The organism is Sphingomonas gilva, assembly GCF_003515075.1.
In the GTDB taxonomy this organism is placed as follows: Bacteria; Pseudomonadota; Alphaproteobacteria; order Sphingomonadales; family Sphingomonadaceae; genus Sphingomonas; species Sphingomonas gilva.
The window spans coordinates 167608-557174 of record NZ_QWLV01000001.1 but is presented as its reverse complement, the minus strand read 5'-3'; the positions used below and the strand labels follow the sequence as shown (position 1 = coordinate 557174).

Here is a 389567-nt window from a genome sequence, read left to right as displayed (position 1 = left end):
CCCGAATTTGGCGCTGGGGGTGCGTACAAACCCCCTCCCCCCTTCTGGGGTGTGGGTTGGGTGTGGGCCCGTCACCACAGAGCACCGCGTCCGCGGAGAGGCCCCTCTCCCCGACCCTCTCCCCTGAAGGGGAGAGGGAGATGACCCATTTCCCTCACGCCGCCAGCTTCAGCGCCGCATCGCGGCAAATCAGGATGCGGCCGCTGCGCACCTCCACCGGAATGGTCGGCGTGCAGCCCTTGTCCTGCCCCAGCGCCTCGCCGCTCGCCAGGCTGATCACCCAGTTGTGCAGCGGGCACGCCACGCTGTCGCCGTGGACGATTCCCTGGCTGAGCGGCCCCGCCTTGTGCGGGCAGCGATTGACCAGCGCATAGACGCGTCCCGCGCCGGTGCGGAACACCGCGATCTCCTCGCCGCCGGCGATCGGCACCGCGCGCGCGCCGCGCAGGGGAACGTCGGCCACCGCGCCGACATCGAGCCATTCGGACATCATGCCTCTGCTCCTTCCAGCTGCTTGAGAGGCCGCACCTCGGCGAGCGGCCGGTGGAGATAGTCGCGCTGCCGCCCGGCGGCGCGCTCGGCCCAGGGATCGTCCTGCATGAATTGCTGGCTGAACCAGAAGCGCGCGGCGAGTTCGTCGCGGTCGGCTTCATCCGCGACAATGCGGTCCTTCACATGCTGCAGCCCGACGCGCTCGATCCACGGCGCGGTCCGCTCCAGATAGCGCGCCTCCTCGCGATAGAGCTGCACGAAGGCGGCGGCATAATGGATCGCCTCCGCCTCGGTCGCGACCTTCACCAGCAGGTCGGTCACGCGGACATGGATGCCGCCATTGCCGCCGACGTGCAGTTCGTAGCCCGAATCGACGCAGACCACGCCAAAATCCTTGATCGTCGCCTCGGCGCAGTTCCTGGGGCAGCCGCTGACCGCCATCTTGAACTTGTGCGGCATCCAGCTTCCCCAGAAGCCGCGCTCCAGCTTGACGCCCAGCCCAGTCGAATCCTGCGTCCCGAACCGGCACCATTCGGAGCCGACACAAGTCTTCACCGTGCGCAGCGCCTTGCCGTACGCATGTCCCGAGACCATCCCGGCGGCGTTCAGATCGGCCCATACCGCGGGCAGGTCCTCCTTCCGGATGCCGAAGATGTCGAGCCGCTGGCCGCCCGTCACCTTGACCATCGGCGCATCGTATTTCTCGACGACATCGGCGATCGCGCGCAGCTCCTGCGGGGTGGTGATCCCGCCCCACATCCGCGGCACCACCGAATAGGTGCCGTCCTTCTGGATGTTGGCGTGCATCCGTTCGTTGACGAAGCGGCTCTGCTGGTCGTCCGCATATTCGCCGGGCAGCGCGCAGAGCAGATAGTAATTGAGCGCAGGCCGGCACGAGGAGCAGCCGTCGGGCGTCCCCCAATGCAGCTTCTGCATCACCTCGGGGATGGATCGCATGTCCTGTGCGACGATCTCCCGCCGGACATCGTCATGGCCGAAGCTGGTGCAGCTGCACATCGTCTTCGGCCCGGACTGCACGTCGTCGCCCAGCGTCAGCGCGAGCAGGTTCTCGACCAGCCCGGTGCACGACCCGCAGCTGGCCGAAGCCTTGCAGCTCGCGCGCACGGCGTCGAGGCTGCGTGCGCCCTTGGCGATGCACGAGACCACCTGCCCCTTGGATACGCCGTTGCAGCCGCAGATCTCGGCATCGTCCGAGAGCGCCGCAACGGCCGCCTTAGGGTCCGCCTGCCCACCTCCGGAGGCGAAGGCCTGGCCGAAGATCAGCGCGTCGCGGATCGGCGCGACATCCTCGCCGCGCTTGAGCAGGTCGAAATACCACCCGCCATCGGCGGTGTCGCCATAGAGCACCGCGCCGACGACGCGGTTCTCCTTGACCACCACCCGCTTGTAGACGCCGCGCGAGGCGTCGCGCAGGACGATGTCCTCGCACGCCTCGCCGCCCGAGAAATCCCCCGCCGAGAAGACGTCGAGCCCGGCGACCTTGAGCTTGGTCGAGGTGACCGACCCGGCATAGCCGCTGGGGAGGGTGGTCAACGCATCGGCCAGCGCGCGGCACATCTCCCAGATCGGCGCGACCAGCCCATAGACCATGCCGCGATGCTCGGCGCATTCGCCCACCGCGAGGATGGCGGGATCGGAGGTGACCATGTTGTCATCGACGACGATGCCGCGATTGACCGCCACCCCCGCCTCGCGCGCCAGCGCCACATTGGGCCGGATGCCGACCGCCATCACCACCAGCGAGGCGGGGATTTCGCGGCCGTCCTTCAGCCGCACGCCCTCCACCTTGCCGTCGCCCATGATCTCGGCGGTGTCGGCGCCGATCAGCACGGCCTGGCCGCGCTCCTCCAGCGCGGTCTTGAGCAGCCAGCCCGCCGCCTCGTCCAGCTGGCGCTCCATCAGCGTCGGCATGATGTGCAGCACGGTCACCTTCATGCCGCGCAGGCTCAGCCCGTGCGCCGCCTCCAGCCCCAGCAGCCCGCCGCCGATCACCACCGCGTCGCCGCCGCCCTCGGCCGCCCGCAGCATCGCGTCGACATCGTCGAGGTCGCGGAAGCTGACCACGCCCGGCAGGCTCGCGCCGGGCACCGGGATGATGAACGGGTCGGAGCCGGTGGCGATCAGCAGCCGGTCGTAGCCGACGACCTTGCCCGACCGCGCCGTCACGGTCCGCGCCGCCCGGTCGATCGCCGTCACCGCGTCGCCCGACACCAGCTCGATGCCGTTGTCGGCATACCAGGCGGCATCGTTGATGACGATCTCGTCGAAGCTCTTCTCGCCCGCCAGCAGCGGAGAGAGCATGATGCGGTTATAGTTCACCCGCGGCTCGGCGCCGAAGATGGTGACGCGGTAGCGGTTCGGATCGCGCGCCAATATCTCCTCGACCGCGCGGCAGCCGGCCATGCCGTTGCCGATGACGACGAGATGCTCGCGCTGGATGTGATGGGTCATCAGATGCGCACTCCTTCCAGCGCCGCGCCCCAGGTCATCCGCCACTTGCCCTTGACGAAGGTCAGCCCGGAGAGCGCGACGAACGCGAGCACGGCGAAGATCGCGAAGCCCAGCTGCGGGCTGCCGGTGAACTGCCGGGCCAGCCCCAGCGACGATGCGAGGAAGAAGCCGCCGACCCCGCCCGCGAAGCCGACCAGCCCGGTCATCACCCCGATCTCCTCACGGAAGCGCTGCGGCACCAGCTGGAACACCGCGCCGTTGCCGATCCCGAAGGCGAGCATCGCGACGACGATCAGCGCGAGCGCCATGGCCGCCGTGGCGGGGCCGGTGCTGATCGCGAGCAGCGTCGCGCAGCCGAGGACATAGACCAAGGTCAGCGTGCGGATGCCGCCGATCCGGTCGGCCAGCGCGCCGCCCATCGGCCGCACCAGCGATCCGGCGAACACGCAGGCCGCGGTGCAATAGCCCGCCGTCACCGCGCTCAAGCCGAACTGGTCGGTGAAATAGATGCCCAGGCTGGCCGACAGCCCGACGAAGCCGCCGAAAGTGACGCCGTAGAACAGCATGAACCACCAGGCGTCCGGCTTGGCGAGCGGCGCCAGATAGGCCGCGATCGGCTTCGCCGCCGGCGCGCCGGGCGCGTCCTTGGCCAGCGCCATGTAGATGACGAAGGTGATCGCGAGCGGGATCGCCGCCAGGCCCAGCACCGCGTTCCAGCCGAACAGCTTGGCCAATGTCGGCGCGAACAGCGCGGCGAACACCGTCCCCGAATTGCCCATCCCGGCGATGCCCAGCGCGGTCCCCTGATGCTGCGGCGGATACCAGCGGCTGGCGAGCGGCAGCGCGACGGCGAAGCTCGCCCCGGCAAAGCCCAGCACCACACCCACCGCTATCGTCCCGCCAAAACTGTCGACCTCCAACGCCCAGGCGGAAAGCAGGCCGAAGATGACGATCAACTGACCGATCGCGCCGGTCCGCTTGGGCCCGATCCGATCGACCAGCAGCCCATTGACCAGCCGCAGCACGGCGCCCGCCAGCGTCGGAATCGCGACCATGAAGCCCTTTTCGGCGGCGTTCAGCCCCAGATCGCGCGCGATATCGGGCGCGAGCGGGCCGAGCATCACCCACACCATGAAGGCGAGGTCGAAATAGAGAAACGCCGCGAACAGTGTCGGTCGGTGACCGGCGGACCAGAACCCCTTGTTCATTCGAGCCTTCCTGCCCATCCGGGGCCGGCGCTGGCGAAGCGCCGATCCGTTCGGGCACAAAAAAAGCCGCCCGAACGGCGGCCTGTTGAAGGACCGGTTCGGGCGGCGTCGTTGCCTGTTCGATGCCTCTCGGCACCGCCCCGGCGCTTCCCGCCATTGGGCCGCGCCGGTTATCTCGTGCTCAAACTTCGTCGCCCGAGCATCACGAGGCTGTCACGATTCGAATGCCCGCGCAAGTGCGTTCTTCGCACGTGCAGCATTTTCTAAGTCTGTACCATTCGTCCCTTACCGTCACCCCGGGCTTGTTCCGGGGTCCATCGTGCCCCAACCGCCGGTCGGTCTGGTGGAGAGATGGTCCCGGAATAAGCCTGTCCTGAGCCTGTCGAAGGGTCCAGAGTAACGGATAGAAAACGTGGCGCACTCGCTTAGCGCCCCCGCGTCACCGCGCTCAAATAGGCCTCGACGTCGTCGGGATCGAACCGCTGGCCGTCGAAGAACCGATCCGATCCCAGGATCAACCGCCCGCTGACGCTGCCCGCGCCCAGCGGCGCACCGATCGCGCCCTCCACCTTCGCGCTGGCGCTGGGAATCACCGCATCGGTCTGGCCAAGCGCGGCGCGATAGACATCGGGCCGGAACACCGAAGCGGCGCGCGCTAGGTCGCGCAGGTCGGCGCCGGCATGGCCCCAGCGGACCATCTGGGTGTAGAGCCACATCGCCTGGCTGCGCCACGGGAAGTTGGCCGCCTCGCGGTGCAGGACGAGGAAGTCGTCCAGATCCCGCGCCGCGCCGCCCTGAGCCAGCACCAGCCGGTTGCCGAGCGCACGACCGATCAGCTCCGCCGGCTGGTCGAGATATTCCGGCCGGGCGAGGAGAGCCGCGATCTCTCCTCGCCTGGTCGGATCGATCACCAGCTTGCCGGCGGCGTGGAGCGCGCGCAGCAGCGCGGCGACATCGTCCGCCCGCTCGCCCAGCGTCGCGGTGCGCATCGCCAGCACCTTCTCCACACCGCGCCGCCAGATTTGGGTTGTGGCGGTGATGATCACGCCCGCCCCGCGTGCGACCGCGACGCTGTTCCACGGCTCGCCGACACACGATCCGTCGATCTCGCCCGATTGCAGCGCCTCGGCGACGAAGGGGGGCGGCACCACGACGATCTCGACATCGCGGTCGGGATCGCAGCCAGACGCGGCAAGCCAGTAGCGCAGCATGTAATTGTGGCTCGAATAGCGATGGACCACCGCCAGCCGCAGCCTTTTGCCGGCGTCGCGCGCCTGTTGCGCAACGCCTGCGAAGCTGCGGCCGATCGCCGCTGCATCGTCTGTCGCGTCACCGATCGCGGCGGCGACCGCGGGCGACACGGTGATCGCATTGCCGTTCAGCCCCAGCATGAATGGCGCGGCGAGCGGCACAGCGGGCCGATCGAGCCCCAGCGCAGTGGCGATGGCGAGCGGCGCCAGCAGGTGCGCCGCGTCGGTCTGGCCGTAGATCAGCCGGTCGCGCACCGTCGCCCAGCTCGGATCGCGGACCAGCGCCAGCTCGATCCCCTCGGCGCGCGCCAGCCCATATTCGTGCGCGACGATGGGCAGCACGGCGTCGACCAGCGGCAGGAAGCCTATGCGGAACACGCTCACAGGTCTCCTCCCAGCAGATCGGCGGCGGTGACGAGCGCGTCGGCCACATCGGCGATGCGGCGGCCGCTATCCATCGCCTGCCTGCGCAGCAGCGCATAGGCGGCCGGCTCGTCGATCCCGCGCCGCTTCATCAGCAGCGCCTTGGCCCGATCGATCGTCTTGTGGTCGGCGAGCGCGGTGCGCGCCTCGGCGAGTTCGGCCTGCAAGCGGGCGAAGGCGCTGAATCGCCGCACCGCCAGTTCCAGCACCGGCTTGATCCGCTCCTTGCGCAAGCCGTCGACGACATAGGCGGAGATGCCCGCCTCCACCGCCGCCGCGATCGACTCCTCGTCGCTCTGGTCGACGAACATCGCGATCGGCCGGGCGAGCGCGCGGGAGAGCGCGAAGCTCTCCTCCAGCACGTCACGCCCCGGATTTTCGAGGTTGAGCAGCACCACGTCGGGCGCCAGCGCGGCGATCCGCGCGACCAGGCCGCGCCGTTCGATCAGCACGACGATATCGTCCAGCCCCGCCTCGCGCAGGCCTTCCTCGATCACCGCGGCGCGCGCGGGACTGTCATCGACGATGGCGATCTTCAGCGGCCGAGTCCTTGCTGCAGTGCGGCAAAGCTAAATGCCGCTACGGCGGCGCTGTCAATCGATGTCATGCCCCGGAAACGTTCTCAATTGCATTGGCGCGCGCATTGCGGCTATCGCCCCCGCGAACGCGGCGGCAGGCCGCGAACGAGGAGAACCCTGTGACCGACAGCCGTCGCGGCACGATCGCCGCCTTCGCCGCCGTGACGACCTTGTTCTTCGCCTGGGGTTTCATCACCTCGCTGATCGATCCGCTGGTGGCGGCGGTGAAGGGCATCTTCAGCCTCACCGACGTGCAGGCGCAGCTGTCCGCCTCGGCCTTCTTCATCGCCTATGGCCTGATCTCGATGCCCGCCGCGGTGCTGGTCGCCCGCCGCCGCTCGGTGCCGTCGATCCTGATCGCGCTTGGAACGATGATCGCGGGCTGCCTCGTCATGCTGGTCGCCGCCAATCTCGCCATCTACACGCTGGTGCTGCTCGGCCTGTTCATCCTGGCGAGCGGCATCACCATCCTCCAGGTCGCCGCCAACCCGCTCGCCGCCGCGCTCGGCGACCCGCGCTACAGCCATTTCCGCCTGACCTTGAGCCAGACGTTCAACTCGGTCGGCACCTTCATCGGCCCGTATCTCGGCGCGGTGCTGTTCCTCGAAGGGCTGGAGGTCAAGGAGGGCGAGGTGGTCACGCAGGCGGTGCGCGACAACGCGCTGATCGGCATCGACTTCGCCTATTTCTGGATATGCGGCCTGATCGCGATGCTGCTGGTCTTCTTCCTGCTCGCGCGCAAGACCGTGGAGGCGGCCGCGCCTGCGCCCATGCATGGCGATGCCGGCATCGTCGGCACCTTGAAGGAGGCGCTGAGCTCCCGCTGGGCGCTGTTCGGTGGGCTCGCCATCTTCCTCTATGTCGGCGCGGAGGTGGCGATCGGCACGCAGATGGCGCTGTTCCTCAATGCGGACACCGTATGGGGCGCGAGCGACGCGCCGGCTGAGATCGGCTGGCTGGCGCGCTTCATGCAGCTCGATTCGACCCCCGGCGTGTCGCTGCAGGAGGCGGGCAAGGCGGTCTCGCTCTACTGGGGCGGCGCGATGGTCGGCCGTTTCGTCGGCTCGGCGCTGCTCGCGCGCTTCAACGCGGCGTGGCTGCTCGCGATCTTCACCGGCGTCGCCGCCGCGATGTGCCTCTACGTCTTCGCGATCGGGGGCGTCGAGGCGGGCTTCGTCGCGCTGTCGATCGGGCTGTTCAACTCGATCATGTTCCCGACGATCTTCACCCTCACCCTTGAGCGCTCGACCGCGAGCCAGGAGGCGACCTCCGGCTTCCTCTGCACCGCGATCGTCGGCGGCGCCGCGATCCCGCCGCTGGTCGGCGCGGTGTCGCAGTCGGCGGGCTATGCGGCGGCGTTCATCGTGCCGATGCTGTGCTATGTCGCGCTGTGCGCCTTCGCCGTCGCCGCCACGCGCGCGGCGGTGCAGGTCCGCGACGAGCCGGCGGCGGCGAGCATCCACTAGGCCGCGCGCACGCGCAGCATCGCGATCGCGGCGAGCGCCATCACGCTCGCCGCGATCAGCATCGTCCAGACGGGCTCGCCGGGGAAGAGGTGGCGGATCACCGCCCCCATCAGCACCGCGACGATCAGCTGCGGCAGCACGATGAAGAAGTTGAAGATGCCCATGTACACGCCCAGCTTCCGCTGCGGCAGCGCGTCCGCCAGGATCGCATAGGGCATCGTCAGGATCGACGCCCAGGCGATGCCGATGCCCACCATCGCGACGATCAGCAGCCCGGCGTCGCGGATCAGGAACAGCCCGAGATAGCCCGCCGCGCCGCACAGCAGGCCGAGGATGTGGGTGCGCGAGGCGCCGAGCAGCGCCGCCAGCCTCGGCAGCACGAACGCCGCGGCGAGCGCGACCGCCGAATAGATCGCGAACAGCACGCCGACCCAGTTGCCCGCCTCGTTGTACGCCGCCGACGCCGGATCGGTCGCGCCGAAGGCCTGCTGGGCGACGACCGGCGTGGTGTAGACCCACATGATGATCAGCGCGCCCCAGGTGAAGAACTGGACCAGCGCCAGCCGCCGCATCGTCTCGGGCATGGTGGCGAGATCGCTGATGACATGGCTCAGCACATTGTCGCCCCTGCCGGCGCGGACGAGCGCGCCCGACACGATCTGCGCAATCCCGAACGCGGCGATCCCGCCCGCGACCAGATAGGCCTCGTTGGCGAACCCCGCCCACCATGACGCCGCCGCCGCGGCGATCCCGGCCAGCAGCCAGACCGGCCCGCCGCGCGGCGTCGCCAGGGGCGCGTGCTCGGGCGGCGGCGGCGCCTCGCCGTCGGCCTCGGCATAGGCCGCCATCTCCTCGGGCGAATATTCGCGCGTGCCGATCACCGTCCACAGCACCGCGCCGAGCAGCATCGCCGCGCCGAAATAGAAGCTGTATCTGACCGTGTCCGGCACCTCGCCCGGCGGCGCGGTGTTCGCCACGCCCACCCAATCCAGCACATAGGGCGCAAGGCTCGCCACCACCGCGCCGGCGCCGATGAAGCCGGTCTGGAAGGCGTAGCCCACCGTCCGCTGCGCCCGCGCCAGCATGTCGCCGACGAACGCGCGGAACGGCTCCATCGTCACGTTCAGGGACGCGTCGAGGATCCACAAGGTCACCGCCGCCGCCCAGATCGCCGGCGAATTGGGCATGAAGACCAGCGCCAGCGTGCACAGGATCGCGCCGGCCAGGAAATAGGGCCGCCGCCGCCCGAACCGCCCCCAGGTGCGGTCGCTGTAATGGCCGATGATCGGCTGGACGATGAGCCCGGTCAGCGGCGCCGCCATCCACATCAGGGCGAGGCTGTCGATCGGCGTCCCCAGCGACTGGAAGATGCGGCTGGCGTTGGCGTTCTGCAGCGCGAAGCCGATCTGCACGCCGAAAAAGCCGAAGGAGATCGTCCACAGCCCACCAAAGCCCTGACGCGGCTTGTGCATCTCCATCCCCCCGCCCGTTTTCTTGTGCGCAGCAAGGCTACGCGGGCCGGGCGGCGAAAGGGAAGCGTGTATTCGTATGCGTTCAGGCGCCCGCCGAGGACTCGCGCACCACCAGCTGCACCGGCAGGATCGCGTCCGCGGCCGGCTTGCCGGTGATCTGGCGGATCAGCGTGTCGACCAGAAGCTCGCCCGCGGCGCGCGTATCCTGCACCACAGAGGAGAGCGGCGGCCGCGTCAGCCGCGCGGCGGGGATGTCGTCGAAGCCGACGATGGCGACGTCGCGCGGCACCTCCAGCCCGGCCGCCTGCAGGGCGCGCATCGCGCCGACCGCGATCAGGTCGCTCGCCGCGAGCACCGCGTCGAACCGCGCCCCCTTCGCCAGCAAGGTCCTTACCGCCGCCTCGCCGTCATCCTCGTTGCTGAGCGCCGAAGCGAGCAACCCGTCGTCGCGCGCCAGCCCATGCGCCTCCAGCGCCCGGCAGTAGCCGCGCCAGCGGGCGAGGAACTCGGGATAATGGCTCGACGCGTCGCCCAGGAAGGCGATCCGCCGCCGCCCCGCGTCCGCCAGATGGCTGGTCGCGTCGAAGCCGCCCTGGGCGTTGTCGCAGCCCACCGTCACCCCCGGCTGGCCGTCCTTGCTCGATCCCCACAGCACGAAATGCGTGCCCTGCGCGACCAGCTGCTCCAGCCGCCCCCGATAGGCCTCGTAGTCGCCATAGCCGAGCAGGATGATCCCGTCGGCCTTGCGGCTGTCCTCATATTCGGTGTGCCAGTCCTCGGAGAATTGCTGGAACGAGATGAGCAGGTCGTACCCGCGCGTCGCGCAGGACCGGGTGATCGACCCGATCATCGAAAGGAAGAAGGGGTTGATCTGCGAATCGTCGGGCGAAGGGTCCTCGAAGAACAGGAGCGCCAGCGTGTTCGAATGCTGGCTCCTGAGGTTGGAGGCGTTCTTGTCGACCTTGTAGTTCAGCTGATGCGCGATCGCCTCGATCCGCTTGCGCGTCTCCTCGCTCACCGAGGGGCTGCCGCGCAGCGCACGGCTGACGGTCGGCTGCGACACGCCGGCCATCTGCGCGATATCGAAGGATGTGGCCTTGCGGGTCACGACGTTCGCGGGCGTTGGCGCCCCCTCCCCTGTTATGCCCCCGTCATGCCCCATCGCCGGTAGTGGTGCAAATCGGCCACTGCGGGGCGTCCACGAAAATGTATTCGTATGCGCATTCGTTGCGGTTGCGGCGTGAACGGCTGCATCTGACGCAATCGGAAGCCGAGGCTGCCGACATGATTTTCGCCGGCGCCCGTCCGCCCCCGCCACGAGAAGCGGGAACGAGGCATCCGGCTTTCAGGGGAGAGGGGACACATGATCAAGCACAGCATTTTCACGGGCAGCCGCGCCGCCGGCCTGTCCGGCTCCGCCAGCGCCCGCACGCTCGCCCTCGCGCTGCTGATCGCGGCGCCCGGCGCGGCGTTCGCGCAGGAAACGCCGGCCGATGCCGCGACAGCGTCAGCCGCGGCCGAAGAGGCTGCGCGCGATGCCGCCATCGCAGCCGAAAATGCCGCAGCCGCCGCGCAGGATGCCGCACAGGCCGATCAGGACGCCGAAATCGTCGTCACCGGCTTCCGCGCGTCGCTGCAGAACGCGCTCATCGCCAAGAAATCGCGCGATCAGGTGGTCGAGGCTATCTCGGCGGAGGACATCGGCAAGCTGCCCGACGCCTCGATCGCCGAATCGATCGCGCGCCTTCCCGGCCTGACCTCGCAGCGCATCTCCGGCCGCTCGAGCGCGATCTCGATCCGCGGCTTCGCGCCCGACTTCTCGACCACGCTCTTGAACGGCCGAGAACAGACCTCGACCGGCGACAACCGCGCGGTGGAATATGATCAGTACCCTTCGGAAATCGTCAATCAGGTGCTGGTCTACAAGACGCCGATGGCCAGCCTGGTCGGCCAGGGCCTGTCGGGCACGGTCGATCTGCGCACGATCCGTCCGCTCGAATTCGGGCGCCAGCAGCTGTCGGTCGGCGCGCGCGGCACCTGGGCCGATCTCGGCAAGCTGAACAGCGGCTCGAAGGAATATGGCTACCGCGTAAGCGCGACCTATGTCGATCAGTTCGCCGACGACACGCTCGGCGTCGTGCTCGCCGCGAGCTATCTCGACGAACCCTATCAGATCCAGGAATTCAATGCCTGGGGCTATCCCGGGACCGGGCCGAACGGCACGGCGCCACAGGTCATCGGCGGCTCCAAATCCTACGCCACCTCGACCCAGCTCAGCCGGCTCGGCCTTCAGGGCACGCTCGAATGGCAGCCCGCGCCCGAATTCACCACCAGCTTCGACGCGTTCTTCTCGGACTTTACTGACGACCAGATCAAGCGCGGCGTCGAACTGCCGCTCTACTGGGGCACCAACACGCCGCTGAGCAACGCGACCGCGGACGACGGCTTCGTGAGATCGGGCACGTTCAGCAATGTCGAGGGCGTCGTGCGCAACGACGTGTTCGAACGCAAGGCCAAGCTCTACTCGTTCGGCTGGAACGGCAAATATGAGGGCGACGACGGCTGGAACGCGATGGTCGACGTCAGCTATTCGAAGACCGATCGCAACGAACTGGTGTTCGAAAGCAACGCCGGCACGGGGCGCGGCCAGGGCACCGGCGCGCTCGATACGATCAACTTCACCAGCGGGCCAGAGGGCACCGTGTTCGATCCGACGCTCGATTACGGCGATTACGACCTGATCCTGCTCACCAGCCCGCTCGGCTGGGGCGGCAACCAGATCGGCGTCAACGGCGACGCAATCCTCAACGGTCAGGACGGCTATTACAACAACCGCATCATCGAGGACGAGCTCAAGCAATATCGTATCGAGATCGAGCGCGAGCTCGACGGCGGCTTCCTGAGCAGCGTCCAGTTCGGGCTCAACTATACCGATCGCAGCAAGTCGCTGGTCCCCGACGAAGCGTTCGTCGGCCTCGCCGCCAATACCGATGGGACGGTGAGCATTCCGGTCCCCGAGGAGTTCAGGCTCGAACCGACCAACCTCGCCTATCTCGGCCTCGGCCCGGTGATCAGCTACGACCCGCGCGATCTGCTCGCCGCGGGCGTGTATAAGCTGGTGCCCAATCCCTATGGCGACGTCGTCGTGAAGTCCTACAGCGTCAGCGAGAAGCTGATGACCGGGTATCTCCAGGGCAATATCCAGGCGATGCTCGGGGCGAGCGAACTTACCGGCAATTTCGGCGTCCAGGCGATTTTCACCGATCAGAACTCGCGCGGCGCGACCGCCGTGTTTCTGGGCACCAACCCCAACGGCTCGCCCGATATCGGCGCGACCGTGCGGCGCGAAAGCACCGATTATGTTGACGTGCTGCCGAGCGTGAACCTGTCGCTGCGCCTGCCGAATGACTTCGTGATCCGCGCGTCGGCGGCGCGCGAGATCATCCGTCCTCGTCTCGACGACATGAAGGCGTCGTTGAGCTACGGCTATACGATCGTCGATCCCGATGGCCCCACCGGCCCTTCGGGTGTGGTCGCGATCCCCAACGGCAGCTCGGGCAATCCCGATCTGCGTCCGTGGCGCGCCAACGCGGTCGACGTGACTTTCGAGAAATATTTCGGCACGCAGGGCTATCTGGCGGCGCAGTTCTTCTACAAGGACCTGAAGAGCTACATCTACACCGCGGCGCAGGAGTTCGACAGCGCTTCGGTTCCGCTCGCCTCACCCGGCACCGACGTAAACGGCAATCCCGTTCCGATCGCGCCGGTCGGCGACCTCACCATTCCGATCAACGGAACCGGCGGTGAGCTTTACGGCGTGGAGCTGGCCGGCACCCTGCCCTTCTCGACCTTCAGCAGCGCGCTTGACGGCTTCGGCGTGACGGGCGGCGGTTCCTATACCGAAACCAAGATCCAGCCGACGCCCGGTGCTCCCGCAGAGGATATTCCAGGCTATTCGAAATGGGTGGTGAACGGCACCGCCTATTTCGAGAAATGGGGTTTCAACGCCCGCGGTTCGGTGCGCTATCGCTCGACCTTCGTTGGAGAGCTTTCGGGCTTCGGCGCTTCGCGCACCCGGCGCCGCGCGCGGGGAGAAATGATCGTCGACGCGCAGGTCGGCTATGATTTCCAGCCGGGCAGCGCGCTCGAAGGCCTGTCGGTCTTCGTCCAGGGCCAGAATCTCACCGACGAGCCCTTCGTCACGGTCGATCCCTCGCACGAGCTCGCGATCATCGACTATCAGCGTTACGGCCGCCGCTTCCTCGCGGGTATCAGCTTCAAGTTCGGCGAGCGCTGAGCCGGATTTCTCCCCTGCCCCCGCCGGCGTCGCTGGCGGGGGACCTCTTTTCGATGCGAAAGGACAGGCGCGTGAGCGAACGCGAAAGCCCGACCATCGTCATCGCCGGCGGCGGGACCGCCGGATGGATGGCGGCGGCGGCCTTCGCGCGCTTTCTTGCGCCCCGCTGGCGCATCCGGCTGGTCGAAAGCGAGGCGATCGGCACCGTCGGCGTCGGCGAGGCGACCATCCCGCCGATCCGCGCCTTCAACGCCGGCCTCGGCATCGATGAGGCCGAATTCGTCCGCGAGACGCAAGGCAGCTTCAAGCTCGGCATCGAATTCGCCGGCTGGAACGGTCCGGACAGCCGCTACATCCACGCCTTCGGCGGCATCGGCCGTCCGCTCGGGCTGATCGGCTTCCTGCCCTATTGGCTGCGCCACCGCGCCGAAGGCGGCACGCGCGGGCTGTGGGATTTCGCCCCCGGCGCGGTCGCCGCCTATCAGAACCGGTTCGGCCATCCGCAGCAGCGTGCTGGCGGCCCGCCGAGCGGCATCGCCTGGGCCTATCATTTCGACGCATCGCTCTACGCCGCCTATCTGCGCCGCTACGCCGAGGCGCGCGGCGTCGAGCGTCATGAGGGCCGCATCCTCGACGTGGCGCGCGATGGCGAAAGCGGCGACATTTCCGCGCTCATCCTCGATGGCGAGCGGATGATCGAAGGCGATCTGTTCGTCGACTGCACCGGCTTCGCCGCATTGCTCGCCGGCAAGGCGCTGGGCACGCCCTATCGCGACTGGACGCACTGGCTGCCCTGCGATCGCGCGCTTGCGGCGCCGTGCGCGCGAACCGATCCGTTGACCCCCTACACCCGCGCCACCGCGCGCGCGGCGGGCTGGCAATGGCGCATCCCGCTGCAGCACCGCACCGGCAACGGCCTCGTCTATTCGAGCGCGCATATCGCCGATGATGCGGCGGCGGATATGCTGCTTGCCAATCTCGACGGCGAGGCGCTCGGCGATCCGCGGCCGCTGCGCTTCACCACCGGCCGGCGCGAGCAGGCGTGGACGCGCAACTGCGTGTCGCTCGGCCTCGCCGGCGGCTTCCTCGAACCGCTCGAATCGACCAGCATCCACCTGGTCCAGATCGGCATCGCGGAGCTGCTCAAGTTCCTGCCCGGCCGCGCGATCGCCGAGGCCGACCGCGCCGCCTATAATCGCCGCATCGCCTTCGAGACCGACCGCATCCGCGATTTCATCGTGTTGCACTATCACGCCAACGGCCGCGAAGGCGATTTCTGGCGCGATTGCCGCGCCATGGCCATCCCCGATACGCTTGCCGAGAAGATCGCGCTGTTCCGCGCCAATGGCCGTATCGTCCGCGTCGATGAGGAGCTGTTCACCGAGGTCGGCTGGATGCAGGTCATGCTCGGCCAGGGCATGGAGCCCTTGGGCTATCACCCGCTCGCCGACGCGCTCACCGCCGACCAGCTCGCCGAGTTCATCGCGCTCGCCGCCGCCGATGCCGGCCGTCAGGCGGCGGCGCTGCCGCTCCACCAGGATTTCATCGCCGCGCGCTGCGCCGCTCCGTCGCCAGAGAGGATTCCCGCCTGATGTCTTTTGCCCGCGCCCTTGCGACGCTGCTGCTCGCCGCCGCCACGCCGGCGCTGGCGCAGGACTTCCGCCAGCGCCTGCCGGAGGATGAGACGATCTATTTCGTCCTGCCCGACCGGTTCGAGAATGGCGATCCCGCCAATGATCGCGGCGGCCTGTCCGGCGGGCCGCTCGAAACGGGCTTCGATCCGACGCACAAGGGCTTCTTCCACGGCGGCGACCTGAAGGGGCTGACCGATCGGCTCGACTACATTCAGGGTCTCGGCGCGACCGCCATCTGGCTGGGGCCGATCTTCAAGAACAAGCCGGTCCAGGGCGGGCCGGGTCAGGAATCGGCGGGCTATCACGGCTATTGGATCACCGATTTCACCACCGTCGATCCGCATTTCGGCACCGAGGCGGAGTTCAGGGCGCTGGTCGATGCGGCGCATGCGCGCGGGATGAAGGTCTATATGGACATCATCACCAACCACACCGCCGACGTCATCCAGTACGGGGACGATTGCGGCTATCAGTCCTGCCCCTATCGCGGCCGCGCCGCCTATCCCTATTCCCGCCGCGGCGGCCTAAACGGCCCCACGATCAACCCCGGCTTCCTCGGCGATCAAATACGCACACGCGCGAACTTCGATAAGTTAACCGATCCCCGCTGGGCCTACACCCCGATCGTCCCGCCCGCCGAACGCGGCGTGAAGGTGCCGGCCTGGCTCAACGACCCGATCCACTATCACAATCGCGGCAACACGACCTTCACCGGCGAAAGCTCGACGATGGGCGATTTCGTCGGGCTGGACGATCTGATGACCGAAAGCCCGCGCGTGATCGAAGGGATGATCGAGATCTACGGCGCGTGGATCGACAAATACGGCGTCGACGGCTTCCGCGTCGACACCGCAAGGCACGTCAATCCCGAATTCTGGCAGGTTTTCGTGCCCGCGATGATCGAACGCGCCAAGGCGCGGGGCATCCCCAATTTCCACATCTTCGGTGAGGTCGCCCGCGGCGGCGTCGAGGCGGGGCCGTTCGCGGTGCATACGCGCGTCGACGGCTTTCCCGCGGTGCTCGACTTCGCCTTTCGCAACGCCGTGAACCAGGTCGCGGGCGGCCCCGACGGGCCGGATGTGCTCGAGCACATGTTCCTGGGCGACGCCCTCTACGAAGGCGGGGCAAAGGCCGCGCGCCAGCTGCCGACCTTCATCAGCAATCACGACGCCGGCCGCTTCGCGCATTATGCGCGCAAGGCCTTGCCGCAGGCGAGCGACGACGAGATCCTCCGGCGCACCGAGCTGGCCCACGCGATGATGCTTCTGCTGCGCGGCGTGCCGACCATCTATTCGGGCGACGAGCAGGGCTTCGCCGGCGACGGTGGGGATCAGGATGCGCGGGAGGACATGTTCGAGAGCGAGGTTGCGCTATACAACGACAACCGCCTGCTCGGCACGACGAGGACCACCGCCGATGCGAATTTCGATCGCGACCATCCGCTCTACCGGGCGATCGCGAAGCTGGCGAAGCTGCGCGCCGATCATGGCGCGCTGCGCCGCGGCCGGCAGCTGATCCGCACCTATGCCGAGGAGCCCGGCATCTTCGCGGTCTCACGGATCGAGGATGCCGGCGGCGAGGTGCTGATCGTCTTCAACACCGCGGGCACGCCGTTCGCCGGACCGGTCGAGATCGATCCCGCCGCGCGGCGGCTCGCCACGCTCCACGGCGCCTGCCCGGCGGCGCCCGCCGCGCCGGGCAGCGCCGTCTTCGAAATCTCCGCCTTCGGCTACGCGGTGTGCGAGGTCCGCAAATGAGCCTGCTGATGCCCGAAGCGCCGGCCGTCGCCGCCACGCGCGAATGGTGGCGCGGCGCCGCGATCTACCAGATCTACCCGCGCAGCTTCGCCGATTCCAACGGCGACGGCATCGGCGATCTGCCCGGCATCACCGCGCATCTCGATCATGTCGCGTCATTGGGCGTCGACGCGATCTGGCTGTCGCCCTTCTTCACCTCGCCGATGAAGGATTTCGGCTACGACGTCGCCGATTATTGCGGCGTCGATCCGATCTTCGGCACGATCGACGATTTCGACGCGCTGGTCGCCCGCGCGCACCAGCTGGGGCTGAAGGTGATCATCGATCAGGTCTATTCGCACAGCTCGGACCAGCACGACTGGTTCAAGGAAAGCCGGTCGAGCCGCGACAATCCGAAGGCCGATTGGTACGTCTGGGCGGACCCCAAGCCCGACGGATCGCCGCCCAACAACTGGCAATCGGTGTTCGGCGGCCCCGCCTGGACCTGGGATGCGCGCCGCTGCCAATATTACATGCACAATTTCCTGTCGGCGCAGCCCCAGCTCCACGTCCACAATGCGGAGGTGCAGCAGGCGCTGCTCGACGCCGCGCGCTTCTGGCTCGATCGCGGGGTCGACGGCTTTCGCGTCGATGCGATCAACTTCGCGATGCACGATCCCGAACTGCGCGACAATCCACCCGCGCCGCCGAGCAACCGGCCACGCACGCGTTCGTTCGACTTCCAGTTGCGCGTGCACAATCAGAGCCATGCCGACATCCCGCTGTTCCTCGAACGGCTGCGCGCGCTGCTCGACCGATATGGCGCCACCTTCACCGTCGCCGAGGTCGGCGGTGACGACGCCGAGCGCGAGATGAAGACCTTCACCGAGGGCAATGCCCGCCTCAACAGCGCCTATGGCTTCAACTTCCTCTACGCCGACCGGCTGACCGCCGCGCTGGTGCGCGAGACGGTCGAGCGCTGGCCCGAGGAGCACGGCACCGGCTGGCCGAGCTGGGCGTTCGAGAACCACGACGCGCCGCGGGCCATCTCGCGCTGGACCACGCCCGAGCATGCCGACGCCTTTGCGCGGATGAAGATGCTGCTGCTGGTCGCGCTCAGGGGAAACATCTTCCTCTATTATGGCGAGGAGCTCGGGCTGACCCAGGTCGACATCCCCTTCGACCGGCTGGTCGATCCCGAGGCGATCACCAACTGGCCGCTGACGATGAGCCGCGACGGCGCGCGCACGCCGATGCCGTGGCGATCCGATGCGCCCGCGCTGGGGTTTTCGAACGCCGAGCCCTGGCTGCCCGTCGGCCCTGACCATGCCGGCATCGCGGTCGACGTACAGGATGCCGACCCTGATTCGCTGCTCGCGCTGACCCGCCGCCTGCTCGCCCTGCGCAACGCTCATCCGGCGTTGCGCGTCGGCGCGATGCGCGTGCTGGCGGCCGAGGGCGATCTGCTGGCGTTCGAGCGGCGCGTGGATGAGGAGCGCCTGCTCTGCCTGTTCAACCTGGGCGCGGGCCGGTGCGAATGGACGCCGCCCGAGCCCGATCGCTGGCAGGTCATCGCGGAAACCGGTGCGATCGACGGCTGGCGGCTCGGGCCGCACGCCGGGATGATCGTCAAAGGCTAAGGAGACGTCATGAAATTGCTGGCCCCACTCGCGCTGTCGCTGGCCGCGCCGCTCCTCCTCGCGCCGGCGCTCGGGCAATCGGCGGATCAACCGGTCGTCGCCAGCGCCTCCTCGCCCGACGGCCGCATCACGGTCAGCGTCACGGTCGATAACGAAGGCCGCCCGAGCTATGCCGTCGCGCGCGGCGGCAAGCCCGTCATCACCGACAGCCGCCTGGGCTTCCTGTTCACCGACGCGCCCAAGATGGAGCGCAACCTGGCGATCGTCGATACCGATACGGCCGAAAGCGATACGACGTGGAACCAGCCCTATGGCGAATGGCGCACCATTCGCGACAATCATAAGGAGATGACCGTCCGCTTCCGCGAGAAGACGGACCTCAAGCGCGAGATGCTGGTCACCTTCCGCATCTTCGATGACGGCGTCGGCTTCCGCTACACATTCCCCAAGCAGCCCAACCTCACCACCGCCAACATCGCCGAGGAGCTGACCCAGTTCGCCTTCGCCGAACCGGCGACCGCCTGGTGGAACACCGCGTTCGAGTGGAACCGCGAGGAATATCTGTTCCAGGAGACCCCGCTTTCCGAGGTCGGCACCGCCCAGACGCCGATCACGATGAAGCTGGCGAGCGGCACGCACGTCGCGCTGCACGAGGCGGCGCTGGTCGACTATTCGGCGATGAACGTCGCCAAGGTCCAGGGCAACACGCTGAAAGCGGTGCTCACGCCCGGCGCGGGCCGGCCGAAGGTGACGCGCGACCTGCCGTTCAGCACGCCGTGGCGCACGCTGATCATAAGCGACGACGCGCCGGGGCTCTATATGAGCCACATCATGCTCAACCTGAACGAGCCCAACAAGCTGGGCGACGTCAGCTGGGTCAAGCCCGGCAAGTTCGTCGGCGTGTGGTGGAACATGATCAAGGGCGAATGGAGCTGGGCGCGCGGGCCGAAGCACGGCGCGACGACCGGGAATGTCCGCCGCTACATCGACTTCGCCGCGGCCAACGGCATCCCGCATGTGCTGGTCGAAGGCTGGAATATCGGCTGGGACGGCAACTGGTTCGGCAACGGCAACGCGATGGACTTCGCCCGGCCGACCGAGGATTTCGATGCCTCCGGCCTCGCCGCCTATGCCAGGTCCAAGGGCGTCAGCCTGGTCGGCCATCACGAGACCGGCGGCTCCGCCAGCCATTACGAGAGCCAGTTCGACCGCGCCTTCGCCTTCAGCCGCGACCATGGCCAGAAGATCATCAAGACCGGCTATGTCACCGACGCCGGGCAGATCGAGCGCGTCGACCCCGACGGCACGCGCCTGCGCGAATGGCATGAGGGCCAGTGGATGTCCAACCACCACCTCCGCGTCATCAAGGCGGCGGCGAAGTACAAGCTGTCGATCGACACGCACGAGCCGATCAAGGACACCGGCCTCAGGCGCACCTATCCCAACTGGATGAGCCGAGAGGGCGCGCGGGGCATGGAATACAACGCCTGGCCCGGCGGCAACCCGCCCGAGCATGTCGCCAACCTCGTGTTCACCCGGATGCTCTCCGGCCCGATGGACTACACCCCCGGCGTGCTGAGCCTGACCGGTTCCGAAGGACGCCCGATCAATTCGACCATCGCCAAGCAGCTCGCGCTCTACGTCGTGCTCTATTCGCCGGTGCAGATGGCGGCCGACACGCCGGAGAACTACGCCAGATATCCCGGCCCGTTCAAATTCATCCGCGACGTGCCCGCCGACTGGGCCGACACCCGCGTGCTGAACGGCGAGGTCGGCGATTACGCCACCATAGTCCGCAAGGATCGCCACAGCGAGGACTGGTATCTGGGCAGCGTCGGCGACGAGATAGCGCGGACGACCACGGTGAAGCTCGACTTCCTGTCGCCCGGCAAGACCTACACAGCCGAGATCTACCGCGACGGGCCCGACGCCGACTATCGCACCGACAAGCGCCATTCGATCGTCATCGAGAAGCGCCAGGTCAGGAAAGGCGACAGCATGACGCTCGCGCTCGCCCCCGGCGGCGGCCAGGCGGTGCGCTTCGTCGCGAGCGGCAAGTGAAGCCGGCGACGATCGACCGGCGGACGCTGATCGCGGGCCTCGCCGGCGGCGCGCTCGTCGGCTGCGCGCCGCGCATTTCCGGCCTCGCGGCTCCCGTCAGCGGCGATGGCCGCCTGATCGAGACCGCCGCATTTCCCTCGCGCCACATCGGCGCGCAGCGGATCACCATCTGGCTGCCGCCGGGCTATGACGCGGGCAGGGGCCGGTACGGCGTCCTCTACATGCATGACGGCCAGAACCTGTTCGATCCCACCCGGTCCGGCTTCGGCAAGGTCTGGGCGGTGGACAAGGCCGTCACGCGGCTGACCGCGAAGCGCGCGATCGACCCAGTCATCATCGTCGGCGTGTGGAACACCGGCAAGGACCGATATCGCACCTATTTCCCGCAGGCGCTCTATGAGGACGCCCCGCCGCCGCTGCGCGCCGAATTCGACCGGCTGGCCGGCGGCCCGGTCATTTCCGACGCCTATCTGCGCTTCCTCGTCGAGGAACTGAAGCCGGCGATCGACCGCGATTATCGCACCCGGCCGGATCCGCGCCGCACCAGCATCATGGGATCGAGCATGGGCGGGCTGATCTCGCTCTACGCCATCGCGCGCCACCCGAACGTGTTCGGCAATGCCGGCTGCGTATCGACCCATTGGCCGCTCGGCGACCCGGCGAAGGTCGGGCCGCTCGACGCGGAGGTCGCCGCGCTGTGGCGGCGCTTCGTCGCGCGCGAGCTGGCGGAGCCGCGGGGCCGCCGCATCTGGTTCGATCATGGCGACCAGACCCTCGACGCCGCCTACGGGCCGTACCAGAAGCGCATAGACGCCCAACTCGCTGAACTCGGCTGGCGCGAAGGCCGCGATATGAAGACGAAAGTCTATCCCGGCACCGCGCATGAAGAGAATAGCTGGGCGGCGCGGATGGACGAGGTGCTGACCTGGCTGCTGGCCAAAGGCGACTAGGCCGGATCGACATTGCCGCCTCACAGGATTTGGGTTCACGCGAAGGCGCGAAGAAAGAAGAAGGGGTTCGCGCAGAGACGCGGAGGCGCAGAGAGGTGGTTCTGCCGCGTCAGCGGCTCTCATCTTTCCGCAAGGTTCCGCTTGCCGCACGTAGCGAAGTGAGATGCGCTTCGCGCTGGGTTCGGCATCTCTGCGTCTCCGCGTCTCTGCGCGAACCAACCTTCTTACTTCTTCTTCGCGCCTCCGCGCCATCGCGTGAACTAATCTTCTTCTTCGCGCCTTCGCTTGAACCAATCTTCCGAATGTCGATCCGTTCTAGCCCGCCATCTTCTCCAACAGCGTCCATTCGGCGTCGCTGACCGGCGATACCGACAGCCGCGACTGGCGCACCAGCGCCATTTCGGCCAGCTTGGGCTCGGCCTTGATCGCGGCGAGCGTCACCGGCTGCTTGAGTGCGCCGGCCGGCTTCACCGCCACCGACACCCAGTTGCCCTCATCGCCGTCCTTTTGCGCGGCCCGCGTGATCCTCACCCGCCCCACCGCCGCGCGCTCGGCGCCGCTGTGATAGAAATAGCCGGTATCGCCCACCTTCATCGCGCGCAGATGCGCCGCGGCGGCATGGTTGCGCACGCCGGTCCACTCGGTCTCGCCTTCCTTGACGAGATCGTCCCACGAATAGCTTTCGGGTTCGGATTTGAGGATCCAGTGCGCCATGCCGTCAGCCATAGCGAAATCGCCGCGCCAACGAAATGGGGGCCGGTCCTGAGACCGGCCCCCACTCGCGCCGAGCATCGACGCTTTCCCGCCTTGAAGACCGAAGTCCTCGCTGGTCAGGTCCATCGCCGCGCTCCAGCGGCGTGCATGCCCATCTGCGTCCCGAAGGGCGGAGACCGGCGATGCGTGCCTCGTCCGGCAGGATCGACGAGCGATCCTGCCGAAGTCGGCGCAGACGTCCGGTTCATGCCGAAGCATGATCCATTCGTGCTGCTGGCGCCTTTCGCGCCGCAAGCGGCATCGTCCGGCGCCTGGATCGCTCTCGATCCGCCCACCGATCGGGTCCGGCTCGCGCCATCTCCTCATCGGTTGCAGGATCGTCGTCGATCCGACCTTTTCAACCTGCCGGTTTCATCGCAAGCGATGCACCAGGCGGGCCGATCCGGCCATCAACCTTTTGATTTGGAACCCGTTTTACGGGGCTCCTATCGTCCGGCCGATGTCGTCATGCTGTCATCAATGCCGAGTCGCACCAAGCGCGAAATGCACCTTCGCGCCTGTGGATAATGTGGATATCGTGGACAGCTCCGCGATGGGGTCGTGTCGTTCATGCAACGAATCGTCGGCCCGCGGGTTCAGCCTTCATCACCGGTGAGGAAGGATGTTTTCCATGCGTATTCCCGTATCCGTGCTGGCGCTTGCCGCCGCAATTCCCCTGAGCGCGTGCGCCAGCATGTATGGCGATGACGGCTACGGCTATGGCGGCGACGGCTATTTCGGCCAGGAAGGCTATGCCGAGCGCACCTATCGCCAAGGCGACTATCGCGCACGTCCGCTGCGCGACGACGACATGATCTATCGCGGCCGCGACGGTCGTTATTATTGCCGCCGCGACGACGGATCGACCGGCCTGGTGGTCGGCGGAATCGCCGGCGGCGTCCTGGGCAACATCATCGCCCCGGGCGGATCCAAGCTGCTCGGCACGATCCTCGGCGCGGGCGCGGGCGCGCTTGCCGGCCGCGAGATCGACCGCAACGACGCGCGCTGCCAGTAAAAAAGGGCCGCCGATCCGCCGGTTCGCTTTCATGAACGGCCTGTAGTTCTGGGTTCATGCAACCGCAGCTACTGCCCGTCGTTGAGTGGGACGGTTGATATAGATCAAAGCAAGGGAGTTTGTGTCATGCGTAGTTTGATGCTGGCGATCGGCGCCGCTTCGCTGGTGGTTCCGGCTTCGATGGTCCTTCCGGCCAGCGAGGCCCAGGCCGTCCAGAAGAAGCGCTACAAGTACAAGGAGTGGCGCGGCCGTGACGGGCGGATGTATTGCCGCAAGTCGGACGGCACCACCGGCCTGATCGTCGGCGGTGTGGCCGGCGCGCTGATCGGCCGCACGATCGACACGCGTGGCGACCGCACGCTCGGCACGCTGGGCGGCGCCGCCGCCGGCGCGCTGCTGGGCCGCGAGGTCGACCGCGAGGTCAGCAAGCCCAAGCGCTGCCGCTAAGAACTGTCTTCAGTATCGCGTAAGGAAGCGGGCGGGTGATCCACGGATCGCCCGCCCGCTTTCGTTTCATCCCGCCAAAGGAGACCCGCAATGACCACCCGCACCGCAACCGCGCGCTACGAAGGCCTGGGCAAGGACGGCAAGGGCCGGATCTCGACCCAGTCGGGCGTGCTCACCGATCAGCCCTACGGCTTCAACACCCGTTTCGAGGACGAACCCGGCACCAATCCCGAGGAACTGGTCGCCGCCGCGCATGCCGGCTGCTTCACCATGGCGCTGAGCTTCGCGCTCGCCCGCGCGGGCTATGGCGAGGGCACGCTCACGACCCGCGCCGCGGTGACGCTGGAGAAGGACGGCGACGGCTTCACCATCACCCGGTCCGATCTGTCGCTGACCGCGACGGTGCCCGGCATCGGGGCCGAGGATTTCGCCAGGATCGCGCAGGACGCCAAGGCCAATTGCCCCGTCTCCAAGCTGCTCAAGGCAGAGATCACGCTCGAGCACCGGCTCGATTGATGGCGGCGGCGTGAACGGAAGGTAGTTTTCGGTTCACGCAACCCCGCTTTGCGCCCGTTCGTTTTGAAGGGAGAGTAAGCAAGGAGTGTGTGTGATGCGTAAGATGCTGCTTGGGTCGATGCTCGCCGCGGTGACGGTTACCGCCGTCCCGGCCGTGGCGCAGGATCGGGAATATCGCCGCGATGTGCGCGAGGCGCAGCGCGAACGTCGCGAGGACTTGCGCGACGCGGACAACCGCCGCGACGTCCGCCAGGCCGACCGCGAATATCGCCGGAACGTCCGCGACGCCCGCCGCGACCAGCGCGAGCGGATCCGCGATTGGCGCCAGGCGCGCCGGTACGACTGGAACCGGCTGGAGCCCGGCTACAACCGCTATTATCCGGAGCGCTACTATCGCGACGGCCGCTATTATCGCCCGGTCCGCGTCACGCGCGGCACGCGCATCTATCGCGGCTATGACAACCGCTATTATTGCCGCCGTTCGGACGGGACCACCGGTCTCATCATCGGCGCGATCGGCGGCGGCGTGCTGGGCAATCTGATCGCACAGGGCGATTCGAACCTGATCGGCACGATCATCGGCGGCGGCGCGGGCGCGCTGCTGGGCCGCGAGATCGATCGCGGCAACGTCAGCTGCCGCTGATACCCAGGTGGGCAACAGGGAATGGGAAGGCCCGGCGGGACACCGCCGGGCCTTTTCGCGTCAGGCCGGGCGCGCCGCCTGCACCCGGCGATGCTCGCTGAGGCTGCTCAGGGCATAGACCACGCACGCGGTCCAGATCAGCGCGAAACAGGCGAGCTGGGCCGGCTCCAGCGCTTCGCCGAACACCGTGATCGCCAGCACGAACTGGATCGAGGGCGCGAGATATTGCAGCAGGCCGAGCGTCGAATAGCGGATCCGCCGCGCCGCCGCGGCGAACAGCAGCAGCGGCGTGGCGGTCACCGCGCCGGCGAGGACGAGCAGCAGGCTGATCCCCACGCCGCCGCCGAATGCGATCCCACCCGTCGCCGACAGCCACGCCAGATAGGCGAGGCCGAAGGGCGCGAGCAAGGCGGTCTCGATCGTCAGCCCCTCGAGCGATTCGACCGCCGCCATCTTGCGCACCAGCCCGTAGAGGCCGAACGACAGCGCCAGCGCCAGGCTGATCCACAGTCCATCGCTCGCCTCGACCGCGAGTACCGCGACGCCCAGCGCGGCGAGCCCCACCGCCACCGCCTGGCCGCGCGTCAGCCGCTCCTTGAGCACGATCGTGCCCAGCGCGACGTTGATCAGCGGGTTGAGGAAATAGCCGAGGCTCGCCGCGAGGACGTGGCCGTTGAACACCGCCCAGACATAGACCAGCCAGTTGGCCGCGATCAGCGCCGAGCTCGCGCCGAGCTGCGCCAGCAACCGGCGGTCGGCAAGCGCGCGCCTGAGCGCGCCACAGCGCCCGATCAGCGCGGCGATGGGCAGCAGCAGCGCCAGCGACCACAGCACGCGCTGCGCGACGATCTCGACCGGATCGACGCCTTTCAGCAGCAGGAAATAAAGCGGGAGGAAGCCCCACAGCAGATAGGCGGCCAGGCCGTATCCCAGCCCGACCCGCGTCCGTCCCGTCGCCGGATCGTCCCTGCTCAGATGAACCCGCCGCCCAGCATCAGGCGGACGACGCCGACGACGATCACGATGAGGTTGAGGTTACGCCCGGAGTTCTTCGAAGAAAGGATGCCGAGCAGCAGCCCCACCAGCGCGATCGGGATGATCAGCCAGTACGCCCATCCCAGAAAGGGAAAGAAGGCGAAGATCGCGAGAAAGAACGCGACCACACCGACGGCGAGCGAGGCAAGGTTCAGCATGAGCCGCAGATGGGCGCGCACTTGGCTTCGCACAAGGGCTGGCGAGCAGAAGAAGAAGAAGAGTGGTTCACGCGAAGGTGCGAAGGCGCGGAGAATCCTCTCGTGGCGACCGTCCCGCGTCAGCGAGACCTTCATACCCATCGCAGCCGCATAGGATGGAAGCCGCTGCGCGGCGGAGCCTCTCCGCCCGCACAACTCCTCCGCGCCTTCGCGCCTCCGCGTGACCCCTTCTCTTTCTTCCTCGCGGCTGCGCGCCCTCACCGCACCGGAATCAGCACCTCGTTGCGGCGGAGGAAGGGTGGGATGTAGGGCGAGTTGTAGAAGGCGTATTCGGGCGCGCCCGCCGCCTCGAACCCGCTCGCCGCCATCCAGTCGCGCAGGCGGCGTTCCTGGCGCTCCAGATTGGCGTCCTCCGACCCGCCCGAAAAGCGCACCGCGGCCATTTCGCGCGCCGGGATTTCGGTGATGACGATGCTGGCGGGCGCCACCGGCAGCGAAGCGCGGTCGTATTTGGCCGGCATCACGAAGCGCGTGCGCCAGCCGCCCTCGGCCTCCTCGGACAGCACCGGCGCGGTCATCGCGACACGCTCGCCGGCGCCTTCGCGGTCGGACAGCACCGGCGCCGTCATCGAAATCTTCTCGCCGCCGCGCGATTTGGCGAAGATATAGTCGGCCAGCCGTTCGAAGCCCGCCTCCAGCGCCGCCCTGCGCTCGCCCTCGACCACCGTCTCGGCGACCAGCAGCGCGGGGTAGGCGCGCAATTCGAACACGCCTTCGCGCTCCAGCGTGCGGTGGCGCGGCTTCTCGCTCAGCTTCTCGAACAGATACCAGCCGCCCGCCGCCAGCGCGGCCACGCCCGCGACTCCGGCCGCCGCCGTGCCGATGGTCTTCGCGTCGGCCTTCATATAAGTCTCCAATCCGCCTATGGCCTCTCAATCGCGCGGAGGCCCTTCGGTTCCGCCCCATGCCACCGGGAGTGCGTCATGATCAACGGTCCCGTCCTCGTCACCGAACGCCTGATCCTGCGCCCGCCCGGCCCGGAGGATCTCGACGGCTGGGCGATCATGTCGGCGGAGGAGGAGACGATGCGCTATATCGGCGGCACGCAGGGCCGCGCCGGCGCGTGGCGCTCGCTGTGCGCCATGGCGGGCGCCTGGCACATCCGCGGCTATGCGATGTTCTCGATGATCGAGCGCGCGACCGGCGAATGGGTCGGCCGGCTCGGCCCCTGGCAGCCGGAGGGTTGGCCGGGGACCGAGGTCGGCTGGGGCGTCCGGGCGAAGTTCGCGGGCAAGGGCTATGCCTATGAAGGCGCGGCCGCGACGATGGACTTCGCCGTCGACCGTCTCGGCTTCGAGACGATCATCCACACCATAGAGGCGGCGAATGTCCGCTCGGTCGCACTCGCCAGACGGCTGGGCTCGACCAATCTCGGCCCGACCAGGCTGCCCGAGCCCTATGCCGATCTGGTGATCGACGCCTGGGGCCAGACCGCCGACCAGTGGCGTGCGCGGCGTCGCGCCTGACGCCGATCCGTCCCGCATCGGGACGGAAACGCGGCGAATCCCCGCCCATTAACCCCGATTCGGCATGGGTTTCTTAACCGGGCTGCGGCACAAAAGCGCCGTAATCCCGGGAGATTCGAAGATGCGCCGCACCAAATTGCTGATCGCCGCGACGATCGCGCTCTCCATCGCCGCCTGCAAGAACGAGCGGTCCGATCAGGCGAGCCTCGACGTGCTCGACAATGAGCTGGTCGGCAATGCGAGCGATCCGGCGCTGACCGCGGCGCTCGAAGACCAGATCATGGTCGATCCCAACCTGGCGGCGAAGAACGGCCGCGGCACGCGCCGCACCCCCGGCGCGCTGTCGCAGCCGATCCCGCCCGAACGTCGCGCGGACGCCGCCAAGGCCGAATACGCCATGGCCAACGGCAAGCTGCTGCGCGCGCCTGCCGCGGGCAAGTTCACGCCCGCGGGCGGCGAAGCGGTCACGCTCGGCCAGCTCGCATCTTCGCAAAAGGCGGGCGCGGCGGGCGGCAACCCGTGCGCCGACAAGCTCGACTATTCCGCCCGCTGGGCCGCGCGGCTCGCGCCCGAGATGACCGTCTATCCCGGCGCCCGCGTGGTCGAGGCGGCGGGCGGCAACGAAGCGCCATGCAAGATGCGCGTGGTCACCTTCCGCGCCGATGCGAACATGCAGGCGGTGCTCGACTATTACTACACCAAAGCCGTCCGCGCCGGCTATTCGGCCGAGCACTTGGAAGACGGCAAGGAGCATATGCTGGGCGGCGCCCGCCGCGACGACGCCTATATGCTGTTCCTGCGCAACCTGCCCGGCGGCGGGACAGAGGTGGATTTGATTTCGAACGTGGCGGCGTAAACGATCGTCGCTCCTGCGAAGGCAGGGGCCTCAGTCGGCACACGCGACGGCCGGTGTGCCACAAACCCAGCGGCCAGCGTCGGGTCGGATTGCCTCCCAGGCAATCCTTGTGCACGCGGGGCGTGCACAACCCGACGCTCCTTCGCAGGGGCGACGGCTACTAGTTGGCGCTGCACCCGCCTTAGGCTAAGCGCGCACCAATGTCCCAACTCCTCCTCGTCATGACCGGCGGCGCGATCGGTGCCGGCTTGCGCTTCCTCGCGGGCGAAGCCGCGCTGCGCGCGCTCGGCCCCGGCTATCCCTGGGGCACCTTGTTCGTGAACCTCCTGGGCGGCCTCCTCATGGGCTTGCTCGCCGGCAGCCTGACGCGGATGAGCACGCCAGAGGGTTGGCGGCTGTTCCTCGGCGTCGGCATCCTCGGCGGCTTCACCACCTTCTCCGCCTTCAGCCTGGAGGCGGCGTTGATGATCGAGCGCGGGCAGATCGGCGTCGCGCTCGGCTATGCGCTCGTCTCGGTGGTCGGATCGGTGCTCGCGCTGTTCGCCGGGCTCGCCATTGCGCGGGTGGCGGCATGAGCGAGGTGCGCAGCTTCACCGTCGCGCCGGACGACGACGGCATCCGGCTCGATCGCTGGTTCAAGCGGCACCTGCCGGACATCTCGTTCAACACCGTCTCGCGCTGGGCGCGCACCGGGCAGCTGCGCGTCGACGGCGCGCGCGCCACGCCGGGCGACCGCATCGCCGCCGGCCAGACGCTGCGCGTGCCGCCCGACGAGCCCGCCAAGGCCGCCACCGCGCGGCCCAAGCGCGAACGCCCGCCGCTCAGCGAAGACCAGATCGCCTTCATGCGCGAGATGGTGATCCATCAGGACGCGCAGGCGATCGTGCTCAACAAGCCCCCCGGCCTCGCCACGCAGGGCGGCACCAAGACCACCGAGCATGTCGACGGGCTGCTCGACGCGCTCGCCTATGACAGCGAAAGCCGGCCCAAGCTGGTCCACCGGCTCGACAAGGACACGTCGGGCGCATTGCTGATCGCGCGCACCAGCCGCGCCGCGGCCTATTTCGGCAAGAGCTTCTCCAGCCGCACCGCGCGCAAGGTCTATTGGGCGCTGATCGCGGGCGTCCCCTCGATCGACGACGGCATGATCGAGCTGCCGCTCGCCAAGCAGCCGGGCACCGGCGGCGAGAAGATGCAGGTCGATGAAAAGGAGGGCGCTCCGGCGCGTACCCGCTACCGCGTGATCGAGCGCGCCGGCAACAAGGCCGCCTGGGTCGAGCTGCAGCCCTTCACCGGCCGCACCCACCAATTGCGCGTGCATATGGCGGCGATCGGCCATCCGATCGTCGGCGACGGCAAATATGGCGGGCAGGACGCGTTCCTGACCGGCACGATCAGCCGCAAGATGCACCTCCATGCGCGCCGCCTGCGCATCGATCACCCCGATGGCGGCCGCATCGACGTGACCGCCGAACTGCCGCCGCACTTCAACGAAAGCCTCGACCAGCTCGGCTTCGACATCGTCGCCGGCGACCTCGCCCTGCCCGAGGACGCCCCGCCGCCCTCGCGCGCGGAACAGAAGCAGAAGGCAAAAGCGCACGCCAAGACCGTCCGCAAGGAACGCAAGGGCGAACGCCGGCGGCGGGGGGGCGGGTGAACCGCCTCGCCATCTTCGATTGCGACGGAACGCTGGTCGATTCGCAGCACAATATCTGCGCGGCGATGGGTGCCTGCTTCGATGAAGCGGGGCTTGCGGCGCCTGGGCGACGTCAGGTCCTCGACCTGATCGGGCTGTCGCTGGTTGATATCATGCGAACCCTGTTGCCCGACGCCGACGACGCGATGCATGAGCGGATGGCCGCCAGCTACCGCCTGACGTTTCAAGGAATGCGCGGCCGTGGCGGGCTTGCCGATGAGCCGCTGTACGAAGGAATATTGGAGGCGATCGCCGCGCTGGAGGATGCCGGCTGGCTGCTCGGCGTCGCCACCGGCAAATCGGATCGCGGGCTGGGGCTGATCCTGGCGCATCACGGCCTTGCCGGCCGCTTCGTCACGTTGCAGACCGCCGACCGCCATCCGTCCAAGCCGCATCCCGCGATGATCGCGGCTGCCATGGCGGAGGCGGGCGCCTCGCCCGAGACGACGGTGATGATCGGCGACACCAGCTACGATATGGCGATGGCGGTGGCGGCGGGCGCGCACCCGCTCGGTGTCGCCTGGGGCTATCATCCGCCCGAGCTGCTGCATGATGGCGGCGCGGCGCAGGTGCTGGCCCATCCCAGGGAGATCGCCGCCGCGATGGAGCAACGCCTGTGACCGACCCCGCCCGCAACCGCTTCTTCCTGATGGGCGTCAGCCGCGTGCTCGGCGTGGCGCTGGCGATGGCCGGGCTGGTGTGGAGCCAGCGCGCGGACAGCACGGTCGAGATCGTCGCGGCGGTCGCGCTGATCATCCTCGCGCTCGCGATCATCGCCTTCCTGCCCCGCTCGCTCGCCCGCCGCTGGCGCACCCCGCCCGAATGAAGCGCTTCTGGAAGGAGGTGAGCGTCGTGGCCGAGGATGGCGGCCACGGCATCCGGCTCGACGGGCGCGCCGTACGCACGCCCGGCCGGCTGCCGCTCGTCATACCCTCGCAAATGCTCGCCGAAGCGATCGCCGAGGAGTGGCGCGCGGTCGAAGGAGAAATCGCGCCCGCGACGATGCGCCTGACCGGCCTCGCCAACGCCGCGATCGAGCGCATCGCGCCCGATCCCGGCCCTCATGTCGCCGGCATCGCGGCGTACGGCGAGAGCGACCTGACCTGCTACCGCGCCGAAAGCCCCGAGCCGCTGATCGCCCGCGAGGCGGCGGCGTGGGACCCGCTGCTCGCCTGGGCGAGCGCGCGCTACGATGTGCATTTCGAGATCGCGAGCGGGGTGATCCACCGGCCCCAGCCCGCCGCCACCTTGGCGCGGCTGGCCGAGGCGGTCGCCGCCCGCGACGCCTTCGCGCTCGCCGCGCTCGCCGCGATCGTGCCGATCACCGGCACGCTGGTCGGCGCGCTGGCGCTGGCCGAGGGCGCGATCGACGCCGACACGCTATGGGCGGCGGCGACGGTCGACGAAGCCTGGCAGGCCGAGCAATGGGGCGAGGACGCCGAAGCCGCCCGCGCGCTGGCGGCAAGGCGCGCGGACTACGATGCGGCCGCGCGATTTCTGGGGTTGGCATAGCCGTCGCCCCTGCGCAGGCAGGGGCCTCTGGGTTTGTGGCACATCCGGCATCGCGTTTGTCGCCTGAGGCCCCTGCCTGCGCAGGGGCGACGCGCTTTCACCCCCCCTTCACCATCCCCCGGACGAAGCCGATCAGCCCGGTCCACCGGCTCCGCCGCAGCCGTTCGGAGGCCAGGATGGTGTGGACCTTGCCGAAGCAGCGTTCGACGTCGTCGTTGACCAGCACATAGTCATAGCCGTCCCAATGGCCGATCTCGGTCGCGGCGCGGTCCATGCGGGCGACGATGACGTCCTCGGGATCGGTCGCGCGCGCGCGCAGGCGGCGTTCGAGCTCGGTCAGCGAGGGCGGCAGGATGAACACGCGGACGACGTCGCCGCCCGCCTGCTGGAACAGCTGCTGCGCGCCCTGCCAGTCGATGTCGAACAGCACGTCGCGCCCTTCGGCCAGCGCCTGATCGACCGGCGCGCGCGGGGTGCCGTAGCGATGACCGAAGACATGCGCCCATTCGAGGAATTCCTCGTTCGCCACCATCTCGCGGAACTGGTCGAGGCTGACGAAATGATAGTCCACGCCGTCGACCTCGCCGGGCCTGATCGGCCGCGTCGTCGCGGAGATCGACATGGTGATGCCCTGGTCCGCCGCGAGTATCCGCCGCGCGATAGTCGATTTACCCGCGCCCGATGGCGAGGAGAGCACGAAGAGCACGCCGCGGCGGCTCTGCTTCAGGGGATTCGTCGTCGGTTCGGCCATGCGCGCTAGTGGCGCAGCGATGGCCGGGGCGTCAAGGTTGCGGGCCAGGCGGACGCGGCGGGATCGGCGGCAGCTGTTCGTGCCGGGCGCGCCGCGCCTTGATCCGCTTGCCGATCAGGCTGGCGGCGACCGCGGCGCCGCCGATCGCCAGCGCGCCGGGGATGCTGCGCGTCGCCACCCGCGCGGCGGCCGCGCCCAGCGCCGCCCCCGCGATCCCGCCGCGCCCGTCGCGCTGCTTGTCGATCCTGCTGCCGATGAACGCGCCGATCAGGCTCCTGAGCATGTCCGTAAATCCCTGTTGTCCTGATATAAGCGGGTGGCCGGCGGTTCAGTTCCCAACCATCGTCTCGGGCCGCACCAGCCGGTCGAAGGTCGCCGCGTCGACCAGCCCCAGCGCCAGCCCCGCCTCCCTGAGCGTCAGCCCCTCGGCATGCGCGTGCTTGGCGATCTTCGCGGCATTGTCATAGCCGATCTCGGGCGCAAGCGCGGTGACCAGCATCAGCGACCGGTCGACCAGCTCGGCGATCCGCGAGCGATTGGGCTCCAGCCCCTCGACGCAGCGTTCGGCGAAGCTCTCCATGCCGGTCGCGAGCAGGTCGATCGAGCGCAGGATATTGGCCCCGATCATCGGCTTGAACACGTTGAGCTCCAGATGGCCCTGCAACCCGCCGACGGTGATCGCGGCATGATTGCCGATCACCTGCGCCGCGACCATCGTCAGCATCTCGCACTGGGTGGGGTTGACCTTGCCGGGCATGATCGAGCTGCCCGGCTCGTTCGCCGGCAGATCGAGCTCGCCCAGCCCGGAGCGCGGGCCGGAGCCCAGCAGCCGGATATCGTTGGCGATCTTGGTGAGCGAAACCGCCAGCGTGTTGAGCGCGCCGGACAGCTCGACCAGCGTGTCGTTCGACGCCAGCGCCTCGAACTTCGAACCCGCCGTCAGGAAGGGCAATCCGGTGAGCGCCGCGATCTCGGCCGCCACCGCGACATCGAACCCGGCAGGAGCGTTCAGGCCCGTGCCCACCGCCGTCCCGCCCTGCGCCAGCCGCGCCAGCCTGGGCAAGACCCCTTCGATCCGCGCCAGTCCCTGGTCGCACTGCTCGGCATAGCCCGAGAATTCCTGGCCGAGCGTCAGCGGCGTCGCGTCCTGCAGATGGGTGCGGCCGATCTTGACGATGTCCTCCCACATCGAGGCCCGCGCATCGAGCAGCATCCGCAACCGCTTCAGCGCCGGAACCAGCCGATCGGCGACCCGCAGATAGGCCGCGACATGCAACGCGGTCGGGAAGCTGTCGTTGGACGACTGGCTCATGTTCACATCGTCATTGGGGTGCACCGGCGCCTTGCCGCCGCGCGCGCCGGTCAGCATCTCGTTCGCCCGGCCGGCGATCACCTCGTTGACGTTCATGTTGGATTGGGTGCCGCTGCCCGTCTGCCAGATCACCAGCGGGAACTGGTCGTCGAGCTTGCCCGCCGCGACTTCCGCCGCCGCCGCCTCGATCGCATCGGCCTTGTCCGCCGCCAGGCCGTGGCCGCGGTTCACGCGCGCGGCCGCCTGCTTCACCAGCGCGAGGGCATGGACGATGCCGATCGGCATCCGTTCGCGCTCTCCGAACGGAAAATTCGCGATCGACCGCTGCGTCTGCGCGCCCCAATAGGCGTCCGCCGGAACCTCGATCGGTCCGATCGAATCAGTTTCGGTGCGGGTTTCACTCATCCCAAACTCCGTTCGCTTCGAGCGAAGTCGAGAAGCCTGCGCCCGGGCTGACGTGTCTCGACTTCGCTCGACACGAACGGGAATGGAGGAATCGCGTTCCTACTTCTTCCGCTTAAAGTCTACGGCAACCACGTTCGATCCGTCTTCCGCAGGCACCGCGACCGGCCCGTCATTCTCACCGGGGTCGAGCGGCTCGTCGTCGCCGTCGGCGTCCTGCGCCTGGAACTGCAGCGCGAAATCGACCGCGGGGTCCTGGAATCGCGTCACCGCGGCATAGGGGATCACCAAAGTCGCGGGCACCTGGTTGAAGGTCAGCCCGACGGAGAACAGGTCCGGCTCCACCTTCAGGTCCCAGAACTTGTTCTGCAGGACGATGGTCATCTCGTCGGGAAAGCGCTCGACCAGATGGCGCGGGATCATCACGCCCGGCGCCTGCGTCTTGAAGGTGATGTAGAAATGGTGCCCGCCCGGCAGCGCCGAATCGGTGACGGTGCCGAGCACGCGGCCCACCACCGCGCGCAGCGCCTCCTGCACGATCTCGTCGTAGGGAATCAGGCTGTCGGGCAGCTGCTCGGTCATGCCTCTTTGGGTAGCGGCATCGCGGGCGCGGTCAAGGTGCGTCCACGCGATTGCATGGGGCGAAAGCGACGCTATGAGGGCGCTCATGCGCCAGGCGACCATCTCCCGCGCGACGAAGGAGACTTCGATCGACGTCACCGTCAACTTGGACGGCGTCGGCGCTTACGACATCTCGACCGGCATCGGCTTCCTCGATCACATGCTGGAGCAGCTGTCGCGCCATTCGCTGATCGATTTGAGCGTGAAGGCCGTCGGCGATCTCCACATCGACCAGCACCACACCACCGAGGATACCGGCATCGCCATCGGCGAGGCGGTGGCGCAGGCGCTTGGCGATAAGAAGGGCATCCGCCGCTACGGCGACGCATTGAGCCCGATGGACGAGACGCTGACCCGCGTCGCGCTCGACATTTCGGGCCGTCCCTTCCTCGTCTGGGCCTGCGAGTTCAGCCAGCCGCGCCTCGGCGAGATGGACACCGAGCTGTTCGAGCACTGGTTCCACAGCTTCGCGGGCTCTGCCGGGCTGACGCTCCATGTCGAGACGCTCTACGGCAAGAACAACCACCACATCATCGAAAGCGCCTTCAAGGGGCTGGCGCGCTCCTTGCGCACAGCCGTCGAGATCGATCCGCGCAAGGCGGACGCCGTCCCCAGCACCAAGGGGATGTTGTGAGCGACATCGTCCGCCCAGGCACGCCGCTCTGCCTGATCATGCTCACCTATTGCGCGCCGATCGAGCGAATCGATGCGCTGATGCCGGCGCATGGCGCATGGCTCAGGCAGCTGTTCGCCGAGGATCTGATCGTCGTGTGCGGGCGCCGCGAGCCGCGGACCGGCGGGATCATCGTCTGCCGGGGGCGCAAGGCGGACGTCGAGGCGCTCGCCGCCACCGATCCCTTCGTCGCCGAGGGCGTCGCGACGATCGAGGTGAGCGAGTTCGCCGCCAGCATGGCGCATCCGGCCCTCGCCGATCTGCTGGCATGACGCTCGCGCTGGTCGACTACGGCGCGGGCAACCTGCATTCGGTGGCGAACGCGTTGAAGGCCGCGGGCGCCGTCAACGTCGCCGTCACCGCCCAGCCGGCGGTCGTGCGCGATGCTGATCGCATCGTCCTCCCCGGCGTCGGCGCGTTCGGCGCGTGCGCGCGGGGGCTGCGCGCCGTGCCCGGCATGGTCGAGGCGCTCGAGGAGGCCGCGATCGAGCGCGCACGCCCCTTCCTCGGCATCTGCGTGGGCATGCAGCTGATGGCGACGCGCGGCGAGGAACTGGGCGGCGACGAGGGGCTGGGCTGGCTTCCCGGCACCGTCGCCGCGATCCCCCCCGCGCCCGGCAAGCGCGTGCCGCATATGGGCTGGAACGACGTGACGCCCACGCTGCCACACCCGTTGATCGAGCCGGGAGAAGCCTATTTCCTCCACGGCTTCGCGTTTGTGGGCGAAGGCGTGATCGCCACCACCGATCACGGCGGGCCGATCACCGCCGCGATCGGCCGCGACAATCTCGCCGGCGTCCAGTTCCACCCCGAAAAGAGCCAGCGCTACGGCATCGCGCTCCTGGAAAGGTTCCTGGCATGGGCGCCTTAGGAAGATCCTCCCCCGCAAAGCGGGGGAGGGGGACCGTCCGCAGGACGGTGGAGGGGGCTCCGCCGCGCACGCTGCGCCTGTGGCGATCCCCCCTCCACCGCCTTCGGCGGTCCCCCTCCCCCAGCAGGCTGGGGGAGGATTTATGACCCTCATCGTCTTCCCCGCGATCGACCTGAAGGCAGGCCAGGTCGTCCGTCTCGCCGAGGGCGATATGGACCGCGCCACCGTCTATGGCGACGATCCCGCCCAACAGGCGATGCTGTTCGCCGGGGCCGGCGCCGGGCACCTCCATGTCGTCGATCTCGACGGCGCCTTCGCGGGCGGTTCGGTCAATGGCGAAGCGGTGCGCCGCATCGTCCAGGCCTTCCCCGGCTACGTCCAGCTGGGCGGCGGCATCCGCACGCGCGACAGCATCGAACGCTGGTTCGAACTCGGCGTCGCGCGCGTGGTCATCGGCACCGCGGCCCTTACCGATCCCGATCTGGTCAGGGGCGCGGCGGCCGATTTTCCCGGCGGCATCGTCGTCGCGGTGGACGCCAGGGACGGCATGGTCGCTACCCAGGGCTGGGCCGATGTGTCGGACACCAGCGTCCTCGATCTCGCCCGCCGTTTCGAGGATGCGGGCGTCGCCGCGCTCCTCTTCACCGATGTCGGCCGCGACGGGCTCCTCAAGGGCGTCAACCTGGAGGCGACCGTCGACCTCGCCCGCGCGGTGGACATCCCCGTCATCGCCAGTGGCGGGGTGAAAGGCATATCCGACATCTACATGCTCGCCCTCCACGCCCGCGACGGGATCGAAGGCGTCATCACCGGCCGCGCCCTCTACGACGGCCGGCTAGACCTGGCCGCGGCGCTGGCGGCGGCGGAGCGGGGGGCGTGATCCGCGCTCCTGAGAAAGCCCCTCCCTTTCAAGGGAGGGGTTGGGGGTGGGTGAAGCGGCGGGCGAGGCTCGATGCCTCGTTCGGCGCTCCGGTCTGGGCGCAGAGGAGTCTTTTGGGCGCGCAGACGCGCGCACCCTCCCCTTGCCCCTCCCTTGAAAGGGAGGGGGACAGTCGATGACCCTCCGCGCCCGCGTCATCCCCTGTCTCGACGTCGCCGACGGCCGCGTCGTCAAGGGCGTCAACTTCGTCGCGCTGCGCGACGCGGGCGATCCGGTCGAGCAGGCGCGCGCCTATGACGCCGCCGGCGCGGACGAACTCTGCTTCCTCGACATCTCCGCTTCCCATGAAGGCCGCGGCACGCTGATCGACGTCGTCCGCCGCACTGCCGAGGTATGCTTCATGCCGCTGACCGTCGGCGGCGGCGTCCGCTCCGCCGAGGACGCGCGCGCACTGCTGCTCGCCGGCGCGGACAAGGTCGCGGTCAACTCCGCCGCCGTCGCGCGCCCCGAAGTCGTCGCCGAGATCGCCGACCGCTTCGGCAGCCAGTGCGTCGTCGCCTCGGTCGATGCCCGCAAAACGGGGGATCGCTGGGAGGTGTTCACCCATGGCGGCCGCCGCGAGACCGGGCGCGACGCGGTGGAGCACGCGCTCGACCTCGCGCGCCTCGGCGCGGGCGAGCTGCTCGTCACCTCGATGGACCGCGACGGCACGAAGGACGGCTACGACCTCGCCCTCATCCGCACCATCGCCGATCAAGTGGACGTGCCCGTGGTTGCGAGCGGCGGCGTCGGCAACCTCGACCATCTCGTCGAGGGCGTCCGCGACGGACACGCCTCGGCGGTCCTCGCCGCCTCGATCTTCCATTTCGGCGAGGCGAGCATCGCCGACGCCCACGCCGCCCTCGCCGCGGCGGGCATTCCCGTTCGGCGGCCTCTCGCCTAAGGTACGGTCATGGCCGATATATTCGCCACCCTCGAAGACATCGTCGGGCTGCGCCGCAAGGGCAATCCCGACGCCTCCTATGTCGCCCGCCTGACCGCGCAGGGCCGCGCCAAGATCGCGCAGAAGCTCGGCGAGGAGGCGGTCGAGACGGTGATCGCCGCGATCGGCGGCAACAAGCCGGCGATCGCCTCCGAGGCGGCCGATCTGATGTTCCACCTGATCGTGCTGCTCGCCGATGCCGGGCTGACGCTCGACGATGTCCGCGCAGAGCTTGCGCGCCGCGAAGGCGTGTCGGGGCTGGACGAGAAGGCGAGCCGCGGGACGTGATTTAGGGCTTTCCTAATAGGATTTCGGCTGGCAGCACTGGGTCATGTCTCAGTCCTCGCCCCGCTCGAACCGCTTCCGGCACCGTTCGCGGGGGAGGGGGAATGAGGGGGCACCTAGTCTCACCTTCCTCACCTTCCGGACCGCTCGAATCGGAGGCCGCCATGCCCATCGACGCCACCCAGCCCTATGACGATCAGAACATCTTCGCGAAGCTGCTGCGCGACGAGATTCCGTCGAAGCGCGTCTATGAGGACGATTTCGTCGTCGCCTTCCACGACATCAACCCGCAGGCGCCGACGCACATCCTGGTGATCCCCCGCAACCCCTACGTCTCGTGGGACGATTTCACCGCCAAGGCGTCCGATGCGGAGATCGCCGGCGTGATGCGCGCCGTCGGCCATGTCGCGCGCGAGGCCGGGCTGGTCGCGCCCGGCTACCGCCTGCTCGTCAATGTCGGGCAGCACGGCCATCAGGAGATCGCCCATCTCCACATCCACATCTTCGCCGGCCGCCCGCTGGGGCCGATGCTGGCGAGATGAATGGCCGCCATGCTTTCACCGAACCGCGATCCGGCCCTTGATAATCCACCGTCACCCCCGGAACAGGTCCGGGGTGACGATGAAGGAAGCGTTCTCCCGATTGGGACATGCGGCAGCGGCATTAGGCGCTTGCGCGCGCAGCTTTTGCGACTAGGCTCCGCCGCAGCCAAAAATCCGGCCGCCAAGGCCGCTTCTCCCCGGGGGGATATGTAATGATATTCGGGCGCGTAAAGCCACTCGACGCGATTCTCGCGACAGCAGAAAAGAAGTCACTCCACCGCTCGCTCGGCTGGTTCCAGCTGACCCTGTTCGGCATCGGCTGCGTCATCGGCACGGGCATCTTCGTGCTGACCGCGGCCGGCGCGCAGAAGGCCGGCCCCGGCCTGATGCTCGCCTTCGCCATCGCCGGCCTGATCTGCATCGTCGCCGCGCTCTGCTATGCGGAGATCGCGGCGATGATCCCGGTCGCGGGCTCGGCCTACACCTATACCTATTCGACCATGGGCGAGATTCTCGCCTGGACGGTCGGCTGGGCCCTTGTCCTCGAATATGCGGTCGCGGCGAGCGCGGTGTCGGTCGGGTGGTCCGGCTATTTCTCCGGCACGATATTGAACCAGTTCCTGGGATTCGAGCTGCCCGCCTTCCTCGCCGGCGCGCCGCTTGCGCTTGGCGGCATCGAAGGCGGCTTCATCAACCTGCCCGCCGTGGCCATCGCGCTGCTCATCACCTGGCTGCTGATGATCGGCACCACCGAAAGCGCGCGCGTCAACGCCGTGCTGGTGGCGATCAAGGTGACCGCGCTCACCGCGTTCATCGCCCTGACCCTGCCGTCGGACGCCTTCTCCAGCGACAAGTTCAACCCCTTCCTCCCCGCCGGCGTGTTCGGCGGCTTCGGCTCCGGCCTGGGCGCGGTCGGCGCGGCGGCGACGATCTTCTTCGCCTATGTCGGCTTCGATGCGGTCTCGACCGCGGCGGAGGAGACCAAGGATCCGCAGCGCAACGTGCCGATCGGCCTGGTCGGCTCGCTCCTGTTCTGCACCGTCTTCTACATCCTCGTCGCTGCGGGCGCGATCGGCACCGTCGGCGGCCAGCCGATCATGGGGCCGAACGGCATCCCTTTCCCGGCCGGTTCGGAAGAGCTCGCCCGCCAGTGCGCCACCTATGCGGAGGACGCGCTGCCGCTGGTCTGCTCGAACGAGGCGCTGGCGCACGTGCTGCGTCAGATCGGCTGGTCCGGCGTCGGCAATGCGCTCGGCATCGCCGCCTTCCTGGCGCTGCCCTCGGTCATCCTGATCCTGCTGTTCGGCCAGACCCGCGTGGCCTTCGTCATGAGCCGCGACGGGCTGCTGCCCGAATCGTGGAGCAAGGTGCATCCGAAGTGGAAGACGCCGCACGTCATCACGGCGATCACCGGCACCGCGGTTGCGTTCGCCGCCGCCTTCCTGCCCGTCGGCCGGCTCGCTGACATCGCCAATGCCGGCACGCTCTACGCATTCATGATGGTCGCGATCGCGGTGATGATCCTGCGCCGGACGGCGGCGAACCAGCCGCGCCGGTTCAAGACGCCGGCGCTCTGGCTGCTCGGCCCGCTCACCATCGCCGGCACGGTGTTCCTGTTCCTCAACCTGCCGCTCGATGCGATGCTGGTGCTGCCCATCTGGGGCGCGATCGGCCTGGTGATCTACTTCGCCTATAGCCGCCGCAAGAGCCATCTCGGCCGCGGCATCGTCGAAAGCCACGAGGTGGAGGCGGTCACCGAGGTGGAGCCGCACACACCCGGCACGCACTGACAGAAAAGGGGGGCTGAAAAGCCCCCCTTTTCATCTGGTCCGGTTGGATTCTCAGCCCAGCTTCTGCTTGGCCAGCGCCTTCAAGTCGACCATCGGCCGCGCACCGTAATGGGAGATGATCTCCGCCGCGCAGATCGCGCCCAGCCGCAGCGACTCCGCCACCGATCGGCCCTCCGCCTGGCCGTGCAGGAACCCGGCGGCGAACAGGTCGCCCGCCCCGGTGGTGTCGACCACCTTCTCGATCGGCTCGGCGGGGCATTCGGCGCGCTCGCCGTCGCAGATCGCGATCGCGCCCTTCTCGCTCCGGGTGACGACCAGCACCGGCACCTGCGCGGCGACCGTCTTGCACGCCATATCGAAATCGTCGCTCTCGGTCAGCGAGAGCAGCTCGTTCTCGTTGGCGAACAGGATGTCGAGATCGCCGTCGGCCAGCAGCCGCAGGAAATCGGCGCGGTGGCGGCTGATGCAGAATATGTCGGACAGGGTGAAGGCGACCTTACGTCCCGCCTCGCGCGCCACCGCGATCGCCCGCCGCATCGCGCCACGCGGCTCCTCCGGGTCCCACAGATAGCCTTCGAGATAGAGGATCTGGCCATCGCGGATCAGATCGAGGTCGAGCGCGGATTCGGGCAGGAACTGCGACGCCCCCAGATAGGTGTTCATCGTCCGCTGCCCGTCGGGCGTGACGAAGATCAGGCAGCGCGCCGTCGGCGGATCGCCGGCGCGCGGCGCGGTGGTGTAGTCGATCCCGACCGCGCGGATGTCATGCGCGAACACCTCGCCCAGCTGATCGTCGGCGACCTGGCCGATGAAGCCGCACTTGCCGCCCAGCGCGGCGATCCCGGCGATGGTGTTGGCCGCCGATCCGCCGGACACCTCGCGCCCCGGCCCCATCTTGGCGTAGAGCGCATCGGCCTCCTCGGGGGAGAAGACCAGCTGCATCGAACCCTTGGCCATGCCTTCGGCGGCGATGAAGGCGTCGTCCGCCTGGGCGAGCACGTCGACGATGGCGTTGCCGATGGCGACGACATGGTATCTGGGTTCGGTCACTCGGAAACTCCGCAATGTCAGGATGGTCGCGCCCTAGTCCGCCAACCCCGCCCGCGCAACATTGCGTCATGCGGCCCGCCGCGTCATCAGGGGCCGATGATCCGCGCCTTCACCCTTTCGGTCGCCCAGCTCGGCGATCCGCGCATCCTCAAGGTGCTGGCGAAGACGCTGGGGCTGACGTTCCTCATCTTCATCGCGCTGGGCGTCGGGCTGTGGTTCGCCTTTCCCGCGACGCTCGCCTGGTTCGGCTGGGGAGAGACGGCGCAGGGTTTCGCCGCCGCCGCCTCGATCGTCCTCCTCCTGCTCAGCCTGTGGCTGCTGTTCCGCGCCGTCGCCATCGCGGTGCTGGGGCTGTTCGCCGAAGACGTCGTGATCGCGGTGGAGGAACGGCATTATGCCGACACACTCGCCTCCGCGCGCGCGCCGCGCTGGTCGACCGCCGTGCGGATGAGCATCGCGTCGGCCCTGCGCGCCGTCCTGTTCAACCTGCTCGCCTCGCCGATCTATCTCGCGCTGCTCATCACCGGCATCGGAACCGCGATCGCCTTCGCCATCGTCAACGGATGGCTGCTCGGCCGCGATTTCGGCGAGATGGTCGCTGTCCGTCACATGCCGCGCGAGGCGGTCGGTGCCTGGCTCGCGACGACGCGTCTGCGGCGTTTCCTGCTCGGGCTTGTCGTGACCGGGCTGTTCGTGGTTCCGGGGGTCAATCTGTTCGCGCCGATCCTGGGGGCGGCGATGGCGGCGCATCTGTTCCATGCGGGGTGGCGTAAATGAGAAGAACGGCTTTGGCATTGGTGAGCGGCCTCGCGCTCTCGGCATGCGTGGCGCCTTCGACAGCGCCCGCGCCCGGCCGCGTCACCGTACCGCCGCCGCCGCGCTATTCGGCCGCGGGGCTGGAAAGCGTCCTGGGGCAATCGGCATCCGCGCTCACCCGTCTGTTCGGCAAGCCGGACAAGGACACTCGCGAGGTTGGCGCGCGCAAACTGCAATTCGCCAGCCCGTTCTGCGTGCTCGACGCCTATCTCTATCCCAAGGGCAGCGGCGAACCCGTCGTCACCCATATCGATGCGCGCCAACCCGATGGCCGCGATATCGATCGCGCCTCCTGTGTTGCCGCGATGCAACGTCGGCGGGGCGGCAGATAAAATTGATCCAGATCAGGGGAACGTATTGGCAGGCGCATTGTTAGCGTCCCCAACATGTCCAACCGCATTCGAACCTTGATCGTCGAAGACGAGATTTTCGTGGCGCTCGACCTGGAGCGGATCCTCGAGGATCGCGGCTACGATGTCGTCGCGATCGCCGCCGATCGGCAGGAGGCGCTGGCGCACGGCGCGTGCTGCGACGTGGCGTTCGTCGACATCAATCTGCGCGACGGGCCCACCGGCCCCGAGATCGCCCGCACCCTGGCCGAGGAACACAGCGTCAAGATCGTCTTCGTCACGGCCAACCCGGCGCAGATCGGCGCGTCGGCGTCGAGCGCCATCTGCTATGTGCGCAAACCGTTCGGCGAAGAGGCGATCCTGGCCGCGGCGGCGATGGCCCATGGCGAGGATCGGCGCAACGCCTCCGTGATCCAGCTCAACCGTCCATGGGCTGGCGACTGAGCGCGGATCGCGGCACCACGATCGTCACGCACAGTCCGTCCTCCTCCCATGCGCGGTCGACCTTGCCGCCGAGCTGACGCACCGCGCTCAGCTCGAGCAGCTGCGATCCGAAGCCGGCATTGGCGGGCTTGCGCTTGACCGGCGGCCCGCCCGTTTCCTTCCAGACGATCCACAGCGCGTTGGAATAGCCGGCGATCGACAGCGACACCCGCCCGTCGTCGTTGCTCAGCGCGCCGTACTTGGCGGCATTGGTTGCGAGCTCGTGGAACAGCAGGGCGAAGGGCGTCGCCGAACGATCGTCGATCGCGGCGTCCTCGCCGCTCACCGCCACCCGCTCGCCGGGCGTATTCTCATAGGGCGCGAACAGCTGTTCGAGCAGGCCCATCAGCGAATTGGGTGCGCTGCTGGGACGCGACTTGCTGCTGTGCGGCCGCACGAAATCATGCGCGCGGCCCAGCGCCAGCACGCGTTCGCGCAAGCCCTTGGCCGTCTCGGCAAACTGCGGATCGGCGCGCGCCGCAAAGCCGATCAGACCCGCTATCACCGAGAAGATGTTCTTGATCCGGTGGCTCAGCTCCTGGCTGATCACCTCGCGCTCCTCCATCGCCAGCTTGTGCTCGTGGATGTCGGTGCACGTGCCGAACCAGCGAATGATCTCCTGCGCTTCGTTGCGGATGGGAAGCGCGCGGCCCAGCGTCCAGCGGTACTCGCCCGAGCGGTGCCGCAGGCGGTATTCGACCTGATAGGGGTCGCCCGTCGCCAAGCTGTGGCGCCAGACTTCCCATGCGCGCTCCTGATCCTCGGGATGGAACATGCCGTTCCAGCCCTCCCCGTCGGTCGAACCGGGCGGCATTCCGGTGAACTCGTACCAGCGCGCGTTATAGTAATCATGATACCCGTCGGGCCGGGTCGACCAGACCATCTGCGGCATCGTGTCCGCCAGCACGCGGAACTTGACCTCGCTCTCGTCGAACGCCGCCCTCGCCACGCGTGCATGACGGCGGGTCTCGAGCCGCGCCATCACATCGTCCGCCAGCACGCGCAAGCCCTGCTTCTGCAGCGGCGTGAGGCCGCCGCGCGGCACCCGGTCGATCACGCAGAGCGCGCCCAACGGCACGCCTTCTTCACTGATCAGCGGCATGCCGGCGTAGAAGCGGATGCCCGTCGGTCCCGTGACCAGCGGATTGTTCGCAAAGCGCGGATCGCGCGTCGCGTCGGAGACGATCATCGGTTCGGAGCCGAGCATCGCATGCGCGCAGAACGAAGTCTCGCGCGGAGTTTCGGTCACGTCCAGCCCCGTCCGTCCCAGGAAGCGCTGCCGGTCCTTTTCGACCAGGCTGACCAGCGCGATCGGCGCGCCGCACAAGGCGGCGGCGAAGCGCGTGATCGCATCGAGCTTCTCGTCTCCCGTCTCGCTCGAAAGGTCGTGCGCCAGGATCACCGCGGTACGGTTCTCCTCGCTGGTTTCCACGGGAATGCGCAGCGTGGTTTCGTGCATCACGCCTCCCCACAAACGATCATGACGCGACGACGGCGCAGCATCGCGCGACAATACACAAACGTGTCAGCCGTTCCATTCCGCAATGACGCCGGGATCGTCTTCGCGTGCAAGCCGGTCCGCCCGCTCGGCGGCGAAGCGTGCCGGATCGAGCGCTTCCAGGGCCCACGCCGCGGCGCCGCGCACGACGGGGCTGTCGTCATCGAGTCTCGCCGCGACGGTGGGGACCAGGCCGAGCGATCCGCTGTTTCCCGCGGCGATCAGCGCGTTGCGCACCATCCGGTCGCGTCCGATCCGCTTGATCGGCGATCCGGCGAAGACCTGTCGAAAGTCCGCATCGTCGAGCGCGATCAGATCGGCGAGCGCGGGCGCGGCAAGCTCGGCGCGACCGGCAAATGCGATGTTCGCCGCGGCGGCATCGGCGAACTTGTTCCACGGGCACACCGCCAGGCAATCGTCGCAGCCATAGATGCGATTGCCGATAGCGCGGCGAAACTCGCGCGGGATCGGCCCCTTCCGCTCGATGGTGAGATAGCTGATGCAGCGCCGCGCATCGAGCCGGAAGGGTGCCGGAAAGGCATCGGTCGGGCAGGCGCGCTGGCAGGCGTCGCACGATCCGCAGCTCTCGCGCCCCGGCCGGTCAGGCTCGATTTCCAGCGTGGTGTAGATCGCGCCGAGGAAGAGCCAGCTGCCATGGTTGCGGCTGACGAGATTGGTATGCTTGCCTTGCCAGCCGAGCCCGGCGGCCTCCGCCAGCGGCTTTTCCATCACCGGCGCGGTATCGACGAACACCTTCACATCGGCGTCCGGGGATGCCGCGACGATCGCGCGTGCAAGCTGCTTCAACGCCCTCTTGACCGTATCGTGATAGTCGCCGCCCTGCGCATAAGCCGATATCCGGCCGATCCGCCCCTCGCCCGCCAGCGCCAGCGGATCGCGCGGCGGCGCGTAGCTCATCCCGAGCGCGATCACCGAGCGCGCTTCCGGCCACAAGCCTTGCGGCGAGACGCGGTGATCGGCGCGCGATTCCATCCAGATCATGTCGCCGTGCATGCCCTGGGCCAGCCATTCGCGCAGGCGCGCGCCGGCCAGCGGCGCGGCGTCGGCGCGCGCGACGCCCCAGGCCGCGAACCCCGCCGCCTGCGCTTCGCAAGCGATCAGATCGCGCAAATCCTTGTCAGCCGTCACTCGGCCCCGCTACCACGCAAAGCATGCGGACCGAGGGGATAATTTCGCGTGGGTGAAGCACTGGCGGTCAGCGCCTCGGGTCTGGTCAAGGATTTCGGCGGGAAACGGGTGGTCAAGGGCGTCGATCTCGCGGTCCCGACCGGCGCGATCTACGGCGTGCTCGGCCCCAATGGCGCGGGCAAGACGACGACGCTGCGCATGGTGCTGGGTATCATCGAGCCCGATGGCGGCCACCGCACCCTGCTCGGCGAATCGCGCCCGCGCGACGCCGGTGACCGGGTCGGCTATCTGCCCGAGGAACGCGGGCTCTATCCGACGATGAAGGCGCGCGAGGCGATCGCCTTCATGGGCGCGCTGCGCGGCCTGGAATGGAAGGAAGGCCGCAAACGCGCCGAGATACTGCTTGAGGAGGCGGGCCTGGGCCACGCGATCGACGAGAAGATCAAGAAGCTGTCGAAGGGCATGGCGCAGCTCGTCCAGCTGCTCGGATCGGTGGTTCACGAACCCGAACTGCTGGTGCTCGACGAGCCCTTCTCCGGCCTCGATCCGGTCAACCAGGAACGGCTGGAGGCGCTGATCCTCAAGCAGCGCGACCGCGGCGCCACGATCCTCTTCTCCACCCATGTCATGGCCCATGCCGAGCGGCTGTGCGATCGCCTCGCGATCATCGCCAAGGGCACGCGCCGTTTCGAGGGCACCGTGGCCGAGGCGCGCGGCGTGCTGCCGATGCAGGCGCATTATGTGCCGCACACACCGCACGAGGGCATCCGCGCGCTGCTGCCCGCCGATGCCGAGGCGGAGGGAGACGGCTGGCGCTTCACCGTGCCCGATGACGGCGTCGAACCGCTATTGGTCAAGCTGATCGACGCGAAGCACGGCATTTCCGGCCTGTCGATCGAGCGCCCCGGCCTGCACGAGGCGTTCGTCCGCATCGTCGGCGAAGCGGATGCGGGAGACGTCGCATGAACCGCACGCGCCGCACCTTGCGCCAGACGCTGACCATCGCCCGGCGCGATTTCGTCGCGACGGTGTTCACGCCCACCTTCCTGATCTTCCTGCTCGCGCCGCTGATCATGCTGAGCTTCGGCGCGATCGGCGGGCTGGGCGCCGCGACCATGGCCGACAGCTCGACCGATCGGATCAAGCTGGTCGCGCTCGCCGGCGACGGCGACGGCGCCCGCCTGCTCCGCGCCGACCGCGATCTGCGCCGCATCTTCCGCGAAAGCGAAGCGCCGCCCCGGCTCGAGATCCGCCCGACGAGCGTCGATCCCGCCCAGCAGGCGCGCGCGCTGTTCAACGACGAGGACATCGAGGTGTCGGCGGTGCTCTACGGCCCGCTCGAACGTCCGACCGTGCTGCACGGCGTCGCCGGCGAGCGCACCGGGACCTATATGGCGACCCTCGCCGAGCAGGCGCTGCGCAACGAGCGCGCCGGAACGGCCGAACGCCTCTCCAACGCGACGATCCGGCCGTTCGAGCGTGAGCGCGCGACGCGTTCGGGCCAGCAGGCGGCAGGTTTCGGCGCGGTGTTCGTGATCTTCTTCCTGACCCTGCTGCTCGCCGGCCAGACCGTCGGGATGCTCGCCGAAGAGCGCAACAACAAGGTGATCGAGGTGCTCGCCGCCGCGGTGCCGCTGGAGGCGGTGTTCTTCGGCAAGCTGCTCGGCATGTTCGGTGTCGCGATCCTGTTCGTCGGCTTCTGGGGCACGCTGATCACCCAGGGCGCGGCGCTGCTGCCGGGCGATGTCGCCAATGCGCTGGGCGCGGTCACGCCGGCAATCGGAATCCTGCCCTTCGCGCTCGTCTACCTGACCTATTTCGCCCTCGCCTTCCTGTTGCTCGGCGCGGTGTTCCTCGGCGTCGGCGCGCAGGCGGCGACGATGCGCGAGATCCAGATGCTCTCGCTCCCCATCACCATCTTCCAGGTGGCGATGTTCGGCCTGAGCGCCGCGGCGGCGTCCAGCCCCGGCACGGGCCTCGCCACCTTCGCCGAGATATTCCCGTTCAGCTCGCCCTTCGCAATGGCGGCGCGAGCGGCCAGTTCGCCCGAAATCTGGCCGCATCTGCTCGCCATCGCCTGGCAGGCGCTGTGGCTCGCCATCACCATCTCGATCGGCGCGCGCGCCTTCAGACGGGGCGTGCTGCAATCGGGAAGCGGCGGCAAGATGAAGCTTTCATCGCTGATCGGGCGCGGCTGACCTGTTTCGCCATTGACAGGAGTGTCAGTAAGGCGTTTCCTCTCCCAAAGAGGAGCGGGACGATGGCGACAGCAGCAGTGGAAACCACCACACGATTTTCCAAGCCGGCGGTGCTCGATCCGCTCGACGTCAGTCGGCCCGAAATCTACCGTGACGACACCTGGCACGAGCCGTTCCGCCGCCTGCGCGCCGAGGCACCGGTCTATCGCTGCGAGCATAGCGAGTTCGGGCCCTATTGGTCGGTGTCGACCTACAAGGGCATCGTCGAGGTCGAATCGCTGCCCGATCTCTATTCGTCGGAGGCCGGCGGCATCACCATCGCCGATTTCCTGCCCGAGACCGACGTCAAGATGCCGATGTTCATCGCGATGGACCGGCCCAAGCATACCGGCCAGCGCCGCACCGTCGCCCCCGCCTTCACGCCGTCAGAGATGGCGCGGATGACCGACGATATCCGCAGGCGGACCAGCGAGGTGCTCGACGCGCTGCCGTGGAACGAGGAATTCGACTGGGTCGATACCGTGTCGATCGAGCTGACCACGCAGATGCTCGCCATCCTGTTCGATTTTCCGTGGGAGGATCGCCGCAAGCTGACCTTCTGGTCCGACTGGGCGGGGGATATCGAGCTGGTCAAGAACGAGGAGCTCAGGCTCCAGCGGCTGCAGCACATGTACGAATGCGGCGCCTATTTCAAAAACCTGTGGGACCAGAAGATCGGCAAGGAGCCGACGCCGGACCTGATATCGATGATGATCCATTCGGACGCGATGGCCGAGATGGACCATATGGAATTCATCGGGAACCTGATCCTGCTGATCGTCGGCGGCAACGACACCACGCGCAATTCGATGTCCGCGCTCGCCTACGGGCTCGACCTGTTCCCCGATGAGCGCGCCAAGCTGGAGGCCGATCCGGGGCTGATCCACAATGCCGTGCAGGAGATCGTCCGCTGGCAGACGCCGCTCGCCCATATGCGCCGCACCGCGACCGCCGATACCGAGCTCATGGGTCAGCAGATCAGGGAGGGCGACAAGCTCGCCATGTGGTACATCTCCGCCAATCGCGACGAGAGCGTGTTCGGCGAGGATGCCGACAGGATTGTCGTCGATCGCCCCAATGCGCGCCGCAACCTCGCCTTCGGCCACGGCATCCATCGCTGCGTCGGCGCGCGGCTCGCCGAGCTGCAAATCGCGGTGCTGCTGGAGGAGATGGCCAGACGCCGTATGCGGGTAAATGTAGTCGGCGAGCCGACCCGCGTGTCCGCCTGCTTCGTCCACGGCTATCGCAAGCTGCCGGTGACGATCGGCAAATATTGAGCGTGCGGGACGTGCGATCTGCCACGTCTATCCCAACACCAGCCGTCACCCCGGACTTGTTCCGGGGTGGCGAGCAGGGTGGGGCTGAAGGAAAGCGATGAAACCTTTTGCCCCGTTCGCGCGAATCTAGTGGCATGGAGAACCGCACGACATTCGACCGCCGCCAGATGCTGTTCGGCGCCGCCGCGCTGACCGCGCTCGCCGCCTGCGGGCGCGCCGAGGCGAAATATCCCGTGACCATGACCGATGCGGAGTGGAAGAAGAAGCTCGGCGCGGAGGCCTATGCGGTGCTGCGCAAGGCGGCGACCGAACGCCCCTGGTCGAGCCCGCTCAACAAGGAAAAGCGCGCCGGCACCTTCGTCTGCAAGGGCTGCGGCCAGGCGCTCTATTCATCGAAGACCAAGTTCGAGAGCGGCACCGGCTGGCCCAGCTTCTGGGCGCCGATCGATGGCAAGGCGGTGGGGACCAAGACGGATTTCAAGATCGGCTTCCCGCGTACCGAGGTTCATTGCAGCCGCTGCGGCGGGCATCTCGGCCATATCTTCGACGATGGCCCCGAGCCGACCGGCAAGCGCCACTGCATCAACGGGTTGTCGCTGGTGTTCCGGCCGGGGCGGGCATAGTCCTTCAATACGATGAGCAGGTCGGGTCGAAGCCCACTCATCCTGAGTAGAGCCTATCGACGGGCCGTATCAGGCTGTTCATCCTGAGCAGGACCGAGCTTGTCGAGGGCCCGGATCGAAGGACGCTACCGCGCCCGATACCCCTCGATCAGGCTCGCCAACTGAAGCAGACCCTCACCCTTCGGCTCGGCGTCGGCCATCTCGACCTTGGGCAGTTCCTCGCCCGCGTCGCGATCATAGATGAAGCCGTAGATCGGATAGGTGCTGATCCCCATGCGGCCGCGATACCAGACCTGCACCTTCGACCAGTCGCCCGCCTCCGACACGTCGATCGCGCGCACGTCGCGCTCGACGCCGCCGCGGTAAGACCAGTTGGCATGGGTCAGCAGCACCTCGCGGTCGTTGACGATCTTTGAGACCTTGGCGACATGGCCCAGGCGCATCTTGCCCGAGCTCTTGAACGCCATCACCGCGCCGACCTCGGGCTCCTGCCCGCGCGCGTAGCGGCCGTCGGCTTGCGCCCACCAAGTATGCGCGTTGCCGCGGATCTCGATATCGGTGACCGAGCGCGCGAAGGTCACGCATTGCCAGAACTGCGCCTGCGCCGGTGCGGCCGCGATCAGGCCGAACGAAAGGAACAGCGCGAAACGCGCAGCAAAGCGACCGATCATGTGGTGCGACCCCCAGGCCCCGAACTCTTGTGATGCTGGTTATGCAGCCAGGGTTAACGAAAAACAGGGGGGCGGCGCGGCGAAGCGGTGAGCCGTTGGATGGTTGCGGTTACCGGTGGAACAGCATGATGGGGGATGACGAACCTATGCACCCCCAGCGCTTGATTCCGCATCCCAGCCGACAATGCCGTCGACCGTGCCGGTGGTCACGCTGTGATAGCCCGGCCGTGCTTCCGCATAGATTCGCTTGGCAGCCGCCTGCCCCCATTCACCCTCGGCCATCAGCGCCTCGAACAGCGGGGCGACGAACTTGCGCCGGCCCATGCTGTTGAGGAAGGCATCGGCCGATTCGAGCGCGGGCGGGTAGCGGCTGGAGATCGCCAGCATCAGCCAGGCGAAGCGCACCTCGCTGTTGCCGCTCTTGTTGAAGCCGAACGCCTCGTCCAGCGCCGCCAGACGCTCCGCCGGCAGCTCGCGCGGCAGCTGGTTCAAGAAGCGCACCGTCTCCTGCGTCACGCGATCGGTGGGGACGGCGCCGATATCGCCCGTCTCCGCGAACGCCTTCGCCGCCTTGTCCATCGCTGGGAAGGCATCGGAGCGGACATGCACCGCATTCTCCGGAATGCCCGGCTGATAGACCCAGCGATCGAGCTGCAGCCTTTGCTCCAGCGCCTGGTCGCCCTTGATCAGATGTTCGCGGATGTCGCGCAGGAAGCCCGCGCTGGTCTGCGGCTGGAAGGCGTGGCGATCGAAATAGCCGCGCAGATAGGCATCGAAGCGGTTGCGCCCCACCGCCTGCTCGATCGTGCGCAGGAAGGTCGCGCCTTTGTCATAGGCGATCTGCGTCATCCCCGCATCGGGATCGCGATCGGCCGTGAGGTTGAGGTGGAGCTGGGTGTCGGGCGAGGCCGGTCCGCCGACCTCCTCCACCGCCTCCTGCATCGCGGTCCAGGCGAGATCGGCCTCCATCGCCGCGCGGCGCTTACCGTACATCGCCTCCATGATGCGGTTCTCGAAATAGCTGGTGAAGCCTTCGTTCAGCCAGAAATCGTTCCACGTCGCATTGGTGACGAGATTGCCCGACCAGCTGTGCGCCAGTTCGTGCGCGATCAGGCTGACCAGGCTCTTGTCGCCCGCGATCACGGTCGGCGTGGCGAAGGTCAGCCGCGGATTCTCCATTCCGCCGAAGGGGAAGCTCGGCGGCAGAACGAGCACGTCGTAGCGGCCCCAGCGATAGGGGCCGTAGAGCGCCTCGGCCGCCTCGACGAACTTTTCGAGCTCGGCGAACTCGGTCGCCGCCGCCTCGAGCGTCGATGGCTCGCTCCACACCCCGGTGCGCGGGCCGAGCGCCTGGAAGCGCAGATCGCCGACCGCCAGCGCGATCAGATAGGGCGCGACCGGCTTGTTCATCTCATAGGTGAAGGTGCGCCCGCCCTTGCCGCCGAACGCCTCGGGCGCGTCCTCGCCCAGCGCCGATTGCGCCTCGCCGCTCATCACCGCTGTCAGCCCCTTGGGCACGGTGATCCGCGCCTCCCAGGTCTGGCGGATGCCGGGGCTGTCCTGGGTCGGGATCCAGCTACGGTTGAGGATCGCCTGTCCCTGGCTGAACAGATAGGGATGCTTCTTCCCCGCGGTCTGGCTGGGCTCCAGCCATTGCAACGCCGCGGCGCCGGGCGCGCTTTCATAGGCGATGCGGATCTTGTTAGCGCCGTTCAGCTGCACCGTCAGCGGCGCGCCGTGGATCGGATCGCTCTTGCCGAGCTGATAGGGCAGCGGCTGGCCTTCACCATTGGTGACCTGCGCGATCTTCAGGTCGCGCGTGTCGAGCACGATTTTCTCCGCGCCTTCTGCCGCCTGCACATCCAGCTCGGCGGCGCCGCGCATCACCTTGCGGTCGAAATCGGCGGTGAGGTCGAGCGCGACGTGCGTGACCCGCGCCTCCGCGGGAATGGCATAGCTGTGCACGTCCCTCGCATCGGGGGTCAGCAGCACATTAGCGACCACCGGCGCGTCCTCCGCCACCTTTTCCGCCGTGTTCTCGGCGGCGGTGCAGCCGGCGAGCGCGGCAACGGCAAGCAGAAGGACGATCGAACGCATGGGCATATTTCCATCAGCAGAACGGGGATGCTGACAGGCTAGACCGTGCCGGACCCCTTCGACAAGTATCAGGGGACCAGCTACGCTGCCGCGCATGAACCGCGCCTTGCCTCTGCTGCTGCTGCTCGCCGCCTGCCAACAAGGCACCGATGTCGCCGACGCGATCGGCAATTCGGGCCAGGCGGGCGATCCGCGTCCGCCCGTCTCCCCGCAATCGCAGCCGCTCGATCCGGGCGCGCAGCCGGTGCGCATCGGTGAGGGCGGGCCGCGTTTCAACGCCTGTCTCGGCACCGGGCGGGTGGTCAACACCAAGGCGCTCGACGTGCGCGCCGCCCCGTTCGGCGAGGCCGAGAAGGTCGATGCGCTCGCCGCCGATATGCGCGTCGCCATCTGCTCGCGCTCGCTCGATCAGCGCTGGCTGGGCGTGGTCTATCCGCCTCCCGGCCAGCCCGATCTCGATTGCGGCGTATCGGGCCCGGTCGAGCGTGCGCAGGGCTATGAAGGCCCGTGCCGATCGGGCTGGATATCGAGCGCGTTCGTCAGGCTGGTGGCCCGCTAAGCGGCGAGGGCGCGACCGCCTCCACCTCGGCGCGGAGCACACGGGCGAGCCGTTCCTCGTGTTCGGCGCGGCCGAAGGGAAAGAAACGGTAGCAGATCGCCGCCGCGATCGTGGTGCTGAAATGCAGCGCCATGAAGACGATGGTCAGGCGATCGATGGTCGCTTCGCCGACTTCGCCCGGTTTGGCCGCGTCGGGAAAGCCTGCGAACCACAGGATCAGCCCCGCCATGCCGATGCCGAGCCCGCCGACCAGCTTCTGCACGAAGAAGGAGCCGGCGAAGAACACGCCTTCGGAACGGCGGCCGGTGCGCGTTTCCGAATCCTCGACGACGTCCGCCATCATCGATGCGCCGACGATGAAGGCGCCGATGCCGCAGGCGGTGTTGACGATGAAGAAGACGAAGAGGATCGCCACCTGGCCGGTCGTGCCCGGTTCGGGCAGAATGCCGGCGAGGCGGAGCAGATAGGGGGCGGCGGCGAACACGCCGTTGGCGACCATCAGCCGCATCGCGACGCGCGGCTTGTCGCCGCGCCTGGCCAGCATGGGCGCGCCGAAGAACGCGATGATCGCGGCGATGAACAGCACCACCGGCACCAGCTGCAGCGTGCCGCCGCTGAACCGCCAGACGAAGGGATACATATAGTTGGAGAGCGCGAACGAGATGCCCTGCGCGGTATAGGCGAACAGCCCGGCCGCCATCAGCACCAGAAACGCCTTGTTGCGGATGCTCTCCGCAAATTCGCCGAAATGCTGGCGAAGCCCGGCGACGTTCGCGTCGGCCTTTGGCAGGCGCGGAATCTCATGATGCAGGCCGATCGAGGAGACGATGATCGCGACGAACATGATCGCCGCGCCGGTCAGCGCGAAGGCGGTATAGCCATCGGCATTGGTCAGCCCGTTGGGATATTCGGGGCTCGGGACCAGGAACACGCCGTAAGCGAGGAACAGCATCAGCAGCCCCGCCCCCCAGCCGAACAGATAACGGTAGGAAAAGAGCCTTGTCCGTTCGTCATAGTCGCTCGACAGCTCCGGCCCGAGCGCGACCGAGGGTATCTCGAACATGGAAAGCGCGATCCGCACCAGCAGCGCCGCGGAGAACAGATAGACGAGCGTCGCCCCCTCGCCCATCTCCGGCGGGTTGAACAGCAGCACCCAGCCGAGCGCCACGGGCAGGGCGGAGGCATACATCCACGGATGCCGCCGGCCCCAGCGGCTGCGCGTCCGATCGCTCAGCGTGCCGACCAGCGGATCGGCGAAGGCCTCGATCACCAGCGCGCACATGATCGCGATGCCCACGCTCGCAGCCGGCAGGCCCACCACCTGATTGTAATAGATCAGCAGGAAGGTCGCGAATCCGCTGTCCTTCACGCCGTACGCCAAACTGCCCAGGCCGAACGACCAGCGGCTGCGCGCCGACAAAGCGCGGGGCGCGGGCGTGGCGGAGTGCTGAGAACTCACGCCGCGAACGCCGCCAGGCTGTCGAACAGGCCGGGCGTATCGGGATCCCAACTGTGCCGCATCCCCACCGCCATGCCGCCATCGACCAGGATGTGCGTGCCGGTGACGAAGCTCGCATCGTCGCTGAGCAGATAGGCGACCGCCGCCGCGATGTCTTCCGGCAGGCCGGCGCGCGCGATCGGCTGCGCGTTCGACGCCATCTGCGCGATGACCCTGTTGGCCTGGTCGCGCTTCTCGCCCTCGATCCCGACGGTCGAGGTGAAGATGTTGGTGGTGATGAAACCAGGGCACACCGCGTTCACGCGGATGCGGTGGCGCGCGAGGTCGGCGGCGGCCATGCGGCTCAGGTGCAGCACGCCCGCCTTCGCCACCGAATAGGCGGTCGGCGCCGCGCCCGACATCAACGCAGCGATTGAGGCGGTGTTGACGATCGCGCCGCCCCCGCGCTTCGCCATCAGCGGCGCGGCCTCGCGAATGCCCAGCGCGACCGAGCGGAGCAGCAGGTTCTGCGTCGCGTCCCAGCCGGCGACGTCGATCTCGTCGATCACCGCGCGCGTCCCGCCCGCGCCCGCGTTGTTGAACAGCGCATCGATGCCGCCGGCCGTGTCGGCGGTCACCATCAGCGATGCGATGTCGCCAGGGTCGGTCACGTCGCAGCGCTGGAAGGCGATCCGCCCCTCGCCCTCGGCGACCACCGCCCTCGCGCCCTCCTCGTCGATATCGCCGATCAGCACCTCGGCGCCTTCGCCGGCCAGACGCAGCGCGGTAGCGCGGCCGATTCCCGATGCGCCGCCGGTCACCACCGCACGCCTGCCCTCGAACCGTCGCATCGACCTCTCCATTTTCGTTTTGCGTGACGATAGTATGGGGTTTGCGCGCGTCAATGCGCGGTTTTTGAAATTGCGGTGTGGCGCGGCCACGTTATAGCTCGTCGGCAACGGCAAACAGGAGAGGACGGCCATGGCGCTCGACGCCGAAACCTTCGATGCGCTGATCGACATGGTGCGCCGCTTCGTCAGTGAGCGGTTGCGCCCGCTGGAAGCGCAGGTCGAGGCGGACGACGCGATCCCCGACGACGTCATTCGCGAGATGCGCGAAATGGGCCTCTACGGCCTGTCGATCGACGAGAAATATGGCGGGCTGGGCCTGACGATGGCCGAGGAAGTGAGGGTCGCGATCGAGCTGGGCCGCACGACTCCCGCCTTCCGTTCGACCTTCGGCACCAATGTCGGGATCGGATCGCAGGGTCTCGTCATCGCCGGGACCGAGGAGCAGAAGGCCGAATGGCTGCCGCGCATTGCGTCGGGCGAGGTCGTCACCAGCTTCGCGCTGACCGAGCCCGACGTCGGATCGGATTCGGCCGCCGTGAAGACCCGCGCGGTACGCGACGGCGACGTCTACAAGCTCAGCGGCACCAAGCGTTTCATCACCAATGCCGACAAGGCCGACCTGTTCACCGTCATGGCCCGCACCGGCGGCGAGGGTGCGGGCGGCGTTTCCGCCTTCCTCGTTCCGCGCGACTTGCCGGGGCTGAGCGTGGGTGAGCCCGAGAAGAAGATGGGACAAAGGGGCGCCAAGGTCGCCGACGTCAATTTCGACGAGGTGCCCGTCCCCGCCAGATACCGGCTGGGCGAGGAAGGCGAGGGCTTCAAGATCGCGATGCGCGTGCTCGATCGCGGCCGGCTGCACATCTCGGGCGTGTGCGTCGGCGTCGCCGAGCGGCTGATCGCCGATTGCGTCGCCTATGCGAGCGAGCGAAAGCAGTTCGGCAAGCCGCTCGCCGAACACCAGCTGATCCAGGCGATGATCGCCGATGCGAAGACGGAGGCGCTCGCGGCGAGGGCGCTGGTCCTCCAGACTGCTGAGATGAAGGACGGCGGGGAGAACACGACGATGGAGGCCGCGGCGGCCAAATACTACGCCAGCGAGATGGTCGGCCGGGTGGCGGACCGCGCGGTGCAGATCTTCGGCGGCGCGGGCTATATCGCCGATTACGGGATCGAGCGGCTGTACCGCGACGTCCGCCTGTTCCGCATCTACGAGGGCACCAGCCAGATCCAGCAGATCATCATCGCCCGCGAGACGGTGAAGAGGGGTGGCTGATAAAGCCCTCTCCCCTTCAGGGGAGAGGGTTGGGAGAGGGGCAGTGTGCAACAATCAACAGGGCCGGATGTGGAGAGACTGCCCCTCTCCCCGGCCCTCTCCCCTGAAGGGGAGAGGGAGAACCACATGGACACCAGCAAGCTGTTTTCGCTTCAAGGCCGCACCGCGCTCGTCACCGGGGGATCGCGCGGGATCGGCAGGATGATTGCCGCGGGCTTCGTCGCACAGGGGGCGAAGGTCTATATCTCCAGCCGCAAGGCCGACGCGTGCGATGAGACCGCCGCCGAGCTCGGACCCAACTGCATCGCGCTGCCGCAGGACATCTCGACCGTCGAGGGCGCGAGGAACCTCGCCGCGCGCTACGGCGAGGTGGAGGACAGGCTCGACATCCTGGTCAACAATGCCGGCGCGGCATGGGGCGTGCCGTTCGAGGAATTCCCCGAACATGGCTGGGACAAGGTGATGGACCTGAACGTCAAGTCGCCCTTCTTCCTCACCCAGGCGCTGCACCCCGCGCTCAAGGCGGCGGGATCGGCGGCGCGGCCGGCCAAGGTGATCAACATCACCTCGATCGACGGCCTCCGGCTCAACCCGTGGGACACCTACAGCTATCACGCCTCCAAATCGGCGCTGATCTATCTGACCAAGCGCCTCGCCGCGCGGCTGATCCGCGATCACATCAACGTCACCTCGATCGCGCCGGGCGCATTCGCCAGCGAGATGAACCGCGCGGCGCGTGATCATGGCGACGAGGTGGCCAAGGGCATCCCGGCCAAGCGCATCGGCGAGGCTGAGGACATGGCCGGCACCGCGATCTTCCTCGCCAGCCGCGCGGGCGATTACATCGTTGGCGACACCATCGTCTGCGACGGCGGCCTGGTGAACGCCGCGCTGGGGACGAGCATCGACGCTTAAATCCTCCCCCGCTTCAGCGGGGGAGGGGGACCGCACGAAGTGCGGTGGAGGGGGCTTGCGGGTGGCTTAGCGCTTGTGGCTTTCCCCCTCCACCGTCCTTCGGACGGTCCCCCTCCCCCAGACAAGCTGGGGGAGGATTTAGGTCACCGCGCGATCCCCGCTGCCGCCAGCACGGCGAGCGTCACCAGCTCGCCCGCGGTGGAGGACATCGGCGCGACCTGCACCGGCTTTTCCATGCCGATCAGCATCGGCCCGATCATGCTGTCGCCACCCAGCTCGCGCAGCAGCTTGGCGGAGATGTTGGCCGATTGCAGGCCGGGCATGATGAGGACGTTGGCCGGCCCTGAAAGTCGGGCGAACGGGTAGTTCTTGAGCAGCTTGGGATTGAGCGCCGTATCGGGCGCCATCTCGCCTTCATATTCGAACCCGACCTGCCGCGAATCGAGCACCTTCACCGCGCCGCGCAGGTTTTCCAGCCAGCGCCCCTCCGGGTTGCCGAAGTTCGAATAGCTGAGGAAGGCGACGCGCGGCTCGTGGCCCATACGCCGGGCGACCGATGCTGCCTGCTCGGCGATGTCGGCGAGCTCGTCGGAGGTCGGGCGTTCGTTGATCGTCGTGTCGGCGATGAACACCGTGTGGCTCTGCCCGACCAGCACATGCATGCCGAACGGCGTCTGTTCGGGCACCGGATCGATCACCCGACGGATCTCGCGCATGTTCTGCGCATAGGTGCGGGTGACGCCGGTGATCATCGCGTCCGCCTCCCCCAGCTGCAGCATGGTCGCGGCGAAGATGTTGCGATCCTGGTTGATCATCCGTTCGCAATCGCGCCGCAGATAACCGCGCCGCTGCAACCGTCCGTAGAGGAAATCGACCATCTTCGGCACCATCGTCGAGGTGCGGCTGTTGTGCACCTCGAACGCCTCGGGATTGTCGATGCCGAGCGCGCGCAAGCGGTCGTACACGTCGTCGCGGCCGACCAGCACCGGCGTGCCGTAGCCGCCGTCGCGGAATGAGATCGCGGCGCGCAGCACCACCTCCTCTTCCCCTTCCGCGAAGATCACGCGCTTGGGATGCGCGCGCGCCGCCTCATAGGCACTGGTGAGCGCCGCCGTAGTGGGGTTGAGCCGCGCGCGCAGCGACTGGCGGTATGCGGCCATGTCGAGGATCGGCTTGGTCGCGACGCCCGAATCCATTGCGGCTTGCGCGACCGCGGCGGAGACCATCTCCATCAGCCGCGGATCGAACGGCGCGGGGATGATGTAATCGGGCCCGAAGCTGCGGCTGAAACCGTAGGCGGCAGCGACCTCCTCCGCCACCTGCTGGCGCGCCAGCTCGGCGATGGCGTTGGCCGCGGCGATCTTCATCTCCTCGTTTATCCCGGTCGCTCGCACGTCGAGCGCGCCGCGGAAGATGAAGGGGAAGCCGAGGACGTTGTTGACCTGGTTGGGATAGTCCGAACGCCCGGTGGCGATGATCGCGTCGGGGCGCGCGGCGATGGCCTCTTCAGGCAGGATTTCCGGCACCGGATTGGCCATGGCGAAGATGATCGGCGCCTTGGCCATCTCCTTGACCATCTCGGGCTTCAACGCGCCGGCGGCGGACAGCCCCAGGAACACATCGGCGCCGACCAGCGCTTGCGGAAGGTCGCGCGCATCGGTGACGACGGCGTGGGCCGACTGCCACTGGTTCACCTCGCCGCGCCCCTGGTAGATCACGCCCTTGCGATCGCACATGATGACGTTGTCGTGGCGGACGCCCATCGCCTTGATCAGCTCGGTGCAGGCGATCGCCGCCGCGCCCGCGCCGTTGACCACCACCTTGACATCCTTCAGCTCGCGCCCGGTCAGCAGGCAGGCGTTGATCAGCCCGGCGGCCGAGATGATCGCGGTGCCGTGCTGATCGTCGTGCATGATCGGGATGTTCATGCGCTCGCGCAGCGTCTGCTCGATGATGAAGCATTCGGGCGCCTTGATGTCCTCAAGGTTGATGCCGCCGAAGCTCGGCTCCATCAGCGCGACCGCCTCGATGAACGCGTCGGGGTCCTCGGTGGCGAGCTCGATGTCGATCGAATCGACATCGGCGAAGCGCTTGAACAGCACCGCCTTGCCTTCCATCACCGGCTTCGAGGCGAGCGCGCCGAGATTGCCGAGGCCGAGGATCGCAGTGCCGTTGGAGATCACCGCGACGAGATTGCCCTTCGCGGTATAATCGTACGCGGTCGCCGGATCGGCGGCGATGGCATGGACCGGCACCGCGACGCCGGGCGAATAGGCGAGCGAGAGGTCGCGCTGGGTCGCCATCGGCTTGGAAGCGACGATCTCGATCTTGCCGGGACGGCCCGCCGAATGGAACAGGAGCGCTTCCTGCTCCGAAAACTTCGCCGCGCTGTCGTCGCTCATCCGTCTCTCCCTGGCTGGCGGGCAGTCTTTAGGGATGGAGCGGTTCGAGGCAAGCGGCGCGAGCGCGAAAAGGATGACAGGCCGAGTCGCGAGCGATTCGCGCCGCTGTACGCTTTCCCGAAGGTAAGGAAGGTTATGGCACGTACAGTCGGGAGTGCGATGAACCGTTGACCACAGCAGTGACGGGACTGGCGCAAACTGATCGAACGAACGGCCATATGCCCCGACCATGGCATATCGCGCCGATGTAGGACAGGCCGGACTTTCCCCTTCCGGCTTCCTCCGCTACCTCCGCCCAACCGATGGCAGACGCCCCTTCCGCCCCCACTCCGATGATGGCGCAATATCTCGCGCTCAAGGCCGAAGCGCCCGATTGCCTGCTGTTCTACCGCATGGGCGATTTCTTCGAGATGTTCTTCGAAGACGCGAAGATCGCCGCCGCCGCGCTCGATATCGCGCTCACCGCGCGCGGCGAGCATGAGGGGCAGAAGGTGCCGATGTGCGGCGTCCCCGCTCATTCGGCGGAAAGCTATCTCGCGCGGCTGATCAAGGCGGGCCACCGCGTCGCCATCGCCGAGCAGACCGAAACGCCGGCGGAAGCACGCGCGCGGATGGGATCGAAGGCGCTGGTCGCGCGCGGCATCATCCGCGTGGTGACGGCGGGCACGCTGACCGAGGAGGCTTTGCTCGACTCGCGTTCGGCCAACTGGTGCGCGGCGATCGGCGAAGCGGGCGGCGCAATGGCGGTCGCGGCGGCCGACGTCTCGACCGGACGGTTCGAGGTGATCCCGACCGATGCCGCCGGCCTGGATGCGGTCCTCGCACGGCTGGGCGCGGCGGAGGTGGTCGGCGTGGAAGACAATGCGCGCGCCACCGTCACCCGTCCGCGCGGCGAGTTCGACAGCGCGCGCGGCGAGGCGCGGCTGAAGGCGCTGTTCGGCGTCGCGACGCTCGACGGCTTCGGCCGGTTCGACCGCGCCGCGCTGTCGGCTGCGGGCGGGCTGGTCCATTATCTCGATCACACCGCCAAGGGCCGCCTGCCCTTCCTCCAGCCGCCGCGCATCGCCGCCGTCGCCCAGCACATGGCGATCGACGCCGCGACGCGGGAAAGCCTTGAGCTGACCCAGGTCGCCGGCGGCGGCCGCAGGGGGAGCCTGCTCGACTGCATCGACCGAAGCGTCACCGGCGCGGGCGCGCGGTTGCTCGCCGAGGATATCGCAGCGCCATTGATGGACCGCGCCGCGATCGACGCGCGGCTCGACCTGGTCCAGCTGTTCCATGACGATTCCGCACTGCGCGCCGCCACGCGCGAGGCATTGAAGGCGCTGCCCGATATCGGCCGCGCGCTGGGACGGCTGGCGGCGGGACGCGGGTCTCCGCGCGACCTGGGCCAGTTGCGCGACGGGCTGGAGGCAGCGCGCGCACTGGGCGTGAGGCTCGGGCGGATCGAGCGGCCGCCGGACCTGCTTGCCGGCCTGCTGCCCACGCTCGGTGGGCACGGGGCCCTCACCGATCTGCTCACGCGTGCACTCGTCCCCTCCCCGCCGATCGACGCCGGTGCGGGCGGCTATATCGCCGAGGGTTATGACGCCGCGCTCGACGATCTGCGCGCCACGGGGGGCGACGGAAGGCGGGCGATCGCACGGCTGGAGGCGGATTACCGCACACGCACGCGAATCAGCCAGCTCAAGATCCGCCACAACAATGTGCTCGGCTATCATGTCGAGGTGCCGGCGAAGCACGCCGACGCGCTGATGGCGCAGGATTCGGGCTTCACCCATCGCCAGACGCTGGCGGGGGTGGTGCGCTTCAACGAACCGGCGCTGCACGAGGCGGCGAGCCGGGTGACCCAGGCGGGCGCGCACGCGCTGGCGGCCGAGGCGGCGCATCTGGAGGATCTCACCGCCGCCGCGCTCGACAAGCGCCTCGCCATCGCCGCCACGGCCGACGCGCTGGCGCGGATCGACGTCGCCGCCGGCCTCGCCGAGCGCGCGGCGGAAGGCGGATGGGCGCGGCCGTCGCTGGTCGATCATGCCTGTTTCGAGGTCGAAGGCGGGCGGCATCCGGTGGTCGAGGCGGCGGTGGCGAAATCGGGCGAGCGCTTCGTCGCCAACGATTGCGCGCTCTCCGAAAGCTCGCGGCTGTGGCTGGTCACCGGCCCGAACATGGGCGGCAAGTCGACCTTCCTGCGCCAGAACGCCCTGATCGCGGTGCTGGCGCAGGCGGGCGCCTATGTGCCCGCGGCGCGCGCGCGGCTCGGCCTGATCGACCGGCTGTTCAGCCGGGTCGGCGCGTCGGACAATCTCGCGCGGGGCCGATCGACCTTCATGGTCGAGATGGTCGAAACCGCCGCGATCCTCGCCCAGGCCACGCCGCATAGCTTCGTCATCCTCGACGAGGTCGGGCGCGGCACTTCGACCTATGACGGCCTCGCCATCGCCTGGGCGGTGGTCGAGGCGATTCACGAGACCAACCGCTGCCGCTGCCTGTTCGCAACGCATTACCACGAGCTGACGCGGCTGGCGGAGCGCTGCGACGCGCTCACCCTCCACCATGTCCGCGCGCGCGAGTGGAAGGGCGATCTGGTGCTGCTGCACGAGGTGGCGGAGGGACCGGCGGATCGCAGCTACGGCCTGGCCGTGGCGCGGCTGGCGGGGATGCCCCCGGCGGCGGTGGCGCGGGCCAAGGCAGTGCTCGCGAAACTGGAGGCGGGCCGCGCTGCGACCGGCGGGCTGGCGGCGGGGCTGGACGATCTTCCGCTGTTCGCCGCCGCGATACAGGCCGAAGAGGAAGCGAGTGATCCGCTACGCGATGCGCTTGCCGCGATGGATGTGGATGCGCTCAGCCCACGGGAAGCGCTTGAGGCATTGTACCGGTTGAAAGGGTTGGCTGACTAATCCTCCCCGGCACGGGGAGGGGGACCATGCGCAGCATGGTGGAGGGGGTTCGCCGCGAGAACCGCTCTGATGGAGGGCCCCCTCCACCACCTGCCTTCGGCAGGCGGTCCCCCTCCCCGTGCCGGGGAGGATTTCAGGCCACCGCCGCCCTGAGCGTCGCCTTCACGCCCTGCCCGGCGCCGTCGACCTCGATCGCGCTCTTCAGGCTCTTGGCCATCGCCGCGATCAGCTTGGTACCGACGCCGGTGCCCTTGATCGCGCCATCATGGGGCATGCCGCAGCCGTCGTCCTCGACGCGGAGCACGAAATGATGCGGGTCTTCGCGGCGCAGAGCGACGCGGATCTCGCCGTCCTTGTCCTCCGGATAGGCATATTTGCAGGCGTTGGAGACCAGTTCGCTGACGATCACGCCCAGCGACACCGCCTTGTCGGTCGGCAGGCGGATCGGTTCGCTGTCGAGCTTCAGGATTCGGCGCGCGGCCGGGGTCGACCAGGTGCGTGTCAGTTCCTCGGTCAGCGCGGTCAGATAGTCCGCCATGTCCACGCCCTCCACCTCGTTCGAGGTGTAGAGCCGGCGATGGACCTGGCCGATCGCGGTGATGCGCTGCTGCGTGTCCTGCAGCGCGGCGCGGCCGGGGCCGTCCTCAAGCGCGCGCGCCTGCAGCTGGACGAAGGCGGAGACAAGCTGCAGCGAGTTGGCGACGCGGTGGTTGACCTCCTTGAGCAGCGCCTCCAGCCGCGCGTTGCTCGCCTCCAGCGCTTCGCGCTGCGTGGCGCTTTCGCGCCGCATCGCGACTTGATCGAGCGCTTGGTGGCAGGCGGTGGCGAACAGGTCGAAGAACTCGTCGCCGACGGTCTTCACCACATAATCAGCGGCGCCGGCCTTCAGCGCGGCCACCGCGATCCGGCTTTCCTCCGATCCCGTGACGTACAGAATCGGCGGGCAATCCGCCCGCTGGCGAAGCTTCGCCAGCGTCTCCAGCCCATCCATGCCGGGCATGTAGTGATCGACCGCGATCAGATCGAACTGCTGCTCGGCCGCCAGCGCCGCGCCCTCCGCGCCGCCGGCCGCCAGCGTCACGTCGAAGCCGCGCCGGGAGAGCGCCTTGGCCGTCAGTTGCCTGAGGCCTTCGTCGTCGTCGATATAGAGAAGCCTGGGGAGGGCTCGGCTCAAGCGTCCGCCTCCGTTTCGGGCACCTGGATCACCGACAGGAACAGGCCCAGCTGGCGGATCGCGTCGGCGAAGCTTTCATAGTTCACCGGCTTGGTGATGTAGACGTTGCAGCCGAGATCGTAGCAGCGCTGGATCTCGCGCGTGTCGTCGGTGGTCGTCAGCACCACCACGGGTGTGCGCTTGATCGGACTGTCCTCGGCCTTGATCTTGCCGAGGATGTCGGTGCCGCTCATGTCGGGCAGATTGAGGTCGAGCAGGATCAGAGCAGGACCGTTGAGCGCAGGGCCGTGCGGCGCGGTGAAAAGATAATCGAGCGCGCGCGTGCCATCGAGGAAATGCGTGATCCCGTTCGAAATGCCCGCGCGGCGGATATTCTTCTCGATCAGGCGGGCATGGCCCTCGTCATCCTCGATCATGATGATGTTGACGGACTGGACTTCACTCATCGGGCTTCCCCCTTCTCACCCTGGGACGTGGCGGGCAGCGACAGGCTGAATGTCGATCCCCGCCCGAATTCTGATGCGCATTCTATCGTACCGCCCATGCGGTACGCCAGTGCGCGGACATGCGCGAGGCCGATCCCCTCGCCCGGCTCGGTCTGCGCGCCCGAACGGCGGAACAGGTCGAAGATGCGCTGATGGTCCTTGGCCTCGATCCCGCGGCCATTGTCGGCGACGTCGACGATCACGCGGCCGCGCTCCTTGCGCGCGGATATGGTGACGAGCGGCGGACGCTCCGGCGACCGGTACTTGATCGCGTTCTCGATCAGATTGGCGAGGATCTGCTCCAGCGCCAGCCGGTCGTGGACAAGCTGCGGCATCGGTTCGACGATACGGATTTCGCCGTCGAGCTCGTCGGTGCGGTGGGCCAGCGTATCGCGAATGCCGTCGAGCAGCGAGACCAGATCGACGGGCTCGGGAGAGAGAACGCGGCGTCCTTCGCGCGACAGCTGCAGGATCGCGTTGATCAGCCGGTCCATCTTCTGGGTCGAGGAGCGGATGAAGCCGGCCGCCTCTGGCAAGTCCTCGCGCGCGGCGTTCGCGGCGTCCTCGGTCAGCATCGCCGGCGCCTCGGCCTCGACCCGGTCGACCAGCTCGGCGAGCGGCTTGGTCGCCGCCTCCAGCTCGGCGGTGAAGCCCATGACGTTGACCAGCGGCGAGCGCAGATCGTGGCTGACGATATAGGCGAAGCGCTGGATCTCGTCGTTGGCGCGCTGCAGGTCGGCGGTGCGCTCGGCCACCGCGCTCTCCAGCCCCCGGTTCAACAGCGCGAGTTCGTCGCGCGACCTGTTCAGATCGCGGCCATAGCGGCGCATCAGCAACAGCGAGGCCATCGCCATGATGACCAGCAGCGCGCCGGCGACGCTCACGATGATGAAGAAATTGGCGACGCTGGAGCGCTGGCCGGCCTCGCGTTCGGCAAGCAACTGGTCCTCGACGGCGGCCATGTCGGCCGAGATCCGCCGGATCGCGGCGATCAGCGGAAGCCCTTCATCCCGGTCGCGGAACGCCAGAACCGCCTCGTCGCGATCGCCGCGCGCCACCAGCGCGACGGTGCGGCGCAGCAGCGTGCCGTGCTGGCCGGACAGGTCGGCCAGCTGACGCGCCCGCCGCTGCTGGGCGGGATTGTCGCTGGTCAGCTCGATCAGCGCCTGCGTTCTCGTCGGGAGGGCGTTGAGCGCGGTCGACATCGTCCGCAGATAGTCCGACTGACTGTCCAGCAGGAACCCGCGCCGGGCGGTCTCGGCGCGTTCGCTATAGGCCTGGAACTCGGCCAGCAGATTGCCGACCGCATAGGTGTGCGTGACCGCGTCGACATGCGCCTGGTTGCGCGACACCATGTTCACCGCAGCCGCGCCCGCGACGATCAGCGCAGCGAAGCCGATCGCCATGAACACGAGCACGGCGCGGCCGACGCGTTCGTTGGTTATCCGCAATGTTCGCCCGATCCGCGCCCGCATGGCGTTCGCCCTTAGTTCAGCGCGCGGCGTTCGCCAAGCATGCAAAAACTAATGGAAATCAAGCCGAAGGGATGGTTTTGCCGCGATGGGTGACGGCGCGGACGGTTGCGCCTATCTATCGCGGCATGTCGCAGCGTTTCGAAACCCTCGCCCATCGCCGCGCGATCGTCGACCGGCGCGCGCTCGCCGATCGGCTGGCCGCGCTGGAGGGAAGCGATACCGCGGCCCTGCGCCGGCAGGCGACGGCGGTGCTGAAGGCGGCGCTCGACGCCGGCCGCGCGGAGATCGACCAGCGGCTGCGCGAGCACCCTTCCAAAGGACTGGACGCCGCCGCCGCCCAGGCTTTCCTGGTCGATCAGCTGCTGCGGCTGCTCTATGATTTCACGACCCAGCGGCTCTATCGCAACAGCAATCCATCCGCCGCCGAACGCCTGCTGCTGATCGCGGTGGGCGGTTATGGCCGCGGCGAGATGGCGCCCTTTTCGGACGTCGATATCGGTTTCATCACGCCCTACAAGCAGACGCCCTGGGCCGAGCAGGTCATCGAATCGATGCTCTACAGCCTGTGGGATCTGGGGCTGAAGGTCGGCCATTCGTCCCGCTCGCTCGACGATATGGTGCGTCAGGCGAAGGGCGACCTCACCATCCGCACCGCGCTGCTGGAGGCGCGCTATGTCTGGGGCGACACCGAGCTCTATGACCAGGCGGCGGCGCGCTTCAAACGCGAGATCCAGTCCGGCACCGCCCGCGCCTTCATCGCCGACAAGCTCGCCGAACGCGACCAGCGTCACAAGAAGATGGGCGACAGCCGCTATGTCGTCGAACCCAATGTGAAAGAGGGCAAGGGCGGCCTTCGCGACCTCCACACGCTCTTCTGGATCGGCAAATACGCCTATAATGTCCGCTATGTGTCGGAGCTGGTCGAGGCCGGGCTGCTGACGCGCAAGGAATATCGCCAGTTCAACCGCGCCGAGAATTTCCTCTGGGCCGTGCGCTGCCACCTCCATTCGATCACCGGGCGGGCCGAGGAGCGGCTGACCTTCGACGTCCAGCGCGAGATCGCTCAGCGGATGCGCTATGCCGACCGGCCCGGCAAATCGCCGGTCGAGCGCTTCATGCAGCATTATTTTCTGCAGTCGAAGACCGTCGGCGACCTCACCGGCCTGTTCCTCGCCCATCTCGACGAGAAGTTCGCCGCGCGCGGACGGCGGATCGGGTTGCCGCGCATCCGCCGCAGCCCAGCCAAGCTCAACGGCTTCGTGCTCGATCGCGGGCGCCTGGCGTTGCCGCGCGAGCATTTCTTCGAGGAAGACCCCGTGCGGCTGATCGAGGCCTTCGCGCTGGCGGACAAGCACGGCCTTGAAATCCATCCGCTGACGATGCGCGCGGCGGCGCGCGACGCCAAGCTGATCGACGGCAAGATCCGCCGCGATCCCCGCGCCAATGCGTTGTTCCTCGACGTGCTGACCTCGCCGCGCGATCCAGAGACGGTGCTCAGATGGATGAACGAGGCTGGCGTGTTCGGCCGCTTCGTGCCCGATTTCGGCCGGGTGGTCGCGCAGATGCAGTTCGACATGTACCACCACTATACGGTCGATGAGCACACCATCCGCGCGGTCGGGCTGCTGTCGGAGATCGAGCGCGGCACCTTGAAGGGCGATCATCCGCTGTCGACCGCGATCGTCGGCCAGATCGTGTCGCGCCGCGTGCTCTATGTCGCGGTGCTGCTGCACGACATCGCCAAGGGCCGCGGCGGCGATCATTCGGTGCTGGGCGCCGAGGTGGCGGAGCGGCTTTGTCCCCGCCTGGGCCTCACGCCCGCCGAGACCGAAACGGTGGCGTGGCTGGTCCGGTGGCACCTGCTGATGTCGGCGACGGCGTTCAAGCGCGACCTTGCCGATTTCAAGACGGTGCTCGACTTCTGCGAGAAGGTTCAGAGCCCCGAACGGCTGCGTTTGCTGCTGGTGCTGACCGTCGTGGACATCCGCGCGGTCGGCCCCGGCGTGTGGAACGGATGGAAGAAGCAGCTGCTCTCCAACCTGTTCGAGGCTGCGGAAGAGGTGCTGCGCCTCGGCCACAAGCAGAAGGGCCGCGACGAGCGGATCGCCGCCAAGCAAACGGCCCTGCGCCGTCATCTCGGCTGGGACGAGGCGCGTTTCGCCACGCTGGTCCGCCGGCTCCCCCAGGCCTATTGGATCGCCGAGCCGTCCGATGTGCTCCAGCGCAATGCGCGGCTGGTGGCCGATGCGGGCGACACCCAGCTGTCGATCGCCGCGCAGGTCTATCCCGAGCGCGGGGCGACCCTGGTGACGGTCTACGCCGCCGACCATCCGGGCCTGTTCTACCGCGTCGCCGGCGCGATCCACGCCGCGGGCGGCAACATCATCGACGCGCGCATCCACACCACGCGCGACGGCATGGCACTCGACAATTTCCTGGTGCAGGACCCCGTCGGCGGGCCTTTCGACCAGCCCGAGCAGCTCACCCGGATCAAGCGCGCGATCGAGGATGCGCTGGCCAACCGCACGCGCCTTGCCGACCGTCTGCAGCAGCGCCCGCTGTCGCGTCCGCGCGCGGAGGCCTTCCCGATCGCGCCCGCCGTGCTGATCGACAACAAGGCGTCGAACCGATTCACCGTGATCGAGGTCAATGCGCGCGACCGGCCGGCGCTGCTCAACCAGCTCGCCCACGGCCTGTTCCAGTCGAAGGTGACGATCCATTCGGCGCATGTCGCGACCTATGGCGAGCGCGCGGTCGACACCTTCTATGTCACCGATCTGACCGGCGACAAGATTACCAACGGCCAGCGGCTGAAGGCGCTCGAGCGGCGCCTGCTCGAGGCCGCGGGCGGCGAGGCGCTGCAACAGGCGGCCTGAGAGAAGGAGGACGAGATGAGCGTGCAGGGGATTGGCGGATTGTTCTTCCGGGCGCGCGATCCCGACGCGCTCAACGCCTGGTATCGCGAGCATCTGGGCATCGGCGCTGGCTGTTGCGCCGAGGGAACGGACGATCCCGACGAATGGTTCTGGAAGACCGAAGGCGGCCCGACCGTGTTCGCCCCCTTCAAGGCGACCACCGATTATTTCGCCGCCGACAAGCAGTGGATGATCAACCTGCGCGTCACCGATCTCGAAGGCATGCTCGAACAATTGAACGCAAGCGGCATCGCGATCGAAACCCGCGACGAATGGGACACCCCCGAAACCGGCCGCTTCGCGCGTATCCACGATCCCGAAGGCAACGCCATCGAGCTGTGGGAGCCGCCGGCGACATGATGACCGCGGTCCTGGTCGTCATGGGGATGATCGCGGCGATGACATTGGTCTTCGTAGTGATCGCCCGGTCCGGCGGAAAGCCGCTGGATCGGAACGGCTTCGACGGCGACGGGGACGGGGACTGATCCGCCGCTCTTCAGGCCCATCCCTGCTTCCGCAGGGGCGACAGATATGGTGCCTCGGTTTAGAAAAGGCACAGCCTAGCGTGGGTCAGCCTTTCGGCTTCTGCCACACCCGCACATAGTCGATCGTCATCCGCGCCGGAAAGGTGGCGGCGTCGATGCCTTCGTCCGCACCCCACCCGCCGACCGCGACGTTCAGGATCAGATATTGCGGCGACGCGAAAGGCCAGGTGTCGTGATCGTCCTTCTTGTCGTTGTCGAACCGCATGAAGGCCTTGCCATCGACGCCGATCAGGATGCGATCCGCGTTCCAGTCGAGCTGGTAATTGTGGAACGCGGTGCAGGCGTCGGGCACCACCCTTTGCGCGGTCTTCTGCGTCTTGATGACGTGGTTGTAGGCCTTGGTGTGGACCGATCCGTGGACGGTGCCCGGCGTCTGGCCGACATGCTCCATGATGTCGATCTCACCCAATCCGGGCCAGTCGGCGCTCTCGTCGATGCCGAGCATCCAGATCGCCGGCCAGCTGCCCTTGCCGCAGGCGAGCTTCGCGCGCACCTCGATGAAGCCATAGGTCCAGTCGGCGACGCCGCGGGTGAACAGCTTGGCGGAGGTGTAGTCCTGCCCGCCATGATCGGCCGCACCCTCCGGCCGCTCGCGCCGCGCCTCGATCGTCAGCATGCCGCCTTCGACGCGGGAATTCTCGGTCCGCCCCGCGGCGTAATATTGCAGCTCGTTGTTCCACCAGCCGTCCTTGTTGCGGCTGGTGTCGTAGCGCCACTTGGCGGGATCGGGCAGGCCGGGCTTGTCGAACTCGTCGCCCCACACCTGCACATAGCCCTCGGGCACCGCGATCGGCTCGTCGGTGGAGGCGGGCGTCGGCGGCGGCGCGACGGTCTGCGCGGCCGCGCCCGCCGGCAGCACCGCCGAAGCGGCCAGGGCGAGCGCGGCGCGGCGCGTCACTTGGGCGCGAGCACCATCAGCATCTGGCGGCCTTCCATGCGCGGATAGGCCTCGACCTTCGCCGTCTCGGCGGTGTCGGCCTGGACGCGCTGGAGCAGCGCCATGCCGAGCTGGCCATGCGACAGCTCGCGGCCGCGGAAGCGCAGGGTGATCTTCACCTTGTCGCCCTCGTCGATGAACTGGGCGACCTTCTTCATCTTGGTGTCGTAATCATGGTCGTCGATGTTCGGACGCATCTTGATCTCCTTGATCTCCTGCGTCTTCTGCGACTTCCGGGCGATGTTCGCCTTTTTCTGCGCCTCGTACTTGAACTTGCCGACATCGAGGAACTTGGCGACGGGCGGATCGGCATTGGGCGACACCTCGACCAGGTCGAGGCCGACTTCCTGGGCCTGTTCGAACGCTTCGCGCGTGAACATCACGCCCAGATTCTCGCCATTCTCGTCAATCACCCGCACCTTGGGCGATTGAATGAACTGGTTGAATCGGGGGCCGTTCATCGGCGGCGGCGCCAGCGGGCGCCGGGTCATCGGAGGACGTATGGTTGTAACTCCCGTGGTGATTCCGGATTGCGATTGCGGCGAGCATAGCCGAGCGTGGCCCGCGCGGCTAGGCCGCGCCCACGCGGTCCGGGCGATTTAGCGCCCGGTGCGGCTCAACCGCCACGCTCCATATCGGGTGGCGCGGCCTCATCCACAAGCCGCGCGGATCAATCGAGCGTGTCGAGCCGGATGGCGATTGACGGCAGCATCGCCGATACCGTGTCGTGCGCCTCATATTCCCGGACATCGCAATAGGCGCCCTCCACCGGATCCCGGTGCACACGGATGGTCTTGCGCACGGCGTCCACAACCCAATATTCACGCACACACGCTTCCGCATATAGCCGCGCCTTGACGCGAAGGTCGTAGCCGATCGAAGAAACCGCGACCTCGATCACCAGAAGCAGATCGGGGCCGCGCACCTCCTGCGATTCGATCGTACGGGGCCAAATGGCGATATCGGGTTCGACAAAGGTGATTTCCGACAGAGCGACCGATGGTTCGACGAACAAGGCCGTGTCCGCAGGCTTTGCGAGCACGAGCGCCTCGTTCAGCCTCGATTTCATCCATTCATGGTGGCTGAATTTCGCCGCCGCCATCGGCACGATCTCCCCCTCGATCAGTTCGAAATTCTCGCCCTCGGAGATCACGCCCGCTTCCTGGAGCGCATAGACGTCCGCCACCGTCAGGCGGGCCGGGATCAGCCCCTTTTGCACATTCTGGAACACGGTCATGGCCGTAAGCCTAACACAGATCGGGCGGGGTCGCATCCTTCACCAGCCGCGCGATCAGTTCGTCCAGCCCGACCACCTCCTGCCGGGCGCCTTCGCCGAGCGGGCGAAGTGCGATGGTGCGCTCTTCCGCCTCGCGCTTGCCGACGACGAGCAGCGCGGGAACCTTGGCCAGCGAGTGTTCGCGCACCTTGTAGTTGATCTTCTCGTTCCTGAGGTCGGTCTCGACGCGGAGACCGGCGGCGGCGAGTTTTTCGGCCACGACCTTCGCATAGTCGTCGGCATCGCTGACGATCGTCGCGACCACCGCCTGCACCGACGCGAGCCACATCGGCAGGCGGCCGGCGAAATGCTCGATCAGGATGCCGATGAAGCGTTCATAGCTGCCGAAGATCGCACGGTGGAGCATGATCGGGCGGTGGCGCTCGCCATCTTCGCCGACATAGCTGGCGTCGAGCCGGTCGGGCAGCACGCGGTCCGACTGGATGGTGCCGACCTGCCAGGTGCGGCCGATCGCGTCGGTCAGGTGCCATTCGAGCTTGGGCGCGTAGAAGGCGCCCTCGCCCGGCAGTTCCTCCCAGCCATATTCCTCGGTCGCGAGCCCGGCCTCGATCACCGCGTTGCGCAGCTCGGCCTCGGACAGGTCCCACATCTCCTCACTGCCGAAGCGCTTCTCCGGGCGCAGCGCGAGTTTGATCGCGTAGGTGAAGCCGAAATCCTTGTAGATGCGGTCGGCCAGCTCGCAGAACGCGCGGACTTCACCCACGATCTGGTCCTCGCGGCAGAAGATATGGGCATCGTCCTGGGTGAACTGGCGCACGCGCATCAGCCCGTGGAGCGCGCCGTGCGGCTCGTTCCTGTGGCAGCAGCCATTCTCGTAGAGGCGCAAGGGCAGATCGCGGTAGGACTTGATGCCCTGGCGGAAGATCAGCACATGCGCGGGGCAGTTCATCGGCTTCAGCGCCATCCACTCGGCGTCGTCGGATACGATCGGGCCCTCCTCCTCGGTGTTGGGCACCTCGTCGGGGATGACGAACATATTCTCGCGATACTTGCCCCAATGGCCCGACTGCTCCCACTGACGCGCGTCCATCACCTGCGGGGTCTTCACCTCCTTGTAGCCCGCGCCGTCGATGGCGCGGCGCATATAGGCCTCCAGCTCGCGCCAGATGACATAGCCCTTGGGGTGCCAGAAGACGCTGCCGTGCGCCTCCGCCTGGAGGTGGAACAGGTCCATCTCCTGCCCCAGCTTGCGATGGTCGCGCTTCGCCGCCTCCTCCAGCCGGACGAGATGCTGGTCGAGCTGCTTCTTGTTCAGCCAGCCGGTGCCGTAGATGCGGCTGAGCATCGCGTTCTTCTGGTCGCCGCGCCAGTATGCGCCCGATACGCGCGTCAGCTTGAACGCCTGCGGATCGAGCTTGCCCGTCGAGGCGAGGTGCGGCCCGCGGCACATGTCAAGCCACGCGCCGGCGCGGTAGACCGTCAGCTCCTCGCCCTCGGGCAGTTCGGCGGCCCATTCGGCCTTGAACGTCTCGCCCGTCTCGGTCCAGCGCTTGATCAGGTCGGCGCGGCTCCACACTTCGCGGACGAGCTTCTCGTCGCGGGCGATGACCGCGCGCATCTCGGCCTCGATCGCGGGCAGGTCCTCTTCGGTGAAGGGGCGATCCTTGGGCGCGAAGTCATAATAGAAGCCGTCGTCCGTCGCGGGGCCGAAAGTAATCTGCGTGCCGGGGAACAGGTTCTGCACCGCCTCGGCCAGCACATGCGCATAGTCGTGGCGCACCAGCTCCAGCGCATCGGCCTCGTCGCGCGCGGTGATCAGCGCGAGCTCAGCGTCGCCTTCGAACGGCCGATTGAGATCGCGCACCTCGCCGTCCACTCGCGCCGCCAGCGCCGCCTTGGCCAGGCCCGGCCCGATCGCCGCGGCGACGTCCGCCGGGGTGGTCCCCGGAGCCACCTCGCGGACGGAACCGTCGGGCAGCGTGAGGCGGAACATCTCGGACATGGGTGTGGTGGGCCTTTGTGTATGTTGCTTAAGACGCGGGCTTATGCCGCGCCTGCCGATATAGGCAAGCGGATCGCGGATTTAACGCCAAGCCGCTATACCGTCACCCCGGACCTGTTCCGGGGTCCATCCCTCCACAGGCACGGCATACGCTTGTGGCGTGATGGATGCCGGAACAAGTCCGGCATGACGGTGATAGTTCTTAGGTTTCAGCTAGTCCCGTGAAACACCGCTTCGATATTGTGGCCGTCGGGATCGCGCACGAACGCGCCGTAATAGCCCGGGTGATAATGCGGCCGAAGCCCCGGCGCACCGTTATCTTCGCCACCCGCCAATAACGCCTCCCTGTGAAACGCGTCCACCATCTCGCGGTTGGCAGCTCCCACCGCGACGTGAAGTTTGCCCTGTGTCGGATCGTTATGTGCGATCCAGAACCATGGCCGCGTATCGCCATATCCCGCGACCGGTACCTCTCCGTCGACCATGTCGAACAGGCGACGGACGCCAAGCGGCGCGAACGCCCGATCATAGAAGCGGATTGAACGTACGAAATCCGCTACGCCAAAGGTAATGTGGTCAAGCACGCATCACCCCCGCATCCCGAAGGGCACCACCCAGTTATCGCGCATATGCCCCACCTGCGCGCGGCCGAGATAGGGCACGCCCATCACGCGCGCCCATTTTTCGAACATCGGCTCGACCTCCTCGCCGAACGCGACGTCGTTCTCGACGATGTCGGTCACCCCGCCCAGCCGCAGCCCGGCGATGCCCTTCAGCTGGGTCGATTGCGACAGCTGCCACAGCATCCGGTCCATCCGGTAATGCGGCTCGCCCACCTCCTCGATCAGCAGCACATGGTCGGTCAGGTCGGGCAGCCAGGGCGTGCCGATCATCGCGGTGAGGATCGACAGGTTGAACGCGGCCGCCGGACGATCGCCCAGCCCCGGCTCCAGGCCGCGCGTGCCCCCGGTCAGCCAGTCGAGCGAGCGGGTGACCGTCTTGTCGCCGCCGCCCGTCCCCATGTCGATCAGCATCGGCCCGTGCGCGACGCGGCCCACGCGGCGCGCGTACATCGCGCCGAGCATGAACCCCATGTCCGAATAGCCGATATAGCGCTTGCGATAGGCGGCGGGCTTCAGCGCCGGCATGATCTCGTCGAGGATGCGGTTGGAGCCGTATCCGCCGCGCGCGAACCAGATCGCGTCGAACGCGGGATCGTTGGCGTAGCGCAGGAAGGTCTCCGCCCGCAGCTCGTCCGGCCCGGCGAAATGCCCGGCCTCGGCGAAGCATTGCGGATCGATCACCAGATCGACCGATGGAAAGACGATCGCGGCGAACGCCAGCACGCGCGCCGCCACCTCTTCCTTTATCGCCCGCGCGGGGGCGACGACCCCAATCCGCATGTCCGCTCCTTGCCCTCGCTCGTCACCGCCGATAGCGCGTGCGGATGATCGACGGCAAATCCTTCTTCCTCGTGGGCATCGGCGGCAGCGGCATGATGCCCCTGGCGGCGATCCTCAAAGGACGCGGCGCGGACGTCTCCGGCTCCGACCGCGGCCTCGATGCGGGACGCGTCCCGGCCAAGTTCGACTATCTGCGCTCGCTCGGCATCGGCCTTTTTCCGCAGGACGGCAGCGGAGTGCAGGCCGAGCAGATCGTCGTCGCCTCGGCCGCGGTGGAGGACAGCGTGGCGGACATCGTGCGGGCGACCGAACTGGGTTGCCGGCGGATGCGCCGCGCGGACCTGCTGGCCGAGCTGTTCAACGCGGCGAAGCTGCCGGTAGCGGTGGGCGGCACCAGCGGCAAATCGACCGTCACGGGCATGATCGCCTGGATCCTCCACGCGACCGGCCGCGATCCCACGGTGATGAACGGCGCGGTGATGACCAACTTCGCTCGCGCCGACGCGGCGTTCGCCTCGGCCTTGGTCGGCAGGGGCGACGCCTTCGTCAGCGAGGTCGATGAAAGCGACGGATCGATCGCGCTCTACCGCCCGCGAATCGCGGTGCTCAACAATGTGAGCCTCGACCATAAATCGATGGACGAGCTGCGCACGCTGTTCGGCGATTTCCTCCGTCGGGCGGAAACCGCGATCGTCAACATCGACAATGCGGAGGCCGCGGCCTTGGCGCCCGCGGGCGCGGTGACGGTGGCGATCGACCGCGATGCGGACCTGCGCGCGACGGACATCGTCGAGCGGCCCTTCGCGGCGGCGTTCGACCTGATCGCGGATGGCGGCACGCATCAGGTCACGCTCGCCGTCCCCGGCCGCCACAACGTCGCCAACGCCCTCGCCGCGCTTGCCGCCGCCCGCGCCGCAGGCGTGCCGCTGCCCGAAGCCGCGCGCGTCATCGCCGGCTTCACCGGATTGAAGCGCCGCTTCGAACGGGTCGGAACGGCCAACGGCGTCACCGTGATCGACGATTTCGGGCACAACCCGGACAAGATCGCCGCGACGCTCGACACGCTCCACGCCTTTCCCGGCCGGCTGCTGATCCTGTTCCAGCCGCACGGCTACGGCCCGCTGAAGGTGATGCGCGCCGAACTCGCCGCGATGTTTCGCGAGAGGCTGGGGGCGGAGGACGTGCTGGTCCTGCCCGATCCGGTCTATCAGGGCGGCACCGTCGCGCGCGAGGTGACCAGCGCCGATCTGGTCGCCGACATCGCCGGCAATGCGCGCCACATTCCCGACCGTGCCGAGGCGGCCGCTTACCTCACCGGCCTCGCCCGGCCTGACGACCGCATCATCGTAATGGGCGCGCGCGATGACACGCTCAGCCTGCTCGCGCAAAGCATGCTTGCCGATTTGGAAAGCTAGCTTGACATGGAAAGTGGACTTGTCGTAAAGCGTCCTTGACATATTCGTCGAGGAGCCCTGACCATGCCAACCACACCCGCGGGCCGCCGCTATCTCAAGCGGTTCGTGCCTACCATGACTGCTTATGTCGCCGCGCTGTTCGTTTCCAACCGGGTTGCCGCGGTCTGGCAGCCGGAGGGCGCCGCGCTGATCGCGCTCTCGTTCCTGCCAGCGCTGCCGATCATCGGCGTGATCATCGTCATCGGTCTCTATCTGGCCGAAGAGAGCGACGAATATCTGCGCCACCGCATTGTCGTCTCGATGCTGGTCGGACTTGGGTTGATGCTGTCGGTCACGACGGCCTGGGGGTTTTTGGAAGAGAGCGGCGTCGTGCCGCACGTGCCGGCCTATTTCGCCTTCATCCTGTGGTGCGCCGGCTGGGGCGCGGCGCAGTGCGTGCTCGCGTTGCGCGAACGTGTCCAGGGCGACGCCGCATGAAGAACAGCCTCCGCGTGCTGCGCGCCGAGCGCGGCTGGAGCCAGCAGGATCTGGCCGAGCGGCTGGAGGTCTCACGCCAGAGCGTCAATGCGATCGAGACCGGCCGCTACGATCCCTCGCTTCCCCTCGCCTTCAGGATCGCCGACCTGTTCGGGCTGACGATCGAGGCGATCTTCACCAACCCCGCCAAGGACACAGAGCAATGATTCGCACCGCATTCGCCGCCATCGCCCTGGCCCTCGCGCTTCCGCTGTCCCCCGCTTCCGCGCAGGACGCCATACCCGCCGGCGCAACCGGCATCGTCCGCATGGAGCATATCTCGGTGATCTCGATCGGCGAAGGGGAGCCCGTCGTCCTGATCCCCGGCCTCTCCAGCCCCCGCGCGGTATGGGACGGGATCGCGCCCGAGCTCGCCAGGACCCACCGCGTGCTGCTGGTGCAGGTCAACGGGTTCGCCGGGGACGATCCCGGCGCGAACGTCAAGCCCGGCGTGCTCGACGGGGTCATCGCCGATCTCGACAAGCTGATCGCGCGCGAGAAGCTGGAAAAACCCGCGATCATCGGCCATTCGATGGGCGGCCTCGTCGGCATGATGCTGGCGAGCCGCCATCCCGATCGGGTCGGGCGGTTGATGGTGGTAGACGCCCTGCCCTTCATCGGCACGCTGTTCGGCGCCAAGGATGTCGCCGGCATCATCGCGCGATCCGAGCAGATGCGCGACATGATGCTCGCCGCCAAGCGCATGCCGACGCCGGTCACCACCGATCCCGGCGGGATCTGGTCTAACACGCCCGAGGGCCGCATCCGGATCGCCAACTGGTCGGCGAAGACCGATGCGCGCGTCAGCGCGCAGGCGATGCACGAGGTGATGACCACCGACATCCGCCCCGAGCTGGCGAAGATCGCCGCCAGGCCCTTCACCGTACTCTACGCGACCGGCGGCGGCCCGCAGGCGACCGCCATCTGGCAGCGCGAATATGCCGGATCACCCGCGACGCTGGTGGCGGTGCCCGACAGCTACCACTTCGTCATGCTCGACCAGCCGACACGCTTCGCCGCGGAGGTGGAGGCGTTCCTCGCGCAGTAACCCGTTGACCTCGCGGCCCGTCTCCGCTCCAAAGGCAAGAGGCGGGCCAGAGCATCCGGGGGGACGAGTTGGACGACGACAGCCAGGCGGATTCCGCCTTCGCATTCACCGGCGACTGGCGCGAATTTGCGCCGATCGCCTTCACCAACCTGCTGCTGACCATCGTCACGCTGGGCATCTACCGCTTCTGGGCGACCGCGCGCGAGCGGCGCTATCTGTGGAGCCGCACGCGCTTCATCGACGACCGGCTGGAATGGACCGGCACGGGGCTGGAGCTGTTCATCGGCTTCCTGCTGGTGTTCGCGCTGCTGTTCCTGCCGCTGCTGCTGCTCAATTTCGTGCTGCAGGGGCTGGTGTTCCGCGATCGGCCGGGCATCGCCGCCGCCATCGTCGTCATCGTCTATGTGCTGATCTTCTATCTGGTCGGCGTCGCGCGCTTCCGGGCGCTGCGCTATCGCCTCAGCCGCACCTATTGGCACGGCATCCGCGGCGGCGCCGATGATCCGGGCTTCGCCTATGGCTGGTCCTATCTGTGGAAGACGTTCGTCGGCTATCTCGCGATCGGCCTGATGGTGCCCTGGTCGATGACCAGCCTGTGGAACGAGCGCTGGCGCCACATGAGCTACGGTCCGCACAGGTTCGTCTCGGAGGCGCAGTGGGGCAATATTTTCCTGCGCTACCTGATCTTCTATCTCTCGCCGATCGTGCTGTTCGTCCTCTTCCTCGTCTTCGTGTTCATCGGCGGGCTGGCGTTCGGCATGTCGGGGGGCTTCGATCCCTCCACACCGCCCAATGAGGGCGTGGTGTTCGCCTTCATCGTCGCGGCGGCGATCTTCTATCTGGTGTTCTTCGTCGTGATGGGCGTGATCGCGATGATCTACTACTCGGCCTTCTACCGCGAGGCGGTGGGCGCGCTCAGCCTGTCCGATCTCGACTTCGCCTTCACCGCGCGGACGATGGATTGGATCAAGCTGTTCGTCGGCAACGTCGCGCTGGTGATCTTCACCCTCGGGATCGGCATCATCTTCCTGCGCTATCGCAACTGGAAGTTCTTCATCGATCATCTGGAGGCGACCGGCGAGATCAACCTCGATCAGCTGACCCAGTCCGCCACGCGCGAGCCGGGCCAGGGCGAAGGGCTGCTCGACGCGTTCGATATCGGCGCGATCTGATGGCCGTGACGGCGTGGCATTATGACGGGCGGAGCGCGATCCGCCGCCGCGTCGAGCTCAGGCCCGAAGGCGACGGCTTCGTCCTGGTCGAAGGCGATGCGGCGCACGGCCCCTTCGCCTGGAGCGATCTGACCGGCCGAGGCATGCAGGACGGCGCGGCGGTCTACGCGCACCGCACGCTCGACGGTTGGCGGCTGGGGCTCGACGGCGAGATCCCGCCCGACATCGCCGCGCGCCTGCCGCGCGAGGAACGCTATGGCCGGCTGATCGACCGCATCGGCCTGTGGAAGGCGAGCGCGGCGTTCGCCGTCATCGCCGTGCTGGCGCTCACCGGCGTCTATTTCGCTCCCGCGGCGATCGCGCCGCTGATCCCGCCGTCGTTCGAGCGCAGGATGGGCGACGCGATGGTCGGCGATTTCGGCGGCCGCTTCTGCGCCGCGCCCGAAGGACAGGCGGCGCTCGCCAAGCTCGTGCGCCGGATCGATCCCGAGGGTGGCGACTTGGATGTCCGCGTCGCCAATATCGGCATGGTCAACGCGGTCGCGCTTCCCGGCGGCAAGATCATCATCTTCGACCAGCTGCTGCGCGAGGCGGAGAGCCCCGACGAGGTCGCGGGCGTGCTGGGGCATGAGATCGGCCATGTCCGCAACCGCGACGTGATGCAGGCGCTGCTGCGCCAGCTCGGCCTGTCGGTGGTGCTCGGCGGCGTGCAGGGCGATGCCGGCGGCTATCTGAACGCGGTGATCGGCTTGACCTATACCCGCGCGGCGGAGGCGCGGGCGGACGGCTATGCGATCGAATCGCTGCGCATGGCGGACGTCAGCCCGGTCGCCACCGCCGCCTTCTTCCGCCGCCTGGCCCGCTTCGAGCCCGGCGACGGCCGCGCCGCGACGATGCTCGGCTATGTCAGCAGCCACCCCCTCTCCCGCGCCCGCGAACGCACCTTCCGCGCCGCGGCCGAAAAGGGCGCCAACTACACGCCCGCCCTAACCACCGAGGAATGGATCGCGCTGCGCCGCATCTGCCGCGACGATCCCAAGGCGGCGCGCGACGACAGCTTCGGGCCGTTTTGAAACGCACTTGACGTTTGATTACAATACTGATATCAACGGACGAGACATGGATCGAAAGTCGGTGGAATGGCTTGGCAGTTCGCGATCGGATTTGCTTGGCATGCCACAGCCCGTCGTGAAGCAGTTCGGGTTTGAGCTTGGTTTGGTCCAGAACGGGCTGATTCCCGAAGGCGCCATCCATTTATCTCATGTCGAGAACGGCGTTTGGGAGTTGAGGGAGAACCACAAGGGAGACACATACCGCGTCGTGCATCTCCTGAGGCATGAGGACACGATCTTCGTGCTGCATTGCTTCAAGAAGAAATCGACCAGCGGAAAAGCCGTTCCCAAGGCAGACACGGAAACCATTGCCGCGCGCCTGACCGAGGCGAAGGCGAGGATCGCGGCACGTCGCAAGCAGAAGGGCGAGTGAAATGACCACGGACCATATCACCCCGGCAGGAACCAGCGTTCTCGATGATCTGGGGCTGGATGCCGAATTCACCGCCAAGGCGAAACTGGCGATACGCATTCGCAAGACCATCGAGGAGCTCGGCCTGACGCAGCGGCAGGTGCAAAGCCGCACCGGCCTGCCGCAGCCGCGCATCTCTCAGATCGTGCGAGGCCAACTCGACGATGTTAGCAAGACCAAGCTCGAGGAATGCCTGCGCAGCCTGGGACACGACATTACGATCATGATCGGGCCCCGGCACGAAGGATCCGGGGAATTGAAGGTCTTAACGCGGGAAGCCGCCTAGTCCTAAAGCCGGAACACGCCTTCCATCACTGTCACGCAGCCGCCGCCGAGCACGACGCGCTCGCCGTCCAGGCGGCAGCTGAGCCGACCGCCTCGCGCCGAGGCCTGGTAGGCGGTGAACGCGTTCCGGCCCAGGCGCTTCGCCCAATAGGGCACCATCACCGCGTGCGCCGATCCGGTCACGGGATCCTCGTCGATGCCCGCGCCGGGGGCGAAGACGCGGCTGATGATGTCCGTGTCCCCTGCCCCGGACCCCGATCCGGGGTCGCCCGGCGCGGTAACGATGGTGAGGACGTCTCCCTCGGCGGCGAGCTTGCGGAAATCGGGGTCGAGCGCGCGGACGATGTCGGCGTGCTCGACCACGACCAGGCCGTAGCGATGCTCGTGCCATAGCGTCTCGACCGCGCCGTCCAGCCCCAGCGCGGCGACGATCGCGGGCAGCGGCTTGGGCGACGGCCCCCAGGCGGGCAGCGCCAACGCATAGCCCTCGCCGGCGCGTTCCACCGCCAGCATCCCGGCCTTGCGCGTGCGGAAGGTCACGCGGTCGCGGCCGGCATCCTGCCCCAGCACGAAATGACCGCTGGCGAGCGTCGCGTGGCCGCACAGCACCACTTCCGCGGCGGGGGTGAACCAGCGCAGCTCGTAATCCGCCTCGCCCGACGCATCGGGCAGGATGAAGGCGGTCTCGGAGAGGTTGTTCTCGGCGGCGATCGCCTGCAGCACATCGTCCGCCGGCCACGCGTCGAGCGGCATCACCGCGGCCGGGTTGCCGGCGAAGGGGCGATCGGCGAAGGCGTCGATCTGGTGGATGGTCAGCGTCGTCACGCACGGTCCCTTTTTCTGAGCGCGGTCAATTCGTCGGCCTCGGCGAGCGGGTTGTCGGGCTGGTCGATCTGGCCTTCGGGATCGACATGGATCAGCACCTCCACGCCGGGAAACTCGGCCTCCAGCCGCTTCTCCAGCGCCTCGACGATGTCGTGGCTCTGGGCGACGGTCAGGTTGGCGTCCATCGCGATGTGGAACTGGACGAACTCGCGCGCGCCGCTCGACCTGGTGCGCAGGTCGTGCAGCGATTTGAGCTCGGGGATGCGCGCGGCGCATTCGACGAAGCGGCGGCGCTTCTCCTCGGGCCATTCCTTGTCCATCAGCTGGTCGATCGCATCGGCCGAGGCGCGCCACGCCCCCCAGAACAGCCACAGCGCGATGCCGATGCCGAACACCGGATCGGCGCCCGCCAGCCCGAGATACTGGTCGATCACCAGCGCCGCGATCACCGCGCCGTTGAGCAGCAGGTCCGACTGGTAGTGGACATGGTCCGCCCGGATCGCGACCGATCCGGTCCGCGCGATCACGTGCCGCTGATAGGCGAGCAGGCCGAGCGTGACGACGATCGCGACCAGCGACACGCCGATGCCGTATTCCGCCTGCGCCGCCGTCTCGCCGGAGAACAGACGCTCAACCGCGCGCACCAGGATCGCGCTGGCCGAGACCGCGATCAGCGCGACCTGCGCCAGCGCGGCGAGCGCCTCCGCCTTGCCGTGGCCGAAGCGGTGATCATGGTCGGCGGGCGCGGCCGCGATGCGCACCCCCGCGAGCGTCACCAGGCTCGCCAGCAGGTCGAGCGCGGTGTCGGCGAGCGAGCCGAGCATCGCGACCGATCCGGTGGCGACCGCGCCATAGCCCTTGAGCGCGAGCAGGAAGATCGCCACCGCCACGCTGGCGATCGCCGCGCGCGCCGCGAGATTCGCGCTCACGGGTAGAGCAGCCCTTCGGACCAGCCGCCGTCGGTCCGCACGAACAGCCGCCGCTCGTGCAGCCGGTGCGCGCGATCCTGCCAGAACTCGATTGCATCGGGCGTGAGGCGATAGCCGCCCCAATGCGGCGGGCGCGGCACGTCGCCGCCGTCGAAGCGCGCCGCCATCTCGGCGAAGCGCGCCTCGAAGGTCGCGCGCGCATCGAGCGGGCGCGACTGGTCGGACGCCCAGGCGCCGAGCTGCGAATCGCGCCCGCGCGTGGCGAAATAGGCGTCCGCCTCGGCATCGCTCACCGGCGACACCTTCCCCTCGATCCGAACCTGCCGCCTCAGCGACTTCCAGTGGAACAGCAGCGCCGCCCCGCCGGTCGCGGCAAGCTCGCCCGCCTTGCGGCTCTCGCGGTTGGTGTAGAACACGAAGCCGTCGGGCCCATGCCCCTTCAAGAGCACCATCCTGACCGAGGGCCGCCCGTCCGCGCCCACCGTCGCCAGCGCCATCGCGTTGGCGTCGTTGGGCTCCCCGGCCTGCGCCTCTGTGAACCAAGCGTCGAACAACGAAAACGGATCATCGGCCATGGCGCGCGGATTAGGCCGAGCCCGGACGCATGTCGAGTGACGCGGCTGGGACGCGCCCGTCAGCGCCCCCGCTCGGCCAGCTCGCGGTAATGCTCCGCGAGCACGCCGAACGCCTGTTTGCGCGCGCCGGTCGGGGAGATCAGCCCCTTGCGGTTCCAGCCTTGCTGATAGACCGGGTGCTGCCGCCGCGGCGAGCGGAAGTCCTTGAGCAGCCAGGGAGAGAGGCCGCGCAGCGACGGCACCTTCGCCGCCATCTCCAGCGTGCGCCGGTAATATTCGGCCTGATATTCCTCGCTGAACTTGTGCGGATTGGCCGCGGCGTCGTGATAGCCGGCAAGCGCGCCCGCGCCGAATTCGGAGAAGATCAGCGGCTTGCGTAACTCCGTCCGCCATTCGAGCCCGGGCAGGCTGGCGAGCGGGTCGCCCGAATACCAGCCATTATAGGTGTTGACCGCCATCACATCGAGATCGCCGGCGAGCGGATCGTCGATGGTGTTGATCCTGCCGTCGCGCCGGCTGAGCAGCGCCGCGGTGACCAGCCGGCTGCCGTCCAACGCGCGGACATCGCCGATCAGCGTGCGCAGGAAGCGGTTGCGCGCCTCGCCCACCGGCGTCTCGTTGGCGACGCTCCACAGCATGATCGACGCGCGGTTGCGGTCGCGCAATATATTCTCGCGCAGCATCGCGCGCGCGCCGGCGAGCGTCTCCGCGCTCTCCCAGTCGACCTGCCAATAGACCGGCACCTCGCTCCACACGATGAGGCCCAGCTCGTCGGCCATGCGCGTCATCACCTCGTTGTGGGGATAATGGGCGAGGCGGACGAAATTGCCGTTCAGCCCCTGCTTGATCTCGGTGAGCAGCGCCCGCGCCGCCGCGGGCGTCATCGCGCGGACGGGATCGGCGCCCAGCTCCTCCTCGTGCAGCGAGATGCCGCGCAGGAAGACCGGTTCGCCATTGAGCACTATGTCCTGCCCGCGCACCTCGACGGTGCGGAATCCGATGTGGTCGGGCAGCACATCCTTGCCCGCCTCGACGCGGACATCGTAGAGCTTGGGCCGCTCGGGCGACCAGCGTTCGAGCGCGGGCGGCGCGGCGGCGCCGCCCTCCCACGCGCCGCTCGCATCCGTCCGCCCCGTGATCGTCAGCCCCAGCTCGGCGATGCGGACGCGGACGGGCATGTCCGCCGCCCCGGGGCCATCGAGCCGCACCGACGCGGCGATCCGCCCGTCGCGGGTCAGCCGTATCCAGGCGTCGTCGACATAGGTCTCGGGCACCGTCACCAACGTCACCGGCCGGGTGATGCCGCCATAGGTCTCCCAGTCGGTGACGGGCGGCGGCACGCTCTCCGCGGTGCGTGCGGAATCGACGCCGACGGTGATCTGGTTGCCGCCGGGCCTGAGCGTCGCGGTTACATCGAAGGCGAACGGCGTGAACCCGCCCGCGTGCCGGCCGACCTCCTTGCCGTTGAGATAGACCGCCGCCGCGTAATCCGCCGCGCCGAAGCGCAGGAACACGCGCCTGCCCCTGGGCACGGCCGGCAGGTCGAAGGTCCGCTGATACCAGACGAGGCCTTGATAATGCCGCATCTCGGGCGCGTGCCCGATCCAGGAGCCGGGCAGATGGGTGATCGGCGATCGCTGCATGTCGAATTCGAACAGCGCCCGCGGATCGCGCGCCTCGACATCGGCGGCGATGGTGTCGGCCCAGCGATTGGTGCTCGCCCCCGGCGGCCCGCCATGAAAGCCGGCGACGCCGTCGCGGAACGGGTCCACCGACCAGTGCCACGCGCCGTCGAGGCTCAGATGCTCGCGCAGATCGGCCGAGACGAGGACAGGCGCCGGCGCCGCGCCCTCCGCCTGGGCGGATGCCGGCGCCGCCATCGCAAGGCCCGCCAGCACCAACCCGATCCGCCCCAACAGCTTTCGCAGCATGTCGCCACCCCCTCTTGGTAAAATCCGACAGGCCTAGCTAACGGGAGGAGATTGGCCCGTCCAATTCCGCCGCGGCGTAGTTGGCGGGTGGATTCACATTGGGCACTCGTCACCCCGGACTCGTTCCGGGGTCCGTTTGAAAAGATTGGTTCACGCGAAGGCGCGGAGGCGCGAAGAAGGAAGAAGGGGGGTTCGCGCAGAGACGCGGAGACGCAGAGATGCCGAACCCTGCGCGAAGCGCATGTCACTTCGCTACGTTGCGGCAAGCGGAACCCTGCGAAAAGATGAGAGCCGCTGACGCGGCAGAACCACCTCTCTGCGCCTCCGCGTCTCTGCGCGAACCAATCCCCCTTCTTCTTCGCGCCTCCGCGCCTTCGCGTGAACCAATCTTCCTACTTCTTCTTCGCCTCCGCGCCTCCCGCGTGAACCAGCTTTCCGAACGTCGATCCGACCTAGCCGCCATGCCCCTCGGCCAGATAGGCGTCGGAGCGCATCTCCATCAGCCGGCTGACGGTGCGGTCGAATTCGAAGCGGCCGTCCCCCGCCGCGTAGAGCGCGCCCGGCTCGGCGTCGGCGGCGGCGAGCAGCTTGACCTTGTGCTCATAGAGCGCGTCGATCAGCGTGACGAAGCGCGCCGCCTCGTTGCGGTTCTCCGGCCCCAGCCGGGGGATGCCGACCAGGATGACAGTGTGATAACGCCGCGCGATCGCGAGATAGTCCGCCGCGCCCCGCGCCTCTCCGCACAGCCGCTTGAAGCTGAACACCGCGACGCCCTTTAGGCTCTTGGGCACATGCAGCGTCCGCCCGCCCTGCACGGGGATGTCCTCGCTCGGCACGTGCGCGCGGTCCTCGGGCGGATAGTCCGTCAGGCGAAAGAAGGCGGCGGAAAGCGCCGCGGTCGCCTCCGGCCCGTTGGGCACCAGCCAGGTCTCCATGCTGCCCAGGCGATCCAGCCGGTAGTCGACCGGCCCGTTCAACGGCAGCACCGCGCACCGCTCCTTCAGCGCCGCGATGAAGGGCAGGAAATGCTCGCGGTTGAGCCCGTCCTTGTAGAGATCGTCGGGCGCGCGGTTGGAGGTGGCGACGATCGTCAGCCCCTGGTCCCACAGCGCCTTGAACAGGCGCGAGAGGATCATCGCGTCGGCCGAGTTGTTGACCACCATCTCGTCGAAGGCGAGGCAGCGGACATCCTCGGCGATCGCCCTGGCCACCGGCGCGATCGGATCGCCCTCCTCCTTCCGGCGCTCCTCGGCCAGCGCCGCGTGCACGTCGAGCATGAACTCGTGGAAATGGACGCGGCGCTTCCGCCCGATGCGCAGGCAGCCGTAGAACAGGTCCATCAGCATCGATTTGCCGCGCCCGACCCCGCCCCACAGATAGATGCCGCGCGGGCTTTCCGGCCGCTTGCCGAGCGCACGCCACAGGATGCTGCCCCGTGGCGGGCTCGCTTCGAGCGCCGCCTGCAATCCGGCAAGCGCCTTGGCAGCCGCCGCCTGCTCGGCGTCGGGGCGAAGCTCGCCATGCGCGACGAGCGAGTTGTAGCGATCGAGCGTGGAAGTCACTTGCGGGGCGTAGGCTTGCGGATCGTCGCGGAAAAGCTGGCGATCCTGTCATCGCCCTGGACGATCAGCCCGCGCAGGAACAGCAGCCGTCCGGTCTCGCGCAGCAGCTCGACCACCGCGTCCAGCGGCTCGTCGATCCGGCCCGCGCCGATGAACTGGGTCGAGAGGTCGAGCGTCACCGCCGTGCCCGCCGTGATCAGCCCGAAGCTGCGCGCAGCGGCGAACAGGGCGATGTCAATGAAGGCGAGCGTCGTGCCGCCATGGACGGCGTTCCGAAGGTTGGAATGGATGTGCCTCGGAACCATCCGCACCCGCGCGCTGCCGTCCGCCTCCAGCCGGACCTTGAACGGGCCGAGCAGGCTGTTGAACCGCGTCGGATCACTGAGCTCCCAGCTCTTCCAGCCGGGCTTGTCCGGATCGTCCGCGTAAAGGAAGCTGGGAGGGTCGGTCATGGCGTCCTTCGATACGCCGCTTCGACAAGCTCAGCGGCTACTCAGGATGAGCGGTTAAAAAACTCCGCTCATCCTGAGTAGGGACTGAGCGAAGGCGAAGGCCCATGTCGACGGATCAAATCGCCCGCTCGATTTCCAGCTTCTTGATCTCGGCGATCGCCTTGGCCGGGTTCAGCCCCTTGGGGCAGACGTTCGCGCAGTTCATGATGGTGTGGCAGCGATAGAGGCGGAACGGGTCCTCCAGCTCGTCCAATCGCTCGCCGGTCATCTCGTCGCGGCTGTCGGCCAGCCAGCGAAAGGCCTGGAGCAGGATCGCCGGCCCCAGGAAGCGATCGCTGTTCCACCAGTAGCTCGGGCAGCTGGTCGAGCAGCAGGCGCACAGGATGCATTCGTAAAGGCCGTCAAGGCGCGAGCGGTCCTCGGGCGTCTGCAGCCGCTCCTTGCCCGAGGGCGCCGGGGTGACGGTCTGCAGCCACGGCTTGATCGAGGAATATTGGGCGTAGAAATGGGTGAAATCGGGGACGAGGTCCTTGATCACGTCCATATGCGGCAGCGGCGTGATCCGGATCTCGCCCTTCACGTCCTCGATCGCGGTGGTGCAGGCGAGGCCGTTCCTGCCGTCCATGTTCATCGAGCAGGAGCCGCAGATGCCCTCGCGGCAGGAACGGCGGAAGGTCAGCGTCGGGTCGATCTCGTTCTTGATCTTGATCAGCGCGTCGAGGACCATCGGGCCGCACGCGTCGAGATCGACCTCGAAGGTGTCGTACCGCGGGTTCTCGCCCGAATCGGGATCGTAGCGGTAGATCTTGAACGACTTGACGTTCTTCGCGTCCGCCGCGGCCTTGTTCGCCTTCCCCTTCTTGATCGTGCTGTTCTTGGGCAGGAGGAAGTCGGCCATGTTCGATCCCGTTTCTCTAAGGCGTCAGGCGGGGCGGCGAATGCCGCCCCAGTCCAGGTTGCGGGTCAGATACATGACCGACGCCAGCGCCGCAAACAGCAACAGCGAGCCGATGAGCAAGGAAAACGCCTCCAGGCTCAAGAGTACATATAGCGTCGCATAGAGCGCGGTCAGCAGCCCGGCGATATAGGCCGAACGCCGCCAGCTCTTGAGCACCGCCGCCGAATAGGCGGTCAAGAGCCCGATGATCGCCGCGCCCGCGACGCAGTAGGCGGCGGTGAAGCCGATCACCTCGGCGAAGGCCAGCAGCATGACGAAGAACAGCACCAGCCCGGCGCCGACCAGCAGGTATTCGACCGCGGAGACGCGCACGCCGCCGATCACATCGAACATCAGGAAGGCCATGAAGGTGAAGCCGATGAACAGGAAGCCGTATTTCACGCTGCGATCGACCTGCGAATAGAGATCGACCGGGGTGACGAGGTCGACGCGCGCCTCGTACGCGCCCGCCGGCTGGCCGAGCGTCGAGATGTCGCGCGGCGCGTAGGATTTGGTCTCCGGCGACGATGCCGCTCCCGCCTCGACCAGCGCGCGGCCGAGCGCGAGGTTGCCCACCCGCCAGGTCGCGGTGAAGCCCTCGTCAGTGATCGAGCGCGTCGCCGGCAGGAATCCCCCTGTAAAACTGGGGCTGGGCCAGGGCGACCTGACCGTCCAGCGCGTGTCGCCCGCCTGCGGCGCAAGCGCGAGCCAGCCATTGCCGCGGAAATCGAAGGCGAAGCTCGCGGTCATCGGCTGCGTCCGGACCGACGACGCGTCGATCCAGGTGAAGAAGCCCGATCCGCTGGTCTCCTCCGGCCCCTTGCCCGGCTGCAATTGCAGGCGCCGGCCGTCGACGGTGACCGAAGGCGGTGCGCCGAACAGCCCGCGCGCGTCCTTCAACCCGAAACGCAGCTCGGCGCGGTCATAGGCGAGCGCTTCGGCCGTCACGCCGAAGCGGGCGAGGTCGGCGGGCAGGCGGAAGCGCGCTTGGCCCGTCGTCTTCGCCTCATAGACCACCGCCTCGTAGATCGACCGCGTGCGCCGCTCGGGCTTGAGGTCGGACCGAATGTCGGCGAGCTCGGGCGCCAGCGTCAGCTCGCGCCAGACGGTGTTGGTCTTGACCACCTGCCGGCCGCCCTCGGTGACGGTCTCGGTCACCTGCTGCGGATAGGGAATAACCAGGATGGGTCCCGCGATCAGCTGCGGCCCGCCCCAGCCTTCGGCGATCGACGAGCGCGCGGTCTCCGACTGCGACTGCCGGTCGTAGACCAGCAGATAGACGGTGAAGAGCGGGATCGCGAGCAGCATCGCGATCAGGATCGCGAAGCCCAGCTTGGCGCCGGGCGAGCGCTCGGGGCGGTCGGAGAAGTCCGTCTGGTCGGGCATCACATCTCACCTTGCTGTCGATGAAGCGTGGCCTATTAGCGATGAATCGTTGTGAGCGTCAAATGAGGAATCCGTGAGGAACGGTGACAACGGCGCTTGTCGCGCCGCCAAAACCTTCTCCGATCCGGAGGCGAACATGCCCAATCGCTTGACTTCACGCCGAATTCGGTGAAGCACTCCTCGCGATCCGGGGAACGGCCGCAAGGCCGGGGATCATGGCCGATGGCCGAGGGGGGATTGTCGATAATGAGCCGTCAGGTTCGCAGGCAGCAACGTGATGTCCGGCCCGCCTTGCTGGGGGACCGCGATCACACGCAGCGCGTGGCGCGGCGCATGGGCCTCGCCGCGTTCGCGCTGACGCTGCTGATCCTCTCCCCGCTCGCTTATGGCCTGGTCCGCGCGGGCAGCTACCGGTTGGGCCAGTTCAACCTGTCCGACATGATCCTGGCCGGATTCATCGTGGTCTTCACCGCGGTCGCCGCGGCCTTCGCGGCGAGTATCGCCGTCCACCTGCTCGGCCGCGAGGCGCGCGCGCGCCGCCGCCGCTGATCGGAGGCGGAGCGCTCACCACTTGTTTACTCGTGACGGCTATCACCCTGGACATGGGGGCACATTTCCGCATCGACGCACGCATCGCCAGCGTTCCGCCGCGCGCCATGGTTGACGCGCGGCGCCATCCGCGCACCGCCGTGGCGGTCGAGACGGTGTTGCGCGCGCTCGGTACGCACGGCCATCCGGCCGTCGTCCGCGATCTGTCCTCGGGCGGGTTCATGGCCGAGACCGATCAGCAGTTCATTCCCGGCGAGACCGCGCGGCTACAGCTTCCCGAAATCGGCTACGTCTCGGCGCGCGTGATCTGGAGCACCGGCGGCAAGGTCGGCGGCGCGTTCGATCAGCCGCTCAAATCGGGCCCGCTCGCGCGCCTGATCAGCATCGGCACCTGCGAACCCGCAGCCTGCTGACACCAGCGGCGGATCGACATTCGGAAGATCTGGCTCACGCGAAGGCGCGAAGGCGCGAAGACGGGTTTTCACGCGGAGACGCTAAGAGCGCAGAGATGCCGGCGCCCTGCGCGAAGCGCATTCACCTCTCTACGCTGCGCCAAGCGAAAACCTCAGGAAGATGCAAACCGCCAGCGCGGCAGGACCAAATCTCTGCGTCTCCGCGCCTCCGCGTGAACCAATCTTCCTTCTTCTTCTTCTTCTCCTTCGCGCCTCCGCGGCTTCGCGTGAACCAGATCTTCCGAATCTGGGGCACCCGCTCACACACCCTTATCGCGTGCCGCACTCGACCGGCGGCTCTCCGGGGCGGGTCAGCGTCGCGTCGCGCCCCTTGCCGCGCAGTTCCCAACCCTCGCCCGCATACCAGATGCCCGATGCGGGGCGCTGTCCGGCCAGAACCACCGGCGCCTCGCCCGCGAGCGCGATCGTCGCGGTGTCGGCGTCATTGTCGAAGCTGGCGGTGAAATCCGGACCGTCCTCGCAGGCATAGTCCGCCGAAGGGTCAGCGGCCGCACCGTCCGGCAGCGGCCTCAAGGCCGTATCGCGGATGCGCCAGCGGCGCTGCGCGGCGGTTGCCCCGTCGATCGCCCCGCTGCGATGGAGCGTGACCGGGCCGACCATCGTCACCGTCTCGCCATCATCGACCGTGACGGCGGTCACGCGGACCGGCACAGTGACATAGCGTTGGCCGGCGCCGGCGTCGACGCGGCCGGGAACCCCGATCTCGGCCTTGTAGCTGCGATATTCAGCGAAGCCGGCGGCGAACGCCTCGGCGTCCATGCCCGCCGCCTCGGGTTCCCATAGCGCGAAGGCGTCATCGTAGCGGCCGGCGGAAAGCGCATCGAAATAAGCCGCGACGACGCTGCGCGCATCGTCGGGGCCGGGCTCGGGTGAGGCATCGATGCCCAGATTGGCCGGCCCTTCCATATTCTCAGCGCCGATCGTGTCGATGTCGAGCGGCGCGCCGGCGCCGGCCAGCGCGTCATTGGCCGGCGCGCCGTCGGTGGGATCGGCGCATCCCGCGAGCAGCAGCGCGAGCATCGCGGCGGAAAGGAGGGGAACGCCAGGTCTCAACGATCTTCCTCGTCGGCATTCTCGTCCTCTTCATCGTCCGACTCGCCGAGATCGGTGTCCTCGATCGCTTCGATCTTGTCCTCATCGTCCATCAGATCCTCGTCCTCGCCCAGATCGGGATCGAGGTCGGTCACGATCGTGCCGTCGGTCCGCCCTTCGCGTTCGAACTCCAGGATTTCGGCGCGCTGGCTTTCGTCATAGCCTTCCTCGTCGAAACCGTCGTCGCCCGTGCCGTGACCGATTACATGCCGTCCACCCATCTCGACCTCCATCAAGGATGATGAAGGGCGAACGTGGGTCGAGCCGCCCCGGTTCCGGCGAATTGCGATCAGCCGTTGGCGGCGTGATGCGCGCGGAACAGCCTGCCCTGCTCGGTCACCAGCACCGCCGCGAGCGCGCCCAGCCCGCCGAGCAGGAAGCCGGTGTAGAGCGGGATCGTCGTGCCATCGAACGCCTGGCCGATCAGGATGCCGCCAAGCGCGCCGCCGGCGGTGCCGATGAAGCCCTGCACGCTCGATGCGGTGCCGGCGATATGGCCCATATTATCCATCGCCATCGCGCCGAAATTGGCGCTGGCGAGGCCGAAACAGCCCATCATCAGCGCCTGGACGATGACGAAGCTCCACAAGGTCTCCGCGCCCGAAAATGCGAAGCCGAGATGGACCAGCGCGAAGAAGATGAAGCCCAGCAGCGCCGAATGCGACAGCAGCCGCGTGCCGAGGCGCATGACGATGCGCGAGTTGAAATAGTTCGCGGCCGCCATCAGCCCGGCGACGCTGGCGAAGACCAGCGCGAGCCTGTCCAGCGCGTCGAACGCCACGTCGAGCACCTGCGGGATCGAGTTGATGAAGCCGAACAGCCCGGTCGAAACGCAGGCCATCGCCAGCGTGTAGCCGATCGAGTTGCGCTCGGTCAGCGCGAAGCGCGCGCCGCGGGCGAGCCGCGTCAGGCTCAAGGGCAGGCGATCCTCGGCATGCAGCGTCTCGGGCAGGCGCGCGGAGACCCACAGCAATGTCAGCGCCGCGGCGGCGGCGAGCGTCCAGAAGATCGCCCGCCAAGGCGCGACCAGCATCACCAGCGTGCCGATCGTCGGCGCAAGCACCGGCGCGGCCATGAAGACGATGAAGGCCAGGCTCATCACCCGCGCCATCGCGCGGCCCGAATAGCAGTCGCGCACCAGCGCCACGGTCACCACGCGCGACGAGGCGACGGCGATGCCGCTGGCGAAGCGCGCCGCCAGCAAAAGCTCGTAGCTTGCCGAAAAGGCGGCGACGGCGTTGAAGACCGCGCCCAGCGCCAGCGTGAGCATGAAGATCGGCCGGCGGCCGAAGCGGTCGCTGAGCGGTCCCCACAGCAGCTGCCCGCTGGCGAAGCCGAACATGAAGACCGCGATCACCCATTGCTGGTCGTTGGCGTCGGCCAGCGCGAAGTCGCCGCCGATGGCGGGGAGCGCGGGCAGCATCGAATCGATGCCGAGCGCGGTCATCGCCATCATGCACGCCACCAGCGCGACGAACTCGCGCGGGCCAAGCGGTGCGATGCTGCTGGGCGTGACGGGCGGATGGGCTTGCATGAGAGTTCCTTAGACCAGTTTTGTTGCAGCGCACAATCATATGCGGGAATTGACCTGCTCGATCGTCACTGTATTAAATGGATAATACAGTTGGAGACGATCGATGCGTATGATGCTGGTTCCGCTTGCCGCCTTGTCGATCGCCGCCTGTTCGGGTGGTGACGAAGACGGCACGTCCATCACCTTCAACGGCGAGACCGAAAGCGGCGCCGCGGCGACGATCTCGACCGACGGCAACAGTGGCGCGATGAAGATCGACCTGCCGGGCTTCAAGGCGGATATCGCCATGCCCAAGCTGAAGCTGGACGCGGGCGATTTCGAGATGAACGGGGTCAATCTCTATCCCGGATCGACCATCACCAGCCTGAACATCGCCGACGGCGGCAACGAGGGCGAAGGATCGGGCGGGGTCACGGTGCGCTTCGCCGCGCCTGCCGCAGCCGATGTGGTGCGGAACTGGTTCGGCGAACAGCTGCAACAGGCGGGCTTCAAGCTCACCGCTGCCGGAAACGCGCTGAGCGGCACCACCGACGAGGGCAAGCCGTTCCGCATGGAGCTCAGCCCCAATGGCGCGGCGGCGAGCGACGGGACGATCACGATCGGCGGCTAAGTCGATTTCTGTGGGGCGGGATTTGCGCTAAAGCCGTTGCACGATTCCCCTCCACAAAAGAAATGACCATGCTCGACACCCCCACGCTCGCCGTCCCGCCGCTCAGCCTTGATGACGAGGCGCGCGATCCAGCCGCTTTCGCCGCCGATCTCGGCGGTTCGTTCGAGCGCTTCGGCTTCGCCATCGTTTCCGATCACGGCATCGATCCCGCGCTGGTCGACCGCGCCTGGGCGCTGACCAAGGCCTATTTCGACCAGCCGGAGGAGGTGAAGCGCAGCTATCACATTCCCGGCGGCGGCGGCGCGCGGGGCCACACCCCGTTCGGCACCGAGATCGCCAAGGACGCCAAGCTGCACGACCTGAAGGAGTTCTGGCATGTCGGCCGCGAGCTCGCGCCAGGCCACCCCTTCCGCGACCATATGGCCGACAATGTCTGGCCCGAAAAACCCGAAGGCTTCAGGGAGACGATGCTCGCGCTCTACGATGCGCTGGACGGCGTCGGCCGGCGGCTGCTCTCGGCGATCGCGCGGCATCTCGGACTCGCTCCCGACTGGTTCGACGATGCCGTGCGCGACGGAAACTCGGTGCTGCGCCTGCTCCATTATCCGCCGATCGGCCCCGACGCACCGGGCGTCCGCGCCGGCGCACATGAGGACATCAACCTCATCACCCTGCTGCTCGGCGCCGAGGAGGCGGGGCTGGAGCTGCTCGACAAGGACGGCCGCTGGCTGCCGGTCAAGCCGCCCGAGGGCGCGCTGGTGGTCAATGTCGGCGACATGCTGCAGCGGCTGACCAACCACGTCCTGCCCTCGACCACCCACCGCGTGGTCAACCCGCCGGTCGAGCGGCGCGGGGTGGCGCGTTATTCGATGCCCTTCTTCCTCCACCTGCGCAGCGATTTCCTGATCGAGACGCTGCCCGAGACGGTGAGCGCGGACAATCCCGACCGCTATCCCGACCCGATCACCGCCAACGACTATCTGATGCAGCGCCTGCGCGAGATCGGGCTGGTGAAGTAATATCCGTCGCCCCTGCGAAGGCAGGGGCCGCAGTCGGCATAGGCGAGGTTGGATGTGCCACAAACCCAGCGGCCCCTGCCTGCGCAGGGGCGACGGATTGCTCTAGATCTTTCCATCCACCCCCACTTCGCATAGGGCGCACCCCGCGAAAGGGGCCGACCACATGACCGAACCGCTCAAGATCGCCCTTGCGGGCCTCGGGACCGTGGGTGCGGGCGTGATCCGCCTGCTCGACGCCAATCGCGATCTCATCACCCGCCGCGCCGGCCGGCCGATCGAGGTCGTCGCCGTGTCGGCACGCGACCGGGCCAAGGATCGCGGCGTCGACATCGCGCGCTTCGAATGGGTCGACGACACCACCGCTCTAGCCCGCCATCCCGGCGCCGACGTGGTGGTCGAGCTGGTCGGCGGATCGGACGGCCCCGCCCTCACCCTCGCGCGCGCGACGCTGGACGGCGGCCGCGCCTTCGTCACCGCCAACAAGGCGATGATCGCGCATCACGGGCTCGACCTCGCGGCGCTCGCCGAGGAGAGGAGCGCCCCGCTCAAATATGAGGCGGCGGTCGCGGGCGGCATCCCGGTGATCAAGGGCCTGCGCGAGGGCGCCGCCGCCAACGCGCTGAGCCAGGTTTACGGCATCCTCAACGGCACCTGCAATTTCATCCTGACCAAGATGGAGGAGGAGGGCCGCGACTTCGCCGAGGTGCTCGCCGAGGCGCAGGCGCTGGGCTTCGCCGAGGCCGATCCCAGCTTCGACATCGACGGGGTCGACGCGGCGCACAAGCTGTCGATCCTGTCCACCCTCGCCTTCGGCACCGCGCTCGCCTTTGACGATGTCGCGATCACCGGCATCCGCCACGTCATCGCCGCCGACATCGCCGAGGCCAAGGCGCTTGGCTACCGCGTCCGCCTTGTCGGCGTGGCGGAGGCCGGGCCGAACGGGCTGTTCCAGCGCGTCCATCCGCTGCTGGTGCCGACGGCGCACCCGCTGTCGCATGTCGTCGGATCATTGAACGCGGTGGTGGCGGAGGGCAATTTCGTCGGCCGCCTGTTCTTCCAGGGGCGCGGCGCGGGCGACGGGCCGACCGCGAGCGCGGTCGTCGCCGATCTGATCGACATCGCCCGCGGCGAATATGGTCCGCCCTTCGCCATGCCCGCCGACCAGCTGACGACGCTCCCCCCCGCCGACGCAGGCGATCGCCGCGGGCGCGCCTATCTGCGCTTCTCGGTGGTCGACAAGCCCGGCGTGCTCGCCGAGATCGCGGCGGCGATGCGCGATGCCGGCGTCTCGATCGAAAGCCTGATCCAGCGCGGCGCCAATCCCGACGGCAGCGTGCTGGTCGCGATCGTCACGCATGAAGGGCCGGAGCGGTGCGTGACGCAGGCGCTCGAGCGGCTCGACGGATCGGCGAGCCTGGTCGGCAAGCCGATGCTGATGCACATATTGGACGCCTGACCTCGACACGCTGCGCCTGCGCACTTATCCGCGCGAACAACAACCATCAGCGAAAAGAGATACGATGACCAACGCCAGCCAGATGCTCGACCGCGTCCTCGTGCTCGAAATGGTGCGCGTGACAGAAGCCGCCGCCATCGCCGCGTCGAAGATGATCGGCCGCGGTGACGAGAAGGCGGCGGACGCGGCCGCGGTCGAGGCGATGCGCGCGGCATTGAACGAGCTCTACATGGACGGCACCGTCGTCATCGGCGAGGGCGAGCGCGACGAGGCGCCGATGCTCTATATCGGCGAAAAGGTCGGCTCCGCGCCCGGCAAGGGGCCCAGGATCGACATCGCGCTCGATCCGCTCGAAGGCACGACGATCACCGCCAAGGCCGGCCCCAACGCGCTCGCGGTGCTGGCCATCGCCGAGGAGGGCTGCCTCTTGAACGCGCCCGACGTCTATATGGAGAAGATCGCGGTCGGCCCCGGCTACCCCGAAGGCGTCATCGATCTCGACAAGACCGCGACCGAGAATATCGCGGCGGTGGCCGCGGCCAAGGGCGTGAAGCCCGCGGAGATCATCGCCTGCGTGCTCGATCGCCCGCGCCACGAAAGGCTGATCGCGGAGCTGCGCGCGATCGGCTGCGGCATCATGCTGATCCCCGACGGCGACGTCGCCGGCGTGATCGCGACGACCGACCCGGACACCACCATCGACATCTATATGGGTTCGGGCGGCGCGCCGGAGGGCGTGCTGGCGGCGGCGGCGCTGCGCTGCGTCGGCGGACAGTTCAAGGGCCGGCTGCTGTTTCGCAACGATGACGAGCGCGCCCGCGCGCGCAAATGGGGCATCGAGGATCTCGACAAGGTCTATGACCTGAAGGAGCTCGCAAGGGGCGACTGCATCTTCGCCGCGACGGGCGTGACCGACGGATCGCTGCTCGACGGGGTCAAGCACCTGCGCGGCGGGCGGATGACCACCGAAAGCGTGGTGATGCGCGCAAGCTCGGGCACGGTGCGCTGGGTCAAGGGCGATCACCGCAATCCGGGATGAGCGTCAGGCGTCCCCGCTCTGTCGCCGCGCCTCCTCGGCGGCGGAGATCAGGTTCCGCCCCGTCTGCTCAGCCGCATCGGGCGACAGGGTAACGGCAACCCCATCCGGACCATCGAGCACCACGACGCCGTCGACCGCGACGGCCTGCCCAGCACTGTTTTCGGCTTGGCCTGCATGGTTCATCGATTTGCTCTCCCGACTTTTCATGCACAATCGCGCTGGTCGGCCTTCTGTTCCCTATGAAGACACTGGTCTGTCGGGATAAAGATAATCGTCGCTGAACTCGGCAAGTCGGTGAAGTCCCTTGCGGTTCTCGATCCGCAGCACGCCCGACCGGAACGTCGCCAGCCCGTCCTCGCGCAGTCGCCGCATCACGCGGTTGACGTGCACCGCGGTCAGTCCGCACGTTTCCGCGACGTCGGTCTGGTTGATCGGCAGCGGCACGCCCCCTTCATCGCCCAGTTCGGCCAGCCGCAGCCGGGCGTCCATCTCGCTGAAGAAATGCGCCACGCGGCCGGTCGCGCCCAGCCGGCCCATCCGGAAAATCCATTCGCGGTGCATCGCGGCATCCACCGTCGTGCTGAACCAGAGCGTGCGCGCGAGATTGGGATGGCGCGCCACCAGATCCTTCAACCGCTCGCGCGGAACGCTCGCTATCCGCACGTCGGTGATCGTCGCGATGTCATGGTCCAGCCGTTCGAGCGGGAAGCCGTGCAGATCGATGAAATCGCCGGCGATATACAGGCCGAGCAGCTGGCGATGCCCCTGTTGGTCGTCAAGGTAGCGGCACATCACGCCCTCGACCAGCAGGGTGCTGCGATCGACCGGCGCGCCCCTTTCGATCACCGTCCTGCGTGCCGGCACGCTCCGCACGCCGTCGAACGCGGCCTCGAGCGCGGCCCTCTCCTCCGGCGTCATGCGCTTGCGCCCGCGATTGAGCAGAAAACGGCCGCTGATCGGAGCGTCGGGTTCGATCGTCATGATCTTCCGCTGTTCTCGCAGCCATCGCGGCCGCCGCCGGAACAATCCACCTGAGCGAGATTAGTTTCACCCACGATACCGAAACGAATGCGCCGGCAAGTGGTTATAGAGGGGATGCAATGGCCCGACTCCCTGTTTTCATCGTCGCAAACGGAACACCCGCTCGCGGCGCGATTCACCGATTTCGTCCGCGATCCGGCATTTCCCTGCGTCGGCGCGAAGTCCGCGCTGTCCAAGGGCCAGCTGCACATCATCGTCGCCCGAGACCTGATGTCGGGCTGGGACGATCTGCGCATCTGGCCCGCGCTGCACGCGCTGGCCCAGGGATACAAGGCCGATCCCAGGCTGTTCCAGTCGCTCGTCGTCATCTTCGAAGGCCCGCGCGATCTGAGTGAAGGCGAATTTGAAAAGGCGTTGTGGCAGCGCGTGCAATCGCTTTCGGACAAGGATGCCTGGCTGGGCCAGAAGCCCGATCCGCGCGTCAGCAGCGATCCCGACGACCCGCATTTCTCGCTGAGCTTCGGCGGCGAGGGCTTCTTCGTCGTCGGCCTCCATCCAAACGCCAGCCGCCCCGCGCGCGCGTTCGAGCGCCCCGCGCTGGTGTTCAACCTGCACGACCAGTTCGAGCAGCTGCGCGAACAGGGCCGGTACGAGAAGTTGCGCACGTCGATCATCGATCGCGATATCGAGCTGGCCGGTGACGCCAATCCGATGCTCCAGCGGCATGGCAGCGGCTCCGAAGCCCGGCAATATAGTGGCCGCGCCGTCGGCGACGAATGGGCCTGCCCCTTCCACCGCCGCGCGACGGAGACACAGGTTGACCTGTGAGATCGCGCCGCGCACCGGCGTGGGTTTCGAACTGAAGGCGGGGCAGCGGCTCACCGTGATCGATCCGCGCGGCGGCCAGGTCGCCGATCTGCTCGCCTATTCGCTCGCGGACGTGCGCGAGGTGATCTCCGCCGGCCGCACGCTCGATTATGCCAGCCGCATCTATCTGACGAGGGGCGACACGCTCTACTCGAACCGCTCGAATGTCATGCTGGAGATCGTCCAGGATGATGTCGGCCGCCACGATTTCCTGCTGACGCCCTGCTCCGCCGACACCTTCCGCATCATCTACGGCGACGCCGATCCGCACCGCGGCTGCTTCGGCAATCTCGCCGCGGCGCTCGCGCCCTGGGGCGTCGAGCCCGACATGATCCCCACCGCGTTCAACTGCTTCATGAACGTGCCGGTCAACGGCGAGACCGGCGAATTCACCGTCGAGCCGCCGCTCAGCAAGGCGGGCGACACGATCGTCTTCGAGGCGAAGACGGACCTCGTCATCGGCCTCACCGCCTGCTCCGCCCTGCAAAGTAACGGCGGCAGCTTCAAACCGATCGAATATCGCATCGACTAAAATCCTCCCCCGCGCAGCGGGGGAGGGGGACCATGCGAAGCATGGTGGAGGGGGCTTGCCGCAAACGTACCGCCCGTGGCGCCCCCCTCCACCACCGCCTGCGGCGGCGGTCCCCCTCCCCCAGACAAGCTGGGGGAGGATTTAAGTTACGCCTTCAACCGGTACCCCGTCCGAAACATCCACGTCACGATCACCAGGCACAGCCCCAGGAAGGCCGCGGTCAGCCCCAGGCTCAGCCCGATCGACACGTCGCCCTGGCCGAAGAAGCTCCAGCGGAATCCGCTGACCAGATAGACCACCGGGTTGAACAGGCTGACCGTCCGCCACAAGGGCGGCAGCATGTCGATCGAATAGAATGCGCCGCCCAGGAAGGTCAGCGGCGTCACCACCAGGATCGGGATGAAGCTCAGCTGCTCGAAGCCTTCCGCCCAGATGCCGATGATGAAGCCGAACAGCGAGAAGGTGATCGCGGTCAGGAACAGGAAGGCGATCATCGCCGCCGGATGCGCCACCTCGACATCGACGAAGAAGGTGGAGGTGATCAGGATGATCGCGCCGATCACCACCGATTTGGTCGCCGCCGCGCCGACATAGCCCGTCACGACCTCGAGCGGCGACACCGGCGCCGACAATATCTCGAAGATCGTCTTGGAGAATTTGGGGAAGTAGATGCCGAACGATGCATTGCTGATGCTCTGCGTCAGCACCGTCAGCATGATCAGCCCGGGCACGATGAACGCGCCGTAGTCGACCCCGCCGATATCCTGCATCCGGCTGCCGATCGCGCCGCCGAACACGATGAAATAGAGCGCGGTGGTCAAAACCGGCGCGACCAGCGTCTGCCACAGCGTGCGAAGCCCGCGCGCCATCTCGAAGCGATAGATCGCCCATACGCCGTGCAGGTTCATGCGGCCCCCTCGATCAACAACAACCCAGATCCTTTGCAAAACACCTCCGTCACCCCGGACTTGTTGCGGGGTCCATCGGGCCGGAAGCGCGAACGTGGAGATTGTGGCGCGATGGATGCCGGAACAGGTCCGGCATGACGATTGAGAGGGCGGCCGGCGAGAACACGCATCACCGCCCATCCTTCCTGACCAGATCGACGAAGATGTCCTCGAGCGAGGATTTGGAGGCGTCGAGATCGGAGAACGCGATCCCCTCCTCCTGCATCTTCCTCAACAGCGAGGGGATGCCCGTCCGCTCGGCCTTGGCGTCGAAGGTATAGACCAGGCTGTGCCCCTCATCGGCCAGCGACAGGTCCCATTCGCCCAGCGCCGCCGGCACCGCCGCCAGCGGCTCGGCGAGCGTCAGGGTCAGCTTGCGCTTGCCCAGCTTGCGCATCAGCGCATGCTTCTCCTCGACCAGGATCAGCCGTCCCTTGTCGATCACCCCCACCCGGTCGGCCATCTCCTCGGCCTCCTCGATATAATGGGTGGTGAGGATGATGGTGACGCCGGTCTCGCGCAGGCGGCCGATCAGCTTCCACATGTCGCGGCGCAGTTCGACGTCGACGCCCGCGGTCGGCTCGTCGAGGAACAATATCTCGGGCTCGTGCGCCAGCGCCTTGGCGATCAGCACGCGGCGCTTCATGCCGCCTGAAAGCTCGATGATCTTCGATTTGCGCTTGTCCCACAAGGACAGGCTCTTCAGCACCTGCTCGATATGACCGGGGTTGGGCGCCTTGCCGAACAGCCCGCGCGAGAAGGTGACGGTGTCGACCACGCTTTCGAACGCGTCGGTGGCCAGCTCCTGCGGCACCAGCCCGATCTTCTTCCTCGCCGCCTTGTATTCGCGCACCACGTCGTGCCCGTCGACCAGCACCCGCCCGCGCGTCGGGTTGACGATGCCGCACACGACAGAGATCAGCGTGGTCTTGCCCGCGCCGTTCGGCCCCAGCAGCGCGAATATCTCGCCGCGCTTGACCTCCAGGTCGACATGGTCGAGCGCGACCAGCCCCGATTTGTAGGTCTTGCCGAGCCCCTCGACCCGGATCACCGCTTCCATGCGCCACCCCTTCTTGCGACCGGCCCGCCATGTAGGAAGACGGAGACGCGAGCAAAAGACATGGGCGCTTGCAATGTAGGATTCTGCCTGCTTTCGTGTCGCGATGATCGCCGTCGCTCCCAGCCCGGTCCCTTTCGCCGTGACCCCCCACGCGCACCGATCGATGGGGAGGGCGACGCATATGCCATGTGTCCTCACTTTCCTCACTTTCGGGTATTCCGATACCCGTCGGCGCGCGTCGAATCGGCAGCCATGACGCTCGCGCTCGACATCGCCCAATCGATCTCCGGCCAGCCCTGGCGGTGGCGTGGGCTGGCGGGCGATCCGGACCTGCGCCCAGACGATCTGGTGACCCGGCTGCTCCTCGCGCGCGGCTGCGTGCGCGAGGAGGTGGAGGCCCACCGCCAGCCCACCATCCGCCATTTCATGCCCGATCCGTCGATCTTCCGCGACATGGACCGCGCCGCAGAACGGCTGGCGGCGGCGGTGCTCGCCGGCGAGCGGGTGACCATATTCGGCGATTACGATGTCGACGGCGCGACCTCCGCCGCGCTGCTCATCCGCCTCCTGCGCGATCTCGGGCTGGAGGCGGGCGCCTATATCCCCGATCGGCTGATGGAGGGTTACGGCCCGTCGGGCAAGGCGCTGGTCAGGCTGGCGGCGGAGGGCTCGACCCTCGTCGTCACGGTCGATTGCGGCGCGCAGGCGTTCGAGGCGCTGGCGATGGCGCGCGACGCCGGGCTCGATGTGGTGGTGGTCGATCACCACAAATGCGCGACCGCGCTCCCCGCCGCCTATGCGCTGGTCAATCCCAACCGGCTGGACGAGGCGGAGGACGCCGCGGGGCACGGCCATCTCGCCGCGGTCGGCGTCGCCTTCCTGCTCGGCGCGGCTCTCGTCCGGCTGCTTCGCGCGCGCGGCTTCTTCGCCGACCGGGCGGAGCCCAAGCTGATCGAGCTGCTCGACATCGTCGCGCTCGGCACCGTCGCCGATGTCGCGCAATTGAAGGGCCTCAACCGCGCCTTCGTCGCGCAGGGACTGAAGGTGATGGCCGCCCGCCGCAATGTCGGCCTCGACGCGCTGATCACCGCCTCCCGCCTCACCAGGCCGCCCAGCTGCACCGATCTCGGCTTCGCGCTCGGCCCGCGCATCAACGCCGGCGGCCGCGTCGGCAAGTCCGATCTCGGCGTGCGGCTGCTCACCACTGAAGATCCCGAAGATGCGCGTGCAATCGCCGCCGAGCTCGACCGGCTCAACGAGGAGCGCCGCGCGATCGAGGCGGCGGTCCAGGAGGCCGCGGAAGCCCTTTCGGCCGCGCAGGGCAACCGCGCCGTCGCGGTGATCGCTGGCGCGGGCTGGCATCCCGGCGTGATCGGCATCGTCGCCGGCCGTTTGAAGGAGAAGCTGGGCCGTCCCGCCATCGTCATCGCGCTGGACGAGGACGGCGTCGGCAAGGGCTCCGGCCGCTCGGTCGCCGGCGTCGATCTCGGCGCGGCGGTGCTGGCGGCGAAGGACATGGGCCTGCTCGCCGCCGGGGGCGGCCATGCGATGGCCGCGGGCTTGACCGTGGCGGCGGACGGCGTCGATGCCTTGGCCGATTTCCTCCACGAAAGGCTGGAGGCGGACGTCACCCGCGCCTCGGAAGGCCGCAACCTGCTGATCGACGCGATGGTCTCGGCGCGCGGCCTCAATATCGCGCTGATCGACGCGCTGGAGGAAGGCGGCCCCTACGGCATGGGCTGGCCCGCGCCGCGGGTGGCGGTCGGCCCGGTCGATATCCTCAAGGCCGATCTTGTCGGCTCGGGCGGCCATCTGCGCGTGATCGCGCGCGGTGCGGACGGCGCTAGCTTCAAGGGCATCGCCTTCCGCGCCGCCGAAAGCCAGCTCGGCCAGACCCTCCTCGCCTGCCAGCCCGGCCGCCACCTGTGGCTCGCCGGCCGCGCCCGCCGCAACGACTGGAACGGCCGCAGCGATGCAGAGCTCCACATCGACGACGCGGCATGGGCGTGAGCCTTGACCGAAAGCGCTCCCATCGCCTAAGGCGCGCCTCGCCCAGACGGCCCCTTCGTCTAGCGGTTAGGACGCGGCCCTTTCACGGCTGAAACACGGGTTCGATTCCCGTAGGGGTCACCAGCTTGAAATCGCTAGATTTTCCGGCATCCCACCGCGGTTTCCCATTGAAATTCAGCCGCGGACGGCGCGTGGGGCGTCCAAGAAGGCGAGCGTCACCTTTGACAAGATGGGTCCGCCTTACCCGCAACATGTCCGTGGGTGCCGCCAACGACCACGCAAATTACGCCAAATCGAGTTGAGCTTCTTGTCCTTCCCCATCGGAAGCGATCGAGAAACATCCATTTCCGTACGGCAGTTCCGAAAATTGCCGAACCAAGTGCGACAATCTGCCACATCCGAACCAGCTCGACTCGCTGGGCTAGTCGCCTTCCGTCAATTGCAAGCATCGATTACTCCATTTTGATCCAAATCAACCGCTTGACCGCTCTTGGATGATCTGTTCCATTCCGGGACAGGGGCTGCAGGGGGTTAAAAATGTCGGGACTCGTCGAGTCTGCGACAGCGATCATGAGCGCGTCCGAGAGACGGCTGGAGATCGTTTCGCAAAATATCTCAAATGCTTCCACGCCAGGCTACAAGCGCGTTCAGGGTTTTGCCGACGTGCTCGCCATACGAACGGCCGAACCCGCGTCGCTTGTTTCGCGAACCGATATGGCACAGGGCACGATGCGGTCGACGGGCAATCCGCTCGACCTCGCGATCAGTGGCGCGGGGTTCTTCCTGCTGCGCGACGGTGATGCGCTGGTCTATTCGCGACAGGGGCAGTTCCGCCGGGCCGAAGATGGCAACGTCGTGAACGCCCAGGGCCACGTCCTGCAGCAGGCGGGCGGCGGTGATCTGCAACTCGCCACCGCCGCCGTCGAGATCGTCGAGGACGGTACCGTGCTCGATGGCGGACGGCCGATCGCCCGCCTCGCATTGTTCGCGGTGCGTGACGGCATGGAGATCGAGTCCGCCGGCGGATCGCGTTTCACCGCCGCTGAAGGCGTGATGGAGGACGCGCCGGCCGCGATCGTCCGGCAGGGCATGCTGGAGAGCTCCAATGTCGAGATGAGCCAGGAAATGGTGACGATGATGGCGGCGATGCGCAGCGCCGAAACGGGATCGCGCCTCGTGCAGATCTACGACGATCTGATCGGCCGCGCGATCACCAACTTCGGCGGCGGACGATGAGCGGCGCGTTCGAAATCGGTGCGATCGGGTTGCAAAGCCAGCAGCGCGCGCTGGATGTCATCGCCAACAACATCACCAACGTGAACACCCCGGCCTTCAAGCGGTCGGACGTCCGCTTTGCGGAGATCATCGCAACGCGCACGGCTTCGACCGCACTACCCGCCGACCTTGCCCGCGAGGCTCCGCAGGTTGCCGGCGTCATGGCCGATCCGCAACTGATGTTGAATGAGCAGGGCCGCATTGAGCAAACCGGTCGAGCGATGGACATCGCGATCGAGGGTGCCGGCTTCATCGAGCTTATGGGTCCGACCGGCCAGACCCTGCTGTGGCGCGGCGGCGGGTTGAAGATCAACGGTGATGGCCTGCTCGCCGCCGGCAACGGCATGGCGCTCCGCGCGGCGATCACCATGCCCCAGGACGCAACCGCGATCGAAATCGGCTCGGACGGCATCGTGCGCGTGCTCGCCGCCGGCGAGGTCGAGCCGGTCGAGGTCGGTCAGATCAGCCTGGTGCGGCTGGACGATGCCGGCGCGATCGAGCGGCTGGACGGTGGGCTGTACCGCGTCGGCGAAACGGCGCGGCTGACTGAGGCGCCGCCGGGTGAAGACGGCGTCGGGCTGCTCGTCCAGGGGGCGATGGAACGGTCCAATGTCGAGCTGACCGACGAGATGGTCCGCCTGATGCTGGTTCAGCGATCCTATGCGGCCAATGCACAGGTCGTACAGGCGGCGGACCAGCTGATGGCCATCGCCAACGGTCTTCGGAGATAGGCCATGGCACCATTGATCGCATCCGCCATGCTGGCAGCAACCGGCGTCCCCGATCGAACACTGCCGCCTGAGATTTCCGTAAGCGCGCCCATCCTGACCGTCGGCGATCTTCTGTCCGATGCCGAACTGCCTGCCGAAACGCGCGCTATGGCCGTCGCCCGACTTCAGCCGGGAGAGTATCGGACCTTTAGTGGGCCTGCGCTCGCCGACCTGATCCGCCGCCGAGTGCCGGGGGTTGCGGCGGCCGCGCTCGACGGCGTGCGCACCGTGTCGGTTCGAGCGGCAGGCGGCAGCGCGAAGACTGCTGCGGCGTGTTACCGCGCGGCGCGACCGCTTGCGAAGGGAGAGCTGCTGGCGTCGAGCGACCTGTCAGCTGCCGCCTGCGGCGATGATGATCGGGCGCGGCTCGGCTTCGATCGCGCAAATGGGCTGATATTCGCTGCCGAAGCGATCCCGGCGGGGCGCTATCTGGGCCCGGTGGCGCCGGTGCCTGGCGTCGATGTCGCTCCGGGCGCCACGCTGACGCTCCGGTCCGTTGCCGGACCGGCGGTGATCGAACGAAAGGTGACGGCCGTGCAGCCAGGCCGAAACGGCCAGCGCATGTTTGTGCAGGACGCCGAAGGAACGATCTTCGCGGTCTCGTTGGCGATCGCACAAGAGCAGGACACATCTGATGACTAGAATGGGTCTGACATCGCTGACGGCCATGGCGCTCGTTCACGGCGCTCCCGGCGCGGCGGAGGATCTCTACAAGAAGGGCAACTGGGCGGCGATGAGCGCCGATCGCCGCGCCTCGCAAGTCGGCGATCTGCTGACGGTCGTCGTCTACCAATCCGCCGAGGCGTCTAACGTCGCTGAAAACGGATCGCGCAAGACCAGTTCGATCGGCGGGTCGCTGCGTGCGGGGCCAATCGACGAAGGCGGCGATCTGAGCTTCGGCGGCAGCTACAACGGCCGCGGCGAAGTCCGGCGGAGCGAGCGATTGGTGACCCAGATCAGCGTTACCGTGGAAGCCGTGCTGCCCAATGGCGACTATATCATTCGTGGCCAGCAGAAGATGCGCGTCAACGGCGAGCTGAGCGACATCGGCGTCCGCGGGCGCATCCGGTCGGCCGACATCACCGCCGACAACCGCATCCTTTCCAGCCGGATCGCCGACGCTGAGATCAACTATGACGGCAAGGGCTTCGTCTCCCGCAGCGCCAAGCCCGGCCTGATCAATCGCATCTTCAGCTTTCTCGGCCTGGCGTGATGGCGCGCAGTCTCGCTTTGGGGATCGCCGCGCTCATGCTGGTCACGCCACGCGTATCGGCGATGGCGCAGCAGGTGCCGATCAAGGGACTGGGCCGATTCGAAGGGTGGCGCGACAATGCATTGATCGGTTACGGGCTGGTTACGGGGCTGGCCGGATCGGGCGATACGCGCCGAAGCGCGGTCACCCGTCAGGCGCTGCGCAACGTCCTCAGCCGTCTCGGCACGACGGTGACCGATGAACAGATCAGCAGCCGGAACGTCGCGGTGGTGTTGGTGACCGCGGTGCTGCCGGCCTCGGCGAATATCGGCGACCGGATCGACGTGACCGTGTCGTCGGTGGGCGACGCGCGCAGCCTGGCCGGCGGCACGCTGATCATGACCCCGCTGCTCGGGCCCGACCAGCAGACCTATGCGCTCGCGCAAGGTCCGTTGGTCGTCGGAGGCTATAATTTCGAAAGCGAGCTGAACCAGCAGCAGCGCAACTATCCGACCACCGCGATCCTGCAGGCCGGCGCGACGATCGAGGCCTCGGTCGATGCCGCCATTCTGAATAACGACGGGCAGCTCTCCTTCCTGCTCGACGATCCCAGCTTCACCACGGCGCAGCGCATCGCGGACCGGATCAGCGCGCGCTTCGGCCTCGGTGTCGCGTCGGTGAAGAACGCTGATGAGGTGCAAATCCGCTTCGCGGGCAATGCGGCCGGGCTCGCTCCGTTCATGTCCGCGCTCGAGAATATGACGATCCAGCCCGACGCCACCCCGCGAGTCGTGATCAACGAACGCACCGGCACGGTGGTCGCCGGCGGAGATGTCACGATCTCCAGCGTCGTCATCGCGCAAGGCGACATCAAGGTGACGATCACCGCGGACAAGATCGCGTCCCAACCGAGCTTCATATCAGGCTTTGCCAGCGACGTACGCAGCCTGGTGGTTACGAACACCACATTGGAGGTGGATCAGGGATCGGAGGATGTCGCGTTCCGCTTCCCCAGCAGCACCATCGCCGATCTCGTGCAGGGGCTGTCCCAGGCGCGCGTCGATACGCGCAGGACGATCAGCATCCTTCAGGCGATGAAGACCGCAGGCGCGCTCCATGCCGACATCATCGTGAAATAGGGACCGGTCGATGGATACCGTTTCAATAGCACTGATTTCGAAGGCGCTCGATTGCCTGGCGATGCGCTCCGCGGTCACCGCGCAGAATATCGCGAACGCGAATTCGGCCCATTACCGCCCCGTTGGCGTCAGCTTCGAAGACAGATTGAAGGCGGCCGCCGAGAGGGGCGCGGCGGCAATCGCGCTGGTGGAGCCGCGAATGGACTATGCGCCCACGTCGCCGATCGCATCCGAGCTGCGGCTCGATCTGGAGCTCGCCACCGCATCGCAGACGGCCGGACGGTTCGCCGCGCTGCTCGATGTGCTGGGCCGGCAGATGCACATCTCCAGAACCGCCGTCTCGGGAGGCCAGTGACGATGCAAGCGGCACAGATCAGCCGGACCGGCCTCGACGTCGAATGGCAGCGCCTTCAGGTCATCGCGCAAAACCTCGCCAACATGAACACGACGCGCACCGCCTCGGGCGATCCGTACCGTCCTTCGCAGCTGATTACCGGGCCGAAGGTGAGCTTCGCCGATGCGGTGCGTGATAAGGGGATGCCGTCGCGCCCGACCGGGGTTGAAGTGCTGGGACTCGAAGCCATTCCCGGCGGCGTGCGGCGAGTTCACGAGCCCGGCCATCCACATGCCGATGCCGATGGCTTCGTGACCTATCCAGACATCGACCACGCCGCCCAGATGACGCTGCTGATCAAGACGTCGCGCGTCTACGAGGCCAACCTCACAGCGCTGACGATCGCCCAGCAGATGTACGCCCGCGCGCTGGAGCTGGGGAAGTGAGCGTAGCCGGCATCGAGGCGGTCGCCGCAGCGCAAATGACGGGCTCCGAATATGTAGCGCTTCAGCCGCATATCAATCCGGCCCCTCAAGCGCCGTCGGCGAGCTTCGGCGACATGATCATGCAAGGGCTCCAGCGCGTCGACGCGCGGATCGACAAGGCGGACGCGCTGGTTCGGCAGTTCGCGGTCGATGACACGGTGCCCGTCCATCAGGTCACGATGGCGCTCGAGGAGGCGCGGCTCGCCGTGGAACTCGCGATGCAGGTCCGCACGCGCCTGGTCGAGGGATATCGCGAACTCATGAACATGCAGATCTGATCTTGCGATGTCGGAGACCAACACCTCGGCCGGTCCGCCCTTCCAAAGACGTCAGTTGATCATCGTCGCAGGCGTGTTCGCGATCCTGCTGGCGATCCTCGCGCTCGCCTACATGCTGTTCCTGCGGCCCGAGTACCGCGTCCTCTACGCCGATCTGCGCGCCGCCGACGCAGCCGCGATCGTGGCCGAGCTCGATGCCCGCGGCATCGCCTACCGCTTGCGCGATAATGGCACGACGATCCTGGTGCCGGAGGACGAAAGCGACACCAGCCGGCTCGCCATTGCCGGGTCAGAGGCTGGCGCGAAGGGGTTGGTAGGGTTTGAACTGTTCAACGAATCGGACATGGGCCTCACCAACTTCGCGCAGAAGATCAACTATCAACGCGCGCTTCAGGGCGAGCTCGTGCGCACGATCATGATGATGGACGGCGTGGAGTCCGCGCGTGTCCACCTCGCCATTCCCGAGCGCGCCCTGTTCCGGGGCGAACGCAGCCAGCCTAAGGCGGCGGTGACCATCGCGATGAAGGACGGCCGCCAGCTCGTCGATGCGCGTGTTACGGGAATCCAGCGGCTCGTCGCCGCCGCGGTTCCGGATCTTCCGGAGCGGCAGGTGGTTGTGCTCGACGAATTGGGAGCTGTGATCAGTTCCGCGCCGGACGACTCCGGCGTTTCGGCGGTATCGGAAGAGGATCGCGCGGCCGCACTCTATTACCGCGCGCGAATCCGCGGCGCCGTCAGCCGAGCGATACCGGGGTTGCAATTCTCGATCACCGTGCGGATCGTGCCCGGCACCCTTGCAGGCGTGCCCGGGACGGAGGACGATGTCGACGGCGTGCGAGAGGCGGGCGCCGGCCGCGATTTCGGGCTCGATATCCGGTTCGGCAGTTCGGCGCCGCTGAACGAGGAAGACCAGCAGGTGGCGCGGGCAGCCATCAACGAAGCGGTGGTCTTCGATCCCACCAAGGGAGACGGCTTGTCCTTTGAAATCGGCTTGGCTGATGACGGCGCAGCGCCGCCGCGTCGCATGGCGCGCCTCGATGAGAGCGTTGCCTCGCCTGCCCCGCCGGCTCCCGCCGCCGATTGGCAGCTTCCGACATCTTGGTTCTGGATAATCGCAGCTCTTGTCGCGGCAGCGGCCATCTTGGTGTTTCGGCCGTTCGCCCGTCGCGAGATGCTCAGCCGGGATGAGCATGACAGCTTCGCCGATCAGCTGCGCAACCGGCTGAACCTCGCCGGGGAAGACGCAGATGCCGCCCGCTGAGTCGCTGGAGGCGCTGATTGGCGATCTGCGCTCGATTGGCGAACCGGACCGCCGCGCCATCCTCCGACGGTTGACCATGGGGGAACGCGCCCGCATCGAGCACCTGTTGCGATTGAGCCCACCGACCGGGGGCATGAATCTCTATAGTGACGCTCTCGTCGAACGGATCGCAGCCGCATCATCGGATAGCGAGCCCTCGAACATGACCGCTGCGACGCGGGAGACGTTGCTGGGAGTTATGGCTGGACGTTCGGAGGGAGCCTGGGAACCTGCAGTGCGGCGGGGCGGATCGCTGCTCGATGTGATCGGCGGCGCTGTCCGAAAACGGCTTTCCGCATGAGCGCGATCATCAAACGAGGCGCTCTCACCGATCGCGCCATGCGTATCTCTTGGATCGAGCCCGAGCCTCCGGCCGATCCCATCGATCACGAACGCGCGGCCTTGGTTGCCGAGATCGACACGCTGCGCGATGCGCTGCGCCGCGCGGGCGAGGATGCCGAAGAGGCGGCGCGGGCAGCCTATGAGGAGGGGCTGAAGCACGCCGCCGACCGCGAGTCCGATCGAACCGAAGCGCTGGGCTCGGGAATCGAAGAAGCGATAGTCGCCTTTTCGCGCAAGCTGGAGGCGATCGACGGCCTGGCGGCCCTGCTCGCGCGCAAAGCGCTCGACAAGATGTTCGACGGCATCGGCGATCGGGCAGCGATCGTTGAGGCGATGCTGGCGCGCCAACTCCGCGAACTGCGTGCCGGCTGCGCTATTGCGGTCCACGTCGCCGCGAAGGACTTCGGGAACGCGGCCGATCTCGATCGGCTGGCCCGCACGTTCACCAGCGTCTCGACCATCGCCGTCGACGAAAGGCTTCCGGCCGGAAGCTGCCGCATCGATCTGAAGCTTGGCCATCTCGACCTGTCGGTGCGCGAGCGGTGGGAACAGGTCGCCGCGGTGCTCGACGAGCTTGCCGGACAGGCGACAGCATGAGCGCCGCCCACCCCTTTGTCGAACGGCTCGACGCGCTTTCGCTCGATCGGCCGCACGGCTTCGTGCGCAAGGTCGCGCAGGGCCATTTCGAAGCGACAGGACCGGCTTGCCTGGTGGGCGACATCTGCGAGGTCGATGCGAACGCCTCCCACGAGTCCATCCTGACGCAGGTCGCCGGTGTGGACGATGGGCGGCTCATTCTCGTCCCGCTGCGGCAGAACCGCGCGGTGCCGCTGGGCGCGCGCGTGGTCCCCATATCGCGAAACGCGTCGGCGCCGGTCGGACATCGGTTTGCCGGCCGCGCGGTCGACGGCATGGGCCAGCCGTTCGACGGCAGGAGAGAGATCATCGCCTCGGCGATGAGCCCCATCGACGGCACCGTTCCCGGCCCACTCGACCGCGGCGCCTCGTCGCGCGTCATGGCCACCGGCCTGAAAGCGATCGACGGGTTGCTCACGCTCGCTGAGGGGCAGCGCATCGGCATCTTCGCCGCAAGCGGCGTCGGCAAGACCAGCCTGGTCGAACAGCTGGCGCTGCAGGCGTCGTGCGACCGCTGCATCGTCTGTCTGGTGGGCGAGCGCGGCCGCGAGGTCGAGGCGATATGGCGGGCCTTGTCGGCCGGCCCGAAGCCGGATCGCTACACCATGATCGCGGCGACTTCCGACGAAAGCGCCGCCTTGCGTGCGCGCAGCGTCAACCAGGCGCTGTGCCTTGCCGAATATTGGCGGGACCAGGGCGAGCATGTCGTGCTGATCGTCGATTCGATTACCCGCATGGCGATGGCGTTGCGTGAGATCGGCCTCGCTGCAGGCGAGCCGCCGACCGTCAGGGCCTACACGCCCAATGTGTTCAGCGCCCTGCCCCGCATCGTTGAACGCTGCGGCGCGACCCGTTCCGGCGGCGCGATCACCGCGATCATGACCGTGCTGAGCGAGACCGACGATGTCGACGATCCGATCGTCGAGATCATGAAGTCGCTGCTCGACGGGCACATCGTCCTGTCCCGCACGCTCGCCGAGCGCGGCCATTTCCCGGCGATCGACGTTTCGCGCAGCATCAGCCGGCAGGCCGCGCGATTGATGGCGGCCGAACATGCCGGCGCGGCGCGCGATGCGGTGGCGCTGCTCGGCATCTACGAAGAATCGCGGGTGATGATCGAAAGCGGCGTCTACAAAAGCGGATCGAATGCCGAGATCGATCGCGCGATCGCGATGCGCGCGAAACTGATGGCGTTCCTCCAGCAACCGCAGGACCAGCCAAGCGATTTCTCTGCAACCGTCGCCGCGATGACCGCCCTCATGCGGCGGCCGACTGCATGAGAAACGCGCGCCATAAAGCACTCGCCGAGCTGCGTTCGATCCATGAGGCGCGGCGATACGCGGCCGAATGCGCTCTGGCGGATGCCAACCGGGACGAGGCCGTTGCGCAGGAAAAGGTGCAGCTGGTGCAGGCGGCGACTGGAGAAGCGGTGGCCGATTGGGCGGCGCATGTGCAACGCGCCTTCGATCCGGCCTTGGCGCGCGCATTGTCCAGGGTGGTGGACGCTCGGATGAGCGACACGGTAAGGGCGGAAGAAGAGGCTCGCCGGGCCGCGGAACGATCGCGCGCGCGGGCGGAAGACTGGCATCGGAGCGATGCCCATGCACGCCAGAGCGACGCCCTGCTTGCAAGGTCCAAACGTGTGCTCGCCCGCAAGCGCGAGGCGCTGGCGCTGGACGCGCTCTCCGATCTCACGGTGCAACGGTGGAGCCGGTCATGACCAACCCGGTGGCGCATCCATCCGCGTCTCCCGTCAGCCGCGACCGTCGCGATCCCGCGCAGCCGGAGCAGCGCGGCGAACCCGGCGACGATTTCTCGCGCCGCCTCGCTCGCTCGGCCGAAGGGGTGGAGCACGCCGGAAGAGAAGGCTTGCGCCCGCCATCCGCAATGCTCGATCGGGAGGCGCTGGATCAGCTGCAGGCCGAACGCTTCAATGAGCATGGCTTCTTTGGCGATGCGGTCGCCCTTCGCGCCGATCAAGCGGCGCAGCCGACATCGCCGCTGTCAGTGAAGTTCGACTCCGCGCCGGCGGAAATCGAAGCACCGATCGGAAATGGTCGGCTCGCGGGCATTGCCGAAAGATCCGTCCGGTCAGTTCTGCCCCTGCCCCTCATCAGTGTCCGGTCTGCGCCATCCGATCCTGCGCCACTGGTCGACGGAGCAAAAACGGTCATCGCCGCCGCCGCGATCACCGGGATCGACCCCGGCAAGAGCCGGCCCCTTCTGCCACCTGCGCGGACAATGCCCTCACTTCCGGCACATGCCGACCGGCAACGGGCAGATGGCGCGAAATCGAACATGTCGATCGCTATCCATGCCTTGGCGGAAGGCTTGCGGGTCGTCGCTCGGCTGGGGCGGATGGAGCCGCACGAACGCGAGCGGATGCGCACCGAAATCGCAGCGCTGCTCGCGATCCACGGTTACTCGCCTCGCGAAATATCGGTGCAGGGGCCGCAGGCGAGCACCGGCGGATAAGGAGGGAGATGATGCAGGTTGCCCCCATCACCGGCTTGCCCGGCAGTACGGCCGCCCCGGCACAGGCTGGCGCTGGCGATACCGCCAGCAGCGCGTTCGGGATGAGCTTCGAAGCGCTGCTGAAGATCGTGCTGACCCAGCTGACCTATCAGGATCCGCTGAAACCGATGGAGAATTTCGAGTTCGTCTCGCAGCTCGCCCAATTCTCCCAGATCCAGCAGGGGCAGACGATGAACGACAGCCTGGAGCTGCTGGTCTCCGCACAGGCGACCAACCAGGCGACGGGTCTGCTCGGCAAGCGCGTCGACATACCGCAGGGCTCGGGCGTGCTGACCGGCACCGTCATCGCGATCGCTTTCGAAAGCGGAACGCCCGTCGCCACGATCAAGACGCCCGAGGGGCTGACCATCAGCGATATCGCGATCAGCAGCGTGCAACAGATTCGACAGGGGGAATAGGGATGTTCGGTTCGATCTATCTCGGTCTCAGCGGCCTCAACGCCTATCAGCGCGGGCTGCAGCAGGTCAGCAACAACGTTTCCAACCTCAATACCACGGGATTCAAATCCTCCACGGTCACATTCCAGGACCTGTTCGGGACGCCCCAGCATGGAGGCATGGGCCTGGCCGGCGGCGACGCATCAGGAAATGGCGTGACGCTCGGCGAGATCCAGCTCGATTTCAAGCAGGGCGAGTTGCGGCAGACCGGCAGGGAGCTCGATCTCGCCGTCAACGGCACGGGCTTCCTCGTCGTCACCAAGGGTGACGAGATGCTTTATCTCCGCACCGGCAGCTTCGAGATCGACAAGGAGGGCTATGTCGTCCTGGCCGGAACCGAATATCGGCTGGCGACGCTGGACGAAGCCAACAAGCCGGTGAACGTCTCGATCGACGCGTGGCGCACCAGCCTGCCGACACCGACGACGAAGATCGTGTTCGCCGACAATCTTTCGTCGACTGCGACCACCCACGGCATAAGCGACGTGAAGGTCTACGCGAAGGACGGCACGCAGCATGTATGGTCGCTGAAGTTCGACAAGAACACGACACTCGGCGGCGACAATTGGGACATAACCATCACCGACGCCAAGGCGAAGGAAGTCGGCAAGGTCGCACTCAAGTTCATATCGGGCGTCGTCGACCCGGCGACGGCGAAGATCGCCGTCAAGGACGCCACGGCGGGCATCGATCTGACGCTCGATTTCAGCGGCGCCGTGCAATCCTATTCCTCGGGCACGGTCTCGACGCTGCGCAGTGCTTCGGTGGACGGCTACGGCGTCGGCGCGATCACTTCGATCAAGGTGAACGCCGATGGCAAGCTGGAAATCGGCTACTCCAACCAGCAGAAGCGCGATCTGGGCGCGGTCGCGATTGCCGATTTCCGCGATCCGCAAGCGCTCGAGCGGCGCGGCGGCGGGTTGTACGCGCAAGGGGCTGCCGGTCCGCGCGCACTGGTCGCGAGCGGCGACCAGCGCGCGGGCAAGGTCGAATCGGGCAAGCTCGAAGCATCGAACGTCGATCTTTCCAAGCAGTTCGGTGAGCTGATCCTGATCCAGCGCGGCTTCCAGGCATCGTCGCAGATCATCAGCGTGTCGAACGACATGATCCAGCAGCTGTTCGGGATACGCGGCCAGTGACGCGGACGGCGTTCCGATACTGGTTGCCCGAAGGAACCGGGGCGCCGCAGGCTCTCACAATAAAGATCGAAGACATGGTGAGAGACTGGTCGCGGACCTGGTTCGCCGGGGAGTCGTTTGCCGTCACCCGCCCCCTTGCTCCGCGTCCGAAGGTCCGTCTGCGGCAGGCGCTGTGCTGGCAATCGGTGGACGAGGGGATAGCTCTCAACTGGGCCGATCATCTGCCGCACTCGGTCGCGGCGCGCATGCTCGGCTGGGAATCGCTGCCCGCCACGCTCGGCGAGAACGACCTGGCCGTGCTTGATCGATTGGCGGACGCATGTCTGGACGATTTGAAGCGACGTTGCCGCCGACTGGCGAATCTGCCCGAGGACGGCGCCTGGTCGAACGCACCGGTCGATGGTCCGGACCGCTATGAAATGGAGATCGGCATAGCCGGCGGCGGCATGCCGATCGCCATTGTCATGACCGCGGAATGCTTCGCGCGCGTCGCCCGGCACCATCTCGACGCGCCCCCGCGGAAGGCATTGCGCGACGGGCGTTCCGCCCTTTCCACGCTTTCCGTCGGGGTCTCGGCGCATGTCGGCAGCTGCCGCGTATCGCTCGCCGATCTCGAGCAATTGGCGGCGGGCGACGTGCTGATCCTGGATCGCGGCGCGAAGGATCCGCTGCCGCTCGCCGTCGATCGCGCGCGCCTGCCATCGGGGCGATGCGTCGTCGTGCCCCGCGATGGCGGCTTGGACCTGAAGATCACCGAAGCCTTGATGGGATGACATCGTGAACGACCTAATCGACGCGGCTGCTCAACCGCCTGCCGATCCGAAAAAGCCGAACGGAATAGCGGTGAGCAGGCGGCTGATCGCCCATGTCGACGTGCAATTGGAGGCGTTCCTGGGCGATGCGCGCATGACGGTGGCGGAGCTCGCCGCGCTGAAGGCGGAATCGATCGTGCGCCTCGACGCGCCGATCAACGGCCTGGTCGAGTTGCGGCTGAACGGATCGATCGTCGCGCATGGCGAGCTCGTCGCGGTCGACGAGAATTTCGGCATCCGCATCACGGGCGTTGCGCAGTGGCCGGACTGAACGGGCGGTCCCGCCAGTGGCGGGTCGCGGCGACGGTCTGGCTGCTCTGCCATGCGACGCATGTCCACGCCGCGCCGGGACGGCTCGGCGGAGGCGGCGGCGTCGACATCCCGATCGGCCGCATATTCGCCGTGACAATGCTGTGCATCATGCTCGCGGCGCTTGCGGCGTTCGCGATCAAGCGCGGGGGCGGCCGCGTTCGAGTCGGCGCGCTGAGCAATCTGCTGCGCCGCCTGCCGGCCGATCGGCGCATGCAGGTGATCGAAACGCGGCGCGCCAGCCAGTTCGCCGATGTCTGCCTGATCCGATGCGACGATCGCGAATATCTGGCGCTGTGCTCGCAGCACCAGTTCCTGCTCCTGCGCGAGAGCGCGGCGGCCGAGGACGCGCCGGAATGCGAATGATGCGCGGGCTCGCGATCGGCGCATGCGCCGCGCTGGCGGTGTCGGCCGGTCCTGCGGTCGCCGCACCCGTCGCGCCCGAAATCGGGTCCGACGTGGTGCGCACCGCGCTCATCCTGACGCTTCTCGCGGTGGCGCCCTCGATCCTGATCAGCATGTCGAGCTTCATCCGGATCGTCATCGTGTTGGCGATGGTCCGGCACGCGTTCGGCATGCCCGAGACGCCGCCCAACGCCGTGCTTGTCAGCCTGGCGCTGTTCCTCACCGCCTTTTCGATGGCGCCGACGCTAGAGGCGGTGAACGCGAGGTCGGTGCAGCCGCTGATGGCGGGGACGATCGGGGTCGAGCAGGCGATCGAGCGCGGCAGCGCGCCGATGCGCGACTTCATGCTCGCCCAGACGCGCGACGCCGATATCGAGGCGATCTATGCGATTGCCAAGGCGCCCCTGCCCGACCGGCCCGACCAGGTAGAGCTGCTCAAGCTGACCCCGGCCTTCATCCTCAACGAGCTGCGCGTCGCCTTCACCATCGGCTTCGTCATCCTCCTCCCCTTCCTGCTGATCGATCTCGTGGTCTCCGCCATCCTGCTGGCGCTCGGCATGATGATGGTGCCGCCGGCGACGATATCGCTGCCGATCAAGATATTGATGTTCGTCCTGATCGACGGATGGAGCCTCGTGCTGCAGGGCGTGCTGGGCAGTTTCAGATGAACCGCGCGGCCGCCACGACCGGCCTGGACATCGTCGTCGAGCCCGCGCGGGTGGAGGCCTCCTTGTGGCGGCGTCTGCGCTTCGAGAGCGAGCTGCTGTGCCGGGAGCAGCTGTTCAACCGTTATCGCGACCTCGCACGGGCGATCGCGAGGCGACAGGCGCGGTCTCGGCCCGATCGCGGCGTGGAGATCGGCGACTTCGAACAGTTCGCCTATGAAGGCCTGCTGCAGGCGATCGACCGCTACGATCCGCTACGGGGCGCGCCATTCGCGGCGTTCGCCCGGCGGCGCATAGCCGGCAGCATCGCCGACGGCGCCGCGCGGATGAACGAGATCGACGCCCAATATGGCTATCGCCGCCGTGTCGAGCAGGAACGCGTGCGCTCGCTGGGAGCGGGGGAATCCGACGGGAACGCTCTCGACCAGCTCTCCGCCATGGCCGCGGGGCTCGCGATCGGGCTGATGCTGGAAGGGACCGGGCTGATCGGCGGGGCGGACAGGACCGATCATCGGCCCAACGCCTATGACAGCCTCGCCTGGCGCGAGCTGCAGTCGATCCTTGTTCGGGCGGTGGGCGATCTGCCCGAGCGCGAAGCCGTGATCATCCGCCAGCATTATGAAAATGGCCTGAGCTTCACCCGGATCGCGCAGCTGATCGGCGTGACCAAGGGACGGGTGTCGCAATTGCATCGGGCGGCGGTAGAAAGGTTGCGCGCGCGGATCGCGGCGGATGGATGAGGACGGCAAGATGACGATGTGCGGCGACGAGGAGATGGAGCAGCTCGTGAACGCGATGCAGACCGGCGCGGGCGACGAGCTTGCGTTGATGGAGCGATTGCTCGCGGCCTATCCCGACGACGCCCGGCTGCATTTCCTCAAAGGCTCGGTCTTGGCGGCTGCCGGCCGCCCGATCGAGGCGCATGCCGCGCTGGCGCGCGCGGTCGAACTCGCTCCCGATTTCGCGATCGCCCGGTTCCAGCTCGGCTTCTTCGAGCTGACATCGGGCGAGCCGGCTCGTGCGCTCGCGACATGGGAACCGCTCGATGGTCTGCCGGATGGGCATTATCTCCATCATTTCGTCACCGGCCTGCGCCATCTGATCCACGACCGCTTCCCTGCAGCCATTGCCGCGCTGCGCGCCGGGATCGCGGCCAACACCGAAAATCCGCCGCTCAATCGCGACATGCAGCTGCTGATCGATCGATCCGCCGAGGTGAGCGGAGAGGACGGCGGGCAGGTCGCCGAAACCTCCGCCACCTCCTTTTTCCTGGATCAGTTCGGCGCGCGCGGCACGACGCATTGATCCACTCTCGGGATTAAACGATGACGCGGATTGGCAATAGCGACCAGATATTGCGGTTGCTGCGCGCTCAACTCGAACGCGCCGACAAAGCGAACAGATCGAAGAAGAAGGACGCTGCGGGCCGAACGGACGAGGTTCGCGAGCGCCCGCTGGATCGAGTGCGCAGCCTGGCGTCGATCGACACGATGGAAGAGGAGGATCTCCGGCGGGCGGTGGTGCGCGGCCTTCTCGCTGAGCGGTTTGGCGAAGCGATCACCAACGATGCCGCCTTTCAGGGCATCGCCAAGGATGTCACGCGGATGATCGAAGAGACGCCCGAAGGCCGCGCGCTGATCGATCGCGCCGTGGCCAGCCTGCGCGTCGAACCCCGCTCACCCTGATCGCAAGCCCATGCGCGCCAGCGATTGGGCGATGGTGCGCCCTCCCCCATCGACCGGCGTATTGATCGCCATATCGAATATCCGCTGCGCCTTCGCGTGATCGCCACCGCCCGCGGCGATCAGCGTCGCAGCGAGCGCTGCGGAGAAGCACTGGCGATCGAGCCGCAATGCGGTTTCGGTTCGGCGGCGAGCGATCTCCAGATCACCCGCAAGCACATCGAGCACTGCAAGCGAGCCATGGGCTTCGGCGAAATTGTCGTCGATTGCGCGGGCTTTTTCGAACCTGTCGCGCGCGGCTGCCGCGTCGCCCGCGATGAAATGCGCCCAGCCGGCCGCGATCCATGATCCGAGATGGTCGCCGAACAGCGCCGCACCGCGGTCGATGTCGGTCGCTGCGGCGGCTGGATCGCCGTGGAGTCGCGCAAGCCCGCGTCCCACCCATCCCCGCGGCGAGGCCCGATCGCGTGCCACCGCGCCATCGAACAAGCGATAGGCGGTTTCGCCGTCGTCCTCGCCAAGCGCCAGCGTCCCCAGCGTATTGAGCGCGTCGGGATGGTCGCCGGCGCGTGAAGCGCAGAGCCGCGCCAGCTCGACGTCCTCGATATCGATCGCCAGCGTCGCCACGGCGGCGTTCAGCGCGCGGTGATCGGGATGGAGCGCGATCAGCCTATGCGCCTGCTCCGCCGCCTCGTCCATGTTCCCCGCATCGTGAAGCAGCTGCACCAGCAAAGCGGCCGCCTGCGGCAGCGCCGCGGCGGTAGCTTCGTCGATCAGCGGCAGCGCCTCGGCGAAGCGCCTCTGCATCGCCAGCGCCCAGGCAAGACCGAAGCGGATAGGCGGCGCGTCCACGCCTTCCGCCATCATCGAGCCGTACGCATCGGCGGCGGCCGCCCAGTCCTCACGCTGCATCGCGATCAGCGCCGCCAGATTCCGCATCTGCGGTGAAGGCTCCGCCGCTCCCGCATATCGATCGAGCGCCGCCTGCGCATCATCCAGCCGGCCCTCGTCCAGCGCTGCTTCCGCGCATTCGGCGAGCAACCTTTCATTGCCGGGATCCTGGCGGAGCAGCGCCTGAAGCCGCTCGAAGCGGCTCGCGGACAGGGCGTCGTTGGACATGGTCATTGCTCCGTTCCGATCATTGCAGGGGACGCCTCATTCCAGGCTAGCTTTCCAGCCGCACGACGTCGAACGACTTCAGGGTGATGCGCATGGGAATTTCGTTGACCGACAGGATCGACAGCTTGGGAATGCTGCGCCGCGTGAGCGAGCGCAGGTGCCGCCGCAGCTCGGCGCCGCACAGCAACACGGGTGCGCGGCCCTGGCTGAACATCGCGTCGGTCAACGGCGCTAGCTTGCGCACCAGCTGCTCCGCGAGGCGCGGTTCGACGGCAAGCGACCCGCCGCCGCCCATTGAGCCGATGCTCGCGGCGATCTGATTTTCCACACGCGGGTCGAGGCTGAGAACCGCGAGATCGCCGTGCTTGCCGCGCAACTGGTGGCAGATCGCGTAGCTCATCCGCTGACGGACGAGCTCGGTCAGCTCGGCGGCATCCTTCTGCGTGCGGGCAAGGTCCGCCAGATGTTCGATGATGATGTCCAGATTGGCGATCGACACGCCTTCCGACAGGAGGTTCTGCAGCACCCGCTGGATGTCCGACACGGTCAGGATGTTCGGGATCAGCTCCTCGAGCAGTCCGGGCTGGCGCGCTCGCACTCCGTCGAGCAACGAAACCACGGCGGACCGCGTCAGCAGCGCGGCCACCTCTCCGCGCACGATCTCGGAGAAATGCGTGATCATCACGGTGACAGGATCGACGATGGTGAAGCCGTCGCGCCGCGCCGCATCGGTCTCAGCCGGTTCGATCCAGAATGCGGCCAGGCCGAATGCGGGATCGCGTGTCTCGATGCCCGCGACCTTCTTTCTGTCGGCGCCTGGACCGCTGATCGCCATCATCTTGTCCGGGCTGACCTCGCCCGCGCCGTACCGGGCGCCGAACAGGCGGACTTCGTACTCGTTCTCACCCAGGCCGCCGCCATCGAGCAGGCGCACCGCCGGGAAACTCACACCGAAGTCCGCCTCATGGGAGTGGCGCAGGCTGGCGATCCGATCGAGGATCACCGCCTCTTCATTCGCCCACGCCGCCGCCAGCGCGGCCCCCAAACGCACCTCGAGCGCCGCGGCGGGCGCCGTTCCAATGGTGCTCTCCGCTTCCGCGACCCCCTCATACAAGCTCGATCGAACCGCGCGGCGAATGCGCCACCATCCGAAGAACGCGATCGCCGCGATCACCACGATCGGCCATTTCGGCATGCCCGGCAGCAGCAGCAGGGCCATCAACACGCCGGCGACGATCAGCGGGATGCGCGGCACCGATCCCAACTGGCGAAACACCTCGGTGCTGAGCTCGCGATCGGCGGCAGAGCGGGTGACGATGATGCCGGTCGCGACGGAGATGATCAGCGCCGGCAGCTGCGTGGCGATACCGTCGCCGATGGTCAGCAGGGTAAAGCGCTGCAGCGCCTCGCTCCAGCTCATTCCCATCTGCATCACGCCGATGATCCAGCCCGCGATTATGTTGATGAGGAGGATGATGATCCCGGCGATCGCATCCCCCTTCACGAACTTGCTCGCGCCGTCCATCGCGCCGTAGAAAGAGGCTTCCTTCTCCAGTTCCTCGCGCCGCCGCACCGCCTCCTTCTGGTCGATCAGCCCCATGTTGAGATCGGCGTCGATGCTCATCTGCTGGCCGGGCATGGCGTCCAGGTTGAAGCGCGCGGCGACCTCCGACACGCGCTGCGCCCCGCTGGTCACGACGACGTACTGAACGACGACCAGGATCAGGAAGACGACCAGCCCGATCACGAAATTGCCCTGCACGGCGAAGGTGCCGATCGAATCGATCACCTCGCCGGCATGCGCCTCCGTGAGGATCAGGCGCGTCGCCGCGACGTTGAGCGACAGCCGGTACAACGTCGCCACCAGGAGCAGCGACGGGAAGGTTGAGAATTCGACCGGCTTTTTCACATAGAAGGTCAGCAGCAGGATCGTCAGCGCCAGCCCGAAGTTTGAGATGATCGCAAGATCGAGCACCGCGGGTGGGATCGGCGCGAACAGGATGACCAGGATCAGCAGCGTGCCGAACACCAGCGCAAGGTCTTTGTTGCTGTCGAAGAACCGGCTGAACATGGCTTGGTCAGTCCTGTGAAGGGTGTTGCCGTGCACGGTGAAGCTGCAGGTAGAGATCCGCGACCTTCTCGTAATGCGTCCCGCCGATCTCGGCGCCGACATCGCATTGGCGGTACAAGGCGCGCGCGAGCGCCGGGCTCTGCATGATCGGGATGGCCAGCCGGAAGGCTTGGTCCTTCAGGGCGAGCGCGCGCGCGTTCCTGCCCTTGATGGCGACCGTCGGCGCCGTCATCCGCTGATTGTCGTAACGCAGCGCCACGGCATAGTGGTCGGGGTTGACGACCAGCATGTCGGCGCCCCGCAACTCGCCCGACCCCTGCTTGGAGAACTCGGCGTGAAGCTGCTTGCGCTTGCGCTTGATCCGCGGCTCGCCTTCGCGTTCCTTGGCTTCGCGCGTCACCTCGCGGCGGCTCATGCGCATCTGCTTCCCGAACTCCCTACGAACCATGATCTGGTCGAGCAGCACGAAGCCGAAGGCGATTCCGGCGAACACGAACAACAGGCGCAGTCCGGTCGCGCGGAAGATTTCGGCCAGTCGCTCGCCATCGCTCGCAATCAGCGCCTGGCTGGCGACCGCGTGCCGAATGGTGAGGTAGGTCGCCGTGCCGTAGATCGCCGCCTTCAGCAGGTTCTTGAGCGTTTCCTTGAACATCCGCGCCGAAAAGAGCCGCTTCAGCCCCTGCGCCGGATTCAGCCGCGTGAAATCGGGTTTGAGCGGATGCGTCGAGAACAGGAACCCGCGCAGCTGGACGATTTCGAGCAGCAGCACCACCAGCATGATCGTCACGCCGAGGAGGATGACCGGCTGCAGCGCGGACCAGTAGAGCGCGCCAAGCATGCCGGCGGCGCGTTCGGGGTCGTTCGCCTGATCGATTCCCGCCGAAAGCGACACGCGCATCAACTGCGCCATCTTGCCAGCGAAACCTTCCCCGGCGATGAGAATGAAGACGATGAGCGACACCAGTGCGCCGAACACGCCCAGTTCGATGCTGCGCGCGACCTGCCCTTTCTCTCGCGCGCGCTGCAGCTTGAAGGGCGTCGCCTCCTCGCTGCGGTCCTGTTCCTGCCCGGCCGCCACGCGTCAGACCAGACCCGGCGCGCTTTCCAGCGCGAACCGTAGGAGCCGGACGAACAGGGCGGCGGAGAGTGACATAGCCACCGGCAGCATCACCAGCGTGGCGATCGCCTTCACCTGAAATCCCAGCAGCAGCACGTTCATCTGCGGCAGGGTGCGCGAGAGGAAGGCAACCGCCAGATCGAGCAGGAACAAGACCAGCAGGACAAGCCCCGCCAGCCCAATCGCCATCAGGAATACGCTCGCCATATACTGCATCAGCATCGCCGGATCGCGCGCCAGCGTCGCCGAGCCCAGCGGCACCTGCTCGACCGACGCCGCCCAGATCGCCAGCAGATCGGCCGGGCCGCCGATGGCGAAGAAGATCGCCGCCGCCATATAGGCGAACAGCGTGCCGACCAGCGGCATCTGGCCCCGCGTCGTCGGGTCGATCAGCAGGGCGAGGCCGAAGCCCGCCTGGATATCGATCGTCCGGCCCGCCAGCAGCAGGGCGCCGAAAGCGAGCTGCAGCGCCAGCGCCAGCGCGACGCCCATCAGCAGTTCGCCAAGCACGACGATCGGCAATCCGCCGTCCAGATAGGGCGCCCGCCAGGTCTCATCGGGGTTTCCCGCCACCAGCCACGCGGAAAGGCTTATGCTCAGCAGCAGCCGGACGCTGGCGGGAACGCGGAGCAGGGTGAAAGGCGGCGAGAAGGCAAGCGTCGGCGCGATGCGCAGGCTGAGCAGCAGCACTGCGATCGCTTGGTCGACATAATCCCCCATCGCCGCGTCAGGCCGCGAGCGTCGGGATGAGCAGATAGATAGATCGCGCGAATTCAGTGATGCGCTCCATCATCCACGGCCCGAGCGCGATCAGCAGCAGCGCCACCACCAGTATCTTGGGAACGTAGCTCAGCGTGATCTCCTGCAGCTGCGTCGCGACCTGAAACACGCTGATGACGAGCCCGACCGCCAGCGTCGCCAGCAGGACGGGGCCTGCGACGATCAGGCTGCTCCACAGCATGTCGTTCATGAAATTGAGCGCGCGATCCGCTTCCATGCCCCGCATTCCCCCAGCGCACCGGCATCGAATCCGCCTGCGCGGAAATTATCCTAAAATGGGACAGGTGGGATGCAAGTCGAATAACGGAATCAAGGTGATGGGATCGTCACTTCAACCCCGCAGCTGATAGCAGGCCGACTTCAGCCGCCGCAGGATTCCCGGACGATCAGGTCGGTGGGCAGCAGCTCCGATACATGATCTGGTGCCGGATCGAGTATTCTGGAGACCAGTTGGCGCCCGGCCTCATAGGTGTCCTGACGGATCGTGCTGAGCGCAGGCGTGCTGAGACGGGCAAGAAGCATGTCGTCATAGCCGACCACCGATACATCCTGAGGCACCGACAGCCCGGCACGCCTCAATGCGCGGATCGCGCCCAGCGCGATGAGATCGCTCGAGGCGACGATGCCGTCGAAGGGAATGTGCCGCCGGATCAGCCGGCTGACTGCGGCCTCCGCCGATTCGAGCTCGAAATCGACCGATACGAGCAGCTTGGGGTCGGCTTCGAGTCCGCTTTCCTTCAATCCTTCGAGATAGCCGCGGCGGCGCTGCACCGCTTCCGGGTCGCTGCCGCCAAGGAACACGATGCTCTTTCGGCCCAGCCGGGCGAGATGGAGCGTCGCTCGCCGCCCGCCAAGCAAGTTGTCCGAGCCTATCGAGCAGTATCGCTGGCCCGGCATCTGCGCGCCCCACACGACGAAGCGCGCATTGGTCGCGACCAGCCTGTTCAGTTCCTCGTGGAGCATGCTCTGGCCAAGGAAGATTACGCCGCTGGCGCGGCCGGTGGTGGTCGTGGAGACGAGATCGTCATAGCTCGCAGGCGCGGTATGGCTGACCGTGAAGTCGCAGTCGCGCACACGCGCCGCCTCACCGATGCTGGCGAGCAGTTCGAGGAAGAAGGGGTGCGACAGCGGCAGCGGACGGCCGCGCATGAACGGCGTGACGATCGCGATCGACCCTTCGGCGCCGATCGGCACCGCGGGCATCGAGCGGCGGAACGGGTAATCATGATCGCGCGCGAGCGCCCAGATGCGTTGCTTGGTCCGCACGCTGATCAGCGGATGATCGTTGAGCGCGCGCGAGACGGTCGATATCGACACGCCGGCGAGCTTCGCCAGATCCTCCAGCGTGGTATTGGTGTTGCCAGTGGTGGTCATAGCGCCCAAGCTGAGGAATGGCCGTAGCCGGCCGCCTTTAACGCATCGGAGGGGGGCCTTTGCAAGCGACGGACGCGACAGCGGCGCAGGTTGCACGTTCGCGTTCGCCCGGGACGCGGCGCCTGACCTATCTGCAAATCTGGAACATGTGCGTCGGCCTGTTCGGCGTGCAGATCGTCTGGGGCCTGCAGAACGTCAACACGAGCCGCATCTTCCAGACGCTGGGCGCGAATATCGACGAGCTGGCGATATTGTGGATCGCAGGACCCGCGACCGGCCTGATCGTACAGCCGGTCATCGGCTATCTGAGCGACAGGACGACAGGCCGGTTCGGGCGGCGCCGTCCCTATATCCTCGGCGGCGGGATGCTCGCCGCGCTGGCGCTGTTCGCCATGCCCAACGCGCCGAGCTTGTGGGCGGCAAGCTTGGTCCTGTGGGTGCTGACCGCTTCGATCAACATCGCGATGGAGCCGTTCCGCGCGCTCGTCGCCGACCGGCTTCCCGAGGAGCAGCGCACCGCCGGATTCGCCACGCAGGTGTTCTTCATCGGCGCGGGCGCGGTATTCGCATCGGCGCTGCCGTGGATGCTGACCTATTGGTTCGCGATCAGCGGAGATGCGGGGCAGGGCGGACTGCCGCAATCGGTCAAGCTGGCCTTCTATATCGGCGGCGCCAGCCTGATTGGAGCGGTGATGTGGACGGTGTTCACGACATCGGAAACCCCCGCCGACGCTCACGCCATCGCCGCGCGGTCCGTCGCGCACGATGTCCCGACCGCGGAAGGCGCCGCTGCGCTCGCGCGGGCCGGCGTGCTCTGGGTCGTCGGCGGCGGCGCGATTGCGGTAATCGCCGCCACGATGCGTTGGGAGCGCGAAATCTATCTGATCGCGGCGATCGGTTTCGGTTTCGGTGTCGCCCAGCTGGCGGCGGTCCGGCTGCGGCGGGCGGGACGGCAATCGCTGGGCCTGCTCGAGATCGTCGAGGACATTCTGCACATGCCCGTGATGCTGAAGCGGCTGGCGGTGGTCCAGTTCTTCACTTGGTTCGGGCTGTTCGCGATGTGGATCTACACCGTGCCGGCGGTGGCCGCGCGGCATTACGGCGCCGGCGATCCGGCCTCCGCCGCCTATAATGCCGGCGCCGACTGGGTGGGCGTGCTGTTCGCCGGATATAACGGCGTCGCGGCGGTCATGGCGCTGCTGCTTCCCGCGCTCGCGGCGCGCATCGGTCGGCGCGCCAGCCATGCGCTGTGCTTGCTCCTGGGCGGCGCCGGGCTGATCGGCTTCCAGGTGATCGACGATCCGGCGATGCTGTGGCTGCCGGCGATCGGCATCGGCTGCGCCTGGGCGGCGATCCTGTCGATTCCCTATGCCATGCTCGCCTCCGCGGTGCCGCCGCACAAGACCGGCGTCTATATGGGGATTCACAACACCTTCCTGGTGCTGCCCCAACTGTTCGCGGCGACGATCCTGGGCCCGCTCGTCGGCCAGGTGTTCGGCGGCCAGGCGATCCATGCGCTCGCGCTGGCCGCGGGCTCGCTCGCGCTCGCCGCGATCTGCACCTTCACGGTTCCGGGTTCGGCCGACCTTCGTCTCGCGCATCGCGCCTGATCCTCCCCTGACCGAAGTCCTTGCGCCAACCTTGCCGCAACGCTTATGCAAACATTTGCATTGATTTGCCAAGCACAATTTTGTTGGCATGAGCGATACGGCGACAAGCGTTGCATGCTGGATGCTATTTCCGGAAGATTAATCCAATAATCTCATATAAATGAAGCAACAATATTCAGCGTGGGAGCCGCCACAAGATTCTTCTTGCTTCTTGCGCAAGATTACGCAAAGTTACGCAAATAGACGATCGGCTCCGCCAACGGAGCGGCGCATATGGGGAGGTGAATATGGAAGGCACGCGTTCGGGTCGGGGCCGTAACGTCTTTCTACGAGGGGGTGTTTCGCTGGCGGCGCTCGCTTTGGTGAGCATTGGCGGGGCGGCGCAAGCACAGGTGCAAACCGCCGTCGACGCCAGCACGCAATCCGGCGCTGATGCCGCATCGCAAACCCAGCAATCGTCTTCGAGCAGCGAACCGCAGGGCGAGGCCGCGACCGGGGACACCAGCCAGGACATCGTCGTCGTCGGCGTGCGCGCCGCGCTGGCGACCTCGCAGGAAATCAAGAAGAACGCCGACACCTTCGTCGATTCGATCACCGCGACCGATATCGGCGCGTTCCCCGACAAATCGGCGGCGGAAGCGCTGCAGCGCGTGCCCGGCATCACCGTCGGCCGCCTCCAGTCGGCGGACGACAGCACGCACCCGTCGGGCGAGCCGACCAGCGTCCTGATCCGCGGCCTCACCCAGGTCCGCACCGAATTCAACGGGCGCGACAGTTTCTCCGCCGATTCGGCGCGCGGCCTCCAGTTCAACGACGTGTCGCCGGAGCTGCTGGCGGGCGTCGATTCCTACAAGAACCAGACCGCCGAGATGATCGAGGGCGGCATCGCCGGAACCGTCAACCTCAGGACCCGCCTGCCCTTCGACCAGAAGGGCCTCCTGGTGACCGGCAGCGTCAAGGGGAACTATGGCGACCGGTCCGAACGCTGGACGCACGAATTCTCGGGCCTCGTCAGCTACTCGGTGGACACCGCGATCGGGCGCTTCGGGCTGTTGGGCAACTATGCCGAGAGCCATGTCGTGACGCGCACAGAGAGCGTCATCATGGACAAGATCGACACCTATTGCACCGCCGGCTTCGGCACCGCGGACGAGGCCAATGTCGCCGCCGACGGCACGATCGGGTGCACCGCCAACCCCTTCGGCGGCGACGGCTGGGCCTATATCCCCGACGGCATCCGCTATTCGCAGGTCGATTATGACCGCAAGCGCCGCGGCATCGCCGGCGCGGCCCAGTATGAGAACAACTCGGGCACGCTGCGCGCAACAGTCCAGTATATCGATTCGCATTACACCAATGCCTGGCTGGAGCGCGCCAGCCACGCCATTCTCGACGGCAATTATTTCGGCACGCGCGCCTTCAACCCCCGCACCGGCTCCATCCTGGTCGGCAGCACCGGCATGACCTTCGGCCCCGACGGCATGCTGACATCGGGCCTGCTGACCCAGCCGCACGGCAGCTTCAGCGGCACCTATGAAAGCGTGCAGGCGGCGATCAACGCCGGCTCGGCGATTCCCGGCGTGCCGTTCGTCAACTATTGCGGCAACGGCGTATGCGGCGACAATCCGCGCAACGGCCTCTATTTCCAGAACGAGGCGCGCAATTTCGCACATGAGGAGGGGACGAGCGACCTTTCCGCGAACATCCGCTGGGACCCGACCGACCGGCTGCACCTCAATGCCGACGTGCAGTTCATCGACGCGTCGACCTACAACAACGACATCCTGGTCGCGACCGGCTCGATGGCCAACTACCAGTACGGCGTGAACGAGGATGGGACGCCCAGCGTCGAGCTGCTGCCCGGCTCCAACGTCAACTATGCGGAAGGCGGCCTCGCCAATCCGCACAATTACTGGATCCCTTTCATCCAGGGCCATGTCGAGGACAATGACGCCCAGGAATTCGCCTTCCGCACCGATGCGGAATACGACTTCGCAGACGATGGCTGGCTCGACTCGCTGAAGGTCGGCGTGCGCTACGCCAACCGCCGCCAGAAGGTGCGCTACTCGACGTTCAACTGGACTCCGATTGCGCAGCCATGGAACTGCAACGGTCCGGGCTTCAATGCCGACAACACGAGCGGCGGCGCCTATCCAACCGGCCCGACCAATCCGGACGGAACGCCCAATCCAACCGGTTCCAACAATTGCGCCGGAAATGCCGGCCACCCGCCCTTCCAGGGCTATGGCGAGGGCATCTGGGAATCGGAGAGCCTGGGCGATTTCTATGACGGCGGTTCCTATCCCAACGGGCCGCTCGTCTATCTGAACCGGGCCACGCTGCAGGACTTCCCGCGCCTGATCCAGTCACTGAGCGGGGCGACCACCAGTTCGCCCTTGGCGCCGGGCTACACCGCGATCTGCGATCGCCCCGAAGCCACGGTCGACGATTGCTTCACTCCCGGCGAGGTCATGCAGATCCGCGAGCGGACCAAGGCGGCATACGCGATGCTGCGCTTCGGCGGGGACGACAAGACCCTGTTCGGCGGCGTCACCCTGACCGGCAATGTCGGCCTGCGCGTCGTTAGCACCGAGGAGGACAGCATCGGCAGCGTCGCCTTCCCGGCGGCGAACATCTTCGACAACCTGCCGGCCTGCGGCACGCCGCTCTCCGGCAACAATATCCTCAATGTCAGCTGCTATCTGACGCCGGAAATCCGGGCGTTCGCCAATGGCGGCGCGACGGCCGACACGTTCCGCTCGTCGAGGACCGACTGGCTGCCGAGCCTCAACCTCCGATTCGGCCTCGACGACAAGAACTTCGTCCGCTTCGCATATTCAAGGGCGATCTCGCGGCCCGACATCGGCCTGTTGCGCAACACGCTGGCGATCAACGCCCCGATCATCAACACCACGGCGGATTCGCCCTATATCGTGTTCAATTCGCCCAACGCGCCGCGCACGCCTGAAAACGTCACCGGCTACAACTTCGTGTTCCTGGCGAATTCGGGCAACGCGGCGTTGAAGCCGCTCAGCGCCGATCAGTTCGATCTCTCGTTCGAACGCTATATGGGCCGCAGCACCTCGCTGACCGTGGGCCTGTTCTACAAGAAGCTGCACAACGCGATCTCCTACGGCCAGTTCACCCGCAGCATCGCCAACGGCGCGTCGACCCAGACCGTCCAGATCAACGGGCCCAGCAATGTGGAGGATGGCGGCGAGCTGATGGGCGCGGAGGTGGCGTACCAGACCTTCTTCGACTTCCTGCCCGGGCTGCTCAGCGGCCTCGGCACGCAGCTCAACTACACCTATGTCCACCAGGCGGGCATCAACAACTCGAACCTGATCACCGCTTCGTCCAGCGGCGACATCGGCGCGTTCGGAGCCGGCCAGCAGGCGCTCGGCGGCAGCGGGTTCGTCATCGACTCGCATCGTCTCGCCGGCATCTCGACGCACACGTTCAACATCGTCGGCCTGTACGAAAAGGGGCCGGTGGGCCTGCGCGTCGCGTATAACTGGCGGTCGCGCTACCTGACGCAGAATCTAGACTGCTGCATCGGCCTTCCCGTGTTCCAGAAAGCGGCCGGCTTCCTCGACGCGTCGTTCCGCTACTCGCCGACCGACTTCCTCGAACTTTCGCTGGAGGGAACCAACCTGCTGAACACCACCACGGTGTACCAGCAGCAGATCTTCGGAGATTCGCCGCAGATGCGCGGCGCCGCGCCCAAATATTTCGATTCGGCCTGGAGCCGCGTCGATCGCCGCTTCCAGATCGGGGCGCGGTTCAAATTCTAGTTCCCCTCGGCGTCGCCGCGCCCGGCGTGGCGGCGCCATTTTTCAGGCGGATGGGATGGCACCGATGAAGGTCGTCATTGTCGGAGGGGGCACCGCGGGGTGGATGTGCGCGGCGGCGCTGGCGCGGCTGCTGGCATTGCCCGACTACGACATCACGCTGATCGAATCGGACGAGATCGGCACCGTCGGCGTCGGCGAGGCGACGCTGCCGCACATCAAGACGTTCAACGACATGCTGGGGATCGACGAGGCGCAGTTCATGCGCGAGACCCGCGCGACCTTCAAGCTGGGCATCGAGTTCGTCGGCTGGGACAAGCCCGGCGGACGCTACATCCACCCCTTCGGCACCTTCGGCGAGCCCTGGGCGGGGGTGGACTTCCAGCATCATTGGGTGCGCGCGTCACTCGCCGGGCAGGATGTCGGTTCGCTGCAGGACTATTCCTATGCGGTCGCCGCATGCCGCGAAGGCGCGTTCGAATTCCCCAACCAGGATATGAAGTCGATCCGCTCGACCTACGCCTATGCCTATCATTTCGACGCCGGGCTCTATGCCGATTTCCTTCGCCGCTGGACCATCTTTCGCGGCGTCAAGCGGGTCGAGGGACAGGTGGTCGGCATCGTCCGGAACGCCGAGACCGGCCATGTCGAGAGCCTGACGCTCAAATCGGGCGCGCGCATCGCCGGCGATCTGTTCATCGATTGCAGCGGCTTCCGCGCGCTGCTGCTCGGCCAGACGATGAACGTCGCGTGGCGCGACTGGAGCGAATGGCTGCCCTGCGACCGCGCGCTCGCCGTGCCGTGCGAGCGGGCAGGCGCGCTCACGCCCTATACCCGTTCCATCGCGCAACCCGGCGGATGGATCTGGCGCATCCCGCTGCAGCACCGCACCGGCAACGGCCATGTCTTCTCCAGCCGCTTCTGCAGCAAGGAGCAGGCATACGAGGCGCTGATGCAGTCGCTCGACGGGCCCGCGCTCGCCGAGCCGCGCCTGCTGCGGTTCCAGGCGGGGCGGCGGGCGAAAGCGTGGGAAGGCAATGTCGTCGCGATCGGCCTCTCGAGCGGGTTCCTCGAACCGCTCGAATCGACCAGCATCTTCCTGATCCAGGCCGCCGCCACCGATCTCGCCAACCTGATGCCCGTCGGCGGCGTCATCGATCCGCGGCTGGCGGCCGAGTTCAACCGCCTGTTCGAAATCCATTACGACCGAACGCGCGATTTCCTGGTGCTGCATTATGCCGCCAACGCGCGCGTGGGCGAGCCGCTATGGGACCATGTCCGCACCATGACGCTCCCCGACAGCCTGGCGCACAAGATCGCACTGTTCGAGGAGAGCGCCGCCGCGCCCGATTACACCTTGGGCCTGTTCTCGCGCGACAGCTGGCTGGCGGTGCTGGTCGGGCAGGGCATCGTACCGCGCGCCTATAACCGGCTGGCCGATCGCATCGCACCGCCCGATCTCGAAGCGAAGCTGAGCGACCTGAAGCTGCGGATCTCCACCAACGCCGCGGCGATGACGCCGCACGACGAATTCGTCGCAAGCTATTGCTCCGCGGCGGCGGATGCGGCGGGCGACACGGTGTCGGCGGCATGAGCCCGCCCGCCGTCCGGGCCATCGTCGTGATCGGCCGCGACGCGCCGCTGTGGCTGGCGGCCGCGACGATCGCCAAGGCGCTCGAACCAGCCGGCGTGATGGTGACGGCGATCGAGCTGCCGAGCGCGCTCCATCCGGCCGATGTGTATCCGACGCTTCCGGCGCTGGAGGCGCTGCACAACCAGCTGCGCATCGACGAGGCGGCGCTCATCCGCGCGAGCCGCGGCGCCTTCTCGCTGGGGCAGAATTTCGTCGAGCCGGCGAGCGGCGCGTCCGGCTTCCTCCATGCCTATGGCGCGTTCGGTACAGCGATCGATGGCAAGGATTTCTTCGCTTACTGGCTGAAGGCGCGCCGCCACGGGCTGAGCGTCGGGCTCGAAGACTTCTCGCTGACCGCCGCTGCGGCCCGGCACGGGCGCCTGCTGATCCCCGACGCCGAGACCGAACGCTACGGGCGCAGCGATTATGGCTATCACCTGCCCGCCGCCGCCTATGCAGGCATTCTGAAGGCGGTAGCGATCCGGGATGGCGTGACCGCGCTCACCGCATCGGGCGCGAACGCGGTGCTCGCGTCCGAGACGGGCGACATCGCGGCGCTGATCGTCGATGGCGGTGAACATATCGGCGGCGACCTGTTCATCGACGCGACCGGCGGTGAGGGCGACCTGATCGGCGGCGCATTGGGCGTCGCGCGCGAAAGCTGGCGATCCTGCTTCCCGGCCGACCGTGTCCTCGCCGCCAACGGTCCGGCGCTTTCACCCCTGCCGATCTATGCCGAGGTCCGCGCCTGGCGAGGCGGCTGGACGGCGCTCCATCCGACGCCGGCGCGGACGCATGTGGCCCAGGCCTATGCGAGCGCGCTCGCCAGCGACGAGGAGGCGTTGCGCGGGGCCGAGGCGGCGTGCGGCTTCGCGCTTGCCGACCCGGCCGTCCGCTCATCCGATCCCGGCCGGCGCGAAGCTGCCTGGGCGCGAAACTGCGTCGCGATCGGGTCCGCGGCGTGCGCGTTCGATCCGGTTCACGGCGTCGACCTGCACGCAGTTCAGCTGGGGCTGATCCATCTGCTCGCCTGCTTCCCGGTTGGCGGCGCGTTCGGCGCGCAGCGCGCCGAATATAACCGGATCATGCGGTCGTCGTTCGAACAGGTCCGCGACTTCCAGTCGGCGCATTATGCGCTGGCGCGCTATGAGGGCGCGTTCTGGGCGTCGGCGCGCGAGGCGGAGACCTCGCCCGAACTGGCGCACACCATCGCCACCTTTCGCGCGCGCGGCGAGGTGCCGCCGATGGAGGAGCAGAGCTTCGCGCCCGACAGCTGGCGTGCGCTGTTCATCGGCCACGGCGTCACGCCGGAGAGCCATCTGCCGGTGATCGACCGCACCACGCCCGACGAGATGAAGGCGCAGTTCCGCCGGATGCTCGGCTTCGTCAAGGAACAGGTGCTCAGGCAGCCGACCCATGACGAATATCTGGGCCGCATCGCGGACCACGCTGGTGGCTGAGGCATTGCGCGCCAGCAACGACGCGCAGGCGTCAGCGCTGGACCGGCTGCCGCGCGTCTCGGCGCGGACGGCGCCGGCGCCGGCGGATTTCGCCGCGCTGGTGGCGACGGAAACGCCGGTCGTGCTGAAGGGCGTGTTCGATCACTGGCCGGCGCTGGCGGCGGGCCGCTCGCCTGCAACCCTCAATGCCTATCTGAAGGGCATGGACCGCGGCGCGTCGGCGCCGGTGATGGAGGCGCCGGCGAAAAGCGGCGGGCGCTTCACCTATGGTCCGGACATGCGCGAGTTCAACTTCACCAAGCGCAGCGGTCGGATCGGCGAAACGCTCGACCGGATCGAACGGCTGATCGGCCAGCCGAACGCGCCGTTCGTCGCGATCCAGATGCTGCCGCTCGCCAGCCACCTGCCCGATTTCGTGCGGCAGAACCCGATGCCGCTGCTGCCCGCCGAGATCGCGCCGCGGCTATGGATCGGCAGCGCGATCAAGACCCAGACGCACAACGACCGTGACCACAATCTCGCCTGTGTCATCGCCGGGCGGCGCCGCTTCGTGCTGTTCCCGCCCGATCAGGTCGCCAATCTCTATGTCGGCCCGCTCGACAACCCGCCGCCCTTGTCGCTGGTCGATCCCGAGGCGCCCGATCTCGATCGCTTCCCGCGCTATGCCGAAGCGGTCGCGGCGGCGCGCGTGGCGTATCTCGAGCCCGGTGACGCGCTGTTCATGCCCAAATACTGGTGGCACCACGTCACCTCGCTCGATCCGTACAACGCGATGGTCAATTACTGGTGGGGCGACAGCGCCACCGGGCTGGAGCGCGCCAACGACATATTCCTGTCCGCGCTGCTCGCGCTCAAGCACCTGCCGCCCGGCGAACGGGCCTATTGGCGCGCGATGTTCGATGCGCATGTCTTCGGCGACGGCGCGGATCATATTCCGGAGCCGCTGCGCGGCGCGCTGGGGCTGATGAGCCCCGGCTTTCGCGCCGCGCTGAAGCAGCAGCTCAAGAATGCCTTCCTCAAATCGCGGTGACCGCAAGCCGGCATCCCCCGAATGAAAGAGACTGTTCGATGATCCTTCGCATCCTAGCCCTGCTCGCCGCCCTGGCGCCCTGCGCGGCGCTGGCCGCGGAGCGCGAATGTGCGCAATCGCCGGGCAAGGTCATCGAGCTTTGCGTATCCGTCGATGAGGGGCAGGCGCGCTACGATGTCCGGCGGCGCGGCGTGGAGGTGCTGGCGCCATCGGCGCTGGGCCTGAGCTTCGCCGGCGAGCCGCAGGCGCGCTACACCGCGATCGCCGCCGCCCGGCGCAGCGCGTCGGATACCAGTTGGGAACAGCCTTGGGGCGAGCAGCGGATCATCCGCGACAATCATAGCGAGCTGACCGTGACGCTCAGCGGCGACACCCCGCTCAACAAGGTCGTGGATGTCACCTTCCGCCTGTTCGATGACGGTATCGGCTTTCGCTACGGATACGGCGCGATCCCCGTCGGGCAGGCCGTCTCGGTCACCGCCGACCGCACCCAGTTCCGCCCCGCCGGCGCCTATCAGGCGTGGTGGTATGAGGGATTGGGGCAGGAGCGCGACGAATATCTCTACAAGCAGACCGACGCCCGCCGCATCACCCTCGCCGAAACCCCGCTGACGCTGAAGAGCGAAAACGGCCTGTACCTGTCGTTCCACGAGGCGGCGCTGGTCGACTTTCCCAGCATGCTGCTCGAAGGCGATGGCGCCGGCACGCTGACGGCCTGGCTGATGCCCTGGCCCGACGGCGTGCTGGCGAAGAAGGCCGGGCCGTTCGCCACGCCGTGGCGGACGGTGCTGATCGGCGACAGCGCCGGGGCGCTCGCCGATAGCCGGATCACGCTCAACCTCAACGAGCCGAGCAGGATCGCCGATATCTCCTGGTTCAAGCCGGGCAAATATGTCGGCGTGTGGTGGGAGATGCACCTGGGCAAATCGACCTGGGGCAGCGGCCGCTTTCACGGCGCGCGCACCGAAAACGTCAAGCGCTATATCGATTTCGCCGCCAAATACGGTTTCGACGGCGTGCTGGTCGAAGGATGGAACCAAGGCTGGGACGGCGACTGGATCGCCAATGGCGGCACGTTCAGCTTCACCAGGCCCTATCCCGATTTCGACCTTCGCGCGATCACCGCTTACGGCAAGACCAAGAGCGTCAAGCTGATCGGTCATCACGAGACCGCGGGCGCGGTGGTCAATTACGAACGGCAGCTGGACGATGCGCTGAAACTCTACGCCGATGCGGGGGTGCCGATTATCAAGACCGGCTATGTCCGGCACAGCGGCGCCATCGCCGATGCGCAGGGCGGCCTCCAATGGTTCGCCGGGCAATATATGGTCCGCCACCATCTCGATGTGGTCAAGGCGGCGGCCAAGCACCATATCGCGATCAACGCGCACGAGCCGGTCAAGGACACCGGCCTCAGGCGCACCTGGCCCAACATGGTCAGCCGCGAAGGCGCGCGTGGGCAGGAGTTCAACGCCTGGGGCAACCCGACCAATCCGCCCGAGCATGTCACGATCCTGCCCTTCACGCGGATGCTCGCCGGACCGATGGACTATACGCCGGGCATCTTCGACATCGCACACGGCAAGGACGAGGTGACGAAGCGGGTGCAGTCGACGTTGGCGGCGCAGTTGGCACTGTACGTCGTGCTGTATTCGCCGATCCAGATGGCCGCGGACCTGCCGGAAAACTACGCAAGGCACCCGGACGCCTTCCAGTTCATCCGCGATGTGCCGACCGATTGGGAGCGCTCGGTCACGCTCGCCGGCGAGATCGGCGACTGTGCGGTCGTCGCTCGCCAGCGGCGTGGGAGCAATGAATGGTTCCTGGGCGCCGTGACCGACGAGAATGCGCGCAAGATCGCCCAGCCGCTCGGCTTCCTCACGCCCGGCAAACGCTACGAGGCGCAAATCTATCGCGACGGGGAAGGCGCCGATTATCGTACCGATCCCCTCGGCTTTCGCACGGAGCGAAGGATCGTGACGAGCACGGACAGCTTGCCTCTGGAGATGGCCCCCGGAGGTGGGGTCGCCATCCGCTTCCGGATGGTCGATTGAGCACGCCATTTTAAGGGTCTTGCGCGTCTTTGCGGTTGCCTAGCCCACGAGCATGGTGAAGGCTCCGGCGAATGGCATCCGGCAGCTTCCGCTTCGAACAATTCCGCCTCGACCCAGGCAATCGTCAGCTCAGGCGCGGCGATCTGCCGGTGGAGCTGAACGGCCGTTATCTCGACGCGCTGATGCTGCTGGTGCGCGAACAGGGCAGGCTCGTTTCGAAGGACCGCTTTCTCGACGAGGTCTGGCGCGGCGTGCCGGTCACCGACGAGGCGCTCACCCAATGCATCAAGACGCTGCGCAGGCAACTCGGCGACGAGGCGGCGAAGCCGCGCTTCATCGAGACCGTTCCCAAACATGGATATCGATTCATCGCGCCGGTCGAAAGTGTCGACGACGACTGCGCCTTTCCGGCGCGACCGGCATCGCAAGACCTAGCGCTCCATGAATGGCGGCGGTTCCTGCTGCTCGGGCTGGCCGGGACGATCGGTGGCGGCGGCGCCGGCCTGATCGGCGGGATCTTCTATGGCTTCGCCGGGGCCTCCCAATCGCTCGAACCGGGCGTCGGCGCGCTTTCGGTGCTGCTGGTGCTGCTCTGCGTCACCACCCTCGTCGCGCTGATGGGCGCTGCCGGCGTCGCCTTCGGAATCGCCGGAGCGGGCTTCATCTCCGGCCATCCCCGGCGATGGAGCATCGTCGGGGGCGCCGTTGGGGGGCTGATCGTTGGCGCCGTGGTCAAGCTCCTCGGCCTGGACGCGTTCAATCTCCTGCTCGGCCAGTCGCCGGGCGACATCACGGGCGCCGCCGAGGGCGCGTTGCTCGGCGGCGCGGTCGGCCTCGGTGCCTGGCTGGGAGGCGCGGGAGCCGGCACGCTCTCGCTTCGCCGCCATGTCGCCGCCGCGGCATTGACGGGCGGTATTGCCGGCATCCTCATCCCTTTGGTGGGAGGGCGATTGATGGGCGGTAGCCTCGATCTGCTCGCCTACCATCTGCCGCGCTCCCGCCTCCGGCTCGATCAGATCGGCGACCTGTTCGGAGAGAACGGATTCGGTCTCGTCAGCCAGTGCGTGACCGGCGGCATCGAGGGTGCGCTGTTCGGCGGCTGCATCGTCGCGGCGATGCTCGTCGCCCGGCGACGCCTTAGCGCCTAGGCGCGCTTGCGCCGAACAAAGCGACACAAGCGAAGCTCACCGCCGGCAGCAGCATCGCGAGCGCGATCGAGGCGTGATCGGAGACGAGACCCATCAACGCGGTGATCACCGCGCCGCCGATGATCGCCATCACCAGCAGCGACGCGCCGGGCTTGGTGAGCGGTCCCAGGTCTTCGAGCGACAGCGCGAAGATGGTCGGGAACATGATCGACATGAACAGGCTGGTGCCGATCAGCGCGACGAGCCCGGCGCTGCCGCCGACGAACGCGGCGACTAGGCACAGCGCGATATTGGCCGCGCCGAACCAGGCGAGCAGGCGCGCCGGGGGCACCCGCCCCATCAGCGCCGCTCCGGCGAAGCGGCCGATGAGGAACAGCACCAGCGAGACGGTGAGCATCGTCGCGGCGGTTCTCTCGTCGGTGCCCGGCCGCTCGACCTGCGCGTAGCGGATCAGGAAGCTCCACACCCCGACCTGCGCGCCGACATAGAAGAACTGCGCCGTGACGCCGAACAAATAGCGCGGGCGCGAGAGCAGCGAGCGGAACTCGGCGACACTCCCCACCCGCTCAGTCGGTTCGGGTCGGCTGGCGGCCGCTGGGAAGCGAGTCAGGCCAACGAGCAGCGCCCAGCCGAGCACGAACACGCCGATCGCGGTATAGGGTCCCACCACCGCCAGCGCCTCGAACCGGAGATAGCTGTCGAGCCGATCGGGCGGCAGCGCGGCGAGTTGCTCGGGCGTCAAATCGATGCCCGAAAGGATGAAGCTGCTGCCGATCAGCACGCCGCTGATCGCGCCGAGCGGGTTGAACGCCTGGGCGAGGTTCAGCCGCCGCGCCGCGCCTTTCGGATCGCCCAGCGCCGTCACCAGCGGATTGGCCGAGGTCTCGAGGAAGGCGAGACCACTGGCGATGACATATAGCGCGAGGAGAAAGAAGGCGTAGCTGTGCGCATGGGCGGCGGGGACGAACAGCAGCGCGCCGACGCCGAACAGCACCAGCCCCAGCACGACCGCCGCCTTGTAGCCGAAGCGCTTCATGAACAAGGCGGCCGGTATCGCGAAGCAGAAATAGCCGAAATAAAAGGCCGACTGGACCAGCCCGGACTGGAAGTCGCTGAGCGTGAACGCCTTTTTGAAGTGCTTGATCAGAACGTCGTTGAGATTGTTGGCGACGCCCCAAAGGAAGAACAGACTGACGATCAGGATGATGGGGAGGAGGAGCCTTGTGCGCTGCGTTTCCGCCTGGATCGTGGCCGTTCCCTCGCCCATCAGATCAATCCCCGTCCCATGATCCTGACCCCCGGCACGAACGCGCCATCGGCGGGCGGCGACAGCTTCAGGCACAGCGCTTCGCCGTCCTGCCGGAACAAGATCGGCCGACCGTCCTGCATCTCGACCCGCTCGATCACCGCGCCATCCAACGCCCTCCCGCCCAGCGACGCGACCGCGCTTTCGCCCTCGGGCCAGTCGAGGAAGAAGGCGTTGAGCACGCCCTTCCCCACCGTGAAGCGCACGTCCTGCGCCACGAACGGTTTGGCCTCGCCCTCATTCTGCATCCCCTCGGGCGGCTTGGTCGGTCCCTCGCCGAACCGGCGCCAGGGCCGCGTCGCGTAGATCGCGCGGCCGTTCACCGCGAACCAGCGCGCGAGATCGGCGAGGATCGCCTCCTCGTCGGCGTCGATCGAACCGTCACCGCGCTGGGGAATGCTGAGCAACAGGTTGCCGTTCTTGGAAACGATATCGCACAGCCGCTGAACCACGCTCTTGGCGCTCTTGTAGCCGTGGCGTTCGTAGAGGCCGCGGTCATAGTGCCAGTTGCCGATGCAGGTGCAGGTCTGCCACGGCCGCTCCTGGATATCGCTCATGAACCCGCGTTCGACATCCTCGACGATGCCGCGCCGCTGCAGCGGCGTGAGGCGCTTGGCGGTGAGCACCACGTCGATCGCGCCATGCCACTCGACGCTCTTGTTGTAATAATGGGCGACGGTTTCCAGCCCATCCGCGCCGAAGGGAATCGCGTAATTGTCGAAATAGACCAGATCGGGCCGGTATTTTTCGACCAGGTCCATCTGTCGCAGCTGCCATTTGCGGACATAGGCAGGCCCGCGCGGGCCCGGCGGCGGCGTTTCCAACCACTGGCCGTCGCGCGTCTCGTGCCAAGCGTCCATTGCCGCGATGCCGTCGATGCCGTCGGGCGGCACGAAGAAGGGACCGGTATAGAGCTGCTGCGGGTCTAGCCCTTCCCAGAACGTGCCGCGGCCATGCTCCTCGCGTAATCCGTACGCATCGTAGCGCACGCCCTTCATCGGCCCCTCTGCGTCATAGCCGTAAGCGGTTTGCCACCAGTGCCAGGCATGGCCGCTATGGTTGCTGACGCCGAAGCGCAGGCCCGCCTCGCGCGCGATCTTCTCCCAGGTGCCGACGATGTCGCGCTTCGGCCCCAGGCGGACGGTGTTCCAGGCGTGATGGGCGCTGTCGTAATTGTCCAGATTGTCGTGATGGTTGGCCATCGACATGAAATAGCGCGCGCCCGCCTTGCGATAGAGCGCCATCAGGCCTTCGGGGTCCCATGCCTCCGCCTTCCACCTGCCGATGAAGTCGATGAAGCCCGCCTTGCTCGGATGGCCGTAGGTACGGAGGTGGTGCTCGTAGACGCGGTTGCCCTGGATATACATCTGGCGGCCGTACCAGTCGCCGAACTCGGGCACGCACTGCACCCCCCAGTGCGACCAGATGCCGAACTTGGCGTCGCGGAACCAGTCGGGGGTCTGGTAGGCGTCGGCGAAGGCCTGCCAGTCGGGCTTCACCGTCCGCGCGCTGCCCAGCGCGGGCGTCAGCGCGCCGCCGAGCGCCGCCGCGCCCTTCAGCAGCGAACGCCTGGAGAGAATGCCGATCATCGGTCCCCCTGTTCGTCGAGCGAGAATATGCGCGCGGCGGGAACCCATTTCCGGCCCGGCGGCGCCCAGGGCAGCCGCTGCTGGAATTCGTCCATCATCGCCTCCCACGCCGCGGTCGAGGGGTTGGACTGCCCCGCCGAATCGAAGCCCGCCTCCGCCTCAACCACCATCACCAGCCGGTTGCCGCTGCGAAATATCTCCATCGCAGTGACGCCGGCGGCGCGGATGCTTGCGGTCACCGCTTCGGGCACCGCGCCCGGCGCGTGGTGGCGCTCGTAGCGCGCGATCAGATCGGCTTCGTCCTTGAGGTCGAGGAGCAGGATGTGCCGCATGCCGATCGTCCTCAATTGACCCAGCCACCGTCGATGACGTGGACCGCGCCGGTGGTGAAGGCCGATTCGTCGCTGGCGAGATAGAGCGCGAGGCCGGCGATCTCCTCGGGCCGGCCCAGCCGCCCCATCGGCTGGCGCGCGCGGAATGCGGCGAGCGCCGTGTCGTAGTCGCCGGTTTCCTTTAGTCGCTGGAGCAGCGACGGCGTCTCGACCGTGCCCGGGCAGATCGCGTTGCACCGCACGCCCGCCTCCACGAAATCCGCGGCGACCGATTTGGTGAGGCCGATCACCGCCGCCTTGGTCGCGCCATAGGCGAAGCGGCCGGGAATGCCCTTCACCGAGCTCGCGATCGACGCCATGTTGACGATCGATCCGCCGCCGCGCGCGATCATCGCCGGCAGGAAGGCGCGGATCATGCGGTACATCGCGGTGACGTTGAGGTCGTTGGAGAAGGCCCAGTCGTCCTCGCCGCATTCCAGGATGGTGCCGGCATGGACGAAGCCCGCGCAGTTGAACAGGATGTCAACCGGGCCGATGGCTTGGCCGAGCGCCGCGACCGTCCCGGCGTCGGTCAGGTCGATGGCATGGCCGCGGCAACCGTCCAGCGTTTCCAGCGCGGCGGCATTGACGTCGACCGCATGAACCTCGGCGCCCTCACGCGCGAACAATCCGGCCGAGGCGCGCCCGATGCCCTGGCCGGCGGCGGTGACGATCGCGATCTTGCCGGCGAGCCGCCCACTCATGCCGCGCGCCTCGCGAGCGGCAGGCAGGCAGGCCCGAGCGGATCGAACGCCTTGTAGGTCAGGATGAATTCCTGATGGCCCAGTTCCTCGGATTTGGTGCGCTTGCCCCCTGCGACCGCCATCATCGCCGCGTGAATCTCCTCCCCCACATCGTCGAGCGTCGCCTCGCCCTCCAGGATGCGGCCGGCGTTGACGTCCATGTCCTCGGCCAGCCGGCGCGCGGTTTCCGGATTGGCGCAGATCTTGATCACCGGCGCGACCGCCGATCCCACCACCGATCCGCGCCCGGTGGTGAACAGGGTCAGATGCGCGCCGCAGGCGATGAGCTCGACGATCTCGGCATTGTCGGAGATGTTGGGAAAGCCGAAGCGCGGCTCCCCGTCGGGCACCACGTCGAGCAGGTAGAGCCCGCCCGCCGGCGGCACGTCGCCCGGCTTGATGATGCCCGAAATCGGCGAGGAGCCCGACTTGGAATAGGCGCCCATCGATTTCTCCTCGATGGTGGTCAGCCCCCCTTCCGCATTGCCGGGGGCGAAGCTCGCATAGCCCATCGTCGTGTAATAGCGCTCGGCCTTTGCCACGCATTCCTCGATCGCGCGGCCAAGCTCGGGCGTCACCGCGCGTTCGGCCATGATCGCCTCGCAGCCGATCAGCTCTCCGGTCTCCTCGAAGATGCAGGTCGCGCCCTCGCCCACCAGCCGGTCGAAGGCGCGGCCGACGGCCGGGTTGGCGGTAAGGCCGCTGGTCCCGTCGGACCCGCCGCACACCGTGCCGATGATCAGCTCGCCCACCTCCATCGCCGCGCGCGGAGCGGCCGCCGCGGCGGCGCGCACCCGTTCCACCGCAGCGATACCCGCGGCGATCGTCGCGCTGGTCCCGCCCGCTTCCTGGATGACGAGCAGCTCGACCGGCCGGCCGCTCGCCGCGATCGCCTGCCTCAGGCCGTTGCGGTCGAAGCTCTCGCAGCCGAGCGAGACGAGCACCACCCCGCCGACATTGGGATGCGTGGCGATCGCGCGCATCACCTTCGCGGCATAGGCGTTGGGAAAGCAGCCGGGAAAGCCGATCAGATGGACGTCGGGATCATCGACCTTGCCGACGATGCGGCGCGCGACATGGTGCGCGCATTCGACCAGATAAGCGACCGCGACGATGTTGCGGATGCCCTTGCGGCCGTCTTCCCTGAGGAAGCCCTGGAACATCAACCCTTCCCTTCCGAAACCGCGTCGCGCGAATGGCTCGCGATGTAATCGCTCTTCATGTTGTGGAGATGCACCAGCGCGCCGGGCGCGGTGGCGCGGGTGATCGAGCCGATCGGCGCGCCATATTTGACGACCTTGTCGCCGGGCGCGAGCGCGCGGCGCGCGACCTTGTGGCCGACGCCGATCGGATCGGGCGCGCTGAGCGCCACGCCCTCGATCGTCACGCTGTCCCCGGCCGCGACCGGGGCGATGCACACCAGGATGGTGTCGCGCGGGTCGAGCAGCATCAGCCTGGCCTCATGGATCATGCCGCCATCGCCTCCTCCGCCAGCGCCTGCCAGAGCGCATCGGGAACATCCGCCGCAGCGCGCCCGAGATGCGCGGCGACCTCGTCCCGGCCGACCATCCCTGCGACCACCGACGCTACCGCCGCGTCGCGATGCGCGAAGTGCAGCGCGGCGGTGGGCAGCTCCACGCCGAACCTGGCGCAGACCGCGCCGATCGCCGCCGCGCGCCTGAGCATCCCGGCAGGCGCCGCGATATAATCGTAACGCCGGGGCGCATCGGCCTCGATCGGCTGGGCGAGGATTCCGCTATTATAGGGCGCGGCGGCGATGACGCGCACGCCGCGTTCGAGACAGAGCGGCAGCAGGCGTTCGCCGGCTTCGCAGTCGAGCAGGGTATAGCGCCCGGCGATCATCACCACATCCAGATCGACCCGGTCGACCAGATACTCGCACACCGCCACCTCATTGGCCCCGATCCCGATCGCATCGACCGCGCCCGCATCCTTGAGCTCGACCATCGTGCGATAGCCGTCGTCGAGGAAGGCGCGCATCTGCGCATCCGCCTGGGCCCCGTGGGTCAGCGCGCCGAGATCGTGGGCGAGCAGGATATTCACGCGGTCGCGCCGCAGCCGCTCGAGGCTCGCCTCGTGCGATCGCAGCACAGCATCGCGGCTGTAATCGAACCGAGGCGCGAACCGATCGCCGTTGACGAAACCGTGGCGTTCGCGCGCAGGCGCTGGATCGGGATCGAGCACACGCCCGACCTTGGTCGAGATGATCGCGGTCTGGTCGGGATCGACTACCGACAGCGCCGCGCCCAGCCGTCGTTCGGCGAGACCGAAGCCGTAATAGGGCGCGGTGTCGAACAGGCGCACCCCGCCTTCCCATGCGGCGGCGACGGTCGCTTCGGCCACCGCGTTGCTGACCGGCGCATAGAGGTTGCCGATCCCGGCGGTGCCCATGCCGAAGCGCGGCAAGCGGAGCCCCGTCATGCCCGGACCTCCACCGCTTCGGTCGCATAGAAGGCCCGCGCCGTGCCGCCGAACACCGCCCGATGGTCCCGCTCGGGCACGGTCGCGCGGGCGAGCGCCAGCCAGTCGGCATAGCGGCCGGACGCTTCGAGCACCGGCCAGTCGCTGCCCCACATCACACGGTCCGCGCCGAACAGCTCCAGCATCGCGAGGATGAAGGGCACGACCGCTTCGGGCGGCGCATCGCCGCATTCGCTCAGCAGCCCGGACAGCTTGCAACGCATGTTGGGCCGGTCGGCCAGCGGCGCGATCGCGCGGCGCCATTCCGCGAACCCGTCGGACCTGCCGATCGCAGGCTTGGCGGCATGGTCGATCGCGATCGCCAGATCGGGACGGCGTCGGGCAAGCCGTTCGAGCGAGGCGAGATGCCCGACCCGAACCAGCGCATCGAGCGCGAGCCCTGCTTCCTCCATCGCATCGAAGGCGGCATCGAGCGCGGGATCGTCATACCAGTCCGCGGCGCGGTGCTGCACCATCGGCCGCAGCCCCGCGAGCTTGGGGTGGCGCGCCAGCGCGGCGATGCGGCGCGGCGCATGGGGCGCGTGCAGGTCCGCCCAGCCGACCACCGCGGTCACGAACGGATCGTCGGCAAGCGTCAGGAGCCAATCGGTATCGGCATCGCTTTCCTGCGTCTGGATGAGCACCGCGCCGCTTACGCCGGCATCGCCCGCCACGCGTCTGAATTCGACCAGCGTGAAATCACGGTGGAGCACGCCGTCTGCCGCGGTCGGCCAGCGGCATTCGGGCCGCGCCAGCGACCAGATATGGTGATGCGCATCGATCAGCACCGGGCGGCCTCGCTCAGCCCGTCGCCGCCAGCGCGGCGCCGGTGCGCTCCGGCGCGTGCGCGCAGTGCCGGCTGATGAAGTCGTCATGCATCGGCATCGCCTGCACGCCGCGCGCGATCACCGCGCGCATCCGCTCCAGCTTGGCGCGGATCTCGGCCTCGTCCATCGCGCCCGCAACCGGATCGACCGCGTCGGGCCACAGGCCCTGGCCGAGCATCACCGCGACCCAGCTCGGCTCGCGGAACAGCTCGCTCGATTCGAGGAACAACCGCCCCCGGCTCCGGAACAGCGCCATGCGCGCCTTGAGCGTGTCGGGCACCTCCATCGTGCGCACCTCGTTCCACAGCGGGGAATCGTCGCGCCGCGTCAGGTGATAGTGCATGATGACGAAGTCGCGGACCGCCTCGGCCTCGGCCTGCATCAGCCGGTTATACTGGTCGATGTCCGCCTGGGCGAAGCCGGTATCGGGGAACAGCGACATCAGCGTCACCACCCCTTGCTGGATCAGGTGGATGCTGGTCGATTCGAGCGGCTCGACAAAACCTGACGCGAGGCCGAGCGCGACGACATTGGCGTTCCACGCCTTCTTCCTCCGGCCGGTGACGAAGCGCAGCAGCCGCGGCTCGCCGGCGGCCGGCGCGTCGAGCGCGCCCATCAGGTCGGCCGCCGCCTCGTCGTCGCTGATGTGGCGGCTGCAATAGACATGACCGTTGCCGGTGCGGTGCTGCAGCGGAATCCGCCAATGCCAGCCGGCCTCGCGCGCGGTGGAGCGGGTATAGGGCACGGGCGGCGCGATACGTTCGGTCGGCACCGCGACGGCCCGGTCCATCGGCAGCCAGTGCGACCAGTCCTCATAGCCGGTGGCCAGCGTCTGTTCGATCAGGAGGCCGCGAAAGCCGGAGCAATCGATGAAGAGATCGCCCGCGACCTCCGCGCCGTCATCGAGCCGCACCGCCGCGACATGCCCACGCGCATCCTGCCGGACCTCGACCACCTTGCGGGGCAGGTGGATGACGCCGCGCGCCGCCGCCTGGTCGCGCAGGAAAGCGGCGTAACGCACCGCATCGAAATGCAGCGCGTAGGACATGCGCGAATGGACGTGGCCGGGATCGTCCACCGGGCGAATGAAGCGGCCCGCCTTCGCGGCCTGCGCGTTGAGCGAATAGTCGTCGAGCGCGCCGTCGCGCAGATTAAGCCAGTGCTGGTGGAAGGCGACCCCGTTCAGGTCCGCGCCGAAGCTGCCGAACGGATGGAAGTAGCGGTCGCCGATCGCCCCCCAGTCGCGGAACTCGATGCCCAGCTTGAACGTGCCGCTCGTCGCCGCGATCATCGCGTCCTCGTCGATGCCGAGCAGGCGGTTGAGCGTCAGGATCGGCGGGATGGTCGCCTCGCCCACGCCCACCGTGCCGATCTCGGGCGATTCGATGAGGGTGATGGCCAGCCGCTCGGCGGCAAAGCCCCTGGACAGCACGGCTGCGGCCATCCAGCCCGCGGTTCCCCCGCCGACGATCACGACCCGCCTGATTGGCGCTGGCTTCATCCTCTCCCCCGAGAATCAACGATCTGGCTTGTGCTTGACGCCCTCTTCTAACGGAAAGCGTCAAAACAATATTGCATATGAAAGTCTCTCTTGCATATAAAAGTGTATAGTCATACAAAAAACGACAATAAGCCTGCGCCGACCGAAACGGCAAAGGGGGAGAGCGGCCCACGAGCCGCAAGGGGAGAAGGGCATGAAAGATTCGACCAAGCGTGCTGCGTGGCTGCGTGGAGGTGCGTCGACGCTGGCGATCGCCCTGCTGGGGCTTGGCTTCTCTTTCCCGGCGCTGGCGCAGGATGCGCCCGATCAGGCGCAGACCCCGGTCGAAGATGAGCAGGGCGACGCTTCGACCGAGCCTGACATCGTTGTCACGGGCCTGCGCGAGAGCCTGCGATCCTCGCAGGAGATCAAGCGCAACGCCGACCAGTTCGTCGATTCGATCACCGCGCAGGACATCGGCCGGCTGCCCGACGTCAACGTCGCCGAGGCGCTGCAGCGCGTGTCCGGCGTGCAGATCACGCGCAACCGCGGCGAAGGCAACGCCATCGCCGTCCGCGGCCTGACCCAGGTGCGCACCGAGCTGAACGGCCGCGACATCTTTCAGGCGAGCGGCGGCCGCGGCCTTTCCTGGGAGGAAGTGGGGTCGGAGCTGCTCGCCGGCGTCGACGTCTACAAGAACCCGGCCGCGAACATGATCGAGGGCGGCCTTTCTGGGACCGTCAACATGCGCACGCGCCAGCCGTTCGACGCGGCGGGCGAGCTGATCGCGGCGACCGGCGGCGTCACCTATTACGACCTGATCGGCAAGAGCGGGCAACAGCTCTCGGGACTTTACAGCAATCGTTGGGAGACCGGCATCGGCGAGATCGGCCTGCTCGCCAATATCGGCTGGCAGACCACCTCCTTCCGTGAGGACAAGGTCGTGGTCGAGCCCTTCTATCAGCACGGCCCGGCCGCGCCGGGCGTGCAAACGCCCGTGCCGGGCCATGAGAGCGAGACGGTGCTGCTGCCGCACGGCGGCGGCTTCTCGGTCGCTTATGGCGACCGAGAGCGGTTGAGCGGCGCCGTCGCGCTGCAATGGCGGCCGACGCCCGACGTCGAGATCTACGCGCAATATTTCCGCGCCGATTACACGTTCAACGAAGCCGGCGTTTCCTTCTTCGCCTATGGCTCTGACGTGGGTCCGTCGCCGGACCGGACGTTCACCGTGGACGACGACGGCATCGTCCGCACCGGCTATCTCGACAATCCGGGGGCGGACTCCGTCAATTTCGGGACCCTGCGCGACACCAGCACGGCCGAATACTCAGGCGGCGTGCGGTGGGACCTCACCGACAACGTCAAGCTGGTCGTCGACTATCAGCACATCGACTCCGATGTCGAGCAGACGACGATGAACCTGACCGCCAGCCCGCTCAACCCCCGCACCAGCGTCGCCGGCTTCGGCCAGGATTACGACTTCTTCTTCGACATCAACGGCGACGTGCCGGTCTTCCAGGCGACCACGCCGGGCTATTACGCGAACAGCGCCAATTACGGCATGACGGCCATCCTGCCCTACGCCGAGCGCAACGACGCCAAATCGGACGCGCTGCGCGCCGATCTGAGCTGGGATTTCGACGAGGGCTTCCTGCGCGATATCCGCGTCGGCGCGCGCTACACCGATCAGAGCGCGATCAACCGCAACACGACCTACGGCACCTGGACGGCGATAGGCTCGACCTGCGCGAACTGGTCGTCCGATGCGAGCTGCTATCTGCTGTCCGAATATCCGCAATATGCCGAGCCCAACCGTTTCCAGCCCGATCTGCTGCGCGGCGCCGCTCGCGACACGGTGTTCGGGCCGGTCTGGCAGTTCTCCGACGCGCTGGTCCGCGATCCGAATGCGGCGTTCGCGGCGGTTCGCCAGATCAGCGGGCAGGACATCTCGTTCCGGGCGTTCGATGCGCCGGACGCGTTCTTGGGCACGATCGACGAGCAGACCTATGCGGCCTATATCCGCGTCGGTTTCCAGGGCGATCTGGGTGCGATGCGCTTCGATGGCGACGTCGGCGTCCGCGCCGTCCGCACGGAAAGCAGCGCCGTCGGGCGCCGGGTCCTCACCTATCGGGACCCGAGCGCCGCGCCGGGCACCAACGTCACCGAGGACGAGGCTTTCAGCGGCGGGCGCGAGTACACCAAATATCTTCCGAGCGCCAACCTCCGCGTCTTCCTCACCGATGAGCTCGTCTTCCGCGCCGCGGCGTCGAAGAATTTCGCGCGGCCCAGCTTCACCCAGCTCAATCCCCAGTTCAACCTTAGCGTCAGCTATGCCGATGGCAGCAGCCTGTTGCCCAACAGGGTCGATCCCAACCTGCCCTACGACGCCGCGACCAATCCCTATGTCGGCACCGGCACGGCGCTCGGCGATCCCAATCTCCTGCCGGAGGAAGCCACCAGCTTCGACGCGGCGTTGGAATGGTATTTCGACGATGTGGGCTATGTCTATGTCACCGGCTTCTACAAGGATCTCAAGAACCTGATCGTCCAGCGCCCGACGGCGCCGTTCCGCCAGGACATCGCCGGGGTCGGGACGGTTCAGTTCAACGTCCAGCGCTGGCTCAACGAATCGGAAGGGTATGTCCGCGGCTTCGAGGTCGGGGGCCAGGCCTTCGCGACCTTCTTGCCCGCGCCGTTCGACGGGCTCGGCCTCCAGGCGAACTACACGCTGGCCGACAGCGACGCCGGCCAGACGGCGGCCGGCGACATCAACAGCGTCACCCAGATCTCGGTGCCGCTGAACAACCTGTCGAAGCACAGCTTCAATCTCATCGGCCTCTACGCCAAGGGCGGGCTCAATCTCCGCGTCGCCTACAACTGGCGCGGCGACTATCTGCAGGGCACCGCCAACACCGGCACGCAGAACCTGCCGATCTTCGGGAAATCCTTCGGGGTGCTGGATGCCTCGGTGAGCTACGACGTCAACGAGCATCTGGCGCTCACGCTCGACGCGCAGAACATCCTCGATACCGCGTTCAAGACTTATCAGATCTTCGACAACCGGCCGCGCGACTACCAGATCAACGACCGGCGTTTCTCCATCCGGGCGCGGGTGCGCTTCTGAGCGGTCCCGCCTGCCGCGCCTCATTCCCCTCGGGACGCGCCCCGCGCGCGTCCCATTTTTTTGAACCGAGATGCCGGATGAAGCTGGTCCAGGGACTCCTCGTCGCATCGCTCGCCACGATGCTCCCGGCGAACGGCGCGGCCGCCGCCGATCCGGTTCCGCAGATCGTCAGCCGGGGCGGCAAGCATGCGCTGATGGTCGACGGCGCGCCCTGGCTGGCGCTGTGCGCGCAGGTGAACAACAGCAGCAACTATCCTTCGGCATTGCCCAAGGTCTGGCCGGTGGTGAACAAGCTCCAGGCCAACACCGTGCAGGTGCCGATCGCCTGGGAACAGATCGAGCCGCAAGAGGGGCGGTTCGACTTCTCCTTCGTCGACACGCTGATCGAACAGGCGCGGGCGAACGACAAGCGCCTCGTGCTCCTCTGGTTCGCCACCTGGAAGAACACCGCGCCCAACTACGCGCCCGCCTGGGTCAAGACCGACAATGAACGCTTCCCGCGCCTGACCACCAGGGACGGCAAGACCAGCTACGCGCTCAGCCCGCATCACCGCGCGACGCTGGAGGCCGACAAGAAGGCGTTCGTCGCGCTGATGACGCATCTCAAGAAGGTCGATCCGCAGAACACGGTCATCATGATCCAGCCGGAAAACGAGGTCGGCACCTATGGCAGCGTCCGCGACTATTCGCCCGTCGCGCAGGAACTGTTCGATGGACCGGTGCCCGAGGCGCTGCGCCGCCGCATGAACAAGCAGCCGGGAAGCTGGGTCAAGGTGTTCGGCAAGGATGCCGACGAATATTTCCACGCCTGGTCGATCGCGTCGTACATCGAGGAGATCGCCAAGGCCGGCAAGGCGGTGAAGCCGCTGCCGATGTACGTCAACGCCGCGCTGCGTGATCCCATCAAGCACCAGGACCCCTCGACCTATGCCAGCGGCGGGCCGACCTGGAACGTGATGGAGGTGTGGCAGGCCGCGGCGCCCTCGATCGACTTCCTCTCGCCCGATATCTACACGCGCGAGAGCAAGCTCTACGAGGCGCATCTCGATCGCTATGCGCGCCCCGACAATCCGCTGTTCGTCGCGGAGACGGGCAACGACATCGCCTATGCCCGCTACATTTGGTCGGTGCTCGGGCGCGGCGGCATCGGCTTCTGCCCCTTCGGCATGGATGCCACCGGCTATGGCAATTATCCGCTCGGCGCCAAGCGGGTCACCGACGAGGTGCTGGAGCCCTTCATCCAGAACTACCGGATCATGGCCCCGATGGCGCGCGAATGGGCGAAGCTCGCATTCGAGAAGCCGGTCTGGGGGGCGTCCAAGCCCGACGACGGCGCGGCGCAGGCCGGCAGGCTCGGCCGCTGGCGCATCCGCGTCAGCTATGGCGAATGGCAGTTCGGGCAGACCGAATGGTATCCGCCGGGCACGCCCAAGCCCGATTTTGCCGACGAGCCCATAGGCGGCACGCTGGTGGCCCAGCTCGGCCCCGACGAGTTCCTGGTGACCGGCAACCACGCGCGCGTGTCGTTCGCGCTGGCCGATCCGGCGCCGGGCGAGAGCTCGCTTCTCGTTCGCGTCGAGGAAGGCCATTACAAGGGCGGCGAATGGGTGTTCGAACGCGTCTGGAACGGCGATCAGACCGATTACGGGCTCAACTTCACCGATCTGCCGCAGGTGCTGCGCGTCAAGCTCGGCAGCTATCGGGGCAATGCCGTGACGACGGTCGGCGAAGCCGCCAAATGAGGAGAGACTAGGGTGAGGGGCATCAATCAGCGAACCGCGTGCGCTCTCCTCGCGCTGCTGATGGCAAGCGCAACCGCGAACGCCGCCGAGGTCGACCGCGTCAAGGGCGGCGTCGTCGTCACCCCCGATACCGGCCAGGCCAAGCGCGTGCGTGTGCTCGTCTATGGCGACGGCCTGTTCCGCGTGACTGCGACGCCGGAAACGAGGATCGACCTGCCCGACAGCCTGATGGTGATCGCCGAGCCCGGGGGCGATTTCCAGATCGCCCAGGACGAGGACAGCGTCACCCTCACCACCGCGCGCGGCTCGGCCGAGATCCGGCTGGCGGACGGCTTCGTCACCGTGCGCGATGCTGCCGGCCAGGTGCTGCTCCAGCAGGCGCGGCCGGCGCAGTTCTGGGACGTGACCGCCGACGGCAAGCCGTTCCACGGCATCAGCCAGCAGTTCAACCGCGGCACGACCGAGGGCTTTTACGGCCTCGGCCAGCACCAGCAGGGGGTGATGAACTATCGGGGCGACGATGTGGAACTCGCCCAGCACAATATGGACATCGCCGTCCCCTTCGTCGTTTCGACGAGGAACTACGGCCTCCTCTGGGACAATTACGCGATCACCCGCTTCGGCGATCCCGATCCCTACACATTTGTCGGCGAGGACAAGCTGAAGGTGGTCGGCTCGAACGGCGAGCCGGGCTTCACCGCCGAATATTATCTGGGCGACAGGCTCATCGTCCGGCGCAACGAACCGAAGATCAACTATCAATATATCCGCGATCAGAAGAACTACCCGGCAGAGGCGAAGGCTGGCACCGTCGCGGCCACCGGCGGCCAGAACACCGCTGGCAACTCGACCGGCAAGGAGCGGGTGGTCTGGCGCGGCAGCGTCACGCCCGACGTCACCGGCACGCACAAGTTCCAGCTCTACGCATCGAGCTATTTCAAGCTCTATGCCGACGGCAAGCTGGTGCTCGACCGCTGGCGGCAGAACTGGAACCCCTGGTATCACGATTTCGAGCTCAAGATGGCCGCCGGCAAGCCGGTCGACCTCCGCATCGAATGGGAGCCGAACGCCGGCTATATCGGCCTGTTCCACAACGATCCGCTGGCGCCGGCCGACCGCAATTCGCTATGGATGACCTCCGAAGCCGCGCGCGCGGTCGACTATTATGTCGTCGCGGGCGAGGACATGGACGGGGTGATCTCCGGCTATCGCACGCTCACCGGCAAGGCGTCGATGATGCCCAAATGGGCATATGGCTTCTGGCAGAGCCGTCAGCGCTACGAGAAGCAGGAGCAGCTCCTCGGCGTCGTCCGCGAATATCGCCGCCTCAGCATCCCGCTCGACAATATCGTGCAGGACTGGTTCTACTGGCGCGAGGACGATTGGGGCAGCCATCGCTTCGACCCCGCGCGTTTCCCCGATCCAAAGGGAATGATCGACGAGGTCCACCGCCTCAATACGCGCTTCATGATCTCGGTCTGGCCCAAATTCTATCCGACCACCGACACCTACAAAGAGCTTGAGGCGCAAGGCCACGTCTACAAGGGCAATATCGCGGCGGGAAACAAGGACTGGGTCGGTCCCGGCTATCTCAACACCTTCTACGATCCCTATGCGGAGGAAGCGCGCGAGATCTATTGGCGCCAGATGCGCGACCGGCTGGCGGTGCTGGGCGTCGACGCATGGTGGATGGACGCGACCGAGCCAGACATGCATTCCAACCTCTCGATCGAGGAGCGCAAGGCGGTGATGGGGCCGACCGCGCAAGGGCCGGCGGCGCTGCTGTTCAACAGCTATCCGCTGGTCCATGCCTGCGGCGTGCATGAAGGCATCCTCGACCACAAGCCCGAGGTGCGGCCGTTCATCCTCACCCGTTCGGGCTATGGCGGCATCCAGCGCTGCGGGTCGGCCTTGTGGTCGGGCGACGTCGCCTCGCGCTGGGACGATTTCAGGGAGCAGATCTCGGCGGGCATCAACATCTCGATGTCGGGCATCCCCAACTGGACCCACGATATCGGCGGCTTCGCGCTGGAGGACCGCTACACCCGCCAGGATCCGGCGCATCTCGACGAATGGCGCGAGCTCAACCTGCGCTGGTTCCAGTTCGGCGCCTTCTCGCCCTTGTTCCGCAGCCATGGCGAGGCGCCCAGGCGCGAGATTTTCGAGATCGCGCCCGAAGGCTCGGCGATGCGCAGGTCGATGATCTGGTATGACGAGCTGCGCTACCGGCTGATGCCCTACATCTACACCGTCGCCGCCGACACCCACCACAAGGACGGCACGATGATGCGCGGGCTGGTGATGGATTTCGAGGCCGACCCCAAAACCTGGGACATCGCCGATCAATATATGTTCGGCCCCGCCTTGCTCGTGGCCCCGGTCACCGCGTTCAAGGCGCGCTCGCGCAAGGTCTATCTGCCCGCCGGCGCGTCCTGGTACGATTTCAATGCGGGGGGGCTGCACAAGGGCGGACGGGAGATCACCGCCAGCGCGCCCTACGAACGGATGCCGCTGTTCGTCCGCGCGGGCTCGATCGTGCCGGTCGGGCCGGTGATGCAATATGTCGATCAGAAGCCGGACGCGCCGATCACCATCCACGTCTATACCGGCGCGGACGGCGGCTTCTCGCTCTACGAGGACGACGGCGTCACCCGCGCGTTCCGCAAGGGCGCGTCCAGCCGCATCCCGATGCGCTGGGACGACAAGGCCGGCACGCTCACCATCGGGGCGCGCGAGGGCCGCTATGAGGGCATGGCCGAGACGCGCGAGTTTCGCGTGCGGTTTGTGGGGCCGAGCAGCGGCGGGTTCGATCCCGCTGCGCAGGCGGACCGGACGGTCGGCTATACCGGCGCGCCGGTCACCGTTTCGCGCCGCTGATGAGGGCCGCCCGCGCCGCTTCGCTTGCCAAGGAAGGGGCGGCGCACTAGCGCGCGGCCATGGCGGAGGCAGGCCGAAAGCGTAAGCAGCAAGCGGGTGGAGCGACCTACTCGGCGCCCGCGCTCGAAAAGGGCTTCGACGTGATCGAGCTGCTCGCGACGGTGCCCGCGGGGCTGACCGTCCGCGACATCGCCGAACGGCTCGGCCGCTCGATCAGCGAGATATTCCGCATGATCATCGTCATGGAGCAGCGGCGATGGCTCTCCAAGGACCCCGAGAGCGACCGCTACCGCGTCACCTACAAGATGCTCGACCTCGCCTATCGCGCGACGCCCGCGCAGGAGCTGGCCAGCGTCGCCGCGCCGATCCTCGGCACGCTCGCGCATCGGGCGGAGCAATCCTGCCATCTCGTCGTGCGGCATGAGGCGAAGGCGCTGGTGCTGCTCAGGCAGGAAAGCCCGGGGCAGATCGGGCTGTCGGCGCGGCTGGGGACCGTGGTCGATCTGGTCGCCAGCTGCTCGGGCCACATCCTGCTGGCCTTCAGCGAACCCGAGCAGCTCGACGCGGTGCTGGCGTGCGCGCCGATGCCCGCGCAGACGGACGAGGCCGCGCTGCGCAGCCTCCTCGCCCAGGTGCGCGCACGCGGCTATGAGACGATGCAGAGCGCGCGCGTCGCGGGCGTGCGCGACATGAGCTATCCGGTGTTCGGCTTCGACGGCAGCGTGGTCGCCGCGCTGACCATCCCCTTCGTCACCTTCATCGACGGTTCGCAAACCATCGATTTCGATCGCGCACGCGAAATGCTGGCGATAGCGGCCCGGGACATCTCGATAGGGCTTGGATACGCGGCGACTTAGACCGTCAAGGATAGCTCACCGTCTTGGGCACCTCGGGAATCGGAATCCATTCCTTCTCGTCGCCCGGCACCCTGGGGAACTCGCCCGCGGTCCAGGCGCGCTTGGCCTCGTTGATGCGGTCGCGGCTGGAACTGACGAAATTCCACCACACATGCCGCGGCGTGGCGAACGCCTCGCCGCCGCACAGCATCACCCGCCCGCCCCTTTCGGAGCGCAGCGTGCCCACCGCGCCGGGCTTTAGGACGTACAGCACCTGCGGCTCGAGCGGCATCCCGTCCAGGCTGGCCTCGCCCAGCGCGACGTAGAGCGCGCGCTCGTCCGCGTCGTCGTCGATCGGCGCCTCGCCGCCCGGCTCCAGCAGGATATCGGCATAGATGGTGTGGGCGTGGGTCGTGGTCGGCGACGATGCGCCCCACAGGCTGCCCATGATGATGCGCGCGCTCGCCCGGCTGCATTGCACGACGGGCAGCTCGTCGCGGGAGACATGCTCGAACGCCGGGTCCATCTCCTCCTTCGCCTCGGGCATGGCGAGCCAGGTCTGGATGCCCGACAGCGCGGGGCCCTTGGTGCGCTCGGTCGGCGGCGAGCGCTCCGAATGGACGATGCCGTGGCCCGCCGTCATCAGGTTGACCGCGCCCGGCTCGATCGTCGCGAAGGTGCCGAGCGAATCGCGGTGGTCGATCGCGCCGGCGAACAGATAGGTGACGGTCGACAGATTGATATGCGGGTGCGGCCGCACGTCGATCCCCTCGCCCACCGGCAGGTCGGCCGGCCCCATCTGGTCGAAGAAGATGAACGGCCCGACCATCGTGCGCGGCCGGCTGGGCAGCGTCCGGTGGACCTTGAACCCGCCCAGATCGTGCGTGACGGGCTGGATCGTCTGGATGATCGCATCGTCGGTCATGCCCCCTCCCCCGGCGCGTGCGCCTTGATCGCCAGCGCGTGGATGCGCGTCGCGAGCAGGTCGGCGAGCGCGGCGTTGACCATGCGCTGCCGCTCGACGCGTGATTTGCCCGCGAACGCCGCCGCCTCGACCGTCACCGAGAAATGCGTCTCGCCAGTCCCGTCATCGCCCATATGGCCGCGATGCTGGGCGCTGTCGTTGGATACGGCGAGGCGTGCAGGCGAGAGCGCCGAGGCGAGGCGCTGCTCGATAATGTCGGCGAGCGGGGTGGTGGCGAGGCTGTCCATGCCGCCTATATAGGGCGATTGCCCGATCGAGACGAGTGGACCCTTGCCCGCTTCCCGCCCCTATCGCCATCGCCCCGGCAGCCGCTTCCATGGCCGCGTCGAGAACAGCGAGAGCCGGTGCACCCATCCCGGCTGCGAGGCCGCGGGCGAGTTCCGCGCGCCCGCCGGCCGCGGCCCCAGCTTCGACGGTCCCGGCGACTGGCGCTGGCTGTGCCTCGATCACATCCGCGAGTTCAACGCGCGCTACAATTACTTCGCCGGCATGACCCCCGACGAGATCGCCGAGGCGCAGCGCCCGACTGCGGGCTGGGAGCGCGAGACGCGCGCCTTCGCCCATGGCGGCGCCGACCGGCCGCCCAGCTGGAGCGACTTCAGCGATCCGCTCGACGCGATCGGCGCGCGCTTCAAGCGGCGGATGGAGGAGGAGCGCGGGCGCAAGGACGGCAAGCCGCTGTCCGGCAAGGACCGCGAATCGCTCCGCGTGCTCGGCCTCGACACCAATGCCGACCGGATGGGCCTCAGGAAACGCTATTCGGAGCTCGTCCGCCGCTACCATCCCGATCGCAACGGCGGCGATCGCAGCCATGAGGCCGCGCTGCAAAAGGTCATCGCCGCCTACCAGCAGCTCAAATCCTCGCCGGCCTTCGCCTGATGCACCGGCTGTTCGTCGCGCTGCGCCCGCCGCCCGCGATCCGGCAATGGCTGCTGGGGCTGATGGGCGGGATCCAGGGCGCGCGCTGGCAGACCGACGACCAGCTCCACGTCACGCTGCGCTATATCGGCGAGGTGACGACCCCGGTGGCGGAGGACGTCGCGGTGGCGCTGGGGACGATCCGCGCCGCGCCGCTCACGCTGCGGCTGAACGGCGTCGGCTGTTTCGACAAGCACGATCGGCCCAACGCGGTATGGGCCGGCGTCGCGCCGCATGAGGCGATCACCGCGCTCCACAGGAAGGTCGATCAGGCGCTGATCCGCATCGGCCTGCCGAGCGAGGGCCGCGCCTACCTGCCGCACGTCACGCTCGCGCGCCTGCCGCGCAGCGCCGGCCCCGTCTCGGGCTTCCTCGCCGATCACGCGGCGCTCGCCGGCGCGCCCTTCGAGATCGGCCACATGCTGCTGTTCGAAAGCCATCTCGGCAGCGAAGGGGCGAGCTACGACGCCATCGGCCGCTGGCCGCTGAGAAGTTAGATCGAGTCTGTTCTAATCGACCACAGCGTCATCCCCGCGAAGGCGGGAATCCAGCTTCTTCTCTCCGTCAGAAAAAATCGCTGGCCCCCGCCTTGGGTCCCATCAAAGTAATACTTTGATGGGTGCCCTTCGCGGGGGTGACGAAAACAGGCGGGTTCAATTGAAATCGTCTCTATTCTAGGACGGATCGACATTTACCCGCCTCGCGGGATTTGGGTTCACGCGAAGGCGCGAAGCCGCGAAGACGGTTTCACGCAGAGACGCAAAGAGCGCGGAGATGTCGGAACTCTGCGCGAAGCGCATTCACCTCGCCACGTTGCGGCAAGCGGAACCCTGCGGAAGATGAGAGCTGCCCGCGCGCCAGAACCACATCTCCGCGCCTCCGCGCCTCCGCGCCTCCGCGCCTCCGCGTGAACCAATCTTCTTCTTCGCGCCCTAGCGCCTCCGCGTGAACCAGTCTTCCGAATGTCGATTCGTCCTAGTTCTCCGTCGAGATGTTGGGCGCCGGCTGCGTCCTGGTGTGATCGGTGCGCTCGTCCTGCGCCTTGTCCAGCGTGTCGCTGGGCTTGCGCGCGTCGCCCTTGCCCTGATGCTCGGTCGAGATGTTGGGCGCGGGCTGGGTGGTGGTGCGGTCTTCGGTCATGGCTGTCTCCGCCGGGGTGGGGCCGCCCAGGGGCGGCCCCGAACCCTTCATTGCCGATCGTTGTCCATGTCGCTTTCGAACTCGACATCGGACAGGTCGGCTTCTTCGCCCTGGGCGCCCTGACCGCCGGACTGTCCGCCCATCTGGCCACCCTGGCCGCCCTGCTGGTTCTGCTGCCGATCGGCCGATTGCTGGCCTTCCTGCGATTGCTGCCCGGGCTGGCGATCCTGTCCGCCTTGCTGGCCGCCCTGTCCGCCCTGCCCGCCTTGCCGGTTCTGCTGCTGGTCGGCCCATTGCTGGCCTTCCTGCTGCTGCTGGCCGGGCTGGCGGCCCTGATCCCGATTATTGTCCATGACATCCTCCATCCTGCCCGCTCGGGATTTCAACGGGTGGGTGCCTTCGCCGTTCCGTTCGCTTCGTCGCATCGGACGAACGGATTAAGGCGCTTGACATGGATCATGCCGGGCGGCTCTCCCGGCGCGCGCCGGGAGAGCGCCCTTCGCCGATCAGGCCGCGTTGATCACCCCGCAGGCGATCCGCCCGCCGGCATTGCCCGCCGGATCGGTGACGTTGTCGTCGGCATCGGCGTGGACGACCAGCGCCGCGCCGTCCGCATCCATCAGCGCCGCCAGGGTGGTGTCGGGAATGGTGAACAGGATGCTGCCGGTGCCGTTGCCCGCCACGGTCATGTTGGGCAGGTCGCCCTTGTGCGGCCCTGCCGGATTCTCCGTGCCGTGCTGCTTGTTCTCGGGGTTCCAATGCCCGCCCGCGCTCTGGAAGTCCGGACCGTCGCACTTGCCGGTGGTGTGGATGTGCACCGCGTGCGGGCCGATCGGCAGGCGCTGCCCCATGAAGCTGACCTTCAGCCCGCCATCCTCCTCCTTGATCGTCGCGGCGCCGGCGGGGGTCGCGTCGGCCATCGCGACATCGGCGCGCGCGCCGGGCGCGGCGGCGGTCGTGTTGTTCGCCGCCGTGTCGTTGGCGGCGGCGGCATTCTCCGCCGGCTGGGCGTTGCAGGCGGCGAGCGTGAGCGCCGATGCGGCGGCGAAGACGAGGGTGCGCATATGATCTCTCCCTGGTTGCGACGGCTGCACTATCGGCAAGCGAACGGGTATGATCAAGGTTCCAAAGATTTGAGCGGCCCTCGCCGATCAAACCACCCATTGACAAGCGAAGGATGGGACCGCATTACTCAGACAAATAACGTTTCGGAGGATAGCTTGGCGGGCGTGACGCTGACCGGGGTCAGCAAGAGATTTGGCGGCGTTGCGGTCATCCGGAACCTGTCGCTCGACATCGCCGCGCGCGAGTTCGTCGTGTTCCTCGGCCCGTCGGGTTGCGGCAAGTCGACCTTGCTCAGGATGATCGCGGGGCTGGAGACGGTCGACGAGGGCGAGATCCGCATCGGCGATCGCCGCGTCGACACGCTTCCGCCCGGCGAGCGCGGCGTGGCGATGGTGTTCCAGCACTATGCGCTCTATCCGCACATGACGATCCGCGACAACATGGCCTTCGGCCTGCGCAACATCGGCACCGCCGCGGACGAGATCGCCGCGCGCGTCGAGGCGGCGGCGCAAAGCCTGGAGATCGGCCACCTGCTCGACCGCAAGCCCGGCCAGCTCTCGGGCGGCCAGCGCCAGCGCGTCGCCATCGCCCGCGCGATCGTCAAGCAGCCCGAATTGTTCCTGTTCGATGAACCGCTGTCCAATCTCGACGCCGCGCTGCGCGTGCGCACCCGGCTCGAGCTGGCGCAGCTCCACCAGCGGCTGGGCACGACGATGATCTTCGTGACCCACGACCAGGTCGAGGCGATGACGCTCGCCGACCGCATCGTCGTACTGAACGACGGACGCGTGGAGCAGGTCGGCACGCCGATGGACATCTATCTGCGCCCCGCATCGCTGTTCGTCGCGACCTTCGTCGGATCGCCGACGATCAACCTGTTGCCGGGCAAGGTTTCGGATGCGGGCGGCGCGACGCTGGTCACCCTGGCGGATGGCACGAAGCTGCAGACCGCCGTTTCGATGGCGGGCCTCGCCCCGGGTGACACCACCATCGGCCTCCGCGCCGAGCATGTCCGCGTCGCCGAGGGCGGCGCGGTCGAGGCCAGGGCACGCGTGGTCGAGCGGTTGGGCGAGCGCACGCTGGTCCATGTCGAGCTTGCCGACGGCTCGCCGCTGGTCGCCGAGGATGCGGGCATCTCGCAGGCCCGCGCGGGCGACACGGTCAGGCTCGCGATCAATGCCGCCGCGGCGCACCTGTTCGATGCCGATGGCCGCGGCCATCACGCCGCCGGCTGATGGCGACCGCGCTCCCCCAGCAGGTGGCGCCGGTCGCGACGCATCCGCCCCGCGGGCGGCGCGCGGCCGGCTGGGCCAATGCGCTGTTCGTGCTCCCCTATCTCGCCATGTTCGTCGCGATGATCGTCGTGCCGCTTGCGATGGGGATGTGGCTGTCGACCACCAAGGGCGATCTGTTCGGGGTAGAGGCGCATGTCGGCCTCGCCAATTTCACCCGCCTGTTCGGCGATCCGATCTTCCTGGAGACGGTCGGCAACACCTTCTATTTCGTGGTGCTCACGGTTCCCGCGCTGACCCTGATCGGGCTCGGCCTGGCATTGGTGCTCAACACCCCGGCTCGCTGGGCGACGGTGCTGCGCACCATCTTCTTCGCCTCCACCGTCCTCTCCGTCACCGTGGTGACATTGGTCTGGCGGCTGGTGTTCCTGCCCGATGGCGGGCTGCTCGCGGTGATCAGCGAGGCGCTGGGGAAGACGCCGATCGCCTTCCTCAACGATCCGGAACTCGCCATGCCGGCGATTGCGATCACCACCATCTGGTGGTGCATCGGCCTTCCCATGGTCCTGTTCCTCGCCGCGCTCCAGCAGGTCCCGCGCGAGCTGTACGAGGCCGCCGCGCTCGACAATGCCGGCCGCTGGACGACGCTCAGGCGCATCACCCTGCCGGCGATCAGCCGCACCTTCGTGCTGGTGGTGATCATCGAGATCATCCTCCAGTTCCAGCTGTTCGGCCAGCCGCAGCTGATGACCTTGGGCGGCCCCAACAACGCCACCCGGCCGATCGTCCTCTTCATCTACGAAACCGGCTGGCGGCAATGGGAACTGGGCTATGCCGCCGCCGCCGCGCAGGTGTTGTTCGCGATGATCCTGGTCGCGGCGATGGCGCAATATGTCGTCGCCTCGCGCAAGGGGGCGCAGTGATGCGTTCGCAGAACCGGGTCGCCATCGCGCTCGTCGTCATTGCGGGCGTCCTGATGCTCGTGCCGATGCTGTGGGTGCTGGCGCTCTCGCTCAAGTCCAACGCGGCGCTGATGGTCGACACCAATTCGGTGTTCGACGGCGTTTTCACGCTGGAAAACTACGCCGCGATCCTGGGCGACGGGCAGGTGTTCCGCTGGATCGGCAACAGCCTGATCGTCTCGCTCGGCATGACCGCCGGGGTGCTCGCGCTGTCCAGCCTTGCCGGCTACGGCTTCGCACGGCTGGAATTCCCGGGGCGCAACATCCTGTTCGTCATCGTCCTGCTCGGCCTTGCGGTGCCCGAACAGGCGGTGATCATCGCGCGGCACCAGCTGTTCAGCTGGGCCGGCTGGCACAACACCTATCCCGCCCTCATCATCCCCGGCCTCGCCGCGCCCTTCGGCGTGTTCCTGATGACGCAATATTTCCGCGCGATCCCGAAGGAGCTGGACGAGGCGGCGATGCTCGACAGCGCCTCGCGCTTCACCGTCTTCTGGAAAGTCCTCCTCCCGCTCACCATCCCCGCGCAGGCGACGCTCGGCATCTTCACCTTCCTTTCCGCCTGGAACGATTATTGGTGGCCGCTGATCTCGGCGACCAACAAGCAGATGTTCACGCTGACCGTCGGCATCGCCTCCACCCAGATGAACTTCGCCCAGACCGAGGGGCTGGGCTTTCTGATGGCGCAGGCCGTCTTCGCTGGCGCGCCGATCCTGATCGTCTATCTGTTCTTCCAGAAATACATCGTCCAGGCGGTCGCGGGAGCGGCAGGGCGATGAGAGCGCTCGTCCTCCTGCTGGCGTTGCTCCTCGCCGCCTGCGGCCCGGCCGAGGATGATCGCACCACGCTCACCATCCAGCGCTTCTTCGGCGCGTGCGAGGCCGAATACGGCGCGGTCACCGATATCGCCGCGGCGCAGGGCGAATGCGGCATCATGACCGCGATCATCAACCGCTTCGAAGCCGAGAATCCCGATATCCGCGTGGTCGAGAACATCGTGTTCTGGCCGGGCTACGACCAGCTCACCGCGCAGCTCGCCTCCAACGACGCGCCCGATCTGGTGACGATGCACGGATCGGTGATCTCCGACTATCAGGCGCGCGGGCTGATCGAGCCGATGGACGCCGATCTGGCGAAGATCGGCATCGCCCCCGCGGGGATGACCGAGGCGGCGCGCGCCGCGATCACCATCGACGGCCGCGTCTGGGGCCTGCCGATCGATACCTGGGCGCCGCTCTGGCACATCAACATGAACCTGTTCCGCAAGGCGGGTCTGGTGCGCGGCGGGCGGCCGGTGCTGCCGTCGAGCCCCGCCGAGCTGATCGCCCAGGCCGAGCAGTTCGAGGCGCGTACCGGCAAGCCCTATTTCGTCCAGGGCGCGGCCAATGAATATGCCGGCTTCACCCGCAACTTCTACACCTTCCTGATGCAGCAGAACGGCGAACCCTTCGCCGATCCGCGCCGCGCCGATTTCACCACGCCCGAAGCGGCCGAGGCGCTTCGCCTGTTCAAGGACATTTACGACCGCGACCTGACCACCAAGAACCAGGATTACAGCGCCGCCGTGGCCGGCTTCCTCAAGGGCGACGGCGGCGTGTTCCTCGTCGGCACCTGGATGGTCGGTGATTTCCAGGCGGCGTCCGAGGCCGAGGAGGGCGCGCTTTCCGGCGGCTATGCGGTGGTGCCCTATCCGCAGCTCTACGCGCGCGACGTCACCTTCGCCGACGGGCACAATTGGGTGATGCCCGCCGATCCCGACCGCACCGCCGCCGAGCACGAAGCCGCGCTGCGCTTCCTCGCCTTCTTCTCGCGCCACGCGTTCGACTGGTCGCGCACCGGCCATCTCCCCGTCTACAAGGCGATGATCGACAGCCCCCGCTGGCGCGCGCTGCCGCACCGCGACGCGCTCGCCGGCCTCGCCACCAGCGCCGCGCCGCTGCCCAAGGGCGTGCGCCGCCAGTTCCCGATCGAGACCATCGTCGGCCAGGAATCCGCCGCCGCGATCTCGGGCGCCAAGCCGATCCCGACCGCGCTCGCCGACATGGAGCGGCGGGTGAACGACATCCTCAAGAACCTCTGATCCACCGGAAACACACGACCATGCTGAAATCGCGCATAATCGCCGACAAGGATTTCATCGTCGCCCCGCTCGACCGGCGCGTGTTCGGCACCTTCGTCGAGCATATGGGCCGCTGCGTCTATGGCGGCATCTACGAGCCCGGCCATCCGACCGCCGACGCGGACGGCTTTCGCGGCGACGTGCTGGCGCTGACGAGGGAGCTCGGCCCGACGACGGTGCGCTATCCCGGCGGCAATTTCCTGTCGGGCTATAATTGGGAGGATGGCGTCGGACCGAAGGAGGACCGCCCGGTGCGGCTCGATCTCGCCTGGGGTTCGACCGAGACCAACCAGTTCGGCACCAACGAGTTCATGGCCTGGGTGAGGAAGGCCGGGATCGAGCCGATGTTCGCGGTCAACCTCGGCACGCGCGGCCCGGCCGAGGCGCAGAACCTGCTCGAATATTGCACCCATCCCGGCGGCACCAAATATTCGGAGCTGCGCAAGTCGCATGGCTATCCCGAACCGTACGACATCAAATTCTGGTGCCTGGGCAACGAGATGGACGGCCCGTGGCAAACCGGCGCCAAGACCGCCTACGAATATGGCCGCATCGCCACCGAGACCGCGAAGGTGATGCGCTGGACCAAGGGCGATCTGCAGCTCGCCGCCTGCGGCTCCTCGGCGCGGACCATGCCCACCTATGGCGCATGGGAATATGAGGTGCTCGACCAGTGTTTCGATCAGGTCGATTTCATCTCGCTCCACCAATATTTCGAGAATCACGAGAACGAGGTCGATCGCTTCCTGACGGTGATCGACGATCTCGAAAGCTTCATCGTCGAGGTCGCCGCCATTGCCGATGCGGTCGCCGCCAAGCGCCGCAGCGCCAAACGCATCATGCTCTCGGTCGATGAATGGAACGTCTGGTATCGCGCGCGATCGGGCGAGCAACTCAGATCCGCCACATGGGAGCAGGCGCCCAAGCTGCTCGAGGAGATCTATAATTTCGAGGACGCGCTGGTCGTCGGCGGCGCGCTGCTCGTCATGATGAACAATGCCGATCGGGTGAAATCGGCGTGCATCGCGCAGCTGGTCAACGTCATCGGCCCGATCATGACCGAAACCGGCGGCCCCGCCTGGCGCCAGACCATCTTCCATCCCTTCGCCCAAGCCTCGCGCTACGGCCATGGCGAGGTGCTGCGGCTCAACATCGACACCGGCAGCTTCAAGGCGGGCAATCAGGACGCCGCCCCGCTGCTCGTCGCGACCGCCGTCCACGATGCCGAGACAGGCCAGGCGACGATCTTCGCGCTCAACCGCTCGACCGATCAGGAGATGGCGCTGTCGGCCGAGCTGCGCGGGCTTGGCGAGCGCGCGCTCGCCGAAGGGCTGGAGCTGCATCACCCGGACATCAAGGCGATCAACAGCAAGGACGACCCCGATCAGGTCGCGCCTACCGCACACGAACGCGTCGCGGTGGAGGGCGAAACGCTGTCCGCGACGCTCAAGCCGCTGTCTTGGAACGTCTTCGTCACACGTCCCGCTTGACGCGTTGTTTCAGGCATGTGCTAGTCTAAGAAGGGGCATGGCCACGAAAGCGAAACAGACCAGGGAACCGGATGCCGGCGCGCGCCGCAAGGCGCTCAGGATTCACGGCACGATCGCGCGCGATCTCGGGATCCATATCGTCTCCGGCCACTACAAGCCCGGCGAGGTGCTGAACGGGGAGATCGCCGCCAGCGGCCGGCTGCACGTCTCGCGCACCGCCTATCGCGAGGCGCTCAGGATGCTCGCGGCGAAGGGCCTGGTCGAATCGCGGCCCAAGACCGGCACCCGCGTCAGCCAGCGCGAGAAATGGCACATGCTCGATCCCGACGTGCTGTCGTGGATCTTCGAGTTCGAGCCCGGCGAGGATCTGCTCAACAGCCTGTTCGAGCTCAGGAAGATCGTCGAGCCCGAGGCCGCAGCGCTCGCCGCCGAACGCCGCACCGACGAACATATCGCCATCATGGCCGAGGCGCTCGACGGCATGGAAGAGCATAGCCTCGCCGTGGAGGAAGGCCGGATCGCCGATCAGAAGTTCCACGCGGCGCTGCTCGACGCGTCGAACAACCCCTTCCTCGTCACGCTCACCAGCGGCGTCCAGGCGGCGGTCGCGTGGACGACGATCTTCAAGCAGCGCCACAGCCCGCTGCGCCGCGATCCGATCCCCGACCATCGCCGCGTGTTCGAAGCGGTCGCCGCGGGGGACGCCAAGGCGGCGCACAAGGCGATGTCCGACCTGGTCGACATGGCGCTGCTCGACACCACCGGCGCGCGCATAGGCAAGGCGGGGCGCTAGATCGCTTCAATCTGCGATCCACCTTTCCGTCACCCCGGACTCGTTCGCCGCCGCTCGATAAGCTCCTACTCCGCAGCCGTCGCCTTCACCGGCTCCGTCCCGGTCACCTTGCAGCCCCATAGCGCGTAGAACAGCACATAGAGCTCGCAGGCCGCGGTCAGCAGGAACGACCATTGCAGGCCATACAGGTCGGCGAGCCAGCCCTGCACCACCACCAGCGCACCGCCGGCGATCGCCATGATGAGCAGGCCCGATCCCTCCTCGGTCAACGGGCCGAGGCCGCGAATGCCGAGGGTGAAGATCGTCGGGAACATGATCGAATGGAAGAAGCCGACCAGGATCAGCGACCACATCGCCACCGGCCCGTCGAGAAAGACGGTCATCAGCATGACGACGAACGCGCCGATGCTGAACGCGGCCAGCACGGTCTCTGCGGCGATCCGCTGCATGACGAAGGCGCCGGCGAAGCGGCCGACCATCATGCCGAGCCACATCAAGGTGAGATAGCGCCCCGCCTGCTCGGTGGTGAGGTTGGCGATCTGAGGCTGCGCGACGAAGTTCACGAACAGGTTGGCAACGCCGATCTCCGCGATCAGATAAATGAAGATCGCCGGCACGCCGAACACCAGATTGCGGTGCCGCCACAGCGAATGCCCGCGGCGTTCCTCCTTGGTGTGACGCTTGGTCGCCTCGCCCATTTCGGGAAAGTGGAAGCGGCCGATGGCGACCGCCAATAATACGAGCACCACCGCGACCAGGCCATAGGGCAGGATCACCGACTGGGCGTCGGCAAGCCGCTCCGCCTGGGTCAATACCGTGCCATGCTCGGCAGTGCCGCCGACCGAGCGGCCCAGAATCAGATAGGCGCCGAACAGCGGCGCGAGCACGGTGCCGAGCGAGTTGAACGCCTGGACGAGATTAAGGCGCGAGGACGAGGTCTCGGGCGGGCCGATCACCGCGACATAGGGGTTGGCCGCGACCTGCAGCAGGGTGATGCCGCTGGCGATGACGAACAGCATGGCCAGCGTCACGCCGTAGGACGGGATACTCGCCGCCAGCATCATGCCTACCGCACCCGCCGCCATGATTAGGAGGCCGGTTACCAGCGACTTCTGGTAGCCAATGTGTTCAATCAGCTTGGCGGAGGGGATCGAGGCGACGAAATAGGCGATGAACCACACGCTTTCGATCAGCGTCGTCTGGGTGTAGCTCAGGTCGAACACGCTCCTGAGATGCGGCAGCAGCGTGCCGTTGATGACCGTGATGAAGCCCCAGATGAAGAACAGCGAGGCCAGCATCGCCAGCGCCGCGCCATAGGGGCTGGCCGCGGCCGGATGCGTCCTGGTCGGTGTCACGGGCATGCGGTCACTCCACTAGCGTTCTTCACAAGGCCACCGGCCATCCGTCCGGTGTCCACCCGATCCGCTGGATGCGCAAGGTCGGCCTGCCTTCCGCGCGCTTGTCATAAGCATGGTAGACGATGTGGTCTCTCCCGCCATCGCGCAGGATCGAAATGTGGCCGGGGCCGGCGAAGCGCTTGCTGTCGTCGAGCTGGGCATGGAGCACCAGCAGCCCGCCGCCGTCCATCATCGCCTTCCCGTCGCGATCGACATAGGGCCCGGCGACCGCCTTCGACCGGCCGACCACGGTGTAATAGCTGCTATCGGCCCCGCGGCAGCAGAAATCATAGGAGGCGAACAGATAGTACCAGCCGTCGCGCTTGATGATGAAAGGCGCCTCGACCGCGCCGGGCGAGCGGCGGCGGGCGATCGCGGTGAGCTTCGCATCGGGCAGCGGCTTGCCCGTCGCCGGATCGAGCTCGACCAGCTTGAGCCCCGTCCAGAAGCTGCCGAACGACATCCAGTGACGGCCGTCGTCGTCGATGAAGATATTGGGGTCGATCGCATTGTAATCGTCGTTCGCGCCCGATCGCCACACCAGCCCCTGATCCACCCAGCCGAAGCCGGGCGCGGCGCGATCGAGCGTCGGCGTGGTCGCGAGCCCGATCGCCGAGCGGTTCTTGCCGAAGGTCGAGACCGAATAATAGAGCCGGTACTCGTCGCCTGCGCGAACGATGTCGGGCGCCCACAGCCCGCGCGTGTCGGGCACGGCTTCCTTCGCCCAATCCGGAATCGCGGCGAAGACCGGCTGCTGCAACGTCCAGTTCCTCAAATCGGTGGACGTGCGCCAGCCGATCAGCCCTTCCTTGTCCTTGAGGTTGCCGGTGGTGAACAGATGATAGACGCCGTCTTCCCTGACGATCGCCGGATCGTGGACGGGCGCGATGTTGCCGCTCAACTCGAGCGGGGCGGGCGCGGGGGCCTCCTGCGCCGCCAGCGCTCCGGGCGCCGTCATCAGCAGCGCGGCGCCCAGGATGAGACGGATCATCATCCGCGGCCTCAATCGAAGGTGTAGCGCAGGCCGAGCGCGAAGGTGCGCGGCAGCAGCGTCGTGCCCAGATTGTGCGTGTCGGGTCCGCCCGTTTCGGCGAAGCGGTAATAGTTCTGCTGCATCTCGTTGGTGATGTTCACCGCGTCGAAGGTTGCGCCCAGCCGTTCGGTGATATTGTAGGTCAGCTGGAAATCCAGGCTTTTTTCCGGCCGGCGCCACACGCCGATCGGATTGGCGAACAGCCGCGCCTCGTTGTTGTTGAGGAAGTTCTTGCGCCACACATAGGAGAGCCTGAGCCCCAGCCCGGCGCGGTCATAGGCCAGCGTGACGTTGTACGACAGGTCGGACACGCCGAAGAAGGCGGATTCGGTCTGGCCGGTCACGTTGCCGGCGCTGTCGGTCAGGGGGATATTCTGGCTCGAATCGAGAATGGTGAGGCTGCCCTGCGCGCCCAGGCCATCGAGGAAGCCGGGCAGATAGCCGGGGAAATAGACGAAGCCCAGCTCGACGCCCTCGAGCACGCCGTTGGAGGCGTTCTCCGGCCGGACGACGCCGAACGTCGTCGTGCCTTCTCCCAGCGGATCGTCGGGGAAGGTGATGACCGACGTGATCGGCACCACCAGCCCTTCGATCTCGCGGCGGAACAGCGTGCCGTAGATCGCGCTGTCGCGCTCGAAATACCATTCCGCCGTCAGGTCGTAATTCTTGGCGATGGTCGGCTGCAGGTTCGGATTGCCGGCGGTGCCGCTGCCGCGGCCGATGCCGGTCAGATCGCCGGTCAGGTTGAAGAAGGGATTGAGATCGGCGAAGTTCGGCCGCCGCAGCGTCTCGCCATAGTTGAACCGCAGGCGCAGATTGGGCGTCACCTCGTAGCGCAGCGTGACGCTGGGCAGCAGCCGGTCGGTGACCTGTGAGGTGGAGATCGATTCCAGGGTGATCCGATCGGTGAAGGTCAGATCGGTATCGACATCGACATAGCGCAAGCCGCCCTGGATCAGGAGCGGCCGGCCGAACAGCGACATCTCCGCATCGGCCTGGATATAGGCCGCCATCGACACCTCGTTGATGTCGAACACGTCGGTCAGCGTCAGTTCGTCGCTCAGCAGAATGTCCGGGTCGACCGTCGATCTGTAGAGCTCGCGGATCTCGTCGGCATGGTCGTAGATGTAATGGCCGTTGGCGTTGACCCATGACACGGGCACATTGGCGCGGCCGTTGAAGAAGCCTTCGTTCAGGTACTGAAGCCCTGGATCGAGCGTGTTCAGCCGCTGCCCCAGCACGGGCGCGTCCTGGGTGCGCACCGAATCCATCGCGCCGCGATCGTCGATGCGGATGCCCGCCTTGACCTGGCGGAAGAAGCCGCCGCCGTCGAATTCCTTGACCCCGTCCAGATGCAGCGTTAGCGCATCGCCCTTCCTTCGCGCGGCGTTGTCGTAGAACTGGGCGACGGTCCATTGCGACGGATCGGTCAGCAGCGCATTGTCGTTGAAGTTATAGGCCGGGATGCCGCCGCCGGCGTTGAAATCGACGCTGATCTCCTCCGCGACGCGCTCGATGCGCATCGCCATGAACTCTTCGTTATATTCGCTGTTCTGGTACGACAGGTCGGCGCTGATCTTCGCATTGTCGCCCACCTCCCACTGCCCGTTCAGCGCATAGACGAAGGTATCGGTGCTGCTTTTGAGCAGATCGCCGCTGTTGAAGCCGTAGACGCTCCCCACCGTCCGCGACTTTATGATGTTGGTTCCGTCGATCAACTCGAAGGTCGAAGCCGGGTCAGGCCCCAGATCGCCCCACCAATCGACGAAGCTGAAGAACAGGCTGTTGAACGTGGTCTGACGGAACCCGTTCCAGAAGAACTCGGCGGTGTAGGTCGAACTGGAATTGGGCGACCACTGGATGGCGGCGTTGACGGCCGGGCGCTCGCGTTCTCCGGTCACATCAGGGCTGAACACTGCGTCGCGCGACAGATAATATTCTGTTTCCACGCCGTTTAGCATGAAGGTCGATCCGGGCGCGGTCGGAAGCCCGCGCTCGAGCCCCGGCACCCAAGCGCCGGTTTCGGGAAAGACGCGCTGAAGCGGGGTGAAGCCGGGCGGTGGATTTTCGGTGACGAACGGCACCATCGCGCCGGAGGTCACGCTCATCTCGCGCCAGTCGGTCCTGGAATAGCTCGCGTTGACCAGTACGCCGACGTCGCCGATGCCGGTCTCCCAGCGGTCGCTGACGAGCGCGCTGACGTTCGGATTGAAGGTGTCGGCGGTCTCGTTGTAGATGCCGCGCGCGACGCCGGAGATCGCGAAGCCGTCGAAATCGAACGGCCGCCTGGTGAACACATCGATCTGCCCGGCGATTCCGGTCTCGATCTGCTCCGCGGCGCGCGTCTTGTACACGTCGATGCGCCTGACCAGGTTCGCCGGAATGTCCTGCAGCGCGAAGGCCCTGCCAGACGCGGTGAAGATGTTGCGCCCGTTCATCGTCGTGAGCGGATCGGTCAGACCGCGGATCGAGATGCCGGCCGCCTCGCCGCCGCCGCGGTTGGTGACCTGCACGCCGGTCACGCGCTGCAGCGCCTCGATCACGTTATTGTCGGGGAGCTTGCCGATATCCTCGGCGACCACCGATTCGAGAACCTGGGTGGACTCGCGCTTGTTCTCCAGGCCCTGGATGATGCTCGCGCGCACGCCGGTGACGATGATCTCGTCCTCGGCGGACTGGCTTTGGGGCGGGGCCTCCTGCGCGGCCGCCTGATCCGCCGTCTGCGCCGCCGCCTGCGCGCTTCCAAGCACCAATGCGGCCATCGACGCCGCAGACAGAATTGCCACCTTCCTGGTCATCGTCCGTCCCCTTCTCCCCGAGCGGTCCCGAAGGCCGCCATCTTATTTACTCAGACAAAAAGCTAACGGCGGCGGCGGTGGCATGCAAGCGCTTTGTGCGCATTACGCAGACATTTGAAAATTCGAGGTCGGGAACCGGCAGCTATTCGGCTGATTCTGTTGAACAGGGCCATCGGCGTTCGCCGCAGGCGGCCGCAGCGGGTATCCGCATGGGATTGATCCGCACCGATAAGGTATATATGTCTGAGTTATTCATGGAGAGACGAGTGACGATTACCGGCGATTTGTTCATCGGCCAGAGCCGTGCGCGCACATCCAGGCTGTTCCGCGCGGTCGATCCGGCGACAGGCGACCTGCTGGAGCCCGATTTCAGCGCCGCCGGGGCGGACGAGGTGAAGCGCGCCTGCGCGCTCGCCGCGGCGGCCTTTCCCGCTTACGCCGCGACCGACCTCGAAACGCGCGCGCGCTTTCTGGAGGCGATCGCCGACAATATCATGGGCCTGGGCGATGCGTTGCTCGATCGCGCCCATATCGAATCGGGGCTGCCGATCGCCCGGCTGACCGGCGAGCGCGCGCGCACCGTCGGCCAGCTCCGTCTGTTCGCCGCCGAGGTGCGCGACGGCGGCTGGCTGAGCATCCGCATCGATCCGGCGATGCCCGATCGCCAGCCGCTGCCGCGCCCCGACCTTCGCCTGCGCAAGGTGCCGCTGGGCCCCGTCGCGGTGTTCGGCGCGTCCAACTTCCCGCTCGCCTTCTCGGTGGCGGGCGGCGACACCGCCTCGGCGCTCGCCGCGGGCTGCCCGGTGGTGGTCAAGGGCCATCCGGCGCATCCCGGCACCTCCGAGCTGGTCGCTCGCGCGATTGCCGGCGCGGTCGCCGCGGCGGGCCTGCCCGAAGGCGTCTTCTCGCTGCTCAACGGCGCGTCGAACGAGCTGGGCGGCGCGCTCGTCGCCGATCCGCGCATCGCCGCAGTGGGCTTCACCGGATCGCGCGGCGGCGGCACCGCGCTGATGCGCATCGCGGCCGAGCGGCCGGCGCCGATCCCGGTCTATGCCGAGATGAGCGCGATCAATCCCGTCCTGCTGATGCCGCATGCGCTCGAGGCGCGCGCCGAGGCGCTGGGCGCGGGCTATGTCGCGTCGCTGACCATGGGCGTGGGGCAATTCTGCACCAATCCCGGGCTGGTCCTGGCGATCGACAGCCCCGCGCTCGATCGCTTCACCGCCGCGGCGGCGGAGGCGCTCGGCCAGGCGCCCGCCGGGGTGATGCTCACCCCCGGCATCCATCAGGCGTTCGGCCAGGGCGTCGAGGCGCTCGCCGCGCATCCGCGCGTCACCACCGTCGCGCGCGGGCTGGCCGGCGAAGGACCGCACCACGGCCGGGCGGCGCTGTTCAGCATCTCGGCGGAGGATTTCGAGGGCGATCACGATATCGCGCAGGAGGTGTTCGGCGCCTCATCGGTGCTCGTCCGCTGCCGCGACGCGGCGACGCTGGCGCGCGTCGTCGAGGGATTGGAAGGCCAGCTGACCGCGACCCTGCACTTCACCGCCGAGGACGAGCCGATGGTCGCCGGGCTGCTGCCGGCGCTCGAAACCAAGGCCGGGCGCATCCTCGCCAATGGCTGGCCGACCGGGGTCGAGGTGAGCCACGCCATGGTCCATGGCGGCCCCTATCCGGCGACGTCGGACGGGCGTAGCACCTCGGTCGGCACGCTCGCCATCGACCGTTTCCTGCGGCCGGTCTGCTACCAGGATTTTCCGGACAGCCTGTTGCCGCCGGTGCTTCGCGACGGCGGACAGGCCGGCCTGCCGCACCGGCTCGATGGGAAACACACGCGCTGAGCACCGGTCAAAGGCCGGGTTCGAAGGGGAGGATAATGACGATACGTCTGGTTCAACTGCGCAATGCCCAGGGCGGGCGCACGGTCGCCGCGCTGGACGGTGGCGGCGTCGCGACCGCTGTCGCGGGGGTCGAGAGCGTACACGCGCTCGCGCTCGCTGCGCTGGCCGAAGGCCGCTCGCTGGCCGACGCGGCCCGGGCGCGCGCGGGCGATGCCGTCGACCTTGCCGCGGCCGAGCGCGACGGCCGCCTGCTCGCGCCGATCGATCATCCCGATCCGGCGCATCTCTACATGACCGGCACCGGCCTCACCCATCTCGGCTCGGCCGAGGGGCGCAACAAGATGCACCAGGCGGCGGCCGGCGCCGCGGTCACCGATTCGATGCGCATGTTCCAGATGGGCGTCGAAGGCGGAAAGCCCGCGAACGGCGGCGAAGGCGTCCAGCCCGAATGGTTCTACAAGGGCGACGGATCGTGTCTGGCGGGGCCCGGCGATCCGCTCGTCTCGCCCGATTTCGCGCTGGACGGCAGCGAGGAGCCGGAGATCGCCGGCATCTACATCATCGATGACGGCGGCACGCCGCGGCGGCTGGGCTTCGCGCTCGCCAACGAATTCTCCGACCATATCGTCGAGAAGGGCAATTACCTCTGGCTGGCGCATTCGAAGCTGCGCCCCGCCGCGCTGGGTGCGGAGCTGCTCGTCGGGGACTTGCCCAATGACGTGCGCGGCACCAGCCGGATCGTGCGCGACGGCGAGACGCTGTGGGAAATGCCCTTCCTGTCGGGCGAGGCGAACATGTCGCACAGCATCGCCAATCTCGAGCACCACCACTTCAAATACGCGCTGTTCCGCCGGCCGGGCGATATCCACGTCCATTTCTTCGGCACCGCGACCTTGTCCTTTGCCGACGGGATCGAGACGCGCGAGGGCGACCTGTTCGAGGTGTCGGCCGCGCCCTTCACGCTGCCGCTCCGCAATCGGCTGACGCGCGCGGCGCCCGCCTCCGCCAGGGTGCTGCCGCTGTGACTCGCATCGCGCTCGCCGGGATCGGCAAGATCGCGCGCGACCAGCACGTCCCGCATATCGCCGCTAACCCCGATTTCGAGCTGGTCGCCGCGGTCACCGGGCATCGGCCGCCCGAAGGCGTGCCGGGCTTCCGCACCGTCGCCGAGATGATGCGGGCGGTGCCCGACGTGCAGGCGATCTCGATCTGCACGCCGCCGCGCGGGCGGCTGGCGCTGGTCGAGCAGGCGGTCGCCCACGGGCTTGACGTGATGATCGAGAAGCCGCCCGCGGCGACGCTCAGCGAAGCGCAGGCGATCGTCCGCGCGGTCGCGGGGGCCGGCCGTGTGCTCCACGTCACCTGGCATTCGCGCGAGGCCGCGGCGGTCGAGCCGGCGCGGGCGTGGCTCGCCGGGCGCAACATCCGCCGCGTCGAGGTCAATTGGAAGGAGGACGTCCGCGTCTGGCATCCGGGCCAGGCATGGATCTGGGAGCCGGGCATCGGCGTGTTCGATCCCGGCATCAACGCGCTGTCGGTGATCACCCGAATCCTGCCGCGCCCGCTCTTGATGGAGACGGCGGAGCTGCGCTTCCCCTCCAACCGCGACGCGCCGATCGCCGCCAGATTGTCCTTTGACAGCGGCGGCGTGCCGGTCGCGGTCGAGTTCGACTTCGACCAGCGCGGCCCGCAAAGCTGGGACATCGATGTCGAGACCGATGACGGTCATCTGCAACTGTCGATGGGCGCATCGAAAATGGCGGTGGACGGCGTCGCGCAGGATGTCGGCGACGAGGCGGAATATGCCCGGCTCTACCGCCGCTTCGCCGAATGCCTGAGCACCCGCGCAAGCGATGCCGACCTGACGCCCTTCGCGCATGTCGCCGACGCCTATCTGCTCGGCCGCCGCGTCGAAGTCGGCCCGTTCGAGGAATAGACACCAAAATGGGGAGAGAAACGTGAAACTGTTGACCCGCATGATCGGCGCCGCCGCCGCGCTGTCACTGGCGTTGCCCGCCGCCGCACAGCAATCGCCCGTCGCGGTGACCGTCAATGTCGACACATCCAGGCCCGGCCCGGTGATCGAACGCGACATCTACGGCCAGTTCGCCGAGCATCTCGGCCGCGGCATCTACGAAGGCGTGTGGGTCGGCGAGAAGTCGAAGATCCCCAACACCAACGGCTATCGCAACGATGTCGTGGCGGCGCTCAAGAAAATCCGCGTGCCGTCGGTCCGCTGGCCGGGCGGCTGCTTCGCCGACGAATATGACTGGCGCGACGGCATCGGCCCCCGCGACAAGCGGCCGGTCAGGGTCAACACCCATTGGGGCGGCGTCACCGAGGACAACGCGTTCGGCACCCACGAATTCCTGAACTTCGTCGAGCTGATCGGCGCGGAGGCCTATGTCGCGGGCAATATGGGGTCGATGGACCCGCTCGAGATGGGCCGCTGGGTCGAGTACATGACCTCCGACAGCCAGTCGTCCTTGGCCAACGAACGCCGCAAGAACGGCCGCGACAAGCCCTGGAAGATCAAATATTTCGGCGTCGGCAACGAAAGCTGGGGCTGCGGCGGCAACATGCGCCCCGAATATTCGGCCGATCTCCACAAGCGCTATCAGACCTTCGTCAAGGCCCCGCGCGAGATGGGGATGAAGAAGATCGCCACCGGCGCGAACGTGGACGACTACAGGTTCACCGAAGTGCTGATGGACCGCGCCCGCCGCCAGATGGACGGCCTCAGCCTGCACCACTACACCTTTACCACCAGCTGGGAGGAGAAGGGCAAGGCGACGGGCTTCGCCGAGCCGCAATGGGCCTCGGTCTTCAAGAACGCGCTCCGCATGGAGGAGCTGGTCAGCAAGCACAGCGCGATCATGGACAAATACGATCCCGAAAAGCGCGTCGGGCTGTTCGTCGACGAATGGGGCACCTGGTACGAACAGGAACCCGGATCGACCCCCGGCTTCCTCTATCAGCAGAACTCCCTGCGCGACGCGCATGTCGCCGCGCTGACGCTCAACATCTTCCACCGCCATACCGATCGGGTGAAGCAGGCCGCCATCGCGCAGATGGTCAACGTCCTTCAGGCGATGATCCTGACGGACAAGGAGAAGATGGTGCTGACGCCCACCTATCACCTGTTCGACATGTACGTGCCGTTCCAGGGCGCCACGCCCTATCCGGCGACGGTGTCGAAGGCGCGCTACACCTCGGGCGGGATCGACCTGCCGATGGTCGACGTGTCGGCGGCGCGCGCGACCGACGGCGGGCTGTGGCTGTCGCTCACCAACCTCGACCCCAACCGGGCGGCGCGGGTGACGACCAACCTCAGCGGCAGCGCCAGCGGCCGCCTGCTCACCGCGCAAGCGATGGATGCGCACAACACGTTCGACAATCCGAACGCGGTGCGCCCCGTCCCCTATTCGGCGACCAGCACGGGCGGCAAGCTGGCGTTCGACCTGCCGGCCAAGGCGATCGCGGTGGTCAAGGTCACGCCGTGATCTCGCGGCGCGCCTTCCTCGTTTCGGCCAGCGTCTGCGCGCTGGCCGCACCGGGCTGGGCGCGGATCGGGGTGGATGCCGGGCGGATCAAGGTCCGTCCGGTTCCGCTGGGTGCGGTGCGGCTGAAGCCGTCCATCTACGCCGACGCGGTCGAGACCAACCGCAGGACGCTGCTGGCGCTCTCGCCCGATCGCCTGCTGCACAATTTCCATGCGAGCGCCGGCCTCGCGCCCAAGGGCGAACGCTATGGCGGGTGGGAGGCGCGCGGCATCGCCGGCCACACGCTGGGCCATTATCTGACCGCCTGCTCGCTGATGTTCGCGCAGACCGGCGACACGGCGGCGCGCGACCGGGTCCGCGCGATCGTCGCCGAGCTCGCCCGCATCCAGGCCGCGCACGGGGACGGCTATATCGGCGGCACCACCGTCGAGCGCGACGGTGAGGTGATCGACGGCAAGATCGTGTTCGAGGAAATCCGCAAGGGCGATATCCGCACCGGCGGCTTCGACATCAACGGCGGCTGGGTGCCGCTCTATACCTGGCACAAGGTCCATGCCGGGCTGATCGACGCCGAGCGCCATGGCGGGATCGCCGAGGCGCGGCCGGTGATGCTGGGCATGGCCGGCTATCTCGCGACGATCCTCGAAGGCCTGGACGATGCGGCGATGCAGAAGCTGCTCGCCGCCGAATATGGCGGGCTGAACGAGAGCTATGCCGAAACCCACGCGCTGACCCGCGATCCGCGCTGGCTTCGCCTCGCCGAGCGTATCCGCGACCGCAAGATCCTCGATCCGCTCGCCGCCGGCCGCAACATCCTGCCCGGCCTCCACGCCAACACGCAAATCCCCAAGCTGATCGGCCTTGCCCGCCTGCACGAGCTGACCGGCGATCCCAACCACGCCGCCGCCGCGCGCTTCTTCCGCGACACGGTGGTGGAGCGCCACAGCTATGTCATCGGCGGCAATTCGGAGCGCGAGCATTTCCGCGAGCCCGGCGTGATCGCCGCCGCGATCACCGAGCGCACCTGCGAGGCGTGCAACAGCTACAACATGCTGAAGCTGACCCGGCACCTCTATGGCTGGCGGCCCGACGCCGCGCATTTCGATTTCTACGAGCGCACCCACCTCAACCACATCATGGCGCACCAGCATCCCGAAACGGGGATGTTCGTCTATTTCATGCCACTCAGCGCCGGCGCGCGACGGACCTATTCGACGCCCGAGGACAGCTTCTGGTGCTGCGTCGGATCGGGGCTGGAAAGCCATGCCAAGCACGGCGATTCGATCTGGTGGCACGACGACGCCGCGCTCTATGTGAACCTGTTCATCCCCTCCGCGCTCGACTGGCAAGGCAACCGCGTCGCGCTCGACACGAACTATCCCTTCTCCGAGACGGTGACGCTCACGGTCGATGCGCTCGACCGCGCGCTCGCGATCCGACTGCCCGGCTGGTGCGAGCGCCCGGCGCTGGCGGTGAACGGCGAAGCGGCAGAGTACGAACGGCGCGGCGGATATGCCGTGATCGACCGCGCGTGGCGCAAGGGTGACCGCGTGACGTTGACCCTGCCGATGACGCTCCGCGTCGAGCCGACGCCCGACGATCCCGACATGATCGCTTTCGCTCACGGCCCCGTCGTGCTCGCCGCCGATCTCGGCCCGGCGAGCGACCCATTCGAGAGCCTGCCGCCCGCGCTCGTCACCGGGGACACGCTCGGCCGCGCGCGGGCGGTGGACGCCGCGGCGCATCGCTTCGCGGTGCCCGACGCGAAGCCGGCACCCCTCTCGCTCGTTCCCTTCTTCGCGCAGTACGACCGCCGCACCGCGGTCTATTTTCCGCGCTTCACCCAGGAGCAATGGGCGCGCGAGGAGGCCGCCTTCACCGCCGCGCAGCGCGCGCAGGCGGCGCTAGAGGCGCGCACGATCGACCGGATCAACCTGGGCGAGATGCAGCCCGAGCGCGACCATGACTATGCGTCCAACCACAGCGACCTGTTCTCCTTCGCCGGACGCAGCGCGCGCCAGCTGCCCTGGGGCGAGGGCAATTGGCTGGAGTTCGACATGGCCGTGCGCGACGGCCCCGTCGTGCTGCGCGTGCTCTATTGGGGCGAGGAGACGAACAAGCGTTTCGACATCTCGGTCGGCGGTGTCCTGCTCGCCTCCGAACGCCGCGCGACGCCGCCGGAGAAGCGCTTCGTCGGCGTCGACTATCCGATTCCGCCCGAACTGACGCGCGGCAGGAAGACCGTCCGCATCCGCTTCGAAACGCGGGGAACCGACGCCTTCATCTACGAAGTGCGGACGCTGGAGGCCGCCGCCAAATGACCATTTCCCGCCGTTCGGCTCTCGCCGCCATCGCCGCCGCCCCGATCGCGGCGCAGGCGCGGACCAAGGCGCCCGATACGGCGTTCCGCACGCTCGCCCCCAGGCCGCCGATGGGCTGGAACAGCTGGGACAGCTTCGCCACGACGATCACCGAGGAACAGGCGCGCGCCAACGCCGCGGTGATGGCCGAGAAGCTGCTGCCGCACGGCTATGACGTCTTCACCGTCGACATCCAGTGGTACGAGCCGGGCGCGACGGGCTACCAATATCGCGTCGGCGTGGAGCTGGCGATGGACGCCAACGGCCGGCTGCTGCCCGCGCCCAACCGCTTTCCCTCGGCCGCGGGCGGCAAGGGGTTCAAGCCGCTCGCCGATCATATCCACGGCCTCGGCATGAAATTCGGCATCCACCTGATGCGCGGGGTGCCGCGCCTCGCCGCCGATCGCAACCTGCCGATCCTGGGCACGCCGCATCGCTGCGGCGACATCGCCGACCGCGTCAATATCTGCCCGTGGAACGGCGACATGTACGGCGTCGACATGACCAGGCCCGGCGCGCAGGCCTATTATGACAGCGTGTTCCGCCTGATCGCCTCGTGGGACGTCGACTTCGTCAAGGTCGACGATCTGAGCCGCCCCTATCATCGCAACGAGCCCGAGATCGAGGCGGTGCGCCGCGCGATCGACGCGTCGGGCCGGCCGATGATCCTCAGCCTCTCGCCCGGCGAGACCCCGCTCAGCGCCGCGGCGCACGTCGCCGATCATGCGAATATGTGGCGGGTGAGCGACGATTTCTGGGACGAATGGCCGTTGCTGCTGTCTCAGTTCAAGCGGCTCGCCGACTGGGCGCCGCATATCCGCGAAGGCGCGTGGCCCGATGCCGACATGCTGCCGCTGGGGCTGCTCGTGCTGGGCGAGCGGCGCACGCGCTTCACCCCCGACGAGCAGCGCACGCTGATGACCCTGTGGGCGATCGCGCGGTCGCCGCTGATCATGGGCGGCGATCTGCGCGCGCTCGACGATGCGACGCTCGCGCTCCTCGCCAATGACGCGCTGATCGCGGTGGACCAGCATTCGACCGCCTCGCGCCAGGTCGTGCGCGACGGCGCGCGCGTCGTCTGGACCTCGCGCGACAAGCGCACCGGCGACACCAACCTCGCGCTGTTCAATATCGGCGACACGCCGGCCGAGATCGGCGTGTCGCGCGGGGAGCTCGGCCTCACCCGGCCAATGCGCATCCGCGATCTGTGGGCGCACGCCGACGCCGGCACCCTCGCCGATCGTTTCGCGCCGACGCTGCCGCACGGCGCAGGGCTGTACCGGCTGTCGCGCACCTAGAGCGCGATGACATTAGCTTGATCCGTTCGTCCTGAGTAGCCGTCGAGTAGCCGCGCAAGCGGCGTATCGAGATGGCGTATCGAAGGACACGCCCGGCGCGGTGCTTCGATATGAGCCCTCGATACGCGCTGACGCGCTACTCGGTCTTTACTCAGCACGAACGGGTCTCTGTAAAGTTCAGTGGTTGTGCCGCGGCACGCCGACCGTTTGCGCCAGCTTCCGGTACTTGACCGCGCCTTCCAGCACCGCGCCGGTCTCCGCCTGGCCGATCGTGTCGCGCTGGATCTCCTGCCAGGGGGTCTGCGACGCCGGATAGGCGTAGCCGCCGGCCGCCTCCAGCGCGGCGCGGCGCTCGGCCAGCTCGGCGTCGTCGACCAGCATGTTGGCCTCGCCCTTCCCGAGGTCGATCCGCACGCGGTCGCCGGTCCGGAGCAGCGCCAGCCCGCCGCCCGCCGCCGCCTCGGGCGAGGCGTTCAAGATCGAGGGGCTGCCGCTCGTCCCCGATTGCCGCCCGTCGCCGATGCAGGGCAGCGCGTGGACGCCCGCCTTGATCAGGTTCACCGGCGGCCGCATGTTGACGACTTCGGCCGCGCCGGGATAGCCGATCGGCCCCGCCCCGCGCATGATCAGGAGCGTGCGCTCGTCGATGCCGAGCGCGGGATCGTCGATCCGCGCGTGATAATCCTCGGGCCCGTCGAACACCACCACCGGCCCTTCGAACGCATCGGGATCGGCGGGATCGCTCAGATAGCGCTCGCGGAACTCGGGCGTGATCACCGACAATTTCATGATCGCCGATGTGAACAGATTGCCGCGCAGCACCGAAAGGCCGGCGGCGGGCAGGATCGGATCGGCGAAGCGGCGGATGACGCGCTCGTCCTCGATTGCCGCATCGCGGCAGTTGTCGCCGATCGTCCGGCCGTTCGCCGTCAGCGCGCTCTCGTCGATCAGCCCCTGGCCGATGAGTTCGGAGAGCACTGCGGGCACGCCGCCGGCGCGGTAATAATCCTCGCCGAGATATTCGCCGGCGGGCTGGAGGTTGACCAGCAGCGGCACGTCGCGGCCGTGCGCCTCCCAGTCGTCGATGGTGAGCTCGACACCCATGTGCCGCGCGATGGCGTTCAGATGGATCGGCGCGTTGGTCGATCCGCCGATCGCCGAGTTGACCCGGATCGCATTGAGAAACGCCGCGCGCGTCATCACGTCGGACGGCTTGCGATCGACCGCGACCATCTCGACGATCTGCTTGCCGGTCAGATAGGCACACTCTTGCCGGTCGCGGTACGGCGCGGGGATCGCCGCCGAACCGGGGAGCGACATGCCCAGCGCCTCGGTCAGCGAGTTCATCGTCGTCGCCGTGCCCATCGTGTTGCAGAAGCCGGTCGAAGGGGCCGATGATGCCACCAGCTTGATGAAGCCCTTGTAATCGATCTCTCCAGCGGCGAGCAGCTCGCGCGCCTTCCACACGATGGTGCCGGAGCCGGTCCGCTCGCCCTTGTGCCAGCCATTGAGCATCGGCCCCACCGACAAGGCGATCGCCGGGATGTTCACCGTCGCCGCCGCCATCAGGCAGGCGGGCGTGGTCTTGTCGCAGCCGATCGTCAGCACCGTGCCGTCGATCGGATAGCCGAACAGCAGCTCGACCAGCCCCAGATAGGCGAGGTTGCGGTCGAGCCCCGCGGTCGGCCGCTTGCCGGTCTCCTGGATGGGATGCACCGGAAACTCGATGGCGATCCCGCCCGCCTCGCGGATGCCCTCGCGCACGCGCTCCGCCAGCACGATGTGATGCCGGTTGCAGGGCGAAAGGTCGCTGCCCGTCTGCGCGATGCCGATGATCGGCTTGCCCGATTGCAGCTCCTCCAGCCCAAGGCCGAAATTCATGTAGCGCTCCAGGTAGAGCGCGGTCATGTCGGCATTGGCCGGATCGTCGAACCAGGCGCGCGATCTGAGCTTGCGCGCTTCGGCGGAGGAAGGGGCGGTCGTCATTGCGGAAAGGACCTGCTGATCAATTGGGCGCGGCGGAAAAGCGCAGAACCATCCGGTTGGAATAGACCTGCCCCGGATCGAGCCGTGCGGTAGGGAAATCGGCGCGGTTGGGCGCGTCGGGGAATGTCTGCGGCTCCAAGCACAGCCCGTCGCCCTGGCGGTAGATGCGGCCGCCCTTGCCGGCGACGGCGCCGTCGAGGAAATTGCCCGAATAGAATTGCACGCCCGGCGCAGTCACCAGCAGGTCCATCACCCGCCCCGAACCGGGATGCTCGAGCCTCGCGGCCGGCCGCAGCGCGCCGTATTCGCCGTCGATCACGAAATTATGGTCGTAGCCGCGGCCGATCCTCAGCTGCGCGTCGCCGCCGTCGCGGATCCGCGCGCCGATGGGCGTCGATTCGCGGAAATCGAAGGGCGTGCCGGCAACCGATGCGCGCGCGACCGTCGGGATCAGCGTATCGTCGACGGGCGTATAGGCGGCGGCGTTGAGCGTCAGCCGATGGTCCATCACATCGCCCGAGCCCGCGCCCGCCAGGTTGAAGAAGCTGTGGTTGGTGATGTTGACGATCGTCGGCGCGTCCGTTGTCGCGCGATGTTCGATCGTCAGCTCATCGGCCTCGTTGAGCGTATAGGTCGCAGTCGCGGTCAGCGCGCCGGGATAGCCGCCCTCGCCGTCGGCGCTGGCATAGTCCATCACCACCCTGGCCTCGGACCCGCTCTCGACCGAGCGGATCGTCCAGATCCGCGTGTCGAAGCCCGCCGTACCGCCGTGCAGATGGTTGGGGCCATGATTGGTCTCAAGCTGATAGGCCCTGCCGTCGAGCGTGAAGCGGCCGCCCGCGATGCGATTGGCGTAGCGGCCGACGGTCACCCCGAAATATTGCGGCTGCGCCAGATATTCGGCGGCCGTGTCATAGCCCAGCACGATGTCGGCGAGCTCGCCCGCCCGGTCCCCAACATGCAGCGCCTGCAGCGTCGCCCCGAGCGTGATGATGGTGGCGCGCGTGCCCCGGCCGTTGCCGAGCGTCACCCGCTCGACCAGGCGGCCGTCCGCGAGCACGCCAAAAGGCGCGCGTTCGGCGATGACCACAGATGCCGGTGTGCCCAAATTGGAGATCATCCCCGATCGCGGTTCCCGTTCGGCGTGCAGGTTGGTCACTTCCATTATACTCAGACAAATGGCAATGATTGCGCTTCGCTGCAAGATAAATCTGATCGTTGAACAATCCAGATGCTGCTCCGGAATGGTCGAAAAACACGGTCCCGATGGACGCGCAGCCTCGATTCGAGGTCGTAACGAATTGTATGTAGCGATTTTTTTCGTCGCAGCTTTGGAACAACGCACCGCAGGGCGCATTTAACCGAACTCAACCCCCCTCGGGAGGGGAGGGGCCCAAAGGGGAGTTCTTGATGCTTGCTATCCATTCCGCACGCCCGGTTTCCGGGCGCCCTTCCGCTCGCCGTCATCTCCGTCTCGGCACCGCGCTCGCCGGGCCGCTCGCGCTCGCGCTGTTTGCGCTCCCGACAGCGGCATCGGCGCAGGACGAATGCGGCGCTCCTCCGGCCGGCGGCGGCACGGTGACGTGCGATGCCGACGGCAACCCCTATCCCAACGGCCTGTTCTACATCGCGCCCGACGACCTGACGATCGTGCTGGAAGACGGCGTCGAGATCGACACCTCGGGCAGCCTCAACGCGGGCATCCTGGCGATCAGCGGCACCGATGATGCGGCGCTGACCGTCGATGGCGGCGCCAACACGTCGATCATCACCGACGCGGACGGCGGCTATGGCGCGCTCGTCGCGACCACCAATGGCGATCTGTCGGTCACCCTCGATCAGATCGCCACCACCGGCGCCAACGCCAGCGGCATCCTGGCGAGCTCGTCCGAAGGCATGGTGACGGTCAACGCCAACGACATCTCGACCACCGGCGACGGCGCCGACGGAATCGACGCCGGCACCGATCTGGGCGACATTACCGTCGATGTCGGCACAATCACCACCGCCGGCGCCGGCGCGAACGGCATCCGGGCGAACAGCGACTTCGCCAATATCGACATCACGGCGGACAGCATCACCACCAGCGGCGCGGCGTCGGGCTTCATCAATCCGGGCGCGAACGGCATCCTCGCCACCACCGGCGGCACGGGGACGGTCACCGTCGATGCGGGCGACATCACCACGACCGGCGCGGGCGGCATCGGCATCCGCACCGAAAGCTTCAACGGCCTGAACAGCGTCACCGTGGACAGCGTCACGACCAGCGGCGCCGATGCGGACGGCGTCAGCGTGACCGCGACGGGCACCACCGGCGGCATGGTGATGGTCGATGCCGGAACGATCTCCACCGCGGGCGCGGGCGCGGACGGCATCGTCGCCACCGGCGCGACGGCGGTCGATCTCAGCTTCGATTCGATCACCACCACCGGCGACAACGCCGTCGGCGTGCTGATCCCGGCTGGCGGCTTCTTCGGCCCCCGCCCCACCCCGACCGCGACGATCAGCGGCGGTGACATCACCACGTCCGGCCTCAACGCCGACGGGATGCGCATCTTCACATCGACCGGCGCGGTGACGATCGACCAGACCGGCGACATCGCCACCTCTGGCGACAATGCCCGCGGCATCTTCGTTCGCGCGCCCGGCGGTGTGACGATCACCGGCGGCGGCAATGTCTCAACCGAGGGCGACAACGCCAACGCGGTAGACGTGTTCGCCTCGGCGGGCGATGTCGACATCACACTGGGCGACATCTCGACCGCCGGCTCGCTCTCGGGCGGCGTTCGCGTCGATCAGGCGACGGACACCAACATCGCGATCGATGTCGGCAACGTCACCACCACCGGCACCGATGGCCCGAGCTTCTCCTTCCTGCCGAGTTCCACGGGCATCTTCGCCCGCACCGGCGGCACCGGAACGATCGACGTCACCGCAGGCGACATCTCGACCGCGGGCGGCGCGGCGAGCGGCGTCGCCGCATCGACCTTCGGCAGCGGCGATGTCACCGTCTCCACCGGCGCGGTCACCACCCTGGGCAACAACGCGCCCGGCGTGAACGCCTCGAGCGGCACCGGCAACGTTTCGGTCACCACCGGCGGCGCGGTCTCGACCTCGGGCGACACCTCCGCCGGCATCAACGCGGCGAGTTCGGGCGGCAACGTCACCGTCGCGGCGGGCGATGCGGTCTCGACCGCCGGCTTCAATTCGGATGGCGTCGTGGCGACGTCGGCGAGCGGCGATGTCGACGTGACGTTCACCGATGTCAGCACCGCCGGCACCTTCGCCGAGGGCGTGACCGCCAGCTCCACCGATGGGACCGTCACGGTCAGCGGCGGCAACATCGACACCACCGGGGCTTCGTCGGCCGCTCTTCTCGCCACCTCCACCTCCGGCAATGTCGATGTCGCCACCACCGGCGCGGTCACCTCCAGCGGGCGCGGCGGCAGCGGCATCGTCGCCACCTCCGGCACGGGCGACGTGACGCTGAGCGCGGTCGATGTCTCGACCGTCGCGGCCAATGCCGATGACACCACCACCAGCCGCGCGGCGGTGCTCGTCTCGGGCGCCAACGCGACCGTCGATATCACCGGCGCGGTCGATATGGCTGGCGAGGCGGAGTTCGGCGGGGTCGCCGATGCGGTTTCGGTCACCGCGACCGACGGAACCGCGGACGTCTCGGTCAACGACATCAACACGTCGGGCGACAATTCGCGCGCGCTTGCCGTCACCGCCACCGAGGCGGCGATGGTCGAAGTGACCGGCGACGTCACCACCACCGGCGACAACGCGACCGGCATCGACGTAACCGCCACCGATGGGGTGACGATCACCGGCGGCGGCAACGTCTCGACCGAAGGCGACAACGCCAATGCGGTCGACGTGTTCGCCAGCGCGGGCGATGTCGACATCACGCTCGGCGACATCTCGGCCGCCGGCTCGCTCTCGGGCGGCGTGCGCGTCGATCAGGCGACGGACACCAACATCGCGATCGATGTCGGCAATGTGACGACAACCGGCGTCGATGGTCCGTCCTTCCCCTTCCTTCCCAGCTCGACCGGCATCTTCGCCCGCACCGGCGGCACCGGCACGATCGACGTCACCGCAGGCGACATCTCGACCGCAGGCGGCGCGGCGAGCGGCGTGTTCGCCCAGACCTTCGGCGAGGGCGACGTGACCGTCGCCACCGGCGCGGTCACCACCACCGGCGACAACGCCACCGCGATCGACGCTTCGAGCGGCTCGGGCAATGTCTCGGTAAGCGCCAGCGGCCCGATTTCGGTCTCGGGCGCTGGCTCGGACGGCATCTACGCGCAGGCGGCGCTCGGCTCGGTCTCGATCGATGCGGCGGATATCGCCGTGACCAACGGGTCGGGCGGCTTCGGCATCCTCGCGATCGCCGGAGAGGGCGGCGCGGACGTGAGCTTCGGCACCGTGACGAGCGCGGCGACGCTGGCGAGCGGGGTCGACGCGTCGTCCACCGGCGGCGATGTCACCGTATCGGGCGCCGGCGTCACCACCACCGGCGACGCGAGCGCGGCGCTGGTTGCGACTTCCGATGTCGGCGACGTCTCGGTCACCACCACGGGCAGCGTCAACGCGACCGGTCGCGGCGGCGGCGGCATCATCGCCACCTCGGACACCGGTGATGTGACGGTGACCGCGAACAACGTCTCGACCGTCGCGGCCGATGCGGGCGACACGACGACCAGCCGCGCCGCCATCCTGGCGTCCGGCGCGAACGCCACGGTCACATCGACCGGCACCATCGACATGGCGGGCATCGCCGAGTTCGGCGGTGTCGCCGACGCGGTTTCGGTCACCGCGACCGACGGCGACGCCAGCGCCACGGTGCGCAACGTCAACGCCTCGGGCGATGCCTCGCGCGCTGTCGCGGTCACCGCCACCGGCGACGCCTCGGCCACGATCAACGGCGCGGCGCGCGCCACCGGCGGCGATGCCGACGCGGTGTTCGTCGACGGCGGCGACAATGCGGCCGTCACCATCGGCAGCGGCGGATCGGTGATGGCCTCGGACGGCAACTCGATCACGCTCATGTCGGTCAACGGGAGCACGCTGACCAACGCCGGGACGATCGCCGACAATGCGGGCGGCTTCGCCGTCCTCGCGCTTGGCGGACCGATCACGGTCAACAACAGCGGCAGCCTGACCTCGGACATCCTGCTGACCGGCGGGGCCGACACGGTGAACAACAGCGGCAGCTTCGTCGTCGGGGTCAACCCGGACTTCGGCGCAGGGACGGACGTGTTCAACAACAGCGGCACGGTGCTGGTCGGCAGCGGCGCGAGCGCCGCGGTCTCCCCCACCTTCACCGGGCTGGAGACGTTCAACAACACCGGCGGCCTGATCGACATGCGCAACGGCCGGACCGGCGACACGCTGACGCTTCCAGGCGCCTTCGCCGGATCGGGCGACAGCCGCCTGGGTCTCGACGCCCAGTTCGGATCGACCAGCACCAACGATCGCCTCATCCTGGGCGGCGCGGCGTCGGGGAACACCGACATCCTGCTGACCCAGCTGTCGGGCAGCCAAGCGCAGTTCGATCCGGGCAATGTCATCCTGGTCCAGGCGGGCGCGGCGTCCAACGCGGATGCGTTCGATCTGCAGAACGGCTTCCTCGATCAGGGCTTCGTCCGGTACGAGGTGATCTACAATCCGGACGATTTCAGCTTCCGCCTGGCCGGCGGGCCCAGCGACGCGGCGTTCCGCACGCTCAACTATGTCGAGGGCGCGCGCAACCTGTGGCTCAAATCGGCGGACGTCGTCTCCGGCCAGCTTCGCGCGCGGCGCGATGCGCTCTGGGCCTATGGCGGCGGGGAGACCTCGCCCAGGCTGTGGATGCAGATCCACGGATCGGTCGAGACGCGCCAGGGCGGCCGGGACTTCGACACCTTCGGCCAGAGCCGCATCACCGATACCGGGTTCGAGCAGGATTATTTCGGTGGCCAGCTCGGCTTCGATATCGGCGGCGGATCGGGTGAGCAGGGCGGCTTCGCCTTCGGCGTCACCGGCGGCTATATCAACTCGTCGCTGAACTTCGCGGGCACGGCCGATCGGGTGACCTTCGATGCCGCCAACGCCGGCGTCTACGCCAGCTACAGCTCGGGGAACTTCTTCTTCAACGCCCTGGGCAAGTACGACTATTACTGGGCGGACGTCGACAGCCCGAGCGCGGGCTTCAGCCAGTCGTTCGAAGGAGACGCCTATGGCGGGCGTGCGGAGGCGGGAATCCGCTTTGGCAGCGACAGCTTCTTCGTAGAGCCCGCCGCGAGCATCTCCTATGTGAAGACCGATTTCGACGATTTCGGCGTGTTCGGCACCGACGTGTCCTTCGAGGAGGACGACGGGCTGCGCGGCCGCGCCGGCGCCCGCATCGGCGGTCAGCTCGACATGTTCGGCTCGAAGGCGGCCTTCTATCTCGGCGGCAACTATGTCCACGAGTTCCAGGGCGAGGACGGCGTGACCTTCAGGAGCGGCGGCCAGACGCTGACCTATGTCAACGGGCGTCCCGACGATTACGGCGAGGCGCTGCTGGGCCTGTCGGTCGGCCAGGCCAATGGTGTCTCCGGCTTCATCGAGGGCAGCTATATCCGGTCGTTCAACGACGACGACGCCGGACGCCTGCCGATCGAGGGCGCCGGCGGGCGCGCGGGGCTGCGCATCCGCTTCTGATCCGCGTATCGCGCGTCGCCAGCCTCCCCTGGCGGCATGCGATCCGGGTGCCCCCGCCAGCCGCCGGCTGGCGGGGGTTCTCGCATTTTGGACAATAAAAAACCCGCCGCGGCGAACGCCTTGGCGGGTTTTTGAATGGTGGGCGTGGCAAGGATTGAACTTGCGACCCCTGCGATGTCAACACAGTGCTCTACCACTGAGCTACACGCCCACACGAGGAAGCGGGTCGTTACCCGCAGAGCAGGACGGGCGCAAGCCCCTAGAGCGAAGCGCTCATCCGCCCGAACATGCGATCGACCTCCAGCACCAGATCGCGCAGGTGGAACGGCTTGGACAGCACCTTGGCGGCGGGCATCGCCTTCCCCGCCTTCAGCGTCACCGCCGCGAAGCCGGTGATGAACATCACCTGCATCTCCGGCGCCATCTGGGCGGCGCGCTGGGCGAGCTCGATCCCGTCCATCTCGGGCATGACGATGTCGGTCAGCAGCAGGTCGAATCGCTCGGCCTCGAGCAGCGGAATCGCCTCGGTGCCGCAGCCGACCGAGCTGACCTGATAGCCCGAGCGCTCGAGCGCGCGCGCGAGATATTCGCGCATCGCCGAATCGTCCTCGGCCAGCAGAATCCGGATCATCGCCACCCCTTGCTCAACACCCGCCCACTATGCGCCAACCCCTTAACATTTTCTAGGGCGCGCGCGTTTGCGGCGAACGCCCCGGCCCACTACCATCGCTCCCGATGCCGGCCGATCCGCCCCCTTCCTTCGACATATTCGGCGGACCCGATCCGGCGTCGCCGGTGATTCTCGCCGTGCCCCATGCCGGCCGCGACTATCCGCTGGCGATGCGGGCCAATCTGCGCGTTCCGGTCGATCGGCTGCTGCTGCTGGAGGATCGCCATGCCGATTCGCTGGCGCTCGCCGCGCGGGCATCCGAATGGACCGTCGTCGCGAGGCATGCGCGCGCCTGGATCGATCTCAACCGCGGCGAGAACGAACGCGACCCGCTGCTCGACCGGGGGGCGAAGCCCGGCCTCGCGCCGTCGTCCTCGGCCAAGGTCAGGAGCGGCCTCGGCCTGATCCCGCGCCGCACCGGCCCGACCGGTGACATCTGGGCGCGGCGGCTGGAGGCTGAGGATGTCGAGCAGCGCATCCGCCGCGATCACCGCCCCTTCCACGCCGCCATCGCCGGCGCGCTCGCCGCCGCGCATCGGCGCTTCGGCATCGCCATCCTGCTCGACATCCATTCGATGCCGCCGCTCGGGCGCGGAGCCGCGCAGGTCGTCGTCGGCGATAGATTCGGCCGCTCCGCCGCGGCGCGGCTGTCGGCGCGGGTCGAGGCGAGCGCGCGGGCGGCGGGCCTCACCGTCGCGGCCAACGCCCCTTATCCGGGCGGGCACACGCTCGATCGGCACGGCTGCCAGCAGTGCAATGTCCATGCCCTGCAACTCGAGATCGACCGATCGCTCTACCTCGACGCCGCGCTCGACCGGCCGGGGCCCGGCTTCGACGCCACCGTGCGGCTGCTCCGCGCGATCGTCGCCGACCTGACCGACGAGGCGCTGCCTCAGGCGATCGCCGCCGAATAAAAAACCACCCCGTATGCACGCACACGGGGTGGCCAAGGTTCAGGGAGGAGATACGCCCGAAGGCGCATCATACGACCCCGCGAAAGGGGGGACACGGAGCCGTACGACACCAATATAGGGGGCGTTGGCAGGCGCTACAAGAGGCAGCCAAACGCCTGTTTTCGCGAAGGGAATTCGCCCTGGCGCACTCCAGCAACGAATCGCCGCCGAAGGTCAGGGACTACGACCCCCAATCCCGTCGCCCCGGCCCCTTCGACAGGCTCAATTGATCGCGGGCATCACCGGCTGCGGCATCTTGCCCAGCTGCATCTGCCGCGCGAAGATCTCGCGCATCAGGCCCAGCGAGAACATGTGCGCATAGATCAGCGCGAGCATGCCCGACTGCGACCATTTGCGCAGCTGGTCGCCGCGCGTCTCGCGCAGCTTCTCCTCGGACACCATCTTGAAGCCGCGATAGACGAACGGCTTGTCCGAATCGTTGGGCTGGATCGCGACCTCGCCGTCGATCAGCAGGCCCGATTCGCTCAGCTCCTTCATGAACTGCCCGGTGCGCTGGCCGGCCTGCTCGAACTGCTCGGCGAACTTCAGGATCTCCTGCGTCGCGGCGCTGGGCTGGCCGTCCTCGAACAGCGCCTGCCCCTCCTCGAACTCGCCGATCGCGTCGGCGGTCGGGTCGAAGCACAGCGACAGCTCGTCGCTGTCGGGGCGGAGCTTGGCGAGCAGGAAGGGATAGCGGCGGATATAGGCGGGGACATAGACCGGATCGATCAGCTTGCCCTCGTCGTCGACGAACACGTTGACGCCCTCGTTCAGCCCCATCAGCGCCAGCGGCACCGAATCGGCGCCCGAGGAGAAGACGATCGGGAAATGGCGCTGCGCCATGGCGAACTCGTCCACCGTCAGCGGCACCGCGTGGTTGCTCGTCAGGAACGGCGCCTTGTCGACCATGCGCGCCTTGAACTTGGCGTGGGCCTGGCTCGAAAGCGGCTCGAGATTATTGTAGAAGATCGGAAGCGAATTGGACTGCGGCGCGCTCGCCATCGGGAAACTCTCCTGCCTGGAAATGGTCACGGGCGGCGCGTGACGCCCCGTGATCAAGTGCTGCGGCTTTTATGGGCCGATATCGCCGGGCGCAAGCGGCACGAGCTTGCCCGGATTCATCAGGCCGAGCGGATCGATCGCGCGCTTGATCGCGATCAGCGCCTTGAGCCGCGCCGGCGCCTCGACGCGGGCGAGCTCGGCGAGCTTCATCTGGCCGATGCCGTGCTCGGCGGAGATCGTGCCGCCTGCGGCGATCACCGCGTCATGGACGAAGCGCGTGATCTCCGCCGCCTGGCCCGCATGGAACGCCGCCGCATCGGCGCCGGGCGCGGCGCGGACGTGGAAATGGACGTTGCCGTCGCCGAGATGGCCGAAGGCGGTCGCATGCGTGCCCGGGAAACGCGCCTCCGCCGCGCGCGCCGCGTCGACCATGAAGGCCGGCATCGCCTCGACCGGCACCGCGATATCGTGCTGCACCGCCGGCCCCGCCGCCCGCTCGGCGGCCGAAAGCGAATCGCGCAGGTGCCAGAACGCCTCGGCCTCGGCCTCGCTCTTGGCGATCGCCGCATCGGCGATCAGCCCGGCCGCCAGCGCCTCCGACAACAGCCGTTCGACCATCGCCTGCGGCGGATCGCCGGCATCGGCCGAAACTGCCTCGATCAGCACATGCCAGGGATGCGTCCCGGCAAGCGGCGATCGGGCGCCCGGCACATGCGCCAGCACCAGCGCCAGCGAATCGCCGGGGATGATCTCGAAGCTCTCGATCGCCTCGCCGCCGCCGGCCTCCATCCGGCGCAGCAGGGCGAGCGCGTCGGCCGGGCCGGCGACGCCCGCCCAGGCGACCGTGCGCGCGCCGATCGCCGGAATCAGCCGCAGGCTCAGCGCGGTGATCAGCCCCAGCGTCCCCTCGGCGCCGACCAGCAGGTGGCGCAGGTCATAGCCGCGCGTGTCCTTCCTGAGCGGCGCGATCGTGTCGATCATCGATCCGTCGGGCAGCACCGCCTCCACCCCCAGCACCAGCGAGCGCATCGTGCCGAAGCGCAGCACCTGCGTGCCGCCGGCATTTGTCGAGGCGAGCCCGCCCAGCGTCGCGCTGCCCTTCGCGCCCAGCGTCAGCGGAAAGCGCAGGCCGCGTGCGGCCGCCGCCTCGTGGAAGGTCTGCAGCACCACCCCCGCCTCGGCCACCGCGTGATCGGCGGCGATGTGGCGGACGCTCGTCATCCGCCGCGTGCTGATGATCAGCGCGCTGCCGTCCTCGGGCGGAGTCGCGCCGCCGACCATCGAGGTGTTGCCCCCCTGCGGCACCAGCGCAACGCCCGCGGCATGCGCCGCCGCGACCATCGCCGCGGCTTCTCGCGCGGTCGCGGGCGCCAGGATCGCGTCTGCCGCGCCGTGATAGCGGCCGCGCCAGTCGCTCAGCCACGGCGCGATCAGCGCGCGATCGGTGATGACGGCGCGCGGGCCGAAGCGCGCGGAAAGGTCGGCGATCAGGGCGGCGCGGTCCATGCCCTGGGCGATAGCAGCCCGGCCGCGCCCGCGCCAATTCATCGGCCATTCAATCGGTCTTGCCCAGTATCGCCATCATGACCAAGATGCGGCCCGCATGACCCTGATCGCTTTGACCGTGGCGCTCGCCGGCGCCCCCGTGGCCAGCGCACCCCTGATCGTCGAGTTGTCGGAGCTCGAGGCGACGCAGGAGGGCGGCCGCGTCGTCGGCCAGGTGACCGTGCGCCAGCGCGTCATCGTCCGCGTGCCGGCGATGCCCGTCGCGCGCACCTCGCTCGCGCCGACACCGGCGCTGCCGCCGATCGTGTGGGTGGAGCGCGACGCGCCGCGCTGCGTGCCGGTCAAGATGCTCTCGGCCGCCTCGATCACCCGCGCCGATTCGGTCGATCTGGTGCTGAACGGCGGCAAGCGGCTGCGCGCGCAGCTCGGCGATCAATGCCCCGCGCTCGATTTCTACACCGGCTTCTACTTGAAGTCGCCCAGCGACGGGATGATCTGCGCCGAACGCGACGTGATCCGCAGCCGCGCGGGCGGCGAGTGCCGCATCGAGGGCTTCCGCCGCCTCGTCCCCAGGCGCTAGAACCCGTCTCGCCTTGACTTTTGCGGCATAATCCGCGAGCGCACACGCGCTTGCAGGCGGGGCGCGTGCGCCATCGCCTAACTCTTATTTCCCGGACTTTTTCATGAGCTTTGCCGATCTCGGCCTGTCAGACGAATTGCTGCGCGCGGTGAACGAGTCCGGCTATACCGAGCCGACCCCGATCCAGGCGAGCGCGATCCCCAGCGTGCTGATGATGCGCGATCTGATCGGCATCGCCCAGACCGGCACCGGCAAGACCGCGTCGTTCGTGCTGCCGATGATCGACATCCTCGCGCATGGCCGCAGCCGCGCGCGCATGCCGCGCAGCCTGATCCTGGAGCCGACGCGCGAGCTCGCCGCCCAGGTCGCCGAGAATTTCGAGAAATACGGCAAGTACCACAAGCTTTCGATGGCGCTGCTCATCGGCGGCGTGTCGATGACCGATCAGCAGAAGGCCTTGGAAAAGGGCGTCGACGTGCTGATCGCGACGCCGGGCCGGCTGATGGACCTGTTCGGCCGCGGCAAGATATTGCTCAACGGCTGCTCGCTGCTCGTCATCGACGAGGCGGATCGGATGCTCGACATGGGGTTCATCCCCGATATCGAGGAGATCTGCACCAAGCTGCCCAAGCAGCGCCAGACTCTCCTGTTCAGCGCGACGATGCCGCCGCCGATCAAGAAGCTGGCCGACAAGTTCTTGACCAACCCGAAGAATATCGAGGTCGCACGTCCCGCTTCGGCCAACACCAACATCAAGCAGATGCTGGTCAAGGTCGGCCCGCGCGACAAGCGCGAGGCGCTGCGCATGCTGCTGTCGCGCGACGAGGTGACCAACGCGATCATCTTCTGCAACCGCAAGACGACGGTGCGCGAGCTCGCCAAGCAGCTGAAGCGCGAGGGCTATCGCGCGGGCGAGATCCACGGCGACATGGACCAGCCCGCCCGCCTCGCCGAGCTCGACCTGTTCAAGACGGGCACGGTCAACATCCTCGTCGCCTCGGACGTCGCCGCGCGCGGGCTGGACATCAAGGGCGTCAGCCATGTGTTCAATTTCGACGCGCCCTGGCACCCGGACGATTACGTCCACCGCATCGGCCGCACCGGCCGCGCGGGCGCGACGGGCACCGCCTACACCCTCGCGACCGACGAGGACGCCGAGAACATCGCCAATATCGAGAAGCTGACCGGCCACAGGATCGAGCGCTTCACCTTCGATCCCAAGGCGAAGCCCGCGCCCCGCGCCGCCGACGAGGCGGACGACGACGCCCCCGCCGGACGCAAGCCCCGCGCCCGCCGCGAACGCGCGCCGCGCGAAGACGCCCCCCGCGCAGAGGCGCCCACGCGGACCGATCGCAAGCCCGCCGAACCCCGTCGCCGCGAACCGCCGCGCGACGACGACGGACCGGACGAGGGCTGGAACGGCCCAGTCCCCGGCTTCCTGGGCGTCTCGCTCGGCTGAGGCTGAGTCCCGCACCGGCATCTGCGCGCACGATCCTGGCGACGTCCGCCAGCGGCGACGCTGGAGCTTGTCCTGCTTTCCTGTTCCGTCACCCCTGCGCAGGAGTGTCGGGTTGTGCACGCCCCGCGTGCACAAGGATTGCCTGGGAGGCAATCCGACCCGACACTGGCCTCAGGCGGCATACGCCACGCCGGAAGTGCCACAAACCCGGAGGCCCCTGCCTTCAGCCGAAGGCTGAAATCCATCCCGAGCGCCTGCCTTGCAGGCAGTCGAAGGGCGGGGCGACGGAAAGCCGGAACTCAGCTCAAACAGCAATCATATAGTTGACAAAAGCAACCATTGGAGCATTACTCGCGCGCATGGAAAACGCCGTCGCCGCGCTGCGCCGTTTCAACCGCGCCTATACCAGCTTCGCCGGGCTGCTCGACGCGCGCTACAATGGCAGCGACATGTCCCTCGCGGAGGCGCGCGCGCTGTACGAGATCGCGCACGGCGCGCGGCTCGCCAGCGACATCCAGGCGGTGCTGCGGCTCGATCCGGGCTATCTCAGCCGCATCGTCCGCGGCTTCCAGACGCGCGGATGGATCACGCGCGGGCGCGGCGCCGACGCCCGGCAGCGGCCGATCGAGCTGACGCCCGCGGGTCGCGACGCGTTCTCAGCGCTCGACCGCACGACGCATGATCGCGCCGCCGGCCAGCTCGCCGGGCTGGCCGATGCGGACCGGCAGGCGCTCACCGCCGCGCTCGATTCGATGCGCGCGCTGCTCGGCGGCGGCGGCGTCGCGCCTTACGAGATCCGCACCTTCCGCGCGGGCGACATGGGCATGATCGCCGCCCGGCAGGCGATCCTCTACGAACCCTATGGCTGGGGCCGGCCGATGGAGGCGCTGCTGGGCGAGGTCACCGCCGCCTTCGTCCGCCACTTCAAACCGGGTCGCGATCAATGCTGGATCGCCGAGCGCGCCGGGGTGATGGCCGGATCGGTGATGCTGGTCGATGCCGGCGACGGCGTCGCCAAGCTGCGGCTGCTCTATGTCGAGCCTTGGGCGCGCGGCCTCGGCATCGGCGGGGCGCTGGTCGATCGCTGCGTCGCCTTCGCCCGCGACGCAGGGTACGCGCGGATCGCGCTATGGACCCACACCGTCCTCGCCAGCGCGCGGCGCATCTACGCCGCCGCCGGCTTCCACCTCACCGAAACCGCGATCCACCATGATTTCGGCCGCCCCGAACAGGGCGAGACATGGGAGCTCGATCTGGCGGACATTGCTCGCGAGGCCTGATCGCGCCGGCCGGGCTCGCCCACGCTCGCGCGGCGATCCTCACCCCGCTTAGAGCGCGATGACTTTGCCCCAGACCCGCTCGTGCTGAGTAGAGACCGAGTAGCGCGCAAGCGCGTATCGAGGGCTCGTATCGAAGCACCGTCCATTGCGCGGCCTCCGATACGATGAGCAGGTCGGATCGTCCCCCGGACCATCCTGAACATGCCGGGGACATGTTCACCTGCTCATCTCGATACGCTGCTGCGCAGCTATTCGACGACTACTCAGGAAAAACGGATCACCTGAAGTCATCGCGCTCTAGGATGGACAGGGGTGATCCCTCCACACCCCCCGCAAATAATGCTGGAAATGTAGGATTTCGCCTGCTTTACGCTGGTCCATGCCGTTTCACGCGCCCTCTTCCTTCTCCGCCAAAACGCGTTTTCGCAAATGCGGGGGAGGGGAAGTCAGCGAGGACGTGTCCTCACTTTCCTCACCTTTGGAAGATCGGGTACGGCCAACCGGCGGCGAATCAGGCGTCCGCTTCGGCCGGTGCGCCCGCGCCCTGCATCTCCGCCATCGCCGCGTCGTCCAGTTCGCTCGCGCGCTTCGCCGCGGGGCGGTCGGTGACTCGCTCGACGAACGCCATGAAGGCGTCGCGCCTGGGGATGGTGCCGAACTGCGTGCCCCAGCTCAGATGCGCGCCGACATAGAGGTCGCAAGCGGTGAAGCGATCGCCCGCCAGCCAGCCTTCGCCCGCGTCCTTCACCGCCTGTTCGAGCGTGTCGATCGTGCGGTCGAAATTGCCGAAGCCGAGCATCCCCTGCTTCTGCGGATCGCTCGCCTCCCAGCCCATCGCCTTGCTGGTCACCGCCTGCTCCAGCGGCCCGGCGGCGAAGAACAGCCAGCGGTAATAGGCGTGGCGGTCGGCCGGATCGGGCGCGAGCCCGGCTTCGGGAAAGACATCGGCCAGATAGGCGCAGATCGCCGGACATTCGGTGATCACCCGGCCGCCATGCACCAGCGTCGGCACCTTGCCCATCGGGTTGACCGCCAGGAACGCGTCAGACTTGTTCGCCCAGTCGACCAGCTCGGTCTCATAGGGCTGCTCGACCTCCTCGAGCATCCAGCGGGCGATGCGCCCGCGCGACATCGGGTTGGTATAGAGCGTCAATGCCTCGGCCATCGTCATCCTCCTGTCGATTCGGTGCGGAACATACCGCGAACGATACCGGCCGTCACGCCAGATGTCGCTCGAAGAAGGCGAGCGTCCGGCCCCACGCAAGTTCGGCCGCGGCCATGTCGTACCGCTCGGCCGAGGTGTCGTTGTTGAAGGCGTGCTCGACGCCCGCATATTCGTGCAGCGTCACGTCCTTGCCCGCCGCCTTCGCCGCCGCCGCATAGGGCTGGGCGGTGGTGTTCACCCGCGCGTCGTTGCCGGCGAGGTGGATCATCAGCGGCGCCTGCAGCCGCGCCGCCGCCTCGGGCGCGGGGGCCGGGCCGTAATAGCTCACCGCCGCGTCCACCCCGGCGCCCGCCGCCAGCGCGACCTGGTGGACCATCGCCCCGCCCCAGCAGAAGCCGACCATTCCCGCCTTGCCGTTGCCGTTGGCGAGCCCCTTGAGCCGCCCCAGCGTGGCGAACCCGGCGCCGATCACCTTGTCGTAATCGACCTTGCCGATCATCTCGCGCGCCTGGTCCTCGTCGGCCGGGGTGCCGCCGTAGTCGGACAGGAAATCGGGCGCGACGGCGAAATAGCCGGCCAGCGCGACGCGGCGCGCGACGTCCTCGGTATGCGCGTTGAGCCCGCGATTCTCGTGGATCACCATCACCGCGCCGACCTTGCGGCCGGGCTTGCGGGGCGCGGCGAAATAGCCGGTCATCATCCGCCCGCCGCCCACGGCATAGCCGCCCTTGCGCGTCACCAGCCGCGGATCGGCGGGATCGACCGCCGCTGCGGCCGCGGGCGATGCGGCGATCGCTTCGACCAGCGCCGCCGCCGCCGCTGCGGACCCCGCGAGCAAAGTCATCTCGCGCATGAAGGCGCGGCGGTCGTGATGCTCATGGGTGAACCGGTCGTAGAGCGCGATGGCGCGCGCGCGGATGCTGTCGTCGGTCATCGGGCGACTCCGGAAATGCGGATGCGGGAACCTAACGCTCCCCAAGCGTCCGCGCCACCGTCAGCGCAGCGCCACGCCCTTGGCGGTCCAGGTCACCAGAAGGTTCAATGCGAACAATCCCATATCGACCGCCGCCTCGACCTTGCGCGGCGCGGGATCGCCGATGTCATGGGTGATGACGCGCACGTCGGCCGACGGATGGCGCACGAGCATGACGGCCAGCATCAGCACGCCCAACGCAAAGATGATCCGCCGCCGCATTGCCCGCTCCCTGCCAGATGCAACGTCACCAACCGGTCGGGATGCTGGCCCGCCGCCGATGAGCGCGCGATGAACGGCTCAGTCGACGATCCAGCTGTGGTTCTCGACGATCGTCGCCGGCACGGGCCGGCCGCGGTCGTCGAGCGAGGGCCGGAAACGGAAACGCCGCTCGATCAGGCGGCAGGTGGTCTCGTCCAGCACCGCGCTGCCGCTCGATTCGGTGACCTCGCAGTCGCGCGCCCTGCCGTCGATCCCGACGGTGTAGCGGACGGAGACCGTCCCCTGGATGCCCGCCTCGCCCAGCCCGCGCGGATAATCCGAATCGCTCATGCTGCCGCGCACCCAGCGCGGCGCGGTATATTCGCCCCCGCCGCCTCCGCCGTCGCCGTAACGGCCGCTGCCGGTGCCGTCGCCGATGCCGCCGCTTCCCGTCCCGGGTCCGCGGATATCGGCCGCGCCGGTGGTCGCGTCGCTGCCCGTGCTCGCCTTGGCTGCGGCGATCACCGGCGGCGGCTTGACCAGCGGGATGACCGGCGGCGGGGCGACGATCTGGGTCGCCTTGGACGTCAGGTTGGGCGGCGACGCGGCGCCCTCGGGCTTCTCGCTCCTGACCGCATGCGGCACGACAGGATCGGGCGGCGGAGGCGGCGGCGGATCGGGCGCGACGGTGAACAGCTTCAGCCCGTCGGCGACCGCCGTCCGCATGTTCACCGCCAGCCCGGTGATCAGCGCATAGCCGAGCAGCCCCGGCAGCGCGACCGCGCCCAGCGCCGCCTTGATCCGATCACTGCTGTTCGACAGGGCAACCGCCATCGTTCGCATCCCGAAATCAGGCCCGTTCTCCCCGCATCAACGCACGAAGCGCCTGAATGTGGGCTGATCCCGGATTTCAGCGAATGCTCACGGCTTGCTCATGCCGCTCACCGGCGCTTCGGGCAGAAGGCGCGCTCCACGAACGAAAGGGCATGGTAATGACTACCGAAATCAAGGGACGGCGCGGGATTCCCTGGCGGATCATCGGCTGGGGCGGCGTCGCCTTCATCCTCCTGCTTCCATTGATCGCCAACGCGCCGTGGACGGTTTCCGATTACCTCTTCATGGGCCTCATGCTCGGCTGCGCCGGCCTCGTCCTCGAACTGGCGGTGAGGGCGTCGGGCAATATCGCCTATCGGGCCGGCGTCGGCGTCGCGGTCGCCGCTTCCTTCCTTCTCGTCTGGGTCAACGGCGCGGTCGGCTTCCTCGGCAATGAGGACAATCCCGCCAATCTGATATTCTTCGGCGTGATCGCCGTCGCGGTCGTCGGCTCGGCCTTCGCCGGCTTCAGGTCCGCCGGCATGGCCTTCACCATGTTCACGGCCGCGGCCTGCCAGATCCTCATCGGCCTCGTCGCGCTGCCCGCGGGATGGGCCTCGCCGGGAGGAAACGGGCTCTACGAAGTCGTCATGGGAACGACCGTCTTCGCCAGCCTGTGGCTCATCTCCGCCGCCCTATTCCGCAAGGCGGCGGGCCAGCAGGTTGCAGCCGTCCGACCGTCATGAAGGCCGCAAAAAAGGCCCCGGATCGCTCCGGGGCCTCTCGCGTCGAGCTGACCGGTTACTTCGCGTCGGCGGGCTCGGCCTTCTTGCCGCCGCCCTTCTTCGCGCGCTTGGGCGCGGCCGGGATGATCTCGAAGCCGAGCGCGCCGTCCTTCATATGGACCCGCACCTCGCCGCCATGGACGAGCTTGCCGAACAGCAGCTCCTCGGCCAGCGGCTGCTTGATCTTCTCCTGGATCAGCCGGCCCATCGGGCGCGCGCCGTAGAGCTTGTCATAGCCCTTCTCGGTCAGCCACGCCTTGGACGCGTCGTCGAGCGCGATGTGGACGTTGCGGTCGGCCAGCTGCAGCTCGAGCTGGAGGATGAACTTGTCCACCACCCGCGCCACCACCTCGGGCGGCAGATAGGCGAAGGGCACGATCGCATCCAGGCGGTTGCGGAACTCGGGCGTGAACATCTTCTTCACCGCCTCCTCGTCCTCGCCCTCGCGGCTGGAGACGCCGAAGCCCAGCGCCTCGCGCGCCATGTCGGACGCGCCGGCATTGGTCGTCATGATCAGGATGGTGTTCCTGAAATCGACGGTCTTGCCGTGGTGGTCGGTCAGCTTGCCGTTGTCCATCACCTGAAGAAGGATGTTGAACAGGTCGGGATGCGCCTTCTCGATCTCGTCCAGGAGCAGCACCGAATGCGGCTGCTGGTCGACCGCGTCGGTCAAGAGCCCGCCCTGATCGTAACCGACATAGCCCGGAGGCGCGCCGATCAGCCGGCTGACCGAATGCCGTTCCATATATTCGGACATGTCGAAGCGCTGCAGCGGGATGCCCATGATGCTGGCGAGCTGTCGCGCGACCTCGGTCTTGCCGACGCCGGTCGGTCCGGTGAACAGATAGTTGCCGATCGGCTTGTCCGGATCGCGCAGGCCCGCGCGGCTGAGCTTGATCGCGGAGGACAGCTTCTCGATCGCCGCGTTCTGGCCGAACACCACGCGCTTCAGATCGGTGTCGAGGCTCGCCAGCGCCGCGGTGTCGTCCTTCGACACCGATTTCGGCGGAATCCGCGCCATCGTCGCAATCACCGCCTCGATCTCCTTGGCCGTGATCGTCTTGCGGCGCTTGCTCTCGGGCACCAGCATCTGCATCGCGCCGACTTCGTCGATCACGTCGATCGCCTTGTCGGGCAGCTTCCTGTCGTTGATGTAGCGCGCCGACAGCTCGACCGCGGTCTTGATCGCGTCGGGCGTGTACCGGACCTTGTGATGCTCTTCGAAGGCGCTGCGCAGCCCGGCGAGGATCTTGACCGTGTCCTCGACCGACGGCTCATTGACGTCGATCTTCTGGAACCGGCGCAGCAGCGCCCGGTCCTTCTCGAAATGGTTGCGGAATTCCTTGTAGGTCGTCGAACCGATGCAGCGGATCGACCCGCTCGACAGCGCCGGCTTGAGCAGGTTGGACGCATCCATCGCCCCGCCGCTGGTCGCGCCCGCGCCGATCACCGTGTGGATCTCGTCGATGAACAGCACCGCGTCGGGCAGCTTTTCGAGTTCGGTCACGACCTGCTTCAGCCGCTCCTCGAAATCGCCGCGATAGCGCGTGCCGGCAAGCAGCGCGCCCATGTCGAGCGAATAGATCACCGCGGGCTTCAGCACGTCGGGCACGTCGCCCTCGACGATCTTGCGCGCGAGGCCTTCCGCGATCGCGGTCTTTCCCACGCCGGGATCGCCGACATAGAGCGGGTTGTTCTTCGACCGCCGGCAGAGGATCTGGATCGTCCGGTCGACCTCCGCCATCCGGCCGATCAGCGGATCGACCTTGCCCTTCTTGGCCTTCTCGTTGAGGTCGACGGTGAACTGCTTGAGCGCGCTCTCGTTCTTGCTCTTGGTCTCGGCGCTCTTCTCCTGCTTGGCGTCGTCAGCGCCCTTCACCTCGCGCGATTCGACTGGCGCGCCGCCCTTGCCGACGCCGTGGCTGATGAAGCTCACCGCATCCAGCCGGCTCATATCCTGCTGCTGCAGGAAATAGACGGCGTAGCTCTCGCGCTCGCTGAACAAGGCGACCAGCACGTTGGCGCCGGTCACCTCGTCGCGGCCCGACGACTGGACGTGCAGGATCGCGCGCTGGACCACGCGCTGGAAGCCGCTGGTCGGCGAAGGATCGCTCTGCCCCTCCACCTTCAGCGCATCGAGCTCGTCGTCGAGATAGGTCGTCACCGCCTGGCGCAGCGCCGGCAGCTCGACGCCGCAGGCGGTCATCACCTGGCTGGCGTGCTCGTCGTCGATCAGCGCGAGCAGCAGGTGCTCCAGCGTCGCATATTCGTGGCGGCGGCTGGACGCGGCCTCGAGCGCCTTGTGCAGCGTCGTCTCGAGCGCGGAAGCGAAGGAAGGCATTATCTGGTCACTCCTGGGCACGCCGTGGATGCGTCTGCCCGTTTCTCCCTATGTCGGGATTGGCGGGCCCCGCATCAAGAACGGCCGCACCGCACCGGAAGCCTGTCGCGTCACGCCGCTCCGGTGCGTCCGCTCTCATCGCTTGAATAGCGCGTCGGCGCTTGCCCGATGGTTAACGGCGCGTTCGGCATGCCGCTTGACGCGCGCGACCTCCGCCTCCAGCGCGGCGATGCGCGCGTCGAGCTCCTCGACCGACAGCGGGTCGAGGTCCTGCTTTTTGAGCAGCGCCAGCGGATCGTCCGGCTTGCGTGGCGAAAACTCGTCCAGGTCCATATGCGCAGCGTTGACCGTGACGGCGCGCATGTCAATAAAGCCCCGTTGCCGCGCGGTGAGGGGGGCCGGCCAATCATGACTTTACCGAATGTTATGCGCGCGATCGATCCGTCGGCGTCGGGCGGGCCGGAGGTGCTGGCGGCGGTCGAGCGCCCGGTGCCCGCGCCCGGCCCCGGCGAGGTGCTGATCAGGGTCGCCGCCGCCGGGGTCAATCGCCCCGACGTCCTCCAGCGCAAGGGTCTCTATCCGATGCCCCCCGGCGCGCCGAGCATCCTCGGCCTCGAATGCGCGGGCGAGATCGTCGCGCTCGGCGAGGGCGTCGACGATGCGCTCGCCGGCCAGCAGGTCTGCGCGCTCGTCGCCGGCGGCGGCTATGCCGAATATTGCGTCGCACCCGCCGGCCAGTGCCTGCCGGTCGTCGCCGGGCTGAGCCTCGCAGAGGCGGCGGCGCTGCCGGAGACGCTGTTCACCGTCTGGACCAACCTGTTCGAACGCGGCTTCGCGGCCGAAGGCGACACCGTCCTCGTCCATGGCGGGACCAGCGGCATCGGCACCATGGCGATCGCCTTGTGCAACCTGTTCGGCGTCGGGATCGTCGTCACGGCCGGATCGGGCGAGAAATGCGCCGCCGCCCGCGGCCTCGGCGCGGACCACGCGATCAACTACAACACGGAAGACTTCGTCGAGGCGGTGCGCGAGATCACCGGCGGCAAGGGCTGCCAGGTGGTGCTCGACATGGTCGGCGGCGACTATCTTCCGCGCAACCTCAAATGCCTGGCGGAGGACGGCCGCCACGTCTCGATCGCGGTGCAGCGCGGCGCTGAGGCGACGATCCCCCTGTTCGACGTCATGCGCCGCCGTCTGACGCTCACCGGTTCGACGCTCCGCCCCCGCTCCACCGAGTTCAAGACGATGGTCGCGGACGAACTCGCCCGCACCGTCTGGCCCTTCGTCCGCGAAGGCCGGCTGAAACCGGTGATGGACCGGAGCTTCCCGCTCGCCGAAGCGGCCGAGGCGCACCGACGGATGGAGGCGGGCGACCATATCGGAAAGATCGTGCTGACGATGGACTGACACGGGGGAGACGGGGGATGATGGGAAGATTGCTGGCGGTCGCCGCGCTCGCGATGGCCGCACCCGGCGCGCAGGCAAGCGGCTCGGCCGCGGTGACGGCGTTCAAGACCGGCGTCGATGCCGGCACCGCCGCCCCCGCCTACGCCCATTATCTGCCGATCGCCGTGCTGCAAAAGGCCGCGCTGGTCGAGGATCTGCCCGACGACGCCCGCTTCGAGGCCTATGGCGCGGACGGCGAGCCCGCGCCGCTCGACGTCGGCTACGCCTATCGCGAGTTCCGCCTGCTATGGATGCCCTTCGCCGCCTGGGACGCCGGCGGCTTCGTCTTCTTCTCGCGCACCGGCACCGGCCAATATTCGATCGCGCCCGCGACCGAGATCGAGTTCATCCGCGTCGCCCGCATCATCGGTCACGACCCGCGCGAAGGCTACAGCTTCAATCCGCTGTTCCACATGTGGGGCTGGCTGTCGCTGATCCCGCTCGCCTTCGCCTGGCGCCGCTACCGCCGCTGGGACGACTCCCGCCGCGAGGCGATGGGAACGATGTAAGACATTGAAACCGGCGGATACCGATTCGGCATGACAATCCCATTGGCACCCCCCTATCCTCGGGGTGATTCGGGGGAGGAATCGTGCTGGAGTTTCTGGGGGCGCCGCAAAATTTCGTATTCGTCAGCGCGATCGTGCTGATGCTGCTGATCGGCACGGTGGAATTGCTGGGACTCGGCGGCGCCTTCGATCTCGACGCCGAAGTAGGCGGAGGGGACCTGCTGTCCTGGCTGGGCGTCGGCCGCCTGCCGCTGCTGATGCTGATTATCGTTTTCCTTGCGATCTTCGGCAGTCTCGGCCTGATCGTCCAGCAAGTGAGCCTGGACGCCACCGGCGCGCTGATCTCGCCCTGGATCGCCGGCCCCGCCGCCTGCGCCGCCTGCCTGCCGCTCACCGGTCTCGCCGCGCGCGGCCTGGCGCGCATCCTTCCGCGGGATCACAGCACCGCCGTCATGCTCGACGATCTGGTCGGGCGCATGGGCGCGATCGTCACCGGCCGCGCGACGCAGGGCTCGCCCGCCCGCGCGCGCGTCGAGGATCACCACGGCCAGCCGCACTTCGTCATGGTTGAGCCCGACAATCCCGGCCAAAGCTTCGAGGAGGGTCAGCATGTTCTGCTCGTCCGCCGCGAAAATGGCCTTTTCCGCGCGATCGCCCGCGGCGATCACCACCTTCCCCGGCTTGGAGTCTAGCCCGTGACCGACATCATCCCGTACATCATCCTGCCGGGCGGCGGCCTGCTTGGGCTGCTGATCCTCGGCCTGGTCATCGCCAAGCTGTACAAGCGCGCATCGAAGGAGATCGGCTTCGTCCGTACCGGCTTCGGCGGGGAGAAGGTGGTGATCAACGGCGGCGCGCTGGTGCTGCCGGTGTTTCACGAAACCATGCCGGTCAACATGAATACGGTCCGCCTCGCGGTCGAGCGCAAGAATGCCGACGCGCTGATCACGCTCGACCGCCTGCGCATCGACGTGAAGGCCGAATTCTACGTGCGGGTGAAACCCGACGCCCAGTCCATCGCCACGGCCGCGCAGACGCTCGGGCACCGCACGATGAACCCCGAAGCGCTGAAGGAGCTGGTCGAGGGCAAGTTCGTCGACGCGCTGCGCTCGGTCGCCGCCGGCATGACGATGAATCAGCTGCACGAACAGCGCGCCGATTTCGTCCAGAAGGTGCAGCAGGTCTCGTCGGCCGATCTGGCGATGAACGGGCTCGAGCTCGAATCGGTGTCGCTCACCGGGCTGGACCAGACGTCGATCGAGCATTTCAACGCAAACAATGCGTTCGATGCCGAAGGGCTGACCAAGCTGACCGAGCAGATCCAGCTGAGGAAGAAGGCGCGCAACGATATCGAGCAGGAAACGCGCGTTCAGATCGAGACCAAGAATCTGGAGGCGCAGCGCCAGTCGTTTCTGATCGGGCGGGATCAGGAATTCGCCCGGCTGGAGCAGGAGCGCGAGCTGGAGGTCCGCCGCGCCGAACAGGCGGCCGAGATCGCGCGTCAGCAGGCAGAACGCCAGCGCGAGGCCGATCAGGCGCAGATCGCCGCCAAGCAGGTGACCGATTCCGCGCAGATCGAGGCCGATCGGGCCGTCCAGCAAGCCAAGATCGCACAGCAGCAGGCGATCGAGATCGCGCGTCAGGAGCAGCAGATCGCCGTTCAGAACAAGAGCCGCGAAGAAAGCCAGGCTCGTGCCGAGGCCGACAAGGCGCGCGCCGCCGCCGTCGCCGCGGAGGAGCAGGTGACCACAGCGCGCGAGAGCGAGATCGCCGAGCGCACCAAGAAGATCGAGCTGATCGAAGCCGCCAAGGAAGCCGAGCGTCAGGCGATCGGCGTGCGCGTCGAGGCCGAGGCCGAGAAGCAGGCCGCCGCCGATCGCGCCGAGGCCACGCTGGAGGTCGCGCGTGGCGATGCCGAGGCGGCCAAGCTGCGCGCCGAGGCGGACCGCGTCCGCTACGAGGTGGAGGCGGCCGGCCAACGCGCGGTCAACGAGGCGGCCAACCTGCTCTCGTCCGACCAGATCTCGCTCCAGACCAAGCTCGCATTGCTCAAGGTCATGCCCGAGCTCGTCCGCGAAGCGGCCAAGCCGCTCGAGGCGATCGACAGCATCCGGATCGTCCAGGTCGACGGCATCACCGGCAATGGCGGTACGGGCGCAGGCCATGCCGCCAATGACGGTGACGGCAATCTCGCCAGCTCGGCAGTCTCCGCCGCGCTGCGCTACCGCGCGCAAGCGCCGGTGATCGACGGGCTGATGAGGGAGCTGGGCTTTGACGGCCAGACCCTCGACGCGCTGGTCAAGGGCGCGGCAGCGCCCTTGCCCGAGACCCCGCCGATCGTCGCCACCCCCATCGCATCGGACGACGGCAAGGATGATGTGGCGCAATAATCACACCGGGCATTCGTCTTATCACTGTAACCCCTTGCGATTCGTATCGTAACATAATCCAGCCATGGCTTCTCCGGGACAGCAACGCCCGGAGAAGACATGGACGCCGTCGCCACCCTGCCGTTCGACGCCGATATCGCGGACTTCGCCGATTTCGCCCGGTCGCGCCCGTCCATTCCCGAAAGGGCCGTCACGAAGCGGCGGCGCTATCGCACCATCTGGATCAGCGACATCCATCTCGGCACGCGCGGGTGCAATGCGCACATGCTCATCGACTTTCTCGACCATGTCGACAGCGACACCCTGTATCTGGTCGGCGACATCATCGACGGCTGGCGGCTGAAGAAGAAGTTCTACTGGCCGCCCGCGCATAACGACGTCGTCTGGCGCATCCTGAAGCGCGCCAAGCGCGGCACCCGCATCGTCTACATCCCCGGCAATCATGACGAGATGTTCCGCCAGTTCAGCGGCCTCCATTTCGGCGGAGTGGAGATCAGGCGCAAGGCGATCCACACCACCGCCGATGGCCGCCGCCTGCTGGTGCTCCACGGCGATGAGTTCGACGCGGTGATGCTCGCGCACCGCTGGCTCGCCCATGTCGGCGATTTCCTCTACGAGATGCTGATGCGGTCAAACCACCTGGTCAACGTGGTCCGCCGCCGCCTCAACCTGCCCTATTGGTCGCTGTCGAAGCACGCCAAGCACAAGGTCAAGAACGCGGTCGAGTTCATCGGCCGCTTCGAGGAGGTCGTCGCCAAGGCCGCGGGCGCGCGCGGCGTCGACGGCGTGGTCTGCGGCCATATCCATACCGCCGAGTTCCGCGATATCGACGGCGTCGAATATTATAACGACGGCGATTGGGTGGAGGGCTGCACCGCGCTGGTCGAGCATTTCGACGGGCGGATGGAGGTGCTGCACTGGGCCGACGAGATCGCCGCACGGCCCGGCGCGGATGTGACGGCGATTGCCGCTTGAACCTTATCGGTTCCTTATGCGCAAAAAATCCTTTCCTAATAGGATTTCATCCCTCACAGACTCATCGATGTCCGATTCGTTCGCCTTCCCCCGGCCGGTCAGCCGTTACGACGCAGACGAGCTGCCCTGGGATTTCGTCCCGGTCACGATGTCGCGTTCGCGGCGCGACGGCTGGACGCCGGAACGCCAGCGCGCCTTCATCGCCGCGCTTTCCCGCACCGGCATCGTCGCCCGCGCCGCGCGCGCGGTCGGGATGAGCGCCAAGTCCGCCTACGCGCTCTACAACCGCGCTCCGCCCGGCGGCCCCTTCGCGCGCGCCTGGAACGACGCGATCTGGGAAGGGCGAGAGCGCGCGCTGAGCCGCGCCGTCCAGTCGATGCACGGCACCATCCATGTCCGCCGCGTCCTGCCGGGCGGGCAATGGGTCGAACAACGCTTCGCCACCCGCGCGGGGGAGCCCGCGCCCTGGTCGCGCAAGCCGGAGATAAGGTAAAACGCATGCGCGCAAACCGTTACCTTAGGCGGAATTCCGCGGCGCTCCCGGAGGACATGTCATGCGCATAGCCATCGCCACCGACGCCTGGGCGCCGCAGGTCAACGGCGTCGTCCGCACGCTCGGCGAAACCCGCGCCCGGCTGGAGGCGATGGGCCACACCGTGCTCGTCATCTCGCCCGATCGCTTCGCTTCGCTTCCCTGCCCGACCTATCCCGAGATCCGTCTCGCCTTCGCCCGGCCGCGCTCGGTGGGCGACATGCTCGCGGGCTTCGACGCCGACGCCATCCATCTCGCGACCGAAGGGCCGATCTGCCTCGCCGCGCGCCGCTGGTGCCTGCGGCGCGGCGCGCCCTTCACCACCGCCTATCACACCCAATTCCCCGATTACGTCTCGGCGCGCACCGGCCTGCCGGCCGAATGGGTGTGGCGCTATATCCGTTGGTTCCACGCGCCCGCGCAGGGCGTGCTCGCCTCGACCCCCAGCATCCGCGCGACGCTCGCCGCGCATGGGGTGAAGCGCCTGCGCCATTGGGGCCGCGGGGTCGATCTCGCCGCGTTCAACCCCGGGGTCGCGCCGCATCCGGCGATGGCCGCGCTCGACGGTCCGGTGCAGCTCTATGTCGGCCGCGTCGCGGTGGAGAAGAATATCGAGGCGTTCCTGTCGGGCCGCCATCCGGGCGCGAAGGTCGTCGTCGGCGACGGGCCGGCGCGCGCCGACCTCGCCCGGCGCTTTCCGCAGGCGCTGTTCCTCGGCCCGCTGTTCGGCGAAGCCCTCGCCCGCGCCTATGCGGCCGCGGGCGTGTTCGTCTTTCCCAGCCGCACCGACACCTTCGGCCTCGTCATGATCGAGGCGATGGCCTGCGGCACGCCGGTCGCCGGCTATCCGGTGACCGGTCCGGTCGACATCGTCACGCCGGAAACCGGCGCGGTCGACGACGATCTGGACGCCGCCATCGCGCGCGCCCTCGCCTGCGATCGCGCCGCCTGCGCCGCCCATGCCCGCCGCTTCACCTGGGATGCCTCGGTCGCCGAGTTCCTCGCCGCGCTCGCGCCCGTCCCGCATCATGTGCTGGAAGCGTGAGCGGCGGACCAGGTCAGGCCGGCGGCATCAGCAATTGCCGATATCGACCCACTTCCCGCTCCAGCATTTATGGCGCCGCCCGGCGTCGCACACCGTCGCTCCGTCGGAATATTTCTTGTCGTTCCAGTAGCAGACGCCGTTATCGGCGGGCGCCGCCATCTTTTCTTCGACGCTTGCGGCCTTGGGCGAGTTCTTCAGCGCCGGATTCTGGGGATCGACATGGTCGTCTTCTTGCATCGTCTGCCCTCCTGTCACCGGTGACGCTATCCTTATCCGGCCGCGGATCAAGCAGGACGGTGCGGCTTCCTCCCGCGCGCTCGCGGAAATCCTTGCCTAGCGGGCCCGTGCGGACTAGATCGGAGGGTGACACGGCCGCTCCGCAAGGGGCGGCCCTTATCGTTTCTGGAGAAGTTCAGTGGCCCAGCCGCTCATGCCCCACGCGACCGCATCCTGGCTGGTCGACAACACCGCGCTCAGCTTCGAGCAGATCGCCGAGTTCTGCGGCCTCCACATTCTGGAGGTGCAGGCGATCGCCGACGATACCGCCGCGACCAAGCTCACCGGCCGCGATCCGATCCGCGCGCACGAGCTGACCCAGGCGGAGATCGACAAGGCGCAGGCCGATCCCGATTACCGCATGGTGATGCTGAAGGGCCCCGAGCAGGTCCGCCGGACCAAGGGCCCGCGCTACACGCCGGTGTCGAAGCGGCAGGACAAGCCCGACGGCATCGCCTGGATCATCCGCAACCATCCCGAGATCTCGGACGGCGCCATCGGCAAGCTGATCGGCACCACCCGCACCACCATCCAGGCGATCCGCGAGCGGTCCCACTGGAACATTGCGAACATCGTGCCCAAGGACCCGGTCACGCTCGGCCTGACGACGCAGCGCGAGCTCGATGCGGCGGTGGCCAAGGCGGCCAAGGCGGCCGGCCTCGAAGCGCCGACCGACACGCGGCTGGAGGGCGACCGCGAGGCGCTGCTCGAAGAGCTGCGGCGCGAGCGCGAGACCGCCGCGCGCGAGGCCGAGGAAGCCGGCGAAGAGGGCGAGGAAGCCGCCGCCCCGGTCGAGCACACCGCGGAGACGCTGTTCAAGCGGTGAGCGCCCGGCGCACCGCCGAAGAGCGCGATCCCGACGCCGCGCTGACCCCCGATCCGGGGACGGCGCTCGATTACCCCTTCGGCGAGAGAGCGCCTGGGCCGGGCGAGATCATTCCGCTCGCCGACGGCATAGGCTGGGCGCGGCTCGCCATGCCGGGCAGCCTGGCGCACATCAATATCTGGGTGCTCGACGAGGACGACGGCAGCGTCACCATCGTCGACACCGGGATGCGCCACCGCATCTGCAAGGAAGGCTGGGCGGCGCTGTTCGCCGGGCCGCTCGCCGGCAGGCGCGTCTCGCGCGTCATCGCCACCCATCTCCACCCCGATCATGTCGGGCTCGCCGGCTGGCTCTGCCACAAGCACCAGGCGACGCTGTGGATGACCCGCGGCGAGTGGCTGACCATCCGCATGCTCGCGGCCGACGCGCGCGACGAGGTGCCGGCCGAGATGCAGGCCTTCTGGCGCGCCGCCGGCTGGGATGACGCGCAGATCGCCGCCGCCTCGGCGCGCGGCTGGGGCCGGATCGCCCAGATGATCGCGCCGCTGCCGCTCGGCTATCGCCGCATCCGGGACGGCGAGGCGATCCGCATCGGCGCGCGCGACTGGCGCGTCGTTGTCGGGTCGGGCCATAGCCCCGAACACGCCTGTCTGCTGAACGAGGCGGATGACATCCTGATCGCCGGCGACCAGCTGCTGCCGAAGATCAGCAGCAACGTCTCGCTGGGCGTGACCGAGCCCGAGGCCGATCCCCTGGGCGAATGGCTCGCCTCGCTCGACCGGCTCGACACGCTCGACCCCGGCCTGCTGGTCTGCCCCTCGCACGGCGAGGTGTTCCGGGGGCTCGTCCCGCGCGTCGCGGCCTTGCGTCAGGATCATCTCGATCGGCTCGGTGTGCTGGAGGCGCATCTGGCGCATACGCCCTCGCGCGCGGTGGACGTCTTCCCGCTGCTGTTCCGCCGCGCCATCGACGATTCGATGCGCGGCCTCGCCACCGGCGAGGCGCTCGCCCACCTCCGCCACCTCGAAGTCACCGGCCGCGCGCGGCGGGAAACTCGGGACGGCATCTGGTGGTACAGCGCCGGTTGACGTTCGCGGAAAGCAACTTACACTGATGTCAATCATGCCGGCCGCGCGTCTCCCCAGGCAGGCCAGAGCATGGCGTGTCGCACGCCCGTCCAGCGGGCGCTGAGGAGAATGACATGACCGAAGCCACGCCCTGGGCCGACAGCTACCGCCATCCCGGCGGATGGGACCGGACCTTCCCGCCCGCCTCGATGGTCGATCTGTTCGAGGAGGCCGCGCGGCGCATGGGCTCCGCGCCGCTGATCGACTTTCTCGGCCGCCGCTATTCCTATGCGGAGGTGCTGGACGGCGCCAACCGCGTCGCCTGCGGGCTGAAGGCGATGGGGGTGGCGAAGGGTGACCGCGTCGGCCTGCACCTGCCCAACACCCCGCACTATCTCGCCGCCTATTACGGCGCGCTCAAGCTGGGCGCGACCGTGGTCAACTTCTCCCCGCTCTACACCGCCGCCGAGCTCTCCCATCAGGTCGAGGATTCGGGCACCAGGGTGATGTTCACCCTCTCCGCCAAGGCGCTGCTGCCGACCGCGCTCGAGGTGCTGGAGAGTTCCAGCCTCGAACGGCTGGTGGTCGGCTCGGTCGCCGGCGCGCTGCCGCCGGCCAAGTCGATCCTCTATCGGCTGTTCAAGCGCTCCGAGGTAGCGGAGCGTCCCGATGATCCGCGCATCACTGCCTTCTCCACGCTGATCGCCAATGACGGCGCGTGCGATCATGTGCCGATCGATCCCGAGGCCGATCTGGCGCTGATTCAGTATACCGGCGGCACCACGGGGCTGCCCAAGGGCGCGATGCTCACCCATCAGAACCTGTCGGCCAACGCCCGCCAGGTCGATGCGCTCGATCCCGACCCTGACGGCGAGGACCGCATCGTCGGCGTGCTGCCGCTGTTCCACGTCTTCGCCAACACCTGCGTGCTCAACCGCACGGTGATCAGCGGCGGCATGATCGTGCTGCTGCCCCGCTTCGACGCTGCCGTGACGCTCGCCGCGATCGAGCGGACGCGGGCGACGGCGCTTCCCGGCGTCCCGACCATGTACCAGGCGCTGATGGACCATCCCAAGCTCGCCGCGACCGATTTCTCCTCGCTCCGCGTCTGCATCTCGGGCGGCGCGCCGCTGCCGCAGGAACTGAAATCCAGGTTCGAGGCGCTGACCCAGTCCATCCTTATCGAGGGTTACGGCCTGTCCGAAAGCTCGGGCGTGGTCTCGACCAATCCCTATGAGGGCGGCAGCAAGCCCGGCACGATCGGTCAGCCGATCCCCGCGACACGGGTCAAGCTGGTCGACAAGGAAGACCCGACCAGGCCGCCCGCGCAGGGCCAGCCCGGCGAGATCGTCGTCAAGGGGCCGCAGATCATGCAGGGCTATTGGAACCGGCCGGATACGGACGGCAAGACCTTCGTCGAAGGCTGGCTGCGCACCGGCGATGTCGGCGAGATCGACGAGGACGGCTTCATCCGCATCGTCGATCGCCTGAAGGATATGATCGCGGTCGGCGGCTTCAAGGTGTTCCCCAGCCAGATCGAGACGATCCTCTACGCGCACCCGGCGGTGAAGGAGGCGCTGGTGATCGGCATCCCCGATTCCTATGCTGGCGAGCGTCCTCGCGCCTATGTCACGCTCAACGAGGACCAGCCGGCCGATGGCAAGGCGCTCGCCGCCTGGCTCAATCCGCAGCTCGGCAAGCACGAGCGCGTCGATTCGGTGGTCGTCCGCCTGACCATGCCCAAGACGATGATCGGCAAGCTGAGCCGCAAGGACCTGATCGCGGAGGTCTTGAACAGCAATGCATAATAAAGGGGCCGGGCGGCAACGCGCCCGGCCCCTCGATTGGACCGGTGATCAGGCGGTCCGGGTGGCTCTAGCTCCGGTAAGTGCCGGAGAAGCTGCGATTGAGCATATGCGGACCGCGCTCTCGGTCGTCGTCGCTGAACAGCGCGGTGCGGCGCTCTTCGTCGCGCCATTCGCGCTGCGCCTCGTCCGCCGACTTGGTGATGATCACCTTGTCGTCGACCGAGCGCAGCCAGCGCGACGGGATCGAATGGTGGTGTCCGCCGGCATCCTGATCGTTCTTGGTCAGGATGATCCGGTCCCCGCGCACCTTGTCGACCGTGCCGACATGCTGCCCGTCGGAGCCGGTCACCTCCATATGCTCGCTGACCTTTTCCAGCAGCGAGCGCTGGCCCTGGCGCTCGCTGCGCCATGAGGTGAACTCGTTCTCGAACTTCGTCCGGTTCTCGCGGCGATATTCGTCATAGTCGCGGTCGAGCGCGCTGATCTGGCCGCGCCGCCATTCGCCGTAGTCACGATCGCTGTGGGTATCGTGGCGATCGTCGTAGCGCGCGTCATATTCGCGGCGGCGCTCGGCCTCCTCGTCGCCGAACCATGAACGAACCTCGTCACCCGCGCGGGCGAAGAAGCCGCGATCGTCCTGGTCATAGCCCTGCGGCGCTCCGCGATCCGAATCGCGATAACCAAGGCCCCGGCCATAGCTCGGGCGATAGCCCTGGGTCGGCCCCCGCCCGCGTCCGTAATCGCCATATTCGCGATCACGGTCCTGGCCGGACTGATAGTCGCGGCCGCCATAGCCGCCGTGAGGCCGCTGGTCGAACCGGCCGCCATCGCGGCGATAGCCGCCGCGCTCGAAGCGTCCGTTATCCTCGCGATCACGCCAGTCGGCCGAGGCATAGTCGCGCGCGCTGCTATAGGTATAGTCGCGCCCCGATCCGTAATCGCGCGAGTAATCCATCTCGTCACTGTCACGATAGCGGTCGCGGGGAGAGCGTTCGTATCCCATTTCTTCCTCCTTGATGGTCAAAGGGAAACCACGCGACGCGAGGGCCGCGACGCGGGCAATCTCTTTGACCGAAAAGGAAAAAAGCGGGATAGGTTCCCGCGGAATCGACGGGTCGTGCCAGCTTCGCGCCGGGCGACGCGCGCCTGTTTGGCGCCCGCCTCTAGCTTGCGCGCGACGAACGTTGCATCGGGCAAAATCAGCGGCTAGAGGAACGGCCCCGGCCATATGCCGGCCAAGCCGGGCGGGGCTGTAGCTCAGATGGGAGAGCGCTGCAATCGCACTGCAGAGGTCAGGGGTTCGATTCCCCTCAGCTCCACCAGCCCCGCGCCCAACAGATCATGCTGGCAGAAAAGGGCGGCTTTCCGTTTAAGCTCGTTCAAAATACCTCCAGCATTTGCCAAGATTCACAAAGTTCACGCCAAAACGCATTGGCCGGCGAAGGCGATAACCGGCATCCTTGCGTCGCATAAGTCGCAGGTGTTGCGCAGTTTAATTACACAATTTTGTTAGATTATTACACGAAGCTCAGTACCTTCAGTACCCTAACAGCGCGAGGCGACGCATCGAGCCTTCCCAAACGCCTCGAGGAAAGCGGCCAACAGGATCAAAGAGCAGCCAGCGGTCACGCCAGCGATCCAGAACAATAGCAGAACATAACCATGTAGGACAGCGAAAAAGATGCGGCCCGCGGCAGGGCGCGATTCGGTCAGATCCGTGCATATGGTGCCTCCCGCCAGCGGAGGAAAAAGGGTTCCCCATATTACCCGCGAGCAGGTGTGCTGCCGAGGCAAGGACTCGATTTTCCGCACTCAGCACGCGACATTTCCCCTGACATCGTCACCATGTCGCCCTTACATGGGCCGGCATGAGCGAACCCATTCCCGCCGCGACGACCGTCCTGTTTCGCGACCGCGCGGATGGGCCGCCTGAGTTGCTGATGGTCGAACGCGCCGCGACGATGGCCTTCGCGGGCGGGGCCATGGTATTTCCCGGCGGCCGGATCGATCCGGGCGACCGGAGGCTTGCCGAACTCCATGCGCCCGATATCGAGGATGCGGCGGCGCGCATCGCCGCGATCCGCGAAACGCTGGAAGAGGCGGGCATCGCCGTCGGGCTCGATCCGCTGCCGTCGATCGACCAGTGCCGCGCGATGCGCGGACGGTTGCACGATGGCGAAGCGATGAGCGCGGTGCTCGGCGATCACCGGCTTGCGCTCGGCGAGCTCGTTCCCTTCGCCCGCTGGCTGCCGGCGCATGCGCACATGCGCATCTTCGACACGCTGTTCTATATCGCCGCCGCTCCGCCAGGATCGTCCGAGCCGGTGGTCGACGCGACCGAGAATGTCGCTGCGCGCTGGACGACCGCAGCCGACCTGCTCGCCGAGGCCGACCGCGGCGAGGCGCGCATCATCTTCCCGACCCGCCGAAATCTCGAGAGGCTGGCGCGCTATGCCAGCTTCGCCGATGCCGTCGCCGACGCCCGCGCCCACCCGGTGCGCGCGATCACCCCCTATGCCGAGGAGCGCGAAGGCGGGATGCATCTCTGCATCCCCGACGATCTCGGCTATCCGGTGACCTCCGAACTCATGACCGGGGCGCTCCGGGGCTGATGGCCGCCCGGCGGAGAAAGCGCAACGCGCGCGCCTGGCGTACCGGGCGGCGGACCATCGCGCTGGCGGTGTGGGCGGTCCTCCTCGCGGGCATCGTCTACGGCCTCTACCTGTTCGGCCGCGGCCACCCCGAGGATTTGCCCTGGACCAAGCTCGACCTCGCCCAGCCGGTCGGCCTTTTCACTCGCGGCAAGCTCGTCGATCTGAACGACGATTACCCGCAATGCCGCATCCTGATGGACCGCGCGGGCGTGGCGTTCGAACCTGCGCCAGCCATAGCCGCCGAAGCCGGCCAGTGCGGCTATGCCAATGGCGTCCGCCTGCTCGAGGCCGGCGCGCGGACGACGCCCTTCCATCCCAGATCCCCGCCGGTGCAGTGCCAGGTCGCCGCGGCGATCGCGTTGTGGGAATGGCATGTCGTTCAGCCCGCCGCACGCCGGCACATGAAGACCAGCCTGGCGGGATACGATCAGCTCGGCACCTATAATTGCCGTCGCATGTATGGCCGCGCGGACGGCGCATGGAGCGAGCACGCCACCGCCAACGCGATCGACATTTCCGGCTTTCGCTTCGCCGACGGGCGGCGCGTGACGCTGCTTCAGGACTGGAACGGCACCGGGCCGGACGCAGCCGCCAAGGCGGCCTTCCTGCGCGAGGTGCGCGACGGCGCGTGCGACCTGTTCGCAACCGTGCTCAGCCCGGACTACAACGCGGCGCACGCAGATCACTTCCATCTCGACCAAGCCGACCGGGGCGCGATGCGCGGCGGCGCCTGCCGCTAGGATGACGCAAGCTCAGTTGGGCAGTGCGGCGATGTCCACCTTTTCCACCCACTGGGGGTAGAAGATCGGTTCGCGACTGGACCAGCCCGGCGCCGTGGCGGCGGCTTCGCTGATCGACTGGAGCAGCGTGCGACGCAGATCGGGATGGAGATGCGGCAGCGCGGCGGCGGCGCAGAAGGCGCCGGGAAGCCATGGGCGTACATGCGCGCCGATCAGCCGCTCATACAGGAAGCGATAGGCGGCGAAGCTGGTCAGCCGACCCTGCCCCAGATCGAACGCGCTGACCGTTATCAGCGGCGCCATGAAGGGCTCGACCGCGTCCAGCCCGCTGTCATCGGGCACCATCGCACGGATGTCATCGAGCCGGCCATAGATGCGAGCCTGGGCCCGGATGCTCGCGGCTTCCACCACATCGCGCGACCAGCGGCTCATCGCGTCGTCGCGATCGAGCCCGATATCCAGCGAGCGGCGGATATAGCGCTGCGTGCCCGCAGCGAACCCGCCGAATTCCTTCATCTCCGCCAGCGTCATCGCACCATCGGCTGGTCTCATGCGCGTGCCCATGTCACTCGTCTCCGACCTCTTGCCCCAAGGAGGAGATGATCGCACAGCGTGGTTAACAAGACGCTGACCAGGCCGTCGTCCCCCGTTAACCAAAGAATCAGAGAAGCTGCTGCGGCGCAACATCATTGCGGTCGGATACGTGAAAGGAAACGGGGCCGTTGCATCCCTGCAACAGCCCCGACATTTTCTTGCCGCAATTGATCGAGGTTAGGCGTCTTGCTGGCGCTCGGCCTCCTTGGCGTGCTCACGCGAGTGATCGCCGCCATGCTCATTGAGCGCCGTCTCCTTCTTCTCGTCATAACCCGACGAGGGCGCCGGTCCGCTGTGGCGGTGGATCGGCTGGGTCGAAGCAGGCGGGTCGGAAGCGTCCATCGATTCGTCGAGCGCGGTATCGAGCCGCGCCTCCTTGCTTTCGGGATTGCGCTCCAGCCGCTCGGCGATGTCCTTGTCCTGTCCCGCGTCGGTCTTGACCTTGCCCGGATCTTCCATGCTCATTCTCCTGATCTCTCGTTTCGCTAAACGAACGCTCCAGTCGGGCGTTCCGCTCAGCCGGCGGTGACGCGCACCGTTTGCTCGATCAGGTCGGCGCGCCCGAAGATCGTCATGAAGGCGATGTCGGTCGCATCGCGCCCTACCCCGACACGAGCGAAGTCAGTCGCATCGGACATGCCGGTGGCGTCGATCAGATGCCAGGCGTCGGCCAGCCAGACCTCGACCACTGCGTGGAAATCCTGCGGGCTCACATTGGGTGCATAGCCGCCGACGCAGCGCGCCGGAATGCCGCCCGCGCGCATCAGCGCCGCGGTCAGATGGGCATAATCGCGGCACACGCCCTCGCGCGTGACAAAGGTGTCGATCGCGGTGGTGACCCCGCTCGACGTGCCGCAGCGATAGGTCAGGTGCTGACCCACCCAGTCGCTGATCGCCACCGCGAGCGGGCCACCCGTCAGCCCTGCGAATTCGGACTGGACGAAGGCGTCGAACTTGTCGGCCTGGCAGTATCGGCTGGCCATCAGATAGGGAACCACCAGCGCCGGCAGGTCGCGCGGGCGCGTTTCGGGCAATGTGGCGATATCGATCGCTACACGGTCTATCTCCACCTCGCCGTGATAGCGTGCGGCGAAATGCCCCTCACCAAGCGCCCAGCAGCGCTGGCCGATCGACTCCTCGCCCGGCGTCGCACGCAGCCGCTCACGCGAGGTGACGGAGAGCGTGTCGGCGAGCAGTTTCTGGTCGGCCATCGCTGCGACCTCGATCTGCAGCAGGACATCGGCCGGTTCGTAAAACGAATAATCGAGCGCGACGTCGATGGTCAGGCGCATGCTGTTCCCCGGCTTTGTGTTTGGCGGTAACAAGTGGCAAGAAGGTCAGTTCCGTCGCCCCTGCGAAGGCAGGGCCTCCGGGTTTGTGACACAACCGGCTTCCCTCTTGCCGACTGCGGCCCCTGCCTGCGCAGGGGCGACGAGGCTAAAGAAAAGGCCCGGCGAGTCTCCCCGCCGGGCCCTTGGTGATTCCTGTCGGACGGCCTCGATTCAGTCGCGGCTGCCCATGAACTGGAGCAGGAAGGTGAACATGTTGACGAAGTCGAGATAGAGCGACAGCGCGCCCATGATTACCGTCTTGCCCATCATGTCGGTGCCCGCGACATAGGCGTACATGCTCTTGATCCGCTGCGTGTCATAGGCGGTCAGGCCGGCGAACAGCAGCACGCCGATGCCCGAGATCACCAGCGCGAGCGTGCCCGACTGGAGGAACAGATTGACGATCATCGCCACCAGCAGGCCGACCACGCCCATCACCAGGAAGGTGCCGAAGCCCGACAGATCACGCTTGGTGGTGTAACCCCACAGCGAGAGGCCGGCGAAGGCCGCCGCCGTCGCGAAGAAGGTCTGCGCGATCGAGACCCCGGTAAAGACCAGGAAGATCGACGACATCGACAGGCCCATCACCACCGCGAACGCCCAGAACAGCGCCTGCGCCGTGCCGGTCGAAAGCCGGTTGATACCGAAGCTCAGCACCATCACGAACGCCAGCGGAGCGAGCATGATGACCCAGCGCAGCGGCGTCGACAGCACCTGCGCAGCGAGGCCGGAATTGGCGAACAGTAACGCGACGATGCCCGTTAGCAACACGCCCGATGCCATATAGTTGTAGACCGACAGCATGTAGGACCGCAGACCCGCGTCGTACGCGGCGTCCTGCGTGCCCACCCGCGTCGGGAAGGTCGCGGCCGTCGGCCGGGGATCAGACCAGTTTGCCATCTCGAAACTATCTCCTTTGCCCGGCCAAGCATCGGCCGGATGCAACGAATATCGTGGCAATCGCCCGCGCTTTCAAGCGAAACCGGACATGGCGGCGCGATGGAAATGGTAAAGGCGCCGGACTTCCATCCGGCGCCTCTCCATTCATCGCGACAAGCAGGGTTCAGGCGGGCTGCATTTCGCCGCGCCGAGCCGCCTCGATCGTGGCGATGTCGATTTTGCGCATCTCCATCATCGCCTTGAACGCGCGCTGGCCCTCGGCCCCGCCGGCCTGGAAGGCCTTCGTCAGCGCGCGGGGGGTGATCTGCCAGGAGAAGCCCCATTTGTCCTTGCACCAGCCGCACATGCTTTCCTCGCCGCCATTGCCGACGATGGCGTTCCAGTAGCGATCGGTCTCCTCCTGCGTGTCGGTCGCGATCTGGAAGCTCACCGCCTCGTTGGGCTTGAAAGTGGGCCCGCCATTGAGGCCGATGAAGGGCATGCCGCAGACGGTGAACTCGACCGTCAGCACGTCGCCCTCCTTACCCGACGGATTGTCTCCGGGCGCGCGGAACACGCCCGTCACCTTGCTGTCCGGGAAGGTAGCCGCATAGAAATTGGCGGCTTCTTCCGCGTCGCCGTCATACCACAGGCAGTTCAGGATCTTGTCGGTCATCGTCTCTCTCCTTCATTATTTGGGGGCGACGAGGCCGAAGAGCACGCCTTCGGGATCGATCGCGTTGAGCACCATTTCGCCGCCCGGCACCTCTTCGGGGCCGAAGATGACCCTGCCGCCGCCCTGTTCGACCCTGGCCTTGGCCGCATCGATGTCGGGCACGCGGAAATAGAAGCCCCACGCCGCCGGTGTGCCGTCCGAATTCTTCATCACCGCGCCGATCGGATCGCCCCCGCCATGGCTGATGAAAATATAGTCGCCCATCCCGGGCATCGGCATCGCGCCTTCCTTCCGGTAGCCGAAGATCGACCCATAGAAGTCGAGCGCGGCATCGGGATCGGGCGTCAGCAACTCGTTCCAGCTGACATGGCCGGGCGTCATCCGGTCGTAAGCGTGACTGGCCTCATCGCTCGCGCCGCGCATGACGTAGAAGGGCACGCCTTGCGGATCGGTGACCATCGCGATGCGGCCGACATCGGGAATGTCGCTCGCCGCCATCATCACCTGCCCACCCGCGGCGGTGACCTTTTCGAGCGCCTGGTCGACATCGTCGACGCCGAAATAGCCAAGCCAGCAGGGCCGCGCGCCGCCTTCGCACATCGCGTCCGTCAATCCCAGCATCCCGCCAACATGCCCGTCGGGCGCGGTCAGCATGCGATAGTCCATGCCGCCGGGCATCGCCTCGCCGACGGTCCAGCCGATCACGTCGCCGTAGAACGCCTTCGATGCCTCGGGATCCTTCGTCATCAGCTCATACCAGATGAAGCTGCCATGCGGATTGGTCATAGTGGCTTTCCTGTCCTAAGGGGTTGGCCCGCGCCATCGACGCGGGCCGGACAATCACGCGTCGACGATCGGCGCGAAGCCGCCGAACACCATGCGCTGACCGTCGAACGGCATCGAGTCCGGACCGGACTTCATCCGCTCGTCCTCCATCACCTTCTTCATGCCCTCGTCGCGTGCAGCCTTGGAGGGCCATTCGACCCAGGAATAGACGACGCTCTCATCGTCCTTCTTCTGCACCGCGCCGATGAAATCGGTGACCTTGCCCTCGGGCACATTGTCGCCCCAAGCCTCGACCACGCGGGTCGCGCCATGATCACGGAACACCTGCGACGCCTTCGAGGCGAGATCCTTATAGGCCTGCTTGCCCTCGGTCGGCACCGCGACGAGATAGCCGTCGACATAGCCCGGCTTGCCGCCGCTGCCCTCATCGAGCAGCGGATCGAACCCGGCCCAGATCATCCGCTGGCCGTCGAACGGCATCTCGGGCATTTCCTGAAAGCGCGGATCGGACATCATCTTCTTGCCGGCCGCGTCGTGCGTCGCCTTGTCGGGATATTCGATCCACGAGAACAGGACGACCTCGTCATCCTTCGCCTTCACCGCGCGCTTGAAATCGGTGACCTTGCCGTCCGGCACGTCGTCGCCCCATGTCTCGACCATCCGCGTCGCCCCGAACTCCTTGAACAGCGGCACCGCCTCGGTGGCATGTTTGATATAGGCGTCCTTGTTCGCCGCAGGCACAGCGGCGACGAATCCTTGCACATAGGTCATGCTGCTTCTCCTTCAGGTTCATGGGCGGCGAACACCGCCATTTGGGCATCGAGCGCACGCTCGAACGCCGGCCGCGCGAGACACCGCGCGAGATAGGCCGCCAGTACCGGGCGGCTCGAAACGAGGTCGGTCTCGCCGGCTTCACGCAACACCGTGGCCATCGCGATATCGGCAACGGTGAATCGGCCGGCAAGATAATCGCTACCATTCAGCGCATCGGCCAGCCGGTCGAAGCGGTCTTCGCACCAGCCGATCAGGCTGGGGCGGCGCAGCTTAGCCCATTCCTCGTCCTTTGAGAACAGATCGACGTTGCCCAGCTCGAACATCAGCGGCTCGACGCTGTTGTACGCGGCGAACAGCCAGCTGATCGTCCGCGCCCGGCCTTGCAGGTCGCGTGGCATCAGCCGCTCATCCTTTTCGGCCAGATGGAGCAGGATCGCGCCGCTTTCGAACAGCTCGACGCCGTTGTCGTCGAGCACCGGCACCTGCCCCCATGGCTGCCTGCGGAAGTGCCCCGCCGGGCGATTCTCAACGTCGATCAGCTTTTCCGCATAGGAAAGGCCGATCTCCTCGCACGCCCAGCGCGGACGAAGGTCGCGGACGAAGCCCTGGGCGAAATCCGGCACCCATTTGAATGCGGTGATCTCAAGCGATGCATTGGGGTCGACGGGCATGGTTCCTCTCCAACCGACAGGGATCAAAGCGGCGCGGACAGCATCGCCCGCACCCGCGGGTCGCGCAGGGCGAACCCCACCCAGAACACGATGCCGACATAGACGCCGAACAGCGTGTTGCTCAGGAGCGGCATTTGCGCGGCGGCATTGACCGCCACCGCGCCGCCCAGAAAGGCGGTGACGAGCACCGCGCCGAGCACCGCCGTTCGCCGCCAGACATGAAGCGCGAGCGCTGCCAGCAGGATGGCGCCGATCATGCGGTAGAAGCCGGTGTCCGCAGGCAGGCCCAGCGGCGGGCTGTTGTCGATCATCAGCTGCGGTGCGGCGAGCTTCATCACCGCATCCAGGCCCAGCGCGGCCACCGCGAGGCCGCTGAGCGCCCGTCCGGCCCACACCGAGCGGGAGGCGGACGCCCCTGCGCGACGAGCGACGAGATCGGCATCATAGACTATATTCGACATGATCTTTCCCCTTGGTTCAGGCGATGGTGGCACCGCCCACGGTCCAGTGATGGCTCAGGATCGCGACCACGGTCACCGCGAAGGCGGCCAGGCCGATCAGGATGCTGCGGGCGGTCGACATCGTCTTTCTCCCTGTTGGCCGCTCAGGCCGGTTCGGTCTGGGGCTCGCTCCCCACGGCCATCGCCTTTTCGACGTCCATCCAGGCCAGTTCGATGATGTGACCGTCGGGATCCTCGAAGCTGCGGCCGTACATGAAGTCGCCCATTTCCTGCCTTGGCGTCGGATCGGGCCTGCCTCCCGCGGCGACCGCGCGCTCGATCGTGGCGTCGATCGCCGATGGGCTTTCTTCGGTGAGCGCGATGAGCACCTGCGCATGGTTCTTCGCGTCGGGGATCGTCTTGGGCGTGAAATCGGCGAAGCGCTCGTGGCTCAGCAGCATGAACGAGATGGTGTCGGAGAACATCATCATCGCGGTCGAGTTCTCCTGGCAGAAGCGCTCGTCCTTGGTCGCGCCGACGGCCTCGTAGAAGGCGGCGGATTTCTCCACATCGGCGACAGGCAGGTTCACGAAAATCATCTTGGGCATTGTTGCTCTCCTTGGAATGATTGCGCTTCGTTCAGAGCGCGTCGTTATATTCGAGGCTGGGATACCAGTCGGTCCCGCGGCCCTCGGGCGTCATGTCGAGGATGTTCCACAGAGGCGTCGGATCGGGCGCGAGATGCGGATCGAAGCCGGGATCGCTGGTTTCAGCGCCGCCCTCGGCCGCCCAGAACAGGCGGACCTTGTCGCCATCGCGCTGCCAGACGAGCACCGCCGCGCCCTCATCGATCCCCTCGTCACCGTCGGTGAGCGCGCCGTAATCGCGAGCGAAATCGTCGCCGACGGTCTGGTAGAAGTTGAGGTGCGCCCAGCCGCGCTCGCGCGCCACCGCCATCTGCCGCTCGACCGGCGACCGGCCGATGATGGCGAGCGCCAGACGCTGCTCGATATCGGGCGCCGGGATGTCGAGTGAGCCGACGAACGAGGTGCACATCGGGCACGGCCGCTCGCGCTCCGGCCCGAACATCCAGAAATAGGTGAACAGCGTGCCGTGCCGGCCGAACAGATCGATCAGGCTCAGTTCCTTCCCGTCCTCATCGAGGAAGCGATAGTCCTTCGCCACCCCACCGGGCGGCAGCGCGCGGCGATGCTCGGCGACGCGCTGGATCTGGCGGCGAAGCTCGATCTCCTCGGCCAGCAGCGCGGTGCGCGCACGCCGATATTCGTCGCTCTCGCCCGGCCAGCGCGTCGGATGCGCCTCGGCCATCTCGCGCGCCGGTTTCAGCGCTTCGGCGGGCGGCAATGTCGCGGTGTCCTTCATATCCATCTCCTGCCTCGCGAATCACTTGCTTGACTGTTGTGACCGACTCAGTTACAAAAAACAACTATGAAGTTAGAAAAAATGACTCAAGCCGGAAAAGTCCAGCAAAACCGCTGGTATGACGATGCATGTGGAACCGCGCTGGCGATGGAATTGGTGGGCGAGCGTTGGTCGCTGCTGATCGTGCGCGAGCTTATGTTCGGCGCGCGGCGCTTTGGTGAATTGCGCGCCGGGTTGCCCGGAATCAGCGCCAATGTGCTCTCCCAACGGCTGGAAGGGCTCGAGGCCGCGGGCATCCTGACCAAGCGCAAGCTGCCGCCGCCGGCGAACGTCCAGGTCTATGAGTTGACCCCTTGGGGGTACGAGGCGGAGGTTCCGATCCAGGAGCTCGGCCGCTGGGCGGTGCGCTCGCCCGATCACGACACCAGCCTGCCGCTCTCCGCGTCTTCGATCATGATGTCGTTCCGCACGATGATCGATCGCAGCCGATCCGGCGACAACCCTATGGCGATCGGCTTCCGTATCGGGCCCGAACGCTTCGTCGCGCTGGTCGGCGCCGACGGCATCGCGATCAACCGCGAGGAGCCGGACGACGTCGCCACCGTGATCGACACCGATCCGATGACGCTCGCCTCGGTGGTTTATGGCGGCCGGCCGGTCGCCGATGCCGAAGCCGCCGGAGCGCTGACCATCCACGGCGATCGCAGCGCGTTCGAGCGCTTTCGCACGCTGTTCCCGCTTCCCGCCAAGATAACCTGAATCTGCGATCGGCTATGTTGCGGGCGGCGCGCGGACGGGTTACGCGCATAAGCCAATCCCGCGCCCATGTGCGCGAGCAGGACAGTCATGATGACCGATATCCCCAACACCCAGCCCGACAGCCGGCAGACGACGATCATGGAAGCGCCGGACAAGACCGTCAGCGTGCGCGACACGTTCGGCATCGACGTCGATATGGAAGTGCCCGCCTTCAGCGAGGCGGATGAGCGCGTGCCCGACCTCGATCCCGCCTATGTGTTCGATCCCGACACCACGCTCGCCATCTGCGCAGGCTTCGCGCACAACCGCCGCGTGATGGTGCAGGGCTATCACGGCACCGGCAAGTCGACGCATATCGAGCAGGTCGCGGCGCATCTCAACTGGCCGTGCATCCGCATCAACCTGGATGCGCATATCAGCCGTATCGATCTGATCGGCCGCGACGCTATCGTGCTGAAGGGCGGCCAGCAGGTCACCGAGTTCCGCGAAGGCCTGCTGCCTTGGGCGTTGCAGACGCCGACCGCCCTGGTGTTCGACGAATATGACGCGGGCCGGCCCGACGTGATGTTCGTCATCCAGCGCGTGCTGGAGACCGAGGGCAAGCTAACCCTGCTCGACCAGAACCGCGTGATCCGGCCGAACCCGTGGTTCCGCCTGTTCGCCACCGCCAACACCGTCGGCCTGGGCGACACCAGCGGGCTCTATCACGGCACGCAGGCGATCAACCAGGGCCAGATGGACCGCTGGAACATCGTCGTCACGCTGAACTACCTGCCCGCCGCGGTGGAGGCGCAGATCGTCCTCGCCAAATCGGGCGAATACGACCAGCCCGACGGCAAGGCGACCGTGGATCGGATGGTAAAGGTCGCCGACCTGACCCGCCAGGGCTTTATCAATGGCGACATCTCGACCGTGATGAGCCCGCGCACCGTCATCACCTGGGCGCAGAACGCGCTGATCTTCAAGGATGTAGGCTTCGCCTTCCGCCTTTCCTTCCTCAACAAGTGCGACGAGGCGGAACGTGCGCTGATCGCGGAATATTACCAGCGCGTGTTCGGCAAGGACCTGCCGGAGAGCGTGGCCAAGGGGGCCTGATTGGCCACGGAAACGCCCCTTGACCGCTTCAAGGCCTCGCTAGCCGGCGCGGCGCGCGCGGTTGCGCACGAGCCCGAGGTCGAGCTCGCCTGGTCGGCGGACACGCCGTCCGCCTCGGGCAAGAATCTGCGCATACCGATGCCCGCGCGCGCATTGCCGGCCGATCAGGTGGCGGAGGCGCGCGGCCATGCCGACGGTTTCGCGCTGCGCCTGCGCCACCACAACGCCGCGCTTCATGCGAAGAACGCCCCCGCCGAGGCGGTGGCGCGCGCGGTGTTCGACGCGGTCGAAGCGGCGCGGGTCGAGGCGTTGGGATCGCGCGGGCTCGATGGCATCGCCTCCAACCTCAACGCTGCGCTGGCGATGCGGCTGCGCTCCGACCCGATCACCCGCGCCCGCGCGCGCGACGAGGTGCCGCTGTCGACCGCGATCGGCCTGCTCGCTCGCCAGCGCTTGACCGGGCAGGCGCCGCCCGTCAGCGCCACGGCCGGTCTTTCGCTGGTCCAGGACTGGATCGAGGAGAAGGCCGGCGGCGATCTCGATGCGCTCGCGCTCGCACTCGACGATCAGGCCGCTTTCGCCCAGCTCGCCGCCAAGCTGCTGCGCGATCTCGAACTGACCGAGGGCGACACCGTTCCCGATGATGCCGACAAGGGCGGTGACGAGGATGAGGGCGAGGACGACCGCCCCGACGACGAGGGCGATGAGGGCGAGGATGACCAGGCCGGCGGCGAGGGCGAAATGGAAGCCCGCGGCGAACCGCGCGATTCCGAGGACGGCGAAAGCGAGGACGGCGACTTTCAGGACGACGAGTTCGACGATGTTGAGGGGCAGGCGGGTGACGAGGGGGAGGACGGGTTGGTCGGCGTCCGCCCCAACCGCCCGCTGTCCGATCTGCCGCCGCAGTTCGACTACAAGCCCTACACCACCCGGCACGACGAGATCGTCGCCGCGACCGAGCTGTGCGACGCCGAGGAGCTGACGCGGCTGCGCGGCTATCTCGACCAGCAGCTGGTCCATCTGCAGGGCGCGGTGACCAAGCTCGCCAACCGCCTGCAGCGCCGGCTGATGGCGCAGCAGAACCGCGCCTGGGACTTCGACCAGGAGGAGGGCCTGCTCGACGCCGCGCGGCTGGCGCGGGTGATCGTCTCGCCCGGCCACTCGCTCTCCTACAAGGTCGAGCGCGACACCGATTTCAAGGACACGGTGGTCACGCTGCTGATCGACAATTCGGGATCGATGCGCGGGCGCCCCATCTCGATCGCGGCGATCTCCGCGGACATCATGGCGCGCACGCTCGAGCGCTGCGGGGTCAAGACCGAGATATTGGGCTTCACCACCCGCGCCTGGAAGGGCGGGCAAGCGCGCGAGGACTGGCTGGCGAACGGCCGCCCGCCCCAGCCCGGCCGGCTCAACGACCTGCGCCACATCGTCTACAAGCAGGCCGACGAACCGTGGCGCCGCGCGCGCGCCTCGCTGGGCCTGATGATGCGCGAGGGGCTGCTCAAGGAGAATATCGACGGCGAGGCGCTGCTCTGGGCGCACAACCGCCTGATCGCGCGCGGCGAGGAACGGCGCATCCTGATGGTGATCTCCGACGGCGCGCCGGTCGACGATTCGACGCTGTCGGTCAATTCGGGCAGCTATCTCGAACGCCATCTGCGCCAGGTGATCGCCTGGATCGAGGCGCGATCGCCGGTCGAGCTGGTCGCGATCGGCATCGGCCACGACGTGACGCGCTATTACCAGAAGGCGGTGACGATCATGGACGCCGAGCAGCTTGGCGGAACGATGGTCGAGCAGCTCGCCGCGCTGTTCGAGGACGACCGGCGGTGAGCACCGCGGGGCCGGTGTTCCACCCGCCCGTCAAGCGATCGATCACCATCGCCGGCCATCCCACCTCGATCGCGCTGGAACCGCCCTTCTGGGCCGCGCTGGAGCACGCGGCCGCCGCGCGCGACCTCCCCCTCTCCGCGCTGGTCGCGCGGATCGACGCCGAACGGCTCACCGCCCCGGCCCCGCCCAACCTCGCCAGCGCGATACGCTGCTGGCTGTTCGCGACAATTTGCGACAATGATGAGAATGTGTCGCAATTGCGTTGACTCTGCGAACGCTTCTCAATAACGCGCCCCCATCCATCCCAGGGGGCCAAAATGCCGAAACCTTCAACCGCCGCTTTCCTCGCGCTGTCCTGCGTCGGCGCGCTCGTCACCGCGCCGGCGGCCGCCGCCGATCCGGCCGAGCCTGATCCGCAGAGCCGCACCGACCAGCGCGACGATCCCCAGCGCGACGACATCGTCGTCATCGGCGTGGGCGGCGCGGAAGAGCTCGAAAGCCCCAAGGCCACCGCGCCGCTGCTCGACACGCCGCAGACGATCACCGTGATCAGCGATCAGACGCTGAGGAAGCAGAACCTGCTCACCCTGCGCGACGCGCTCCAGACGATTCCCGGCATCACCTTCGGCGCGGGCGAGGGCGGCGGCGGCTATGGCGATTCGATCAACCTGCGCGGCTATTCGGCGAACAACGACATCACCGTCGACGGCGTTCGCGACAGCGCGCAATACAGCCGCACCGATCCGTTCAACCTGCAGCAGATCGAGGTCTATAACGGCGCCAACACCGTGTTCAACGGATCGGGATCGGTCGGCGGCACGATCAACCTGGTCAGCAAGGCGCCGCAGCGCGGGGACCTGACCATCGTCTCCGCCGCGATCGGCACCGACGATTATTACCGCGCGACGATCGACAGCAATGTCCGCGTCAGCGAGCTGGTCGCCGTTCGCCTGAACGCGATGTTCCACCGCAACGACGTGCCCGGCCGCGACGTCGAGAGCTACGAACGCTGGGGCGTCGCGCCCGCGATCACCATCGGCGTCGACGGCCCGACCAGCCTCACCCTGGCCTATGTCCATCAGGAGGACGACAACACGCCGATCTACGGCGTTCCCTATTATGCCGAGGCCGGCGGTCCGCTGCCCGGAATCGACGATTCCTCCTATTTCGGCATCGTCAATCTCGATCGCCAGCAGACCGAGCTCGACCGCCTGACCGCGACCTTCACGCATGATTTCGGCGGCGGCGTCCAGATCCGCAACCTCACCCGCTACCAGCGGGTCTATCAGCCGACCGTCACCAGCGCGCCGCAAAGCCCCGCGGGCGGGGCCAACTGGTGCCTGGCGAACGGCGAGACGCCCTTCGGAGCGCCGTGCGACAATCCCGGCTTCTACCTGCCGAGCGGCCCGCGCGGGCTGGTGCGCGATCAGCTGAACGACCTGCTGCACAACCAGACCGACCTGACCGTCCGCTCGGGCGAAAAGGGCGGCGGCGTCCGCAATACGCTGGTGATCGGCGGATCGCTGACCCAGGAGGATTATTCGATCGAGACCGCGCAGCTGCTGCGCAATCCGGGCGGGGCGACGCCCAACCCGGCGCAGCCGCCGATTTCGATCACCGATCCGGACACGGTCTGGCGCGGGCCGGTCAACCGCATCCTCACCGGCCGTTCGGAGGGGGATACGCGTTCGGCGGCGATCTACGCCTTCGACACGCTGGAGATCGGCGAGATGGTCGAGCTGAACGGCGGGGTGCGCTACGAAAGCGTGCGCGGCGTCTTCCGCGCCGACGCCATCGGCACGCCGGCGACGGGTTCGGTCTATACCCGCGGCGCCGATCAGGTCAGCGACGAGGAGCTGTTCTCCTATCGCGGCGGCGCGGTGTTCAAGCCCACGCCCAACACCAGCCTCTACGCCAGCTACGCCAATTCGAAGACGCCGAGCTCCGCGACGGTGCGGCAGGGCTGCGGGACGAATTGCGACGTCGCGCCCGAGACGGGCAAGAGCTACGAGATCGGCGCCAAGGCCGATCTGTTCGATCGCCGCCTGCAGCTGACCGCCGCGCTGTTCCGCAACGAGCGGACCAACTACCGCGTCGCCACGGGCGACCCGGTGGCGCCGACCGCGCAGGTGCTCGACGGCCGCGCGCGCGTCGACGGAATCGCGCTGGGCGCGAGCGGCAACATCACGCCCGCCTGGAGCATCTTCGCCAACTACACCTATCTCGACGGAACCGTGCTGCAGAGCGTGTCCGACTATTGCCTCGCCAATCCCGGCGAGGATGATTGCACCAACGATGCGGACCTGATCGATCCGCAGGCGGGCACCGATCTGATCCAGACCCCGGCGCATTCGGGCAGCCTGTTCACCACCTACACGCTGCCCTTCGGCCTGCAGCTGGGCTATGGCTTCACCTATCAGGGCGGCTTCGCGCTCAACGCGCCGACCGTCGCGGCGCCCGAACAGCTCTACGCCGACGACTACATGACCCACCGCGCCTTCCTGTCCTACGCCTTCGAAGGCGGGCTGACCGCGCAGGTCAACGTGCAGAACATCTTCGACGAACGCTATTTCACCGGCATCCGCAACAATGGCTGGGCGACGCCTGGCGAGGGGCGCTCGGCGGTGCTGAGCCTGTTCTACAGCTTCTGATCCTCCCCCGGCGCGGGGAGGGGGAGTGCAGGGTCAAACGCGCCCCGCGCGTTTGAGAACCGTCCGGGGGACGGTTCGACCCAGCACTCCAGCGAAGCTGATGGTGGAGGGGGCTGGCCGCAGACGATGCGTTCGCGGATAACCCCCTCCACCAGCCTGCGGCTGGTCCCCCTCCCCGTGCCGGGGAGGATTTGCTACGCATCCGCCATGCTGATCGCCATTCCCGACGTCCTCGACGCCGATCACCTCGCCCGGGTCCATTCGATCATCGGCGACGCCGAATGGATCGACGGCAACGCCACGTCGGGCCCGCAGGCGGCGCTCGCCAAGCGCAACCGCCAGCTCCCCGAGGACGGCAAGGCGGCGCGCGAGGCGGGCGCGCTGGTGCTCGACGCGCTGGGCCGCGCGGCGACCTTCATCGCCGCCGCGCTGCCGGGCAAGATCTGGCCGCCGATGTTCAACCGCTACGAAGGCGGCGAGACCTTCGGCACGCATATCGACAACGCCATCCGCATCAGGCGCGGCACCGATTTCCGCATGCGCAGCGACCTGTCCGCGACGCTCTTCCTCTCGGACCCCGACGGCTATGACGGCGGCGAGCTGGTGGTCGAAGGCCAGTTCGGGGCGCAGAGCGTCAAGCTGCCCGCCGGGCACCTCGTGCTCTATCCGGCCTCCAGCCTGCACCATGTCACCCCGGTCACGCGCGGCGCGCGCGTCGCCAGCTTCTTCTGGATCGAATCGATGGTGCGCGACGACGGCGCGCGCCGGCTGCTGTTCGATCTCGATCAGGCGGTGCAGTCGGTCGCCGCCGACAAGGGCCATGCCGATCCGGCGGTGATCCAGCTGACCGGCGTCTACCATAATCTGCTGCGCCGCTGGGCCGACACCTGACCGCATGAATTGCAATTGACTTGCAATAACTGTTTTGCCATCGCCGCTGCGTCATAGCGGGGATTCTCACATCATGGCGGTGACCAAGATCGGGCTGCGCGACGCCTGGTTCCAGCTGCACAAATGGATCGGGCTGATCCTGGCGATCGCGATCATTCCGATCTCGATCACCGGCGCGGCGCTGGTGTGGCACGATGCGCTGGACGACTGGCTGAATCCCGCGCGCGTGGTCGAAGGATCGGCGACGCTGCCCGCCGCCGCCTATGTTTCCGCCGCGGCGAACGCTCTCGCCCCCGGCGAACGGCTGATGTCGCTTCGCATTCCCGAAGAAGGCGCGGTCGTCGCAAGCGCCGCGCGCGCGCCGCAAGAGGGTGGCGGCAGGCCGGTGCGCACCAATATCTGGATCGATCCCGCGACCGCGCGCGTGCTCGATCGCGCCGGATCGAACGAGGGCGCGGTGCGCGTGATGCACGTGCTCCACGGCAGCCTCTACATTCCCGGATGGGGCCGGCCGATCGTCGGCTGGGTCGGCGTCGCGATGCTGCTCTCTTCGATCACCGGCCTATGGCTGTGGTGGCCGACCGTCGGCAGCTGGGTGAAGGGCCTGCGCTGGCGGCGGCACAACAATCTCGACACCAACCTGCACCACCTGATGGGGTTCTGGATCGCGATCCCGCTGTTCGTGCTGTCGCTCACCGGCGTGTGGATCAGCTTCCCCTCGGCGTTCGCGGTGTTCAACGGCGCCCAGGCGCAGGCGCCGCGCGAGGCCGGGCCCAGCCGCCAGCAGCGCATGCGCGCGCAGCCGCTCGCGGCGCCCGCGACCAGCCTGGATGCGGCGCTCTCCGCCGCCACGGCCGCCGCCCCCGGCACGGTGTCGCAGATCGCCTGGCCAACCGATGTCGAGCCCGACTGGAAAATCTCGGTCCGGCCGGCAAAGGGACGGCCGGCGCAGGTCGGCATCGCCGACGCCACCGGCGCCGCGTCGATCGCCCCGCCCGAGCCGCGCGAGGGGGAAACCACCGCGCGCCTGATGCGCCGCATCCACGACGGCACCGACATGGGCATCGTCTGGCAGATGATCATCTTCCTGGGCGGCCTCTTGCCCGCGATCCTCAGCATCACCGGCCTCATCATGTGGTGGCGCGCGCGGAGCTGGAAGACGAGGCTCAAGCAGCGGCGCGCGCGAAGGCTGCAACCGGCGGAGTAATCATTAGCCCCTCCCCTTCAGGGGAGGGGTTGGGGTGGGGCCTGCCATAAGCGCGTTCGCCCGTGACTTCCCCCGCCCCCAACCCCTCCCCTGAAGGGGAGGGGCTTACAGCGTCACCGCCCCAGCAGCACCCGCGCCTGGCTGGCGATCTGCGCCAGCATCGCCGCATTGGGGGTCGATGCGCGGCGCGCGCGATCGACCAGATTGCGGAATTGGATGACGCGCTGGGCGTTCGCCGCCAGCCAGCTATCGACCAGGCCCTGCGGATCGTCCTTCGTGCGGGCCAGGAAATCGAGGCGCAATTGCTGGAAATCGCGCGCCAGGCCGGCGATCAGCAGCCGCTCCCACGGGTCGCTCGGGATGATCCGCGCGGCGTTGGACTGCGCCCAGTCGAGCCCCAGGGCGGAGCCAAGCCCGATAAAGGCCTTGGTCAGCACCACCTCGTCGAGCTTCAGCCGTTGCGCCAGATCGGCGAGCCCGACCGCGCCGTCCAGCTCGAACAGCCGGACCACGCGCTTGACCAGGGCATGCGGCGCGCCCTTTCCCGACAGTTCGTCGGCGATATGGCCGGCCTGGGTCCTGGTTTCGGTGGCGAGCAGCGCGTCGGCCTCCTTGTCGAGCCGGGCGATGCCCTTTTCGAGCGCCGCGATCACGTCGGCCGGGCTGATGCCGGGCCGGAACGCGCGGAGCAGATCGGCGATCTGCACGCGCACGCCGTAGGCCGCCTCGTCGAGCAGCAGCACGCGCGCGGATTCGGTGATTTCGGCGTCCTCGATCGCCTTGAACAGATCGGGCAGGCCGAACAGCCGTTCGGCCGCGACATACATCGCCGCGATGTCGCTCAGCGCCGCGCCTTCCTCCTCGGCCAGCTCGAACGGGTTGAGCACGCCCAGCCGGTTGATCATGCGGTTGGCGAGCTTGGTGGCGATGATCTCGTTGCGCAGCCGGTGCTGGTCGATCGCCTGTTCGAAGCGCTTGCGCATCGGCGCGGGGAAGGCGGCGTGAAGGTCGCCGCGGGTCGAGGGATCGGTGTCGAGCGCCGACTTCTCGATCGCGTCCTGCAGCGCGAGCTTGCCCGTCGCCAGCAGCACCGCCAGCTCGGGCCGGGTCAGCCCGTGCCCGTCCTGCGCGCGGCGCAGCAGGTCCTCGTTGGCCGCCAGCCCCTCGACCGCGCGGTCGAGCCGGCCCGACGCCTCGAAGATCTCGATCAGCCGGACATAGCTCGGCAGCACCGGCGCGCCGTCATTCTCCATCGCCGAGAGCGCGAGCGTCTGGAGGCGGTTGTCCTCCAGCACCAGGTGCGCGACCTCCTCGGTCATCGCGGTCAAGAGCCTGTCGCGGTCGGCCTGCTTGAGCCGGCCCTCGATCATCTCGCGGTTCAGGGCGATCTTGATGTTGACCTCGTTGTCCGAGCAATCGACCCCGGCCGAATTGTCGATGAAGTCGGTGTTGATCCGCCCGCCGCGCAAGGCATAGGCGATGCGCGCCGCCTGGGTGACGCCCAGATTGGCGCCCTCGCCGATCGCGACCGCGCGCACCTCCTCGGCATTGACGCGCAGCCGGTCGTTGGCCGGATCGCCGACGTCGAGATGGCTCTCGCCCGCCGCCTTCACATAGGTGCCGATGCCGCCGAACCAGATCAGGTCGACCGGCGCCTTGAGGATCGCGGAGATCAGCGCGCCGGGCTCCATCGCCGCATCCTCGACGCCGAGCATCTCGCGCGCCTGGCGCGACAATTTGATCGACTTCTCCGAGCGCGGGAAGACGCCGCCGCCCTTGGAGATCAGCGCCGTGTCATAGTCCGCCCAGCTCGACCGCGGCAGATCGAACATCCGCTGCCGCTCCGCCCAGCTCGCCGCGGGATCGGGATCGGGGTCGAGGAAGATGTGGCGATGGTCGAACGCCGCCTGCAGCCTGATCGCCTTGGACAGGAGCATGCCGTTGCCGAACACGTCGCCCGACATGTCGCCGCAGCCGACGACGCGGATCGGATCGGTCTGCACGTCGATCCCGCGCTCGGCGAAATGGCGCTGGACCGAGATCCAGCCGCCCCTGGCGGTGATGCCCATCGCCTTGTGGTCGTAGCCGTTGGACCCGCCTGAGGCAAACGCATCACCAAGCCAAAATCCCCGCTCCATCGCGATGGCGTTGGCGACGTCGGAAAAGGTCGCGGTGCCCTTGTCCGCGGCGACGACGAAATAGGGATCGTCGCCGTCGTGGATCACCACGGCTTCGGGGTGCACCACCTTGCTCTCAACGATGTTGTCGGTGACCGACAGCAGCGATCGGATGAAGATGCGGTAGCTCTCGGTCCCCTCAGCCAGCCAGGCGTCGCGATTGGCGGGCGGGGGGAGCTGCTTGGGATAAAAGCCGCCCTTCGCGCCGGTCGGCACGATCACCGCGTTCTTCACGCGCTGCGCCTTCATCAGCCCCAGCACCTCGGTGCGGAAATCGTCGCGCCGGTCTGACCAGCGCAAGCCGCCGCGCGCCACCGGGCCGGCGCGCAGATGAATGCCCTCGACCCGCGGCGAATAGACGAAGATCTCCCGCCACGGCAGCGGCGCGGGCAGGCCCGGCACCTTGGCGCTATCGAGCTTGAACGCCAGCGCCTCCTTCGCCGCGGGGGCGAAGGCGTTGGTGCGCAAGGTCGCGTCGATCACCCCGCGGATCGCGCGGATGATGCGGTCGTCGTCGATCGCCGAAACCTTGTCCAGCCCCGCGTCGATCGCCTTTTCGGCATCGGCGATCGCCGCCTCGGCGCCCTTGCGCGCGGCGGGATCGTGCGCGGCGTCGAAGCGTGCGACGAGCGCGATGGCGAGCTTAGGCGCGCGGCGCAGCGCCTCGACCACGGTCGCCATGCCGTAGGCGAGGCCGGTCTGGCGCAGATAGCGGAACCAGGCGCGGAACAAGAGAACCGCGCGCGGGCGCAGATTGGCGGCGACGATCAGCTTGTTGAGCGAATCGTTTTCGGCCGCGCCTTCGAGCACGTCGGCGATCGCCTCCTCGAGCACCGCGATCGAGTCGGGAGCGCCGAGATGGGGCGTGCCGCCGTCGATGTGCAGCAGGAACTCATGGATGAATCCCATCCCCGGAGTCGCCAGCCGCGTCGGCCGCTCCTCGATAACGCGGAAGCCGAAATTCTCCAGCACGGGCACCGCGTCGGACAGCGGCAGCGCGCCGCCGCGGCGATAGATTTTGAGGCACAGGGTCTCCGCGCCGTCCGCCGGAGCCGAGAAGATGCGGACGTTGCGCGCATCCTCGTCGACCAGCCGGTCGAGCCGGGCGATGTCGCGCGCGGCCTCCTCGGCGCTGTTGGCGTAGCGATAGCCTTGCGGAAACTCGTTCGCCCAGCGCAAGGTCATGCGCGCGGCCCGCGCTTCCCCGACATCGGCGACGAGCGCCGCCTCGACCGCCGGCGACCAGCCGCGCACCATCCGCTCCAGCCGCGCGTCGAGATCGGTCGTGTCGGGCGATTTGCCGCCCTCGCGCAGATCGAGCGTGTAGCGGATCAGCGCGACCACCCCGTCCTCGAGCGCGATCGACCAGGACAGAAGCTTGGCGTTGGCGGCGTCGGCCAGCATGTCGCCGATCGCCACGCGCCGCGCGGTCGTCACCTCGTCACGCGGCAGCCAGACGAAGCAGAACAGGTGGCGGCCGAGCGAGCTCCTGATCGTCACCAGCTTGGGCCGCGGCCGATCGGCCAGGCTCATCGCGGCGAGCGCGACCTGCTCCAGCGATTGCGGATCGAAGCCGATCACCTGATCGTGCGGCAGCGCGACGAGCGCATGGGTCAGCGCCTTGCCGGCATGGCCCGCGGGATCGAAGCCGAACTTCTTCTCGAGCTCGGCCAGCCGCTGGCGCAGCACGGGTATCTCGGCAGGCGGGGTGTTGAGCGCGCCCGAGGTCCACAAACCGGCATGGGTCGAAAGCCCGACGACCTTCTTCCCCTCGCGAACGGGGACGATGATGAGATCGAGCTGCACGCGGCGATGGACGCTGGAGATGCGATTGGACTTGAGCAGCAGCGGCGCTTCGCCGCCCTTCTCGAACCATTTGACCGCCAGCGCGCGCGAACTGTCGGCCAGGATGGGATCGCTCCCCGCATGGCGCGCCAGGCCCAGCGGCTTGCTGATCTCGCCGCCCGTCGACCAGCGGTCGTGCGACAACAGCGTGAAGTTGCGATCGAGGAACCAGTGCAGCAACGCGCCGCCCTCTCCGCCGATCGCCTCCGCGTCGGCGCGCATCGCATCCTGCAGCTTCACCCAGTCGTTCACCGCCGAGCGGACCTGGCGGAGCGTGCGTTCGATCTCGCTGACCAGCCGCCGCCGCGCGCGCGCGTCGACCCGCTCCATCTCGATATAGATCATCGATTCGGCCGAGCCCTTGGCGTCGATGGCGGTCAGCGTGCCCCTGTCGTCACGCGCGACGCGCACGACCGGATGGATGATCCGATCGATCGCGATATTCTCGGCCGCGATCGTCCCCGCGATCGAATCGACCAGAAAGGGCATGTCGTCGTTGATGATGGCGAGCCGCAGCCGCCGGCGATGATCCTCGCTCTCGGGCAGCGCTTCGAGCTGGACCGTCGCCGTACCCGGCTTGCGCGCCAGCGCCGCGGCGGTGACGAAGCGCGCCGCCTCCTGCCGCTCCGCCTTGCCGAACCCGTCCAGCTCGCCGGGCAGCGCCTTGGCGATCAGCGCCTTGTCGAGCGCGGCGGTGAGCGATTGGTGCGTCTTCGCGGAGGTCTGGGTAGCCATGGGTCACGCCTATGCGCGTCCCGGAAAAAAGGCTCAAGGCTTGTGGCGGTGCAGCAAACTCGTTTCAGACGTTACGAACGGCGACTTTCAAAGCGCGATCGACCAGCGCAGCCTGGTGCGGCAGCACCGAGACGATATCGAGCCCGCCCTCCGCATTGCGCCGCCCGACGAGCACGACGAACTCCGCATCGCCCGGCACGTCGACATCGAGCGTCGCGATCGGATCGCGGTCGCGCAGCGCGCCTGCCGGATCGCTTTCGCCCCCCTGCGCCTTGCCGCCGCCGCGCAGGCTGCGCTCGGCCTGGACGACGCCCTTCAGCCCGCCCGGATAGCTTTCGACATAGCGGGCCAGGCCGCCCATCGCGACGCCTTCGCGGCGGCCATGGGTCAGCGCGGCGGCGAACTCGGTCAGCCGCGTCTTGTCATAGTCGGCGCCGAAGACGAGCTTGACCACCGGCGTCATCGGCGCGCGCGCCTGCGCGGTCAGCCCGACATCCTCGAGCAGCTCGGCATAATCCTCGGGATGCTCGTCGGCGACCAGAGCGAAATCATAGGCTCGCCCGAGCGCTTCGTAGAGCGCCGAACGGCTGCGGCCGTCGGCGGCGTTGGCCACCGCGGCGGTCTCGCGCGCGACATGGAGCCAATCGGCGAGCGACGCATCGGCGTCGGGCGTCGCGGGCGCCTCGATCTCCTCCTCCGCCTCGAAAGCGGCCGGCGCGGAAAGGCTTGGCGCCGGCGGCTCGTTCGAACCCAATGCGCTCGGCCCGTCGGCGAACACCGGCAGCGAGGCCGAGGCGTGCGGCACGCTGCCGACCGCGTCGGCCATGGCGCGATCGAGCTGCGCCTGCTCCTCCGGCGTCACCATCTCCTTCCAGTTGATCACGCCGTAGATGAAATCGATCGTGTCGTCGTCTGAGGAGAACGGCATCAGGATGCCGCGATACATGGTGTTGTAGCCGCGCAGGCCGGTGAACTCGGCCTCGAAGCCGATCGGGGCGTGGTTGGCGATGATCTGCAGATAATGGTCGGTCAGGCGCGACAGCAGCGATCGGCTCGGCACGTCGGCGATGCAGTCGACGCTCGCGTCCAGCCCGCATTCGCGGCGCAGCGCCCCGCCCAGATAGGCGATGCCGGGATTCTCGATCCCGGCGGTGAAGTCGAGCAGCACGCTGTTCGGGCCGAAATCGGCGAGATCGGCGGGTTCGAGATCCTCGATCGACGGATAGGCGCGGCCGCGCAAGAGCGAGACCCAGTAATTATACGCGCGCACATGCATGCGGCGTTCGTCGGTGCCGATCGCGGGCGGCGCTTCGGGCGCTGCGTCATAGGCATCTTCCGCCATCCAGCTTTCTTCCTGTCCCCGCATCATGTCCATCTTCGGCCCCCGCTCGGGAAACCTCCCGAAATACGGGCGACTTATGCGGCCGCCACGGTAAATGAAGCGTAAACCAAATTCGCCCCGGCCCGGCGCGCGGCACGCTTGTCAGCTTGTCCAACCGCTGGTAAGCGCGCGGGCCAAGCCGCCTTAGCTCAGTTGGTAGAGCATCGCATTCGTAATGCGGGGGTCACAGGTTCGAGTCCTGTAGGCGGCACCAGATGCGGTCATGCCTCGACCTGGCCGGCCCGCTCCGCCATTGCCCGGAAAATATCCGCGGACGGCTTCACCGTCCGGCTCTGGTCCTTGCGATCGACGCCGACCAGGCCGAAGCGCTGGCGATAGCCGAGCATCCATTCGAAATTGTCGAGAAGCGACCAGTAGAAATAGCCGCGAACGTCGGCCCCCCGCATCATGGCCTGCTTCACGCCGGCGACCGCGGTTTCGATGAACCGCGCGCGGCGGCCGTCGTCGTCGCCGACATAGCCGTTCTCAGTGACGACCATGGGCGTGCGCCAGCGGCTGGCGATCCATTCGCACACCGCGCCCACCGCTTCGGGACGGTCCTCCCAGCCCATGGTGGTGGCGACCGCGCCGCCGGCGAGGCCCACGCTGCCGTCGGCGCGGCTCATCATGCGCGAATAGGTCTGCACGCCGACGAAATCATCCTCCCGCGCGGCATCGAGGAACGGGGCGTAGAAGCGCTCGCGCCGCGCGTCGCGGTGCGCCTCGCCGCCCGGCTCGGCATCCTCCTCGGAGATCGCGAGCGTCATGCCGACGGGCAGGCCCGGCCGGATCGCGCGGATCGCGTCGCGCGCCGCGCGGTGCGCCGCCAGCCCGTTGCCGAGGATCGCCTCGTCCCCGGCGAACAGGAAGAAGGCCGATAGCGGGGCGCCCAGCGCCCGCTCGGCGGCGGCGCGCTGCTCTTCGCTCGCGCGCGCGTTGAAATAGGGCGCCGCGAGCACCGGCAGGTTGAGCTCGTTGATCGTGCAGACCAGCGCGATCCCATCCAGGGCGCGTGCCACGCGCGCGGCCTGCTCGGCAAAGCGCTGCGGGAAATCGGCGGCGGCGAAACCGCCCGCGCGCGCGAGCCAGCGCGGCTGGGTGAAATGGTGCAGCGTGATCACCGGCGCGATACCGCGCGTCAGGCAGGCCTCCACGCAGCGCCGGTAATGATCGAGCACGGCCTGCGACACATGGCCGCGTTCGGGCTCCACCCGCGCCCATTCGACCGAGAAGCGATAGGCGCCGAGGCCCAGATCCGCGACGATCCGCACATCCTGATCGAAGCGATGATATTGGTCGGCAGCGTCGCCCGACGGCTCTACGAACAGCGACGGCGCGGCATGTTCGAGCGCCCAGCAGTCCGAATTGACGTTGTTGCCCTCGACCTGGTGCGCGGCGGTCGCCGCGCCCCACAGAAAGCGATCGGGCAGGCGCATCGTCATTTCTTCGCGGCGGCGAAGGGCGGCCGCTCGGGCACGCCGAACGCCTTGCGCGCGGCGGCGAGCCGGGCCTTCATCGCCGCGAGGACCCCGGGCTGCTCGGCGGCGTAGCTGTAGCGCTCGCCGGGATCGCGTTCGAGATCGTAGAGGAAATAGGCGCCAAACTGGTCGAGCGGCACGTCGAGCCCACGATAATAGGCCTGCACCACCAGCCGCCAGCGCCCCTTGCGGATCGCCGCGATCTGGCTGTTGTTGAAGAAATAGATCGCGTCGTGCGGGCTCGCCGCGCCCTCGGCGAGCACCGGCCAGACGTTCCGGCCATCGATCGGCCGGTCATCGGGCAGCTGCCCATCCGACAGCGCCGCGATGGTGGGCATGACGTCGAGCAGGCTCACCGGCGCGTCGGACACTCTGCCCCTGGGCAGCCGGCCCGGCGCCCAGGCGATGAACGGCACGCGGTAGCCGCCCTGCCAGCTGCTGCCCTTGTTGCCCCGGCTCCGCCCGCTCGAACCTTCGAACCAGGGGCCGTTGTCGCTGGTGAAGATCACCAGCGTGTTCTCCGCCGCGCCGCTTTCGCGCAGGGCATCGAGCAGGCGGCCCATGTTCCAGTCGAGCTCCTCGACGACGTCGCCATAGACGCCCGCGCGCGACCTTCCCTCGAACGGCCTGGTCCGGAACAGCGGCACATGCGGCATGCTATGCGCGAGATAGATGAGGAACGGCCGCCGGTCCGCGCTCTTGACGATCTCGATCGCGCGATCGGTGTAGCGGCGGGTCAGCGTCGCCTGGTCGACCGGCTCCTCGACCGCGCGCTCCCCCTCGTAAAGCGCGAGGGGGAGCATGTCGTTGCTGTAGCGAAGCCCGAAGAAGCTGTCGAAGCCGTGGCGCAGTGGATGGTGCTGCGGCTGATGCCCCAGATGCCACTTGCCGATCAGCGCGGTGCGATAGCCGTGCGCCTTGAGCATCTCGGCGAAGGTCACCTCGCCCGCGGGCAGCCCATGCGCGTCTTTGGGATGGATGACGTTCTCGGCGAGGCCCGAACGGATCGCATGGCGCCCCGTCAGCAGCGCCGCGCGCGACGGCGTGCAGACATTGGCGGCGGCATAGGCGCTGGTCAGCCGCACGCCCTCCGCCGCCATCCGGTCGAGCGCGGGCGTCTTGATCAGCGTCGCGCCGTTCGCGCCGACATCGCCGTAGCCGAGATCGTCGGCGAGGACGATGACGATGTTGGGGGGGCGATCGGCCTGGCCGGCGGAGGCCGGCGTCGTCGCCAGGCCCGTCAGCGCCAGCGTCATCAGCAGCTTGAGCGACCGGCGGCCCCTCATGCCCCCAGGTCGCGATTGGTGAAGTTGAAGATATAGGCGCGGCGCGGGCGATCGGCGGTGCGGTTGCCCGGGGTGAAATGCGGCGTGCCGTAATTGTGGACGGTCGCGCCGCCGGCCTTGAGCGGGCAGGCGACCGCCTGGTCGAGATCGAGCACGGCTTCCGCATCGCGGATCGCCAGCAGCCGCTGGCTGTAATCGGCGTCGCCGCCGGCGATATAATGTTCGAGCAGCGGCTGGCGGTGCTGGCCGGCGATAAAGTGCATGCAGCCATTCGCCTCGTCGACATCGTCGAGCGCGAGCCAGAACTGGACATATTGGTCGGAGGGAATGTCGGTTCCCGCCGGCGTGAAGGGCATCTCCTTGTAGGAGAAGTCCTGATGCCACGGCGTGGTCGCGAGCTGGCCGGGCTCCTTGTAGATCAGCATGTCGAACACGGGCTTGGGATCGTCGACGCCGAGCAGCTGGCGGGCGATCCCGCGACCGGCGTCCAGCGCCGCATTGTCGCGAAAGACCGGATGATAGGTCGAGGGAATCATGATCTGCCGCGTCGTCATCCCCAACGGGTTGTCGGTCGGGCTGACGTCGATCTCGCCGCTCAGCATCGCGTCGTAGACGCCCGCGATCTCGGCCACGGTCGCGTCGTCCGCCAGCCGCGGAAAGCAGAGGAAGCCGTCTCGCCTGAACCGTTCGGTATCGACCTTCATTGCATCCTCGCCGCGATCGTTGCGCCGCCCCGCCCTCGGCGGTGCGCTGGAGGTGATATTAGATCGGGCACGTTGACAAAAGCAAAAATTAGGTCGAATCTGACGATATAAACATAATTACGATATATTTCTGGAGGGGTGGGATGACTATGCGGTCAGTTCACGGGCGGCTGATGGGGTTTGCCGCGCTTTCGGTCATGGCGGCAGGCGCGATGGCCGCGCCGGCGCGGGCGCAGGAGGTTTCGCAGCCCGATCCCGAAGCCCAGGCCGGACCAGCCCAGGCGCCGGAGCCGGGCGCGATCATCGTCACCGCGCAGAAGCGCGCCGAGCTGCTGCAGGACGTGCCGATCTCGATCGACGTGGTCGGCGGCGACACGCTCGACGACCTCAAGCTCAACTCCGCGACCGACCTGCAATATGTCGTGCCCGGGCTGGCTTCGCCGGCGCAATCGGGACCACGCAACTTCGGCTTCTTCATCCGCGGCGTCGGCACCAACACCTTTTCCTCCGAGACGATCGAACCGAGCACGGCCTATGTCGTCGACGGCGTCGTCATGGGGCAAAGCGGCGCCACGCTGGTCGACCTGCCCGATATCGAGCGGATCGAGGTGCTGCGCGGGCCGCAATCGACGCTGTTCGGCAAGAACGCCAGCGCCGGCGTGATCAACATCGTGACGCGGCGGCCGTCGGAGACGCTGAGCTTTCGCGCCGGGGTGAGCGTCGGCTGGCCCAATGACGACATCCACGCCTATGGCTATGTCTCGGGTCCGCTCGACGAAACCCTGCGCTTCTCCCTGTCCGGCAGGCGCAGCGTGCGGCAGGGGTACATCACCAACATCCCTGATGGCCGCCGTTTCAACGACCGCAACGAATACGGCTTCCGCGGCAAGCTGGAATGGGAGCCGTCAAATGGGCTGCGCGCGACGCTGATCGGCGATTACTGGAAGAGCGACGCCAATTGCTGCATCTGGACGATCGAGCGGTTCGGCCCGGCGGGAGCGCCCAACACCGTTCCGCCGCTCATCTATTACGAACCGTTCGCGATCGCACTTCTGGGCACGCAGTTCCCCGGCCGGGGAAACCAGAACCAGACGATCAACGGCGACGTGTTCGCCAACGTCAAGAGCTATGGCGCGTCGCTCCAGCTCGATCTGGACGTGGGCGATCATACGCTGACCTCGATCAGCGCCTGGCGCGGCTTCGAGACGGTCGACGGTCTCGATTCGGATTCCGCGCCGGTCGATTTCCTCGACGTCAATTTCGGCGATCACGATCAGGACCAGATTTCGCAGGAGCTCCGCATCGCCTCGCCGACGGGGGGATTCATCGATTACGTCGCCGGCGTCTATTATTTCCGCCAGAGGGTGGATTCCTTCACCCGTCAGCTGTTTCCGGTGCTCGCGCCGATCCTGCCCTTCTTCAGCCGTGAAGTGTTCGTCGACGTGACGACCCGCAACATGGCGGTGTTCGGGCAGGCCAACCTCAACCTGACCGATCAGCTGACGCTGACGCTCGGCGGCCGCGTGCTCGACGAGGAGCAGACGGTATCGAAGAACCGGCTCGACGTCTTCAGCCAGGCGCGGGACAGCGCCAGCGTCAGCGGCAGCGACACCGCGTTCACCTGGCGCGGCGCCATCGAGTATAACTTCACGCCCGACATCATGGCGTTCGCCTCGATCACCCGCGGCTACAAGGGCGGCGGCTTCGACAGCAACATCGCCATCCAGGCGCTGCTGCCGGTGGGGCCGGAGAAGCCGACCAGCTATGAAGCGGGTCTGCGCACCGCCTTCCCGGCCGCCGGGCTGACGTTCAACATCACCGGCTTCTACGCCGATATCGACGGTTACCAGACCGCCGCCCGCGATCCGGTGTCGCTGACCTTCCCGCTGACCAACGGCGACGCCAGGACGCAAGGGTTCGAGGCGGAGGCGACCTGGCGGCCGAGCCGGGCGATCGACCTCACCTTCACCGGGGGCGTCGCCTATACCGACGCCGAATGGAAGGATTTCGCCAATGCGCCGTGCGCCGGCGGCCAGACCGCCGCCGAAGGATGCGTCGGCGGCGTCCAGGACCTGACCGGCGAGCCGCTGCCGTTCGCGCCGGAATGGGCGTTCAACCTCGGCGCCGACTTCAATCAACCGATCGGCAACGGCCTGAAACTGGGCAGCACGGTCAACTACAACCATCGCTCGCGCCAGGTGATCGGCTTCCCCAACGCCCCCGACGCGATCGAGCCCGGCTATGGCCTGCTGGGCGGCGCGGTCAGCCTGGGCGACGCGGAGGACCGGTGGAAGGTCTCGGTGTTCGGCAAGAACCTGACCGACGAGAATTTCCGCACCTTCGCGTTCAACGTCTCCAACGGCACGCTGGCCCAGTACCGCGTCTATGAATCGCGCCGGATCATCGGCGTCGCGCTCGACCTTGCCTTCTGAGCCGGCGAACACGGGCGACGGCGGCGCGCGGGCGCCGCGGCTGCTCGCGGGCGTCAGCTTCCTGACGCCGGCCGAGCTGCCCGACTGGTCGGCCGGCCCGCGAGGCGAACGCGCGGAGATCTATGCGGCGCTCAAGGCGGCCGGATATGAGGCGATCCAGACGCTGGAGCCGCAGGCGGCGATCGATGCGGGGCTGATCCCCACGGGGCTGATGCGCATCTTCCGCGACGTCGACCAGATGCGCGAGCAGGCGACGAGGTGGCGCGATGCGGGGTGCGACTGCTCGACGGTGCAGCTCGGCGACGGCTTCGAGGATGATGACGAGATGGCGCGGCTCGCCGAGGCCATGCTCGAAACGTCGCAGGCGCTCGACCACCCGATCTATCTCGAGACCCACCGCGCGACGATGACGCAGGACATCAAGCGCACGCTCGATCTGGTCGAACGCCTGCCAGAGCTTCGCTTCAACGGCGATTTCGGCCATTGGTATATCGGGCACGAGCTGACCTATGGCGACATGGACATGAAGTTCGACAGGATGCGCCCCGTGTTCGAGCGCACGCGCTTCATGCACCTGCGCGTCTCCTCCAACGCCTTCGGGCAGCTGACCGCGAGCGACCCCGCCGAGGCGCGGCACCTCGACTATTACAAGCGCATGTGGACGGCGAGCTTCGCAGGCTTCCTGCGGGGTGCGGAGCCGGGCGACTATTTCGCGGTCCATCCCGAATTGCTGCCCGCGCGCGCCTTCTATCCCAAGATGGTGCCCGGCCCCGACGGCGAGCCGCGCGAGGAAAGCGACCGCTGGACCGAATCCGCCTTCCTGATCGAGGTTGCGCGCGATTGCTTCGCGCAAGCCGAAGCGGCCGTCGCCGGGCGGGCCGGCTGATGCGCCGGCTGGCCCTTGCCCTACTGATGCTGATGACCGCCCCGCTGCACGCCCGCTCGATCGAAGGCCGTCCCGTCGCCGTCGCCGCCCCCGCCGGAACGCTGGAAGGACGCGCCGGCGATGGGGTCGAGGGCTTTGTCGGCATTCCCTATGCCGCCCCGCCGGTCGGGCCGCTGCGCTGGCGGCCACCCGAACCCGCGCCGCGCTGGCAGGGGGTTCGCGTCGCCGCCGCCTTCGGCAATGATTGCCCGCAGGTGCGCTTCCCGGGCGACGCGACGCCATCGACCCAGCCGATGGACGAGGATTGCCTGACGCTCAACCTGTGGCGGCCCGAAGGGGCCGCTGCCGGATCGCCGGGAGAAGGCGGCGCCCCGCGCCCCCGTCTCCCGGTCATGGTGTGGATCCACGGCGGCAGCTTCGTCGCCGGATCGAGCAATTCGCCGGTGCTGGACGGCGCCGCTCTGGCCAGGCGCGGCGTGCTGCTGGTCAGCTTCAACTACCGGCTCGGCCGCTTCGGCTTCTTCGCGCATCCGGCGCTGACCAGGGAGGCGGGCGGCAGGCCGCATGCGAACTTCGCGTTCCTCGACATGATCGCCGCGCTCCAATGGGTGAAGGCCAACGCCGCGGCGTTCGGCGGCGATCCGGCGAACGTGACGATCTTCGGCGAATCGGCGGGCGGATCGGCGGTCAACTTCCTCGTCGCCTCGCCGATGGCGGAGGGGCTGTTCGACAAGGCGATCGTCATGTCCGGCGCCAATCGCGAGCGTTTCGCGCGGATCGACGTCGACCGGCCCGGCCGCACGTCCGCCCAGTTCGCCGGGGTCGGCTTCGCCGCCAAGGCCGGGCTGCAGCAGCCCGACGCCGCCGCTCTGCGCGCGCTCCCCGCTGACAAGGTGCAGGGCGGGCTGGCGATGTGGGATCTGCAGGGCGAGATCTTCGCCGGGCCGGTGATCGACGGCCACAGCGTCGTCGCCGATCCGATCGAGCGCTTTTCGAGCGTCGCGGTGCCGAGGATCCCCTACATCATCGGATCGACCAGCGCCGAGCTCAGCGAGGAATCCTATGCGCCGGTGATGATGGACCTGGTCCGCGCGCGATCGAGCAATGCGGCGATGGCGCTGCTCGAACGCGCCTATGGCGATCCGCCCGGCTTCGGGCTGATCGACGACTTCATGTTCACCGAAGCGGCGCGCGGCTACGCCCGGATCATGGCGGGGCACGGCGCGCCGGCCTGGCGCTACATCTTCGACCATGTCGCCGAGGCCGACCGCGCCGGGCGCAAGGGCGCGGCGCACGCCTCCGAGCTCGCCTATCTGTTCGGCAACCTGCCCGACAGCGCGGGGCCCAGCGACCGCGAGACCGCGCGGCTGATGGGCGATTACTTCACCAACTTCGCCGCGACGGGCGACCCCAACGGCGCCGGGTTGCCGGCATGGCCGCGCCAGGCCGTGGGCGATCCGCTGCTGCGCTTCGGCGCGACGGGCGCGGAGGCGGGCAGCGACGCGAGCCAGGCGCGGCTCGATGCGGTCGAGCAGGCGGCCACGATGCGCAGGGCGGGAGAATAAGGCATGGCCGAGCACAAGCTCAGCACCGCGAAGAAGATCGGCTTCACCCTCGGGGACTATGCCAGCAACCTCTACTGGCAGAGCATGTCGATCTTCCTCATGTTCTTCTATACCGACGCGGTCGGGCTGTCGGCGGCGACGGCGGGGCTGATCTACATGATCGCCTCGATCGTCGATGCGCTCGCCGATCCGGTGATGGGGAGCATCGCCGACCGGACGCGAACCAGGCGCGGCCGCTACCGGCCCTACATCCTCTTCGGCTGCGTGCCGCTCGCGCTGTCGTTCGTCCTGCTCTATTGGCGGCCGCCGATCGAAGGGCTGTGGCTGACGCTGTGGATGATGCTGAGCCACATCATCTTCCGCTTCGCCTATACAGCGGTCACCATCCCCTACACCTCGCTCAACGCGCGGCTGACCAGCAGCTCTGACGAGCGCTCGACCATCGCGGGCTACCGGATGATATTCGGCGTGCTGGCGGCGAGCACCGTTTCCCTGTGCACCTTGCCCCTGGTGACCCGCTTCGGCGGCGCGGTGAACAGCGCCGAGGGCTTCACCTGGGCCGCAGTCGCGTTCGCGGTGGTCGCCACCGCGATCTATCCGCTCGTCTACTATATCGTCCGCGAGCCCGAAGAGCCGGAGACCGAGGAGCCCAAGCTCGGCTTCGCCGGTCACTGGCGCGCGATCGCCCCCAACCGGGCCTTCTGGGTGCTGATCCTGTGCACCTGCGTCGCGTTCATCGGCGCGGTCGCGGTCGGCGACGCGATGATCTACTATTTCCGATATTATCTGAACGATGCGGCCGCGGTCGGCGACGCCTACGCCGCGATGTCGATCGTCGGCCTGGTCGCGATCCCCGCCTGGGTGTGGGTCACCAAGTTCATCGGCAAGCGCAACGTGTGGTTCGCGGCCAGCCTTTGGGGCCTCGCCTGCCTGGCGTTCTTCGCCTTGGTCGACATCCGTTCGACCGGGGCGATGACGGCCTGGCTGACCGTGCAGAGCGTCGGCGCGCTGGGGCTGTCCTTCACCTTCTGGTCGATGCTCCCCGACACGATCGAATATGGCGAGTGGCGGACGGGCGTCCGCACCGAATCCTTCATCTTCGGCCTGTTCCAGTTCTTCCTGAAGGTCGCGCTGGGCGTCGGCACCGGATTGTTCGGCGTGCTGTTCGACTGGGTCGGCTATCGGGCGAACGTCGCCCAGTCGCCGGAGACGCTCGCCGGGCTGAAATGGATCATCGTCGTCTTGCCCGCGATCGGCACCGCATTGGGCGCTCTCTTCATGCTGCTCTACCCGCTGCGCAAGGGCACCCATGAAAGCATCGTCGAACAGCTCGCGGCGCGCCAGCGCGCTGAACCGGACATGCTCAACCCAAGCCCGGCAAGCTAAAATAGATCGAAAAACTTCTTTTAATGCAGAAATAGATATATTATCATTGCATGAAAGGAGATCGCGATGACGGTCGACGAACGCCGCGCGGCATGGAACGAGAAGGGTTTCTTCGTGATTCGCGGCCTGATCTCTCCCGCCGAGGCGAAGGCGGTCGAGGATGAGGTGATCGCGCGTATCCGCGCCAATCCGCCCGAGCGGCATCCGGGCGAGACGCTGTACCAGGCCGGTCCGGACTATGCGATCTTCCCCGAAAAGGAGCCAAGCCCGAGCGCGGTCAATCCCGAGGACCGCATCGCCAAGGTGTTCAACTGCCATGCCGAGGGCATGACGCGCAGGATCGCGGAATGCGACGCCGTCGCCGATGTGGTCGCGGACCTGCTCGGCCCCGATCTCGACTGCTTCCAGAGCCAGTTCATCTTCAAGAACCCGGGCGTGATCGGCCAGCCCTGGCATCAGGACAGCTATTATTTCCGCTTCGATCGCCAGCCGCAGGTCGGGGTGTGGCTGGCACTCAGCCGCGCGACGCTCGAAAACGGCTGCCTGTGGGTGCTGCCCGGATCGCACCGGGGGCCGATCCACGAGCATGTGCCCGACAGGCGGCCGGCGGCCAACCGCGCCTATACCGAGATCGTCAGCGAGGACGACAGCGCGCGCGAGCCGGCGCTGATGGAGCCCGGCGATGTGCTCTTCTTCCACAGCTACCTGATGCACATGTCGACCGACAATGTCGCCGACGAGCGGCGCGCGGCGATGGTCTATCACTATGCCCGCGCCGGCACGCGACCGATCGGCGCCGACGTCGCGGCGCAGCTCGCCCCCGTCAACCGCTGGATCCCCGTCCGGCGCAGCCAAGCCGAGGCCGCATGACCGCCCCCGCCTATCGCATCCATCCCGAAAACCGCGCCTTCGCCTGGCAGGAGGGCGCGCCCGACCGGCTGCGCCGCGTCACCCCCGAGCAGAAGCGCCAGTTCGACGAAGCCGGTTTCTTCGTGCTGGAGGACGCCTTCACCCAGGCCGAGCTCGACGCGGTCGAGGCGGCGATCGATCCGCTGGAGCGCGAGCATGAGCGGCTGCTGCGCGCCAGCGAGGGCGAGAACGACATCTCTTCGGCCGACGCGATCACCTTCACCGGGCACATCGTCAAGAAATCGAACGTGCTGCGCGCGTTCGCCGGGCACCCCGCCATCGCCGATGTCTGCCACGATCTGATCGGCGACGATGTCCGGCTCTATTGGGACCAGTCGGTCTACAAGAAATCGGGCAAGCCGCAGGAATTCCCGTGGCACCAGGACAATGGCTATACCTTCGTCGAGCCCCAGCAATATCTGACCTTCTGGATCCCGCTGGTCGATGTCGATGTCGAGAATGGCTGCCCCTGGATCGCGCCGGGCATGCACAAGCTCGGCACGCTCGAACATTGGGTGACGCCGATCGGCCTCAAATGCCTGGAGGACGTGCCCGAGGCGGTGCCGGCGGCGGCGAAGCGCGGCGACGTGATCGTCTTCTCCTCGCTCGCGCCGCATCGCACCGGCCCCAATCTGAAGGCGGGAACGGTGCGCAAGGCGTACATCCTGCAATATGCGCCCGACGGCGCCGAGGCGATCAAGGGCGGCCAGCGCATCCCGCAGGACGATCCCGAGCGCCAGTTTCGCATCCTCGAGGGAGGCCGGCAGCCGTGAACGCCGGGGAACTGGCCGGCTATGCGGCGGCGTTCCGCCGCGACGGCTTCGTCCATGTGCCCGGCGTGCTGAGCGCCGAGGAGCTGGCGCGGTACGGGGAGGCGGTGGACGAGGCGGTCGCCTCGCGCAAGGCGGGCGACACCCGCAGGCTCGACGAGAAGTCGCCCTACGAGCAGAGCTTCATGCAGTGCCAGTATATCTGGGAGGATTTCCCGGCGGTCCGCCCCCTCACCTTCCACCCGAAGATCGGCGAGCTAACCGCCGCGCTGCTCGGCGCGAACAAGGTGCGGCTGTGGCACGATCAGGCGCTCTACAAGGAAGCGGGCGGGCGCGAGACCGAGGCGCATCAGGACCAGCCCTATTGGCCGATCGCCGAAGCCGACACCGCGACCGTGTGGATTCCCTTCGCCGCGACCAGCGATGAAACCGGCTGCATGGGCTATGTTCCCGGATCGCACAAGGGCGAGGCCGAGTTCATCGACATCTTCGGCACGCCCGGCGACGGCAAGCGGCTCGAAGAACGCTACGCCGACACCCCGCCGGTGTTCGTCCATTGCGAGCCCGGCGACGTGATCTTCCACCACGGCTTCACCACGCACATGGCCAAGGCCAACCGCTCGGACCGCACGCGGCGGGTCTACACCGCGATCTATTTCGCCGACGGCTCGCACCGCGGGGGAGAGCGGCCACATCCATCGGTCGACCGCGACGGCATCGCCATCGGCGATGTGATCGACGGCGGCGCGACGCCGGTGGTGTGGCCGCTCGAGGGCGGCAGGATGCCCGAGCCCGAGCCCTGGCCCGAGATGGGGATGGAATGGCGCGAGCGCGCCGAGCGGCTGGGGATCATCCCCAGGCGGGCTGGTTGAGTTGACGCTCACCGCTCATCCTGAGGAGCCGCTGAGCGAAGTCGAAGCGGCGTCTCGAAGGATCCTTCGAGGCGGGCCTTCGCCACGCTCGGTCCCTCCCCAGGACGAGCGGCCAGGAAATATCGGTTAATCGCATGCCCAGCATGCTCTCTCGCGTCCGTCGGCACGGACCGCTGTTCCTCGACGCGCATGGCGGACAGGTGATGTTGCGCGGGGTCAATCTGGGCGGCGACAGCAAGGTGCCGTATCCGCACGGCGGCACGCAGTTCCCGGGCGATTTCGCCGACCATCGCGACGTCTCCTTCATCGGGCGTCCCTTCCCGATCGAAGAGGCTGACGAGCATCTCGGCCGCATCGCCCATTGGGGCTTCAACACACTGCGGCTGCTGACCACCTGGGAAGCGGTCGAGCATGCCGGGCCGGGCATCTACGATGCCGCCTATCTCGATTATTTCGCCGAAGTGGCGCGCAAGGCGGGCGAGCACGGCCTCTACCTGTTCGTCGATTTCCATCAGGACGTGTGGAGCCGCATGTCCGGCGGCGACGGCGCGCCGGGCTGGACCTTCGAGGCGGTCGGGCTCGACTTCACCCGGTTCGACGCCGCCGACGCCGCGCATGTGATGCAGGCGCGCTACGATTACGCCAGCGGCGAGCGCCGCCAGGCCGCCTATCCGCAGATGAGCTGGGGCTCCAACTACCGCCTGCCCGCCAACGGCGTCATGTGGACGCTGTTCTGGGCGGGGCGGCGGGTGACGCCGAACTTCGCCATCGGCGGCGAGAACGTGCAGGATTTCCTGCAGGGCCATTATCTCGGCGCGGTGGACCAGGTCGCCCGGCGGCTGGCGGACATGCCGCATGTGCTCGGCTTCGACACGCTCAACGAGCCCAGCCTCGGCTGGGTCGGCCAGCCGATCGCCTATCGCCATCTCGCGCCCTCGGCCGAGAACCCGGAGCGGCCGCGGATCGGCCCCGCGCTCGCGCCGCTCGACGCGATGGCGATGGCGCGCGGAATGACCGTGACGGTGCCGCTCCTCACCCGCGACGCCTCGGGCGCGGCGGTGCCGACCGGCACCCGCACCTTCAACGCGAACCAAGTCTCGATCTGGCGCGAGGGCGCCGAATGCCCGTTCGAGGCGGCGGGGCTGTACCGCATCGACGACGGCCGGGCCGTCGCCGCCGGCAGCGACACGCTCGCCGCGATCGATCCGACCGAGGACGTCTATCGCCCTTTCTATCATAAGGTCGCCGACACCATCCGACGGCATCAGCCCGATTGGTCGCTGTTCGCCGAGATGGACGTCTTCGCGCATGTCGCCGGGCGTCGCTTTCCCGCCGATCTGCCCGATCGCACGGTCAACGCCAGCCACTGGTACGATATGGGCATGCTCTATCTGAAGCGCTTCGACCCGGCGGATCATCGCGACGCGGCCACCGGCGCCGCCGAACGCGGGCTGGAGGCGATCGGCGCGCGCTACCGGCGTCAGCTCGACAGCTTCGCCGAGGAGAGCGCGACCTTCGCCGATGGGGGGGCGCCCACGCTGATCGGCGAGTTCGGCATCCCCTACGATCTGTCCGAGGGCGAGCCCTATGACGCCTGGGCGCGGGGCGAACGCGATGTCTGGGGGCAGCATGAGGCGGCGCTGTCGCTGATGTACGACGCGATGGACGCGCTCGGGCTGCATTCGACGCAGTGGAACTACACCGCGTCCAACCGCAACGACCTGCGCATCGGCGACGGCTGGAACCAGGAGGACCTGTCGATCTTCTCGCGCGACCAGCAGGACGATCCGGCCGACGCGAACGCGGGCGGGCGGGCGATCGCGGGCTTCAGCCGCCCCTATGTGCGGCGCGCGCAGGGGCGGCTGGGCGCGGTGCGCTTCGACCGCGGGACCGGCGTCTTCCGGGCGGAATGGCGCGCCGACGCGGACATCGGCGGCGCGACCGACCTGTATGTGCCGGCGCACGCATATCCCGATGGCTTCGTCGTGCGCTTCGAAGGGGTTCCCGCCGATCTCGATCCGCGACCGGACGCCCAGCGCGTGCAGGTTCGGGCGCACGCCTCGGGGCCGGCCTGGATGGAAATAGCGCCGGCCAGGTAACCACATCGTCGCCCCTGCGCAGGCAGGGGCCTCTGGGTTTGTGGCACATCCGACGTCGCTCATGCCGACTGAGGCCCCTGCCTGCGCAGGGGCGACGAGCAGTATTAACGCGCCATGCTCCTGCCCGGCTTCCGCCGCACAATTTTCGTCTCGCCGCGCTTGAGCTTGTCTACGATCGTGTCGCGCATCGGCTGGTTGGCGGCGAAATACTCGTCGATCAGCGCGATCGTGCGGCGCTTGTCGCGCGCGACCAAGGCATCGACGATTGCGCGGTGTTCTGCATGCAGATCGCTACCGGCATCGTGCTTGGGATCGGCGAACAGGTTCACATAGCGCTCCAGCCGGAAACCGATATCCCCCAGCATCTGCATCATCAGCGGCGAGTTGCAGCCGGAGAGCAGCTGGCTGTGGAACTCCCAATAGGCGCGCTGCCAGCGCTCGCGCGCTTCGGGATCGCCCGCCGGCGCCACCACCTGCGCCTTGGACGAACGGTGCAGCTGCACCACCACGCGCTCCTCCCACCCCTCGTCGCCCAGATCCATCGCCATCTCGATCGCCAGCTTGTAGAGCCGCTGATAGACCGCGAGCACATCGTCGTAGTCGGCCAGCGAAACCGGCGCGACGCGGTAGCCCTTCTGATGCTCGTGAACGACGAGGCCGCTCTCGGACATCAGCAGGATCGCCTCGCGCACCGGGCTGTGGCCGACGCCGTAGAACTGGACGAGATGCTCCACCTTCAGCCGCGCCCAAGGCTCGAACACGCCGCGCACGATGTCGCGCCGCAGCCAGAACGCCGCCGCCTTGGACGGGTTCTGCGCCGGATCGAACGGGCCCGAAACATCGGGCTCGGCGAAGGTGGAGATGGAGGGAATGCTGTTTTTCACGGAAGTTTCGGCTGCTGTGGAACGCCGGACCCTAATCCAGACCGAGGTGATGCGGAAGGCCGGTATGTCGGCATATCCGCGAACGAACCTGCCGCCGCCTGTCGGCGACGACTCGATCAAGACCGTCCATTCCGCGTCGGATTCTCTCGTCGGCCGCGCGCCGGCCGGTTAGGTGTTCCGCATGGACGGACTTGACCGCACGATCCGGCGTCAGGCGATCACGCTGACGATCGGTCTCTGGGTGGCGAATGCCGGGCTCTTCATGCTGCCGGCGCTGCTCTCCGATTTTCCCATGCCGGCGCCCATGATCGTCGGGATCGTGACGACGGTGGCGCTCGGCATCCCGATCTCGGCGATCGTCTTCCGCGCGGCATGGCGGCTGCGCGACGCCGTTCCGTGGCGGCGCTACGGCGCGACTTTGCTGGTCGCCCAGGCCATGGCCGCTCTCATTGCCCTGATAGACGCTTTCAAGGGCGCCTGGCTGATGCACTGGTTCGATCCCGCTTTCGGCGTGGAGGATCCGGGTTTCCGCGCGATCGCCAACTTCGCCGGCTGGGCGCCGCTGTTCGCGCTGATCGCCGCGATGTACCTGATCCTGATCCACAATGCGCAGCTGTCGGCGCGCGCGCGCGAGCTCGCCGACGCGCGCGAGGCGGCGAGCGGCGCCGCGCTCGCCGCGGCCGAAGCCGAAAGCGCGGCAACCGCCGCGCGGCTGGAAACCCTGCGCTATCAGCTCAACCCGCACTTCCTGTTCAACACATTGAACGCCATCTCGTCGGCGGTGGTGACGGGCCGCGCCGACGTCGCCGAGGCGATGCTCGGCAAGCTGTCCGATTTCCTGCGCGGCACGCTGACCGCGCCGAAGAACGGCATGGTGACGATCGAGGACGAGCTGCAGACGCTGTCGGACTATCTGGAGATCGAGGCCGCGCGCCTGGGCGAGCGGCTGCGGGTCGAGATGCACTGCCCGCCGCATCTGCGCGAGGTGCCGCTGCCCGGCTTCCTCCTCCAGCCGCTGGTCGAGAACGCGATCAAGCACGGGGTCGGCGCGACCAGCCGCACGGTATCGGTGCGCATCGATGTGGCCGAAGCGGAAGACGCCGTGCGGCTGTGCATCGCCGACGATGCCGGCGCCGCGCCCGCAGATGCGGACAAGGCGGGAACCGGCGTCGGCCTGGCCAATGTCCGCGCCCGGCTGGCGGCGATCTATGGCGACGCCGCTCAGCTCGATGCGGGGCATCGCGACGGCGGCTTCGTCGCCTGCGTCACCGTGCCGCGCGAAACGCTTCGCGGCTGAAGGGATGGCGATGCGCGTCCTCCTGGTCGATGACGAACCGCCGGCGCTGGACCGGCTCGCGGCCTTCTTCGCCAGCATCCCGGGCACCGAGGTGGTCGGCACCGCCGCCAACGGAGTCGAGGCGCAGGCCGCGATCGAGCGGCTGCAGCCCGACCTCGTGATGCTCGACATCCAGATGCCGGAGATGAGCGGCCTTGCCCTGGCCGGCACGCTTCCGATCGACATACGTCCCGAGATCGTTTTCGTCACCGCATTCGAGCATTTCGCGCCCGACGCGTTCGAGGTGGAAGCGGCGGATTATCTGTTGAAGCCGGTCAGGCTCGATCGCCTCCGCCAGGCGGTCGAACGGGCGAAGCGGCGCCAGGCGGGGCGGCGTGCGATGCAAACGGCCGGCGCCGCGCCGCTGCGATCGGACTATGACGATGCGATCTGGGTGCCGGCGCGCGGCGGCCAGACGCGCGTGCCCGTCGCGTCGATCGACTGGATCGAGGCCGCCGGCGACTATGCGATGCTGCACACGCCGCTTCGCAGCTACCTCTACCGCTCGACCATGTCGGCGCTCGAAAAGCGGATCGATCCGGCGGAGTTGATGCGGGTGCATCGCTCCGCCTTCGTCCGCCTGGCGCGCGTGGTGGAAACCCGGCGAATGGACAAATGGCTGCTGACGCTGGTGCTGGGCGACGGCGCGGAGATCGCGGTCGGCCCCAACTATGCCAAGGCGGTGGGAGACGCGCTTCAGGCATAGAACGTCCTTCGCCCCTGCGCAGGCAGGGGCCTCAGGCGGCATATGCCACGTTGGAAGTGCCAGGAACCCAGCGGCCCCTGCCTTCAGCCGCAGGCTGAAGTTTATCCTGAGCGCCTGCCTTGCAGGCAGTCGAAGGGCAGGGGCGACGGAGACGAACAGATTTTCGCCTCAACAGGCCAGATTCCAGCCCGGGCAGCCCCGTCCGCGCGATCAGCGTCGGGCCAGCGCGGTCGCCCGCGCCATCGCCTCATCGGCGGGTGCGGGGATGTCCGGCGTCACGCCGACGCCTTCCCAGCCGCTCCCGACCGCCGGCCGCATCCGCCCGATCGGCATGATGACCACCAGCTCGCTTTCCAGATCCATCCCGGCGCTCGGATTGCCGCCGCCCGGGGTGCGCTCGCCGATGACGGTCGCGCGGGCGTGCGCCTGCAGTTCGTAGGCGAAGGCCTCGGCGGCGGAGAAGCTGCGCGCGGAGACCAGGACATAGACGGGTTTCGCCGCAAAGGCCGGCTGCGCGGGCTGGTCGGTCGCGCGCCGTTCCAGCCGCGGCGCGACGTGCGTGCAGGCGTCCAGCCGATCGGCGGGCGGCGGCGCGCACTCGCGCCATTCGATCGCGGTGATCGCCGTCTCGCGCGCGAAGAAATGGCCGAGCAGCCGCCTGAAGCTGACCTCCCCGCCGCCGCCATTATCGCGCAGATCGACGATCAGCGCCCGCGCCGGCGCGAGCTTCGCCATCGCCGCATCCACCGCCGCCCGGGAATCCGGATGATTGCTGAACCCGCGCAGCGTCAGGCGGCCGATTCCGTCGCCGTCGATCGCCGCGTGCGCGATGCCGAAATTCGCCTCTTCGCGGTCGGCCTCCGGCGGCTGCGGGCCCTTGCGGAAGACCGACAGATGCTTGTCGCCCGAGGCGTCAAGCAGCACGCCGTTCAACGCTTTGACGAAAGCCGCTTCATCGCCGATGGCGAGCAGGCGGGTGCGATCCGCCTGAAGCGCCGCGACGATCGCCGGCTTTTTCGACGGATCGACATAATGGTCGATCCGCCTGATCAGCACGTCGTAGGAATTGATTCTCGCCGCCTGCGGGAGCGGCGGCGCGATCTGCGCGGCGGCTGGCATGGCCGTCAGCAGCGCGGCGGTGACGATGGCGATACGCATGGGCTGTCTCCCCCTCAACCGCGCGAGAAGGTCCAGCGGCTCGGCCCACTCGCCAAGCGGAGGACGCCGCCCTGGACAGTCACGTCGTAGCTTTCGCGCGCCGCGGCGATCGCGGCCGAGCCGCTGCGGCCGCAGCTGCTGCTCCAGCGCTCGGTCCCGCCGGAGACGGCGAAGACCATCTTGCCGGCAAGCGCCTGCACCTTGCCTTCCTTGACCTCGGTCGACGTGCGCACGCAATCGTCGCGCTCGGCATGGCGCTTGACGATCGTCCATTTGAAGCGCCCGTCGGCCTCGATCGCCAGCGTCATCGATCGGGCGACATCCATCATCGTCGGCTCGGTGACGATGGTCGTGCGCGTCATCGATCCATAGCCCACCGACCCGCCGAGATTGGTGCCGTAGCCGACGCCGACATTGGGCTGCAGCTTGATCCTGGGCGCCAGCACCAGCTCCTTGCCGCTGCTCGCCTGGGTCCAGCGGCCGGCGAGGCCCGGCGTGGTCTGCGCCTGCGCGGCGACGGCCAGCGCGGCGACGCCGAGCACGGGCAGAATGGACGGAAACAACATCATCGTTATCCTTTCTCTGTTGGTCAGAACTGGAAGCCGCCCAGACCCGCGAAATCGGCGCGTTTGGCGCCTTCGGTCACGGTCACCCGGCCGGGCGATGCGCCCGCGTCGGGATGGAAGCTGAACTTGACGCGCAGCTCGCCGCCGGGTTCGATCGCAGGCGTCGACGCGAAATGGACGCGGCCCTCCGGAGTCGCGCGCAGCACCTGACCGTTCACCTTGCCGGCGCCGTCCGAATCCTCGAGCCGGACCATCAACGCCCCTGAGGTGACATAGAGCGGCGACTGGGTGACGTTGCGCAGCGTCAGGAACACGTCGATCCGCTCGGCGTCGCGGGCGGCGACGACGCGGTCCAGCCGCACGTCGTACTTCATCAGCGGCTGGAAGCCGAAGGACGGTGCCGGCGTCGGCGCAGGGGCGGGCGCAGGCGCGGGGCTCGGCGCAGGTGCGGGAGCCGGCTGTGGAACCGGCACGGGCGCCGGAGATGGCTGCGGCGGCGGGGCGGGCTCGGGTGCCGGCGCCGGTGCCGGTGCCGGCTGTGGTTCCGGTTGCGGCGCCGGCTCGGGTTGAGGTTCCGGCTGCGGTTCGGGCTGGGGCTCGGGTGCCGGCTCGGGCTCGGGCGCCGCGATGCCGCGCCGGCCGTTGATCGCGATCTCATGCCACATGCCGTTGCGATGCTCGCGCAGCGTGCCGACGAAACGTTCGGTCTCGCCCATCCAATCGAGCTGCGCAGTGCCGCCGAAACGGCGATCCGCGACATCGAGCTTCCAGGACGCCTTGAGCGTGCGGGGATCGACGCCCTCGCGCATCGCGCCGCGCAGCACGAACAGCCGGTCGCCCTGGCCATCCTTGTGCCTGAGGCGTCCGATCAGCTGGCCATTGCCGTTCTCGATCGACATCGGCCCAAGGTCGGTGGTCCAGTCGCCGATCCAGCGCGAGCCGCCATAGAGGTTCCAAGGCTTGCGCACCGCGCTCCAATGCGTGCGTCCGCGGATGCCCTCGCCGCTGTGGCTGAGCTCGATCGTCTCGCCGTCGGCGGAGACGGTCACGGTGACCCGCCCGACCGGATTGTCGGGGTAAAGGCCCGGCATCGGCGCGATCTCGGCCGATATGCCGCCCGGCGTCGCCGATACCTGCAGGCGGAACGCGTAATCCTCGTTCTTGACCGTGATCCCCGTCAGATTCTCGCGGACGGTGGGGGCGATCTGCACGTCGCCGAACGGCGACTCCCACGATCCGACGATGCGATCGAGGTCGGCCAGGTAGCGATGGGTCGCCGCCTCGCTCGAATCGAGCACCGCCGGCCTGCCCTGCTCGGCGTGCGCGGGCGCGGCAAGGATGGGCGGCGCGGCAAGCGCGAGGGCGGCCGCCAGCGCGGCGCCCGCGCGCAGCTGAATGATGGGCCGCATCAGAAGACGCCGACCCAGCTGTCGCTGCCGGCATATTCATTGGCCTTGCCCCAGCAGATCAGGCCGGGCCGTTCGGCGCTCTTGCCGGCCTTTTCGAGGCGATAGCGAAGTTTGCGGCAGCGAAAGCCGTTTACCGTCTCTTCGCCGGCGATCGTCAGCGATCCGGCGAAGCCGTTCGCGGACCAGCGGTGGACATGGCCGATGGGAAACCGCGAAAGCCGCTTCTCGTCGCCGCCATATTTGCCGGAAAACTCGTCCCGCGGCCAATCGGGCCAGCCCGAATAGGCATGGCCGCCCTCGCACCCAAAGCACACGACCTTCCCGAACTCGTCATAGGCTTCCTTCGCCGCCTGCCACTCGGGCGGGATCGGCATCCGGCTCGGATATTTGGCGTCGGCCGCCGCCATCTCGCGCCGTGCGCGTTCGGTGGCGCTGATCGGCGCCGCGCGCGCCGCTCCTTCGTCACCGCTAGCTTCGCTGGACCCTTCCGTGACGGTCGCACTATCGGCGCAAGCGGCACGGGCTAGACCGCGCTCCGCCGCCGCCCTGGCCGATCCCGTCAGATCGGATTTGAGATCGCCGTCGCCGCGAAGCGTGCCCGCGATCGATCCCTCCAGCCCGCTGCTGCGAACCGCCGAGAACAGTCCGCCGAGCCCACGCTTCTTCTTGGGCTTGGCGGCGACCGCGCACGCATCGTCCTCGGCATGCGCGGGAACCGCGGACCAGGTCATCATGATCGCCGCGCCGATGGCAGCCGCGGTCGTTTGTCGTATGCGTTTCATGTCTTCGTCCTCCCGAAACGATTTCGGGAATGACGAGCGGGCGCAGCCTGGTCACCGCCGTTGCGTCGGGACCGTCCCACGGCTCGTCCGACACGGCGGCGCACGACGAAAACCGCCTGGGGCGCGGCGAAATGCCGCGCTTCGCGATCCGTCTCAGCGCGCGTCGAGAAGCGCGGCGATGTGGCGCGTGGCGATGGCGCGCGCCTCTTCGGGCGTGAAGCTCGCCGGCGATAGGCAGAGCTCGAGCCACAGCCCGTCGACCAGCGCGGTGATCGCTATCGCGGTCAGGCGGAGATCGGCCGGTCCGACGCCGCATTCGGCGAGCAGCGTCTCCAGTTCGCGACGATAGGCGGCATAGATGTCGTCGTGCAGCGCGGCGATCGCGGGCTTCGCCTTGACCAGGCTCCAGAAGGCGATCCACGTCGCCAGCAGGCCCGGATCGGCGATCGGCGGCACGAAGCTCGCGGTGACATAGGCGTCCAGCCGCGCGCGGGGATCGTCGCCCGTCCCGGCCATCGCCGCCTCTAGCGCGGCGTTCACCCGTTCGCCGACACGCGCGTAGGTCGCGGCGATCAGCGCGTCGACCCCGTCGAAATAATGGCCGACCAGACCCGGCGACACCCCCGCCTCGACCGCGATCGCGCGCACCGACGCGCCACCCACGCCCTCCGCCGCCAGCACCCGTGCGGTCGCCTCGATCAGGCTCAGCCGGCGGGCGTCGGGTTCGGCGCGGGAGAAAGCGGGCTGCGACATTGCGCCGCCATAGCAGTTGTTGTACGATCGTCCAACAAGGAGGCCGGCATGGCGCAAACCCAGACGATCAGCGACCAGACCGATCCCGACGCGGATTGGAGCCTGCCCAGCTGGCTCTATACCGACGCCGAATATTTCGACGTCGAGATCGCCCGCGTCATCCGCCCCTCATGGCAGATCGTCTGCCATGTCAGCGACATCGCGAACCGCGGCGATTACCACACGCTCGACTATATCGGCGAAAGCGTCATCGCGGTGCGGGGCGACGATGGCGAGATCCGCGCCTTCGCCAATGTCTGCCGCCACCGCGCGATGCGGCTGGTCGAAGGGCCGCAGGGCTGCGCGAAGAAGCTGGTCTGCCCCTATCACGCCTGGACCTACGATCTCGACGGGCGCTTACGCGGCGTGCCGATGCGCGCCGATTACCCCGCGCTCGACATGGCGGCGAGCGGACTGGCGCCGGTCGAGGTCGAGATCTGGAACGGCTTCGTCTTCGTCCGGCTGGAGGATGACGGCGGGCCTTCGGTCGCCGGGATGATGGCGCCCTATGCGCACGAGATCGCGCCCTATCGCTTCGAGGAGATGCGCACGATCAGCCCCGTCCGCACCCGCGAACGCGCGGTCAACTGGAAGAATGTCGGCGACAATTATTCGGACAATCTCCACATCCCCGTCGCGCATGACGGGCTGACGCGGCTGTTCGGCAAAAGCTACGCGATCGAGGCCGAGCCGTGGGTCGACAAGATGTCCGGCCGGCTGGTCGACCGCCCCTCGGCCAACCCGTGGGAGCGCTTCTACCAGGCGCACCTGCCGCGCGTGCCGCATCTGCCCGAGGCCAACCAGCGGCTGTGGCTCTATTACAAGCTGTGGCCCAACATGGCGTTCGACATCTATGCCGACCAGATCGACTTCATGCAGTGGCTGCCGCTGACGCCGACCACCAGCCTGCTGCGCGAGATGGCCTTCGCATTACCCGACGACCGGCGGGAGATGAAACTGGTCCGCTACGCCAACTGGCGGATCAACCGCACGGTCAATGCCGAGGACACCTGGCTGATCGAGCGCGTCCAGCAGGGCATGGCCTCGGCCAGTTACACCGCCGGCCCGATCGGCGCGAGCGAGGTGTGCCTGCGCAGCTTCGCGAAGAAAATCCGCCGTCTGATCCCCGAAGCCCGCCAGCACCGTGCCCCCGCGCCGGGGTGGTCGCGGCGGCCGAGGCCGGTGGACACCTGACCGCTCATGCTGAGGAGAGGCTGAGCGAAGTCGAAGCCTCGTCTCGAGGCACGCACGGGCCTGTCGAGACGGCCCTTCGACAAGCTCAGGACCTCCTCAGGATGAGCGGGAGTTGGGGAATAGGGAAGAAAATGACGAAGCAATACGACGCGCTCATCATCGGCGGCGGGCATAACGGCCTGGTCTGCGCCTTCTACCTCGCCCATGCGGGCCTAAAGGTGCGCATCCTCGAACGCCGCCACGTCATCGGCGGCGCGGCGGTCACCGAGGAATTCCACCCCGGCTTCCGCAATTCGACCGCCAGCTACACCGTCAGCCTGCTGCGGCCGAAGGTGATCAAGGACATGCGCCTTCACGAACGCGGCTGGCGGATCATCGAACGGACGATCAGCAACTTCTTCCCGCACGAGGGCGGCTATCTGAAGCTGGGTGGAGGACAGGCGCGGACGCGGGCGGAATTCGCCCGCTATTCGCAGAAAGACGCCGACACTTTCCCCAAATATGAGGAGGCGCTGGAACGCGTCGCCGAGGTGCTGCGCGACATGGCGCTGAAGACCCCGCCCAATGCCGGCGGCGGCCTGCGCGCCCTCATCGCCGCCGCGGCGCAGGGCAGACGGCTCGCAAGCATGGACATAGAGGCGCAGCGCGACGTGATGGACCTGTTCGTCAAATCGGCGCGCAGCTTCCTCGATAGCTGGTACGAGAACGAATATGTGAAGGCCGCGTTCGGCTTCGACGCGGTGGTCGGCAACTATGCCAGTCCCGATACGCCGGGCAGCGCCTATGTCCTGGTCCACCACGTCTTCGGCGAGGTCAATGGCAAGAAGGGCGCCTGGGGCCACAGCGTCGGCGGCATGGGCGCGATCACGCGTTACATGGCCGAGGCGTGCGAGGAATTGGGCGTCGAGATCAGCCTCGAGGCGCCGGTCGCCAAAGTGCTGGTCGATGGCGGCAAGGTGTCCGGCGTGAAGCTCGAGAGCGGCGAGGAGATCGCCGCGTCCATCGTCGCCTCAAATGCCGGCCCCGCCCTGCTGTTCCGCCAGCTGGTCGACCGCGCCGACATGACGCCCGAATTCGCCCGGCGGATGGACAATTTCAAGGCCGGGTCGGGCACCTTCCGGATGAACGTCGCGCTCAGCGAGCTGCCCGATTTCGCGGTGCTGCCGGGTAGGCAGGTGGCCGAGCACCACACCTGCGGCATCATCATCTCGCCGACGCTCGATTACATGGACAAGGCGTTCACCGACGCAAAGGCGCTCGGCTGGTCGAAAGAGCCGATCGTCGAGATGAAGATCCCGACCTCGATCGACGACAGCCTCGCACCAGAAGGCCGGCACATCGCCAGCCTGTTCTGCCAGCAATTCGCGCCGGTGCTGCCCGACGGGCGGAGCTGGGACGACGAGCGCGAGGCGGCGGCGGACCTGATCGTCGATACCGTCACCAGGCACGCGCCCAACTTCAAGGCCTCGATCATCGCCCGCCAGATCCACTCGCCGCTCGACCTCGAACGCAAGTTCGGCCTGATCGGCGGCGACATCATGCACGGGCATATGTCGCTCGATCAGCTATGGGCCGCGCGGCCCGTGCTCGGCCACGGCGATTACCGCGCCCCGATCAAGGGCCTCTACATGTGCGGCGCGGGCGCCCATCCCGGCGGCGGCGTCACCGGCGCGCCCGGCCACAATGCGGCGCACGAGATCTTGCGGGACCACTCGGTGCTGGGACGCCTGTTCGCCTGAGTTCTTCTCGTTCCATCTGATCGGCTGTGTCGCCCCTGCGAAAGCAAGGGTCCAACCGCCCCCGCCGGCAATCCCGCTCGCCGCTACCGTCCCAAGCTCGTCAGCGTGAAGCCGGCGCGCTCGACCGCGCCCTTGTCCCACACCCCGCGCAAATCGACCAGCACGCGGCCCTTCGCCACCTCGGCCAGCCGCCGCATGTCGAGCGCGCGGAACACGTCCCACTCGGTCACCAGCACCACCGCATCGGCGTCCTTGGCCGCGTCATAGGCGTCGCTGCAGAAAGTCACGCCGTCCAGCAGCGGCTTGGCCATCTCCATGCTCTCGGGATCGTAGCCGCGAACCGCGGCGCCGGCGTCCTGCAGCGCCTGGACGATCGCGATCGCCGGCGCGTCGCGCATATCGTCCGTGTTGGGCTTGAAGGCGAGGCCCAGCAGCGCGACCGTCTTGCCTTCGGCGCTGCCGCCCAACGCCTGGATCACCTTGCGGCCCATCGCCCGCTTGCGGCTGTCATTGACCTTGACCACCGCTTCGACGATGCGCTGCGGCGCCTCGAAATCCTCGCCGGTCTTCAACAGCGCCAGCGTGTCCTTGGGGAAGCAGGATCCGCCATAGCCCGGCCCGGCCTGGAGGAACTTCGGCCCGATCCGGCTGTCGAGCCCGATGCCGTGCGCCACGTCGCCCACATCGGCGCCGGTCGCCTCGCACAGATCGGCGATCTCGTTGATGAAGGTGATCTTGGTCGCGAGGAACGCGTTCGCCGCATATTTGATCAGCTCGGCGGTCCGCCTTCCGGTGAACAGCAGCGGGTGGACGTTGGGATTGAGCGGGCGGTAGATCTCCGCCATCACCCCGCGCGCGCGCGTATCCTCGGCGCCGACGACGATGCGGTCGGGCCGCTTGAAATCGTCGATGGCAGCGCCCTCACGCAGGAACTCCGGGTTGGAGACTACCGCCACCTTCTCGGCTGTGTGCTTCTCGCGCAGGATGGCCTCGACCTTGTCGCCCGTTCCGACCGGCACCGTCGACTTGGTCACGACGACGCAAGGGCCGTCGATCGCCTCGGCGATCTCGCGGGTCGCATCGAACACATAGGTCAGATCGGCATGGCCGTCGCCGCGGCGCGAGGGCGTGCCGACCGCGATGAACACGGCGTCCGCGCCCTTCACCGCGCGCGCCAGATCGGTGGTGAAAGCGAGCCGCCCGGCGGCGACATTGGCGGCGACCAGCGCGTCAAGCCCTGGCTCGTAGATCGGCATGCGCCCGTTCTCGAGCGCCTCGATCTTCTTCGCGTCCTTGTCGACGCAGGTCACGTGATGCCCGAAATCGGCGAAGCAAGTGCCCGAAACCAGGCCGACATAGCCTGATCCGATCATCGTGATGCGCATGAAAATCCTCGTGACTATCGTGACCGTGGTCCCCGGGTCGAGCCCGGGCATGTTCGCCACGCGCTTTAGCGGACCCCTGACGAAATGCCACCCGTCGGGATGATCTTCTTTCCCAAAGAAAAAGGGAGGCCGAGCCGAGGCCCGACCTCCCGATTTCGTACCGATCCCTTGCGGAACCGGCTCTGGCTTACATGCCCGAGCCCGGACCGTAGGTGATTTCCACGCGGCGGTTCTGCAGCTCGCGGACACCATCGGCGGTTTCGACGCGCGGCGCCGATTCACCGAAGGCCTGCGTGCTGATGACGCCGTCCGGAATGCCACGCGACGTGAGATAGGCGCGGACCGAAGCGTTACGCCGCTCGGAGAGGCCCACATTGTAGTCGTCCGGACCGGACTTGTCGGCGTGGCCGGCGAGCATGACCTGCGCGTTGCCGCACGTCTGGTAAGCGGAAACCGCGTTGTCGAGAATGGTGGCCGCATCGGGCGTGATGTCCGACTTGTCCCACTCGAAGAACACGATGTACGGCCCAGGCGTGCACTCCACGACCGGGGGCGGAGGCGGCGGCGGGGGAGGCGGCGGAGGCGGAGGCGGCGGGGGCGGCGGAGGCGGAGGAGCCTCTTCCGGCGCGCCGAAGTTGAAGATCAGGCTGCCGAGCAGGCTGTGCGACCGGAACCGCGTCTCATGCTCGTTGTTGAAGTTGTCGATCACGCGAACATTGTCCGCGTTGAAGAAGCGATACTTCAACCCGACGTCGATCGTGTCGCTCAGCGGCGCGCGAATGCCAGCGAGCGCCTGCCAGGCGAACACCGTATCCGAATCGTCGAGCAGCACGCCGGTGCCGGCGCCGGTGCCGTCGAAGGCTTCATATTCGTCGAACTTGACGCGGGCGACACCCGCACCGCCGCCGACGAATCCCTGGATCGAATCGTCCTCGCCGAAGTCGAGCAGCGCGTTGACCATGAAGCTCAGCGCCGAGGTCTTGCCGCCGAACGGCTCGTATTCGCCCGACGGAACATCGAGAAGAGCAGAGGTCAGAGTAACGCTTTCGACATTGGCCTGGCGATAGCCGACTTCGGCTTCGGCGCGGAGCCAGCCGAAATCATAGCCGACGATGCCGTCGACGTCCCAGCCATAGTCGCTGTCGACGGTGATCGCGTCTTCGGACAGATCGCCATCCGGATCGGTGACGTCGAAGTCCATGTCCTCGACGATCATCGCACCGCCTTCGACGCCGACATACCAGGCCTTGTCACGGGCGAGGCTGGGCGAGGCGAGCGCGGTGGAGGCAAGTGCCAATACGACGGCAAGCTTCCGCATCATAATCCCCTTTCAAAAGTGTCCGGTTAAGGACAGCGAAAACTCACTATCTGAACGATAGTTTCCACGCAAGCGGGCAAAAAACGCCACTGTTGCCGATTTGCCTCACCTTTCCTCAAGGGTCGATCAGGCCGTGCGCGCGCAATGCATTGATAACATTTGTCAATGCCGCCCGCGCTTCGGGGTCGACAAATGCGCCACCATCGGGCGTATCGATCGCCGCTTGCCGATCGGACACGACCTGGACGCCGCCGATCTCGACCCGCGCCGCGCTGACGACGCCCAGGGTCCAGCCGCTGCCGTCGTGGCGCGCGGGCAGCCCGCTGTCCTTGGCCCATGCCGTCCAGCCCGCCCCCGGCGGCAGGAACCGCCACCCCGACGCGGTCCAGCCCGCCAGCGTCCCGGCCTGCCCGGCCCATGCGCCGACGGGCTCGGCGCCAACGATCCAGCACTGCCCCGGAGCGGGCGAGGCGGGCGGCACATCCACGCCCACCGCCTCCACCACCGGCTGCACCGCGATGTCGAGCGCGGCGAGCGCCTCGTTGTGCGTCATCTCCTTCTGCGCCTGCCCGCCCGCGATCAGCGGCAGGGCAAGGCGATGGGTCGCTTCGGTCACGTCTTCCTCCTCAGATTGTCAGCGTCAGCGGGGCGGAGGGCGCGTGCGTGCCGATCTGCACGATCGACAGCGTCACGGCGCCCACGCTCCGGTCTTCGGCCAGTGCCGCCGCGGGATAGGTCCAGCCCGGCGCGCCGAGATCGACGTTCCGCGCCGCGCCGTCGCCGCGCGTGATCGTCAGCCGATAGGCCTCGCGCTCCTCGCCCAGCGGCGCGTCGACCGTATCGCGCCAGGCCCAGCCCGCCCGGCTGCGCCGCGTCCAGCCGATCGCGAGATCGCCGCCCGGCAGCGCCGCGATACGCGGATGCACCGGCGAAGGCGGCGCGACCGATCGTCCCGTCACCGCCGCGCTCGCCAGCGCCGGCTCGGCGTCGCCGACCCCGCTCGCGCTCACCTCCGCCACGCCGCCGATCGCCTCGGGCGCCAGATCGACCGTGAGCAGCGCGCGCGGATCGAGCAGCACGAAGCGCGTTCCCGGCCCCTGCCCGGCCATCGCCGCCTCGCTCCCGCGCCGCCCGCGCCACAAGCCCGACAGCCGCCAGCGCGCACCGCCCAGCGGCTCGGCGCGCGCGAACTGGACCAGCTCGTCGCCGATCAGCGCGGCGTTGGCCCCCGCATCGAGCGCCGCGTCATCGGCATCGCCCAGCACCATGCCGTCATGCGCCAGCACGACGTCGATCGCCGAGCTTCGATCGACCAGCCCGGCGCACGCGGGCGCCGGCACGCCGTCGAGCGTCCCAATCACCGAAGCCAACCGCGCCCGCCCCGCCACCGTCCAGCCGCCGCCCGCGTCGCTGCGCACCAGCATGTCCGCCCCGCGCCAGCCGGGTCCCGCGCCGCACGCCGCGATATGGAGCCGCGGCTGGGCGAGCGGCGCGTCGCCGATCGGCGGCAGCTCGAACGCCTCGATCCGCGTCGGCCCGGCCACCCGGTCGATCTCGCCCAGCACGCGCCCAGGCGAGGCCGGCAGCGCCACCGCCGATCCCCCGGCGATCCGCACCAGCGACAGTTCGGCGACCAGCCGCTCGATCGCCACGCGCGTCACCCGCCAGCGCGCCGCGTCTCCCGCGACGCGGACGTCCGATCCAGGCGCGGGAAGGTCCGGCGTCGTCGCGCGCGATGCGAAGATAGGCCTTGCACTCGGCCACCGCCGCGGCCGCCGCCTCGGGCGGAATCGCGGGCGCGCTCATCGGCCCCTCCCAAGGGAATCACGGTTCGCCGCAAATCTCATGTTTTTCCTCCACTTGGTCATTCGACACGCGCGTCGCGGTGCTAGGCGGCCGCGCAAAAGAGGTCGCCATGCAGCATGTTTCCCAGGCCGCCAGGCTTGCCTATCGGCGCGACATCGATGGCCTGCGCGCCGTCGCGGTCGTGCCCGTCGTGCTGTTCCACGCCGGCGCCGCGGCGATCCCCGGCGGCTTCATCGGCGTCGACATCTTCTTCGTGATCTCAGGCTATCTGATCACCGGCATCCTGCTCGGGGAGGCCGATCGCGGCCGCGTCTCGATCGCCCGCTTCTACGAACGGCGCGTCCGGCGGATCGGCCCGGCGCTGCTCGTCGTCCTCGCCGCCACCTTCCTCGCCGCGCACCTGCTGCTGTTCCCCGCGCAATATGTCGATTTCGCCAAATCGCTGCTCGCCGCCGAAGGCTTCGTCTCGAACATCTGGTTCTGGACCCAGGCGGGCTATTTCAAGGCGCAGGGCGACGTCGTCCCGCTGCTCCACACCTGGAGCCTCGCGGTCGAGGAGCAGTTCTACATCTTCATGCCGCTCGCCGTCGCGCTGCTCGCCCGGCGCCCCGCGCTGCTGCGCTGGTCGCTCGCCGCCGCGGCGCTGGCGTCGCTCGCGCTCAGCATCTTCGGCACGATCTGGTCGCCGGGCGCGACCTTCTACTGGCTGCCGACCCGCGCGTGGGAGCTGCTGCTCGGCGCGCTGCTCGCCGCCGGCATGATCCCCCGCGCCGCCGATCGCTGGCGCCCCGCGATCGCCTGGCTCGGCCTGGCGCTGATCGCGGTCGGCCTCGTCGCGATCGACGAACGGACGCCCTTTCCCGGCGCCGCCGCGCTGCTGCCCTGCCTCGGCGCGGCGGCGATCCTCCATTCGGGCGATGGCACGCCGGTCGGCCGCCTGCTCTCGTTCCGGCCGATGGTGGCGATCGGGCTCATCTCCTATTCGCTCTATCTGTGGCACTGGCCCGTCCTCGTCCTCGGCCGTCAGCTCGTCGGCGGCGATCTCGGGCCGCTAGGCGCCGCCGCCGCGGTCGCCCTGTCCTTCGCGCTGGCGACGCTCAGCTACTGGTTCGTCGAGCAACCGACCCGCAACCGGCTGCGCGTGCGCTCGCGCCCGCTGGTGCTCGCCTGCGCCGCCGGCGCGCTGGCGCTGGCGCTGCTCGCGCTCTGGGTCATCGCCGATCGCGGCAAGCCCGCGCGGTTCAGCCCCGAACTCGTCGCCATGCTCGAGCCCGACCGCGACACCATCGGCGCGCGCTGCCGCGATCGCGGCGAATGCCGGTTCGGGCCGGGCGATCCCGACATCCTCCTCCTCGGCGATTCGCACGCCGCCGCAATGGCCGAAGGCGTCGAGGCGGCGGCGCGCCCGCTCGGGCGGGGGGGCGAGCTCGTCACGGTCAACGCCTGCCCCCCGCTCATCGGCTTCACCTATACCGGCCTCACCCTGCGCGACGCGCGCACCTGCAAGGCGGCGATCGAACGCGCCGTCCGCAACGCGCCCGCCACCGTCGTCCTCGCCGCCAACTGGCCAACCTATCTCGCCCAGGACCGCCAGGGCGTCGAAGCCGCCCTGCGCCGGACGATCGACGCCCTTGGCCGCCGCCGGATCATCATCCTCGCCGGCCTGCCCAGGCCCGAGGGCGATCTGCCCTGGGCCACGGCGGTCGCCATGCGCAACGGCGATCCGCACCCCCGGGTCCGCCCCGCCGGACGCCAGCTCGTCCCGCTCGATCTTCCGGCGAACGCGACCATGGTCGATCTCGAACGCGCCTTCTGCCCCGATGGTCGCTGCCTCGCCCAGGTCGCCGGCAGACCGACCTTCAGCGACACCAACCACCCCTCGGCAGCCGCGGCGCGCCGCCTCGTCGCGCCGGCGCTCGCCCCGGCGCTGGCGCGCTAGGGCATCGCGTCCGCCGTGCCCGCCCGGCGCGTATCTCGCACGCTCGGCGGCGATTGACGCACGTCGGCGATTGCGTCAGGGTGAGCGAAAGAGAGGGTCGAAACTAATGGAAATCGGTGCGATATTGGGCTTGGTCGTGCTTCTCGGCGGGCTCGCCATGATGGGCGTCGCCCGCAAGCGCCGCCCCCAGCGCCGCGCCAGCCTGACCCGCTACGACGTCAACAGCTTCGGCAAGCCGCCCGAATGATGCGGGCCGTTCCGCTCACACCCGCTCCACGCTCCTGATCCGTCGCGGCGTCCCTGCCGGGCGGGTCGCCAGCCCGTCCGCCACCTCCGCCTCGGTCACTTCCTCGCTGCCGTCGGCGAAGCGCCAGCGGAGCGTCGCCGGCCCGTCGGGCGCGCCCCGGCCAGCGATCCGATCACCCGCCACTGCTCCTTGATCGGCAGCGCGGCGATCTTGGCCATCAGTGCGCGATCGGCCGCCACCGCCTCATTCACCGTCCGCGCTCCGCCAGGCCAGGCGCTTCTGCGCCGCCGCAAGCGCCTTGATCAGCGCGGCGTTGGTCTCCTCGCGCGTGGCGTTGCGGCGCGGCCGCCCGCCGCGATTGAACGGCAGCCGCTGGCGGCGGGACCAATATTGCTTGAGCACCGCCAGCGCCCTTTCGAAATCGAAGGGCGGCGGCGCCTCGTCCGGGACGGCGCCGTCCGCCCCGCCGGCGATCGCGCGATCGGCATCGGCCGGCTCCAGCGGCACGCCCGCGCCGCCATACTCCAGCAGCAGCGCCTCCAGCCGGTCATAACCGATCTCGATCGCCTCCTGCCACTGCGCGGCGAACACCGGATCGGTCCGCCGGCGCAGATAGGGGGTCGTCTTGTCGACTCCGGCAAAGGCCGCCGCCTTCTTGACATTGCAGGTGAGCGCCAGCGCGTCGAGAAAGAGCTGCTGCCGCTTGGCGACGAACTTGGGCCGCTTCTTGCCGCCCTTCGGATCGCCATCGCCCAACCCGTCGTCCGCAATCCGCGCGGCCAACGCCCGCGCCTCCTGTGGCTTGATCGTCATTGCCCACCCCATGAAAAAGGGGCCGAAGGCATCGAACCCCGGCCCCGCCCGACTCGCACTTTCCCAGCGTTCCCGTCATGTACCCTATCAGCGTGACGCTGTCAAGCAAAAAGTGCCATATAGGTTCTCTCCCCTCTCTCCCCTTCAGGAGTTTCGAGCGGCGCCGGGTCGAAATGCCCCCCGGGCATTTCTAAACCATGCTGGGAGCCAGCCCCAATCAAGAACGCCAGCGCCCGTGGCCGCCGGCTGCAAGAAGATTGGTTCACGCAAAGCCGCAAAGCCGTAAAGAAGGAAGGGGTTCACGCAGAGACGCAGAGACGCAGAGGAAGAGGAAAATCGCCGCAAAGCGGCCCCAAGCTCCTGGCCGCAAACCAAATGCCACCCGCTTCGCGGGAGATATCCGCGAAAACGACACCTCCGCGTCTCCGCGCCTCCGCGTGAAAAAACCTTCTTCTTCTCTTCGCGCCTTCGCGCCTTCGCGTGAACCAATCTTCTTCTCCGCCCCCCAACCAAACCCTCCGCCGCTACGCCCCGTCCCGCCGCACCGCCTTCACCGATCGCATCAGCCGCTTGAGCCCGACCCCGGGCGCCGGCTCCGCCACCAGCCCCGCGCGCTCATGGTCGAGCACGGTCGCCAGATCGATATCATCGTTAACGGGCGGACGACCGCCGCCGGCCTGATGTTTGCGCATGGAAAATCCCCACCGGATTTGAACTTGGCGGGTCAACGGGCGCGGAGAGGCCCCGTTCCAACGGCTCGTCGCGTTAACCACGAAGGCCCGGCCTTGGCGAAGCCAAGACCGGAAAAAGCCGAGTGGCGGCCGGCGGAGCGAAGCATCCGGCCGACGACGCGGCTTCGCCGCGGCGCTGCGCCAAGAAGGCCCCTCTCAACTCCGGCTAGCACGCTCACGCGCGCAAGCCTCCGTATCTCTCCCCTGAAGGGGAGAGAGGAAGACAGCGCGAACTCTCTCCCCTTCAGGGGAGAGATACGAAGACTTGCCGGCTTGCCGGCTAGGCGCAGTTGAGAGGGGCAAGGAGCAAGGAGGGCAAGACCCCCTCCAAAGCCCCAGCCCAACCTCAACCCGCCCCCCGCACGCACATCCCCAGCATTTCACAGACGAAGCGGTGCAGCGCCTCCTCCACCTTGCGCGCGGCGCGCAGCGCGGCGATCACCGCGGGGAACAGGATCATCGCCATCGCCTCCAGCCCGCTCCGCTCGATGAAGCGCCACAGCTTGCTGCCCTTCAGCCGCAGGTAGAACTCGCCGAAATCGAGATCGGCGAGCGGCTCCAGCACGTCGAGCACGTCGCCCGGGGTGACGCCGCCCGCCCAGATCACCAGCGCGCGCGCCAGCTGCTTCGCCATTTCGATGCAGGCGTCGCAGCGCAGCTCGATCAGGCCGTTCTTCAGCGCGCGGGCGAAGCGCGTCACGGTGAGGCGGAAGCGGCCGCCCGCGGCCGAGCGGAACCACAGGTCGATCCGCGCGCCGGCCGGGACGAAGCCGAACAGCAGGCGGTGGCGCGAAGGCCGGTCGCGCGCCGCGTCCTCCTCCAGCCCGCCGCCTTCGGCCGCGCCGTCGCGCCAGCTCGCCATCAGGCCGTCGTCGCGCGCCGCAGGGTCGCCCTCGAGCAGCTCGAGCGTCACCAGCACGCCGTGCTCGCCGGCGTCCCCGGGCGCCGCGTCCTCGGTTGGAGGCGGCAGCGTGAACTCCCGCTCGCCGCCCTGGCCCAGTTCGAACTCGTGGCTCTCGCTCCTGAACATCGCAGCCTCCCTCCGCTCGCCATGCGAGGATTTAGCGCCAGCTGAATCCCGCGACCAGCGGCGAGCGCGGACGGCGGCGCCAGGAGCGCCGGCCGACGGCATGAGCTTTGCTCATGCCCGCACCCGCCTGTTCGATCACGCCCGCCCCGTGCTATTCGACCACGCGCGCGGTCAGTATCTTCACCGGCTTGGCGATCATCTGGCCCTTCATCACGCCCTCGCCCTGCGTCGGATCGGTCGGCGCCTGCTGGATCTTGCGGACGATCTCCATCCCCTCGACCACGCGGCCGAACGCGGCGAAGCCCGGATCGGCGGCGCTCGCGTCCATGCCGGGGCTCGCGCCGATCATGATGAACCAGTCGGCGGTCGCCGTCCCCGGCGCGGCGCGCGCCATGCTGATCGTGCCGTCGGCGTGGGTCAGGCCGGTCTGCGTCGTCGGCTCGTGCGGGATCGGCTTGTACCATTTGGCCGGGTCGCGCAGCCCCGCCTGGACCAGCCCGAACCCCGGCGCGACCGTCACCGCGCGGTAGAAGGCGATCCCGTCGAACCGCCTGGCGGCGACGTAGCGCAGGAAATTCGCGGTGGTGACGGGCGCCCGCTCCTTCTCCAGCTCGAGCACCACCGACCCCAGCTCGGTGGCGAGCGCCACGCGCACGGTGGCGGGCTTCGCCACCGGCGGCGCTTCCTGCGCGGCTATCGGTCCCGCGAGCAACAGCAACAGAAAAGCCAACCAACGCATCACGCTCATTCCTTCCCGATCGAACCCGGCGTAACGGCCGAAAACCCGTCCCAGGAAATCTTCCCCCCTCTCCCCCCTCTCCCCCCTCTCTCCCCTTCAGGGGAGAGATACGAAGACTTGCCAGCCTGCTGGCTAGTCGCAGTTGAGAGGGGCCCGTCCGGCATGTCCGATCGGGGCGGCACCACCATCCCCTCCACCACCGCGTCCCACGCCGCCACCTCGTCCTCGTACCGCTCGATGATCTCCAGGTCCCGCGCGGTCTCCCGCGCCGGATCGACCTCGATCTCGCCGCGCCATTCGAAGGTCGCATTCCCTTCGATCGCCACGTCGCCGCCGCCGTCGGCGGTCGCGCGCACCAGCCCGCCGGCGTTGTAGACGGTCATCGGCGCGTCGTACGCGCGACGCCCGGTCAGGCACGCCGCATAGGCCGCCGCCGCCATCGCGCTGCCGCACGAGTTGGTCAGCCCCACCCCGCGCTCGAAGGTCCGCACGAACAGATCGCTCGTCCCGCGCAGCTCGACGAAGCTGACATTGGCGCGGTTGGGCAGCACCCGCGGCCGGCCTTCGCAGAAGCGCCCGATCGCCTCCAGCTCGGCGTCGTCGATCCGGTCGACGAACGCCACCAGGTGCGGGTTGGGCATGCCGATCGCGGTGAAGGCGCGCGTCGAAGGCAGCCGGTCGCACACTTCGTCGACCAGCTCGTCCTGTCCGATGTTCATCGGCCAATAGGATAGCTGCAGGTCGGCCGGCCCCACCTCCTCGCGGATCGTCGCGACCCCCGGGGCCAGGTCGTCGACCCGCGCGACGCGCGCGCTCGACGTCTTGAGCTTCACATCGGCGGTCAGGAAGGCGTGCTGCTCCATCCCCCAGCGCGCGACGCAGCGCAGCCCGTTGAGGCAGGTCTCCGCCTCGCTGCCATCGGGATTCCACATCCGCATCCCGAAATCCCCCCCCCCACCCGAAGTCAGCACCAGCAGTCCGTCGCCGCCGACCGGGCCCGCTCGGTCGGCCAGCGCAACCGCCACGCCCGACCAATAATCGTCGGTCATTGTCACCTGCCGCCCGTCGATCATCGGGAAATCGTTTCCCGATCCGTGGCATTTCACGATTCCGATCCGCATCGCCCGCTCCCTCGATTGCCCTCTTGCGACCGCGCCTCTTTCACTTTCCCCGTTGCCTATGCCATGACCGCGCCCGGCGCGACATAGATGATAGTGATCCTCACCCTTCTGGTCATCGGGCTGATCGTCGCCTGCTTCGCGCTCCTGTCGCGCATCCAACTGCTCGAGCGCCGCGTCGCCGCCCTGGAGGCGCCGGCGATCGAACCAAGGCCGGCGGAGGCATCAGCCACCCGGCCGGCGCCCTCCGTCCCGGCCCGGGTTCTTCGCGCAAATCCCCCGCCCCAAACCGTCGCCCCTGCGGAGGCAGGGGCCGCTGAGTTTGAGCCATTTCCAGCGCCTCCCCCGTCGCCAGAGGTCCCTGCCTCCGCTGGGGCGACGCGAGAGTTGTCCCACACCACCATCACCGAAACCTTCGAAAATCTCGTCGGCGGCCGGCTGCCGATCTGGATCGGCGGCGCGGCGCTGGTGCTCGCCGGCTTCTTCTTCGTCCGCTACGCGATAGAGGCGGGGCTGCTCGGCCCGGCGGCGCGAGCCGTCATCGCCGCGATCTTCGGCCTCGCGCTGGTCGCGGCGAGCGAGGCCGCGCGCCGCCTCCATGCTACCGCGGACGATCCGCGCATCGCCCAGGCGCTCGCCGGCGCGGGCGTCGCCTCGCTCTACGGCACGCTCTACATGGCGGGGGAGCTTTACGGGCTGATCGGCGGGCTCTCCGCCTTCGTGCTGATGCTCCTCGTCACCGGCCTCGCGCTCGGCCTGTCGGTCCGCCACGGCCCGCCGACCGCGATCATGGGGCTGATCGGCGGTTTCGCGGCACCGCTGGTGACGGGGTACAGCGAAAGCAACCTCGTCCCCCTGCTGATCTATCTCGCGCTGTTCACCGCCGCCTTGTTCGGCCTCGCCATCGCGCGCGGCTGGGCTTGGCTGGCGCTTGCCGCGTCGGGCGCGGGCTTCGCCTGGAGCGCGTGGCTGATCGCAGTGATCGACGGTGATGCGGCGGCGGCGATCGGCCCGTTCATCCTGATCCTCGCCATCGGCGCGGCCTTTGCGCTGCCGCGGCTCGAAGGCGGCCGGCCGATCGTCCGCGCCGCGCCGTTGCTGCTCGGCCTCGTCCAGCTGCTGATGCTCGCGCCGCGACTCGAATTCTCGCCCCTCGCCTGGGCGCTCTACGCGATGCTCGCGGGTGCCGTGATCATCCTCGCGGCGCGCGATTTGCGGCTGACCGTCGCCGCCGGGGCGGCGGGCGCGCTGGCGCTGCTGCTGCTCGCCATCGGCCTGGCGAACGGATCGCCCAGCGCGCCCGCCGCCGCTTTGGTCTTCGCGCTGCTGTTCGCCGGCGCCGGCCATGCCTTGATGGGCCGTCCGGAAAGCCACCCAGCGGGCCGCGCCACCTGGACGCTGCTTGCGCTCGGCGGCAGCGCCGGCCCATTCCTCCTCTCCCGCGCGCTATGGGCCGAACCGGTGAGCGACGGCCTATGGGCGCTCCTCGCCGTCGCCAGTGCGGTCCCGGCGGCTTTGGTCGCCTGGCGCTGCCGCGAATCAGGACAAACGGAACAAGTGTTGGGACGCGCCGCTCTCGGCCATCTCGGCGGCCCCGCCGTCGCCGCGCTGCTCATCATTGTCGGCTTCGCCCCCATCGTCACCCCGGCCTGGACGCCGGTGCTCATCGCCTTCGTCATGCTCGCGCTGGCGCTCTGGGCGCGGCTGGTCGGGCGGGGCGCGATCTTCGCGCTGCCCGCCATCGCCTGGGGCGCGGCCCTGCTCGCCGCCGCCGAACCGCTGGCTGACTACGCCTGGCTGGTTTTCCGCAGTCTCACCGGCCTGCGCATTCCCTTCCGCCTGCTGCCCGACCTGGCCGACGCGCTAACCCAGCTCGCCATCCCCGCCACGATCGCCGCCGCGCTGCTGGCGTTCGACGCACGCCAGTTCGCCCGCGCTCGCTGGCTGGTCGCCGCCAGCGCCGCCGCCATCGCCGTGCTGCTCGCCTATACCTTTGCGAAGCTGCCGCTCGCCATCGCCAGCCCGGAAGCGTTTCTGGCGATGGGCTTCACCGAGCGGGCGGCGCTCACCCAGGCGCTGTTCGCCGCGGCATGGCTGCTCGGCCGCTCCTCGGCGTGGCGCATGCTCGCGGCCGCCATCGCCGCGGTGGCGCTGGCGCGGATCGTCTGGTTCGATCTCTTGCTGCTCAATCCGCTGCTGGTGAGGCAGGCCGTCGGCCCCATAATCCTCCTCAACGCCGCGGTGCTCCACGCCGCCGCCGCGACCATTTGGCTGTGGCTGCTCTCGCGCATCCTGCCCGCGTCGCGCAGCTGGCGGCTGCTGTCGCTCGCCGGGTTCGCCCTCACGGCGCTTGTCATCGTCCGGCAGGCGAGCCACGGCAGCATCCTCACCGGTCCCTTCGGCCAAGGCGAAACCTGGCTCTATTCGGCCGCGCTGCTCGCCGTGTCGGTCGCTTGGCTGGCGCACGGCATCCACACCGGCGCACGAGACCTGCGCATCGCCGGGCTCGCCCTGCTGACGCTCGTCACCTTCAAGGTCTTCCTGATCGACGCCGCCGCACTCGAAGGCCTGCTGCGCATCCTCAGCCTGCTCGGCCTCGGCATCGCCCTGATCGCCATCGGCTGGGCCTATGGCAAGGTGCTGAGACGGCCGGCGGCAAGCAGCGAAGCCTGAAATAACGGATCGGCCGGCTTCCGCTGAGTGACATTCCAGAACATGCCCTGACAAACCGTCCCGAAAGCCGTCCGGGGAAGGAAACTCAGCGGAGGCGTTTGAAGTAGAAGTTGCGCACGAATGGCATGCCTGCCTCATTTACGTCAGCGGCGGCTTCCGTCATTTCCTTACCATCAGCCGAAATGACATAGGCGCGCACCGACTCCAGACCCTTGTTCCTGGCCAGACTCATGACGAGGACGTTCGGAGCCGGAGCGTGCACCGCGGCGCTTTCGCCATCGGCCACATCGCCTTGGCCTTGCACCGCCCGGCCATCGCGCCGGTACTGAATTGCCACATGCCTGACACTGTCGTCGCGCGCGGTAATGTCGACCTCTGTCAACCACTGGCCCGAGCCGACATCCTTGAACGTATAGGTCACCCTTTTAGGGGGCGGGCCGTAGGTGTCGGGCATCCTCGTCAGGTCCAGCTCCCATTCGCCGAGGAACGGAGACTGTTCGGTCGCCGGCAATGTGCCGCTCACGGAATTTTCCGGCTGTGCCGCGGCATGGCCGCTGACGATCAGGGCCGCTGCGGCTGCCGGGAGGAACGTCGCTCTGAAGCGGGGACGCAAATAGGGCATGTGCTGTCTCCAATCTCTCAAGGCAGGGGATCGGCGTATCCGGGATGTTCCGTCACGGCCGCAGGGAATAGTTGGGCGTGCCATCGCGCCACCATCGGGACGGTCGCCAACTCGATCGTCAGCACGGCCACCTGCAGCAGCGCCTGGGAACTGTCGAGAAAGAGAACGCCCATGAAGATGATGAGCGTCGCTGCGGCCGCCAGCATGAGCGTCCCCATGCGTTTGACGCGGGCCCAATCGCGTTCCAGCATCGCCCAGGCGATGCGAAGATGCCCAAGGCCGAGCAACAGCAGGAGAAGCGCAAGCGAGGGGACGGCGGCTTGATAGACGCCGCGTATGAGGATTTCGTGCGCGGCTCCCTCCAGCAGCGCGCCGCGAAGCCCGTCCTGCCCGGGATAGAGATAGGGGAAGCCGAATAGCGCGCATCCGATTTGCAGGGCGGCCATCGGGATCATCAGGCCAAGCGCCAGGGCGTAGTTCGTCAGGGTGAAGCGGCCTTGCTCGCGCGTCAGCATCTCACGCCAGGCCGCTGCGAGACAGCCGATCGCGAACGGCAGCGGCTTTCCTTCCACGGCGACCGTTTCGAACTCCACCCGCATCGCCGCCGACCATTCCCGGCGGCTCTCGTCCAGGCAGCACACCGCCACGGCCATGATCGCGCGGGACAGCGGCGCGTTCATGCGAGCGACGCCGTGGCAGGAAGGTGCTCGCCGCCGCCGGGCCTTTCCAATGCGAGCGCGAAGCCGGCAGCGGTCAACCGGTAGGCGTGACGGGCAGGCCGGCCGGGCTGCGCCGGCTCGCGCCATTCGGCTTCGACAAGCCCCTGATCGGTCATCCGCATCAACAAGGGGTACAGCGTTCCGGACGAGAGGCCGGTCTCCTTCATGAGATCATATCCGTGCCGCCATTGTTCTCGCTCGGCAGACAGCGCATCGAGCAGGATGCGCATCTGTTTCGACGGTTGCCGCTTCCGGACCATGACTAAACACAACATATGTAGATTTAAGAGTCAAGGGACCGTTTGAGGGTCGTTACAAGACATGATGCGGGCGGTGAGCCTCACCCCAACCCATAATGATCCGCCAGCCGGTCGAGCGCCAGGGTCAGCACCACGCGTCCCGATCGCTTGGGCCAGCCCAGCCCTTCCTCCGCGACCGGCAGTCCCTCGCCGGCGCAGATGACGCGCCAGGCGATATCGGAAAGGCCGCCGCCCAGCGCCGCGATCGCCGCGTCGAAGCGGCGCTTGGCCGAAATCTGCCCGACGGTCGCGTCCACAGCCCGCGGCGGCCCGCGCCGTCCGCCGCTCGCCGGCGCCGCGTCCCAGCGCATCGTCACGCGCTGTCCCAGCGAAGCCGTCTCATAGTCCGCGCGCAGCCGCTCGCCCGCCTCGAACTGCCGCGCATCGACCAGTCCGCGCGCGCGCAGCCAGCCGAGCGGCGATTCGGCGAGGTTGACCGTAACGCTCCGCTTTCTCCCCTCCCCTTTAGCGGAGGGGTTGGGGGAGGGGCCCGTCCCAACATCAAACCCGACCTCAGCCAGCATCCGCTTCATCCGCATTCTCCATTTTCTTCGCGAATCAGCCCTTGCCATATTCGCACGGATGTAGGACAGCGCTAAAACCATATCGGTTATGTGAAAGGCCGCCGTCATGATTACCGCGATCCGCGAAGTCCGCCGCGCCAAGGGGCTGACGCTCGAAGAGGTCGGCAAGCGCTGCAAGCCGCCCACCACCGCGCAGACGATCGGGCGGCTGGAGACCGGCACGCGTACCGTTTCGGTCGGCTGGCTCAACCGTATCGCCGATGCGCTGGGCGTCGCCGCCGCCGATCTGGTCAAGCTGCCCGACCGCGCCGATCTGGCCGTCGCCGCGGTGCTCGGGCATGACGGGGCGCATGCGCCGCGTCACGCGCAGACGGTCACGCCGCCGCAGCCCGCGCCGGAGCTGGTCGCGGTAAAGGTCGACAGCGGCATCGGCGACTATCGTTCGGGCGACGAGATCTGGTGCGAGCGGCTCTCGCCCGAGGCGTTCGGCCAGGCGATGAACCGCGACATTTTGGTGCCGCGCCCCGCCGGGCGCTTCCTGTTCGGCCGTCTGATCGGGCGCGAGGAAGGCAAGCTCCATATCCTGCCGCTCGGCAGCGGCGCGCGCCAGCAGGTCGTCGCCGATCCCCCCTGGCTCGCCCGCGCCGTCAAACTCGTCCGGGGTTTGTGATGGTGGGCGCTGACGGGCTCGAACCGCCGACCCTCTCGGTGTAAACGAGATGCTCTACCAACTGAGCTAAGCGCCCTTAATCCCGCCCCCTGCCACGCCCGGCCGGATCACGCAACCTGCGGACCGTTGCGATTCAGAGCGGCCAGGCATGCGGCCATTCGTTCGGCCGCGTCGTTGCTCAGCCTGATGAACACGCGGCGGCGGTCGTCGGCGTCGGCGATCCGCACGAGCAGGCCCTGCTCGGTCATCGCGCTGATCCAACGGAGCGCGGTGGTGGGCGGCACCGCCGCGGCGATGCACAGGCTCGATACCGCGACGTCCCGCCCCTCCAGCCGCGCCGCCATGAGGTCGAGCAATATGTCCCATGCGGGATCGGCGAACAGTTCGGGCGCGAAATACTGGTCGCGCGTCCGCCGGGCGCGGATCATCGCGCGGATCGCCGGTGCGCTCGGTTCCGCTCCCTCACCCGCTTCACCGCGATAGGGCGGCCGGCGATCGGCTACCCCCGATCCCGGCCCCAGCGCGCTCAGGGCCTGGGCGATCCGCGCCACCTCGGCGCCAAGCTCGCGCAGCCGCTGCACCGGATCGTCGCCCATATTTTCGCGCGTCAGGCCGGGCGAGCGGGCCGGCGCACGCGCGATCGCGCGCACCAAACCCTCGTGGTCGGTCTTGGGCACTAGCTCGACCCCCGGCAGACCGATCGCGAAGCTCCACTGGTCGAGCGCATCGTCGGGCACCGCGATGACGATGCGGCGATGGCCCGATACCGCCGCGTCGAGCAGCGCCTCCAGCGCGTCGGTCGCCTGCCGCTGCCAAAGGACGATGTCGGCCCGCTCGACATCTGTGGCCGCAACCAGACCCAGCCCCTCCAGGGCAGGCGCCAGCACATGTTCCAGTTCGGGGCTGTCCGCGATGATCGCGATCCGGCGGGATGCGAGTGCCGGCTCATGTTGGAAAGCTAAGCGCGCCATGCTTCATCCCCCTACCATGCCGCTCGCGGATGCGGCACGAGAGCCAAGGCTAGTCCGGAATGGCGTGAAATGCGATAGTTGACGGGCCGGGAAACTCCATATCGGAGCTATCGGCCGTCAGGCGATCAGGCCGCCGCCGGCTCCTTCAGCCGCTCGGCGAAGCCCTTGCGCAGTTTCGCCAGCTTGGGGGGGATCACAGCCAGGCAATAGGGATTGCGCGTGCCCTCACCGGCCCAATAGTCCTGATGATAGTCCTCGGCCGGCCACCAGGTGGCGCCGCCATCCTCGATCGCGGTGACGATCGGCGCCGGCTGATCGGCCTGGTTGCGCGCGATCGCCGCCTCGGCCTCGCCGCGCTGAGCGTCGTCGAGCGGAAAGATCGCCGAGCGATATTGCGTGCCCACATCATTGCCCTGGCGGTTGAGCTGCGTCGGATCATGCGTCGCGAAGAACACGTCCAGCAGATCGCCGTAATCGATCTCGCCCGGGTTGAAGGTCACCTTGATCGCCTCGGCATGGCCGGTGTCGCCGCCGCACACCTGCTTGTAGGTCGGGTTGTCGAGATGGCCGCCGATATAGCCGCTCTCCACCGCCTCCACGCCGCGCAGGCCCTTGAACACCGCCTCGACGCACCAGAAGCAGCCGCCGGCCAGGATCGCGGTTTGGGTCGTCATCTCTTCACTCCTCATTTGCCCGCCGAAGATAGGAATGGCAGGGCGAAGCGACAACGCGCGGGGGTAGGATATGGCGATGCGAACGGTGCTGGTGACGGGCGGAGCCGGCTATATCGGCAGCCACGCGGCGCTCGCCGCGCTCGATGCCGGCTGGCGCGTCGTGGTGATCGACAATCTCTCCACTGGCTTTGCCTGGGCGGTCGATCCTCGCGCCATCCTGGTCGAGGGGGCGATCGAGGACGACGGACTGGTCCGCCGCGCACTCGTCGACCACGAGATCACCGCGATCATGCATTTCGCCGGCTCGATCATCGTGCCCGAATCGGTCGCGGACCCGCTCAAATACTACCGCAACAACACCGTCGCCTCGCGCGCGCTGATCGAAAGCGCGGTGGCCTGCGGCGTGCCGCACTTCATCTTCTCCTCGACCGCCGCGACCTACGGCATCCCCGATGCGATCCCGGTCGCGGAGGATGCGCCCAAGGTCCCGATCAATCCCTATGGCAGCTCCAAGCTGATGACCGAGATCATGCTCGCGGACACCGCCCGCGCGCATCCGATCAACTACGCGGCGCTGCGCTATTTCAACGTCGCCGGCGCCGATCCCGACGGCCGCACCGGTCAGTCGACCGCCGGCGCGACCCACCTGATCAAGGTCGCGGTCGAGGCCGCCACGGGCAAGCGCGAATCGGTGGCGGTGTTCGGCACCGATTACGACACTGCGGACGGCACCGGTGTGCGCGACTATATCCATGTCTCCGATCTCGCCGCCGCGCATGTCGCCGCGCTCGATCGGCTGATCGCGCATCCCACCAAAAGCGTGACGCTCAACGCCGGCTATGGCCGCGGCTATTCGGTGCTCGAGGTGCTCGACGCGGTCGATCGGGTGACCAACATGAAGCTCGACCGGCGTATCGAGCCGCGCCGCGCGGGCGATCCGCCGGCCCTGGTGTCGGACAACCGCGCGATCCTCCAGACGCTCGACTGGCAACCCCAGCGCGCCGACCTGGACATGATCGTCGCCGACGCGCTCGCCTGGGAACGCAAGCTGGCGGAGCGTCCCTGACTCGCCGCCCCGGCGAAGGCCGGGGCCGTCAGGTTTGTGGCACATCCGGCGTCGCGCTTGCCGATGGCGGCCCCGGCCTCCGCCGGGGCGACGATATTAGAGGCTCGCCCTGAGCGTCAGCCGGATATCGCGCCCGGCGAGCGGGGCGAAGTCCTTGAGGAATGATGCGTGCCGCCGCGCCTCGACATCGAAGATGTTGTTGGCGGAAAGCACCAGGCTGGTCCGGTTGCCCGATCCGAACGGCTGGAATGCGACGCTGGCGTTGACCAGGGTATAGGCGTCGGTCGACGTCTCGAAGTCGGCGATACGGTCCTGCTCGAAAGCATGCTCCACTTCGCCGCGCACGGTGAAGCGCTCGCCCTGCGCCTCGACGCCGCCCAGCAGCCGCAGCGGCGGGATGCGCGGCGCGGGGCCGTTTTCGATGATCGTCGCGCGGACGTAATCCGCCAGCGCATCGACGTTGATCGCGGTCGATCCCAGCCGCGCGACCCGCGCCGAGCCTTCGACTTCGAAGCCCCAATAGCGCGCATCGGCCTGGGCGTATCGATAGACCGGCAGTTCGTCGATCTCCTCGCCGGTCTGGGTTTCGTAGATATAATCGTCGATCCAGTTGTGGAACACGGAGGCCGACAGGCTGTAGCCGTCGCCGCCGCCCTTGATCGTGCCTTCCAGCCCCCAGCTGGTCTCCTTGACGAAATCGGGGTCGCCGATCTCGAACGCCTGGGTGCCGGCGTGCGGGCCATTGGCGAACAGCTCCTCGGCGGACGGCGCGCGCTCGCTGCGCGATCCGTTTAGGCCGATCCGCCAGCCGTCGGCCAGCGCCACGCTCGCCCCCAGCGAGCCGGAGAACGCATCGAAGGTCCGGTCGTAATCCGGATTGCCGAGATCGGCGTCGGCCGCGGCCTTCAGCACGCTGTGCTCGTAGCGCAGCCCCGCCTCGGCGCGAACCGCGCCCAGGTCCAGGCTCTGCAGGGTGAAGACGCCATATTGCTGGGTTTCGCTTTTCGGAACAAACTTCTCTTCGCCGACGACGTTCAGGTTGCGCAGGAAGAACTGGCCGCCGACCACGCCGTCCCAGTCGCCGCGCCTCGTCTGAACGAGCTCGAGCCGGCCCTCATAGCCCTGGTTGAAGAAGCTGGTGCCGACCTCGCCCGACGGCTCGATCTCGTCATGGCGGTAATCGGCGAAGCCGGCGCGGACGCGGATGCGTTGCAGCAAGCCGCCACCGGTCGCGATGTCGCCGCGGATGTCGCCGCGCGTCTGGCGCACGTCGAGCCGGACATCCTCGTGGCTGTGGCCCTCCTCTTCCTCCTCGTGCTCATGGTCATGGTCATGGTCGTGGTCGTGGTCGTGGTCGTGGTCGTGCTCCTCGAACTCGAGCCGCGGGGGGATGCCGTAATTGCTGCGGTAATGCGCCAGACTGAAGCCGAGATGGCTGTCGCCGACGACGATCGAGGCGCCGCCCGCCACGTCCCAGGTCTCGGCCGAGCTGTTCTCCAGTCGTCCGCGCGCTTGCGCATTCTCGCGGATCTCCTCCTCGTCGCTCTCCGCCGCGATCGCGCGGAGGGCGGGCGCGAGGATATAGCCGCCGGTGCGCAGATCGTCGGACCTCGCATAGCTGCCGTCGAGATGCAGCACGATCTTGCCCGCGACCGGCACCTCCACCGCGCCGCCGATCGAGCGTTCGTCCGCAGCACTTCCATAGGTGCCGATCGCGTCGACATGGATCGCCTCATCGGGCAGGCGGCGCGGAATGCGGCTGTCGATGACGTTGACCACGCCGCCCACCGCCGACGATCCGAACAGCAGCGCGGCGGGCCCGCGCAGCACCTCGATCCGATCGGCGGTCAGCGGGTTGATCGTCACCGCATGATCGACCGAGGTGTTGGACACATCGAAGCTGCCGATCCCGTCGGTCAGCACGCGGATGCGTTCGCCCTGAAAGCCGCGCAGCACCGGGCGCGATGCGCTGGGGCCGAACGAGGTGGACGACACGCCCGGCTGGCGCGCCAGCGTGTCGCCCAGCGTCGGCTTGAGCGTCCGGGTAAGCTCGGCGCCGGAGAGGACGGTTGTGCCGGAGAGGATGTCCGCCGTGGTGCGCATGATCGGCGCGGTGATGACGATGTCGGGCGCCTGTTCGTAATGATAGCCGTCTTCGGCTTCGGTTGCCGGCGCGTGCTGGGCGTGGGCAATGGCGGGAAGCGACAGAGCGACGGTGGCGAGCAGGATCGATCGAGCGGACACGCATACCTCATGGGACTCGGGACAAGGCCGCCCTCATATGAGGCATGTTACATCATCACAAGTGCCATTCGCCGCATCGCAGCGTCAAAACGGCGAATGGATGCGCAAACGGCCGTCGCCGCCGCGATCGACGGTGAAATCCAAGCCGTAAACGCCGCGCAGCCGGTCGGCGGTCAGCACCTCGTCGGCCTGTCCGGCGGCGATGACGCGCCCGCCCGCCATCAGCACCGCATCGTCGGCGACGAAGGCCGCGTGCGCCAGTTCGTGAAGCACGATCACCACACCCGCCCCTGCCCGCGCCGCGTCGCGCAGCAGATCGAGCACCGTCTTCTGGTGCGCCGGATCGAGGCTCGCCAGCGGTTCGTCGGCAAGGATCCAGCGCGGCTCCCCCGCAAGCACGCGCGCCAGCATCGCCCGCGCCCGTTCGCCGCCGGACAGCGTGCCCACCGCGCGGTCCGCCAGAACTCCGAGGTCGCAAGCGGCGATTGCCCGCGCCACCGCCGCCTCGTCCTCGGCCGACAGGGCGGCGAACGCGCCGACATGCGGCATCCGCCCCAAGGCGACCAGCTCGGCGACGCGCACGTCCCACGCCACGCCGGCCGATTGCGGCAGATAGCCGATCGCCCGCGCGCGCGCGCGCCGATCCATCGCCCGCACGCCGGCGCCGTCGAGCACCGCCGCACCCTTGTCAGCCGCGATCAACCCTGCAGCGACGCGCAGCAAGCTCGTCTTGCCCGCGCCGTTCGGCCCCAGCAGCGCGGTCACCTTGCCGGACCGGAATTCGGCGCCCGCGCAGGTCAGGATATTCTGGTTGCTGCGCCGCACCGTCGCCCGTTCCACGCTCAGCCCCATGGCGCGCGCCTCCTGAGGTTGAGCAGCAGCGCGAAGAAGAAGGGCGCGCCGATCAGCGCCATCGCCACGCCCAGCCGCACCTCGCCCGCGCCGGGCGTCAGCCGCACCGCGCTGTCGGCGAACAGCAGCAGCGCCGCGCCGCCGAGCGCCGACGGCAGCAGCAACGCGGAGGGCCGCTGGCCGAATATCGGCCTCAACAGGTGCGGCACGACCAGGCCGACGAAACCGACGACGCCCGTCGCCGCGACCGAAGCGCCCACCGCCAGCGCGAGACCGGCGACGATCAGCGCCTGCGTCCGATGCGGATGCAGCCCGAGGCTGAGCGCGGTCTCCTCGCCCAGGTTGAGCAGATCGAGGCTGCGTGCAGTCAATGCGAGCAGCACCGCGCCCACAGCCATGAAGGGCAGCGCCATCGCCAGCTCGGTCATGCCGCGATCGGTCAGCGCCCCCATCAGCCAGTTGATGATCTCCTGCGTCGCGAAGGGGTTGGGCGCGATCGAGACGAGGAACGCGGTCAATGCGGCCGCAAGGCTGGAGAGCACGCTGCCGGCGAGGATGAAACCGATCGCGTTGCCCGTTCGGCCGACCAGCGCGACCAGCGCCAGCATCGCGATCCCCGCGCCCGCCATCGCGCAGGCGAACATGGCGAGCGGCGACACCGCGATCCCGAAGAAGATCGCCGCCACCGCACCCAATGCCGCGCTGGAGGATACGCCGACGATCGCCGGATCAGCCAGCGGGTTGCGCAGATAGCCTTGCAGCACCGCGCCCGACAGCCCCAGCACCGCGCCGATCGCCGCGCCCAGGATGGCGCGCGGCAGGCGCAGCTCGAAGATGATCCAGCCGCCCGGCGTGTCTGCCAGCCACGCGGACGGCGGCACCCACACCTTGCCCGCGGCGAGCGACGCCAGGAGGCCGAGCGCGACGAGCGCGGCAAGGACGGCCAGCGCCAACCCCCGGCTCATGATCCAGCCTCGACGGATCGCCGCACCTCGGCCAGCCGTTTCATCGCCTGCGGGATCACCGGCCCGCCGCAGTTGATCAGCCGGCGCGGGAACGCCGCCTGCATCACATGCGCGCCGGAGGCTTCGAGCGCGCGGGAGGCTTCGAGCGCGCGGGCGCGCAGCCGCGCCGCGCGCGAATCCGCATCCTGCCCCGGCCCATCGGGCACGAGCATCACGCGCGGCGGCCGGGCGACGATCCGTTCGATCGGCAGCTCGCCGGTGAAGCGCATGCCGTAATCGGCCGCCGCGTTGCCGAGGCCCGCCCGTGCCATCATGTCGTCGAGCAGGGTGCCCCCGCCTGAGACCATGTTGCCGCCGATCCACAGCAGCGTCGGCACCGGCGGGCCGGCGGGCGGGGGCGGCAGCGCGTCGATCCGCGCCGCCATCGCCGCGCCCGCCGCCGGCGCGCCGACCGCCTGGGCCAGCTCCAGCACCTGCTGCCGGCTCGCCGCGATGGTCGAGGGCATGTCGAGGTACAGCGTGTCGATCCCGGCGCGGGCGAAGGCCGATCGCGTCGCCGGCGGGGTGAAGCTGCTCGCCACCACCAGATCGGGACGGAGCGCGATCACCTCCTCGGCGGTGCCGCTGGTGGTGCGGAAGCGCCGCGCCACCTCCGGCGGAATCGAGCTGGCTCCGGAATCGCGCGAATAGTGGCTGATCGCCGCGATCCGTTCGGGCGCGACCAGCTCGACGAGCATCGCATCGGCGCACGGATTGAGCGAGACGATGCCGCCCCCGCCCGGCGGCGGCGCGGCGCAACCCGCCAGCGCCAGCAGCGCGAGGGCGCCCGCCCGCCTCACTCGAAACGCGCCCTTATACCCACATAGGCGGCTCGGCCGGGGGCGCCGTAGGTCGCCACCGTCTGATAGCGTTCGTCGAACGCATTATCGATCCGTCCGTACAGTTCGTAGCGATCGGCCAGGCGGATTGCGGCGCGCAAGCCCACCAAGACATAGCCGTCGAGCCGCACCGTGTTCGCGGGATTGTCGAAGCTGTCGCCGACATGGGTGATCGTCGCGCCCAGCGCGGGACCGGTCTGGGGCGCATAGTCGATCGAGGCGCTCACCGAATGGCGGGGCCGCCGGGCCAGTTCGTTGCCGGCGAAGCCGGCCGACCGATTCTTGCTGTCGACCAGGCTGTAGCTCGCATCGAACAGCCAGTCGCGGTTAGGCCGCGCGCGGATCGCCACTTCGAGTCCCTCGGCGCTCGTCGCGGCGATGTTGGAATAGGTGAAGCTGACCAGGTCGAAATCGATCTGGTTGACGGTATCGCGGTGGAACCAGGTCGCGGCGATCGACAGCGCGCCGTCCACCAGTTGCTGCTCGATCCCCGCATCCCAGCTTTCGGCGGTCTCCGCTTGCAGATCGATATTGCCAAACCCCGGCGCGTTGAGCTGGAACAGGGTCGGCGCCTTGAACCCCTCGCCATAGCTCGCGCGCAGGATGGTGTCGGTCGGCAGCGCCAGCGCCGCATTGGCGGCGAAGGTGGTGTTGCCTCCGAAATCCTCATGATCGTCGTGCCGCACGCCGCCGGTGATCGTCAGCATCTCGATCGGCTTGACGATCAACTCGCCAAACACGCTGGTGATCCCGGACTCGAAGCGGTCGGTCCCGTCGAAAAGCCTGCTGTCCTCATGCTCCGCCCCGAACACCGCGCGGACCTGCTCGGTAATCGCCAGATCGCCGCGATACTCATATCGCTCGCTGCGTCCGCGCGCGAAGAAACTGGGCTCGGTCGCGGTCGAGGACGCGAAATTGTCCCGATCGATGTCGGCGATGCTGAACCCCAGCCGGTTGTTCAGCCCGCCCAGCCGCGCCTTGATCCCGGCATAGCCGTACAGCTCCTTGGAGGTCGAATATTCGTCGGTATCGACGAATTCGAAGGTCGGCGAGAAACCGTCGAGATCGGTCCGGCCATCGGACCAGCTACCGCGCAGATCGATCGCGACGTCGGGGGTCAGGTCGAACTCGACGCGGCCATTCGCGCCCCAGCGTTCGTAACCGTCCGCCTCGCTGCCCGAAGCCGCGGCGGAAATGCCGTGGGTGGTGAAATAGCCGCCGTCGATCCGCGCGCGGATGCGCTCGCCGCCATAGCCGATCCCGCTTTGCCCCACCACGGTCTCGAACGTGCCATATTCCCCCCGCGCCCGCGCCGAGAAACCGGGTCCGGGCCGCCGGGTAATGACGTTCACCACCCCGCCGATCGCCTGGCTGCCCCATGGCACCGACGCGGGGCCGCGCAGCACCTCGACCCGCTCGATCCCCGTCGTGAACAGCGAGCCGAAATCGAACGCGCCGTCGGGCGCGGACGGGTCGTTGGTCCGCACACCGTCGATCAGCACCAGGGTCTGCCCGCTCTCTGCGCCGCGCAGCCGGGCGTAGGTGACGGTGCCGGGCCCACCGTTGCGCGCGACCGCGACGCCGGGCGTGGTCAGCAGCAGATCGGACAGGATCACCGTCTGGCGCCGCTCGACCGTCTCGGCATCGATGACCGTCACCGCCAGCCCGACCTCGTCGGCACGCTGCTCGGCGCCCGTCGCGGTGACGATGATGTCGGTGTCCTCCGCCGCATCCTGGGCCCAGGCGGCGCATGGCAAAGCGCTCGCCGCGATCAGCAACGAAGTTTGCAACGACTTGAAAAACATATCTATCCCTTCGTTTGGCGTTCACGTCACGTGTCGCCAAACGAGGAGATTCCTCGTCCGATCGGTGCACCCCGCCCGCCTCGGAAGGTCGACTGCGGCGGGCAGGTCTCCTGGCTTCCGGGTCGTCGCTTGCGTGCCGCCTTCCCGGGATCGCTCCCAGTGGCATGATGGCGCGCCGGCTATCCGGTCACAGTTGCGGGGGCAGCCGGGGCGTTCAACCCCGTTCCCATTTGATCCCGTCTCCGGGAACCCGTCACGGACGCGCCACTAGGCGCGCCCGTCCGGATTGGCAAGCTGCCCGTCGGCGTTCGCCGACAAATCAAACGTCAGCCGATGATCACCGTCACCGCGCGCCGATTCTGCGCCCAGCTCGCTTCGTCGGAGCCCAGCGCCTTGGGGCGTTCCTTGCCGTAGCTGATCGTCGAGATGCGATCGGCCGAAATGCCGCGCGTCACCAGATAATTCTTGGCGGCGTTGGCCCGGCGATCGCCCAGCGCGAGATTGTATTCGCGCGTCCCGCGTTCGTCGGCATGGCCTTCCAGTGTCACGCGGGCCTGCGGATAGCGCTGCAGCCAGGCGATCTGGCTGTCGAGCGTGGCGCGATCCTCGGCATCGATGTCGTACATGTCGGTGTCGAAATAGACCGTGTCGGACGAGACCGAGGCAATGAAGTCCTGCTGCGATCCCGGCACCACCGCATTGCCCACCGTGCCATCGGTCGGCGCGGTCGTGCCCTGATCGGTGCCGACCGCGGGAGGCGGCAAATCCGCCGGCGGCTTCTTCGCGCAGCCCGCCGCCGCCAGCAGTCCCGCAGCGACGAACAGCTTTGCCGAAAGATTGGCCATACTTCGATCTCCTTACAGTGAAAAACCAGGCGCCCACCCGTTACGCGACGGAAACAAACCCCTTCATGAACGCAATTATGGCAGCAAGGGTCCCCAGGTCGGGTCCGATCCGTCGAGATGGGTCGGAATCTTGCGTTCGTTGCGTCCCGTCAGGTCGACCTGCCAGATGCTCGATCGGCCGCCGCGCCCCTGGGTGGTGCGGAAGAACTGGATCACCCGGCCGTTGGGCGACCAGGTCGGCGCCTCGTCCTGCCAGCTGTTGGTGAGCAGCCGCTCGCCGCCGCCGGAAGGCGTCATCACGCCGATGCGGAAATTGCCGGCGATCTTGGTGAAGGCGATCAGGTCGCCGCGCGGGCTCCACTCGGGCGTGGCATAGCGCCCACCGCCGAAGCTGATGCGCTGCTGATTGGAACCGTCGGCGTTCATCACATAAAGCTGCTGGCCGCCCGAGCGGTCGCTTTCGAACACGATCCGCCGTCCGTCGGGCGAATAGCTGCCGGCGACATCGATACCCGGCGAGTTGGTCAGCCGCCGGGGCGTGCCCCCGTTGACCGAGATCGAATAGAGATCGGTGTTGCCGCCCACCGACATCGCATAGAGGATCGTCCGGCCATCGGGCGAGAAGCGCGGCGCGATGGTCTGGTTGCGGCTTTCGGTCACCAGCCGCTGCTTGCCGCTGGCGATATCATAGATGAAGATGCGCGGCCGGTCGTTGAGATAGCTCAGATAGACGATCGACTTGTAGTCGGGCGAGAAGCGCGGGGTCAGCGCGATCGACTGGCCGTTGGTGATGAAGCGATGGTTGGCGCCGTCCGAATCCATGATCGCCAGCCGCTTGATCCGCGCACCCTTGGGTCCGCTTTCGGCGATATAGGCGATGCGGCTGTCGAAGAAGGGCGATTCGCCGGTCAGCCGCGCATAGATCGCATCGGCGCATTTGTGCGCCGCGCGCCGCCAGTCGCGGGGTTGGACCACGAAACCTTCGCGCGTCAGCTCGCTCCCCAGCGCGACGTCGTAGAGATAGCAGCCGACGGTGATGTTGCCGTCGCCCCCTGCGCGGACAAAGCCCTGCACCAGCGCCTGCGCATTGCTGCTGCGCCATTCGGGAAAGGCCGGCGCGGTCACCTCCGCCATCGAGATCGCGCGCACGCCGTTGGGACCGCGCGGACGGAACAGCCCGGAATTGCGCAGGTCGGTGGCGATCACCTCGGCGATCTGGTTGCCCAGCGTGTCGGTCGATCCCGCCGGGGTCGGCTGGGCCTGCGGCGTCGGCAGCCGCGGCACGGCGATGACCAGGTCGTTGTCCGACGTGTCGGTCACGTCGACCGAAAGCCCGCCCTGCTGCTGCGCCGGATCGGGCGCGCCGACCTCGAGCTGGGCAAGCGCGGGCGTGGCGACCAGCATCGCCGCGGTGAATGCGAGGGTCCGGATCATTGCGACAAATTCCTATCGAAGTTCGGAGTCAGGACTTTCCACGTATCGTAATATTCCGCCGGCAGATTGAAGGGCGCGGCCAGCTGCACCGCCCGGATCGCGCGCTCTGCGTGCAGCTCCTTCTGGGCGCTGTTGCTCGCGGTGACGCCAGTCTGCCTGACGATTTCGGGCGTGCCGATGATGCCGCCGTTCCTGTTGAGCGCCACCCTGACGGTCGTCCGCAGCTTCTCGGCATCGGGCCCGGTCGGCGCGCGCCAATGGGGGCGAAGCTGCCGGACCACTTCGGCGGCGAGCGCCGCCTGCACCGCGGGCGTCGCGGCCGCCCCGGGCGGAGTCGTGTCGCGCCCGCGCGAGACGTTGTCGGTCGCGCCTTCGATCATATCGCGCGAGATGCGGCTGGACCGCGGGCGGCCCGCCTTGGTCCGCTCGCGCAGATCCTCGACGATCGAGCTGTCCAGCCGGCTGCGGCGCGGCTCCGGCCTCGCCTCCTCGCGCGCTTTCGGGCGTTCGGGCCGCGGCCGAGCCCGTTCGGCCGGGCGCGGCGCGGGTGTGGGCTCGACCCGCGGCGGTGGCGTGGGATCGACGCGCGGCGTCTCCGGCGCGGGCGGCGGCGGCGTGGCGGCGAGCTCTAGCGGGCCTTCCTCGGGTGCCTCGACCTGGCGCGGATCGGCCTCGGGCGTGGGCGATCCGCTCTCCAGCGCGATGTCGTCGGCCAGCGACACCTCGATCGGCTTCGACTTCAGATCAGCCGGATTGGGCGTGGCGAGAAAGCCGACCGACAGCAGGCCGAACAGGGCGACATGGCCCAGCGCGGCTATGCCCAATGCGGCTTTCTCGGCGCGTTCCATCAGCTGCCCTCACCGACGGTGACCAGCGCCACGCGATTGAGCCCGGCGCGGTTCAGCTCGCCCATCACGCGCATCACCTGCCCGTAATCGAGGTCGCGATCGGCGCGCAGATAGATTTGCGGCGGCGTCTCGCGCGCGCCGAGCGCGGCAAGCTGCTCGACCAGGCCCGCTTCGTCCACCGGTATCTCATCGACGAAGATCGCGCCGCTCTGGTCGATCGAGACGGCGACCGGCTTCTGCTCCTGCTCCAGCGAAGCCGCGCGGCTGTCGGGCAGGTTGACCGGCACGCCCGCGACGAGCAGCGGCGCCGTCACCATGAAGATGATCAGCAGCACCAGCATCACGTCGACCAGCGGCGTGACGTTGATCTCCGACATCGGCGCGCGGCGGCGTCCATGCCCGCGGCGGGAGGGGGAAAAGGCCATCCTATATCCTCCCCATGCGAAGCACGGGGAGGGGGACCATGCGCAGCATGGTGGAGGGGGCAGGCCGCAGACGAAGCGCTCGTGGCGTTCCCCCTCCGCCGTGCATCTGCCTACCCATCATCACGCCGCCTCCAGCTCATGGCTCAAGGTCGAATGGAAACCGTCGGCGAAGCGGTTCAATCGCGCCTCGATTCGGTCGATGCCGTGGCTGAAGCGATTATAGGCGATCACCGCCGGGATCGCCGCGAACAGGCCGATGGCGGTGGCGAACAGCGCCTCGGCGATGCCCGGCGCGACAACCGCGAGCGAGGAGTTCTGCTCGGCGGCGATCGCGGTGAAGGCGCGCATGATGCCCCAGACGGTGCCGAACAGCCCGACGAAGGGCGCGACCGAGCCGATCGTCGCCAGCACGTTGAGCCGTTCGGAGAGCTTGTCGACCTCGCCCGCGACAGCCGCGCCCATCGCCGTGCCCAGCCGCTGACGGGTGCCTTCGCGGTCGATCGTGCTGCCCTTGGTCGAGCGGCGCCATTCGGCGACGCCGGCGACGAACACCTTCGCCGCGGGCAGTTCGCTGTCGCCGTGCATCCGGTGGAAGGCGTCGATATCCTCGGCCTTCCAGAAATCGCGCTCGAAGCTGTCGCCCGCTTTGCGCACCCGCTTCAGCTTGCGCGAGACCGCGAAGATGATCGCCCAGGTCCAGATGCTGGCAAGGAGCAGGCCGATCATCACCGCCTTGACGACGAAATCGGCCTGGAGAAACAGCGCGACCGGGGAAAGCGTCGCGGCGTCGGTGTTCACGAAAAGCTGGTCCATTATCCCTCGATCAGTCGTTCAAATGCCTCGATCCATGCGCGCGGCTGGCGCCGCGGCCGGCCGCCGGGCGTCAAGAACGCCGCCGTCACTTCCGCTACGGCAAGCTTCTCCGCCTCGCGCATGACTGTCTGATGAATGACCGCCGCCGCGGCACGCACCTTCGTCACCCGGCTGACAACCATCAATGCGTCATCCAGTTTCGCAGGCGCGACGAAACGGATGGCGAGATCGGCCACGGCGTACACGCCTTCGCCCGCATCGAGCGCGCCGCGCTGGTCGATCCCGACGCAGCGCAGGAAATCCGACCGCGCCCGTTCCATGAAGCGCAGATAGTTGGCGTGATAGACCATGCCCGAAAGGTCGGTGTCCTCGAAATAGACGCGCACCGGGAAACGGTGCGTGGCCCCGTCGAGGCGGCCGGTGGCGGGCTGATCCTGCATCGGCGGGCGGGATAGCGGGGTGGGCGGCATGATGCAAAGATCGGGTCGGCTGGGGGCGAGAAGAGGAGAAGATTTGGTTCACGCGAAGGCGCGAAGGCGCGAAGAAGGAAGAGAGAGGAGGTTGTTCACGCGGAGACGCGGAGACGCGGAGGTGTTGCGTTCGGGGTGAGCCTCAGCCGCGCCAGCGGCATTGATCTCTCCCGGCTGCCGTCAGGGATGAAGGTCTCGCTATCGCGAGACGATCCCTGCAAACGCCCCCTCATCTCTGCGTCTCTGCGTCTCTGCGTGAACCTCATTTTCCTTCTTCGCGCCTTCGCGCCTTCGCGTGAACTACCTTCATTTGTCGAACAACCCGTCCTGCACGTCGCGGGGCGGGGTCAGGCCGAGATGCTTCCAGCCGCCTGCGTTGAGGCAGCGGCCGCGCGCGGTTCGCGCGACGAGGCCGAGCTGGATCAGATAGGGCTCGATCACCTCCTCGATCGTGTCGCGCGGCTCGGAAAGGCCGGCGGCGAGCGTCTCCACCCCCACCGGCCCGCCCCTGTAGATGTCGGCGATCATGGCGAGATAGCGGCGGTCCATCGTGTCGAGACCGAGCTTGTCGACCTCCAGCCGGGTCAGCGCGGCATCGGCGACGCGCGCATCGACCAGCCCGTCATTGGCGACATTGGCGAAATCGCGCACCCGCCTGAGCAGCCGCCCGGCGATGCGGGGGGTGCCGCGCGAACGCCGCGCCACCTCCTGCGCGCCGTCTGCCGTCAGCTCCAGCCGCAACAGCCCGGCGGCGCGCGTCACAACCCGTTCGAGCTCGTCGACGGTGTAGAATTGCAGCCGCACGGGGATGCCGAAGCGATCGCGCAAGGGCGTGGTGAGCAACCCCTGCCGCGTCGTCGCGCCGACCAGGGTGAAGCGCGGCAGATCGATCCGCACCGAACGCGCCGACGGCCCCTCGCCGATCATCAGATCGAGCGCGCGATCCTCCATCGCCGGATAGAGCACCTCCTCCACCGCCGGCGCGAGGCGGTGAATCTCGTCGATGAACAGCACGTCGCCATCCTCGAGATTGGTCAAGAGCGCCGCGAGATCGCCCGATTTGGCGATGACCGGGCCGCTGGTGGCGCGGAACCCCACCCCCATCTCGCGCGCGATGATCTGCGCGAGCGTGGTCTTGCCCAGGCCCGGCGGCCCGAAGAACAGCACATGATCCAGCGCCTCGCCGCGCGCCTTGGCGGCCTGGATGAACACGCGCAGATTCTCCCGCGCGCTCCGCTGCCCGACGAACTCGTCGAGCGTCTTGGGGCGCAGCGCGGCGTCCACATCGTCGGGCTGGCGCAGAGGGGAAAGGGTGCGGTCGGCGTCAGTCACTATGCTCTACCTCGTCACCGAGGACAGCGACCCAGGGATGTTTGCGCTCTTCCCACACAGAAAAGCGTGGCGGCGGGAAATTCGGATCGGCGAAGGCGCCGACCGGAACGGCGATCGCTTCCGGCATCGGGCCGCCCTGATACCAGACCGTCGATCCGCAATCGGGGCAGAAGTGATAGATCACCGCCCTGCCGCTGTCGGCCGCGCGGACCCATTGTTTCGATTTGCCGGCGACCTGCACCTTGTCGGCCGGAAAGCGCGCCTGTTCGGCGAACGGCGATCCGCTGCGCCGCTGGCAGGCGAGGCAATGGCACACCGATATGCGCACCGGCTCCCCCTCGCACGCGGCGGTCAACTGGCCGCAGCGGCAGCTGGCATGGCGGGTCATGCTCATTTCACGGCCGCCAGGAACTCGTCCTGCATGACCGATGCCTGGCGCAGCAGTCCGGCGAGCGTGCCCGCCTTCACCTCCCGGTGCAGCGGCACAACGCAGCCAGCGCTTCCGCGCCGCATGACGACATGGCTGCCCCGCTGGCGAACCTGCTCGAAACCGAGCCGCTCGAGCGCCTTGATGACATCAGAACCGGACAGGACTGGAAATCTAGGCATGCACCGCGACATCGACTGTCGTCACAAGCGGCGCGGCGCCGAACTTCATCGGGAATTCTTCCAGATACAGCTCGACCGCCTCGCGGAGGTTGGTAAGCGCCTCGTCGATGGTATCGCCCTGCGTGGTGCTTCCGGTTTCCGGGTTGTAGGCGATGTATCCGCCTTCCTCCGCCTGGTTCAGAACCGCCGTGACATGCATGTCGAACTCCTTCGCAGCATGATTACTTCGCCGCCTTTCTGAGCGCCAGCCGCACCAGCGCGTCCAGCCCTGCGCCCGCGCCGAGCTCGTCCTCCGCCGCGCGGACGGCGGCCGACGCCTCGGCGGGTTTGAAGCCCAGATTCTGGAGCGCCGACGCCGCGTCCGCCGCCAGGCCGCCGGCCGGCGCGGTCACGCCCGCGCCGCCGATCGCGACGCCGCCGGCCTTGTCCTTCAGCTCGCGGACGATGCGTTCGGCGAGCTTTGGGCCGACGCCGTTGGCGCGCGCGACCATCGTCTTGTCCTGGCTCGCCACCGCGCGCTGCAGCTCGCCGGGCTCCAGCGCGGAGAGGATGGCGAGCGCGACCCGCGCGCCGACGCCCTGCACGCTGGTCAGCAGGCGGAACCAGTCGCGCTCCTCCGCGCTGGCAAAGCCGACCAGGCGGATGAAGTCCTCCGCCACCAGCATCTCGGTGAACAAGGTCGCCGCCTCGCCCACGGGGCCGAGCGCCGACAGCGTCCGGCTCGACGCGCCGACCAGATAGCCGACCCCGCCGACATCGATCACCGCATGGTCGACGCCCGACTCGGCCAGCCGTCCCTTGAGATGCGCGATCACCGATTCGTCACCGCGAAAGGTGAGGAAAGTGAGACCAGGTGTCCCCTCCTTTCCCCTCCCCCAATGCCTGCGCGATCCACGGTACGGAGGGGGGTGAAGGCCAGCATGGACGTGAACCTAACAGGAACGAACCTATGTAGGAAAGCGGTAAATCAGCCCGTCCGCCGCGCGCTCGCCAGATGGTGCGCGTGGCAGATGGCGACGGCGAGCGCGTCGGCCGCGTCCGCCCCGTCGATCCTCACCCCCGGCAGCAGCCGCGCGACCATAGCGTGGACCTGGACCTTCTCCGCATTGCCGGTGCCGACGATCGCCTTCTTGACCAGCCGCGGGGCATATTCGCCGACGACCAGCCCGGCGCGGCCGCACCCCGCTAGCACGACCCCGCGCGCATGGGCGAGCTTCAGGGTCGATTGCGGGTTGGTGTTGACGAACACCTCCTCGACCGCCGCCGCGACGGGGGCGCGATCGGCGATCAAGGCGGCGATCATCGTGTCGAGGTGCGACAGGCGGGCCGGGAGCGGCGCGGCGCTGTCGGTCTTCAGCCGGCCATTGGCGATGTGCGACAGGCGGTTGCCCTCGGCGCGGATGACGCCCCAGCCGGTGGTGCCAAGGCCCGGATCGAGGCCGAGGATGATCATGCCAATCCTCCCCCGCTTCTGCGAAGCGGGGGAGGATTGTGCGTCATTACCCCAGTTTCTCCATTACCTCGTCGGGCACCTCGTAATTGCCCCAGACGGTCTGGACATCGTCATCGTCGTCGAGCGTGTCGATCAGCTTGAACAGCGTCGCGGCGTCGCTTTCACCGACCTCGACCATGGTTTGCGGCCGCCAGGCGAGCTTGGCGCCCTCGGCCTCGCCCAGCACCGGCTCCAGCGCCTTCGCGACCTCGTGCAGGTCGCCCTGCGCCGTCCAGATCTCATGGCCGTCCTCGGACGAGGACACGTCCTCCGCGCCCGCCTCGAGCGCCGCCTCGAACACCGTGTCGGCGTCGCCGGCGCCAGCCGGATAAGTGATCAGGCCCATCCGGTCGAAGCCGTGGCTGACCGATCCCGACGCGCCGAGATTGCCGCCATTCTTGCTGACCGCGGTGCGGACGTTGGTCGCGGTGCGGTTGCGGTTGTCGGTCAGCGCCTCGATGATGAGGGAAACGCCGCCGGGGCCGAAGCCTTCGTAGCGGATTTCCTCGTAATTCTCCGCATCGCCGCGGCTCGCCTTGTCGATCGAGCGCTGGATATTGTCCTTGGGCACCGACGCCGCCTTGGCCGCGGCCACCGCCGCGCGCAGGCGCGGGTTCATGTCCGGATCGGGCAGGCCCATCTTCGCCGCGACGGTGATCTCGCGCGACAGCTTGGAGAACATGGCCGAGCGCTTCTTATCCTGCGCGCCCTTCCGGTGCATGATGTTCTTGAACTTGGAATGGCCGGCCATGGTGCGTCTGTTTCCGTATCAAATCCGTTTGGGCTGGGCCCGGTCGAAGCCCCGTCCTTCTTACCGGAGGCGTTAGAAGAAAGGACCGCCCTTCGACAAGCTCAGGGCGAACGGGGTGGAAGGGGGCCCGGCAAGCTCAGCCCAGCGTGACCGCGGTGCCCGATACGGTGACCATCAGCATCGAGCCGTCCTTGCCCAGCACCTCGTAATCCAGATCGATGCCGACCACCGCGTCCGCGCCCTTGTCGCGCGCCTCCAGCGAGAGCTCGTGCAGGGCCTGCTCGCGCGCCTCGCGCAGCTTGGTCTCGTACACGCCCGACCGGCCGCCGATAATGTCGGTGATCGAGGCGAACAGATCGCGGACGATGTTCGCGCCCATGATGGCTTCGCCGGTGACGATTCCCTTGTAACCGGTGATGCTGCGTCCGGCGATTTCGGGCGTGGTGGTCAGGATCATGCGGATTCTCCCTGAGCGTTGCTAAGACCCTATTTCTTTCGTCACCCCGGACTTGTTCCGGGGTCCATCAAGCGGCAGGCGCGGCGTCCGAAAATCGGGCGCTACCCATGCGGCACCATGGACCCCGGAACAAGTCCGGGGTGACGGTGAGTGGGATCATGCCAAACCAAGCGCGGCCTTGTAGGTCTCCAGCAGCGCCTCGGCCTCGTCGCGGTGATGCTTCTCCATGCGGCGCAGGCGAACGATGGCGCGCATCGTCTTGACGTCGTAGCCGTTGGACTTCGCCTCGGCATAGACATCCTTGATATCGTCGGCGATGCCCTTCTTCTCTTCCTCCAGCCGCTCGATCCGCTCGATGAACAGGCGAAGCTGCTCGGCTGCGATAACGTCGCTCATCAAAATCCCCGCATGTGGTGAATCGCCCCCAGGGGCGGTTGCGAACTCCTAGGGCAGCCGCCCGAGAAGCTCAACCGGCCTACACGGTCAGCGATTCGGCTCTGTCATCGCCGGCGGATCGCTGGCCGGAAAGCTCTCGTCCAGCGCTTCGTCAAGCGCATCCTCGCGCTTGTTGCGCGCGACGCTGGCCTCCATCCGCGCCAGCTGTTCGGGGCTGGCCTCCATCTGATGCTTCGCCTTCCATTCGGCATAGGGCATGCCGTAGATCGCTTCGCGCGCGTCGTCCTTCGCCAGCCCGCCGGCCTCGGCGATCCAATCCGACAGGCAGTTGCGGCAGAAGCCCCCCAGGCCCATCAGATCGACATTCTGCGCATCGCTCCTGTGGCGCAGATGCCGGACCAGCCGGCGGAAGGCCGCCGCCGCTACGGCATCGTCGAGTTCGTCGATCGTCATTTCGCCCTCACAGATGGTTGATCGGCCCGCGATACCGGCTAGGAGGGCTGCCGCAAAGCCGCCCCTCCCCGGACCCAAGGTGAATATGCATGGCCAGGATCATCCCCCCACGCACGCGCAAGGTCCGCGTCCTCGCCACGCTCGGCCCGGCCTCAAGCACGCCCGAGATGGTGGCGAAGCTGTTCGCCGCGGGGGCGGACGCCTTCCGCATCAACATGAGCCATGGCGACCAGGAATCGAAACGCCCGCTGATCGCCGCGATCCGCGCGATCGAGCGCGATTATGGCCGGCCGACCACGATCCTGGCCGATCTCCAGGGGCCGAAGCTGCGCGTCGGCAGGTTCGCAGACGGCGCGGTGATGCTGGAAACGGGCGAGCGGTTCGTCCTCGACCGCGACCCCGCGCCCGGCACGTCGTCGCGCGTCGAGCTGCCGCACCGCGAGATCTTCGAAGGGATCGAACCGCATGCGCGCCTGCTGCTCGATGACGGCAAGCTGGTGCTGCGCGTCGAGGAGGCCGGCGGCGAGCGCATCGTCACCCGCGTCGAAGTCGGCGGGCGGCTGTCAAATTCCAAGGGCCTCAACGTGCCCGACGTCGTGCTGCCGCTGGCGGCGATGACCGAAAAGGACCAGTCGGACCTCGCCTTCGCCTGCGAGGCGGGGGTGGACTGGGTGGCGCTGAGCTTCGTCCAGCGGCCCGAGGATCTGGCCGAGGCGCGCCGGCTGATCGCGGGGCGCGCCGCCTTGCTCGCGAAGATCGAGAAGCCCGCCGCGGTCCAGCGGCTCGACGAGATCCTCGAGGCGTGCGACGCGGTGATGGTCGCGCGCGGCGATCTGGGCGTCGAGCTGCCGCCGCAGGCGGTGCCGCCCCTGCAGAAGCGCATCGTCGAAAGCGCGCGCCGCCAGGGCAAGCCGGTGGTGGTCGCGACGCAGATGCTCGAATCGATGATCACCTCGCCCTCGCCCACGCGCGCCGAGGTGTCCGACGTCGCCACCGCGGTCTATGACGGGGCGGACGCGATCATGCTGTCGGCCGAAAGCGCGGCGGGCGACTGGCCGGTCGAATCGGTTGCGATGATGAACTCGATCGCGGACGCGGTGGAGCGCGATCCGGCGCATGGCGACCGCGTCCACTTCACCGTCACCAAGCCCGATCCGACGACGGCGGACGCGCTGGCCGAGGCGGCCAAGTCGATCGCCATCACCGTCTCCGCGCGCGCGATCATCTGCTTCACCATGTCCGGCTCGACCGCGCGGCGCGTCGCGCGCGAGCGGCCGTCGGTGCCGCTGATGGTGCTCACGCCGAAGCTGGAGACCGCGCGCCGGCTGGGCCTGCTGTGGGGCGTCCACGCGGTCCACACCCGCGATGTCGAGAATTTCGAGGAGATGGTCGCCAAGGCCAAGCGCATGGCGCTGCGCCACGCGGTGGCCGCGGCGGGCGACCGCATCATCGTGATGGCCGGCGTGCCCTTCGGGGTGCCGGGTTCGACCAACGTCCTCCACGTCGTCCGCCTGACCGGCGACGAGCTCAAGGGCTATGAGGACTGACGCTCAGCCGAAGCGGTAGGCGAGCGGGTGGGCAACCAGGAGACGGTCACGCGTGAGCAACTGCGCACCAAGCCGCTGGGCGTGAACCAGCAGCATCTCGTCATGAGGGTCGCGATTGGGAGCCGGGGCACGCAGACGTTCCAGAATGTCGTCGGTTCCGAGTGTGGCGACCGCCCAGCCGCTTTCCTCAAGAAGCGCCGCAGCCGAATCCGGGCTGACGTCACCCTTGCGCGTCCCATCCGACCGAATGGTCTGCCACTTCATCCGAATTTCCCAGAGCGAGATGATCGAAGCGAACACCTCCACATCTTCGCGCGACAATAAGGCGCGGTCTCGATCGGTCAGGACTTCGGGTTTTCCGGTTAGCCAGACCAAAAAGTGGGTGTCGAGCAACAACCTCACCAGGGTTTGCTCGGGTCCCAATCATCGCCAAGCCCGAATATCTCGCGGCCCCACGCGGGGTCGTCAAATTCCTCGCGCCACTTCTCATCCAAGGTCAGGTGGGCGTACTTCTTATCCAGCCCCAGCTTCTTGCGCACCTTTTCCAGATGGTCGAAGTCGATGCCGCCCTTCCTTGGCGCGGGCGGCCCCAGCTCCGCGACGGGCTTGCCGTGCTTGGTGATGACCACGCGCTCCCCGCGCTCAGCGGCGGCGAGCGCGTGCGAGAATTTGGCGCGAGCTTCGCGGACGGACATTTCCATGTATGGACTCCAATGGTGTCCACATGTAGTCACAATTGGCAGGCTAGGCAAGCAGCCCCAGCGCGACCAGCTCCGCCCGCAACGTCGCCGCATCGCGGAACAGGTGGCCCCGCATCCCCGCCGCTTCGGCGCCGGCGACATTCTCCGCGCGGTCGTCGATGAAGATCGCGTCCGGCCCCTTCAGCCCGAAGCGTTCGAGCGCCAGCGCGTAGATCGCGGGATCGGGCTTGAGCAGCCTCTCGTCACCCGACACCACCACGTCGCGGAAGCGGTCGAACAGCGCCGCCTCGCGCGCGCGGAAGGGCTTCCAGAACTCGCCGGAGAAATTGGTGATGGCGTAGAGCGGCACGCCGGCGGCATCGATCTCCGCCACCAGTTCGGCCATGCCGGGGATCGCCGGGCCGATGCTTTCGTTGAAGCGCGGCCCCCAGGCGGCGATCAGCGCCTCATGCTCGGGAAAGCGGGCGATCAGCTCGGCCGAGGTTTCGGCGAAGGGCCGCCCGGCGTCGTGCTGGAAATGCCATTCGGGGGTGACGACATCGCGCAGAAACGCGGCGAGCGCGGACTCGTCGTCGATCAGGCGCTCGTAGAGGAACCGCGGCTCCCAGCTGTAGAGGACGTTGCCGACGTCGAAGACGACGGCCTCGACCGGCACGCTCAGCCCTGGCGGGCCTTGAAGCGGCGGTTGGTCTTGTTGATCACATAGGTGCGGCCGCGGCGGCGGATCACGCGGTTGTCGCGGTGACGGCCCTTGAGCGACTTGAGGCTGTTGCGGATCTTCATGATCGATTCGCTTCTTCGTATCTGGAACTGCGGAAAATGAGCGCCGCGCCTATGCGCATGGGCCGCGAAGGTCAAGTCCCTTGCCCGCCACGAAGCAAATTGCCGTCGCCCGCCGTTAGTGCGACAAGGTGAGCGAATCCAGCGACGGGAGTGGCTTATGCGTGGCGTGGCACTGGGACTGACGGCGGCGCTGATGCTCGCCGGATGCGCGACGACGGTGTCGCCGGTCGAGGTCACGCGCTTCCATCTGGGCGAGCCGATCGCGCGCGGCACGATCATGGTCGCGCCGCTGGGCGAGGCCGCGCCCAGCCTCGAATATGCGAGCTATGCCGCCGCGGTGGAGCAGGAGCTCGCCCGCGCCGGCTACAGCGTCGCGCAAGGCAATCTCGGCACCGAGTTCGTCGCCGATGCCGGCTTCACCCGCGCCAACCGCGTCGGCGGGCCCGAGCGCTCGCCGGTGTCGATCGGCATCGGCGCGGGCGGCTTTTCGGGCGGCCGGCGATCGGGTCTCGGCCTGGGCGGGGGCCTGAGCTTCGGCATCGGCGGCGGCAAGGGCGGCGATATCGTCGTCAGCGAGCTTTCGGTCCGGATCAAGCGCCGCCAGGGCGACGAGGTGATCTGGGAAGGCCGGGCGCAGACCGAGGCGCGCGGCTCCAACCCCGCCGCCCAGCCCGGCATCGCCGCCGAAAAGCTGGCGCGCGCACTGTTCGCGGGGTTCCCCGGACGATCGGGCGAGACTATCACGGTCAAATGACCGTCCAGATCTCGGCCGCCTTCGACAGCGGCAACATCCGCCTCATCGCCATCGAGGACGACCGGATCGACCTCGAAATCGTCAAGGATCACGAATCCGACTTCTACCAGTGGTTCCACTTCCGCGCCGCGGGCATCCGCGGCCGCGCGCTGACCTTCCGCATCCTCAACGCCGGCGGATCGGCCTATCCGGACGGCTGGCCCGGCTATCGCGCACGCATTTCGACCGACCGGCAAGCGTGGACGACCGTCGACACCCGCTATGCCGGCGGTGTGCTCGAATTCGACTGGCCGGCAAGCAGCGACGCCGATGCCGACATCGCCTGGTTCGCCTATTTCGCCCCCTATTCGATGGAGCGGCACCATGATCTGGTCGGGCGGATGGCGGCGATGCCGGGCGTCGCGGCGCGCCAGTTGGGCGCCACGCTCGACGGCCGCCCGCTCGATTGCCTGACATTGGGCGAGGGCGCGAAGACCGTGTGGCTCTACGCGCGCCAGCATCCCGGCGAGACGATGGCCGAATGGTGGATGGAAGGCGCGCTCGACTGGCTGACCGACGCGGATAACGCCGACGCCGCGGCGCTCAGGCGCAAGGCGACCTTCCACATCGTGCCCAACATGAATCCGGACGGCAGCTTCCGCGGCCATCTGCGCACCAACGCCGCCGGCGTGAACCTCAACCGCGAATGGCACGATCCGACGCCCGAGCGCAGCCCCGAGGTGCTCGCGGTCAGGAACGCGATGGATCAGACCGGCGTCACCTTCGCGATGGACGTCCATGGCGACGAGGCGATCCCCGCCAACTTCCTCGCCGGGTTCGAGGGCATTCCCGGCTGGACCGACGCGCTCGGCGCGAAATTCTACCGCTTCCGCGATACGCTCGCCGAACGCTCGGCGCTGTTCCAGACCAGGCAGGGCTACGCCACCGCGCCCGCGGGCAAGGCCAACCTGTCGATGTCGACCAACCAGCTCGCCGAACGCTTCGGCGCGGTCGCGATGACGCTGGAGATGCCGTTCAAGGATCATGAGGACCTGCCCGATCCCGCCACCGGCTGGTCGCCCGATCGCTGCCGCCGGCTCGCGCATGATTGCCTCGCCAACCTGGCGGCGATGATCGACGATCTGTGATCGAGCTGCGCGAGGGCGGGCTCGATCATCCCGCGGTCATCGGCCTGCTCCAGCAGCATTTCGCCGGGATGCTGGCGAACTCGCCGCCGGGCAGCTGCCATTTCCTCGACCTGTCGGGCCTGGGGGCCGCCGACGTGACCTTCTGGAGCGCCTGGACCGGCGACGCGCTGCTCGGCTGCGGCGCGCTGAAGCAGCTCGACGCCGGGCATGGCGAGATCAAGTCGATGCGCACCGCGCCCGAGCATCTGCGCAAGGGGGTTGCCGCTCGGCTGCTCGAGCGCATGATGGAGACCGCCCGCGCGCGCGGCTATCGCCGGCTGAGCCTGGAGACCGGATCGGGCGAGGCGTTCGACGCGGCGCACCGGCTCTACCGCCTGTTCGGCTTCACCGAATGTCCGCCCTTCGCCGATTACCGCCCCGATCCGTTCAGCCGGTTCATGTCGCGCACGCTTTAGTTTCGATTCTCTCTCCTCCATCCCGCGCGGGCTGAGCTTGTCGAAGCGCCGTTCTCGAACGGGCAGAGGGGCCGCACTTTTCCATGAAGCGCTGTCGCACTTTTCCATGAAGCGCTTTAGGGAGCGCGCGAACGCCCCGCCACAGGAGTCCCCATGCCCACGCTCGTCCTGATCCGCCACGGCCAATCCTCCTGGAACCTGGAGAACCGCTTCACCGGCTGGTGGGATGTCGACCTGACCGAACAAGGCGTCAATGAAGCCTGGGCAGCGGGCGAGGCGATGAAGGCGGCGGGGCTCGATTTCGACCTGACCTTCACCAGCTTCCAGACGCGCGCGATCAAGACGCTCAACCTCGCGCTGGAGGCGATGGGGCGGCTGTGGCTGCCGGTCGAGAAGGACTGGCGGCTGAACGAGCGCCATTATGGCGGGCTGACCGGGCTCGACAAGGCGGAGACCGCGGCGAAGCACGGCGACGATCAGGTCAAGCTGTGGCGGAGGAGCTTCGACATCCCGCCGCCCTTGCCCGAGGAAGGATCGCCCTGGGATCTCGCCCAGGACATCCGCTACAAGGGCGTCCCCATCCCGCAGACCGAGAGCCTGAAGGACACCATCGCCCGCGTACTGCCCTATTGGGAGGCGCGCATCGCGCCCGAGCTCAAGGCCGGCAAGCGCGTGCTGGTCTCCGCCCACGGCAATTCGCTGCGCGCGCTGGTCAAGCACCTATCGGGCATCTCGGACGCCGACATCGCCGGCCTCGAGATCCCGACCGGCCAGCCGATGGTCTACGAACTCGCCGACGATCTGACCGCGACCGACCGCTATTATCTGAGCGAGCGGGCCGACTGAACCAGCAACAACAACCCTTCACAGCCCGTCACCCCGGACTTGTTCCGGGGTCCATCCATCCCCGAGCGTGGTTCGAGCTTGTGGCACGATGGATGCCGGAACAAGTCCGGCATGACGAGATTGGTGAGGTGGCATTGAACTAGGGAAACCTGCCCGGACTCCGTCGTTCTTCCGCAACGGACGAGGAGGAGCAGCCATGATCCATCACCTTTCGGTCGGCACCAACGATACGGCGCGCGCTCGCACCTTTTACGATCCGGTGATGGCGGTCGTCGGTCTGCGGCGGATGGATGCCGATAGCGAATCGCTCGATTACGGCATCGGCGCGTTCCTGCTCAGCATCGAGACCCCGGTCGACGGCAATCCCGCGACACCGGGCAACGGCGTGCACATCGCCTTCACCGCGGAGGATCGCGCGATGGTCGACCGCTTCTATCGGACGGCGCTCGACAACGGCGGCAGCGACGCCGGCGCGCCGGGCCTGCGTCCCGAATACAACGCCAACTATTATGGCGCCTTCGTGCGCGATCCCGACGGCAACAAGATCGAGGCGGTCACCTATTCGGCGGTGTAGCTGCCGGCCTTCGCCTTAATCTCGTATCCACGAAGCCTCAGCGCAGCAGCAGCCAAAGCAGCAGTGCCGGCGCGCCTAGGACGAGAAAGCATCCAAGCGAGGCGACCGCCTCAACCCACCAAGGCCGTTTGCGGCCGGCGGCATACCCGAAAATGTCGGCGACCGTCTGAATGGCGAATTCTATCAGCCAACCCATTCATGCTCCCCTTGAGTTGCCGAACGAGCAGTACGCCTGTTCTGCGCCCAACCAACCGTTCCGTTCAAGTTCTGCTTCACGGCCCCTTGCTCGCCGGTATCGAGAATCGCGGCGCGGGCGCGGGCTGGGTCAGTCCGTCCACTTCGACGAATGTCCCGCGCGCCACATTGTGCGGATGCGCGGGCGCCTCGCCCGGCGTCAGCACCGGGGCGAAGCAGATGTCGGTGCCTTCCATCACGGCGCACCATTCGTCGCGCGTGCGCGTGGCGAAGATCGCCGCGAGCTTCGCCTTGAGCGCCGGCCAGCCCCGCGCATCCATCTGCGCGTCGAACGCGGGATCGCCCGCCACGCCCGCCGCCTCGCGCAGCAGCGCATAGAATTGCGGCTCGATCGATCCGATGGCGACGAACCTGCCGTCGGCGCAGGCATAGGTGTCGTAGAAATGCGCGCCGCCGTCGAGCAGGTTGGTCCCCGCCTCGTCGCGCCACATGCCGGCGTTGCGGAACTGCCAGGTCATCGCGGAAAGCAGGGCGGCGCCGTCGACCATCGCCGCATCGACCACCTGCCCTGGCGCGCCGCCGCGCACCGCCAGCAATGCGCTGACCATGCCGAAGGCGAGCAGCATCCCGCCGCCGCCGAAATCGCCGAGATAATTGACCGGCGGCACCGGCTTCTCACCCGCCGCGCCGATCGTCGCCAGCACGCCCGCCAGCGCGATATAGTTGATGTCGTGCCCCGCGACGTGCGCCAGCGGCCCGTCCTGCCCCCAGCCGGTGATGCGGCCATAGACCAGCTTCGGATTGTCGCCGATCAGCACCTCCGGCCCCAGCCCCAGCCGCTCCATCACGCCGGGGCGATAGCCCTCGATGATTCCGTCGGCGGCGCGGCACAGGTCGCGCGCTTCGGCGATGCCGGCGGGTGTCTTCATGTCGATCTCGCGCCAGATGCGCCCGCGCGCGAGCACATCGGTCCTGTCGCGCCGCGCCCCCGGCCGCGCGATTCGAACCACTTCGGCGCCGTGATCGGCCAGCATCATCCCGCAGAACGGGCCCGGCCCGATGCCGGCGAACTCGACGATCGTGATTCCAGTCAGCGGTCCCGCCATTCTTCCTCTCCCCGTCGCCGCCCCTTATGGCGGAGCATAGGGCGGATTCGAAAGGACGGAATGGCATGAAGGTGAGCGAGGCGCTGGCGAGCCGGCGATCGGTGCGCGGTTTCCTCGACAAGCCGGTGGATCCGAACGTGCTGCGCCGCGTGCTGACGCTCGCGGGCCGCGCGCCGTCGGGCGGCAATCTCCAGCCCTGGCATGTCGCGGTGGTCACCGGCCGGCCGCTCGCCGCGCTGGTCGACGCCGTCGCCGCGAGGATTGCCGCCGGAGCGGCGGAGCCGGCCGAGTACGCCGTCTATCCGGCCAACCTGCCCGAGCCCTATCGCAGCCGCCGCTTCGCCGTGGGGGAAGAGATGTACGGGCATCTCGGCATCCCGCGTGAGGACAGGGCGGCGCGGCTCGCATGGTTCGCCGCCAATTACCGCTTCTTCGGCGCGCCGGTCGGGCTGTTCGTCCATACCCCGCGCTTCATGGGCCCGCCGCAATGGGCCGATCTCGGCATCTGGCTGCAAAGCGTCATGCTGCTCTTGCGCGAGGAGGGGCTCGACAGCTGCCCGCAGGAGGCCTGGGCGATGTGGCCGCGATCGGTCCGCGCGCATGTGCCGATCCCGGAGGAGCATATCCTCTACGCCGGCATGTCGATCGGCTGGGCCGATCCCGCCGCCCCCGCCAACCGCACCCGCGCCGAACGCGCGCCGATCGAGGAGACGACGACGTTCCTGGGGTTCTAGACGGCAAGCGGCTGGTGTTCGGCAGCCCCCCTTTTCGTCACCCCGGACTTGTTCCGGGGTCCATCGCGCCGCAGAGGTCGGAGCCAGGGATGGGAGCGCCGCGCTTGCTGCACCATGGACCCCGGAACGAGTCCGGGGTGACGGTGAATGTGTGTCGATGTGATCCCCGCCACATTGCGCCCCCGCCCGCCGCTGGCTAACAGGTGCGCTTTCCACGCGGGGAGACGGGCGCGGTGGCGGATCGGAAGCCGGTCGTCGGCATCATCATGGGCAGCACCTCCGATTGGGAGACGATGCGCCACGCCGCCGAGATTCTCGAGACGCTGGACGTCGCGCACGAGACCAGGGTCGTCTCCGCCCACCGCACGCCGCAGCGGCTGTACGACTATGCGTCGGGCGCGGTCGAGCGCGGGCTGGTCGCGATCATCGCCGGCGCGGGCGGGGCGGCGCACCTGCCCGGCATGGCGGCATCGATGACGCGGCTGCCGGTGCTGGGCGTGCCGGTCGAATCCAAGGCGCTGAAGGGCATGGACAGCCTGCTCTCGATCGTCCAGATGCCCGCCGGCATTCCGGTCGGCACGCTCGCGATCGGCAGGGCGGGCGCGGTCAATGCCGGGCTGCTCGCCGCCGCGATCGCCGCCACCGCGGACCCCGCGCTGGGCGAGCGGCTCCAGGCGTGGCGCGACGCGCAGACCGAGGGCGTGGCGACCGAACCCGAATGAGCGCGCTTCCGCCCAATTCCACCATCGGCGTCATCGGCAGCGGCCAGCTCGGCCGGATGCTGGCGATCGCCGCGGCGCAGCTCGGCTATCGCTGCCATGTCTATGCGCCGGAGACCGGCCCGGCCAACGACGTCGCGCCGCTGTTCACCGAGGGCGCGTATGACGATGAAGCGGCGCTTTCCGCCTTCGCCGCGCAGGTCGACGTCGTCACCTACGAATTCGAGAATATCGACGCCGAAGCGATCGGCGCGCTGCCGCGCGTCCACCCGCATCCGCGCGCGGTGGCGGTGGCGCAGGACCGGCTGGTCGAGAAGGATTTCGTGACGAAGCTGGGCGGCCGCACCGCGCCCTACGCGCCGGTGCCGGACCGCGCCGCGCTGGACCAGGCCCTTTCCCGCATCGGCGCGCCCGCGATCCTCAAGACGACGCGCTTCGGCTATGACGGGAAGGGCCAGGCGCGCCTGTCGTCCCCGGCCGACGCCGATATCGCATGGGCGGCGATCGGCGCGCGGCCCGCGGTGCTCGAAGGGCTGGTCGCGTTCGATCACGAATATTCGGTGCTGCTCGCGCGCGCGGCGGACGGCGCCGTCGCGCTCTACGACCCGCCCGAGAACGTCCATCGGAACGGCATCCTCGACCGCTCGACGCTGCCCGCCCCGGCGATCGTCGCGGCGCAGTTCGCGGAGGCGTCCGCGCTCGCCCGCGCAATCGCCGACGCGCTCGATTATGTCGGCCTGCTCGCCTGCGAATTCTTCGCGAGCGCGGACGGCCCGGTGTTCAACGAAATGGCCCCGCGCGTCCACAATAGCGGCCACTGGACGATCGAGGGCGCGGACGCCTCGCAGTTCGAGAACCATGTCCGCGCGATCTGCGGCCTGCCCTTGGGCTCGACCGCGCTCACCGCGCCGCGCGTGGAGATGGCCAACCTGATCGGCGACGAGGCGGCCGATTGGCCCCGCCTGCTGGCCGAGCCCGGCCTCCACCTGCACCTCTACGGCAAGCACGAGCCGCGCCCCGGCCGCAAGATGGGCCACTGGACGCGGCTGGCCGAATAGGTCCTCCCCCAGCTCGTCTGGGGGAGGGGGACCATGCGAAGCATGGTGGAGGGGGCGCCGCGAGCGCTTCGTCTGCGGAAAGCCCCCTCCACCATTCGCCTTCGGCGAACGGTCCCCCTCCCCCTGCTTCGCATGGGGAGGATTTGGCTATCCCTTCCGCGAACCCGTCAGCGGGAAGCTGCCGAAGGCGCCGGCGGTGACGGTGCCGGTGATCGTGTCGCCGTCGACCGTCGCCGCGCCGTCCAATGTCATCGGCATCGGCACGGTCACGTTCATCTTCCAGGTCAGCTTGTCGCCGTCGACCTTGCCGTCGAGGATCTCGGTCGATCCCATCGCGCCCGCATTGGTGCCGGTGAAGGTGTCGCCGTTGCTGACCACCGTCATGGTGCTCTTCTGGTCGCCCAGCGGCGATTTGACCACGCAGTCCCACTCGCCATCGACATTCGCCATGTTGCTCTCCTTGATTGCTTTCACTCAGCCGGGGTCGCGGCGACCACCTCGACCGGCAGGCCGGTCTTGTCCAGCTGCGCGCGCACCGTCTTCGCGTCGCCGACGACGACCCAGGTGAACGCGCCGGGCTTAATCGCCCGGTTGATTGCATTTTGCAACGGAGCTTGCGTCATCGCGCGATATTTGCCCGCCAAACCATTATAATAGTCGTCGGGCCGGTCGTAGAGCGCATTGGCCTGCATGCCGCCGAGCACCGCCGCGCCGGTTTCGAACTGGATCGGCAGCTGGCGCAGATTGCCCTGCACCGCACGGTTGAACTCCTCCGCGGTCATCGGCTTGGCGCCGGTGAACTCGGCCACCTGCTGCTTCAGCGCCAGCACCGAATCGCCCGTGCGGTTCGCCTGGACCGAGGTCGAGATGACATAGGGCACCGCATGCTCGCGCCGGTCGAAGCGGGCGCGCGCGCCATAGCTCCACGCCTTGGTCTCGCGCAGGTCCATGTTGATCCGCGACAGGAAATCGTCGCCCAACACGGTGTTGGCGGTCGACATCGGCAACAGGTCGCCCTTGGGGTCGAGCCCAGTCAGCTGCGCCGCGTAGATCACCGATTGCGGCGAATCGGGCCGGTCGACCAGCACGATCCGCTCCTTCGCCGCGGGCAGGTTGCCGGGGAAGGCCTTGGTCCCCGCCGTTCCGCTCGCCCGCCAGGCGCCGAACGCCTGCTCGAAGGCGGGCAATATCTCGGCGAGCGGCTTGTCGGAGACGATGAACAGCTCGGCCTTGTCGGGCCTGATCCACGCGCCGTGGAACGCCGCCAGCTCGGCCGGGCCCAGCTTCGCCACCGTCGCCGCGTCGCCCAGGCCGGAGGCAGGGCGGCCATAGGGCGATGCCGGGCCGAACAACAGCGGCGGCATCGTCCGGCTGGCGAGCCCGCCGGGGTTCTGCAGCTCGGCGGCGATCTGCGCGAGCTGCTTGTTGCGCAGCCGCTCGACCTCGGCGGGTGCGAAGGCGGGATTGCGCACGACATCGGCGAGCAGCGCGACCGTCGGCGCGAGATTGGGCGTCAGCGCGGTCATCGCGGCGAAGGTGCGGTCCTCGCTCGCCCCAAGCTCGATCGCCGCGCCCAGCCGCTCCTTGGCCTCGGCCAGCTGGACGGCGTTGAGGTTCCTCGTCCCCTCGTCCATCACCGCCAGCATCAGCTGCTGGGTGCCGAGCGCGCTCGCCGGATCGGCGGCGGTGCCCGCGTCGAAGGTCAGCGTCGCGCGGGTCATCGGCACCGCGGTCTGCTGCGCGTAGCGCACGGTGATGCCGTTCGACAGCTTGGCTTGGGCGACCGTCGGGAAGCGCACCTCGCCCGGCTCCTCGACCGCCGGGATCTGCGTGATCGCGCGCGGCGCCGCCTGCATCGGCGGGGCCATCAGCGCGGGCAGGTCGCTCGGCGGGCGGAAATAGGCGGGCCGCCTCGTTCCCGCCTTGCCCGCCGCGGCCTCCTCATAGGCGGCGCGCTCGCCCGGCTCGACCGTCAGCGCATAGGCCGGGCGGGTCAGCCATTTCTTCATCGCCGCCTGCACCTCGGCCGGGGTCACGCTGGCGAAGCGCGCCAGCCGCTTCTTGTAGAATTCGGGATCGTCCGAATAGAGCTCGCCTTCCGCCAGCGTCGCCGCCTTGCTGCCGAAGCCGTTGACCGATTCGAGCTGGGCGATCTCGCCCGCCACCTGCTGGGTCGCGACGCGGCTGACCTCGTCGGCGGTCGGCCCCTTGGCGATCAGCTCGGCGATCAGCTCGTCAAGCCGCTTGGACACGATCGCCGGATCGACCCCCGGCCGCACATCGGCCTGGACGTTGACCAGGCTGATCTGTTCGAACGGCAGCAGATAGGCGGTCACCGCCACCGCGGTCTCCTCGTCGCGCACCAGCGCGTTGTCCAATCGCGAGCTGGCGAGCCCGCCCAGCACCGAAAGCCCCACCTGCAGCGGCACCGCGTCGGGATGGTTGAGGCCGGGGACCACCCAGTTGCGATAATGCCGCGTGGTCGCGACGCGGTCCTTCATCACCTCCTCGACGCGCTCGGGCAGCGTCGGCACCGGCGCCGTCACCGTCGCCGCCTCGGGCCCGCGCGCGATCTTGCCGAAATATTTCTCGACCAGCGGCCGCGCGGTCTTGGCGTCGATGTCGCCGGCCAGCGCCAGGATCGCGTTGTTCGGCCCGTAATGCTGGCGGAACCAGTTCTTCACGTCCTCCAGGCTCGCCGCGTCGAGATCGGCCATCGAACCGATCGTCGAATGGCGGTAGGGATGCCCTTCGGGAAACAGCGCCTCGCTCTGGGCGTATTCGACCAGGCCGAAGGGCTGGTTGTCGCCCTGGCGCTTCTCGTTCTGGACGACGCCGCGCTGCGCGTCGAGCTTCTCCTGGGTGACCGCGCCCAGAAGCCAGCCCATCCGGTCGCTTTCCATGTAGAGCGCCCGTTCGAGCGCGCCGGTCGGCACCGTCTCGACATAGTTGGTGCGGTCGTACCAGGTCGATCCGTTGGTCTGGGTCGATCCCGCCTCGGTCAGCGGCGCGTCGAAATTGGGGACGTTCTCCGATCCGCCGAACATCAGATGCTCGAACAGATGGGCGAAACCGGTCTTGCCCTTGGGCTCCTGCTTGGACCCGACATCGTACCACATCGTCACGCCGACGACGGGCGCCTTGCGATCGGTGACGACGAACACCCGAAGGCCGTTGTCGAGCGTGAACTGCTCGAAGGGGATGTTCACCTCCTTCACCAGCTGGGCGACGGGAACGGGCTTCTGGGTCTGGGCGAAGGCGGGCACGGCGAGCGCGATCGTGGCGGCGCCAAGGGCAAGCAGGGTGCGGTTCATGTGCGGGATTCCAACGCTGAAAAGAAACGGATGGCCGCCACCATAGCCGCGCGCCTTCCGCGCGCAACGCCAAAGCGTATTGTCGGACTAGATCACCGACGGCGCGATTTCGGCCAGATTAACGGGCGGCCTCGCCGGGGCGGTAGCGCCGCCTGGCGAAGCGCCGCAGCTCGGCCGGGTCGAAGTGCACCGGCTTGAACCGGTGCGCGGAAAACAGCGCCGCCTGGTCGGCGTAATGCGGGCTGTCGGGCCGGGTGGTCGCCTGGCCGAAGGGCTGGATCGACTTCGACCGCACCCGCCCCCCGGCATCCCATTCGGCGAACAGGATGAAGCTGTCGCCGTGGCGCACGCCCATGCGGCCGTCGTCCAGCTCGTCCCACAAGGTCGCCGCGCGCAGCGTGTCGTTGCCGCCGTCCATCGGATAGTCGGCCTCGCCCTGGCGGATGCGCAGCACCTTGCCCAGCGGCGGATCGAGCCGCCCGAACACGCGGCGGAGATAGCTGGTGACCGCCTTCAGCTCCTCGCGCGGATCGGGCGGCGGCAGGCGGCGATAATGCTGGCGATTGGCCGGGCGCAGCGCCAGCACGGCGATCGCGTCGGCCCGCCCGCGCCCGTCGGCGGTCCAGTCCCAGCTGGCCAGCAGCTTCTGCGCCGCGGCGATGTCCGCATCGCCCTCGGGATCGAGCGTGAGCAGCGCCCGCATCCACGGCGTCGCATAGCTCTCGCGCGAATAGCCGGTGTCGAACTTGATCGCCTCCAGCCGCTCCGCACCGATCGGCCCCGGCCGCTCCAGCAGCTCGATCGCGCGGATGGCGCGGTTGGTCATGTCGGTCTCGACGCCGAGCAAGGGGGAAGAGGGCGCGATCTCGTCGCCCGGCCCCGCCGCGACATAGGGTGTGTTGTTGGCGTTCATCACATAGCCGCTGGCCGGGTTGACGTTCGCCGGCACGGCGGAGAAGGGCAAGGTCCGCGTCCACAGCGCGGCGGAGGTGTCGCCGGGCAGGACGCCGCGCCAGTCGAACCCGCGCGCGCGGTCGGGGAACATCGCATTGTAGAACAGCGCGATGTTGCCGTCCTTGTCGGCATAGACGAAGTTGGTCGCGGGCACGCCCTGCGCCGCCATCGCAGCGCGCCATTCGCCGAAGTCGCGCGCCTTGTTCAGCCGGTAATATTGGGTGAGCATGTCGAGCCGGTCGATCCCGGCATAGCGGATGGCGAAGGCGCCCTCGTCGTTCCTGATCACCGGCCCGTGAATCGATCGATACACCATGCGCGGTACGGGAATGACGAAGGGGCCGAACTTCGCGCGCAGCCAGACGCGTTTCGCCTTCAAGGGCCACGTCCTGCCGTCGAAGCGATAGGCCTCGCCATCGGCGGTCATCGCCAGCCGGTACACGTCGATCAGGTCGGGCCGGTTGACCGTGTTGGTCCAGCCCAGCGTCCGGTTGTGCCCAAGAAAGGGATAGGGCGATCCCGGAAAGGTCGCCCCGGCGAAGTCCCAACCCTCACCCGAATGGACGACCAGCTCGTACCAGGCGACGCCGCCGCGCCAGGGCTGGTGCGAATTGGACACCAGCCGCGTCGCCCCGTCGCCCGAGCGGGTCGGCGCGACGGCGAAGGCGTTGGAGCCGTTCGCCGCCGGATCGCCGCCCACCGGCGTCGGCACGCGCACCGGCCGGGGCAGGTCGTCGCCGGCGGCGAGCGCGCCCAGCGTCTCGTCCAGCCCGAAGAAGAAGGGCGATCGGAGCGCGAAGCCCGCGGCGACGTCCTCGCCATTCACGGGAAACAGCTTCGCCAGCCGCACCTCTCCGGGATGCCTCTCGGCATAGAGGTTCATCCCCGCCGCATAGCCGTCGAGCAGCGCGCGCACGTCCGCGGGCAATCCGGCATAACGGCGCGCCACCGTGCCGCGGATGTCGAGCAGGTGCGCGACATAATCGATCTTCGCCCCGTCCGCGCCGGTCATCGCGCCCAGCCGCGCGCGCGTCATCGCCAGCACTTCCTGGATGGTGGAGAAATCGTCCTCGGCATGCGCCCAGGCGACGCCGTAGGCGACATCGGCGTCGGTCCGCCCGAAGATATGCGGCACGCCGAACTCGTCGCGCACGATCTCGACATCATAGGCCCGCGCCGGCGGCGGCGCCGCAGCCTCGCTCGCCAGCGGCTCCCAAACCGCGAGGGCGACGGCGGCGGCGATGAGCAGCGCCACAAAGCCAAGTCCGACCCGCTTCAGCCGGCGCATCAGTGGCTTCCTAAGATATTCGGCACCACCGCGCTCGAACCCATAGATATTCCCAATCCCTAATCCTCTTCGTCACCCCGGACTTGTTCCGGGGTCCATCCCTCGGCTTGGGCTGACCTCGAAGGGTGAGCGCGGCGCTTGGGGCACGATGGACCCCGGAACAGGTCCGGGGTGACGGGAATGGTTGAAGCTCGTTCACATCCGGCCATGGCAACTGTATTGCTGTCTTGCGACAGCGTGGCGTTCGGCTAGACCTGACGCAATCGCAAATCCATTCCCGGGACTCGAAAAAGACATGCGCACCCTCTCCGCCGCAATTGCCCTCGCCCTCGCTTCCGCATCAACCATCGCGCTCGCGAATGGCGCGCCCGAGCCCGCCTTCACGCCGGAGGCGGTGCGCGCGCATGTCGAGTTCCTCGCCGACGACCTGCTCGAAGGCCGCGACGCGGGCACGCGCGGCTATGACATCGCCGCGCGCTATGTCGCGACCGAGATGGCGGCGCTGGGGCTCAAGCCGGGCAACGGCGAAAGCTGGTATCAGCAGGTGCCGTTCGTCGAGCGCGCGCCCGACATCTCGGCGCCCGCCGCGATCACCATCGCCGGCACGCGATACGCCAATGGCGAGAACGCGCTGGTCAACATCGCCGCGGAAGGCAAGCAGAGCCTGTCGAGCGAGGTGGTGTTCGTCGGCTATGGCCTGAAGGACGCCGCCGCCAAGCTGGACGACTATGCCGGGCTCGACGTGCGCGGCAAGACCGTGGTGATGCTCTACGGCACGCCCAAGGGGCTGCCCAGCGACGTCGCCGCGAGCCTCAACAGCCAGAAGGCGAAGATGGCTCAGGATGCGGGCGCGACCGGCGTCATCACCCTGTTCTCGCCGCAGCTCGAAAAGATCGTGAGCTGGGATGTGCTCAAGGGCTATTCCAGCGACAGCGCGATCAACTGGGCCAATCCCGACGGCACGCCGCACCGGTCCGCGCCCGGCATCACGTCGGCCGCCTATGTCAATGGCCCCGCCGCAGACGCGCTGTTCGCCGGCGCGCCGCGATCGGTGAAGCAGATCTACGCCGACGCCGAACGCGGCCGCCGGATCAAGGGCTTCGCGCTCACGCCGCAGGTGTCGCTCGAAGGCACGTCGAAGTGGCGCAAGTTCGAAAGCCCCAACGTCGTCGGCGTCATCCCCGGCTCCGACCCGGCGCTCAGGGGCGAATATGTGCTGCTGATGGCGCATCTCGACCATGAGGGGATCAAGGAATCGGCCGAGGGCGAGGACAAGATCTACAACGGCGCGATGGACAATGCCGCCGGCATCGCCACCATGCTCGAGGTCGCGCGCGCCTTTGCGGAGAGCGGCGAGAAGCCCAGGCGCTCGATCCTGTTCGCCGCGGTCACCGCGGAGGAGGACGGGCTGCTCGGCTCGGACTATCTCGCGCGGCACCCGCTGCCCGGCGGCAAGGTCGTCAGCGTCGTCAATCTCGACATGCCCGCGCTGCTCTACGACTTCACCGACGTGACCGCGTTCGGCGCCGAGCATTCGACGATGGGGCCGGCGGTCGAGGCGGCGGTGGGCAAGTACGGCGTCAAGCTAGCGCCCGATCCGATGCCCGAGGAGAATCTGTTCGTCCGTTCGGACCATTACAGCTTCGTCAAGCAGGGCGTGCCGTCGGTGTTCCTCGTCACCGGCTTCGCCAATGGCGGGGAGAAGGCCTTCAAGGATTTCCTCGCCGCCCATTATCACAAGCCCAGCGACGACACGAAGCTGCCGTTCAACTGGCAGGCCGGCGCGAAGTTCGCCCAGGTCAACTACGCCATCGCCCGCGATATCGCCAACGCGCCCGCCGCGCCGCGCTGGTACGCCGACAGCCCGTTCGGCGCGCAATACGCCAAGGATCAGCCAAAGGCGGCGCGCCCGGAAAAATAGCGCGTGGAGCCCCTTGTGTTGCATAAATACAACACTACATCCCAGCATCATCACATGGGGCACATGCGTGAAGATCGATAAGTTCACCGACCGGGCCAAAGGCTTCCTGCAATCCGCGCAAACCGTCGCGATCCGCCTGAACCATCAGCGGATCGCGCCCGAGCATCTGCTGAAGGCGCTGCTCGAGGACGAGCAGGGCATGGCGTCCGGCCTGATCGAACGCGCCGGCGGCGATCCGGCGCGCGCGCTGGCCGACACCGATGCGGCGCTGGCCAAAATCCCGGCCGTGTCGGGCGGCGGCGCGCAATCGACGCCGGGGCTCGACAATGATGCGGTGCGCGTGCTCGACGCCGCCGAGCAGCTGGCGGCGAAGGCGGGCGACAGCTTCGTCACGGTCGAACGCCTGCTGCTCGCGCTTGCCGCCAGCCAGACCGCGGCCGGCAAGGCGCTCACCGCCGCCGGCGTCACCGCGCAGGGCCTGGGCGCCGCAATCAACGAGCTGCGCGGCGGCCGCACCGCCGACACCGCTGGCGCAGAGGATCGCTACGATGCGATGAAGAAGTTCGCCCGCGATCTGACCCAGGCGGCGCGCGACGGCCAGCTCGATCCGGTGATCGGCCGTGACGAGGAGATCCGCCGCACCGTCCAGATTCTCGCGCGGCGAACCAAGAACAATCCGGTGCTGATCGGCGACCCCGGCGTCGGCAAGACCGCGATCGCGGAAGGATTGGCGCTCCGCATCGCAAACGGCGACGTGCCAGACAGCCTCAAGGACCGCCGCCTGATGGCGCTCGACATGGGCAGCCTCATCGCCGGCGCGAAGTATCGCGGCGAGTTCGAGGAGCGGCTGAAGGGCGTGCTCGACGAGGTCAAGGCCGCGGCCGGCGAGATCGTGCTGTTCATCGACGAGATGCACACGCTGATCGGCGCGGGCAAGACCGACGGTGCGATGGACGCCTCGAACCTCCTGAAGCCGGCGCTCGCCCGCGGCGAGCTGCACTGCATCGGCGCGACCACGCTCGACGAGTATCGCAAATATGTCGAGAAGGACCCGGCGCTTCAGCGGCGCTTCCAGCCCGTCTTCGTCGGCGAGCCGACGGTCGAGGACACTATCTCGATCCTGCGCGGGCTGAAGGAAAAGTACGAGCTTCATCACGGCGTGCGCATCACCGACGGCGCGATCGTCTCGGCGGCGACGCTCGGCAACCGCTACATCACCGACCGCTTCCTGCCCGACAAGGCGATCGACCTGATGGACGAGGCCGCGTCGCGGCTGCGCATGGAGGTCGAATCCAAGCCCGAGGAGATCGAGACGCTCGATCGCCGCATCATCCAGCTCAAGATCGAGCGCGAGGCGCTCAGGAAGGAAAGCGACGCGGCGTCGCAGGATCGCCTTGAACGGCTGGAGGGCGAGCTCGCCAATCTGGAGCAGCAGTCCGCCGAGCTGACCACGCGCTGGCAGGGCGAAAAGGACAAGATCGCCGGCGAGGCGAAGCTCAAGGAGCAGCTCGACGCCGCGCGGCTTGAACTCGAACAGGCTCAGCGCGCGGGCGATCTGGCCAAAGCCGGCGAGCTTTCCTACGGCACCATCCCGACCTTGACCAAGCAGCTCGAGGCGGCGCAGGGCGCCAGCCAGGGCGCGATGCTGCGCGAGGAGGTGACCGCAGAGGACATCGCCTCGGTCGTCAGCCGCTGGACCGGCATCCCGGTCGACCGGATGATGGAGGGCGAACGCGAGAAGCTGCTGGCGATGGAGGAGGCGCTTGGGCGCCGCGTAATCGGCCAGGAGGACGCGGTGCGCGCCGTCTCCACCGCGGTCCGCCGCTCACGCGCCGGATTGCAGGACCCGAACCGGCCGCTCGGCAGCTTCCTGTTCCTCGGCCCGACAGGCGTCGGCAAGACCGAGCTGACTAAGGCGCTCGCCGGATTCCTGTTCGATGACGACGCGGCGATGGTCCGCATCGACATGTCCGAGTTCATGGAGAAGCACTCGGTCGCCCGCCTGATCGGCGCGCCTCCGGGCTATGTCGGCTATGAGGAAGGCGGCGTGCTGACCGAGGCCGTTCGCCGGCGCCCCTATCAGGTGGTGCTGTTCGACGAGGTCGAGAAGGCGCATGGCGACGTGTTCAACGTGCTGCTCCAGGTGCTCGACGATGGACGCCTGACCGACGGCCAGGGCCGCACGGTCGATTTCTCGAACACGCTGATCATCCTGACCAGCAATCTCGGCAGCCAGTATCTCGCCAGCATGACCGACGGCCAGTCGACCGAGGATGTCGAACCGCAGGTGATGGAAGTCGTCCGCGCGCATTTTCGGCCCGAGTTCCTCAACCGGCTGGACGAGATCATCCTGTTCCACCGGCTGGGCCAGGATCATATGGGCCCGATCGTCGATATCCAGGTCGGCCGCGTCCAGCGCCTGTTGGCCGACCGCAAGATCACCCTTGAGCTGACCGACGCGGCGCGGAACTGGCTGGGCCGGGTCGGTTATGATCCGGTCTACGGCGCAAGGCCGCTCAAGCGCGCCGTCCAGCGCCACCTGCAGGATCCGCTGGCTGATATGATCCTCAGGGGTGAGGTGAGGGATGGCGCGGTTGTGAAGGTGGACGAAGGCGATGGGCGGCTTGCGTTGAGCGTCGTCTAATCGATCTTGCCGCCGAACGAGCGATAGGCCGTGACAAAGGGCTGTAGTCGCTCGCGGTAACGGCGTGCGCGATCGAGTCCACGCCGATAGATGGGCTGCCGCGCCTGCACGACGCTTGCGGTGGTTACCGTTCGATTGCCTTTGCCTTCACCGAACACGCTTTCTTCCTCTGGAAGCCGACAGTGGCGAAGCACGCCCCCGGTTGTCGATCGCGTATCCTGCACCAAATCCTCATAGTCCACGATCAGCAGACGATCGCCCAAGATCGCCTGCCAACGCTCGAGAAGCTTATCTTCCAAGTGAAAATGATGGGCGATGTCTTCCTGGCTCCAGCTCCAATTGATGCCGGCGGCGAAGAAGGTCTTCAGGCACGACCATGCATTTTCGAGCCGCGATCGACGCATCCAGATCAACGGCGCACCGGGCAGAACCGCGGCGAACTGACCTAGATAACGGCTGGCGTTGAGCGACTTGTCGACGATGCGCCCACCGGTGCCGAAGCGCTCGGTAAGGAGGCGGAGATAAAGACGGGCCAGGGCGTCGATACCGCCCAACCTTTCCTGATATCGTTCGAGATCGCCGGCACCGTTCCCACCGATCTCGCGCAGCAGAACACTGAATTGATCGAGTTCATCGCCATCCGCCACAGCGCTGTGGCGCACTAGCATTTCCTGAAGAAGCGTGGTTCCGGAACGCGGCGAACCGGTGACCAGGATCGGGCGATCGTTGTCAGAGTCCACAGATCGAGCGAAAGCGGCAATGCGAGCTCCGTCGAAACCCCGGATCGCCGATTGGGCCAAGGAGGCATCAGCGTTTCGATCATAGGGCCGCAGGTTCGCCATAATGCGGGCGCCCGCTGCGATCTCCTCGAAGGCGCGTTCTGGCTCATCGAGGTCGTCGAGCGTCTTTCCCAATGCGTAGTGATAAGCGGCGCGGTCGAACGGATTGCTCGTCGATACTTTTTCCCTTGCGTCAAGGATGATCTCCGCCAACTCAGGTGCAGCCGCCATATCCCGCAAGCTGGCCAGCGCGAGATAGGTCTGTCCGATCGAAGGATCCCCCAGTCGTGCGGCGTCGAAATGCGCCTCGGCGAGTATGAGTTCGCCGCTGTTGAGCGCAATCGTACCGCGTAGATATTCGAGAGCGGCCTCCGTTATCCCGCTTGGCGATGCGTGGGCAGCAAGTTTGCGCGCTTCCTCCAGCTGCCCCGTAAGCGCGGCCATCGCCGCCTCTTCATAAGGTCCCTCCGGAACGCCATCGGCGGTCATGCGAGCCGCGCACGCGCGGGCGAGCGTCAACTCACCGTTGCGCCGCGCGGCAAGGGCGACCGATTTCCAGCTACGGCCGATTCTTGGCGGTGCAGCGAGCAGATCGACGATGGCCTCGTTGACGCTTGCCCTTCTCCGCGATGCCAGTGCAGCCTTCAATCGGCCCAGAAGATCGTTGGTTTCCATCCATGTCACCAAAAGGAAGGGGCGCATTGTTGCCAATGCGCCCCCCAAAAGAGAAAACTTTGCTTCAGGGTTACTGCGTGTCGCCTCCAAAGCGCATCGCGAGCGTAAAGCGCACCGCGCGAGGCGCCTGATAACCCGTGACGAGCCTGTAGTCCGTCCGAGCGGCGCCGGCATTGGTGTCGCCGAATTCGACATAGTCGAGCTTGGCCTTCGAATTGAAGACGTTGAACACGTCCACCCGGAAGCTTGAGCCGGAGAGGTCACCCGGAAGCTTGAACTGAACACCCAGGTCGAGGTTCGTATTCCACTCACTCTGGAACGCGGTGCCGCGATTGACCAGATAATGGTCTACACCGTCGCCATCGGTGAATGTTTCCGAGGCCGCATCTGCCGCCGCGGGATTGCGGCACCAGAACGATGCTGCCTGATATCCTGCAGCAAATTCGTCAGTCGGATGTACGCCGATGCAAGAGAAGTTGCGCGGCGACTGCACCGTCAGGTTGGCGCCGATCGACATCCAATCCACCGGCTGCAAGAAGCCGAACAGCTTGAACGTATGCTCACGCTCGTTGGCCAGGATGCCATAGGCACCGTCGGTTAGGCCGGGCTGATCGTAATCCTGTGTCAGGCCGGCGTCGTCCTGGTTGTTGTCGGACTTGACCGAGCCTTCATAGTTACCCCGGACCCGCGCCCATGTATACGAGAAGTCCAGACTGTAGAGACCATCAAACGCCTTGCGAGCCGTGAACTCGACCGCATCGTAGTTGCGCTGCGGCTTGGGATAACCGAGGTCGTCAGCCGAAAGCGTAACGACGTCGCACATCCGGGCATCGACCTCGCAATTGCCGTCCAGACGAACCGTGATGTCTTCGCCGGGATTGGCCAGAACATACTGGTGGAAGCCCGAAAACTCGTCGTCGCATCCCGCGATCTCATCGCCACTATTCGCCTGGCCGTCCGGACCGAGATCGCAATACTTGAGCACGGCCGCGTCGATCGCGACATCCTCCAGCGTCTGCTTGAGACGGCGGTTGATGTAATTCAGACCGAAGGTCCAGTCGTCCATCCGGTGGCTGATGCCGACGATGAACTCGTCCTGGTACATCGGCTTAAGATCGGCCGCGACCAGCGTGTCCGTCGGGCCAAGCACACCGTCAGAAAACACGGTGGTGCAGAGCGATCCGGAGTCAGGACCGACTTCGGGGCAATCATTGGTGTTCGCCGCCGTCAATCCGCCCAGCACCGGCGAGCCATCGGCCGTGAACTCCTGGCCCTCGGGCACACCGCGACTATCGAATACGGTCGGATCGACACCCGCCGCATAAGCGAAGCGCTGCTCATAATAGAGCTCCTGACCCGCCAGACGAATGTTGGTATTGGTCGGGACACCAAGATAATAGCGACCGTAAAAGGCGTTAATTTTGGTCAGCTTGTCGCCGAACACGTCGAACGAAGCACCGAGACGCGGCGCCCATTGATTCTCCATTTCGAGATAGGGCTCGCCGCCAACACTGGAATTCCGATAGTTGTCGTTGCGGATACCAAGTTGCAAATTCAAACGGTCGTCGAGCAGATCCCAGCTGTCTTGCAGATAAAACGCCTGCTGTCGAGAAGTGAAGCTACCGGTATTTAGATATAGCCGGCGGCGGATATAGGTCGGATTGAAGACATATGCATAATTGTTGGTGTAGAACGTGAGCTCTTCGGAGGTCAGATCCTCGCGATCATAACCCAGTCGGAAATGGTGATCGCCGAGGAAGCTGACATAGACGTCGGCATCGACGCGGTAAACCTTCCGGTTATCTTCGCCATCAGTGGGATTTCCCGAGGTCAGCGGCAGGCCTGCAACAACGCGCGTGATGCCACCGAGGGTAGAGGACGTCACTGATACGTCCGAAGACGAAACGGCGCGACGGGTGTAGTTGTTCTCACCATATGCCGCCGACAGCGTGAGCCAGTCGGTGAACTGGCCGGTATATTGAACGATGAAGTTGTCGCCGCCCTGCGTCAGCACATCGCTACCCGAATAGCCCGTAACTTCGCCGTCGCTGTCCACTCCGAGATAATCGGTCGTGATATCACGCTTGTCGCGGAAATAGGTGCCTTCCAGGCGGTGATCGCCGAACACCAGGTCCACCTTGCCGCCGAAGAACGGGTCCTTGTCGGTTTCGACAAAGCGGAAGCCGTTAGCGACGGAGGTGTCTTCCTGCTTGTTGAAGCGAGGCTGATACAGCCCGTAGAAGAAGACGTGGTCCTTTACCAGCGCGCCCGACGCGTAAAATGCCGCCGCCAGATTCTCGGTGTAGTCGGTGTCGTTGCGCGTCTTGAGCAGCGTCTCCTCGGCATCCTGATAGGTATTGGGCGCATCGCTGGTCAGCGCGTCCGGCTGATAGGTCAGCACCATGCCCGCTGCGAAGTCGTTCGAACCCGACTTGGTGACCGCCGAGGTGACACCCCCAAGCGAACGGCCGAATTCCGCAGTATAACCGCCGGTCTTGACCTCGAAGCTCCGGTAGAATTCGAACGGCACAGTATTGTTGCCGACCATCGTCCGGAAGTTCGTGGTGTTCAGGCCGTTCACATAATAGCTGTTCTCGGCGATGGTCGCACCGCCAACCGAAACGCAGTCGGTGCAGTCGGCAAAGTTGGCGTCGCCCTGGCTCGTGCCAGGCGCCAGCAGGATCAGACCGGTTTGTGTGCGGGGAATCGGAATCGATTCAACCGTCTGCTGCACATTGAGGGTGATGCCCGTGGTCGTCGCGGCGAAATCACTCGTCTGCACGCGGCTGCCGGTCACGACGATCTCGTCGCCCGTGGCTGCAGTTTCGGCCGCCGTCCCACCGGTTGCGGTGTAAGTGAAGTTGGCACTCTGGCCTGCGGTGATCGGCACCGCGGGGTCACCAATGATCTCACCATTGGTGCCGCGAATCTGCAGAGCATAGGTGCCCGGAGGCAGAAGATTGAAGGAGAAGTCGCCATTGGCATCAGCGGTGGTCGACCGTTCAAAGCCCTGCGCGTTCGAGCGCAGCGTCACGGTTGCTCCGGAAAGCGGCTCGCCCGTGGAGGACAAGGCAGTGCCTTCCAGTGAACCGCGCGTATAATCCTGCGCCACGGCAGGAACGGCGACGATCGCCGACGTGGTCAGCCCGGCCCCCAGCAGCGCAAGCGCCTGGAACGCCGAACCGCTGCGCAGCAATGCGCGCTTGATGGTCGTGGAGTTGGTCACGAAAATTCCCTCGCTCTGTTTCCGCGTGGCGGATCGCCCCCTTGCGGAAGGTTGCTTCGCCCCACGCGCGCATCGTGATGCGTCACTGCGGGACATGGCGGCGATGGATGAGGCCAGCGTGTCCGGCTGTAAAGGCGACATTCAGTTTCGGGGCGATGTTTAAGCTGAGGTGTAGCCTAGAAGACACAACCGTGACAGGCGCCCACAACATTCTTACATTCCGGGCGCACCAGCATAGGCAAAAATGTCGCAGTGGTTACGATCGTGACGGCATCGGCCCCGCGAGCAGCAGCGGATCGATCCGCGCGTCGTTCCATTTCATGCCCCAATGCATGTGCGGCCCGGTCGCCCTGCCGGTCGCGCCGATACGGCCGATCGGCTGGCCGCGGCGTACCGATTCGCCCTCGCGCACGCTGATTTCCGAAAGGTGCAGGAATGCGCTGTTGAGGCCCATGCCGTGGTCGATCATCAAGAGATTGCCTTCCAGCGTGAAGGGATGATCCGTGGCAAGGATGACCACCCCATCCGCCGGCGCGACCAGCGGCGTGCCCGCGGGCTTCGCGACATCGACGCCCGAGTGGTAGCTGCCCGGCGTGCCGCGATAGATGCGCTGCGCGCCGAACCGACCGGAGATGCGCCCGATGACCGGCCAGGTGAATTGCTGCCGCCAACCTTCCGCGCCCGTTTCCCTGGCCCGCGCGCCGTTAATCGCAGCAAGTTCGGCCGGGCGCAGGCGGCGGAACTCGGCCGATGTCCGTCCGCCGGTGCGCGAGGCGTCGACATGCTCGATCTCCCAATCGCCCTTCGCCACCGTCAGCGTCTCGTCGATGCTGCGCCCGTCGGAGAGCGTGGCGGAGATGCGCGCCGTGGGTGGCGCATCGCGGTCGAAGGCGATGAGAAAACGGCGGTCCGGGGCGAGCGTGATCTTCTCGCCGTTCAGGTTGACCGCAACCACGCCTTCGGGCGCGGTGCCGATCACGACGCCGCCTTGGCGAATCGCGCCTTCGAACTGGAAGCGCGCGGGTGCGGGCGGCAGCGTCTGGCGTTCTACCTGCGGCACAGCCGCTGGGGCCGGCACGAGCGGAGCAGTCGGCACCGGTGCCGGCTGGCGCGGCGCGGCGCAACTGGCGAGCAGCGCCAGCAGCGCCGCGGCCGACAGCGTTCGGGCGTGATGAATCACGCGCCGAGCGCGCGCACCGCGATCTCGGCGCTGGCGAAGGGCTTCTGCTCGGCAACGCTCCAATAACGCAGCCGATCAAGCGGGATCGCCTCGCCGCTCACCGCACAGATCACGTGATCGCCCGGCGACAGCACACGAAATCCGTTGGCCATATAGTGCAGCCGCGCCGCGCGTTGGGTGTTGGACATCAGCATCGGCGCATTCCCCGGAATTTGGTCAGAACAAGGTAGGCTGTTCGGGCTTCTTGCCCGGATACGCCTTGGCGGACGCGCGCTCAACCCCGCGGCCGGCCTGAGCGTCGACCTCACCATCGGCGAAGTGGAGCGTCAGGGCGCCCGCCTGACGTGCGGCGGCGGCCGTGCCGACCACCCCGCCGCCGGGCCGCGCCGACACCCAGGCATAGCCGCGATCGAGCGGCTTTTCGGGATGGAGCGAGTCGAGCAGGCGACGAGCCGAGGCGAGCCGGTCGCGCGCGCGCGCCACCCGCTGATCGAGCATCGCCGGCCTGAGCATGGCGCCGGCGCGATCGAGATCGCGGCGCCCTCGCCCCAGCCGGTCGCCGAGCGCGCGATCGAGCCGGGCGGCGAGATCGTCCGCCCTTTGCCGCTGCGGCCCGAGCAACGCATCTCGGCGGGGCAGCACGCGAACCAGCGCCTGCAAGCGCTCTTCCGCGCGCGCCTGATAGCGCCGCGCGCAGCGTTCGGCGCGCAGGCCCAGTTCGGCGAGCAGCGATTGCAGCTCGGCGCACACCGGCACGGCGATCTCGGCCGCGGCGGTCGGTGTCGGCGCACGCAGGTCGGCGGCGAAGTCCGAGAGGCTGGTGTCGGTCTCGTGCCCCACAGCCGAAATGATGGGAATGCGGCAATCGGCGATGGCGCGCACCACCGGTTCCTCGTTGAACGCCCACAGATCCTCGATCGAGCCGCCGCCGCGGGCGACGATGAGAAGATCGGGCCGCGCCACGGGGTCGCCCGGCTTCAATGCGTCGAAGCCGCGGATCGCCGCCGCCACCTCCGCCGCGGCGCCTTGGCCCTGCACCTTGACCGGCCATAGCAGCACATGACCGGGGCAGCGGTCGGTCAGGCGATGGAGGATGTCGCGGATCACCGCGCCGGTCGGCGAGGTCACCACGCCGATGGTGCGCGGCATGAAGGGAAGCGGCTTCTTCCGCGCCGCATCGAACAGTCCTTCGCCCGCCAGCTGCGCCTTCAGTCTCTCGAACAGCGCCATCAGCGCGCCTTCGCCCGCCAGCTCCATCCGTTCGATGACGATCTGGTACTTGCTCCGTCCCGGATAGGTCGTCACGCGCCCGGTCGCGATCACCTCGATCCCATCCTGCGGGGTGAAGGCGAGCGCGGCGGCCTGCCCCTTCCAGATCACCCCGTCGATCACTGCGGCGTCGTCCTTCAGGCACAGATAGGCGTGTCCCGATGCGGCGCGCTTCCAGCCCGATATCTCGCCGCGCAGCCGGACATGGCCGAAGCGATCCTCGACCGTCCGCTTGAGCGCCCCGGAAAGCTCGCTCACGCTCATCGGCTCGGCGTTGTCGCCGGGCCGGTTCGCCGCTAGCAGGCCGGTCTGCGTATCGAAGGGAAGGTCGCTCATGAATGTCCTGCTGCTCGGATCAGGGGGTCGCGAACATGCGCTCGCATGGAAGCTTGCGCAATCGCCCCGCCTCGATACGCTGTTCGCCGCGCCCGGCAATCCCGGCATCGCGGCGCACGCGACGATCGCCGACATCGCGCTCGCCGATCACCGCGCGGTGATCGACTTCTGCCTCCGCAACTCGGTGCGGCTGGTGGTGATCGGCCCGGAAGCGCCGCTGGTCGAGGGGCTTGCCGACAACATCCGCGCGATGGGGATCGCCGCGTTCGGCCCGGGCAAGGCGGCTGCGCAGCTCGAAGGATCGAAGGGCTTCACCAAGGATCTGTGCCGGCGCGAAGGCATCCCCACGGCAGGCTACGAACGCGTCACATCGAAGGAGGGGGCGGTTGCGGCGCTGGGTGATTTCGGCTTGCCCGTGGTGATAAAGGCGGACGGGCTGGCGGCGGGCAAGGGCGTGACCGTCGCCGCCACGCGCGCGGAGGCGGAGGCCGCGATCGCGGCGATCTTCGCCGAGGCCGATGGCGAAGCGGTTATCGAGCAGTTCCTGGAAGGCGAGGAGGCGAGCCTGTTCGTGCTGACCGACGGCAAGGCGATCGTGCCGTTCGGATCGGCGCAGGACCACAAGCGCGTCGGTGATGGCGACACCGGCCCAAACACCGGCGGCATGGGCGCCTACAGCCCCGCCGATGTGCTGACGCCCGAGCTGGAGCGGCGGGCGATCGACACGATCGTCGCGCCCACCGTCCGCGCGCTGGCGGCGGCGGGCACGCCTTATTCGGGCGTGCTCTACGCCGGGCTGATGCTGACCGATAGCGGGCCGCAGCTGATCGAATATAATGTCCGCTTCGGCGATCCCGAATGCCAGGTGCTGATGATGCGGCTGGAGGGCGATCTGCTGGAGATCATGCTCGCCACCGCCGAAGGACGGCTCGCCGAGCTGCCCCCTCCCGCCTTTGCCGATGACGTCGCGCTCACCGTGGTGATGGCGGCGAAGGGCTATCCCGGCACGCCCGAGACGGGCGGCGAGATCGCCGGCATCGACGCGGCGGAGCGGAGCGGCGCCAAGATATTCCACGCCGGCACGAAGGACGACGGCGCGCTGGTCGCGAGCGGCGGACGCGTGCTTGCCGTGACCGCGACCGGCGGCTCGGTCGCCCAGGCGCAGGCCGCGGCGTACGAGGCGGTGGACGCGATCGACTTCCCGACAGGCTTCGCGCGGCGCGATATCGGCTGGCGCGCGATCGAGCGCGAACGGCTCGGCGCGGATCGCTGATCTGCCGTTGTCCGCGGTCGCGGGCGCGGCTAGGCTCAGCGCATTGCGGTAAGGAGCACGGGGCGTGGACCAGGAATCGACATCGAGCGCCACGGCGACGAGCAATGCGCTGATCGGACCGCTCACTATCGTGCATCTCGTCCTCATCGCGCTGCTCGGGCTGGCGGTGATCGTCGCGGTGATCCTCGTCGCGCGCATCCGCGCCCGCGCTGCGCGCCAGCGCAGCGCCGCGGAAGAGGCCAGCGAGCGGCTGGCCGAGATCCATGAGGTCGCGCCCGTCACCGCGCCGCCGCCTCCGCCACTCGCCGACACGCCGGTGGTCGCCGCCGCCCCGCTCGACGCGGCGCCCGCAACGCTCGCCGGAGATATGGAGCCGGCGCGCGAGGTTCCCGCCGCGCCCGCGCAAGCCGACGATCTCACCCGGATGAAAGGGGTCGGTCCGAAGCTCGCCGCCACGCTGGCCGGCTTCGGCTATACCCGCTTCCAGCAGATCGGCGCGCTCAGCCAGATCGAGGCCGACGCACTCGACGCGCAGCTCGGCGCCTTCAGGGGCCGCCTGGCGCGCGACCGCGTGGTCGAGCAGGCGCGCTATCTGGCGAAGGGCGACGTCGAAGCGTTCGAGAGCGTCTTCGGCAAGCTCTAGCGCGCGATCTGGCTGACCAGCAGCTTGTCGATCTTGCGTCCGTCCATGTCGACCACCTCGAAGCGCCAGCCCTGCTCCTCGAACACCTCGCCTTCGCTCGGCAGGCGGCGGAGCACGGCGAGCGCGAGGCCGGCGACGGTGGCGTAGTCGCGATCCTCGGGCAGGTCGATGCCGATCTTCTCGGCAAGCGCGTCGGCGGTCATCTGCCCGGAGACGAGCAGGCTGCCGTCCTCGCGCTCGGTCACCGCGCGCTCGGTGCCGATGTCGATATCGGAGGCGAATTCGCCGGCGATCGCGATCAGCAGGTCGGCGGGGGTGACGATGCCTTCGAAATGGCCGTATTCGTCATGCACCAGCGCCATCGGCAGATCGGCCTCGCGCAGCGTGTGGAGCGCGTTCATCGCGTCGAGCTGATCGGGCACCACCGGTGCCTTCTTCGCCATCGCGGCGAGATCGACGCCCTCGCCGCGGATCATCGCCGCGGCGAGATCGCGCGTGTGGACCACGCCGATGATCGCGTCGATCGACCCTTCGGCCACCGGCAAGCGGCTGTGCGGGGTGTCGAGCAGCGCGGTACGAACGCCCTCGGCGTCGAGCCCGACATCCATCCAGTCGACATCGGTCCGGGGCGTCATCACCTCGCGCACCGGCCGGTCGGCGAGGCGCACCACGCCCGAGATGATCGAGCGCTCATGCTCCTCGATCACGCCCGATTTGGACGCCTCGGCGACGATCATGTGCAGCTCCTCGGCGGTCACATGCTCTTCGGACTCGCGGTTCATGCCGAGCAGGCGGAAGATCAGCGCGCTGGTGCTGTCCAGCACCCAGACGATCGGCGCGGTGGCGATCGCCAGCCATTGCATCGGCACCGCCATCAGCGCGGCGATCGGTTCGGGCGTGCGCAGCGCGAACTGCTTGGGCACCAGTTCGCCGATGATCAGCGAGGCATAGGTGGTCAGGGCGATGACGATGGCGAAGCCGATCGTCTCCGCGGTTTCCGCGTCGACGCCCAGCAGCGCGATCCGCTCAGCCACCGGTTCGCCCAGGCTGGCGCCCGAATAGGCGCCGGCGAGGATGCCGATCAGGGTGATGCCGATCTGCACCGTGGAGAGGAAGCGGCCGGGGTCGCCCTGCAGCTTGAGCGCGGCGCGCGCGCCCGGCCTGCCCGCGCGCGCAAGCGCCTCCAGCCGCGCCTTGCGCGCCGAGACGATGGCGAGCTCCGACATCGCGAACACGCCGTTCAGCGCGACCAGCGCGAGGATCACGACGACATCGAACCAGGGGAAGGGGGAAAGCGGGGCCATGATGGTCTGCGGAACTTCCCTTGGCGCGAATCTTTCTAATGCACAACCGCGCGTTCAGCGCCTATTCGGTGCGCAAGCGGAACAAGCGGCCCCACAGCGGGTTCCAAGGGGTTCAACACGGGAGAAACATGATGCGTTTCAACGCGAAGATTCTGGGCGGAGCGGCGATCGCGGCGATGCTGGCGACCGCAGCCTGCACGACCGATCCGGTGACCGGCGAGCGGCAGATCTCCAAGGCGGCGATCGGCGGCGTGGGCGGCGCGGTCGCCGGCTATTTCCTTGGCGATCTGGTCGGCGGGCGCAACGACCGCACCGAAAAGCTGATCGGCGCGGGCATCGGCGGCCTCGCCGGCGCGGGCGTCGGCGCCTATATGGACAAGCAGGAGCGCGAGCTTCGGCAGCGCACCGCCGGCACCGACGTGCAGGTGATCCGCGACGGCGACAACCTGGTCCTCAACATGCCGTCCGGCATCACCTTCGCGACCAACGAATCGAGCATCCAGCCGCAGTTCCGCGGCACGCTCGACCAGGTCGCGCAGACGCTGGCGCAATATAACCAGACCTATATCGACGTGTACGGCCACACCGATTCGGACGGCACCGACGCGTACAACCAGAGCCTGTCCGAACGCCGGGCGCAATCGGTCGCGGGCTATCTGACCTCGCGCGGCGTCGCTTCGGCGCGCATCGCGACGCAGGGTTTCGGCGAAAGCCAGCCGGTCGCCTCCAACGCGACCGCGGAGGGCAAGGCCGCCAACCGCCGCGTCGAGATCAAGGTGGTCCCGCTGACGCAGAACGACGTCAACGCCGTCCAGTAAACGACGCCGGGCTGAAGGAAGGGCCGCGCGGCGAAGGTCGCGCGGCCCCTCTTTTTTCGTGGGCTGTTCGGGCGGGCGTCAGCCCGCCCCTTCTTCCGCCCTCTTCTCATCCGCCGCCGCGAAAAAGCCGATCTGATCGGCTTGGGCCTTCTTGAACGAGGGGCGATCGGTGAGACGCGTCACATAGGCCTCGGTCGCCGGCCGATCGCCGAAGGCGCGGACATCCGAAACCCGCAGCACATCCGCCATCAGCAGGTCCGCGACGGTGAAGCGGCCGGCCGCGAGCCATTCCCGTTCGCCCAATATGCTTTCGAGCTGGTCGAGGCGCATGCCCATCCATCCGGCAAGCTGGTTGTCGGCATCGCCCGAGATCTTCAGGAACCACCATGGCACGCTGACCATCTCGATCGAGTTGAGCGCGGCGATCGTCCATTGCAGCGTTTCCGCCTCTCCGGCCGGATCGCGCGGCATCAGCTTGTCGCTTTTCCGGGCGAGGTGCAGCAGGCCGGCGCCGCTTTCGAACAGCTCCAGCTCTCCGTCGGTCAGGAACGGGACCTGGCCGAAGGGCTGGCGCGCGAGATGGTTGGTCTCGCGGCCGTCGAACGGGACCGTCCGGACGGTATAATCGAGGCCGGCCTCCTCGCACGCCCATCTGAGCCTGAGATCGCGCACGAAGCCGCGGGGACCCTGGGGCACCCAGTCATAGGTCCAGATCGTCAGTTCGCCCATCGCAGCACGTCCCTTCCCGTCCATCTATCGCCGCTCGCGGAAAAAACCCCTCAGCAACGCCCCTGCCTCGGCCTCACCGATCCCGCCATATACCTCCGGCCGATGGTGGCAGGTCGGCTGGGTGAAGAACCTCGGCCCATGTTCCACCGCGCCGCCCTTCGGGTCGGCCGCCCCGTAATAGAGCCGGGCGATGCGGGCATGGGCGATCGCGCCGGCGCACATCGCGCAGGGCTCGAGCGTGACGAACAGGTCGCAATCCTCCAGCCGGTCGCAACCCAAAGCCTCCGCCGCCATGCGGATCGCGCGGATTTCGGCATGGGCGGTGGGATCGCTGAGCGCGCGCGGGGCGTTGGCGGCAGCGGCGACGATCGCGCCGCCGAGCACCACGGCGGCGCCCACCGGCACTTCGCCCGCCTGCGCCGCGGCGGCGGCCTCGGCGAGCGCGCGGCGCATCGGTTCGGGCAGGGGAAAGGCCATGCCGCGCCTTATGCGGCCGCCGTCTCCTTAGCGCCAGCATCGCCTGCGGCGTCGATGAAGATGGTATAGAGCGCGAAGATCACGCCCGGCACGAAGGCGAGGACGGTGAGCACGGTGGCGATCCAGAACTGCGATCCGAGACCGCGTTCGAGGAACACGGCGAGCGGCGGCAGCAGGAAAGCCGCCACGATCGCCGCGATGCGCCGCCCGGTCACCTTCTGCCGGGTCATTGCGCGTTTTCGGGCTTGTCGACCGAGATCGTCGGCACCTCGATCGTCTTGTTCTCGGTGCCGACGTCGATATCGGCGACGTCGGCCTTGAACTCGGGCGCCTGCCCGCCTTCGACCTCGATCGAGGGCAGTTGGGCGGTCTGAGTCTGGTCGAGGCTGATGAAGCCCAATGAAACCGCGGCGATCAGGACAATGATCGCGATGGCGACGAGGACGAGCAGTGCGCGCATGGTGGGACCCCTATCTATGTTGCGTATCCATAACGATCGTCTGCCGCGCCGGGTTGCATTGGGGCGGGAATCGGTTGACGGACGGGCGCTCTGCCGCTAGTGGCGCGCTCTTTCCGAACGAACCCGAAATTCAGGACTGTATCATGTCGCGCATCTGCGAGCTGACCGGCAAGGGTCGCATGGTTGGCAACAATGTCAGCCACGCCAACAACAAGACCAAGCGGACCTTCCTGCCCAATCTGCAGAACGTCACGCTGATCTCCGACACGCTGGAGCGTTCGGTCAAGCTGCGCGTCTCGACCCACGGGCTGCGTTCGGTCGAGCATGTCGGCGGGCTCGACAACTGGCTGGCCAAGACCAGTGACGACAAGCTGTCGCTGCAGGCCCGCCGCCTGAAGCGCGAGATCGCCAAGAAGGCGACTGCGGCCTGATTGCGTTCGTCGACCCTGCGGAGGCAGGGGCCGCTGGGTCGTGGCACATCCGGCATAGCATTTGCCGACTGAGGCCCCTGCCTTCGCAGGGGTGACGGGCTATTCGTCGAACGCGAACTTCAGCAGCAGCGTTCTTTGCAGGAACAGCTGGTTGTCGTCGGACAGCAGCCAGACGATCGTCCGCCCCTGCTCCTCGCTGATCGCGAGCCCTTCGAAATTGTCGTGGATCAGCGGCCGGCGCAGCGTCGCGATCACCCGCCCGCGCACCACCGCGCCGGGGCGGATCGCGCCGCGTTCGACCAGCAGCAGCTTGTTCGCGAAGCCCCGCTCGGCGAGCGCGAAGCGGCGCAGCAGCACCAGCAATCGACCGTCGGGGAGCTCTGCCGCGTCGCTCGCCAGCCAGCCTTTGGGCGCGCGCAGGCGAAAGCCGTAGGAGCGCGCACCGGCGACCGGATCGCCCAGGAACACGCGCCCGCTCGATCCGCTGCCGTCCGCCGCGAAATGGCTTTCGCTCAGCACGACGAAGCTGCCATCGGCGCGGCGCGCGAGCGATTCGGGACCGCCGTTGAACGACCAGCCAGCCATTTCGGCGGGGCGGACCTGCCCTTCCGCGCGCGCGAAACCGGGGGCGTAGCGCCAGATCGCGTTCCAGCGTTCGAACGCGACCCAGATCCGTCCCGTCGCCGGATCGACCGCCAGGGCTTCCGCATCGCGGTCTCGCTTGTCCCACGAGCCGCCTGGGCCGCCGGGCAGATCGGCGAAATGCGCGTCCGACACGCGGCCCGCGCCGTCCATGCGGAAGCGCGCGACGCCGCCGCCGTCGCTGAGCATCACGAACCGGTCCCCCGCGACATGCAGCGCGGAGAAGCCGCCGAAGGCCGGATCGGGGCTGTCGAGCGAAACGCCGCCGAGATAGGTGAGCCTCCCCAGCCGGCGCCGGGCCGGATCGTCGGGGTCGAGCGCCACCCGTTCGGCCCGGATCGCGGCGGGCCCGGCATGCAGCAGATCGAGCCGCTCGGTGCGCGACCAGCCGGGCCCCAGCAGCATCAGGAACAGGAGCAGGAGGAGCACGCGCCGCATCGCGACGCTCCCTAGCCGCTCCAGGTCATTGCGTCACCGCAACATGAACGCGAGGCAACTGAACCATCGATAACCGCCGCATTCAGGACCGGCTCAAGCGAATCACTCCATAAGGCACATGTCGACGAAGCAAGTGGCGCCTCCGCCACGCGCCCGCCGACCGCAAGATTCGCGATGAGAAGGAGATTCGTGATGTTCAAGAAACTGTCCCTGATCGGCGCAGCGGTCACGATGGGCGCCGCTACCCTGGTCGTCCCGGCCGCCCCTGCCGAAGCGCAGGGCTATTATGGTCACCGCTACGAGCGTGGCTATGACCGCTACGATCGCTACGACCGCCGCTACAACCAGCGCCGTTACTACAACAACCGCCGCTACAACTATCGCTACAACCGGCGTTGCGACAGCGGCACCACCGGCACGATCGTAGGCGCGATCGCCGGCGGTCTGCTCGGCCACGAAGTCGTCGGCCGCCGCGGCGACAAGACCGCGGGCACCATCATCGGCGGCGCGGTGGGCGCGCTAGCGGGTCGCGAGATCGATCGCTCGGGCAACCCGCGCTACTGCCGCTAAGCCAGCCTATCTTCCCTCGGGTCGCGTATCGAGGGTGGCGGGGGCCGGGTCCGAAAGGGCCCGGCCCTTTGTCGTTTGGGTCAACCAGCCGAAATCCGACCGTCCGTCACGGCGAACCAGCTCGCCTCGCCCAGATCGGCGAAGGGCGCGCGCTCGGTTCCCGTCATCCACACCTGCCCGCGCCCCGCCAGCCGCTCGAACAGCGCCGCGCGGCGGGCGGGGTCGAGATGGGCCGCGACCTCGTCGAGCAGCAGCACCGGCGGACGTTCGAGGCGCTCGGCGATCAGATCGGCATGGGCGAGGACGATGGCGAGTAGGAGCGCCTTCTGCTCGCCGGTCGAGCACAGGCCCGCCGGCTGCGCCTTCGCCCGGTGGGCGACCTGCAGATCCTGCCGATGCGGGCCGGCGAGCGCGCGCCCGGCCGCAGCGTCGCGCGCTCGCCCCGCCGCCAGCTCGCGCGCCAGATCGCCGGCGGCCCAGCCTTCGATCAGCAGGTCGGCGCCCGGAAACTGCGCGTCGTCCGTGTCCGCCAGCCGCCCGGCGAGCGCCGCCACCGTCTCCCGCCGCGCGCGGCCGATCGCCGCGCCATGCTCGGCCATCTGCGCTTCGAGCGCGGCGAGCCAGGCCGGATCGGGCGGCGCATCGCCGGTCAGCAGCCGCGTCCGCGCGCGCATCGCCGCCTCGTAGCGGTTGGCGTGCGCCGCATGGCCGGGCGCGAAGGCCAGCGTCAGCCGATCGAGGAAGCGGCGACGCTCGCCCGCGCCCTCGATGAACAGCCGGTCCATCGCCGGGGTAAGCCACAGCACCGTGAGCCATTCGGCGAGCGCATTGGCCGAAGCGGCGGCGCCGTTGATCCGCACCACCCGCCGGTCGGGCGTATCGGGGCGCGTGCCGGTGGCGAGCTCCACATCGTCCATCCGCGCGGCGACGCCGAAGCCGCCGTCGCCGCCCTGCCGCGCCATCTGCGAAAGCGGCGCGCGGCGCAGGCCTCGCCCGGGCGCGAGCAGCGACACCGCCTCCAGCACATTGGTCTTGCCCGCGCCATTGTCGCCCGTCAGCACGACGAAGCCGGGGCCGGGCCGGAGCGCTGCCTCCGCATGGTTGCGAAAATCGGTGAGGATCAGCCGGTCGAGCATGCGCGACCCGGTTAGGCCGCGCACGCCGGATCGGCAATGCGCGTCAGATCGCCGTCACGCCCTTGCGCGCGAGTTCCGCCTGCGCCGCGTGGTAGAGCGTCGGCGGCAGGATGTTGAGCCGCAGTCTCGCCTCCTCCAGCGGCTCGGCCAGCAGCATCTCGTAATCCTCGGCCGACAGCCATTTCGCGGCCTTGCCGTGGCGATAGCCTTCGCGCACCGCCTTCAAGACCGCAGTTCCGCGCGTCATCCTGAGGCTCTTGAGCGCGCCCGCGACGCCGATCGCCGCCCAGCCGAGTCCCTTGGTCTGGGCATAGGAAAAGGCGACCAGGCACAGCTCGCCCAGATGCTCCTCGGCGGTGTAACCGGTCAGGATGTGCCAGATGTCGTGGATGTCGCGCTCGCGCTTGCCGAACCAGACATGCGGATGCTCGACATCCTGCCAGCCGGTATTGTCCTGATAACTGATGTCGGCGAGGCCCTTGGCGGAGAAGCCGGTACGGTCGAGAAAGGCGCGGTAATGCGCGCCGACCGAACCTTCGGGCAGCGAATCGAGCCAGGCGCGGTCGCTGAAACGGTCGGCCAGGTCGACCTGGCGGTAGGCGACGCGGCCGCCCTCGATCGTGCCGAGCAGCTTGCGGTAGTTCTTGTGGCTGGTGTCGGCGTTCAGCGCGCGCATGATGCGGAACACCTGCACGGTGTCGTCGCCGTTCGCCATCAGCCTGCGAAGCGCGGTGAGCGCGGTGCGCCAGTCGCGCTTCATCGGCAGGCCGGCGTTGATCTCGGCCGCGGGCTGGTGCGGCCGGGCAGCGCGCTGGGGAACATCGAGGGCTTGCGACGCCATATCTGCGAATCCTTACTGACAACGATGTTAGTAGCGTGGACGATCTCCGAAATCAAGAGGCCGATAGGTTGAATGGGTTAGCGCAACCTTTTCGCCGGCGCTGGAGTTGGACGGACGCCACACAAGGGGTTTCAACGATGATCCGCACCCATCTCCCGGTCGCCGCCTTCGCGATGCTCGCCGCCGCCTGCTCGCAGCAGGATCCCCGCGACGCCAACGCCGCCGCTGCGGTTGAGGCGGCCGAGCGTCAGGCCGACGGCATCGAGGACGCCGCCGAGGCCAAGGCCGATGCGCTGGAGAACCAGGCCGATGCGCTCGAAATGCAGGCGAAGAACGCCGGCGGCTATACCGGCGAGCGGCTACAGACCCGGGCCGACGCGCTCGATCGCGAGGCCGAGATCATCGAGGAACAGGGCGACGCCCGCGCCGATGCGATCGAGGATGCGGCGCGCGCCAACGCAGCGGCGGTGCGGGCGCGCTAGGCTGGTCGACATTTACCCGCCTCGCGGGATTTGGGTTCACGCGAAGGCGCGAAGACGGTTTCACGCAGAGACGCAAAGAGCGCGGAGATGTCGGAACTCTGCGCGAAGCGCATTCACTCGCCACATTGCGGCAAGCGGAACCCTGCGGAAGATGAGAGCTGCCCGCGCGCCAGAACCACATCTCTGCGCCTCCGCGCCTCCGCGTGAACCAATCTTCTTCTTTGCGCCTTGGCGCCTTCGCGTGAACCAGTCTTCCGAACGTCGATCCGTCCTAGGCTGGTCGCTAAACGGCGCGTCCCAATCGTCGGCCGTCCGGGCTCACACCCGCATCGGCATCAGCACGTAGAGCGCGGGCGATTTCTCGTTTTCGCGGATCAGCGTGGGGGCGGCGGCGTCGGCCAGGTGGACTTCCACGATATCGCCTTCGATCTGGCCGAGGATATCGAGCAGGTAGCGGCTGTTGAAGCCGATCTCGAACCCTTGCGCGGCGTACTCGCCGGGCACTTCCTCCGCGGCGGTGCCGTTTTCCGCGCTCGCCACCGACAATGTGATGCGGTCGCGGTCGAGCGCCATCTTGACCGCGCGGGTCTTTTCGCTGGCGATGGTCGAGACGCGGTCGACGCCTTCCATGAAGCTCTTGGGGTCGATCTTGAGCGTCTTGTCGTTGCCCGTCGGGATGACGCGCGAATAATCGGGGAAGGTGCCGTCGATCAGCTTGGAAGTGAGGATCGCCTGGCCGAGATCGAAGCGGATCTTGGTGCCTGAGAGCGAGATGCCGACCGAGCCGTCGATCTCGTCGAGCAGCTTGCGCAGCTCGCCGACGCATTTGCGCGGCACGATCACGTCGGGCATCCCTTCGGCGCCGTCGGGCCGGGGCACGGTGACGCGCGCCAGACGGTGCCCGTCGGTCGCCGCAGCCTTCAACACCGGCTGACCGCCCGCGCCGTCCTCTGCGACATGCAGGAAGATGCCGTTCAGATAATAGCGCGTCTCTTCGGTCGAGATGGCGAAGCGCGTCTTGTCGATCAGCTGTTTCAGCGTCTCGGCCGGCAGCTCGAAGCTGGTCGGCAGCTCGCCTTCGGCGATCACCGGGAAATCGTCGCGCGGGAGCGTCGGCAGTTTGGACGAATAGCGCCCGGCGGCGATCGCCAGCCGCCCTTCGGCGGCGGCGAGCTCGACCTGCGCGCCCTCGGGCAGCTTGCGGGCGATGTCGAACAGGGTATGCGCGGAAACGGTGATCGCGCCCGCCTGGTCGACCGCGGCGGCGACATGCTCGACGATCTGCAGATCGAGATCGGTCGCCATCAGCTTCAGCCCGCCTTCGGCCGCCGCCTCGATCAGCACGTTCGACAGGATGGGGATGGTGTTGCGCCGCTCGACCACCGACTGGACGTGGCTGAGCCCCTTGAGCAAGGTCGCGCGTTCGATCGTCGCCTTCATTGCGTAGTTCATCCCCCGGGGTGGCCCGCCTCACGCCCCGCTTCGTCTCTTTCGGCCCGCGGGCATGGGCCGAAGCCTTTCATTAACGAGAAAGCGCATCGGGGCAAGCGGACTCCGGCACGCTCCACCGCACGCAACGAAAACGGGGCGGATCCGATGGACCCGCCCCGCCTGAACTGGCGCCCGCCGATACGCTGGCGGGCGCGTTACGCCACCAAGCGCTCAGAAGCGGATGCCGACGCCCACCGCTACCTGATGACGGTCGGTGTCGATGCCGATGTCGTCCGTCTCGTCGCCGTCGGCGAACTCGAACTGCGCCTCGCTGTAGTTCGAATAGCGATATTCGATCTTGCCGTAGGTGTTGTTGCCGAAGCTGCGCTCGACACCCGCGCCGACGCGGTAGCCGTCCAGCTCGAAATCACTGTCGAGCTCGGTCTCGCCATCCGACGCCAGCACGTTGTACTTGGCGTTGGTGTAGCCGCCCTTGGCATAGACCAGCGTGTTCGGCGTCGCGAGGAAACCGGCGCGCAGGCCGACATAGATGTCGCGATCGGCGGCGACGCGGCCGAAGCCGAACGTATCCGGATCGGTGCTTTCGACATCGACCTTGCCGGTCGAATCGGTCAGCTCGGCCTCGGCGCCGATCACGGCGCTGCCGACATTCACGTCATAGCCGACATCGAAGCCGTAGAGCAGGCCTTCGACCGACTGGTCGTCGCCCTCGACGTCCGAATCCTCGGAGCTGCCCGGCTGGGAATTGTCGTAACCGACGACCGCGCCGATGCGCGGGCCGGTGAAGGGTGCGCGGCCATCCTGCGCCATGGCCGGCGCGGCGACGGTGCCAGCGACCAGCGCGGCGAGCAGATACTTACGCATAAGAGAACTCCACTTTGCAAACGGCCCTCTCCCTGGAGGGTCGCCGGCACAAATGGTCCTTCCCGCGGCAAGTTGCATGAACCCCAGATAAACAAGGTTTTCCGTTGCTTTTGCGCCACAGGGGGTTGAAACGCAGGCGATGGATTCCAAGCTCGCAATCGCGCCACAATCCCGCCGCAAAGGCCGCGATTTCATCGCCCGCCACGGCGAGACGGTGTTCAACCAAGCGAAGCGATTGCAGGGCGAGGCGGCGCACACGCCGCTGACCCGCGCGGGCTTCGCCCAGGCGGATGAAATGGGCGCGGCGCTCGCGAAGGCGCTGGGGCGGCGGCCCAGGCTCGCGCTCTGGGCCTCGCCGACCGGGCGCGCGCTGCAGACGATCGCCGTCATCGCCGAGCATCTGGGGCTCGACTGGCACGACGCGCGGACCGATGCCCGGCTGACCGAGATCGGCATGGGCAGCTGGGGCGGCCGATATTATGCCGAGGTGATCGGCGAGGTCGGGCCGGTGATCGACCCCGGCACCGGACTGCTCGCCGTCGCGCCTGACGGCGAGCGTTATCACGAGATCGCCGAACGGGTGGGCGGCTGGCTGGCCGACACGGCCGATCAGGACGGCGACCGGCTGGTCATCATGCACGGCATCTCCAGCCGGGTGATGCGCGGGCTGATGACCGGCCTGCCGCCGATCGCCGGCTATGACGCGCCCGCCGCGCCGCATCTGCCGCAGGGCAGCGTGGTGATGATCGAGCACGGGACCGAAACCGTCGTCCATCTCGGCCAGGGCGGCGCGCCGGCATGAGCGTGCTGCTGGCGCTCGCGATCCAGGCGGCGACCGCGCGCCAGTCGCTCGGCCTGTTCGAACGCTGGGGCGCCTTCAGCGATCCGCAGCGCTGCTTCGCCATCGCCCAGCCGGTGCGCGCGCGTGAGGGCGGCTTCGCCAGCATCGCGAGTTTTCCCGCACGCGGGCTGCGCAACCAGTTCCACGCCCGCCTCAGCCGCGCGCGCTCGCCCCGCGCGCAGGTGACGCTGTCGATCGGCGAGCGGCGTTTTCAGCTCGTCGCCGGCACGACCGACGCCTGGGCGCCCGACGCGCGCACCGACGCGGCGATCGTCGCCGCGATCCGATCGGCACGGAGCATGAGCGTGGAGAGCGTCGACGCAAAGGGCCGCGCCTATGCCGACACCTACGCCCTGCGCGGCGCCGCCACCGCGATCGACGCCGCCGCGGTGGCCTGCGCGAGGCGCTAGGGTCCAAACCCCATCAGGACAGGGATCGTGATCGCCCGGAGAGGCCCGCTGGCAAGGAGCGCAGCGCAGACGCGTAGCAGAAGCTACGCGCAAGCAAGCGACGTAGCCAGCGGGCTTCTCCGGGCGACCGCCTCCGGCGGCGGGCGGATTTTGGCGCAGGGCGTCGTCGCTCGTCGGTCACGATGCTTCGGCATCGCTCCCTCCTCGCTCCTAGCCCTGCGCCAAAATCCGCTCCGTCACGACCCTGTCCTGATGGGGTTTGGACCCTAGAAAAAGCCGCAATTCGCCCCTATGTGGCGCGTTCACATGAACGCCCAGCCTCCCATGCCGATTCCCGGCCATATCGATCCCGTGCCCGTCGCGCGCGCCGTCCAGCCGCGTGCCGACGGCCGCGTCGATCTGGTCGGGCTCGCCCGCCCCGAGATTCGCGCCGCGCTGGAGGCGGCGGGGCTCGACGCCAAGCAGGCCAAGCTCAGGTCGAAGCAGCTGTGGCACTGGATCTACAATCGCGGCGTAACCGAATTCACCGCGATGACCGACATCGCCAAGGCGATGCATCCTTGGCTGGCCGAGCATTTCGTCGTCGGGCGTCCGGAGGTGGTCGAGGCGCAGGTCTCGACCGACGGCACGCGCAAATGGCTGCTGCGCTCGGACGACGGCCAGGATTACGAGATGGTGTTCATCCCCGACGCCGACCGGGGCACTCTGTGCGTGTCGAGCCAGGTCGGCTGCACGCTCAACTGCCGCTTCTGCCACACCGGCACGATGCGGCTGGTGCGCAACCTGACCGCGTCGGAGATCGTCGGGCAGGTCATGCTGGCGCGCGATTCGCTCGGCGAATGGCCCAGTCAACCCGAGGGGCGGATGCTGACCAACATCGTCATGATGGGCATGGGCGAGCCGCTCTATAATTTCGACAGCGTGCGCGATGCGCTCTCGATCGTCATGGACGGCGACGGGCTCGGCCTGTCGAAGCGGCGCATCACGCTTTCGACCTCGGGCGTGGTGCCGATGATGGCGCGCGCGGGCGAGGAGATCGGCGTCAACCTCGCCGTCTCGCTCCACGCCGTGACCAAGGAGGTGCGCGACGAGATCGTGCCCTTAAACCGCAAATACGGCATCGAGGAGCTGCTCCAGGCCTGCGCCGACTATCCCGGCGCGAACAACGCCCGGCGCATCACCTTCGAATATGTCATGCTCAGGGACAAGAACGACAGCGACGCCGACGCGCGCGAGTTGGTGCGGCTACTCAAGGCGTACAAGCTGCCCGCCAAGGTCAATTTGATCCCGTTCAACCCCTGGCCGGGCGCGCCGTACGAATGCTCGACGCCCGAGCGGATCAGGGCGTTCAGCAACATCGTGTTCGAAGGCGGCATCTCCGCCCCCGTGCGCACGCCGCGCGGCCGCGACATCGACGCCGCCTGCGGTCAGCTCAAGACGGCGGCCGAGAAGAAGAGCCGCGCCGAGCTCGATCGGCAGGCCGAGGAAAAGTTGGCCGCGCTCAGCTAGCGGCTTTGGTGAAGACGAGCCACGTCCAGCGGACTCCCCTTGCCCGGCTTTCGGCATGCACCGAATCGGCCTCGGCCCGGCGCGTCAGGTGGAAACTGGCGGCGGATGCCAGATCGATCGCCTCCTCCGGCGGCGCGGGATAGGAGCCGCGCCCGGGCGCGCCCGGATCATGCCGCAGCGACAGGATCACCCTGCCGCCCGACGCGGTGATCCGGGCGAGGCTCCGCACGGCGCACGCGCGCGCGGCCGGATCGAGATGGTGCCAGACGGCGCACAGCAGCACCAGGTTGAACGGCCCATGCCGCTCCACCTCGACAAGCTCGGGGAGCCGGTCGTCGAGCCATTCGATCGCCCCGCCATGGAGCGCGACCCCGGCCTCGCGGAAGGCGCGGACGGGCTCGACCGCCAGCACATCGTGCCCCTGCCGGGCGAGCCATGCCGCGTCGCGCCCGGTGCCCGCGCCGATATCGGCGATCCGGGCGGGGCTGTCCGGGAAAAGATCGAGCACGGACGCGTAGATCTGCTCCGGGGGAAGGGCGTCGTAGCCCGCGATCATCTCCGGAGTTGCTGAAGCGGCATAGTCCGCCAGTACATCATCCATCCACGCTCTCCTCAGAGTAAGCCGAAGAAAGACTGGCAGCGCTGGGCCGAGTGGCTAAGGGGAATCGCGATGACGCGGTGTCCCTTTCCAACCACTCTCGTCGCCCCGGACTTGTTCCGTGTTCGAGCTTTGGCTTGTCCCCGGCAAGCCAAGAATCCATCCGGGGGATGGATTCTTGCTCGAACACCATCTCTCCACAAGTTCCGCCCGAGCTTGCGACACGATGGATGCCGGAACAAGTCCGGCATGACGGGAGTGAGAGGTGGTTGACTTGGCTGGTGTAGCCCTCGCCGCCGCGGCGGGCCTCGTCGGCGGCGCGATGAACGCGCTCGCTGGGGGCGGGACGTTCGCGACCTTGCCCGCGCTGATCGCGCTCGGCCTGCCGGCCAACATCGCCAACGCCACCTCCAACGTCGCGCTGCTGCCGGGGGCGGCGGCGAGCGCCTGGACCTTCCGTGACGAGCTGAGCCCGATCGGCCGCATCGCCATCCCCGTGCTCGCCGCGATCACCTTCGCCGGCGGGCTGGTCGGCAGCCTGCTCCTGGTGCTGACGCCGACCGACACCTTCGACGTCATCATCCCCTGGCTGACGCTCTACGCCTTCCTGCTGCTCCTCTTCGGCAAGCGCGCGGCGGACTGGCTGCACCGGCGGGTGACCATCGGCAAGCGCACGCTGATCGCCGCCCAGTCGCTGCTCGGCGTCTATGGCGGCTATTTCGGCGGCGGCGTCGGGCTGATGACCACCGCCACCTACGGCCTGCTCGCGCATGTCTCCCCGCGCGACATGTTCGCCGCACGCACGCTGATGCTGGCGGTCGCCAACCTCGCCGCCGCCATCGTCTTCATCGGCTTCGCGATGGTCGAGTGGCGCAGCTGCCTGCCGATGCTCGCCGGCGCGATCGTCGGCGGCTGGGTCGGCGCGCATTTCGGCAAGCGGCTGCCGCCCGGCCCGGTGCGCATCTGGACGCTGCTGGTGACGGGCGGCACGACCATCGTCTTCTTCCTGCGCGCGTACGGCTGAAACCTTTCGCCGCTTTACAGCGAAGCTTCCGCAGGGAACGATGCAGCCAAGGGAGAGCGCATGGACGAGACACCGGCACCCGCCGCCAAGCCCCGCCTGGTCTACCGCCACCGGCTGACCACGCGCATCTGGCACTGGGTCAACGTGCTCGCCGTCTTCGTCATGCTGATGTCCGGCCTGATGATCTTCAACGCGCATCCGCGGCTTTATTGGGGCGAATATGGCGCCAACGCCGATTATGCCTGGCTGCAGATCGGCGCGACGCGGACCGAGGGTTATCTGCGCGTCGGGTCGCTCGAAATCCCCACCACCGGCGTGCTCGGCCGCTGGAGCGACGGCGAAGGCAACATCGTCAACCGCGCCTTTCCCGGCTGGGCGACGATCCCGTCGGGCTATGATCTCGCCATGGCGCGGCGCTGGCACCTGACCTTCGCCTGGCTGCTCGCCTTCGGTCTGCTGCTCTACATGCTCGCCAGCCTGATCAACCGCCACTTCAAGCGCGATTTGACCATCCGCCGCGACGAGGTGCGCGCGCGCCATATCTGGGCGGACATCAAGGCGCACGCCCGGCTGCGCTTCCACCATCCCGACCGGCCGAACGCCTACAACACGCTGCAGAAGCTGAGCTATGTCGCGATCATCTTCGTCGTGCTGCCGGTGGTGATCCTGACCGGCCTCACCATGTCGCCCAACATGGACGCCGCCTGGCCCTGGCTGCTCGACCTGTTCGGCGGGCGGCAATCGGCGCGCTCGATCCATTTCATCTGCGCCGCGGCGCTCGTCGTGTTCATCGCCGTCCATGTGCTGCTGGTGGTGCTCGCCGGACCGGTCAACGAGATGCGTTCGATGATCACCGGCTGGTCGAAGCCGCCCAAGGAGCCGACGCCATGAGCCTGGTCACGCGCCGTGCGGCGCTTTCCACCCTCGCGCTCGGCGCCGGCGGTCTTGTCGCCGGCTGCGACCGGCTGAACGAGAGCCCCGCCTTCCGCAAGATCCTGTTCGCCGGCGAGGAGATGAACCTCGGCTTCCAGCGCGCGCTGACCGATCGCGACGCCTTGGCGCGCGAATATGCGCCCGAGGACCGCTCCCCCACCATGCGCCCCAACGGCACGCGCGACCCGGCGACCGCGCGCTACAATGCGCACCGTGCGGCGGGCTTCGCCACCTGGCGGATCGCGGTCGACGGGCTGGTTCACCGGCCGATGAGCTTCAGCATCCCGCACCTGCGCAGCCTGCCAGCGCGCGCGCAGATCACCCGCCACGATTGCGTCGAGGGCTGGAGCGCGATCGCCAAATGGACCGGAACGCCGCTCAGGCACCTGCTCGACGTGACGGGCCTCAAGGACGGCGCGCGCTTCATCGTCTTCCAGTGCGCCGATTATTTCGGGTCCAACCGCTATTACGAGACGATCGACCTGATCGACGCCTTCCACCCGCAGACGATTCTCGCCTGGGGATTGAACGACCGGCCGCTGCCGGTCGAAAACGGCGCCCCCGTCCGCCTCCGTGTCGAACGGCATCTGGGCTACAAGCACGCCAAATATGTCGAGCGTATCCAAGTGATCGACGATCTTGCGCGCGTCGGCCTGGGCCGCGGCGGTTTCTGGGAGGATCACCACGATTACGACTGGTACGCCGGAATATAGTCGTCGGGCCTGATCGATTAAGCCTCCCGTCACCCCGGACTTGTTCCGGGGTCCATGTCTCCCCAAGTGCCTCAAGCCGTTGTTTTCGCGGCACGATGGACCCCGGAACAAGTCCGGGGTGACGGAAGCGGGAGACGTGCCCTAAGTTTGACGTAATCGAGCGCGAGGAGGGCGCGCGATGGCGTTGATCGATCTGTTCCTGTCACGCTTCGTCAAGCGCGGCGAGCTCACCATTGTCCATGCCGACGGCACCCGCCGGGCCTTCGGCGCACCCGATCCTGACATCCGCCCCGTCACCGTCCGCTTCGCCGACAAGGGCGCGGCGAGCTTCGTCGCCCGCCATCCCGATCTGGGCGCGGGCGAGGCGTTCATGGACGGGCGGATGGTGGTGGAAGAGGGCGACATCCTCGACCTACTGACGCTGATCAAGGAGAATGACCGGTGGGAGGCGGGCCGCGTCAACCTGCGGCCCAGCCTGCCGCGCCGCGCGCTGGGCGCGGTCACCCAGCGGATCAACCGCGTCAACATGGCCAAGCGATCGCGCAGGAACGTCGCGCATCACTACGACCTGTCGCGCCGCCTGTACGACCTCTTCCTCGACGCCGATCGGCAATATAGCTGCGCCTATTTCACCGATCCGGCGGGCTCGCTCGAACAGGCGCAGGCCGACAAGAAGGCGCATATCGCCGCCAAGCTGGCGCTCCGCCCGGAACATCATGTGCTCGATATCGGCTGCGGCTGGGGCGGGATGGCGCTCTACCTCAACGAGAAATTCGGCTGCCGGGTGACCGGCATCACGCTGTCGAGGGAACAGCTCGCCCTCGCGCGCGAACGCGCCGAGGCGGCGGGCGTGGCGGACAAGGTGAAGTTCGAGCTGATCGACTATCGCCACATGACCGGGCGATTCGACCGGATCGTCTCGGTCGGCATGTTCGAGCATGTCGGCCCGACGCACTACCCCGCCTTCTTCGCCAAATGCCGTGAGCTGCTGACCGAGCACGGCGTGATGCTGCTCCACACCATCGGCCGCGTCGGCGGCCCCGGCGTGACCGACGCCTGGACCGCCAAGTACATCTTCCCCGGCGGCTACAACCCGGCGTTGAGCGAGATCATCCGCGCCTATGAGAACAAGGGGCTGATGATCGCCGATATCGAGGTATTGAGGCTGCACTACGCCCATACGCTCAAGGCCTGGTACGATCGCACCGTCGCCGCAAAGACGGAGATCGTCGCGCTCTACGACGAGCGCTTCTTCCGCATGTGGACCTTCTACCTGGCCGGCGCGCTGACCGCGTTCAGCCATGGGAGCCTGGTCAACTACCAGTTCCAGTTCACCCGCGACCGGCACGAACTGCCGATCACGCGCGATTACATGCTGGAGGGTGAGCGGATGCTGAGGGCATCGGAATAACCGTCGCCCTGCGCAGGCAGGGGCCGCTGAGTTTGTGGCACATCCGACGTAACGTTTGCCGCCAGAGGCCCCTGCCTACGCAGGGGCGACGGAGTTACTTCGCCGCCAGCTCCCGCATCAGCCGCTGGTTGGGATAGACCACCTCCAGCGCCTCCTGCACCGCGGCGGTCGAGACCACCACCGTGCGGTTGAGCACCGGATCATAGCCGAAATTGCCGCCGAGCATGTGGATGTTGCCGTCGAACGCCGCGCCGATCACCGATCCGTCGCGCGCGATCACTGGCGATCCGGAATTGCCGCCGATGATGTCGTTGGTGGTGACGAAGTTGTAGACCGTCGCCATGTCGATCTTGCCCTTTGCGGCCGCGAACTCGGACGGCAGGTCGTACGGCACCGCGCCGGTCGCGCGTTCGTACAGCCCGGCGAACTTCGTCGTCGGCGGCACCGGCGTGCCGCGCTCGTCCCAGCCCTTGACCGATCCGTAGCTGATGCGGAGCGTGAAGGTCGCGTCGGGATAGAGCGTATCGCCATAGACGCCGAAGCGCGCATCGGCGAGCTTGGCATTGGCCACCGCGGTCGGCCCGGTCACCTCCGCTTCCCATTTCCGGCGCACCGCGCGCGCATCGGCATCGGCCTTCAGGACGAACTGGATCAGCGGGTCCTTCGACGCCTTGACCGCCGCCATGCCGCCTTCGAACAGCGCCTTGCGCACCGCCGGATCGGCGAGCCTGGTCCCTTCGACCAGCCGCTCGGCCAGCCCCTCGGGCGATTCCTTGCCGAGCAGGCGCTGCACCGCCGGCGTGTCGGTCTTCAGATATTCGCGCGTCTTCGAAAGCCAGAAGGCGAGGTTCAACTCCTCCAGCCACGGATAGATCGGCTGCGCGTCGGTCAGCGACTTCTCCAGCAGCGGCAGCGCCGAATCGGTATAGCCCGGCAGCCGCTCGCCATTGGGCTTCTCGCGTTCGGCGGCGGCGCGGACGATGGTCTGCGCATAGTCGTACAGCTCGGAGAAGCCGCCGCCCAGGCTTTCGAGGAAGAGATAGTCGAGATAGAGTTGGCGGCGCTTCTCGTCGATCTCCTCGATCGCGCCCCACGGATCGCCCACCTTGGCCTTCAGCGCCGCGTCCGCCGCCACCTTGGCGCGCAGCTCGGCCTCCTGCTCGGCGAGATTCGCGGCGAAGGCCGGGTTGCGCAGCGCGCCCCAATAGCCGGTCTGCGCCTTGTAGCTGTTCTCGATTCCCGCCAGCAGGTCCGCGCCGGTGCGCGCTCGTTCGGGATCACCCTCCATCGCCGCGATCAGCCGCCCGCGCAGCTCGGCGAACAGCGGGATGACGATCGGATATTGCACGTCGCGGGCGAAGGCGCGCTGCGTCTCGGTCAGCAGCCGCTGGGTGGAGCCGGGGTTGCCGACGGTGAAGGTCACCTCGCCCGCCTCGGGCGCGCGGGGGTTCCAGGTCAGGTGCGCTGGCGTCGAGACCGGCTTGCCGTTCTCGTACGCGCGCAGGAACGCGGCATCCATCGCGTAGCGCGGAAAGTTGAAATTGTCCGGGTCGCCGCCAAAGAACGCCGCCTGCTCGCTTGGTGCCCAGGCCAGGCGGACATCGCTGTACTTGCGATATTTGTAGAGCTTGTACTGGCCGCCGCCGAACAGGCTGACGACCTGGCAGCGCGTCGTCGCGGTGTCGGTGCAGCCCTCCTTCTCCAGCCGGGCGATCACCGCGTCGCGCGCCTTGACCAGCGCCTCGCCGGTGCTGGCGCCGATCGCCTGCTTGACCGTCGGCGTCACGTCGCTGATCGACGTCACCACCTCGGCCTGCTGGCCGGGGCAGGTCCGCTCCTCCTCGCGCGTGGCCGGATTATAGCCCGCCTTGATATAGTCCTGCTCGGCGGTCGACAGCGCCTGGACGCAGCTGCGCACGCAATGGTGGTTGGTCAGGATCAGCCCGGCGTCGCTGACGAACGAGGCCGAGCAGCCGCCGGTCAGCCGCACCGCCGCCGCCTGCACCCGGTCGAGCCACGCCTTGTCGGGCGCCCAGCCGTAGATCTTGCGCATCTGCTCGGTGGGGAAGGCGTCCATCGTCCACATGCCCTCCTCGGCGTGCGCGGCGGAGGATATGGCGAGCGAGGCGGCGGCGAGCAGAAGCGCTGACTTCACGGACTGGTCTCCCATGTTACGATGTCGGTGTGGTTTGGCGTGCTGCGTGGGTCATGGCAAGGCACAGCGCCGCTCCCTTGCCCTCCCCCCTTCCCTGGACAGGGAGGGGCTGAGGGTGGGTGGATGCCACGGGCGCCGGCGCTCGCGGAGAGAACCCACCCCCCGCCCCCTCCCTCTCAGGGAGGGGAGTCAGGTTGGATAGCGCTCCGCCGTGTCGGCCAGCGAGGCGACGATCAGCTCCTCGAGCACGGCCATGTCCACGTCGGCCAGCTTCTTGATGTAGAGGCAGGATTTGCCGGTGGTGTATTTGCCGAGCTTGGCCATCAGCGCCTCGTAGCGCGGAAAATCGGAGACGATGTAGAGCACCAGCTGGGCCTTGCGCGGCGAGAAGCCGATCCGCGGCATGTCGCCCTCGCGCCCGCTTTCGTACCGGTAATGGCATGTGCCGAAGCCGATGATCGACGGTCCCCACAGCACCGGCGGCTCGCCCGACAGCCGCTCCATCAGCGCGCAGACGGTCTTCGCGTCCTCGCGCCGCTGGGCGGGTTCGACTGCCTCGATGAAGGCCGCGACGCTCGCGTTCGTCGGCTTCGTCTTGTTCTCCGCCACTCGCCCCTCCTTGCGCCCCCGCGCCCGAGCGCATAACCCGCGCGCGACTCATCATCCCTGCTATCTCGAAGGATCGACCCGATGGCCGAACAGATCAACCGCGTGGTGCTCGCCTATTCGGGCGGGCTGGACACCAGCGTGATCCTCAAATGGCTGCAGCAGACCTATAAGTGCGAGGTCGTCACCTTCACCGCCGATCTCGGCCAGGGCGAGGAGCTGGAGCCCGCGCGCCGCAAGGCCGAGATGGCCGGGGTCAGGCCCGAGCACATCTTCATCGACGATCTGAAGGAGGAGTTCGTCAAGGACTTCGTCTTCCCGATGATGCGCGCCAATGCGCTCTACGAGGGTCTCTATCTGCTCGGCACCTCGATCGCGCGGCCGCTGATCGCCAAGCGCCAGATCGAGATCGCGAAGATGGTGGGCGCAGACGCGGTCAGCCACGGCGCGACCGGCAAGGGCAACGACCAGGTCCGCTTTGAGCTCGGCTATTATGCGCTCAACCCCGACATCAAGGTCATCGCCCCGTGGCGCGAATGGGACCTGACCAGCCGGACGAGGCTGATCGAGTTCGCCGAGGCGCACCAGATCCCCGTCGCCAAGGACAAGCGCGGCGAGGCGCCCTTCTCGACCGACGCCAACCTTCTCCACACCTCGTCCGAGGGCAAGGTGCTGGAGGATCCGTGGGACGAGGTCCCCGACTATGTCTATTCGCGCACGGTCAATCCCGAGGACGCGCCCGATGCGCCCGAGACGATCACCATCGATTTCGAGCGCGGCGACGGCGTCGCGCTGAACGGCGAAGCGATGTCGCCCGCGACCTTGCTCGCGGCGCTCAACGAATTGGGCCGCAGGCACGGCATCGGCCGGCTCGACCTGGTCGAGAACCGCTTCGTCGGGATGAAGAGCCGCGGCATGTACGAGACGCCCGGCGGCACCATCTACCACCTCGCGCACCGCGGCATCGAGCAGATCACGCTCGATCGCGGCGCGGCGCACCTGAAGGACGAGCTTGCGCCGCGCTATGCCGAGCTGATCTACAACGGCTTCTGGTTCGCGCCCGAGCGCGATATGCTGCAGGCGGCGATCGACTACAGCCAGGAAAAGGTCACCGGCACCGTCCGGCTGAAGCTCTACAAGGGCAGCGTGATCGTGACGGGCCGCAAATCGCCGCACAGCCTCTATTCGGAAAAGGTCGTCACCTTCGAGGACGATCAGGGCGCCTATGATCAGCGCGATGCGGCGGGCTTCATCAAATTGAACGCGCTCCGCCTGCGGTTGCTCGGCCGGCGCGGGTAGCGTTTTCGTTAACCATCCCGCGCTAGAGCCGCGGGGTGGACATCGCCCCCGCCCCTGACGGCCAGACCTGGCGCGGCGACGCGATCCTCGCCGTCGCCATCGTCGCGATTCTCGGCGGCATGTGGGCGGCGCAGGATTGGCATGCCCTGTCCGCGCTGCGCCTTGCCGACACCGATGACGCGATGCGGCTGCTGCAGGTGCGCGATTGGCTGGGCGGGCAGGCCTGGTCCGATCTGACGCAATACCGGCTGGGGCCGCCAGGCGGCCTCGCGATGCACTGGTCGCGGCTGCCCGACCTGCCCATCGCCGCCATCGTCCTGGCGCCGCGCCCGCTGGTCGGAACCGCAACCGCCGAGCTGATCGCGGTGCTGGCCTGGCCGCCGCTGCTGTTCGCGGCGCAGCTGATGCTGATCGCCGCCATCGCGCGGCGACTGGGCGGCGCCGGCGCGGCGCCGACGGCGATGCTGGTCGCGGCGCTCGCCTATCCCGCCATTTCGCAGTTCATGCCGGGGCGGATCGATCATCATGGCTTGCAGATCGTGCTGCTCACCGCCTGTGCGCACGGCATGATCGCGCCCGCGTCGAAATGGCGCGGCCTGGCGATCGGCGCGGCGATGTTCGCCAGCATCGCGACCGGGCTGGAGATGGCGCCGCTGCTCGCCGTCATCGGCGGCTGGGCGGCGGTCGAATGGCTGCGCGGCGGGGGGGGCGAGCGGCTCGCGGGCATCGGCGCGGGCCTCGCCATCGCCGGCGTGCTCGGGGCGGGCCTGATCCCGGCGAGCGGCCCCGGTGATCTGTGCGACGCGCTCAATGCCCCGCTGCGGGTCCTCGTGATCGCAGGCGGCATCGGCACGCTGCTGCTGGCGACCTTCGCGGATCGCCTCCCCGTTCCGCGCTGGGCGCCCGCCGCGGCGCTCGCCGCCGCGCTCGCGCTGCTCGGCCTGCGCCTGGCGCCGGCCTGCCTGGCCGGGCCTTACGGTGCGGTCGACCCGATGCTCGAGCGGTTGTGGCTGGCCAATGTCGCCGAGGCGCATCCACTGTTCGCCACGCCCTTCGCCTTCGCGCTGGGCTATGCCGGGCTGATGGCCGCGGGCCTGGCCGCGACGCTGTGGCAGGCGCGCCGCGCCGGGGGCGCGTGGTGGGGACTGGCGGCGTTGATCGCCGCGGCGCTTGCCGTCACTTGCCTGCAGGTGCGCGGCGCCTATCCCGGCGCCGCGCTGGCCGCCCCCGGGCTCGCCATGCTGATCGCGCGCGCCCGCGCAAAGGGCGTCGCCGCGCTGGCGGGCGCGTGGATCGTCTCGGCGGGCATCCTCTACCCGATCGCCGGCGCGGCGCTGACGAAGCCGCCCGAGGCGCCGTTGCTGACCGGCGCGGACTGCACCGGGCCGGAGCAGCTGGCCGCGCTTGCGCAGCTGCCGCCCGGCCGCATCGTCGCGCCGATCGACATCGGCGCCTTCGCCCTGCCCGCCACGCGCCACGCCAGCCTCTCGGCGCCCTATCACCGCAACAATGCCGGCAATGCGGCGATGTATCGCTTCTTCCTTGGCCCCGAGCATGAGGCGCGCGCGATCGCCCGGCGTCACGATCTCACCTATGTCGCCTGGTGCGACGGCGCGTTCGGCGAGATCGACCTGGCGCGGGAGGCGGCGCCCGGCGCGCTGGCCCCGAGGCTCGCCGCCCGCCGCCCGCCGGCATGGCTCGTGCCGGTGCGAGACGAGGGCCTGAAGGTCTGGCGGATAGCGGACGAGGACGCGGATCGATGACGCCTGCGCTCTCCCGTCCCGCCGCGCGGTGGCGGCTCGCCGATCTGCCGCAGCTCCACGCATGGCTGACGTGCTGGGTCATATTGCCCAATATCGGCTTCTGGCTGCTGTGGATCATCGCCGCCCCGCCGCGCCATGTCGAGATCCTCGCGACCGGCGTGATCGGGCTCGTCGTCCGCCGCCGCAGCCGGCGCGTGCAGTTCGCCGCGTTCGCGCTCGCCCTGGCCTATTCGATGCTGTCGTTCATCGCCGGGCTGTTCAACCTCGCCGTCGCATCGCTGCTGGCGTCGCTGCGGTTCGCCGCGGAGCTGCGCCCCGGGGTGTCGGTAGAATATGCGGTGTGCGCCGTCGGGATCGCCGTGATCCTCTCGCTCGCCTGGCGGGCGTTGCGACGCCCGACCGGATTCGGCAGCTTGCCCAGCACCTTGATCGCCGCCGCCGCGATCCTCGCGGCCGCAGGGCTGGACTTCGCCGTGTCGCGCGGCATGAGCGGCGCCTATGGCCGGACGGCGGCCGACAGCCTGTTCGATTCCGCGATCAACGCCAGCGGGTTCGCGGACGCCGCCGACGGCAAGCGCGATCTGATCCTGGTGGTGGTCGAATCGATGGGCCTGCCAAACGACCCCACGATGCGCGCGCGGCTGACGACGCGCTGGCGTCAGCCGGACGTCGCCGCGCGCTATACGCTGAGCGAAGGCGCCGCCCCTTACTTCGGATCGACCACCAGCGGGGAGATTCGCGAGCTGTGCGGCCGCTGGGGCGATTATTACGAGCTGGTCGAACGTAGCGACGCCGGCTGCCTGCCCGCGCAGCTGGCGGCAAAGGGCTATCGCACCACCGCGATGCACAGCTTCGCCGGCGACTTCTTCGCGCGCGATGCCTGGTATCCCAATATCGGCTTCGGCCGGATGATCTTCCGCGAGGCGCTGGTCGAACGCGGCGCGGGCGTGTGCCCCGGCGTATTCCCCGGAGCGTGCGACCGAGATGTCCCGACGATCATGCGCGCCGTGCTGGCGAACGATACCCAGCCGCAATTCGTCTATTGGCTGACGGTCAATTCGCACCTGCCGGTTCCCGCCGACGCCGCGCTGCGCACGGGCGATTGCCCGGCGACCGAGATCGCGGCGATCCGCCGGTTCGGCATGATCTGCCGCCAGTTCAAGCTGTGGGACGACATCGCCGACGCACTCGCCACGCAGCTCGTCCGGCCGGATTTCCCCGATGCCGACATCCTGCTGGTGGGCGATCACATGCCGCCCTATTTCGACCGCGCGCAGCGTTCGCAGTTCGATCCCGCCCGCGTGCCGTGGATCCTGCTGCGCCGAAAGCGCGAACCTTCCGCCGCAACGCCGCTTGCCGCGCGGTAGCGCCCGCCTCTAAACGGGGCCGATGCAGGGGGATACGGGTTCGGCGTTGCGCTGGTGGCAGACGCGGTTGGGGGTGACCCTGATCGCGCTTCTCTCTGCTATCCCGCTGCTGTGGCCGGACGTTCCGCCGCTGGTCGATCTGCCGGGCCATATGGCGCGCTACCGCGTGCAGCTCGATGGCGGCGCGACGCCCTGGTTCGACGACTGGTATCATTTCGACTGGAGCCTGATCGGCAATCTCGGCGTCGATCTGCTGATCGTCCCGATGGCCTGGCTGTTCGGGCTGGAGCTGGGCGTCAAGCTGATCATCCTCGCCATCCCGCCGCTCACCTCGCTCGGCCTGCTCTGGATCGCGCGCGAGGTGCACGGGCGGGTGCCGCCCACCGCCTTCTGGGCGCTGCCGCTCGCCTATTGCTTCCCTTTTCATTTCGGCTTCGCCAATTTCTCGCTGTCGATGGCCTTCGCGCTCCTCGCCTTCGCGCTGTGGCTGAGGCTGGGGCGCACCGGCCATGTCCGGCTGCGGGTAGTCGTGTTCGTGCCGATCTCGGTCGTCGTCTGGATCACCCATACCTTCGGCTGGGGCGTGCTCGGCGTGCTCGCCTTCTCGGCGGAGCTGTTCCGCCAGCACGACAAGGGGCACAATTTCGCCGTCGCCTGGGTGCGCGCGGGCGTCGCCTGCCTGGTTCTCGCCCTGCCCCTGGCGCTGATGGTGATCTGGCGTTCGGGCAGCCATGTCGGCGGCCAGACCGCTGACTGGTTCAACTGGGATGCGAAATACAGCTGGATGACGATGGTGCTGCGCGACCGGTGGAAGCTGTTCGACATCGCCTCCTTCGTGTCGCTGCTCGCCGTGCTGGTGATCGGCCTGCGCAACCCCGCGATCGAATATTCGCGCAACCTCGCCATGTCGGCGCTGTTCCTGCTGGCGGTTTATGTGCTGCTGCCGCGCATCGTGTTCGGATCGGCCTATGCCGATATGCGGCTGGCGCCCTTCGTCATCGCCATCGCGCTGATCGCGCTGCGCCCGCGCCCGAAGCTGACGCCGCGCATGGCCAACCTGTTCCTCGCCGCCAGCCTCGCCTTCTTCGCCGTCCGGACCGCGGGCACGACGATCAGCTTCTGGCTGTACGATCGCGATTATGACCGCGAGCTCGCCGCGCTCGACCATGTGCCCATAGGCGCGCGGCTGGTGAGCTTCACCAGCGGCAGCTGCTTCGTCGTGTGGAAGATGCACCGGCTGGAGCATCTGCCCGGCCTCGCGCTGATCCGCCGCGGCGCCTACACCAATGATCAATGGTCGATGGCGGGCGCGCAGCTGCTGACCGTCACATATCGCGGCGGCGGGCCGTTCACCCACGATCCTTCACAGATCACCACCGCGCGCCAGTGCCGCACGGAATTCTGGCGTCCGCTCAACAAGTCGCTGCAGACCTTTCCGCGCGACGGGTTCGACTATGTCTGGCTGATCTCCCCGCCGCCCTACGATCCGGCCAATCTCGCCGGGCTGACGCCGGTCTGGCGCGACGGCCGCAGCATGGTGCTCAGGGTGGACCGCTAACCCCTCCGGAACGGCGTGTAACGGTCGAGCGCCTCGATATCCTCCGCCACCGCGGCGCGTTCCGCCTCCAGAAAGCGCGCCACCGCGCGGCGGAAGTTCGGGTCGGGGATGAAGTGCGCCGACCAGGTGGCGACGGGAGCATAGCCGCGCGCCAGCTTGTGCTCGCCTTGCGCGCCCGCTTCGACGAAGGTCAGCCCGCGCGCGATCGCCGCGTCGATCGCCTGGTAATAGCACAGCTCGAAATGGAGGAAGGGCACGTCCTCGCGGCACCCCCAGTAGCGGCCGTACAGCGTGTCGGCGCCGATGATGTTGAGCGCGCCCGCGATCGGCCGGCCGTCGCGACAGGCGAATATCAGCAGCACCTTGTCCGCCATCCGTTCGCCCAGCAGCGAGAAGAAGGCGCGCGTCAGGTACGGCCGCCCCCATTTGCGGCTGCCGGTATCCTGATAGAATTCCCAGAAGGCGTCCCAATGCGCCTCGGTGATCGCGGCGCCGGTCAGGTGGACGATCTCAAGCCCCTCGATCGCCGCGGTGCGCTCCTTGCGGATCGCCTTGCGCTTGCGGCTGGCGAGCGCGGCGAGAAAGTCGTCGAACCCGGCATAACCCTCGTTGCGCCAATGGAACTGCGTGCCCGCGCGGATCAGCCAGCCCGCCGCCTCGAACAGGGGAAGCTGATCGGGCGAGACGAAACTGGCATGCGCGCTCGACAGGTTGTGCTGGCGCGTCACCGCCTCCAGCGCGCCGATCAGCGCCGGCCCCAGCCGGTCGTCGCCCAGCAGCAGGCGCGGCCCCGGCACGGGAGTGAAGGGCACCGCCACCTGCAGCTTGGGATAATAGCGCCCGCCCGCGCGCGTCCACGCATCCGCCCAGGCGTGGTCGAAGACATATTCGCCCTGGCTGTGGCTCTTGGCATAGGCGGGGGCAATGGCGGCGGGTGCGCCGCCGGGGCCGTCGATGACGATCGGCACCGGCTGCCAGCCGGTTTCGGCGGTGGCGCTTCCCGATTCCTCGAGGATCGAGAGGAAGGTGTGGCTGAGGAACGGGTTGTCCGCGCCCGCGCACGCATCCCACTGCGCGGCGTCGATGCCGCACACGCCGTCGGCCATTCGCGCGATGATCGGCTCCCCGCTCATATCGGGGAAACGCGCGAGAGGAGGATCAGTCGCGCACCTGCACGATGGCGTCGATCTCGACCACCGCGCCCAGCGGCAGCACCGGCACGCCGACGGCGCTGCGCGCATGGCGGCCGCTCTCGCCGAACAGGTCGGCCATCAGTTGCGACGCGCCGTCGGCCACCTTGGGTTGTTCGGTGAAGCCGGGCACCGAATTGACGAACACGCCCAGCTTGACGATCCGCTCCACCCGGTCGAGCGAGCCGAGCGCCTTCTTCAGCTGCGCGACGATCATCAGCGCGCAAGCGGCGGCCGCCGCCCTGCCGTAATCGATGTCGCGGTCCTCGCCGAGTCGTCCGGCCATCAGCATCCCGTCGGCGAAGGGCAGCTGGCCGGAGACATGGGCAAGGCCGCCCGCGATCACCACCGGCACATAGGCGGCGACCGGCGCCGCCGGCTCGGGAAGCTCCAGCCCGCGCGCGGCGAGCGTCGATTCGATCTGGTTCTGCATGGGCTTGAGCCTTTGCGACGAACCCCGCCCCGGTCAACCCGCTTCCTCTCCGGATCGTCTCAGGACAGGAAGCGGTCAGCGCGCATCGCCCCTCAGCCCTCCGGCATTCCCGAAGGGTCCATCCACGCCAGCTCCAGCACATGGCCGTCGGGGTCCTCGACCGCGCGGTTATACATGAAGCCCAGGTCCATCGGCGCACGGACTCCGGCATTGCCGCCCGCGCCCTCGCCTGCCTGGACGAGCTGGTCGACCGTCTCGCGCGTGTCGCAGGAAAGCGCGATCAGCACCTCGCAGCTCGCTTTCGCATCGGCGACGGGCTTGGCGATGAAGGTCGCGAAATAGTCACGGTGCAGCAATTGGAAGGTGATGCCGTCGGACCACATCATGCTCGACGCGTTGTCGTCGCTGAACTGCGGATTCTGCGTGCAGCCGATCGCCTCGTAGAAGCGGGTCGCGGCGGCGATGTCATTCACCGGCAGGTTCACGAAGATCATCTTGCTCATCGTCTCGTTCCTTTCATCGAGGCGTGCCTGCCTCCACTGCTATGACGGACCGGCACCGCGCGATTCGACATCGCCGCCGGAATTTTTTTCGTTTTTCCGTCAGCCGCCGCCCGCAGGCGCGCCTGTCGCAAACCGTTCCTCGATCCACGCCTGCGCCGCCGGCCAGTCGTCGATGCGCGCATGCGCCGCGGGCGCGGGCGGCATCACGCGGGCGAGGTCGGGCTCGGCGATCATGTGCAGCCGATGGACCTGCGGCGCGTGCTGCGCCACCGAATCGTGGTGCACCGCGAGATCGTCGACGAACACCGTGGCCGACGGGCCATGCTCGGCCACCAGCCGCGCCACCGGCTCGCCCTTGCCGCCCTGGTTGCACTCGACGCGGTGGTCGATGCCGAACGCGGCGAGCTGGTCGATGCGCGGCTGGCGGCAGACGTCCTGCAGGTTGGTGAGGATGACGATGTCGGCCGTCCGGCTCAGCGCCAGCAGCGCCTCGCGCGCATGCGGCACCAGCGTCTGCCGCGCCATCTCGGCGGGAAAGAAGCCCTGGATCAGCCCCCACATCTCCTCGCGCTCGAGCGCCCTATCGTCCGCCCGGCGGCGCATCGCCTTGGTAAAATCACTGCCGTTCAGGGTGAACTCGATATCGTGCGCCTCGCCGACCCATTGGCCGAAATGGCGGACCATGTGCAGCAGCACCTCGTCGCAGTCGCAGATCAGCAGCGGCCGGCTCACAGGCCCTCCAGCATCATGCGCGTCTGCACCAGCGTCAGCGGCGTCGTCTCCAGCGCCCTGGCGCAGGCGATCAGATCGGGCTCATGGCCTTCGAGGAAGGCGAGCACCGCCACCTGCACGTCGGTCGTTCCCGCGCGCATCCGGAGATCCTCGGGCGTGAGGCCGGTCAGCTGGAACAGCCGCTCGGCCCGCACCTCGTCCTTCAGCGCCCAGATCAGCGCGTGCAGCGCGAGCGCTTCCGCCCCGTCCCGGTCCGGCACGCCCCGGTTTGTATCCATCATCGCCACCCGCTACACCATCACCGCCGAGAAAAGGATATTGGGGCTGGTGGCAAAGCGCGTGCTCGTTGTCGAGGACAACGAACTCAATCTGAAGCTGTTCTGCGATCTGCTGCGCGCGCACGATCATCTGGCCGAGCCGGTGCGCGACGGGCGCGAGGCGGTGGAGCGCGCGCGCGAATTCAGGCCGGACCTGATCGTGATGGACATCCAGCTGCCGCACGTCAGCGGCATGGAGCTGATAGAGCGGATGAAGGCCGACGACGATCTCTCCGCCATCCCGATCATGGCGGTCACCGCCTATGCCGGCCGCGGCGACGAGGAGCGCATCCGCGGCGCGGGCGCGGAGGCCTATGTGTCCAAGCCGATCTCGGTGATCCGCTTCATGGATGTGGTCGACGGGCTGCTGGTCGGGGAGAATGCGGCGAAATAGCCGTCGCCCCTGTCCAATGCCGTCGCCCCTGCGAAGGCAGGGGCCGCTGGGTTTGTGGCACATCCAACGTCGATTATGCCGACTGAGGCCCCTGCCTTCGCAGGGGCGACGCACATATGCAAACAGGCCGCGAGGCGTAACGCCTGCGGCCCGTCGGCTGACCTGTCGCGAGCCGTGCGGCGCGCGCGTCGATCACTTGATCTTGGCTTCCTTGAACTCGACGTGCTTGCGCGCGACGGGGTCGTACTTGCGGAAGCTGAGCTTGTCGGTCTGGGTGCGCGGGTTCTTCTTGGTGACGTAGAAGAAGCCGGTGTCGGCCGAGCTCACAAGCTTGATCTTGACGGTGGTCGGCTTCGCCATGACCTGAATTCCCGATTCTGAAATGCAAAGAGCGGCGAAAAGCCGCCGCTCGTGAGCCCGCGCCTATGCGCGAGGCCTCCCTTCGAGTCAAGCCTGAGCGGCTTTGACGGTGCGTTAACCATATCGGGCGCACCATCCTTCGCCGGAAGGGGTTCGTCATGGGGATAGAGGATCAAAGGCTGGCGGCGCGCACCGAGATGTGCGCCCGCATCGACATGATCGCGCGCGGGGTGATGCATCTCTCGCCCGGCCGCCTGGCCGAGGAGCTGGACGGCATCCGCCGCACCGCCGACCGCCACGGCATGGCGCCGGTGCTGGGCGTGGTCCACGCGCTAGATCTCGCGCTGGCGCGCGGCGAGCACGGCCCGATGGTGCTGTCCTGGCTCGACACGCTGCGCGACGCCTGCGACTGCGACCGCATCGACGCCGCCGCGAGCGAGGCGTTCGCCGCGCAGCTCTCCGTCCGGCTGGGGTGACGCGGCAATCGTGATATTGCCTGCAGCCACCCCAGTCAGGACTGACATGAACTATTGTCGCCCCTGCGGAGGCAGGGGCCCATCCCGCACTCGCCAATTTGCGCCAGCCTTTGGGGAGAACGCGGATGGGCCCCTGCCTTCGCAGGGGCGACCGAAATGGGATGGGGTCGGCTCGTCATGGACGCGCTGATTCCCGCCTTCATAATCGCCGCGCTGGCCGAGATGGGCGACAAGTCGCCCTGGCTGGCCGCGATCCTCGCCGCGCGCTTCGGGCGTGCGGCGCCGGTGGTGCTGGGCATTGTCGCCGCCGCTGCGCTCGCCTCGATCATCTCGGCGGTGGCCGGCGCGCTGATCCAGCCCTTGCTCACGCCCAACGCGCGGCTGCTGTTCCTCGCCGTCGCGCTGGTCTTCTCAGGCGTCACCGGCTTCCTCGCGCTCAGGCGGCCCGACGACCTCGAAAACTGGCGGATAGGCGCGTTCGCCACCAGCTTTCTCGGCCTGTTCATCCTGCAGTTCGGCGAAGGCACCCAGTTCCTCGTCGCGGGCCTCGCGGCCAATGCGAAGGTTCCGGCCCTGGCGGCGGCCGGCGCGACGCTCGGCATCTGCGCGGTGACGATCCCGATGGCGCTGGCGGGCACGGCATTGCGCGACCGCCTGCCGATCCGCGCGATGCGCATCATTCCCGCCATCCTGTTCCTCGTCACCGGCCTCTGGGCGGCGGTATCGGCGCTGCGCCTGATCTGATCCTCCCCGGCACGGGGAGGGGGACCGCCGCTCGCAGAGCGGTGGTGGAGGGGGCCATCCGCTGGAGCAGTTCTCGCGGCGAGCCCCCTCCACCAGCCTGCGGCTGGTCCCCCTCCCCACAAGTGGGGAGGATCAGATCACCGTCATCGGTAAAATCGGCGCAACCCTTCGCGCGACCATCGGTTATCATGGGCGAAACGATCCCCTTTTTTCCGGAGACGCATCATGGCCAAGACCAAGACCAAATCCGCCGCGCCCGCCTCATCCAAGTCCAGGCCCGCCGCGCTCGCCACGCCGACCGATCTCGGCAGCAACTCGGCGCGCAGCGTCGCCGAGACGCTGAACGGCATCCTCGCCGACAGCTATGCGCTCTATTTCAAGACCAAGAACTTCCACTGGCACGTCTCCGGCCCGCATTTCCGCGACTATCACCTGATGCTCGACGAACAGGCGACGCAGATCCTGGGCACCACCGACGCGATCGCCGAGCGTGTGCGCAAGACCGGCAACACCACCCTGCGCTCGATCGGCGACATCGCCCGCCGCCAGACCATCGCCGACAACGACAAGGATTTCGTCAGCGCCGCCGAGATGCTCGCCGAGCTGCGCGAGGACAATCTGAAGCTGGTCGAATCCTTGCGCGAAGCCAAGGATATCGTCGACGAGGCGAAGGACAACGCCACCAGCGGCATCCTCGACGACTGGACGGACCAGGCCGAGGAGCGCGCCTGGTTCCTGTTCGAGGCCAGCCGCAAGGGTTAGGGTCCAAACCGGGTCAGGTGGCCGTCCCGTACCGATGGGAGGCCGCCGGTCGCTGCGCCAGATCGGTCAAACAAATCGCTTTCCTACATGCGGCCGAGCTGCTATAACCCATCTGGCTCTTTGAAAAATCCAAATCCAACCGATTCAATGGGGCGTGTCGGCTTTGCCCGGCGCCCGTTCGCGCTGAGCGGAGACCAGTAGCTCGCATCGGCGTATCGAGGGCCTAAGGTAAAACGCGCGCGCAAAAAGCGTTACCTTTGGCCGGACGCGGCCGCCACCACACCGCTTTTGGCGTGAACTTTGTGAACTTTGGGCCGGTTACAACCGCGATATCACCGCCTGCGCAGCGGCCGGGGCGCGGACCTTGCCGCCGTGGATGAAGAAGATGAAGGTTTCGCGCGGCTGCTTCGCGGGCGCGGCGTCCTCGACATAGGGCAGTCCGTCGGGCCGCCCGCCGTCCGCCCAGCATTTCGCCGCGCCGGCCCAGCGGCCGATATCCTTTTCGGGATAGCAGAGCGGATTGTCGTCCTCGCCGCGTTCGAGCCGGGCATAGACGAAATCGCCCGTGACGTCCGCGATCGCCGGATATTGCGGCGAATCGGCGAAGACGAGTCCCACGCCCGCCTTGCGGCACATCGCGACGAACTCCGGCACGGCGAAGCTTTCGTGCCGCACCTGCACCGCATGGCGCAGCTTCACGCCGTCCCGGCTTTCGGGAAGCAGCTTCAGGAACGCGCCGAAATCCTCCGGATCGAACTTCTTGGTCGCCATGAACTGCCACAGGATCGGACCCAGCCTGTCGCCCAGTTCGGTTATGCCCTGGCCGGTGAATTTGGCGATCGATTCGCCCGCCTCGGCCAGCACCTTGCGATTGGTGCAGAAGCGCGACGCCTTGACCGTGAAGACGAAGCCGTCGGGCGCCGCCGCCGCCCAGCCGGCGAAGGTCGCGGGCTTGAAGCCCGAATAATAGGTGCCGTTGATCTCGATCGCGGTCAGCGCGCGCGTCGCGAACTCCAGTTCCTTCTTCTGCGGCAGGCCTTCGGGATAGAAGGCCCCGCCGCGCCACGGCTCGAACGTCCAGCCGCCGATGCCCACCCGAATCGCGCCCTTGCTCATGCGCACCAGCCTAGCGTGGGCGAGTGCGGCCCGGCTAGAGCCGCCTCACCCGCCGACGATGGTCCCGCCGTTGGGATGCAGCACCTGTCCGGACATGTAGCTCGAATCCTCGCAGGCGAGGAACAGGAAGGCGGGCGCGACCTCGTTTGGCTGGCCGGGCCGGCCCATCGGCGTGTCCTCGCCGAAATGCTCCAGCTTTTCCGGGCTCGCCCCGCCGCAGGGGTTGAGCGGTGTCCAGATCGGCCCCGGCGCGACCGCGTTGACGCGAATGCCCTCGCCGATCAGATTCTCCGATAGCGATCGGGTGAAGGCGGTGATCGCCCCCTTGGTGCTCGAATAGTCGAGCAGCTCCTTCGATCCCTGGTACATCGTCACGCTCGTGCAGTTGACGATCGCCGCACCCCTCTTCAGGTGCGGGCGCGCCGCCTGGACCATGTAGAACATGCCGAAGATGTTGGTCTGAAAGGTGCGCTGCAGCTGCTCCTCGGTGATGTCGGTGATCTCCTCGTCGGGATGCTGCTCGCCGGCGTTGTTGACCAGGATGTCGAGCCCGCCGAGCTTCTCCACCGTCTCGGCCACGGCGCGCTCGCACATCTTCTTCGATCCGACATCGGCCTTGATGGTGACGGCGCGCCGTCCCTCGGCCTCGACGATGCGCTTGGTCTCCGCCGCGTCGTCGTCCTCGAGCAGATACAGGATGGCGATGTCCGCGCCCTCGCGCGCATAGAGCGCCGCGACCGCGCGGCCGATGCCGCTGTCGGCGCCGGTGATCAGCGCCACCTTGCCTTCCAGGCGGCCCGATCCGGGATAGCGCGGCTGCCACTCGGGCTTGGGCTCGAGCTTGCTTTCATGCCCCGGCAGGGCGTCTTCATGGATCATCTCGACGGTATCGGTCATGGCGCGGGCCTCCTTGCCCTCGCGCCTTCAACCGCATGAGGCGGGCTTCGCGTTCCGCGCTACTTGCCGGTCATCTGGCGAACCGCCGCCAATGTCAGCCGAACATGATCCGCCGGGTTCATCTCCGAATGGACGAAGGCGATGCGACCCGTCGGCGCGATGACATAGCTGGTGCGGTCGGTCATGCCCGGCCGCTGGGTCAGCGCGACGTCATAGCCCTTGATGATCGCGGGCCCCGCGCTCGCCACCGCGAACTTGCTGCGGCATTCCTCGACGGAGAATTTCTGCAGCTCGGGCACCGAATCGGCAGACATGCCGATCACCGTCGCGCCGGCCTTGCGGAAGTCGTCGGTCGCCTCGGCGAAGGCGTTGGCCTCCGCGGTGCAGCCCTTGGTGAACACCTTGGGAAAGAAATAGAGCACCACCGGCCCCTTCTTCAACTGCTCGGCCAGGTTGAGGCGGAAGACCTTGCCGCCGATCGCGCCGCGCGTGGTGAAGTCGGGCGCCTTGCTGCCGACCGGCAGCGCCGCGGCGGCGGGAACGGTGAGCAGCGCGAGCGCGGCGATGAGAGCGGTGGGGCGGATCATGGCGTCGTCCTCATATGATCGCAGCATCTTAGCGCAAATCGGCGCGCACCGCGGTGATTCTTTTTGGGCGACGTGCGCGACGCGCGCGGCTAGGCTGGATGGCGGAGGCGGCCGGTATCCGCCCTGTTTTCGGGGGATGATTCATGAAGATCATGATCGCGGCGCTGCTGGCGGCGTTTGCCGGCATGGCGTCGGCGCAGGGAACCGCCGGCGCGCCGGCGCAGGATTTCGACGCCGCCGTCCGCGCGCTCAACCAGCGGATCGATCAGCGGCCGGCGAACACGCCGCTGCCGCGCACCAGCGATCCGGAGGTGGCGAAGCTGCTCGCCGTCGTCGAGGATCGCGCCGGCCGGTTCGGCACGCCCGGCTTCCCGGTGCGCGGCTATCAGAGCTATCAGGCGGTGTGCGGCGCGGCGCAGGCGCTGACGATGCGCTATGCGATGTTCGGCTATGACGCGAGCGCCGCCGCGGCCGATCCGGTTCAGGCGGAGGCGAAGCTCGCCGCTGCGATCACCGCCAATACGCGCGCCTATCAGAACGAGATCTTTCCGCTGATGGGCTTCACCATCCGCTGCACCGCGCTGCATGTGCCGGTGTTCGAGGATATCGTCGCGCGGCTGGGCCCATCGGGCATGACGCGCGAGCGTCGGGACGGGCTGGCGCAGCTGCGCGGCGGGCTGGTCCAGCTGATCGAAGGCACGCTGATGATGATGGCGCAAAGCGCGGTGCAGCCGGCGCACCGCGCCGCGATGCTCAAGCGCATCGGCGACGATTCGCCGATGCTGGTTCGCATGATGACCTTGCAGCAGCGCTCGGAGCTTGCCGCCCGTGTCGCCCGCTATGCCCCCGCCGTGCCCGCGGCGTCGAAGGGCGATCTCGATCGGCTGCGAGCCGCCTTGGCCGATCGGCGTTGCGAGGGCCTCTGTGCCGTCGCCTGAAGGGTCCGTTCCGGTCAGGCGACCGGAACGGCGGTGACTGCGCTGCCGACGAAGATCGCGGCGAAGACGAGCGCTCCGAACAGCGAGACGGCGGTGCGCTGAAGGGTTTCGTAGGTTACGGTCATGATAGATACTCCCTGAATTTGGGCTTTCGGACCAATTCCGCGCCCATGTCAGGGGCATCGCAAGCGGCGTGCCAATTGCGAAAAGTGGCGGCTTTCAGGGATTCCTGCTGATGCGCCCAGCCAAAGGCGAAACCTCACGGCGCTCGGTTCGCCAATTGTTGGTGAAAGTCACCAACATCGCGTGGAACGATTACTGCGCCTCGCTCAGCGCAACGATGTGATCGAACACCGCCGGGTGCAGCGGGCGGTTGAAGGCGAAGCCGTAGCAATAGCCGCGCTTCCAGGCGACCGTCGCCTCGAGCCCGGCGAGACCGGGCAGCGTCAGCCACACCGCATGGCCTTCATAGAGCGTGAAGCTGGTTTCGCAGCGGAAGCCGGTGGTCGAAAGATCGACGACATCGATGGTGAACTTGTTGGCGCCGCGCTCGCGCAGGCGCGCGCGCAGGCTCACCGCCTTGCGCAGCGCACGGCGGCCTTCGTTTCCGGACATGGCTCGAGCGGCCTGGGGGGACATGGCTTACTCCTGACAGGGCCCCGGTATACGCCCCACAAGGTTGCCAAATTACAAAGAAATCACCGTCACATCCGGTCGCGGCGCGCAATTTCGCCGAGGTGCCCGGCAATGCGCATCAGCACGATCAATCCGGCGGCGGCGATTCCCGCCAGCGCGATGACGGCATAGGTGAGCGATTCGGCCCAGGCGTCGGCTTGCGGGCGCGGCGGCGGCGCTGGTGCAACCGTCTGATCGGTCGTCGCCGCGTCGCCGGCCGTGACCGGCTCGCCGGGCGCGAGCGCCTGCGGCGACTCGCCCGGCATCATCCGTTCGATCCCCTGGGGCAGGCCGCCCGCCGGGATCGCGGCGATCGATCCGATCACCGCCAGCGTCGCCATGCCGGCGAGCACCAGCAAAAGCGTGCGGACGGCCCAATCGATCGCCCTCATGCCGCGGTCCCGCGCGCGCTGCGCACGCCCGCGTGCGAACGCCGGCGGAGCTCCGCCTTCAATGCCTCGGGCCTCGGCGCCCAAAGGAAGCCGAAGCTCACCGCTCCTGCGCGCGTTTCGGTCACATGGTGCAGCCGGTGTGCCTGGACGATTCGCTTCATATAAGCGGACCGCGGCAGGTAGCGCGTGGCGATGCGGCGGTGGACGATCACGTCGTGAAAGCCGAAATAGATCGCGCCATAGGCGGCGATTCCCGCGCCGATCCAGATGCAGCCCGGCCACCAGCCAAGCTGCGCCCCGCCGAACAGCAGCACGATCGATGGGATCGCGAAGATCACCGCATACAGGTCGTTCAATTCCCAATTGCCGGTGCGCGGGCGGTGATGGCTCGCATGAAGGAACCAGCCGGGCCCGTGCATCACCCAGCGGTGCGCGGCATAGGCGACCAGCTCCATCGCCAGGATGGTGCCGAGGAACATGAGGATGCCGATGGACCAGTGCATCGCCCAGATATAGCGATGCCAAAGGAACGATGCGAGGATGGCGGCATGGATCATCGGACGGGACTGATGGCGTTGATCGCGCTGGCCGCGCTCACCGCCTGCGTCGAGCGCATCGCCGAAAGCCGGGTGCGCGCCGCGCTGGTCGACGCCGGCCTGTCGACTCGCAATGCCGATTGCATGGCGCGGCGGATGGTCGATCGCCTGACGATCGCGCAGTTGCGTCGCCTCGAACAGCTTTCGGCAGCGCGACGCGAGCGGCTGACGCTGGCCGAATATGTCGATCTGGTCCGCCGCGTCGGCGATGCCGAGGCGATCGCCGTCACCACCAGTTCGGCGGCGCTCTGCGCGACGGGTTTCGGCTGATCCGGGCGGGGGTGGATTCGCCCCGCGCGATATGCTTAAGGCCCAGCCATTCCCGTTCTTCTAAACTCCACGAGGATCGCGCGCGCATGAACATCCACGAATATCAGGCCAAGGAATTGCTGGCGAAGTTCGGCGTGCCCGTGCCGGCAGGCTTTGCGGCGATGAGCGTGGAGGAAGCGGTCGCGGCTTCCAGGCAGCTGCCGGGGCCGCTCTATGTGGTGAAGGCGCAGATCCATGCCGGCGGCCGCGGCAAGGGCAAGTTCAAAGAACTCGGCCCGGACGCCAAGGGCGGCGTCCGCCTGGCTAGGACCGAGGAGGAAGTGCGCGCCGCCGCGACCGACATGCTCGGCAACACGCTGGTGACGATCCAGACGGGCGAAGCCGGCAAGCAGGTCAACCGCCTTTACGTCACCGACGGTGTCGACATCGCCAAGGAATTCTACCTGGCGCTGCTGGTCGACCGCGCCACCGGGCGGATCGCGTTCGTCGCTTCGACGGAGGGCGGCATGGACATCGAGACCGTCGCGCACGACACGCCGGAGAAGATCCACACCTTCGCGGTCGATCCCGCCACGGGCTTCCAGCCGCATCATGGACGCGCGGTCGCGAATGCGCTTGGTCTGAAGGGCGATCTCGCCAAGCAGGCGGCCTCGGTCGCATCCAAGCTGTATGACGCATTCCTTGGCACCGATGCCTCGCAGATCGAGATCAATCCGCTTGCCATTACCGACGACGGCAAGCTCCTGGTGCTCGACGCCAAGGTCGGCTTCGATTCGAATGCGATGTTCCGCCACAAGGATCTCGCCGGGCTCCGCGACGAGACCGAAGAGGACCCGGCCGAGCTCGAAGCCTCGAAGTACGACCTCGCCTATATCAAGCTCGACGGCGATATCGGCTGCATGGTCAACGGGGCGGGCCTGGCGATGGCGACGATGGACATCATCAAGCTCAACGGCATGTTCCCCGCGAACTTCCTCGACGTCGGCGGCGGCGCCTCGAAGGAGAAGGTGACGGCGGCGTTCAAGATCATCCTCGCCGATCCGGCGGTGAAGGGCATCCTCGTCAACATCTTCGGCGGCATCATGAAGTGCGACATCATCGCCGAGGGCATCGTCGCCGCGGCGAAGGAGGTGAACCTCTCGGTCCCGCTGGTCGTCCGCCTCGAAGGCACGAATGTGGAGAAAGGAAAGGAAATCCTCTCCAACTCGGGCCTCGCGATCGTACCCGCGAACGATCTGGGCGACGCCGCGAAGAAGATCGTGGCCGAGGTGCAGAAAGCGGCGTAGGGAGGAAGCATGGCCGACAATGTCGAGAATCTGATGCTCGAGCACCTCAAGCGTTTTCAGGCCACGCTCGAACGCATCGATCAAAAGCTTGGTGAGTTGACGATCCGACAGTCCGAAACGCACGCTGCCGTTCTGGGTGTGCGGCGCGACCAGGTAAACGATGCGGAAATCGCTGGCCACCTTCAGGTTCAGCTTGACGGGGTCAAGGATCGCCTCGATCGAATCGAACGCCGCCTCGATCTCGCTAATTGACTTAGCCGCTCCTTCCCCAGGAAGCGTTCCAGGAACTTTGGAGAGTCTGCAATGAAGGTGCTGGTGCCGGTCAAGCGCGTGCTTGACTATAATGTGAAGCCCCGCGTGAAGGCGGACGGCAGCGGGGTCGACCTCGCCAACGTCAAGATGTCGATCAACCCGTTCGACGAGATTGCGGTCGAGGAGGCGATCCGGCTGAAGGAAAAAGGCGCCGCGTCGGAGATCGTCGCGGTGTCGATCGGCGAGGCCAAGGCGCAGGAAACGCTGCGCACCGCGCTCGCCATGGGCGCCGACCGCGCGATCCTGATTGTCGCCGAAGGCGAGGTCGAACCATTGGGCGTCGCCAAGCTGCTGGCCAAGGTGGTCGAAGAGGAGCTTCCCGGCCTCGTCATCCTCGGCAAGCAGGCGATCGACGACGATTCGAACCAGACCGGCCAGATGCTCGCCGCCTTGCTCAACTGGGGCCAGGGCACCTTCGCCTCCAAGGTCGAGATCGACGGCGATGTGGCGAAGGTCACCCGTGAGGTCGATGGCGGGCTGGAGACGGTTTCGCTCAAATTACCTGCGATCGTAACCACCGATCTGCGCCTCAACGAGCCGCGCTACGCCAGCCTGCCCAACATCATGAAGGCCAAGTCCAAGCCGCTCGCGCAGAAGACGCCGGCCGATTACGGCGTCGACGTGACGCCGCGCCTCAAGACGCTGAAGGTCGTCGAGCCGGCCAAGCGCCAGGCCGGCGTGAAGGTCGCCGATGTCGACGAGCTGATCGGCAAGCTGAAGACGCTGGGAGTGGTCGCATGAAGACGCTGGTTTGGGTCGAGCATGAGGGCGGCGCGGTCAAGGACGCGACGCTCGCCGCCGTCACCGCCGCATCGCAGCTGGGCGAGGTCCATCTGCTGGTCGCGGGCGAAGGCGTCGGCGGCGTCGCCGAGGCGGCGGCGAAGATCGCCGGTGTCGGCAAGGTCCATGTCGCCGACGACGCAAGCCTGGCGCACGCGCTGCCGGAGAATGTCGCGCCGCTGGTGGTCGATCTGATGGCGAACCACGACGCGTTCGTCGCCCCTGCCACCACCACGGGCAAGAATATCGCGCCGCGCGTTGCCGCTCTCCTCGACGTGATGCAGATCTCCGACATTCTGTCGGTCGAGAGTGAGGACAGCTTCACCCGGCCGATCTACGCCGGCAATGCCATCGCCACGGTCCAGTCGTCCGACGCCAAGAAGGTGATCACCGTGCGCGGCACCGCCTTCGACAGGGCGGCGCGCGAGGGCGGATCGGGAACCGTCGAGGCGGTGTCCGCCAAGGGCGATAGCGGCCTTTCCGGCTTCGTCTCGGCCGAGATCGCGCAAAGCGAGCGGCCCGAGCTGACCAGCGCCAAGATCATCGTCTCTGGCGGCCGCGCCTTCGGTTCGAACGAGCAGTTCCATGCGTTGCTCGATCCGCTGGCGGACAAGCTCAAGGCCGGCGTCGGCGCCTCGCGCGCCGCAGTCGACGCGGGCTATGCCCCCAACGACTATCAGGTCGGTCAGACCGGCAAGATCGTCGCGCCGGAGGTCTATGTCGCCATCGGCATCTCGGGCGCGATACAGCACCTTGCCGGCATGAAGGATTCGAAGGTCATCGTCGCGATCAACAAGGACGAGGACGCGCCAATCTTCCAGGTCGCCGACATCGGCCTGGTCGGCGATCTGTTCAAGATCGTGCCGGAGCTTACCCAAAAGCTATAGGCTTCCGTCAATATAGTTCACTACAGGATCATCTTCTCCCGTTATCCTTCGGCGGATAACGGGAGAATGTCTGCATGCCGGCCAGCGCACCGGACTATGTCGCCGCCTATCGCCGCGATGGCTACGCCATCGTCCGCGGCTTGTTCTCGCCTGAGGAAATCGCCGGGATCGGCGCGGCGATCGACCAGGTCCATGCCGAAGGCGTGGCTCATGGCCGCAGCTTCCGCCACGGCAACCTGTTCTACAAGATCGCGCCCGGCGGAGAGGGGCCGCCGCAAGTGCAGATGGTCCAGTGGATGTCCTACCACCAGCCGGCGCTCAACGCCGTCCGGCTCGACCGCCGCATGGCGCACGTGCTCGAGCCGCTGATAGGCCGCGACCTGAAGCAGATCATCAACCAGCTCCATTGGAAGACGCCGGGATCGCAGGGCGATTTCGCATGGCACCAGGATTCGCGCTTCCGCCTGCCCGAGGCGGCCTATCGCAACCTCGGCGGTTCCTACGTCCAGACCGGTCTGGCGATCGACCCGCATAATCCGCACACCGGCGGTATGCGCTTCGTGCCCGGCAGCCATCTGGCAGGTGACCTGCCGCTCGACACCACGACCGAAGTGCTCGGCACCGCGATGGACGACGCGGCGCTCGCGGCCGCCGGTCTCGGCGATCGGCCAATCGTCGATCTGGTGCTCGAACCGGGCGATCTCGCCATGTGGAACCCTTATCTGGTCCACGCATCGGGCCTCAACAGCTCGGACCACCGCCGCCGCCTCTATATCAACGGCTATGTCCGCGCCGAGGATTGCGACCGCGGCGAATGGGCGTTCAAGGGCGGCGAACCCGTTCCCTTCGGTCCCGAGCCGGCGCTGGTCCATTACGAGGCGCTGCGCGAGCGCGGCGAGCCGCACTACGTCTGATGATCCACCGCCGCCTCGTCATCACCGGCCGGGTGCAGGGCGTATTCTATCGCGGCTGGATGATCGAGCAGGCGCGCGCGCTGGGCCTCCACGGGTGGGTGCGCAACCGCAGCGACGGCAGCGTCGAAGCCGTCGTGCAGGGCTCATCCGAGGAAGTCGAGCGCATCATCGCGCTGGCGCATGAAGGACCGTCCGCCGCGCGGGTCGAGCAGGTCGCGGTCAGCGAAGTGGAAGCCGAGCCGCTTGACGGCTTCGCCCAGCGCCGTACGGTCTAGACCTGGTTATCCGCCCTCGTCGCCCTTGCGCGGACAGGGGCTTCAATTGGCATAGGCGATGCTGGAGGTACCACAAACCCAGCGATCCAGGCCTTTGCCGGAGCGACGGAGTATACCTCAAGCAGGATTTACAACCCGCTCAAGAACCCCGCGACGTTCGCGCCCAGCGCGTCGACCGCATAGCCGCCTTCCATCACGATCACGCTGGGCAGCGCGAGCTTCGCGATGGCGCCGGCGATCTCCGCATAATCCTGCGTGCGGATGGCGAAGTGGCTGATCGGATCGGCCTCATAGGTGTCCGCGCCGAAGCTGACGATCAGCATGTCGGGCGCGAAGGCGCGGATCGCCGCCAGCACCTGATCCAGCGCCGCCAGATAGGGGGCGATGGCGGTGCCGTGCGGCAAGGGCAGATTGAGCGTCGCGCCCTCGCCCGCCCCCTCGCCGCGCTCGTCGGCATGGCCCCAATAGAAGGGGTAATCGATCCGCGGATCGCCGTGGATCGAGGCGAAGAGCACGTCGCCGCGATTCCAGAAGATGTCCTGCGTGCCGTTGCCGTGATGATAATCGACATCGAGGATCGCCACCCGGGTCGCGCCGGCGTCGCGCGCGGCTTGCGCGGCGATCGCCGCGTTGTTGAGATAGCAATAGCCGCCGAGATAGTCCGCCCCGGCATGGTGCCCTGGCGGACGGCATAGCGCGAAGGCGACGCGGTCCCCGGCCAGCACCGCGTCGAGCGCGGTCAGCGCCGATTGCGCCGCCCAATAGGCCGCATCCCAGGTATCGGCGGTGATCGGCGTGCCCGCATCCATCGAATAGCGGCCGAGCATCGCGTCGATCCGGTCGAGCTGCACGTCGCGCCGCCGCGCTACCGGCCAGATATAGCCGACCGCGTCGCCCTCGCGTCCCGCCTCCAGCCAGCGACGATGCGCCGACCGCAGGAAATCGACATAGGCGGGATCGTGGATCGCAGTGATCGAGGCCAAGCCGTGATCGGCCGGCGCCTCGGTCGCGCCAAGCGCCGCGCCGATATTGGCGGCGCGGCCGGGCACCTCGGCGTGCGCCACCCAGCCGCCATTGTGCATCTCCAGCGCCGGCGCGTGCGCCGATTGGCGAGGGTCGAAGATCATACGCATCGGCTATAGCCCTTCAGGCACATCGGCGACGCGCGGCCTGGGCGGCGGCGCGACGCGCAGAATCAGGTAGCCGAGCATCGCCGACAGCAGCGATCCCATCAGCACGCCGATCTTGACCTCGTCGACCAGCATGGCGTTCCCCGGAAAGGCGAGGCCGCCGATGAACAGGCTCATGGTGAAGCCGATGCCGCAGAGCAGCGCGACGGCGTAGATCTGCAGCCAGGTCGCCCCGGTCAGCTTGCTGGCGATGCCGATCTTCACCGACAGCCAGATCGAGAGGAAGATGCCGATCTGCTTGCCGAGGAACAACCCCGCGGCGATCCCCAAGGGCAGGGGCGCGATCACCTGCGCAAGGCCGATTCCGGCAAGGTTCACGCCGGCGTTGGCGAAGCCGAAGATCGGCACGATAGCGTATGCCACCCAGGGGTGCAGCGCGTGTTCCAGCCGGTGCAGCGGCGAGGTGACGGCGTCGGGCGCGCCCGGCGTCCTGACGATCGGAATCTGCGTGGCCGCCAGCACGCCCGCGATGGTCGCGTGGACACCCGAGAGCAACAGCGCGTACCACAAAAGCGCGAACAGGGAGAGATAGACTGCGAGCGAACGGACGCCCGACTTGTTGCAGGCGTACATCACGCCGTAGAGCACCGCGCCCGCGCCGAGCGCGAGGCTGTTGATCTTTGCGGTATAGGCGAGCGCGATGATCGCCACCGCGCCCATATCGTCGATGATCGCGACGGTGGTGAGGAACAGCTTGAGCGAGGTCGGCGCGCGCTTTCCCAGCAGCGCCAGCACGCCGATGGCGAAGGCGATATCGGTCGCCGCCGGCACCGCCCAACCAGCGCGCAAGGGCGGTTCGTCGGCGGTGATGGTGAGGTAGATCAGCGCCGGGACGATCATGCCCGCCGCCGCCGCGATTGCGGGCATCCGCCTTTTGTCCCAAGTCGACAGCCGCCCATCGACGAACTCGCGCTTGATCTCCAGCCCGACGAGCAGGAAGAACACCGCCATCAGCGCGTCGTTGATCCACAGATGCACGGTCATCGGCCCGAGCTTCGGGGTCAGCACCGGGCCGGTCTCGGCATGGATCAGGCGGAAATAGCTTTCCGACAGACCGGGCAGATTGGCGACGACCATCGCCAGCGCCGCCGCGCCCATCAGCAATATGCCGCCGGCCGCCTCGCTCCGCAGGAATGCGCGCAGGGCGGAAGAAGGCCTGTTCGTCGTCATGTCTTCCAACGGTCTAGCGGTCACATCCGGCGGGGCAAGCGGATCTCACCGCAGGATTGAGCGCCGGCATCACTCCCGACTTCTCTCTTCTCGCCGTTGCCCCTGTGCAGACAGGGGCGCCGGGCAAAAGAAAAGGTCTAGCTGGTCGACGCGGGAACCGAGTCGACGTCCTCCGGCGCGTCGGGGACCGCCGGCGCGGGCCGCACGACCACCACCTCCACCCGGCGATTCCTGGCCCGGCCTTCGGGATAATCGCTGCCGTCAGGGTGCGCGCTCGGCGCGATCGGGCGGCGTTCGCCCAAGGCGATGATGGTGATGCGCTCCTTGGCCACGCCCTTTTCGCTCAGATAGGCGGCGACCGCTTCGGCGCGCTTGCGCGAAGTGGCGAGGTTCTCCCGGTCGCTACCTTGGGGATCGCTATGACCGCTCAGCACGAACAGCATGTCGTCGCCCAGCGCCGGCATCGCGAGCAGCGCGTCGAGCGCCGCGCGGCCGGCATCGTCGAGCGCGCTGCCCGAAGCGAAGGCGATCACCGTCTTGGGCGGGATTGCCGGAGTCGGATCGGGAGCGGGCTCGGGCCGGGTTTCCGCTATCACGGCGGGCCGCATGATCGACTGGGTGGCGTTGGCGTTGCTGAAGGCGTCGGCGGTGTCGTTGGCCACGGGCGGCGGCCGCTCACGGTCGCGATCCTCGCACCCGCCGAGCAGTAGGCCGCCGGCGATCGTGGCGGCGATGATTGGTCGCCGCATCATGTCGCGAGCGGCACAGGAGCGGAATTGGACATGAGGTTCTCCTCCTTTTCGTCATCCTGAATGGTCCAGCCCGCATCGCCGGCAAAGGCATCGCGCGGACCATAGGCCAGGACGGTATCGCCACTTTCGGGCGATGGCCTTGTGGCGTGGGTGAAGAAGCGGATCGTCCCGCCTCGGCGGATCAGCAGCAGCGGCCCTCCTTCCTCCGGCAGCGGCTCCGTCGCCGCAGCATAATCAACCGTATCGCCCACGACGAGGCTGGCGAAGGTCCAGCCGTCCGCCTGGCGGGCGACGAGATCCTCCACGCCCAATCCCGACCGGAACAGCGCGCGTCCTCGCAAGGAAGGCGGCAGCCGGCGCGGGTCGTCGCCCGCCGCGTCGCCCAGCTGATAGACATTGTCCCCGCCCAGCTCGGGCGCGAACTCGCTGCACACCAGCGCGTTGTAGGCCTCGTTGTCGGACACCGCGGCGAGAACGCCGAACTGCTGGAAATCCAGCCGCTCCTCCGTCGCCTCGGAGAGGATCTCGCCATGGAAATCTTGGATGCCGCGCGCCCGCACCAGGGCCAGCCGCTGCCAGCTATTGTCACCGACGACGACGCCGATGCCGAGCCGCTGGAGCGCGGTTGCCAGCGACACGCTCCACGACGTCGCCCCGACGATCAACACGTTGCCGCCGCTCGTCACCGTCAGCCCCAGCAGGCGCGCGACCGGGCCGACCGAAAAGCCGTGCGCGATGATCGTCGCCACGACAAGGGCGAAGACCAGTGCGACCAGCGTGTTGCCGTCGCCATAGCCGAGCTCGTCCAGGCGGAAGGCGAACAGCCCCGAAATGGCGACCGCGACGATTCCGCGCGGCGCGATCCAGCCGATGAACAGCCGCTCCCGCCAGGGAATACGGCTGAAGGCGAGGCTCAGCAGGATCGTCGCCGGACGCACCACCAGAAGCATGGCGAGGATGAACAGGCCGAAGCGCCATTCGAACTGGCGCAGCACCGCGAAATCGAGCGCCGCGGACATGATCACGAACACGCCCGATACCAAGATGATCGTGATGTTCTCCTTGAACGACAGCACGTCGCGCAGGCCCACCAGCTGCATGTTGGCGAGCGCGATCCCCATCACCGTGACGGCGAGCAGCCCGGTTTCCTGCTGGATCATGTTGGAGCCGACGAACGTGCCCAGCACCGCCATCAGCAGCACGGGCGCCTTCAGATATTCGGGCACATGTCCACGCGGCAGCGCCCATCCCAGCAGCCGCGCCATACCGTAGCCGATCAGCCCGGCGACGATCGCGGCCAGGAGCAGGCTGGCGGCGCTCTCCCACAAGGTCGCGCCGCTGCCCGTCTGGCGCAGCACCTCATAGGTGAGGACCGCACACAGCGCGCCGAGCGGATCGTTGACGATCGCCTCCCATTTAAGGATCGCGCGCGGCCGCGACGCGATGCTCGACTGGCGCAGCAGCGGGATGACCACGGTGGGCCCGGTCACGACGAGCAGCCCGCCCAGGAGGATCGCGACTGGCCAGACCAGCCCGGCGACATAATAGAGCGCGATCGATCCCGCCGCCCAGCCGATCGGCACGCCGAGCACGACGAGGCGGTGGACCGCGCCCTCGGCATGGCGCAGCTCGCGGAGGTTGAGGGTGAGGCCACCCTCGAACAGGATGACCGCAACCGCCAGCGAAACCGCCGGCTCCAGCAAATGGCCGAAATCCTCCTCGGGCCGGATGACGCCGGTGACGGGGCCGGCGAGGATGCCCGCGGCAAGCAGCAGGGCGATCGCGGGAAGGCCGGTGCGCCACGCGATCCACTGCGCGCCGATGCCGATAAGGCCGATCAGCGACAAGGTTATCGCGAGATGTTCCATCCTGTCCCCTGACCCGAACCGGCGCCTGAAATCAAAGGCCTCCCGGCGCCAATGGTTCCCTACCCGGCGATCAGCCGCGGGCCAACGCCTCGGCGATCAGCCGCCGGGTGTTGTCGATCCCATAGAGCGCGATGAAGCTGCCCATGCGCGGCCCTTGGCTGGAGCCGAGCAGCGTTTCATAGAGCGCCTTGAACCAGTCGCGCAGTTGCTCGAACCCGCCGGTCTTACCGATCTCATAGACCTGGTTCTGAATGTCCTCCGCGCTCGCGTCCGCCGGCATCGCGGCAAGATCGGCGTCGAGGCGCTTCAAGGCTTCGATCTCGACGCCCTCCGGCGCGCGGCGCACCAGGGTCGGCGCGATCAGGTCGCGGTTGACCGCGAGGGCGTGGGTGACGAGGCGGTCGAGTTCGGGATGCCGATGTGGATCGGCATCGGCGATGTAGTTGCCGAGATAGCCCCATACCTGCTCGCGGGTCGCCTCGGCGCCCATCACGCCGACGAGGTTGAGCAGCAGCCCGAAGGTCACCGGCAGCGTCGCCTCGGGAACCTTGCCGCCATGGATGTGGTGGACGGGGTTGCCCAGCTTCTGCTCGATCGGCTGGCCGGGGTACTGCCCGAGGAACTGCCAGTAATCGTCCACCGCGCGCGGGATCACGCCCAGGTGCAGCTGCTTGGCGCGCTTTGGCTCGCGGTAGATGTAGAAGGCGAGGCTTTCGTCCGGCCCATAGGTCAGCCACTGCTCCAGCGTCAGGCCATTGCCCTTGGACTTGGAGATCTTCTCGCCCTTTTCGTCGAGGAACATCTCGTAGTTGAACCCCTCGGGCGGCTTGGCGCCCAGCACGCGGGCGATCTTGGAGGACTGGATCACCGAATCGATCAGGTCCTTGCCCGCCATTTCGTAGTCGACGCCCAATGCGACCCAGCGCATCGCCCAGTCGACCTTCCATTGCAGCTTGGCCCGCCCGCCGAAGATCGACTGCTCGATCCGCTCGCCCTGATCGACGAACGCGACCATGCCCGTGGCGGGATCGACCACCTCGACCGGCACCTGCAGCACAATTCCGGACTTTGGGCTGACCGGCAGCACCGGCGAATAGGTCTCGCGCCGCTCGGCCCGCAGCGTCGGCAGCATGACGTCCATGATCGCCGCGTAGCGTTCGAGCACCAGCCGCAATGTGTCGTCGAAGCGGCCGCTGGCATATTCCTCGGTCGAGGACAGGAACTCGTAATCGAACCCGAACCGATCGAGGAATTCGCGCAAGCTCGCATTGTTGTGGTGCGCGAAGCTTTCGTACTTCCCGAACGGATCGGGGATGCGCGTCAGCGGACGCCCGAGATATTCCCGCAGCATCTCGCCGTTCGGCACGTTGTCGGGCACCTTCCTGAGCCCGTCCATATCGTCCGAAAAGGCGATCAGCCGGGTCGGCTGGTCGCTGAGCTCGGCGAAGGCGCGGCGCACCATCGTCGTGCGCAGCACCTCGTTGAAAGTGCCGATATGCGGCAGGCCCGACGGGCCGTAGCCGGTCTCGAACAGGACGGCCTCACCGCCCGGCTTGCCCTCCGGATATCGCTTGAGCAGCTTGCGCGCCTCCTCATAGGGCCAGGCCTTGCTGGTCATGGCGGCGTCGCGCAGTGTCGTCTTGTCGGTCATAGCGCCGCATCTGACGCTTTGGTGGGCCGAGCGCAAATGCTATAGAAGGTTTCCATGAACCTGCCGACGCCTTTCGAGACCCCTCGGGCATTGAAGCTTACAGTGGCCGATTTCGAGCTGCTGCATCGATCGGGCGCGTTCAATGGCCATAAGCGAGCGGAACTGATCGATGGAGAGATCGTCTCGATGAATGCCGAGTACCGGCCGCACAGCTTCGCCAAAAACGAACTGACGTTTCGGCTCCGGCTCGCGCTGAACGCGCTCGGCTCCCGCTTCACGGCGCTCAGCGAACCCACGGTGTCCTTGCCACCGCATAATGCGCCGGAACCCGATATCGTCGTCACCGATGCGCCGCGAGGCGACGGTTATGTGCCGCTCGAATCGGTTGCGCTGGTGGTGGAGATTTCCGACACGACGATTCGCTACGATCGGACGGTCAAGGCACGCATTTACGCGGAAGCGGGCATAGCGGAATATTGGATCGTCGATCTGACCAGCGGCCAGTTGCATCAGCATTGGCAGCCTGAGGCGGAACGATATGCCGAGACGCGCTCGATGCCGCTCGCCGGCGACCTGCGTAGCGTCACCATGCCCGAGCTGGCGATCGACGGAACGACATTGCGCTGACGCTTCGTTGCCATTTCGTTCCTGCAAATCCATAAAGCGCCCATGACCGCGCTCCCCTATCCCGCGCTGCACGCAAGCCATGCCGGGGTGTGGGTCGCCGATGGCGACGGCGCGACGCGCGGGATCGGGCGCGGCGAGGCGATCCGGCTTGCCGCCGACACGCCCGTGCTGCTGCTCAATGCGCCGCTGGTCGGGCAGCGGCTGGGCCATCCCGAGATCAACGGCCTCGACCTGCTCGAACTGTTCGCCTTCGTCCACCCGGCGCGCTTCGTCGTGCCGACGCCGGGCGGCCTTGCGCGCGCCTTGGGGCTGGAGCCGCCCGCGCACGATCAGGACGTGCCCGCGCTGCTGCGCGCCGCCGCCGACGCGCTGCTGGCCCGCTGCCGCGCGGAAGCGTGGGCCGAACGCGAGGGTGCATGGACTTCGGCCCAATCGCTGACCCGCCTGCGCTGGATGTGGGGCGCGCCGCTGATGGACGCGATCGCCAGGCCGAAGGAGGCCGAACGCTGGCTGTTCGCGCGCCTGCCCGAGTGGGACGAGGGCGCCCCGCGCCCCAATCCGCGCACCGTGGTGCTGGAGGAGGCCGAAGTCGCCGATCGCCTGCGGTCGCTCACCGGCGCCGGGGCGGAAGCGCGCCACGGCCAGCGCGCCTATGCCACTGCCGCGATGCGCGCCTTCGCGCCGAGGGATACGCGCGACGAGCCCAACATGCTGCTGGCGGAGGCCGGCACCGGCATCGGCAAGACCTTGGGCTATCTCGCCCCCGCTTCGCTCTGGGCCGAGCGGGCGAACGGCGCTGTCTGGGTTTCCACCTACACCAAGGCGCTGCAGCGCCAGCTAGGCCATGAAAGCGAGCGGCTGGTTCCGGACGATACCGAGCGCCGGCAGCGCATCGTCACGCGCAAGGGACGCGAGAATTATCTCTGCCTGCTCAACCTGGAGGACGCGCTGCAGGGCGGCTTCCAGGGCCGCGCGGCGATCCTGGCGCATCTCGTCGCGCGCTGGGCGGCGTACAGCGCGGACGGCGACATGGTCGGCGGCGATCTGCCCGGCTGGCTGCCCACCCTGTTCCGCCGCAACGGATCGACCGCGCTGACCGACCGGCGCGGCGAATGCGTCTATGCCGGCTGCCCGCATTATCGCCGCTGCTTCATCGAACGCGCCGCGCGGGCGAGCGTCCATGCCGACATCGTCATCGCCAACCACGCGCTGGTGATGGTCAATGCCGCGCGCGGGCGCGAGGCGGGCGGGCGACCGACGCGCTTCGTGTTCGACGAGGGACACCATCTGTTCGACGCCGCCGATTCGACCTTCGCCACCGCGCTGTCGGGCGCGGAGACGATCGAGCTGCGCCGCTGGGTGACGGGACCGGAGGGCCGATCGCGCGGGCGCCGGCGGGGCCTGGCCGCACGCCTGTCCGATGTCGCCAGCTATGACGAGGAGGGCGGGCGCGCCATCGCCGCCGCGGTCGCCGCCGCGCAGGCGCTGCCAAGCGACAGCTGGCTCCAGCGCCTCCACGAAGGCGCTCCGTTCGGCCCGATCGAGACCCTGCTCGCCGCCGCGCGCGGACTCGTCTTCGCGCGCGACGCCAAGGCGGAGGATGCCGGCTACGGGCTGGAGGCCGAACTGGCCGAGCCCGACGCCGCGCTGGTCGAGGCGGCAGGGCCCGCGGCGGAGGCGCTCGACCAGCTGCTCCGCCCGCTGGTGGTGCTGGGGCGGCGGCTGGAGGCGCTGCTGACCGATGGCCCCGACTGGATGGACGGCCAGGCCCGCGCGCGGATCGAGGGCGCGATCGCCAGCCTGGGCTGGCGCGCCGATCTGGTCGGCGGCTGGCTGGCGCTGCTCGCGCGCATCGGCGGCCCGGCCGATCCCGATTTCGTCGACTGGCTCGCGGTCGACCGGATCGACGGCCGCGAATATGATGTTGGCCTGCACCGCCGCTGGCTCGATCCCACCCGTCCCCTCGCCGAGCTGGTGCTCAAGCCCGCGCACGGCGTGCTCGTCACTTCGGCCACGCTTACCGGGGGCGGCGACACCGATGTCGCCGAATCCCTGACGGGAGCACAGCATCTATCCCGTCCGCCGGCGCATTTCGCGGTGCCAAGCCCGTTCGACTATGCCGCCCAGTCGGAGGTGCTGATCGTCACGGACATCAAGCGCGGCGACCTGCCCGCGCTGGCGGGCGCCTATGGCCGGCTGATCCTCGCCGCGCAGGGCGGCACGCTCGGGCTGTTCACCGCGATCCGCCGGCTGCGCAGCGTCCACGCCCGCATCGCCGATCGGCTCGCGCGCGAAGGGCTGCCGCTCTACGCCCAGCATGTCGATCCGATCGACACCGGGACGCTGATCGACATCTTCCGTGACGATCCACGCGCGTCGCTGCTCGGCACCGATGCACTGCGCGACGGGGTGGACGTGCCCGGCCATTCGCTGCGGCTGGTGGTGATGGAGGGCGTGCCCTGGCCCAAGCCGACCGTGCTCCACGCCGCGCGGCGGCTGGCGAACGGGGGATCGGCGCATGACGATCGCATCATCCGCGCGCGCCTTGCCCAGGCGTTCGGCCGGCTGGTGCGGCGCGCGGACGATCGCGGCGCCTTCGTGCTGCTCTCCGCCGCCTGTCCCTCGCGCCTGCTCACCGCCTTCCCAGAGGGAACGCCGATATCGCGCGTCACCCTCGACGAAGCGGTTGCGCGGATCGCCGCGCCTCCTCTATCGGCGATGCGGGCTGGCGAAAGGATCGGGGCTGGATGAAGACGCTGACGCTGCTGCGCCACGCCAAATCGAGCTGGGACGACAGCGTCGCCCGCGATTTCGACCGGCCCCTGAACGCCAAGGGCCAGCGCGCCGCCGCGACGATGGGCCGGCACATGAAGTCGCTTGGCCTCGCCTTCGATCACGTCGTCGCATCGCCCGCGCGCCGCGTGACCGAGACGATCGACCATGTCGTCGCGGGCTATGGCGAGACGCTCGCCCCCGACTGGGATCGGCGCATCTATCTCGCTTCGGCCGCGACGCTGCTGGACATCGTCCGCGACCTTCCCGACACGCACGACCGCGTGCTCGTCGTCGGCCATAATCCGGGGCTGGAGGATCTGGTGCTGCTGCTCGTCCCCGACCGCACGGGCGATGCGCTGCGCGACGGGATCGAGGAGAAATACCCGACCGCGAGCCTGGCGGAACTGACGCTGGAGACCGATCGCTGGGCGGATTTCGCCGCCGACGCCGCGACGCTCTCGCGCTTCGTCCGCCCCCGCGATCTCGACGCCGCCCTGGGGCCGGATCAATGACCGTCGCCCCTGCGAAGGCAGGGGCCTCAGGCGGGGAGCGCAGGCTTCGGATGTGCCACAAACCGAGAGGCCCCTGCCCGCGCGGGGGCGACGGGGGGGGGAAGGGAAATGGATAAAGGCGGCTTCACCTACTTCCTGACCAACAAGCCGTTCGGCGTGCTCTACATCGGCGTTACTGCCAATCTGGCAGAGCGACTGACCGCACATCGCGAAGGTCACGGTTCGGTATTCGCGCGCAAATGGGGCTGCGACCGCTTGGTGCTGGTCGAACCGCACGCCACGATCGAAGAGGCGATCGTGCGCGAAAAGGCGCTCAAGAAATGGAAGCGGGTGTGGAAGTTGCGGCTGATTTCGGAAGCCAATCCCGAATGGCGCGATCTGTGGAACGAAATCCAAGCCAACCCGTCGCCCCTGCGCAGGCAGGGGACTCTGGGTTTGTGGCACATCCGGCGTGGCGTATGCCGACTGAGGCCCCTGCCTGCGCAGGGGCGACGGCTATACCGCCAACGCCGCCTTCAGCGTGTCGCGGATGCGCACCAGCGCGGCGAGATCGACACCAGGCGTTGCGAGCGCGGGCGGAGATGCGGGCGCCGCATCCCCGCCCTTCTTCGCCAGCAGCTGCTGCACGCCCTTGACCGTATAGCCTTCCGATCCCAGCAGCCGGTGGATGCGTTCGGCGAGCGCGACATCCTCGGGGCGGTAATAGCGCCGGTTGCCCGCGCGCTGCACCGGCCTGAGCTGCGTGAAACGCGTCTCCCAATAGCGCAGGATGTGCTGCGGCACGCCGAGCCGGGCGGAAAGCTCGCCGATCGTCAGGAACGCGGACGGGGATTTGCCGGAAGCCACGATATGCGGCTCAATCCGCCCTGGCGATGCGATCGCGCATCATCTGGCTGGCGCGGAAGGTGAGCACCCGCCGCGGCGCGATCGGCACCTCGACCCCGGTCTTGGGGTTGCGGCCGATCCGTTCGCCCTTGTCGCGCAGCACGAAGCTGCCGAACCCCGATATCTTCACATTCTGCCCGTTCGCCAGCGCCTCGCACATATGGCCGAGGATGCGCTCGACCATGTGCGCGGAATCCGCCCGGCTCAGCCCGACCTCGTTATGGATCGCCTCGGCCAGATCGGCGCGCGTCAATGTGCCAGCTTCTGCCGCCATCTCTACCTCCCAGCAGGCGCGCCCCACACGCGCCGAACGAAAATAATGCGCCTAACCGCGCGACTTCGCAAGTGGAGCGCGCATCACATGCGAACGACCGACGCGCCCCAGGTGAAGCCGCCGCCCATCGCCTCCAACACGATCAGATCGCCCGGCTTGATTCGGCCGTCGCGCACCGCCACGTCGAGCGCGAGCGGCACCGACGCCGCCGATGTATTGGCGTGCTGATCGACCGTCACGATCACCTTCGCCGGATCGAGGCCAAGCTTCTTCGCGGTGGCGTCAAGGATACGGGCGTTGGCCTGGTGCGGCACCACCCAATCCACCGCCGAGGCCTCCTCGCCGGCCGCCTCCAGCGCCTCGCCCATCACCGCGGCGAGATTGACCACCGCGTGGCGGAACACCTCGCGGCCCTTCATGCGGAGCTTGCCGACGGTGCCCGTGGTCGAGGGCCCGCCATCGACATAGAGCAGGTCGTTGTGGCGGCCATCGGCGTGCAGCCGCGTCGCCAGCACGCCGCGATCTCCGTTTTCGGCCCCGTCCTGCGCCTCGATCACGATCGCGCCCGCGCCGTCGCCGAACAGTACGCAGGTGCCGCGATCCTCCCAGTCGAGGATGCGGCTGAAGGTCTCCGATCCGATCACCAGCGCACGGTCGGCCGAGCCGGCGCGGATCATGCTCTCGGCCGCCGACAGCGCGTAGAGAAAGCCCGAGCACACCGCCGCGACATCGAAGGCGACGCAATCGTCGATCCCCAGCATCGCCTGCACCTTGGTCGCGGCGGCGGGGAAGGTTTGGTCGGGCGTGGCGGTGGCGAGCACGATCAGGTCTATATCGGTCGCGGCGACGCCGGCGGAGGCGAGCGCCGCGCGGCACGCGGCGGCGGCGAGCGTCGCGGTCGTCTCGTCCGGCCCGGCGATGTGGCGGAAGCGGATGCCGGTGCGCTCGACGATCCACTCGTCCGACGTGTCGACCTGCTCGGCGAGTTCGGCGTTGGACACGCGGCGCTCGGGGAGCGCCGAGCCGGTTCCGGTGATGACCGCGCGCCGCGTCATGACGCCGCCCTGGCCGGCGCGGCGTGGAACTGATCGAGGTCGCTCGCGATCCGGCGCAGCAGATCCTGCTCGGCGAGACGCACCGCGAGATCGACCGCATTGGCGACGCCGATCTCGTCGGCGCCGCCATGGCTCTTCACGACGATGCCGTTGAGGCCCAGGAAGACCGCGCCATTATGGTTGTTGGGATCGAGATGGTGCCGCAGCATGTGCAGCGCCGGCCGCGACAGCAGGAAGCCCGCCTTGGAGCGGAACGAGCTGGTGAAGCTGCGGCGCAGGAGATCGGTGACGAAGCGCGCGGTGCCCTCGGCGGTCTTGAGCGCGATATTGCCCGAAAACCCGTCCGACACGACGACATCGACCTCGCCGCGGGCGATCTGGTCGCCTTCGATGAAGCCCTGGAAGGCCATCGGCAGGTGCGGCGCGTCGCGCAGGATCGCCGCGGCGTCGCGGATCATGTCCTTGCCCTTCATCGCCTCGGTGCCAATGTTGAGCAGCCGCACGCGCGGGCGCTTGATGCCCAGGCCGATGCGCGCATAGGCCGCGCCCATCACCGCGAACTGGACGAGATTCTCGGTGTCGCACTCGGTGTTGGCGCCCAGATCGAGCATCACCACGTCGGTCTCGCCCAGGCTGGGGAGCAGCGCGGCGAGCGCCGGGCGTTCGATGCCGGGCATGGTGCGGAGCGCGAGCTTGGCCATCGCCATCATGGCGCCGGTGTTGCCGCTGGATACCGCCGCCTGCGCCTCGCCGCGCTTCACCGCGTCGATCGCGCGCCCCATCGACGTGCGCGCCGACCGGCGGATCGCCGCGGAGGGCTTCTCGTCCGATTCGACGACGCCCTCTACGTGCAGGATGTCCGAGGCCGCGGTCAGGTTGGGATGGCGCGCCAGCCCCGCCTTGATCTGCGCCTCGTCGCCGACCAGCAGGAAGGAGATGCCGTCATGCGCCCGGCGCGCGCGGGCGACGCCGTCCATCATCGTCGCGATGCCTTCGTCGCCGCCCATCGCGTCGATGGCGATCCGCGGCGCTCCAGTCACTTCGCGACTCTCCTAGACGTGATCAGGCGTCGACCGAGACGATCTCGCGGCCGTTATAGTGGCCGCAGGCGGTGCACAGGTTGTGCGGCCGCTTCAGCTCGCCGCAATTGGGGCACTCCTGAAAGGCCTCCACCGACAGCGAATCGTGGCTGCGGCGCATGCCGCGCTTGGACGGCGAAGTTTTTCTCTTGGGAACGGCCATTTCGGCACCTTAGCAGTGATAATATCGGGGCGATACCGCCGGGGTCCGCAGAGAAGGCAACCGACTGGCTGGTCGGCCGCTCTCGGCGCGGAGCGGCCGGGCTGAATCGCGAGCGAACCGCGCCTATAGCGATTTTCCCTGCCCTTGCAAGCGATCGGCGCGCATGCGAGCACTCGCGGCGAACAGGGGGAAGACAGATGATCCTGCCGATCGCACTGACCACCGCGGGCGCCGCCGCCCTGATCAACGCCTGGCTGGCCTGGCGAGTCGGCCGGCTGCGCATGTCGGAAAAAGTGCCGCTGGGCGATGGCGGCAACGAACGCGTGCTGGGGCGGATGCGCGCGCACGCCAATTTCGCCGAGTTCGCCCCGATCGTCCTGATCCTGATCGCGCTGGTCGAGTTCGCCCGGGGAACGTCGTTCTGGCTGTGGGCGGTGGCGGTGATCTTCCTCATCGGCCGGGTGCTCCACGGCCTCGGCATGGACGGGTTGCCGCGCGGCCGGATAATCGGCGCGGCGGTGACGATGACCGTGACGATCGGCCTCGGCCTCTACGCCGCAGCCCTGCCCTTCTGGACAGCCGGCACGATCACCCAGCCGATCGAGACGGTTCCGGTCGAGACGGTGCCGATGGGCTAGGGTCCAAACCCAATTAGGACAGGGATCGTGATCGCCCGGAGAGGCCCGCTGGGAAGGAGCGCGGCGCAGACGCGTAGCTGGTGCTACGCGCAAGCAAGCGACGCGGCCAGCGGGCCTCTCCGGGCGACCACCTCCGGCGGCGGGCGGCTTTTGGCGCACAGCGGCGTCGGGGCTCCCCGCAAAGTATTACTTTGCGGGGGCCCGGCCGCGCGTTGGTCACGATGCTTCAGCATCGCTCCCTCCTTGCTCCTAGCCGTGCGCCAAGATCCGCTCCGTCACGGCCCTGTCCTAATCGGGTTTGGACCCTAGCGTCGGCGCGAGCCGACATGATCGGGCCGATGCCCTT

384 protein-coding genes, 5 tRNA genes, 1 pseudogene and 1 riboswitch (1 of these 391 running past the window's edge) are annotated in these 389567 nt (G+C 67.8%); of the genes and pseudogenes, 196 read left to right on the top strand and 194 right to left on the bottom strand.

Annotated elements, in window-relative coordinates:
- Window positions 1-154: 154 nt before the first annotated feature.
- From nirD to D1610_RS02700, 5 genes are all read right to left on the bottom strand, one after another.
- A complete protein-coding gene (gene nirD / locus D1610_RS02720) occupies window positions 155-493 on the bottom strand; it encodes a nitrite reductase small subunit NirD (protein ID WP_182466676.1) in 339 nt (112 codons plus the stop codon).
- Window positions 490-2964, bottom strand: coding sequence for a nitrite reductase large subunit NirB (gene nirB / locus D1610_RS02715; RefSeq protein WP_118862565.1), 2475 nt, complete (start codon window positions 2962-2964; stop codon window positions 490-492). Before nirB ends, nirD begins: the two co-directional genes overlap by 4 nt.
- On the bottom strand, window positions 2964-4172 hold the full coding sequence (locus D1610_RS02710) for a nitrate/nitrite transporter (RefSeq protein WP_182466675.1): 1209 nt from the start codon (window positions 4170-4172) through the stop codon (window positions 2964-2966). The genes nirB and D1610_RS02710 overlap by 1 nt, the downstream gene beginning before the upstream one ends.
- 425 nt (window positions 4173-4597) lie before the next feature.
- Entirely contained in the window at window positions 4598-5806 is a 1209-nt protein-coding gene (locus tag D1610_RS02705) for an ABC transporter substrate-binding protein (RefSeq protein ID WP_118862563.1), read from the bottom strand.
- On the bottom strand, window positions 5803-6384 hold the full coding sequence (locus D1610_RS02700) for an ANTAR domain-containing response regulator (protein WP_118862562.1): 582 nt from the start codon (window positions 6382-6384) through the stop codon (window positions 5803-5805). Before D1610_RS02700 ends, D1610_RS02705 begins: the two co-directional genes overlap by 4 nt.
- 158 nt (window positions 6385-6542) lie before the next feature.
- On the opposite strand from D1610_RS02700, the gene D1610_RS02695 reads away from it, so the two are divergent.
- Entirely contained in the window at window positions 6543-7889 is a 1347-nt protein-coding gene (locus D1610_RS02695; protein ID WP_245941942.1) for a sugar MFS transporter, read from the top strand.
- Here D1610_RS02695 and D1610_RS02690 read toward each other — a convergent pair.
- Both D1610_RS02690 and D1610_RS02685 read right to left on the bottom strand, forming a co-directional pair.
- Window positions 7886-9361: an MFS transporter gene (locus tag D1610_RS02690; protein ID WP_118862955.1), complete on the bottom strand. Its 1476-nt coding sequence runs from the start codon at window positions 9359-9361 to the stop codon at window positions 7886-7888. The two genes, D1610_RS02695 and D1610_RS02690, sit on opposite strands and share 4 nt — an antisense overlap.
- A gap of 82 nt (window positions 9362-9443) precedes the next feature.
- Window positions 9444-10433: a LacI family DNA-binding transcriptional regulator gene (locus D1610_RS02685; RefSeq protein ID WP_245941980.1), complete on the bottom strand. Its 990-nt coding sequence runs from the start codon at window positions 10431-10433 to the stop codon at window positions 9444-9446.
- 291 nt (window positions 10434-10724) lie between these two features.
- Between D1610_RS02685 and D1610_RS02680 the strand changes: the two genes are divergently transcribed.
- The 6 genes from D1610_RS02680 to D1610_RS02655 are packed head-to-tail and all read left to right on the top strand — an operon-like array spanning window position 10725 to window position 21679.
- On the top strand, window positions 10725-13658 hold the full coding sequence (locus D1610_RS02680) for a TonB-dependent receptor (RefSeq protein ID WP_118862560.1): 2934 nt from the start codon (window positions 10725-10727) through the stop codon (window positions 13656-13658).
- Between the two features lie 53 nt (window positions 13659-13711).
- The gene (locus tag D1610_RS02675) at window positions 13712-15250 is read left to right on the top strand and encodes a tryptophan halogenase family protein (protein WP_118862559.1); all 1539 of its coding nucleotides are present in this window, start codon (window positions 13712-13714) and stop codon (window positions 15248-15250) included.
- Window positions 15250-17049: an alpha-amylase family glycosyl hydrolase gene (locus D1610_RS02670; RefSeq protein WP_118862558.1), complete on the top strand. Its 1800-nt coding sequence runs from the start codon at window positions 15250-15252 to the stop codon at window positions 17047-17049. The genes D1610_RS02675 and D1610_RS02670 overlap by 1 nt, the downstream gene beginning before the upstream one ends.
- Window positions 17046-18668, top strand: a complete 1623-nt coding sequence (locus tag D1610_RS02665; RefSeq protein WP_245941939.1) for an alpha-amylase family glycosyl hydrolase — start codon at window positions 17046-17048, stop codon at window positions 18666-18668. Before D1610_RS02670 ends, D1610_RS02665 begins: the two co-directional genes overlap by 4 nt.
- A gap of 9 nt (window positions 18669-18677) precedes the next feature.
- A complete protein-coding gene (locus D1610_RS02660; RefSeq protein ID WP_118862557.1) occupies window positions 18678-20729 on the top strand; it encodes a glycoside hydrolase family 97 protein in 2052 nt (683 codons plus the stop codon).
- The gene (locus D1610_RS02655) at window positions 20726-21679 is read left to right on the top strand and encodes an alpha/beta hydrolase (protein ID WP_245941938.1); all 954 of its coding nucleotides are present in this window, start codon (window positions 20726-20728) and stop codon (window positions 21677-21679) included. Before D1610_RS02660 ends, D1610_RS02655 begins: the two co-directional genes overlap by 4 nt.
- Before the next feature lie 315 nt (window positions 21680-21994).
- Here D1610_RS02655 and D1610_RS02650 read toward each other — a convergent pair whose 3' ends face one another.
- Window positions 21995-22393 carry an EVE domain-containing protein gene (locus D1610_RS02650; RefSeq protein WP_118862556.1) on the bottom strand — a complete coding sequence of 133 codons (399 nt, stop codon included), beginning with the start codon at window positions 22391-22393 and terminating at the stop codon, window positions 21995-21997.
- Between the two features lie 246 nt (window positions 22394-22639).
- Between D1610_RS02650 and D1610_RS17220 the strand changes: the two genes are divergently transcribed.
- From D1610_RS17220 to D1610_RS02630, 5 genes are all read left to right on the top strand, one after another.
- Window positions 22640-22960 (top strand): hypothetical protein, encoded by a 321-nt coding sequence (locus D1610_RS17220; protein WP_147414256.1) that lies wholly within the window; start codon window positions 22640-22642, stop codon window positions 22958-22960.
- A 103-nt stretch (window positions 22961-23063) separates the two neighbouring features.
- Window positions 23064-23447: a glycine zipper 2TM domain-containing protein gene (locus D1610_RS02645; protein ID WP_118862555.1), complete on the top strand. Its 384-nt coding sequence runs from the start codon at window positions 23064-23066 to the stop codon at window positions 23445-23447.
- Between the two features lie 126 nt (window positions 23448-23573).
- On the top strand, window positions 23574-23894 hold the full coding sequence (locus D1610_RS02640) for a glycine zipper 2TM domain-containing protein (RefSeq protein WP_118862554.1): 321 nt from the start codon (window positions 23574-23576) through the stop codon (window positions 23892-23894).
- Between the two features lie 90 nt (window positions 23895-23984).
- Window positions 23985-24410, top strand: a complete 426-nt coding sequence (locus tag D1610_RS02635; protein ID WP_118862553.1) for an OsmC family protein — start codon at window positions 23985-23987, stop codon at window positions 24408-24410.
- A gap of 94 nt (window positions 24411-24504) precedes the next feature.
- Window positions 24505-25053 carry a glycine zipper 2TM domain-containing protein gene (locus D1610_RS02630; RefSeq protein ID WP_118862552.1) on the top strand — a complete coding sequence of 183 codons (549 nt, stop codon included), beginning with the start codon at window positions 24505-24507 and terminating at the stop codon, window positions 25051-25053.
- Between the two features lie 60 nt (window positions 25054-25113).
- Here D1610_RS02630 and rarD read toward each other — a convergent pair whose 3' ends face one another.
- From rarD to D1610_RS02615, 3 genes are all read right to left on the bottom strand, one after another.
- Entirely contained in the window at window positions 25114-25929 is an 816-nt protein-coding gene (rarD, locus tag D1610_RS02625; protein ID WP_342768301.1) for an EamA family transporter RarD, read from the bottom strand.
- Window positions 25930-26024: 95 nt separating this feature from the next.
- Entirely contained in the window at window positions 26025-26387 is a 363-nt protein-coding gene (locus D1610_RS17560; RefSeq protein WP_342768289.1) for a hypothetical protein, read from the bottom strand.
- A gap of 116 nt (window positions 26388-26503) precedes the next feature.
- Window positions 26504-27151, bottom strand: coding sequence for an SOUL family heme-binding protein (locus tag D1610_RS02615; RefSeq protein WP_118862550.1), 648 nt, complete (start codon window positions 27149-27151; stop codon window positions 26504-26506).
- A gap of 78 nt (window positions 27152-27229) precedes the next feature.
- Here D1610_RS02615 and D1610_RS02610 point away from each other — a divergent pair, with 78 nt between their 5' ends.
- From D1610_RS02610 to D1610_RS02580, 7 genes are all read left to right on the top strand, one after another.
- Window positions 27230-27772, top strand: coding sequence for a GNAT family N-acetyltransferase (locus D1610_RS02610; RefSeq protein ID WP_118862549.1), 543 nt, complete (start codon window positions 27230-27232; stop codon window positions 27770-27772).
- Window positions 27773-27893: 121 nt separating this feature from the next.
- Complete coding sequence (locus D1610_RS02605; RefSeq protein WP_118862548.1) at window positions 27894-28628, top strand: hypothetical protein; 735 nt, start codon at window positions 27894-27896, stop codon at window positions 28626-28628.
- Window positions 28629-28828: 200 nt separating this feature from the next.
- Complete coding sequence (gene crcB, locus D1610_RS02600) at window positions 28829-29203, top strand: fluoride efflux transporter CrcB (protein WP_118862547.1); 375 nt, start codon at window positions 28829-28831, stop codon at window positions 29201-29203.
- Complete coding sequence (locus D1610_RS02595) at window positions 29200-30285, top strand: RluA family pseudouridine synthase (protein ID WP_118862546.1); 1086 nt, start codon at window positions 29200-29202, stop codon at window positions 30283-30285. The genes crcB and D1610_RS02595 overlap by 4 nt, the downstream gene beginning before the upstream one ends.
- A complete protein-coding gene (locus tag D1610_RS02590) occupies window positions 30282-30944 on the top strand; it encodes an HAD-IA family hydrolase (RefSeq protein WP_118862545.1) in 663 nt (220 codons plus the stop codon). The genes D1610_RS02595 and D1610_RS02590 overlap by 4 nt, the downstream gene beginning before the upstream one ends.
- Window positions 30941-31150, top strand: a complete 210-nt coding sequence (locus D1610_RS02585) for a hypothetical protein (protein WP_118862544.1) — start codon at window positions 30941-30943, stop codon at window positions 31148-31150. The genes D1610_RS02590 and D1610_RS02585 overlap by 4 nt, the downstream gene beginning before the upstream one ends.
- Window positions 31147-31836, top strand: a complete 690-nt coding sequence (locus D1610_RS02580; protein ID WP_118862543.1) for an ATP12 family chaperone protein — start codon at window positions 31147-31149, stop codon at window positions 31834-31836. Before D1610_RS02585 ends, D1610_RS02580 begins: the two co-directional genes overlap by 4 nt.
- Before the next feature lie 97 nt (window positions 31837-31933).
- Here the strand turns inward: D1610_RS02580 and gmk are convergent, their stop codons facing one another.
- From gmk to D1610_RS02560, 4 genes are all read right to left on the bottom strand, one after another.
- Entirely contained in the window at window positions 31934-32587 is a 654-nt protein-coding gene (gene gmk, locus D1610_RS02575; protein ID WP_118862542.1) for a guanylate kinase, read from the bottom strand.
- Between the two features lie 31 nt (window positions 32588-32618).
- On the bottom strand, window positions 32619-32870 hold the full coding sequence (locus D1610_RS02570; protein ID WP_118862541.1) for a hypothetical protein: 252 nt from the start codon (window positions 32868-32870) through the stop codon (window positions 32619-32621).
- 45 nt (window positions 32871-32915) lie between these two features.
- Window positions 32916-34304, bottom strand: a complete 1389-nt coding sequence (gene fumC, locus D1610_RS02565; protein ID WP_118862540.1) for a class II fumarate hydratase — start codon at window positions 34302-34304, stop codon at window positions 32916-32918.
- Window positions 34305-34403: 99 nt separating this feature from the next.
- Window positions 34404-34883 (bottom strand): SspB family protein, encoded by a 480-nt coding sequence (locus tag D1610_RS02560; protein ID WP_118862539.1) that lies wholly within the window; start codon window positions 34881-34883, stop codon window positions 34404-34406.
- An 85-nt stretch (window positions 34884-34968) separates the two neighbouring features.
- On the opposite strand from D1610_RS02560, the gene hisB reads away from it, so the two are divergent.
- The 8 genes from hisB (at window position 34969) to D1610_RS02520 (ending at window position 40945) form a co-directional block, all read left to right on the top strand.
- Window positions 34969-35556 (top strand): imidazoleglycerol-phosphate dehydratase HisB, encoded by a 588-nt coding sequence (gene hisB / locus D1610_RS02555; protein WP_118862538.1) that lies wholly within the window; start codon window positions 34969-34971, stop codon window positions 35554-35556.
- Entirely contained in the window at window positions 35553-35867 is a 315-nt protein-coding gene (locus tag D1610_RS02550) for a YciI family protein (protein WP_245941936.1), read from the top strand. The genes hisB and D1610_RS02550 overlap by 4 nt, the downstream gene beginning before the upstream one ends.
- Complete coding sequence (hisH, locus tag D1610_RS02545) at window positions 35864-36466, top strand: imidazole glycerol phosphate synthase subunit HisH (RefSeq protein WP_118862536.1); 603 nt, start codon at window positions 35864-35866, stop codon at window positions 36464-36466. The genes D1610_RS02550 and hisH overlap by 4 nt, the downstream gene beginning before the upstream one ends.
- A 142-nt stretch (window positions 36467-36608) precedes the next feature.
- Window positions 36609-37346, top strand: a complete 738-nt coding sequence (hisA, locus tag D1610_RS02540) for a 1-(5-phosphoribosyl)-5-[(5-phosphoribosylamino)methylideneamino]imidazole-4-carboxamide isomerase (RefSeq protein WP_118862535.1) — start codon at window positions 36609-36611, stop codon at window positions 37344-37346.
- A gap of 175 nt (window positions 37347-37521) precedes the next feature.
- Window positions 37522-38289, top strand: coding sequence for an imidazole glycerol phosphate synthase subunit HisF (gene hisF / locus D1610_RS02535; protein ID WP_118862534.1), 768 nt, complete (start codon window positions 37522-37524; stop codon window positions 38287-38289).
- A 9-nt stretch (window positions 38290-38298) separates the two neighbouring features.
- Complete coding sequence (locus D1610_RS02530; RefSeq protein ID WP_118862533.1) at window positions 38299-38616, top strand: phosphoribosyl-ATP diphosphatase; 318 nt, start codon at window positions 38299-38301, stop codon at window positions 38614-38616.
- A gap of 161 nt (window positions 38617-38777) precedes the next feature.
- Window positions 38778-39155 (top strand): histidine triad nucleotide-binding protein, encoded by a 378-nt coding sequence (locus D1610_RS02525; protein ID WP_118862532.1) that lies wholly within the window; start codon window positions 38778-38780, stop codon window positions 39153-39155.
- A gap of 212 nt (window positions 39156-39367) precedes the next feature.
- Entirely contained in the window at window positions 39368-40945 is a 1578-nt protein-coding gene (locus D1610_RS02520; protein ID WP_118862531.1) for an amino acid permease, read from the top strand.
- Window positions 40946-40996: 51 nt separating this feature from the next.
- Here D1610_RS02520 and D1610_RS02515 read toward each other — a convergent pair whose 3' ends face one another.
- Window positions 40997-41995 carry an adenosine kinase gene (locus tag D1610_RS02515; protein WP_118862530.1) on the bottom strand — a complete coding sequence of 333 codons (999 nt, stop codon included), beginning with the start codon at window positions 41993-41995 and terminating at the stop codon, window positions 40997-40999.
- A gap of 96 nt (window positions 41996-42091) precedes the next feature.
- Between D1610_RS02515 and D1610_RS02510 the strand changes: the two genes are divergently transcribed.
- The 3 genes from D1610_RS02510 to D1610_RS02500 are packed head-to-tail and all read left to right on the top strand — an operon-like array spanning window position 42092 to window position 43605.
- Complete coding sequence (locus D1610_RS02510; protein WP_118862529.1) at window positions 42092-42772, top strand: EI24 domain-containing protein; 681 nt, start codon at window positions 42092-42094, stop codon at window positions 42770-42772.
- On the top strand, window positions 42769-43143 hold the full coding sequence (locus tag D1610_RS02505; protein WP_118862528.1) for a hypothetical protein: 375 nt from the start codon (window positions 42769-42771) through the stop codon (window positions 43141-43143). The genes D1610_RS02510 and D1610_RS02505 overlap by 4 nt, the downstream gene beginning before the upstream one ends.
- 54 nt (window positions 43144-43197) lie before the next feature.
- Entirely contained in the window at window positions 43198-43605 is a 408-nt protein-coding gene (locus D1610_RS02500) for a response regulator (RefSeq protein ID WP_118862527.1), read from the top strand.
- Here the strand turns inward: D1610_RS02500 and D1610_RS02495 are convergent.
- Together D1610_RS02495 and queG are read right to left on the bottom strand one after the other, a co-directional pair.
- Window positions 43580-45103, bottom strand: a complete 1524-nt coding sequence (locus D1610_RS02495) for a sensor histidine kinase (protein ID WP_118862526.1) — start codon at window positions 45101-45103, stop codon at window positions 43580-43582. The two genes, D1610_RS02500 and D1610_RS02495, sit on opposite strands and share 26 nt — an antisense overlap.
- Window positions 45104-45169: 66 nt before the next feature.
- Window positions 45170-46291: a tRNA epoxyqueuosine(34) reductase QueG gene (queG, locus tag D1610_RS02490; protein WP_222926913.1), complete on the bottom strand. Its 1122-nt coding sequence runs from the start codon at window positions 46289-46291 to the stop codon at window positions 45170-45172.
- Window positions 46292-46339: 48 nt separating this feature from the next.
- Between queG and D1610_RS02485 the strand changes: the two genes are divergently transcribed.
- The 4 genes from D1610_RS02485 (at window position 46340) to msrB (ending at window position 50428) form a co-directional block, all read left to right on the top strand.
- Window positions 46340-47257 (top strand): ABC transporter ATP-binding protein, encoded by a 918-nt coding sequence (locus D1610_RS02485; protein WP_118862525.1) that lies wholly within the window; start codon window positions 46340-46342, stop codon window positions 47255-47257.
- Window positions 47254-48489, top strand: a complete 1236-nt coding sequence (locus D1610_RS02480; protein ID WP_118862524.1) for an ABC transporter permease — start codon at window positions 47254-47256, stop codon at window positions 48487-48489. The genes D1610_RS02485 and D1610_RS02480 overlap by 4 nt, the downstream gene beginning before the upstream one ends.
- A 62-nt stretch (window positions 48490-48551) precedes the next feature.
- Window positions 48552-49805: a cytochrome P450 gene (locus D1610_RS02475; RefSeq protein ID WP_118862523.1), complete on the top strand. Its 1254-nt coding sequence runs from the start codon at window positions 48552-48554 to the stop codon at window positions 49803-49805.
- A 134-nt stretch (window positions 49806-49939) separates the two neighbouring features.
- Window positions 49940-50428, top strand: a complete 489-nt coding sequence (gene msrB / locus D1610_RS02470; protein ID WP_118862522.1) for a peptide-methionine (R)-S-oxide reductase MsrB — start codon at window positions 49940-49942, stop codon at window positions 50426-50428.
- 125 nt (window positions 50429-50553) lie between these two features.
- Here msrB and D1610_RS02465 read toward each other — a convergent pair whose 3' ends face one another.
- Together D1610_RS02465 and D1610_RS02460 are read right to left on the bottom strand one after the other, a co-directional pair.
- Window positions 50554-51099, bottom strand: coding sequence for a CHAP domain-containing protein (locus D1610_RS02465; RefSeq protein WP_118862521.1), 546 nt, complete (start codon window positions 51097-51099; stop codon window positions 50554-50556).
- Between the two features lie 144 nt (window positions 51100-51243).
- Window positions 51244-53196 (bottom strand): M1 family metallopeptidase, encoded by a 1953-nt coding sequence (locus tag D1610_RS02460; RefSeq protein WP_118862520.1) that lies wholly within the window; start codon window positions 53194-53196, stop codon window positions 51244-51246.
- A 94-nt stretch (window positions 53197-53290) separates the two neighbouring features.
- Here D1610_RS02460 and D1610_RS02455 point away from each other — a divergent pair, with 94 nt between their 5' ends.
- Entirely contained in the window at window positions 53291-53755 is a 465-nt protein-coding gene (locus D1610_RS02455; RefSeq protein WP_118862519.1) for a hypothetical protein, read from the top strand.
- On the opposite strand, the gene D1610_RS02450 is transcribed toward D1610_RS02455, so the two are convergent.
- Together D1610_RS02450 and D1610_RS02445 are read right to left on the bottom strand one after the other, a co-directional pair.
- Complete coding sequence (locus D1610_RS02450) at window positions 53736-55214, bottom strand: MFS transporter (RefSeq protein WP_118862518.1); 1479 nt, start codon at window positions 55212-55214, stop codon at window positions 53736-53738. The genes D1610_RS02455 and D1610_RS02450 overlap by 20 nt on opposite strands.
- Complete coding sequence (locus tag D1610_RS02445; protein ID WP_118862950.1) at window positions 55211-56044, bottom strand: SDR family NAD(P)-dependent oxidoreductase; 834 nt, start codon at window positions 56042-56044, stop codon at window positions 55211-55213. The genes D1610_RS02450 and D1610_RS02445 overlap by 4 nt, the downstream gene beginning before the upstream one ends.
- A gap of 130 nt (window positions 56045-56174) precedes the next feature.
- Here D1610_RS02445 and D1610_RS02440 point away from each other — a divergent pair, with 130 nt between their 5' ends.
- Together D1610_RS02440 and D1610_RS02435 are read left to right on the top strand one after the other, a co-directional pair.
- Complete coding sequence (locus D1610_RS02440) at window positions 56175-57317, top strand: acyl-CoA dehydrogenase family protein (RefSeq protein WP_118862517.1); 1143 nt, start codon at window positions 56175-56177, stop codon at window positions 57315-57317.
- A 126-nt stretch (window positions 57318-57443) separates the two neighbouring features.
- Window positions 57444-58232, top strand: a complete 789-nt coding sequence (locus D1610_RS02435; protein ID WP_118862516.1) for an SDR family oxidoreductase — start codon at window positions 57444-57446, stop codon at window positions 58230-58232.
- A 143-nt stretch (window positions 58233-58375) separates the two neighbouring features.
- On the opposite strand, the gene D1610_RS02430 is transcribed toward D1610_RS02435, so the two are convergent.
- Window positions 58376-60634 (bottom strand): NADP-dependent malic enzyme, encoded by a 2259-nt coding sequence (locus D1610_RS02430; protein ID WP_118862515.1) that lies wholly within the window; start codon window positions 60632-60634, stop codon window positions 58376-58378.
- 332 nt (window positions 60635-60966) lie between these two features.
- On the opposite strand from D1610_RS02430, the gene mutS reads away from it, so the two are divergent.
- The gene (mutS, locus tag D1610_RS02425) at window positions 60967-63531 is read left to right on the top strand and encodes a DNA mismatch repair protein MutS (RefSeq protein WP_118862514.1); all 2565 of its coding nucleotides are present in this window, start codon (window positions 60967-60969) and stop codon (window positions 63529-63531) included.
- A gap of 133 nt (window positions 63532-63664) precedes the next feature.
- On the opposite strand, the gene D1610_RS02420 is transcribed toward mutS, so the two are convergent.
- The 3 genes from D1610_RS02420 to D1610_RS02410 are packed head-to-tail and all read right to left on the bottom strand — an operon-like array spanning window position 63665 to window position 66665.
- Window positions 63665-64705: a sensor histidine kinase gene (locus tag D1610_RS02420; RefSeq protein ID WP_118862513.1), complete on the bottom strand. Its 1041-nt coding sequence runs from the start codon at window positions 64703-64705 to the stop codon at window positions 63665-63667.
- Window positions 64702-65151, bottom strand: coding sequence for a response regulator (locus D1610_RS02415; protein WP_118862512.1), 450 nt, complete (start codon window positions 65149-65151; stop codon window positions 64702-64704). The genes D1610_RS02420 and D1610_RS02415 overlap by 4 nt, the downstream gene beginning before the upstream one ends.
- Window positions 65148-66665, bottom strand: coding sequence for a sensor histidine kinase (locus D1610_RS02410; RefSeq protein ID WP_118862511.1), 1518 nt, complete (start codon window positions 66663-66665; stop codon window positions 65148-65150). Before D1610_RS02410 ends, D1610_RS02415 begins: the two co-directional genes overlap by 4 nt.
- A gap of 125 nt (window positions 66666-66790) precedes the next feature.
- On the opposite strand from D1610_RS02410, the gene D1610_RS02405 reads away from it, so the two are divergent.
- Genes D1610_RS02405 through D1610_RS17495 form a run of 3 tightly spaced genes read left to right on the top strand, consistent with a single transcriptional unit; the run spans window position 66791 to window position 70065 of the window.
- A complete protein-coding gene (locus D1610_RS02405) occupies window positions 66791-69541 on the top strand; it encodes a [protein-PII] uridylyltransferase (RefSeq protein ID WP_118862510.1) in 2751 nt (916 codons plus the stop codon).
- Window positions 69542-69556: 15 nt separating this feature from the next.
- Window positions 69557-69940: a VOC family protein gene (locus tag D1610_RS02400; protein WP_118862509.1), complete on the top strand. Its 384-nt coding sequence runs from the start codon at window positions 69557-69559 to the stop codon at window positions 69938-69940.
- A complete protein-coding gene (locus D1610_RS17495) occupies window positions 69937-70065 on the top strand; it encodes a hypothetical protein (protein ID WP_281268940.1) in 129 nt (42 codons plus the stop codon). The genes D1610_RS02400 and D1610_RS17495 overlap by 4 nt, the downstream gene beginning before the upstream one ends.
- An 85-nt stretch (window positions 70066-70150) precedes the next feature.
- On the opposite strand, the gene D1610_RS02395 is transcribed toward D1610_RS17495, so the two are convergent.
- The 6 genes from D1610_RS02395 to D1610_RS02370 all read right to left on the bottom strand — a co-directional run bounded on the left by D1610_RS02395 (window position 70151) and on the right by D1610_RS02370 (window position 75704).
- Entirely contained in the window at window positions 70151-71023 is an 873-nt protein-coding gene (locus D1610_RS02395) for a glycoside hydrolase family 16 protein (RefSeq protein WP_222926912.1), read from the bottom strand.
- Window positions 71020-71553 carry a translation initiation factor IF-3 gene (gene infC / locus D1610_RS02390; protein WP_118862508.1) on the bottom strand — a complete coding sequence of 178 codons (534 nt, stop codon included), beginning with the start codon at window positions 71551-71553 and terminating at the stop codon, window positions 71020-71022. Before infC ends, D1610_RS02395 begins: the two co-directional genes overlap by 4 nt.
- Window positions 71554-71732: 179 nt before the next feature.
- Window positions 71733-72299, bottom strand: coding sequence for a Uma2 family endonuclease (locus tag D1610_RS02385; RefSeq protein WP_182466672.1), 567 nt, complete (start codon window positions 72297-72299; stop codon window positions 71733-71735).
- A gap of 10 nt (window positions 72300-72309) precedes the next feature.
- Window positions 72310-74301, bottom strand: coding sequence for a threonine--tRNA ligase (gene thrS, locus D1610_RS02380; RefSeq protein ID WP_118862506.1), 1992 nt, complete (start codon window positions 74299-74301; stop codon window positions 72310-72312).
- Window positions 74302-74510: 209 nt separating this feature from the next.
- Window positions 74511-74885 (bottom strand): VOC family protein, encoded by a 375-nt coding sequence (locus D1610_RS02375; protein ID WP_118862505.1) that lies wholly within the window; start codon window positions 74883-74885, stop codon window positions 74511-74513.
- Between the two features lie 3 nt (window positions 74886-74888).
- Complete coding sequence (locus D1610_RS02370) at window positions 74889-75704, bottom strand: LD-carboxypeptidase (RefSeq protein WP_118862504.1); 816 nt, start codon at window positions 75702-75704, stop codon at window positions 74889-74891.
- A 44-nt stretch (window positions 75705-75748) separates the two neighbouring features.
- Between D1610_RS02370 and D1610_RS02365 the strand changes: the two genes are divergently transcribed.
- The 8 genes from D1610_RS02365 (at window position 75749) to D1610_RS02330 (ending at window position 81665) form a co-directional block, all read left to right on the top strand.
- Window positions 75749-77119 carry a glutamate ligase domain-containing protein gene (locus tag D1610_RS02365; protein WP_118862503.1) on the top strand — a complete coding sequence of 457 codons (1371 nt, stop codon included), beginning with the start codon at window positions 75749-75751 and terminating at the stop codon, window positions 77117-77119.
- A gap of 63 nt (window positions 77120-77182) precedes the next feature.
- Window positions 77183-77596 carry a hypothetical protein gene (locus D1610_RS02360; RefSeq protein ID WP_118862502.1) on the top strand — a complete coding sequence of 138 codons (414 nt, stop codon included), beginning with the start codon at window positions 77183-77185 and terminating at the stop codon, window positions 77594-77596.
- Entirely contained in the window at window positions 77593-77802 is a 210-nt protein-coding gene (locus D1610_RS02355; protein WP_118862501.1) for a helix-turn-helix transcriptional regulator, read from the top strand. Before D1610_RS02360 ends, D1610_RS02355 begins: the two co-directional genes overlap by 4 nt.
- Window positions 77799-78683, top strand: a complete 885-nt coding sequence (locus D1610_RS02350; protein ID WP_245941933.1) for an alpha/beta fold hydrolase — start codon at window positions 77799-77801, stop codon at window positions 78681-78683. Before D1610_RS02355 ends, D1610_RS02350 begins: the two co-directional genes overlap by 4 nt.
- 68 nt (window positions 78684-78751) lie before the next feature.
- On the top strand, window positions 78752-79855 hold the full coding sequence (locus tag D1610_RS02345; protein WP_118862500.1) for a YjgN family protein: 1104 nt from the start codon (window positions 78752-78754) through the stop codon (window positions 79853-79855).
- A complete protein-coding gene (locus D1610_RS02340) occupies window positions 79855-80928 on the top strand; it encodes a M48 family metallopeptidase (RefSeq protein WP_118862499.1) in 1074 nt (357 codons plus the stop codon). Before D1610_RS02345 ends, D1610_RS02340 begins: the two co-directional genes overlap by 1 nt.
- A 7-nt stretch (window positions 80929-80935) precedes the next feature.
- Window positions 80936-81340 (top strand): type II toxin-antitoxin system RelE/ParE family toxin, encoded by a 405-nt coding sequence (locus tag D1610_RS02335; RefSeq protein ID WP_147414255.1) that lies wholly within the window; start codon window positions 80936-80938, stop codon window positions 81338-81340.
- Between the two features lies 1 nt (window position 81341).
- Window positions 81342-81665, top strand: coding sequence for a helix-turn-helix domain-containing protein (locus D1610_RS02330; RefSeq protein ID WP_118862497.1), 324 nt, complete (start codon window positions 81342-81344; stop codon window positions 81663-81665).
- 2 nt (window positions 81666-81667) lie between these two features.
- Here D1610_RS02330 and D1610_RS02325 read toward each other — a convergent pair whose 3' ends face one another.
- The 8 genes from D1610_RS02325 to creD form a co-directional block, all read right to left on the bottom strand.
- Window positions 81668-82489, bottom strand: a complete 822-nt coding sequence (locus D1610_RS02325) for a PhzF family phenazine biosynthesis protein (protein WP_245941931.1) — start codon at window positions 82487-82489, stop codon at window positions 81668-81670.
- Complete coding sequence (locus D1610_RS02320) at window positions 82486-83418, bottom strand: cation diffusion facilitator family transporter (RefSeq protein WP_118862496.1); 933 nt, start codon at window positions 83416-83418, stop codon at window positions 82486-82488. The genes D1610_RS02325 and D1610_RS02320 overlap by 4 nt, the downstream gene beginning before the upstream one ends.
- A complete protein-coding gene (pdxH, locus tag D1610_RS02315; protein WP_118862495.1) occupies window positions 83415-83993 on the bottom strand; it encodes a pyridoxamine 5'-phosphate oxidase in 579 nt (192 codons plus the stop codon). The genes D1610_RS02320 and pdxH overlap by 4 nt, the downstream gene beginning before the upstream one ends.
- Before the next feature lie 59 nt (window positions 83994-84052).
- Window positions 84053-85924, bottom strand: a complete 1872-nt coding sequence (locus D1610_RS02310; RefSeq protein WP_118862494.1) for a glycoside hydrolase family 2 protein — start codon at window positions 85922-85924, stop codon at window positions 84053-84055.
- Between the two features lie 452 nt (window positions 85925-86376).
- The gene (gene zapE, locus D1610_RS02305) at window positions 86377-87486 is read right to left on the bottom strand and encodes a cell division protein ZapE (RefSeq protein ID WP_118862493.1); all 1110 of its coding nucleotides are present in this window, start codon (window positions 87484-87486) and stop codon (window positions 86377-86379) included.
- Window positions 87483-87938 carry a PaaI family thioesterase gene (locus D1610_RS02300; protein ID WP_118862492.1) on the bottom strand — a complete coding sequence of 152 codons (456 nt, stop codon included), beginning with the start codon at window positions 87936-87938 and terminating at the stop codon, window positions 87483-87485. The genes zapE and D1610_RS02300 overlap by 4 nt, the downstream gene beginning before the upstream one ends.
- Window positions 87939-88053: 115 nt before the next feature.
- Complete coding sequence (locus tag D1610_RS02295; RefSeq protein ID WP_118862491.1) at window positions 88054-88836, bottom strand: succinate dehydrogenase iron-sulfur subunit; 783 nt, start codon at window positions 88834-88836, stop codon at window positions 88054-88056.
- A gap of 24 nt (window positions 88837-88860) precedes the next feature.
- Window positions 88861-90261, bottom strand: a complete 1401-nt coding sequence (gene creD / locus D1610_RS02290; protein WP_118862490.1) for a cell envelope integrity protein CreD — start codon at window positions 90259-90261, stop codon at window positions 88861-88863.
- A 246-nt stretch (window positions 90262-90507) separates the two neighbouring features.
- Here creD and D1610_RS02285 point away from each other — a divergent pair, with 246 nt between their 5' ends.
- Entirely contained in the window at window positions 90508-90810 is a 303-nt protein-coding gene (locus tag D1610_RS02285) for a hypothetical protein (RefSeq protein WP_147414254.1), read from the top strand.
- Between the two features lie 107 nt (window positions 90811-90917).
- Window positions 90918-91223 carry a PilZ domain-containing protein gene (locus D1610_RS02280; protein ID WP_222926911.1) on the top strand — a complete coding sequence of 102 codons (306 nt, stop codon included), beginning with the start codon at window positions 90918-90920 and terminating at the stop codon, window positions 91221-91223.
- A gap of 309 nt (window positions 91224-91532) precedes the next feature.
- Here the strand turns inward: D1610_RS02280 and D1610_RS17215 are convergent, their stop codons facing one another.
- From D1610_RS17215 to D1610_RS02265, 3 genes are all read right to left on the bottom strand, one after another.
- Window positions 91533-92303 carry an MliC family protein gene (locus D1610_RS17215; RefSeq protein WP_222926910.1) on the bottom strand — a complete coding sequence of 257 codons (771 nt, stop codon included), beginning with the start codon at window positions 92301-92303 and terminating at the stop codon, window positions 91533-91535.
- A gap of 29 nt (window positions 92304-92332) precedes the next feature.
- Window positions 92333-92596 (bottom strand): DNA primase, encoded by a 264-nt coding sequence (locus tag D1610_RS02270; protein ID WP_118862945.1) that lies wholly within the window; start codon window positions 92594-92596, stop codon window positions 92333-92335.
- A 68-nt stretch (window positions 92597-92664) separates the two neighbouring features.
- On the bottom strand, window positions 92665-93909 hold the full coding sequence (locus D1610_RS02265) for a multidrug effflux MFS transporter (protein ID WP_118862487.1): 1245 nt from the start codon (window positions 93907-93909) through the stop codon (window positions 92665-92667).
- Between the two features lie 103 nt (window positions 93910-94012).
- On the opposite strand from D1610_RS02265, the gene D1610_RS02260 reads away from it, so the two are divergent.
- The 4 genes from D1610_RS02260 to glpX all read left to right on the top strand — a co-directional run bounded on the left by D1610_RS02260 (window position 94013) and on the right by glpX (window position 98033).
- Entirely contained in the window at window positions 94013-94519 is a 507-nt protein-coding gene (locus tag D1610_RS02260; RefSeq protein ID WP_147414253.1) for a hypothetical protein, read from the top strand.
- Between the two features lie 68 nt (window positions 94520-94587).
- Complete coding sequence (locus tag D1610_RS02255) at window positions 94588-95538, top strand: isopenicillin N synthase family dioxygenase (protein WP_118862944.1); 951 nt, start codon at window positions 94588-94590, stop codon at window positions 95536-95538.
- Between the two features lie 163 nt (window positions 95539-95701).
- Complete coding sequence (locus D1610_RS02250) at window positions 95702-96994, top strand: homoserine dehydrogenase (protein WP_118862485.1); 1293 nt, start codon at window positions 95702-95704, stop codon at window positions 96992-96994.
- Between the two features lie 64 nt (window positions 96995-97058).
- The gene (gene glpX, locus D1610_RS02245; protein WP_118862484.1) at window positions 97059-98033 is read left to right on the top strand and encodes a class II fructose-bisphosphatase; all 975 of its coding nucleotides are present in this window, start codon (window positions 97059-97061) and stop codon (window positions 98031-98033) included.
- Window positions 98034-98036: 3 nt separating this feature from the next.
- On the opposite strand, the gene D1610_RS02240 is transcribed toward glpX, so the two are convergent.
- Complete coding sequence (locus D1610_RS02240) at window positions 98037-98216, bottom strand: hypothetical protein (RefSeq protein WP_118862483.1); 180 nt, start codon at window positions 98214-98216, stop codon at window positions 98037-98039.
- A 54-nt stretch (window positions 98217-98270) separates the two neighbouring features.
- Window positions 98271-99014 carry a Crp/Fnr family transcriptional regulator gene (locus D1610_RS02235; RefSeq protein ID WP_118862943.1) on the bottom strand — a complete coding sequence of 248 codons (744 nt, stop codon included), beginning with the start codon at window positions 99012-99014 and terminating at the stop codon, window positions 98271-98273.
- A gap of 114 nt (window positions 99015-99128) precedes the next feature.
- Between D1610_RS02235 and gntA the strand changes: the two genes are divergently transcribed.
- Together gntA and D1610_RS02225 are read left to right on the top strand one after the other, a co-directional pair.
- A complete protein-coding gene (gene gntA, locus D1610_RS02230; RefSeq protein ID WP_118862482.1) occupies window positions 99129-99842 on the top strand; it encodes a guanitoxin biosynthesis heme-dependent pre-guanitoxin N-hydroxylase GntA in 714 nt (237 codons plus the stop codon).
- Entirely contained in the window at window positions 99832-100413 is a 582-nt protein-coding gene (locus D1610_RS02225; RefSeq protein WP_245941928.1) for a DUF1989 domain-containing protein, read from the top strand. Before gntA ends, D1610_RS02225 begins: the two co-directional genes overlap by 11 nt.
- 146 nt (window positions 100414-100559) lie before the next feature.
- On the opposite strand, the gene D1610_RS02220 is transcribed toward D1610_RS02225, so the two are convergent.
- Both D1610_RS02220 and D1610_RS02215 read right to left on the bottom strand, forming a co-directional pair.
- Complete coding sequence (locus D1610_RS02220) at window positions 100560-101321, bottom strand: ABC transporter permease (RefSeq protein WP_118862480.1); 762 nt, start codon at window positions 101319-101321, stop codon at window positions 100560-100562.
- Window positions 101322-101490: 169 nt separating this feature from the next.
- Entirely contained in the window at window positions 101491-102420 is a 930-nt protein-coding gene (locus tag D1610_RS02215) for an ABC transporter ATP-binding protein (RefSeq protein WP_118862479.1), read from the bottom strand.
- Window positions 102421-102672: 252 nt separating this feature from the next.
- Between D1610_RS02215 and recJ the strand changes: the two genes are divergently transcribed.
- From recJ to D1610_RS02090, 25 genes are all read left to right on the top strand, one after another.
- Window positions 102673-104430 (top strand): single-stranded-DNA-specific exonuclease RecJ, encoded by a 1758-nt coding sequence (recJ, locus tag D1610_RS02210; protein ID WP_118862478.1) that lies wholly within the window; start codon window positions 102673-102675, stop codon window positions 104428-104430.
- Window positions 104431-104478: 48 nt separating this feature from the next.
- Window positions 104479-104553, top strand: a tRNA-Glu gene (locus tag D1610_RS02205).
- Window positions 104554-104967: 414 nt separating this feature from the next.
- Window positions 104968-105666, top strand: a complete 699-nt coding sequence (locus tag D1610_RS02200; RefSeq protein WP_118862477.1) for a flagellar hook-basal body protein — start codon at window positions 104968-104970, stop codon at window positions 105664-105666.
- Window positions 105663-106436 carry a flagellar hook-basal body protein gene (locus tag D1610_RS02195; RefSeq protein ID WP_118862476.1) on the top strand — a complete coding sequence of 258 codons (774 nt, stop codon included), beginning with the start codon at window positions 105663-105665 and terminating at the stop codon, window positions 106434-106436. Before D1610_RS02200 ends, D1610_RS02195 begins: the two co-directional genes overlap by 4 nt.
- Window positions 106437-106439: 3 nt before the next feature.
- Window positions 106440-107117: a hypothetical protein gene (locus tag D1610_RS02190; protein WP_147414252.1), complete on the top strand. Its 678-nt coding sequence runs from the start codon at window positions 106440-106442 to the stop codon at window positions 107115-107117.
- On the top strand, window positions 107110-107688 hold the full coding sequence (locus D1610_RS02185; RefSeq protein ID WP_118862474.1) for a flagellar basal body L-ring protein FlgH: 579 nt from the start codon (window positions 107110-107112) through the stop codon (window positions 107686-107688). The genes D1610_RS02190 and D1610_RS02185 overlap by 8 nt, the downstream gene beginning before the upstream one ends.
- Window positions 107688-108806, top strand: a complete 1119-nt coding sequence (flgI, locus tag D1610_RS02180; RefSeq protein ID WP_245941927.1) for a flagellar basal body P-ring protein FlgI — start codon at window positions 107688-107690, stop codon at window positions 108804-108806. Before D1610_RS02185 ends, flgI begins: the two co-directional genes overlap by 1 nt.
- Before the next feature lie 10 nt (window positions 108807-108816).
- Window positions 108817-109161: a flagellar basal body rod protein FlgB gene (locus tag D1610_RS02175; protein ID WP_118862473.1), complete on the top strand. Its 345-nt coding sequence runs from the start codon at window positions 108817-108819 to the stop codon at window positions 109159-109161.
- 2 nt (window positions 109162-109163) lie between these two features.
- Window positions 109164-109586: a flagellar basal body rod protein FlgC gene (gene flgC, locus D1610_RS02170; protein WP_118862472.1), complete on the top strand. Its 423-nt coding sequence runs from the start codon at window positions 109164-109166 to the stop codon at window positions 109584-109586.
- A complete protein-coding gene (gene fliE / locus D1610_RS02165; protein WP_222926909.1) occupies window positions 109583-109903 on the top strand; it encodes a flagellar hook-basal body complex protein FliE in 321 nt (106 codons plus the stop codon). Before flgC ends, fliE begins: the two co-directional genes overlap by 4 nt.
- 7 nt (window positions 109904-109910) lie before the next feature.
- A complete protein-coding gene (gene fliF / locus D1610_RS02160) occupies window positions 109911-111164 on the top strand; it encodes a flagellar basal-body MS-ring/collar protein FliF (protein WP_118862470.1) in 1254 nt (417 codons plus the stop codon).
- The gene (locus D1610_RS02155) at window positions 111151-111504 is read left to right on the top strand and encodes a hypothetical protein (protein WP_118862469.1); all 354 of its coding nucleotides are present in this window, start codon (window positions 111151-111153) and stop codon (window positions 111502-111504) included. Before fliF ends, D1610_RS02155 begins: the two co-directional genes overlap by 14 nt.
- Window positions 111505-111542: 38 nt before the next feature.
- On the top strand, window positions 111543-112142 hold the full coding sequence (locus D1610_RS02150) for a FliH/SctL family protein (protein ID WP_147414251.1): 600 nt from the start codon (window positions 111543-111545) through the stop codon (window positions 112140-112142).
- Entirely contained in the window at window positions 112139-113461 is a 1323-nt protein-coding gene (locus tag D1610_RS02145; protein WP_118862467.1) for a FliI/YscN family ATPase, read from the top strand. Before D1610_RS02150 ends, D1610_RS02145 begins: the two co-directional genes overlap by 4 nt.
- Window positions 113458-113901 (top strand): hypothetical protein, encoded by a 444-nt coding sequence (locus D1610_RS02140; RefSeq protein WP_118862466.1) that lies wholly within the window; start codon window positions 113458-113460, stop codon window positions 113899-113901. Before D1610_RS02145 ends, D1610_RS02140 begins: the two co-directional genes overlap by 4 nt.
- On the top strand, window positions 113898-114656 hold the full coding sequence (locus D1610_RS02135; RefSeq protein WP_147414250.1) for a hypothetical protein: 759 nt from the start codon (window positions 113898-113900) through the stop codon (window positions 114654-114656). Before D1610_RS02140 ends, D1610_RS02135 begins: the two co-directional genes overlap by 4 nt.
- A gap of 11 nt (window positions 114657-114667) precedes the next feature.
- Entirely contained in the window at window positions 114668-115114 is a 447-nt protein-coding gene (locus D1610_RS02130; RefSeq protein ID WP_118862941.1) for a flagellar hook assembly protein FlgD, read from the top strand.
- 2 nt (window positions 115115-115116) lie between these two features.
- Window positions 115117-116292, top strand: coding sequence for a flagellar hook protein FlgE (locus D1610_RS02125; protein WP_118862464.1), 1176 nt, complete (start codon window positions 115117-115119; stop codon window positions 116290-116292).
- 23 nt (window positions 116293-116315) lie between these two features.
- Window positions 116316-117065, top strand: coding sequence for a FliM/FliN family flagellar motor switch protein (locus D1610_RS02120; RefSeq protein ID WP_222926908.1), 750 nt, complete (start codon window positions 116316-116318; stop codon window positions 117063-117065).
- Between the two features lie 4 nt (window positions 117066-117069).
- Window positions 117070-117375 (top strand): FliM/FliN family flagellar motor switch protein, encoded by a 306-nt coding sequence (locus D1610_RS02115; protein WP_182466670.1) that lies wholly within the window; start codon window positions 117070-117072, stop codon window positions 117373-117375.
- Window positions 117363-117779, top strand: a complete 417-nt coding sequence (locus D1610_RS02110) for a hypothetical protein (protein ID WP_118862461.1) — start codon at window positions 117363-117365, stop codon at window positions 117777-117779. The genes D1610_RS02115 and D1610_RS02110 overlap by 13 nt, the downstream gene beginning before the upstream one ends.
- Entirely contained in the window at window positions 117770-118486 is a 717-nt protein-coding gene (gene fliP, locus D1610_RS02105; RefSeq protein ID WP_182466669.1) for a flagellar type III secretion system pore protein FliP, read from the top strand. The genes D1610_RS02110 and fliP overlap by 10 nt, the downstream gene beginning before the upstream one ends.
- Window positions 118483-119223: a sigma-70 family RNA polymerase sigma factor gene (locus tag D1610_RS02100; RefSeq protein WP_182466668.1), complete on the top strand. Its 741-nt coding sequence runs from the start codon at window positions 118483-118485 to the stop codon at window positions 119221-119223. The genes fliP and D1610_RS02100 overlap by 4 nt, the downstream gene beginning before the upstream one ends.
- Window positions 119216-119788: a tetratricopeptide repeat protein gene (locus D1610_RS02095; RefSeq protein ID WP_118862459.1), complete on the top strand. Its 573-nt coding sequence runs from the start codon at window positions 119216-119218 to the stop codon at window positions 119786-119788. The genes D1610_RS02100 and D1610_RS02095 overlap by 8 nt, the downstream gene beginning before the upstream one ends.
- Window positions 119789-119838: 50 nt before the next feature.
- The gene (locus D1610_RS02090) at window positions 119839-120168 is read left to right on the top strand and encodes a hypothetical protein (RefSeq protein ID WP_147414249.1); all 330 of its coding nucleotides are present in this window, start codon (window positions 119839-119841) and stop codon (window positions 120166-120168) included.
- Here D1610_RS02090 and D1610_RS02085 read toward each other — a convergent pair.
- The 6 genes from D1610_RS02085 to D1610_RS02060 form a co-directional block, all read right to left on the bottom strand.
- Window positions 120160-121284: a tetratricopeptide repeat protein gene (locus D1610_RS02085; RefSeq protein ID WP_182466667.1), complete on the bottom strand. Its 1125-nt coding sequence runs from the start codon at window positions 121282-121284 to the stop codon at window positions 120160-120162. The genes D1610_RS02090 and D1610_RS02085 overlap by 9 nt on opposite strands.
- A 46-nt stretch (window positions 121285-121330) precedes the next feature.
- The gene (locus D1610_RS02080) at window positions 121331-123355 is read right to left on the bottom strand and encodes a flagellar biosynthesis protein FlhA (RefSeq protein WP_118862456.1); all 2025 of its coding nucleotides are present in this window, start codon (window positions 123353-123355) and stop codon (window positions 121331-121333) included.
- A gap of 7 nt (window positions 123356-123362) precedes the next feature.
- A complete protein-coding gene (locus D1610_RS02075) occupies window positions 123363-124433 on the bottom strand; it encodes an EscU/YscU/HrcU family type III secretion system export apparatus switch protein (protein WP_118862455.1) in 1071 nt (356 codons plus the stop codon).
- 3 nt (window positions 124434-124436) lie between these two features.
- Entirely contained in the window at window positions 124437-125192 is a 756-nt protein-coding gene (locus D1610_RS02070; protein ID WP_118862454.1) for a flagellar biosynthetic protein FliR, read from the bottom strand.
- Between the two features lie 7 nt (window positions 125193-125199).
- Complete coding sequence (gene fliQ / locus D1610_RS02065) at window positions 125200-125469, bottom strand: flagellar biosynthesis protein FliQ (RefSeq protein ID WP_118862453.1); 270 nt, start codon at window positions 125467-125469, stop codon at window positions 125200-125202.
- 143 nt (window positions 125470-125612) lie between these two features.
- The gene (locus D1610_RS02060) at window positions 125613-126626 is read right to left on the bottom strand and encodes a LacI family DNA-binding transcriptional regulator (RefSeq protein WP_118862452.1); all 1014 of its coding nucleotides are present in this window, start codon (window positions 126624-126626) and stop codon (window positions 125613-125615) included.
- A gap of 59 nt (window positions 126627-126685) precedes the next feature.
- Between D1610_RS02060 and D1610_RS02055 the strand changes: the two genes are divergently transcribed.
- The 7 genes from D1610_RS02055 to D1610_RS02025 all read left to right on the top strand — a co-directional run bounded on the left by D1610_RS02055 (window position 126686) and on the right by D1610_RS02025 (window position 139352).
- Window positions 126686-128236, top strand: coding sequence for an MFS transporter (locus tag D1610_RS02055; RefSeq protein WP_342768285.1), 1551 nt, complete (start codon window positions 126686-126688; stop codon window positions 128234-128236).
- 392 nt (window positions 128237-128628) lie between these two features.
- Window positions 128629-132030: a TonB-dependent receptor gene (locus D1610_RS02050; RefSeq protein WP_245941925.1), complete on the top strand. Its 3402-nt coding sequence runs from the start codon at window positions 128629-128631 to the stop codon at window positions 132028-132030.
- Window positions 132031-132094: 64 nt separating this feature from the next.
- Entirely contained in the window at window positions 132095-133621 is a 1527-nt protein-coding gene (locus tag D1610_RS02045; protein ID WP_118862451.1) for a tryptophan halogenase family protein, read from the top strand.
- Complete coding sequence (locus D1610_RS02040) at window positions 133618-135120, top strand: tryptophan 7-halogenase (RefSeq protein WP_118862937.1); 1503 nt, start codon at window positions 133618-133620, stop codon at window positions 135118-135120. The genes D1610_RS02045 and D1610_RS02040 overlap by 4 nt, the downstream gene beginning before the upstream one ends.
- Window positions 135077-136150: a cupin-like domain-containing protein gene (locus tag D1610_RS02035; RefSeq protein ID WP_118862450.1), complete on the top strand. Its 1074-nt coding sequence runs from the start codon at window positions 135077-135079 to the stop codon at window positions 136148-136150. Before D1610_RS02040 ends, D1610_RS02035 begins: the two co-directional genes overlap by 44 nt.
- Before the next feature lie 38 nt (window positions 136151-136188).
- A complete protein-coding gene (locus D1610_RS02030; RefSeq protein ID WP_118862449.1) occupies window positions 136189-138204 on the top strand; it encodes a glycoside hydrolase family 97 protein in 2016 nt (671 codons plus the stop codon).
- A 71-nt stretch (window positions 138205-138275) separates the two neighbouring features.
- Window positions 138276-139352, top strand: coding sequence for a winged helix-turn-helix domain-containing protein (locus D1610_RS02025; protein WP_118862448.1), 1077 nt, complete (start codon window positions 138276-138278; stop codon window positions 139350-139352).
- Here the strand turns inward: D1610_RS02025 and fucP are convergent.
- Genes fucP through D1610_RS01980 form a run of 9 tightly spaced genes read right to left on the bottom strand, consistent with a single transcriptional unit; the run spans window position 139342 to window position 148170 of the window.
- Window positions 139342-140619 carry an L-fucose:H+ symporter permease gene (fucP, locus tag D1610_RS02020; RefSeq protein WP_118862447.1) on the bottom strand — a complete coding sequence of 426 codons (1278 nt, stop codon included), beginning with the start codon at window positions 140617-140619 and terminating at the stop codon, window positions 139342-139344. The genes D1610_RS02025 and fucP overlap by 11 nt on opposite strands.
- Entirely contained in the window at window positions 140619-142247 is a 1629-nt protein-coding gene (locus D1610_RS02015; RefSeq protein ID WP_118862446.1) for an alpha-L-fucosidase, read from the bottom strand. The genes fucP and D1610_RS02015 overlap by 1 nt, the downstream gene beginning before the upstream one ends.
- Window positions 142244-142579 (bottom strand): L-rhamnose mutarotase, encoded by a 336-nt coding sequence (locus D1610_RS02010; protein ID WP_118862445.1) that lies wholly within the window; start codon window positions 142577-142579, stop codon window positions 142244-142246. The genes D1610_RS02015 and D1610_RS02010 overlap by 4 nt, the downstream gene beginning before the upstream one ends.
- Window positions 142580-142590: 11 nt before the next feature.
- Window positions 142591-143322 (bottom strand): SDR family oxidoreductase, encoded by a 732-nt coding sequence (locus D1610_RS02005; protein WP_118862444.1) that lies wholly within the window; start codon window positions 143320-143322, stop codon window positions 142591-142593.
- Window positions 143319-144524 (bottom strand): UxaA family hydrolase, encoded by a 1206-nt coding sequence (locus D1610_RS02000; RefSeq protein WP_118862443.1) that lies wholly within the window; start codon window positions 144522-144524, stop codon window positions 143319-143321. The genes D1610_RS02005 and D1610_RS02000 overlap by 4 nt, the downstream gene beginning before the upstream one ends.
- Window positions 144524-144832 carry a UxaA family hydrolase gene (locus D1610_RS01995; protein ID WP_118862442.1) on the bottom strand — a complete coding sequence of 103 codons (309 nt, stop codon included), beginning with the start codon at window positions 144830-144832 and terminating at the stop codon, window positions 144524-144526. Before D1610_RS01995 ends, D1610_RS02000 begins: the two co-directional genes overlap by 1 nt.
- A complete protein-coding gene (locus D1610_RS01990) occupies window positions 144829-145803 on the bottom strand; it encodes an aldo/keto reductase (RefSeq protein ID WP_245941923.1) in 975 nt (324 codons plus the stop codon). The genes D1610_RS01995 and D1610_RS01990 overlap by 4 nt, the downstream gene beginning before the upstream one ends.
- Window positions 145800-146630 carry an amidohydrolase family protein gene (locus D1610_RS01985; protein ID WP_245941922.1) on the bottom strand — a complete coding sequence of 277 codons (831 nt, stop codon included), beginning with the start codon at window positions 146628-146630 and terminating at the stop codon, window positions 145800-145802. The genes D1610_RS01990 and D1610_RS01985 overlap by 4 nt, the downstream gene beginning before the upstream one ends.
- A gap of 13 nt (window positions 146631-146643) precedes the next feature.
- Window positions 146644-148170, bottom strand: a complete 1527-nt coding sequence (locus tag D1610_RS01980; RefSeq protein WP_118862441.1) for a tryptophan halogenase family protein — start codon at window positions 148168-148170, stop codon at window positions 146644-146646.
- 193 nt (window positions 148171-148363) lie between these two features.
- On the opposite strand from D1610_RS01980, the gene D1610_RS01975 reads away from it, so the two are divergent.
- The 4 genes from D1610_RS01975 to D1610_RS01960 all read left to right on the top strand — a co-directional run bounded on the left by D1610_RS01975 (window position 148364) and on the right by D1610_RS01960 (window position 156749).
- Window positions 148364-151273: a TonB-dependent receptor gene (locus D1610_RS01975; protein WP_118862440.1), complete on the top strand. Its 2910-nt coding sequence runs from the start codon at window positions 148364-148366 to the stop codon at window positions 151271-151273.
- Between the two features lie 77 nt (window positions 151274-151350).
- The gene (locus D1610_RS01970; protein WP_118862439.1) at window positions 151351-153015 is read left to right on the top strand and encodes a DUF5597 domain-containing protein; all 1665 of its coding nucleotides are present in this window, start codon (window positions 151351-151353) and stop codon (window positions 153013-153015) included.
- A 60-nt stretch (window positions 153016-153075) separates the two neighbouring features.
- Complete coding sequence (locus tag D1610_RS01965) at window positions 153076-155892, top strand: TIM-barrel domain-containing protein (RefSeq protein ID WP_118862438.1); 2817 nt, start codon at window positions 153076-153078, stop codon at window positions 155890-155892.
- A 59-nt stretch (window positions 155893-155951) separates the two neighbouring features.
- The gene (locus D1610_RS01960; protein WP_118862437.1) at window positions 155952-156749 is read left to right on the top strand and encodes an IclR family transcriptional regulator; all 798 of its coding nucleotides are present in this window, start codon (window positions 155952-155954) and stop codon (window positions 156747-156749) included.
- A 4-nt stretch (window positions 156750-156753) separates the two neighbouring features.
- Here D1610_RS01960 and D1610_RS01955 read toward each other — a convergent pair whose 3' ends face one another.
- Both D1610_RS01955 and D1610_RS01950 read right to left on the bottom strand, forming a co-directional pair.
- On the bottom strand, window positions 156754-157653 hold the full coding sequence (locus D1610_RS01955) for a pirin family protein (protein ID WP_118862436.1): 900 nt from the start codon (window positions 157651-157653) through the stop codon (window positions 156754-156756).
- Entirely contained in the window at window positions 157650-157940 is a 291-nt protein-coding gene (locus D1610_RS01950; protein WP_118862435.1) for a BolA family protein, read from the bottom strand. The genes D1610_RS01955 and D1610_RS01950 overlap by 4 nt, the downstream gene beginning before the upstream one ends.
- A gap of 43 nt (window positions 157941-157983) precedes the next feature.
- On the opposite strand from D1610_RS01950, the gene D1610_RS01945 reads away from it, so the two are divergent.
- Window positions 157984-158592 carry a J domain-containing protein gene (locus tag D1610_RS01945; RefSeq protein ID WP_118862434.1) on the top strand — a complete coding sequence of 203 codons (609 nt, stop codon included), beginning with the start codon at window positions 157984-157986 and terminating at the stop codon, window positions 158590-158592.
- On the top strand, window positions 158592-159128 hold the full coding sequence (gene thpR / locus D1610_RS01940) for an RNA 2',3'-cyclic phosphodiesterase (protein ID WP_118862433.1): 537 nt from the start codon (window positions 158592-158594) through the stop codon (window positions 159126-159128). Before D1610_RS01945 ends, thpR begins: the two co-directional genes overlap by 1 nt.
- Window positions 159129-159606: 478 nt before the next feature.
- Here thpR and D1610_RS16950 read toward each other — a convergent pair whose 3' ends face one another.
- The 3 genes from D1610_RS16950 to D1610_RS01925 form a co-directional block, all read right to left on the bottom strand.
- Window positions 159607-159771: a hypothetical protein gene (locus D1610_RS16950; protein WP_182466666.1), complete on the bottom strand. Its 165-nt coding sequence runs from the start codon at window positions 159769-159771 to the stop codon at window positions 159607-159609.
- 47 nt (window positions 159772-159818) lie between these two features.
- On the bottom strand, window positions 159819-160124 hold the full coding sequence (locus D1610_RS01930; protein WP_147414248.1) for a hypothetical protein: 306 nt from the start codon (window positions 160122-160124) through the stop codon (window positions 159819-159821).
- Between the two features lie 153 nt (window positions 160125-160277).
- Complete coding sequence (locus tag D1610_RS01925; protein WP_118862431.1) at window positions 160278-160835, bottom strand: superoxide dismutase family protein; 558 nt, start codon at window positions 160833-160835, stop codon at window positions 160278-160280.
- Window positions 160836-161000: 165 nt separating this feature from the next.
- On the opposite strand from D1610_RS01925, the gene D1610_RS01920 reads away from it, so the two are divergent.
- Genes D1610_RS01920 through D1610_RS01895 form a run of 6 tightly spaced genes read left to right on the top strand, consistent with a single transcriptional unit; the run spans window position 161001 to window position 167432 of the window.
- The gene (locus tag D1610_RS01920; RefSeq protein ID WP_281268945.1) at window positions 161001-162071 is read left to right on the top strand and encodes an ABC transporter ATP-binding protein; all 1071 of its coding nucleotides are present in this window, start codon (window positions 161001-161003) and stop codon (window positions 162069-162071) included.
- Window positions 162071-162991, top strand: a complete 921-nt coding sequence (locus D1610_RS01915; protein ID WP_118862429.1) for a carbohydrate ABC transporter permease — start codon at window positions 162071-162073, stop codon at window positions 162989-162991. Before D1610_RS01920 ends, D1610_RS01915 begins: the two co-directional genes overlap by 1 nt.
- Entirely contained in the window at window positions 162991-163809 is an 819-nt protein-coding gene (locus tag D1610_RS01910; protein ID WP_182466665.1) for a carbohydrate ABC transporter permease, read from the top strand. Before D1610_RS01915 ends, D1610_RS01910 begins: the two co-directional genes overlap by 1 nt.
- Window positions 163806-165110: an extracellular solute-binding protein gene (locus D1610_RS01905; protein WP_118862427.1), complete on the top strand. Its 1305-nt coding sequence runs from the start codon at window positions 163806-163808 to the stop codon at window positions 165108-165110. The genes D1610_RS01910 and D1610_RS01905 overlap by 4 nt, the downstream gene beginning before the upstream one ends.
- Before the next feature lie 20 nt (window positions 165111-165130).
- Window positions 165131-166639, top strand: a complete 1509-nt coding sequence (gene arfA, locus D1610_RS01900; RefSeq protein WP_118862426.1) for an arabinosylfuranosidase ArfA — start codon at window positions 165131-165133, stop codon at window positions 166637-166639.
- A gap of 37 nt (window positions 166640-166676) precedes the next feature.
- Entirely contained in the window at window positions 166677-167432 is a 756-nt protein-coding gene (locus D1610_RS01895; protein ID WP_118862425.1) for a FadR/GntR family transcriptional regulator, read from the top strand.
- Window positions 167433-167497: 65 nt separating this feature from the next.
- On the opposite strand, the gene D1610_RS01890 is transcribed toward D1610_RS01895, so the two are convergent.
- Genes D1610_RS01890 through D1610_RS01880 form a run of 3 tightly spaced genes read right to left on the bottom strand, consistent with a single transcriptional unit; the run spans window position 167498 to window position 172660 of the window.
- Window positions 167498-168793 (bottom strand): sugar MFS transporter, encoded by a 1296-nt coding sequence (locus D1610_RS01890; protein ID WP_118862424.1) that lies wholly within the window; start codon window positions 168791-168793, stop codon window positions 167498-167500.
- Window positions 168794-168815: 22 nt separating this feature from the next.
- A complete protein-coding gene (locus D1610_RS01885) occupies window positions 168816-169820 on the bottom strand; it encodes an arabinan endo-1,5-alpha-L-arabinosidase (protein WP_425453200.1) in 1005 nt (334 codons plus the stop codon).
- Between the two features lie 11 nt (window positions 169821-169831).
- On the bottom strand, window positions 169832-172660 hold the full coding sequence (locus tag D1610_RS01880; protein ID WP_118862422.1) for a TonB-dependent receptor: 2829 nt from the start codon (window positions 172658-172660) through the stop codon (window positions 169832-169834).
- A 254-nt stretch (window positions 172661-172914) separates the two neighbouring features.
- Here D1610_RS01880 and D1610_RS01875 point away from each other — a divergent pair, with 254 nt between their 5' ends.
- Genes D1610_RS01875 through D1610_RS01850 form a run of 6 tightly spaced genes read left to right on the top strand, consistent with a single transcriptional unit; the run spans window position 172915 to window position 181662 of the window.
- On the top strand, window positions 172915-174501 hold the full coding sequence (locus D1610_RS01875; RefSeq protein ID WP_118862421.1) for an aldehyde dehydrogenase (NADP(+)): 1587 nt from the start codon (window positions 172915-172917) through the stop codon (window positions 174499-174501).
- A gap of 35 nt (window positions 174502-174536) precedes the next feature.
- A complete protein-coding gene (araD1, locus tag D1610_RS01870; RefSeq protein WP_281268937.1) occupies window positions 174537-175526 on the top strand; it encodes an AraD1 family protein in 990 nt (329 codons plus the stop codon).
- Entirely contained in the window at window positions 175523-176437 is a 915-nt protein-coding gene (locus D1610_RS01865) for a Gfo/Idh/MocA family protein (RefSeq protein WP_118862419.1), read from the top strand. The genes araD1 and D1610_RS01865 overlap by 4 nt, the downstream gene beginning before the upstream one ends.
- 40 nt (window positions 176438-176477) lie before the next feature.
- Window positions 176478-178004 carry an alpha-N-arabinofuranosidase gene (locus D1610_RS01860; protein WP_182466694.1) on the top strand — a complete coding sequence of 509 codons (1527 nt, stop codon included), beginning with the start codon at window positions 176478-176480 and terminating at the stop codon, window positions 178002-178004.
- On the top strand, window positions 178001-180325 hold the full coding sequence (locus tag D1610_RS01855) for a glycoside hydrolase family 127 protein (protein WP_118862417.1): 2325 nt from the start codon (window positions 178001-178003) through the stop codon (window positions 180323-180325). The genes D1610_RS01860 and D1610_RS01855 overlap by 4 nt, the downstream gene beginning before the upstream one ends.
- Entirely contained in the window at window positions 180322-181662 is a 1341-nt protein-coding gene (locus tag D1610_RS01850; protein WP_118862416.1) for a glycoside hydrolase family 27 protein, read from the top strand. Before D1610_RS01855 ends, D1610_RS01850 begins: the two co-directional genes overlap by 4 nt.
- A 177-nt stretch (window positions 181663-181839) precedes the next feature.
- Here the strand turns inward: D1610_RS01850 and D1610_RS01845 are convergent, their stop codons facing one another.
- Both D1610_RS01845 and D1610_RS01840 read right to left on the bottom strand, forming a co-directional pair.
- On the bottom strand, window positions 181840-183648 hold the full coding sequence (locus tag D1610_RS01845) for an IlvD/Edd family dehydratase (protein WP_118862415.1): 1809 nt from the start codon (window positions 183646-183648) through the stop codon (window positions 181840-181842).
- Between the two features lie 19 nt (window positions 183649-183667).
- Window positions 183668-184813: an aldose epimerase family protein gene (locus D1610_RS01840; RefSeq protein WP_245941920.1), complete on the bottom strand. Its 1146-nt coding sequence runs from the start codon at window positions 184811-184813 to the stop codon at window positions 183668-183670.
- Window positions 184814-185058: 245 nt separating this feature from the next.
- Here D1610_RS01840 and D1610_RS01835 point away from each other — a divergent pair, with 245 nt between their 5' ends.
- On the top strand, window positions 185059-190341 hold the full coding sequence (locus tag D1610_RS01835) for a beta strand repeat-containing protein (RefSeq protein WP_118862414.1): 5283 nt from the start codon (window positions 185059-185061) through the stop codon (window positions 190339-190341).
- 136 nt (window positions 190342-190477) lie between these two features.
- Here D1610_RS01835 and D1610_RS01830 read toward each other — a convergent pair.
- A tRNA-Val gene (locus tag D1610_RS01830) sits at window positions 190478-190552 on the bottom strand.
- Between the two features lie 48 nt (window positions 190553-190600).
- Window positions 190601-190972 carry a cell cycle two-component system response regulator CpdR gene (gene cpdR / locus D1610_RS01825; protein ID WP_118862413.1) on the bottom strand — a complete coding sequence of 124 codons (372 nt, stop codon included), beginning with the start codon at window positions 190970-190972 and terminating at the stop codon, window positions 190601-190603.
- A 104-nt stretch (window positions 190973-191076) separates the two neighbouring features.
- Here cpdR and D1610_RS01820 point away from each other — a divergent pair, with 104 nt between their 5' ends.
- Entirely contained in the window at window positions 191077-191925 is an 849-nt protein-coding gene (locus D1610_RS01820) for an N-formylglutamate amidohydrolase (protein WP_118862412.1), read from the top strand.
- A 261-nt stretch (window positions 191926-192186) separates the two neighbouring features.
- Here the strand turns inward: D1610_RS01820 and D1610_RS01815 are convergent, their stop codons facing one another.
- Entirely contained in the window at window positions 192187-192966 is a 780-nt protein-coding gene (locus tag D1610_RS01815; RefSeq protein ID WP_118862411.1) for a SapC family protein, read from the bottom strand.
- Between the two features lie 69 nt (window positions 192967-193035).
- The gene (locus D1610_RS01810) at window positions 193036-194472 is read right to left on the bottom strand and encodes an FAD-binding oxidoreductase (protein WP_118862410.1); all 1437 of its coding nucleotides are present in this window, start codon (window positions 194470-194472) and stop codon (window positions 193036-193038) included.
- Between the two features lie 97 nt (window positions 194473-194569).
- Between D1610_RS01810 and D1610_RS01805 the strand changes: the two genes are divergently transcribed.
- The 3 genes from D1610_RS01805 (at window position 194570) to D1610_RS01790 (ending at window position 197791) form a co-directional block, all read left to right on the top strand.
- Window positions 194570-195052 (top strand): hypothetical protein, encoded by a 483-nt coding sequence (locus tag D1610_RS01805; RefSeq protein WP_147414247.1) that lies wholly within the window; start codon window positions 194570-194572, stop codon window positions 195050-195052.
- A gap of 103 nt (window positions 195053-195155) precedes the next feature.
- On the top strand, window positions 195156-196511 hold the full coding sequence (locus D1610_RS01800; protein WP_118862408.1) for a DEAD/DEAH box helicase: 1356 nt from the start codon (window positions 195156-195158) through the stop codon (window positions 196509-196511).
- Between the two features lie 359 nt (window positions 196512-196870).
- A complete protein-coding gene (locus D1610_RS01790) occupies window positions 196871-197791 on the top strand; it encodes a bifunctional helix-turn-helix transcriptional regulator/GNAT family N-acetyltransferase (RefSeq protein ID WP_118862406.1) in 921 nt (306 codons plus the stop codon).
- Window positions 197792-198302: 511 nt separating this feature from the next.
- Here D1610_RS01790 and D1610_RS01785 read toward each other — a convergent pair.
- From D1610_RS01785 to D1610_RS01770, 4 genes are all read right to left on the bottom strand, one after another.
- Window positions 198303-198956: a glutathione S-transferase family protein gene (locus D1610_RS01785; RefSeq protein WP_118862933.1), complete on the bottom strand. Its 654-nt coding sequence runs from the start codon at window positions 198954-198956 to the stop codon at window positions 198303-198305.
- A gap of 52 nt (window positions 198957-199008) precedes the next feature.
- A complete protein-coding gene (locus tag D1610_RS01780; RefSeq protein ID WP_118862405.1) occupies window positions 199009-199890 on the bottom strand; it encodes a dienelactone hydrolase family protein in 882 nt (293 codons plus the stop codon).
- A 60-nt stretch (window positions 199891-199950) separates the two neighbouring features.
- Window positions 199951-200151, bottom strand: a complete 201-nt coding sequence (locus tag D1610_RS01775; RefSeq protein ID WP_118862404.1) for a hypothetical protein — start codon at window positions 200149-200151, stop codon at window positions 199951-199953.
- Window positions 200152-200229: 78 nt separating this feature from the next.
- Window positions 200230-200964 (bottom strand): energy transducer TonB, encoded by a 735-nt coding sequence (locus D1610_RS01770; protein WP_118862403.1) that lies wholly within the window; start codon window positions 200962-200964, stop codon window positions 200230-200232.
- Between the two features lie 158 nt (window positions 200965-201122).
- Here D1610_RS01770 and D1610_RS01765 point away from each other — a divergent pair, with 158 nt between their 5' ends.
- Entirely contained in the window at window positions 201123-201689 is a 567-nt protein-coding gene (locus D1610_RS01765) for a hypothetical protein (RefSeq protein ID WP_118862402.1), read from the top strand.
- A gap of 55 nt (window positions 201690-201744) precedes the next feature.
- Here D1610_RS01765 and clpA read toward each other — a convergent pair whose 3' ends face one another.
- Complete coding sequence (clpA, locus tag D1610_RS01760; RefSeq protein ID WP_118862401.1) at window positions 201745-204069, bottom strand: ATP-dependent Clp protease ATP-binding subunit ClpA; 2325 nt, start codon at window positions 204067-204069, stop codon at window positions 201745-201747.
- A 135-nt stretch (window positions 204070-204204) separates the two neighbouring features.
- Window positions 204205-204402: a DUF1192 domain-containing protein gene (locus D1610_RS01755; protein ID WP_118862932.1), complete on the bottom strand. Its 198-nt coding sequence runs from the start codon at window positions 204400-204402 to the stop codon at window positions 204205-204207.
- Window positions 204403-204477: 75 nt separating this feature from the next.
- Here D1610_RS01755 and D1610_RS01750 point away from each other — a divergent pair, with 75 nt between their 5' ends.
- From D1610_RS01750 to D1610_RS01720, 7 genes are all read left to right on the top strand, one after another.
- Entirely contained in the window at window positions 204478-205476 is a 999-nt protein-coding gene (locus D1610_RS01750; protein ID WP_245941918.1) for an NAD(P)H-quinone oxidoreductase, read from the top strand.
- A 17-nt stretch (window positions 205477-205493) separates the two neighbouring features.
- A complete protein-coding gene (locus D1610_RS01745; protein ID WP_118862399.1) occupies window positions 205494-206024 on the top strand; it encodes a hypothetical protein in 531 nt (176 codons plus the stop codon).
- Between the two features lie 83 nt (window positions 206025-206107).
- Entirely contained in the window at window positions 206108-206716 is a 609-nt protein-coding gene (locus D1610_RS01740; protein ID WP_118862398.1) for a YqiJ family protein, read from the top strand.
- Between the two features lie 3 nt (window positions 206717-206719).
- On the top strand, window positions 206720-208414 hold the full coding sequence (locus tag D1610_RS01735; protein WP_118862397.1) for a flotillin family protein: 1695 nt from the start codon (window positions 206720-206722) through the stop codon (window positions 208412-208414).
- Between the two features lie 99 nt (window positions 208415-208513).
- Entirely contained in the window at window positions 208514-209389 is an 876-nt protein-coding gene (locus D1610_RS01730; RefSeq protein ID WP_118862396.1) for a UDP-2,3-diacylglucosamine diphosphatase, read from the top strand.
- A gap of 67 nt (window positions 209390-209456) precedes the next feature.
- Window positions 209457-209882: a hypothetical protein gene (locus D1610_RS01725; RefSeq protein WP_118862395.1), complete on the top strand. Its 426-nt coding sequence runs from the start codon at window positions 209457-209459 to the stop codon at window positions 209880-209882.
- Window positions 209883-209943: 61 nt separating this feature from the next.
- Entirely contained in the window at window positions 209944-210966 is a 1023-nt protein-coding gene (locus D1610_RS01720) for a glycosyltransferase family 4 protein (RefSeq protein ID WP_118862394.1), read from the top strand.
- Window positions 210967-210993: 27 nt separating this feature from the next.
- Here the strand turns inward: D1610_RS01720 and D1610_RS01715 are convergent, their stop codons facing one another.
- The gene (locus D1610_RS01715) at window positions 210994-211203 is read right to left on the bottom strand and encodes a DUF1496 domain-containing protein (protein WP_118862393.1); all 210 of its coding nucleotides are present in this window, start codon (window positions 211201-211203) and stop codon (window positions 210994-210996) included.
- A gap of 178 nt (window positions 211204-211381) precedes the next feature.
- Between D1610_RS01715 and D1610_RS01710 the strand changes: the two genes are divergently transcribed.
- The 3 genes from D1610_RS01710 (at window position 211382) to D1610_RS01700 (ending at window position 214943) form a co-directional block, all read left to right on the top strand.
- Window positions 211382-212068 (top strand): DUF1013 domain-containing protein, encoded by a 687-nt coding sequence (locus D1610_RS01710; RefSeq protein ID WP_118862392.1) that lies wholly within the window; start codon window positions 211382-211384, stop codon window positions 212066-212068.
- The gene (locus tag D1610_RS01705; RefSeq protein ID WP_118862391.1) at window positions 212065-213156 is read left to right on the top strand and encodes an MBL fold metallo-hydrolase; all 1092 of its coding nucleotides are present in this window, start codon (window positions 212065-212067) and stop codon (window positions 213154-213156) included. Before D1610_RS01710 ends, D1610_RS01705 begins: the two co-directional genes overlap by 4 nt.
- A 113-nt stretch (window positions 213157-213269) precedes the next feature.
- Window positions 213270-214943 (top strand): long-chain-fatty-acid--CoA ligase, encoded by a 1674-nt coding sequence (locus tag D1610_RS01700; protein WP_118862390.1) that lies wholly within the window; start codon window positions 213270-213272, stop codon window positions 214941-214943.
- Between the two features lie 67 nt (window positions 214944-215010).
- On the opposite strand, the gene D1610_RS01695 is transcribed toward D1610_RS01700, so the two are convergent.
- Window positions 215011-215946 (bottom strand): DUF2171 domain-containing protein, encoded by a 936-nt coding sequence (locus D1610_RS01695; protein ID WP_118862931.1) that lies wholly within the window; start codon window positions 215944-215946, stop codon window positions 215011-215013.
- Between the two features lie 243 nt (window positions 215947-216189).
- On the opposite strand from D1610_RS01695, the gene D1610_RS01690 reads away from it, so the two are divergent.
- From D1610_RS01690 to D1610_RS01680, 3 genes are all read left to right on the top strand, one after another.
- A tRNA-Ala gene (locus D1610_RS01690) sits at window positions 216190-216265 on the top strand.
- A 546-nt stretch (window positions 216266-216811) separates the two neighbouring features.
- Complete coding sequence (locus D1610_RS01685) at window positions 216812-217555, top strand: NUDIX domain-containing protein (RefSeq protein ID WP_118862389.1); 744 nt, start codon at window positions 216812-216814, stop codon at window positions 217553-217555.
- Window positions 217555-218337, top strand: coding sequence for an extensin-like domain-containing protein (locus tag D1610_RS01680; RefSeq protein ID WP_118862388.1), 783 nt, complete (start codon window positions 217555-217557; stop codon window positions 218335-218337). Before D1610_RS01685 ends, D1610_RS01680 begins: the two co-directional genes overlap by 1 nt.
- A 12-nt stretch (window positions 218338-218349) precedes the next feature.
- On the opposite strand, the gene D1610_RS01675 is transcribed toward D1610_RS01680, so the two are convergent.
- The 11 genes from D1610_RS01675 to D1610_RS01625 form a co-directional block, all read right to left on the bottom strand.
- Window positions 218350-218901, bottom strand: coding sequence for a hypothetical protein (locus D1610_RS01675; protein WP_118862387.1), 552 nt, complete (start codon window positions 218899-218901; stop codon window positions 218350-218352).
- A gap of 207 nt (window positions 218902-219108) precedes the next feature.
- On the bottom strand, window positions 219109-219390 hold the full coding sequence (locus D1610_RS01670) for a hypothetical protein (protein WP_118862386.1): 282 nt from the start codon (window positions 219388-219390) through the stop codon (window positions 219109-219111).
- A gap of 56 nt (window positions 219391-219446) precedes the next feature.
- The gene (locus D1610_RS01665) at window positions 219447-220223 is read right to left on the bottom strand and encodes a transglutaminase-like domain-containing protein (protein WP_118862385.1); all 777 of its coding nucleotides are present in this window, start codon (window positions 220221-220223) and stop codon (window positions 219447-219449) included.
- Window positions 220224-220433: 210 nt separating this feature from the next.
- Window positions 220434-221162 (bottom strand): Bax inhibitor-1/YccA family protein, encoded by a 729-nt coding sequence (locus tag D1610_RS01660; RefSeq protein ID WP_118862384.1) that lies wholly within the window; start codon window positions 221160-221162, stop codon window positions 220434-220436.
- Between the two features lie 163 nt (window positions 221163-221325).
- A complete protein-coding gene (locus D1610_RS01655; protein WP_118862383.1) occupies window positions 221326-221817 on the bottom strand; it encodes a VOC family protein in 492 nt (163 codons plus the stop codon).
- Window positions 221818-221832: 15 nt separating this feature from the next.
- Window positions 221833-222603, bottom strand: a complete 771-nt coding sequence (locus D1610_RS01650) for a VOC family protein (protein WP_118862382.1) — start codon at window positions 222601-222603, stop codon at window positions 221833-221835.
- A 54-nt stretch (window positions 222604-222657) separates the two neighbouring features.
- Entirely contained in the window at window positions 222658-223374 is a 717-nt protein-coding gene (locus tag D1610_RS17580) for a DUF1428 domain-containing protein (RefSeq protein WP_118862381.1), read from the bottom strand.
- Window positions 223371-224048 (bottom strand): glutathione S-transferase family protein, encoded by a 678-nt coding sequence (locus tag D1610_RS01640; RefSeq protein WP_118862380.1) that lies wholly within the window; start codon window positions 224046-224048, stop codon window positions 223371-223373. The genes D1610_RS17580 and D1610_RS01640 overlap by 4 nt, the downstream gene beginning before the upstream one ends.
- A gap of 23 nt (window positions 224049-224071) precedes the next feature.
- Window positions 224072-224509, bottom strand: coding sequence for a DoxX family protein (locus D1610_RS01635; protein WP_118862379.1), 438 nt, complete (start codon window positions 224507-224509; stop codon window positions 224072-224074).
- Between the two features lie 143 nt (window positions 224510-224652).
- The gene (locus tag D1610_RS01630) at window positions 224653-225096 is read right to left on the bottom strand and encodes a VOC family protein (RefSeq protein ID WP_118862378.1); all 444 of its coding nucleotides are present in this window, start codon (window positions 225094-225096) and stop codon (window positions 224653-224655) included.
- 31 nt (window positions 225097-225127) lie between these two features.
- Window positions 225128-225871 (bottom strand): DUF899 family protein, encoded by a 744-nt coding sequence (locus D1610_RS01625; RefSeq protein WP_118862930.1) that lies wholly within the window; start codon window positions 225869-225871, stop codon window positions 225128-225130.
- A 66-nt stretch (window positions 225872-225937) separates the two neighbouring features.
- Between D1610_RS01625 and D1610_RS01620 the strand changes: the two genes are divergently transcribed.
- The 7 genes from D1610_RS01620 to D1610_RS01590 all read left to right on the top strand — a co-directional run bounded on the left by D1610_RS01620 (window position 225938) and on the right by D1610_RS01590 (window position 234310).
- Complete coding sequence (locus D1610_RS01620; protein WP_118862377.1) at window positions 225938-226630, top strand: winged helix-turn-helix transcriptional regulator; 693 nt, start codon at window positions 225938-225940, stop codon at window positions 226628-226630.
- Between the two features lie 90 nt (window positions 226631-226720).
- Window positions 226721-227725: a cobaltochelatase subunit CobS gene (gene cobS, locus D1610_RS01615; RefSeq protein ID WP_118862929.1), complete on the top strand. Its 1005-nt coding sequence runs from the start codon at window positions 226721-226723 to the stop codon at window positions 227723-227725.
- The gene (gene cobT, locus D1610_RS01610; RefSeq protein ID WP_118862376.1) at window positions 227726-229561 is read left to right on the top strand and encodes a cobaltochelatase subunit CobT; all 1836 of its coding nucleotides are present in this window, start codon (window positions 227726-227728) and stop codon (window positions 229559-229561) included.
- Window positions 229558-229827: a ribbon-helix-helix domain-containing protein gene (locus D1610_RS01605; protein WP_118862375.1), complete on the top strand. Its 270-nt coding sequence runs from the start codon at window positions 229558-229560 to the stop codon at window positions 229825-229827. Before cobT ends, D1610_RS01605 begins: the two co-directional genes overlap by 4 nt.
- Window positions 229828-229878: 51 nt before the next feature.
- A complete protein-coding gene (locus D1610_RS01600) occupies window positions 229879-232212 on the top strand; it encodes a TonB-dependent receptor (protein WP_118862374.1) in 2334 nt (777 codons plus the stop codon).
- Between the two features lie 207 nt (window positions 232213-232419).
- Entirely contained in the window at window positions 232420-233103 is a 684-nt protein-coding gene (locus D1610_RS01595; RefSeq protein ID WP_118862373.1) for a Fe2+-dependent dioxygenase, read from the top strand.
- Window positions 233104-233176: 73 nt separating this feature from the next.
- Window positions 233177-234310, top strand: coding sequence for a PepSY-associated TM helix domain-containing protein (locus D1610_RS01590; protein ID WP_118862372.1), 1134 nt, complete (start codon window positions 233177-233179; stop codon window positions 234308-234310).
- Window positions 234311-234423: 113 nt separating this feature from the next.
- Here D1610_RS01590 and D1610_RS01580 read toward each other — a convergent pair whose 3' ends face one another.
- Complete coding sequence (locus tag D1610_RS01580) at window positions 234424-239067, bottom strand: NAD-glutamate dehydrogenase (protein WP_118862371.1); 4644 nt, start codon at window positions 239065-239067, stop codon at window positions 234424-234426.
- A 64-nt stretch (window positions 239068-239131) separates the two neighbouring features.
- Window positions 239132-240436, bottom strand: a complete 1305-nt coding sequence (locus tag D1610_RS01575; protein WP_342768284.1) for a PAS domain-containing protein — start codon at window positions 240434-240436, stop codon at window positions 239132-239134.
- A gap of 150 nt (window positions 240437-240586) precedes the next feature.
- On the opposite strand from D1610_RS01575, the gene D1610_RS01570 reads away from it, so the two are divergent.
- Window positions 240587-240662, top strand: a tRNA-Thr gene (locus tag D1610_RS01570).
- A 7-nt stretch (window positions 240663-240669) separates the two neighbouring features.
- On the opposite strand, the gene D1610_RS01565 is transcribed toward D1610_RS01570, so the two are convergent.
- Genes D1610_RS01565 through D1610_RS01555 form a run of 3 tightly spaced genes read right to left on the bottom strand, consistent with a single transcriptional unit; the run spans window position 240670 to window position 243916 of the window.
- Window positions 240670-241890: a glycoside hydrolase family 1 protein gene (locus tag D1610_RS01565; RefSeq protein ID WP_222926907.1), complete on the bottom strand. Its 1221-nt coding sequence runs from the start codon at window positions 241888-241890 to the stop codon at window positions 240670-240672.
- The gene (locus D1610_RS01560; RefSeq protein ID WP_118862369.1) at window positions 241887-243212 is read right to left on the bottom strand and encodes a sulfatase family protein; all 1326 of its coding nucleotides are present in this window, start codon (window positions 243210-243212) and stop codon (window positions 241887-241889) included. Before D1610_RS01560 ends, D1610_RS01565 begins: the two co-directional genes overlap by 4 nt.
- Window positions 243209-243916 (bottom strand): phytanoyl-CoA dioxygenase family protein, encoded by a 708-nt coding sequence (locus D1610_RS01555; protein ID WP_118862368.1) that lies wholly within the window; start codon window positions 243914-243916, stop codon window positions 243209-243211. The genes D1610_RS01560 and D1610_RS01555 overlap by 4 nt, the downstream gene beginning before the upstream one ends.
- 143 nt (window positions 243917-244059) lie before the next feature.
- On the opposite strand from D1610_RS01555, the gene D1610_RS01550 reads away from it, so the two are divergent.
- From D1610_RS01550 to D1610_RS01515, 8 genes are all read left to right on the top strand, one after another.
- Complete coding sequence (locus D1610_RS01550; RefSeq protein ID WP_118862367.1) at window positions 244060-246348, top strand: TonB-dependent receptor; 2289 nt, start codon at window positions 244060-244062, stop codon at window positions 246346-246348.
- Entirely contained in the window at window positions 246338-247234 is an 897-nt protein-coding gene (locus tag D1610_RS01545) for a hypothetical protein (RefSeq protein WP_147414244.1), read from the top strand. Before D1610_RS01550 ends, D1610_RS01545 begins: the two co-directional genes overlap by 11 nt.
- A gap of 26 nt (window positions 247235-247260) precedes the next feature.
- Entirely contained in the window at window positions 247261-248799 is a 1539-nt protein-coding gene (locus tag D1610_RS01540; RefSeq protein WP_222926906.1) for a carboxylesterase/lipase family protein, read from the top strand.
- 3 nt (window positions 248800-248802) lie between these two features.
- Window positions 248803-250185: an MFS transporter gene (locus D1610_RS01535; RefSeq protein WP_118862364.1), complete on the top strand. Its 1383-nt coding sequence runs from the start codon at window positions 248803-248805 to the stop codon at window positions 250183-250185.
- Window positions 250186-250251: 66 nt separating this feature from the next.
- Window positions 250252-251055, top strand: a complete 804-nt coding sequence (locus D1610_RS01530; RefSeq protein WP_118862363.1) for a phytanoyl-CoA dioxygenase family protein — start codon at window positions 250252-250254, stop codon at window positions 251053-251055.
- Window positions 251052-251867, top strand: coding sequence for a phytanoyl-CoA dioxygenase family protein (locus D1610_RS01525; protein ID WP_118862362.1), 816 nt, complete (start codon window positions 251052-251054; stop codon window positions 251865-251867). Before D1610_RS01530 ends, D1610_RS01525 begins: the two co-directional genes overlap by 4 nt.
- Window positions 251864-252736, top strand: a complete 873-nt coding sequence (locus tag D1610_RS01520; protein ID WP_182466664.1) for a phytanoyl-CoA dioxygenase family protein — start codon at window positions 251864-251866, stop codon at window positions 252734-252736. Before D1610_RS01525 ends, D1610_RS01520 begins: the two co-directional genes overlap by 4 nt.
- A 134-nt stretch (window positions 252737-252870) precedes the next feature.
- Window positions 252871-254835 (top strand): glycoside hydrolase family 5 protein, encoded by a 1965-nt coding sequence (locus tag D1610_RS01515; protein WP_118862360.1) that lies wholly within the window; start codon window positions 252871-252873, stop codon window positions 254833-254835.
- Between the two features lie 104 nt (window positions 254836-254939).
- Here the strand turns inward: D1610_RS01515 and D1610_RS01510 are convergent, their stop codons facing one another.
- Entirely contained in the window at window positions 254940-255719 is a 780-nt protein-coding gene (locus tag D1610_RS01510) for a GntR family transcriptional regulator (protein WP_182466663.1), read from the bottom strand.
- A gap of 181 nt (window positions 255720-255900) precedes the next feature.
- Here D1610_RS01510 and D1610_RS01505 point away from each other — a divergent pair, with 181 nt between their 5' ends.
- Window positions 255901-257016, top strand: coding sequence for a sensor histidine kinase (locus tag D1610_RS01505; protein WP_118862358.1), 1116 nt, complete (start codon window positions 255901-255903; stop codon window positions 257014-257016).
- A 10-nt stretch (window positions 257017-257026) separates the two neighbouring features.
- On the top strand, window positions 257027-257761 hold the full coding sequence (locus D1610_RS01500) for a LytR/AlgR family response regulator transcription factor (RefSeq protein ID WP_118862927.1): 735 nt from the start codon (window positions 257027-257029) through the stop codon (window positions 257759-257761).
- A gap of 210 nt (window positions 257762-257971) precedes the next feature.
- Here the strand turns inward: D1610_RS01500 and D1610_RS01495 are convergent, their stop codons facing one another.
- The 5 genes from D1610_RS01495 to D1610_RS01480 all read right to left on the bottom strand — a co-directional run bounded on the left by D1610_RS01495 (window position 257972) and on the right by D1610_RS01480 (window position 262429).
- Window positions 257972-258919 (bottom strand): S41 family peptidase, encoded by a 948-nt coding sequence (locus tag D1610_RS01495; protein ID WP_182466662.1) that lies wholly within the window; start codon window positions 258917-258919, stop codon window positions 257972-257974.
- Between the two features lie 14 nt (window positions 258920-258933).
- Complete coding sequence (locus D1610_RS16945) at window positions 258934-259488, bottom strand: hypothetical protein (RefSeq protein ID WP_222926905.1); 555 nt, start codon at window positions 259486-259488, stop codon at window positions 258934-258936.
- 20 nt (window positions 259489-259508) lie between these two features.
- Window positions 259509-260894 (bottom strand): hypothetical protein, encoded by a 1386-nt coding sequence (locus D1610_RS16940; protein WP_182466660.1) that lies wholly within the window; start codon window positions 260892-260894, stop codon window positions 259509-259511.
- Window positions 260894-261676, bottom strand: a complete 783-nt coding sequence (locus tag D1610_RS01485; protein ID WP_118862356.1) for a hypothetical protein — start codon at window positions 261674-261676, stop codon at window positions 260894-260896. Before D1610_RS01485 ends, D1610_RS16940 begins: the two co-directional genes overlap by 1 nt.
- A gap of 153 nt (window positions 261677-261829) precedes the next feature.
- Window positions 261830-262429 (bottom strand): TetR family transcriptional regulator C-terminal domain-containing protein, encoded by a 600-nt coding sequence (locus D1610_RS01480; RefSeq protein ID WP_118862355.1) that lies wholly within the window; start codon window positions 262427-262429, stop codon window positions 261830-261832.
- Window positions 262430-262477: 48 nt separating this feature from the next.
- Here D1610_RS01480 and D1610_RS01475 point away from each other — a divergent pair, with 48 nt between their 5' ends.
- Window positions 262478-263662, top strand: coding sequence for an aromatic ring-hydroxylating oxygenase subunit alpha (locus tag D1610_RS01475; protein ID WP_118862354.1), 1185 nt, complete (start codon window positions 262478-262480; stop codon window positions 263660-263662).
- A 131-nt stretch (window positions 263663-263793) separates the two neighbouring features.
- Entirely contained in the window at window positions 263794-265401 is a 1608-nt protein-coding gene (locus tag D1610_RS01470; RefSeq protein WP_118862353.1) for a phytoene desaturase family protein, read from the top strand.
- A gap of 83 nt (window positions 265402-265484) precedes the next feature.
- On the opposite strand, the gene D1610_RS01465 is transcribed toward D1610_RS01470, so the two are convergent.
- The 4 genes from D1610_RS01465 to D1610_RS01450 form a co-directional block, all read right to left on the bottom strand.
- Window positions 265485-266786: a UDP-glucose dehydrogenase family protein gene (locus tag D1610_RS01465; protein ID WP_118862926.1), complete on the bottom strand. Its 1302-nt coding sequence runs from the start codon at window positions 266784-266786 to the stop codon at window positions 265485-265487.
- Between the two features lie 187 nt (window positions 266787-266973).
- Entirely contained in the window at window positions 266974-268104 is a 1131-nt protein-coding gene (locus tag D1610_RS01460; protein WP_182466659.1) for an OmpA family protein, read from the bottom strand.
- Window positions 268105-268219: 115 nt separating this feature from the next.
- The gene (locus D1610_RS01455) at window positions 268220-268720 is read right to left on the bottom strand and encodes a DUF2793 domain-containing protein (protein ID WP_245941917.1); all 501 of its coding nucleotides are present in this window, start codon (window positions 268718-268720) and stop codon (window positions 268220-268222) included.
- Window positions 268721-268730: 10 nt separating this feature from the next.
- Window positions 268731-269756: a GTA baseplate fiber-binding domain-containing protein gene (locus D1610_RS01450; RefSeq protein ID WP_222926904.1), complete on the bottom strand. Its 1026-nt coding sequence runs from the start codon at window positions 269754-269756 to the stop codon at window positions 268731-268733.
- Window positions 269757-270019: 263 nt separating this feature from the next.
- Between D1610_RS01450 and D1610_RS01445 the strand changes: the two genes are divergently transcribed.
- Together D1610_RS01445 and D1610_RS16935 are read left to right on the top strand one after the other, a co-directional pair.
- Window positions 270020-271849: an acyltransferase family protein gene (locus D1610_RS01445; protein WP_118862350.1), complete on the top strand. Its 1830-nt coding sequence runs from the start codon at window positions 270020-270022 to the stop codon at window positions 271847-271849.
- A gap of 106 nt (window positions 271850-271955) precedes the next feature.
- Window positions 271956-272096, top strand: a complete 141-nt coding sequence (locus D1610_RS16935; protein ID WP_182466658.1) for a hypothetical protein — start codon at window positions 271956-271958, stop codon at window positions 272094-272096.
- A gap of 15 nt (window positions 272097-272111) precedes the next feature.
- Here D1610_RS16935 and D1610_RS16930 read toward each other — a convergent pair whose 3' ends face one another.
- From D1610_RS16930 to dapF, 6 genes are all read right to left on the bottom strand, one after another.
- Window positions 272112-272279: a hypothetical protein gene (locus D1610_RS16930; protein ID WP_182466657.1), complete on the bottom strand. Its 168-nt coding sequence runs from the start codon at window positions 272277-272279 to the stop codon at window positions 272112-272114.
- Window positions 272280-272339: 60 nt separating this feature from the next.
- Window positions 272340-272909, bottom strand: coding sequence for a hypothetical protein (locus tag D1610_RS01440; protein ID WP_118862349.1), 570 nt, complete (start codon window positions 272907-272909; stop codon window positions 272340-272342).
- A gap of 524 nt (window positions 272910-273433) precedes the next feature.
- Window positions 273434-273601 carry a hypothetical protein gene (locus D1610_RS16925; RefSeq protein ID WP_182466656.1) on the bottom strand — a complete coding sequence of 56 codons (168 nt, stop codon included), beginning with the start codon at window positions 273599-273601 and terminating at the stop codon, window positions 273434-273436.
- Between the two features lie 385 nt (window positions 273602-273986).
- Window positions 273987-274670, bottom strand: coding sequence for a hypothetical protein (locus D1610_RS01435; protein WP_118862348.1), 684 nt, complete (start codon window positions 274668-274670; stop codon window positions 273987-273989).
- Between the two features lie 151 nt (window positions 274671-274821).
- Entirely contained in the window at window positions 274822-275412 is a 591-nt protein-coding gene (locus tag D1610_RS01430) for a peptidylprolyl isomerase (RefSeq protein WP_425453195.1), read from the bottom strand.
- Window positions 275413-275414: 2 nt separating this feature from the next.
- The gene (gene dapF, locus D1610_RS01425) at window positions 275415-276530 is read right to left on the bottom strand and encodes a diaminopimelate epimerase (RefSeq protein ID WP_118862346.1); all 1116 of its coding nucleotides are present in this window, start codon (window positions 276528-276530) and stop codon (window positions 275415-275417) included.
- A 384-nt stretch (window positions 276531-276914) separates the two neighbouring features.
- Between dapF and D1610_RS01420 the strand changes: the two genes are divergently transcribed.
- On the top strand, window positions 276915-279200 hold the full coding sequence (locus D1610_RS01420) for a DUF2339 domain-containing protein (protein WP_182466655.1): 2286 nt from the start codon (window positions 276915-276917) through the stop codon (window positions 279198-279200).
- A gap of 85 nt (window positions 279201-279285) precedes the next feature.
- Here the strand turns inward: D1610_RS01420 and D1610_RS01415 are convergent, their stop codons facing one another.
- The 4 genes from D1610_RS01415 to D1610_RS01400 all read right to left on the bottom strand — a co-directional run bounded on the left by D1610_RS01415 (window position 279286) and on the right by D1610_RS01400 (window position 281373).
- Window positions 279286-279822 (bottom strand): hypothetical protein, encoded by a 537-nt coding sequence (locus D1610_RS01415; protein WP_245941915.1) that lies wholly within the window; start codon window positions 279820-279822, stop codon window positions 279286-279288.
- 17 nt (window positions 279823-279839) lie between these two features.
- Window positions 279840-280502: a hypothetical protein gene (locus tag D1610_RS01410; RefSeq protein ID WP_118862344.1), complete on the bottom strand. Its 663-nt coding sequence runs from the start codon at window positions 280500-280502 to the stop codon at window positions 279840-279842.
- Window positions 280499-280771: a PadR family transcriptional regulator gene (locus D1610_RS01405; protein ID WP_118862923.1), complete on the bottom strand. Its 273-nt coding sequence runs from the start codon at window positions 280769-280771 to the stop codon at window positions 280499-280501. Before D1610_RS01405 ends, D1610_RS01410 begins: the two co-directional genes overlap by 4 nt.
- Before the next feature lie 110 nt (window positions 280772-280881).
- Entirely contained in the window at window positions 280882-281373 is a 492-nt protein-coding gene (locus D1610_RS01400) for a DUF6456 domain-containing protein (RefSeq protein WP_245941914.1), read from the bottom strand.
- A gap of 97 nt (window positions 281374-281470) precedes the next feature.
- Between D1610_RS01400 and D1610_RS01395 the strand changes: the two genes are divergently transcribed.
- Window positions 281471-282034 carry a helix-turn-helix domain-containing protein gene (locus D1610_RS01395; RefSeq protein WP_118862343.1) on the top strand — a complete coding sequence of 188 codons (564 nt, stop codon included), beginning with the start codon at window positions 281471-281473 and terminating at the stop codon, window positions 282032-282034.
- Here D1610_RS01395 and D1610_RS01390 read toward each other — a convergent pair.
- From D1610_RS01390 to msrA, 3 genes are all read right to left on the bottom strand, one after another.
- Window positions 282035-282110 (bottom strand) — tRNA-Val (locus D1610_RS01390). It lies immediately after the preceding gene.
- 31 nt (window positions 282111-282141) lie between these two features.
- Window positions 282142-283005, bottom strand: a complete 864-nt coding sequence (locus tag D1610_RS17210) for a helix-turn-helix domain-containing protein (protein WP_222926903.1) — start codon at window positions 283003-283005, stop codon at window positions 282142-282144.
- 125 nt (window positions 283006-283130) lie between these two features.
- A complete protein-coding gene (gene msrA, locus D1610_RS01380) occupies window positions 283131-283679 on the bottom strand; it encodes a peptide-methionine (S)-S-oxide reductase MsrA (RefSeq protein ID WP_118862342.1) in 549 nt (182 codons plus the stop codon).
- A 70-nt stretch (window positions 283680-283749) separates the two neighbouring features.
- On the opposite strand from msrA, the gene galE reads away from it, so the two are divergent.
- Window positions 283750-284745 carry a UDP-glucose 4-epimerase GalE gene (gene galE / locus D1610_RS01375; RefSeq protein ID WP_118862341.1) on the top strand — a complete coding sequence of 332 codons (996 nt, stop codon included), beginning with the start codon at window positions 283750-283752 and terminating at the stop codon, window positions 284743-284745.
- A gap of 96 nt (window positions 284746-284841) precedes the next feature.
- On the opposite strand, the gene D1610_RS01370 is transcribed toward galE, so the two are convergent.
- From D1610_RS01370 to D1610_RS01270, 21 genes are all read right to left on the bottom strand, one after another.
- Complete coding sequence (locus D1610_RS01370; RefSeq protein WP_118862340.1) at window positions 284842-286989, bottom strand: TonB-dependent receptor; 2148 nt, start codon at window positions 286987-286989, stop codon at window positions 284842-284844.
- A gap of 84 nt (window positions 286990-287073) precedes the next feature.
- On the bottom strand, window positions 287074-287841 hold the full coding sequence (locus tag D1610_RS01365; RefSeq protein ID WP_118862339.1) for an ABC transporter ATP-binding protein: 768 nt from the start codon (window positions 287839-287841) through the stop codon (window positions 287074-287076).
- Window positions 287832-288806 carry a FecCD family ABC transporter permease gene (locus D1610_RS01360; RefSeq protein WP_118862338.1) on the bottom strand — a complete coding sequence of 325 codons (975 nt, stop codon included), beginning with the start codon at window positions 288804-288806 and terminating at the stop codon, window positions 287832-287834. Before D1610_RS01360 ends, D1610_RS01365 begins: the two co-directional genes overlap by 10 nt.
- A complete protein-coding gene (locus D1610_RS01355) occupies window positions 288803-289645 on the bottom strand; it encodes an ABC transporter substrate-binding protein (protein ID WP_118862337.1) in 843 nt (280 codons plus the stop codon). The genes D1610_RS01360 and D1610_RS01355 overlap by 4 nt, the downstream gene beginning before the upstream one ends.
- Entirely contained in the window at window positions 289642-291474 is a 1833-nt protein-coding gene (locus tag D1610_RS01350; protein WP_245941912.1) for a TonB-dependent receptor plug domain-containing protein, read from the bottom strand. Before D1610_RS01350 ends, D1610_RS01355 begins: the two co-directional genes overlap by 4 nt.
- A gap of 98 nt (window positions 291475-291572) precedes the next feature.
- Window positions 291573-291758: riboswitch (cobalamin riboswitch) on the bottom strand.
- A 57-nt stretch (window positions 291759-291815) separates the two neighbouring features.
- Complete coding sequence (gene pal / locus D1610_RS01345; RefSeq protein ID WP_118862335.1) at window positions 291816-292334, bottom strand: peptidoglycan-associated lipoprotein Pal; 519 nt, start codon at window positions 292332-292334, stop codon at window positions 291816-291818.
- A gap of 75 nt (window positions 292335-292409) precedes the next feature.
- Entirely contained in the window at window positions 292410-293768 is a 1359-nt protein-coding gene (tolB, locus tag D1610_RS01340) for a Tol-Pal system beta propeller repeat protein TolB (protein ID WP_118862334.1), read from the bottom strand.
- Entirely contained in the window at window positions 293765-294616 is an 852-nt protein-coding gene (locus tag D1610_RS01335) for a TonB C-terminal domain-containing protein (protein WP_118862333.1), read from the bottom strand. Before D1610_RS01335 ends, tolB begins: the two co-directional genes overlap by 4 nt.
- The gene (tolR, locus tag D1610_RS01330) at window positions 294616-295041 is read right to left on the bottom strand and encodes a protein TolR (protein WP_118862332.1); all 426 of its coding nucleotides are present in this window, start codon (window positions 295039-295041) and stop codon (window positions 294616-294618) included. The genes D1610_RS01335 and tolR overlap by 1 nt, the downstream gene beginning before the upstream one ends.
- 120 nt (window positions 295042-295161) lie before the next feature.
- Window positions 295162-295854, bottom strand: a complete 693-nt coding sequence (tolQ, locus tag D1610_RS01325) for a protein TolQ (protein WP_118862331.1) — start codon at window positions 295852-295854, stop codon at window positions 295162-295164.
- Window positions 295854-296294 (bottom strand): YbgC/FadM family acyl-CoA thioesterase, encoded by a 441-nt coding sequence (locus D1610_RS01320; protein WP_118862330.1) that lies wholly within the window; start codon window positions 296292-296294, stop codon window positions 295854-295856. Before D1610_RS01320 ends, tolQ begins: the two co-directional genes overlap by 1 nt.
- Window positions 296295-296630: 336 nt before the next feature.
- Complete coding sequence (gene ruvB, locus D1610_RS01315; protein ID WP_118862329.1) at window positions 296631-297656, bottom strand: Holliday junction branch migration DNA helicase RuvB; 1026 nt, start codon at window positions 297654-297656, stop codon at window positions 296631-296633.
- Window positions 297649-298044 (bottom strand): GFA family protein, encoded by a 396-nt coding sequence (locus D1610_RS01310; protein WP_118862921.1) that lies wholly within the window; start codon window positions 298042-298044, stop codon window positions 297649-297651. The genes ruvB and D1610_RS01310 overlap by 8 nt, the downstream gene beginning before the upstream one ends.
- A gap of 2 nt (window positions 298045-298046) precedes the next feature.
- Window positions 298047-298265, bottom strand: coding sequence for a type II toxin-antitoxin system HicA family toxin (locus D1610_RS01305; protein WP_118862328.1), 219 nt, complete (start codon window positions 298263-298265; stop codon window positions 298047-298049).
- Window positions 298258-298464: a type II toxin-antitoxin system HicB family antitoxin gene (locus D1610_RS01300; RefSeq protein ID WP_118862327.1), complete on the bottom strand. Its 207-nt coding sequence runs from the start codon at window positions 298462-298464 to the stop codon at window positions 298258-298260. The genes D1610_RS01305 and D1610_RS01300 overlap by 8 nt, the downstream gene beginning before the upstream one ends.
- Window positions 298465-298486: 22 nt before the next feature.
- Window positions 298487-299080 carry a Holliday junction branch migration protein RuvA gene (gene ruvA / locus D1610_RS01295; RefSeq protein WP_118862326.1) on the bottom strand — a complete coding sequence of 198 codons (594 nt, stop codon included), beginning with the start codon at window positions 299078-299080 and terminating at the stop codon, window positions 298487-298489.
- A 152-nt stretch (window positions 299081-299232) separates the two neighbouring features.
- Window positions 299233-299718: a crossover junction endodeoxyribonuclease RuvC gene (gene ruvC, locus D1610_RS01290; protein WP_118862325.1), complete on the bottom strand. Its 486-nt coding sequence runs from the start codon at window positions 299716-299718 to the stop codon at window positions 299233-299235.
- Between the two features lie 46 nt (window positions 299719-299764).
- Entirely contained in the window at window positions 299765-300508 is a 744-nt protein-coding gene (locus D1610_RS01285; RefSeq protein WP_118862324.1) for a YebC/PmpR family DNA-binding transcriptional regulator, read from the bottom strand.
- A gap of 136 nt (window positions 300509-300644) precedes the next feature.
- Window positions 300645-300965, bottom strand: coding sequence for a heavy metal-binding domain-containing protein (locus D1610_RS01280; RefSeq protein WP_118862323.1), 321 nt, complete (start codon window positions 300963-300965; stop codon window positions 300645-300647).
- 156 nt (window positions 300966-301121) lie between these two features.
- A complete protein-coding gene (locus tag D1610_RS01275; RefSeq protein WP_118862322.1) occupies window positions 301122-301361 on the bottom strand; it encodes a DUF2312 domain-containing protein in 240 nt (79 codons plus the stop codon).
- Window positions 301362-301448: 87 nt separating this feature from the next.
- A complete protein-coding gene (locus D1610_RS01270) occupies window positions 301449-301814 on the bottom strand; it encodes a DUF1244 domain-containing protein (protein ID WP_118862321.1) in 366 nt (121 codons plus the stop codon).
- Window positions 301815-301903: 89 nt separating this feature from the next.
- On the opposite strand from D1610_RS01270, the gene pyk reads away from it, so the two are divergent.
- Window positions 301904-303361: a pyruvate kinase gene (gene pyk / locus D1610_RS01265; protein ID WP_118862320.1), complete on the top strand. Its 1458-nt coding sequence runs from the start codon at window positions 301904-301906 to the stop codon at window positions 303359-303361.
- A 3-nt stretch (window positions 303362-303364) separates the two neighbouring features.
- Here pyk and D1610_RS01260 read toward each other — a convergent pair whose 3' ends face one another.
- Genes D1610_RS01260 through ykgO form a run of 4 tightly spaced genes read right to left on the bottom strand, consistent with a single transcriptional unit; the run spans window position 303365 to window position 304845 of the window.
- Window positions 303365-303757: a type II toxin-antitoxin system VapC family toxin gene (locus tag D1610_RS01260; RefSeq protein WP_222926902.1), complete on the bottom strand. Its 393-nt coding sequence runs from the start codon at window positions 303755-303757 to the stop codon at window positions 303365-303367.
- A 2-nt stretch (window positions 303758-303759) separates the two neighbouring features.
- Entirely contained in the window at window positions 303760-304062 is a 303-nt protein-coding gene (locus tag D1610_RS01255; RefSeq protein WP_118862318.1) for a type II toxin-antitoxin system Phd/YefM family antitoxin, read from the bottom strand.
- A gap of 43 nt (window positions 304063-304105) precedes the next feature.
- Window positions 304106-304723, bottom strand: a complete 618-nt coding sequence (locus tag D1610_RS01250) for an HAD family hydrolase (protein ID WP_425453199.1) — start codon at window positions 304721-304723, stop codon at window positions 304106-304108.
- Window positions 304720-304845, bottom strand: coding sequence for a type B 50S ribosomal protein L36 (ykgO, locus tag D1610_RS01245; protein ID WP_004210176.1), 126 nt, complete (start codon window positions 304843-304845; stop codon window positions 304720-304722). Before ykgO ends, D1610_RS01250 begins: the two co-directional genes overlap by 4 nt.
- Before the next feature lie 157 nt (window positions 304846-305002).
- Here ykgO and D1610_RS01240 point away from each other — a divergent pair, with 157 nt between their 5' ends.
- From D1610_RS01240 to D1610_RS01220, 5 genes are all read left to right on the top strand, one after another.
- Window positions 305003-305599, top strand: coding sequence for a DUF4136 domain-containing protein (locus D1610_RS01240; protein ID WP_118862316.1), 597 nt, complete (start codon window positions 305003-305005; stop codon window positions 305597-305599).
- A complete protein-coding gene (locus D1610_RS01235; RefSeq protein WP_118862315.1) occupies window positions 305596-306726 on the top strand; it encodes a M14 family metallopeptidase in 1131 nt (376 codons plus the stop codon). The genes D1610_RS01240 and D1610_RS01235 overlap by 4 nt, the downstream gene beginning before the upstream one ends.
- Window positions 306723-307181, top strand: a complete 459-nt coding sequence (locus D1610_RS01230) for a GNAT family N-acetyltransferase (RefSeq protein WP_245941910.1) — start codon at window positions 306723-306725, stop codon at window positions 307179-307181. The genes D1610_RS01235 and D1610_RS01230 overlap by 4 nt, the downstream gene beginning before the upstream one ends.
- Before the next feature lie 153 nt (window positions 307182-307334).
- A complete protein-coding gene (gene gpmA / locus D1610_RS01225) occupies window positions 307335-308027 on the top strand; it encodes a 2,3-diphosphoglycerate-dependent phosphoglycerate mutase (RefSeq protein WP_118862314.1) in 693 nt (230 codons plus the stop codon).
- Window positions 308028-308223: 196 nt separating this feature from the next.
- Window positions 308224-308601 carry a VOC family protein gene (locus tag D1610_RS01220; protein WP_118862313.1) on the top strand — a complete coding sequence of 126 codons (378 nt, stop codon included), beginning with the start codon at window positions 308224-308226 and terminating at the stop codon, window positions 308599-308601.
- 37 nt (window positions 308602-308638) lie between these two features.
- Here the strand turns inward: D1610_RS01220 and D1610_RS16920 are convergent, their stop codons facing one another.
- Both D1610_RS16920 and D1610_RS01215 read right to left on the bottom strand, forming a co-directional pair.
- Window positions 308639-308797, bottom strand: a complete 159-nt coding sequence (locus D1610_RS16920; RefSeq protein ID WP_182466653.1) for a hypothetical protein — start codon at window positions 308795-308797, stop codon at window positions 308639-308641.
- Window positions 308798-308873: 76 nt separating this feature from the next.
- Complete coding sequence (locus D1610_RS01215; protein WP_118862312.1) at window positions 308874-309902, bottom strand: CaiB/BaiF CoA transferase family protein; 1029 nt, start codon at window positions 309900-309902, stop codon at window positions 308874-308876.
- Window positions 309903-309967: 65 nt separating this feature from the next.
- Here D1610_RS01215 and D1610_RS01210 point away from each other — a divergent pair, with 65 nt between their 5' ends.
- The 3 genes from D1610_RS01210 (at window position 309968) to D1610_RS01200 (ending at window position 312413) form a co-directional block, all read left to right on the top strand.
- The gene (locus D1610_RS01210) at window positions 309968-310636 is read left to right on the top strand and encodes a nitroreductase (RefSeq protein WP_118862311.1); all 669 of its coding nucleotides are present in this window, start codon (window positions 309968-309970) and stop codon (window positions 310634-310636) included.
- A 266-nt stretch (window positions 310637-310902) separates the two neighbouring features.
- Window positions 310903-311358: a 5-(carboxyamino)imidazole ribonucleotide mutase gene (purE, locus tag D1610_RS01205; protein WP_118862919.1), complete on the top strand. Its 456-nt coding sequence runs from the start codon at window positions 310903-310905 to the stop codon at window positions 311356-311358.
- The gene (locus D1610_RS01200; RefSeq protein ID WP_118862310.1) at window positions 311355-312413 is read left to right on the top strand and encodes a 5-(carboxyamino)imidazole ribonucleotide synthase; all 1059 of its coding nucleotides are present in this window, start codon (window positions 311355-311357) and stop codon (window positions 312411-312413) included. The genes purE and D1610_RS01200 overlap by 4 nt, the downstream gene beginning before the upstream one ends.
- 147 nt (window positions 312414-312560) lie before the next feature.
- Here D1610_RS01200 and D1610_RS01195 read toward each other — a convergent pair whose 3' ends face one another.
- The 3 genes from D1610_RS01195 to D1610_RS01185 all read right to left on the bottom strand — a co-directional run bounded on the left by D1610_RS01195 (window position 312561) and on the right by D1610_RS01185 (window position 317969).
- Complete coding sequence (locus D1610_RS01195) at window positions 312561-312863, bottom strand: hypothetical protein (protein WP_118862918.1); 303 nt, start codon at window positions 312861-312863, stop codon at window positions 312561-312563.
- Window positions 312864-312883: 20 nt separating this feature from the next.
- Window positions 312884-315727: a M16 family metallopeptidase gene (locus D1610_RS01190; RefSeq protein ID WP_118862309.1), complete on the bottom strand. Its 2844-nt coding sequence runs from the start codon at window positions 315725-315727 to the stop codon at window positions 312884-312886.
- 118 nt (window positions 315728-315845) lie between these two features.
- On the bottom strand, window positions 315846-317969 hold the full coding sequence (locus D1610_RS01185; RefSeq protein ID WP_118862308.1) for an acylase: 2124 nt from the start codon (window positions 317967-317969) through the stop codon (window positions 315846-315848).
- Window positions 317970-318264: 295 nt separating this feature from the next.
- Between D1610_RS01185 and D1610_RS01180 the strand changes: the two genes are divergently transcribed.
- Both D1610_RS01180 and clpB read left to right on the top strand, forming a co-directional pair.
- Window positions 318265-319890 carry a M20/M25/M40 family metallo-hydrolase gene (locus D1610_RS01180; protein ID WP_118862307.1) on the top strand — a complete coding sequence of 542 codons (1626 nt, stop codon included), beginning with the start codon at window positions 318265-318267 and terminating at the stop codon, window positions 319888-319890.
- A gap of 67 nt (window positions 319891-319957) precedes the next feature.
- Entirely contained in the window at window positions 319958-322534 is a 2577-nt protein-coding gene (gene clpB, locus D1610_RS01175; RefSeq protein ID WP_118862306.1) for an ATP-dependent chaperone ClpB, read from the top strand.
- Here the strand turns inward: clpB and D1610_RS01170 are convergent.
- From D1610_RS01170 to xseA, 5 genes are all read right to left on the bottom strand, one after another.
- A complete protein-coding gene (locus D1610_RS01170) occupies window positions 322531-323988 on the bottom strand; it encodes a tetratricopeptide repeat-containing sulfotransferase family protein (RefSeq protein WP_182466652.1) in 1458 nt (485 codons plus the stop codon). The two genes, clpB and D1610_RS01170, sit on opposite strands and share 4 nt — an antisense overlap.
- 70 nt (window positions 323989-324058) lie before the next feature.
- Window positions 324059-327214 (bottom strand): TonB-dependent receptor, encoded by a 3156-nt coding sequence (locus D1610_RS01165; protein WP_245941908.1) that lies wholly within the window; start codon window positions 327212-327214, stop codon window positions 324059-324061.
- 256 nt (window positions 327215-327470) lie between these two features.
- Window positions 327471-328394: a M23 family metallopeptidase gene (locus D1610_RS01160; RefSeq protein WP_245941907.1), complete on the bottom strand. Its 924-nt coding sequence runs from the start codon at window positions 328392-328394 to the stop codon at window positions 327471-327473.
- Entirely contained in the window at window positions 328391-328588 is a 198-nt protein-coding gene (locus tag D1610_RS01155; protein ID WP_118862303.1) for a DUF2093 domain-containing protein, read from the bottom strand. Before D1610_RS01155 ends, D1610_RS01160 begins: the two co-directional genes overlap by 4 nt.
- Before the next feature lie 22 nt (window positions 328589-328610).
- On the bottom strand, window positions 328611-329999 hold the full coding sequence (gene xseA / locus D1610_RS01150; protein ID WP_118862302.1) for an exodeoxyribonuclease VII large subunit: 1389 nt from the start codon (window positions 329997-329999) through the stop codon (window positions 328611-328613).
- Here xseA and purD point away from each other — a divergent pair.
- Window positions 329998-331272: a phosphoribosylamine--glycine ligase gene (gene purD / locus D1610_RS01145; RefSeq protein ID WP_118862301.1), complete on the top strand. Its 1275-nt coding sequence runs from the start codon at window positions 329998-330000 to the stop codon at window positions 331270-331272. The genes xseA and purD overlap by 2 nt on opposite strands.
- Before the next feature lie 64 nt (window positions 331273-331336).
- Window positions 331337-331915 (top strand): hypothetical protein, encoded by a 579-nt coding sequence (locus D1610_RS01140; protein WP_118862300.1) that lies wholly within the window; start codon window positions 331337-331339, stop codon window positions 331913-331915.
- Here D1610_RS01140 and D1610_RS01135 read toward each other — a convergent pair.
- On the bottom strand, window positions 331912-333219 hold the full coding sequence (locus D1610_RS01135) for a hemolysin family protein (RefSeq protein WP_118862299.1): 1308 nt from the start codon (window positions 333217-333219) through the stop codon (window positions 331912-331914). The two genes, D1610_RS01140 and D1610_RS01135, sit on opposite strands and share 4 nt — an antisense overlap.
- Window positions 333220-333350: 131 nt before the next feature.
- Between D1610_RS01135 and D1610_RS01130 the strand changes: the two genes are divergently transcribed.
- Window positions 333351-334037, top strand: a complete 687-nt coding sequence (locus D1610_RS01130) for a YiaD family glycine zipper/OmpA-like lipoprotein (protein ID WP_118862916.1) — start codon at window positions 333351-333353, stop codon at window positions 334035-334037.
- 78 nt (window positions 334038-334115) lie between these two features.
- On the opposite strand, the gene D1610_RS01125 is transcribed toward D1610_RS01130, so the two are convergent.
- Genes D1610_RS01125 through D1610_RS01110 form a run of 4 tightly spaced genes read right to left on the bottom strand, consistent with a single transcriptional unit; the run spans window position 334116 to window position 335703 of the window.
- Window positions 334116-334766, bottom strand: a complete 651-nt coding sequence (locus tag D1610_RS01125) for a glutathione S-transferase family protein (RefSeq protein ID WP_182466651.1) — start codon at window positions 334764-334766, stop codon at window positions 334116-334118.
- Window positions 334767-334790: 24 nt separating this feature from the next.
- Window positions 334791-335243 (bottom strand): nucleoside deaminase, encoded by a 453-nt coding sequence (locus tag D1610_RS01120; protein ID WP_245941905.1) that lies wholly within the window; start codon window positions 335241-335243, stop codon window positions 334791-334793.
- Window positions 335244-335251: 8 nt separating this feature from the next.
- Entirely contained in the window at window positions 335252-335473 is a 222-nt protein-coding gene (locus D1610_RS01115; protein WP_118862296.1) for a YqaE/Pmp3 family membrane protein, read from the bottom strand.
- Entirely contained in the window at window positions 335470-335703 is a 234-nt protein-coding gene (locus D1610_RS01110; protein ID WP_118862295.1) for a hypothetical protein, read from the bottom strand. Before D1610_RS01110 ends, D1610_RS01115 begins: the two co-directional genes overlap by 4 nt.
- Window positions 335704-335846: 143 nt before the next feature.
- Here D1610_RS01110 and rpmB point away from each other — a divergent pair, with 143 nt between their 5' ends.
- Entirely contained in the window at window positions 335847-336134 is a 288-nt protein-coding gene (gene rpmB / locus D1610_RS01105; RefSeq protein ID WP_118862294.1) for a 50S ribosomal protein L28, read from the top strand.
- 99 nt (window positions 336135-336233) lie between these two features.
- Here rpmB and D1610_RS01100 read toward each other — a convergent pair whose 3' ends face one another.
- Entirely contained in the window at window positions 336234-337214 is a 981-nt protein-coding gene (locus D1610_RS01100; protein ID WP_118862293.1) for an esterase-like activity of phytase family protein, read from the bottom strand.
- Window positions 337215-337406: 192 nt separating this feature from the next.
- Between D1610_RS01100 and D1610_RS01095 the strand changes: the two genes are divergently transcribed.
- Window positions 337407-337784 (top strand): glycine zipper 2TM domain-containing protein, encoded by a 378-nt coding sequence (locus D1610_RS01095; RefSeq protein ID WP_118862292.1) that lies wholly within the window; start codon window positions 337407-337409, stop codon window positions 337782-337784.
- 80 nt (window positions 337785-337864) lie between these two features.
- Here D1610_RS01095 and recF read toward each other — a convergent pair whose 3' ends face one another.
- The gene (gene recF / locus D1610_RS01090; RefSeq protein WP_118862291.1) at window positions 337865-338920 is read right to left on the bottom strand and encodes a DNA replication/repair protein RecF; all 1056 of its coding nucleotides are present in this window, start codon (window positions 338918-338920) and stop codon (window positions 337865-337867) included.
- Window positions 338921-338963: 43 nt separating this feature from the next.
- Window positions 338964-339761 (bottom strand): Coq4 family protein, encoded by a 798-nt coding sequence (locus D1610_RS01085; RefSeq protein WP_118862290.1) that lies wholly within the window; start codon window positions 339759-339761, stop codon window positions 338964-338966.
- 137 nt (window positions 339762-339898) lie between these two features.
- Between D1610_RS01085 and D1610_RS01080 the strand changes: the two genes are divergently transcribed.
- Complete coding sequence (locus D1610_RS01080) at window positions 339899-340243, top strand: hypothetical protein (protein WP_118862289.1); 345 nt, start codon at window positions 339899-339901, stop codon at window positions 340241-340243.
- A gap of 318 nt (window positions 340244-340561) precedes the next feature.
- Here D1610_RS01080 and dnaN read toward each other — a convergent pair whose 3' ends face one another.
- Together dnaN and D1610_RS01070 are read right to left on the bottom strand one after the other, a co-directional pair.
- Complete coding sequence (dnaN, locus tag D1610_RS01075) at window positions 340562-341683, bottom strand: DNA polymerase III subunit beta (RefSeq protein ID WP_118862288.1); 1122 nt, start codon at window positions 341681-341683, stop codon at window positions 340562-340564.
- A gap of 222 nt (window positions 341684-341905) precedes the next feature.
- Window positions 341906-342559, bottom strand: coding sequence for an outer membrane protein (locus tag D1610_RS01070; RefSeq protein ID WP_118862287.1), 654 nt, complete (start codon window positions 342557-342559; stop codon window positions 341906-341908).
- A gap of 139 nt (window positions 342560-342698) precedes the next feature.
- Between D1610_RS01070 and D1610_RS01065 the strand changes: the two genes are divergently transcribed.
- The 3 genes from D1610_RS01065 (at window position 342699) to rlmN (ending at window position 345319) form a co-directional block, all read left to right on the top strand.
- Window positions 342699-343361 carry a histidine phosphatase family protein gene (locus D1610_RS01065; RefSeq protein ID WP_118862286.1) on the top strand — a complete coding sequence of 221 codons (663 nt, stop codon included), beginning with the start codon at window positions 342699-342701 and terminating at the stop codon, window positions 343359-343361.
- Window positions 343358-343810, top strand: a complete 453-nt coding sequence (locus D1610_RS01060) for a hypothetical protein (RefSeq protein ID WP_118862285.1) — start codon at window positions 343358-343360, stop codon at window positions 343808-343810. Before D1610_RS01065 ends, D1610_RS01060 begins: the two co-directional genes overlap by 4 nt.
- A gap of 306 nt (window positions 343811-344116) precedes the next feature.
- Complete coding sequence (gene rlmN / locus D1610_RS01055) at window positions 344117-345319, top strand: dual-specificity RNA methyltransferase RlmN (RefSeq protein WP_245941904.1); 1203 nt, start codon at window positions 344117-344119, stop codon at window positions 345317-345319.
- Here rlmN and D1610_RS01050 read toward each other — a convergent pair.
- On the bottom strand, window positions 345312-345920 hold the full coding sequence (locus D1610_RS01050) for a class I SAM-dependent methyltransferase (RefSeq protein WP_118862284.1): 609 nt from the start codon (window positions 345918-345920) through the stop codon (window positions 345312-345314). The two genes, rlmN and D1610_RS01050, sit on opposite strands and share 8 nt — an antisense overlap.
- Window positions 345921-346182: 262 nt before the next feature.
- Here D1610_RS01050 and D1610_RS01045 point away from each other — a divergent pair, with 262 nt between their 5' ends.
- From D1610_RS01045 to D1610_RS01030, 4 genes are all read left to right on the top strand, one after another.
- Complete coding sequence (locus D1610_RS01045) at window positions 346183-346941, top strand: sulfite exporter TauE/SafE family protein (protein WP_118862283.1); 759 nt, start codon at window positions 346183-346185, stop codon at window positions 346939-346941.
- A gap of 60 nt (window positions 346942-347001) precedes the next feature.
- Window positions 347002-347832: a cytochrome b/b6 domain-containing protein gene (locus tag D1610_RS01040; protein ID WP_118862282.1), complete on the top strand. Its 831-nt coding sequence runs from the start codon at window positions 347002-347004 to the stop codon at window positions 347830-347832.
- Window positions 347829-348587: a molybdopterin-dependent oxidoreductase gene (locus D1610_RS01035; protein ID WP_118862281.1), complete on the top strand. Its 759-nt coding sequence runs from the start codon at window positions 347829-347831 to the stop codon at window positions 348585-348587. The genes D1610_RS01040 and D1610_RS01035 overlap by 4 nt, the downstream gene beginning before the upstream one ends.
- A 178-nt stretch (window positions 348588-348765) precedes the next feature.
- Window positions 348766-349998, top strand: coding sequence for an SAM-dependent methyltransferase (locus tag D1610_RS01030; RefSeq protein ID WP_118862280.1), 1233 nt, complete (start codon window positions 348766-348768; stop codon window positions 349996-349998).
- Between the two features lie 94 nt (window positions 349999-350092).
- Here the strand turns inward: D1610_RS01030 and D1610_RS01025 are convergent, their stop codons facing one another.
- Both D1610_RS01025 and D1610_RS01020 read right to left on the bottom strand, forming a co-directional pair.
- Entirely contained in the window at window positions 350093-352153 is a 2061-nt protein-coding gene (locus tag D1610_RS01025) for a S46 family peptidase (protein ID WP_245941903.1), read from the bottom strand.
- A gap of 189 nt (window positions 352154-352342) precedes the next feature.
- Window positions 352343-352762, bottom strand: coding sequence for a DUF1801 domain-containing protein (locus D1610_RS01020; protein ID WP_118862278.1), 420 nt, complete (start codon window positions 352760-352762; stop codon window positions 352343-352345).
- Window positions 352763-352843: 81 nt separating this feature from the next.
- Between D1610_RS01020 and D1610_RS01015 the strand changes: the two genes are divergently transcribed.
- Genes D1610_RS01015 through D1610_RS01000 form a run of 4 tightly spaced genes read left to right on the top strand, consistent with a single transcriptional unit; the run spans window position 352844 to window position 358746 of the window.
- Window positions 352844-354058, top strand: a complete 1215-nt coding sequence (locus tag D1610_RS01015; RefSeq protein WP_118862277.1) for an argininosuccinate synthase — start codon at window positions 352844-352846, stop codon at window positions 354056-354058.
- Between the two features lie 35 nt (window positions 354059-354093).
- Window positions 354094-355821, top strand: coding sequence for a hypothetical protein (locus D1610_RS01010; protein WP_118862276.1), 1728 nt, complete (start codon window positions 354094-354096; stop codon window positions 355819-355821).
- Window positions 355818-357188 (top strand): sulfatase-like hydrolase/transferase, encoded by a 1371-nt coding sequence (locus tag D1610_RS01005; RefSeq protein WP_182466650.1) that lies wholly within the window; start codon window positions 355818-355820, stop codon window positions 357186-357188. Before D1610_RS01010 ends, D1610_RS01005 begins: the two co-directional genes overlap by 4 nt.
- Before the next feature lie 22 nt (window positions 357189-357210).
- Window positions 357211-358746 carry a hypothetical protein gene (locus tag D1610_RS01000; protein WP_147414242.1) on the top strand — a complete coding sequence of 512 codons (1536 nt, stop codon included), beginning with the start codon at window positions 357211-357213 and terminating at the stop codon, window positions 358744-358746.
- Here the strand turns inward: D1610_RS01000 and D1610_RS00995 are convergent.
- From D1610_RS00995 to D1610_RS00975, 5 genes are all read right to left on the bottom strand, one after another.
- A complete protein-coding gene (locus D1610_RS00995; protein WP_118862273.1) occupies window positions 358743-359879 on the bottom strand; it encodes a GNAT family N-acetyltransferase in 1137 nt (378 codons plus the stop codon). The two genes, D1610_RS01000 and D1610_RS00995, sit on opposite strands and share 4 nt — an antisense overlap.
- Window positions 359880-359904: 25 nt before the next feature.
- Window positions 359905-360369: a RidA family protein gene (locus tag D1610_RS00990; RefSeq protein WP_118862272.1), complete on the bottom strand. Its 465-nt coding sequence runs from the start codon at window positions 360367-360369 to the stop codon at window positions 359905-359907.
- A gap of 92 nt (window positions 360370-360461) precedes the next feature.
- The gene (locus tag D1610_RS00985; protein ID WP_118862271.1) at window positions 360462-360872 is read right to left on the bottom strand and encodes a VOC family protein; all 411 of its coding nucleotides are present in this window, start codon (window positions 360870-360872) and stop codon (window positions 360462-360464) included.
- Between the two features lie 99 nt (window positions 360873-360971).
- On the bottom strand, window positions 360972-361556 hold the full coding sequence (locus tag D1610_RS00980; protein ID WP_118862914.1) for an HAD family hydrolase: 585 nt from the start codon (window positions 361554-361556) through the stop codon (window positions 360972-360974).
- 44 nt (window positions 361557-361600) lie between these two features.
- The gene (locus D1610_RS00975; RefSeq protein ID WP_118862913.1) at window positions 361601-361882 is read right to left on the bottom strand and encodes a DUF3572 family protein; all 282 of its coding nucleotides are present in this window, start codon (window positions 361880-361882) and stop codon (window positions 361601-361603) included.
- Between the two features lie 49 nt (window positions 361883-361931).
- Here D1610_RS00975 and D1610_RS00970 point away from each other — a divergent pair, with 49 nt between their 5' ends.
- Entirely contained in the window at window positions 361932-362315 is a 384-nt protein-coding gene (locus D1610_RS00970) for a response regulator (protein ID WP_118862912.1), read from the top strand.
- A gap of 192 nt (window positions 362316-362507) precedes the next feature.
- On the opposite strand, the gene rpmG is transcribed toward D1610_RS00970, so the two are convergent.
- On the bottom strand, window positions 362508-362675 hold the full coding sequence (rpmG, locus tag D1610_RS00965; protein ID WP_118862270.1) for a 50S ribosomal protein L33: 168 nt from the start codon (window positions 362673-362675) through the stop codon (window positions 362508-362510).
- 158 nt (window positions 362676-362833) lie between these two features.
- On the opposite strand from rpmG, the gene D1610_RS00960 reads away from it, so the two are divergent.
- The 3 genes from D1610_RS00960 (at window position 362834) to D1610_RS00950 (ending at window position 364657) form a co-directional block, all read left to right on the top strand.
- A complete protein-coding gene (locus tag D1610_RS00960) occupies window positions 362834-363151 on the top strand; it encodes a hypothetical protein (RefSeq protein WP_118862269.1) in 318 nt (105 codons plus the stop codon).
- A gap of 177 nt (window positions 363152-363328) precedes the next feature.
- On the top strand, window positions 363329-363895 hold the full coding sequence (locus D1610_RS00955; protein ID WP_118862268.1) for a TMEM165/GDT1 family protein: 567 nt from the start codon (window positions 363329-363331) through the stop codon (window positions 363893-363895).
- A gap of 225 nt (window positions 363896-364120) precedes the next feature.
- The gene (locus tag D1610_RS00950) at window positions 364121-364657 is read left to right on the top strand and encodes a Dps family protein (RefSeq protein ID WP_118862267.1); all 537 of its coding nucleotides are present in this window, start codon (window positions 364121-364123) and stop codon (window positions 364655-364657) included.
- A 318-nt stretch (window positions 364658-364975) separates the two neighbouring features.
- Here the strand turns inward: D1610_RS00950 and D1610_RS00945 are convergent, their stop codons facing one another.
- From D1610_RS00945 to D1610_RS00935, 3 genes are read right to left on the bottom strand one after another with little or no spacing between them, the layout of a single operon-like run.
- Window positions 364976-365773 (bottom strand): DUF72 domain-containing protein, encoded by a 798-nt coding sequence (locus D1610_RS00945; RefSeq protein WP_118862266.1) that lies wholly within the window; start codon window positions 365771-365773, stop codon window positions 364976-364978.
- Window positions 365774-365818: 45 nt separating this feature from the next.
- Window positions 365819-366670, bottom strand: a complete 852-nt coding sequence (locus D1610_RS00940; RefSeq protein ID WP_118862265.1) for an SDR family oxidoreductase — start codon at window positions 366668-366670, stop codon at window positions 365819-365821.
- A 59-nt stretch (window positions 366671-366729) separates the two neighbouring features.
- On the bottom strand, window positions 366730-367257 hold the full coding sequence (locus tag D1610_RS00935) for a peroxiredoxin (RefSeq protein ID WP_118862911.1): 528 nt from the start codon (window positions 367255-367257) through the stop codon (window positions 366730-366732).
- 143 nt (window positions 367258-367400) lie between these two features.
- On the opposite strand from D1610_RS00935, the gene D1610_RS00930 reads away from it, so the two are divergent.
- The gene (locus D1610_RS00930) at window positions 367401-368195 is read left to right on the top strand and encodes a hypothetical protein (protein ID WP_118862264.1); all 795 of its coding nucleotides are present in this window, start codon (window positions 367401-367403) and stop codon (window positions 368193-368195) included.
- Between the two features lie 315 nt (window positions 368196-368510).
- Here the strand turns inward: D1610_RS00930 and D1610_RS00925 are convergent, their stop codons facing one another.
- The 3 genes from D1610_RS00925 to D1610_RS00915 all read right to left on the bottom strand — a co-directional run bounded on the left by D1610_RS00925 (window position 368511) and on the right by D1610_RS00915 (window position 369765).
- Window positions 368511-368810 (bottom strand): PilZ domain-containing protein, encoded by a 300-nt coding sequence (locus D1610_RS00925; RefSeq protein ID WP_245941901.1) that lies wholly within the window; start codon window positions 368808-368810, stop codon window positions 368511-368513.
- A gap of 89 nt (window positions 368811-368899) precedes the next feature.
- Complete coding sequence (locus D1610_RS00920) at window positions 368900-369262, bottom strand: hypothetical protein (protein ID WP_118862262.1); 363 nt, start codon at window positions 369260-369262, stop codon at window positions 368900-368902.
- Window positions 369259-369765: a sterol desaturase family protein gene (locus D1610_RS00915; protein WP_118862910.1), complete on the bottom strand. Its 507-nt coding sequence runs from the start codon at window positions 369763-369765 to the stop codon at window positions 369259-369261. The genes D1610_RS00920 and D1610_RS00915 overlap by 4 nt, the downstream gene beginning before the upstream one ends.
- 45 nt (window positions 369766-369810) lie before the next feature.
- Between D1610_RS00915 and D1610_RS00910 the strand changes: the two genes are divergently transcribed.
- The 7 genes from D1610_RS00910 (at window position 369811) to D1610_RS00880 (ending at window position 374582) form a co-directional block, all read left to right on the top strand.
- On the top strand, window positions 369811-370128 hold the full coding sequence (locus D1610_RS00910; RefSeq protein ID WP_245941900.1) for a hypothetical protein: 318 nt from the start codon (window positions 369811-369813) through the stop codon (window positions 370126-370128).
- A gap of 86 nt (window positions 370129-370214) precedes the next feature.
- Complete coding sequence (gene sucC / locus D1610_RS00905) at window positions 370215-371414, top strand: ADP-forming succinate--CoA ligase subunit beta (RefSeq protein ID WP_118862261.1); 1200 nt, start codon at window positions 370215-370217, stop codon at window positions 371412-371414.
- A 9-nt stretch (window positions 371415-371423) separates the two neighbouring features.
- Window positions 371424-371666, top strand: a complete 243-nt coding sequence (locus D1610_RS00900) for a hypothetical protein (RefSeq protein WP_118862260.1) — start codon at window positions 371424-371426, stop codon at window positions 371664-371666.
- Between the two features lie 51 nt (window positions 371667-371717).
- The gene (locus tag D1610_RS00895; RefSeq protein ID WP_118862259.1) at window positions 371718-372467 is read left to right on the top strand and encodes an electron transfer flavoprotein subunit beta/FixA family protein; all 750 of its coding nucleotides are present in this window, start codon (window positions 371718-371720) and stop codon (window positions 372465-372467) included.
- Window positions 372464-373393, top strand: coding sequence for an electron transfer flavoprotein subunit alpha/FixB family protein (locus tag D1610_RS00890; RefSeq protein ID WP_118862258.1), 930 nt, complete (start codon window positions 372464-372466; stop codon window positions 373391-373393). Before D1610_RS00895 ends, D1610_RS00890 begins: the two co-directional genes overlap by 4 nt.
- Window positions 373394-373467: 74 nt before the next feature.
- A complete protein-coding gene (locus tag D1610_RS00885) occupies window positions 373468-374307 on the top strand; it encodes a phytanoyl-CoA dioxygenase family protein (RefSeq protein WP_118862257.1) in 840 nt (279 codons plus the stop codon).
- The gene (locus D1610_RS00880) at window positions 374307-374582 is read left to right on the top strand and encodes an acylphosphatase (RefSeq protein ID WP_118862256.1); all 276 of its coding nucleotides are present in this window, start codon (window positions 374307-374309) and stop codon (window positions 374580-374582) included. The genes D1610_RS00885 and D1610_RS00880 overlap by 1 nt, the downstream gene beginning before the upstream one ends.
- 128 nt (window positions 374583-374710) lie before the next feature.
- Here D1610_RS00880 and D1610_RS00875 read toward each other — a convergent pair whose 3' ends face one another.
- From D1610_RS00875 to D1610_RS00855, 5 genes are all read right to left on the bottom strand, one after another.
- Window positions 374711-375715, bottom strand: coding sequence for a histone deacetylase family protein (locus D1610_RS00875; RefSeq protein WP_118862255.1), 1005 nt, complete (start codon window positions 375713-375715; stop codon window positions 374711-374713).
- A 3-nt stretch (window positions 375716-375718) separates the two neighbouring features.
- Window positions 375719-376942 carry a Na+/H+ antiporter NhaA gene (nhaA, locus tag D1610_RS00870; protein ID WP_118862254.1) on the bottom strand — a complete coding sequence of 408 codons (1224 nt, stop codon included), beginning with the start codon at window positions 376940-376942 and terminating at the stop codon, window positions 375719-375721.
- Between the two features lie 137 nt (window positions 376943-377079).
- Window positions 377080-377694: an OmpA family protein gene (locus D1610_RS00865; protein WP_245941898.1), complete on the bottom strand. Its 615-nt coding sequence runs from the start codon at window positions 377692-377694 to the stop codon at window positions 377080-377082.
- The gene (locus D1610_RS00860; RefSeq protein ID WP_118862253.1) at window positions 377691-379562 is read right to left on the bottom strand and encodes a cation:proton antiporter; all 1872 of its coding nucleotides are present in this window, start codon (window positions 379560-379562) and stop codon (window positions 377691-377693) included. The genes D1610_RS00865 and D1610_RS00860 overlap by 4 nt, the downstream gene beginning before the upstream one ends.
- Before the next feature lie 70 nt (window positions 379563-379632).
- Window positions 379633-381213, bottom strand: coding sequence for a lysine--tRNA ligase (locus D1610_RS00855; protein WP_118862252.1), 1581 nt, complete (start codon window positions 381211-381213; stop codon window positions 379633-379635).
- Window positions 381214-381267: 54 nt separating this feature from the next.
- Between D1610_RS00855 and D1610_RS00850 the strand changes: the two genes are divergently transcribed.
- From D1610_RS00850 to D1610_RS00835, 4 genes and pseudogenes are all read left to right on the top strand, one after another.
- Window positions 381268-381840: a Uma2 family endonuclease gene (locus D1610_RS00850; RefSeq protein ID WP_118862251.1), complete on the top strand. Its 573-nt coding sequence runs from the start codon at window positions 381268-381270 to the stop codon at window positions 381838-381840.
- Between the two features lie 42 nt (window positions 381841-381882).
- Window positions 381883-384591, top strand: a complete 2709-nt coding sequence (locus tag D1610_RS00845) for an ATP-dependent DNA helicase (protein WP_118862250.1) — start codon at window positions 381883-381885, stop codon at window positions 384589-384591.
- The gene (locus D1610_RS00840) at window positions 384588-385127 is read left to right on the top strand and encodes a SixA phosphatase family protein (RefSeq protein ID WP_118862249.1); all 540 of its coding nucleotides are present in this window, start codon (window positions 384588-384590) and stop codon (window positions 385125-385127) included. Before D1610_RS00845 ends, D1610_RS00840 begins: the two co-directional genes overlap by 4 nt.
- A 108-nt stretch (window positions 385128-385235) precedes the next feature.
- Window positions 385236-385520: pseudogene (locus D1610_RS00835) on the top strand (GIY-YIG nuclease family protein); the annotation flags it as partial.
- Between the two features lie 102 nt (window positions 385521-385622).
- Here the strand turns inward: D1610_RS00835 and D1610_RS00830 are convergent.
- From D1610_RS00830 to rpmF, 5 genes are all read right to left on the bottom strand, one after another.
- Complete coding sequence (locus D1610_RS00830) at window positions 385623-385973, bottom strand: MerR family transcriptional regulator (RefSeq protein WP_118862248.1); 351 nt, start codon at window positions 385971-385973, stop codon at window positions 385623-385625.
- Between the two features lie 10 nt (window positions 385974-385983).
- Window positions 385984-386286, bottom strand: coding sequence for an integration host factor subunit alpha (locus D1610_RS00825; RefSeq protein WP_118862247.1), 303 nt, complete (start codon window positions 386284-386286; stop codon window positions 385984-385986).
- 83 nt (window positions 386287-386369) lie between these two features.
- Window positions 386370-387341 (bottom strand): beta-ketoacyl-ACP synthase III, encoded by a 972-nt coding sequence (locus D1610_RS00820; RefSeq protein WP_118862246.1) that lies wholly within the window; start codon window positions 387339-387341, stop codon window positions 386370-386372.
- Window positions 387338-388381: a phosphate acyltransferase PlsX gene (gene plsX, locus D1610_RS00815; RefSeq protein ID WP_118862245.1), complete on the bottom strand. Its 1044-nt coding sequence runs from the start codon at window positions 388379-388381 to the stop codon at window positions 387338-387340. The genes D1610_RS00820 and plsX overlap by 4 nt, the downstream gene beginning before the upstream one ends.
- A 22-nt stretch (window positions 388382-388403) precedes the next feature.
- Complete coding sequence (rpmF, locus tag D1610_RS00810) at window positions 388404-388583, bottom strand: 50S ribosomal protein L32 (protein WP_118862244.1); 180 nt, start codon at window positions 388581-388583, stop codon at window positions 388404-388406.
- A 197-nt stretch (window positions 388584-388780) separates the two neighbouring features.
- Between rpmF and D1610_RS00805 the strand changes: the two genes are divergently transcribed.
- Window positions 388781-389221, top strand: a complete 441-nt coding sequence (locus tag D1610_RS00805) for an MAPEG family protein (protein ID WP_118862243.1) — start codon at window positions 388781-388783, stop codon at window positions 389219-389221.
- A gap of 226 nt (window positions 389222-389447) precedes the next feature.
- Here D1610_RS00805 and D1610_RS00800 read toward each other — a convergent pair whose 3' ends face one another.
- Window positions 389448-389567 carry the 3' portion of a cation efflux transmembrane domain-containing protein gene (locus tag D1610_RS00800; protein ID WP_118862242.1) on the bottom strand. The gene runs 906 nt beyond the window's last position, so only the last 120 of its 1026 coding nucleotides appear in the window; its start codon lies off the right edge, out of view; its stop codon occupies window positions 389448-389450.

Coding starts and splice junctions, on each gene's coding strand:
- nirD (WP_182466676.1), bottom strand. CDS start 493: ATGATGTCCGAATGGCTCGATGTCGGCGCGGTGGCCGACGTTCCCCTG.
- nirB (WP_118862565.1), bottom strand. CDS start 2,964: ATGACCCATCACATCCAGCGCGAGCATCTCGTCGTCATCGGCAACGGC.
- D1610_RS02710 (WP_182466675.1), bottom strand. CDS start 4,172: ATGAACAAGGGGTTCTGGTCCGCCGGTCACCGACCGACACTGTTCGCG.
- D1610_RS02690 (WP_118862955.1), bottom strand. CDS start 9,361: ATGCACAAGCCGCGTCAGGGCTTTGGTGGGCTGTGGACGATCTCCTTC.
- D1610_RS02685 (WP_245941980.1), bottom strand. CDS start 10,433: ATGGCCGGCGTGTCGCAGCCGACCGTCAGCCGTGCGCTGCGCGGCAGC.
- D1610_RS02680 (WP_118862560.1), top strand. CDS start 10,725: ATGATCAAGCACAGCATTTTCACGGGCAGCCGCGCCGCCGGCCTGTCC.
- D1610_RS02675 (WP_118862559.1), top strand. CDS start 13,712: ATGCGAAAGGACAGGCGCGTGAGCGAACGCGAAAGCCCGACCATCGTC.
- D1610_RS02670 (WP_118862558.1), top strand. CDS start 15,250: ATGTCTTTTGCCCGCGCCCTTGCGACGCTGCTGCTCGCCGCCGCCACG.
- D1610_RS02665 (WP_245941939.1), top strand. CDS start 17,046: ATGAGCCTGCTGATGCCCGAAGCGCCGGCCGTCGCCGCCACGCGCGAA.
- D1610_RS02660 (WP_118862557.1), top strand. CDS start 18,678: ATGAAATTGCTGGCCCCACTCGCGCTGTCGCTGGCCGCGCCGCTCCTC.
- D1610_RS02650 (WP_118862556.1), bottom strand. CDS start 22,393: ATGGCGCACTGGATCCTCAAATCCGAACCCGAAAGCTATTCGTGGGAC.
- D1610_RS17220 (WP_147414256.1), top strand. CDS start 22,640: ATGCCGAAGCATGATCCATTCGTGCTGCTGGCGCCTTTCGCGCCGCAA.
- D1610_RS02645 (WP_118862555.1), top strand. CDS start 23,064: ATGCGTATTCCCGTATCCGTGCTGGCGCTTGCCGCCGCAATTCCCCTG.
- D1610_RS02640 (WP_118862554.1), top strand. CDS start 23,574: ATGCGTAGTTTGATGCTGGCGATCGGCGCCGCTTCGCTGGTGGTTCCG.
- D1610_RS02635 (WP_118862553.1), top strand. CDS start 23,985: ATGACCACCCGCACCGCAACCGCGCGCTACGAAGGCCTGGGCAAGGAC.
- D1610_RS02630 (WP_118862552.1), top strand. CDS start 24,505: ATGCGTAAGATGCTGCTTGGGTCGATGCTCGCCGCGGTGACGGTTACC.
- D1610_RS17560 (WP_342768289.1), bottom strand. CDS start 26,387: ATGGGTATGAAGGTCTCGCTGACGCGGGACGGTCGCCACGAGAGGATT.
- D1610_RS02615 (WP_118862550.1), bottom strand. CDS start 27,151: ATGAAGGCCGACGCGAAGACCATCGGCACGGCGGCGGCCGGAGTCGCG.
- D1610_RS02610 (WP_118862549.1), top strand. CDS start 27,230: ATGATCAACGGTCCCGTCCTCGTCACCGAACGCCTGATCCTGCGCCCG.
- D1610_RS02605 (WP_118862548.1), top strand. CDS start 27,894: ATGCGCCGCACCAAATTGCTGATCGCCGCGACGATCGCGCTCTCCATC.
- crcB (WP_118862547.1), top strand. CDS start 28,829: ATGTCCCAACTCCTCCTCGTCATGACCGGCGGCGCGATCGGTGCCGGC.
- D1610_RS02595 (WP_118862546.1), top strand. CDS start 29,200: ATGAGCGAGGTGCGCAGCTTCACCGTCGCGCCGGACGACGACGGCATC.
- D1610_RS02580 (WP_118862543.1), top strand. CDS start 31,147: ATGAAGCGCTTCTGGAAGGAGGTGAGCGTCGTGGCCGAGGATGGCGGC.
- gmk (WP_118862542.1), bottom strand. CDS start 32,587: ATGGCCGAACCGACGACGAATCCCCTGAAGCAGAGCCGCCGCGGCGTG.
- D1610_RS02570 (WP_118862541.1), bottom strand. CDS start 32,870: ATGCTCAGGAGCCTGATCGGCGCGTTCATCGGCAGCAGGATCGACAAG.
- fumC (WP_118862540.1), bottom strand. CDS start 34,304: ATGAGTGAAACCCGCACCGAAACTGATTCGATCGGACCGATCGAGGTT.
- D1610_RS02560 (WP_118862539.1), bottom strand. CDS start 34,883: ATGACCGAGCAGCTGCCCGACAGCCTGATTCCCTACGACGAGATCGTG.
- hisB (WP_118862538.1), top strand. CDS start 34,969: ATGCGCCAGGCGACCATCTCCCGCGCGACGAAGGAGACTTCGATCGAC.
- hisH (WP_118862536.1), top strand. CDS start 35,864: ATGACGCTCGCGCTGGTCGACTACGGCGCGGGCAACCTGCATTCGGTG.
- hisA (WP_118862535.1), top strand. CDS start 36,609: ATGACCCTCATCGTCTTCCCCGCGATCGACCTGAAGGCAGGCCAGGTC.
- hisF (WP_118862534.1), top strand. CDS start 37,522: ATGACCCTCCGCGCCCGCGTCATCCCCTGTCTCGACGTCGCCGACGGC.
- D1610_RS02530 (WP_118862533.1), top strand. CDS start 38,299: ATGGCCGATATATTCGCCACCCTCGAAGACATCGTCGGGCTGCGCCGC.
- D1610_RS02525 (WP_118862532.1), top strand. CDS start 38,778: ATGCCCATCGACGCCACCCAGCCCTATGACGATCAGAACATCTTCGCG.
- D1610_RS02520 (WP_118862531.1), top strand. CDS start 39,368: ATGATATTCGGGCGCGTAAAGCCACTCGACGCGATTCTCGCGACAGCA.
- D1610_RS02510 (WP_118862529.1), top strand. CDS start 42,092: ATGATCCGCGCCTTCACCCTTTCGGTCGCCCAGCTCGGCGATCCGCGC.
- D1610_RS02505 (WP_118862528.1), top strand. CDS start 42,769: ATGAGAAGAACGGCTTTGGCATTGGTGAGCGGCCTCGCGCTCTCGGCA.
- D1610_RS02500 (WP_118862527.1), top strand. CDS start 43,198: ATGTCCAACCGCATTCGAACCTTGATCGTCGAAGACGAGATTTTCGTG.
- D1610_RS02495 (WP_118862526.1), bottom strand. CDS start 45,103: ATGCACGAAACCACGCTGCGCATTCCCGTGGAAACCAGCGAGGAGAAC.
- D1610_RS02480 (WP_118862524.1), top strand. CDS start 47,254: ATGAACCGCACGCGCCGCACCTTGCGCCAGACGCTGACCATCGCCCGG.
- D1610_RS02475 (WP_118862523.1), top strand. CDS start 48,552: ATGGCGACAGCAGCAGTGGAAACCACCACACGATTTTCCAAGCCGGCG.
- msrB (WP_118862522.1), top strand. CDS start 49,940: ATGGAGAACCGCACGACATTCGACCGCCGCCAGATGCTGTTCGGCGCC.
- D1610_RS02465 (WP_118862521.1), bottom strand. CDS start 51,099: ATGATCGGTCGCTTTGCTGCGCGTTTCGCGCTGTTCCTTTCGTTCGGC.
- D1610_RS02460 (WP_118862520.1), bottom strand. CDS start 53,196: ATGCGTTCGATCGTCCTTCTGCTTGCCGTTGCCGCGCTCGCCGGCTGC.
- D1610_RS02455 (WP_118862519.1), top strand. CDS start 53,291: ATGAACCGCGCCTTGCCTCTGCTGCTGCTGCTCGCCGCCTGCCAACAA.
- D1610_RS02445 (WP_118862950.1), bottom strand. CDS start 56,044: ATGCGACGGTTCGAGGGCAGGCGTGCGGTGGTGACCGGCGGCGCATCG.
- D1610_RS02440 (WP_118862517.1), top strand. CDS start 56,175: ATGGCGCTCGACGCCGAAACCTTCGATGCGCTGATCGACATGGTGCGC.
- D1610_RS02435 (WP_118862516.1), top strand. CDS start 57,444: ATGGACACCAGCAAGCTGTTTTCGCTTCAAGGCCGCACCGCGCTCGTC.
- D1610_RS02430 (WP_118862515.1), bottom strand. CDS start 60,634: ATGAGCGACGACAGCGCGGCGAAGTTTTCGGAGCAGGAAGCGCTCCTG.
- mutS (WP_118862514.1), top strand. CDS start 60,967: ATGATGGCGCAATATCTCGCGCTCAAGGCCGAAGCGCCCGATTGCCTG.
- D1610_RS02415 (WP_118862512.1), bottom strand. CDS start 65,151: ATGAGTGAAGTCCAGTCCGTCAACATCATCATGATCGAGGATGACGAG.
- D1610_RS02410 (WP_118862511.1), bottom strand. CDS start 66,665: ATGCGGGCGCGGATCGGGCGAACATTGCGGATAACCAACGAACGCGTC.
- D1610_RS02405 (WP_118862510.1), top strand. CDS start 66,791: ATGTCGCAGCGTTTCGAAACCCTCGCCCATCGCCGCGCGATCGTCGAC.
- D1610_RS02400 (WP_118862509.1), top strand. CDS start 69,557: ATGAGCGTGCAGGGGATTGGCGGATTGTTCTTCCGGGCGCGCGATCCC.
- D1610_RS17495 (WP_281268940.1), top strand. CDS start 69,937: ATGATGACCGCGGTCCTGGTCGTCATGGGGATGATCGCGGCGATGACA.
- infC (WP_118862508.1), bottom strand. CDS start 71,553: ATGACCCGGCGCCCGCTGGCGCCGCCGCCGATGAACGGCCCCCGATTC.
- D1610_RS02385 (WP_182466672.1), bottom strand. CDS start 72,299: ATGACCGTGTTCCAGAATGTGCAAAAGGGGCTGATCCCGGCCCGCCTG.
- thrS (WP_118862506.1), bottom strand. CDS start 74,301: ATGTCCGAGATGTTCCGCCTCACGCTGCCCGACGGTTCCGTCCGCGAG.
- D1610_RS02370 (WP_118862504.1), bottom strand. CDS start 75,704: ATGCGGATTGGGGTCGTCGCCCCCGCGCGGGCGATAAAGGAAGAGGTG.
- D1610_RS02365 (WP_118862503.1), top strand. CDS start 75,749: ATGATCGACGGCAAATCCTTCTTCCTCGTGGGCATCGGCGGCAGCGGC.
- D1610_RS02360 (WP_118862502.1), top strand. CDS start 77,183: ATGCCAACCACACCCGCGGGCCGCCGCTATCTCAAGCGGTTCGTGCCT.
- D1610_RS02355 (WP_118862501.1), top strand. CDS start 77,593: ATGAAGAACAGCCTCCGCGTGCTGCGCGCCGAGCGCGGCTGGAGCCAG.
- D1610_RS02350 (WP_245941933.1), top strand. CDS start 77,799: ATGATTCGCACCGCATTCGCCGCCATCGCCCTGGCCCTCGCGCTTCCG.
- D1610_RS02340 (WP_118862499.1), top strand. CDS start 79,855: ATGGCCGTGACGGCGTGGCATTATGACGGGCGGAGCGCGATCCGCCGC.
- D1610_RS02330 (WP_118862497.1), top strand. CDS start 81,342: ATGACCACGGACCATATCACCCCGGCAGGAACCAGCGTTCTCGATGAT.
- pdxH (WP_118862495.1), bottom strand. CDS start 83,993: ATGGCCGATGATCCGTTTTCGTTGTTCGACGCTTGGTTCACAGAGGCG.
- D1610_RS02310 (WP_118862494.1), bottom strand. CDS start 85,924: ATGCTGCGAAAGCTGTTGGGGCGGATCGGGTTGGTGCTGGCGGGCCTT.
- D1610_RS02300 (WP_118862492.1), bottom strand. CDS start 87,938: ATGACCGACCCTCCCAGCTTCCTTTACGCGGACGATCCGGACAAGCCC.
- D1610_RS02295 (WP_118862491.1), bottom strand. CDS start 88,836: ATGGCCGACTTCCTCCTGCCCAAGAACAGCACGATCAAGAAGGGGAAG.
- creD (WP_118862490.1), bottom strand. CDS start 90,261: ATGCCCGACCAGACGGACTTCTCCGACCGCCCCGAGCGCTCGCCCGGC.
- D1610_RS02285 (WP_147414254.1), top strand. CDS start 90,508: ATGAGCCGTCAGGTTCGCAGGCAGCAACGTGATGTCCGGCCCGCCTTG.
- D1610_RS02280 (WP_222926911.1), top strand. CDS start 90,918: ATGGTTGACGCGCGGCGCCATCCGCGCACCGCCGTGGCGGTCGAGACG.
- D1610_RS17215 (WP_222926910.1), bottom strand. CDS start 92,303: ATGCTCGCGCTGCTGCTCGCGGGATGCGCCGATCCCACCGACGGCGCG.
- D1610_RS02270 (WP_118862945.1), bottom strand. CDS start 92,596: ATGGGTGGACGGCATGTAATCGGTCACGGCACGGGCGACGACGGTTTC.
- D1610_RS02265 (WP_118862487.1), bottom strand. CDS start 93,909: ATGCAAGCCCATCCGCCCGTCACGCCCAGCAGCATCGCACCGCTTGGC.
- D1610_RS02260 (WP_147414253.1), top strand. CDS start 94,013: ATGCGTATGATGCTGGTTCCGCTTGCCGCCTTGTCGATCGCCGCCTGT.
- D1610_RS02255 (WP_118862944.1), top strand. CDS start 94,588: ATGCTCGACACCCCCACGCTCGCCGTCCCGCCGCTCAGCCTTGATGAC.
- D1610_RS02250 (WP_118862485.1), top strand. CDS start 95,702: ATGACCGAACCGCTCAAGATCGCCCTTGCGGGCCTCGGGACCGTGGGT.
- glpX (WP_118862484.1), top strand. CDS start 97,059: ATGACCAACGCCAGCCAGATGCTCGACCGCGTCCTCGTGCTCGAAATG.
- D1610_RS02240 (WP_118862483.1), bottom strand. CDS start 98,216: ATGAACCATGCAGGCCAAGCCGAAAACAGTGCTGGGCAGGCCGTCGCG.
- D1610_RS02235 (WP_118862943.1), bottom strand. CDS start 99,014: ATGACGATCGAACCCGACGCTCCGATCAGCGGCCGTTTTCTGCTCAAT.
- gntA (WP_118862482.1), top strand. CDS start 99,129: ATGCAATGGCCCGACTCCCTGTTTTCATCGTCGCAAACGGAACACCCG.
- D1610_RS02220 (WP_118862480.1), bottom strand. CDS start 101,321: ATGAACCTGCACGGCGTATGGGCGATCTATCGCTTCGAGATGGCGCGC.
- D1610_RS02215 (WP_118862479.1), bottom strand. CDS start 102,420: ATGGAAGCGGTGATCCGGGTCGAGGGGCTCGGCAAGACCTACAAATCG.
- recJ (WP_118862478.1), top strand. CDS start 102,673: ATGACGCTCGCGCTCGACATCGCCCAATCGATCTCCGGCCAGCCCTGG.
- D1610_RS02200 (WP_118862477.1), top strand. CDS start 104,968: ATGTCGGGACTCGTCGAGTCTGCGACAGCGATCATGAGCGCGTCCGAG.
- D1610_RS02195 (WP_118862476.1), top strand. CDS start 105,663: ATGAGCGGCGCGTTCGAAATCGGTGCGATCGGGTTGCAAAGCCAGCAG.
- D1610_RS02190 (WP_147414252.1), top strand. CDS start 106,440: ATGGCACCATTGATCGCATCCGCCATGCTGGCAGCAACCGGCGTCCCC.
- D1610_RS02185 (WP_118862474.1), top strand. CDS start 107,110: ATGACTAGAATGGGTCTGACATCGCTGACGGCCATGGCGCTCGTTCAC.
- flgI (WP_245941927.1), top strand. CDS start 107,688: ATGGCGCGCAGTCTCGCTTTGGGGATCGCCGCGCTCATGCTGGTCACG.
- D1610_RS02175 (WP_118862473.1), top strand. CDS start 108,817: ATGGATACCGTTTCAATAGCACTGATTTCGAAGGCGCTCGATTGCCTG.
- flgC (WP_118862472.1), top strand. CDS start 109,164: ATGCAAGCGGCACAGATCAGCCGGACCGGCCTCGACGTCGAATGGCAG.
- fliF (WP_118862470.1), top strand. CDS start 109,911: ATGTCGGAGACCAACACCTCGGCCGGTCCGCCCTTCCAAAGACGTCAG.
- D1610_RS02155 (WP_118862469.1), top strand. CDS start 111,151: ATGCCGCCCGCTGAGTCGCTGGAGGCGCTGATTGGCGATCTGCGCTCG.
- D1610_RS02150 (WP_147414251.1), top strand. CDS start 111,543: ATGCGTATCTCTTGGATCGAGCCCGAGCCTCCGGCCGATCCCATCGAT.
- D1610_RS02145 (WP_118862467.1), top strand. CDS start 112,139: ATGAGCGCCGCCCACCCCTTTGTCGAACGGCTCGACGCGCTTTCGCTC.
- D1610_RS02140 (WP_118862466.1), top strand. CDS start 113,458: ATGAGAAACGCGCGCCATAAAGCACTCGCCGAGCTGCGTTCGATCCAT.
- D1610_RS02135 (WP_147414250.1), top strand. CDS start 113,898: ATGACCAACCCGGTGGCGCATCCATCCGCGTCTCCCGTCAGCCGCGAC.
- D1610_RS02130 (WP_118862941.1), top strand. CDS start 114,668: ATGCAGGTTGCCCCCATCACCGGCTTGCCCGGCAGTACGGCCGCCCCG.
- D1610_RS02125 (WP_118862464.1), top strand. CDS start 115,117: ATGTTCGGTTCGATCTATCTCGGTCTCAGCGGCCTCAACGCCTATCAG.
- fliP (WP_182466669.1), top strand. CDS start 117,770: ATGCGAATGATGCGCGGGCTCGCGATCGGCGCATGCGCCGCGCTGGCG.
- D1610_RS02100 (WP_182466668.1), top strand. CDS start 118,483: ATGAACCGCGCGGCCGCCACGACCGGCCTGGACATCGTCGTCGAGCCC.
- D1610_RS02095 (WP_118862459.1), top strand. CDS start 119,216: ATGGATGAGGACGGCAAGATGACGATGTGCGGCGACGAGGAGATGGAG.
- D1610_RS02085 (WP_182466667.1), bottom strand. CDS start 121,284: ATGTCCAACGACGCCCTGTCCGCGAGCCGCTTCGAGCGGCTTCAGGCG.
- D1610_RS02080 (WP_118862456.1), bottom strand. CDS start 123,355: ATGTTCAGCCGGTTCTTCGACAGCAACAAAGACCTTGCGCTGGTGTTC.
- D1610_RS02070 (WP_118862454.1), bottom strand. CDS start 125,192: ATGGGGGATTATGTCGACCAAGCGATCGCAGTGCTGCTGCTCAGCCTG.
- fliQ (WP_118862453.1), bottom strand. CDS start 125,469: ATGGAAGCGGATCGCGCGCTCAATTTCATGAACGACATGCTGTGGAGC.
- D1610_RS02060 (WP_118862452.1), bottom strand. CDS start 126,626: ATGACCACCACTGGCAACACCAATACCACGCTGGAGGATCTGGCGAAG.
- D1610_RS02045 (WP_118862451.1), top strand. CDS start 132,095: ATGAAGGTCGTCATTGTCGGAGGGGGCACCGCGGGGTGGATGTGCGCG.
- D1610_RS02040 (WP_118862937.1), top strand. CDS start 133,618: ATGAGCCCGCCCGCCGTCCGGGCCATCGTCGTGATCGGCCGCGACGCG.
- D1610_RS02035 (WP_118862450.1), top strand. CDS start 135,077: ATGACGAATATCTGGGCCGCATCGCGGACCACGCTGGTGGCTGAGGCA.
- D1610_RS02030 (WP_118862449.1), top strand. CDS start 136,189: ATGATCCTTCGCATCCTAGCCCTGCTCGCCGCCCTGGCGCCCTGCGCG.
- D1610_RS02025 (WP_118862448.1), top strand. CDS start 138,276: ATGGCATCCGGCAGCTTCCGCTTCGAACAATTCCGCCTCGACCCAGGC.
- fucP (WP_118862447.1), bottom strand. CDS start 140,619: ATGGGCGAGGGAACGGCCACGATCCAGGCGGAAACGCAGCGCACAAGG.
- D1610_RS02015 (WP_118862446.1), bottom strand. CDS start 142,247: ATGATCGGCATTCTCTCCAGGCGTTCGCTGCTGAAGGGCGCGGCGGCG.
- D1610_RS02010 (WP_118862445.1), bottom strand. CDS start 142,579: ATGCGGCACATCCTGCTCCTCGACCTCAAGGACGAAGCCGATCTGATC.
- D1610_RS02005 (WP_118862444.1), bottom strand. CDS start 143,322: ATGAGTGGGCGGCTCGCCGGCAAGATCGCGATCGTCACCGCCGCCGGC.
- D1610_RS02000 (WP_118862443.1), bottom strand. CDS start 144,524: ATGTTCCAGGGCTTCCTCAGGGAAGACGGCCGCAAGGGCATCCGCAAC.
- D1610_RS01995 (WP_118862442.1), bottom strand. CDS start 144,832: ATGATCCATGAGGCCAGGCTGATGCTGCTCGACCCGCGCGACACCATC.
- D1610_RS01990 (WP_245941923.1), bottom strand. CDS start 145,803: ATGACGGGGCTCCGCTTGCCGCGCTTCGGCATGGGCACCGCCGGGATC.
- D1610_RS01980 (WP_118862441.1), bottom strand. CDS start 148,170: ATGAAGCCAGCGCCAATCAGGCGGGTCGTGATCGTCGGCGGGGGAACC.
- D1610_RS01975 (WP_118862440.1), top strand. CDS start 148,364: ATGAAAGATTCGACCAAGCGTGCTGCGTGGCTGCGTGGAGGTGCGTCG.
- D1610_RS01970 (WP_118862439.1), top strand. CDS start 151,351: ATGAAGCTGGTCCAGGGACTCCTCGTCGCATCGCTCGCCACGATGCTC.
- D1610_RS01965 (WP_118862438.1), top strand. CDS start 153,076: ATGGCAAGCGCAACCGCGAACGCCGCCGAGGTCGACCGCGTCAAGGGC.
- D1610_RS01960 (WP_118862437.1), top strand. CDS start 155,952: ATGGCGGAGGCAGGCCGAAAGCGTAAGCAGCAAGCGGGTGGAGCGACC.
- D1610_RS01955 (WP_118862436.1), bottom strand. CDS start 157,653: ATGACCGACGATGCGATCATCCAGACGATCCAGCCCGTCACGCACGAT.
- D1610_RS01950 (WP_118862435.1), bottom strand. CDS start 157,940: ATGGACAGCCTCGCCACCACCCCGCTCGCCGACATTATCGAGCAGCGC.
- thpR (WP_118862433.1), top strand. CDS start 158,592: ATGCACCGGCTGTTCGTCGCGCTGCGCCCGCCGCCCGCGATCCGGCAA.
- D1610_RS16950 (WP_182466666.1), bottom strand. CDS start 159,771: ATGACCGAAGACCGCACCACCACCCAGCCCGCGCCCAACATCTCGACC.
- D1610_RS01930 (WP_147414248.1), bottom strand. CDS start 160,124: ATGGACAATAATCGGGATCAGGGCCGCCAGCCCGGCCAGCAGCAGCAG.
- D1610_RS01925 (WP_118862431.1), bottom strand. CDS start 160,835: ATGCGCACCCTCGTCTTCGCCGCCGCATCGGCGCTCACGCTCGCCGCC.
- D1610_RS01915 (WP_118862429.1), top strand. CDS start 162,071: ATGGCGACCGCGCTCCCCCAGCAGGTGGCGCCGGTCGCGACGCATCCG.
- D1610_RS01910 (WP_182466665.1), top strand. CDS start 162,991: ATGCGTTCGCAGAACCGGGTCGCCATCGCGCTCGTCGTCATTGCGGGC.
- D1610_RS01905 (WP_118862427.1), top strand. CDS start 163,806: ATGAGAGCGCTCGTCCTCCTGCTGGCGTTGCTCCTCGCCGCCTGCGGC.
- arfA (WP_118862426.1), top strand. CDS start 165,131: ATGCTGAAATCGCGCATAATCGCCGACAAGGATTTCATCGTCGCCCCG.
- D1610_RS01895 (WP_118862425.1), top strand. CDS start 166,677: ATGGCCACGAAAGCGAAACAGACCAGGGAACCGGATGCCGGCGCGCGC.
- D1610_RS01890 (WP_118862424.1), bottom strand. CDS start 168,793: ATGCCCGTGACACCGACCAGGACGCATCCGGCCGCGGCCAGCCCCTAT.
- D1610_RS01885 (WP_425453200.1), bottom strand. CDS start 169,820: ATGATCCGTCTCATCCTGGGCGCCGCGCTGCTGATGACGGCGCCCGGA.
- D1610_RS01880 (WP_118862422.1), bottom strand. CDS start 172,660: ATGACCAGGAAGGTGGCAATTCTGTCTGCGGCGTCGATGGCCGCATTG.
- D1610_RS01875 (WP_118862421.1), top strand. CDS start 172,915: ATGGAGAGACGAGTGACGATTACCGGCGATTTGTTCATCGGCCAGAGC.
- araD1 (WP_281268937.1), top strand. CDS start 174,537: ATGACGATACGTCTGGTTCAACTGCGCAATGCCCAGGGCGGGCGCACG.
- D1610_RS01860 (WP_182466694.1), top strand. CDS start 176,478: ATGATCGGCGCCGCCGCCGCGCTGTCACTGGCGTTGCCCGCCGCCGCA.
- D1610_RS01850 (WP_118862416.1), top strand. CDS start 180,322: ATGACCATTTCCCGCCGTTCGGCTCTCGCCGCCATCGCCGCCGCCCCG.
- D1610_RS01845 (WP_118862415.1), bottom strand. CDS start 183,648: ATGACGACCGCCCCTTCCTCCGCCGAAGCGCGCAAGCTCAGATCGCGC.
- D1610_RS01840 (WP_245941920.1), bottom strand. CDS start 184,813: ATGGAAGTGACCAACCTGCACGCCGAACGGGAACCGCGATCGGGGATG.
- D1610_RS01835 (WP_118862414.1), top strand. CDS start 185,059: ATGCTTGCTATCCATTCCGCACGCCCGGTTTCCGGGCGCCCTTCCGCT.
- cpdR (WP_118862413.1), bottom strand. CDS start 190,972: ATGATCCGGATTCTGCTGGCCGAGGACGATTCGGCGATGCGCGAATAT.
- D1610_RS01820 (WP_118862412.1), top strand. CDS start 191,077: ATGCCGGCCGATCCGCCCCCTTCCTTCGACATATTCGGCGGACCCGAT.
- D1610_RS01815 (WP_118862411.1), bottom strand. CDS start 192,966: ATGGCGAGCGCGCCGCAGTCCAATTCGCTTCCGATCTTCTACAATAAT.
- D1610_RS01810 (WP_118862410.1), bottom strand. CDS start 194,472: ATGGACCGCGCCGCCCTGATCGCCGACCTTTCCGCGCGCTTCGGCCCG.
- D1610_RS01805 (WP_147414247.1), top strand. CDS start 194,570: ATGACCCTGATCGCTTTGACCGTGGCGCTCGCCGGCGCCCCCGTGGCC.
- D1610_RS01800 (WP_118862408.1), top strand. CDS start 195,156: ATGAGCTTTGCCGATCTCGGCCTGTCAGACGAATTGCTGCGCGCGGTG.
- D1610_RS01790 (WP_118862406.1), top strand. CDS start 196,871: ATGGAAAACGCCGTCGCCGCGCTGCGCCGTTTCAACCGCGCCTATACC.
- D1610_RS01785 (WP_118862933.1), bottom strand. CDS start 198,956: ATGGCCGAGGCATTGACGCTCTATACCAACCCGATGTCGCGCGGGCGC.
- D1610_RS01780 (WP_118862405.1), bottom strand. CDS start 199,890: ATGACCGACGACAGCATCCGCGCGCGCGCCATCGCGCTCTACGACCGG.
- D1610_RS01775 (WP_118862404.1), bottom strand. CDS start 200,151: ATGCGGCGGCGGATCATCTTTGCGTTGGGCGTGCTGATGCTGGCCGTC.
- D1610_RS01770 (WP_118862403.1), bottom strand. CDS start 200,964: ATGGCGGTTGCCCTGTCGAACAGCAGTGATCGGATCAAGGCGGCGCTG.
- D1610_RS01765 (WP_118862402.1), top strand. CDS start 201,123: ATGACTACCGAAATCAAGGGACGGCGCGGGATTCCCTGGCGGATCATC.
- clpA (WP_118862401.1), bottom strand. CDS start 204,069: ATGCCTTCCTTCGCTTCCGCGCTCGAGACGACGCTGCACAAGGCGCTC.
- D1610_RS01755 (WP_118862932.1), bottom strand. CDS start 204,402: ATGGACCTGGACGAGTTTTCGCCACGCAAGCCGGACGATCCGCTGGCG.
- D1610_RS01750 (WP_245941918.1), top strand. CDS start 204,478: ATGACTTTACCGAATGTTATGCGCGCGATCGATCCGTCGGCGTCGGGC.
- D1610_RS01745 (WP_118862399.1), top strand. CDS start 205,494: ATGATGGGAAGATTGCTGGCGGTCGCCGCGCTCGCGATGGCCGCACCC.
- D1610_RS01730 (WP_118862396.1), top strand. CDS start 208,514: ATGGACGCCGTCGCCACCCTGCCGTTCGACGCCGATATCGCGGACTTC.
- D1610_RS01725 (WP_118862395.1), top strand. CDS start 209,457: ATGTCCGATTCGTTCGCCTTCCCCCGGCCGGTCAGCCGTTACGACGCA.
- D1610_RS01720 (WP_118862394.1), top strand. CDS start 209,944: ATGCGCATAGCCATCGCCACCGACGCCTGGGCGCCGCAGGTCAACGGC.
- D1610_RS01715 (WP_118862393.1), bottom strand. CDS start 211,203: ATGCAAGAAGACGACCATGTCGATCCCCAGAATCCGGCGCTGAAGAAC.
- D1610_RS01700 (WP_118862390.1), top strand. CDS start 213,270: ATGACCGAAGCCACGCCCTGGGCCGACAGCTACCGCCATCCCGGCGGA.
- D1610_RS01695 (WP_118862931.1), bottom strand. CDS start 215,946: ATGGGATACGAACGCTCTCCCCGCGACCGCTATCGTGACAGTGACGAG.
- D1610_RS01685 (WP_118862389.1), top strand. CDS start 216,812: ATGAGCGAACCCATTCCCGCCGCGACGACCGTCCTGTTTCGCGACCGC.
- D1610_RS01680 (WP_118862388.1), top strand. CDS start 217,555: ATGGCCGCCCGGCGGAGAAAGCGCAACGCGCGCGCCTGGCGTACCGGG.
- D1610_RS01675 (WP_118862387.1), bottom strand. CDS start 218,901: ATGGGCACGCGCATGAGACCAGCCGATGGTGCGATGACGCTGGCGGAG.
- D1610_RS01670 (WP_118862386.1), bottom strand. CDS start 219,390: ATGGAAGATCCGGGCAAGGTCAAGACCGACGCGGGACAGGACAAGGAC.
- D1610_RS01665 (WP_118862385.1), bottom strand. CDS start 220,223: ATGCGCCTGACCATCGACGTCGCGCTCGATTATTCGTTTTACGAACCG.
- D1610_RS01660 (WP_118862384.1), bottom strand. CDS start 221,162: ATGGCAAACTGGTCTGATCCCCGGCCGACGGCCGCGACCTTCCCGACG.
- D1610_RS01655 (WP_118862383.1), bottom strand. CDS start 221,817: ATGACCGACAAGATCCTGAACTGCCTGTGGTATGACGGCGACGCGGAA.
- D1610_RS01650 (WP_118862382.1), bottom strand. CDS start 222,603: ATGACCAATCCGCATGGCAGCTTCATCTGGTATGAGCTGATGACGAAG.
- D1610_RS17580 (WP_118862381.1), bottom strand. CDS start 223,374: ATGACCTATGTGCAAGGATTCGTCGCCGCTGTGCCTGCGGCGAACAAG.
- D1610_RS01640 (WP_118862380.1), bottom strand. CDS start 224,048: ATGCCCGTCGACCCCAATGCATCGCTTGAGATCACCGCATTCAAATGG.
- D1610_RS01635 (WP_118862379.1), bottom strand. CDS start 224,509: ATGTCGAATATAGTCTATGATGCCGATCTCGTCGCTCGTCGCGCAGGG.
- D1610_RS01630 (WP_118862378.1), bottom strand. CDS start 225,096: ATGCCCAAGATGATTTTCGTGAACCTGCCTGTCGCCGATGTGGAGAAA.
- D1610_RS01625 (WP_118862930.1), bottom strand. CDS start 225,871: ATGAAGGACACCGCGACATTGCCGCCCGCCGAAGCGCTGAAACCGGCG.
- D1610_RS01620 (WP_118862377.1), top strand. CDS start 225,938: ATGAAGTTAGAAAAAATGACTCAAGCCGGAAAAGTCCAGCAAAACCGC.
- cobS (WP_118862929.1), top strand. CDS start 226,721: ATGACCGATATCCCCAACACCCAGCCCGACAGCCGGCAGACGACGATC.
- D1610_RS01600 (WP_118862374.1), top strand. CDS start 229,879: ATGCCGAAACCTTCAACCGCCGCTTTCCTCGCGCTGTCCTGCGTCGGC.
- D1610_RS01595 (WP_118862373.1), top strand. CDS start 232,420: ATGCTGATCGCCATTCCCGACGTCCTCGACGCCGATCACCTCGCCCGG.
- D1610_RS01590 (WP_118862372.1), top strand. CDS start 233,177: ATGGCGGTGACCAAGATCGGGCTGCGCGACGCCTGGTTCCAGCTGCAC.
- D1610_RS01580 (WP_118862371.1), bottom strand. CDS start 239,067: ATGGCTACCCAGACCTCCGCGAAGACGCACCAATCGCTCACCGCCGCG.
- D1610_RS01575 (WP_342768284.1), bottom strand. CDS start 240,436: ATGATGCGGGGACAGGAAGAAAGCTGGATGGCGGAAGATGCCTATGAC.
- D1610_RS01565 (WP_222926907.1), bottom strand. CDS start 241,890: ATGACGATGCGCCTGCCCGATCGCTTTCTGTGGGGCGCGGCGACCGCC.
- D1610_RS01560 (WP_118862369.1), bottom strand. CDS start 243,212: ATGAGGGGCCGCCGGTCGCTCAAGCTGCTGATGACGCTGGCGCTGACG.
- D1610_RS01555 (WP_118862368.1), bottom strand. CDS start 243,916: ATGAAGGTCGATACCGAACGGTTCAGGCGAGACGGCTTCCTCTGCTTT.
- D1610_RS01550 (WP_118862367.1), top strand. CDS start 244,060: ATGACTATGCGGTCAGTTCACGGGCGGCTGATGGGGTTTGCCGCGCTT.
- D1610_RS01540 (WP_222926906.1), top strand. CDS start 247,261: ATGCTGATGACCGCCCCGCTGCACGCCCGCTCGATCGAAGGCCGTCCC.
- D1610_RS01535 (WP_118862364.1), top strand. CDS start 248,803: ATGGCCGAGCACAAGCTCAGCACCGCGAAGAAGATCGGCTTCACCCTC.
- D1610_RS01530 (WP_118862363.1), top strand. CDS start 250,252: ATGACGGTCGACGAACGCCGCGCGGCATGGAACGAGAAGGGTTTCTTC.
- D1610_RS01525 (WP_118862362.1), top strand. CDS start 251,052: ATGACCGCCCCCGCCTATCGCATCCATCCCGAAAACCGCGCCTTCGCC.
- D1610_RS01515 (WP_118862360.1), top strand. CDS start 252,871: ATGCCCAGCATGCTCTCTCGCGTCCGTCGGCACGGACCGCTGTTCCTC.
- D1610_RS01505 (WP_118862358.1), top strand. CDS start 255,901: ATGGACGGACTTGACCGCACGATCCGGCGTCAGGCGATCACGCTGACG.
- D1610_RS01500 (WP_118862927.1), top strand. CDS start 257,027: ATGCGCGTCCTCCTGGTCGATGACGAACCGCCGGCGCTGGACCGGCTC.
- D1610_RS01495 (WP_182466662.1), bottom strand. CDS start 258,919: ATGCGTATCGCCATCGTCACCGCCGCGCTGCTGACGGCCATGCCAGCC.
- D1610_RS16945 (WP_222926905.1), bottom strand. CDS start 259,488: ATGATGTTGTTTCCGTCCATTCTGCCCGTGCTCGGCGTCGCCGCGCTG.
- D1610_RS16940 (WP_182466660.1), bottom strand. CDS start 260,894: ATGCGGCCCATCATTCAGCTGCGCGCGGGCGCCGCGCTGGCGGCCGCC.
- D1610_RS01485 (WP_118862356.1), bottom strand. CDS start 261,676: ATGAAACGCATACGACAAACGACCGCGGCTGCCATCGGCGCGGCGATC.
- D1610_RS01480 (WP_118862355.1), bottom strand. CDS start 262,429: ATGTCGCAGCCCGCTTTCTCCCGCGCCGAACCCGACGCCCGCCGGCTG.
- D1610_RS01475 (WP_118862354.1), top strand. CDS start 262,478: ATGGCGCAAACCCAGACGATCAGCGACCAGACCGATCCCGACGCGGAT.
- D1610_RS01470 (WP_118862353.1), top strand. CDS start 263,794: ATGACGAAGCAATACGACGCGCTCATCATCGGCGGCGGGCATAACGGC.
- D1610_RS01465 (WP_118862926.1), bottom strand. CDS start 266,786: ATGCGCATCACGATGATCGGATCAGGCTATGTCGGCCTGGTTTCGGGC.
- D1610_RS01460 (WP_182466659.1), bottom strand. CDS start 268,104: ATGCGGAAGCTTGCCGTCGTATTGGCACTTGCCTCCACCGCGCTCGCC.
- D1610_RS01445 (WP_118862350.1), top strand. CDS start 270,020: ATGCAGCATGTTTCCCAGGCCGCCAGGCTTGCCTATCGGCGCGACATC.
- D1610_RS16935 (WP_182466658.1), top strand. CDS start 271,956: ATGGAAATCGGTGCGATATTGGGCTTGGTCGTGCTTCTCGGCGGGCTC.
- D1610_RS01440 (WP_118862349.1), bottom strand. CDS start 272,909: ATGACGATCAAGCCACAGGAGGCGCGGGCGTTGGCCGCGCGGATTGCG.
- D1610_RS16925 (WP_182466656.1), bottom strand. CDS start 273,601: ATGCGCAAACATCAGGCCGGCGGCGGTCGTCCGCCCGTTAACGATGAT.
- D1610_RS01435 (WP_118862348.1), bottom strand. CDS start 274,670: ATGTTCAGGAGCGAGAGCCACGAGTTCGAACTGGGCCAGGGCGGCGAG.
- dapF (WP_118862346.1), bottom strand. CDS start 276,530: ATGCGGATCGGAATCGTGAAATGCCACGGATCGGGAAACGATTTCCCG.
- D1610_RS01415 (WP_245941915.1), bottom strand. CDS start 279,822: ATGCCCTATTTGCGTCCCCGCTTCAGAGCGACGTTCCTCCCGGCAGCC.
- D1610_RS01410 (WP_118862344.1), bottom strand. CDS start 280,502: ATGAACGCGCCGCTGTCCCGCGCGATCATGGCCGTGGCGGTGTGCTGC.
- D1610_RS01405 (WP_118862923.1), bottom strand. CDS start 280,771: ATGCGCATCCTGCTCGATGCGCTGTCTGCCGAGCGAGAACAATGGCGG.
- D1610_RS01400 (WP_245941914.1), bottom strand. CDS start 281,373: ATGAAGCGGATGCTGGCTGAGGTCGGGTTTGATGTTGGGACGGGCCCC.
- D1610_RS01395 (WP_118862343.1), top strand. CDS start 281,471: ATGATTACCGCGATCCGCGAAGTCCGCCGCGCCAAGGGGCTGACGCTC.
- D1610_RS17210 (WP_222926903.1), bottom strand. CDS start 283,005: ATGGCGCGCTTAGCTTTCCAACATGAGCCGGCACTCGCATCCCGCCGG.
- msrA (WP_118862342.1), bottom strand. CDS start 283,679: ATGACGACCCAAACCGCGATCCTGGCCGGCGGCTGCTTCTGGTGCGTC.
- galE (WP_118862341.1), top strand. CDS start 283,750: ATGGCGATGCGAACGGTGCTGGTGACGGGCGGAGCCGGCTATATCGGC.
- D1610_RS01365 (WP_118862339.1), bottom strand. CDS start 287,841: ATGGGGCTGAGCGTGGAACGGGCGACGGTGCGGCGCAGCAACCAGAAT.
- D1610_RS01360 (WP_118862338.1), bottom strand. CDS start 288,806: ATGAGCCGGGGGTTGGCGCTGGCCGTCCTTGCCGCGCTCGTCGCGCTC.
- pal (WP_118862335.1), bottom strand. CDS start 292,334: ATGGCCAATCTTTCGGCAAAGCTGTTCGTCGCTGCGGGACTGCTGGCG.
- tolB (WP_118862334.1), bottom strand. CDS start 293,768: ATGATCCGGACCCTCGCATTCACCGCGGCGATGCTGGTCGCCACGCCC.
- D1610_RS01335 (WP_118862333.1), bottom strand. CDS start 294,616: ATGGAACGCGCCGAGAAAGCCGCATTGGGCATAGCCGCGCTGGGCCAT.
- tolR (WP_118862332.1), bottom strand. CDS start 295,041: ATGGCCTTTTCCCCCTCCCGCCGCGGGCATGGACGCCGCCGCGCGCCG.
- tolQ (WP_118862331.1), bottom strand. CDS start 295,854: ATGGACCAGCTTTTCGTGAACACCGACGCCGCGACGCTTTCCCCGGTC.
- D1610_RS01320 (WP_118862330.1), bottom strand. CDS start 296,294: ATGCAGGATCAGCCCGCCACCGGCCGCCTCGACGGGGCCACGCACCGT.
- D1610_RS01310 (WP_118862921.1), bottom strand. CDS start 298,044: ATGACCCGCCATGCCAGCTGCCGCTGCGGCCAGTTGACCGCCGCGTGC.
- D1610_RS01305 (WP_118862328.1), bottom strand. CDS start 298,265: ATGCCTAGATTTCCAGTCCTGTCCGGTTCTGATGTCATCAAGGCGCTC.
- D1610_RS01300 (WP_118862327.1), bottom strand. CDS start 298,464: ATGCATGTCACGGCGGTTCTGAACCAGGCGGAGGAAGGCGGATACATC.
- ruvC (WP_118862325.1), bottom strand. CDS start 299,718: ATGATCATCCTCGGCCTCGATCCGGGCCTTGGCACCACCGGCTGGGGC.
- D1610_RS01285 (WP_118862324.1), bottom strand. CDS start 300,508: ATGGCCGGCCATTCCAAGTTCAAGAACATCATGCACCGGAAGGGCGCG.
- D1610_RS01280 (WP_118862323.1), bottom strand. CDS start 300,965: ATGATCCTGACCACCACGCCCGAAATCGCCGGACGCAGCATCACCGGT.
- D1610_RS01275 (WP_118862322.1), bottom strand. CDS start 301,361: ATGAGCGACGTTATCGCAGCCGAGCAGCTTCGCCTGTTCATCGAGCGG.
- D1610_RS01270 (WP_118862321.1), bottom strand. CDS start 301,814: ATGACGATCGACGAACTCGACGATGCCGTAGCGGCGGCGGCCTTCCGC.
- pyk (WP_118862320.1), top strand. CDS start 301,904: ATGGCCAGGATCATCCCCCCACGCACGCGCAAGGTCCGCGTCCTCGCC.
- D1610_RS01255 (WP_118862318.1), bottom strand. CDS start 304,062: ATGGAAATGTCCGTCCGCGAAGCTCGCGCCAAATTCTCGCACGCGCTC.
- ykgO (WP_004210176.1), bottom strand. CDS start 304,845: ATGAAGATCCGCAACAGCCTCAAGTCGCTCAAGGGCCGTCACCGCGAC.
- D1610_RS01240 (WP_118862316.1), top strand. CDS start 305,003: ATGCGTGGCGTGGCACTGGGACTGACGGCGGCGCTGATGCTCGCCGGA.
- D1610_RS01235 (WP_118862315.1), top strand. CDS start 305,596: ATGACCGTCCAGATCTCGGCCGCCTTCGACAGCGGCAACATCCGCCTC.
- gpmA (WP_118862314.1), top strand. CDS start 307,335: ATGCCCACGCTCGTCCTGATCCGCCACGGCCAATCCTCCTGGAACCTG.
- D1610_RS01220 (WP_118862313.1), top strand. CDS start 308,224: ATGATCCATCACCTTTCGGTCGGCACCAACGATACGGCGCGCGCTCGC.
- D1610_RS16920 (WP_182466653.1), bottom strand. CDS start 308,797: ATGGGTTGGCTGATAGAATTCGCCATTCAGACGGTCGCCGACATTTTC.
- D1610_RS01215 (WP_118862312.1), bottom strand. CDS start 309,902: ATGGCGGGACCGCTGACTGGAATCACGATCGTCGAGTTCGCCGGCATC.
- D1610_RS01210 (WP_118862311.1), top strand. CDS start 309,968: ATGAAGGTGAGCGAGGCGCTGGCGAGCCGGCGATCGGTGCGCGGTTTC.
- purE (WP_118862919.1), top strand. CDS start 310,903: ATGGGCAGCACCTCCGATTGGGAGACGATGCGCCACGCCGCCGAGATT.
- D1610_RS01200 (WP_118862310.1), top strand. CDS start 311,355: ATGAGCGCGCTTCCGCCCAATTCCACCATCGGCGTCATCGGCAGCGGC.
- D1610_RS01195 (WP_118862918.1), bottom strand. CDS start 312,863: ATGGCGAATGTCGATGGCGAGTGGGACTGCGTGGTCAAATCGCCGCTG.
- D1610_RS01190 (WP_118862309.1), bottom strand. CDS start 315,727: ATGAACCGCACCCTGCTTGCCCTTGGCGCCGCCACGATCGCGCTCGCC.
- D1610_RS01185 (WP_118862308.1), bottom strand. CDS start 317,969: ATGCGCCGGCTGAAGCGGGTCGGACTTGGCTTTGTGGCGCTGCTCATC.
- D1610_RS01180 (WP_118862307.1), top strand. CDS start 318,265: ATGCGCACCCTCTCCGCCGCAATTGCCCTCGCCCTCGCTTCCGCATCA.
- D1610_RS01170 (WP_182466652.1), bottom strand. CDS start 323,988: ATGGAAACCAACGATCTTCTGGGCCGATTGAAGGCTGCACTGGCATCG.
- D1610_RS01155 (WP_118862303.1), bottom strand. CDS start 328,588: ATGCTGATGTCCAACACCCAACGCGCGGCGCGGCTGCACTATATGGCC.
- purD (WP_118862301.1), top strand. CDS start 329,998: ATGAATGTCCTGCTGCTCGGATCAGGGGGTCGCGAACATGCGCTCGCA.
- xseA (WP_118862302.1), bottom strand. CDS start 329,999: ATGAGCGACCTTCCCTTCGATACGCAGACCGGCCTGCTAGCGGCGAAC.
- D1610_RS01135 (WP_118862299.1), bottom strand. CDS start 333,219: ATGGCCCCGCTTTCCCCCTTCCCCTGGTTCGATGTCGTCGTGATCCTC.
- D1610_RS01130 (WP_118862916.1), top strand. CDS start 333,351: ATGCGTTTCAACGCGAAGATTCTGGGCGGAGCGGCGATCGCGGCGATG.
- D1610_RS01125 (WP_182466651.1), bottom strand. CDS start 334,766: ATGGGCGAACTGACGATCTGGACCTATGACTGGGTGCCCCAGGGTCCC.
- D1610_RS01120 (WP_245941905.1), bottom strand. CDS start 335,243: ATGGCCTTTCCCCTGCCCGAACCGATGCGCCGCGCGCTCGCCGAGGCC.
- D1610_RS01115 (WP_118862296.1), bottom strand. CDS start 335,473: ATGACCCGGCAGAAGGTGACCGGGCGGCGCATCGCGGCGATCGTGGCG.
- D1610_RS01110 (WP_118862295.1), bottom strand. CDS start 335,703: ATGCGCGCACTGCTCGTCCTCGTCGCCATCGCGATCATTGTCCTGATC.
- rpmB (WP_118862294.1), top strand. CDS start 335,847: ATGTCGCGCATCTGCGAGCTGACCGGCAAGGGTCGCATGGTTGGCAAC.
- D1610_RS01100 (WP_118862293.1), bottom strand. CDS start 337,214: ATGCGGCGCGTGCTCCTCCTGCTCCTGTTCCTGATGCTGCTGGGGCCC.
- D1610_RS01095 (WP_118862292.1), top strand. CDS start 337,407: ATGTTCAAGAAACTGTCCCTGATCGGCGCAGCGGTCACGATGGGCGCC.
- recF (WP_118862291.1), bottom strand. CDS start 338,920: ATGCTCGACCGGCTGATCCTCACCGATTTTCGCAACCATGCGGAGGCA.
- D1610_RS01085 (WP_118862290.1), bottom strand. CDS start 339,761: ATGGCGTCGCAAGCCCTCGATGTTCCCCAGCGCGCTGCCCGGCCGCAC.
- D1610_RS01080 (WP_118862289.1), top strand. CDS start 339,899: ATGATCCGCACCCATCTCCCGGTCGCCGCCTTCGCGATGCTCGCCGCC.
- dnaN (WP_118862288.1), bottom strand. CDS start 341,683: ATGAAGGCGACGATCGAACGCGCGACCTTGCTCAAGGGGCTCAGCCAC.
- D1610_RS01070 (WP_118862287.1), bottom strand. CDS start 342,559: ATGCGTAAGTATCTGCTCGCCGCGCTGGTCGCTGGCACCGTCGCCGCG.
- D1610_RS01065 (WP_118862286.1), top strand. CDS start 342,699: ATGGATTCCAAGCTCGCAATCGCGCCACAATCCCGCCGCAAAGGCCGC.
- D1610_RS01060 (WP_118862285.1), top strand. CDS start 343,358: ATGAGCGTGCTGCTGGCGCTCGCGATCCAGGCGGCGACCGCGCGCCAG.
- rlmN (WP_245941904.1), top strand. CDS start 344,117: ATGAACGCCCAGCCTCCCATGCCGATTCCCGGCCATATCGATCCCGTG.
- D1610_RS01050 (WP_118862284.1), bottom strand. CDS start 345,920: ATGGATGATGTACTGGCGGACTATGCCGCTTCAGCAACTCCGGAGATG.
- D1610_RS01040 (WP_118862282.1), top strand. CDS start 347,002: ATGGACGAGACACCGGCACCCGCCGCCAAGCCCCGCCTGGTCTACCGC.
- D1610_RS01035 (WP_118862281.1), top strand. CDS start 347,829: ATGAGCCTGGTCACGCGCCGTGCGGCGCTTTCCACCCTCGCGCTCGGC.
- D1610_RS01030 (WP_118862280.1), top strand. CDS start 348,766: ATGGCGTTGATCGATCTGTTCCTGTCACGCTTCGTCAAGCGCGGCGAG.
- D1610_RS01015 (WP_118862277.1), top strand. CDS start 352,844: ATGGCCGAACAGATCAACCGCGTGGTGCTCGCCTATTCGGGCGGGCTG.
- D1610_RS01005 (WP_182466650.1), top strand. CDS start 355,818: ATGACGCCTGCGCTCTCCCGTCCCGCCGCGCGGTGGCGGCTCGCCGAT.
- D1610_RS01000 (WP_147414242.1), top strand. CDS start 357,211: ATGCAGGGGGATACGGGTTCGGCGTTGCGCTGGTGGCAGACGCGGTTG.
- D1610_RS00995 (WP_118862273.1), bottom strand. CDS start 359,879: ATGAGCGGGGAGCCGATCATCGCGCGAATGGCCGACGGCGTGTGCGGC.
- D1610_RS00990 (WP_118862272.1), bottom strand. CDS start 360,369: ATGCAGAACCAGATCGAATCGACGCTCGCCGCGCGCGGGCTGGAGCTT.
- D1610_RS00985 (WP_118862271.1), bottom strand. CDS start 360,872: ATGAGCAAGATGATCTTCGTGAACCTGCCGGTGAATGACATCGCCGCC.
- D1610_RS00980 (WP_118862914.1), bottom strand. CDS start 361,556: ATGGTCCGCCATTTCGGCCAATGGGTCGGCGAGGCGCACGATATCGAG.
- D1610_RS00975 (WP_118862913.1), bottom strand. CDS start 361,882: ATGGATACAAACCGGGGCGTGCCGGACCGGGACGGGGCGGAAGCGCTC.
- rpmG (WP_118862270.1), bottom strand. CDS start 362,675: ATGGCGAAGCCGACCACCGTCAAGATCAAGCTTGTGAGCTCGGCCGAC.
- D1610_RS00960 (WP_118862269.1), top strand. CDS start 362,834: ATGGGGATAGAGGATCAAAGGCTGGCGGCGCGCACCGAGATGTGCGCC.
- D1610_RS00955 (WP_118862268.1), top strand. CDS start 363,329: ATGGACGCGCTGATTCCCGCCTTCATAATCGCCGCGCTGGCCGAGATG.
- D1610_RS00950 (WP_118862267.1), top strand. CDS start 364,121: ATGGCCAAGACCAAGACCAAATCCGCCGCGCCCGCCTCATCCAAGTCC.
- D1610_RS00945 (WP_118862266.1), bottom strand. CDS start 365,773: ATGAGCAAGGGCGCGATTCGGGTGGGCATCGGCGGCTGGACGTTCGAG.
- D1610_RS00940 (WP_118862265.1), bottom strand. CDS start 366,670: ATGACCGATACCGTCGAGATGATCCATGAAGACGCCCTGCCGGGGCAT.
- D1610_RS00935 (WP_118862911.1), bottom strand. CDS start 367,257: ATGATCCGCCCCACCGCTCTCATCGCCGCGCTCGCGCTGCTCACCGTT.
- D1610_RS00930 (WP_118862264.1), top strand. CDS start 367,401: ATGAAGATCATGATCGCGGCGCTGCTGGCGGCGTTTGCCGGCATGGCG.
- D1610_RS00925 (WP_245941901.1), bottom strand. CDS start 368,810: ATGTCCGGAAACGAAGGCCGCCGTGCGCTGCGCAAGGCGGTGAGCCTG.
- D1610_RS00920 (WP_118862262.1), bottom strand. CDS start 369,262: ATGAGGGCGATCGATTGGGCCGTCCGCACGCTTTTGCTGGTGCTCGCC.
- D1610_RS00915 (WP_118862910.1), bottom strand. CDS start 369,765: ATGCACTGGTCCATCGGCATCCTCATGTTCCTCGGCACCATCCTGGCG.
- D1610_RS00910 (WP_245941900.1), top strand. CDS start 369,811: ATGGATCATCGGACGGGACTGATGGCGTTGATCGCGCTGGCCGCGCTC.
- sucC (WP_118862261.1), top strand. CDS start 370,215: ATGAACATCCACGAATATCAGGCCAAGGAATTGCTGGCGAAGTTCGGC.
- D1610_RS00900 (WP_118862260.1), top strand. CDS start 371,424: ATGGCCGACAATGTCGAGAATCTGATGCTCGAGCACCTCAAGCGTTTT.
- D1610_RS00895 (WP_118862259.1), top strand. CDS start 371,718: ATGAAGGTGCTGGTGCCGGTCAAGCGCGTGCTTGACTATAATGTGAAG.
- D1610_RS00890 (WP_118862258.1), top strand. CDS start 372,464: ATGAAGACGCTGGTTTGGGTCGAGCATGAGGGCGGCGCGGTCAAGGAC.
- D1610_RS00885 (WP_118862257.1), top strand. CDS start 373,468: ATGCCGGCCAGCGCACCGGACTATGTCGCCGCCTATCGCCGCGATGGC.
- D1610_RS00880 (WP_118862256.1), top strand. CDS start 374,307: ATGATCCACCGCCGCCTCGTCATCACCGGCCGGGTGCAGGGCGTATTC.
- D1610_RS00875 (WP_118862255.1), bottom strand. CDS start 375,715: ATGCGTATGATCTTCGACCCTCGCCAATCGGCGCACGCGCCGGCGCTG.
- nhaA (WP_118862254.1), bottom strand. CDS start 376,942: ATGACGACGAACAGGCCTTCTTCCGCCCTGCGCGCATTCCTGCGGAGC.
- D1610_RS00865 (WP_245941898.1), bottom strand. CDS start 377,694: ATGATGCGGCGACCAATCATCGCCGCCACGATCGCCGGCGGCCTACTG.
- D1610_RS00860 (WP_118862253.1), bottom strand. CDS start 379,562: ATGGAACATCTCGCGATAACCTTGTCGCTGATCGGCCTTATCGGCATC.
- D1610_RS00855 (WP_118862252.1), bottom strand. CDS start 381,213: ATGACCGACAAGACGACACTGCGCGACGCCGCCATGACCAGCAAGGCC.
- D1610_RS00850 (WP_118862251.1), top strand. CDS start 381,268: ATGAACCTGCCGACGCCTTTCGAGACCCCTCGGGCATTGAAGCTTACA.
- D1610_RS00845 (WP_118862250.1), top strand. CDS start 381,883: ATGACCGCGCTCCCCTATCCCGCGCTGCACGCAAGCCATGCCGGGGTG.
- D1610_RS00840 (WP_118862249.1), top strand. CDS start 384,588: ATGAAGACGCTGACGCTGCTGCGCCACGCCAAATCGAGCTGGGACGAC.
- D1610_RS00825 (WP_118862247.1), bottom strand. CDS start 386,286: ATGGCGGCAGAAGCTGGCACATTGACGCGCGCCGATCTGGCCGAGGCG.
- D1610_RS00820 (WP_118862246.1), bottom strand. CDS start 387,341: ATGACGCGGCGCGCGGTCATCACCGGAACCGGCTCGGCGCTCCCCGAG.
- rpmF (WP_118862244.1), bottom strand. CDS start 388,583: ATGGCCGTTCCCAAGAGAAAAACTTCGCCGTCCAAGCGCGGCATGCGC.
- D1610_RS00805 (WP_118862243.1), top strand. CDS start 388,781: ATGATCCTGCCGATCGCACTGACCACCGCGGGCGCCGCCGCCCTGATC.